385 protein-coding genes, 3 tRNA genes, 6 pseudogenes and 2 riboswitches (1 of these 396 running past the window's edge) are annotated in these 392,355 nt (G+C 63.6%); of the genes and pseudogenes, 187 read left to right on the top strand and 207 right to left on the bottom strand.

All coding sequences use genetic code 11. The features are described from left to right. Together LZA78_RS02760 and folD are read right to left on the bottom strand one after the other, a co-directional pair. The coding region (locus tag LZA78_RS02760; RefSeq protein ID WP_233675411.1) for an ACT domain-containing protein at positions 1–388 on the bottom strand (388 nt) is incomplete at its 3' end. 17 nt (positions 389–405) lie between these two features. Continuing rightward, a complete protein-coding gene (gene folD / locus LZA78_RS02755; RefSeq protein WP_218631448.1) occupies positions 406–1,344 on the bottom strand; it encodes a bifunctional methylenetetrahydrofolate dehydrogenase/methenyltetrahydrofolate cyclohydrolase FolD in 939 nt (312 codons plus the stop codon). A 258-nt stretch (positions 1,345–1,602) separates the two neighbouring features. Here folD and LZA78_RS02750 point away from each other — a divergent pair, with 258 nt between their 5' ends. The 3 genes and pseudogenes from LZA78_RS02750 (at position 1,603) to LZA78_RS02740 (ending at position 3,374) form a co-directional block, all read left to right on the top strand. Further along, positions 1,603–1,950, top strand: a complete 348-nt coding sequence (locus tag LZA78_RS02750; RefSeq protein ID WP_233675410.1) for a hypothetical protein — start codon at positions 1,603–1,605, stop codon at positions 1,948–1,950. A 150-nt stretch (positions 1,951–2,100) separates the two neighbouring features. After that, positions 2,101–2,604 (top strand): Lrp/AsnC family transcriptional regulator, encoded by a 504-nt coding sequence (locus LZA78_RS02745; protein ID WP_233675409.1) that lies wholly within the window; start codon positions 2,101–2,103, stop codon positions 2,602–2,604. Between the two features lie 72 nt (positions 2,605–2,676). Further along, positions 2,677–3,374 (top strand): annotated as a pseudogene (locus LZA78_RS02740) (IS6 family transposase). 243 nt (positions 3,375–3,617) lie between these two features. On the opposite strand, the gene doeB reads toward LZA78_RS02740, so the two are convergent. The 10 genes from doeB to ehuR all read right to left on the bottom strand — a co-directional run bounded on the left by doeB (position 3,618) and on the right by ehuR (position 13,091). After that, a complete protein-coding gene (gene doeB / locus LZA78_RS02735; protein WP_233675408.1) occupies positions 3,618–4,631 on the bottom strand; it encodes a N(2)-acetyl-L-2,4-diaminobutanoate deacetylase DoeB in 1,014 nt (337 codons plus the stop codon). A 4-nt stretch (positions 4,632–4,635) separates the two neighbouring features. Beyond that, positions 4,636–5,817 (bottom strand): ectoine hydrolase DoeA, encoded by a 1,182-nt coding sequence (gene doeA, locus LZA78_RS02730; protein WP_233675407.1) that lies wholly within the window; start codon positions 5,815–5,817, stop codon positions 4,636–4,638. 26 nt (positions 5,818–5,843) lie between these two features. Beyond that, a complete protein-coding gene (locus LZA78_RS02725; RefSeq protein ID WP_233675406.1) occupies positions 5,844–6,833 on the bottom strand; it encodes a cyclodeaminase in 990 nt (329 codons plus the stop codon). Then, the gene (gene eutB, locus LZA78_RS02720) at positions 6,830–7,825 is read right to left on the bottom strand and encodes a hydroxyectoine utilization dehydratase EutB (RefSeq protein ID WP_233675405.1); all 996 of its coding nucleotides are present in this window, start codon (positions 7,823–7,825) and stop codon (positions 6,830–6,832) included. The genes LZA78_RS02725 and eutB overlap by 4 nt, the downstream gene beginning before the upstream one ends. 7 nt (positions 7,826–7,832) lie before the next feature. Then, positions 7,833–8,585 (bottom strand): ectoine utilization protein EutA, encoded by a 753-nt coding sequence (gene eutA / locus LZA78_RS02715; RefSeq protein ID WP_233675404.1) that lies wholly within the window; start codon positions 8,583–8,585, stop codon positions 7,833–7,835. After that, positions 8,582–9,241, bottom strand: coding sequence for an ectoine/hydroxyectoine ABC transporter permease subunit EhuD (gene ehuD / locus LZA78_RS02710; RefSeq protein WP_233675403.1), 660 nt, complete (start codon positions 9,239–9,241; stop codon positions 8,582–8,584). Before ehuD ends, eutA begins: the two co-directional genes overlap by 4 nt. Before the next feature lie 3 nt (positions 9,242–9,244). Then, positions 9,245–9,901 (bottom strand): ectoine/hydroxyectoine ABC transporter permease subunit EhuC, encoded by a 657-nt coding sequence (ehuC, locus tag LZA78_RS02705; RefSeq protein WP_233675402.1) that lies wholly within the window; start codon positions 9,899–9,901, stop codon positions 9,245–9,247. 54 nt (positions 9,902–9,955) lie between these two features. Continuing rightward, on the bottom strand, positions 9,956–10,777 hold the full coding sequence (gene ehuB / locus LZA78_RS02700) for an ectoine/hydroxyectoine ABC transporter substrate-binding protein EhuB (RefSeq protein WP_218631439.1): 822 nt from the start codon (positions 10,775–10,777) through the stop codon (positions 9,956–9,958). Between the two features lie 33 nt (positions 10,778–10,810). Beyond that, positions 10,811–11,596 (bottom strand): ectoine/hydroxyectoine ABC transporter ATP-binding protein EhuA, encoded by a 786-nt coding sequence (ehuA, locus tag LZA78_RS02695; protein ID WP_255697100.1) that lies wholly within the window; start codon positions 11,594–11,596, stop codon positions 10,811–10,813. Between the two features lie 109 nt (positions 11,597–11,705). Beyond that, entirely contained in the window at positions 11,706–13,091 is a 1,386-nt protein-coding gene (gene ehuR, locus LZA78_RS02690) for a MocR-like ectoine utilization transcription factor EhuR (protein WP_233675401.1), read from the bottom strand. A gap of 64 nt (positions 13,092–13,155) precedes the next feature. Here ehuR and LZA78_RS02685 point away from each other — a divergent pair, with 64 nt between their 5' ends. From LZA78_RS02685 to LZA78_RS02670, 4 genes are all read left to right on the top strand, one after another. Continuing rightward, a complete protein-coding gene (locus LZA78_RS02685; protein WP_233675400.1) occupies positions 13,156–13,626 on the top strand; it encodes an Lrp/AsnC family transcriptional regulator in 471 nt (156 codons plus the stop codon). A 116-nt stretch (positions 13,627–13,742) separates the two neighbouring features. Next, a complete protein-coding gene (locus LZA78_RS02680; protein WP_233675399.1) occupies positions 13,743–15,239 on the top strand; it encodes an NAD-dependent succinate-semialdehyde dehydrogenase in 1,497 nt (498 codons plus the stop codon). 17 nt (positions 15,240–15,256) lie between these two features. After that, positions 15,257–16,636, top strand: coding sequence for an aspartate aminotransferase family protein (locus LZA78_RS02675; protein WP_233675398.1), 1,380 nt, complete (start codon positions 15,257–15,259; stop codon positions 16,634–16,636). Between the two features lie 142 nt (positions 16,637–16,778). Continuing rightward, a complete protein-coding gene (locus tag LZA78_RS02670) occupies positions 16,779–17,477 on the top strand; it encodes an IS6 family transposase (RefSeq protein WP_233675397.1) in 699 nt (232 codons plus the stop codon). A 136-nt stretch (positions 17,478–17,613) separates the two neighbouring features. Here the strand turns inward: LZA78_RS02670 and LZA78_RS02665 are convergent, their stop codons facing one another. From LZA78_RS02665 to LZA78_RS02650, 5 genes are all read right to left on the bottom strand, one after another. Then, positions 17,614–19,947: a heavy metal translocating P-type ATPase gene (locus LZA78_RS02665; protein WP_233675396.1), complete on the bottom strand. Its 2,334-nt coding sequence runs from the start codon at positions 19,945–19,947 to the stop codon at positions 17,614–17,616. Between the two features lie 51 nt (positions 19,948–19,998). After that, a complete protein-coding gene (locus LZA78_RS17770) occupies positions 19,999–20,124 on the bottom strand; it encodes a hypothetical protein (RefSeq protein ID WP_255697099.1) in 126 nt (41 codons plus the stop codon). Positions 20,125–20,189: 65 nt separating this feature from the next. Next, positions 20,190–21,740 carry a multicopper oxidase family protein gene (locus LZA78_RS02660; protein WP_233675395.1) on the bottom strand — a complete coding sequence of 517 codons (1,551 nt, stop codon included), beginning with the start codon at positions 21,738–21,740 and terminating at the stop codon, positions 20,190–20,192. Positions 21,741–22,312: 572 nt separating this feature from the next. Further along, positions 22,313–22,477 (bottom strand): hypothetical protein, encoded by a 165-nt coding sequence (locus tag LZA78_RS02655; protein ID WP_233675394.1) that lies wholly within the window; start codon positions 22,475–22,477, stop codon positions 22,313–22,315. A gap of 12 nt (positions 22,478–22,489) precedes the next feature. Further along, positions 22,490–22,690 carry a heavy-metal-associated domain-containing protein gene (locus LZA78_RS02650; RefSeq protein ID WP_233675393.1) on the bottom strand — a complete coding sequence of 67 codons (201 nt, stop codon included), beginning with the start codon at positions 22,688–22,690 and terminating at the stop codon, positions 22,490–22,492. Positions 22,691–22,937: 247 nt separating this feature from the next. Here LZA78_RS02650 and LZA78_RS02645 point away from each other — a divergent pair, with 247 nt between their 5' ends. The 4 genes from LZA78_RS02645 to LZA78_RS02630 all read left to right on the top strand — a co-directional run bounded on the left by LZA78_RS02645 (position 22,938) and on the right by LZA78_RS02630 (position 28,065). Next, positions 22,938–25,424, top strand: coding sequence for a heavy metal translocating P-type ATPase (locus LZA78_RS02645; protein ID WP_233675392.1), 2,487 nt, complete (start codon positions 22,938–22,940; stop codon positions 25,422–25,424). A gap of 70 nt (positions 25,425–25,494) precedes the next feature. Further along, positions 25,495–25,749, top strand: coding sequence for a glutaredoxin family protein (locus LZA78_RS02640; protein ID WP_233675391.1), 255 nt, complete (start codon positions 25,495–25,497; stop codon positions 25,747–25,749). Beyond that, positions 25,737–27,041, top strand: a complete 1,305-nt coding sequence (locus LZA78_RS02635) for an MFS transporter (protein ID WP_233675390.1) — start codon at positions 25,737–25,739, stop codon at positions 27,039–27,041. The genes LZA78_RS02640 and LZA78_RS02635 overlap by 13 nt, the downstream gene beginning before the upstream one ends. Next, positions 27,034–28,065 (top strand): 2Fe-2S iron-sulfur cluster-binding protein, encoded by a 1,032-nt coding sequence (locus LZA78_RS02630; protein WP_233675389.1) that lies wholly within the window; start codon positions 27,034–27,036, stop codon positions 28,063–28,065. The genes LZA78_RS02635 and LZA78_RS02630 overlap by 8 nt, the downstream gene beginning before the upstream one ends. A gap of 110 nt (positions 28,066–28,175) precedes the next feature. Here the strand turns inward: LZA78_RS02630 and LZA78_RS02625 are convergent, their stop codons facing one another. Together LZA78_RS02625 and cueR are read right to left on the bottom strand one after the other, a co-directional pair. Further along, positions 28,176–28,388, bottom strand: a complete 213-nt coding sequence (locus tag LZA78_RS02625; protein WP_233675388.1) for a hypothetical protein — start codon at positions 28,386–28,388, stop codon at positions 28,176–28,178. A 156-nt stretch (positions 28,389–28,544) separates the two neighbouring features. After that, positions 28,545–28,997: a Cu(I)-responsive transcriptional regulator gene (cueR, locus tag LZA78_RS02620; RefSeq protein WP_233675387.1), complete on the bottom strand. Its 453-nt coding sequence runs from the start codon at positions 28,995–28,997 to the stop codon at positions 28,545–28,547. Positions 28,998–29,080: 83 nt separating this feature from the next. Between cueR and LZA78_RS17885 the strand changes: the two genes are divergently transcribed. Then, positions 29,081–29,770: a lysophospholipid acyltransferase family protein gene (locus LZA78_RS17885; protein ID WP_368861009.1), complete on the top strand. Its 690-nt coding sequence runs from the start codon at positions 29,081–29,083 to the stop codon at positions 29,768–29,770. Then, positions 29,706–29,936, top strand: a pseudogene (locus LZA78_RS02615) (DDE-type integrase/transposase/recombinase); the annotation flags it as partial. The gene LZA78_RS17885 and the pseudogene LZA78_RS02615, both read left to right, overlap by 65 nt. A gap of 82 nt (positions 29,937–30,018) precedes the next feature. Here LZA78_RS02615 and LZA78_RS02610 read toward each other — a convergent pair. The 3 genes from LZA78_RS02610 to LZA78_RS02600 all read right to left on the bottom strand — a co-directional run bounded on the left by LZA78_RS02610 (position 30,019) and on the right by LZA78_RS02600 (position 32,613). Beyond that, the gene (locus LZA78_RS02610) at positions 30,019–30,351 is read right to left on the bottom strand and encodes a DUF4440 domain-containing protein (RefSeq protein ID WP_233675386.1); all 333 of its coding nucleotides are present in this window, start codon (positions 30,349–30,351) and stop codon (positions 30,019–30,021) included. Between the two features lie 55 nt (positions 30,352–30,406). After that, on the bottom strand, positions 30,407–31,825 hold the full coding sequence (locus LZA78_RS02605) for an FAD-binding oxidoreductase (RefSeq protein WP_233675385.1): 1,419 nt from the start codon (positions 31,823–31,825) through the stop codon (positions 30,407–30,409). A 161-nt stretch (positions 31,826–31,986) separates the two neighbouring features. Then, positions 31,987–32,613 (bottom strand): TetR/AcrR family transcriptional regulator, encoded by a 627-nt coding sequence (locus tag LZA78_RS02600; protein WP_233675384.1) that lies wholly within the window; start codon positions 32,611–32,613, stop codon positions 31,987–31,989. A gap of 170 nt (positions 32,614–32,783) precedes the next feature. On the opposite strand from LZA78_RS02600, the gene LZA78_RS02595 reads away from it, so the two are divergent. The 10 genes and pseudogenes from LZA78_RS02595 to LZA78_RS02550 all read left to right on the top strand — a co-directional run bounded on the left by LZA78_RS02595 (position 32,784) and on the right by LZA78_RS02550 (position 42,393). Continuing rightward, positions 32,784–33,833 (top strand): ABC transporter substrate-binding protein, encoded by a 1,050-nt coding sequence (locus LZA78_RS02595; protein WP_233675383.1) that lies wholly within the window; start codon positions 32,784–32,786, stop codon positions 33,831–33,833. Between the two features lie 53 nt (positions 33,834–33,886). Continuing rightward, the gene (locus LZA78_RS02590) at positions 33,887–34,702 is read left to right on the top strand and encodes an ABC transporter permease (protein WP_233675382.1); all 816 of its coding nucleotides are present in this window, start codon (positions 33,887–33,889) and stop codon (positions 34,700–34,702) included. Next, positions 34,702–35,484 (top strand): ABC transporter ATP-binding protein, encoded by a 783-nt coding sequence (locus LZA78_RS02585; RefSeq protein WP_233675381.1) that lies wholly within the window; start codon positions 34,702–34,704, stop codon positions 35,482–35,484. Before LZA78_RS02590 ends, LZA78_RS02585 begins: the two co-directional genes overlap by 1 nt. Continuing rightward, on the top strand, positions 35,481–36,239 hold the full coding sequence (locus LZA78_RS02580) for an SDR family NAD(P)-dependent oxidoreductase (protein ID WP_233675380.1): 759 nt from the start codon (positions 35,481–35,483) through the stop codon (positions 36,237–36,239). Before LZA78_RS02585 ends, LZA78_RS02580 begins: the two co-directional genes overlap by 4 nt. After that, positions 36,233–36,940 (top strand): SDR family NAD(P)-dependent oxidoreductase, encoded by a 708-nt coding sequence (locus LZA78_RS02575; protein ID WP_233675379.1) that lies wholly within the window; start codon positions 36,233–36,235, stop codon positions 36,938–36,940. Before LZA78_RS02580 ends, LZA78_RS02575 begins: the two co-directional genes overlap by 7 nt. A 10-nt stretch (positions 36,941–36,950) precedes the next feature. After that, positions 36,951–37,721 (top strand): creatininase, encoded by a 771-nt coding sequence (locus LZA78_RS02570; protein ID WP_233675378.1) that lies wholly within the window; start codon positions 36,951–36,953, stop codon positions 37,719–37,721. Between the two features lie 11 nt (positions 37,722–37,732). Next, the gene (gene speB / locus LZA78_RS02565) at positions 37,733–38,692 is read left to right on the top strand and encodes an agmatinase (RefSeq protein WP_233675377.1); all 960 of its coding nucleotides are present in this window, start codon (positions 37,733–37,735) and stop codon (positions 38,690–38,692) included. A gap of 148 nt (positions 38,693–38,840) precedes the next feature. After that, a complete protein-coding gene (locus LZA78_RS02560; RefSeq protein WP_233675376.1) occupies positions 38,841–39,596 on the top strand; it encodes an SDR family NAD(P)-dependent oxidoreductase in 756 nt (251 codons plus the stop codon). Positions 39,597–39,991: 395 nt separating this feature from the next. After that, positions 39,992–41,653, top strand: coding sequence for a tetratricopeptide repeat protein (locus LZA78_RS02555; protein WP_233675375.1), 1,662 nt, complete (start codon positions 39,992–39,994; stop codon positions 41,651–41,653). A gap of 36 nt (positions 41,654–41,689) precedes the next feature. Continuing rightward, a pseudogene (locus LZA78_RS02550) lies at positions 41,690–42,393 on the top strand (IS6 family transposase). Positions 42,394–42,623: 230 nt separating this feature from the next. Here the strand turns inward: LZA78_RS02550 and LZA78_RS02545 are convergent. Continuing rightward, positions 42,624–43,196: a DoxX family protein gene (locus tag LZA78_RS02545; protein ID WP_233675374.1), complete on the bottom strand. Its 573-nt coding sequence runs from the start codon at positions 43,194–43,196 to the stop codon at positions 42,624–42,626. A 470-nt stretch (positions 43,197–43,666) separates the two neighbouring features. On the opposite strand from LZA78_RS02545, the gene LZA78_RS02540 reads away from it, so the two are divergent. The 22 genes from LZA78_RS02540 (at position 43,667) to LZA78_RS02435 (ending at position 65,527) form a co-directional block, all read left to right on the top strand. Next, positions 43,667–45,034 (top strand): ATP-binding protein, encoded by a 1,368-nt coding sequence (locus LZA78_RS02540; protein WP_233675373.1) that lies wholly within the window; start codon positions 43,667–43,669, stop codon positions 45,032–45,034. After that, complete coding sequence (locus LZA78_RS02535; protein ID WP_233675372.1) at positions 45,031–46,029, top strand: NADH-quinone oxidoreductase subunit B family protein; 999 nt, start codon at positions 45,031–45,033, stop codon at positions 46,027–46,029. Before LZA78_RS02540 ends, LZA78_RS02535 begins: the two co-directional genes overlap by 4 nt. After that, a complete protein-coding gene (locus tag LZA78_RS02530) occupies positions 46,026–47,453 on the top strand; it encodes a nickel-dependent hydrogenase large subunit (RefSeq protein WP_233675371.1) in 1,428 nt (475 codons plus the stop codon). The genes LZA78_RS02535 and LZA78_RS02530 overlap by 4 nt, the downstream gene beginning before the upstream one ends. A gap of 9 nt (positions 47,454–47,462) precedes the next feature. Further along, a complete protein-coding gene (gene hypF / locus LZA78_RS02525; protein ID WP_233675370.1) occupies positions 47,463–49,709 on the top strand; it encodes a carbamoyltransferase HypF in 2,247 nt (748 codons plus the stop codon). 204 nt (positions 49,710–49,913) lie between these two features. Further along, complete coding sequence (locus LZA78_RS02520; protein WP_233675369.1) at positions 49,914–50,990, top strand: hydrogenase small subunit; 1,077 nt, start codon at positions 49,914–49,916, stop codon at positions 50,988–50,990. 3 nt (positions 50,991–50,993) lie between these two features. Beyond that, positions 50,994–52,787 (top strand): nickel-dependent hydrogenase large subunit, encoded by a 1,794-nt coding sequence (locus LZA78_RS02515; protein ID WP_233675368.1) that lies wholly within the window; start codon positions 50,994–50,996, stop codon positions 52,785–52,787. An 11-nt stretch (positions 52,788–52,798) separates the two neighbouring features. Beyond that, positions 52,799–53,377, top strand: coding sequence for a HupE/UreJ family protein (locus tag LZA78_RS02510; protein WP_233675367.1), 579 nt, complete (start codon positions 52,799–52,801; stop codon positions 53,375–53,377). 3 nt (positions 53,378–53,380) lie between these two features. After that, positions 53,381–54,157, top strand: coding sequence for a Ni/Fe-hydrogenase, b-type cytochrome subunit (cybH, locus tag LZA78_RS02505; RefSeq protein WP_233675366.1), 777 nt, complete (start codon positions 53,381–53,383; stop codon positions 54,155–54,157). Positions 54,158–54,435: 278 nt separating this feature from the next. Continuing rightward, a complete protein-coding gene (locus tag LZA78_RS02500; protein ID WP_233675365.1) occupies positions 54,436–55,068 on the top strand; it encodes a HyaD/HybD family hydrogenase maturation endopeptidase in 633 nt (210 codons plus the stop codon). Beyond that, the gene (locus tag LZA78_RS02495) at positions 55,068–55,388 is read left to right on the top strand and encodes a HypC/HybG/HupF family hydrogenase formation chaperone (protein WP_233675364.1); all 321 of its coding nucleotides are present in this window, start codon (positions 55,068–55,070) and stop codon (positions 55,386–55,388) included. The genes LZA78_RS02500 and LZA78_RS02495 overlap by 1 nt, the downstream gene beginning before the upstream one ends. Positions 55,389–55,403: 15 nt before the next feature. Beyond that, positions 55,404–55,820 (top strand): thioredoxin domain-containing protein, encoded by a 417-nt coding sequence (locus tag LZA78_RS02490; protein WP_233675363.1) that lies wholly within the window; start codon positions 55,404–55,406, stop codon positions 55,818–55,820. Between the two features lie 3 nt (positions 55,821–55,823). Continuing rightward, positions 55,824–56,651 (top strand): hydrogenase expression/formation protein, encoded by an 828-nt coding sequence (locus LZA78_RS02485; RefSeq protein WP_233675362.1) that lies wholly within the window; start codon positions 55,824–55,826, stop codon positions 56,649–56,651. Next, complete coding sequence (locus tag LZA78_RS02480) at positions 56,648–57,463, top strand: [NiFe]-hydrogenase assembly chaperone HybE (RefSeq protein WP_233675361.1); 816 nt, start codon at positions 56,648–56,650, stop codon at positions 57,461–57,463. Before LZA78_RS02485 ends, LZA78_RS02480 begins: the two co-directional genes overlap by 4 nt. After that, the gene (locus LZA78_RS02475) at positions 57,460–58,347 is read left to right on the top strand and encodes a HupK protein (RefSeq protein WP_233675360.1); all 888 of its coding nucleotides are present in this window, start codon (positions 57,460–57,462) and stop codon (positions 58,345–58,347) included. The genes LZA78_RS02480 and LZA78_RS02475 overlap by 4 nt, the downstream gene beginning before the upstream one ends. Beyond that, the gene (gene hypA, locus LZA78_RS02470; protein WP_233675359.1) at positions 58,340–58,681 is read left to right on the top strand and encodes a hydrogenase maturation nickel metallochaperone HypA; all 342 of its coding nucleotides are present in this window, start codon (positions 58,340–58,342) and stop codon (positions 58,679–58,681) included. The genes LZA78_RS02475 and hypA overlap by 8 nt, the downstream gene beginning before the upstream one ends. Next, positions 58,682–59,539, top strand: coding sequence for a hydrogenase nickel incorporation protein HypB (gene hypB, locus LZA78_RS02465; RefSeq protein ID WP_233675358.1), 858 nt, complete (start codon positions 58,682–58,684; stop codon positions 59,537–59,539). Next, positions 59,539–61,014 (top strand): sigma-54-dependent transcriptional regulator, encoded by a 1,476-nt coding sequence (locus LZA78_RS02460; protein WP_233675357.1) that lies wholly within the window; start codon positions 59,539–59,541, stop codon positions 61,012–61,014. The genes hypB and LZA78_RS02460 overlap by 1 nt, the downstream gene beginning before the upstream one ends. After that, positions 61,014–61,301 (top strand): HypC/HybG/HupF family hydrogenase formation chaperone, encoded by a 288-nt coding sequence (hypC, locus tag LZA78_RS02455; protein ID WP_233675356.1) that lies wholly within the window; start codon positions 61,014–61,016, stop codon positions 61,299–61,301. The genes LZA78_RS02460 and hypC overlap by 1 nt, the downstream gene beginning before the upstream one ends. Positions 61,302–61,305: 4 nt before the next feature. Further along, complete coding sequence (gene hypD / locus LZA78_RS02450) at positions 61,306–62,442, top strand: hydrogenase formation protein HypD (protein ID WP_233675355.1); 1,137 nt, start codon at positions 61,306–61,308, stop codon at positions 62,440–62,442. A gap of 32 nt (positions 62,443–62,474) precedes the next feature. Then, positions 62,475–63,497: a hydrogenase expression/formation protein HypE gene (gene hypE / locus LZA78_RS02445; protein ID WP_233675354.1), complete on the top strand. Its 1,023-nt coding sequence runs from the start codon at positions 62,475–62,477 to the stop codon at positions 63,495–63,497. A 596-nt stretch (positions 63,498–64,093) separates the two neighbouring features. After that, positions 64,094–64,555 (top strand): hypothetical protein, encoded by a 462-nt coding sequence (locus LZA78_RS02440; RefSeq protein WP_233675353.1) that lies wholly within the window; start codon positions 64,094–64,096, stop codon positions 64,553–64,555. A 285-nt stretch (positions 64,556–64,840) separates the two neighbouring features. After that, the gene (locus LZA78_RS02435; protein ID WP_233675352.1) at positions 64,841–65,527 is read left to right on the top strand and encodes a Crp/Fnr family transcriptional regulator; all 687 of its coding nucleotides are present in this window, start codon (positions 64,841–64,843) and stop codon (positions 65,525–65,527) included. A gap of 336 nt (positions 65,528–65,863) precedes the next feature. On the opposite strand, the pseudogene LZA78_RS02430 reads toward LZA78_RS02435, so the two are convergent. After that, positions 65,864–66,151: pseudogene (locus tag LZA78_RS02430) on the bottom strand (bifunctional methylenetetrahydrofolate dehydrogenase/methenyltetrahydrofolate cyclohydrolase); the annotation flags it as partial. 173 nt (positions 66,152–66,324) lie between these two features. Then, entirely contained in the window at positions 66,325–66,717 is a 393-nt protein-coding gene (locus LZA78_RS02425) for a cupin domain-containing protein (RefSeq protein WP_233675351.1), read from the bottom strand. A 340-nt stretch (positions 66,718–67,057) separates the two neighbouring features. Here LZA78_RS02425 and LZA78_RS02420 point away from each other — a divergent pair, with 340 nt between their 5' ends. The 17 genes from LZA78_RS02420 to LZA78_RS02345 all read left to right on the top strand — a co-directional run bounded on the left by LZA78_RS02420 (position 67,058) and on the right by LZA78_RS02345 (position 87,203). Next, the gene (locus LZA78_RS02420) at positions 67,058–67,609 is read left to right on the top strand and encodes a hypothetical protein (protein WP_233675350.1); all 552 of its coding nucleotides are present in this window, start codon (positions 67,058–67,060) and stop codon (positions 67,607–67,609) included. Next, complete coding sequence (locus LZA78_RS02415; RefSeq protein WP_233675349.1) at positions 67,606–68,943, top strand: GAF domain-containing protein; 1,338 nt, start codon at positions 67,606–67,608, stop codon at positions 68,941–68,943. The genes LZA78_RS02420 and LZA78_RS02415 overlap by 4 nt, the downstream gene beginning before the upstream one ends. Before the next feature lie 60 nt (positions 68,944–69,003). Continuing rightward, positions 69,004–70,497 carry an FAD-binding oxidoreductase gene (locus LZA78_RS02410; RefSeq protein WP_233675348.1) on the top strand — a complete coding sequence of 498 codons (1,494 nt, stop codon included), beginning with the start codon at positions 69,004–69,006 and terminating at the stop codon, positions 70,495–70,497. 19 nt (positions 70,498–70,516) lie between these two features. Then, positions 70,517–71,008, top strand: coding sequence for a c-type cytochrome (locus LZA78_RS02405; protein ID WP_233675347.1), 492 nt, complete (start codon positions 70,517–70,519; stop codon positions 71,006–71,008). A gap of 655 nt (positions 71,009–71,663) precedes the next feature. Further along, positions 71,664–78,002 (top strand): hypothetical protein, encoded by a 6,339-nt coding sequence (locus LZA78_RS02400; protein ID WP_233675346.1) that lies wholly within the window; start codon positions 71,664–71,666, stop codon positions 78,000–78,002. A gap of 66 nt (positions 78,003–78,068) precedes the next feature. After that, on the top strand, positions 78,069–79,790 hold the full coding sequence (locus tag LZA78_RS02395; protein WP_233675345.1) for a type I secretion system permease/ATPase: 1,722 nt from the start codon (positions 78,069–78,071) through the stop codon (positions 79,788–79,790). A gap of 198 nt (positions 79,791–79,988) precedes the next feature. After that, entirely contained in the window at positions 79,989–81,242 is a 1,254-nt protein-coding gene (locus tag LZA78_RS02390; protein WP_233675344.1) for an HlyD family type I secretion periplasmic adaptor subunit, read from the top strand. A gap of 249 nt (positions 81,243–81,491) precedes the next feature. After that, positions 81,492–81,809, top strand: a complete 318-nt coding sequence (locus LZA78_RS02385) for a putative pterin-binding protein (protein WP_368861008.1) — start codon at positions 81,492–81,494, stop codon at positions 81,807–81,809. Then, positions 81,806–81,946 (top strand): hypothetical protein, encoded by a 141-nt coding sequence (locus tag LZA78_RS02380; protein ID WP_233675342.1) that lies wholly within the window; start codon positions 81,806–81,808, stop codon positions 81,944–81,946. The genes LZA78_RS02385 and LZA78_RS02380 overlap by 4 nt, the downstream gene beginning before the upstream one ends. Before the next feature lie 24 nt (positions 81,947–81,970). Continuing rightward, positions 81,971–83,008: a sensor histidine kinase gene (locus tag LZA78_RS02375; protein ID WP_233675341.1), complete on the top strand. Its 1,038-nt coding sequence runs from the start codon at positions 81,971–81,973 to the stop codon at positions 83,006–83,008. Further along, on the top strand, positions 82,905–83,147 hold the full coding sequence (locus LZA78_RS17880; RefSeq protein ID WP_368861007.1) for an ATP-binding protein: 243 nt from the start codon (positions 82,905–82,907) through the stop codon (positions 83,145–83,147). Before LZA78_RS02375 ends, LZA78_RS17880 begins: the two co-directional genes overlap by 104 nt. Beyond that, entirely contained in the window at positions 83,147–83,833 is a 687-nt protein-coding gene (locus LZA78_RS02370; RefSeq protein WP_233675340.1) for a response regulator transcription factor, read from the top strand. Before LZA78_RS17880 ends, LZA78_RS02370 begins: the two co-directional genes overlap by 1 nt. Before the next feature lie 2 nt (positions 83,834–83,835). Then, complete coding sequence (locus LZA78_RS02365; RefSeq protein ID WP_233675339.1) at positions 83,836–84,147, top strand: helix-turn-helix transcriptional regulator; 312 nt, start codon at positions 83,836–83,838, stop codon at positions 84,145–84,147. A gap of 108 nt (positions 84,148–84,255) precedes the next feature. After that, complete coding sequence (locus tag LZA78_RS02360) at positions 84,256–84,867, top strand: hypothetical protein (RefSeq protein WP_233675338.1); 612 nt, start codon at positions 84,256–84,258, stop codon at positions 84,865–84,867. 13 nt (positions 84,868–84,880) lie between these two features. After that, on the top strand, positions 84,881–85,087 hold the full coding sequence (locus LZA78_RS02355) for a hypothetical protein (protein WP_233675337.1): 207 nt from the start codon (positions 84,881–84,883) through the stop codon (positions 85,085–85,087). A gap of 68 nt (positions 85,088–85,155) precedes the next feature. Beyond that, a complete protein-coding gene (locus tag LZA78_RS02350) occupies positions 85,156–85,980 on the top strand; it encodes a ferritin-like domain-containing protein (protein WP_233675336.1) in 825 nt (274 codons plus the stop codon). A gap of 95 nt (positions 85,981–86,075) precedes the next feature. Further along, on the top strand, positions 86,076–87,203 hold the full coding sequence (locus LZA78_RS02345; protein WP_233675335.1) for an aminotransferase class V-fold PLP-dependent enzyme: 1,128 nt from the start codon (positions 86,076–86,078) through the stop codon (positions 87,201–87,203). Positions 87,204–87,244: 41 nt separating this feature from the next. Here LZA78_RS02345 and LZA78_RS02340 read toward each other — a convergent pair whose 3' ends face one another. Further along, positions 87,245–88,894, bottom strand: a complete 1,650-nt coding sequence (locus tag LZA78_RS02340; protein WP_233675334.1) for a thiamine pyrophosphate-binding protein — start codon at positions 88,892–88,894, stop codon at positions 87,245–87,247. A 204-nt stretch (positions 88,895–89,098) separates the two neighbouring features. Between LZA78_RS02340 and LZA78_RS02335 the strand changes: the two genes are divergently transcribed. Next, positions 89,099–89,353: a hypothetical protein gene (locus LZA78_RS02335; protein WP_233675333.1), complete on the top strand. Its 255-nt coding sequence runs from the start codon at positions 89,099–89,101 to the stop codon at positions 89,351–89,353. An 83-nt stretch (positions 89,354–89,436) separates the two neighbouring features. Here the strand turns inward: LZA78_RS02335 and LZA78_RS02330 are convergent, their stop codons facing one another. Further along, complete coding sequence (locus LZA78_RS02330) at positions 89,437–89,625, bottom strand: DUF1127 domain-containing protein (RefSeq protein WP_233675332.1); 189 nt, start codon at positions 89,623–89,625, stop codon at positions 89,437–89,439. Positions 89,626–89,711: 86 nt separating this feature from the next. Between LZA78_RS02330 and LZA78_RS02325 the strand changes: the two genes are divergently transcribed. After that, complete coding sequence (locus LZA78_RS02325; protein WP_233675331.1) at positions 89,712–91,124, top strand: aminotransferase-like domain-containing protein; 1,413 nt, start codon at positions 89,712–89,714, stop codon at positions 91,122–91,124. A gap of 104 nt (positions 91,125–91,228) precedes the next feature. On the opposite strand, the gene typA is transcribed toward LZA78_RS02325, so the two are convergent. The 4 genes from typA to LZA78_RS02305 form a co-directional block, all read right to left on the bottom strand. Further along, positions 91,229–93,046 carry a translational GTPase TypA gene (gene typA, locus LZA78_RS02320; RefSeq protein WP_233675330.1) on the bottom strand — a complete coding sequence of 606 codons (1,818 nt, stop codon included), beginning with the start codon at positions 93,044–93,046 and terminating at the stop codon, positions 91,229–91,231. A 71-nt stretch (positions 93,047–93,117) separates the two neighbouring features. Next, positions 93,118–93,450, bottom strand: coding sequence for a DMT family transporter (locus LZA78_RS02315; RefSeq protein WP_233675329.1), 333 nt, complete (start codon positions 93,448–93,450; stop codon positions 93,118–93,120). Beyond that, a complete protein-coding gene (locus tag LZA78_RS02310; RefSeq protein WP_233675328.1) occupies positions 93,450–94,064 on the bottom strand; it encodes a YitT family protein in 615 nt (204 codons plus the stop codon). Before LZA78_RS02310 ends, LZA78_RS02315 begins: the two co-directional genes overlap by 1 nt. 68 nt (positions 94,065–94,132) lie before the next feature. Next, on the bottom strand, positions 94,133–94,750 hold the full coding sequence (locus tag LZA78_RS02305) for a YitT family protein (protein WP_233675327.1): 618 nt from the start codon (positions 94,748–94,750) through the stop codon (positions 94,133–94,135). Between the two features lie 401 nt (positions 94,751–95,151). Here LZA78_RS02305 and LZA78_RS02300 point away from each other — a divergent pair, with 401 nt between their 5' ends. Continuing rightward, the gene (locus tag LZA78_RS02300) at positions 95,152–95,391 is read left to right on the top strand and encodes a hypothetical protein (protein WP_233675326.1); all 240 of its coding nucleotides are present in this window, start codon (positions 95,152–95,154) and stop codon (positions 95,389–95,391) included. A gap of 42 nt (positions 95,392–95,433) precedes the next feature. On the opposite strand, the gene LZA78_RS02295 is transcribed toward LZA78_RS02300, so the two are convergent. The 5 genes from LZA78_RS02295 to LZA78_RS02275 form a co-directional block, all read right to left on the bottom strand. Then, on the bottom strand, positions 95,434–95,871 hold the full coding sequence (locus LZA78_RS02295) for a hypothetical protein (protein ID WP_233675325.1): 438 nt from the start codon (positions 95,869–95,871) through the stop codon (positions 95,434–95,436). A gap of 115 nt (positions 95,872–95,986) precedes the next feature. Further along, on the bottom strand, positions 95,987–97,201 hold the full coding sequence (locus tag LZA78_RS02290) for an NADP-dependent isocitrate dehydrogenase (RefSeq protein WP_233675324.1): 1,215 nt from the start codon (positions 97,199–97,201) through the stop codon (positions 95,987–95,989). 95 nt (positions 97,202–97,296) lie between these two features. Continuing rightward, complete coding sequence (locus LZA78_RS02285) at positions 97,297–97,893, bottom strand: HD domain-containing protein (RefSeq protein WP_233675323.1); 597 nt, start codon at positions 97,891–97,893, stop codon at positions 97,297–97,299. Continuing rightward, positions 97,894–98,154, bottom strand: coding sequence for a hypothetical protein (locus LZA78_RS02280; protein ID WP_233675322.1), 261 nt, complete (start codon positions 98,152–98,154; stop codon positions 97,894–97,896). Further along, positions 98,154–98,813 carry an alpha/beta hydrolase gene (locus LZA78_RS02275; protein ID WP_233675321.1) on the bottom strand — a complete coding sequence of 220 codons (660 nt, stop codon included), beginning with the start codon at positions 98,811–98,813 and terminating at the stop codon, positions 98,154–98,156. Before LZA78_RS02275 ends, LZA78_RS02280 begins: the two co-directional genes overlap by 1 nt. Positions 98,814–99,012: 199 nt before the next feature. On the opposite strand from LZA78_RS02275, the gene iscR reads away from it, so the two are divergent. The 11 genes from iscR to LZA78_RS02220 all read left to right on the top strand — a co-directional run bounded on the left by iscR (position 99,013) and on the right by LZA78_RS02220 (position 110,274). Beyond that, positions 99,013–99,471 (top strand): Fe-S cluster assembly transcriptional regulator IscR, encoded by a 459-nt coding sequence (gene iscR / locus LZA78_RS02270; RefSeq protein ID WP_233675320.1) that lies wholly within the window; start codon positions 99,013–99,015, stop codon positions 99,469–99,471. 21 nt (positions 99,472–99,492) lie between these two features. Beyond that, positions 99,493–100,572 (top strand): cysteine desulfurase family protein, encoded by a 1,080-nt coding sequence (locus tag LZA78_RS02265; protein ID WP_233675319.1) that lies wholly within the window; start codon positions 99,493–99,495, stop codon positions 100,570–100,572. 12 nt (positions 100,573–100,584) lie between these two features. After that, positions 100,585–102,105 (top strand): Fe-S cluster assembly protein SufB, encoded by a 1,521-nt coding sequence (gene sufB / locus LZA78_RS02260; protein ID WP_233675318.1) that lies wholly within the window; start codon positions 100,585–100,587, stop codon positions 102,103–102,105. A gap of 426 nt (positions 102,106–102,531) precedes the next feature. Next, positions 102,532–103,080, top strand: coding sequence for a hypothetical protein (locus tag LZA78_RS02255; protein ID WP_233675317.1), 549 nt, complete (start codon positions 102,532–102,534; stop codon positions 103,078–103,080). Positions 103,081–103,426: 346 nt separating this feature from the next. Further along, a complete protein-coding gene (sufC, locus tag LZA78_RS02250) occupies positions 103,427–104,197 on the top strand; it encodes a Fe-S cluster assembly ATPase SufC (protein ID WP_233675316.1) in 771 nt (256 codons plus the stop codon). Continuing rightward, a complete protein-coding gene (locus tag LZA78_RS02245; protein ID WP_233675315.1) occupies positions 104,197–105,489 on the top strand; it encodes a SufB/SufD family protein in 1,293 nt (430 codons plus the stop codon). Before sufC ends, LZA78_RS02245 begins: the two co-directional genes overlap by 1 nt. A 1-nt stretch (position 105,490) precedes the next feature. Further along, entirely contained in the window at positions 105,491–105,982 is a 492-nt protein-coding gene (locus LZA78_RS02240; RefSeq protein ID WP_233675314.1) for a YIP1 family protein, read from the top strand. Continuing rightward, entirely contained in the window at positions 105,979–106,569 is a 591-nt protein-coding gene (locus LZA78_RS02235; protein WP_233675313.1) for a YIP1 family protein, read from the top strand. The genes LZA78_RS02240 and LZA78_RS02235 overlap by 4 nt, the downstream gene beginning before the upstream one ends. An 11-nt stretch (positions 106,570–106,580) precedes the next feature. Then, positions 106,581–107,801: a cysteine desulfurase gene (locus LZA78_RS02230; protein ID WP_233675312.1), complete on the top strand. Its 1,221-nt coding sequence runs from the start codon at positions 106,581–106,583 to the stop codon at positions 107,799–107,801. Between the two features lie 126 nt (positions 107,802–107,927). Continuing rightward, a complete protein-coding gene (locus tag LZA78_RS02225; RefSeq protein WP_233675311.1) occupies positions 107,928–109,631 on the top strand; it encodes a tetrathionate reductase family octaheme c-type cytochrome in 1,704 nt (567 codons plus the stop codon). After that, positions 109,624–110,274 carry a cytochrome b/b6 domain-containing protein gene (locus LZA78_RS02220; protein ID WP_233675310.1) on the top strand — a complete coding sequence of 217 codons (651 nt, stop codon included), beginning with the start codon at positions 109,624–109,626 and terminating at the stop codon, positions 110,272–110,274. Before LZA78_RS02225 ends, LZA78_RS02220 begins: the two co-directional genes overlap by 8 nt. Before the next feature lie 114 nt (positions 110,275–110,388). Here the strand turns inward: LZA78_RS02220 and mepK are convergent, their stop codons facing one another. Beyond that, positions 110,389–110,949, bottom strand: a complete 561-nt coding sequence (gene mepK / locus LZA78_RS02215) for a peptidoglycan L,D-endopeptidase MepK (protein ID WP_233675309.1) — start codon at positions 110,947–110,949, stop codon at positions 110,389–110,391. Positions 110,950–111,270: 321 nt separating this feature from the next. On the opposite strand from mepK, the gene LZA78_RS02210 reads away from it, so the two are divergent. Genes LZA78_RS02210 through LZA78_RS02195 form a run of 4 tightly spaced genes read left to right on the top strand, consistent with a single transcriptional unit; the run spans position 111,271 to position 115,508 of the window. Then, positions 111,271–112,863 (top strand): L,D-transpeptidase family protein, encoded by a 1,593-nt coding sequence (locus tag LZA78_RS02210; RefSeq protein WP_438811047.1) that lies wholly within the window; start codon positions 111,271–111,273, stop codon positions 112,861–112,863. Between the two features lie 46 nt (positions 112,864–112,909). Continuing rightward, positions 112,910–114,010 (top strand): UDP-3-O-(3-hydroxymyristoyl)glucosamine N-acyltransferase, encoded by a 1,101-nt coding sequence (lpxD, locus tag LZA78_RS02205; RefSeq protein ID WP_233675308.1) that lies wholly within the window; start codon positions 112,910–112,912, stop codon positions 114,008–114,010. An 8-nt stretch (positions 114,011–114,018) separates the two neighbouring features. Next, positions 114,019–114,294 (top strand): acyl carrier protein, encoded by a 276-nt coding sequence (locus tag LZA78_RS02200; RefSeq protein WP_218631088.1) that lies wholly within the window; start codon positions 114,019–114,021, stop codon positions 114,292–114,294. A 2-nt stretch (positions 114,295–114,296) separates the two neighbouring features. Further along, a complete protein-coding gene (locus LZA78_RS02195; protein ID WP_233675307.1) occupies positions 114,297–115,508 on the top strand; it encodes a beta-ketoacyl-[acyl-carrier-protein] synthase family protein in 1,212 nt (403 codons plus the stop codon). 56 nt (positions 115,509–115,564) lie between these two features. Here LZA78_RS02195 and LZA78_RS02190 read toward each other — a convergent pair whose 3' ends face one another. After that, entirely contained in the window at positions 115,565–116,188 is a 624-nt protein-coding gene (locus tag LZA78_RS02190; RefSeq protein WP_233675306.1) for an invasion associated locus B family protein, read from the bottom strand. A 429-nt stretch (positions 116,189–116,617) separates the two neighbouring features. Here LZA78_RS02190 and LZA78_RS02185 point away from each other — a divergent pair, with 429 nt between their 5' ends. Then, entirely contained in the window at positions 116,618–118,183 is a 1,566-nt protein-coding gene (locus LZA78_RS02185) for a helicase HerA-like domain-containing protein (protein ID WP_233675305.1), read from the top strand. Here the strand turns inward: LZA78_RS02185 and LZA78_RS02180 are convergent. Further along, positions 118,170–118,481, bottom strand: coding sequence for a DUF6477 family protein (locus LZA78_RS02180; RefSeq protein ID WP_233675304.1), 312 nt, complete (start codon positions 118,479–118,481; stop codon positions 118,170–118,172). The genes LZA78_RS02185 and LZA78_RS02180 overlap by 14 nt on opposite strands. Before the next feature lie 219 nt (positions 118,482–118,700). Here LZA78_RS02180 and LZA78_RS02175 point away from each other — a divergent pair, with 219 nt between their 5' ends. The 3 genes from LZA78_RS02175 (at position 118,701) to lipA (ending at position 121,799) form a co-directional block, all read left to right on the top strand. After that, positions 118,701–119,813, top strand: a complete 1,113-nt coding sequence (locus tag LZA78_RS02175; RefSeq protein WP_233675303.1) for a DUF6456 domain-containing protein — start codon at positions 118,701–118,703, stop codon at positions 119,811–119,813. Between the two features lie 56 nt (positions 119,814–119,869). Continuing rightward, complete coding sequence (locus LZA78_RS02170; RefSeq protein ID WP_233675302.1) at positions 119,870–120,769, top strand: hydrogen peroxide-inducible genes activator; 900 nt, start codon at positions 119,870–119,872, stop codon at positions 120,767–120,769. A gap of 79 nt (positions 120,770–120,848) precedes the next feature. Further along, positions 120,849–121,799 (top strand): lipoyl synthase, encoded by a 951-nt coding sequence (gene lipA, locus LZA78_RS02165; RefSeq protein WP_233675301.1) that lies wholly within the window; start codon positions 120,849–120,851, stop codon positions 121,797–121,799. Between the two features lie 98 nt (positions 121,800–121,897). Here the strand turns inward: lipA and LZA78_RS02160 are convergent. Further along, a tRNA-Arg gene (locus tag LZA78_RS02160) sits at positions 121,898–121,974 on the bottom strand. 140 nt (positions 121,975–122,114) lie between these two features. Here LZA78_RS02160 and LZA78_RS02155 point away from each other — a divergent pair. Next, on the top strand, positions 122,115–124,358 hold the full coding sequence (locus LZA78_RS02155; RefSeq protein ID WP_233675300.1) for a glycosyltransferase family 2 protein: 2,244 nt from the start codon (positions 122,115–122,117) through the stop codon (positions 124,356–124,358). Here the strand turns inward: LZA78_RS02155 and LZA78_RS02150 are convergent. The 9 genes from LZA78_RS02150 to LZA78_RS02110 form a co-directional block, all read right to left on the bottom strand. Beyond that, positions 124,349–126,226: a hypothetical protein gene (locus LZA78_RS02150; protein ID WP_233675299.1), complete on the bottom strand. Its 1,878-nt coding sequence runs from the start codon at positions 126,224–126,226 to the stop codon at positions 124,349–124,351. The genes LZA78_RS02155 and LZA78_RS02150 overlap by 10 nt on opposite strands. Before the next feature lies 1 nt (position 126,227). After that, positions 126,228–127,043, bottom strand: a complete 816-nt coding sequence (locus LZA78_RS02145) for a class I SAM-dependent methyltransferase (RefSeq protein WP_233675298.1) — start codon at positions 127,041–127,043, stop codon at positions 126,228–126,230. A gap of 39 nt (positions 127,044–127,082) precedes the next feature. Beyond that, positions 127,083–128,048 (bottom strand): phosphoadenosine phosphosulfate reductase, encoded by a 966-nt coding sequence (locus LZA78_RS02140; protein ID WP_233675297.1) that lies wholly within the window; start codon positions 128,046–128,048, stop codon positions 127,083–127,085. After that, complete coding sequence (locus LZA78_RS02135) at positions 128,045–129,895, bottom strand: glycosyltransferase family 2 protein (RefSeq protein ID WP_233675296.1); 1,851 nt, start codon at positions 129,893–129,895, stop codon at positions 128,045–128,047. The genes LZA78_RS02140 and LZA78_RS02135 overlap by 4 nt, the downstream gene beginning before the upstream one ends. A 10-nt stretch (positions 129,896–129,905) precedes the next feature. Next, entirely contained in the window at positions 129,906–131,477 is a 1,572-nt protein-coding gene (locus LZA78_RS02130; protein ID WP_233675295.1) for a class I SAM-dependent methyltransferase, read from the bottom strand. A gap of 152 nt (positions 131,478–131,629) precedes the next feature. Beyond that, entirely contained in the window at positions 131,630–132,946 is a 1,317-nt protein-coding gene (locus tag LZA78_RS02125; protein WP_233675294.1) for an HlyC/CorC family transporter, read from the bottom strand. 32 nt (positions 132,947–132,978) lie between these two features. Continuing rightward, entirely contained in the window at positions 132,979–133,929 is a 951-nt protein-coding gene (locus LZA78_RS02120) for a site-specific tyrosine recombinase XerD (RefSeq protein ID WP_233675293.1), read from the bottom strand. Next, positions 133,926–135,419 carry a hypothetical protein gene (locus LZA78_RS02115; protein ID WP_233675292.1) on the bottom strand — a complete coding sequence of 498 codons (1,494 nt, stop codon included), beginning with the start codon at positions 135,417–135,419 and terminating at the stop codon, positions 133,926–133,928. The genes LZA78_RS02120 and LZA78_RS02115 overlap by 4 nt, the downstream gene beginning before the upstream one ends. A gap of 70 nt (positions 135,420–135,489) precedes the next feature. Further along, a complete protein-coding gene (locus LZA78_RS02110; RefSeq protein WP_233675291.1) occupies positions 135,490–135,636 on the bottom strand; it encodes a hypothetical protein in 147 nt (48 codons plus the stop codon). 190 nt (positions 135,637–135,826) lie between these two features. On the opposite strand from LZA78_RS02110, the gene LZA78_RS02105 reads away from it, so the two are divergent. Both LZA78_RS02105 and aroB read left to right on the top strand, forming a co-directional pair. Next, complete coding sequence (locus LZA78_RS02105; RefSeq protein ID WP_368861006.1) at positions 135,827–136,390, top strand: shikimate kinase; 564 nt, start codon at positions 135,827–135,829, stop codon at positions 136,388–136,390. Position 136,391: 1 nt separating this feature from the next. After that, entirely contained in the window at positions 136,392–137,504 is a 1,113-nt protein-coding gene (gene aroB / locus LZA78_RS02100) for a 3-dehydroquinate synthase (RefSeq protein ID WP_233675290.1), read from the top strand. Positions 137,505–137,512: 8 nt separating this feature from the next. Here aroB and LZA78_RS02095 read toward each other — a convergent pair whose 3' ends face one another. The 3 genes from LZA78_RS02095 to LZA78_RS02085 form a co-directional block, all read right to left on the bottom strand. Further along, entirely contained in the window at positions 137,513–138,670 is a 1,158-nt protein-coding gene (locus LZA78_RS02095; RefSeq protein ID WP_233675289.1) for a multidrug effflux MFS transporter, read from the bottom strand. 154 nt (positions 138,671–138,824) lie between these two features. Further along, on the bottom strand, positions 138,825–139,466 hold the full coding sequence (locus LZA78_RS02090; protein ID WP_233675288.1) for a DsbA family oxidoreductase: 642 nt from the start codon (positions 139,464–139,466) through the stop codon (positions 138,825–138,827). Next, entirely contained in the window at positions 139,463–140,995 is a 1,533-nt protein-coding gene (locus tag LZA78_RS02085) for a class I adenylate-forming enzyme family protein (protein WP_233675287.1), read from the bottom strand. Before LZA78_RS02085 ends, LZA78_RS02090 begins: the two co-directional genes overlap by 4 nt. Positions 140,996–141,043: 48 nt before the next feature. Between LZA78_RS02085 and LZA78_RS02080 the strand changes: the two genes are divergently transcribed. After that, positions 141,044–141,667 carry a helix-turn-helix domain-containing protein gene (locus LZA78_RS02080; RefSeq protein ID WP_233675286.1) on the top strand — a complete coding sequence of 208 codons (624 nt, stop codon included), beginning with the start codon at positions 141,044–141,046 and terminating at the stop codon, positions 141,665–141,667. On the opposite strand, the gene LZA78_RS02075 is transcribed toward LZA78_RS02080, so the two are convergent. From LZA78_RS02075 to LZA78_RS02065, 3 genes are all read right to left on the bottom strand, one after another. Next, positions 141,668–141,991 carry a hypothetical protein gene (locus LZA78_RS02075; RefSeq protein ID WP_233675285.1) on the bottom strand — a complete coding sequence of 108 codons (324 nt, stop codon included), beginning with the start codon at positions 141,989–141,991 and terminating at the stop codon, positions 141,668–141,670. 103 nt (positions 141,992–142,094) lie between these two features. Continuing rightward, entirely contained in the window at positions 142,095–142,211 is a 117-nt protein-coding gene (locus tag LZA78_RS02070; protein ID WP_233675284.1) for a lipoprotein, read from the bottom strand. After that, positions 142,208–144,031, bottom strand: a complete 1,824-nt coding sequence (locus LZA78_RS02065) for an extracellular solute-binding protein (RefSeq protein WP_233675283.1) — start codon at positions 144,029–144,031, stop codon at positions 142,208–142,210. The genes LZA78_RS02070 and LZA78_RS02065 overlap by 4 nt, the downstream gene beginning before the upstream one ends. Before the next feature lie 288 nt (positions 144,032–144,319). Here LZA78_RS02065 and LZA78_RS02060 point away from each other — a divergent pair, with 288 nt between their 5' ends. Then, positions 144,320–145,093, top strand: coding sequence for a 3-hydroxybutyrate dehydrogenase (locus tag LZA78_RS02060; protein ID WP_233675430.1), 774 nt, complete (start codon positions 144,320–144,322; stop codon positions 145,091–145,093). A 40-nt stretch (positions 145,094–145,133) separates the two neighbouring features. Here the strand turns inward: LZA78_RS02060 and LZA78_RS02055 are convergent, their stop codons facing one another. The 3 genes from LZA78_RS02055 to LZA78_RS02045 form a co-directional block, all read right to left on the bottom strand. Beyond that, positions 145,134–145,826, bottom strand: coding sequence for a DUF502 domain-containing protein (locus LZA78_RS02055; RefSeq protein WP_233675282.1), 693 nt, complete (start codon positions 145,824–145,826; stop codon positions 145,134–145,136). A gap of 64 nt (positions 145,827–145,890) precedes the next feature. After that, positions 145,891–146,805, bottom strand: a complete 915-nt coding sequence (locus LZA78_RS02050) for a pseudouridine-5'-phosphate glycosidase (protein WP_233675281.1) — start codon at positions 146,803–146,805, stop codon at positions 145,891–145,893. Next, entirely contained in the window at positions 146,802–147,707 is a 906-nt protein-coding gene (locus LZA78_RS02045; protein WP_233675280.1) for a PfkB family carbohydrate kinase, read from the bottom strand. The genes LZA78_RS02050 and LZA78_RS02045 overlap by 4 nt, the downstream gene beginning before the upstream one ends. 184 nt (positions 147,708–147,891) lie before the next feature. On the opposite strand from LZA78_RS02045, the gene rpsB reads away from it, so the two are divergent. Further along, entirely contained in the window at positions 147,892–148,653 is a 762-nt protein-coding gene (gene rpsB / locus LZA78_RS02040) for a 30S ribosomal protein S2 (RefSeq protein ID WP_233675279.1), read from the top strand. Between the two features lie 72 nt (positions 148,654–148,725). Then, entirely contained in the window at positions 148,726–149,637 is a 912-nt protein-coding gene (gene tsf, locus LZA78_RS02035; RefSeq protein WP_233675278.1) for a translation elongation factor Ts, read from the top strand. A 265-nt stretch (positions 149,638–149,902) separates the two neighbouring features. Here the strand turns inward: tsf and LZA78_RS02030 are convergent, their stop codons facing one another. The 9 genes from LZA78_RS02030 to LZA78_RS01990 all read right to left on the bottom strand — a co-directional run bounded on the left by LZA78_RS02030 (position 149,903) and on the right by LZA78_RS01990 (position 158,041). Next, positions 149,903–150,676, bottom strand: a complete 774-nt coding sequence (locus LZA78_RS02030) for a LuxR family transcriptional regulator (protein ID WP_233675277.1) — start codon at positions 150,674–150,676, stop codon at positions 149,903–149,905. A 179-nt stretch (positions 150,677–150,855) separates the two neighbouring features. Further along, a complete protein-coding gene (locus LZA78_RS02025) occupies positions 150,856–152,607 on the bottom strand; it encodes a SulP family inorganic anion transporter (protein WP_233675276.1) in 1,752 nt (583 codons plus the stop codon). Between the two features lie 21 nt (positions 152,608–152,628). After that, positions 152,629–153,057 (bottom strand): TIGR01244 family sulfur transferase, encoded by a 429-nt coding sequence (locus LZA78_RS02020; RefSeq protein ID WP_233675275.1) that lies wholly within the window; start codon positions 153,055–153,057, stop codon positions 152,629–152,631. A gap of 23 nt (positions 153,058–153,080) precedes the next feature. Further along, positions 153,081–153,947, bottom strand: a complete 867-nt coding sequence (locus tag LZA78_RS02015; RefSeq protein WP_233675274.1) for an MBL fold metallo-hydrolase — start codon at positions 153,945–153,947, stop codon at positions 153,081–153,083. Between the two features lie 61 nt (positions 153,948–154,008). Beyond that, entirely contained in the window at positions 154,009–154,686 is a 678-nt protein-coding gene (gene gph / locus LZA78_RS02010) for a phosphoglycolate phosphatase (protein WP_233675273.1), read from the bottom strand. A gap of 2 nt (positions 154,687–154,688) precedes the next feature. Next, a complete protein-coding gene (locus tag LZA78_RS02005) occupies positions 154,689–155,240 on the bottom strand; it encodes a thioredoxin family protein (RefSeq protein WP_233675272.1) in 552 nt (183 codons plus the stop codon). A gap of 78 nt (positions 155,241–155,318) precedes the next feature. After that, positions 155,319–156,227: an MBL fold metallo-hydrolase gene (locus tag LZA78_RS02000; protein ID WP_233675271.1), complete on the bottom strand. Its 909-nt coding sequence runs from the start codon at positions 156,225–156,227 to the stop codon at positions 155,319–155,321. Positions 156,228–156,295: 68 nt separating this feature from the next. Next, the gene (gene rpe, locus LZA78_RS01995; protein ID WP_233675270.1) at positions 156,296–156,988 is read right to left on the bottom strand and encodes a ribulose-phosphate 3-epimerase; all 693 of its coding nucleotides are present in this window, start codon (positions 156,986–156,988) and stop codon (positions 156,296–156,298) included. A gap of 66 nt (positions 156,989–157,054) precedes the next feature. Beyond that, positions 157,055–158,041, bottom strand: coding sequence for a class 1 fructose-bisphosphatase (locus tag LZA78_RS01990; RefSeq protein ID WP_233675269.1), 987 nt, complete (start codon positions 158,039–158,041; stop codon positions 157,055–157,057). Positions 158,042–158,163: 122 nt separating this feature from the next. Between LZA78_RS01990 and LZA78_RS01985 the strand changes: the two are divergent. Further along, a pseudogene (locus tag LZA78_RS01985) lies at positions 158,164–158,571 on the top strand (carboxymuconolactone decarboxylase family protein). Between the two features lie 2 nt (positions 158,572–158,573). Beyond that, positions 158,574–159,545: a quinone oxidoreductase family protein gene (locus LZA78_RS01980; protein WP_233675268.1), complete on the top strand. Its 972-nt coding sequence runs from the start codon at positions 158,574–158,576 to the stop codon at positions 159,543–159,545. 166 nt (positions 159,546–159,711) lie between these two features. On the opposite strand, the gene LZA78_RS01975 is transcribed toward LZA78_RS01980, so the two are convergent. The 11 genes from LZA78_RS01975 to LZA78_RS01925 form a co-directional block, all read right to left on the bottom strand. Continuing rightward, the gene (locus tag LZA78_RS01975; RefSeq protein WP_233675267.1) at positions 159,712–160,041 is read right to left on the bottom strand and encodes a DUF1330 domain-containing protein; all 330 of its coding nucleotides are present in this window, start codon (positions 160,039–160,041) and stop codon (positions 159,712–159,714) included. A gap of 47 nt (positions 160,042–160,088) precedes the next feature. Further along, positions 160,089–160,559 carry a nucleoside deaminase gene (locus tag LZA78_RS01970; RefSeq protein WP_233675266.1) on the bottom strand — a complete coding sequence of 157 codons (471 nt, stop codon included), beginning with the start codon at positions 160,557–160,559 and terminating at the stop codon, positions 160,089–160,091. Between the two features lie 10 nt (positions 160,560–160,569). Beyond that, positions 160,570–161,283: a dimethylsulfonioproprionate lyase family protein gene (locus LZA78_RS01965; protein WP_233675265.1), complete on the bottom strand. Its 714-nt coding sequence runs from the start codon at positions 161,281–161,283 to the stop codon at positions 160,570–160,572. 79 nt (positions 161,284–161,362) lie between these two features. Continuing rightward, the gene (locus tag LZA78_RS01960; protein WP_233675264.1) at positions 161,363–162,139 is read right to left on the bottom strand and encodes a helix-turn-helix transcriptional regulator; all 777 of its coding nucleotides are present in this window, start codon (positions 162,137–162,139) and stop codon (positions 161,363–161,365) included. Positions 162,140–162,192: 53 nt separating this feature from the next. After that, complete coding sequence (locus tag LZA78_RS01955) at positions 162,193–163,611, bottom strand: aminotransferase (RefSeq protein WP_233675263.1); 1,419 nt, start codon at positions 163,609–163,611, stop codon at positions 162,193–162,195. 220 nt (positions 163,612–163,831) lie between these two features. Further along, positions 163,832–166,048 carry a PAS-domain containing protein gene (locus tag LZA78_RS01950; protein ID WP_233675262.1) on the bottom strand — a complete coding sequence of 739 codons (2,217 nt, stop codon included), beginning with the start codon at positions 166,046–166,048 and terminating at the stop codon, positions 163,832–163,834. 10 nt (positions 166,049–166,058) lie between these two features. Next, positions 166,059–167,237: an FIST N-terminal domain-containing protein gene (locus LZA78_RS01945; RefSeq protein ID WP_233675261.1), complete on the bottom strand. Its 1,179-nt coding sequence runs from the start codon at positions 167,235–167,237 to the stop codon at positions 166,059–166,061. 21 nt (positions 167,238–167,258) lie between these two features. Further along, a complete protein-coding gene (locus LZA78_RS01940; RefSeq protein ID WP_233675260.1) occupies positions 167,259–167,978 on the bottom strand; it encodes a response regulator in 720 nt (239 codons plus the stop codon). A gap of 152 nt (positions 167,979–168,130) precedes the next feature. After that, positions 168,131–169,897 (bottom strand): PQQ-dependent methanol/ethanol family dehydrogenase, encoded by a 1,767-nt coding sequence (locus tag LZA78_RS01935; protein WP_233675259.1) that lies wholly within the window; start codon positions 169,895–169,897, stop codon positions 168,131–168,133. A gap of 154 nt (positions 169,898–170,051) precedes the next feature. Continuing rightward, positions 170,052–170,438: a c-type cytochrome gene (locus tag LZA78_RS01930; RefSeq protein ID WP_233675258.1), complete on the bottom strand. Its 387-nt coding sequence runs from the start codon at positions 170,436–170,438 to the stop codon at positions 170,052–170,054. A 116-nt stretch (positions 170,439–170,554) separates the two neighbouring features. After that, positions 170,555–171,094: a tetratricopeptide repeat protein gene (locus LZA78_RS01925; RefSeq protein ID WP_306798953.1), complete on the bottom strand. Its 540-nt coding sequence runs from the start codon at positions 171,092–171,094 to the stop codon at positions 170,555–170,557. A 126-nt stretch (positions 171,095–171,220) separates the two neighbouring features. Between LZA78_RS01925 and LZA78_RS01920 the strand changes: the two genes are divergently transcribed. Genes LZA78_RS01920 through LZA78_RS01905 form a run of 4 tightly spaced genes read left to right on the top strand, consistent with a single transcriptional unit; the run spans position 171,221 to position 174,885 of the window. After that, positions 171,221–172,387 (top strand): ABC transporter substrate-binding protein, encoded by a 1,167-nt coding sequence (locus LZA78_RS01920; protein ID WP_233675257.1) that lies wholly within the window; start codon positions 171,221–171,223, stop codon positions 172,385–172,387. 2 nt (positions 172,388–172,389) lie between these two features. Continuing rightward, entirely contained in the window at positions 172,390–173,349 is a 960-nt protein-coding gene (locus tag LZA78_RS01915; protein ID WP_233675256.1) for a YVTN family beta-propeller repeat protein, read from the top strand. Positions 173,350–173,365: 16 nt separating this feature from the next. After that, the gene (locus tag LZA78_RS01910; RefSeq protein ID WP_233675255.1) at positions 173,366–174,097 is read left to right on the top strand and encodes an ABC transporter ATP-binding protein; all 732 of its coding nucleotides are present in this window, start codon (positions 173,366–173,368) and stop codon (positions 174,095–174,097) included. Further along, positions 174,094–174,885 carry an ABC transporter permease gene (locus tag LZA78_RS01905; protein ID WP_233675254.1) on the top strand — a complete coding sequence of 264 codons (792 nt, stop codon included), beginning with the start codon at positions 174,094–174,096 and terminating at the stop codon, positions 174,883–174,885. Before LZA78_RS01910 ends, LZA78_RS01905 begins: the two co-directional genes overlap by 4 nt. Here the strand turns inward: LZA78_RS01905 and LZA78_RS01900 are convergent. The 3 genes from LZA78_RS01900 to LZA78_RS01890 are packed head-to-tail and all read right to left on the bottom strand — an operon-like array spanning position 174,882 to position 177,268. Beyond that, on the bottom strand, positions 174,882–175,475 hold the full coding sequence (locus tag LZA78_RS01900; protein WP_233675253.1) for an ATP-binding cassette domain-containing protein: 594 nt from the start codon (positions 175,473–175,475) through the stop codon (positions 174,882–174,884). The genes LZA78_RS01905 and LZA78_RS01900 overlap by 4 nt on opposite strands. Then, positions 175,472–176,296, bottom strand: coding sequence for an ABC transporter permease (locus tag LZA78_RS01895; RefSeq protein WP_233675252.1), 825 nt, complete (start codon positions 176,294–176,296; stop codon positions 175,472–175,474). The genes LZA78_RS01900 and LZA78_RS01895 overlap by 4 nt, the downstream gene beginning before the upstream one ends. 3 nt (positions 176,297–176,299) lie before the next feature. After that, positions 176,300–177,268 (bottom strand): ABC transporter substrate-binding protein, encoded by a 969-nt coding sequence (locus LZA78_RS01890; protein ID WP_233675251.1) that lies wholly within the window; start codon positions 177,266–177,268, stop codon positions 176,300–176,302. Positions 177,269–177,475: 207 nt separating this feature from the next. On the opposite strand from LZA78_RS01890, the gene pedF reads away from it, so the two are divergent. Together pedF and LZA78_RS01880 are read left to right on the top strand one after the other, a co-directional pair. Next, complete coding sequence (gene pedF / locus LZA78_RS01885; RefSeq protein ID WP_233675250.1) at positions 177,476–178,165, top strand: cytochrome c-550 PedF; 690 nt, start codon at positions 177,476–177,478, stop codon at positions 178,163–178,165. A 19-nt stretch (positions 178,166–178,184) separates the two neighbouring features. Continuing rightward, entirely contained in the window at positions 178,185–179,090 is a 906-nt protein-coding gene (locus LZA78_RS01880) for a substrate-binding periplasmic protein (protein WP_306798952.1), read from the top strand. Between the two features lie 7 nt (positions 179,091–179,097). Here LZA78_RS01880 and LZA78_RS01875 read toward each other — a convergent pair whose 3' ends face one another. The 8 genes from LZA78_RS01875 to LZA78_RS01840 all read right to left on the bottom strand — a co-directional run bounded on the left by LZA78_RS01875 (position 179,098) and on the right by LZA78_RS01840 (position 192,979). After that, positions 179,098–179,955 (bottom strand): FAD:protein FMN transferase, encoded by an 858-nt coding sequence (locus LZA78_RS01875; protein ID WP_233675249.1) that lies wholly within the window; start codon positions 179,953–179,955, stop codon positions 179,098–179,100. Then, a complete protein-coding gene (locus LZA78_RS01870) occupies positions 179,952–181,919 on the bottom strand; it encodes a 4Fe-4S binding protein (RefSeq protein ID WP_306798951.1) in 1,968 nt (655 codons plus the stop codon). Before LZA78_RS01870 ends, LZA78_RS01875 begins: the two co-directional genes overlap by 4 nt. A 128-nt stretch (positions 181,920–182,047) precedes the next feature. Further along, a complete protein-coding gene (locus tag LZA78_RS01865) occupies positions 182,048–183,673 on the bottom strand; it encodes an alpha-D-glucose phosphate-specific phosphoglucomutase (protein WP_233675247.1) in 1,626 nt (541 codons plus the stop codon). Then, positions 183,670–185,694: a glycogen debranching protein GlgX gene (gene glgX / locus LZA78_RS01860; RefSeq protein ID WP_233675246.1), complete on the bottom strand. Its 2,025-nt coding sequence runs from the start codon at positions 185,692–185,694 to the stop codon at positions 183,670–183,672. The genes LZA78_RS01865 and glgX overlap by 4 nt, the downstream gene beginning before the upstream one ends. Then, positions 185,691–187,118 carry a glycogen synthase GlgA gene (glgA, locus tag LZA78_RS01855; protein WP_233675245.1) on the bottom strand — a complete coding sequence of 476 codons (1,428 nt, stop codon included), beginning with the start codon at positions 187,116–187,118 and terminating at the stop codon, positions 185,691–185,693. Before glgA ends, glgX begins: the two co-directional genes overlap by 4 nt. Before the next feature lie 16 nt (positions 187,119–187,134). Next, positions 187,135–188,406: a glucose-1-phosphate adenylyltransferase gene (gene glgC, locus LZA78_RS01850; protein ID WP_233675244.1), complete on the bottom strand. Its 1,272-nt coding sequence runs from the start codon at positions 188,404–188,406 to the stop codon at positions 187,135–187,137. 19 nt (positions 188,407–188,425) lie between these two features. After that, the gene (gene glgB / locus LZA78_RS01845; RefSeq protein WP_233675243.1) at positions 188,426–190,573 is read right to left on the bottom strand and encodes a 1,4-alpha-glucan branching protein GlgB; all 2,148 of its coding nucleotides are present in this window, start codon (positions 190,571–190,573) and stop codon (positions 188,426–188,428) included. Between the two features lie 9 nt (positions 190,574–190,582). Next, positions 190,583–192,979: a glycogen/starch/alpha-glucan phosphorylase gene (locus tag LZA78_RS01840; protein WP_368861005.1), complete on the bottom strand. Its 2,397-nt coding sequence runs from the start codon at positions 192,977–192,979 to the stop codon at positions 190,583–190,585. Between the two features lie 137 nt (positions 192,980–193,116). Between LZA78_RS01840 and LZA78_RS01835 the strand changes: the two genes are divergently transcribed. Beyond that, positions 193,117–194,706, top strand: a complete 1,590-nt coding sequence (locus tag LZA78_RS01835; RefSeq protein WP_233675242.1) for an alpha-amylase family glycosyl hydrolase — start codon at positions 193,117–193,119, stop codon at positions 194,704–194,706. A gap of 3 nt (positions 194,707–194,709) precedes the next feature. On the opposite strand, the gene LZA78_RS01830 is transcribed toward LZA78_RS01835, so the two are convergent. Further along, a complete protein-coding gene (locus LZA78_RS01830) occupies positions 194,710–195,765 on the bottom strand; it encodes a sensor histidine kinase (protein ID WP_233675241.1) in 1,056 nt (351 codons plus the stop codon). Between the two features lie 173 nt (positions 195,766–195,938). Between LZA78_RS01830 and LZA78_RS01825 the strand changes: the two genes are divergently transcribed. Further along, positions 195,939–196,337, top strand: a complete 399-nt coding sequence (locus tag LZA78_RS01825; protein WP_233675240.1) for a hypothetical protein — start codon at positions 195,939–195,941, stop codon at positions 196,335–196,337. A gap of 3 nt (positions 196,338–196,340) precedes the next feature. On the opposite strand, the gene LZA78_RS01820 is transcribed toward LZA78_RS01825, so the two are convergent. From LZA78_RS01820 to LZA78_RS01805, 4 genes are read right to left on the bottom strand one after another with little or no spacing between them, the layout of a single operon-like run. Further along, entirely contained in the window at positions 196,341–196,511 is a 171-nt protein-coding gene (locus LZA78_RS01820) for a hypothetical protein (protein WP_233675239.1), read from the bottom strand. Beyond that, complete coding sequence (locus LZA78_RS01815; protein WP_233675238.1) at positions 196,511–197,032, bottom strand: gamma carbonic anhydrase family protein; 522 nt, start codon at positions 197,030–197,032, stop codon at positions 196,511–196,513. Before LZA78_RS01815 ends, LZA78_RS01820 begins: the two co-directional genes overlap by 1 nt. Next, the gene (gmk, locus tag LZA78_RS01810; RefSeq protein WP_233675426.1) at positions 197,029–197,664 is read right to left on the bottom strand and encodes a guanylate kinase; all 636 of its coding nucleotides are present in this window, start codon (positions 197,662–197,664) and stop codon (positions 197,029–197,031) included. The genes LZA78_RS01815 and gmk overlap by 4 nt, the downstream gene beginning before the upstream one ends. A 12-nt stretch (positions 197,665–197,676) precedes the next feature. Beyond that, on the bottom strand, positions 197,677–198,582 hold the full coding sequence (locus tag LZA78_RS01805; RefSeq protein WP_233675237.1) for a YicC/YloC family endoribonuclease: 906 nt from the start codon (positions 198,580–198,582) through the stop codon (positions 197,677–197,679). A gap of 163 nt (positions 198,583–198,745) precedes the next feature. On the opposite strand from LZA78_RS01805, the gene LZA78_RS01800 reads away from it, so the two are divergent. Then, positions 198,746–199,396: a PAS domain-containing protein gene (locus tag LZA78_RS01800; protein ID WP_233675236.1), complete on the top strand. Its 651-nt coding sequence runs from the start codon at positions 198,746–198,748 to the stop codon at positions 199,394–199,396. 52 nt (positions 199,397–199,448) lie between these two features. Here the strand turns inward: LZA78_RS01800 and LZA78_RS01795 are convergent, their stop codons facing one another. Continuing rightward, positions 199,449–200,819 carry a class II 3-deoxy-7-phosphoheptulonate synthase gene (locus tag LZA78_RS01795; protein ID WP_233675235.1) on the bottom strand — a complete coding sequence of 457 codons (1,371 nt, stop codon included), beginning with the start codon at positions 200,817–200,819 and terminating at the stop codon, positions 199,449–199,451. Between the two features lie 230 nt (positions 200,820–201,049). On the opposite strand from LZA78_RS01795, the gene LZA78_RS01790 reads away from it, so the two are divergent. From LZA78_RS01790 to LZA78_RS01755, 8 genes are all read left to right on the top strand, one after another. Further along, the gene (locus LZA78_RS01790; RefSeq protein ID WP_438811046.1) at positions 201,050–202,084 is read left to right on the top strand and encodes a GlxA family transcriptional regulator; all 1,035 of its coding nucleotides are present in this window, start codon (positions 201,050–201,052) and stop codon (positions 202,082–202,084) included. Positions 202,085–202,257: 173 nt separating this feature from the next. Then, complete coding sequence (locus LZA78_RS01785; RefSeq protein WP_233675233.1) at positions 202,258–203,442, top strand: ABC transporter substrate-binding protein; 1,185 nt, start codon at positions 202,258–202,260, stop codon at positions 203,440–203,442. Positions 203,443–203,549: 107 nt separating this feature from the next. After that, complete coding sequence (locus LZA78_RS01780; protein WP_233675232.1) at positions 203,550–204,344, top strand: ABC transporter ATP-binding protein; 795 nt, start codon at positions 203,550–203,552, stop codon at positions 204,342–204,344. Beyond that, complete coding sequence (locus LZA78_RS01775) at positions 204,341–205,045, top strand: ABC transporter ATP-binding protein (protein WP_233675231.1); 705 nt, start codon at positions 204,341–204,343, stop codon at positions 205,043–205,045. Before LZA78_RS01780 ends, LZA78_RS01775 begins: the two co-directional genes overlap by 4 nt. Before the next feature lies 1 nt (position 205,046). Then, positions 205,047–206,054, top strand: a complete 1,008-nt coding sequence (locus LZA78_RS01770) for a branched-chain amino acid ABC transporter permease (protein WP_233675230.1) — start codon at positions 205,047–205,049, stop codon at positions 206,052–206,054. Beyond that, positions 206,051–207,382, top strand: coding sequence for a branched-chain amino acid ABC transporter permease (locus LZA78_RS01765; RefSeq protein WP_233675229.1), 1,332 nt, complete (start codon positions 206,051–206,053; stop codon positions 207,380–207,382). Before LZA78_RS01770 ends, LZA78_RS01765 begins: the two co-directional genes overlap by 4 nt. A 124-nt stretch (positions 207,383–207,506) precedes the next feature. After that, positions 207,507–209,063 (top strand): glutamine-hydrolyzing GMP synthase, encoded by a 1,557-nt coding sequence (guaA, locus tag LZA78_RS01760; RefSeq protein ID WP_233675228.1) that lies wholly within the window; start codon positions 207,507–207,509, stop codon positions 209,061–209,063. Between the two features lie 50 nt (positions 209,064–209,113). Further along, on the top strand, positions 209,114–209,389 hold the full coding sequence (locus LZA78_RS01755) for a putative quinol monooxygenase (protein ID WP_233675227.1): 276 nt from the start codon (positions 209,114–209,116) through the stop codon (positions 209,387–209,389). Here the strand turns inward: LZA78_RS01755 and mfd are convergent. Then, on the bottom strand, positions 209,386–212,823 hold the full coding sequence (gene mfd / locus LZA78_RS01750; protein WP_233675226.1) for a transcription-repair coupling factor: 3,438 nt from the start codon (positions 212,821–212,823) through the stop codon (positions 209,386–209,388). The genes LZA78_RS01755 and mfd overlap by 4 nt on opposite strands. 40 nt (positions 212,824–212,863) lie before the next feature. Next, positions 212,864–213,397, bottom strand: a complete 534-nt coding sequence (locus LZA78_RS01745; RefSeq protein ID WP_233675225.1) for a component of SufBCD complex — start codon at positions 213,395–213,397, stop codon at positions 212,864–212,866. A gap of 142 nt (positions 213,398–213,539) precedes the next feature. Here LZA78_RS01745 and hemB point away from each other — a divergent pair, with 142 nt between their 5' ends. Together hemB and LZA78_RS01735 are read left to right on the top strand one after the other, a co-directional pair. Then, positions 213,540–214,541 (top strand): porphobilinogen synthase, encoded by a 1,002-nt coding sequence (gene hemB, locus LZA78_RS01740; protein WP_233675224.1) that lies wholly within the window; start codon positions 213,540–213,542, stop codon positions 214,539–214,541. Positions 214,542–214,652: 111 nt separating this feature from the next. Continuing rightward, positions 214,653–215,210: a lipid-binding SYLF domain-containing protein gene (locus LZA78_RS01735; protein ID WP_233675223.1), complete on the top strand. Its 558-nt coding sequence runs from the start codon at positions 214,653–214,655 to the stop codon at positions 215,208–215,210. Positions 215,211–215,243: 33 nt separating this feature from the next. On the opposite strand, the gene LZA78_RS01730 is transcribed toward LZA78_RS01735, so the two are convergent. After that, entirely contained in the window at positions 215,244–215,861 is a 618-nt protein-coding gene (locus tag LZA78_RS01730) for a lytic transglycosylase domain-containing protein (protein WP_233675222.1), read from the bottom strand. A gap of 229 nt (positions 215,862–216,090) precedes the next feature. Here LZA78_RS01730 and ssb point away from each other — a divergent pair, with 229 nt between their 5' ends. Next, positions 216,091–216,585 (top strand): single-stranded DNA-binding protein, encoded by a 495-nt coding sequence (ssb, locus tag LZA78_RS01725; RefSeq protein ID WP_233675221.1) that lies wholly within the window; start codon positions 216,091–216,093, stop codon positions 216,583–216,585. Between the two features lie 41 nt (positions 216,586–216,626). Here ssb and LZA78_RS01720 read toward each other — a convergent pair whose 3' ends face one another. Continuing rightward, a complete protein-coding gene (locus LZA78_RS01720; protein WP_233675220.1) occupies positions 216,627–217,499 on the bottom strand; it encodes an NAD(P)-dependent oxidoreductase in 873 nt (290 codons plus the stop codon). 117 nt (positions 217,500–217,616) lie between these two features. Here LZA78_RS01720 and LZA78_RS01715 point away from each other — a divergent pair, with 117 nt between their 5' ends. After that, entirely contained in the window at positions 217,617–220,085 is a 2,469-nt protein-coding gene (locus LZA78_RS01715; RefSeq protein ID WP_233675219.1) for a penicillin acylase family protein, read from the top strand. Here LZA78_RS01715 and hflX read toward each other — a convergent pair whose 3' ends face one another. The 9 genes from hflX to dusB form a co-directional block, all read right to left on the bottom strand. Further along, complete coding sequence (hflX, locus tag LZA78_RS01710) at positions 220,086–221,369, bottom strand: GTPase HflX (RefSeq protein ID WP_233675425.1); 1,284 nt, start codon at positions 221,367–221,369, stop codon at positions 220,086–220,088. After that, positions 221,366–221,599: an RNA chaperone Hfq gene (gene hfq / locus LZA78_RS01705; RefSeq protein ID WP_107323454.1), complete on the bottom strand. Its 234-nt coding sequence runs from the start codon at positions 221,597–221,599 to the stop codon at positions 221,366–221,368. Before hfq ends, hflX begins: the two co-directional genes overlap by 4 nt. Positions 221,600–221,735: 136 nt before the next feature. After that, on the bottom strand, positions 221,736–223,271 hold the full coding sequence (locus LZA78_RS01700) for a TrkH family potassium uptake protein (RefSeq protein ID WP_233675218.1): 1,536 nt from the start codon (positions 223,269–223,271) through the stop codon (positions 221,736–221,738). A gap of 8 nt (positions 223,272–223,279) precedes the next feature. Next, positions 223,280–224,656: a Trk system potassium transporter TrkA gene (gene trkA, locus LZA78_RS01695; protein ID WP_233675217.1), complete on the bottom strand. Its 1,377-nt coding sequence runs from the start codon at positions 224,654–224,656 to the stop codon at positions 223,280–223,282. A gap of 75 nt (positions 224,657–224,731) precedes the next feature. Beyond that, a complete protein-coding gene (gene ntrX, locus LZA78_RS01690; protein ID WP_233675216.1) occupies positions 224,732–226,138 on the bottom strand; it encodes a nitrogen assimilation response regulator NtrX in 1,407 nt (468 codons plus the stop codon). Position 226,139: 1 nt separating this feature from the next. Next, positions 226,140–228,413: a sensor histidine kinase NtrY-like gene (locus LZA78_RS01685; RefSeq protein ID WP_255697082.1), complete on the bottom strand. Its 2,274-nt coding sequence runs from the start codon at positions 228,411–228,413 to the stop codon at positions 226,140–226,142. Positions 228,414–228,482: 69 nt separating this feature from the next. Continuing rightward, positions 228,483–229,853, bottom strand: coding sequence for a response regulator (locus LZA78_RS01680; protein ID WP_233675214.1), 1,371 nt, complete (start codon positions 229,851–229,853; stop codon positions 228,483–228,485). Positions 229,854–229,856: 3 nt separating this feature from the next. Further along, the gene (locus tag LZA78_RS01675; protein ID WP_233675213.1) at positions 229,857–230,924 is read right to left on the bottom strand and encodes a two-component system sensor histidine kinase NtrB; all 1,068 of its coding nucleotides are present in this window, start codon (positions 230,922–230,924) and stop codon (positions 229,857–229,859) included. Then, positions 230,921–231,895 (bottom strand): tRNA dihydrouridine synthase DusB, encoded by a 975-nt coding sequence (gene dusB / locus LZA78_RS01670; protein ID WP_233675212.1) that lies wholly within the window; start codon positions 231,893–231,895, stop codon positions 230,921–230,923. Before dusB ends, LZA78_RS01675 begins: the two co-directional genes overlap by 4 nt. A 222-nt stretch (positions 231,896–232,117) precedes the next feature. Between dusB and LZA78_RS01665 the strand changes: the two genes are divergently transcribed. The 4 genes from LZA78_RS01665 (at position 232,118) to LZA78_RS01650 (ending at position 235,555) form a co-directional block, all read left to right on the top strand. Next, positions 232,118–233,257, top strand: coding sequence for a bifunctional 2-C-methyl-D-erythritol 4-phosphate cytidylyltransferase/2-C-methyl-D-erythritol 2,4-cyclodiphosphate synthase (locus LZA78_RS01665; RefSeq protein ID WP_233675211.1), 1,140 nt, complete (start codon positions 232,118–232,120; stop codon positions 233,255–233,257). A gap of 1 nt (position 233,258) precedes the next feature. Further along, on the top strand, positions 233,259–233,744 hold the full coding sequence (locus LZA78_RS01660) for a phosphatidylglycerophosphatase A family protein (RefSeq protein WP_233675210.1): 486 nt from the start codon (positions 233,259–233,261) through the stop codon (positions 233,742–233,744). Then, positions 233,741–234,217, top strand: a complete 477-nt coding sequence (locus LZA78_RS01655) for a CinA family protein (RefSeq protein WP_233675209.1) — start codon at positions 233,741–233,743, stop codon at positions 234,215–234,217. Before LZA78_RS01660 ends, LZA78_RS01655 begins: the two co-directional genes overlap by 4 nt. A gap of 159 nt (positions 234,218–234,376) precedes the next feature. Continuing rightward, complete coding sequence (locus LZA78_RS01650) at positions 234,377–235,555, top strand: ammonium transporter (RefSeq protein ID WP_233675208.1); 1,179 nt, start codon at positions 234,377–234,379, stop codon at positions 235,553–235,555. 51 nt (positions 235,556–235,606) lie between these two features. Here the strand turns inward: LZA78_RS01650 and LZA78_RS01645 are convergent, their stop codons facing one another. Further along, positions 235,607–236,068: a type II toxin-antitoxin system RatA family toxin gene (locus LZA78_RS01645; protein ID WP_233675207.1), complete on the bottom strand. Its 462-nt coding sequence runs from the start codon at positions 236,066–236,068 to the stop codon at positions 235,607–235,609. An 84-nt stretch (positions 236,069–236,152) separates the two neighbouring features. On the opposite strand from LZA78_RS01645, the gene hpt reads away from it, so the two are divergent. Together hpt and LZA78_RS01635 are read left to right on the top strand one after the other, a co-directional pair. Then, positions 236,153–236,704, top strand: a complete 552-nt coding sequence (gene hpt, locus LZA78_RS01640; RefSeq protein WP_233675206.1) for a hypoxanthine phosphoribosyltransferase — start codon at positions 236,153–236,155, stop codon at positions 236,702–236,704. Then, positions 236,701–236,877, top strand: coding sequence for a hypothetical protein (locus tag LZA78_RS01635; RefSeq protein WP_233675205.1), 177 nt, complete (start codon positions 236,701–236,703; stop codon positions 236,875–236,877). Before hpt ends, LZA78_RS01635 begins: the two co-directional genes overlap by 4 nt. Positions 236,878–236,880: 3 nt before the next feature. On the opposite strand, the gene LZA78_RS01630 is transcribed toward LZA78_RS01635, so the two are convergent. From LZA78_RS01630 to LZA78_RS01585, 10 genes are all read right to left on the bottom strand, one after another. Beyond that, positions 236,881–237,411: a DsbE family thiol:disulfide interchange protein gene (locus LZA78_RS01630; RefSeq protein ID WP_233675204.1), complete on the bottom strand. Its 531-nt coding sequence runs from the start codon at positions 237,409–237,411 to the stop codon at positions 236,881–236,883. Continuing rightward, positions 237,404–237,562, bottom strand: coding sequence for a heme exporter protein CcmD (gene ccmD / locus LZA78_RS01625; RefSeq protein WP_233675203.1), 159 nt, complete (start codon positions 237,560–237,562; stop codon positions 237,404–237,406). Before ccmD ends, LZA78_RS01630 begins: the two co-directional genes overlap by 8 nt. Beyond that, positions 237,559–238,287, bottom strand: a complete 729-nt coding sequence (locus LZA78_RS01620; RefSeq protein WP_233675202.1) for a heme ABC transporter permease — start codon at positions 238,285–238,287, stop codon at positions 237,559–237,561. The genes ccmD and LZA78_RS01620 overlap by 4 nt, the downstream gene beginning before the upstream one ends. Before the next feature lie 88 nt (positions 238,288–238,375). After that, the gene (gene ccmB, locus LZA78_RS01615; protein WP_233675201.1) at positions 238,376–239,032 is read right to left on the bottom strand and encodes a heme exporter protein CcmB; all 657 of its coding nucleotides are present in this window, start codon (positions 239,030–239,032) and stop codon (positions 238,376–238,378) included. After that, positions 239,029–239,661 (bottom strand): heme ABC exporter ATP-binding protein CcmA, encoded by a 633-nt coding sequence (gene ccmA, locus LZA78_RS01610; RefSeq protein ID WP_233675200.1) that lies wholly within the window; start codon positions 239,659–239,661, stop codon positions 239,029–239,031. The genes ccmB and ccmA overlap by 4 nt, the downstream gene beginning before the upstream one ends. Beyond that, a complete protein-coding gene (locus LZA78_RS01605; RefSeq protein ID WP_233675199.1) occupies positions 239,658–240,029 on the bottom strand; it encodes an Mth938-like domain-containing protein in 372 nt (123 codons plus the stop codon). The genes ccmA and LZA78_RS01605 overlap by 4 nt, the downstream gene beginning before the upstream one ends. Beyond that, positions 240,016–240,999, bottom strand: a complete 984-nt coding sequence (secF, locus tag LZA78_RS01600; RefSeq protein ID WP_233675198.1) for a protein translocase subunit SecF — start codon at positions 240,997–240,999, stop codon at positions 240,016–240,018. Before secF ends, LZA78_RS01605 begins: the two co-directional genes overlap by 14 nt. A gap of 12 nt (positions 241,000–241,011) precedes the next feature. Then, positions 241,012–242,676: a protein translocase subunit SecD gene (gene secD, locus LZA78_RS01595; protein ID WP_233675197.1), complete on the bottom strand. Its 1,665-nt coding sequence runs from the start codon at positions 242,674–242,676 to the stop codon at positions 241,012–241,014. 15 nt (positions 242,677–242,691) lie between these two features. Continuing rightward, positions 242,692–243,030 carry a preprotein translocase subunit YajC gene (gene yajC / locus LZA78_RS01590; RefSeq protein WP_233675196.1) on the bottom strand — a complete coding sequence of 113 codons (339 nt, stop codon included), beginning with the start codon at positions 243,028–243,030 and terminating at the stop codon, positions 242,692–242,694. 109 nt (positions 243,031–243,139) lie between these two features. Next, complete coding sequence (locus LZA78_RS01585) at positions 243,140–244,303, bottom strand: M20 aminoacylase family protein (RefSeq protein ID WP_233675195.1); 1,164 nt, start codon at positions 244,301–244,303, stop codon at positions 243,140–243,142. A gap of 64 nt (positions 244,304–244,367) precedes the next feature. On the opposite strand from LZA78_RS01585, the gene mazG reads away from it, so the two are divergent. Next, positions 244,368–245,201 (top strand): nucleoside triphosphate pyrophosphohydrolase, encoded by an 834-nt coding sequence (gene mazG / locus LZA78_RS01580; RefSeq protein ID WP_233675194.1) that lies wholly within the window; start codon positions 244,368–244,370, stop codon positions 245,199–245,201. A 1-nt stretch (position 245,202) separates the two neighbouring features. Here mazG and LZA78_RS01575 read toward each other — a convergent pair whose 3' ends face one another. The 5 genes from LZA78_RS01575 to LZA78_RS01555 form a co-directional block, all read right to left on the bottom strand. Further along, entirely contained in the window at positions 245,203–246,018 is an 816-nt protein-coding gene (locus tag LZA78_RS01575; RefSeq protein ID WP_233675193.1) for a sulfite exporter TauE/SafE family protein, read from the bottom strand. A gap of 25 nt (positions 246,019–246,043) precedes the next feature. Then, the gene (dusA, locus tag LZA78_RS01570) at positions 246,044–247,060 is read right to left on the bottom strand and encodes a tRNA dihydrouridine(20/20a) synthase DusA (RefSeq protein ID WP_233675192.1); all 1,017 of its coding nucleotides are present in this window, start codon (positions 247,058–247,060) and stop codon (positions 246,044–246,046) included. Between the two features lie 99 nt (positions 247,061–247,159). Continuing rightward, positions 247,160–249,283 (bottom strand): GumC family protein, encoded by a 2,124-nt coding sequence (locus LZA78_RS01565; protein WP_233675191.1) that lies wholly within the window; start codon positions 249,281–249,283, stop codon positions 247,160–247,162. A 94-nt stretch (positions 249,284–249,377) separates the two neighbouring features. Continuing rightward, positions 249,378–250,628, bottom strand: coding sequence for an O-antigen ligase family protein (locus tag LZA78_RS01560; protein WP_233675190.1), 1,251 nt, complete (start codon positions 250,626–250,628; stop codon positions 249,378–249,380). Between the two features lie 2 nt (positions 250,629–250,630). Further along, positions 250,631–251,248, bottom strand: a complete 618-nt coding sequence (locus LZA78_RS01555; protein ID WP_233675189.1) for a tetratricopeptide repeat protein — start codon at positions 251,246–251,248, stop codon at positions 250,631–250,633. A 142-nt stretch (positions 251,249–251,390) separates the two neighbouring features. Here LZA78_RS01555 and LZA78_RS01550 point away from each other — a divergent pair, with 142 nt between their 5' ends. Then, positions 251,391–251,831, top strand: coding sequence for a hypothetical protein (locus tag LZA78_RS01550; protein WP_233675188.1), 441 nt, complete (start codon positions 251,391–251,393; stop codon positions 251,829–251,831). Here the strand turns inward: LZA78_RS01550 and LZA78_RS01545 are convergent. Further along, the gene (locus LZA78_RS01545; protein WP_233675187.1) at positions 251,828–252,271 is read right to left on the bottom strand and encodes a hypothetical protein; all 444 of its coding nucleotides are present in this window, start codon (positions 252,269–252,271) and stop codon (positions 251,828–251,830) included. The two genes, LZA78_RS01550 and LZA78_RS01545, sit on opposite strands and share 4 nt — an antisense overlap. Positions 252,272–252,521: 250 nt before the next feature. On the opposite strand from LZA78_RS01545, the gene LZA78_RS01540 reads away from it, so the two are divergent. Next, positions 252,522–253,196, top strand: coding sequence for a sugar transferase (locus tag LZA78_RS01540; RefSeq protein ID WP_233675186.1), 675 nt, complete (start codon positions 252,522–252,524; stop codon positions 253,194–253,196). Between the two features lie 17 nt (positions 253,197–253,213). On the opposite strand, the gene LZA78_RS01535 is transcribed toward LZA78_RS01540, so the two are convergent. Further along, positions 253,214–253,299, bottom strand: a tRNA-Leu gene (locus LZA78_RS01535). Between the two features lie 54 nt (positions 253,300–253,353). Beyond that, on the bottom strand, positions 253,354–254,193 hold the full coding sequence (gene ypfJ / locus LZA78_RS01530) for a KPN_02809 family neutral zinc metallopeptidase (RefSeq protein ID WP_233675185.1): 840 nt from the start codon (positions 254,191–254,193) through the stop codon (positions 253,354–253,356). 133 nt (positions 254,194–254,326) lie between these two features. Between ypfJ and LZA78_RS01525 the strand changes: the two genes are divergently transcribed. The 6 genes from LZA78_RS01525 (at position 254,327) to gluQRS (ending at position 261,224) form a co-directional block, all read left to right on the top strand. After that, on the top strand, positions 254,327–254,905 hold the full coding sequence (locus LZA78_RS01525; RefSeq protein ID WP_233675184.1) for a YqaA family protein: 579 nt from the start codon (positions 254,327–254,329) through the stop codon (positions 254,903–254,905). Further along, positions 254,905–255,408 carry a disulfide bond formation protein B gene (locus tag LZA78_RS01520; protein WP_233675183.1) on the top strand — a complete coding sequence of 168 codons (504 nt, stop codon included), beginning with the start codon at positions 254,905–254,907 and terminating at the stop codon, positions 255,406–255,408. Before LZA78_RS01525 ends, LZA78_RS01520 begins: the two co-directional genes overlap by 1 nt. Positions 255,409–255,521: 113 nt before the next feature. Then, positions 255,522–258,251 (top strand): DNA gyrase subunit A, encoded by a 2,730-nt coding sequence (gyrA, locus tag LZA78_RS01515; RefSeq protein WP_438811045.1) that lies wholly within the window; start codon positions 255,522–255,524, stop codon positions 258,249–258,251. 50 nt (positions 258,252–258,301) lie between these two features. Beyond that, on the top strand, positions 258,302–259,006 hold the full coding sequence (locus LZA78_RS01510) for a porin (RefSeq protein WP_233675182.1): 705 nt from the start codon (positions 258,302–258,304) through the stop codon (positions 259,004–259,006). Between the two features lie 42 nt (positions 259,007–259,048). After that, positions 259,049–260,386 carry a methylenetetrahydrofolate--tRNA-(uracil(54)-C(5))-methyltransferase (FADH(2)-oxidizing) TrmFO gene (trmFO, locus tag LZA78_RS01505; protein ID WP_233675181.1) on the top strand — a complete coding sequence of 446 codons (1,338 nt, stop codon included), beginning with the start codon at positions 259,049–259,051 and terminating at the stop codon, positions 260,384–260,386. Position 260,387: 1 nt separating this feature from the next. After that, positions 260,388–261,224 carry a tRNA glutamyl-Q(34) synthetase GluQRS gene (gluQRS, locus tag LZA78_RS01500; protein WP_233675180.1) on the top strand — a complete coding sequence of 279 codons (837 nt, stop codon included), beginning with the start codon at positions 260,388–260,390 and terminating at the stop codon, positions 261,222–261,224. On the opposite strand, the gene hisI is transcribed toward gluQRS, so the two are convergent. Next, positions 261,221–261,583 carry a phosphoribosyl-AMP cyclohydrolase gene (gene hisI, locus LZA78_RS01495; RefSeq protein ID WP_233675179.1) on the bottom strand — a complete coding sequence of 121 codons (363 nt, stop codon included), beginning with the start codon at positions 261,581–261,583 and terminating at the stop codon, positions 261,221–261,223. The genes gluQRS and hisI overlap by 4 nt on opposite strands. 58 nt (positions 261,584–261,641) lie before the next feature. Between hisI and LZA78_RS01490 the strand changes: the two genes are divergently transcribed. After that, positions 261,642–262,070 carry an iron-sulfur cluster assembly scaffold protein gene (locus tag LZA78_RS01490; RefSeq protein WP_233675178.1) on the top strand — a complete coding sequence of 143 codons (429 nt, stop codon included), beginning with the start codon at positions 261,642–261,644 and terminating at the stop codon, positions 262,068–262,070. Positions 262,071–262,201: 131 nt separating this feature from the next. On the opposite strand, the gene LZA78_RS17765 is transcribed toward LZA78_RS01490, so the two are convergent. The 5 genes from LZA78_RS17765 to sciP all read right to left on the bottom strand — a co-directional run bounded on the left by LZA78_RS17765 (position 262,202) and on the right by sciP (position 267,777). After that, positions 262,202–262,324 (bottom strand): hypothetical protein, encoded by a 123-nt coding sequence (locus tag LZA78_RS17765; RefSeq protein WP_255697080.1) that lies wholly within the window; start codon positions 262,322–262,324, stop codon positions 262,202–262,204. Between the two features lie 79 nt (positions 262,325–262,403). After that, positions 262,404–264,494: an ATP-dependent DNA helicase RecG gene (gene recG / locus LZA78_RS01485; RefSeq protein WP_233675177.1), complete on the bottom strand. Its 2,091-nt coding sequence runs from the start codon at positions 264,492–264,494 to the stop codon at positions 262,404–262,406. Then, complete coding sequence (ligA, locus tag LZA78_RS01480) at positions 264,491–266,620, bottom strand: NAD-dependent DNA ligase LigA (protein WP_233675176.1); 2,130 nt, start codon at positions 266,618–266,620, stop codon at positions 264,491–264,493. The genes recG and ligA overlap by 4 nt, the downstream gene beginning before the upstream one ends. 69 nt (positions 266,621–266,689) lie before the next feature. Next, on the bottom strand, positions 266,690–267,403 hold the full coding sequence (ctrA, locus tag LZA78_RS01475) for a response regulator transcription factor CtrA (RefSeq protein ID WP_218629116.1): 714 nt from the start codon (positions 267,401–267,403) through the stop codon (positions 266,690–266,692). 95 nt (positions 267,404–267,498) lie between these two features. Further along, a complete protein-coding gene (sciP, locus tag LZA78_RS01470; RefSeq protein WP_233675175.1) occupies positions 267,499–267,777 on the bottom strand; it encodes a CtrA inhibitor SciP in 279 nt (92 codons plus the stop codon). A 125-nt stretch (positions 267,778–267,902) separates the two neighbouring features. Between sciP and mnmA the strand changes: the two genes are divergently transcribed. After that, a complete protein-coding gene (gene mnmA, locus LZA78_RS01465) occupies positions 267,903–269,042 on the top strand; it encodes a tRNA 2-thiouridine(34) synthase MnmA (RefSeq protein WP_233675174.1) in 1,140 nt (379 codons plus the stop codon). A gap of 29 nt (positions 269,043–269,071) precedes the next feature. Here mnmA and LZA78_RS01460 read toward each other — a convergent pair whose 3' ends face one another. The 3 genes from LZA78_RS01460 to bluB all read right to left on the bottom strand — a co-directional run bounded on the left by LZA78_RS01460 (position 269,072) and on the right by bluB (position 272,324). Continuing rightward, positions 269,072–271,006 carry a PHA/PHB synthase family protein gene (locus tag LZA78_RS01460; RefSeq protein ID WP_233675173.1) on the bottom strand — a complete coding sequence of 645 codons (1,935 nt, stop codon included), beginning with the start codon at positions 271,004–271,006 and terminating at the stop codon, positions 269,072–269,074. Between the two features lie 44 nt (positions 271,007–271,050). Continuing rightward, positions 271,051–271,422, bottom strand: a complete 372-nt coding sequence (locus LZA78_RS01455) for a phasin family protein (RefSeq protein ID WP_233675172.1) — start codon at positions 271,420–271,422, stop codon at positions 271,051–271,053. 218 nt (positions 271,423–271,640) lie between these two features. Further along, on the bottom strand, positions 271,641–272,324 hold the full coding sequence (gene bluB / locus LZA78_RS01450; RefSeq protein WP_233675171.1) for a 5,6-dimethylbenzimidazole synthase: 684 nt from the start codon (positions 272,322–272,324) through the stop codon (positions 271,641–271,643). A 47-nt stretch (positions 272,325–272,371) separates the two neighbouring features. Beyond that, positions 272,372–272,551, bottom strand: a riboswitch (cobalamin riboswitch). Positions 272,552–272,619: 68 nt separating this feature from the next. Next, positions 272,620–272,740, top strand: a riboswitch (TPP riboswitch). Positions 272,741–272,853: 113 nt separating this feature from the next. Here bluB and thiC point away from each other — a divergent pair. From thiC to LZA78_RS01415, 7 genes are read left to right on the top strand one after another with little or no spacing between them, the layout of a single operon-like run. After that, entirely contained in the window at positions 272,854–274,644 is a 1,791-nt protein-coding gene (gene thiC, locus LZA78_RS01445; protein ID WP_233675170.1) for a phosphomethylpyrimidine synthase ThiC, read from the top strand. Further along, on the top strand, positions 274,641–275,588 hold the full coding sequence (thiO, locus tag LZA78_RS01440) for a glycine oxidase ThiO (RefSeq protein WP_306798950.1): 948 nt from the start codon (positions 274,641–274,643) through the stop codon (positions 275,586–275,588). Before thiC ends, thiO begins: the two co-directional genes overlap by 4 nt. Then, complete coding sequence (thiS, locus tag LZA78_RS01435) at positions 275,578–275,775, top strand: sulfur carrier protein ThiS (protein ID WP_233675169.1); 198 nt, start codon at positions 275,578–275,580, stop codon at positions 275,773–275,775. Before thiO ends, thiS begins: the two co-directional genes overlap by 11 nt. 1 nt (position 275,776) lies before the next feature. Beyond that, positions 275,777–276,535 carry a thiazole synthase gene (locus LZA78_RS01430; protein ID WP_233675168.1) on the top strand — a complete coding sequence of 253 codons (759 nt, stop codon included), beginning with the start codon at positions 275,777–275,779 and terminating at the stop codon, positions 276,533–276,535. Then, positions 276,535–277,125, top strand: a complete 591-nt coding sequence (locus tag LZA78_RS01425) for a thiamine phosphate synthase (RefSeq protein WP_233675422.1) — start codon at positions 276,535–276,537, stop codon at positions 277,123–277,125. Before LZA78_RS01430 ends, LZA78_RS01425 begins: the two co-directional genes overlap by 1 nt. Beyond that, positions 277,122–278,084, top strand: coding sequence for a HesA/MoeB/ThiF family protein (locus LZA78_RS01420; RefSeq protein WP_233675167.1), 963 nt, complete (start codon positions 277,122–277,124; stop codon positions 278,082–278,084). The genes LZA78_RS01425 and LZA78_RS01420 overlap by 4 nt, the downstream gene beginning before the upstream one ends. After that, on the top strand, positions 278,081–278,818 hold the full coding sequence (locus LZA78_RS01415) for a hydroxymethylpyrimidine/phosphomethylpyrimidine kinase (RefSeq protein WP_233675166.1): 738 nt from the start codon (positions 278,081–278,083) through the stop codon (positions 278,816–278,818). Before LZA78_RS01420 ends, LZA78_RS01415 begins: the two co-directional genes overlap by 4 nt. A 3-nt stretch (positions 278,819–278,821) precedes the next feature. Here the strand turns inward: LZA78_RS01415 and LZA78_RS01410 are convergent, their stop codons facing one another. From LZA78_RS01410 to recA, 7 genes and pseudogenes are all read right to left on the bottom strand, one after another. Beyond that, entirely contained in the window at positions 278,822–279,592 is a 771-nt protein-coding gene (locus LZA78_RS01410) for a squalene/phytoene synthase family protein (RefSeq protein WP_233675165.1), read from the bottom strand. Beyond that, positions 279,589–281,211 (bottom strand): citramalate synthase, encoded by a 1,623-nt coding sequence (cimA, locus tag LZA78_RS01405; protein ID WP_233675164.1) that lies wholly within the window; start codon positions 281,209–281,211, stop codon positions 279,589–279,591. Before cimA ends, LZA78_RS01410 begins: the two co-directional genes overlap by 4 nt. 14 nt (positions 281,212–281,225) lie before the next feature. After that, the gene (cysS, locus tag LZA78_RS01400) at positions 281,226–282,686 is read right to left on the bottom strand and encodes a cysteine--tRNA ligase (RefSeq protein ID WP_233675163.1); all 1,461 of its coding nucleotides are present in this window, start codon (positions 282,684–282,686) and stop codon (positions 281,226–281,228) included. 166 nt (positions 282,687–282,852) lie between these two features. Beyond that, positions 282,853–283,647, bottom strand: a pseudogene (locus LZA78_RS01395) (class II glutamine amidotransferase). A gap of 81 nt (positions 283,648–283,728) precedes the next feature. Beyond that, a complete protein-coding gene (locus LZA78_RS01390) occupies positions 283,729–284,019 on the bottom strand; it encodes a DUF1330 domain-containing protein (RefSeq protein WP_233675162.1) in 291 nt (96 codons plus the stop codon). Next, positions 284,019–286,682 carry an alanine--tRNA ligase gene (alaS, locus tag LZA78_RS01385; RefSeq protein WP_233675161.1) on the bottom strand — a complete coding sequence of 888 codons (2,664 nt, stop codon included), beginning with the start codon at positions 286,680–286,682 and terminating at the stop codon, positions 284,019–284,021. The genes LZA78_RS01390 and alaS overlap by 1 nt, the downstream gene beginning before the upstream one ends. 220 nt (positions 286,683–286,902) lie before the next feature. Beyond that, positions 286,903–287,961, bottom strand: a complete 1,059-nt coding sequence (gene recA, locus LZA78_RS01380; protein WP_306798949.1) for a recombinase RecA — start codon at positions 287,959–287,961, stop codon at positions 286,903–286,905. Positions 287,962–288,172: 211 nt separating this feature from the next. On the opposite strand from recA, the gene LZA78_RS01375 reads away from it, so the two are divergent. After that, a complete protein-coding gene (locus tag LZA78_RS01375; protein ID WP_233675420.1) occupies positions 288,173–288,766 on the top strand; it encodes a sulfotransferase family protein in 594 nt (197 codons plus the stop codon). 6 nt (positions 288,767–288,772) lie between these two features. On the opposite strand, the gene LZA78_RS01370 is transcribed toward LZA78_RS01375, so the two are convergent. Continuing rightward, the gene (locus LZA78_RS01370) at positions 288,773–291,001 is read right to left on the bottom strand and encodes a two-component system sensor histidine kinase NtrB (protein WP_233675419.1); all 2,229 of its coding nucleotides are present in this window, start codon (positions 290,999–291,001) and stop codon (positions 288,773–288,775) included. 178 nt (positions 291,002–291,179) lie between these two features. Further along, positions 291,180–292,334: an RsmB/NOP family class I SAM-dependent RNA methyltransferase gene (locus LZA78_RS01365; protein WP_233675160.1), complete on the bottom strand. Its 1,155-nt coding sequence runs from the start codon at positions 292,332–292,334 to the stop codon at positions 291,180–291,182. 280 nt (positions 292,335–292,614) lie between these two features. Between LZA78_RS01365 and LZA78_RS01360 the strand changes: the two genes are divergently transcribed. Together LZA78_RS01360 and LZA78_RS01355 are read left to right on the top strand one after the other, a co-directional pair. Continuing rightward, positions 292,615–293,013, top strand: coding sequence for a TadE/TadG family type IV pilus assembly protein (locus LZA78_RS01360; RefSeq protein WP_233675159.1), 399 nt, complete (start codon positions 292,615–292,617; stop codon positions 293,011–293,013). Between the two features lie 51 nt (positions 293,014–293,064). Further along, on the top strand, positions 293,065–294,309 hold the full coding sequence (locus LZA78_RS01355; protein ID WP_233675158.1) for a pilus assembly protein TadG-related protein: 1,245 nt from the start codon (positions 293,065–293,067) through the stop codon (positions 294,307–294,309). A gap of 198 nt (positions 294,310–294,507) precedes the next feature. Here LZA78_RS01355 and guaB read toward each other — a convergent pair whose 3' ends face one another. After that, the gene (gene guaB / locus LZA78_RS01350; RefSeq protein WP_233675157.1) at positions 294,508–295,956 is read right to left on the bottom strand and encodes an IMP dehydrogenase; all 1,449 of its coding nucleotides are present in this window, start codon (positions 295,954–295,956) and stop codon (positions 294,508–294,510) included. Between the two features lie 69 nt (positions 295,957–296,025). After that, complete coding sequence (locus tag LZA78_RS01345) at positions 296,026–296,991, bottom strand: TDT family transporter (RefSeq protein WP_233675156.1); 966 nt, start codon at positions 296,989–296,991, stop codon at positions 296,026–296,028. Positions 296,992–297,097: 106 nt separating this feature from the next. Between LZA78_RS01345 and speB (LZA78_RS01340) the strand changes: the two genes are divergently transcribed. Continuing rightward, entirely contained in the window at positions 297,098–298,072 is a 975-nt protein-coding gene (gene speB, locus LZA78_RS01340) for an agmatinase (RefSeq protein ID WP_233675155.1), read from the top strand. Here speB (LZA78_RS01340) and LZA78_RS01335 read toward each other — a convergent pair. Beyond that, on the bottom strand, positions 298,048–298,944 hold the full coding sequence (locus LZA78_RS01335; protein ID WP_233675154.1) for a GNAT family N-acetyltransferase: 897 nt from the start codon (positions 298,942–298,944) through the stop codon (positions 298,048–298,050). The genes speB (LZA78_RS01340) and LZA78_RS01335 overlap by 25 nt on opposite strands. Positions 298,945–299,387: 443 nt before the next feature. Between LZA78_RS01335 and LZA78_RS01330 the strand changes: the two genes are divergently transcribed. The 4 genes from LZA78_RS01330 (at position 299,388) to LZA78_RS01315 (ending at position 303,322) form a co-directional block, all read left to right on the top strand. Next, positions 299,388–300,437 carry an outer membrane protein transport protein gene (locus tag LZA78_RS01330; RefSeq protein ID WP_368861004.1) on the top strand — a complete coding sequence of 350 codons (1,050 nt, stop codon included), beginning with the start codon at positions 299,388–299,390 and terminating at the stop codon, positions 300,435–300,437. 103 nt (positions 300,438–300,540) lie between these two features. Beyond that, positions 300,541–301,443: a DMT family transporter gene (locus LZA78_RS01325; RefSeq protein ID WP_233675153.1), complete on the top strand. Its 903-nt coding sequence runs from the start codon at positions 300,541–300,543 to the stop codon at positions 301,441–301,443. A gap of 47 nt (positions 301,444–301,490) precedes the next feature. Beyond that, the gene (locus LZA78_RS01320; protein WP_233675152.1) at positions 301,491–302,345 is read left to right on the top strand and encodes an ATPase; all 855 of its coding nucleotides are present in this window, start codon (positions 301,491–301,493) and stop codon (positions 302,343–302,345) included. Positions 302,346–302,401: 56 nt separating this feature from the next. Continuing rightward, complete coding sequence (locus tag LZA78_RS01315) at positions 302,402–303,322, top strand: homoserine O-succinyltransferase (protein WP_233675151.1); 921 nt, start codon at positions 302,402–302,404, stop codon at positions 303,320–303,322. A gap of 233 nt (positions 303,323–303,555) precedes the next feature. Here the strand turns inward: LZA78_RS01315 and LZA78_RS01310 are convergent, their stop codons facing one another. The 4 genes from LZA78_RS01310 to speB (LZA78_RS01295) form a co-directional block, all read right to left on the bottom strand. After that, a complete protein-coding gene (locus LZA78_RS01310) occupies positions 303,556–305,169 on the bottom strand; it encodes an FMN-binding glutamate synthase family protein (RefSeq protein ID WP_233675150.1) in 1,614 nt (537 codons plus the stop codon). Between the two features lie 153 nt (positions 305,170–305,322). Continuing rightward, positions 305,323–306,357 carry a DUF475 domain-containing protein gene (locus LZA78_RS01305; RefSeq protein ID WP_233675149.1) on the bottom strand — a complete coding sequence of 345 codons (1,035 nt, stop codon included), beginning with the start codon at positions 306,355–306,357 and terminating at the stop codon, positions 305,323–305,325. 100 nt (positions 306,358–306,457) lie between these two features. Further along, a complete protein-coding gene (locus tag LZA78_RS01300; RefSeq protein WP_233675148.1) occupies positions 306,458–306,880 on the bottom strand; it encodes a DUF1499 domain-containing protein in 423 nt (140 codons plus the stop codon). Then, a complete protein-coding gene (gene speB, locus LZA78_RS01295; RefSeq protein WP_233675147.1) occupies positions 306,877–307,845 on the bottom strand; it encodes an agmatinase in 969 nt (322 codons plus the stop codon). The genes LZA78_RS01300 and speB (LZA78_RS01295) overlap by 4 nt, the downstream gene beginning before the upstream one ends. A gap of 196 nt (positions 307,846–308,041) precedes the next feature. Here speB (LZA78_RS01295) and LZA78_RS01290 point away from each other — a divergent pair, with 196 nt between their 5' ends. The 3 genes from LZA78_RS01290 (at position 308,042) to LZA78_RS01285 (ending at position 309,261) form a co-directional block, all read left to right on the top strand. Next, positions 308,042–308,551: an RrF2 family transcriptional regulator gene (locus tag LZA78_RS01290; protein ID WP_233675146.1), complete on the top strand. Its 510-nt coding sequence runs from the start codon at positions 308,042–308,044 to the stop codon at positions 308,549–308,551. A gap of 165 nt (positions 308,552–308,716) precedes the next feature. Further along, complete coding sequence (locus LZA78_RS17760) at positions 308,717–308,851, top strand: hypothetical protein (protein ID WP_255697076.1); 135 nt, start codon at positions 308,717–308,719, stop codon at positions 308,849–308,851. 62 nt (positions 308,852–308,913) lie between these two features. Then, complete coding sequence (locus LZA78_RS01285) at positions 308,914–309,261, top strand: TfoX/Sxy family DNA transformation protein (protein WP_233675145.1); 348 nt, start codon at positions 308,914–308,916, stop codon at positions 309,259–309,261. Here LZA78_RS01285 and ndk read toward each other — a convergent pair. Continuing rightward, positions 309,258–309,680, bottom strand: a complete 423-nt coding sequence (gene ndk, locus LZA78_RS01280; RefSeq protein WP_218629153.1) for a nucleoside-diphosphate kinase — start codon at positions 309,678–309,680, stop codon at positions 309,258–309,260. The genes LZA78_RS01285 and ndk overlap by 4 nt on opposite strands. Before the next feature lie 246 nt (positions 309,681–309,926). On the opposite strand from ndk, the gene LZA78_RS01275 reads away from it, so the two are divergent. From LZA78_RS01275 to LZA78_RS01255, 5 genes are all read left to right on the top strand, one after another. Beyond that, entirely contained in the window at positions 309,927–310,223 is a 297-nt protein-coding gene (locus LZA78_RS01275) for a hypothetical protein (protein WP_233675144.1), read from the top strand. 41 nt (positions 310,224–310,264) lie between these two features. Then, on the top strand, positions 310,265–312,118 hold the full coding sequence (locus LZA78_RS01270) for an ABC-F family ATP-binding cassette domain-containing protein (protein ID WP_233675143.1): 1,854 nt from the start codon (positions 310,265–310,267) through the stop codon (positions 312,116–312,118). Positions 312,119–312,248: 130 nt separating this feature from the next. Then, the gene (locus tag LZA78_RS01265) at positions 312,249–313,253 is read left to right on the top strand and encodes a Fe(3+) ABC transporter substrate-binding protein (protein ID WP_233675142.1); all 1,005 of its coding nucleotides are present in this window, start codon (positions 312,249–312,251) and stop codon (positions 313,251–313,253) included. Positions 313,254–313,351: 98 nt separating this feature from the next. Beyond that, on the top strand, positions 313,352–314,287 hold the full coding sequence (locus tag LZA78_RS01260; RefSeq protein WP_233675141.1) for a nucleoside hydrolase: 936 nt from the start codon (positions 313,352–313,354) through the stop codon (positions 314,285–314,287). Positions 314,288–314,338: 51 nt separating this feature from the next. Continuing rightward, positions 314,339–315,760, top strand: a complete 1,422-nt coding sequence (locus LZA78_RS01255) for a protein adenylyltransferase SelO (protein WP_233675140.1) — start codon at positions 314,339–314,341, stop codon at positions 315,758–315,760. A gap of 14 nt (positions 315,761–315,774) precedes the next feature. Here the strand turns inward: LZA78_RS01255 and LZA78_RS01250 are convergent, their stop codons facing one another. Beyond that, positions 315,775–316,443, bottom strand: a complete 669-nt coding sequence (locus LZA78_RS01250; protein WP_233675139.1) for a DUF2238 domain-containing protein — start codon at positions 316,441–316,443, stop codon at positions 315,775–315,777. A gap of 73 nt (positions 316,444–316,516) precedes the next feature. On the opposite strand from LZA78_RS01250, the gene LZA78_RS01245 reads away from it, so the two are divergent. The 4 genes from LZA78_RS01245 (at position 316,517) to LZA78_RS01230 (ending at position 320,309) form a co-directional block, all read left to right on the top strand. Next, the gene (locus tag LZA78_RS01245; protein WP_233675138.1) at positions 316,517–317,215 is read left to right on the top strand and encodes an endonuclease/exonuclease/phosphatase family protein; all 699 of its coding nucleotides are present in this window, start codon (positions 316,517–316,519) and stop codon (positions 317,213–317,215) included. 101 nt (positions 317,216–317,316) lie between these two features. Then, positions 317,317–318,183, top strand: a complete 867-nt coding sequence (locus LZA78_RS01240; protein WP_233675137.1) for a DMT family transporter — start codon at positions 317,317–317,319, stop codon at positions 318,181–318,183. Positions 318,184–318,301: 118 nt separating this feature from the next. Beyond that, positions 318,302–319,576, top strand: coding sequence for a phosphopyruvate hydratase (gene eno, locus LZA78_RS01235; RefSeq protein WP_233675136.1), 1,275 nt, complete (start codon positions 318,302–318,304; stop codon positions 319,574–319,576). A 115-nt stretch (positions 319,577–319,691) separates the two neighbouring features. Continuing rightward, positions 319,692–320,309 (top strand): DUF2238 domain-containing protein, encoded by a 618-nt coding sequence (locus LZA78_RS01230; RefSeq protein ID WP_233675135.1) that lies wholly within the window; start codon positions 319,692–319,694, stop codon positions 320,307–320,309. A 24-nt stretch (positions 320,310–320,333) separates the two neighbouring features. Here the strand turns inward: LZA78_RS01230 and LZA78_RS01225 are convergent, their stop codons facing one another. Beyond that, on the bottom strand, positions 320,334–320,762 hold the full coding sequence (locus LZA78_RS01225; protein WP_233675134.1) for a DUF4405 domain-containing protein: 429 nt from the start codon (positions 320,760–320,762) through the stop codon (positions 320,334–320,336). 65 nt (positions 320,763–320,827) lie between these two features. Continuing rightward, on the bottom strand, positions 320,828–321,088 hold the full coding sequence (locus LZA78_RS01220) for a DUF2798 domain-containing protein (RefSeq protein WP_233675133.1): 261 nt from the start codon (positions 321,086–321,088) through the stop codon (positions 320,828–320,830). 225 nt (positions 321,089–321,313) lie between these two features. On the opposite strand from LZA78_RS01220, the gene LZA78_RS01215 reads away from it, so the two are divergent. Continuing rightward, positions 321,314–321,676 (top strand): hypothetical protein, encoded by a 363-nt coding sequence (locus tag LZA78_RS01215; protein ID WP_233675132.1) that lies wholly within the window; start codon positions 321,314–321,316, stop codon positions 321,674–321,676. On the opposite strand, the gene LZA78_RS01210 is transcribed toward LZA78_RS01215, so the two are convergent. Beyond that, complete coding sequence (locus LZA78_RS01210) at positions 321,660–322,769, bottom strand: anhydro-N-acetylmuramic acid kinase (RefSeq protein ID WP_233675131.1); 1,110 nt, start codon at positions 322,767–322,769, stop codon at positions 321,660–321,662. The two genes, LZA78_RS01215 and LZA78_RS01210, sit on opposite strands and share 17 nt — an antisense overlap. 59 nt (positions 322,770–322,828) lie before the next feature. On the opposite strand from LZA78_RS01210, the gene tyrS reads away from it, so the two are divergent. Further along, positions 322,829–324,079 carry a tyrosine--tRNA ligase gene (gene tyrS, locus LZA78_RS01205; protein WP_233675130.1) on the top strand — a complete coding sequence of 417 codons (1,251 nt, stop codon included), beginning with the start codon at positions 322,829–322,831 and terminating at the stop codon, positions 324,077–324,079. A 70-nt stretch (positions 324,080–324,149) separates the two neighbouring features. Here the strand turns inward: tyrS and LZA78_RS01200 are convergent, their stop codons facing one another. Together LZA78_RS01200 and LZA78_RS01195 are read right to left on the bottom strand one after the other, a co-directional pair. Further along, positions 324,150–324,728 (bottom strand): peptidylprolyl isomerase, encoded by a 579-nt coding sequence (locus LZA78_RS01200; RefSeq protein ID WP_233675129.1) that lies wholly within the window; start codon positions 324,726–324,728, stop codon positions 324,150–324,152. Next, positions 324,721–325,227, bottom strand: a complete 507-nt coding sequence (locus LZA78_RS01195) for a peptidylprolyl isomerase (RefSeq protein WP_233675128.1) — start codon at positions 325,225–325,227, stop codon at positions 324,721–324,723. The genes LZA78_RS01200 and LZA78_RS01195 overlap by 8 nt, the downstream gene beginning before the upstream one ends. A 163-nt stretch (positions 325,228–325,390) precedes the next feature. Here LZA78_RS01195 and LZA78_RS01190 point away from each other — a divergent pair, with 163 nt between their 5' ends. From LZA78_RS01190 to LZA78_RS01165, 6 genes are all read left to right on the top strand, one after another. Beyond that, positions 325,391–326,581 (top strand): phosphoglycerate kinase, encoded by a 1,191-nt coding sequence (locus LZA78_RS01190; RefSeq protein ID WP_233675127.1) that lies wholly within the window; start codon positions 325,391–325,393, stop codon positions 326,579–326,581. A gap of 145 nt (positions 326,582–326,726) precedes the next feature. Next, complete coding sequence (locus tag LZA78_RS01185; RefSeq protein WP_233675126.1) at positions 326,727–327,620, top strand: fructose bisphosphate aldolase; 894 nt, start codon at positions 326,727–326,729, stop codon at positions 327,618–327,620. A gap of 177 nt (positions 327,621–327,797) precedes the next feature. Further along, entirely contained in the window at positions 327,798–328,091 is a 294-nt protein-coding gene (locus LZA78_RS01180; protein WP_233675125.1) for an FtsB family cell division protein, read from the top strand. Positions 328,092–328,257: 166 nt separating this feature from the next. Beyond that, positions 328,258–329,262 (top strand): pyruvate dehydrogenase (acetyl-transferring) E1 component subunit alpha, encoded by a 1,005-nt coding sequence (pdhA, locus tag LZA78_RS01175; RefSeq protein WP_233675124.1) that lies wholly within the window; start codon positions 328,258–328,260, stop codon positions 329,260–329,262. A gap of 12 nt (positions 329,263–329,274) precedes the next feature. Then, complete coding sequence (locus LZA78_RS01170) at positions 329,275–330,639, top strand: pyruvate dehydrogenase complex E1 component subunit beta (protein ID WP_233675123.1); 1,365 nt, start codon at positions 329,275–329,277, stop codon at positions 330,637–330,639. 12 nt (positions 330,640–330,651) lie between these two features. Then, positions 330,652–331,920, top strand: a complete 1,269-nt coding sequence (locus tag LZA78_RS01165; RefSeq protein ID WP_233675122.1) for a 2-oxo acid dehydrogenase subunit E2 — start codon at positions 330,652–330,654, stop codon at positions 331,918–331,920. Between the two features lie 45 nt (positions 331,921–331,965). Here LZA78_RS01165 and cysE read toward each other — a convergent pair whose 3' ends face one another. The 23 genes from cysE to fabG all read right to left on the bottom strand — a co-directional run bounded on the left by cysE (position 331,966) and on the right by fabG (position 351,439). Beyond that, positions 331,966–332,778 (bottom strand): serine O-acetyltransferase, encoded by an 813-nt coding sequence (gene cysE, locus LZA78_RS01160; protein WP_233675121.1) that lies wholly within the window; start codon positions 332,776–332,778, stop codon positions 331,966–331,968. Positions 332,779–332,884: 106 nt separating this feature from the next. Continuing rightward, positions 332,885–336,802 carry a baseplate multidomain protein megatron gene (locus tag LZA78_RS01155; protein ID WP_233675120.1) on the bottom strand — a complete coding sequence of 1,306 codons (3,918 nt, stop codon included), beginning with the start codon at positions 336,800–336,802 and terminating at the stop codon, positions 332,885–332,887. 12 nt (positions 336,803–336,814) lie between these two features. Further along, complete coding sequence (locus LZA78_RS01150) at positions 336,815–337,261, bottom strand: C40 family peptidase (RefSeq protein WP_233675119.1); 447 nt, start codon at positions 337,259–337,261, stop codon at positions 336,815–336,817. Then, complete coding sequence (locus LZA78_RS01145; RefSeq protein ID WP_233675118.1) at positions 337,258–338,148, bottom strand: phage/gene transfer agent baseplate hub protein; 891 nt, start codon at positions 338,146–338,148, stop codon at positions 337,258–337,260. Before LZA78_RS01145 ends, LZA78_RS01150 begins: the two co-directional genes overlap by 4 nt. Next, a complete protein-coding gene (locus tag LZA78_RS01140) occupies positions 338,145–338,780 on the bottom strand; it encodes a DUF2460 domain-containing protein (RefSeq protein ID WP_233675117.1) in 636 nt (211 codons plus the stop codon). Before LZA78_RS01140 ends, LZA78_RS01145 begins: the two co-directional genes overlap by 4 nt. Positions 338,781–338,791: 11 nt before the next feature. Next, the gene (locus LZA78_RS01135; RefSeq protein WP_233675116.1) at positions 338,792–339,454 is read right to left on the bottom strand and encodes an RcGTA-type gene transfer agent tail tape measure protein; all 663 of its coding nucleotides are present in this window, start codon (positions 339,452–339,454) and stop codon (positions 338,792–338,794) included. Beyond that, positions 339,447–339,665 (bottom strand): rcc01693 family protein, encoded by a 219-nt coding sequence (locus LZA78_RS01130; protein ID WP_233675115.1) that lies wholly within the window; start codon positions 339,663–339,665, stop codon positions 339,447–339,449. Before LZA78_RS01130 ends, LZA78_RS01135 begins: the two co-directional genes overlap by 8 nt. Beyond that, a complete protein-coding gene (locus LZA78_RS01125) occupies positions 339,662–339,982 on the bottom strand; it encodes a gene transfer agent family protein (protein ID WP_233675114.1) in 321 nt (106 codons plus the stop codon). The genes LZA78_RS01130 and LZA78_RS01125 overlap by 4 nt, the downstream gene beginning before the upstream one ends. A 7-nt stretch (positions 339,983–339,989) precedes the next feature. After that, positions 339,990–340,403: a phage major tail protein, TP901-1 family gene (locus LZA78_RS01120; RefSeq protein WP_233675113.1), complete on the bottom strand. Its 414-nt coding sequence runs from the start codon at positions 340,401–340,403 to the stop codon at positions 339,990–339,992. A gap of 69 nt (positions 340,404–340,472) precedes the next feature. Further along, positions 340,473–340,880 carry a DUF3168 domain-containing protein gene (locus tag LZA78_RS01115; protein WP_233675112.1) on the bottom strand — a complete coding sequence of 136 codons (408 nt, stop codon included), beginning with the start codon at positions 340,878–340,880 and terminating at the stop codon, positions 340,473–340,475. Next, the gene (locus LZA78_RS01110; protein WP_233675111.1) at positions 340,877–341,212 is read right to left on the bottom strand and encodes a head-tail adaptor protein; all 336 of its coding nucleotides are present in this window, start codon (positions 341,210–341,212) and stop codon (positions 340,877–340,879) included. Before LZA78_RS01110 ends, LZA78_RS01115 begins: the two co-directional genes overlap by 4 nt. Continuing rightward, the gene (locus LZA78_RS01105; RefSeq protein WP_233675110.1) at positions 341,209–341,802 is read right to left on the bottom strand and encodes a head-tail connector protein; all 594 of its coding nucleotides are present in this window, start codon (positions 341,800–341,802) and stop codon (positions 341,209–341,211) included. The genes LZA78_RS01110 and LZA78_RS01105 overlap by 4 nt, the downstream gene beginning before the upstream one ends. A 183-nt stretch (positions 341,803–341,985) precedes the next feature. Next, positions 341,986–343,182 (bottom strand): phage major capsid protein, encoded by a 1,197-nt coding sequence (locus LZA78_RS01100; protein ID WP_233675417.1) that lies wholly within the window; start codon positions 343,180–343,182, stop codon positions 341,986–341,988. A 32-nt stretch (positions 343,183–343,214) separates the two neighbouring features. Beyond that, positions 343,215–343,772, bottom strand: coding sequence for an HK97 family phage prohead protease (locus LZA78_RS01095; RefSeq protein WP_233675109.1), 558 nt, complete (start codon positions 343,770–343,772; stop codon positions 343,215–343,217). A 10-nt stretch (positions 343,773–343,782) separates the two neighbouring features. Beyond that, a complete protein-coding gene (locus LZA78_RS01090; protein ID WP_218629186.1) occupies positions 343,783–344,016 on the bottom strand; it encodes a GTA head formation protein, RCAP_rcc01685 family in 234 nt (77 codons plus the stop codon). A gap of 1 nt (position 344,017) precedes the next feature. Next, positions 344,018–345,196 (bottom strand): phage portal protein, encoded by a 1,179-nt coding sequence (locus tag LZA78_RS01085; protein ID WP_233675108.1) that lies wholly within the window; start codon positions 345,194–345,196, stop codon positions 344,018–344,020. A gap of 91 nt (positions 345,197–345,287) precedes the next feature. Next, the gene (locus LZA78_RS01080) at positions 345,288–346,661 is read right to left on the bottom strand and encodes a DNA-packaging protein (protein ID WP_233675107.1); all 1,374 of its coding nucleotides are present in this window, start codon (positions 346,659–346,661) and stop codon (positions 345,288–345,290) included. Then, positions 346,585–346,908 (bottom strand): hypothetical protein, encoded by a 324-nt coding sequence (locus tag LZA78_RS01075; RefSeq protein WP_218629189.1) that lies wholly within the window; start codon positions 346,906–346,908, stop codon positions 346,585–346,587. The genes LZA78_RS01080 and LZA78_RS01075 overlap by 77 nt, the downstream gene beginning before the upstream one ends. Positions 346,909–347,116: 208 nt before the next feature. Continuing rightward, complete coding sequence (gene mltG, locus LZA78_RS01070) at positions 347,117–348,283, bottom strand: endolytic transglycosylase MltG (protein WP_233675106.1); 1,167 nt, start codon at positions 348,281–348,283, stop codon at positions 347,117–347,119. After that, a complete protein-coding gene (fabF, locus tag LZA78_RS01065; protein WP_233675105.1) occupies positions 348,283–349,545 on the bottom strand; it encodes a beta-ketoacyl-ACP synthase II in 1,263 nt (420 codons plus the stop codon). The genes mltG and fabF overlap by 1 nt, the downstream gene beginning before the upstream one ends. 106 nt (positions 349,546–349,651) lie before the next feature. Further along, positions 349,652–350,224, bottom strand: coding sequence for an RNA 2',3'-cyclic phosphodiesterase (gene thpR / locus LZA78_RS01060; RefSeq protein ID WP_233675104.1), 573 nt, complete (start codon positions 350,222–350,224; stop codon positions 349,652–349,654). Positions 350,225–350,290: 66 nt separating this feature from the next. Next, positions 350,291–350,524 carry an acyl carrier protein gene (locus LZA78_RS01055; protein WP_013067402.1) on the bottom strand — a complete coding sequence of 78 codons (234 nt, stop codon included), beginning with the start codon at positions 350,522–350,524 and terminating at the stop codon, positions 350,291–350,293. Between the two features lie 177 nt (positions 350,525–350,701). Further along, entirely contained in the window at positions 350,702–351,439 is a 738-nt protein-coding gene (gene fabG, locus LZA78_RS01050) for a 3-oxoacyl-ACP reductase FabG (RefSeq protein WP_233675103.1), read from the bottom strand. 143 nt (positions 351,440–351,582) lie between these two features. On the opposite strand from fabG, the gene LZA78_RS01045 reads away from it, so the two are divergent. Then, on the top strand, positions 351,583–352,269 hold the full coding sequence (locus LZA78_RS01045) for a DUF2726 domain-containing protein (RefSeq protein ID WP_233675102.1): 687 nt from the start codon (positions 351,583–351,585) through the stop codon (positions 352,267–352,269). Positions 352,270–352,314: 45 nt separating this feature from the next. Here the strand turns inward: LZA78_RS01045 and fabD are convergent, their stop codons facing one another. Further along, positions 352,315–353,256: an ACP S-malonyltransferase gene (gene fabD / locus LZA78_RS01040; RefSeq protein ID WP_233675101.1), complete on the bottom strand. Its 942-nt coding sequence runs from the start codon at positions 353,254–353,256 to the stop codon at positions 352,315–352,317. 144 nt (positions 353,257–353,400) lie between these two features. Between fabD and LZA78_RS01035 the strand changes: the two genes are divergently transcribed. Continuing rightward, the gene (locus tag LZA78_RS01035; protein WP_233675100.1) at positions 353,401–354,597 is read left to right on the top strand and encodes a cytochrome b/b6 domain-containing protein; all 1,197 of its coding nucleotides are present in this window, start codon (positions 353,401–353,403) and stop codon (positions 354,595–354,597) included. A gap of 71 nt (positions 354,598–354,668) precedes the next feature. Here LZA78_RS01035 and LZA78_RS01030 read toward each other — a convergent pair whose 3' ends face one another. The 3 genes from LZA78_RS01030 to LZA78_RS01020 form a co-directional block, all read right to left on the bottom strand. After that, positions 354,669–355,244 (bottom strand): YceI family protein, encoded by a 576-nt coding sequence (locus LZA78_RS01030; protein ID WP_233675099.1) that lies wholly within the window; start codon positions 355,242–355,244, stop codon positions 354,669–354,671. Between the two features lie 183 nt (positions 355,245–355,427). Next, entirely contained in the window at positions 355,428–356,837 is a 1,410-nt protein-coding gene (gene glnA, locus LZA78_RS01025) for a type I glutamate--ammonia ligase (RefSeq protein ID WP_233675098.1), read from the bottom strand. Between the two features lie 67 nt (positions 356,838–356,904). Then, positions 356,905–357,243, bottom strand: coding sequence for a P-II family nitrogen regulator (locus LZA78_RS01020; RefSeq protein ID WP_233675097.1), 339 nt, complete (start codon positions 357,241–357,243; stop codon positions 356,905–356,907). Positions 357,244–357,417: 174 nt separating this feature from the next. On the opposite strand from LZA78_RS01020, the gene LZA78_RS01015 reads away from it, so the two are divergent. From LZA78_RS01015 to LZA78_RS01000, 4 genes are all read left to right on the top strand, one after another. Further along, positions 357,418–358,977 (top strand): NAD(P)H-hydrate dehydratase, encoded by a 1,560-nt coding sequence (locus LZA78_RS01015; RefSeq protein ID WP_233675096.1) that lies wholly within the window; start codon positions 357,418–357,420, stop codon positions 358,975–358,977. Positions 358,978–359,044: 67 nt separating this feature from the next. Further along, a tRNA-Leu gene (locus LZA78_RS01010) sits at positions 359,045–359,128 on the top strand. Between the two features lie 459 nt (positions 359,129–359,587). Beyond that, entirely contained in the window at positions 359,588–360,922 is a 1,335-nt protein-coding gene (tig, locus tag LZA78_RS01005) for a trigger factor (protein ID WP_233675095.1), read from the top strand. Between the two features lie 164 nt (positions 360,923–361,086). Beyond that, positions 361,087–361,677 (top strand): hypothetical protein, encoded by a 591-nt coding sequence (locus tag LZA78_RS01000; protein ID WP_233675094.1) that lies wholly within the window; start codon positions 361,087–361,089, stop codon positions 361,675–361,677. A 56-nt stretch (positions 361,678–361,733) separates the two neighbouring features. Here the strand turns inward: LZA78_RS01000 and rplI are convergent, their stop codons facing one another. From rplI to rpsF, 3 genes are read right to left on the bottom strand one after another with little or no spacing between them, the layout of a single operon-like run. Then, on the bottom strand, positions 361,734–362,306 hold the full coding sequence (gene rplI / locus LZA78_RS00995) for a 50S ribosomal protein L9 (RefSeq protein ID WP_233675093.1): 573 nt from the start codon (positions 362,304–362,306) through the stop codon (positions 361,734–361,736). Between the two features lie 12 nt (positions 362,307–362,318). Continuing rightward, positions 362,319–362,546 carry a 30S ribosomal protein S18 gene (rpsR, locus tag LZA78_RS00990; protein WP_068765176.1) on the bottom strand — a complete coding sequence of 76 codons (228 nt, stop codon included), beginning with the start codon at positions 362,544–362,546 and terminating at the stop codon, positions 362,319–362,321. Positions 362,547–362,563: 17 nt separating this feature from the next. After that, the gene (rpsF, locus tag LZA78_RS00985; RefSeq protein ID WP_218629203.1) at positions 362,564–362,935 is read right to left on the bottom strand and encodes a 30S ribosomal protein S6; all 372 of its coding nucleotides are present in this window, start codon (positions 362,933–362,935) and stop codon (positions 362,564–362,566) included. A gap of 207 nt (positions 362,936–363,142) precedes the next feature. Between rpsF and LZA78_RS00980 the strand changes: the two genes are divergently transcribed. After that, the gene (locus LZA78_RS00980; protein ID WP_233675092.1) at positions 363,143–363,670 is read left to right on the top strand and encodes a hypothetical protein; all 528 of its coding nucleotides are present in this window, start codon (positions 363,143–363,145) and stop codon (positions 363,668–363,670) included. Between the two features lie 7 nt (positions 363,671–363,677). Here LZA78_RS00980 and LZA78_RS00975 read toward each other — a convergent pair whose 3' ends face one another. The 15 genes from LZA78_RS00975 to LZA78_RS00905 all read right to left on the bottom strand — a co-directional run bounded on the left by LZA78_RS00975 (position 363,678) and on the right by LZA78_RS00905 (position 377,295). Then, on the bottom strand, positions 363,678–364,580 hold the full coding sequence (locus LZA78_RS00975; RefSeq protein WP_233675091.1) for a DMT family transporter: 903 nt from the start codon (positions 364,578–364,580) through the stop codon (positions 363,678–363,680). 133 nt (positions 364,581–364,713) lie between these two features. Continuing rightward, positions 364,714–365,556 carry a fumarylacetoacetate hydrolase family protein gene (locus LZA78_RS00970; protein ID WP_233675090.1) on the bottom strand — a complete coding sequence of 281 codons (843 nt, stop codon included), beginning with the start codon at positions 365,554–365,556 and terminating at the stop codon, positions 364,714–364,716. Beyond that, positions 365,534–367,162 (bottom strand): HsdM family class I SAM-dependent methyltransferase, encoded by a 1,629-nt coding sequence (locus tag LZA78_RS00965; protein WP_233675089.1) that lies wholly within the window; start codon positions 367,160–367,162, stop codon positions 365,534–365,536. Before LZA78_RS00965 ends, LZA78_RS00970 begins: the two co-directional genes overlap by 23 nt. 55 nt (positions 367,163–367,217) lie before the next feature. Then, complete coding sequence (locus LZA78_RS00960; protein WP_233675088.1) at positions 367,218–368,045, bottom strand: F0F1 ATP synthase subunit gamma; 828 nt, start codon at positions 368,043–368,045, stop codon at positions 367,218–367,220. Next, positions 368,042–369,550 carry a F0F1 ATP synthase subunit alpha gene (locus LZA78_RS00955; protein ID WP_233675087.1) on the bottom strand — a complete coding sequence of 503 codons (1,509 nt, stop codon included), beginning with the start codon at positions 369,548–369,550 and terminating at the stop codon, positions 368,042–368,044. Before LZA78_RS00955 ends, LZA78_RS00960 begins: the two co-directional genes overlap by 4 nt. Continuing rightward, positions 369,528–370,271 carry a F0F1 ATP synthase subunit delta gene (locus LZA78_RS00950; protein ID WP_233675086.1) on the bottom strand — a complete coding sequence of 248 codons (744 nt, stop codon included), beginning with the start codon at positions 370,269–370,271 and terminating at the stop codon, positions 369,528–369,530. The genes LZA78_RS00955 and LZA78_RS00950 overlap by 23 nt, the downstream gene beginning before the upstream one ends. A 3-nt stretch (positions 370,272–370,274) precedes the next feature. Continuing rightward, on the bottom strand, positions 370,275–370,526 hold the full coding sequence (locus tag LZA78_RS00945) for a F0F1 ATP synthase subunit C (RefSeq protein WP_233675085.1): 252 nt from the start codon (positions 370,524–370,526) through the stop codon (positions 370,275–370,277). Then, positions 370,523–371,224, bottom strand: a complete 702-nt coding sequence (locus LZA78_RS00940) for a F0F1 ATP synthase subunit A (RefSeq protein ID WP_233675084.1) — start codon at positions 371,222–371,224, stop codon at positions 370,523–370,525. Before LZA78_RS00940 ends, LZA78_RS00945 begins: the two co-directional genes overlap by 4 nt. Beyond that, positions 371,221–371,496 (bottom strand): N-ATPase subunit AtpR, encoded by a 276-nt coding sequence (locus LZA78_RS00935; RefSeq protein WP_233675083.1) that lies wholly within the window; start codon positions 371,494–371,496, stop codon positions 371,221–371,223. Before LZA78_RS00935 ends, LZA78_RS00940 begins: the two co-directional genes overlap by 4 nt. Continuing rightward, positions 371,493–371,789 (bottom strand): AtpZ/AtpI family protein, encoded by a 297-nt coding sequence (locus LZA78_RS00930; RefSeq protein ID WP_233675082.1) that lies wholly within the window; start codon positions 371,787–371,789, stop codon positions 371,493–371,495. Before LZA78_RS00930 ends, LZA78_RS00935 begins: the two co-directional genes overlap by 4 nt. After that, positions 371,786–372,217 (bottom strand): F0F1 ATP synthase subunit epsilon, encoded by a 432-nt coding sequence (locus LZA78_RS00925; protein WP_233675081.1) that lies wholly within the window; start codon positions 372,215–372,217, stop codon positions 371,786–371,788. The genes LZA78_RS00930 and LZA78_RS00925 overlap by 4 nt, the downstream gene beginning before the upstream one ends. Beyond that, entirely contained in the window at positions 372,217–373,623 is a 1,407-nt protein-coding gene (gene atpD / locus LZA78_RS00920) for a F0F1 ATP synthase subunit beta (protein WP_233675080.1), read from the bottom strand. The genes LZA78_RS00925 and atpD overlap by 1 nt, the downstream gene beginning before the upstream one ends. Positions 373,624–373,790: 167 nt before the next feature. Next, positions 373,791–375,032, bottom strand: coding sequence for a peptidase T (pepT, locus tag LZA78_RS00915; RefSeq protein WP_233675079.1), 1,242 nt, complete (start codon positions 375,030–375,032; stop codon positions 373,791–373,793). Positions 375,033–375,087: 55 nt separating this feature from the next. After that, complete coding sequence (locus LZA78_RS00910) at positions 375,088–376,488, bottom strand: aspartate aminotransferase family protein (protein ID WP_233675078.1); 1,401 nt, start codon at positions 376,486–376,488, stop codon at positions 375,088–375,090. A 150-nt stretch (positions 376,489–376,638) separates the two neighbouring features. Then, positions 376,639–377,295 (bottom strand): GntR family transcriptional regulator, encoded by a 657-nt coding sequence (locus LZA78_RS00905; protein ID WP_438811049.1) that lies wholly within the window; start codon positions 377,293–377,295, stop codon positions 376,639–376,641. Positions 377,296–377,437: 142 nt separating this feature from the next. Here LZA78_RS00905 and LZA78_RS00900 point away from each other — a divergent pair, with 142 nt between their 5' ends. The 9 genes from LZA78_RS00900 (at position 377,438) to LZA78_RS00860 (ending at position 386,084) form a co-directional block, all read left to right on the top strand. Beyond that, the gene (locus LZA78_RS00900; RefSeq protein ID WP_233675076.1) at positions 377,438–378,520 is read left to right on the top strand and encodes a polyamine ABC transporter substrate-binding protein; all 1,083 of its coding nucleotides are present in this window, start codon (positions 377,438–377,440) and stop codon (positions 378,518–378,520) included. An 85-nt stretch (positions 378,521–378,605) separates the two neighbouring features. Continuing rightward, entirely contained in the window at positions 378,606–379,745 is a 1,140-nt protein-coding gene (locus LZA78_RS00895) for an ABC transporter ATP-binding protein (protein ID WP_233675075.1), read from the top strand. A 9-nt stretch (positions 379,746–379,754) separates the two neighbouring features. Continuing rightward, complete coding sequence (locus LZA78_RS00890) at positions 379,755–380,645, top strand: ABC transporter permease subunit (protein WP_233675416.1); 891 nt, start codon at positions 379,755–379,757, stop codon at positions 380,643–380,645. Next, on the top strand, positions 380,642–381,460 hold the full coding sequence (locus LZA78_RS00885; RefSeq protein ID WP_233675074.1) for an ABC transporter permease: 819 nt from the start codon (positions 380,642–380,644) through the stop codon (positions 381,458–381,460). Before LZA78_RS00890 ends, LZA78_RS00885 begins: the two co-directional genes overlap by 4 nt. A gap of 45 nt (positions 381,461–381,505) precedes the next feature. Then, positions 381,506–382,840, top strand: coding sequence for an NAD(P)/FAD-dependent oxidoreductase (locus LZA78_RS00880; RefSeq protein WP_233675073.1), 1,335 nt, complete (start codon positions 381,506–381,508; stop codon positions 382,838–382,840). Between the two features lie 76 nt (positions 382,841–382,916). Next, positions 382,917–383,699 (top strand): UDP-2,3-diacylglucosamine diphosphatase, encoded by a 783-nt coding sequence (locus LZA78_RS00875; RefSeq protein ID WP_233675072.1) that lies wholly within the window; start codon positions 382,917–382,919, stop codon positions 383,697–383,699. Further along, a complete protein-coding gene (locus tag LZA78_RS00870) occupies positions 383,696–384,808 on the top strand; it encodes a ceramide glucosyltransferase (protein WP_233675071.1) in 1,113 nt (370 codons plus the stop codon). The genes LZA78_RS00875 and LZA78_RS00870 overlap by 4 nt, the downstream gene beginning before the upstream one ends. Then, complete coding sequence (locus tag LZA78_RS00865) at positions 384,805–385,386, top strand: DedA family protein (RefSeq protein WP_233675070.1); 582 nt, start codon at positions 384,805–384,807, stop codon at positions 385,384–385,386. Before LZA78_RS00870 ends, LZA78_RS00865 begins: the two co-directional genes overlap by 4 nt. After that, the gene (locus tag LZA78_RS00860) at positions 385,383–386,084 is read left to right on the top strand and encodes a glycosyltransferase family 2 protein (protein ID WP_233675069.1); all 702 of its coding nucleotides are present in this window, start codon (positions 385,383–385,385) and stop codon (positions 386,082–386,084) included. Before LZA78_RS00865 ends, LZA78_RS00860 begins: the two co-directional genes overlap by 4 nt. Positions 386,085–386,172: 88 nt before the next feature. Here LZA78_RS00860 and LZA78_RS00855 read toward each other — a convergent pair whose 3' ends face one another. Continuing rightward, entirely contained in the window at positions 386,173–386,379 is a 207-nt protein-coding gene (locus tag LZA78_RS00855) for a hypothetical protein (protein ID WP_233675068.1), read from the bottom strand. Between LZA78_RS00855 and LZA78_RS00850 the strand changes: the two genes are divergently transcribed. The 5 genes from LZA78_RS00850 to LZA78_RS00830 all read left to right on the top strand — a co-directional run bounded on the left by LZA78_RS00850 (position 386,378) and on the right by LZA78_RS00830 (position 391,720). Then, positions 386,378–387,409, top strand: coding sequence for a UDP-glucuronic acid decarboxylase family protein (locus LZA78_RS00850; protein ID WP_233675067.1), 1,032 nt, complete (start codon positions 386,378–386,380; stop codon positions 387,407–387,409). The two genes, LZA78_RS00855 and LZA78_RS00850, sit on opposite strands and share 2 nt — an antisense overlap. Next, positions 387,406–388,401 carry a UDP-glucose 4-epimerase GalE gene (gene galE / locus LZA78_RS00845; protein ID WP_233675066.1) on the top strand — a complete coding sequence of 332 codons (996 nt, stop codon included), beginning with the start codon at positions 387,406–387,408 and terminating at the stop codon, positions 388,399–388,401. The genes LZA78_RS00850 and galE overlap by 4 nt, the downstream gene beginning before the upstream one ends. A 1-nt stretch (position 388,402) precedes the next feature. Beyond that, positions 388,403–390,256: a glycosyltransferase family 2 protein gene (locus LZA78_RS00840; protein ID WP_233675065.1), complete on the top strand. Its 1,854-nt coding sequence runs from the start codon at positions 388,403–388,405 to the stop codon at positions 390,254–390,256. A 3-nt stretch (positions 390,257–390,259) separates the two neighbouring features. Further along, complete coding sequence (locus LZA78_RS00835; RefSeq protein ID WP_233675064.1) at positions 390,260–391,171, top strand: glycoside hydrolase family 26 protein; 912 nt, start codon at positions 390,260–390,262, stop codon at positions 391,169–391,171. Between the two features lie 246 nt (positions 391,172–391,417). Continuing rightward, the gene (locus tag LZA78_RS00830) at positions 391,418–391,720 is read left to right on the top strand and encodes a hypothetical protein (protein ID WP_233675063.1); all 303 of its coding nucleotides are present in this window, start codon (positions 391,418–391,420) and stop codon (positions 391,718–391,720) included. Between the two features lie 42 nt (positions 391,721–391,762). Here the strand turns inward: LZA78_RS00830 and LZA78_RS00825 are convergent, their stop codons facing one another. Together LZA78_RS00825 and LZA78_RS00820 are read right to left on the bottom strand one after the other, a co-directional pair. Beyond that, entirely contained in the window at positions 391,763–392,206 is a 444-nt protein-coding gene (locus LZA78_RS00825; RefSeq protein ID WP_233675062.1) for an A24 family peptidase, read from the bottom strand. A 29-nt stretch (positions 392,207–392,235) separates the two neighbouring features. Then, positions 392,236–392,355: the end of a helix-turn-helix transcriptional regulator gene (locus LZA78_RS00820; protein WP_233675061.1), read on the bottom strand. 726 nt of this gene lie beyond the right edge of the window; the window shows 120 of its 846 coding nt (coding positions 727–846); the start codon falls outside the window, past its right edge — the gene reads right to left on this strand; it ends in the stop codon at positions 392,236–392,238.

The raw sequence follows: 392,355 nt of genomic DNA, 5'->3' as shown, positions 1-392,355 counted from the left end.
CGACCTTCTGGTAATCCATGTGGTTCGAGATCACCGCCACGATGTCGATCGGCAGCGCGCCGATGCGCCAGCGGTAGAGCAGGTCGTTCAGGCAGTGGCCGAAGCGCGACACCATGATGACGACCTTGGTCTTCTCAACCACATCATGGAAGGAAAACTCCATATCGAAGCCGGCGGCAACTTCGGGGAATTCATTTCGTAGCGCCTCGAGCGTCACACCCTCCTCGCTGGTGAAGCAGGTCCGCGTGAAGAAGCTATCGGTGCCGACGTCATCGAACTGGGCGGCATCAGTAACATTGCAGCCGTGCTTGGCAAGGAATGTGGCGATGGCTGCGCCTACGCCGCGGCGGTGCGACTCGCATTTCGCATTAAGAACGAACTTGTTCATCTTTCGAGGTTACCTTTTCAACTGATCTGGAACGATGCATCGTCTATGCCGCACAAGTGGCAGCAGGCCGACAGGGTGTTCGCGAGGAGGCAGGCGATGGTCATCGGCCCGACGCCGCCCGGAACCGGAGTAATCGCGCCGGCTACACGGCTGACGCCTGTGAAATCAACATCACCCACTATCTTGGTCCTCGGACTTCCATCTTCCTGCAATCCCTTTTCGGGCGCAGGTACGCGGTTGATGCCCACGTCGATCACGGTCGCGCCGGGCTTGATCCAGTCCGCCTTCACCAGTCCCGGAACGCCGACAGCCACGACCACGATGTCGGCGAGACGCGCGAGTTCCGGGATGTTGGTCGACGATTTGTGCGCGATCATAACCGTGCAATCCGCATTGAGGAGCAACCGCGCCATGGGCTTGCCCACAACATTCGAATGACCGATCACCAGCGCGGTCTTGCCCCGCAGGTCAGGGTGACGGGCGCGTAGCATCAGCATGCATCCGAGCGGCGTGCAGGGCACGATCGCGTCCTGACCGGTGCCGACCATTCCGACGTTCGCGATGTGAAAGCCATCCACGTCCTTTCGTGGATCGATCGCGTTTATAACCAAGGTCGAAGGTAGATGCTTCGGCAACGGAAGTTGGACCAGTATCCCATGCACTTCAGGATCCTTGTTGAGCCTCTCGATGAGGCCCAGCAGTTCCTCTCTGGTCGTGCTCTCGGCCAGCCGATACTCAAAGGAATTCATCCCCGCATCCACTGCCTGTTTCCCCTTGGAGCGCACGTAAACTTCCGACGCCGGATCGTTGCCCACTAGCACGACGGCAAGGCCAGGCGTGATCCCGTGCGTCGCCTTCATCTTCGCAGCTTTTTCGCGGACCTCGCGACGAACGTCTTCGGCATGGGATCTGCCATCAATTATTTCCGCTTCGTGGAGTTTTTCGACTTTGTTCATCTGTTTTCTCATCCTCCCACAGGCGGAGTCGATCCGCGGCGGTTCGCCAGAACTTTAGGAAGACTTAGCCTCAATGCCGTAGTGAACGCGGACTGAAATCATTCTGCCGAAAGACCGTATGGTCCTTTCTCAAACCCTATTCAGGCCATTCGGTCGGCTTCGGTCGTAGAGGTCATCGTAGGGCCTTGTCGTGGGGACGCGGCTTTAGGAGGTCAGTGAACGGCGCTGCGTTTGCAAATGCCAAAACTCCTGAGTGGAATGAAGCATGATGCGCAATACCACGAACGCTCTGAACTGAAGGTTTTGGGCAACGAGGGCCAGCACCGCTCCCACTGGCGGTCGATCACGTCATATGCCGCGAAGGTCGGCTTTTCAGTCAGCGCGCTGAACGACCAGTTAGAGAATTCCGCGTTCGACGACGGCGAGCGGGCCCGAATCCCTAGCGAGACGACTGGAACGATGAACGCTCTAGGGCGGGAGCAATGGGCATTGCGTCGGTCCAACGAGGTTCTTCGTAAAGCATTGGCGTTTTCTTTGATGGTGGAGCGTGAACGCCTGTCGAGGTTGATGCTGTTTTCGACGCGGCTCTGGAATCTTGTAACGTGACCGCGTAATTCTCCAAAATCCGCCTCGGGCAAGAATGCCGTGTTCAAATCGCTCTTAAACGTGATCTGAATGGCTTATATGCCTTCTGTGGGAGAGGTCGAATGCTAACTAACCCATCTTTCTTCTTGCGATGGTGAAAGTGACAAGACGGTGAAGAATCTGAGCCTTGATGCCACCGATATCCGTATCCTGAGTGCCGTTCAGAGTCATGGGCAACTGAGCAAGACGCGCCTGTCCGAGATCGTGAACATTTCGGCGACGCCTTGTTGGGCACGGCTCGATCGGCTCAAGGCGGCAGGTTTTATTAGGGGCTATCACGCTGATATCGCTCTAGAGCGCGTATGCAACTTCACACAGGTAACGGTCACGGTCTCGTTGACCCATCACCGCAGGGCCGATTTCGAACGGTTTGAAACCTGGGTAATTGGCCATGACGAGATTACCGAATGTATCGCGACAGGTGGCGGCATGGATTACGTAATGAAGGTTGTATGCCCGTCCCTAGCGACCTTTCAGGCTTTGATGCAGGCGATGCAGGATGCAGAGCTTGGCGTCGACCGCTACATGACCTACATCGCGACACGCGTCGTCAAAGCGACCCGGCCGAACATCGCGAAACTGGCAGTGCCGGTAACGAGGGACCGGACGGGCTGAGAAACACCGTAACTTGGCATTGTCAGAGCAAATTGGCTTGAGGCGGGCAGGGCGGTCCAATCGCCTCTTGGAATGACCAAGCACTCGCCCTTCCACTACTTTAAAACCAGCCCGGAAATCATCTCCCTGGCGGTCATGATGTGCGTCCGGTTCCCTCTATCGTTGCGCGAGGTCCAGGACCTGCTGCAAGAACGCGGTATCGACATCAGCCATGAATGCATTCCGTTTTGGGTGGAACGGCTTTGGCCCGATGTTCGCCTCCGAGATCCGCGCGCGACGGGCAGAACGGCTGTGATCCGGTCCACAGTGGCGCTGGCACCTCGACGAGGTTTTCGTGAAGATCAACGGCGAGCGCCACCACCTCTGGCGGGCGGTCGATCACGAAGGCGACGTTCGTGACGAAGACGCCGGACAAGAAGGCGGCCCTTAAATTCTTAAAGAAAACGATGCGGAGATATGGCCGGTCCGAGGCGATCGTCACGGATCTGCTGCGATCTTACGGCGCGGTGCTGAAGGTGATCAGCGCTGTAAATCTGCTGCAAGCGAGTCCCTGGTTGAACAACCGGGCGGAGAATTCACACTTGCCATTCCGACGATGAGTGCGGGCGATGCAGCGGTTTCGGCGGATGCGAACATTGCAGAAAGTCGTCGCCGCCCACGCCTCGGTATTCAACCATTTCAACTCGGAGCGAAGCTATTACTCCTTGGATCACTTCAAGTCGAACCGCGACGCCGCTCTTGCCGCGTGGCGTGCTCTCTGTGTGGCGTAAGGGCCCGCTCTACGGTTCTTGTAGAGACGAAGTCGAATTCGCCTGGCAGCACCGGTGGCCTACTGCAACGCCGAGCTCCCGCGCTCGGCCCTAGGCTACCGGCCCCCCGCCGTCTTCGCGTCCCAACTTACGGGAGACCGGCTCGACGAAACAGAAACGTTCCGCGGTGCGCCCATTGCCCTATCAGTGCAACAGCCCCAAACTCAACTGCGGACCCGAGATCCGCTGGATGAATGTCGGGGGTCAAAGTTCCACCATATCTGCAGTGACGGCAACACAGTCGCCCGGCTTCACAAGCCCGGGGAAGTGCCGCGCCAAGAACAGGCCGGGGCGCCGCGCGGTCACTATCACCGGCGCAAGCCCGGTGCGCGAGACGGGGAAGATCCGCGCGATCGGCTGGTCCTTCTCGACCCGATCCCCCAGATCGGCGAGGAAGGTGATCAGCCCGCCATCCTCGGCGAAGGTGAAACAGTCGTCGTCGGGCATGTCGAGCCACTGCGTCGGTTGCGCATCGACCTCGCCCTTCATGACGCCCGAGGCGATCAGCAGATTGCGCAGACCGCGCATGGCGATCCCGGCGGTCAGCGCTGATGCCGTGCCGCCACCGCCCAGTTCGGTCGTCACGAACACCTTCCCCATCTCTTCGGCGGCGGTGTCATACATGCCCACCGCGTCGATCTCGAGCATCTTGACCGACCAGGGGGCACCGAACGCGCGCACGAGGTCGAAGGCCTGCGCCTCCTGGCGCTTGTCTGGCAGGACATGCGCCGCGCAATAGGGCAGGAAATCGAGCGTCTTGCCGCCCGAATGGAAGTCGAGCACGATATCCGCCATCGGCAGCAGCACGCGCTGGAAATAGTCGGCGATCTTCTGGGTCACCGTGCCGTCCGGCCGTCCGGGGAAAGAGCGGTTCAGGTTGCCCCGGTCGATCGGCGAGGTGCGCGTTCCGGCCAGAAAGGCCGGGTAGTTCATCGCTGGGACGATGATGATGCGCCCGCTCACCTCTTCCGTGCGGATGCGCGCTGCCAGATCGAACAGCGCGATCGGCCCCTCGTATTCGTCCCCGTGGTTCGCGCCTGTCAGAAGCGCCGTCGGACCCTCGCCATTGTTGACCACCGTCAGCGGGATCATGACCGAGCCCCATGCAGCATCGTCGCGCGAATAGGGCAGCCGCAGAAAGCCGTGATGCACACCCGGGGCCGCGAAATCCACCGTCACCGAGATCGGCGACGGGGTAAGTTGTTGCTGGATCAACATCGGCTCAGTCCTTGACGAAGAGTTTGCGGGGCACATTGGCAAGACATTCCACGCCGGTTTCGGTGATCAGGATCGACTCGGTAATCTCGAGCCCCATATCCTCAAGCCAAAGGCCGGTCATGAAATGGAAGGTCATGCCCGGTTGCAGCACGGTCTTGTCGCCGGGGCGCAGCGACATGGTGCGCTCGCCCCAGTCAGGCGGATAGCTGACGCCGATGCCGTAGCCCGTGCGGTTATCCTTGATGATCCCGTATTTCGCCAGAACGTCGAAAAACCCTTTGGCTATGTCCTCGCAGGTATTGCCGGGCTTGGCTGCGGCGAGGCCCGCCTCCATGCCTTCAAGCGTTGCCTTCTCCGCATCGAGGAAGGCCTGCGTCGGCTTTCCAAGGAACACCGTGCGCGAGAGCGGCAGGTGATAGCGGTTGTAGCAGCCCGCGATCTCGAAGAATGTGCCCATGCCGCGCTGCATCGGCTTGTCGTCCCAGGTCAGATGCGGCGCCGAGGCATCACGCCCCGAGGGCAGCAGCGGCACGATCGCGGGATAATCGCCGCCGATCCCCTCGGTGCCGCGAATGCCGGCATCATAGATCTCGGCCACCAGATCGCATTTGCGCATGCCCACCTCGATCTTGTCGAGGATGCGTGCGTGCATCTTCTCCACGATCCGCGCGGCATTGCGCATATAGGTGATTTCCTGCGCCGATTTGCAGGCGCGCTGCCAGTTTGCCAAGGAGTTGCAATCCGCAAACGTCGCGTTCGGCAGATGCTTCATGAGGCTGGCGAAGGCAGCGGCGGTGAACCAGTAATTGTCCATCTCAACGCCGATGCGCAGCTTGCCCCAGCCCTTGTCGGTCAGGATCTGCGCAAGCAGATCCATCGGGTGGCGCTCTGTCGATTGCACGTAATGGTCGGGATAGCCGATGATATTTTCATGCCCGAGGTACGCCGTCAGCTTCGCGCCGTTCGCGTCCTGTCCGCGGCCATACCAGATCGGCTCGCCATGCGGTGGAACGACCACGCATTGGTGAACGTAGAAGGACCAGCCGTCATAACCCGTCAGCCAGTTCATGTTCGACGGATCGGTGACGATCAGCAAATCGACGCCCTTGGCCTCCATCGCCTTGCGGGTCTTGTCGAGGCGCGCAGCATATTCGGCGCGGCTGAATTTGAGTTGCACGTCAGACATATGATGCCTCCTCCGGGCGGCAGCCCCTATGCGTTGAAAACCTGTCCGGCCCCGGCGGCGCGCGCGCGTGTCAGCGCAAGCGCCGCGATGGCGGTATCCTGAATGCCGGTCCCCGTCAGATCGGCGAGTGTGATCTGGCCTGCGCCGGTGCGGCCCTCTGCCTGTCCGGCGATAATCTGACCGATCTCGGGGAACATCTGCGCCGCGCGGGCCGCCCCTGCGGCAATCGCATGGTGCAACTCGCCCAGAACGCGGGTCTGGCTCAACCGGTCGGCGACGTAATGCGCTGCGGCGACCAGGGTGGGGTCGATCTCGTGCTTGTGCTCGGCGTCGGACCCCATCGCGGTCACATGCGCCCCGGCGGGCACATCGGAGCGCCGCAGGATCGGCGCGGTGGCGGGCGTGGTGGTGACGATCAGATCCGCGCCAGCGGTCGCCTCGGAGACGGTCGCGCTGGCGCGTATGGGAAAACCAAGATCAAGCCGCGCGGCCAGCGCCGCCGCGCGCGCGGGATCGCGCGCCCAGATCCGCGCCTCGGCCAGCGGGCGCACAAGCGCCGCCGCGCGCAGCTGCATCTCGGCCTGCATTCCGGCCCCGAGGATCGCGGCAATGCGCGCATCGGGCCGCGCCAGATGCCGGGCGGCAACCGCACCTGCGGCGGCGGTGCGCACATCGGTCAGGTAGCCATTGTCAAGCAACAGCGCCTCGACCAGCCCGGTTCGCGCCGAAAGCACCACCATCATGCCGTTGGTCGAGGGCAGGCCAAGCGCCGGATTGCCAAAAAAGCCGGGGCTGATCTTGATGGCGAAATGCTCGATGCCGGGAACGTAGGCGGTCTTTACATCCACCTCGCCGCGATGCTCCGGGATGTCGAGCCGTAGGATCGGCGGCATGGCCACCGATTTCGTGGCCAGCGCGGCGAAGGCGGCCTCGATGCTGTCGATCACGGCAAGGTCGAGTGGGACCAACGAGCGCAGATCGGTCTCGGTCAGGATGACGACGGGCGGGCGCTTCATGCCAGAACCTCCTGCGGCAATGCGCCGCTCATGATCTGCGCATGGAGTGCCGCGTCGATATTGGCACCCGTGAGCAGCGCGACGGTGGGGCCCTCGGGGATGATCTTGCCCGCAATGAGCGCGGCGACACCAACCGCCGCCGCCCCCTCGACCGCGTCGCCGGTCACCTTGTGGATATGGCGGATCCCTGCGGCGATCTCGGCTTCATCCAGCAGCACGACCTGATCAAGCAAAGCCTTGCACATCGGATAGGTGAAGCGGTTTGCGAGCCCGATACCGCCGCCAAGCGAGTCGGCAAGCGTCGGTAGTTCGGGCACCTGGACGGGGTGCCCGGCGGTCAGCGACGCCGCCATCGCCGCGCCACGCGCCATGCTGATCCCGACGATGCGCGCATCCGGGTTTGACGCCTTGAGCGCAAGCGCCACTCCCGCCGCCAGCCCGCCGCCGGAAAGCGGCACCAGCAGGGTATGAGCCTCGGGGCAGTCCTCGATGATCTCGAACCCAAGCGTGCCCTGACCCGCGATCACCGCGGCATCGTCGAACGGCGCGATCTCGGACAGGCCCTCGTCGCGGACCGCGCGTGCAACCTCTTGCATCGCCTCGTCCTGGCTGTCGCCGACGATCCGCACCTCGGCGCCAAGCGCGCGCACAGCCGCAACCTTGTTGGCGGGGACAAGCCGGGACAGGCAGACGACCGCCCGCACCCCTTCGCTACGCGCGGCCTGCGCCAGCGCGCGACCGTGGTTCCCGGTCGAGGCGGTGACGACCCCGCGCGCGCGCTGCGCGGGCGTCAGCGAAAGCAGCGCGTTCGTGGCGCCCCGCAGCTTGAAAGCCCCGGTCGTTTGGCGATGTTCAAGCTTGAGGAACACCGGCACGCCGAGTAGCGCGCCAAGCTGCGGATCTTCCACCATCGGCGTGCGCAACACCTTGCCTGCGATGCGGGTGCGCGCGGCGCGGATGTCTTCGGGTTTGACGGTCGCGGGGGCGTTCATGGCGGGCTCACAATGTCATCAGATGACCGGGGGCTGCCGCTGCCGGAAGGCCCAGATGGCGCAGCACTGCCCAGGCCGCGGCGTAGTTCGATGAGAGCGCGGGGCACCCCGCAGCCGCCTCGATATGCCCGATGACCCCCGCCGCCCGCACGGCGGTGCAGGAGATGAAAAGCGCATCCGACCCCGGAGCGGCCGCCTCGGCTCCAAGGGCGACAATCTCTTCGGGCGCGATCCGCGCCATCTCGCGGTCATCGGACATGTTGAGGCAGGTGAACCGCGCGATCTCGAAGCCCTCGGCCTCGAACAGCGCGGCCATCGGCGCCGAGGTATCGACCGTGTAGGGCGTCAGCACCGAAATCCGCCGCGCCCCCATTGCGCGAAGCCCGGCAAGCGTGGCGGAAACCGGCGTGATGACCGGAACTCCGGGCTTGCCGCGCCGGATCGCCGCAGTAACCGCGTCATCGCCGATCACGACCGAGGCCGAGGTGCATCCGTAAACTACCGCATCAAGTGCTTCGCCCGGCAGGATACGGGCAGCGGCCTCGGCCAACCCAGGTTCCATTGCGCGCAGGCGCTCGGGGGTGACGGGATTTGCGTATTCGATGCGATTTACATAGATACCCACACCCTGCGGCGCGAGAATGCGCGCAAAGTCCACTTCGGTGGTGTGGTCGGTGGACAGCGCCACAAGCCCGATACGATGCGCAACGGGGCGCGGATCGAGGCGAGGGCTACGCTCTGAGACGCGGATCTGGGTCATTTTGCCATCCTTCCAAAGCGGGCTTCCAGAACACGCAGGAAGACCACGGACACGAGGCTCATCGCCAGGAAGAACACACCAACGAGCGTCATCGGCTCGATATAGCGATAGTAGGTGTTCGCGACCGATTTCGCCTGGTTCATCAGTTCCAGAACCGTAATGGCCGAAAGCAGCGGTGTCTCCTTGAACATGGCGATCAGGTAATTCGCCAGTACCGGGATCATCGGCGGGACGGCCTGGGGCACGATCACATGAACCCAGGTTTGCCGCATCGTGAGGTTGGTGGCGCGGGCGGCCTCCCACTGACCGCGCGGCACGTTCTCGATCCCCGCGCGGTAAACCTCGGCGGTGTAGGTCGCGTAATGCAGGCCCATCCCGATCACCCCCGCCAGAAGCGCGGGCAGCCGGATGCCGATATCGGGCAGGACATAGAAGATGAAGTAAAGCTGCACCAGCAGCGGCGTGCCGCGAATGAATTCGGACAGCGCGGCGGTGCCCCGCGCCACTGCACGGTTGCCCGAGCGGCGCAGAATGGCGAGCGCCAGCCCCAGCACCGCAGCCACCACAGCGGCCAGCAGGGTCACAAGCAGGGTCAGCTTCAGCCCCGCAAGCAGCGTGGGCATGATCTGCCAGACGAAGGCCCAATCCCATTCCATGGTTTACCTCACCCCGTCGAGGCCGCGAGTGATGCGGGTCTCGATCATTCGGATCGCGCGGCTCAGGGCCAGCGCCATTAGGAAATAGAGAACGAGGATCGTCGCGAAGGGGATCAGCGTCGATCCGGTCTGCGCCCGCACGACCTGCGCCTGAAAGGTCATATCATGCAGCGATATCAGCGAGACGACCGCCGTGCCCTTGAGCAGCTCGATCGCATTATTGCCGAAGGTGGGCAGCATCAGCGGCAGGGCCTGAGGGAAGATGACGTGGCGCATGCGCTGAAACCGGGTCAGGTTGACGGCGATACAGGCCTCATACTGGTCGCGCGGCACCGACAGGATCGCGCCGCGCACCACTTCGGCCGCATAGGCCCCGACATTCAGGCCAAGGGCCATGATGCCCGCCTGTATCGGCTCAAGCGTGACCCCCGCGAAGGGCAGCACGAAATAGACCCAGAACAGCTGGACGAAGATCGAGGTGCCCCGGAAGAACTCGATATAGGCGGTGGCAAGCCAGCGGATGGCGGCAAAGCGCGACACTCGCCCCAGTCCCGCGATGAAGGCCACGACCAGCGCAAGCGCGCAGCCCATCACGGTAAGCTTCGCCGTCACCAGCGCGCCCTGAAGGATCAGGGAAAGATATCCGCCCCAGTCGCCCATAATCGCTCCGCAGGTCTCAGGAAAGGGGGGCGGCCCCGAGGCCGCCCGACTTGCTTACTCGCCGCACAGCTTTGCGCGCGAGGTGGACATCGCCGCCGCCGCCGAGAAGCCATAGGGCTCGACGATCTTGGCGAATTCGCCAGATTCCTTCATCTTCGCCAGCTCGACATCGAAGGCATCGCGCAGGGCGGTGTCCTGCTTGCGGAAGGCCGCGCCGTCGCAATAGACCGGCGCCCCTTCGACCGGCGCGAACATTTCGAGGTTCGGATCCTCGGCCTTTTTCATCAGGTCCGAGATCGACAGGACCGGGAGCGAATAGACGTCGATCCGGCCATCCTGAAGCATCTTCAGCCCGGATTGCCCATCGGGCACCACGATCACGCGCTCGCGCGGAACGCCCGCGTCCAGGGCAAGCTTTTCCTCGGTGCCGCCGCCCGGAGCGCCGATCTTGGCCTCGGGGTCGGCTGCGATATCGGCGAAGGATTTGAAGCCCTTCGGGTTGCCCGCGGGGAGCAGGAAGGCCTCGGCATCGCACAGTACGGGCTCGGAATAGGCCACCGCGGCGCAACGCTCGGGCTTCATGAAGAGGCCGGCAGTGATGGCATCGAACCGCTTGGCCTGAAGGCCAGGGATCATCGCGCCATATTCCGAAATCGAAGCCACCACATCGCCCACGCCAAGGCGCTTGAATACCTCGCGTGCGACATCGGGGGCCGCCCCCGAAACCGTGCCATCCGCCGCGACCGCCGTGTAGGGCGGCTCGTTCGCGATTGCGATGCGGGCAAATCCCTGCCCCTTTAGATCCTCGAGCGTATCGGCCTGCGCCGTGATCGCGGAAATGGCAACAAAGGCCGCCGAAAGCATCAGATGTTTCATATTACCTCTCCGTTGTCTGTTGGTTTGCGTCGCTCAGACCCGGTGTCCGGCGGCGATGATCTTGCGCAGGAAGCTCTGCGTGCGCTCTTCCCTCGGGTTCGAGAAGATCTGTTCGGGCGGTCCCTGTTCGACGATCCGGCCCTTGTCGAAGAATAGGACGCGATCGGCAAATTCGTGGGCAAAGCCCATCTCGTGGGTGACAAGCAGCATCGTCATATCGGTCTCTGCCGCGAGGCGCTTCATCACCAGAAGCACCTCTTCGACCAGCTCCGGGTCGAGCGCCGAGGTCACCTCGTCAAACAGCATGATGCGGGGCTGAAGGGCGAGAGCGCGCGCGATCGCGACACGCTGCTTTTGGCCGCCCGACAGCTGCGCGGGGCGCGCATCGGCCTTGTCCGCCAGCCCGACCATCTCAAGCAGTTCCATCGCGCGGGCCTCGGCCTTGGCGCGCGGCGTCCCCTTGGTCAGTATCGGCGCAAGGGTGATGTTCTCAAGCACAGACTTGTGCGGGAACAGGTTGAAGTGCTGAAATACCATGCCGATATGGCTGCGCATCTTGTGCAGATGGGCTTCGTCGGCGGGCACTTCCCGGCCGTTGCGCTGCATGTGGTAAAGCTGATCACCGCAGATCTCGATATGGCCGTCAGAGATCGATTCAAGCGTCATGAGGATGCGCAGGATCGTCGTCTTCCCTGATCCAGAAGGCCCGATCAGCGCCAGCTTTTCGCCAGGCATAACGTCGAAGCTAAGCCCGTCGAGCACTTTGAACGTGCCGAAGCTTTTCACCAGATTGTCGATGCGGATGATCGGATCGGTCAATTCAGCCCCCTGCTCGGTCTTGCGAGGGCAGATTGACAGGGTTTTAAATCATGTCAATTAAGTAAATTAAACCATGACAATGTTTTTCGAAAACCAAGTCATGCATCCGTTAAATCGTCGGCAGCAACACCTCGGGCTCTTCGCCAAGGATCGCGGAAATGCAGCTCAGTCCGCGGCGCAACTCGTCTTCCGAGGTCGATCCGAGCGAGACGCGCACCGACTCGCGGCGGCCCTTGTCGGTCGCGCGGAACGCCTGCCCCGGCGCAACGGCCACACCCCGCGCCCGCGCATGGGCAACAAACCCCTCTTCCTGCCAGGTTTCCGGCAGGCGCAGCCACAGATGCAGGCTTTGCGGATGCGAGCGCAGCCCGACTTCGGGCAGCAGGCTGCGGGCGATCAGGTGGCGCCCGACCAGCGCCTCGCGCTGAGCGGCAATCAGGGCTGTTGCGGTCCCGTCGTCCAGCCAGTGGCTGAGCAGCTCTACCAGAGGCGGCGCGGGCATCCAGTTGGTGACCAGGTAGCGGTTAGCAACTGCGGTCGCATAGCGCGACGGCACGGCGAGATAGGCAATCCGAAGCCCCGGCACGGTGATCTTGGTAAAGCCGCAAATATAAAGCGTCCGCTCCGGGGCGAGCGCCGCAATCGGGGGCGGGGCATCCATAACAAGGCGGTTCAGAATGTCGTTTTCGATAATCGCCAGGTCATGCCGACGCGCGACCTCGATCAGCTCGGCACGCCGCTGCGCCCCCATGAGCGCGGCCAGAGGGTTGATCACATTGGGTTGCAGAAAGACCGCACGGATCAGTCCTTTGCGGGCCACGTCGTCCAGCGCGGCGGGAAGCATCCCCTGATCGTCGATCGCAACGCCCTCAAGATGCAACCCGAGATACTGGCAAAGCGGCATCAGGGTGTGATGCGTCAAGGCTTCGGTTGCAAGGCCCGCTCCGGGCGGCACCGTGCCCATGATCGCCGAACTGATTGCGGCTGTCGCGCCTCCGGTGATCGTGATGTTCGCCGCCTCGACCGGCACCCCGCCGCGCGCAAGCCAGTCCGCCGCCATGGCACGATGCATCGGCAGCACCGAATTGGGCCGGAACGAAAGCGCGGCGGATGCGGTGACGTTTTCGGCCAGCCAGGAAAACCCCTTGCGCATCGCGTCCAGCTGGCTCTTTCCCACGACCGGCTTCAGGATCGACAGGTCGATGGTTTCGCCGGGCCGCTCGGGCAGATAGGGCGGACGAGCCTCGCCCCCGGGGCCGAGAACGAAAGACCCCCGGCCAACCTCGCCCGACACCAGGCCGCGCCGGATCAGCTCTTCATAGGCGCGGCTGACGGTTTGGACCGACAGGGACAGATCATCGGCCAGCCGACGGTGCGGCGGCAGGCGCGTGCCGACGGCAAGCCGTCCGTCCTCGATCGCGCGGGCGAATTGCTCGGCCAGAGACAGATAGGCCGGGCGGCTGATAAGGGTGGGATCTGGGCTCCAGTTTGTCATGATTGAAACCTGCTAAAAATCAGGTCAATTTACAAATGATATTTCGCCGCTGACCGGAGTCGTCATGAAACTTGATGCCATCGACCTGCGTATCCTTGAGGCCGTGTCCCGTGACGGTCGCATGACGAAGCTGCGCCTGGCCGAGATCGCGGGCCTTTCGCCGACACCTTGCTGGCTGCGGCTACGCAAGCTGGAGCAGGCCGGGATCATTGCGGGCTATCATGCCCGGATCGAGCCGCGAAAGATCGCGCCCTTTACCAGCGTCATCATGGAGGTCAGCCTCGCCAATCATCGGCAGGCGGATTTTGAGCGGTTCGAGCGCGCCGTGACCGCGCGCCCCGAGGTTGCGGCCTGTTGGTCTGTCGGCGGCGGGGTGGACTATTTCCTGCGGGTCGTGGCGCGCGACATCGACGCCTATCAGCGGCTGGTGGACGAGTTGCTTGCCGCCGAAATCGGCATCGAGCGGTATTTCACCTACATCGTCACCCGCACCGTCAAGGATGAGCCCGGCTTCCCCGTCGCGCTGCTCGGCTAGAGAGTTTCTCTAGCAAAGGCGCCTAAAATGGTCTGAACCGCGCGCTTTCCCCGCGAATTTGGGCTCTTTCTCCGCGCCGCCCGTGCAAGCCTTGGAAGAACCCGAGGAGGCCCGACATGAACGCCCAGACCCCGCATCCGATCCAGCACGACGCGCTTTCCAGACTGCATGACCGCCGGCTTTTGCGCGGCCTGAGCTATGTGAGCGGCCGCTGGAGCGCGGCCCGCGACGCCGCCGACTTCGCCGTGACCGACCCGGACTCGGGGGCGCTTCTGGCCCGGGTGGCGGCACTTGGCGCGGCCGAAACCGACGCCGCAATCGAGGCGGCCGCCGCGGCTTTCGGCCCCTGGCGCGACCGGCTGCCCGCCGAACGCGCTGCGATGCTGCGCAACTGGGGGCAGCTGATGCGCGACGCGACCGAGGATCTGGCGCTGATCATGACGCTTGAGCAAGGCAAGCCGCTGGCGGAATCGCGCGGCGAGATCGCCTATGCTGCCAGCTTTCTCGACTGGTATGCCTCCGAGGCCGAGCGGGTGAACGCGGAAAGCGTCACCTCGCATCTGCCCCATGCCGAGATGATCGTCCGGCGCGAGGCCTTGGGCCCGGTCGGGATCGTGACGCCGTGGAACTTCCCCTCGGCCATGATCACCCGCAAGGCGGCGGCGGCCCTGGCGGCCGGATGTAGCTGCGTGGTGCATCCCTCGGCGGAAACGCCGCTGTCGGCGCTGGCGCTGGCGGAACTGGCCGAGCGCGCGGGCATCCCCGCAGGGGTGTTTAACGTCGTGACCGGCGATGCGGCCACGATCGTCGCCCGGATGTGCGCCGACACGCGGCTGCGCGCGATGTCCTTTACAGGCTCGACCGAAATCGGCCGTTTGATCGCCGCGCAATGTGCACCGACGATGAAGCGGCTGGTGATGGAACTGGGAGGGCATGCCCCGCTTGTGATCTTCGATGATGCGGATCTGGAGCGCGCGGTGACGATCGCCATGGATGCGAAATTCGCCACTTCGGGGCAGGACTGCCTTGCAGCGAACCGCATCTATGTGCAGCGCGGGATCTACGCAGGCTTCGTTGCGGCCTATGCCGCGCGGATCGCGGCGCTGAAGGTTGGGCCGGGGCTGGCCAGCGACACCGAAATCGGGCCGCTGATGCACGCGCGGGCCGTTGCCAAGGTGGATGCCCAGGTGCGCGATGCCCTGGCCAAGGGCGCGCGCCTCGCCGCCGGGGGCGGCGTGCATCCGGCGGGTGCGCTCTATTACGCGCCCACCCTGCTTGCCGATGTCCCCGACACCGCCGAGATCCTGCGCGAGGAAACCTTCGGCCCCGTGGCTGCCGTGCTGCCCTTCGATACCGAGGCCGAGGTGATCGGTCGCGCCAACGACACCGAATATGGCCTTGTCGCCTATGTCGTGACCGAAAACGGCGCGCGGGCGCTACGGCTGTCGCGCGCGCTCGATTTCGGCATGATCGCGGTGAACCGCGTCAAGATCACCGGCGGGCCGATCCCGTTTGGCGGCTGGAAGCAGTCGGGCCTCGGTCGCGAAGGCTCGCGCCACGGGCTCGAAGCCTTCACCGAACTCAAATATCTTTGCATCGATACCGCCGCCTAAGGCGAGAAAGGACCACCATGCTTGACCGTGAGAACGACCTGAACGCCTGGGATCGCGACCATTTCTTCCACCCCTCGACCCATATGGGGATGCATGCTCGCGGCGAAAGCCCGCGCCGCGTCATCGGTAGCGGCGAAGGCGTCTATATCACCGACACCGCTGGCAAACGCTCGCTGGATGCCTTTGCCGGGCTTTACTGCGTCAATGTCGGCTATGGCCGCACCGAGATCGCCGAGGCGATCTCGCAGCAGGCGCATGAGCTGGCCTATTACCACGCCTATGTCGGCCACGGCACCGAGGCCTCAATCACGCTGGCCCATATGATCATGGAGCGCGCACCCGCGCATATGAGCCGCGTCTATTTCGGCCTGTCTGGTTCGGACGCGAATGAAACCAACATCAAGCTGATCTGGTACTACAACAACATCCTCGGCCGCCCCGAGAAGAAGAAGATCATCTCGCGCTGGCGTGGCTATCATGGCTCGGGCGTGATGACCGGCTCGCTGACCGGGCTGGAGCTGTTCCACAATGCCTTCGATCTGCCGCGCGCGCCGATTCTCCATACCGAGGCCCCGTATTACTTCCGCCGCGAAGACCGCTCGATGAGCGAGGAGCAGTTCTCGGCCCATTGCGTGGCCAAGCTGGAGGAACTGATCCTTGCCGAAGGGCCCGACACCGTCGCCGCCTTCATCGGAGAGCCGATCCTGGGCACCGGCGGCATCGTACCCCCGCCCAAGGGCTACTGGGCTGCCATTCAGGCCGTGCTCGAGAAATACGATGTGCTGCTGGTCGCCGATGAGGTCGTCACCGGGTTCGGGCGCCTCGGTTCGATGTTCGGCTCACAGCATTACGGGATGAAGCCCGACCTGATCACCATCGCCAAGGGGCTGACCTCGGCCTATGCGCCGCTCTCGGGGTCGATCGTCAGCGACCGGATGTGGGAAGTTCTGGTGCGCGGCTCGGATCAGCTTGGCCCGATCGGTCACGGTTGGACCTATTCGGCGCATCCGATCTGCGCGGCGGCTGGCGTCGCGAACCTGCGCCTGATCGACGAGTTGAATCTGGTCGAGAACGCAGGCCGGGTCGGCGCCTATTTCCGCAAAGGGCTGGAGGATGCGCTTGGCAGCCATGCCAATGTCGGTGAGGTTCGGGGCGATGGGCTAATGGCCGCGGTCGAATTCGTCGAGGACCGCGATGACCGCAAGTTCTTCGATCCGTCACGCAAGATCGGCCCCGCAATCGCCGCGGCGCTGCTTGATCGTGGCGTGATCGGCCGCGCGATGCCTCAAGGCGATATCCTGGGCTTCGCACCGCCGTTCTGCCTGACCGAGGCTGAAGCCGACACCATCGTCACCGCAGCCGCTTCTGCCATCGAGGCGGTGCTGGGGCGGGGCTAGTCTCGTCTGCCTGCCTGAAAGCAATTCTGATACAATCTGGATCGGTCCGCTTTTTTGGGGTTCGCAAACTACCTGCAACCGCCGCCAGCAAGGCGGCGGGCCTTGTCAGAGAGAATCCCGTTGAGCGGGGCAGGGTGGTTTCGTGGCTTCTGGGGATGAGAAAGAGTCCCCATTCAAGTACTTCCGGACCAGCCCGAAAATCATTCGTCTGGCGGTTATGATGTATGTCCGGTTCCCTCTATCGCTCCGCAACGTTGAGGACCTTCTGCACGAGCGCGGCATCGACATCAGCCATGAATCTGTCCGTTTCTGGTGGAACCGGTTCGGCCCGATGTTTGCCTCCGAGATCCGGGCGAAACGCGCTGAGCGGTTGCGATCCGGTCCCCAATGGCGTTGGCATCTCGACGAGGTTTTCGTGGAGATCAATGGCGAACGTCACTACCTCTGGCGCGCAGTTGATCACGAAGGCGAAGTGCTCGAGAGTTTCGTGACAAAGACGCGGGACAGAAAATCGGCCCTGAAATTCTTGAAGAAAACGATGCGGAGATACGGCCGGCCCGAGGCCATCGCCACTGATCTGCTGCGCTCCTACGGCGCGGCACCGAAGGCGATCGGCGCCGCAAATTTGCAGCAGACCAGCCGTTGGCTGAACAACCGGGCAGAGAATTCACACTTGCCTTTCCGACGACGGGAGCGGGCAATGCATCGGTTCCGCCGGACGCGAAGTCTGCAGAAATTCGTCGCCGTCCACGCCTCGGTCTTCAACCATTTCAATGCGGAGCGAAGCCTCTACTGCAGGGACAATTTCAAGAAGATCCGTGCCGCTGCTCTCGCCGAGTAGCGCGGTCTCTGCGAGACATGAGGGACAGTTCTACTGCCCTTGTGGAGACTGGTTCGAATCCGTCTGACAGCTCCCGCGGCGGGTGAGTGTATTCTGGGTCAAGTCGTTCTCCTTTAATGAGTGACGTCAGCTGCGCTCAGAGGTCGATCCGCCTTAGCCGCAGCGCGTTCGTAATGACCGAGACAGAGGAGAGGCTCATCGCAGCCGCCGCGATCATCGGCGAGAGCAGAATGCCGGTCAGGGGATAGAGCACGCCGGCGGCGACGGGCACGCCCGCTGCGTTGTAGACGAAGGCGAAGAACAGGTTCTGCTTGATGTTCCTGAGCGTCGCCCTGGCCAGCTTGCGCGCTCGCACGAGGCCAACGAGGTCCCCGTGCATCAGCGTTATCCCGGCGCTCTCCACCGCCACGTCGGCCCCGGTGCTCATGGCAATTCCGACATCAGCAGCCGCAAGCGCAGGGGCGTCGTTCACGCCGTCGCCGGCCATCGCGACGGACTTGCCTTTGGCGCGAAGTTCCTCGATCAGCTTCTGCTTGTCCTCCGGCAGGACGCCCGCGCGCACCTCATCGATGCCCAGCCGCGAGGCCACCGCCTCGGCCGTGCGGCGGTTGTCGCCAGTGGCCATGATGATGGTTAGCCCGAGCGCGTGGAGATCGCGGATCGCGGCCTCGGTCGTCTCCTTGATCGGATCGGCCACGGCAACGATGCCTGCAAGCGCCCCGTCCACCGCGACGAACATCGCCGTCTTGCCGTTTGCGCGTAGCGTGTCGGCCCGTGCCTCGGCGTCGTTCGTCGAAAGCCCAAGATCCGCCATCATCGCCGCATTGCCAAGCGCAACTTTGCGCCCCGCGACGGTGCCGTGGACCCCCTTGCCAGTGACCGCCTCGAAGCCATGTGCGGTATCAAGCGTTAACCCCCGGTCCTTCGCGCCAGCCACTATCGCCTCAGCCAGCGGATGCTCCGAGCCGCGCTCGAGCGCGGCGGCAAGGCCCAGCACCTCCGCCTCCTCGCCATGGAGCGCCATCACATCGGTCAGTCGCGGCTTGCCCTCCGTCAGCGTGCCGGTTTTGTCGACGATCACCGTATCGATCCGCGCCATGCGCTCCAGCGCCTCGGCATCCTTGATCAGGACCCCCGCCTGCGCGCCCCGGCCAGCGGCCGTGGTGATCGAGATCGGCGTGGCGAGACCCAGCGCGCAGGGGCAGGCAACGATCAGAACCGAGACAGCCGAGGCGATGGCAAAGGCCAGCGCCGGTTCCGGCCCCGCCCAGAGCCACACACCGAAGGCAATGATGGCTATCAGAACGACGGTCGGCACAAAGACCGAGGAGACCTTGTCCGCCAGTCCCTGGATCGGTGCCCGCGACCGCCGGGCGCCAGCGACCATCTCGACGATCTGCGACAGCACCGTGTCCGCGCCGACCTGCGTCGCACGCACCGCTAGCGTCCCGTTCTTGTTGATTGTGCCGCCGGTGACGCGGTTGCCCTCGACCTTCTCCACCGGAACCGGCTCGCCCGTGATCATGCTTTCGTCGACCGACGACCGGCCCTCGACGACCTCGCCATCGACCGGAACGCTGTCGCCGGGCCGCACCCGCAGCAGGTCGCCCTCGACGATGTTCTCCAGCGGTGCGTCGTATTCCGATCCATCCGGCAGGATCCGGCGCGCGGTCTTGGGCGCGAGGTCGAGCAGCGCCCGAATTGCGTCGCCCGTGCGTTCCCGCGCACGCAGCTCCAGCACCTGGCCTACGAAGATCAGAGCGACGATGACGACGGCAGCCTCGTAGTACGTACCGACGCCGTGGCCCATCCTGTACTCGGCCGGGAACACGCCTGGCGCGAAGGTCGCGACCAGCGAGTAGAGATACGCGGCACCGACCCCGAGCGAAATCAGCGTCCACATGTTCGGCGAGACATTGCGGATCGAGTCGATCCCGCGCCGGAAGAATGGCAGCGCGGCCCAGAGGATGATGGGCGTGGCCAGCACGCATTCCAGGTAGGAGGCCACCCTGTGCCCGATCCAGTCGCGCACCGGCAAGGCCACCAGCTCGCCCATCGTCAGGATGACCAGCGGCACGGCCGCCGTCGCCGAGATCCACATGCGCCGCGTGAAATCGACAAGTTCGTGGCTTTGCTCTTCCGACGGCACCATGGGTTCCAGCGCCATGCCGCAGATCGGGCAGTTCCCCGGTTCGTCGCGGACGATCTCTGGATGCATCGGGCAAGTGTATTGCGTGCCGGGTGTCGGCTTCTGGCCGGCCCTCTTCACATTGCCCGAAGCGTAGAAATAGGGATCCGAGTCGAACTTCGTCTCGCATACTTCGGAGCAGAACCAGAAGGTCTCGCCGCCATATTGCCGCGACCTTGCGTCCTTGCGCATTTCGACCTGCATGCCGCAAACAGGATCGGTTGCGACATTCTCTGCGTCCGTTGCAGTGTGGTGCACGTGGTGCTGGTGGTGTTTCTCCATTCGCGTCGCCCCCTTCGTTTAAGACTGGATGGGAGGCTCGGTCTCGTCTGATCAGGAGCGTAGGTACTTGATCAGTGCCGCGATCCCGAGAACCAAGAAAACGAGGACGAGAAGCCCGATCAGCCAGCCGAACCCCATGCCCAGACCCATTCCGTAGCCCATTTCATCCCCGAACATCATATTTCTCCCAGATGTTAGGCCGCGCCGGAGACCAAAGATCCCTGCGCGACCATTGGTTGCCATTAGGCCGAAGTGGAGACCTGGAACTCGGTCATCATGCCCTTGGCCAAATGCGGCATGTGATGGCAGTGTAACATCCATCGCGCTGCTTCGCCCGCATCAAGTGCAACCGTCACCATCGACATCGGCGGCACGTAGACGGTGTCGCGCAGCGCGCCCGCGACCGCCTGTCCGTTCAGCCCGACGACCTGGAATGCGTGACCGTGCAGGTGCATCGGGTGTCCCATCATCGACATGTTGTGGAACGACAGCAAGACCCGCTCGCCGCTGCGTGCGATGGCCGGCTGATGCTGGCCCCAGACGGCGCCGTTGATCGTCCAGACATAGGGCTGCATCGACCCTGCCAGCATCAGGATATGGCTGCGGTCCACCGGCCGCTGAGGCAGGGGGAATAGCGCTGCTAGGCGTCCTTCCTGCGCGAGATCCGTGTCGAAGGCAGGTGCCGCGGTCTCGGCGACGGCGTCGAGTCGCCGGACCTCCGCGCCCGGCGTCGCGAGGATCAGTCCGGTCCGCTCCCGCGCTCCTTCGCGCAAGGCTAGGATCGGCCAAGCGCCGCCCTCGCTCGGGAGGTCGATCTCGAGATCCAGCCGCTGTCCCATGGCGAGCCCGAACCGGCTGCCCGGAAGCGGGTGAACCGCGTGGCCGTCCACCGCGACGAGGTGCGCTGCGGCCGTCCCGGTGTCGATCCAGAACACCGTGGCAGCCGCGGCGTTGATGACACGGAGCCGGATACGGCCGCCGCGCTCGACCGGCACCACCTCGGGGTCAGAGAGCGTGCGGTCATTGGCGAGATAGGCGTCCCAGTCGTAGTCGTTCAGGTCCATGGCCATGCCGCCCATCTGGCCCGCCATGCCCATCATCCCACCCATGCCCTGCATGTTGCCCATCGGCATGCCGCCCATGGCTCCGTGGCCCATCGCGCTGTGATCCATGCCCGGCATGGCGGCCATCCCTCCCATGGGCATCCGGTGCGTGCCTTTTGCATCGCCATGTCCGCCGTGACCGCCGCCTTCGTGACCGCCCGCGACCGCGGCCAAGACCTCTTCGGGCGACTTGAACGAGAAGTCGTGCAGGAACATCACGACCTCCTGCCGGTCGGCGGCGACGTCTTCAGCCGAGCGCACGATGAGCGGTGCGGCGAGCAACTGCATTTCCTGGATCGGCACGTGGCTGTGCATCCAGTGCGTTCCCGGCCGGGCCTCGAAGTCATAGGACCGAGTCTCGCCCGGGGCGAGAAGGGGCATCGGCATGTCGGGCACGCCGTCCTGGGCGTTGGGCGGGATTTGCCCGTGCCAGTGGATGATCGTGCCGACATCCAGATCGTTGGTGAGGTCGACCCGGAACCGCTGCCCGGGATCGAGTGCCAGCCCCTGGCCGCCGGGCCCGGCGAGACCGAAGACCGTTGCCGCGCGCCCGTCGATATCGAGCGTTCGGGTGGCAGCCGAGAGCGCAAGGGGGGCCGTTGATTGCGCCATGGCGGCGCGAGAAAGGTTGAAAGTCGCAACTGCGCCCGCGCATCCGGCAAGAAAGCCGCGACGTGAGAGTGTGTTCATTGTCGTCTCCTCGGGACATCCCGTCCCGTTCATGAAAGCCTATGGGACGCCACGGGCGTCGGCCCGGGCGCGATCAGAGGAGACGGGGTTTGGGAGGTCGTTCGTTCGGATCCGGAGACCGGCTTTCGACGCTCGTTTCGGAAGGAAACCGGTGTCTGGAAGGATCGATAGGCTGGGAAGCCGCTTCCTCCGGCGCCGGTGCGAAAGCTGTAAAGCCCGCGCAGACGAAGGCACAAAGCCCTGCATTTGCCTCACTGCATGCGTGCTGACCCGCGCAGCCATGGGCATCGCCAGCCTCCATGTGACTCATCATGTCGGTATGACGCGCATGGTTCGCCCCTGCACTCATGCGAGCGGCATGCGAAGGCACCGCCGTCGTTACGAGGACGATAGCAAGCACTGCCAGCAAAGCGAGGGCACGACCGAACATGGTAAGAACATAGCCTCCAGTCGCTAGCGAGTCCATTTCTGACGCTATCACTTTCACGGGTATGCTGGGCGAGATTGGCCACCTCTTCCAGAGAGTGCTTCGCGAGAGCCGCCCTCGAGAGGGCGGCTCTGCATGGGCGAGATCAGTGTCCGCCATGAATGGTGCCAGACGGCGCAAACTCGTGTGCGGAGCGGGCGATCGGTTCTTCCGCGGCCGGGCCAGCCGCCCCAACTTGCACCTGGATCAGGTTAAGCGCCACGGCGGCAGCCGAGGCCGTTCCCAGGAACACGATCGAGAGGCGGGACATCGCCGGCCTCCGTCACGCGGCTTCGCGCGTGGCGGGATAGCCCGCTTCGGCGAGAACGGCCTCGATATCGGTCCGGAAGGCCGACGTTTCGACCTCGATCTTGCGATTTTCGGGATCGGCCTTGATCACCGCCCCCTTGTCCACCGACTGTATCGCCTTGGTCACGCTTCGTGCGCACCCGAAGCAGGTCATGTTCTCGATGTGGAATTGCATGTTCGCCTCCTTTGTTTGATTGGCGAAACAAGAGGTGGTCGTTCCCAGCATTGGAGGGTCAATAGGGGCCCTGCAAAATCTTTTCCCGGCCGAGATGCACCGGATTTTACGCTGTCGGGAGATTTTGACGCGCGCGCGTGAGGCAGCGCAGAAGATTTCCGGAATACCGAGAAAAAGCCTGTTGACCCTCCCATCTTGGGAAGCCCCATTTCCTTGCGCATCACCGCTAATCCGAAGGGAATCAGCCATGAATGCGCCAGCCAGTTTCACCCGCGAGACCATCTCGCTTCCCATCGAGGGCATGACCTGTGCGTCCTGCGTGGGCCGCGTCGAACGCGCCCTGAGGGCAGTCCCCGGCGTCCTCGATGCCAGCGTCAACCTCGCAACCGAGCGTGCCGACATCCGTCTTGCCGGACCTGTCGAGCGTGCCGATCTCACTCGCGCCGTTGAAGACGCGGGCTACACTGTGACGGCATTGACCGTCGAGCTCGCCATCGACGGCATGACCTGTGCCTCCTGTGTCGGGCGTGTCGAGCGCGCGTTGCGCGCCGTGCCGGGCGTCAGCGAGGCGACCGTGAACCTCGCCACCGAGCGCGCGACGGTGAAGGGCGCGGCGGATCTCGCCACCCTGGTCGCCGCGGTCGCCGAGGTAGGTTACAACGCCCGGGCCATCGACGGCGGCGCTGCTGCCAATGCTGAGGCCGCGGCGAAGAAGGAGCAGGAACACCGCATCCTGCGGCGCGACCTCGGGATTGCCGCGGGCCTTACCCTGCCTGTCTTTCTGCTGGAGATGGGCAGCCACGTCATCCCCGGAATGCACCACCTGATCGCCTCTACCATCGGCATGACGGCCAGCTGGCTAATCCAGTTCGCGCTGACCACGCTGGTGCTGGCCTTCCCCGGCATCCGCTTCTACCAGAAGGGCATCCCGGCGCTGCTGCGCGCGGCCCCCGACATGAACAGCCTCGTCGCCGTCGGAACGCTGGCGGCCTATGCCTATTCGCTGGTCGCGACCTTCGCGCCGGGCCTGCTGCCGGCGGGTACGGTGAACGTCTACTACGAGGCCGCCGCGGTCATCGTGACGCTGATCCTGCTGGGCCGCGTGCTCGAGGCACGGGCCAAGGGCCGCACCTCGGAAGCGATCAAGCGGCTGGTGGGTCTTCAGGCCAAGACCGCTCGTGTGCGACGCGGTGCCGGTATCGTCGAGATCGAGGTTTCCGAGGTGGCCCCCGGCGACATCATCGAAGTTCGTCCCGGCGAACGAGTACCGGTCGACGGCGAAGTGACCGAGGGCGAGAGCTGGATCGACGAGTCGATGATAACCGGCGAGCCGCTTCCAGTTGCCAAGACTGCTGGCGCCCAGGTCACGGGCGGCACCGTCAACCAGACCGGCGCCTTTGCCTTCCGTGCCACGGCTGTCGGCGGCGACATGATGCTCGCCCAGATCATCCGCATGGTCGAAGAGGCTCAAGGATCGAAGCTACCAATCCAGGGACTGGTGGACAAGATCACCATGTGGTTCGTGCCAGCGGTGATGACGCTTGCCGCACTGACTTTCGGCGTGTGGTTCTTCTTCGGTCCGAATCCGGCCCTGACCTTCGGTCTGGTGAATGCGGTCGCGGTCCTGATCATCGCGTGCCCCTGTGCCATGGGCCTCGCCACCCCGACGTCGATCATGGTCGGCACGGGTCGCGGTGCCGAACTGGGCGTGCTGTTCCGCAAAGGCGACGCACTTCAGGGACTCCAGGATGCGAAGGTGGTCGCGCTCGACAAGACCGGCACGCTGACCGAGGGCAAGCCGACCCTAACAGACCTCGTGTTGGCCGATGGGTTCCAGCGCGCCGACGTGCTGTCCCGGATCGCCGCAGTCGAAGCCAAGTCCGAGCACCCGATCGCACGGGCCATCGTCGAGGCGGCCGAAGCCGAAGGGCTCGTCCTGCCCGCACTGAACTCGTTCGATAGCGTGACGGGGTTCGGCGTCACTGCCGAAGCCGGAGGAATCCGGGTCGAGATCGGCGCCGACCGCTACATGGCCCAACTCGGCCATGACGTGACTGCCTTTGCAAGCGCTGCGGCACGGCTCGCCGACGAGGGCAAGTCGCCGCTTTACGCCGCCATCGGCGGGCGACTGGCCGCGATCATCGCAGTGGCCGACCCGATCAAGGAGACCACGCCCGAAGCGATCCGAGCGCTGCACGCTCTGGGGCTCAAGGTCGCGATGATCACCGGCGACAACCGCCGCGCGGCCGAGGCCATCGCGCGCCGGCTGGGCATCGACGAGGTGGTGGCCGAGGTTCTGCCCGACGGCAAGGTCACGGCGATCAAGCGGCTCAAGGCGCTCGGCTCGGTGGCCTTCGTCGGCGATGGCATCAACGACGCCCCCGCGCTGGCCGAGGCCGACGTGGGACTGGCCATCGGCACCGGCACCGACGTGGCCATCGAGGCCGCCGACGTGGTGCTGATGTCCGGCAGCCTGAAGGGCGTTCCGAACGCCATCGCACTCAGCCGCGCGACGATGCGCAACATCCGGCAGAACCTGTTCTGGGCCTTCGCCTACAACGCCGCGCTGATCCCGGTCGCCGCCGGTGCGCTTTTCCCCGTGTCGGGCATCCTTCTGTCGCCTGTCTTCGCCGCCGGCGCCATGGCGCTCTCGTCGGTCTTCGTCCTCGGCAACGCGCTCCGGCTCCGCCGGTTCGTCGCGCCGATGGGCGAAGCCGGGCACGCTGCGTCCTGACATCTCTGCGTCCCCGGCTGAACCGTGGACGCCCCCTTATCCCATCACCATCCAACCGAGGAGACCCGTCATGACCGTCACCGTCTATTCTACCCCGACCTGCCCGGACTGCCGCACGCTTAAGGCCTGGCTTGGTCGCCTCGGCATCGCCTACGCCGAACGCGACCTGACCGATCTGGCGATCATGGACGAGGCCAAACGCCGCTTCGGCGTGCGCATCGCCCCGATCGCGGAGATCGGCGACTGGTTCACCTTCGGCACGTTCGAGGACATCAAGCCCCGCATTGAGGCCCGCCTGAAGGAGGTGGGGATATGGCCGAAATGACCTTCGACCCGCCGCGCGTCGACACCGGACGCCAGCCTCTCCTTCTCGGCACGTTCGGCCACACCGTCAACGATGCCTACACCGCCTTCCTGCCGGCGCTCCTGCCGACTTTCCATCGTCACCTGGGGCTTGACGAGGCAACGCTCGCCGGCCTCGTGGCACTCTTCGGCCTTTCTGCTTCGCTGCCCGGGCCGCTGCTTGGACGGCTCTCGGACCGGTTCGGTGAGGTCCCGGTGACCGCGGCGAGCGTGCTATTCAGCTCTGTGCTGCTCAGCCTTTTGGTCGTCGTGCCAAGCGCATCGCTCCTCTTCGCATTGGTTGCCGTCGCCGGGTTGGGGTCCGCCGCGATCCATCCCGCAGGCTCCATGCTGGTGCGGCGAGGCGCCCGGCGGCCCGAGTTCGCCGTTGCCCTGTTTTCCGCGGGCGGCATGCTCGGCTATGCAGCCGGCCCGGGCCTGATCGCCGTCGCGCGCGACATTGCCGGCCCTGCGCTGCCAGTCGTCCTGATCCTGCCCGGCCTCGTTGCCGCGGCTGCGATCCTTGCCTTCGCGCCGCGCAATGCGGACAGTTCGGTCCGCCCGGTCGCGGCCGCGCCGCGCTTCGACATACGGCTGGTCTTCGGGCCTGTCGGCCTGATCACGCTCGCCACCGCTTCTGCCTTTCTGCCGGCCACAGCGGTCCTGAACGGCCTGCCGCTGTACCTGATGGAACGGCACGGTCTGCCCGAGACCGATCCCGCTATCGCCGGTATGCTCAGCACGTTCTCGCTCGCGGCGGCGGCCGGCGGCATCGGCATCGGGTTTCTCGCCGGACGCCTGCCGCGGACCTGGCTGCTCGCCGGGGTGATGTCCGCCGGTATGCCAGCCTTCCTTGCGTTGCTCTGGCTCGCCCCGGGAACGGCAGGCTTCATGGTTTCGCTAGCCGCCGCAGGCGCGCTTAGCTACGCCGCCACGCCCATCCTGGTCGTCGCCGCGCAGGACCTCGCGCCACAAGCGGGAGCCACCGCCGCCGGCATGGTCTTCGGCCTAGGCTTCGCTCTGGCGGGCCTGCTCTACTTCGGTGTCGGCGCGCTGCAAGCGCAGATCGGGGTCGGCGCCGCGCTGTCGATCGCCTTCGTTGCGCCGATCGTCTCCGCGATCCTGTCCGTCGTGGTCCTGCGCCGCGCTCCGGCCGCTTTGCCAGCCCCGCTCATCGAAAGCCTCTGCGCGTGCGCCGCCGCAAGCGGCACCGGAATCGTCACCTGCGCTCCTTCGTGCGCCCTTTCCTGTAATGGAGTATCGAGAAATGCATGACGTTACCCTTCTCAACATCGGCCGGACCATTTCGGTGCCGGACGGCCACACGATCCTCTCGGCCGCTCTGGCCGAAGGCATCGACTACCCGCACGGCTGCAAGTCCGGCCGTTGCGGAAATTGCAAGTCGCGCCTCGCAAGCGGCAAGGTTGAACTTCTCGATCATTCGCGCTTCGCGTTGCCCCCCGAGGAACGCGACGCCGGCCTGATCCTGCCCTGCCGCGCTGTGCCGAAGGGTACGGTGAGCCTGGCGTGGCTGGAGGATGAGCACGCCGTCAGCCACCCCATCCGCGAAATGTCGGCGGAAGTCGTCGGCACCGAGATTCTCACGCACGATATCCTGCGCCTGCGGCTCCGGGTGGACGGCGCACCGCTGCTGATCGCGCCCGGCCAATACGCGACACTCAAGCTGCCGGGCGTGCCTGCACGCGACTACTCGATGGCGAACCCGCCGGGTGCCGACGTGCTGGAGTTCCACGTCCGGCGCGTGCCCGATGGGCGAACCTCGACGGCAATCCATGGCCGACTGCGAGTTGGAGATCGCCTCCGCATCGCTGGCCCCCGCGGCTCGGCGCATTTGCGGACCGGGCATACTGGTCCGATCCTCGCCGTGGCCGGCGGCTCCGGTCTGGCGCCGATCCTGTCGATCCTGGAAAGCGCTTTGTCTCAGGGCATGCGCCAGCCCATCCGCGTCTATGTCGGAGGGCGGGACGAGCGCGATCTTTATGGTCTCGACCAACTGGCCGCCCTCGCGGCACAGCATGGCAACATGACCGTGACGCCCGTACTGTCGGCTCCGTCGGCGCCTACAGACAGGCGCACCGGATTTCTGCATGCCGCCGTCCGCGCGGACCTGCAGGATCTGGACGGCTGGAAGGTCTATACCGCCGGACCTCCGGTGATGATCGACGCCTTGACGGAAGTCGTTCTGGCGTCCGGTCTTCAGCCGGCTGATCTGCACGCCGACGTGTTCTTTACGCCCGAGAATGCAGCCGGGGTCAGAGACGTCGGAGCCGCCAGTTAAGACGCAGGAAGAGCGACGTGCGACGACGGAGGTATCCTCGTGGCACGTCGTCTCTTGGTCATGACTTTGAGCCGTCCGGGCGCTTACTGGAAGTGCGCGCCTTATGTCGGCTAGTCGGCGAGCAGGTTAACCTCGTAGGTCTCCAGAGTCTGCTCGCCTTGAAGGAACCCCGCGGCATCGATCTCGCTGACGGTCCGGGTGCAGGAGGCGGATCTTGCGAGTGCCGCTGCCAACTCCGCATCACGCCAAAGGGTCAGCACCACACAGTCCTCACCGCGGTGCATCATGGCGACACCAAGAAATCCGGGCTGCTGACGGAACATCGGCAGCGAGATCTCTCTGGCGAACGCCTCTTATTCGAGGGTGCGCAGCTCGTCGACACGTGTTGTCCAAATCCTTCCGATCATGGTCTTCCCTCCGGGGATTGAAAATCGACTGCCAGCGTCCTGACCGAGGGCGGGCCCAATGCCTGACAACCATCAGCCGGCTACGGCAAAGCTTCGGCGCGGGGCCTTCTTGCGCCCCGGCTTGGGTGTCGCTTCATCCTCGGTGCTCAGGCCGGTCAGGATCGGGCAGTCGGGTCGGCTGTCGCCATGGCAGTGAAGAGCCAGGTGCTGCAGCGTGCCGATCATCTCATCAAGCTCCCGCCGACGCTGCTCCAGTTCGCGAACGTGGTCGAGGGCCAGCGCTTTCACATCCGCGCTGGCGCGGCTTCCGTCCTGCCAGAGATCCAGAAGGGAAGCGATCTGCTTAACCTGGAACCCGAGATCGCGGGCCCGCCGCACGAAACGAAGCATCGCGATGTTCTTTTCCGAGTAGACGCGGTAGCCCGAATAGGCCCGTAGTGCCGGTCTGACGAGACCGATCTCTTCGTAGTAGCGCAGCATCTTTACCGAGATGCCGGTTGCTTTCGAGGCTTCACCAATATTCATCGCGTGGCTCCCTTCTAGTCCCGGGATGTCGGGATCGAATCCTTTCTGCACCTTCCCATCATTGGAGGGTCAACAGGATTTTCGTGCAACAGTCCTTGCACGGGCCTCTGAGATTTCATCCTCAGCGGTCAAAGAAACGGTGGCTGCTCTTTCCGCTCCATGGCCATTACTGCCGCCCCTTCCACGTCGAGGGAAGCGATCGGCTTTCGTCGTTGACAGGGGCTGTTTTGATCGTGGCAAATCATGCGAGCCACGTAGACACACTGTCAATTTTGCGCGCACTTCCCGCCTCGTTGCGCGGTCGAACGGCAGTCGCCGCGGCGGCGGACTATTTCTTTGCTAGTCCGATGCTGGGAAGGCTCGCCTCGATGGCGCTGAATGCTTTTGCATTTTCGCGCTCCGGAAATGTGGCGGCCAGCTTTGGGCACTGCGGCGAACTGGCTGACAAAGGATGGTCCATATTGATCTATCCAGAAGGCTCGCGATCACCCAACGGAAGCCTCCAGCCGTTTAAGAGCGGGATCGGACTGCTGGCCGTCGGCCTCGATCTATCGGTCGTTCCGGTTGGAGTGACCGGCGGCCATGACGTTCTGCCCAAAGGTGCGCGTTGGCCGCGTCATGCTCCCGGGGCGGTCAGCTTCGGCGAGGCATTCCGCGTTGACCCAGTATGGCCTCTCGAACGTATCGTTGAAGAAGCGCGAGCGAGGGTTCCCACTTTCGCCGCAGAAGGTCGAGGATCTGCTGCACGAGCGGGGCATCGATGTCTGCCATGAGACAGTCCGATTTTGGTGGAATCGGTTTAGACCGATGTTCGCCTCGGAGATCAGAATACGTCGGATAGAGGGGATGAAATCGAGCGGCTGGAAATGGCATCTCGACGAGATCTTTGTGAAGATCAACGGCGAGCGCCACTACCTGTGCCGCGACGTCGACCATAAGCCGACAAATAGGGCCCGACCGTGAATTCTCGCATCTGGACCGAAACTGAGATGGGCAGGGGTTCGTCTGACCCCATCGGCTGTTAAGTTGGAAGTGCGGTCGCGCCAGTTTCCAGTCGGAGGATTTTACCGTCTTTGAGCGAGTATGCGGACAGAACTGCCTCGCGCGTGCCATCCGGGTAGTCGTTGATGGAATGCAAGACCAAGATATCGCCGTTCTCGTAGACACACCGACGTTGCCCCATATTAGCGCCACCCGAAGACATCATCCTTTCGAGCATCGCGACCGTCTCGGACTTGTTCATCTGGGTGCCGTTCTGATGCCGAACAAAGACAAAGTTCTCGGCCAGCAGCTCGGCGTAGGCATTCGCGTCGCGCTCCTCTGTCGCTTTGGCGACCTTTTCGAACATAGACATGCGTTTCTCCCTTGTTGTCTTGGACGGTCTTTGCGGCCCGTCCGTTCGATTCCGACTAAGTGTTTGGTGCGATGTTGTGATTTACCCGGAACAGGTTATCGGGATCGTACCTGGCCTTGACCTGTCCGAGTTTCGTCATGTTTGCTCCGTAAACCCCTGCGACGCGATCTGCCTCATCGTCGGGCATGAAGTTGATGTAGGCGCTCCCGGTAGCGTAGGGCGCCATCTCATTGAACAACTCGCGCGCCCAACCAATGCACGCAGCGTCGCCCGAGGGGTTTTGCCAGCGCGTATGCACGTTCATGATGAAGTGCGACGCCCGCTCTGGATAGGCAGTGCTCTCTGTGGGGACGCGTGCCATTGCGCCGCCGACATGCGCGATGAACACCTCGCAATTCGGGTCGGGTAAGGTTTCGATGGCGCTCAGTAGCGTTGTAACGGCCTCTTCTGGCAGTCCCTTGAAGTCATGGCTTTTCCAGTAGTTGCGCATTCCTGGCGTCAGCAAAGGATCAAAGGCGGACTGCCAGCCGATATAAGGCGTCGGGCCGATCACATCGGCAATTGGCTCTCCCAGAGCGCGCAACCCGGCTAGCGCCCCTTCGCCTTTGGCAAGATCGCCAGCGTAGCAGGCGGCAAAGACAAGAACAGGGCGACCATGCCATTCTTCGGGCAGGAACGGCAGGGGTGGGGCTTTCCTAAGCACCACCCAGACCGTTAACTCGTCTGGGGCCGTGTCGGCGATCTTACGGTAAGCCTGCAGCAGGTCAGGTGCCGCCTCGATCGGGTGAACTATTAGGCCGGACAGGACCTCCGAGCCGATGTCGTGAACTTCGAACTCAAATGAGGTGACGACTCCGAAGTTGCCGCCTCCACCCCGGATGGCCCAGAAAAGGTCTGCGTTCTCATCCTCGCTTGCGATCAGTATCTTGCCATCTGCCGTCACGATATCGACCGAGATCAGGTTGTCGATGGTCATGCCATACTTGCGCGTGAGCCATCCAAAGCCGCCGCCAAGCGTGAGCCCGGAGATCCCGGTGGTCGAATTGATCCCGACAGGAAGTGCGAGCCCGTGGACCTGCGTTTCGCGATCGATATCTCCCAAGGTCGCCCCTGGCTCGACCCGAACCGTTTTCTCTGCCCTGTTCACGCGGACCGAGTTCATGTGCGACAGGTCAAGGAGAAGCGCGTCCTCGGCGACCGCGTGCCCGGCGATCTGATGGCCCCCGGAGCGGACGGCAATCAAGAGGCCATTTTCCCGAGCAAAATTGACCGCTTTCTGAACGTCGGAAGTTCCCTTTGCGCGGATCACGATTCCCGGCTTGCGGTCCACCATCGCATTCCAGAGTGATCGGCCCTCGTCGTACTCGGGGCTTCCGTCGGTAAACACGCCTCCGCGCAGTGCGGAAGCCAAGGCCGCAACCGCGGCTTCATCGACTGTCTGAATTGTTCCTTGGAGTGATTTTAACATAGTCATGGCTTAGCTCCTCCCGGTTAGTTTTCGGGGTTTCTTGCCATGGCATTGCCATTGTCGCGGTATTCTCCGCCTGCTCCAATATAGCGCAATCGGCGACAAGCTGCGACTTGCCATTTAGGCCATGGGCCTTGGTGCCGATTTTCAGGGGGCAGAAGAGGAGATCAGGCCATGAATGGCAGCAGGGCGCCCAGATCATGGCTCAGGTTTAGCAGGCAGCGTTCCTGATCGGTATCATCGGAAGAGATGAACTCGATGAAGCGCGCATTCTGAAGGTTGAACAGCGCCCAGCCGAGATGGGTCGAGTTCACAGCCTCAGGCACCCGACCTTCGTCTTTGAGCCTCTCGATTTCGGCAATCAGTGTCGAGGCAAGTCGGTTGTCGAGTTCGTGGTACAATTTGCCAAAGCGCGGCTCCACTCCGCAGATCGAAGCCGATATCACCTGCCGCCAGATCGCCTTGTCGAGGTGTGTCTGCGTGTGTTCGCAGATCAGGGTGAAAAATCTCTCGATCAGGTCGGTGAGATTGTCAGCTTTACCCACAAGGGTTGCGTCGAATGTTGCTAGGAGTTCCCGGTCGCTTTCGGCCACGAGCGCCAGCAATACGCCCGACTTGGTTCCGTAGTAATTGTGGACCGTTACGCTGGATACCCCGGCGATTTCGGCAATGCCTTCAATGGTGATCTTTTCAAGACCGGACTTGATGAAGAGGCTTTTGGCGGCCGCGATGATGCGGGCCTTGCGGTCTTCCTTTTGCCGTTCGCGGAGGCTGGTGGGCTGTTGTGCTGACATGCCTGGCATCATTTCGTCCCTCGGAGAGAAATGCAATCAAAATTTAACGATGCAAAATTTTTAGTAGACTAAAAGTTTTTGCGGCGTATGGTTTGTGCAAGTCACCACCACTCACCTCACCACCACTCACGAATCGAAGAACAAGACAAAGATCGTCAGGGAGCCCACAGATGAAGAAACTGACCGTTGCGCTTGCCACCGCTGTACTGGGCGCGGGTGCTGCCAGCGCCGCCGAAACCATTAATGTCGGGATGTGCGTGTCGTGGCCCGGCTACGCCATGCTTGAAGTGGCCAAGCAAAAGAACTTGCTGCCGGGCTACGAGCTGAACATTACCAATTTCGAGGACCCGCTCGGCGGCCATGCCGCTTTGGCTGCAGGGCAAATAGACGTCTACGGCTGCACGGCGGATTATGTGCCGGTCGCGGTCGATGCGGGCCTGAACGAGGTCAATGTTGCCTATCTCAACCCGTCCTATGGTGTGGATCACGTGATCCTTGCTGCCGGAATGGAGACCGAGATGCTCAAGGGCAAGAAGGTCGCCGCGCCGCAGGCCTATATCGGTCAGTTGCTGATGGGGCTCTGGCTCGATCGGCAGGGGATTGCGCCCGATGATGTCACGTGGGTCAACCTCAATGCCGACGAGGCCGTGGGGCCTATGCTCTCGGGTGATCTCTCCGCCGCCTATATGTACGAGCCGTGGATTTTGAAAGTTCTCGAAGCGGCGCCGGGGGCGAAATCCGTGGTGAACACGACGGACCCGGACATGCTCAAGACCGGGATATTCATGGACTCTCTCTACATGAACAAGGACTTCATTGCCTCGCGGCGCGATGCGGCGCTGGCCGTACTTAAGGCCGAATGGGAAGCGCGCGGCTACTGGCACGACAATGTCGCAGAGACGAACGCGTTGATGGCGGACTACCTGCAATGGCCTGTCGACGACATCAACGCGGTGATCGGGACCGATGGCAAGAGCCTTGATGGTGGCATCTATATGTTCGACTTCGACGAATCCGCGCGCACCTGCGGCGTTCTCGAAGGCGAGCCGCCCTTTGGTCTGCCGAATGGCTCGATGGCTGGTTCGGTGGCGCTAACCAACGAGTGGTGGATCAAGCTTGGCCTGATGAAGAACACCATCGACCCGGCACAGGGGATTGATTGCAGTCTGATGGGCGACCTTGTTGCGCAGGGCTATCGTCAGTCCTTCGCGGCCAACTGATCCGGAAAGTCTTGCCCCGCGCCCGTAGGCGCGGGGATGCCACGGAGGTAAGCATGTCGAATGCCCCCGCGGGGCGAAAGCCCCGCCTGATGCAGGTGCGCGTGCCCGTTTCGCGCAGGCAGGGCCTGATCTCGGCTTTCGGAATCTGGTTCCTGTTTTTTGGCGTCTGGATTCTAGCGTCCAGTCTCGGCTGGGTGAACCCGATCCTCGTGCCGCCGCCCGGGCAGGTCTTTGCGACTATCATCCGGCTCTTTGCTGAGCAGGATTTTGGCAGCGATGTTATGATCTCGATTTTCCGCGTGCTCATTGCATTTGCCCTGGCCTGTGCGGTCGCCGTGCCGCTTGGCGTGGCGATGGGGGCCTTCCCGGCTATCAACGCGGTGATTGCGCCCTTCGTCTCGGCCTGGCGATACCTGCCAGCGCCGTCGTTCATTCCGATCCTGCTGATGTGGTTTGGCACGGGTGAGACGCCCAAACTGGCACTGCTCTTCTTGGGCGTGATCTTCTTTTTGGTAACGCTTATCGCTGATCATACCCGAGAGGTCCGAAAGGAGCTCATCGAAACTGCAATGACCTTGGGCGCCAACCGCTGGGTCACAGTGTTCCAGGTGATGTTGCCCGCAGTGCTTCCCAATATCCTGATCGCGATGCGGCAGATGCTTGCCGTGGTGTGGACCTATCTCGTCATTGCCGAGATCGTGGCCTCCACGACGGGGATCGGTGCAATGATGATGCGGGCGCGCCGTTTTCTGCACACCGATGAAATCCTTGCGGGGATTATCGTGATCGGCGCCTTGGGGATGGCCTTCGATGTTGGCTTTGCCTACCTGCACCGCCGTCTCTTCCCCTATCTGGAGGAAAAGCGCTGATGTCCCAAGATCTGCTCAAGATCCGCAATGTCTCCAAGGTGTTCAGCCTGCCAAAAGGCGGTGAGTTGACGGCTGTGGACGATGTCTCGTTCACGGTCGAAAAAGGATCGATCTGCGTCTTGCTCGGGCCATCGGGAAGCGGGAAATCCACCATCCTGCGCATGGTCGCCGGGCTGGAGTCTCGAACCGAAGGCGCTGTGCTCCTCAACGACACCCCGATCGAGGGGCCGGGGCGCGAACGCGGCATGGTATTTCAGGCATATAGCTCGTTCGACTGGATGTCGGTGGGCAAGAACGTCGAGTTCGGCATGAAGATCAACGGTGTGCCCGCAGACGAACGGCGTGCGCGGGCCGAGCGTTTCATTGGCCTTGTCGGGCTTTCGAAGTTCATCGATACCTATCCGTCTCGGCTGTCGGGCGGAATGCGTCAGCGGGTGGCGATTGCGCGCACGCTGGCCAATGAGCCCGAAGTGTTGCTGATGGACGAGCCCTTTGGCGCACTCGATGCCGAGACCCGCTGGCAGATGCAGGAATTGATGATCGACGTTGCCGAAGCCTCGGGAACAACGATGATTATCGTCACCCATGACATCGAGGAGGCCATTTTCTTGGCCGACAAGATCGTCTTCTTGTCTAGCCATCCGGGCCGCGTGAAGGAAGAAATCACGCCCTTATTCAAGCCCGGTCGGCTGCGCAACAAGGAGGATGTGATTGCGCTGCCCGGCTATAGTGAACTGGAGCGCAAGATCATGCGGATGATGCGCGAGGAGGGGCACAAGTGAACGCCATCGACTTTACCGGCCGCACCGTTGTCATCACCGGCTCCAGCCGCGGCATCGGGCTTGGGATCGCAGAAGGGTTTAGCAGGGCCGGGGCACGATTGCACCTGATCGCCAACGATACCGCCGTTCATGATCGGGCGGCTGCGCTTGGCGCGACTTCGGCCGAGGCAGATATTTCGATCAAGGCCGACGTGGTTGACGCCTTGAAAGGTCTCGAACGCATCGATGTGCTCATCAACAATGCCGGACTGGAACTGATGACGCCGGTCACCGACAGTTCGGACACGGTGAGCGATGCGTTCCGCCGCGTGATCGACATAAATGTAACAGGGACCGCGCTCGTGACCGCTGCGGCGCTGGACCGAATGCCCCGGGGCGGTGCCATCGTGAACACCGCCTCGATCTGGGCGCGCGTCGCCGAGCCCGGGTTTGGCGCTTATGTCGCCTCAAAGCATGCGATTATCGGGCTGACCAAAACCTGGGCGCGTGAGCTTGGTCCGCGTGGAATTCGGGTCAATGCGATATGCCCCGGTTGGGTGCGAACCGAAGCCTCAATGCGTTCGCTCGGCCGCATCGCGGCGGATGCCGGGCGTGATGAAGCCGAACTGCTGAATGAAATCGTGGCGGGGCAGGCGTTGCCGGGCCTGATGGAGCCGCCGGATATGGCCGCAACCTACCTTTTTCTGGCCTCTGCTCTTGCGGCCAATATTACCGGCCAATCGCTTGGCGTCGATCGCGGAGAAGTCCCATGGTAAAGCCACTTTCCGGCAAGCGCGCGCTGGTGACCGGAGCCGCAAGCGGCATAGGTCGTGCCTGCGCGCTTGCCCTGCGCGAGGCCGGTGCCGAGGTGCTCGGCCTAGATCTGCGAGCCTCGGACGAGCCCTTTCCGGTGTTGGCTTGTGATCTGGCCGATGAGGCGCAGATTGTCGCGGCGGTGTCGGAAGCCGCGCGGCGCATGGGAGCCATCGATATCCTCGTAAATAATGCGGGCATATTGGAGGAGGCGCCGCTCGGGAGCCTCAGCGCCGCACATATTGACCGGATGTTCGCCATCAACGTGCGCGGTGCGATGCTGGTGGCGCGCGAAGTGCTTCCGCATCTGCCCGAGGGTGGAAGGATCATCAATATCGTGTCGGAACTCGCTTATCTGGGGCGCGCGGAGGCATCGGTCTATGTGGCCACGAAGGCTGCGATGCTTGGGGCGACGCGGTCCTGGGCGCGGGAACTTGCGCCAAAGATACTTGTGAACGCTGTTGCGCCGGGGCCGACCGACACACCGCTGTTGGGGTTCGAGAACCTCACAGCTCGCCAGAAAGCCGAGGAAACGGCCAACCCGCTTGGCCGCATCGGGCGCCCCGAAGAGGTGGCAGCCGCAGTGGTGTTTCTTGCTGGCCCGGGCGCCACGCTTTTTACCGGACAATGCCTTGGCGCCAATGGCGGCGCGGCCATGAACTGATGGATCTTTAATGACTGAAACCGTTTTCTATGCCGAACTCGCCTGGCCTGATGTCGAGGCCCGGATTGCGGACGGAGCCCCTGTGTTCCTGCCCCTAGGCGCGACCGAACAGCACGGGCGACACATGGCGCTCAACGTCGATGTGGTTTTGCCGACGGCCATAGCGGCCCGGGCGGCGGCCGAGGTTGGCGGGCTCGTCCTGCCTACGGTCGCCTATGGCAATCGCTCTCAGCCCAAGACGGGCGGGGGTCCCGGCTTCCCGGGCACGCTGAACCTGTCGGCGCATACCTTCTCGCTGATCGTGCGCGACGTGATCTGCGAACTGTTTCGCCAGAACGTGCGCCGTATCGTTACTGTCAACGGCCACTATGAAAACATCGGTCCGACCATCGAGGGGATCGAGCTTGCGCTGGACGCCATCGGGCGAGCGAATACGGATGGCCTTGTCATTCTGCGGATCGATCACTGGGAAATGGTGCAGGGGGCGACGCTCGACCGGATTTTCCCCGATGGTTATCCCGGAATCGAGCTTGAACATGCCTCGGTGCTCGAGACGTCGATGATGATGGCGCTGAGGCCCGAACTCGTCGATCTCGACAAGGCCAGCCACGATGGCCCAGCTGCTTTCCTTCCCTATGACCGCTATCCGAAACCCTGCTCCGAGATACCGCCCTCGGGCGTGCTTTCGCTAACGGAAGGGTCGTCGGCAGAGAAGGGGGAGTGGCTTCTGGCTGACTGCACGGCGGGCATCGTTGCCGCCATCAATCGCGAATTCAACTAAAGGCCAGCGAGATGACGACCTATCACAAACCCATCGATGCCGCCGAAGTGCCACGCTTTGCCGGCCATTCGACTTTCATGCGCCTTCCCGCGGTCGCCTCTGCAGAGGGGCTGGATATCGCGCTGGTCGGTATTCCGTGGGATGGCGGAACGACCAACCGCGCGGGAGCCCGCCATGGCCCGCGCGAGGTGCGTAATCTTTCGTCGCTGATGCGGAGCGCCCACCATGTGTCGGGTGTCGCGCCCTTCGAGATCGCCAATATCGCCGACGTCGGTGACCTCTCGGTCAATCCGATCGACCTGATGGACGGGATCGCCCGGATTCAGCGGGGCATGGAGGAGATCGTAGCGACGGGTGCATTGCCGCTGTCGGTCGGTGGCGATCATCTGACTACGCTTCCCGTGCTGCGGGCCGTTTCGCGCGGCAGGACGTTGGGGATGATCCATTTCGACGCCCATTCGGACACCAACGACAGTTACTTCGGCGGGAACAAATACACGCATGGAACGCCTTTCCGCCGCGCCATAGAGGAAGGCGTTCTTGACCCGAAGCGCGTGGTGCAGATCGGTATTCGCGGCTCGGTTTATGAACCCGGAGAGCACGATTGGGCAAAGGCGCAGGGCATTCGCATCATTTACATGGAAGAGTTTGTGCGGCGCGGGCCGGAGGATGTGATCGCCGAAGCCTGCGAGATCGTCGGCATGCAAGAGACCTATATCACTTTCGATGTGGACTCGATTGATCCGTCTATGGCGCCTGGCACCGGTACGCCCGAGGTCGGCGGCTTCACGACCCGCGAAGCGCAGCAGATGCTACGCTTGTTGGGGGCCGTGAATATCGTCGGGGCCGATGTTGTCGAAGTGGCTCCGCCATTCGACATTGGCGGTATGACCGCGCTCGTCGGTGCTACGATGATGTTCGAGTTGATGTGCGTGATGGCCGCGCAGGCCGAGCGCCGCCGAAAGCGCTGAGCGCGCACGGGATCCGCGGCGTCCTTCTCTGGATATTCGTGGTTTGCGCGTTGCTCTGGCGTTGCGCGGCCAGATCGACGCAAGCGGAACACGCGTGACAAAAGCCTGGTCGACACGCCAAGCTTCGTGAACGCAACAAGGAGGGGAAATGGACCAGCAATTGGCCAAATATCCGAGCCTGAAGGGCAGGACAGTCTTTGTAACCGGCGGGGCCTCTGGCATTGGGCGCGAGATCGTCTTGGCGTTTGCACGACAAGGGGCGAAAGTGGGCTTCGTGGATCTGGACAGGGCTGCCAGTGACCGGTTGGTTGCCGAGTGTCCCGATGTGGTGGCCGAGATCTGCGACTTGCGGGACATTGAGGCACTCAGAGGCGCTTTCGAAAGCCTGAAACGCAAGATCGGATCGGCTGAAGTTCTGGTGAACAATGCCGCGCGCGATGATCGCCACGCCTGGCAAGACGTGACGCCAGAGTATTGGGACGAACGTCAGAGCACGAACATCCGTCATCAGTTCTTCGCGATTCAGGCGGTCGCCCCCGATATGATTACAGCGGGGGCGGGCTCGATCATCAATCTAAGCTCGAACAGTTGGTATGAGTCCGTCGCCGGGTTTCCGGCATATGTGACGGCGAAATCCGCAGTACATGGGCTGACGCGTACGATGGCGCGGGAACTCGGAAAGCACCGTATCCGCGTCAATGCCGTTGTTCCGGGCTGGATCATGACCGAACGTCAGAAGGAGCTTTGGGCGACACCGGAGTCACTCGCGGCGCATAGGAACAAGCAATGCCTGCCCGATCTGATCGACCCGATTCACGTGGCGCGCATGGTTTTGTTCCTTGCTTCGGATGACGCAAAGATGTGCACGGCGGGCAGTTTCATGGTCGATGCAGGCTCAATCTGACGAGTGCTGTTTGGCCGATACAATGAGACCGGTCATATAGCAAAGATTAGGGCCTAGTGGAGGCTGCACTTTGGCCGGTGTTCACTCGTTGCCAATCGACGCCCCCGGAAATTCCTTGATACAGCTATGAAATCATTGGAATTGCGGCAATACTTCACGCTCGCTTCGTGCTTTCGCCAAGGGGCGTCGTAGATCTATGACCCGTGCGGGCATCAGGTCAGACACGAGATGAGCCGGCCCTCGTGCAATAGGTTCGGCGGAATGCTCACCGCCGAGATTTCGACGTGCAGAGTGGATGTGAAAGAAGACATTTGCTGCGTGTATCTCTGGAACCCATTTTGATGTATTCTCGGTTTATGATTTGACCTTGAACAGGGAGGCGCAGAGTTTTCCCTATGGCCTATTTCGATCTTGGCTCGTTTGGCCGTCGGTTCGGAGATACCTCGGCCGAAGCGCAGATCTGGTTCGACCGTGGATTGGTATGGCAATACGGCTTCAATCATGAAGAGGCCATCGCCTGTTTTGAGCGGGTGCTCAAGCTTGATCCTAGGCATGTGATGGCACGCTGGGGGATCGCCCACTGCCTTGGCCCAAACTATAATAAACTCTGGGAATTCTTCGAGCCCGACGAAAAGTCCGCCGCTCTCAAGCGTGCGCACGACCTTCTGGCCGAGGCCCGCGATCTGCCAGCCAGCGAGGTGGAGCAAGCCCTTGTTGCTGCCCTGATCGCGCGCTTTCCCACCGATCCCGAGATCGAAGACTATGGGCCTTGGAACGACGGGTTCGCCGAGGCGATGCGCCCGGTTTATCAGAGATTTCCCGACGATCTTGATGTGACCGCGATTTTTGTTGAAGCGCTGATGAATCGCACGCCTTGGGCGCTTTGGGATACGCTTCTGGGGCAACCGGCAAAAGGAGCATCGACAGTAGAGGCGCGGACAGCGCTGGAGCGCGCTTTTGTTCAGCACCCTGCCGCTTGGGGTCACCCCGGGCTGCTTCACTTCTATATCCACCTGATGGAGATGTCTCCTACGCCCGAAAAGGCGCTACCGCATGGCGATCGACTTGTGGATCTCGTGCCCGATTCAGGCCATCTGGTACATATGGCAAGCCATATTGATGTGCTCTGCGGCGACTATCACAACGTCGTTGCGCGAAATCGGGCGGCGGCATGCGTTGACCGCGCCTATTTCGATTATGCTGGTGGGCAGAATTTCTACACCGTTTATCGGATTCACAATCTGCATTTCCAGATTTACGGCGCAATGTTTCTAGGCCGCCCGTCTGACGCGTTCGAGGGGGCGAGGGCCTTGGTGAACACTTTGCCAGAGCCGGTGGTCCGCTACCTTCCCGAACTGTTCGAGGCCTTCGTGCCGATGCGCCTGCACGTCTTGATCCGCTTTGGGCGCTGGTCCTGCATTCTAAAAGAGCCATTCCCCGAAGATGCCGAACTCTATTCATTCAGCACGGCATTGCTGCATTATGCGCGCACGGTGGCACTCGCCAATCTCAAGCGTCACGCTGAGGCTGAGGAAAGCGCGCTGCTGTTTGCCCGGGCCCGTGACGCGGTTCAGCCGGATCGGATGATGTTCAATAACCCCTGCAGTGAGGTTCTGAAGGTCGCCGAGGCGATGATGCTGGGTGAGCTGCATTACAAGTCAGGGAGTGTGGCCGTGGGGCTCGATCATCTGCGTCGGGCGGTGAGCCTTGATGATGGCCTGCTCTATGATGAGCCTTGGGGCTGGATGCAGCCCACACGCCATGCCTTGGGTGCACTCTTGATGGATGCGGGGCAGTTCGAAGAGGCCGAAGCGGTCTATCGGGCCGACCTCGGTCTTGACGAAACGCTGCCGCGCCCCTGTCGGCATCCGCGCAACGTTTGGAGTTTGCACGGCTTGCAGGAATGTCTTTCCAAGCGGGGCGAAGCGGTTGAAAATGTTCACGTGCGGCAGCTTCTGGATCAGGCCCTGGCGCGTGCAGAAGTTACCATCACCGCGTCGTGCGCCTGCCGATCCGCGTCATCGTGCTGCTCGGATGGTCTTGTCAGACAAACCTGACTTGAGGCGGGGCAGGGTGCCGGCTAGCGTGTGCCCATGACCAAACTCAGCCCTTTCAAGTGGTTCAAAACCAGCCCCGAGATCATCCGCTTGGCCGTGATGATGTACGTTCGGTTCCCGCTTTCGCTTCGCAATGTCGAGGACCTTCTGCACGAGGAGGGATCGACATCAGCCACGAAACGGTGCGGTTCTGGTGGCACCGTTTCGGTCCGATGTTCGCCTCCGAAATCCGTAAGCGTCGCACTGAGGGGATGAAATCGAGCTACTGGAGATGGCATCTCGACGAGATGTTTGTGAAGATCAACGGCGAGCGCCACTATCCTTGGCGGGCCATTGTTCACGAAGGCGAGGTGCTCGAAAGCTTCGTGACCAAGAGGCGGGACAAGAAGGCTGCACTGAAATTTCTTAGAAAAACGATGAGGAAGCATGGCCGCACCGATGTCTTTGTGACGGACATGCTTTGCTCCTATGGCGCCGCAATGAAGGATCTTGGTGTCGCGGATCGGCAGGAAACGGGTCGCTGGTTGAACAACCGAGCGAAGAATTCGCACCTTGCATTTCGACGAAGTGAGCGCGCGATGCCCCGCTTCCGTCGCATGCGGAGCCTCCAGAAATTCGTCGTCATCCACGCATCGGTTTTGAACCACTTCCACCAGGAACGGAACCTCTCCAGCCGATCCCTTTTCAAGGCCAACCGAGCCACCGCTCTTGCCGAGTGGCGCGATCTCAGCGCGGCATAAGGGACAGCTTTACTGCCCGTGTGTAGACCGGTTCGAATTAGTCTGGCTGCACCACTGGTTCGAATTAGCCTGTCGGCTCCGGCTTATGGGTTAGAGTCAGATGCTGGCATCGTCGCGAATTTGACCGAAGTCTGTGAGGAGATTAAAGCGTATGGCCGCCCATCTGGGCGGCCATGAGGAACCAATCGCGTCAAACCAGATCGCGGGCGGCCGAATGGCGCAAACTCTGATCAAAACTCTTTCTTGAGCGCGCGATCGACAGAGAAATACCCCCCGCCAAAGGCTGCGATCAGTGCGGCGCCAGCCGCCCAGAAGAGCGAAGCATAGATGGCTTTTTCCTGAATACGCGCGCCAAACTGAATGCCGCCATCTTTGAGGAGTGCTGCCTGGGCCCCCGGCGTGAGCAGATCGGGGTTCGCCGTCAAGTAGCTGATCCCTTCGGGCGTCAGGAAGGGCTCGGGATATGGGTGCGCCATGTGGAACCAGAGGGTGATCAGCAGCATGACCGCGTTCGCAAGAGCGATCGGTCGGGTCAGGAAGCCGACAGCGATCAACATGCCGCCGAAGAATTGCATGGCCGCCAAGAGCGGCGACCAAAACCAACCCGGATACATGCCGAGCGACTCGACAAAACCGGATTGAGCGAGCGGCGCGACGATCTTGGGCCAACCCGCGACCACAAGGCTGAGTCCGACCACGACCCGAAACCCGAGCCAGCCAACCGGCTCGGCAAATTTTTCGTAGACCGGGGAAAGAAACGGCATAACCAGCCGTTCACGCGATGGCAGGAAGATTTCACTCATTTGTCTATCTCCTATAACTACGCCTGAGTATTGCGCGCAGTGTACGCCTTCGCTGGTGCAGCATAAGTTCCTTTTTCAGCACAGATTCTGTGCGCAAACGGCTGGCAGCTTGTTGATTTGGATCATTTTCGCTGCGGTGATGCCCCCCGTTTCTAATTGCTGTGCTCCCATATTTCAGGATCCTTTTTTGAGAACTCTGTCCCCAAAGAGCGGTCCGGATGTGCGCACTAAATCGTTCCAGCGACGGGTCCGGGAAGGTTGCGAATAGATCAATTGTTGGCCGGTGTTGGCTTGTCTTGATGACCGAACGCTTATGGGGAGCATCGCTGATGAAACAGGGGCCGGATCGGATCGGTCTGCCAAAAAAGCCCCACAGATCGGTGTCGGCGAAACGCTGTGCGGAGGTCGTTATGGCCCTCTCAATCTTGCGTCGTTGCGGCAAGCGTCTATGCTTCGCTTGAGGGTATCCGATGGCAAACAATTCTTCGCGTGATCTCACGCAGAACCTAGAGTCTTGGAGACTGAGCGATCTCTTGCCGACGGGCGAGGGCGCCGACGACGTATGGTTTGACGTTCTTTCGGCGGTTGACCGTACTTACGCCGACCTGGTCGACTACCAGGAGCGATTGGAACGGCAAAACCATGAACTGGAAGATTTGCGGTCTTTCCTAGGTTCAATCCTGGCCTCTGTGTCCGATGTGCTGATCGTGGTCTCTCGTTCCGGGACCGTGCTTGAGACCTCTGCCTCTGTTGCCAGAATTACCGGAAAGCCTCTGTGGGAATGGCATACGAAGCCCTTGGCCGCGATGTTCACGACTGAGGATGTCGAGGCCCTCGACCGCGCATTGGCCGATGCGACGAACGCGCGCGCGACGGTGACCATCGAGGCGTCGCTGCTAGGTCCCGACGAACCCGCGCCGCTGGAGCTGTCGATTAGCCCGCGTATGGACGATCGCGGACGTGTTGCAGGTTATGTCTTAACCGGGCGCCCCTTGGGGGAACTGCGCAAGGCCTATTCGGCGCTGGCGAAAGGGCATGAAGAACTGAAGGCGGCGCAGGCTCAACTTGTGCGCAACGAGAAACTTGCATCTCTTGGCCGGCTTCTGGCGGGGGTCGCGCATGAGCTCAACAACCCGATCAGTTTCGTTTACGCGAATGCTCACGCGCTTGAGCGCTATGCCAGCAAGTTCGAGGCCTATTTTCAGAAAGTTCAGGCCGGGGCAGAGCGGGAAGAACTGATCGCCCTGCGCGAAGAGCTCAAACTTGACCGCGAAATCCGCAACCTGCGCGAAGCGGTTCACGGCGCGCGCGAGGGTGCCGAAAGGGTGCGTGATATCGTCGAGGATTTGCGGCGGCTGTCGGCCGATGGCTCGGGCGAGATGGTTGTTTTCGATCTGGTCGACGTGGCCCAGGTCGCGGCGAACTGGGTCATTCGGGGGGCGCGCAAGTCGGTCTCGGTGCAGTTCACGGGGCTACCATCGCTGCGCGTTCAGGGGCGGCCCGGTCATATCCAGCAGATCGTCATGAACCTCGTGCAGAATGCCTTCGATGCGTTGGAGGGCAGGGAGGATGCCCGGATCGAGATCGGCGCCGAGGTTGTCGATGGCCGGGGGCATCTTTATGTGCGCGACAACGGTCCCGGTGTGCCGGAGGATGTCGCGCAGGCCATTTTCGACCCGTTTTTCACGACAAAACCTGTCGGGCGTGGCACCGGTCTTGGCCTGTCGATCAGCCACAAGATCGCCGAAGAACACGGCGGGCGGCTACGGCTTTGCCCGCAGGAGAGTCACGGTGCCTGTTTTCGAATTGATCTTGCGCTGGCAGAGGGGGCTGCATGAACGTCTTGTGGCTGCAAGCTGCCGGCTGTGGCGGATGCACGATGTCGCTTCTGTGCGCCGAAGATCCCGATGCGTTTGAAACCCTGGGTGGCGCGGGCGTGAAGTTCCTGTGGCACCCTTCGCTTTCGGTTGAGACCGGAACTGAGGTGCTTGCCATTCTTGATGCTGTTGCACGCGGTGAGATCGCGCTTGATGTGTTGGCTGTCGAGGGTTCGGTCGCGCGCGGACCCCGAGGGACGGGGCGTTTCCAGATGCTGGCCGGGACAGGGCGTTCGATGCTCGACTGGGTCCGCACCCTGGCGCCACTTGCGCAGAACGTTATCGCCGTAGGAACCTGCGCGGCCTATGGCGGGGTCACCTCGGCCGGAGGTAATCCGTCGGATGCCGTGGGCGTGCAGTATGAAGGCGCGCATTCCGGTGGCGCCTTGCCTGCGGATTTCCGTGCGCGCTCGGGGTTGCCGGTGATCAACGTTGCGGGGTGTCCGACGCATCCGGGCTGGGTCATCGAAACCCTACTCTTGCTCAAATCCGGAGCGTTCGAAACGAGTGATCTCGATGTGCTGGGGCGTCCGCTGTTCTATGCGCAGCACCTCGTCCACCATGGTTGCCCCAAGAACGAATTCTATGAATACAAGGCTTCGGCGGTCGAGTTGTCAGAGATCGGTTGCATGATGGAGCATCTGGGCTGCGTGGGCACCCAGGCGGTTGGCGATTGCAATATCCGGCCGTGGAACGGCGAGGGCAGCTGCACACGCGGCGGCTATCCCTGCATCAACTGCACCGGCCCCGAGTTCGAGGAACCCCGTCACCCGTTCACCGAAACGCCCAAGATCGCCGGAATTCCTGTAGGCTTGCCTACGGACATGCCAAAGGCGTGGTTCATGGCGCTGGCCTCCTTGTCCAAGGCGGCCACACCGCCGCGCATAGCGCGTAACGCGGTCGCTTCGCGCGTCGAGGTGCCACCAACAATCCGCAAGCCCAGGGGCGGCGCATGACCGATACTCCGCGTCTGGTCGTCGGACCGTTCAATCGCGTCGAGGGCGATCTTGAGGTGCATATCGAGGTCAACGACGGAATGGTCGCTTCCGCTCGGGTGAACGCGCCTTTGTATCGCGGGTTTGAACGTATGCTTGAGGGCAAGGATCCGCGCGACGCGCTTACGATCACCCCGAGGATCTGCGGGATTTGCTCGATCTCGCAATCGGTGGCGGCAGCCCGGGCGCTCGGGGCGGCTATGGGCATCTCCCCGACCCCGCAGGGGGGCGCAATGGCCGCGCTTATCCACGCGGTCGAGAATGTCTCAGACCACTTGACCCATTTCAACCTGTTCTTCATGCCCGATTTCGCGCGTCCCGTTTATGCGGGCAGGTCTTGGCACGGGCGGGCAGTCGAGCGTTTTACGGCTATCGAGGGCTCTGCCGTGCGCCAGAGCGTCGAGGCGCGGGCGAAGCTGATGCACATTCTTGGTCTTATGGCGGGCAAGTGGCCCCACACCCTCGCCATTCAGCCTGGGGGTGTCACCCGCGCGCCGGGGCCGCGCGACAAGATCCGTATCGAGACCAGCCTTCGCGCATTCCGTGGCTATCTTGAGCGCGTGCTCTTTGGGGCGCCACTTGAGGAATTCATCGCGCTTGAGACCCCCGAGGCGCTTGTGCGTTGGGGCCGGGGCGATATCGGGCTGTTTCTAGAGATCGCCCAGGATCTGTCCCTGGAGAGTCTTGGGGCGGGATCTGGCCGCTACATGAGCTTTGGCGCCTATCCCCTGGAAAATGGGCATGGATTCGCCTCCGGGATATGGGAAGGGGGGATTGCGCCCCTGCAGACAACCGGGATTACCGAAGATCTGTCGCATGCCTGGATGCTGGGTGAGACCGCGCATCCGATGGTGGGGATGACACGCCCCGATGAGGTGATGCGCGACGCGGCCTATAGCTGGTGCAAGGCGCCGCGTCTTGATGGAAGGCCGATCGAGGTCGGCGCGCTTGCGCGGCAGATTATCGACGGTCACCCGCTGGCACGGTCATTCGACGGTGCTGGTGTGCTGGGGCGTGTCGCGGGCCGATTGCTGGAAATTGCCCGAACGCAACTCTTCATGGAACAGATCGCCCGAGATATCGACCCGGCCGCTCGCTACATGGTGCAAGGCAAGCTGCCCGAGCATGGACAGGGCGTGGGCCTGGTGGAAGCGGCGCGTGGTGCGCTTGGCCATTGGGTCCGTATCGAGCGGGGCAGGATCGCGTCCTACCAGATAATCGCGCCGACCACCTGGAACTTCAGTCCCCGCGATGCGCAAGGCACACCGGGACCGTTGGAGGCCGCGTTGGTCGGCGCGCCGGTCGGCCAGGGCGAGACCTCTCCGATTTCCGTCCAGCACATCGTGCGCAGCTTCGATCCCTGCATGGTTTGCACGGTTCACTAGGGGCTGGCGGTGCGCGGGGTCGAGATCAGGGTGCGTGGTCAGGTGCAGGGAGTGGGATTTCGCCCCTTCATCTGGCGCCTTGCACGCGCTCGCGGATATTTGGGCCATGTGCTGAATGATCCGGAAGGCGTGCTAATCCGAGTTCTGGGCGATGTCGGGGATTTTTCGCAGACCATCCGCGCCGAGGCGCCGCCGCTGGCACGGGTCGATGCGGTTGAGGTATCTAATTACCGTTTTGCAACCGCGCCCGATGGCTTCGAAATCGTAGCCTCGCAAGGTAAGGGCGCGGAAACGCGCGTCACCCCGGATGCCGCGACCTGCCCGGACTGTCTGGCCGAAATCGAGGGGGATGGTCGCCGGCGCCATTACGCCTTCACCAACTGCACTCATTGCGGGCCACGCTTTACCATCCTCAACGCGCTGCCATACGATAGGGCGCAGACAACGATGGCGCCCTTTGAAATGTGCGCCGCCTGCCGCGCAGAATACGAAGATCCTGCCGACCGACGGTTTCATGCGCAGCCCATTGCCTGCCCTGACTGCGGCCCCAGGGTCTGGCTCGAGGAACCGACAGGCGAGATCCGCGAAGCGGCGAACGTTGGAGAGGTGCTGAAGCAGGGCGGCATCGTGGCCGTAAAGGGCCTTGGCGGTTTTCACCTCGCGTGCGATGCGACGAACGCCGAAGCCATTGAGAAGTTGCGGCTCCGCAAGCGGCGGCCGGGCAAGCCATTTGCCCTGATGGCTGACCTTGAGACCATTCGGCATCATGCCGAAGTTTCCAAGGCTGACGAGGAACTGCTGTGCGATGCCTCGGCTCCGATCGTGGTCTTGCGCAAGTCGGGCTTGGCTTTGCCCGATGGATTGGCGCCCGGTCAGGACACGCTTGGCTGGATGCTGCCCTATACCCCGCTGCATCATTTGCTGTTGCGCGAATGGGCGCGGGGGCCGCTTGTCATGACCTCGGGCAATCTGTCGGGCGAGCCTCAGGTGATCGACAATGAAGAGGCGCGGCAGAAGCTCGCGCCCTTTGTCGACGCCTATCTCATGCACGACCGGGACATCGCGCGCCGACTTGACGACTCGGTCCTTCGCTCCGAGCCGCGCATGGTGCTGCGCCGCGCGCGGGGGCGGGTGCCGGGCACAATAGCGCTGCCGCCGGGGTTCGGGGATGCGCCGCAGATTCTGGCCCTGGGGGGGCAGATGAAAGGCGCGATCTGCCTGATCAAGAACGGTCAGGCGCTCTTGTCGCATCATCTTGGCGATCTTGACGACGCCTTGTGCTTAGACGAGTTCCACAAGGCAATCGACGACTACCGCGCGCTGTTCGACCATCGGACAGCATTGGTTGCCGTCGATGCCCATCCCGGATACCGGGCGTCACAGGCGGGGCACGCGATGGGATTACCTGTAACCGAGGTCTGTCATCATCACGGGCATCTGGCGGCCTGTCTTGCCGAAAACGGGTGGCCTGCGGATGGAGGCCCGGTTGCCGGGATCATCCTTGATGGAACCGGGCTGGGGGATGACGGGACGGTCTGGGGCGGAGAGCTGCTCTTGGGCGATTACGCGGGATATGAGCGTGTGAGCCATCTCTCTCCGGTACCTATGGTCGGTGGCGACCGCGCGGCGCGCGAGCCTTGGCGCAATGCGCTGATGCGGCTTGATGCAGCAGGCTGCGCAGAGTTTTCGGACCGACAATTTGCCACCTTCCCGGTTGCCGCGCTTCGCTCGGCGGCGAAGGCAGGCGTGAATGCGTCGATGTCGTCCTCTGCCGGACGCCTGTTCGATGCGGTCGCCGCAATCCTCGGCATTTGCGTGGCTTCGCAAAGCTACGAGGGCGAGGCGGCCATGCTTCTTGAAGCGCTCGCTCAAGGTGGCGCGCACGAGGCTGGTCTGCCGCAGGGGGCGGATGGCGTGATCGATCCCTCTGCGATGGTCCAGACGCTTGTCGCAGGGCTGCAAGAGGGGCTACCCGTGGCTGATCTGGCCTATGCCTTTCACGACTGGCTCGCCACGGCATTTGCGAGCCGCGCGAAAGCCTTGGTGCTCGCAGGAAAGGCTAGTGCCGTTGCTCTGTCGGGCGGGTGTTTCCAGAATGCGTTGTTACATCGGCTTACCGTGGCAAAGCTGGAAGGCATCCCCGTCCTGACCCACCGGGAAACCCCGGCGAATGACGGCGGCCTAGCCTTAGGGCAGGCACTGATTGCGGCGGTGCGGCAGAATCCCGGTATACCGTCGTATCCGGTAAGTGGCTGACCGTTTGGGGCGGCTGCTGGTTACCACCTTGCCGCGCGAAAACCAGACATATGCCGTTTACCAATTGAAATCGCTTCATAATTGCAGCTGACGGATTTGCGGTAATTCTCATACTTTGAGCGTCCTCCTCCTGTCATCTCTGAAAGACAACGCGCGCGCCTGCTTTCGCGGATCGCGTCCGAGTACCGGAGAGGGAGGGACACCTTGTCGAAGATCGAAACCTTTTACGACGTGATGCGGCGTCAGGGGATCACCCGGCGCAGCTTCATGAAATACTGCTCGCTAACGGCCGCAGCACTTGGGCTTGGCCCAGCCTATGTGCCCAAGATCGCCGAAGCGATGGAGACGAAGCCGCGCACCCCGGTGATCTGGGTCCACGGGCTTGAGTGCACGTGCTGTTCGGAAAGCTTCATCCGCTCGGCGCATCCGCTAGCCAAGGATGTTGTGCTGTCGATGATCTCGCTTGATTATGACGACACACTGATGGCGGCGGCGGGGCATCAGGCCGAGGCCGCGCTGGCCGATACGATCGAGAAATACAAGGGCAACTACATCCTTGCGGTCGAGGGTAACCCACCGCTGAACGAGGATGGAATGTATTGCATCGTCGGCGGCAAGCCGTTTGTCGAGCAGTTGCGCGAGGCCGCCAAGCACGCCAAGGCGATCATCAGCTGGGGCGCGTGTGCGTCCTACGGGTGCGTTCAGGCGGCGGCGCCGAACCCCACGCGCGCAACGCCGGTGCACAAGGTCATCACCGACAAGCCGATCATCAAGGTTCCCGGCTGCCCGCCGATCGCCGAGGTCATGACCGGTGTCATCACCTATATGCTGACCTTCGACCGCATGCCCGAACTTGACCGTCAGGGCCGCCCGGCGATGTTCTATTCGCAGCGCATCCACGACAAATGCTACCGCCGCCCGCATTTCGACGCTGGCCAGTTCGTCGAGCATTGGGACGACGAGAATGCGCGCAAGGGCTATTGCCTCTACAAGATGGGCTGCAAGGGGCCGACCACCTACAACGCCTGCTCGACGGTGCGCTGGAACGAGGGCGTAAGCTTCCCGATCCAGTCCGGCCATGGCTGCATCGGCTGTTCCGAGGACGGATTCTGGGATCAGGGCTCGTTCTATGACCGCCTGACCAACATCAAGCAATTCGGGATCGAGGCGAATGCCGACAAGGTCGGCATGACCGCGGCGGGCGTCGTTGGCGGCGCCGTGGCGGTGCATGCCGCGGTCTCTGCGCTCAAGCGCGCCCAGAAGAAGAACGAGGAGGCATAAGCCATGACCACGCAAACCCCGAACGGCTTCAACCTCGACAATTCCGGCAAGCGGATCGTCGTCGACCCGGTCACCCGGATCGAAGGTCACATGCGCTGCGAAGTGAACGTCAACGACCACGGCGTGATCACCAACGCGGTCTCGACCGGGACCATGTGGCGCGGCCTCGAAGTGATCCTCAAGGGTCGCGATCCGCGTGACGCCTGGGCCTTTACCGAGCGCATCTGCGGCGTCTGCACCGGCACCCATGCTCTAACCTCGGTGCGCGCGGTCGAGGATGCGCTGGGGATCATGATCCCCGACAACGCCAACTCGATCCGCAACATGATGCAGCTCGCGCTGCAGATCCACGACCACATCGTGCACTTCTACCACCTGCACGCGCTGGACTGGGTGAACCCGGTCAACGCCCTGCGCGCGGATCCCAAGGCCACGAGCGAGTTGCAGCAGATGGTCTCGCCCTCGCACCCGCTTTCCAGTCCCGGCTATTTCCGCGACGTGCAAAACCGGCTGAAGAAGTTCGTGGAATCCGGTCAGCTTGGCCTTTTCAAGAATGGCTACTGGGATAACCCGGCATACCTTCTGCCGCCCGAGGCCGACCTGATGGCGACCACGCACTACCTCGAGGCGCTCGATCTGCAAAAGGAGATCGTCAAGGTCCACACGATCTTTGGCGGCAAGAACCCGCATCCGAACTGGCTGGTCGGCGGGGTTCCGTGCCCGATCAACGTCCATTCGACGGGCGCGGTCGGGGCGATCAACATGGAGCGGCTGAACATGGTCAGCTCCATCATCGACCTGTGTCTGGAGTTCAACCGCAACGTCTATATCCCGGACGTCATCGCGATTGGTGGCTTCTATCGCAACTGGCTCTACGGCGGCGGGCTGTCGTCGAAAGCGGTTCTCGCTTACGGGGATATCCCCGAGAATCCGAACGATTTCTCGGCCGAGCAACTGCACCTGCCGCGCGGCGCGATCATCAACGGCAACCTCAATGAGGTACATGACGTCGATCCGCGTGACCCCGAGCAGGTGCAGGAATTCGTTGATCACTCCTGGTACACCTACGGAGAACCGGGCAAGGGGCTGCATCCTTGGGATGGCGAAACCAACCCGCATTACGAGCTTGGTCCAAACGCCAAGGGCACACGCACTCATATCCTCGAGCTTGACGAGGCCGCGAAATATTCGTGGATCAAGGCGCCCCGCTGGAAGGGGCATGCGATGGAGGTCGGTCCGCTCGCCCGCTACATCGTCGGCTACGCTAAAGGGCATGAGGACATCAAGAACCAAGTCGATGGGCTGCTTGGGACGATGAACCTGCCGCTCAACGCGCTGTTCTCGACGCTTGGCCGCACGGCGGCGCGCGCGCTTGAATCCGAGTACTGCTCGCGTCTGCAGCGGCACTTCTTCGATAAGATGATCCAAAACATCAAGAACGGCGACGAAAGCACTGCAAACGTTGAGAAATGGGATCCGTCGACCTGGCCGAAAGAAGCCAAGGGTGTGGGGATGACCGAGGCGCCGCGCGGCGCGCTTGGACACTGGATCAAGATCAAGGACGGCCGCATCGAGAACTATCAATGCGTTGTTCCGACGACCTGGAATGGCAGCCCGCGCGACACGCAGGGCAATATCGGGGCCTTCGAAGCCTCGCTCATGGATACCAAGGTGGAGCGCCCCGAGGAGCCCGTCGAAATCCTGCGCACACTGCATTCGTTTGATCCGTGCCTGGCATGCTCGACCCATGTCATGTCGCCCGATGGTGAAGAACTCACCACGGTCAAGGTTCGCTGAGGGAGGAAGAAATGAAGAAATTTGCACTTGCGACACTGCTCGCGCTTCTGGCCGCCCCGGCGATGGCGCATCCGGGGCACGGGGTTTCCGGCTTCGAGGCAGGCGTAACCCATCCCCTGCTTGGGGCCGATCACCTGCTTGCCATGCTCACGGTCGGGTTGTGGTCCGGGTTTGCCCTGCCGCGCCGCGCTTGGGCTGGTCCGGCGGCATTCCTTGGCGCGATGATCGTCGGGGCGGCCCTTGGCTTTGCCGGGTTGGTTCTGCCCGGCGCCGAGCTGGCCATTACGGGTTCGGTCGTGGTCTTTGGCCTGATGGTGGCCTTCGCCCGCCCCGGGCGGAGTGCATCGCTGCCCGCCGGGACGCTCGCGGCGATAGCTGCCTTCGCGCTTTTCCATGGCTATGCACATGCGGCCGAGGCTACCGGGGCTGCGAGCCTGTTTGTGGCAGGGTTTATCGCCTCGACCGCGATGCTTCACCTTGTGGGTGTCGTGCTTGCCCGGGCGATCGCGTCGGGCCGAGGCGCTGCCATGCTACGGCGTGGGCTGGGTCTTGCTGTCGTCACGGGCGGGCTCGCCCTCATCGGGGGGTGAGACATGTCGGACAAGATCTTTCATCCGGCCCGCGAGTCGCATGAGATCTTCGAGGCATCCCGCCTGACGGGCGATGCCACCCTGGAAGATCTCGAGTCGATCCGCCGCCGCACCTCGGTCTATGTCTATGAGGCGCCCGTTCGCCTGTGGCACTGGGTTAATGCGCTGGCGATTACCATCCTTTGCGTGACCGGTTACCTGATCGGGCGACCGCTACCGTCAATGCAGATCGCCGAGGCCTATGATCAGTTCGTGATGGGCTATATTCGCTTTGCCCATTTCGCAGCGGCCATGATCCTGACGGTTGGGTTCTTCGGGCGCATCTACTGGGCCTTTGTCGGCAATAGCCATGCCAGACAGATGTTCTATGTGCCGATCTTCAACCGGCGGTTCTGGCAGGAACTGCTGTTTGAGCTGCGCTGGTACATGTTCCTCGAGAAGGATCCGAAGAAGTATGTAGGCCACAATCCGCTGGCCCATGTGGCGATGTTCACCTTCATCACCCTTGGTCTGACCTTCATGCTGGTCACCGGGTGGGCTCTCTATGCCGAAGGTGCGGGGCAGGGCAGTTTGCCCGATACTGCAATGGGGTGGGCTCTGGGGCTGGTCCAGAATTCGCAACGGCTGCACACGCTGCATCACCTTGGCATGTGGGCAATCGTCATTTTCATGATCATCCACATCTATGCGGCGATCCGCGAGGACATCATGAGCCGTCAGTCGATGGTCTCTACGATGATTTCCGGGCATCGCACGTTCAAGGATGACCGCATCGAGTGACCCGCTGCCGGCGAGTCGAAGGGGCGTGGAAGAGATTCCGCGCCCCTTCGATTTGGAAGCAATGATTCCAACTTATCCGTTTGTGTGGTAAGTTTGTTTGCAGTTATCATCTAGTCTGATGCCATAATATTTCGATTAAATCTCACAAAATCAATAATTTGACAGATTGTCGCAGGTGGTTGCGTTTCTCGCCGACTGACAGGGCTGCAAAGCCTATTTTCAATTGTAAGTCGAGGCGCAAAGCTTCTTGCCAGCATCCGGTCTGAGGGAGGGACCCCATGCCAGCCACCGCGCCCGAAAGGGTTCTCATCCTTGGTATCGGCAATGTTCTCTGGGCGGACGAGGGGTTCGGCGTCCGCTGCGTCGAGGCGATGGCCAGCCGCTGCGCGCTGCCGTCCAATGTTCGCCTGATGGATGGCGGCACGCAGGGGCTCTATCTGCTGCCGTTCCTCGAAGAGGCCGACGCCCTGCTTGTCTTCGATGCGATCGACTTCGGGCTTGAACCCGGCACGTTGAAGGTCTTGCGTGATGACGATGTGCCGTCCTTCATGGGCGCCAAGAAGATGTCTCTGCACCAGACCGGCTTTCAGGATGTGCTGGCGACGGCAGAATTGCTCGACCGCGCACCACGACTTCTGACGCTTATTGGCTGCCAGCCCGTCGAACTTGAAGACTACGGTGGTGGCCTGAGGCCCTCCGTAGCGGCGCAGATTGCGCCAGCCATTGCCCTGGCCATCGAAGAATTGGCGACCTGGGGTATCGGCGTAAATCCGGGTCAGACCGCTTCCGAGGACCTGGCAGACAGCTCGATCCGCCGCGATGTCTATGAGGGCGGTCGCCCCTCTGCAGACGATGCGTGCCGCACCGGTGATCACCGTTTTTTCCCCACCGCAGCCAAGGTGCGCGCCTGATGTGTGTCGGTGTGCCCGTTCAGCTGATCGCCCGCGAAGGCATCCGTGGTGACGTCATCGAAGATGGACGGCCCGGTATCGTGGATCTTTCCCTTACGCCCGACGCCAAGCCCGGTGACTGGGTTCTCGCGTTTCTCGGGGCTGCGCGCGAAGTGCTGAGCGAGGCCGAGGCGCAGCAGATCGCCTCGGCGCTTGCGGGGCTTCGCGCCCTCATGTCTGGCGGTGAGCTTGGAGACGCATTTGCCGATCTTGAGGCACGCGAACCGCAACTTCCCCCGCATCTTCAGGCCGCGCTGGACGCCGGCCAAAGCCGCGCCTGATCCTAGGAGGATAAAATGCACGATCTGGTAATGCCTTCCTCTCCTGCCGCCTCAGGCAAGCCCCACCCGCTGGTGGTGCGTCTGACCGAAGAGAACGGCTACCCGCTGTTGGCCAACCTGTCGGACCTGCGCGAGTTCATTGCGCGTGACGGCGCGCACTGCGTTTTCGTGCCCGGCGACAGTGCCCGCAACCTTGAGACCCCTGATGCCGCGGTGGTCCTGCCCGAACTGCGCATGGCCTTTCAGCATGCCTTCGACTGTGCGGTCGCGGATAACGCGATCGAGACGAAGCTGCGCGAGGCGACGCGCGCCCTCAAGACCCCCTCGTTCCTGTTCTATCGTGACGGTGCCTTTGTGGGCGCGATCGAGAAGATTCGTGACTGGGACGACTACATCGCCCGCGTCTCTCACCTTCTTGCGCAGAAAGGCTGAACCATGGTTTCGAATTTCCATCTCCCGCCGGTCGGATTTGGTCCTGGCTCGCAACCAGATGAGGGCGAGGAGCTGCACTACATGCAACTGCCCTCGGGGATGCGCACCTACTCGGCCCATACGCCCGATATTGATGATGCTTCGGCGGTGACCCCGGCCCTCAAGACGCTGGCCGATATTGCCTCGGCCGCTGAGGCCTGTGCCAAGGGCGGAATGGCGGCGTTCGATCTGGAGCATCTCGACGCAGCCAACCGAGCCCTGATCGCCGAAACGATGGGGCAGGGTGAGGTCGCCATGAAGATCCGCGGGATCCCGGCGCTGCGGGTGCAGGAGTCCGTGTTTGCGGGTGTCTGGATGATTGCCGGGGCCGGGGTGGACCGTATCGAGGTTGGTTCCGTGCCGTCGGCATCGCTTACGCGCGCCTTTGAGCCGTTTCGTCCGGGAATGGGGGCGAGCCATCCGCGACCGGCGGGGGTGGTCAATGCGCCTGCATTGGCAGCCGAACTTTTCGACAAGTCGGCGGCCTACATCGGCGGCATTCCGCATGTCGTCAACCTGACACTGCTGCCGCATACAGAGCAGGACCTGCTTTGGCTTGACGCGGTGTTGGGGGAGGGCGCGGTCACCATTCTGTCGCGTGGCTACGGCAACTGCCGGATCACCGCCACCGCTACTCCGCATGTCTGGCGCGTGCAGTTCTTCAACTCGATGGACACGCTGATCCTGGATACGTTCGAGGTTACGAGCATGCCTGAGGTGGCCATGGGGGCCCCAGAGGATCTCGAGGACACCGCCGAGCGTATCCGCGAGGTTCTGGAGGCAATCCGATGAGCTTCGCGGGTTTCGAAGGTTCCTACATGGGCGCCAATGACCGGATCTCCGAACAGGCGATCATGGAGTGCAAGATCTGCTGGACGCCCTACGACCCCGCCGAGGGAGACGAGTTTCGCCAGATCCTTCCGGGCACGTCCTTTGCCGCGCTGCCGGATGACTGGAAATGCCCAAATTGCGACGCCCCGAAAGAGCAATTCATGGTGCGCGAGGATCCGGGCGCGCCCGCGCTGATCGAAGCACGCCGCATCGACGAGATCACCGCGCGGCTTGTGGCGGATTTCCGAGAGGTGTGGCACTCGAAAATGCGCGACGTGCCGCTTGTGAACAAGGCGCTGTCGGTCGAGGCGGTCGGCTTCGTCAGCCATGAGGGGCGTCCTCTGGGCGTTCTTCTCAGCCCTTGGTTCATGAACCTGATCCTCTTGCCGCGCGAGGACGAGGACTGGTCGGGCCTCTTGTCGGGGGCAAAAGAGATCATCGACTTCCCCTCGGGCAGCTATGAGTTCATTCATAACACGCGCGAGATGGTCGGTGGCTACAAGGCCTGCTCACTGTTCTCTCCTATGGGCGATTTCCAGACCCAGATGCAGGCGACCGACGTGGCCCGCGCCGTCATGCATGAACTGTTCAAGGACGAGAATCGCGCCGAAACCGATCGCCGTGCTGAAATCCGGGCCACGCGCGAGGCCGATCTGGCCGCCGCCGAGATGCCCGAGGATGAAGCTTCGGAGCAGGCGCTTCCGACCCGGCGCAAGCTGATCTCGGCGGGGCTTGCCGATGAAACCAACAAAGAGGAGATGGCAGAGGAATGAGCGGGGCGCTGGCCATTCATCTAGGCGTGGACGGGGGGCATGTCGTTCCCCGGATCACGCAGGCGGCGGGCTTGCCCGTTGCCGGGATGATGTTGGGCCGGCCTTCCGAACAGGTCGCGGAGCTGATGCCGCGTCTTTTCAACCTCTGCGCGGTGGCGCAGGGTCTTGCGGTGCGCCTGTCTCTCGACCTCCCCGTTCAGGGGGCAAGCGATCTGAGCCGCGAGATCCTGCGCGACCATCTGGCGAAACTTTGCCAGCACTGGCCTCGATTTCTGGGGCTCGAACCCCGGCCGCTGCCGCAGGACTGGAGACATGGCGGCGGATGTGTGGCGGCCGCCATATGGGGAGGGCCACGGCCTATTAGCGTGCGCGACTGGATCGTATCGCAGCGTGGGGTTGCTCCGATCCTGCAGGCGATCGCCAACCGTTTTGACGCTGGTGAGGCCGTGGCCTGTCTTCCTGCCCTCAATGCACCGCTTGCGAAGACGGCACAGGAAAACTCGCCCGCGGGCCGGATGGCGGAGGAGCCGTTGATGCTTCAGATCTCATCCGAGTTCGGGAAGGGACCGTTGTGGCGCGCCTTTGGCCGACTGCTGGATCTTTCCCACTGGGCGGAGCATGTACCTGTGCCTCACTGCATCGCGGATGGAACGGCGCTGGTTCCCGCCGCACGGGGGACCTACGCTTTCCGCGCACGTGCAAAAGACGGTCTGGTCTGTGCGCTCTCACGAGTAACCCCGACCGATCACATGATCGCGCCCGGCGGGGCCCTTGAACAATCTCTCGCAAGCTTGCCGCAAGCAAAGCTCTCGCAAGCCGCGCTTGTGGTCGATATCCTCGACCCCTGCGTGCCCGTTCGGATAGAGGAGGCGGCCCATGCATGAGATGTCGATCGCCGAGGGTATTCGGGGTGTCATCGAAGACGCCGCGCGCAATAACGGCTTTTCGCGGGTGAACCGGGTGCGTGTGGAAATCGGTCGTTTCGCCGGTGTTGAGACCGATGCACTTGAATTCGCTTTTGACGTGGTGATGCGCGGTTCGGTGGCCGAGGGGGCGGCGCTGGACATCATCGAATTGCCCGGTCGGGCGCTTTGCTACGATTGCGGAGAAACGGTCGAAATCAAGGATCGGCTCGATCCATGCCCGGATTGCGGCGGCGGCAAGCTGCTGGCCCAGGGCGGGGACGAGATGCGGATCAAGGATATGGAGGTGGTGTGAATGTGTACGGTATGCGGTTGCAGCGGCCATAGTGTCGAGGATCAGTTCCGGGCGCATCTGGCAAAGACTGGACAGGCAAGTGCCGGGCCCCTGGCAGTCTTGGCGCAGCCCGTTCATGAGGCCAAGCACCACAACCACGGGCACTTGGATATCCATGTCGGGCTGGGTCCGGCCGGCACCGAGGTGCCGGGCATGAGCCAAGCGCGGCTGATCGAGATCGAGACCGATATCCTGAGCAAGAACAACGGCTACGCGGCGCGCAACCGGGCTGCGCTGTCCGGGCGGGGCATACTGGCGGTTAACCTGGTGTCCTCGCCCGGGTCGGGCAAGACGACGCTTCTGTGCCGGACGATCGAAATGCTGGGGCGCCAGCCGCTGGCGGTTATCGAGGGCGATCAGCAGACCACGAACGACGCCGATCGCATCCGGGCGACGGGGGCCCCCGCCATCCAGGTGAACACGGGCAAAGGGTGCCACCTCGACGGCCGCATGGTCGAGCAGGCGCTCGGGCGGCTCGACCTCGCGCATGGGGCCATGCTCTTTATCGAGAACGTCGGTAATCTGGTTTGTCCGGCGTCTTTCGATCTGGGCGAAGATGCGAAGGTTGCGATCCTTTCGGTGACCGAGGGCGAGGACAAACCGCTCAAATATCCTGACATGTTCGCGGCAGCCATGATTGCGATCCTGAACAAGGTCGATCTTGCCCCGCATTGCGACGTGGATCTGGACCTCTACGAGGCCAATCTGCGCAGGGTTAATCCGACGATCGAGGTGCTGCGCGTTTCGGCCCGCACGGGCGAGGGGATGCAGGCCTGGATCGACTGGCTCAAGCGCGGCCTTGCCGCAAAGGGGGCGTGATGGCTTCGTCGGCACGCCCCGCGATCCTGCTTGTCGATGACGAGCCGCATTCGATTTCAGCGATGAAGATGGCGCTGGAGGACGAGTTCGACATCCTCACCGCGACGGGCGCCGATCAGGCGTCGGTCATTCTTGAGGAGGAATGGGTTCAGGTCATCTTCTGCGATCAGCGCATGCCCGGCCGCTCCGGCGTCGAATTCCTGACGGAAGTGCGCGAGCGCTGGCCGGAAACCGTGCGCATCGTGATCACCGGATATACCGACACGCAGGCCATGGTCGCCGCGATCAACGATGCCGGAATTCACCAGTTCCTGACCAAGCCTTGGCACCCCGAGCAGTTGTTGGCGGCTGCCCGCAATGCCGCACGCATGTTCCAGCTGTCGCGCGAGAACGAGCGTATGGCGCTCGAGATGCGGTTCCTCAATACGACCACCGAGAGCCGACTTGAAAAGCGTCGCCGCGCGCTGCGCGAGGGAATGGGGTTTGAGACCATTCTTCGCACCCCGAATTCCGCCATGAACCAGATCGTCGATCTTGCGCGCCAATACGCAAGTTTCGATGTGCCGGTTCTGATCCGCGGTGAGGCCGGAACGGGCAAGGCGCAATTGGCCCGCGCGATGCATTACAGCTCGCTTCGTTCCGACAAGCCGTTCTACGAACTCAATATCGCCGGAATGCCCGAGGAACTGGTGATGACCGAGTTGTTCGGCGCCAAGCGGGGTGTCCTGCCTGGTGGAGTTGCGAAAATCGGCCTCGCACAGAAGGCTGACCGAGGAACGCTCTACCTGTCCGGGCTGGAAACCGCGTCGGCGTCGCTTCAGTTGCAGCTGCTGCGTGTTCTGGGGGAGGGGGTGATCACCCCGCTCGGAGGTCATGAGACAATTTCTACCAACCTCAGGCTGATCAGCGGCGCGGCGGGCGATTTGCGACAGGCGGTGGCGGACGGTCGTTTCCGTGCGGACCTCTATTTCGCAATCTCGGTTGGCGAGTTGGCGCTGCCGCCGCTGCGCGCCCGCCGTGGGGACGTCGCCTTGCTTGCGCAGTCGATCCTGGGCGAGACCGCCGCAGCGCACGGCAAGGGCGTGCGGGGGTTCGATGGCGCTGCGCTCGAATTCCTCGAGAATTACGACTGGCCCGGAAACCTGCGCGAACTGTCGAACGAGGTGACGCGCATGCTGATTTTCGCTCAGGAGAATGTGCTTGGTGCGGATGTGATCTCGCGCCACATCCTTCAGTCCCCGCCCTCCGAAGAGGGCGCGGACCGGGCGGCCGAAGAGGTGATGACCGCTGAGGGTACGCTCAAGGATCGCGTCGAACTGATCGAAATGCGGATCTTGCGCGAAACGCTGACCCGCAACCGTTGGAACAAGAGTCGCGCGGCGGCAGAACTTGGCCTTTCCCGGGTCGGGCTGCGCGCCAAGCTCGACCGCTATGGAATTCACGATCCGTCGGCGGTCCAAGAGGAGGAAGACTGATGTGCTTGGGAATTCCCGGACAGATCGTGGCGATCACCGACGAGGCGCGCCTGATGGCGATGGCGCAGGTTTCGGGCGTGCGCCGCGAGGTGAACGTGGCTTGCGTGGCGGAAGGGCCTCTTGAGGGCCTCATCGGCCAATGGGCCCTGATCCACGTCGGCTTTGCCATGAGCCTGATCGACGAGGACGAGGCCGCCAAGACGCTCGAGACCCTGCGCGACCTCGGCGAGGCACAAGAAACGCTTGAGCAGATGGCGGCGGGCGACGCCGCGCTGGCCGGGGAGTGATCCGATGAAATTTGCTTCCGAATTCCGCGACCCCAAGGCCGCCAAGGGTCTGCTGGCCGAGATCGCGCGCGTTGCCGGGCAGATCGGCGCGACGCGTGAGAAGCCGGTGCACATCATGGAAATCTGCGGTGGTCACACGCATTCGATCTTTCGCTATGGGCTCGATAAGCTGATCCATGAGGGGGTCGAGTTTATTCACGGACCCGGCTGCCCGGTTTGTGTATTGCCCCGTGCGCGGGTCGATGAATGTATCCAGATTGCCGAGAAACCCGGCGTGATATTTACGACTTTCGGCGATGCGATGCGTGTGCCGGGAACCAAGAAGTCGCTCTTGCAAGCCAAGGCAGACGGCGCCGATATCCGCATGGTTTACAGCCCGCTTGATGCGTTGGAACTTGCCCGCCGTAACCCCACGCGCGAGGTCGTCTTTTTCGGTCTCGGATTCGAGACCACGACCCCGTCGACCGCCCTCGCCATTCAGCAGGCTGCACGCGAGGGGCTGACGAATTTCTCGGTTTTCTGCAATCACATCACGGTGCCAGAGCCGATCAAGGCCCTGCTGGACGATCCGCATATGTGTCTCGATGGGTTCATCGGCCCCGGTCACGTCAGCATGGTGATCGGCATTCACCCTTACGATTTCATCGCGCGGGACTATGGCAAGCCGCTGGTCGTGGCGGGGTTTGAGCCGACTGACCTTCTGCAATCCGTGCTGATGGTTCTGACACAGGTGGCCGAGGGGCGCGCCGAAATCGAGAACCAATATGCGCGGGTTGTGCCAGAGCATGGCAACAAGGTCAGTTTGGCCGCGATTGCCGATGTCTATGAGCGCCGCCCAAGTTTCGAGTGGCGCGGTCTGGGCGAAATCGACGCCTCGGGCCTGCGGATCCGTCCGCATTATGCGGCATTCGATGCCGAGGAGAAATTCGGTGTCGGCTATGCGGGTATGCGCACTGAGGTCGAAGAGGTCGAGGGCTGCGCCTGCGGTGCTGTAATGACGGGGCGGATGAAACCGGTCCAATGCCCGCAGTTTGGCAAGGGCTGCACGCCCGAGATGCCGCTCGGGGCCTTGATGGTCAGCAGCGAGGGCGCCTGTGCCGCCTACTGGCAATATGGCGGCGCGCGTGCGGCGGCCGAATGAGCGCAGTGTGAAATTCCTGGGAGTGATGCGAAATGGCTTTGCGCGATGAGCGGGTAACGCTGGCCCATGGCGGCGGCGGCAAGGCGATGCGGGACCTGATCGAGGAGGTGTTCACCTCGGTCTTCAATCCGCCCGGCATGGAAGATCAGGCGCGTCTGAGTGCCGCCGCGCTGGCCGAACCTGGCGCTCGGCTTGCATTTACGACCGACAGCTTCGTGGTGACACCGCTGGAATTCCCGGGCGGCGACATCGGTAAGATCGCCGTTTGCGGAACGGTCAATGACCTCGCCGTTGGGGGGGCACGTCCGCTGTGGCTCTCGGCTGCCTTCATCATCGAAGAGGGAACCGAGATCGCGCTCTTGCGCCGGATCGTCGCGACCATGGCGCGCGAGGCCGAGGCGGCGGGCGTGCGTATCGTGACAGGGGATACCAAGGTCGTCGGGCGTGGCGGATGCGACGGGGTCTTCGTCACCACCTCCGGTGTCGGCGTCATCGCGCCGGGCCGGGATATGGGGGCGGCCCGGGTGCGCCCCGGCGATGTCGCCATCGTCAATGGTGTTCTGGGTGATCACGGAGCGACGATCCTCGTGGCGCGGGGCGATCTTGCGCTCAGTTCGGAAATCGAAAGCGATTGCGCCTCGCTTGGGCATCTCATGGGCGCTGTCATCGAGGCTGCACCTGATGCGCGTGCGGCGCGCGACCTGACGCGGGGCGGGCTCGCATCGGCCCTTAACGAGATTGCACAAGAGGCGGGTTGTGGCGTTGCAATCGCCGAGGACGCCTTGCCCCTGCGCCCCGAGGTCGTCGGTACCTGCGAGATACTGGGCCTCGATCCACTTTACCTCGCCAATGAAGGGCGCATCGTGATTTTCGTGCCCGAGGCTCAGGCCGAGGCTGCCCTTGCCGCGATGAAGGCTCATCCCGAAGGCGCCGGGGCTGCCATCATCGGCAAGGCGGTCGCCGAGCACCCAGGCCAGGTGCGAATGAAAACGGCCTTTGGGGGATCGCGGATCGTGGACATGCTTGTCGGCGAACAACTACCCCGGATCTGCTGACCGGGTTGGGCTTTCGGTGCTGTGCAAGAAGCCTGAGTTGAGGAGGGCTTCCAAAGAAACCTCGAGCGAGGCGGGCAGGGAGCAAACTGGTGTCACAGCAGAAGATTTCATACCTCGCATTACGGCGATGGGGGCGAGTGACGACCTGCTCCCGCCGCATGCACAGTCTTCGGAGCGTCGTGATCATCCGTGCTTCAGGCGCAAACCACATCAACGAGGGGCGGAGCCTCTGCAGTTACGATTTCTTCAAGGCTAACCGCTTCGTCGCTCTCAGCGGATGGTGCGGTGTCTGGAGGGCCGCCTGAAGGTTATCACGCGAACCAGTCCGGTGCGTTTAGGCTTTGCGTGCTCGCAGGAATGCTTCGTTCGCTTTGATCCCGGTCAACGTGACCAGAAAATCTGCCGCTTACCATGAATAATGGCGTCTTTACGGGATCGAGGACAGGCCGCAGGCCACTTGACCCCATAAATCGACGGTGAAAAAGGGGGAGGAATTATTTATGCAGATCCTACAGATTAGGTCGAGTGTGGCCGGGTTTCTCGTTCTTGGGATCGCCTTGGCGGGTTGCGCGGAACCTGCGAACCAAGCCGCTATGGTGCCCGGACAGATCGCGTTGGCGCCGTCATCCAGTCCTTACAAGCAAAACATCTCGTCGGTATCCGGATTTGGCGGAGAGGAAACCAATCCGCTCTGGACCTCCGAGATTTCCAAGGAAGAATTCCAGAAGGCACTAGAGGCCTCAATCAAGCGTGCGGGCCTCTACTCGGATCGCGGAAGGTATTCGCTTCGTGCGGACATATTGAGCGTAGAGCAGCCCCTCGTGGGTCTAGACCTCAAAGTTACCATGACCGTCCGCTACAATCTCACAGATGCCAACGGCCGTATTCGCTTTGATGAGACGATCACATCTGAATACACCGCTACTTTCTCTGAGGCCTTCGTCGCTATTGAGCGCCTAAAGAAAGCGAACGAAGGAGTCGCGCGGGAGAACATTAGCAAGTTTCTCAAACGGGTCGGCGTCTCTGCGAGCGGAGGGTCAGTCGCAGCGATATCCTAAAGGCATGAGGTCCTTTTCCCGGTCGGAACTGGCTCGGTCTGTTTGAACAGGTTCGAGCCGGTTTCTAAGCGGCTCCGCGGGCGGATGCGTTGCGCTTCGACATGTCGTTGAGCAGCTTCGAAGCTGTGAATATCGATGTGCGGCCCAGTGACCCGAACGCGATGTGACACGGACGGACGGTTTTCTGGGTGCGCGCGTAACGCTACGGACTTTATGCTGTATGGGCAAAACCACCTGTCCAAGCTACTATTTCACACCTTGGGAATTTGACGCAAAGGCAGCGACGTGAGCCTGTTCGACGCCTACTCAGCCGATGCGCTTGGTTATCTGGCGGCTGCGCTTGTATTCCTGACCTTCGTGATGAAGCGAATGGCCTCGCTGCGCATCATAGCGATCGCGAGCAACGTGGCCTTCATTCTCTACGCCGTCTCTGTCGGCCTCACGCCAATCTTGATTCTGCATGGCCTGTTACTGCCGCTTAACATTGCTCGCCTTTACCAGTTCATGAAGGTTGTCCGGGCCGCTTCGGCCATCGATGGCCAAAACAGCGGGGAAGAGACATTCGGCTGGCTTATTCGCGTGGCAAAGCGGCGAAAACTGCCTGCAGGGACAACAATTTTCCGCAAGGGAGACAAAGGGCGCAGCGTGTTCATCGTGATCGACGGCGAGGTTTTCCTGCCAGAGATCGGCGTAACCCTAAGTCGCGGTGCGCTGCTGGGTGAGATCAGTATGTTTTCGAGTGACGGGCTTCGAACGGTCAGTGCCGAGGCGAAGGGTGCTGTCGAACTGGGCGAATTGACCGAGCGTAGAATGCGCGAGCTTTATCTGGACAGCCCAAGCTTTGCATATAGCTTGATCCGCCTGATCACTGCACGCCTCCAGGCGAATGCACAGGTGCCCAATGCCGAAGGGCAACAGGTCGGAGGCGCTGATCCCGAACGATCGGCTAGGATTGAGACGGGCATGCCCTAGCAGGTCTTGCCCGCGCGACGGGGTTGCGCGTGCCAGGATGGTTCGCCGCGACCCGACAGGAAGAAAGAAGCCGCGTTCAAGTGGCTCCGAAGCTGCCGGGAAATCAATTGGCTCGCGGTGATTTGGCGCCACTGCTGTTGCGGTCGCTGCGGAGGATCAAGGAGCCTTTGAGCGTGCGCAGCATCGACATCGACGATGATTCCGCTCGCATCGGATATTCACGCGTGAAACCAGTCGAACGCCCGCGTTGGGGCCCAATCGAGTTGGCGTAGCAAGGAAGCTTAATCCCGAGGCAAGGGGTTGAACGACATGATTGTGCGGAAGCTGTTGCTCGTAGGCTGTCAGAGTATTGAGTAGCAGGCAGGCGGTGGTCATGGGGCCAACACCACCCGGAACCGGCGTGATTGCGCCAGCTAATTCTTTGGCCGTGTTGCATTGCACATCTCCGACGAGGCGGGTCTTGCCCGGAGCCTTGTCTAACGCTCCAGTGCGGTTGATCCCGACATCGATTACCGTTGCGCCCGGCTTGATCATTTCCGCCCGACCGTCCGCGGCAACCACGATGCCTGCCCGAGAAAGAAGACCGGGCAGTTCTTTCGTGCGCGAATTCGCAGCCGTTCTTGTTGAGTGGCGGCGTCTTTGGGGGGGAGTAAAGGAAAACGTTACCAACCAGGTGGGGGCGGCCTCGAACTCGTATGACCGAACTGCAAAAGTTGCTGTATCGCCGCTGTTTTGGGTGCCGGTTCAAAGTTGAACTGCCTCACGGATCTTGGAAGTGTCCTATGAACTTCGCTCCGCTAAACAAGTGTTTCCAGCTCGGGGAGCAGCACGACGCTTTCCTGCTCATTGGGATCGGTTCTTGCGAGCACGGCGACCGCAGGCACGTTTCCATCGTTGAATGGAAGGTGTGGCGTATCCGCGGGTATGAAGATCAGATCGCCGGCGCTTGTCTCCATCATGTTCTCGAGCCTGTCCCCCCAGTACATCTTGGCGGTGCCAGAGATCATATAGATCGCGGTCTCGTGTGAGAGGTGTTTATGCGCTTTCGCACGTCTCCCGGGCGGGATTGTCAGGAGATGCATGCAAATGCCCTGACTGCCTGCGGTTTCCTTCGCAATCCCTTCGAAGTAGTCGAAACCCTGCTTGCCAGAATAGGTCCCGCCGGGGCGCAGCTTTATGCAGTCTGCCATCACAAACGTCCTCCGCTTGATGTTTCGAGCGAGAGTTTAGGGTATGCCAACAGCGAATGAGTACCTAGCGGAAATCAAAGGCCGAAAGCCGCCGGGGGTGGTAGAGCAACGCGTCAATTTCCTGAGTAGGCGCGTGGTTCCAAATTCCAGGATCTGGATTGTCACTTGAATTGAATGTTCGGGGGCATTTCGGCTATTTGCGAGGCGGCTGGCATCCGAAGCGGGGACCGTGTGCCCTTGGAAAAAGCATGCAGATGTTGATGACGCTTTGAATGGCACGTGCCGTGATGTAGCCTGCGAGACTGCTTACCTCACGATTTCATTCCCTGGTTTTCTTAGAATGGGCAAAGTTCCAGAATCTTCAGAACTTGGCTCGGGCACACCCGATAAAGCCGATCATCCCGCTGTCAGCGACGCCTATCCGCGATTGCCGACAGAACTCCTCGTGTTGGCGCAAAACGGTGCGGCGATTTCCGTCGCTGCCTGCACGAGCGACGGGAGGCCCCTCGTCGGGCTTGGGTTCGGCTGTCGTTCAGATGCTGGCGGATGCCTTCGTATTCTTCTCGGGCGAAAGGCGAATGAGCGACTGCTTGACGCAGTCAAGGAAGGTAGCGCCTTGGCCGTAACCTTCACTGGGACAAGGGATCACACGGCCTTTCAAGTGAAGGCTGCCGGGGCCCGGCTTGGCGGTGCCTGTCTGGATGACCGCCCGGAAATCGAGCGGCAAATAAGTTTGCTGCGAGACGGCCTCGTCACGATCGGGTTCACTCCGAGGCAAGCGGAAGGCTACACGAGCATTGATTTGAATGATCTGGCGTCGATCGTGATGCGGCCCGAGAAGATTTTCAACCAGACTCCCGGGCCGGGGGCGGGGGCCGAGGTGACGTCATGAGCGAGCAGCTTATGGATGGAGTGCGTCGCGCACTCGACGGGGTCTTCGCGTCGGTCCTTGCTACCTGCGACGCGGACGGGGTGCCGAACGTTTCGATGATCAGTCAGGTGCACTACGTCGACCCGACGCGGGTCGCGCTGTCCTACCAGTTCTTCAACAAGACAAGGCGCAATATCCTGGCAACCGGACGCGCCGCCGTTCAGATCACTGATGCGGTTACGATGGCACACCATCGGTTAGAGTTGGAGTACGAAGAGACGCAAACGAGCGGCGCACTTTTCGAAAGTATGAAAGCCAAGCTTGCTGGCATCGCGTCGCACCACGGAATGGATGGGGTTTTTCGACTCCTTGGGGCGGATATCTTCCGCGTTCGAGCGATCGAAGCCGTGCCGGGGCCGGTCTTTCCGTGTCGGGAACCCGACGGCTCGTTGCTGGCGGCGACCCGGCGCGCTTGTGCTGCGCTCGATCGGGCCGAGGATCTGGATGAACTCTTTGACGCGGTGACGGCCGCGCTCGAGCGCGAGTTCGGGATCGAGTATTCGATGGTGCTCATGCTTGAGCCAGAGGCAGAGCGGCTCTACGCGGTTGCAACGCGCGGCTATCCGACCAGCGGGATCGGCGCCGAGGTGCTTCTCGGAGAGGGTATTATTGGCGTGGCCGCACGTGAAAATACGCCGATCCGCATCGGGCATATGACGCGAGAATACAGCTACGGCGCGGCCATCAGTGAGACCGCTCGGCGCGTGGGTTTGGTGGGGGAGGGCGCCGTTGGCATCCCGTTTCCCGGACTTGGCGCTCCGCGGAGCCAGATCGCGCTACCGATCAAAGGATGCGGTCGGCCAGCGGGAATCCTTTTCGCCGAGGCCGAAGAGACGATGCGTTTTGGCTATGAAGAGGAAGACGCAATGGCACTTGTGGCAATGCATCTTGGTGCTCGCATGGCGCTTTTGCAGCTTGAGGAAGATGTCGACGACGTAACCGATGCACCAAAGGAGCCGTCGCCCGCAGGCCATGTCACCATGCGCTTTTTCGCGGTTGATCAGAGTGTATTCTTTGGACATGACTACCTGATCAAGGGCGTCGCGGGACTGATCCTGTGGCGGCTGGTCTCTGAGCATCTGAAAACAGGCCGGACCGAGTTCACCACGCGCGAGTTGCGCCTTGATCCGAGTCTGCGCCTTCCGTCTCATGCCGAGAACCTCGACGCGCGGCTTGTCTTGCTGCGCAAACGGCTTGAGGAACGTAAAGCCTGTGTGCGCCTTGAAAAAGCTGGGAGAGGGCGCTTTCGGCTGGTGGCGAACTGTCGGATATCTCTCGAAGAAGACGGTGCTTAGCATCAGTTTAGCATTCGTGAGTATTTCGCGCACAAACACTTAGCATGTGCGCAGTGAGGCTTGCGGCTATTCAATCATCAGCGGCGCCAAGGCTCTGACGCGGTCAGAACAGACGCAGCAAAGAACGATGAACGCGCGGCCTTGGCCTTCCGGGAGCGGATCCGGCGGGCGAGGCCTAAAGAAAGATATTCTGAAATGACTTATGAAGCTTTGAAGTCCCGCATTCGCGGGACGCTTATTACTGCATTCGATCTCGGCTATGCAGAAACCTGCGATGCCTTGATCTGGAACGGTCGCAAGCCCGCGCGCCGTGCAACCGCTATTGTGCGCGCCGCCTGTGTCAAGGACGTCCAGGCCGCCGTGCGATACGCTGCCCTTCACGGGTTGAGCGTCTCTGCCCGCGGCAGTGGGCATCATTTCACCGGGATTGCCGCGCGCGCCGACATCGTGATCGATCTCGCTGCGCTCGATGGCATGAAGATCGACGCGAGTACGCGCACCGCGCGGCTGGAGCCTGCAGTAACGAACAAGCGCCTCGCCAACGCACTGGAGCGTCAGGGTCTTGCGTTCCCGGTGGGCCATTGCGGCAGCGTATCGATCAGCGGCTACCTGCTTGGGGGCGGCGTGGGGTGGAACTCTGGCGCATGGGGTATCGCCTGCTTTTCTGTGTTCGCCGTGGAGGTGGTCATGGCCGACGGGCGTCTGATCACGGCCAGTGCCGATACGCACGCCGAGGTGTTCTGGGCTGCGCGTGGCGCGGGGCCGGGGTTCTTCGGGATTGTCACGGCCTATCATGTGGCTTTGCAGGAGGCCCCGGGCGCTTCCACGACGCAGGTTCGCGTTTATCCCGCGCAGTCCTTGCCGGACGTGGCCGACTGGGCTGAGCGCGTTGTTGCAATGGCGCCTCCGAATGTCGAATTCACGGTGAAGATCGACCAATCGCCGAATGGGCCGGTGCTTGCCGCGATCGCTAATGTCTTTGCCGCGAGTGAGGTTGAGGCAGCGGACATTATTGCCCAGTTGTCGGAAGGGGCACCCGAAGACGTGTTGAGCGTCATCGGACCGATCCCGACACCGATCCCCGCACTTTACGAAAGCACCGGGCCTTCGACGCCGGAAGCACATCGTTTCGGTGTGGATACGTTCTGGTCCGAAGCGCCTCTCGCTGACGTTCTGGCGCCACTGACCCACGCCCTTGGCGCAGCTCCGCAATCCAAGAGCTTCGCGGTCGTTACGTTGCGATCAAATGCGCTGCCCGTGCCGCGCGATGCGGCCTTCTCGTGCGCGGGGCGCGTGTTTGCGACGCTCTACGGCGTGTGGGAGGACGAGGCCGATGATGACGCCAACCTTGCGTGGCTTCGTGCGACGAGTGGCCGGTGTCGGGGAATGGCGACTGGCCGCTACGTCGGCGAGGCGGATCTCGACAATCCGGCCGCGAACGCGCGGACCCTGTCGGATGAGGCCGCTGCGCGCCTTGCCGAGTTGCAGACGCGCTATGACCCCGAGGGCGTGTTTCTGAAGCGATCTTTTGCACCTGCTTTTGCAGCAGCGTGAACCCTTAACGGAGAATGAAATGAACCAACAACTGAAACACTTGGCGATTGCGCTGATGATCGCGGCAAGCCCGGCAATTGCTGATGAGTCCCTTGTCGCGCGTGGTGCTTATCTGGCGCAGATCATGGACTGTGCGGGGTGCCATATGCCGCGCGGCTCGGACGGTGCTCCAATGTTCGAGGCAGGTCTTTCCGGGGGCAATATTGGCTTCGAGATTCCGGGGATGGGTGTTTTCTGGGCGCCGAACCTGACCTCAGGCGAGGCGGGCTTGGGTGCATGGACCGACGAGGAAATCTCCGAGGCACTGCGCCACGGCCTACGACCCGATGGAAGGGCGCTCGCACCCGCGATGCCCTGGCCCGCTTACGCAGCGATGAGCGACGAGGACATGGCGGCGCTGATCGCCTATCTGCGGAGCTTGCCGCCGGCGCCAACACCCAGCATTGCCCCTGAGCCAAGCTCCGACACTGCGAAGGCACCTTTCTACCGAGTAGTCCTGCCCGCAGGTTAATGCGAGCGATACGCAAAGCCCCGCCCAAGCGGGCGGGGCATTCCTTACTGGCGGCTGATTAGTGCATTTCAATGTCGGGCGCTTTGTTGTCCACGATTGAAAAGCGTCTTCGGATTCGCTGCACAGCAATCCTTGAAGGTGGATAAAAAGAGCCGGAGATTTCCCGCAGTCGTTCTGTGAGGCTCCTCGGTCGTTGCTTGCGCCAGTCGCTTGGGACTTAAAGAGACGTTTGTGACGCCGGAAATCGAGTGACTGTGAACTCGTTCGGTCGCGCCTCTCTTTCAATTCTCGACTTTGGCGTGCATCGGATCCCCGGGATACAGCTTGACTTTAGGTCAATACAGGCGGAGCATTCTGCGATGCATGGCGTTTGAGCTTGCGGCTGCGCACGTTTCGTTCGCGTGACGCAAATCTCACAAAGCAAAAAGGGGACCATGTTTTCTGCTGTTCATAAACGGCAAGAGGCAGTGTCCGGCACCTAGTCGAAGCAGCACAGTTTATTCAGACGGTCGGCCTTTGGTCGGCACGTCTTTTTTGGGTTGGTTTTGGGGGCTACCTGGATCCGTGCTGACTCCGGGGTGATACTTCGGCGTTCTACCCGCTGACGGCACATTCTTCGCGCCTTCCCTGCTGGCCTGCCAGGGAGGAAATAGAAATGACTATCAGTATTGATTTTGGCGACTTCGAAGGCTTCTTTCTTGACGAAAGCCTCGGTCAACAGACTGCCGTGCAAGACAATCCGCCCGCTGATGGGGACGACATTGCTTGGGAGGCGCTGCCGCTTGGTCTGCGCAATCTGGTCAGTGCGCTCGATGATAGCGCGGAATTCGGCGATGGCAGCGGTGCGACCAATCCCTTGCAGAGTTTCGCTTCAGCGGGGCGCATTGCGCGCAGCCCGCTGAACGCGGTCAGCGTCACCTCGACGGGTGTGATCGAGAATGTCTCGATCGCCGGTTTCGACTCGGGTGGTGGTGGAACCTCGGTCCTGCTTGCGGTGTGGGACAGCGAGGCATCGTTCAATTGGGCCGGGGATCTTTCGGGGCTGTACGACAGCGGGCTGCGGACGCTTGTGGATAGCGACGACAACGGCACCAACAACCGGGTCTTTTTCTTCTCGGACATCACCTATGACGATGGGCTTGTGACCAAGAGCTACACGACCGAGGCCGGTCTGGAGGCCGGGAACATCATCTACGGGATCGAGGAAGGCACGGGTGATCTGGTGATGATCATCTATGTCGGCGAGACGCAGGTCTCGGCCAGCCAAATCGACCTGACCTATTACATGATGACCTTCGAGGCGATCTACGATCCGGAGGCAGGCGACACTCTGGCCGATACCGACCACTCGATCGACCTGACCGGCAAGATCGGACTGGTCGTAGATGACGCGGTCGGGTTCGACTTCTCCGATGCGCCGGCGGGCAAGAGCCTGTTCCTGCTGGGGGTGCAGATGGGTTCGCTTACTGCGGACACGGAGGATCCGGATGACGGCGGCTCAAACGATCTGCGCGGGCTGCTGGTGACGGGCCAGACGGCGGTGGTTGAGATCAATACCTCGAAAGTGGGCGATACCACGATCGGATACGGCAACCAGGGCATTAACGCGGGCGAGGTTGTCGTCTTCACATATGTGAAGGGGAATCTCGATCCCGATTACGTCATTCCCAACCTGACCCAAACGACCGCCGACGTGGCCGCGAATATCGAGTTCGACATGTACGATCCTGCCTCGGAGGGGCAGTTCGACATTGCGCAAACCGTAAGTAGCGCGACGCAGGCACTGTTGCTGCGCGCCTATGATATCGACGCCGGGGTCGATGACTTCGAGTTCTTTGATGGCTCGAACGGTTTCATGGCCAATCGGACAGAAGTCGACTTTCTGACCGTGTCTGTCGATCTGGTAGATGGCGGTGTCGTGAACTTCGACGCGAGCACTGCAACGCTGAATGCCCCCGTAACGATGGGCCGGATCACCTTCACGCTGACGACGGATGGGGTGAAGATTTCGGGCATGCTGGCCGGCGATACCGTTTTGTTCACAACGGACGGGCCGCATGATCAGGTCGAGATCGAAGGCTTCAGCGGCAACTTCGACGTGGGCGGCTACAAGACCACCACGACGAATGAGATTGCAACCGACATCGGCGGCCAGTTCAACATTGAGGATGCCGGTATTTCGGTGTCCGTCAGCCCAACCAGCGCGACGCTGACCGGGCTTGAGGTGGACGAGACGGTGGGCACCGATCGCGCGGATGAGGCCAATAGCGAAACCGCGAACGGCAACACTGACGACGATCTCCCTAAGCTTGGTGTTGTGACCTCTGCCGAGAAGATCGGGACGCTGTTCAGCGATAGCGTGACGCCCGATACCGATGGGCATGACAGCAGCGCCGATATCGATCTTTACAAGCTGGTTCTCGTGGATACCTCCGGTCTTGAGCCGGACGCCACCGCGACCACGCTGGCAACGACCTTGTCGGTGTCGGCGGGCGCCACGGGCTATGTGGCCGGGACGGCCTCGATCACGCTCGTGCTGTCGGGCGGGGTCGTTTATGGCATGTATAACAACGACACGAACCCGACCGACGACAGCGCGAATATCGCCTTCACGGTTGAACTGACGGCGGCTGATGAGGATGGCCAGGTCAAGGTCACGCTCTATGAGCCGATTGCGCATACCGGCGCCAGTACCCATGACGAGGTGATCGATCTGGTCACCAGCAACGGATACCTTGGCATCCAGCACGACCTCGTCGTCTATGATTACGACGATGACTTTGCGAGCTCGAGCGCGATCAAGGACATCACGCCCTTCATCGACTTTGGCGACGACGGCCCGACCGCTTCGGTTTCGGCCAGCGGTAACGCGGTATCGACCTTCGCGCTGAACCTGGATGAGACCGAAGGCGATGAGGACCGCTACGGCTCGGGCGATGCGGTGCAGGACGATGACTCGGGTGACGACGAAGGGACCATCTCGGCCATCGGCGGGATCACGCCCTTCGGGCAAAAGAAGACGGATGTCTCTGGCGGTCTCAAGACCTTGTTCACGGTCTCGACCGATGCTGGTCAGGACGACCCCGGCACGACCAGCTACAAGTTCGAGTTCGTGCTGACCGATGGCGGTGCCGACGGTGTGGCCACGACGCTGAAGACCAGCGTCGGCGGTGAGACAATCGTGTTGACGCTGGAGGATCTGAACGGCGACGGGGTGATGGAACTCGTCGGGCGCGAAGCAACTTCTGATGCGGTGGCCTTCGTGGTCAGTATCGAAAACCCGACATCGGGGACGGATGCGCAGCTGACCTTCCGTCAGATGCTGGCCTTCGAGAACCCGACCTCGCCCAGCACTTATGACGAGATCGCCTCGATCCTGACAGCGCAGGACAACGACAGCGTCGGCATCAAGCTGACGGTGACGCAGACCGACTCGGAGGGCGATAGCGAGGCCGACAGCCACACCCGCACCATCGTCGACGATGCGAACACGCTGTTCACCTCGGATGACGATGGGCCCAAGCTGACTGCCGATGCTTTGGAGGGCGAAGCGCTTGCGACCCAGCTTGCCGATATCGCGCTCAATCTCGATGAGACGACAGGGTGGCTCGGTGCGGATGACCTCTTCAACGGCGCCGAGACCGAGTCGATCCAGGCCTCGGCGAACGGGAATGCGGACGATCCGAACCCGGTTCAGCAGACGCCGGTCTATGTGCTTAAGGGGGATCTTGGCTCGGCCAACCATATCGGGCGTCTTTCGACCGATGTTGCCAGCGGCGAGGATCCGACAAGCGACGTGGCCGACCTGTTCGCCGATATCGTCGCCGATTACGGACGCGACGAGGAGGGGGACTTCAGCGGTGATGGCAGCGTGAAATACGCCTACAGCCTGCTGCTTTCCTCGGAAGAGCCGATTGCGACGAACCTTTACGCGACTGCGCAGGGCGATCTGGCCGGGGCCTCTCTGGCCGAGCGGCGGATTTACCTCGTCGAAGATGAAGGCGTCATCTACGGCATCACGGCCGGCGTTGACGGGATCGGCGATGCGGACGAGTTCGACGGCGTCGACACGACGCTGGATGAATATGTCGCCTTCAAGATCGAGCTGCTCGATGCGACCGATCCCGCGAACGTGCGGCTTCAGGTGACGCATTACCTGACGATCGACCATGGTGGCACCGAAGACCCGGCCGTGTTCGATGAAGAGATCGTCATGACGCTGGCGGTGGACGAAGACCTGTCGCTTAAGCGGACCGTTACGATCATCGACGGCGACGATGACGAGGTCAGTGCAGATGACAGCGTCAAGATCGCCGATGATACGGGCGGCTTCCTGAGCTTCGATGATACCGGCATCGCAGTCAGTGTCAGCACGACCAGCGCGACGCTGAGCGGGCTTGAGGTGGACGAGACGGTCGGCATCGATCGCGCGGATGAGGCCAATAGCGAAACCGCGAACGGCAACACCGACGACGATCTCCCCAAGCTTGGTGTTGTGACCTCTGCCGAGAAGATCGGGACGCTGTTTAGTGAAACCGTGACGCCGGATACCGAGGGCCACGATAGCGCGCAGGACAGCGACAGCTATAAGCTGGTGCTCGTGGATACCTCAGGGGGTGATCCCGATCCTACGGCAACCACCTTGGCGACGACACTGTCGGTTTCGGCAGGGGCCACGGGATATGTTGTGGCGACGGCGGCGATCACGCTCGTGCTGTCGGGCGGGGTCGTTTACGGCATGTATAACGGCGACACGGACCCGACCGACGGCAGCGCGAATATCGCCTTCACCGTCGAGCTGACCGCCACTGATGAGGATGGCCAGGTCAAGGTCACGCTCTATGAGCCGATTGCGCATAGCGGCACCAGCACCCATGACGAGGTGCTCGATCTGGTCACGACGAATGGCTACCTCGGCGTGCAGCGTGATTACACCGTCTACGACTATGACGGCGACTTCGCCAGCGACAGCGCGATCAAGGATATTACGCCCTTCATCGACTTTGGCGACGACGGCCCGACCGCTTCGGTTTCGGCCAGCGGCAACGCGGTATCGACCTTCGCGCTGAACCTGGATGAGACCGAAGGCAGCCCGGACCGCTATGGTTCGGGGGATGCGGTGCAGGACAATGACTCGGGTGCGGATGATGTTCTCAACGAACCCATCGGTGGCTTCACACCCTTCGGGCAGAAGACGACGATGGTCTCGGGCGGGCTGAAAACGCTGTTCACGGTATCGACCGATGCCGGGCAGGATGACCCCGGCACGACTAGTTACAAGTTCGAGTTCGTGCTGACCGATGGCGGTGCCGACGGTGTGGCCACGACGCTGAAGACCAGCGTCGGCGGTGAGACAATCGTGCTGACGCTGGAGGATCTGAACAGCGACGGGGTGATGGAACTCGTCGGGCGCGAAGCAACTTCTGATGCTGTGGCCTTCGTGGTCAGCATCGAAAACCCGACATCGGGGACGGATGCGCAGCTGACCTTCCGCCAGATGCTGGCCTTCGAGAACCCGACCTCGCCCAGCACCTATGACGAGATCGCCTCGATCCTGACAGCGCAGGTCAACGACAGCGTCGGCATCAAGCTGACGGTGACGCAGACCGACTCGGAGGGTGATAGCGAGGCCGCCAACTACACGCGCACCATCGTCGACGATGCGAACACGCTGTTCACCTCGGACGACGATGGCCCGGATATCGGTGGCGATGACAACGATATCGACGACGCCGATATCAAGTTCGCGGCGTCGGGCGCGAATACGAGTGCCACGGTCGATCTCGAAGCCTCGATGGGCCGTGACTTCGACGGTGAGTCCGGCGGAGTCACGATTACCGATTTCGAGTCCACGCTGGTCTATTCCTACCCGAACTTCACCCTGACGCTGACTGGTGATTACACCGACGACACGATGAAGGAGGTCGTCTACTACATCGAGGATGGTAACGCCGGATATGGCGGCGCCGAGATGGTCTATTTCCGGATGAAGCTGGATGACAGCGATGAAGATCCGGCGAACTGGACCTACACTTGGAGTTCCGAGCAAGACCCGCCCGAGCCGAACCTTGAGTTCGACTTCGACGGCTTCCCCTCGGGACAACAGATCTACGGTGTGTTCGCGCCAAATTCGGTGACACCGAATGGCGATGCGCTGCTCGTGGTCCCCGACGGGATCGTCTTGAAAGCCAATGGTACGCGGGACTCGTCGGCATCGACCTCGCTCAATTCGTCGAACGCCGAGGCGTCTGGCACCGCGCTCGGGATCAGCGGTCAGTCGGTGGATAATGGCGAGACGATGTATTTCTTCTCGATCGACGACCCGGTCGATTCTATCACCGTGGGCGCGACGGGGTTCGACAAGACCTCGTACAAGAATGGCAATACGCTGGACTTTGACGGCTTCATCGACCGCACCAGCGCCCAGATCGAGATCGCCCAGACGACGCCCAATGGCTCGTTGGTGGATATGACGATTGCTGCCTACAACATGACCAGCAACGACGCGCCAGCCAATTCCAAGACCTTCCTTCAAGATCCGCTCGGCGCGGCGCATACCACCGTTCAGATCACATCGGTGAAGATCTACGATGGCGAGCCGATGGAGGATGACTCGAACCTGGTCGCGACGGCAACGATCTCCGGGGACGGCTCGACCGACAGCTTCGTGGTCGAGACGGCCTATAGCGGGATCTACACCGGCAACGTGATCGACAATGGCGACAAGACCGTCGAGGTTACCGATCTGCTGGACGATTACACTGTCGAGGTCGGAACCGTCTCGTACGCGGACACTTTCGGGGTGACCAATACCGACGATGAAGGTGACAGCTTCGATATCGGCGGGGTGAACTTCCTAGAGGCGCAGTTCACGCCCGACAAGCAGCTCGACTGGGAAATCACCATCACCGATTTCGATGGCGATACGGACAGTGTCGAGATCACCACCGGCATCGACGGCACCGATCCGACCGATACGCTGGTGGTCATCTGATAATCGCATTGGGCCGGGCAGGCGATTGCCCGGCCTTCTCAATGCCGCCACGGAGGGGGAGATCAAATGGCGATCGAACAGACGGATTTTCGCGGCACGATGCGCTCGGTGCGCAGGTTGACGCCGATCCTGATCCTGCTCAGCGCGACGCTCAACCTGTTGCTTCTGGTGGGCGCGATCTACATGCTCCAGGTCTATGACCGGGTGCTGACCAGCGGCTCGCACGATACGCTGATCTGGCTGACGGCAATCGCAGTATTCGCTATCGCGGTTTATGCCGTGGTTGAACGCTCTCGCCGGATCATCCTGTCGCGCGCGGCCTTCTGGCTGGATCGGGAGCTGACGGCCCCCGCGATCCGTCGCCGGATGGAAGCGCGGTTGGCCGGCACGCCCTCGCAGGCCGGGCCGCGCGAGGTGGCCGACCTGCGGAACTTCTATCGCAGCGATGCGGTGATGGCGCTTTACGATGCGCCTTGGGGGGCGATCTTCATCCTGTTCATCTGGGCGCTGCATCCGGTTCTGGGGATGATCGCGCTTGGCGGGGCAGGGTTTCTGTTCGGGCTGAGCCTGCTCAACGATCTGCTTACCCGCAAGCAACAGCGCGAGGCGATGCAGGCGGTCCATGGGGCCAACGATCTGGCGATCCGCTACGTCGATGCGGGCGAGACGATCCGGCCGCTCGGCATGGGCGCAACCTTGTTCGAGCGCTGGCAAAACCGCGCCGCCATCGCCCACGGGCGCGAGGCCGCACTGCAAGAGCGGACCTCAACCATCGTCAGCATCTCGCGCGGGATCCGTCTTGCGTTGCAGGTGATGATCCTTGGCGCGGGCGCCTTTCTGGTGCTGCGCGGCGATGTGACCGCAGGCGCGATGATCGCGGCCTCGATCACGCTTGGCCGTGCGCTCTCCCCCATCGAACGTCTGACCGCCGCCTGGCGCCAGTTGCAGGCGGCACGCGTGGCGCATTCCGCGCTGGAGGCCGCCTTGAAGGAAGGCGATCACGCGCCCAGGTTGGCGCTGCACCGCCCCAACGGCGCGCTGGCGCTGGAGGGCGTTCATTTCGCCGTTCCCGGCAGTTCCGAGCGGATCCTGAAGAACATCGGCTTCGCTATCGAGCCGGGCACCTGTCTGGCGATCGTCGGTCCCTCGGGGGCCGGTAAGTCGAGCCTGTGCCGCCTTCTGGTTGGCGCGTGGGCACCAAGCGCAGGGCACGTGCGGCTGGACGGCGCCGATGTTTTCAGTTGGGACCCGGATGAGCTTGGCCGCCATATCGGCTACCTGCCGCAGCGGGTTGACCTGTTTCCTGGCACGATTGCCGAAAATATCGCGCGCTTTGGAAAGATGGAATCCGAAGCCGTGATGGCGGCCGCCGAGGCCGCCGGGGTGCACAAGCTGATCCTGCGCTTCCCGAAAGGCTATGACACGGTGATCGACCCCACGGGCGAGCAGATCTCGCTTGGTCAACGTCAGCGGATCGGCCTTGCGCGCGCGCTTTACGGCGGGCCATCCTTCGTGGTGCTGGATGAGCCGAACTCGAACCTCGACCGCGAGGGCGAGGAATGTCTGCATAACGCCATTGCCGCGCTGAAGAAGGCCTCGGCGACGGTCGTCGTGGTGTCGCATCGCGCCTCGATCCTCAAGCTGGCCGATCTGGTGCTGACCATGAGCGAGGGTCAGGTCGAGCAGTTCGGCAAGAAGGGCAGCAAGCCGCAGGTCGTCACCGAAACGCGCGAGGTGGGCGCGGTGCGCGGTCCGCGCGTGCGCGTCGCCCAGGTCAGCCATCCGTAGGAGGGAAGCATGTCGCTGAATGAACCAGAGACGTTTCGCGCCACGGTTGGAGGGGCGGTATCAGCAATCGACGGGGCGTTGGGGGCGGGGGGCTACGGCGCGCTCGCGGTGGCAGTGCTTCTTGCGGGCACGTTTTGGGCCCTATTCCGGCGGCGTCCTGGCTCGGGCGCTCTGGCCCAATCGGTGCGGGGGCCCGCAATGACGGGTATCGCCGCGCTTGGCATCTTCGTCGGCGTGCTGGCGACCTGGTCGTGGCTTGTGCCCCTTGCCGGGGCGGCCGTCGCGCCCGGGGTCTTCAATCCAATGGGTGACAACAAGACCGTCCAGCACCTGGAAGGCGGAATCGTGAAAGAGATCCTCGTGGCCGACGGTGCCAAGGTTGCCGCTGGCGCGCCGCTTATCTTGCTTGATGACACGGAGATGCGCGCGGCCCTCTCGGCCAAGACCGAACGTTACGTTTATCTGCTGGCGGTCGAGGCTCGTTTGGCGGCCGAATTGCAAGGTGCGGATCTGCACACGCCACCCTCCGGTTTCGCCGATCTGGCGCCCGAGGCGATGACCGTCTTCGCTGGTCAGCAGGAGTTGCTGCAAACCCGTCGCACAACGCAGCAGGCGCGCGAGAACGTGCTCCTTGCCCGCACCGAGCAGTTGCGCATCACCGCGCAGGGGATCGAAGAAGTAGTCGCCGCGAAAATGCAGGAACATGACATTCTGACGGGTGCGATTACCACCGCGCGCGACCTCTATGAAAAGGGCCTGCAACGACTGCCGCAGGTTCTGGCACTTGAGCGCGAAAGCGCCAGCGTGCGCTCGGAAATCGCGCAGTCCCAGACAGAGATCGCCCGCATCGGCGAACAAGTCGCCGAGACGCAGTTGCAATTGCAGACCCTACGCGAGGAGATGCTTGAGGCCGTCAGCGCCGAACTGGCGCAGACCCGCGCCGAACTGGCGCTGATCCGCAGCGATCTGCCCGCCTATCGGGATCGGCTGGAACGCCTTGTCATTCGCGCCCCCGTCGCCGGGACGGTCGCGAACATGCAGGTCTCGACCATGAGCGGGGTGATCAAACCGGGGCAGGCACTGCTGGATATCGTGCCCGCCGATATCGAGTTGTTGGCCGAGGCGCGCGTGCGCCCCGTAGATATCGATCGGATCTACACGGGGATGCGCGTGCGGGTCGTTCTGTCGGCTTACCGGCAGCGCAATCTGCCGCAGATCTTCGGCGAGGTGCGCTCGGTCTCGGCAGATCGCATCGTCGATGAGCGCAGCGACGTGTCCTATTTCATGGCCGATGTGAGCGTTGACCAGGAGGCTCTGGAAAGCCTGCCAGACGTCGTACTGACCTCGGGAATGCCGGTCGAGATCATCTTCCTCGACGAAGAGCAGACGCTGGTCAGCTACCTGCTTGATCCGGTGAAAACCTCGTTCAACCGCAGCTTCGTGGGGCGATAGGCGCGCGCAGCGGAAGTTTTTCGTTGCCCGATAACGGTTTTGCCTCAATCCTCAGGGAATAGCTTTTCGCGATTTTCAATGAGGGTGCCGGTGTCGTTATGCCCCAGGTTTATTTCAACGATTGGATTGGTTTGCGCGTTCCTGGCGCCCATGGCGACATTGGCCGAGCCAATCCTTTCGGTTCAGCGCGCCGATGGCAGCGTGGTCGAGTTTGAAGCGAAGCAGATCGTTGCCTTGCCGCAGCGCTAGGTGATCACCCACACGACCGTCACAGACGGACCCCAACGCTTCTCTGGGCCGCTGATGCGGGATGTATTGGGTGCTGCCGGGCTGCAGGCAGATGCGGTTCTGGCAGTCGCACTCAATGACTATGAGATCGAGATTCCCACCGCCGATTTTGACCGTTTCGACGTGATCGCAGCCCTTTCGATGAACGGAGAGCCGCTCACACCTCGCGACAAAGGGCCGATCTGGATTGTCTATCCGCGTGACGATCACGCGGAACTACAGGACATCCGCTACGACTATCGCTGGGTCTGGCAACTGGCTCGTCTCGAGGCGCAATGAGCCCCAGATGGCTTCGGCATATCGCCTTGCCGGTCGCCATCGTGCTGCTGTGCATGGGGCTGCTTGCCTTCGGCCTCGTGCGACTCTCAAGCATCGAGAAGACGATGCGCGTCAGCCGTGCCTCGAACATGCTGTAGGTCATTAGCCAGACCGAAGTCGAAGTGCTTCGGCTGGATGCGGCGCTGGCACGTAACCTGACGGGCGCCCCGGCTATCGGGTCGCGCTTTGACCTGCTCGCCAGCCGACTTGATTTGCTCGGTGAAGGGCCGCAGGCGCGGTATCTGGAAGACCTTGGGCTGGCCGACGCCCTGACGGCGCAATCAGCGGCGGTGCTTGCCTTTGACCCACACGCCTCCGTCCTGACAGGGGAACGGATCGGACAGCTTTCCGATGCGCTTACGGCTTTGCGTCAGAGCCTGCACAAGGCCGCCAACCGCGCCATGGTGGCCGAGTGGGAGGAGCTTTCGCTGCGGCTTGAAAGCTATCGCGGGGCGGTTGAACAAGTGATCTTGTCTCTGGTGCTGGGGCTTGCGGTGGCCTCGTTCCTCGGTTGGCGACTGGTGCGCGATCAGCGCAACTTGCTGCGCGCCGAGGAGGTGCGTCTGCGCTCGGTCCGGCTGGAGCAGGAGTTGCAGCAAGAGCGCGCGCCGGGGGCTTATTGGCGCGATTTTGCCGCGGTCGTCTCGCATCAGTTGCGCACGCCTCTGGCGGTGATCGACAGCTCCGCTCAGCGCATTTTGCGCCGGCAGGGCGCCATCACACCCGACGAACAGGCGCAGCGCCTCGAGACCATTCGCAGCACGGTCTTCGACCTGTCGCGGCTTGTCGATGCAGCCTTGTTGAGTGGCCAGATCGACAACGAAATTCGCAGCGCCGATTGCGCCCGCCACGATCTGGTCGCGCCCTCGCGCCTTCTGTTGCGCGATCTGGAGGTGCGCCACCCAGACCGCGCGTTGCGGATCGAGGCTGCTGAGGTGCCACTCCGCGCCTGGTGCGATACGGGGCTGGTGGTTCATATCGTCATGAATCTTCTGGAAGACGCGCTGCGGCATTCCTCGGGAGCGGTGGACCTGCGCCTCTTCAAGCGGGGCGAGCGTGTGGGCTGCGCCGTCGTCGATCAGGGGCCGGGGGGGCGCCGCCGAGGAACTGCCGCATATTTTCGAGCGTTTCCGGAGCGGCTCCAGCTCCGGCGGCGATAGCAGCGGAATCGGGCTATGGACCACGCGCCGTTTGGCGGAGTTGCAGGGCGGCACGATTGAGGTCGAAAGCTGGCCGGGAAGCGGGTCAGTCTTTACGCTATGGCTGCGCGCAGGCGCACCGCTCGAGGAGGGTGCATGATGCGGCACACCATCCTGATCTGCGAAGATGAGGCGATGCTGCGTGCCGATCTGGTGGCCGAACTGTCCGAGGTGGGCTACCAGGTCTTGGCGGCGGGCGACGGGATGCAGGCTCTTGACCTGCTGGACGACTCGCGACCCGATCTGATCCTGTGTGATATCTGTATGCCGGGGCGCGACGGTCCGGATCTGCTTGCGCGGCTGCGCGCGACGCGCCCGGATCTTTCGGATGTGCCGTTCCTCTTTCTCACAGCGTTAGGTGAGCGCGGCGAAATCGTTGCGGGAAAGCAGGCGGCCGCCGATGATTATCTCGTTAAGGCAGTCGATTACGAGGTGATTCTGGCGACCATCGCCGCGCATCTGCGTCAGGTTGCGCGGGTGCGTGCCGGTGTCGAGGCGCATCTGACCCACGCGCGAGCGGCGCTGCACGCGCCGTTGTCGTCAGATGGTTCGGCCATCGATCGGCTCGCGCCGGGGATCGTGCTGCTCGATCAGGGCGGCGCGGTCTTGCGGGCCGATACGGCAGCGCGCGCGTTTTGTTCCGCCGAAGGCGGGCTAAGCATCGGTGCGCGGCTCAGCTGCGAGGGCAACGCGCCGCTGCGTGAGGTGATCGAGCGTTGCCTGCGTGGTGAGATCCACGGGGTCGAGCCCGTCAGCGTCCCACGCCCGACAGCGCGCTTGACCTGATCGTGCTGGTCGGGCCGCTTGCCATAGTGGCCGAGGGGCATGCGGCGGTCTTGGTTTTGATCCTCGATCCCGATCGGCGCAACGTGCCCGATTGCGACCTGCTCGCACGCGCCTTCCGCCTGACCCCGACCGAGGCGCGGATCGCCGGCCTTCTGGTCCACGGACAACGCCCCGACGAGATCGCGCAGACAATGGGAGTTTCGTGGACGACGGTGGCGTTTCACCTCAAGAAACTGTTCTCGAAGACCGCGACGAACCGGCAAACCGATCTGATTGCGCTGATCCTGTCGCTGCCGCCGTTGGCTCCCCTCTGAACGCAGGGGCGCGCCGCCCAGCATCGTGCCATCCTGAGTAGCATTTGAGACAGCAGATTTTGGTACCAGATCATGTGGGACTTTTCTATCGCGCGAAGCTTCGGCCTTATGCTCCGGACGCTTCCTTTCATCCTGCTGCGCCTCGCGAGCTATCTCGGGGTGGCGCTGGCCTATGTGGCAGCAGCGGGCACCGGCGCCGGGGTGGGATGGGGGATAGGCGCGTTCGGCGATGACGAGTTTCGCGCGAGTTCCACGGTGATCGGCGGAGGTATCGGGTTCGCCGTGGTGGCGGCGATCATGTATGCCCTGCGCGAGTATCTGCTTTACATGGTCAAGACGGGCCATATCGCGGTGATGGTCGAACTGCTTGCCGGGCGCCCGATGCCCGAGGGGCGCAGCCAGATCGGCCATGCGCAGGCCGCTATGCGCGGGCGGTTCGCCGAGGCTGGAACGCTGTTCGCCATCGACCAGATCGTCAAGGCCGTGCTGCGTGCCGTTACGCGGCTTGCCCGTGGCATTCTGTCGATCCTACCGGGCCTCGATCGGTTGGCGGGGCTGGTGCAGGCGTTCCTCAATGTCGCCGTGGGCCTGATCGACGAAGTGATCATCGCGAGCAAGGCCACGAACCCATGGGAGTCCGCGCGCGAGGCGCTGGTGCTTTACGCGCAGAACAACCGCAACATGCTCAAGAACGCGGCCTGGATCGCGGCGATTACCTAAGCCGCTGGACCAGATGCCGGACCTGAACTTGCCGGGCGGGTGTCGCGGCTTTGCGCTACGTCGCATCGCCCCGGTCGGTGATGGCGCCGTCGAGAGCGTGCTGCATCAGGCCTGGCTTTCCAACGGGCGCCATGTGCTCGAGATTCAGGGCAACTCTCCCGCAGACCGCCCCGAGTTGAACGCGGTGATTGATGCGATTATCTGCTCGATCCCGGCTTAATTAGGGGTTGCCGCCTATGCGGTTCATAGCCTCTCGTCAGTTCACGGCGGATTGGGTAGGTGATAGGGATGACACAGATTCCCGATACTCTCGCCGCCTGCGCCGTTGATGTTCTGACCACCGCCGATGCGATGGAGAAAACCGCGAAGTCGCGGCTTTATGCCAAGGCCTGGTTCGAGGGGCGCGCCGCGGGTCAGCCCATGCCGATCGGCACGGCCGAACCGCCCGCCCGTCCGGCGCGGCCCGAGCGCCCCGAATTGCTGGCGCCGCGCGATGTGCCGCGCCGCAGGCCGGGCACTCCGGCGGGCCGCAAGGCGCTGCTGCATGCGGTCGCGCATATCGAGCTGAACGCCGTCGATCTGCATTGGGATATCATTGCGCGCTTCACCGAGACGCGGATGCCACTTGGCTTCTACGACGACTGGGTGAAATCGGCCGACGAAGAGGCCAAGCATTTCCGCCTGATCAGCGACTGTCTCGCGACGCTTGGCAGCTACTATGGCGAGCTTCCGGCCCATGCGGGCATGTGGCGCGCCGCTGAGGACACCGCGACGGACCTCATGGGCCGCCTGACCGTCGTGCCCATGGTGCTTGAGGCGCGCGGGCTGGATGTGACACCGGGCATGATCGAGATCTTCCGCAAGGCCGATCAGCTTGACGCCATCGCTTCGCTTGAGACGATCTACGCCGAAGAGGTGGGGCACGTCGCCTATGGCTCGAAATGGTTCCACTTTCTCTGCGGACGGCACGAGATGGACCCGAAGGAGACTTTCCACACCCTGGTGCGCAAGTATTTCCACGGGGCGCTGAAGCCGCCCTTCAACGAGGAAAAGCGCGCCGAGGCGGGCATTCCCCCCGATTTCTACTGGCCGTTGGCCGAGCAGGCCGAATAGCGCGGCATCCTGTCCAGGCGCATGATTGGTTTTTCGCTGGCCCTTCGCGGTTGCCCAAGACTAGGGTGAGCGCAAAGAACAGGAGGAACCACGAAATGCCCGGTCTGCGCCCCGATGTCGATCCCGATGGCCTGAGCGAGTTCTCGGTCGTTTTTACCGACCGCTCGCTAAATCATATGTCCGCACGTTTTCAAGGCGTTATGCGCGATATCGCATCCATGTTGCGTGAGGTTTATGGCACCGAGGCCGTCGCGCTGGTGCCCGGTGGTGGCACCTTCGCGATGGAGGCGGTCGCACGCCAGTTCGCGGGCGGGCGTCATGCGCTGATCGTGCGCAACGGCTGGTTCTCCTATCGTTGGACGCAGATTTTCGAGGCGGGCGGTTTTGCCAGCGGCACGACGGTGGTCATGGCGCGCCCGGCCGGGAACGTGCCGCAGCCCGCCTATGCGCCGCCGCCCATCGAAGAGGTTGTCGCGCGCATCCGCGAGGCGCGGCCCGAGGTCGTCTTTGCGCCGCATGTCGAAACCTCCTCGGGGATCATCCTGCCCGATGACTATATCCGTGCCATGGCTGAGGCCGCGCATGAGGTGGGGGCGCTGCTGGTGCTCGATTGCATCGCCTCGGGGTGCATCTGGGTCGATATGCAGGCGACGGGCGTCGATGTGCTGATCTCGGCGCCGCAAAAGGGCTGGTCGGCCTCGCCCTCGGCCGGGATGGTGATGATGTCGGCGCGCGCCGCTGCGCGGCTGGAAGAGACGGTGTCGAACTCCTTCGCGATGGACCTCAAGAAGTGGCGCGCGATCATGGCGGCCTATGAGGGGGGCGGCCACGCCTATCACGCGACCATGCCGACCGATGCGCTGGTCGGCCTGCGCGATGCGATGGCCGAAACGCGGGCGCTTGGCTTCGACGCGATGAAAGAGGCGCAATGGGCGCTTGGCCGCGCAGTGCGCGAGATGCTGGCGGCCAAGGGCGTGCGCTCGGTCGCGGCGCAGGGTTTTGGCGCGCCGGGGGTGGTTGTGTCCTATACCGACGACCCGGATATCCAGAACGGCAAGAAGTTCCTGGCCGAGGGGATGCAGATTGCCGCCGGTGTGCCGCTGCAAGTGGGCGAGGGAGCCGAGTTCCGCACCTTCCGCCTTGGCCTGTTCGGGCTGGACAAGATCACCGATGTCGACGGCACGCTGGCGCGCCTGCGCGCCGTTATCGATCGGGTGCTGTAAAGCAATGGGGCAAGGCGCCAAGCCTTGCCCCGCTCATCCGTTCAGGTGCCGCTGCGGATCTGGCTGAGCGTACGCGCCGGCGTGATCGCCTCGGGGTCAAGGCGCACCTCGATGATCGCGGGCTTGCCGCTGGCGCGGGCGCGTTCGAACGCGGGGCCGAAGTCCTCGGTGCGCGCCACCAGTTCGCCATGCCCGCCATAGGCTTGGGCGAAGGCCACGAAGTCGGGGTTCACCAGATCGGTTCCGCTGACACGGCCGGGGTAGTCGCGTTCCTGGTGCATACGGATCGTGCCATAGATGCCGTTGTTTACCAGAACAGTAATCAGCGGCAGGCCGTAGCGCACGGCGGTGATGAATTCCTGCCCGTGCATCATGAAGCAACCATCCCCCGCGAAGCAGATCACCTCGCGCTCGGGGAAGAGCTTCTTCGCCGCAACGGCGGCAGGCAGCCCATAGCCCATCGACCCCGAGGTCGGCGCCGCCTGCGTGTTGAACCGCCGGAAGCGGTGGTAGCGATGCACCCAGGTCGCGTAATTGCCCGCGCCATTGGTGAAGATCGCATCGGGGGCGGTGTTGGCCTCGATCCACTCCATGATCGGACCCATCTGCACATCGCCGGGGCCGGTTTTCGGGGGCGTGGACCAAGACACGTAGCCGTCATGCATCCGCGCGGTGCGCTCGGGCCAGACCGGCGCGACTGCGGGTTCTAGCACCGCAAGGGCCGCGCAAAACGCATCGGGCGCCGCGCAGATCGGCAGGTCGGCACGGTAAACGCGGCCAAGTTCATCCGGGTCGGGATAGACATGAACCAGCTTCTGCGTGGGGTAGGGCACCTCGATCAGCGTATAGCGCGACGATGGTATCTCGGACATTCGTGCGCCGATCAGGATCAGCAGGTCGGATTGCTTGATCTCCTCGGCCAGCGCCGGATTGATACCTATGCCGACATCGCCCGCGTAGTTCGGATGGAGGTGATCAAACAGCATCTGGCGCCGGAACGAACACCCGACCGGAAGTTGGAAACGTTCCGCAAAGCGCGTGATCTCGGCCACGGCGGCGTCGTTCCAACGGGTGCCGCCAAGGATCACCATCGGGCGCTTGGCCTGCGAGAGCGCCTCGCCCAGTGCCTCGATCTGCTGCGGGCCGGGATGGGCCGCGACGGGCATGTAGGGCCGCGCCTCGGGCGCCTCGACCAGATCGTCGAGCATGTCTTCGGGCAGTGTCAGCACAACCGGACCGGGCCGCCCCGAGGTCGCCACCGCGAAGGCGCGGGTCACGAATTCCGGGATGCGGCGGGCGTCGTCGATCTCGCCCACCCATTTGGCGAATTCGGTGAAGGCGCGGCGGTATTCGACCTCCTGGAAGGCCTCGCGCTCGCGCGCCGGGCGTTGGACCTGACCGATAAACAGGATCATCGGGATCGCATCCTGATGGGCGATATGCAGCCCCGCGCTTGCGTTCGTCGCGCCCGGCCCGCGCGTCACCATGCAGATGCCGGGCTGCCCGGTCAGACGGCCCCAGCAATCGGCCATCATCGCCGCGCCGCCTTCCTGACGGCAGATCATGACGTCGATCCCGCTGTCATAAAGCGCGTCGAGCACGGCCAGATAGCTCTCGCCGGGCACACAGCTGATCTGTTTCACGCCATTCGCCTTCAGCGCCTCGACGATCAGTTGGCCACCTGTCTTCATCGTATTCCTCCGGACCTTCGGGCTCTGCACGGCCCTGTTTCGCGATTCCTATACCCTACGAACCGTATCAGCCAGCCCGGCGCTGTTGCGCGGGCGACTCGCTTGACGCGCCTGATCGCCTCTCACGCCGGAGTGAATTGACCGGAGCGACACATCGGCGCATCTGTGGTCAACCGATACAAAAATAATCTCGGGCAGTTTGATATGGCACAATCAGTATTTCATAACCCCTCCGGGGGGCTGGATTTCCTTGGGATGCGGCAGGGGCGTCGCGGCGGCGTCGAGATCATCTATGACGACGGGGTCGCACGGCGCATGGTCTGGCGGGTTCAGGGCCGGGTAAGCGAGAACCAGCTGGGCGAGGCGCTGTCGCGCGCGGCGCGGCAGGTCAAGGTCGTGCCCGCGCTTTATGCCGAGCTGCGCAAACGCGCGATCGTGGTTGAGGCCGTTCTGGGCTAACACGCTCTATCAGAACAAAAAAGAGGCCGGGCTAAGCCCGGCCAAGGAAGAGGACCCGACAGGGGACTGCGGCTCCTGAAACCTTAAAAGGTGCGGCGCGCTTCGGCATTGGCCTGCACTGTGTCCAGCCCGATGTCTCGCAGCAGATGCTGGTCAAGCCGGGCAAGCGCCGCGCGGGTCTGGCGCATCTCCAGCCACTTGGCGACACGCGCGCGCAGGCCAACGCGCTTGGCGCGAAGCGGGGCGATGTGACGAAGCGATTGGCTCAGCATGGTGCACCTTTTCGTATTGATACAATTCTGTCATCTGGGTTATGATGACCATACAAAAGGCATACAATCGCATCCAGAGAAACATTGTGACTGATACAAATTGGGCTCCCGCCCTTACGCATCAATCTGGCCCGAAATATCTCTCGCTGGTGCGGGCACTGCGCGAAGGTGTGCGGCGGGGCGATCTTGCGCCCGGAGTGCGCTTGCCGACCGTGCGCAATCTGGCTTGGAAACTTGGGGTTACGCCGGGAACTGTCGCGCGTGCCTATCAGATCGCGACCCAGGAAGGGCTGCTTGAGGCGGCCGTCGGTCGTGGTACATTTGTATCGACACAATCGCGCCGCCTCGGCCCGACCGAGCCGCTCTACCGCCAGCCGCTGACCGATCCGAGCGATGATGACGGTGTGGTTGATCTTCGCTCGCCGCAGCTCCCCGACGTTGGCCAGACCGAGGCCCTGGCGTCAGCCATGGCAGAGGCTGCACAGGAGCTCGGCCGCCAGTATCTCGAATACCCCGGCCTGCGCCGTGACCAGTATTGCCGCGAGGCCGCGCTGGAGTGGTTCTCGGGCTATACGATCTCTTCGTTGATCACCGCAGATGACCTTGTCCTGACCCATGGCGGGCAGAACGGCATCAACATTGTCATGCAGTGCTGCTTGCGGGGCGACCGTCCGGTCGTGCTGTGCGAGGAACTCGCCTATCCCGGCTTTCGCCATGCCGCGCGTCTCAACCGGGCCGAGGTCGTCTCGATCGCCCTTGACGAGGAAGGTATGATCCCCGAGGCGCTCGACGCCGCCTGTCGCAAGCACGGTGGCCAGATCGTTTGCATCACCCCCGACGCACAGAACCCGACGACGGCCCGGATGGGCAGCGCCCGGCGCAACGCCATCGCCGAGATTGCCCGTAAACACGACCTGCAGATCATCGAAGACGATTGCTACACCGCGCCCGTCTCGGGGCTGGAAAGCCTGCGCGTGATCGCCCCTGAGCGGTCATGGCATGTGACCTCGCTCTCCAAGACGATCTCGGCCGGGATGCGTTTCGGCATCGTGGTAGCGCCCGAGGGCATGGGCGAAGCCGGACGCCTCACCGCGCAGCACAGCTATTTCGGCCTGCCGCGCCCGGTCACCGATATCGTCACGCGCCTCTTCACCTCGGGCGAAGCCATGCGCTTGCGCCACGCGGCGCAAGATGTCATGAGCCGCCGCCTGCAAATGGTGGTGCAGGCCTTCGGCGATCAGGATGTTTCCTGGCAGCCCGGTCTCAGCTTCGTCTGGCTCCGGTTGCCGCTTGGCTGGCGCGCCTCCACCTTCGCCCGCGAGGCCGAGGCCGAGGGCGTCCTGCTGCGCTCGGCCGACGAATACGTACTGCAAGATGGCCACGCCCCGAATGCCGTGCGCATCGCCATGGCGGGCGGTGTGCCCGAGGAACGCTTCCAACGCGCGATCCGCCGCCTCGTGCGGCTCCTCGAAAACCCGCCCGGTGACCTGCCGATCTAACGGAAAACCCCGCGCCGTTCGAGTGCGGGGCTAAGATTGCTCTGCCTTCAATGTGGCCGAAATATCCCGGGGGTGCGGGGGCAGCGCCCCCGCTCCGCAGCGGTTTACTCGGCGCGCGAGGCGCGCTTGCGCTCATGCGGGTCAAGGTGGCGCTTGCGCAGACGCACGATTTTCGGCGTCACTTCAACCAGCTCGTCGTCGTTGATATAGGCAATCGCCTCTTCGAGGCTCATGCGCACCGGCGGGGTCAGGCGCACGGCTTCGTCCGTGCCCGAGGCGCGCACGTTGGTCAGCTTCTTGCCCTTGAGCGGGTTGACCTCAAGATCGTTGTCGCGCGAATGCTCGCCAATGATCATGCCGGTATAGACCTGCTCCTGCGCGCCGATGAACAGCTTGCCGCGCTCTTCGAGGTTCCACAGCGCATAGGCCACCGAAACGCCGTTCTCCATCGAGATCAGCACGCCCTGGCGACGGCCCTGGATCGCACCCTTGTAGGGCGCCCAGTTGTGGAAGATGCGGTTCAGCACGCCGTTGCCGCGCGTGTCGGTCATGAACTCGCCCTGGTAGCCGATCAGGCCGCGCGAAGGCACATGGGCGACGATACGGGTCTTACCATGGCCGGCGGGGCGCATCTCAACCAGATCACCCTTGCGGTTGCCGGTCAGCTTCTCGATGACAACGCCCGAGTATTCGTCATCCACATCGACGATCACCTCTTCGATGGGCTCCATGCGCTCGCCGTTCTCTTCGCGGAAGATCACGCGCGGGCGCGAGATCGACAGCTCGAAACCCTCGCGGCGCATGTTCTCGATCAGAACGCCCATCTGCAATTCGCCGCGGCCCGAGACGACGAAGGCATCGCCGCCGGGGGTGTCCTCGACGCGGATCGCGACGTTGGTTTCGGCCTCTTTCATCAGGCGTTCGCGGATGACGCGCGACTGGACCTTGTTGCCGTCACGGCCAGCCAGCGGGCTGTCGTTGATGCCGAAGGTGACCGAGATGGTCGGCGGGTCGATCGGCTGTGCGGGGATCGCGGTGTCCACGTCCAGCGCGCAAAGCGTATCCGCCACGGTGGCCTTGGTCATGCCCGCGATGGTGACGATGTCGCCGGCTTCCGCCACGTCGATGGGCTGCTGCGTCAGGCCGCGGAAGGCGAGGATCTTGGTGCAGCGGAACTGCTCGATCCGCTCGCCAGTGCGCGACAGTGCCTTGAGCGCATCACCCACGCGCAGGCGGCCCGCCTCGACACGGCCGGTCAGGATGCGGCCGATGAACGGGTCGGCCGAAAGCGTGGTGGCGAGCATCTGGAAGGGCTCGTCGGCACGGAATTCCTGCTTGGGCGGCTCGACATGCTTCAGGATCAGGTCGAACAGCGCCGAGAGATCCTTGCGCGGGCCGTCCAGTTCGAGATCGGCCCAGCCACCGATGCCCGAGGCATAGACATGCGGGAAATCGAGCTGCTCGTCATTGGCGCCGAGGTTGGCGAACAGGTCAAAGACCTCGTTCAGCGCGTTTTCCGGGTCGGCGGCGGGCTTGTCCACCTTGTTCAGCACGACGATCGGCTTGAGGCCAAGCGCCAGCGCCTTCGAGGTCACGAATTTGGTCTGCGGCATCGGGCCTTCGGCGGCATCGACCAGCAGGCAGACACCATCGACCATCGACAGGATGCGCTCCACCTCGCCGCCGAAATCGGCGTGGCCGGGGGTGTCAACGATGTTGATGCGGGTGCCTTTCCACTCGACCGAGGTCGCCTTGGCGAGAATGGTGATGCCGCGTTCACGCTCGATATCGTTGCTGTCCATCGCGCGCTCGGCCACGGCCTGGTTTTCGCGGAAAGCGCCGGATTGTTTCAGAAGCTGGTCAACCAGCGTCGTCTTGCCGTGGTCAACGTGTGCGATGATCGCAATGTTGCGAATGTCCATTTCGTCCGCCTGTTCGTGGTTTGGGGCGGCCATAGAGGAAATTGGTCGCCAGCGCCAGCCCGAAGCGCCGCTTAGTGCGTAGAGGAGTTGGAAAACAGGTTTATGACGACAATTCCGGCAATGATCAGGCCGATGCCGAACGTTGCGGCAAGGTCCAGTTTCTGTCCGAACAGGACCCAACCGGACAGCGCGATCAGCACCATCCCGATGCCAGACCAGAGCGCATAGGTTACCCCAAGCGGCAGCACCTTCAGCACCAGCGTGAAGAACCAGAACGCCGCCCCGAAACCGACGATCACCCCAACCGATGGCCAGAAGCGCGTGAACTGCTGGCTGGCCTGCAGGCAGGAGGAGCCGAATGTCTCGAACACGACCGCAATCAGGAGATACAGGTAGGTCTGCATCAGGTCACGATATACCAGTCGCGGCGGTGATTGAAAGCGATCACGAAGTTCAGGATCACCGCGCCGAGCAGGGACCACAGAACCCGGTCGATGGGCAGGATCCACAGCGCGACCGCAAACAGCACAAGGTCATGCGCCAGCTGCGTCCAGCCTGCCTTGAAGCCGAATTTATCCTGCAAGATCACGGCGACGATGGACACTCCGCCGAGGCTGCCCGAGTGACGGAATAGGCCAAGCAACCCGACTCCCGCGCTGACACCGAACATCACTGCGGAGATGCCGGGATGGATCGAGCCCACGGCGAAAAGCGGCTTGAGCGCCTCGGCAAGCAGTGACACAAGCGTCACCGTCGTCAGACTTTTCAGGCAGAAGGCCGCACCACGTGCCCAATAGGCAAAGCCGTAGAAGGGGATGTTGATCACGAAGAAGACGAGGCTGAAGCTCCAGCCCGTCAGGTAAGAGATGATCAGCGCCAGACCCGCCGTGCCGCCAGTGACCAGCCCGGCCGCGCGCAGCAGGTGAATGCCCAAGGCAGCCTGGGCCGATGCGATGATCAGGCCCTGGATATCCTCGAAGAGGGAGTAGTGTTTTTCGGCATTAAGGTCAGCAATCATGACCCAATAATGCCGCAAAGCCTTTGGCGCGTCCATTGCTGCGCGCGCATGGCGGGAATGCGTCGGCGTCAGAGGGCGATGTAGCGGTCGCGGCGGTGGTTGAGCGCGATGACTATGTTCAGCACCAGTGCGCCAAGCGCAGACCAGGCGACGGTCTGCCAGTCGCGCAGGGTCAGCGCGATGGCGAAGACGCACAGATCGAACAGCAGTTGCGTCCAGCCCGCCCGGAATCCGGTCTTGTCCTGCAAATACAGTGCGAGAATGCCGATGCCGCCGAGGCTTGCACCGTGTCGGAACAGCGCAAGCAAGGCCGATCCGGAGACAAAGCCGATGAGAATAGCGCCCACGGCCGGGTGCAGGCTCTGGAACGAGATATACTGCGGCAACACCATCGTCAGCGCCGAGAGCAGCGCAACCGCCAGGAAGGTCTTGAGAACGAAGGCCCCGCCAAGCCGCCGATACCCGAACCAGTAGAAGGGCAGGTTGATCACGAAGAACACCGGACCAAAGTCCCAACCGGTCGCGTAGGACACGAGAATCGCGAGTCCCGCGGTCTGGCCCGTGACGAAACCCAGATGGGTCAGCATCAGCACGCCAAATGCCGCCATGAGGCTGCCAAAGGCGATGCCTTGCGCATCGTCTAGCGGGGTGTGTCGGGCGGGGTTTTCGGCGATGATCTCGGTCATGGCGCTTTCTGTCACGCGGCACGAGGGGCGGCAAGAGGCTGTGGCGCGTCCGCAACGCAAGCCGTGCCTTGATCGGATGTGCAGGTTTTGGGTTTGCCGCGACTCGGTGAGCCGTGGTTTCTGGCGCCATCCGGCTAATTCAGACAGGAGGGCGGAACATGACTTCGTACGTTTACGCCCAAGCAGCCGGCTGGCATCGCGCAGGGGCAACTGCCACCCGCACCGGAGCACGCCGACAGGCCTGATCCGTCGCCCGGACCCCAAGGGGTCCATGTCTGAACCCTCCACCGGACCTCATGGCTGATCCCGACGCGGCGTGCGCTGTGTCATGGCTCGTCCCGGTCCGGTTTCTTCACCACAAACCAGAGGCCGGGGGCGTTTGCGCGCATTCCGGAAATCACATGACCAGACTGACCCATCATGCCGGGCCCGTGCCCGCATCCTCCATCGAAGCCGCAATCGCACTCCACGGTGCGCGGCGCGTTCTGATCGCGGCCCTGCTTGCCGCGCTGCGGCCGCGTGCGGCGCGCCCGCTGGCCGCCAACTTCGTCGATCTCGACGATCACATGCGCCGCGACATCGGCCTGCCGCCGAAATCCACAGCGCCCCCAAGGCCACACTGGGACCATTGCGGCTGGTAGGTGTATGCAACCGGAGGGGCCGGATGAGTTCCGGCCCCTCCCTCAGGCACATGCCTTGATGAGCGGAATGAGTGGAACTGTTCGGCTCGGCGCAAGAGGAAAGAAGTCATTGGTTATCAATAGGATGTCTTGGCCATAGAGCGACAATACCTTGTTCTCATGGGTGATTTGCGACCACGAGGTCTCATCGCGCCGATCGAGCAGGATGGTGAAGATGTCGCCGGAGTTATTGGTGTATTGGACAACAATGCTCTTCCAGCCGCCGGGCATATCCCGGAAATCAATCGGAATTTCATCCGGATTCGTTCGCGGCAGCGCATAGAAAGCGGCCCTAATGCACTCCTTGGTCGTTTCAGGCGGCTTTGCGGTAGGAATTGAGAAGGTCGGCGGCTGTGGTTCGTGCCTTGGAGTGTCTTCGGCAACGCAGGCCGTCATGCCAACTATGAGCGAAGCGAATAATACGACGCGTTTCAGAGGCATCTGGATCTCCTCAAGGCTGCGGAGTTGCTAAAATTATACCGCTGTAGTTCAAGTTCGCATAGAAAAAGCCCGCGCAGGGAGAGCGCGGGCCTAGTAATACTGATCGCGGATTTGGTTAGCCGATCAGGGCCTTGTTCAGGTATTCGTCGATCTTTTCAAGGAAGCCCATCGTGGTCAGCCATTTCTGATCGGGACCGACCAGCAGCGCCAGATCCTTGGTCATGAAGCCATCCTCGACCGCCTGCACGGTGACCTTCTCGAGCGTCTCGGCGAAGCGCATCAGTTGGGCGTTGTTGTCCAGCTTGGCGCGATGCTTGAGGCCGCCCGACCAGGCGTAGATCGAGGCGATGGAGTTGGTCGAGGTCTGCTTGCCTGCTTGATGCTGGCGATAGTGACGGGTGACGGTGCCGTGGGCGGCCTCGGCCTCGACCGTCTTGCCATCGGGCGTCATCAGGACCGAGGTCATCAGCCCGAGCGAACCGAAGCCCTGCGCGACGGTATCCGACTGCACATCGCCATCGTAGTTCTTGCAGGCCCAGACGTAGCCGCCCGACCATTTCAGCGCCGAGGCGACCATGTCATCGATCAGGCGATGCTCATACCAGATCCCGGCGGCCTTGAACTTCTCTTCGAACTCTTCCTCATAGACCTTCTGGAACAGGTCCTTGAAGCGGCCGTCATAGGCCTTGAGGATGGTGTTCTTGGTCGAGAGATACACGGGCCAGCCGAGGTTGAGGCCGTAGTTCAGCGAGGCGCGCGCGAAGTCGAGGATCGAGTCGTCGAGGTTATACATGCCCATATAGACGCCCGAGGAGGGGGCCTCATAGACCTCTTTCTCGATCACGGTGCCGTCCTCGCCGACGAATTTCATCGTCAGCTTGCCCTTGCCGGGGAAGCGGAAATCGGTGGCCTTGTACTGGTCGCCGAAGGCGTGGCGGCCAACGACAATCGGCTTGGTCCAGCCGGGCACAAGACGCGGCACGTTGCGGCAGATGATCGGCTGGCGGAAGATCACGCCGCCCAGGATATTGCGGATCGTGCCGTTGGGCGATTTCCACATCTTCTTGAGGCCGAATTCCTCAACGCGGGCCTCGTCAGGCGTGATCGTAGCGCATTTCACGCCGACACCGTGTTCCTTGATCGCCAATGCGGCGTCGATGGTGATCTGGTCCTCGGTGCGGTCACGCTCTTCGATGCCCAGATCGTAATAGAGCAGGTCGAGGTCGAGGTAGGGCAGGATCAGTTTCTTCTTGATGAAGTCCCAGATGATCCGGGTCATCTCGTCGCCGTCGAGTTCGACGACGGGGTTTTCAACCTTGATCTTCGTCATGACTTGCTCCGCGCATGAATAAGTGATGCGCGGCTCATACCCCATTCCGAAGGAAAAGGCCATAGTCGGTATGCATTGGTATACCGAAAATTATTTCAGCGACCGCGAAGCGTGAACCAGGGGCGGATGCGGTCCTGCACCCAGTCCCAGACCGCAGGCAATCCGCGGGACACTTTGGCGCCCACGCGGGATTCAAGCTGCGCCCAGTTGACGTTGTATTCCAGCCAACTGCCGCCGCCGCCTTCGAGGTTCAGCATCACGGGCTGCACCCGGTCGAGGCTTTTTGCAAAGATCGCAGTGGGGGTTTGGGCGGCCTCAAACTCGCGCCAGGTCGCTTCAAGATCGGCACGCAAGTCGTTGGGAAGAAGCCCGAAAAGACGCGCGGCGGCGGCCGATTCCGCCGCCTGGATATCGGCCGATCCATGGGCTGTGCCGTCTGAGGAATGGATCGGCACATCGCCCACGTCGATCTCGACCAGATCGTGCAGCAAAAGCATCCGGATCGCACGGTTCACGTCAACGCCGGGGCCAGCCTGATCGGCCAGCACCAGCGCGTAAAGCGCAAGCGTCCAGCTATGCTCGGCCGAGTTCTCCCGGCGCGAGTTATCCGCAAGCGGGGTGGCTCGATAGACGGATTTGAGCTTCTCGGCCTCCAGCAGAAAGGCGAATTGCCGCGAGAGGCGCTCGGTCATCTAGTGCCCCTCGGCGTCGCGCGGCGCGGCGGGGGCCTTCCCGCCCTCGCGCCGGGCGCGGATCGTCTCGTCAAGGAACTTGCGCGCGCGCTGTTCGGACAGGCGCAGGCGGCACGAGGTGTTGAAAGCCTCTTGCAGCGAGGGCGAGGAGGTGCCGATGACCTTGCTCATTTCCATGTAAAGCCGGTCATCGTCGAACTCCTTCATGGCCGCCATCACGTCGGCGGCCAGCGCATCGGCCAATTCGTCGAGCAGAGCCATCAGCGCGAGCCCTCGGTCAGGCGGCGCTTCACATAGCCCTGAACCGAGTCGATCATCGGTTTCATATGTGCTTCGTCGTCCTTGAAGAAGTGATCGGCGCCCTCGATTTCCTCGTGGGTGATGGTGATGCCCTTCTGCTCGCGCAGCTTGGAAACCAGCGTATGCGTGTCCTTCGGCGGCGCCACGCGGTCGGCGGTGCCGTTGATGATCAGGCCCGACGAGGGGCAGGGCGCGAGGAAGCTGAAGTCATACATGTTCGCGGGCGGCGCGACCGAGATGAAACCGGTGATCTCGGGGCGGCGCATCAGCAGCTGCATCCCGATCCAGGCGCCGAACGAGAACCCGGCGACCCAGCAATGCTTCGAATTCGGGTTCATCGCCTGCAGGTAATCGAGCGCCGAGGCCGCATCCGACAGCTCGCCGATACCCTGGTCATACTCGCCCTGGCTGCGGCCCACGCCCCGGAAGTTGAAGCGCAGCACGGTGAAGCCGATTTTGTGGAAGGCGTAGTGCAGGTTATAGACGACGCGGTTGTTCATCGTGCCGCCGAACTGCGGATCGGGGTGCAGGATGATCGCGATCGGGGCGTCCGGCATGGGCTGCGGATGGTAGCGGCCCTCGAGGCGTCCTTCGGGACCGGGGAAAATGACTTCGGGCATCGGCTCTCGCTGCTTTATTCTCTGGGCCCAGGGGTGCGACGGTGCGTATGCTTGACGCTTTCGCTCAGACACCCTAGGACGGGGCAATCCCCGGCGGGATGCCGGGAATATGGGTGGAATTGAGTTAAGCGGCCCAAGGCGCGGCGTCAATGCTTTGCCCCGCATTTGCAATGCGAACGGGCGCTTGGGGGAGGCGGCGATGAAACTTTCGACCAAAGGACGCTATGCGATGGTGGCGTTGGTGGATCTGGCGATGGCCGGTCCCGATGCGATGACCTCGCTGGCGGCGATCTCGAAGCGTCAGGATATCTCCTTGCCCTATCTCGAACAGCTGTTCGTGCGCCTGCGCCGCGCGGGGCTGGTGGAGTCGGTGCGCGGCCCCGGCGGTGGCTATCGTCTGGCCCGTACCCCCGAGGAAATTCGCGTCTCCGAGATTTTCGAGGCCGTTGATGAGACGGTTAGTGCGCTGCATGTGGGGGCGGGCGCCTCGGGCGGTATTTCGGGTTCGCGCGCGCAGTCGCTGTCGAACCGGCTGTGGGAGAGCCTGAGCGCGCAGGTTTTCGTCTTCCTGCATCAGACCACGCTGGCGGATGTGACGAAGAACGCACTGAAACCCTGCCCGGCGGTGCCGTCGCTGTTTTCGGTCGTGGACGAGTGACGGGCGCTTGAGGGACATCGGATGAACCCGCGCGTCTATCTGGACTGGAATGCGACCGCTCCGCTGCGCCCCGAGGCGCGCGCGGCGATGATCGCGGCGATGGACGTGGTGGGGAACCCGTCCTCGGTCCATGCCGAGGGGCGCGCGGCCAAAACGCTGATGGAACGCGCCCGCGCCCAGGTGGCGGCAGCTTTGGGCGCCGAGGGGCAGGACATCATCTTTACCTCCGGCGCGACCGAGGCGGCCTCGCTCGCGCTGGCCGAGCACGGCTATTCCTGCGCGGCGATCGAGCATGACGCGGTCGCGGCCTGGTGCGCGGCGGATCTGGCGGTGGACGGGTTCGGCCGGGTCTCTGTGCCCGATCCCGCGCGTGCAACGCTTCAACTCGCCAATTCCGAAACCGGCGTCATCCAGCAACTGCCCGAGGGGCTGGCGGTCAGCGACCTGACGCAGGCCTTTGGCAAGATCCCCTTTGCCTTCAACTGGCTTGGAGTGACGGCGGGGCTGATCTCGGCCCACAAGCTGGGTGGCCCCAAGGGTATCGGCGCGCTGGTCGTGCGGCGCGGCACCGATATCGCGGCGCAGTTGCGCGGCGGCGGGCAGGAAATGGGCCGCCGTGCGGGCACCGAGAACCTGATCGGAATCGCGGGCTTCGGTGCAGCCGCCGAGGCCGCCGCGCGCGATCTGGCGGTGGGTGTTTGGGATGAAGTTGCCAAAATTAGAAATATTCTAAAAAATGCTCTGGAAGAGAGCGGTGAGACGCTCTATTTTCCGGGTTGGGAGACATCGGGAGATCATTCGGGGGACGGAGGCCTGGGGCCTACGATCCTTCCTAATACGCTTTCGATTGTCAGTCCCGGCTGGAAGGGCGAGACACAGGTGATGCGGCTGGACCTGATGGGGTTTGGCGTGTCGGCTGGCTCGGCCTGTTCCTCGGGCAAGGTCCGCGCGAGCAAGGTTTTGCGCGCGATGGGCTGGTCCGAGGATCTGGCGGCATCCGCGTTGCGGGTCTCGCTCGGGCCGGGGGTTACGAAGGATGAGGTTCTGCGCTTTGCCGAGGCTTTCGGCGCGGCACTTAAAAAACATCGCGCAAGAGTCTGACGCGGAAAGGAAATGGCTTTGGAACAGGAACTGGACGTCCGCGAGGGCGTGGATCGTGAAACGGTCGAGACCGTCCAGAACATGGGCTCCTACAAATATGGTTGGGAGACCGAGATCGAAATGGAATATGCCCCCAAAGGCATTTCCGAAGAGATCGTTCGCCTGATCTCGGCCAAGAACGATGAGCCCGAATGGATGCTGGAATGGCGTCTTCAGGCCTACCGCCGTTGGGTGACCATGGTCGAGCCGAAATGGGCGATGCTGCATTACCCCGAGATCGACTATCAGGATCTTTACTACTATGCCCGTCCCAAGAGCATGGAGAAGAAGCCCAAGTCGCTCGACGAGGTCGATCCCAAGCTGCTGGCCACTTACGAAAAGCTGGGCATCCCGCTTAAGGAACAGCTGATCCTTGCCGGCGTCGAGGGCGCCGAGAATTTCGTCGAGGGTGAGCGTCAGGTTGCCGTCGATGCGGTCTTCGACTCGGTCTCGGTCGGCACCACCTTCAAGGCCAAGCTGGCCGAGGCGGGGGTGATCTTCTGCTCGATCTCCGAGGCGATCAAAGAACACCCGGAACTGGTCAAGAAATACCTCGGCTCGGTCGTGCCGCAGTCGGATAACTTCTTCGCCACGCTGAACTCGGCCGTGTTCTCTGATGGCTCGTTCGTCTACATCCCGCCGGGCACCCGCTGCCCGATGGAGCTGTCGACCTATTTCCGCATCAACGCCGAGAACACCGGGCAGTTCGAGCGCACGCTGATCGTGGCCGACAAGGGGTCGTATGTCAGCTACCTCGAAGGCTGCACCGCGCCCAAGCGCGATACCGCGCAGCTGCACGCGGCCGTCGTCGAGATCGTCATTCTCGAGGATGCCGAGGTCAAATATTCGACCGTCCAGAACTGGTTCCCTGGCGACGAGGAAGGCAAGGGCGGCATCTATAACTTTGTCACCAAGCGCGCCGATTGCCGTGGCGACCGCGCCAAGGTGATGTGGACCCAGGTCGAGACCGGCTCGGCCATCACCTGGAAATACCCGTCCTGCATCCTGCGCGGCGACGATACCTCGGGCGAGTTCTACTCGATCGCCATTGCCAACAACTACCAGCAGGCCGACACGGGCACCAAGATGATCCATCTTGGCAAGAACTCGAAATCGCGCATCGTGTCCAAGGGGATCTCGGCGGGGCAGGCGCAGAACACCTACCGCGGGCTGGTGACGATGCACCCCAAGGCCAAGAACTCGCGCAACTATACGCAGTGCGACAGCCTGCTGATCGGCGACAAATGCGGGGCGCACACCGTTCCCTATATCGAGGTCAAGAATAACTCGAGCCGGGTCGAGCACGAGGCGACAACCAGCAAGGTCGATGACGATCAGCTGTTCTATTGCCGCGCGCGTGGCATGGACGAGGAAGAGGCCGTCGCGCTTGTCGTGAACGGTTTTTGCCGCGAGGTGCTGCAAGCCCTGCCGATGGAATTTGCCATGGAGGCGCAGAGCCTAGTGGCGATTTCGCTTGAAGGCAGCGTCGGCTGATCGACGCTGTCTTGCCAATCTTGGGCGCCTGAAACTGCCGGGAACTCGATTTGAAAACCATCGCCGCCATACGAACGAACCACTGGGGCGAAGACGCCGAGCGCGTCTTCGCCCAGCTGGCGCCCGTATGGGGTAAGCGGTGTCAGGATCGGGCTGTCGAACCCCCGGTTTACCAGATCTTGGCAAGAGAAATTGCGAACTATCCAAGGCAACCCGCGGGCGATGGACAGAGGATGGGCAGCCTGCTGTCCATGGTTGCGCCGAGTCGCACAACCCGTTGTCACAGCAGCGTTCTTTCATCCTGTTCGGGATTGATTGTTGCCGCATCGGATACTGATCGTCACGGCTCGGGCGCCCCCTTGCCGCAATTCGGGCGCAATCGCGTGGTTTCTTTGAGCAAACAAGGAACTGGGGGCGAAGCGCAGCATGTCTGTGTCAACGACGACGTTTGCCGAGCGACTGAAGCGTATCGAGGAAGGCCGCGAGAACGCGAAGGGCAATATCATCCTGCACGTGGGCGACAACGAGATGCGTGTGCGCTCGCTCGAGGAAGTGCGCCGCCCGTCGCGCGTGCGCGAGCTGCTGCAGGGCGCACTCTACTCGCTGAACCTTGTCTGGGCCTTCCTGATCGGGTTGTTCGCAGTGGCCTTCGTGGTCGCGTTGCAGGCGCATATGTTCACGCTCCCGCAGACAGCGTCGGAGATGTTCGGCGACGGGCAGATCATCCTCTCGATGGCTCTGGGGACGTCCTTTGCCTATGTGCTGCGCTGGATCTTGCGTCTGCGCGGCCGCAGCCTGAACGTCGTGCAACTGGTCGCAGTGGGCTTCGCGGTATGCTCGCTGCACAATCTCGCATTCTGGATGCCCGAGCTGTCGGCGGTTCTCTTCACCCCGAAATGGGTGGAGATGTATCAGGCATCAGCCGCCCCCGATACCTTCGTCTTCCGCGGCACGGTGATCGGCTTCGGCGTCTGAACGACGCGCCGCTTCGTGCGGCGCGGCACTACGCCACTTTGGAACGAATTGCTCAGCTGCCTTGCCATGGTTCGCGCGGAGCCAGATTGACCATTGGGTGCTTCAGCACAGCTATTTTCCGAAATGCAAATGCGAAAAACACACGCCCAGACCCGGAGCGTGTACTCCGACTTGACGCGCGCTACGTGCGTAACAGCGCCACGCAATTCGCCGCTCCGACTGGAATGATCGGCCGAATGGCCGTATTCGAACTTCAACCCACTCCGATCCCGGCTGAACAGCTTGGCCGGATCGTGACAACCTACCTGCGTCCGCTTTGACCGGCGCCGAAAACGGGAACATAAAGATGCTTGAAATCAAGAACCTGCACGTCAAACTTGAAGAACAGGACAAGGTCATCCTGAAAGGGGTGGACCTGACCGTCGAAGCAGGTAAGGTCCATGCGATCATGGGGCCGAACGGCTCGGGCAAGTCCACGCTGTCCTATGTGCTCTCGGGTCGCGACGGTTATGAGGTCACCGATGGCTCGGCCACGCTTGAGGGCGAGGAGCTGCTGGACATGGAGCCCGAAGAGCGCGCCGCGGCGGGCCTGTTCCTCGCGTTCCAATATCCGGTCGAGATCCCCGGCGTTGGCAACATGACCTTCCTGCGCACCGCGGTGAACGCGCAGCGCAAGGCGCGCGGTGAGGAAGAACTCTCGGCGGGTGATTTCCTCAAGCTGGTGCGCCAGAAGGCCAAGACGCTGAAGATCGACGCCGAAATGCTCAAGCGTCCGGTCAACGTGGGCTTCTCGGGCGGTGAGAAGAAGCGCAACGAAATCCTGCAAATGGCAATGCTTGAGCCGCGGATGTGCATCCTCGACGAGACCGACTCGGGCCTCGACGTGGACGCGATGCGCCTGGTGGCCGAGGGAGTGAACGCCCTGCGCGACGAGAACCGCAGCTTCCTGGTGATCACGCACTACCAGCGCCTTCTGGACCACATCAAGCCGGACGTGGTGCATATCATGGCCGATGGCCGCATCATCAAGACCGGCGGGCCGGAACTGGCGCTTGAGGTCGAGAACAACGGCTATGCCGCGATCCTGGCCGAGCACGGCATCGAGGGGGTGCTCTGATGACGGCGGTCGAAAAGCAAACTCCGCTGGAGGCGCGCCTTGCGGCGATCGACCTGCCCAAGGGCGGTGCCTTTACGGCGGCGCGCGCCGATGCTCTGGCGCGGCTGGTGGCGATGGGCCTTCCGGGGCGGCGCGACGAATACTGGCGCTATACCGATCCGGCGGCGCTGAACGCGCCGATGGCCCCCGCCGCCAAGCCCTTTGAGGCAAGCGACGAGGCCCCGCTGTTTAACGGCATGGACCGCGTGAAGCTGGTCTTCGTGGATGGCGTTTTCGATGCCGAGGCCTCGGATGCGCCGGAGCTGGCCGGGGTCGAGATCGCGCGTTTGGCCGAGGCGGAAGCCGCCGATATCCATTGGGCGCAGGGTCTTTACGGCACGCTGGAAACCGCCGGGCAGTCGCCCGTCGTGCGGCCTTTCGCGGCGCTGAACTCGGCCGCTGCGACGGATGGGCTGCTGATCCGCGTGACCGGCAAAGCGGCGAAACCCGTCAGCCTGATCTACGTGCACCGCTCCGAGACCTCGGACCCGATCCTGCACCACGTCATCAAGCTGGAGCCGGGTGCGGAGTTCACCCTGCTTGAAAACGGTCCGGCCGGAGCGCGGTTCAACAAGGTCATGGAGGTCGATGTCGGCGCCGGTGCGCGCTTCCATCACATTCGGGCGCAGGGCCGCGATCATGAGCGTCGCGCGGTGACGGGCATCTTCGCCCGCGTGGCCGAGGGCGCGCTGTTCAAGAGCTTCACCATGACCGTGAACGGCGTGCTGACGCGCAATGAATGCGTGATCGACATGGTGGGCGACGATGCGGTGGCCCATGTCGCCGGTGCGGCGCTTGGCGATGGCGCGAGCGGCGCGTTTCATCATGACGACACCGTCTTCATTACCCATGGCGCCGAGCGCGGCGAGAGCCGTCAGGTCTTCAAGAAGGTGCTCAAGCACGGCGCGGTCGGCACGTTCCAGGGCAAGATCCTTGTGAAGCCCGGCGCGCAGAAGACTGATGGCTACCAGATCAGCCAGTCGCTTCTGCTCGATGACGACAGCCAGTTCCTTGGCAAGCCCGAGCTTGAGATCTACGCCGACGACGTGAAATGCTCGCACGGCTCCACGACCGGCGCGCTGGATGAGACGGCGATGTTCTACCTGCGCTCGCGCGGGGTGCCGCATGAAGAGGCGACAGCGCTGCTGGTGCTGTCCTTCCTGGCCGATGCGATCGACGAGATCGAGGACGAGGCGCTGAAGGACGAGGTCGTCTCGCGGCTTGAGGCTTGGCTGGCGCGGCACAGGGGCTGAAATGGCGGCGGTCGATGACATCCTGCGCAGCTACCGCGCGCCTCGGGTAGTGATGCGCGCGCATATGGCGCGCACCGCGTCCGAGCCGCGGGCGCTGACCTTCCTGATGGCCGCGCTGGTCGTCATCTTCGTCGCGCAATGGCCGCGGCTGTCGCGGCTGGCTTTCGAGCAGCCGGACCTGCCGATGACCGGGCTGATGGTGGGAACCGGGATCGCGCTGGTCGCGACGATCCCGGCATTCTACCTGCTGGCCGCCGTGGCGCGGCTGGTGGCCAAGGTCTTTGGCGGGACGGGCAGCTGGTATGGCGCGCGTCTGGCGCTGTTCTGGGCCATGCTGGTGGTGTCGCCCCTGATGCTGCTTCAGGGGCTGGTCGCGGGCTTCATCGGGCAGGGCGCTCAGCTTGTTCTGGTCAGCTGGCTGACCTTCGCGGCCTTCGTGCTGATCTGGGGCGGCTGCCTGCGCGTGGCCGAGTTCGAGGCGGGTGGAAAATGATTGCAGGGCTTGATCTGCGCCAGATGGTCGTGCGCACCTTCCGCGAGCCGCGCGTTGTTGCGCGGGAGCTGATCGCGCTTAACCTGCCGCCGCGGGCACGCCTTCTGGCGCTGGCGATTGTCATCGTGGTTTCTGCAGCCCTTGGCAGCTTTGCCGAGATCCTGTTCGCCTTCGTTACCGATCAGGATATGGGCGAGCCGGCAAGCCCGGTGCCGATGGCCATCGCGCAAGGCGCGCTGATCCTTTACGGCGCGACGGCGATGACCGTTCTGGGGCGCAACTTCGGCGGGCGCGGGCGGTTCTACGACGCGCTTTTGCTGCTGACCTGGATGGAGTTTGTGCTGATCGTCGCGCAGGTTGTGCAGGTCCTGGTGATGGTGTTCTTCCCCATTACCTCGGTCATCGCGATGATGGCGATGATGGTGCTACTGTTCTGGTTGCTGGTGCAGTTCACCGCCGCGTTGCACGGGTTTGAGAATCTGTTCAAGGTCGCCTTCGGGGTGATCGTAACCTTTCTGGGCAGCGCCATGATCGCGGGAATGCTGATGGTAAGCCTTGGCTTCGTGCCCGTGCCCGTCACGGGCTGAGGAGACTGACGATGTATGATGTGGCCAAGATCCGGGCCGATTTTCCGATCCTGTCGCGGCAGGTGAACGGCAAGCCGCTGGTCTATCTGGACAACGGCGCCTCGGCGCAAAAGCCGCGTTGCGTGATCGACGCGATGACCCGCGCCTATGAGGACGAATACGCCAACGTCCACCGCGGGCTGCACTTCCTGTCGAACCTCGCGACCGAGAAATACGAGGGCGTGCGCGATATCGTGCGCTGCTTCCTGAACGCTCCGAGTGAGGAGCATATCGTCTTCACCACCGGCTCGACCGAGGCGATCAACCTTGTCTCCTACGCATGGGCCGCGCCGCGTCTGGAAGCGGGCGACGAGATCGTGCTGAGCGTGCTTGAGCACCATGCAAATATCGTGCCCTGGCATTTCCTGCGTGAACGCCAAGGCGTCGTGCTGAAATGGGTCGAGCCTGAGGCGGACGGATCGCTCGATCCGGCGAAGGTTGTCGAGGCCATCGGGCCGCGCACCAAACTGGTCGCCATTACGCACATGTCGAACGTCACCGGCACGCTGGTCGATGTGAAGGCGATCACCGAGGGCGCCCACGCCAAGGGCGTCCCGGTTCTGGTCGATGGCTCGCAGGCGGCGGTGCATATGCCCGTGGATGTGGCCGATATCGGCTGCGATTTCTACGCGATCACCGGCCACAAGCTTTACGGCCCCTCGGGCTCGGGCGCGATTTATATCCGCCCCGAGCGCATGGCCGAGATGCGCCCCTTCCTCGGCGGTGGCGACATGATCGACACTGTGACGCGCGATGCGGTCACCTACAACAAGCCGCCGATGAAGTTCGAGGCGGGCACTCCGGGCATCGTGCAGCAGATCGGCATGGGGGTTGCGCTCGAGTACCTCATGGGGATCGGGATGCAGAATATCGCCGCGCATGAGCACGACCTGCGCGCCTATGCGGAAGAACGTTTCAAGGGCCTCAACTGGCTGAACATTCAGGGTAATGCACCGCAGAAGGGCGCGATCTTCTCGATGACGCTGACCGGCGCGGCCCATGCGCATGACATCTCGACCATCCTCGACAAGCGCGGGATCGCGGTGCGCGCGGGCACGCATTGCGCCATGCCGCTGATGGACTGGCTGGGGGTGTCAGCCACCGCGCGCGCGTCGTTCGGCATGTATAACATCCGCGACGAGGTCGATGCGCTGGTGTCCGCGCTGGAACTTTGCCACGAGCTTTTCGGCTAAAGCGGCGGCTGCGACCTGATGCCTCAGCCCTGCGGCGGTATTGTCGCATGGGCAGGGCGTTCACATTCTCGTAATCGAATATATGGGAGGCATCTTTCGGCCATCTCGCGAGTATTCGGAGCGAAGATGAAACACGCATTCATGCGAACGGCTGTGCTCGTCTCGGCGGTCGTTCTGGGGGCAGGGGCCGCGCTTGCGCAGGAAAGCCCCGCCACGAACGAGACCGAGGTGGGGGCGCAATCGCGCCCTGCACCAGGCGCGCTGGCTGCGCATATGAGCGATCCGGTGAAGGAACTCACCGCCGATCACACCAAATTCGAGATCCTCAAGGGCCCGTTCGCATCCGGCCCCGAAGTGACCGCCGCCTGTCTGAGCTGCCATACCGAGGCCAGCAATCAGGTGATGCACTCGGTTCACTGGAAATGGGAATATGAAAACCCCGCGACCGGGCAGGTTCTGGGTAAGGCCAAGGAGCTGAACGCATTTTGCGGCAACGTCGCCTCGAACGAGACGCGCTGCACCTCGTGCCACACGGGCTATGACTGGGTCGATGTGCGCCAGCCGATGCCGGACGATCCGACCAAGGTCGACTGCCTCGTGTGCCACGATACCTCGGGGCAGTACGCCAAGCAGGACAACCTTGCGGGCAACCCGCCGCTAGAGCCGGTCAAGGACGGCTCCAAGACGATCACGGGCGCCAAGGCGACCCCGGTCGATCTGGTCAAGGCCGCGCTGTCAGTAGGCGAGCCCTCGCGGCAGAACTGCGGCAACTGCCACTTCTACGGCGGTGGCGGCGATAACGTGAAACACGGTGACCTGAGCTCGGCGCTGTTTGATCCTCCGAAAGCGGTCGATGTGCACATGTCGAAGGACGGTGCGAACTTCACCTGCGAGGCCTGCCACGTTTCAGACAAGCACGTCCTGGCGGGCTCGCGCTACAATACCGATGTGGTTGACCCCCACGCGGCGGAGCGCAAACCCGGCGAAGCGCGCGATGTGGCCTCGTGTACGTCGTGCCACTCTGACGCGCCGCACACGGGGCCGAACCCGGTGCTTGCGCTCAAGCTGAACGACCACACCGACCGGGTCGCCTGTCAGACCTGCCATATCCCCGAGTTCGCGCGCGGCGGCGTTGCCACCAAGACCTGGTGGGACTGGTCCACGGCGGGCAAGCTCAAAGAGGGCAAGTCTTATGGCGAAGAGAACTTCATCCAGTCGGACGGCAAGCATCTGCACACCTACCTTTCGACCAAGGGCGATTTCCAATGGGCCGAGAACGTGGTGCCTTACTACGCCTGGTCGAATGGTGTGATGAGCTACACCCTGCCCGAAACGCAGATCAACCCCACGCAGATCGTCGAGATTAACGCGATCGGCGGCGAGCCGGGGGATAAAGATGCGCGCATCTTCCCGTTCAAGCGGATGGGCGGCAAGCAGGCCTATGACACCGAGCGTAACGTGCTGCTGTACAACCACGTTTACGGTCCGGGTGACGGGGCGGCGCTGTGGTCCCACTTCGACTGGGAGAAATCGCTGAAATTCGCGATGGACTATGTCGGGTTGGAATACTCGGGCAAGTTCGATTTCGTCGAAACTTACATGTACTGGCCGATCACCCATATGGTGGCGCCCAAGGATGACGCGCTGAAATGCGACAGCTGCCACGCCGAGAATGGCCGAATGGCCAATGTCGCGGGCATCTACGTCCCCGGTGGCGGTATCGGGATCGGCGGCAAGCTTGGGCTGGTGGTATTCCTGATGGCCTTGCTTGGCGTTGCCGGTCATGGGGTGCTGCGCCTGTTCGGTCGCAAGGGAGGGCATCATGGCTGAGCATTTCGTCAAGGTTTACACCCGCTTCAACCGGATCTGGCACTGGTCGCAGGTGGTCTCGATCATGCTGCTGTTCTTCACCGGCGCGCGGATGCTTGGGCTGCACCAGTTGGGTCCCTTCGGCCTTGCGGTGACGGTGCACACGCTGGTGGCGCTTGCGCTGCTGTTGCTGTGGGCCTTCGCCACCTTCTGGCTGTTCACCACGGGCGGCTGGCGGCAGTTCATCCCGCGCCTGACCGGGATGGTGAAGGTCGCGCGCTTCTATGCCTTTGGCGTCTTTAAGGGCGAGGAGCACCCTTACCACAAGACCTTCGACCGTCGTCACAACCCGCTTCAAGCGCTGGCCTATTTCGCGCTGAAGATGGCACTGTTCCCGGCGATCTGGATCTCGGGGCTGCTGTATCTGAGCTATAACCTCTGGGGCGCGAATGATGCTCAGGCGTTCTGGCTTGGGCTGGTGGCGAACATTCATGTCCTGGCGGCTTTTGCCATCGCGGCCTTCGTCGTGGCGCATGTTTACCTGCTGACCATCGGCCACGGCTTCCGCGAGCATGTCCGCCCGATGCTGACCGGTTATGACCGCGTTGACCTGACGCCGGAGGCCGAGGCCTATCTGGCACAGAAGGGGCTGCTCAAGGACTGATCCCTGAACCGACCATTGACCCCGGCGCCTCTGGTGCCGAGGTTTACATTTGTTCGCGCAAAGAAAAAGCGCCGCGAATGCGGCGCTGGTTTCCTTGGACAGGGTTGGGTCGGATCAGCCGCCCCAGGTACGGACCGGGCCGCAATCCATATGCACGAAGTTCGAGCGGGTGTATTTGCCCACGCCGCCAGCGTGGCACGCGGCAGCGGCCGCATACATCTGCGGCACCGAGCGCGACTTGAGGCGCAGGTCGGCGGCCATGCCCTTCATGTGCAGCGAGTTCTTGGCAACGCCCTTCGACTTCGAACGCAGCATCGCGTTGGTCTTGGGCGAGCGGTAGCCCGACAGCATCATGTAGGGTTCGCTCACGTCCATCAGGCGATGCGAGGCGGCAGCGATGTCGATGGTGCGGGGGTCGATGACGGTCGCGTCATTCGTGCGCCAGTCGCGCATGAAGTGGTTGATCTCTTTGAGGGCTTCCTTGATGTACTCGCCCTCGATCCAATAGACGGTATCGACGCTTTCACCAGTCCGGCCCGAGTACATGCGGATGCGGCGCACATCGCCCGCACCACGGAGGATTCCGAAGGCGTTGCTCATCGTAGGGGCGGCCGTAACCATCGTCGCCGCAAAGACCCCAAGGAGCCCACGCCGGGTCGTCGTCATCATAGTCATATCGTTCGCCTGTCCTGCCTCTTCGCTGTGCCGTTATCTCGGCCGTGCGTAATTATTAATTCTCAAACGATGACAGTGTTATGCCATGACATATGTCACCTTCCAACAGCTCATTTCGCGGTTTTGTGAGCGATTGTGAGGTTTCGGCGGTTTTTTGCGCAACTCGCGCGCTGTGGCGCGGCTGCATCGGTTTGACTGCGGAAAAACGTGGCAGGGCCAGGTTCAGGGCGGGCGGTCTGGACAGTCCCGGCCTTTTGTTTGAACCTTGTTTTTTACGGGAGTTCATTCTTTTTCGGGGTTCTGATGTCGTCGGTTATTGGTATGCGTCTTTCCACTGCGATCATGGTTGCGACCTTGACCGTGGGCTTGTGCGCACCGCGGGCCGAGGCGCAGATGATCTCGGGCTATGCCCAGGCAATTGCCGAGGTGTCCTCGACCGATGCCGCGCTTTCGGCCTTCTACGCGCAGCGCAACTATGAGCCGATCTGGACCGGCGCGGGCGATGCGGCCCGCCGCGCGGCGCTGCTTGGGGCTCTTGATATGGCGGCGGCGCATGGCCTTCCCGCCGGGCGGTATGATGCCGAGGGGCTGCGTGCCCAATTCGCCGCCCTGCGATCTGAGCGCGAGCGCGGGATGCTGGAGGTCGCGATGTCGCGCGCCTTCCTGACCTATGCGCATGACGTCTCCAACGGTGTGCTGGAGCCAAAGAAGATCGATTCCGGGATCGTGCGCGAAATTCCCCGGCGCGACGGGCTGGTCTTGCTGCAAGGATTGGCGGCGGCGTCGGACGAGCCGATGGCCTATATGCGCAGCCTTGCGCCGCGCGCACCGCAATATGCCCAACTGATCAAGGCGCGGCTCGATTTGCAGGCGCAGATCGCGCGCGGTGGCTGGGGCGCGACCGTGCCTGTCAAGGTGCTGCACCCCGGGGATGACGGCCCCGCAGTCGTCGCGCTGCGCGACCGCTTGCAGGCGATGGGATACCTCGGGCGCTCGGCCACGGCGGTCTATGACGCCGAGGTTCAGAAGGCCGTCCAGCAATACCAGTTCGATCTGGGCATGACGGCGGACGGTGTTGCGGGGGAAAGCACGCTCAAGGAAATCAACCGCGCGCCCGAAGAGCGGATGCAATCCATCCTCGTCGCGATGGAGCGGCTGCGCTGGATGAACGGCCTTGATCTTGGGGCGCGCCATGTCTGGGTGAATATCGCCGATTTCTCGGTGCGGATCTTCGATCACGGCAAGCAGACCTTCGAATCCGTAACCGTCGTCGGGCAGAACCAGTCGGATCGCCGCACGCCGGAGTTCTCGGACAAGATGGAAATGATGGTCATCAATCCGACCTGGCATGTTCCGCGCTCGATCACGGTCAAGGAATACCTGCCGATGATGCAGCGCAATCCGAATGCGGCGGGGCATATCAACCTGATCGACTCGCGCGGGCGGACCGTGCCGCGCTCGGCGGTGGATTTCGCGGCCTATGACGCGCGCAACTTCCCCTTCGCGATGAAGCAGCCGCCCTCGGATGGCAACGCACTTGGGCTGGTCAAGTTCCTGTTCCCGAACCCCTACAATATCTACCTGCATGACACGCCCTCGAAGTCGCTGTTCGAGAAAGAGGTGCGCGCCTATAGCCACGGCTGTATTCGTGTGGGGCGCCCGTTCGATCTGGCCTATGCGCTGCTGGCGCCGCAGACGGACGACCCCGAGGGTTATTTCAAGAAGGTGCTCAACACCGGCGCGGAAACCACTGTCAAGCTTGAGACGCCTGTGCCCGTGCATCTGGTCTATTTCACTGCATGGCCCACCACGCGCGGCAAGATGGAATACCGGCGCGATATTTATGAGCGCGATGCCGCGCTTTGGTCGGCGCTGGAAAACGCCGGGGTGGAATTGCAGCTGCTGGCGCATTAAATCGGGGTAGGGCGCAGGAAGGTGCCCGCTTCGAAAGGTCCGGCTCATGGCGCAAACCGTTGAAACCATTGCCAGGGCGCTGAACGCCCGGGCGGAAGGCGATTTGCAGTTGCCGATCGAGGGCGCGTCGGAGCCCTCTGCCGCGGGCGAGCGTCAGATTGCCCTTGCGATGGACCCGAAATATGCGCCCGGTATCACGCAGGGCAAGGCGCGCGCGGCAATCCTGTGGGAGGGTGCAGACTGGCAATCCTACGGTCTGAGCGCGGCGATTTTCGTGGCGCGGCCCCGGTTAGCGATGGCAGGCCTGTCGAAAGCCTTCGATCCCGGCCCCGAGATCGCCCCCGGCATTCACCCCACCGCCGTCATTGACCCCACCGCCGAGATCGGCGCCGACCCCGCCATCGGGCCTTTCGTGGTCATCGGTCGCGGTGTGCGCATCGGTGCGAATGCACGAATCGCCGCGCATGTGGTGATCTCCGAAGGCGCGCGGATCGGGGCGGATGCGCTGGTGCTTCAGGGTGCCAAGATCGGTGCGCGCGTGGTGATTGGCGATCGGTTCATCTGCCAGCCCGGCGCGGTGATCGGCGCGGACGGCTTTTCCTTCGTCACCCCCGAGAAATCGGGGATCGAGGAAATCCGCGAAACCCTGGGCCACCGCGAGGAGATCCGCCAGCAAAGCTGGACGCGTATCCACTCGCTCGGCACGGTCGAGATCGGCGACGATGTCGAGATCGGCGCGAATGCCTGTATCGACCGCGGCACGGTGCGCGCGACCTCGATCGGGCGGGGCACCAAGCTCGATAACCTCGTGCATGTCGGACACAACGTTCAGGTGGGCGAGGATTGTCTGCTGTGCGGTCAGGTCGGCATTGCCGGGTCCACCCGGATCGGCAACCGCGTGGTTCTGGGCGGCCAATGCGGCGTGTCGGACAATATCTTCGTGGGCGACGACGTGATCGCAGGCGGCGCCACCAAGATCATGTCGAACGCACCTGCCGGGCGCGTGTTGCTAGGTTACCCCGCGATCAAGATGGATACCCACGTCGAAGCGTGGAAAAACATTCGCCGCCTGTCGCGATTGTTTGCACAAGTCTCCGAGCTTCGGGAAACTGTTACAAAATTGGCCCAAAAGGGGAGCGCGGAGTAACCCCATAGATGAGGCCCGACGTGCAAGACCAGATCATCTCCATCATCGCCCGTGAAGCGATTCTCGAGCCCGCCGCCGTTCATCCCGACATGACCCTTGACGAGCTTGGGCTGGACAGCCTCGGCCTGGTCGAAGTGATCTTTGCCATCGAGGAGGCCTTCGACATCTCGGTTCCCTTCAATGCGAATGAGCCGAGCCAGTCGCATTTCGATATCTCCTCTGTTGGCGCCATCGTGCGCGCAGTCGAGCGGATGATCGCGGGGCAAGCGCCCGCGGCCGCCTGAGAATGCGGCGTGTCGTCATCACGGGTGCGGGCACCGTCAATGCGCTGGCGCAGGACGTTCCGGGCACCCTGAAAGCCTTTGCAGAGGGCCGCTGCGGGATCGGCCCTCTGGATTTTCCGGATGTCGAGCGGCTGAGCGTGCGGATTGGCGCGCAGGTGCGCGGCTGGACGCCCGAGGCGCATTTCGAGCGCTCGCAGCTGACGCTGCTTGACCCTTTCGCGCAATTCGCGCTGGTCGCCGCGCGCGAGGCGATGGCGCAGGCCGGTCTGGGCAAATCGCCCAGTGTGCCCGAGCGTTGGGGCGCGGTGATGGGCACTGCGGGCGGCGGCAACTCGACCGTCAATGACGCTTTCCGCGCGGTCTTTGCCGAGGGTAAGAACCGTGTGCATCCGCTGACCGTTCCGCGCCTGATGAACAACGCGGCGGCCTCGCATCTGTCGATGGAATGGGGGCTGATGGGCCCGTCCTTCTCGGTTGCCACGGCTTGCGCAAGTTCGAACCACGCCATCGGCCTTGCGTTCCAGATGATCCGTGCGGGCATGGTCGACGGGATGCTGGCAGGCGGCTCGGAATCGATGCTGAATTTCGGCGGGTTGAAGGCCTGGGAAGGCCTGCGCGTCATGTCCCCCGATGGCTGCCGGCCATTCTGCGCGACGCGCAACGGGATGGTGCAAGGCGAGGGCGCAGGTGTCTTCGTGCTGGAAAGCTACGAGAGCGCCTCGGCGCGCGGGGCCGAGATTTTGGCCGAGGTGCGCGGCTTCGCGATGACCTCGGATGCGGGCGATATCGTGGCGCCCTCGGTCGAAGGGGCTGCGCGCGCGATCAGCGGCGCCTTGGCGGATGCCGGGCTGGCCGCAGACGAAATCGGCTATATCAATGCGCATGGCACCGGAACCTCTGCGAACGACCGCACGGAATGCGCGGCGATCCATGCGGCCTTTGGGATCGCGGCCGAGCGGGTCATGGTGTCCTCGACCAAGGCCATGCACGGCCATTGCATCGGCGGCACCGGCGCGGTTGAGCTGCTGGCCTGCCTTATGGCGCTGCGCGACGGGGTCATCGCGCCAACGATCAACCATGTGCAGGCCGACGCGGATTGTGCGCTGGACATCGTGCCCAATTCCGCGCGTCAGGTGCCCGTTCAGGCGACGCTTTCGAACGCCTTCGCTTTCGGCGGGCTGAACGCGGTTCTCGCGCTCACGAAGGTCTCATGAAAACGCCGCCCCGAGGGGCGGCGTTTGTCGTTCAGTTGCGGAACTGCAAACCCCGATCAAAGATTGTCGGCATTCGCCTTCTCGACGGTTTCGTAAGCGGCAGTAAAGCCCTTGAGCGAAATCGCGAGTTGCACTTTCTTGTCCGGCGCGGCCATCGGAACGATGGTCATCTGAAGCTGCTTGCCCTTCTTGTAGGCCGCCAGTTCTTCCTCGGTCAGGCCAATGCGGCCCACGCAACCCATCTGAGCGCAGAAGGTGAACGGGTAATACCGCGGCTCGGCGGTATCGACCGAGATCGAGATGTTCTGGGTCAGCATCGTCTCGAGCGGTGTGACGATGGTGGCACCGGCGACGGCCTTGCCACCCTTGGGCAGGGCAACCATGGCGATATCGGCAACACTGTTGCCCTTTTCGTCCTTCAGAAGCTGATACATCTGGCAGGGATCGTTGCCCTCTTCGGTGCGCACGCACTGGATCGTCCAGTCGCCATGGGTTTCGGCGACATAGGTCGTGCCGGGGCCATCGGCCGCAGGCGCTTCCGGCGCGGCTTCGGTAGTCGCCACGGGGGCCTCAGCTGCGGGCGCATCGGTGGCGGGAGCGGTCGTTTCCTGCGCCTGTGCAGTTGCTGCCGCGAGCCCAAGCGCGAGGGCGATGAGGAGGGAGGATTTCAGCTCGGTCATTGTTCTTTCCATCCGTTAGGAATTGCGCGCCTCTTACCATGCCGGGCCTAGCAAGTCAGGGACGAAATGCGCCTCTGGCGGCTGAAAGACCCGCTTGGACAACCACAGTTGCGTGATCTAAGCGGTGAAATAGAAAAAGGGTCCCGCAAGCGGAACCCTTTTCCATTTACCCCCTGTCGGACTGGCCGACTTTGTCATTGCGCGAACGCTAATTCGGAAGAAACCATCCGTCAACAGTCAATTCGACAGATCCAACCGGCTGTTTTGGCAGAAAAAAGCCGCGCCTTGCGGCGCGGCCAGTCCGACAGGGAGGAAGCGCCGCTCCGCAAGCGAGCTTGCACGTACGACAGATGCAGGGTGGCACAGGCTCGTTAAGCTAGTATTGTGCGCAGCGAACGCTGGTGACGTAATTTTCTGAGTGAGGGCGGCATGACCGGGGTATTGACTGAAAAAGGCATTTTCGTTGGCGGTGGTGGCGAGAGCTACGCGACGCCGCAGGAAATGCTGCTGAAATACGGCAACCGTCACGGCCTGATCGCGGGGGCGACGGGCACCGGCAAGACGGTCACGCTGCAAATTCTTGCCGAGGCGTTTTCGAGCGCGGGCGTTCCGGTCTTTATGTCCGACGTCAAGGGCGACCTCGCGGGCCTTGCCATGCCGGGCTCGGCCACGGCCAAGCTGCATGACGCCTTCCAGAAACGGGCAGATACCATCGGCTATGAGCTGACCTACCGCGACTACCCCGTCACCTTCTGGGATCTCTTCGGCGAGCAGGGGCACCCCGTGCGCACCACCGTGTCCGAGATGGGGCCGCTGCTGCTGTCGCGCCTGATGGGGCTGACCGAGGCGCAGGAAGGGGTGCTGAACATCGCCTTCCACCTCGCCGATGCCGAGGGGCTTGCGCTGCTTGACCTCGCCGACCTGCGCTCCATGCTGGTCTATGTGGGCGAGAATGCCGATACGCTCTCGCTGCGCTATGGCAATGTCGCGACGGCGACGGTGGGTGCGATCCAGCGGCAGTTGCTGGTGCTGGAAAACCAGGGTGCCACGAAGTTCTTCGGCGAGCCCGCGCTGGATCTGGCCGATATGATGACGCTGGCATCCGACGGGCGTGGGCGGGTCAACATCCTGGCGGCGGACAAGCTGATGGCCTCGCCCCGGCTTTATGCGACCTTCCTGCTGTGGCTTCTGTCCGAGCTGTTCGAGGAACTGCCCGAGGTGGGCGACCCGGACAAGCCGCGTTTCGTCTTCTTCTTCGACGAGGCGCATCTGCTGTTCGATGATGCCCCCAAGGCGCTGGTGGACAAGGTCGAGCAGGTGGCGCGTTTGATCCGCTCGAAAGGGGTCGGGGTCTATTTCATCACCCAGAACCCTGCGGATGTTCCCGAAGGCATCCTTGGCCAGCTTGGTAACCGTGTTCAGCACGCGCTGCGCGCCTTCACGGCGAAGGACCAGAAAGACCTCAAGCGCGCGGCCGAGAACTACCGGCCCAATCCGCGGTTCGAGACCGAAGATGCGATCAAGGAGGTGGGCACCGGCGAGGCCGTGACCTCGTTCCTTGAGGCGAAGGGCGTGCCGGGAGTGGTCGAGCGCACGCTGGTGCGCCCGCCGCAGTCGCGCCTTGGCACGCTGGCCCCCGATGAGCGCCGCGTGGTGGTGCAGTCCTCGCCCTACGGGCTGAAATACGACAAGGCGGTCGACCGCGAATCCGCGCATGAGATCCTGACGGCACGGGCCGCCGCGGCAGCTAATGAGGCCGCCGAAGCCGAGGCTCGCGCCGTCGAGGAAAAGCAGGAGCGCGAGTTCCAGAACGCGCGGCGCTACGAGACGAGCAAGTCTCAGAAGGCGACGAAATCCACGACGACCCGGCGCAGCTCCTCGCGCTCGGATACGGTTCTCGAAGCCTTCGGCAAGAGCCTTGCGCGCCAGATCGGCAGCCAGGCAGGGCGGCAGATTGTGCGTGGCGTTCTGGGGTCGTTGTTCAGATCGCGCTAAGCTGCGGTTGCGTGACCGGGGTCTGCGGCAGCAGCCGTGCCTCGGCCATCACGGCAATCAGCAGATCGACATGGCGCGAGATGTTATAGGCGGCATCGCCTTCTTGGCGGGCCGCCTCAAGCCGGGCCTCCTCATCGAGCAGGCGCGCCAGTGCGTGCTCGGGTGCCGGCGGGGCGGGAACGCGCATCAGGCGACGCAGGTCGCGCGCGCGGCTATAGTCGCGTTGACCGAAGCGCGCAGCGCGGATCAGCAGGCGCGGGCGACGCAGCGCGGCGATTTGGGTGGCCAGTTCGGTCATGGGTCGATCTCCGGGTTGTTTCGCTAAACCGTCGCACAACCTATGCGGGTGTTGCGGATTCGGCCGCTCAACCGATCGCCGGGTTTCCAAATCTTTAGAAATTTTAAAGAAATCTCGGGATCGTTCCGTTTCTTAACGGACAGGTAACCAAAGCAACCCACGGTTAGGCGGGAAGGATTGCGGCGTATTCCAATGACTTGCGCCACATTTGGGGAACGAATGACGATGACTGTATCGGTCAAGGCGGAGCTTCCCGCCTGGCTGCCCGACTATGCCCGGCTCTATCTGCGCCACGTCGAGGAAGGCGTGCCGATCCGGGAACTGGCGCGGCGCGAGGGGTGTCATGCCTCAACCGTCCTGCGTCGGGTGCGTCGGGTCGAGTCGCGCCGCGACGACCCTCTGGTCGATGAGGCGCTGGCCCAGCTTGGCGCGCGTTCAACCCCCGATTCCCGCTTGGCCGACCAGCACAAGGACCAGGCGAAAATGACTGCGACGATCCGAGCCCCCGAGATCCCGGCCGATGAAGAGATGCTTGCACGCGAGGGCCGCCGCATTCTGCGCCGCCTGGCCGAGCAGGGCGCGCTGCTGATCGTCGCGGGCGATATGGACAAGGCGGTGGTGCTGCGCGGGACGGTGCGCACAGCGGTTCTCGAACGCGCGGTGGCGCAGGCCTTCGCCTTGCAGGACTGGATTCAGGTCAAGCACGCAGGTCGGGTTACCAGCTACGAAATATCGGTCGCCGGGCGTGCCGCGCTCAAGCGGATGATCGAAGAGGACGCCTCGGCCTGCGGAGATGCGCCCGAGGGCGACGACAACCCGTTCGGGGCGCAGCATCGCGACTGGAGCATGCGCGAGGTTCCCGCCGAGGAAGGCCGGCGTCGACGGATGCGCGCCAACCTGGCCGAAAGCCCGCTTGGCGTGCTTGCGCGGCGGCGCGATGCGAACGGGCAGCCCTTCCTGACACCCGAACTTGTCGCGGCGGGGGAGCGCCTGCGCGAGGATTTCGAACTGGCGCAAATGGGGCCGCGCGTCGCGCAGAACTGGGAGCGGTTCATGACCGGCGGCGACCGTGGCCAGTATCGCCCCGACCTCGGGCATGGCGGCGGGTCAGAGCGCGCGCGGGATCGCGTGGCGGCGGCGCTGCGCGATCTTGGGCCGGGCCTTGGCGATATGGTTCTGCGCTGCTGCTGCTTTCTCGAAGGGCTCGAGGCCGCCGAACGGCGCCTTGGCTGGTCGGCGCGCTCGGGCAAGATCGTGCTGCGCATCGCGCTGATGCGGCTCAAGCGGCACTATGACGAGACCTATGGCGGGGCCTCGCCGCTGATCGGGTGACCGATACTGCGATCAATTGAAATTGCGTGCGGCGGCTAATGCGATAAGTGTTGGTTATGAACATCACCCTTCGCCAGCTCAGCTACCTTCTTGCGATTGACCGGACGGGCTCATTTTCCCGCGCGGCCGAGTCTGTGCATGTCACGCAGCCCGCGCTGTCGATGCAGATCAAAGAGCTGGAGGCCGAGCTTGGCCTCCAGCTGGTCGAACGCAGACCGCGCGAGGCGCGCCTGACGCGTGCGGGGCGCATGGTTGTGGTGCGCGCCGAGCGGATCGAGGCCGAGTTGCGCGCGCTTCAGGCCGAGGTGCGCACGGGCAGGGGGCAGGTTAACCTCGGGGTGATCCCGACCATCGCACCCTATCTGCTGCCGCGTGCCTTGCCGCAACTGCGCGCGCAGACTGACGGGCTGCGGCTGCGCGAGGCCCGTACGGAAACGCTGCTGTCCGAACTCGCGTCGGGGCGCCTCGATGCGGCGATCATCGCAACGCCCGCGCCGGAATGCCACGAAGAAATCCTGTTCGACGATCGCTTCCTGCTGGCCGGAACGCCCGAATTGCTGGACCAGAACCGGGGCCTGCCGCCGGATGCGCTCGACCCCGGCGAGTTGCTCTTGCTTGAAGAGGGGCATTGCCTCGCCGATCAGGCGCTGGCGCTGTGCGGGCTGACGCGGGCGGCGCAGACGGTCGATCTTGGGGCCTCGTCGCTTTCTACGCTTTGCGCGCTGGTCGGACAGGGGATGGGACTGACGCTGATGCCCGAGATCGCGGCCTCTGTCGAAACGCAGGCCACGCCCGGCATCGCCCTTTTGCGCTTTGCCGAACAGCCGCACCGCACCCTGCGCCTTGTGCGTCGCCGGGATTGCCCGGACTGCGGGCAATGGTTTGCACCCCTGGCCGAGGTTTTGCGCGCCGAGGGGGGCGCCCTGCTGGCTGAGATCCGCGCAAGCTTTCCCTGACGCTGTTCCCTAACGGCATTGCCTGCCAGCCCGTTTGCGCCTATCTAGGCGAAACAGCCCATATGAGGGGGAATATCCCGTGCGCGAACTCAATATCCCCGGTCAGCGTCACCCGGAAAAGGCCCATAAGCCGGACCAGAGCCAGCCGAAAAAGCCCGACTGGATTCGCGTCAAGGCGCCGACCTCGCAGGGATACAAGGAAACGCGCGACATCCTGAAGTCGAACAAGCTGGTCACCGTCTGCGAAGAGGCGGGCTGCCCGAACGTGGGCGAATGCTGGAGCCACGGCCACGCCACCATGATGATCATGGGCGAGATCTGCACGCGGGGCTGTTCGTTCTGCAACGTCGCCACCGGCAAGCCCGACGCGCTGGACGCGTTCGAGCCGGGCCGCGTCGCCCATGCGGTGCAGACGCTTGGCCTCAAGCATGTCGTCATCACCTCGGTGGATCGCGATGATCTGGACGATGGCGGGGCCGAGCATTTCGCGCAGACGATCCGCGCGGTGCGCCACCGCTCGCCCGAGACGACGATCGAAATCCTGACGCCCGACTTCCTCAAATGCGATGACCGGGTGCTTGAAGCCGTGGTCGAGGCGAAACCCGATGTGTTCAACCACAACCTGGAAACCGTGCCCGGGCTTTACCCGACGGTGCGCCCCGGTGCGCGCTACTTCCACTCGCTGCGGCTGCTCCAGCGCGTGAAGCAGCTTGACCCGACGATGTTCACCAAGTCGGGCATCATGGTCGGCCTGGGCGAGGACCGGCAGTCGGTCCTGCAGGTGATGGATGACATGCGCTCGGCCGATATCGACTTCCTGACGATCGGCCAATATCTGCAACCGACGCCCAAGCACCACCGGGTGGATCGCTTCGTGACCCCCGAAGAGTTCAAGGACTATGAGAAAGCCGCCTATGGCAAGGGTTTCCTGATGGTTTCGGCGACGCCCCTGACGCGGTCGAGCTACCACGCCGGGGATGACTTCGCCCGCCTGCGCGAGGCGCGGCTGAAAAAGCTGGGCCTGTCCTGAGCGATGAGTAAGAGGGCCGGAAGCGGCCCTTTGTCTTTTTATATCAAAGGGATGCGGCGCATTCGCCGGTGACTTGTCTTTGGTTCTATTGGGGATTTTGGCGCACCCAAGAGGATTCGAACCTCTGACCTCTGCCTTCGGAGGGCAGCGCTCTATCCAGCTGAGCTATGGGTGCCTTGCTGGTGATATAGACGAGGCACATACCCCCTGCAACCGGCAAAATGAGACGCGCCGCTTGTTGCATCCGCACGTTGTGAAGCCGCGCGGTGGCGTTTAGATTGGCGCGACAGGGATAGGCAGATCGGAAGTTCAGCGGTGCTCGTGTTTGGGGAAATGTGCTCGGTCTCGGCGGCTGGCGTAACGCTGCTCGATGCGGTCGAACGCCCGGTGGATGACGGAAAGCGCCAAGTATCGCTTTATTTTGCCGCCGGAACGGATGTCAGCCAGATCGGCTTTGACCCGGTGGTGGAGCTTTTGTCCACCGCGTGGGTCACTTCGGCGCCGGTGTTGCAGGTCAGGCTTGCCGAGGGTGCGCCGCTTGAGTGCATCTTCGGCTCGGCCCGGCTGCGGATAACGCCGTTCCAACCCGACCTGGGCCTGCTGCGTGGCAAGAACACATTTGCTGCCGTCCGAAATGGCGAAAGCGTCGAAACCATTGTGGATTGGCTGGCCTATCACGCGGCGACGCAGGGGATGGACGGCGCGGTCCTTCTTGATCGCGCACCTCCGGGGGGCGATCCGGCGTTCGATGCCGCGTTGAAGGGCGCGTTGGCGGAGAGCGCGCTGAAGGTCGTCCTGCTGCGCGCGCCGCTGCCCTTGGGTAAGCGCGGCCAGCCCCCAGAACAGCACCCCTATTGTGCCCCAGAAAGCCCCGGCAGGGACAGGATGGACCTGCCCGACCCCGACCCTTGGCGCTCCCCTCTGGGCGAGGTGATCTGCTACGAGATCATGCGTCAGCGTTATCTGGCGCAGGCGCGCGCCGTGGCGAATATCGAGGTGCATGACCTGTTGGAGGCGTCGGAGGGGCGCTCGGTCTTCGATGCCGCCGCTGCGTCTGAGACAGGGCTGGTCGCGCTGATGGGGCGCTCGGCCTACCCCTGGCGGGTTCGCTCGGGCGACCCCATCACCTTCGGCGACCATATCTGCGTGCAGTTCGACGCCAGCAAGGTCTGGAACCGCTGGTGCATCGCCCCGGCCAAGGCCAGCCCGCAAGCGGTCTGGCGGATGACGCGGGTGGGCAACGTGTCGGCGGACCCGCGTGTTCCGGCCTGGCGCTTCCATCGCTGCATGAACCTGCGACACCCGGTCGAGACCATCGCCAATATCGTGCCGCGCGCGGCATTGGTCGAGGATGCGCAGCTTCTCGCGCTGGCCGAGGATGCGTTCGATCACAAGCCCATTCGCATGCCGACCCCCGAGGCCACCTCGGCGCCGGGCAAAGCTGGCCGCCGCGCGATCGTGACCACGATGAAGAACGAGGGTCCGTTCATCCTTGAATGGCTGGCTTACCACCGCGCGGTCGGTTTCGATGACTTCCTGATCTACACCAACGACTGCACCGACGGCACGGACAGCTTCCTGAGCCTGCTGGAGCGCAAGGGCCTCGTGCAGCATCGCGACAACCCGTTTCGTTCGATGGACATGCGCCCGCAGCACGCCGCTCTTGCCGTCGCCTCGGATGAGCCGGTGATCGCCAAAGCCACCTGGGTGACCTGTATCGACGTCGATGAGTTCATTAATATCAAGGTGGGCGACGGCACACTGGATGCGCTGTTTGCGGCGGTACCCGAGGCCAACCTGATCTCGATGACCTGGCGGCTGTTTGGCAATGCCGACATTGCGGATTTCAGCGATGCCTTCGTGACGCAGCAGTTCACCCGCTGCGCGCCCGAGTTCACGCCCAAGCCGCATCAGGCCTGGGGCTTCAAGACGCTGTTCGCCAATGTCGGTATCTTCCGCAAGCTTGGCGTGCATCGCCCCAAGGGGTTCTCGGCGCAGAAGCTGGATCGGATCAACTGGGTCAACGGCTCGGGGCGGCCCTTGCCCGAGGACGAATACCGTGGTGCCTGGCGGTCGAACGCCCAGACATACGGCTATGATCTTGTGCAGCTCAATCACTACGCCGTCCGCTCGGCTGAGAGCTTTCTGGTCAAGCGCGACCGGGGCCGGGTGAACCATGTGGAGCGCGACCAGGGCCTCGCCTATTGGTTCCGAATGAACAACAATGCGCAGGAGGAGACGTCGATCCAGCGCATGCTCCCGAAGGCCCGGGCCGAGATGGTGCGCCTGCTGGCCGACCCCGAGATCGCCACGGCCCATGCCGAATGCGTCGGGGCACATCGCGCGAAGATCGCCGAGCTACGCGCCGACCCAGGTTACGCGGCATTCCTTGACGAGATTACCAGCGAGATAATGCAGCGCCTCTCGCGCCTGCATGCGCATTTCGGGGCGAACGTGTTTCTCGCGGGGCCGACCTGCATTCCCGATGAGATCGCCGAGAAAGACCCGGCCGCACGGTTTTTCTTTACTGTTGAGCGGCAGGAAACAGTTCACTCGTAGGCGGTTCGGCCGCCACTCGCACGGCGCACTTGTTTGAACAAGTCACGAAGGCGGTTGGCTCGAGCTTCTTGGCCGCGCCGGGTTAGATATCCCGCCATTTCCTCGCGATAGATGAACAAGCTGCGGCGTGCGCGGATCATCTGGGCGAAGGCGCGTGTCTCCAGTTGCCCATCTAGGGCGCTTTCGATCACCGGTTGAAGCAAGCCCATACGGTTAAGTGCTAGCGCCGTCTTGTGGCCAAGACCTGGTGCGCGCAAAGCGGTGACGTTCGGCCCGGCTAGCCGTTCGACATGCCGTCGATCAGGCGCGTTGAATGGATCGTAGATCAGCCAGACTTTGCGTGCGGTCGTGATGCCTTGTGCCGCGTCGCTAAATGGCAGTGACCAGTCGGCGCTGCGCCCCTTGGCAAAACGGCGCTCCCACGGCACGAGCTGGCGGTCGAGCGTGCTCTGCGGGCTGAATGCGACAACGGTGGCACCGGGCGACAGTGCCGAGAATGCAACTGCGCCAAACCCCCCCATCGAAGTTCCGGCAAATGAAACACGCCTAAATCGTTCGAAAAAGCCTCGATCAGCCTGTTCGCGAAAGAATGCGATCAGGTCCGCGTCGCGTAGCCAGTCGGGGCGTTGCGAAATGATTCCAAGATGCGACCAGCCGTTGTCAGCGCAAAACTTTGCTGCCCAAGGGTTTCGCTCGGGCCTTATGTCGCCCACATTGTGGAGGTTGTCGAAGGTTACGACAAGATGCTCGGGCCCGCGATCTACAAAGCTGGCGCCATGGTGGCCGAGCCAATGGAAATAGCCTTTCCGCGGGCCGGCGGGGCAGATCTCGTCAAACCAGATTGGATAGGCAGGGCCGGGCGGCGTAGCGGGTGCGAATGACTGCGGAGCGAGATTGGGCCGCGCATGGGGTGGTGCGCTAACGGCGAGGGTCTGCAATGCCCGCGCTAATGCGAGGGCCCCGGCATGAGCACGCGCAGCGACACGTTCGGGTGCCAATGCGTTGTCGCTATTATTACGTGTCAGATCACCTTGTTCGAAAAGCGTGTCATGGTCAGGCAAATAGGTCGCCCGGATTTTCTCATTGTCTGAAGCGACGTACGCCATGATCTCTCGTCGTTCTGACCAAGAAAATGTATCACGCGACGAAAACAACAGCGGATCGTCCATGTTGCTGAGTTCGCGGACCAGCTGGCGCGGATTTGCGTGGCGCTCATAAGCGATGCGTCCCAACATCTCCGTCAGTTCGACCGAGAGAGACGGGTTCGACTGGCTTGGTTGACGCGAGAAGCCCTCAAGCGATCCCAAACCGAGATGTTCACACGCAAAATCTTCGACGATGTCACCTCCCTTGAAACGCTCGCGTTCGAAGGCGCGGACTACTATGTTCTGTGCGCCGAAAATTGCGGCATAAGTGTCTAGGATTGCGGAATACTTCAGCTTTGGCAGGTGCCCGGAAAGAAACTCCCCTCGATCCAGTTTGACCAGCCCGTTCTTTGCAAGCTGCTTGTAAATAGCCTCGGCATAGAGGTCTTGGCGACGAAGGTAGCAGACAACGCGTGTCTGATCGCGCAGCGCCTCGGGCAGAGTTTCGCGCAGCCTGCGGGCGACAATGATACGGAACATGATCTCACTCGAGATTACGTGGGCCGTGTCCGGCGCGGCGTTGTGTTCCGCAACGATTGCGTCAAGAATGGCGGCTGCGTCGCGCTGCGCGACGGCCATCGGCAATGGATTGTGCGCGATATGCGAGCGCCCCGAGCGCATATAGTTGATCCCGCGTTCCCGCAGTGCCACTTCGTTTGTATGGAAAAAACCCTGAAGAGAGGTTGTGCCGGTCTTGGGTGATCCAATGTGCATCACAAGCATATCAGAGACTCATCAGCTTGAAGCCAAGTGCCTGCCCCCAGTGCAGATGGCAACCAACACATCGAAATCCATTTCGGTCGTAGTCACGTAATTCCTCGCGCGCAGTTTGGAACGCGCTTGAGTAGTGCGTATCTTCTGCCAATTCTGGCATCATCGGGTTTAGCAACAAGAATACGCAGCGTCGTGAGATGCGGCACATCTCTTCCACGACTTTCAACCAATCTTTCGGATGACAGTAGTGTTCAATTGCCTGCATCGAGATGATGTAGTCGAAACTGCCTGTCTCGGCGGGATATGGGGTCACCCCGGCGTCGAACAGCTTCATCGGTATCCCGATGGACTCGATGATCGGTCGGTAGGGCCAATCCATCACGCCGCCATCGCGCGGGATAGCTAACCCAAAATCGTCGAAATCACGTGAGAATTTTGTGTCGTTGATACCGCGATAGAGAGCTCGTTCGGCATTGTTTTCCCCGCTAACCATATTGACGTAGTCGTTGCCGATGACGTCATGACCGTAATAGCGCAGCACCTCAAGCAAGGCTCCGTGGGCGGTCGACAACTCAAGAACACGTTGCGGTTGTCCGGACATAAGTTCAGGCAAGAACAAGCTGACGCGGTTCATTGCCCGGCGAATATTCTTTCTGCGATTCAAGTATTTCTTCTGTGGGCGACGCGCCATGCCACGCCAGGAATCAGCTGGAATATCGTAATCGTCGGACAGTTGTTTTGGCAGCGGCGTACGAAAATGCTGACCGATATCCACTATTCGGAGGAGCTTCACATAGCGTCGGTTAGGTGAATGCTGATTGGTCATGCAACGAGGGGTATTTGCTGCTTAGCAATAGATCAAGCGTTATGAACTCGATTCCGTGCCCGGAATCCGTCGCCCTTGTTGGGCCAGTTGTGCATTCGCAACGTTTAAGTGTTGTCGAAATAGCGGACCCTTCCGTGAGGCAAGATAATGTTGGCAAAATAACGACATGAGCCAAGGGTTTCCACGCTGATCTAACCGAGCCAGCATCTCCTTGAGATAACGCGTATACCTGCGCCGTCGGCGTAGAGCGCGATAGAAATCGTCGGCGGTAAGGCTTCCGTCGATCGCGCTTTCGATCACTGGCTTCAATATTTCCATCCCTTGCATCGCCGAGGCGATGCGATGCCCCATCATTCGGCAATGCAGCCTCATGATATTCGGGTCGTCGAACAATGCTGCGTGGTTCGCGTCTAGTTCTGCGTGAGGGTCGAACAGGAGGTAGACGCTATCGGCCGCCCGCAAGCTGGCGGGTGCAAAGCCGTAGCGATCCGAAAAGTCGCGGTCCCACGCCTTTGAATAACGTGTCTCCCACGGGACTTGCGTCTTATCGAGTGTCGCCTGTGGGCTGATCGTGATCACGGTGGCCCCCGGAGCCGCCGCAGAGAACGCCGCCGCCGCATACCCCCCCATCGACGCGCCATAAAACACAACGCGAGAAAACTGCTCAAAAAACCCTTCATCGCGCAGCGTGTCGAAGAAGTCGTGAACGGCCACGTCGCGGTACCATGTCCAGTCATGCGCCATAAGCCCAAGGATCGACCAGCCGTGCGAACGGATAAAGTCGAAGCCCCAAGGAAGCCGATTTCCTCCGTGCTCGAAAACATGGTCGAGGTTCTCGAAAGTCACGACGAGCGTATCGCCCGCCCGAACGTGCAACGCGGTATGCTGCCCACCCAATTCCCGGAAGAAGCCGGACTCGTCTCCGATGCGGATCAATTCGCGCCGCCAATCGTCGCGGCTGTGGCCGGATAGATCCGGGTTCGAAGGGGCCCCGCGTGCCGTCATGCGCCAAGCTCATCGTAGAGTTCGGCGATCGGGCCGATGGCAAGGGCGTCACGGATGCGTTGTTCGTGCCAGTTGCAGGCCCGCTCGTAAAGCTTGAAGATGACAGGATCGGCCATGATCTTTGCGTGGTAGTCGCGCATTTTTGGAAGCAGGGGCGAGATGGTTCGATCCTCCTCCTCGTTTCTGTTCATCCTTTGCCAATAATCTAGGTTGCGGTCGATGCCGCCATGTACGGTGCCCTTGAGCGATTTGAGCAGGAAGGATTGGCGCGAGCGGAGCGCGTAATGATTCACCTGCGCCAGATGATAGCCGACGCAGTCGGGGCTGCTGCGCCAATTTCCCCTGGTCAACTCGCGGTAACGCTTGGGCATAGAGTGGCCGGAACCGTTTACCCACTTGATGACGTCCCAATCTCCGCCAACCGGGACAAGGGGGCGATGGGTGCCCAGCCGTTCAAAGGCACTGGTTCGGAAAAGGCTTTTCAGTCCCCAAGCTTGCGCTGGCCGCGGGCAATCGAGTGGGGCTGCGCGATTGAACTGTTCGGTCATGAAGCCACGCGAGTAGTGTTCGATGCCACCGCATCCAAAGACACGCCATGTCAGAGAAAACGCGTCTGCATCGGGTACAGCAGCTACAAGATCCTGGACCGTCTTCGCGCCGCAGTGAACATTTAGGTATTCGTCAGCATCTAAAATCATGGCCCAATCGTGAGAGCGGTAGACCGGTTCATTCAATACTTTCCGAAAAGCACGTATTTGATAGCTTGCGCGTTGATTGGGACCGCGCGTGTTATCACGATGGGTGGCGATGCCCAGCTCCTCTAGACGTTGAACCATCCGGTCGGTGCCGTCCGAGCAGTCGTTCGTGAAGATCAGAAAGTGATCAAAGCCCGCCGCCTGATGAAAGGCAATCCACTCGGGGATGAAGGCGCCTTCGTCTTTCATGCAGGTCACGGCAAGGAAGGTCTCTTGCTTGCCGGACTTAGCCCGAGGGCGAGCGGCAGGCAAGGTTGGCTCGGCCTTGTGCTCTGCTGGAAGCGGCGCTTGCGCAGGGGCTATACCATGTTTCTTCAACAGCAAGTCAATAAGGCATCCCTCGGGAGGAAGTCCTGCGTGGCGACGTTGCAGCATGCGTCGCATTCGGCTGCCGTAGAAATGAACCGAGGTCGTCTGCGCTCCAAAATCGTCAAGCGAGATCGTGCCTGGTTGCAGCATCTTGCCACGATCCCGAAACGATATCGGATACAGAACGTTAGACGGGAGCGCGTTCTCGACTTCACCGGTCTTACGCAGGAAATGGGTTACCGCTGTCGGGCCCCAAGCCCCCCAAGGCATGTTAGCTACATGTACCGACTTGCCGGCGGCTTGGGCCGCTTCGAGCGCAATGCGCTGACGTTTAGGCAACCATTCGGGGATGGCAGTGGGGTCTTCTGTGCTGGCTAGCAATTCGGCCAGTGCGATGCTGGAGTGCGGAAGAGCAAGAACACCGCTCGCAATGTTTTGCTCGTCCTGAAAGGCGTAATAGTGGCCCTCCCGGGGTAGCCACGGAGCTACACAATAGGCGTCAGTATCGGCCCAGATGATCCGGTCGTCCTGCGCCAACATCCGCAGCCTGAACAAATCCGCATGAAGCGAGAGAGAACCACTGCGCGTATGACGCAAGAACGGTTGCCCCGGAAGAATAGCTGCGGCATCGTCGATCTCGACACCGTCGGGAACGTTGGGAACATCACCATAAGTGAAGAACCTGACTGGATGGCCAGCATCCAGAAACGACTGCATGCACAGCAGTTCGAGGTAGCTCAACGGCCCTCCGATCCACAGCATGCCGATCGTGAATAGCGCCATCGTTCGCTCCTCAACGCTTGTGGACGACCAGAACCTGATCCCGCTTTTCTTTCAGGTAACGCACCTGATGCAGGAAAGCGCCCGAAATCTCGGGGCGGAGAGCGTCGAATTCGGCCGCCAGCGCGGGGTCAGAATGCTGGAAGTGGCCCTGATGCAGGTAGGACTGAAACAGATCCGCCGTCTTGGTAATGCCTGCGCGCTCATAGGCTTGCGGTTGCCAGCGCAGGTCTTCGATGATGTAGAGCCCGCCCGGTTTCAACTTGGGGAACAACTCGAGCATCGCGAATTGCTGATGATGCGAAGCGTGCGAGGCATCGTCGATAATGATATCGAAGGGCGCCGCAACCTTGAACGCGTCTCGGATGTTTTCGCGCCGGTCCATGTCGCAGCGGGTAAAGCTGAAGCGCGGATGCTCGAACCAGGAAAAGTCGGACACGTCCAGTCCGTGGATATGCGCTTGCGAGAAGAACTCTAGCCACATCCTCACCGAGGGCAAGTCGGTCGTTTCCCGATCGGCGCTGATGCCATGTTCCGGGCCGCCGATGAACAGCCCCATTTCAAGGAAACGGATCGGCTGATCCCGGTAGGGGTGGAACAGCATGTTGTAAAGCTCGGTATAACGATGCTTCGCTGGCCCTTTGTCCGAGCCATATTTCTCCGCGAGATCGCCCAGGTTCGTTCCGGCTGCACTGGTTGTCTTTGCTATCGGTAACGGGGTCATCGAGGTGTCGGTTTGTGGCTGGTCCAGAGCGGGCAGGGGCGCCTCGCGCGGGTCAATGCCGTGCTTAGCCAGCAACCGCCCGAGCAGGCTGTCGGCAGGGGGTACGCCGTTCTCTTTCTCGATCAGCCGCTTGCGCATCCGGCGGCCATAGAAATGCACCGAGAAGCTGTCGGACCTGATATAGGGCGCGGTGTCGAGCCCGGGCTTCAGCATCATCCGCCGCTGTTTGAAGGTGAACGGGTAAAGCATGTGCTGTGCAAAGGAGTGCTGCACCTCGCCGGTCTTGTGCAGGAAATGCGTTAGCGCGTGCGGCCCCCAAACGCCCCAAGGCATTTCGCTGGCGTGCACGGGCTGTCCTGCCTGGGCGGCGGCGCGCAGTTCCTGGGCGTAGTCTGATCCATACCAGTCGGGGATCGCGAACTCATCGGCGGTAAACTCAAGCAGCGCCCCGAGCGTTTCGCTGTCGCGCGGCAGCCCGAGGACGCCACCATTCACGTGTTTATCCGACTCCCAGCCATGGAAATGCCCGGTCTCAGACTCGAAGGGGCGCAGGCAATAGGCATCTGTATCGGCCCAGATTGTGCGGTCGTTCCTGGACAGAAGATGGTAGCGGAACAGGTCGGAATGCAGGGCGGGGCTTCCGGTGCGCTCATGCTTGAGGAAATCGGTGCGCGGCAGGATATCGTCGGCCGAGGCCACCTCGATCCCCTCGGGGATGCCCGTCACGGTGCCGTAGGTATAGAGGCGCACATGATGGCCCGCGTCACGGAACGATGCGATGCAAAGCTGTTCAAGGAAGCTCAGCGGCCCTTCCATCCACAGCATCGCGATCTGGTACTCGGTACGGTGGGACGTTGCCACTCTTTACACCTCATGCCCGTTTGGCCGCTTTGGGGATCGCGCGGGCCGATGCGATCCGGGGCGAGAAAAGGGGGTATCCGTGTAGGGCAGGCCCGGCATAACGCGCGGCCCTGCTTAGGTTGTTTCGCGCCGTGCTGTCCACAGCGGCGGGTTCAGCCAAGCAGTGACAGAAGCGGGCGGATCTTGATCTTGGTGATGCGGTTGTCCTTGCGCTCGATGACCTCGAAACGGAAGCCGTGGAACGAGAAAACCTGCCCCATGTCGGGGATGGTCTGGGCCTCGTGGATGACCAGACCGGCGATTGTGTTGGCCTCGTCGTCGGGCAGGCTCCAGTCGGTTTCGCGGTTCAGGTCGCGGATCGTCATCGCGCCATCAACGATGTAGTCGCCCGTCTCGGTGGGCTTGAGCTGTCGCTCGGCCTTGGGGTCGAATTCGTCGGTGATCTCGCCCACGATTTCCTCAAGGATATCCTCGAGCGTGAGCAGCCCTTTCAGGTCGCCGTATTCATCCACCACAAGCGCGAAGTGGGTGCGCCGCTTGAGAAATTCGCGCATCTGCTCGTCCAGGGGCGTGGTTTCGGGGACGAAGTAGGGCTTCATCGCTACCTTCATCACGTCCAGGTCCGACACGCTCTCTAGCTTGCCGTCGCCCGTGCGCAGGAAACGCTCGACCGCGCGCAGCAGGTCCTTGGCGTGGATCACCCCCACGACATTCTCGCGCTCGCCCTTGTAAAGCGGCAGGCGCGTGTGGGGCGAGGCCAGAACCTGGGCCAGAAGCTCGCTCGGGTCGGCCTCGGCGTCGATCATCTCGATCTGGCTGCGGTGGCGCATGATCTCTTCCACAGTGCGGTTGCCCAGATCGAGCGCACCCAGCAAGCGGTCGCGATCTTCCTTGTCCACCGTGCCCTCGGAGGTGCCGATCGCGAGCGCGCCGGCGATCTCTTCATGGATCGAAAACATGTGCTGATCGGCATCGGTGCGGTAGCCAAACAGGAACAGAATGCCGCGCACGATGGTGCGCACCACCGTCACGATAGGCGCAAGCAACACGATCAGAATGCGGATCGGGCGTGCCACCCGCGAGGCCACCGTCTCGGGGTTCGAGATCGCGTAGGTCTTGGGCAGAACCTCGGAGAAGATCAGCACCAGCGCTGTCATCACCAGCGTGGCCAGCGCTACACCGGAATCGCCGAAGAGCCGGGTGAACAGCGCCGTCGCCAGCGAGGCCGAGAGGATGTTCACCACGTTATTGCCTAGAAGGATCGCGCCGATCAGTCGCTCGCTATCCTCGGTGACGTTTAGCGCGGCCTCAGCGCCCTTTTCACCCTTGTCGGCGCGATTGCGCAGCTTGGCGCGGCTCGCGGCAGTCAAAGCTGTTTCCGAGCCCGAGAAGAAGCCGGACATCAGCAAAAGGCCAAGAATGGCGGCGGCGGTCAGCCAGAAGGCGGTGTCGAGAAAAGGGGTCTGCATGACTGCCAATTAAGGATGTGGAAGGGCCGGGATCAAGTGCCATCCGTCGGGCGCGACAAGGGATGGTGGCGCAGCACCAGCTCCTTGAGGTGCTCGTCGAGAACATGGGTGTAGATTTCGGTTGTCGAAAGGTCGGCGTGGCCCAGCAAGGTCTGGATCGCGCGCAGGTCTGCACCGCCTTGCAGCAGATGCGTCGCAAAGGCGTGGCGCAGCACGTGGGGCGTGACACGCGCGGGCGAGATACCGGCCGCGACAGCGATATCCTTGAGCAGCCCGTGGAAGCCCTGCCGCGTCATATGCCCCTCTTTGCTGGCCGAGGGGAACAGAAAGCGCGAGGGCGGCGCGCGTCGGCTGATGCGCGCCTCTTCCTCGGCTGCATCGCGTAGTTGGATCCAGTCGCCAAGCGCCTCGCGGGCCGGGGTGGACAGGGGCACCATGCGTTCCTTGCCGCCCTTACCTCGGATCAGCAAAACCGAAGGGTCGCCGCGTGCCGCCGAGACGGGCAGCGAGACCAGTTCGGTCACGCGCATTCCGGTGGCGTAGAGCATCTCCATCAGGCAGCGGTTGCGGATCTGCTCGGGCAGGCTGCGGCCTTGGTCGCGGGAAGCCTCCAGCAGCGCGTCAACCTCGGCGACGGTCAGCGTCTTGGGTAGGCGCTTGGCCTTGCCCGGACCGCGCAGCCGGATGGATGGGTTGTCGGACCGCCAGCCTTCCTCGTAGGCGAAACGGAACAACTGCCGGATCGCCGACAGGCGCCTTGCGCGGGTCGATTGGGCAAGGCCCTCGGCCTCGCAGCGGATCAGGTATTGCTCGATATTGGCCTGTGTAAGCGTCGCGAAGCTTAGCGATTTCGCGTGAACATAGTCGTAGAACACATTGAGATCGCGCCCATATCCCAAAAGCGTGTTGCGCGCGGCACCGGCCTCGGCGGCCTGTGCTTCGACAAAGGCGGGAATCCAGCGCGGATCTGGCGGCGCGCTCATCCGCGGCGTTCCAAGATGATCAGTTGCAGGCCGGTGCGGCGGGCCACATCTTCAAGCCCGGCGTAGCGCATCAACGTCAGCCCGGTGACCAGACGGCGATAATCGCCCTTGGCGCCCTCGGTGATATCGTCAATGGCGTTCAGCAGGGCCTCGCCCAGTTTGCCCGGCACGAGATCGGCATAGGGCGCAGGCACCTGGCCGGGCGTAATGTCGAAGACCTGCTTTAATGCAAGGCCAAGTTGGTCCTGCGCGGGAATGCCCGTCGTGCCACCTTGCGCGATCCCGATCAGCAGTCGTTCGTCCAGATTGGCCGCGCTGCGCGCTGCGGCAATGTCCTGATATTCGTCTGTCAGAAGGCCGAGGCGGAAGGCGAGCGCGCCTGCGTCCCCCTCAAGGCCCGTCTGCGCGACGCGGGTGCCAAAAAGCGCGGCCAGCGCGGGTTCCAGTTCAAGCGCCTGCATCGCCTCATAGGCCGCAGGCAGCACCTCGACCAGCGCGTCGGTATCTTCGCTCTCAAGCGCCGCGTCGAGATCGCCGATGATCCGCACACGATCCCAAACGCCACCCGAGGCCGCCGCCCGGCGCTCGGTGTAAAGGCCCAACAGCTGGTTGGGGTCGAGCGCGCCCATGCGCGTCAGCCGTTCTGCCGCCTCGATCCGCGCCTTCCAGCCGGTGTTCGCACGCAGGTCCGACTGCGCGAAGGCGACCGGCAGGGGGCCGGTCGGCATCGGCTGGCCGATGGCCTCCATCATCCGAAAGACGAGGGGCGAAGGGCGGCTTGGCGGCGGCAGATCCTCGGTGTCATCCGCAAGCTCGGGCTCCAGAAAACGCTCGAGCAGTGCCGCGACTTCATCGTCGATCTTGCCAAGCGCGCGACCTGTCCCGAAAGTCAGTACCGCGGTATCCCAGTTGCCCTGCCGCGCAAGGCAGAAGATGCGGGCCGAGTAGGAGGGCGCGACCGAGGGCGTGCGCTCCATGATCTCGCAGGCGGCGTCTTCCTGCCCTAGCAGAAGCGCCACGTCGAAATGGCGGCGGAAAATCTCGGGGTCGGTGGGGTCGGACTGCTCAAGCATCGCCAGCGCCGGTTCCAGCGCGCCCAGATCCAGCAGCCGGTCGATGCGCGCCAGGAACAGCACGTTGCGCCCGTCGGGGGCGCTCAGGCGAGGGGGCTGGAGTTCTGCCAGCAACAGTTCGATCAGCAGCGACTGGATGGCGGGCAGAGTGTCCAGACGCTCCTTGCGCAGCGCCTCTGCCAGATCGGTTTCTGGCGTGTTCCCCCAAAGCCCGGGGGGAAGCCCGGTCTGCGAGGACGGCAGCAGGCCCAGCCCGTTGGCCGAGGGCCGATCGAGCGAGCTGATTGCGACATTCTCGGTGCCAACGCCTTCGGTCACGGGCGGCTCGCTCAGCGGCTGTCGCGGCGCTGCGGAGGTGCCGGAGCCCATGACGGCCGGCGTTACGACAGAGCGCGACAGCCAGTCGATCGCCGACATCGGCTGTGTTTCGGCCGCAGCGGACGAGGCGAGAAACGCCCCGAAAAGAATGGGAATCAGAGCTCTGCGCTCAGTTGCCACTCGTGCCCCCCGGCAGGGTGATCTCGACCGTCTGCTCGGAGCTTTCCGGGGACATGTCGCCGAAATAGGCGAAGCCCACGACGGCCAGCGCGCCCAGAATTACCAGCGTGAGAATGGCCTTGAAGATGCGCCCCATGGTCTGCCTTTCGTTTCTTCTTTTGGTTCGGTGCGGTTCGTTTTGCCCGATGGGGGCCGGAAAGCCCATATCCGATGCGATTATATATGGCATTTCTTGGAAGTTCACGCCATTCAAGGCGCAGAAGATCACGATTGCGCAAGGGACCGCCGATTGGCGCGATTTTGCGCAAGCCAGACGGAGACCTGACGTGCCCAAGACGAGTTCCAGACCGCCAGCCCTGCGCAAGACGGTTGTCCTCGTGGGGATGATGGGGTCCGGCAAGACGGCGGTGGGCACAGCGCTGGCGCGTCTGCTGGGGGTGCCTTTTCTGGACAGCGACGAAGAGATCGTGAAGGCCGCGCAAATGTCGGTGGCCGAGATTTTCGAGCGGGATGGCGAGCCGTTCTTCCGCGCCCGCGAATCGGAGGTGCTCGAGCGACTGCTTTCGGGCCCGCCTGCGGTGGTCTCGACCGGCGGTGGGGCGTTCATGTCGGAGCGCAATCGCGAAATGATCTCGCGGCTTGGGGTCTCGCTTTGGCTGAAAGCTGATCTTGAGCTGCTATGGAACCGGGTGCGCCACAAGAACACGCGCCCGCTTCTGCGCACGGCCGACCCGAAGGCCACGTTAGCCAATCTTCTGGCGCAGCGAGAGCCGGTTTACGGCCAGGCTCAGGTGGTCGTCGAGGCAGAGGCCGGGCTGCCGATCGAGGCGATGGCGCAGAAGGTCGCAAATGCTTTGCAGGCCCGGGGTGGCCTGTTCGAGGAGGAATAAGATGCGCGAAACGGTGCGGGTTGAGCTGGGCGAGCGCGCCTATGAAGTGCGGATCGGCTCGGGGCTGGTGGCGAATGCCGGGGCCGAGATTGCCCCCTTGCTGCGCCGGCCCCGCGTGGCGGTGATCACCGATGAAACCGTGGGCGCCCTGCATCTTGAGGCCCTGCGCGCCGGGCTTGGCAATGTCGAGATGGTCAGCCTTGCCCTGCCCGCGGGCGAGTCCACCAAAAGCTGGCCGCATTTCGCACGCGCCTGCGAGTGGCTGCTGGAACAGAAAGTCGAGCGCAAGGATATTGTTGTTGCTTTTGGCGGCGGTGTGATCGGCGATCTCGTTGGTTTCGCGGCGGCCGTTTTGCGGCGCGGTGTCCGTTTCGTCCAGATCCCGACCACGCTGCTGGCGCAGGTTGACAGCTCGGTTGGCGGCAAGACCGGGATCAACGCGCCGCAGGGCAAGAACCTGATCGGTGCCTTCCACCAGCCCTCGCTGGTGCTGGCCGATATTGACCTGCTCGACAGCCTTCCCAAGCGTGATTTCCTGGCCGGGTATGGCGAGGTCGTGAAATACGGCCTTCTGGGGGATGCGGCCTTTTTCGACTGGCTCGAAGCCAATGGCCCGCTGCTGGCGGCAGGCGACAAGGTTGCGCGACTGCGCGCAGTGACGCGCTCGGTCGAAATGAAGGCCGAGATCGTGGCGCGCGATGAGACCGAAGAGGGCGACCGCGCGCTGTTGAACCTCGGGCATACCTTCTGCCACGCGCTGGAAGCTGCCACCGGTTATTCCAGCCGCCTGTTACATGGCGAGGGCGTGGCCATCGGCTGCGCGCTGGCATTTGAGTTGTCGCAGCGTCTTGGCCTGTGCAGCCAAGAGGCGCCCAGCCGTGTGCGGGCACATCTGGCCGCCATGGGGATGAAGGTGGACTTGGCCGATATTCCGGGCGATCTGCCGGATAGCGAGGGGCTGATCGAGCTGATGGCGCAGGACAAGAAAGTCCTCGACGGCAAGATGCGCTTCATCCTCGCGCGCGGGATCGGACAGGCTTTCGTCACCTCGGACGTGCCGCGCGACGTGTTGAAAGCCGTGCTCGACGACGCGCTGCGCGGCCGTCAGGGCTGAGCTGCACCCTAGTCGAACTGCGCCGTGCGTCGCATCAGCAGCGCGGCGGCGGCCGAGCAGATCAGCGTGGCCAGGACGATCGGTGTCGCGGTTCCGTTGAACAGCAGCCCCACCGGCGCCGCGATCAGCACCGCGCCCACGGTCGATACGGCCGTCACCGCCGAGGCCACCATACCCGCGATATGGCCCATCTTCTGCATCGCGAGCGCGTTCAGGTTGCCGAAGGTCACGCCCGCCATGAAGAACACGCTGACCGACCACGCAAACATCGTGGCAAAGCCAATTCCACTCTGGGGCAGCCCCAGCATGAGCAGCCCGAGCATCAGCGCAGATGACGCCACCTGCATGAGATAGGCTGCGCTCACGATGGGGCGCATGCCCACATGCACGACGAAACGGGCGTTCAGCACCGATCCGGTCCCTGCCAGCAGCGCCATCAAGGCGAACCACTTGGGGAAGCTGTCGCCCGCGCCGTAGGCTGCGAAGAGTTGCTGGGACGAGGACAAAAGCGCGAACATCTGCCCGAAACCGAGCGTCAGGACCACTGCGTAAAGGCGCACCTCGCGATCGGCGAACACCTCGCGGGCGCCCGCAATCAGCGTGGTGGGCCGCAGCGAGCGGCGGGCTTCGGGCGGGAGGGTCTCGGGTTGGCGGATATTGACCCAGGACAGGCCGAAGATGCCGAAGACGACAAAGGCCCAGAAAACGCCGCGCCATCCGCTCAAGTGAATGATCAACGCGCCGATGGAGGGTGCAATCGCGGGAACGAGGATGAAGATCATCATGATGATCGAGGTCACGCGCGCCATCTCGCGACCCGCGTAGATATCGCGCACCAGCGCCATCGAGACGATACGGGGCGCGGAGGCTCCCAGTCCCTGGATGAAGCGCGCAGCTAGAAGGGTTTCCAGGCTGCCGGCCTGTGTCGCGAACACGGCGCCCACGATGTAGATCAGGATTCCAGCGGTGATCGTGGGCTTGCGCCCGAAGGCGTCCGAGATCGGCCCCACCACGAAAGTGCCAACCCCCATGCCCAGCACGAAGGCGGTCAGCACCAGTTGCGCGCTGTTCACATCCTCGGGCGAGAGCGACGCCGCGATCTGCGGCAGAGCGGGTAGCATGGCGTCGATCGAAAAGGCGACGGTTGCCGTCAGCGATGCGAGCATTGCAGTGAATTCGGGCAGGCTGAGGTGCCGCGAAGCGATGGGCGATGAATTGGTCACAGAATATGTCCTTCTACGGCGCCTAACTTAGCGCCGCGCGTGTCGAAGGCCATAGGCGCTTGCGCACCGCCCCGCGCAGGGGGCTGTGCAGAAATGCTCAGTCGGCAGGTTTGTCCTGCGCCGTCAACTCGTCGATGACCTGAAGCCACGTCTCGGTCGGCTGTGCGCCCGACAGAACGTATTGGTTGGCGATGACGAAGGTTGGCACGGCGTTCACACCGCGTTCGCGCGCATGGGTTTCACGCTCGGCGATCACGTCGAGATCGGCATCCGAGGCGAGCAGGCGGGCTACCATGTCGCGGTCCATGCCGATCTGTGCACCGATATCAGCCAGAACCTCGGCATTGCCGATATCGCGCCCCTCGCGCCAATAGGCGCGCATCAGCGCGGCGAAGGCGGCGGTCTGACGGCCCTCGATCCCGGCCCAATGGATCAGTCGATGCGCGTCGCGGGTGTTGGGCATCGTCTGGATCGCGGCGACGTCCAGTTCGATCCCGGACTCTTTCGCGGCTTCAAGCACTTGCACATAGTAGCGCGCGGCGTCGGCACGGCCGAATTTGGCCTCAAGATAGGCCGGGCGGGGCATCCCGCCCGCAGGCATCGCGGGGTTCAGCTGGAACGGATGCCAGGCGATGACGAAGGGATGGTTCGGCCGGGCCTCCAGCGCGCGGTCAAGCCGTGCCTTGCCGATCAGGCACCATGGGCAGACGGGGTCGGCGAAGATATCGAGGCGGATCATGGGGCGGTCTCCGGCGGCACAGGCCAGTCCGCGCGCAGGGCGCGGCGGTCGATCTTGCCATTGGCGTTGCGGGGCAGGGTGGCGACGTGGCGCCAAAGACGGGGCTGTTTGTAGCGCGCAAGATTTTGCGCGGCGTGCTCAGTCAGGGCGGCCTCGGTGGCCGGTCCGGTCCAGGCAAGCGCTATGACCGAGGCCTCGGCCTTGACGCGGATCTCGACCGCGGCGACCTCTCCAGCATCGGGGCACGTGGCCATCGTGGCCTCGACCTCAAGCGGCGAGACCCGGAAGCCGCCAGCGTTCATCATGTCATCGTTACGCCCGAGGTAGGAGATCGCGCCATCCTCGGCCATTGCAACGCTGTCGCCGGTCAGAAACCATTCGCCATCGGCGGTGAAGCGGGAGGCGGTTTCCTCGGGTTGCTCCCAATAGCCAAGGAACAGGCCCGGGTCGGCGCGGTGCACGGCCAGGATGCCAGCCTCACCACGGGCCACGGGCGCGCCGGTCTGGTCCAGAACCGCGATGCTCCGGCCGTCTTGCGGGTAGCCCATCGCGCCTTCGGGGGCCGGGCGTGTGGGCGAGGCCGAGATGAAGGTCGAGCATTCGGACATCCCAAGTGCCTCGAAAATCTTGGTGCCGGTCGCCTCGTTCCAGCGCGCACGGACCGAGGTGGGCATGGCCTCACCCGCCGTCAGGCAATGGCGCAGGCGCGGCAGGGACAGATTCGCGTGATTCTTGAGGATTTGCCTGTAAACACCCGGAACAGCAGCACAAATTGTGGCATCGAAGCGACGCAGCAGCAGCGGTAGCTGGTCGGGTGTTACTCCCGCACCGGGGATCAGGACGGTTGCGCCAAGCGTCCAGGGGTCCATCAACCCGGTGCCGAGCGTATAGGTCCAGTTGAAGGCCCCGGCGTGCAGCAGGCGGTCAGCGCCCGTCATGCCATACCAGCCCTGATGCATCATCTGGCGCGCCCAGATTGCGCGATGGGCATGCATCACGGCGCGCGCCCGCCCCGAGCTGCCCGAGGTGTAGATCAGGTAAGCCAGCCGGTTCGGATCGCCAATGGCGTAGTCGCAGGGCGGCAGAGCCTCAAACCCGCGCAGCTGCGCCTCGGGGATGATCGGTGCGGGCCAGTCGGGCAGGGCGATCCCATCTCCGGCAATCACTGCGGCGGGGCGGATTTCCTGTGCGATGCGGGTCACCTCGGGCACCGTCAGCTGCGACGAGGTCGGCACGGGCACGAGGCCCACGGCAATGGCGCCAAGGAAGGCCACGGGAAACTCGGGCGTATTGCCAAGCCGCAGCAGGACGCGGTCGCCGGGGGTAAGGCCCGCGGCCAGAAGCCCGGTGCCCGCGCCACGCACGGCGGCCTCAAGCCGGGCATAAGACCAACGCTCGGCCCCGGTGGGGCGCAGGATCTGCATCGCGCTGCGTTCGCCCATGCTTGGCGCGCAGGCCAGCACATGCGCCGCAAGGTTGAAGGCGGCGGGCGGCGGGGCAATCGGGGGCGAGGCATGGACAGCGATCATATAGGTCTGCTACGTCCAAGCCGGTTGCGATGCAAGTCAGAGGCCAGGATGGGCGAGATCGAGCAGGCTAAAATCATACGCATCGCGCGCGAGAGCGGCGAGGAAATCTCGCCCGAGCCGATCGACCTGGCCTCGCGCGTGCGCGAGCTGCGCCGCGCCCGTGGCTGGACGCTGGAGCAGGCCGCGAATGCGGTGGGACTGGCGCGCTCGACCCTCTCGAAAATCGAGAACGGGCAGATGTCGCCGACCTATGAGGCGCTGAAGAAGCTGGCCGAAGGGCTGGAAATCTCGGTCCCGCAGCTGTTCACGCCGCCCTCGAAGGGGCAGGTGATGGGGCGCATGGCGGTCACCAAATCGGGCGAAGGTGCCGCGCATATCACCACGACCTATGAGCATGAATTGCTGGCCGGCACGCTGCGCACCAAGCAGATGCTGCCGTACCGCGCCCGCATCCGTGCCCGCAAGGTCGAGGAGTTCAACGGCTGGGTGCGCCACGACGGGGAAGAGTTCCTCTACGTCCTGACGGGTGTCGTGCGCCTCTACACCGAGTTCTATGAGCCCGTCGAACTCAAGCGCGGCGACAGCGCCTATTACGACGCCTCGATGGGCCACAACCTGATTTCGGTCAGCCCCGAGGATGCGACCGTGCTCTGGGTGACGTCGCTGACCTGATCACTCGCGCCCGTCATCGCCAAAGCGGGAATCGTCGTCATATTCATCCTCGCCCTCTGGGACGAACTTGGCCGAGAGCGCGATGGAGTGGTTATCGTGGCGCGGGTCCATCACAACGTCCGAGGGCAATTCGCCCATCATCCATTCGCGGATTTCCTCGCGCGCGTCGCCGGGCTCCTGGCCGGACAGTTCGGCGATATAGGCGATGAAGGCGCGCTGATCGCCGTCGATCTCCTCAAGCTCTGCCTCGTCGGCGTCAGGCCAGCGATCCAGAATGGCGTCGTAAAAGGCTGCCCAGTTTTCCTGTATGTGATGCCATTTCATTGACAACTCCTTGCCGGGGCGCGACTCCTCCATTCGCGCGCCCTTGGCAAAGTTTGCGCCTCAACGTCTCGAAAGAAAAGGAAAATCGCGCGGGCAGGCGGCGTCAGAACCAGCCCTGAACCGTGCGCGCGCCGCTGGAGACGTCATCGCCCACGCCCGCCACGGTGTTACAGCCAGCCAATGCCGCCGCCAGGGCCGCCAGAAGGATCAGTTTCTTCATTGCGCTTCCTCATACCACCAGACATCGGGCTGAAAGCCCGGCCAATCCCCGTATAGCGGAAGCCGCTCGGGGAAGTGAAGTTCACGAATATGTGCCAGCCGCGACACGCGCGAATACCAGCTGGGGATCACGTAGCGCCCCGCTGTCAGGATACGGTCGAGTGCCTGAGTCGCGGCGATGAAATCCTCGGTCTCGCGGGCGCTGACCATGGCGGTGACCATGACCTCTGCGGCGGGCACGTTCATGCCCATCCAGTTGCGCGAGCCAGGCTCGGTCACGCCGCGCGCGCCCCAGTAAAGCATCTGCTCATTGCCCGGCGAGAGCGAGAGCGCGCGGACATACCATGCCATGTCGAAGTCATAGGCGTTCGTGCGCGCGGTGTACTGCGCGTCGTCGATATTGGTCACCTTCGGGAAGATCCCAAGCCGCGAGAGCGCCTCGACGTAGATATCAACCACCGATGAGGTCTCGGCCGCGCCCTGTTGCAGGACGATCTCGAAGGTGAATGGGGTGCCGTCCGCGTTCTTCAGAACGCCGTCCTTGTCCACCTGCCAGCCGGCTTCCTCGAGCAGCTTGATCGCCTTGCGGGTATTACCGCGGTTCAGCTCGGACCCGTCGGAGACCGGCAGTTCGTAGCCGGCGATGACGCCCGGCAGCAGGTCGGCGGCGAAGGGCGCAAGTAGTTCGGCAACCTTGCCCTGCGCTGCCCCCGGCTGCATCCCCAGAACCGAGTTCGAGAAGAACGAGGTGATGCGCGGCTCGCTGCCATCATTCAGCGTGGCGTTGATGAATTCGAAGTTGAAGGCGAGCATCATCGCCTCGCGCACGCGCCAGTCCTCAAAGACCGGCTTGCGGGTGTTCATTACGAGGCCCTGGATACCCGAGGGGCGCTGGTGCGGGATCTCGGATTTGACGACGCGGCCATCCTGCACCGCCGGGAAGTCGAAATCGCGCGCCCATTTCGCGGCGTTCGTTTCGCGCCAGGTGTCGATCTCGCCGCCTTTGAAAGCCTCGAAGACGACCCCGCCATCGCCGAAATAGTCGTAGCGGATCTCATCGAAATTGTGCTGGCCCCGGTTGAAGCCCAGATCCTTGCCCCACCAGTCGGGGTTGCGCTTGAGGCTGATGTATTTGCCCTGCTCGACGCGGTCGATCAGATAGGGGCCGGAGCCGACGGGCACGGTCTGCGTTTCCTCGGCAAAGGTCTTGCCCTCCCACTGCGCCTTCTTGAGCACCGGGCGCATCCCCATCAGCAGCGCGAGTTCGCGGTCGGGCTCGGAGAAGGTGAAGCGCAGGCTGCGCGGGCCGGTCTGCTCCATCTTGGCCACCTTGCGCCAGGCGTTCTGGTAGCGCGGGTGGCCCTGGGAGCCGAGCGTCTCATAGGACCACATCACATCTTCGACAGTGACAGGCGAGCCATCCGAAAAGCGCGCGTTTTCGCGCAGGGTGAACTCGACCCATGAGCGTGCCTCGTCGGTTTCGACGCTTTCGGCCAGCAGACCGTAAAGGGTGAAGGGCTCGTCGTAGCTGCGGCCCATGAGCGATTCGGTGACATAGGCGGAAATCCCCTGCGCGGCGCGCCCGTTGAGGATCCAGGGGTTGAGGCTGTCAAAGCTACCCGATTCGCCCATGCGGATTCTGCCACCCTTAGGAGCCTCCGGGTTGGCATAGGGAAGGTGGGTGAACCCCTCGGGCAGGGCAGGTGCGCCATACATGGCAATTCCGTGCTGCGGCTCTGCCCAGGCGGCTGCCCCAAGCAATACAGGGCTCAGCGCCAGCAACGAGGCCCGAAGAGCACGACAAATCACCGATTTCACCATTGCGACACACCCTGTTTCGCGTCCGAATTTGGGTTGCAAGCTAAACGCCGACGCGGGGTTAGGCAAACTTTTCCCTTGGATAGGCGAGAGGTTAGGCGTATATAGAAAGCACTGCTCGATAGGTTTCTTGCCTGTATGAAACCTGCCTCATGACTTAACGCCCGCCTCGTGCGGGCGTTTTTTTATGCCCTGATCGCCTCCTCACAGTTTTTTGTTCAAGCGGCATGGATATTGCTGCGCAGTCGGATAATCTCGCGCCGGAAATCCGTTGGAAGGAGAGAGATGACCATGACGCTCAAGGGGAAAACCGCCATCATTACCGGCTCTAACTCGGGCATCGGGCTCGGCGTGGCGCGGGAGCTGGCAAGGGCGGGGGCGAATGTCGTGCTGAACTCCTTCACGGACCGGCCCGAGGACCACAAGCTGGCCGAGGATCTTGGCAAGGAATTCGGCGTCGTCGCGCGCTACATCAAAGCCGATATGTCAAGCGCCGAGGAATGCCGCGCGCTGGTCGAGCAGGCGGGTATCTGCGACATCCTCGTGAACAATGCGGGCATCCAGTATGTCTCTCCGATCGACAAATTCCCGGCGGACAAGTGGAACGCGATCATCGCGATCAACCTCAGCTCCGCCTTCCACACGACGGCGGCGGCGCTGCCGATGATGCGCGAGGCCGGTTGGGGCCGCATCGTTAATATCGCCTCTGCGCACGGGTTGACGGCCTCGCCCTACAAGTCGGCCTATGTCGCGGCCAAGCACGGCGTTGTCGGCCTGACCAAGGTGACCGCGCTTGAGACCGCCGAAGAGCCGATCACCTGCAACGCGATCTGCCCGGGCTACGTGCTGACCCCGCTGGTCGAGGCGCAGATCCCCGATCAGATGAAGACCCACAACATGGGCCGCGAAGAGGTCATCAAGAAGGTGATGCTTGAACGTCAGCCCTCGCGCGAGTTCGCAACGGTCGAGCAACTGGGCGGCACCGCCGTCTTCCTGTGCTCGGACGCGGCGGCGCAGATCACCGGGACGACGATCTCGGTCGATGGCGGCTGGACGGCATTGTAATGAAAGCGGCGCCGGGGCAGGGCCTCGGCGCCGTATTCCCTTACTGCGGGGCGCGCTCTTTAGAGCCGGGCTTGTCCTGAGTTTTCGGCGTGGGATAGACCAGACCGGCCGAGATGATCAGCTTCGCCGCATCCTCGACGCTCATGCTCAGATAGGTGATCTGCGACTGCGGAACGAATAGCAGGAAGCCCGAGGTCGGGTTCGGCGTTGTCGGCAGGAAGACCGAAATCAACGGATCGTCCGGGTCGCTCGTATTGGCGATCTCGCCCTTCGCGCGTGAGGACACGAAGGCAACGGCCTTGAGGCCGGGCCGCGGGTATTCGATCAGGCAGGCCTTGTCGAACTTGGCCTCACCCTGCGACAGCACGGTTTCGGCGATCTGCTTGAGCCCGTTATAGACCGAGCGCACGACCGGCATCCGGTCCACCAGCCGCTCGCCCGCGCGCAGCAATGAGCGCCCGATCAGCCCCTTGGCAAGCCAGCCCACGATGATCGTGAAAAGCAGGAAGATCAGCACGCCGATGCCCCGCAGGTTGATGCCGATATATTGCTCGGGGCGCCACGGGTGCGGCACCATCGGCAGCACCCAGCTATCGACCCAGCCGGCGACAGTCCACATGATCCATACGGTGAGGCCGATCGGTGCAATGACCACCAGCCCCGTCAGGAATGAGGCCCTCAGCCCCGCGAAAACGCTTCTGCGGCGGTGGGGCTCGGGTGGCGGCGTGGTCATGTGGTGATCCCTGTGGGTGTTTCCCGTTAGTTAGGGGCGCCCAATTCAAGGCGCAATGGGCGCGCTAACGCCGCACGCAGATTTCGGCCGCGATGCGGCTTGCAAGCCGCGCATTGTTCAGAACAAGGGCGATATTCGAGGCGAGCGAGCGCCCCTCGGTCAGCTCGAAAATGCGTTGGAGCAGGAAGGGTGTGACCGCCTTTGCTGCGATGCCTTGGGCGGCAGCCTCGGCCAACGCGGTTTCGATCACCGGCACGATCTCTTCGCGGGCGATTTCAGCCTCGGGCGGGATCGGGTTGGCTACCAGTTGGCCGCCGCTCAGGCCAAGTTGGGCGCGCATCAGATGCGCCTCGGCAATCTGGGCCGCGGTATCGGCGCGCAGCGGAGCCTTGAGGCCCGAGTTGCGCGACCAGAAGGCGGGAAACTCGTCCTGGCCAAACGCAATCACCGGCACGCCATTGGTTTCCAGAACCTCGAGCGTTTTCGGCAGGTCGAGGATCGCCTTGGCGCCCGCCGCAACAACCGTGACCGGGGTCAGGCCGAGTTCCACGAGGTCGGCCGAGATGTCGAAACTTTCCTCGGCCCCGCGATGCACGCCACCGATGCCGCCCGTAGCGAAAACGGGGATCCCCGCCAATGCCGCGCAGATCATGGTAGCCGCGACGGTCGTCGCCCCGGTCCCGTTCGCGGCAAGGCAGACAGCCAGATCGGCGCGGCTGAGCTTCATGACATCCTCTGCCTGTGCAAGACGTTCCAGCTCTTCGTCGGTCAGGCCGATATGGATATGGCCGCCCATGATCGCGATGGTCGCGGGGGTGGCGCCTGCGGCGCGCACCTCAGCCTCGACCGCGCGGGCGGTTTCAAGGTTCTGCGGATAGGGCATCCCATGCGTGATGATGGTGGATTCGAGCGCCACGACGGGTTTGCCTGCATCAAGTGCTGCGCGGACTTCGGGGGCGAAGGTGAGGGGGGCAGTCATATGGCCATTTCTCCGGAAACGTAACGCGCCGCAGCCTTGAGGGCGCGGTCAAGGGCTTCGGCGCGGTCTGCGCCGTCGCGTTCGGCGACAAGATGCGCCGCCATGAAAGTATCGCCTGCGCCAGTGACGCGGGTCACCATGACGGGGGGCGGGGCGGCAACGAGAACGCTTTGCTCATCCCCGATCCGCGCGCCGTCGGCGGCAGCCTTGCCGCCATCGGTCACCAAGGCGCGGGTGGCCCCGCGGGCGAGCAAGCCCCGCGCGGCCGCCTCGGCGCTGTCGAAGTCGCGCTGACACAGGATGCCGGCCTCTTCGAGGTTCACATAAAGCGTTGTGCGCGGGTGGCGCAGCAGGGGCGCGAGACGCTCGGCCTTGCCGGGGCTGGCCGGGGCCACGCGCAGATCGGCCTGCGCGAACAGGGGTGAGCGCGCGATTTCAGACAGCAACGCTTGGGTCAGGTTGCCATCGAGCGCGATAGGGCCGGACCACGGGGCCTCGGCGCTGCCAAGGCGGCCATCGCCTAGCGGGCGCAGGATCTTGTCGCCCGCCTGCTCCAGCGAATGCGCATCGGCTATCGCGGCGATCAGGCCGTTCGCGCCCTCGATCGCCATATAGCGGTCAGTCGGTAGATCGTCCGAACGGTAGAGAAAACGGCAGTCGATGCCCTGTACCTTAGCCTCGGCGATCAGGTCGGCGCCCTGGCTGTCGCGCCCGATGGCCGTCAGGATCGCTGGCCGCAGGCCAAAGCGCGTCAGCGTCATGGCAATATTCATCGCCACGCCGCCCGGCAGGCGCAGGATATGGCCTGGTACATCGGAGCCTGCGCGCATATGAACCGAGGCGCGCCCTATGATGTCCCACAGGACCGAGCCAATGCAAAGAATGTCTGGTTTGTCTGTCATGCCTCTTGGTGCATCTCATTGTTGAGCAGCGCAAGAGGGCAGGGGGTTGCCATGGCGATCAATGGCGGCTATATCGCGCGCACTTCACAGGCGGAGGCGGGCCTTCGGGGGAGAAATCCCCGTTCGGTCCACCGGTTGGGGTAATCCCCCTAATCCTCCGCTCAGGCGCAAACCGGAAAAGGAAATGGACATGGCGCTTCCCGATTTCTCCATGCGTCAGCTGCTCGAAGCTGGCGTTCACTTTGGTCACCAGACGCAACGCTGGAACCCGCGCATGGCGGAGTTCATCTATGGCGACCGCAATGGTATCCACATCATCGACCTGACCCAGACCGTCCCGATGCTGGACGCTGCTCTGCAAGTCGTGCGCGACACCGTCGCCAAGGGCGGCCGTGTTCTGTTCGTCGGCACCAAGCGTCAGGCTGCGAAAGCCGTCGCCGAAGCCGCTGAAAAGTGCGCACAGTATTACATGAACCACCGTTGGCTGGGCGGCACGCTCACCAACTGGAAGACCGTTTCGCAGTCGATCCAGCGTCTCAAGCAGATCGACGAAGTGCTCGCTTCGGGCGCCGAAGGTCTGACCAAGAAAGAGCGTCTCCAGATGGAGCGCGAGCAGATCAAACTGCAAGCCTCGCTCGGCGGTATCCGCGAGATGGGCGGCCTGCCGGACCTGCTGTTCATCATCGACGTGAACAAGGAAGACCTCGCCATCCTCGAAGCCCAGAAGCTGGGTATCCCGGTTGTGGCCGTGGTCGACACCAACTGCTCGCCCAAGGGCGTGGACTACATCATCCCGGGCAACGATGACGCTGCACGCGCCATCTCGCTCTACTGCGACCTCGTGAGCCGTGCGGCTCTCGACGGCATGACCGCCCAGATGGGCGCTGCCGGCGTCGATCTCGGCGCGCTCGAAGAAGCGCCCGTCGAGGAAGCTGCCGAGGCCTGAGGCCTCGTCCGTCACACGGATGACATCGGGCGGGGGTAACCCCGCCCAGACCCAATTCAGAGGAGAGATCCCATGGCGATTACCGCTGCGATGGTGAAAGAACTGCGCGAAACTTCGGGCGCAGGCATGATGGACGCCAAGAAGGCGCTGACCGAGACCAATGGCGACATGGAAGCCGCCATCGACTGGCTGCGCACCAAGGGCCTAGCGAAAGCCGCCAAGAAAGCCGACCGTGTGGCCGCCGAAGGCCTGATCGGCGTGGCTGTTGATGCCGGCCGTGGCGTCGCCATCGAGATCAACTCGGAAACCGACTTCGTCGCCAAGAACGCCGACTTCCAGAGCCTGGTTCGCGAGATCACCAAGATCGCGCTGGAAACCGGTGAATCGGTTGAGGTCGTCAAGGCTGCCGACCTGAACGGCGAAACCGTCGAGCAGGTTCTGACCAACGCCATCGCCCGTATCGGCGAGAACATGACCTTCCGCCGCATGCATATGCTGGAAGGCGACAGTGTCGTGTCCTACGTGCACAACGCCGCTGCCGAAGGCATGGGCAAGATCGGCGTGCTCGTCGCGCTGAAGGGTGACGCGGCCAAGGCACAAGAGATCGGCAAGCAGTTCGCGATGCACATCGCGGCGACCAACCCGCTCTCGCTCTCGGAAGCGACCCTCGATCCGACCGTTGTCGAGCGCGAGCTGCAGGTGCAGACCGCCAAGGCGCTGGAAGAGAACGCGACCTCGGCCAAGCCGAAGCCCGAGCAGGTGATCCACAACAACATCATCCCGGGCCGCATGAAGAAATTCCTCGCCGAGAACACGCTGCTTGGCCAGGCTTTCGTCATCAACCCGGACCTGACCGTCGAGCAGGCCGCGAAAGAGGCCGGCGTCGAGATCACCGGTTATGCCCGCGTCGCCGTCGGCGAAGGCATCGAGAAGAAAGAAGAGGACTTCGCCGCCGAAGTCGCCAAGACCATGGCTGGCGCCTGATCTTTCGCCTCGAACAAACGAACGCCGCCCCAACTGGGCGGCGTTTTTCTTTGTCTGGACGCTTTTCAGGGCCCAAAAATAGAAAGGCCGGACGTCCGAAAATACGAACGCCCGGACCTAATCCGGGAAAACCGGAGAGCTAGCCCGCTATCGGAACAATCATCGACCTCGTTCCAGCCCTAGTTCCTGGCCAAAGCCACCACTCACGGAACATTTCTATGAAACCATATCGGCAGGAAAACGCCAGTCGGGTTTTCCTGACCTTTCAGTAATTTTTGCTGCGCTGCGGCGACGAGCCCGCCAGAAAGATCTGTTTCTGCACCGAGGCCTTCAGAACTGCCTGCGCAGTCGTCTCCACGTCCAACGCATCGCGGGTCAGGCGCAGGTGTTTTTCCACGGTTGCGACCGTCAGTCCCATGATCGTCGCGATGTCGGCCGCGGTCTTTCCATCAGCAACCCATTCGAGCACTTCGCGTTGGCGCGGTGTCAGCGAACCGCGCTTGGTCTTATAGGGCAGGGACGAAATCCGCAGGTGGGTGACATTGTTTATCACCATGAGTTCGCGGCCATATTCCTTCCAGATCGCGTCAACCTCGTGCTGGCGCAAGTCTTCGCGCGCGCACAGGCCGATCCCGCCCTTGGTGCGCACATTCACGTCCGGGAAGCTGATCGATACACCCGCGCGCACATTGTGGCGCAGGTTCAGCTCGACGACCTTCATCTCGGCCGGGGTGAAGGCGCCCGCCTCAATCTGCTCGGCGATCCAGCGCCACGAACAATGGCCAACGTTCCGGGCAGCCCATTTGACCATTGGGCCGTCGTTAAACGCGCCAGTGTCGAGAAAGGCTGAGAGGTAGGCCGGATCGTGGTTTGACAAGATCAGCGTGTCGTCGAGATTGCCAAAGCCATTCTGGGTGTGAAATCGGGTCAGCGCATAGAGTAGCCGGTTAAAGCCATATTGCGTCATGCGTTCGCAATGCAGCGCCCAGATGGTGTCGATGTCCTCGCAATTCAGAACTTTTTCGAGGTGTTCGAGCATTTGCTCTCCAAGGGACGATCCATCGTAGCTGCTCAGACGCCAAGGGACTAGCCGAAGCGAGTGTTGCCAAAAAGGGAGACTGTATCTGTGCGCGCTATAGAGAACCTATAGCCTATCTAATCCTGCCGTCGCAAGCTGCAGCAAGAAAACAAGTCAAAGCCGATCATAAACGCAACAAGCTATCGCGCAGTCTCGCAGCGCGGTGCGTTCTGCGTTCCCATTGTAAGCTTGGGCGAAAGGGCGCAGAGCGCGTCGTGATGCGTCAGAAAGACCTGCCCGCCCAGATGCGCGATCAGGTCAGAGCGTTTCAGCCGATCCATCACGGGGCCTTTGACCTCGGACAGATGCAGCAAAACGCCTGCGTCCTTGAGCTGCTGGTTCACCGCCTCAAGCGCCTCGAGCGCGGAGGAGTCGATGAAGTTCACCGCCGGGCAGTTCAGCACGACGTGGCGTATCGCGGGGTCGGCGGCGACGGCGCCATAGATCGTGTCTTCCAGAAAGCGGGCGTTCGGGAACCACAGGCTCGCATCGACGCGCAAAGACAGCACATCGGAAGCGGTGATGACGCGGTGGCGCTTGATGTTGCGGAAATGCTCGGTCCCCGGCACCTGACCCAGAACGGCATAATGCGGGCGAGAGCTGCGCCAGAGTTGAAGCAGCACTGAAAGCCCGACGCCCGCCGAGATCCCGGCCTCGACGCCGACGCCGAGGGTCACAAGGATCGTCACGACCATCGCCAGCGCATCGCCGCGCGAATAGCTGTAGGTTCGCCGGATCGCGCCCAGATCGACGAGGCTGAGCACCGCAACGACGATGGTCGCAGCAAGGGTCGCTTGTGGAAGGTAGTAAAGCGCCGGGGTCAGCAGAACCGTCGCCAGTGCCATTCCGATCGCGGTAAACGCCCCCGCAGCCGGCGTTTCTGCCCCTGCGTCAAAATTCACGACCGAGCGCGCAAACCCTCCGGTCACCGGAAAGCCGCCAGAGAAGGCCGAGGCGAGGTTGGCGCCGCCAAGGGCCACAAGCTCCTGATCCGGATCGATCCGCTGACGGCGCTTCGCGGCCAGTGTCTGCGCGACCGAGATCGTCTCGACATAGCCGACGATTGAGATCAGCAGGGCGGGCACCGCCAATCGCGTCCAAAGCGTAAGGTCGAAGGGCGGCAAGGCTGGTGTGGGAAGCCCCTGAGGGACGGTGCCCACGACGCGCACGCCTGCGGCCTCAAGATCGAATGCCCAAGTCACAAGGATGGTCACGAAGACCGCAAATACCGGGGCTGCGCGCACCAGCAACCCCGCAAGACGGGGCTTGACCCCAAGCCGCTCCAACGCCTGACGCAGGCCCTTGCGGGCCCAGAACAGAAACACGATGGCGCCGATGCCGATGATCAGCGTTGGGATGTTTGTCGTGCCCAGATGCTCGGCCAGTGATCGGGCGATTTCGGGCAGCGTCTTGCCGTTCGCCGAGACCCCCAGAAGGTGCTTGATCTGGCTGGCGGCAATCAGGATGCCTGAGGCCGAGATGAAGCCGGAAATAACTGGATGGCTGAGAAAAGACGCGATGAAACCGAGGCGCAGGAAGCCCATGGCCAGCAGCATCGCGCCGGACAGGAAGGCCAGCGCAATCGCGGCGCCCAGATACTCGGCGGTGCCCTTGGCGGCAATCTCTCCCACCGCCGCGGCGGTCATGAGCGAGGCCACCGCAACCGGCCCGACCGCAAGCGTGCGCGAGGTGCCCAGGAGCGTATAAAGCACAAGCGGCGCGATCGAGGCGTAAAGGCCTACCTGCGCAGGCAGCCCGGCCAGCAAGGCATAGGCCAGAGACTGCGGGATCAGCATGATCGTAACGATCACGGCGGCGACCAGATCGGCCTCAAACGTCGCGCGGCGGTAGTCTGGCGCCCATGTCAGAATCGGGAAATATCTTTTCAACATGGGCGCTTGCGCGGCCTTTCTCTACCGATCCGCCTCGTGCTGCGCCAACAGCGGCACGAGGCCAGAATGGTCGTAACCCGCCTTGGCCGCCAGCGAGACGATCTCGTCGATCGGGCGCGAACCTGCCTCGGACATCGCCCAGAGATGCGACGAGCGGGTGCCAGATCGGCAATAGGCAAGCACCGGCCCCTCGATCTGTGTCATGGTGGCCTCGAAGGCGGCAACCAGATCGGGCGTCAGCGCGCCCGGATAATAGGGCAGGTGGATATAGGCCATGCCGGAGGCTGCTGCGGCCTCGGCCATGGCGCGGCTGTCCAGCTGCGCCTCGATCTCTTCATCGGGGCGGTTGTTGATCAGGGTGCGATACCCCATGCGGGCCAGTTCAGCCACATCCTCGGGGGTGATCTGCGGCGCCACCGCAAACTCCGGCGTAATCTGCCGCAACTCCATGCCTGTCTCCTGCCACGCTTCGGTTAGAGCCCGTTGACCGGGACCTTGAGATAGGTCCTTCCGTCATCCTCGGGCGGGGGCATCTGCCCGGCTCGCATGTTTACCTGCAGCGATGGGATGATCAAGCGCGGCATCGCGAGGGTTGCATCACGTTCGGTGCGCATCTTGACGAAATCGTCCTTGGACTTGCCGCCACCGATATGGATATTCCGCGCGCGCTCTTCGGCCACAGTGGTTTCCCACTGGTAGTCCTCGCGTCCCGGGGGCAGGTAGTCATGCGCCACGAAAACGCGCGTCGCGTCGGGCAGGGCGAGGATTTTCTGGATCGAGAGATACAGCACCTCGGCCGAGCCGCCGGGGAAATCGCAGCGCGCAGTGCCGTAGTCGGGCATGAAGAGCGTGTCGCCCACGAAAGCAGCGTCGCCGATCACATAGGTCAGGCAGGCCGGAGTGTGCCCCGGCGTATGCAGGACGTGGCCGACTAGCCCGCCGATCTCGAAACTGTCTCCCTCGACGAAGAGCTTGTCGAATTGCGAGCCGTCGCGCTGGAACTCGGTCCCCTCGTTGAAGATCTTGCCGAAGGTGTCCTGCACGATCTTGATCCGGTCGCCGATGCCGATCTTGCCGCCAAGACGCTCCTGGATATAGGGCGCGGCCGAGAGGTGGTCGGCATGCACATGGGTCTCAAGTATCCAGGCCACGCTGAGGCCGTTTTCTCGAATATAGGCGATCACCGCGTCGGCCGAGCGCGTATCGGTGCGCCCCGAGGCATAGTCGAAATCAAGCACGCTATCGACCACCGCGCAGGCGGTGCTTTGCGGATCCTTGACCACATAGGTCACGGTATTGGTCGCCTCGTCGAAAAAGGCCTGAACGACGGGGTTGAGCATCTTTTCTCCTCCTGCGGTCGGACGGATTTCTGCGCTTCATATGGGGTCGGCGCGGGCGCGATCAATCGGCCGCAGCCGTAACCCAGGGGAAGTGCGTCACAATGCCTGACAGCATAGCATAATCCGAGAAAGCGATGGCATGGGGCATCTCGGCCACCGGGGTCTTGCGGTAGCCCTCGGTGAACAGCAGGAAGGGTTGACCCGCAGCAGCAGCCGTTTCGGCATCTACCTCACTGTCGCCAACATAGAGCATCCGCGCGCGTCCAAGCACCTGATGCGCCTTCAAAAGCGGCTGCGGGTCGGGTTTGCGGACCGGCAGGCTGTCTCCGCCGATCACCACGTCGAACAGGGTATCGAGCGCGAAATGGCGCAGCACGGCCATGGTGGGCGCAATCGGCTTGTTGGTGCAGATGCCAAGCGGATGGCCGGCCTGCGCCAGCGCCTCAAGCGCCCCGCGCACGCCGGGATAAAGCGCGGTCAGGGTCACGGCCTCTTCGTATCGGGCGGTGAAATCGGCGACCATGCGGGCGTGCAGCGGGCCATTCGGATCGGCCTCGGAGGCCTCCAGCAGGCGATGCACCAGGTGCGGCACACCCTTGCCCACGAAGCTGCGCACCTGCGGCAAGGTCAGCGGGGCAAAGCCATGCTCGGCCAGAACGGCGTTCGAGGCCGCGTGAATGTCGGGCGCCGAGTCGATCAGCGTTCCGTCAAGATCGAAGACGATCGAGGGCAGCGTCATGGTCAGTCCTTCCACTTGATCGAGCAGCCCATCGAGGCGACCTGTTCGCGCGGGCCTTGGCCGGTTTCAGCTACCTGCATCATCGCCTCGAACAACTCACGCCGCGCATCCGCAGGGCCGGGGTTACGCCCCGAGGCATCCAGACGCCCGCGGTATTGCAGCTCATCCTGGGCGTTGAAGCCGAAGAAATCAGGGGTGCAGGCGGCGCCATAGGCGCGGGCGACCTCTTGCGTTTCGTCGTAGAGGTAGGGGAAAGAGAAGTGCTTTTCGCGCGACATGCGGAGCATATTTATGAAGCTGTCGTCCGGGTAGGCGTCGGCATCATTCGCGCTTATCGCGGCGACCCCGATCCCGGCGGCTTGCAGCGCCGCTGCGTCACGCAGCAGGCGGTCCATGATCGCAAGCACATAGGGGCAGTGGTTGCAGATAAACATGATCAGCGTGCCCTTGGGGCCGCGAATGTCATCAAGGCTCCAGTTCTTGCCATCGGCGCCGGAGAGCACAAAGCTGGGCGCTTTCCAGCCGAAATCGCAGACGGGAGGGGTGACGGCCATGGTGTGCTCCTGTGTCCGGTATCATCGCCAACCTAGCCGGAGCGCCGCGCAAGGCAAGCCTTGGCGGCGCCCTTTTGGTCAGGCCTCGGGGATGAAGCGGAAGACATCGCCGGCGCGCTCGACGCGCCCGACGCCGCCCTCGGGCAGGTGGAAGCCGACCATCGGCATGGTACCATCGGCAAGCGCCCCAAGCAGTTCAAGGCGCGTCTTGGCGCCCATCTCGGCATCCTGGTCCGAGCCAGAGGCCCAGGACGGCGCCTCGAAGGCCAGATGCGCGTTGGCGATCGCATCGCCGACGATCAGCGCCGAGGCATTGCCCTGACGCACCTCGAACGACATATGGCCCGGCGTGTGGCCATAGCTTGCGCGCGCACCGATGCCGGGAATGATTTCTTCGCCATCCTCAAAGGTTACGATGCGATCCTCAAGTGCTTGAAGGCGCCGGATCGCGCCTGCCGCAAAGGTCTCGCGCCCGCCGCCGATGGTGCTGGCGGTGTTCGGATCGGCCCAGAAATCATACTCGGCACGACCCATGAGGTGCGTGGCGTTGGCAAAGATCGGCTCATCGAAATCGTCAAGCACGCCCCAGAGGTGGTCGGGATGCGCGTGGGTGAAGACGACATGCGTGATATCCTCCGGCGTCACGCCAAGCGCGTCAAAAGCCTCGGCAAGTTTGCCCGCAGTCGGCATGAAATCGGGGCCTGCGCCGACATCGAAGAGAACCGTGTTGGTGCCGTCGCGATACAGTGTGACGTTGCAGGGTGATTCCAGCTGCGGGCCGCTGAGGCCGTGCCGGGCCAGCAGTTCGGGCGCGCCCGGATTGTCCGAGATGAACGCGAGCGGCAGCACGAGGTGCCCGTCCGAAAGCGTGTCGAGCGTGGCTGTGCCCAGTGCCAGCTGGCTGGCAGCGAAGCTGCGGACGGGCAAAAGCCCGCTTGCCCCGGCAGCCAGGGCCGTGCGAAGAATCGTGCGGCGCGTGAGTTGCATTCCAGTCCTCCCTTACTGGCATTCATTCATTCGAATATGAATGCATTTTCGGGGAGGAGCAAGACGCCTTAGCGCGCGGCCTCGGCGGCGGCCCGGATTGCGCGGATATTCTCGCCGTAAGGCGCGGGGTTCGAAACCGAACCGCCCTTGAAGACAGCCGAGCCCGCCACCAGCACATCGGCGCCAGCCGCGGCCATCAGTGGCGCGGTTTCCGGCGTGATGCCGCCGTCGATCTCGATATGGATCGGGCGATCACCGATCATCGCGCGCAGCGCGCGCACCTTGTCGATCTGCGAGTGGATGAACTTCTGCCCGCCAAACCCGGGGTTCACCGTCATCACGCAGACCAAGTCGAGCTGGTCGAGCAGATACTCGATGCCGTCGATGCCGGTGCCTGGGTTGATCGCAAGACCGGCCTTGCAGCCCGCACCTCGGATCGCCTGAAGCGTGCGGTGGATATGCGGCCCGGCCTCGAGATGCGCGGTGATCACATCGGCACCGGCATCGGCAAAGGCGTCGATATAAGGGTCAACCGGCGCGATCATCAGGTGAACGTCCATCACCGTCTTGATATGCGGGCGGATCGCCTTGCACAGCGGCGGCCCGAAGGTCAGGTTCGGCACGAAATGCCCGTCCATGACGTCCACGTGGACCCAGTCGGCGCCCTGCGCCTCGATGGCCTGAATTTCACGCCCGAAGTCGGCGAAATCGGCGGACAGGATCGACGGGGCAATCTTGATAGAGCGATCGAAGCTGGTCATGGCATCCTCGGGGCAGGGCGGGGTTATCTGGGCGCCTTTTCCCTCAAAGCGCCCGGTAACGCAAGCTTAGCGATGCAGGTGCTCGTCGGGGATCAGCGCGGCTTCCTCGGGATGGTCGTGGTAGCGCGCGATGCGGCGAACCTTGGGGGCAGTGCCGAAGACAAATGGCGTGCGCGCGTGAAGGCTGTCGGGGATCGCATCAAGGATCGGGTGATAGCCGTCGGTCGCCGCGCCGCCCGCCTGCGTGATGACAAAGGCAATGGGCGCGCATTCGTAGACATGGCGCAGGCGGCCGCGCTCATACCCGCGGCGGCTGTCGCCCGGATAGAGGAACACGCCGCCGCGCTTGAGGATACGGTGCGTCTCGGCGACCAGCGAGGCAATCCAGCGCATGTTGAAGTTGCGCCCGCGCGGGCCATCGGCGCCGGCAATCAGGTGGTCGATGAAGGCCTGAATCGGCGCGGGCCAGTGCCGCTTGTTCGAGGCGTTGATCGCGAATTCCGAGGTCTCAGGGCCCATCCGGGGCAGATCCGCAAGGCGCTCAAACCGTCCGCTGTTCGGGTCGAGCACCCATTGCAGGACGCCGTGCCCAAAGGTCGCGATTAGTGTGCATTGCGGGCCAAAGATCATGTAACCGGCGGCGATTTGCTCGGACCCCGGGCGCAGAAAACTCGCCTCGGCCGTCTTGGCTGCGGGATAAATCGAAAAAATCGTTCCAATGGAAACGTTTACGTCGATATTCGAAGAGCCGTCTAGCGGGTCGATCGCCAGTGCAAGCGCGCCGCTGCCGAAGGTCAGGATGTCGTCTTGCTCTTCCGAGGCGTAATAAGCCACGGCAGAGTCCTGCAGCGCCGCCATGAACGCCTCATCTGCCAGCACATCGAGCGCCTTCTGGCCGTCACCGCCCGCGTTGGTGCCGGCACTGGCGCCAAGATCGCCGTCGATCCCGTTGCGCGCAATCAGACGCTGCAATTCGGCGCCCACTTGGGTCAGGCGCTGCATGACATCGGTCAGTTCCGGGCCGAGCGAAAGCCCTGTAAGATCGAGAGACATGCCATCCTCCTGTCCAGTTCCGGCCCGCGATCTATCGCGCCAAACCGCCGCGGTTTCAATCGGGAAGCGCGATTGACGGGGTAGGGTGCGCGCGCCATTCTTGGGCCAAAGCAGAGGTACATATGGCGACCGTAACACCCCCAGGCGACCCCGAGTCCGATCCGCGCGTCAAGGCCGTATTTGACGATATCCGGCAAACGCGCGGCAGCGATTTCATCAATAACGTCTGGCGCTACCTGGCGTTCGACCCGGCATTGCTGGAGCAGACCTGGGCGGAGGTGAAGGCGGTTATGGCGACACCGTCGGCGCTGGAGCCAAAGGTCAAAGAGATGATCTACGCCGCTGTTTCCATTGCGAATTCCTGTGAATAATGCACGCATTCGCATCTTGCAGCCGCGCGTGCGAAAGGAATGACCCCCGAGGAGTTCACGGATTTCCTGCGCGTCGTGTCCTCGGCGGGCAAAACCAACCAGCTTCTCAATGCGTTATGCATCCCGGTTGATGCGGCCTTTCAGATGGACAAGGAGTGAACATGGCCTACGCAATCGCGATTGAATCCCCGGGAAGCGCCGAGAAATTCCGCCGGATCGAGATTGATCTACCCACTCCGGGCGCCGGTGAGATCCTGATAAGACATACCGCTATCGGATTGAATTTCATTGATGTTTATTTTCGAACCGGGTCGTATCCTTGGCCGGTTGAGCGCGATCTGGTGACGGGCGCCGAGGCAGCGGGTGTTATCGAGGCTGTCGGTGCCGGTGTGGATCTTGCACCTGGGCAGCGTGTCGGTTACGTCATGCCGAACGGAGCCTACGCCTCGCATCGCGTTATAAATGCTTCACAAGCTGTTGTTATTCCAGACAATGTTTCTGATGAAATCGCGGCAGCTTCGATGCTCAAAGGGCTAACAGCGCATTATCTTCTGAATCATTCTTGCCCCGTAACGCGCGGAGAAACGGTTCTTTTCCATGCCGCCGCCGGCGGCGTCGGACTGATCGCTGGACAATGGCTTAATGCGCTCGGAGTTCGCGCGATTGGGACAGCCGGTGGCCCCGAGAAATGTGCGTTGGCGCTGAGTCACGGCTATGACGCGGTGATCGACTATCGCAGCGAAGACTTCGTGGCGAAAGTGATGGACCTGACAGGTGGCGCCGGTGTGTCTGCTGTCTATGACTCGGTCGGTGCGGATACCGTAATGAAATCACTGGATGTTTTGCAGCGGTTTGGCTCACTGGTGTGCTTTGGCCAAAGTTCCGGTCCCGAAAGTGATTTCAAGATCGGCGATCTCGCTCGCGGCTCGCTGCGGCTGACCCGGCCAACCTTGTTCCACCACACGGCAGTTCCTGGTTGGTTGCAGACCGCAAGCGCAGATCTGTTCACAATGATCGGGAGTGGAGAGATTTCGATCGAGATCGGCCAGACCTATGATCTTGGTGACGTAGCGCGCGCGCATGAGGCTTTGGAGGCACGGACGACGACGGGAAGTACGGTTCTGATCCCGTAAAGGCCGAAAATATATCAATATTGATTACATAATACCGATTATGAGTATTGGCTGTTTGGTGATTTTGACTGCAGTAGACCTGTTAGTTTGAACCGCCCATCGGTGACTAACACCGGTGTTCTCAACGCCTTTTGCCGTCTGCGCAGCGTAGACAACGGAAGAGAATTCACGGGCCTGTTGTGTGACTATCGGTGATGAATGCCGTACCGGAATCCAACGCCACTAACGTGCTTATAGCCGACCGGACTCGGACTTCGCGCACCGGTGCATAATCTTTGGAGTTGTACCATTCCTTTAGTGCGGACATGCTTGGGAACTCGATAATGACCATTCGGCCGGGTACCCAGCCTGCCCCCATTTCAAGAACATCGAGTTCCCCGCCACGCGACAGAAACCGCCCGCCAAACTGTTCTATGAGTGGTAAGACCGCGCGCTTATATTCTTCGAAGGTATCCGGGTCAGTGATCGTTTCATCGGCGATGAGATACGCTGGCATTGAATGTTCTCCTTCTGGCCGGTGTGGCGAACGGTGATGAGCCGCCATCACCAGAAGCCTTCGTGCGCCTTGATGATTTCCGTCTCAAGCTCTGGAAATGGTCCGCGAACTTTGACCCTTCGGCGCCCGGCAGCAAAGACCGTGTGGCAACTCAGGTCGAGCGTCAGGTTCTCGGGATTATCGCCGGTCAGTTCCGCCAACCGTTTCTCGCTGAGGCCGTAAACTACGGTTCCAATGCCAGCCCAATAACAGGCCCCGGCGCACATGCAGCACGGCTCTACTGAAGTCACCAATGTGCATCGCTGAAGAAAAGATGGCTCGTAGGCCTGTGCAGCTGCCCGCGCAACATTTGTCTCCGCATGGCCGACGCCACGGTCGTGCACGTAGCTATTCCCTGATGAAAGGAGGATGTCTCCTTCCGGGCCAACGAGAATGGCGCCAAACGGATGATTGCCCGCTGCCCGGCTTTGTGCGGCGACCCCGATCGCAATACGAAGATATTCGACGTCACTTTGCATGAGCGCCCCCTCAGTTGGGTGTCGTGGTTCCAGATGCCTTGCGTGTCGCGGTCAGCTTCATGCCGGGTGCCGCGAGCCGGTCTTGTGCGCCGATCCAGGCGTAGGCCAGAAGGCAGGGTTCTTCCTCGCCGGTTGTGATGCGGTGCTCGAAGCCGGGTTTGTTGAGGATGAGCGATCCGGGCGCGTGCACTGCTGCGTCGTTCTCGGACCAGGCGCCGGCGATCGAGATGTAGCTTTCCTCGATGCCCGCGTGGCTGTGCTGCGGGTAGGTCGTGCCGGGCGCAAAGAGCACGAAGCCGAGGATCAGGTCGTTGCTGCGCACCGGCCCCTGCGGGCCGAGCACCTCGCAATAGGCAAATTTCCGGGCCAGCGGTTTGGGCATCCGTTCATAGCCGTATTCCCAGGTCAGCTGCCCGCGGACCTCGCGAAGCGCGCGGGCCATACCCTGCATGACGCCCCGCTCTCCCAGATCGAGCGCGCGCGGCAAATGCGCGGTCACGGGTTTGCTTGCAGGCGCGCGCCCCTGGATGACCGCGTTGGATGAGAACGCTGCGGATAGCGCCGCGCGCACCTTGCTGCGGTGGCTGCGGATCAGCGTGCTGCCACCCGCTGAGCCAAGCCGGAACAGCGCGTCAAACTCGCGCAGCAGGTAGAACCAGTCGGGCGCGTCGCGCAGGCGCAGCACTTCGGCCTCGGGCATGTCCGGGTTGGGCGCTATGGACATCTCACTCTCCGTTATCGGGAAACTCGGGTGCAAGCCCCCTGCCCTTGCCGGGCGCGTTCAGGTGGATTGCTTGGGGCAGTTATTCGTAAAGATCGTCGATGAACTTCACCAAAAGCTCGACCTGAGAGCGGACGTTCAGCTTGCGATAGATGCTTTTGATGTGGTTCTTGGCGGTCCCGTGGCTGATCTCAAGCAGTCCCGCGATCTCGGTGGCGGTGTAGCCTTTGAGCAGCAGGAACACGATCTCTCCCTCACGCTCGGTCAGAACCTTCGTGCCAAAGCCCGCCAGTTTCCGTCCGATCACGCGGTCGATCGCCGGAACCTGCGGCTCGTCGATATCGGTGCGCTCATAAAGGGCGAAGACGCTGGAGACGACGCTGACGAGCGAGGCAAGGAATTGCACCTCGTGGCGCTCAAACGGCGGCAGATCGTGCGAGCGCGACACTGACAGATGCACGCAGCGCCCGCCGCCGATTGGCACCAGATAACCGACCTCGTCGCGCGTGTCCCATTTGCGCAGGTATCGCTCAAAATAAGCCGATCGGGCGGCATCGCCGGGCCTCGCGAGGTCGCCCAGGCGATGGACGCTCTGCTCGGGGCTGCGGCGATACTGCTGGTAGAACGGATCGAGCAGGTAAAGCCCGTCCTCGTAATCGTCCTTGCCCTGCTTGATGCCGCGAAAACCGATCCGCTCGGCGGGTTCATGGCGGTGAAACAGCGCCGCATACCACTGGTCGAAATCGACGCAGTTCGACAGATGCGCAAGGAACCGGTCGACAATGTCGGACCGGTCGCGATGGATCAACAGATCCGCGACCCCGTCATTCCAGCGATCAAGCAACGAAACGGACTGCATGTTCGGAAGGATAGGACCCGGCAGAATGCCTGTCGAGTCCCTCCCCTTTCCCGTCACCCGCGCGCTGGCGGCGACCAGATGCCCTCGGCAATCAGGTCGTTTTGCGTGGCAATCAGGCTGTCGCGCAGGATCGAGATAATCCGGTCGATATCCTCCTTCGTCACGATCAGCGGCGGGGACAGGATGCACAGGCTTTCGAACGGGCGCAGGATCAGGCCGCGCTCCTGCGCATGGGCATCGACGCGGGCGGCAACCGCCATGTCGGCCTCGCCCGGCTCGGCACCGATCTTGCGCACGACGCATTCCACGCAGGCCATAAGCCCCATGCCGCGCACGTCGCCAACGATGGGCAGCTCGCGCAGCTTTTGCAGCCCGGCCTGGAAGTAGGGCCCGGTGTCGCGCACCTGCTCAAGGATGCCATCGCCTTCAAGGATCTCAAGGTTCTTCAGCGCCACCGCCGCCGCTACCGGATGGCCAGAATAGGTGAAACCATTGGTGAAATAGGGGTGATCGACCGCGTTTTCGCCGCTGATCGCCTTGATCAGCCGGTCCGAATAGATCGTGGCGCCCATCGGGATGTAGCCCGAGGTCAGACCCTTGGCGCAGGTGATGATGTCGGGCGTTATGCCGAAGACGTCCTTTGACGCGAAGATATGGCCAAGTCGCCCGAAGGCCGTGACGACCTCGTCCGAGATATAGAGCACATCGTATTTGCGGCAGATCTCAAGGCAGCGCGGCAGGTACATCTCGGGCGGCACGATGACCCCGCCCGAGGCTTGGATCGGCTCGGCGACGAAGCAGGCCACGTTTTCGGGGCCGAGTTCGAGGATCATCGCCTCCAGATCGGCGACCTTCTCATTGGCGAAATCCTCCAGCGACTGGCCCTTTGGGCGGCGGAAGGCGTTGACCGAGGGCAGGAAGTGAACCAGTTCGCGCGCGTAGTCGAACTGGCTCCAGTCGCGCCGCTTGCCGTTCATCGAGGCCGTCAGGTAGGTCGAGCCGTGGTAGCTGTCCATCCGCACGATGACCTGCCGCTTGCTCGGCTGATCAAGGCAATTGAAGTAGAAATGCGCAAAGCGGATCGCGCTGTCCACGGCGCCAGAACCCGAGGTCGCGAAACTGACGGTATTCAGATCGCCCGGCGCGCGCGCGGCCAGTGCCTGCGCCAGTTGCGCGGCAGGCACATTCGCCATCGCGCCAAAGGGCGTGTAGTAGCACAGGCGGCGGGCCTGCTCGGCCATCGTCTCGATCAGTTCCTCGCGGCCATAGCCGACCTGAACGCACCACATCCCGCCGATCCCGTCGATATAGCGGTTTCCCTCGGCATCGCTGATATGGATGCCTTTGGCCTCGGCCATTACCAGCGGGTCTTCGGTGTGCATGGTCTTGAGGTCGGACCAGGGGTGCAGGACGTGACGCTTGTCCGCTTGTGCGATCTCTGCCGGATCGAGGTTATGGTGCTTAGCGAACATCTGTCTTCTCCATCGGTCGTGTCGCGGCCAGCGCGTAGTTCATCCACTTGCCGACAGCAAAACCGCACGATCCGCGCCGGGGTTATGCCCGCGCTGAGTGCGACGTTGAACACTGTCGGCTATGCGCTGACTCTGCTCGGACGCCCGAATGAAAGGAATGTCCCCCGGGGGCTATTGCGCGAACGGCGTGTAGCGCGCAGTTTGACCGGTTGGCGCGTGGTTACGCAGGCCCGCCGAAGAGGTATGCGGCCAGCGCGTCGGGCGGGATCGGCTTGTTCATGACCTCGACCTCAAGCGCCCGGGCGCGCGCCCGCAGCGTTTCCGAGCGGTCGGCGGTGACGAGGCGCAGGCGCAGCCCCGGCAACCGCGCCTGAAGCGCCTTGGCCAGGGCCAGGCCGTCCATCCCCTCGCCCAACTGGTAGTCGATCAGGGCGAAGTCGGGCTCGACGTCGGTTGCGTCGAGCAATTCCAGCGCATCCTCGGCCGAGGGCACGTCAAGCACCGTTACCCCCCATTTTTCAAGCAGTTGCACCATGGCGCGAGACAGGTCTTCATCGTTCTCGACCAGCAAAACGATAATGTCGCGCGCATCGCGGGCCTCGGCATCGGCGGGGTTCTGCGCCTCTTCCGTCCGGTAGCCGCCATTCGGAGCCGGGCGCAGGCCGACACAAAACGTCGTCCCGCAACCGGGGGCCGAGCGCAGCGAGAGCGGATGGCCAAGCAGCGCCGCCGCGCGGTCCACGATGGCAAGGCCAAGCCCCATCCCCTCCGACGCCGAGGCATGGGCGTTCAGGCGGTGAAACTCGCGGAAGATCAGTTCCTGATCGGCTTCGGCGATACCCGGTCCGCTGTCGCGCACCTCGGCATGCAGCATGGCACCTCGGCGCCGCAGCGCCACCAGAATGCGCCCCTTGTCCGTGTAACGGATCGCGTTGGAGATCAGGTTTTGCAAGATACGCCGCAGATAGGCGCGGTCAGACACGACGACGGCATCGGTCGACTTGATGATCAGCTGCAACCCCTTGAGGGCTGCGATCGGCGTGAACTCATCGCTCAACGCGCGCAGCATCGGGCCAAGCGCCACCGGGGCTACATCCACCGCCGCATGGCCAGATTCGAGGCGCGAAATATCAAGCAGCGCGCCCAATATCCCCTCGACCGAACCAAGCGCGCTTTGCGCTTTGTCCAGCGTGCGCCGCGCTCCGTCCGAGATCGCGTCATCGCCAAGCGACGCAAGGTAGAGCTTGGCCGCCGACAGCGGCTGCAACAGGTCATGGCTTGCGGCGGCAACGAAGCGCGCGCGCGAGGCATTGGCACGCTCCGCTTGGGAAAGCGCGTCTTCCAGCTCCAACGTCCGGTCCAACACCCGCGCCTCGAGCGTCTCGTTCGCGCGTTCCAGGGCCTGCAAGGCGCTGCGCTCGGCCGTCACATCGCTCAGCGACATCACGAAGCCGCCATCGGGTAGTTCCTGCGCGAAGATCTCGTAGATCTGGCCGCCCTCGCGCGTGACCTCCATCTTGAAATGATCGCCGCGCCGGACACGGCGGACCCAGTCGGCCAGACGGTAGGCGCTCAAGCCGTTGGGAAAGATGAACTGATCGCGTACCTGTTCGAGCAACGCATCAAAATGCATCCCTAGCCGAAGCCGGGTGCGCGGCAGTGTAAGCATCTCGGACAGCCGCTCGTTCCAGCCCAGAAGGTGTAGCCGCGCGTCGAAGATGCACACGCCAAGTTGTAGATGCTCCAGCGTGGCGCGCAGGATTGCGGCCTGATCGTCCAGCATCCGCCCCCGCTCCTTGCGCTCGGCGCGGATCAGGTCGGTGACCTCGGTCTGCAAGATCACGGTGCCACCGTCCTGAGTGCGGTGCTCGGACACCTGCACCCAACGGTCTTCACCCATCTGCTGGGTCAAGATGAAGTGGTGCAACTGGTGGCGCGTGCGCCGCATCGCCACCCAGTCGCGCGGCGTCATGCCGTCGGGCATCCCGAGATGGCTCGATTGCGAGGCGATGTTGAGGTAGTCGTCAAAGCACAGCCCCGGCTCCAGCCGATCGCGGATATCGGGCAAAAGCGCGTTGAAGCGCGAATTGCACATGACCAGAACGTCATTCGCGTCGAACAGCGCGAATCCCTCCTGCACCGTCTCGATGGCGGCGGCGAGGTTCTGGCGCGCGGCCTCGGTTTCGCGATTGGCATCGGCCAGACGCGCGTTCGAGGTATTCAGAAGGTCCAGCGCACGTTCCAGATCGCGGGTCCGTTCGCGCACCTGATCCTCAAGCATCGCTGCTCGCTGGAACTGTGCATAGGCCGCGCCGCGATCCTCGGTCATCTCCTCGGCGTGGCGGATCAGAACCTCGGCGATGGCCAGCAGCTTTTCGTTCTGCCGCGCGAGATCGTCCTGCGGATTGGTGAGCGATCGGGTGAGGTTCTGGCGCATCCCCTGCCCCTCAGTCCCGCACCGCGCCCTGCGGCGGGTAGAAGGCGATGCCGGTCAGCGTCTGGTTCACATGCATCGCGCCGACCTGCTCGCCATAGGTCGAGAACCCCACGACCTTGTGGCGCGACAGGATATCCGAGACCTCGCGTCCGCGCTGGCGGCCCTCGGCCTCGATCCGGCGGAAGATGCAGTCGAACCCGAGAATGGCCGAAGGCGCGCCTTCGCGACCAAAGCGGCCAAGCTCTTCGTTCAGATGCTCGGCGATGTCTTGCGGCTCGGCGATTGTCAGCACCAGCCCCTCGGCAATCGCAGCGAAGAACTGGAGCGAGTTCTGCGGCCCGACGCCCTGAATGGCGCGCACATGGTGGCGCCCGCCCGCGCGCACCAGAACCGGGTGCGCGGCGAAGATGAACGGCGAAAGCTGATCGGTGCGCAGGCCCAGAAGGCGCGCATATTCCTCAGCGGCGGGTTCGTCATTGATACGCGCCACCGTGCGCTTGGCAGGCGCCGCCTCGGTCACCACCATGCGGGCATGGGTCGGGCGCAGGTGGTCAAGCGAGAAGGGTTTGACCGTGCATTGCGAGCGGATCAGCGTCACCACGCCCGCATTCTCCAACACCCGACCGCGCGCATGGATCAGCGTGCGCTGGAACTTGCCGCCGTCTCCGGCCGATCCGCCGATCAGCGGCACGGGCCCCAGCCCACCCGACAGCGCCGAGACCAGCACGTCTTCCTTGCCCGACAGGCCATCGACCACTAGCACGGCGCATTCGTTCGGCCGGTCGAAGGCACGCCGCCCGAGGCTTTGACGTGCCCGTAGCAGGTCGGCGATCAGCTCGCGCGTATCAAGCTGGTCGAGGTCTTCTAGCACCACCATCTCGACGTCGAAACCCGCGCGTGGCAGGGCAAAGGCAACGATCTGGCCTTCGGAATAGCCCTCGGCGGTGATCTCGCCGGCGGTCGAGCATCCGCAGATGCCCGTTTGCGGAAAAAGCTGCGTCATCTGCGCGCAGACCGTGGCCATATCGGCCGCGGGGCTCATGAACAGGAAGATCTGCGCGAAAGGCCCCTGCCCGAGCGACCGCGCAAGCTGGTGGGCGGCATCCGGCGCATCGGCGGGGGCCGAGGCACTGATCGGGCAGGCACGGCCTACGGCCGCCCTTGGCGCAAGGGTTGGTTCGCTGATCATCCTGTCCTCCCTGACGGGAGATTAGCTTGAGCGCCAGCTTTCCGGCAATGGCCCAGTGGCCTGCGCTTCGCGGGCCAGCAGCACGGCCTGCGTGCGGCTGTAAACCCCCAGCTTGCGCATGATCGCCGTGACATGCGCCTTCACCGTGGTTTCGGCAATCGACAGGTCATAGGCAATCTGCTTGTTCATCTTCCCGGCGCAGATCTGCTCCAGGATATTCGCCTGCTGGCGGGTCAGCTGCGACAGGCGGCGGATCGCCTCGTCCTGCGGGCTCAGGCCGTTGCCCGCCGCCAGCGTGTCGCCCGTCGATTCCGGAACGAAGATCTCGCCCCGCGCGATGGCCGCAAAAGCCATCCGAAACAGCTCGCGCTTGGAGTGCTTGGGGACGAAGCCCGCCGCACCGGCAAGGATGGCCGAGCGGATCACACGCGGCTCGTCGATCGAGGAGACGACGACGATCGGCAAATCCGGCGCGGCCTGACGCAGGCGCATCAGCCCATCTAGGCCGTTCACGTCGGGCAGGTTGAGATCGAGAACGATCACGTCGGGGCGCGCACCCTCACCCTCCAGCCGCTCCAAAGCGGCGGTGAGGCGGTCGGCGTTCGAGACATCCTCGATCCCGGCAACGGCTTGCAAGGTCATCGCAAGCGCATCGCAAAACAGCGGGTGATCATCGACGATCAGGGCCGACCGGAAGTCTGGCTTGCTATGGTCCGGCAGCGGGTTTTGCATGATGGTCATCCGGGGCGCTCATTCAGTTTGATCTTGTATCAAGCCTAACAAGCCCGGCCCCTCGGGCATACTGCCAAAAAGTATGAGACCCCTACCCCCACTGCGCAACGAAAAAGGCGCAGGGAATTCCTGCGCCTTTCACTAACTTGTCACAGATTACCTTAGTTGGCCGCGGCAAGCTGCTTGGGCAGCTTGAAGGTCCAGATCGTCGCGCCCTGGTTGAGGTAGTTGACCTTCTTGGCCACTTCACCACCCCAGAGCGGAACCGCGCCACCCCAGCCCGAGATGACCGAGACATACTGCTCGCCATCCTGATCCCAGGTGATCGGCTGGCCGACGATGCCCGAGCCGGTCTGGAACGACCACAGCTTGTCGCCGGTGTCTGCGTCGAAGGCCAGGAACTCACCTTCGGGGTTGCCGGTGAAGACCAGACCGCCCGCGGTCGACATCACGCCACCCCACAGCGGGGCCTCGTTCTTGTACTCCCACTTCACTTCGCCGGTGGTCGGGTCGATCGCCTTGAGCGAGCCGATATAGTCCTCGAACAGTGGCTTGATGGTGAAGCCGGCGCCCAGGTAGGCCGCGCCCTTCTTGTAGCTGATCGGCTCGTTCCAGATATCCATGCCCCATTCGTTCGAGGGCACGTAGAACAGGCCGGTCTTTTGGTTATGCGCCATCGGCATCCAGTTCTTGCCGCCCAGGAACGAGGGAACCGCAAAGACCTGCTGGCCCTTGCCGCCCTCGGCCGCCGCATCCGGCGCGCCCGGACGGTTGTCCTCGTTGTAGATCGGGCGGCCGTTCTCGTCGATGCCCGAGGCCCAGGTGATGTTCTTCACGAAGGGATGGGCCGAGATGAATTTACCGTCCTCACGGTTCAGAACGTAGAAGAAGCCGTTGCGGTCGGCGGTGGCGAAACGCTTGTTGCCATCCTTGTCGACGTAGGAGACCACCTCGTTCACGCCGTCAAAGTCCCAGCCCTCGCGCGGGGTGGTCTGGAAGTGCCACTTGATCTCGCCGTTATGCGGGTCGATACCAACGCGCGATGCGGCATAGAGGTTGTCGCCCTTGTTGCCCTCGACCGGGGTGCCAGCGTTGCGCAGGTGCGAGTTCCACGGCGCCGGGTTGCCCGCGCCGAAGACCAGCGTATCGGTGTCGGCATCATACGAGCCGCCAAGCCAGGTCGCGCCGCCGCCGGTCTTCCACAGGTCGCCCGGCCAGGTCGCGTTGAGCGTGCCGGTCATCGTGCTTTCCTTACCCTGGAAAGTGCCCATGTGGCCTTCGATCATCGGACGGGTCCAGACCAGCTCGCCGGTCTCGGCGTCGCGGGCCTGTACTTCACCGACGATGCCAAACTCACCGCCCGAGTTGCCGGTGATCACCAGACCGTTCACGATCAGGGGCGCGGCGGTGTAAGAATAGCCTTCCTTGTAGTCGGCGATCTTCTTGTTCCACTTCACGTCGCCGGTCTTGAGGTCCAGCGCCACGATGCGCGCATCGAGCGTGCCAAAGTAGATGTTGTCGCCATAGATCGCGCCGCCGCGGTTGATGACGTCGCAGCACGGCAGGATGCCCTCGGGCAGACGGGCGTCGAACTGCCAGATTTCCTTGCCGGTCTTCAGGTCGATCGCGTAAAGGCGCGAATACGAGCCGGTGATATACATCACGCCGTCATAGATCAGCGGCTGGCTTTCCTGCCCGCGCTGCTTTTCGCCACCGAGCGAGAAGGCCCAGGCCGGCATCAGGTTCTTGACGTTATCCTTGTTCAGGATTTCCAGAGGGCTGTAACGCTGAAGATCGCGCCCCATGCCGTTGGTCAGAACGTTGTCAGTGGTCTCCTGATCCCTCAGCAGATCCTCCTCGGTGACACCTGCATGGGCCGCGCCCAGGCAGGAAATGGCCAGCACGGTGGCCAGAACAAAACGGTTCATCGCAGTCATCCTCCCGATGTCTCCCAGCCCGTCTCCGCCCGAATGAGGTTTGGACGGCGGGCCCTGAGCCAAGTATCGACGCGATGTTCGGCAGGTATATTGTCCATTGGTCTTACGACCCCTGGCCGGGTGGACAGGGGTCGCAAAAGCTGTATCACTTACCGGTCGAGGCGAGGTAGGAGACGATGAAGTCCTGCACCGTCGGATCGGTGATCCCGACGTGGCGCATCTTGGTGCCGGGGATCAGTTCGTCATTGGCTTCCATCCATGCGCGCAGGGCGCCCGGCGTCCAGACGAAGCCCGCCTTCGACATCGCCTCGGAATATTCGTAGCCCTCGACGCTGCCCGCCTTGCGCCCGACGATCCCGTCAAGCAGCGGGCCATAGCTCGGGTCGCTCGGGTTGACGGTGTGGCAGCGGCGGCACTGGGCGTCGAACAGGGTCTCCCCTGCCTCGGCCTTGACGCGGTCGAAAGTGTCGGCAGCCGCGGGCGCGGCGCACAGCGCGACAAGCGCTGCGGTGATCAGATGATTGCGTTTCATGCGCATCTCCATTCCTGGTTTGATGGCGCGAATGTAGGCCCTGCAGGGCGCGCAAGAGCTTGATGCATATCAACAGTCCCATGCGACCTTGGTCGTAAGACCCGTGCTTTCCGGGTTCAGGACTGGGGCATATACTTCCAGTTGTCGGCGTCGGGCGTGACCTCGTCGAGGTCGTAATCCGCGCCTTGCAGACGCCTTGCAACGGGCAGGCCCGCCCGCGCTGCATCGTCCACGAGCGCGCGCCCTCGGGCCGGGTCATATGCCACGCCCCTGCCCCGCATCAGGTCGAGTCCGAAGTTGAACATGCCCACCGGGTCGCCCGCTTCGGCGGCCTGCCGGTCCCATTCGGCGGCGCGCTTGGGGTCGAGCGGCCCGCCCAGGCCGTTATCGTCAAGCTGGCTCATCCAGGTCATCGCGCCGCTCCAACCGTCCGCCGCGCAGCGCTCGAACAGCTCGCGCGCCATGGTGTGCCGCCCGGACTTGGTGATGAAATAGCCGCTGGCGCAGGTGGTCATCGATGTCTCGCCCCGCCGGATATTCTCCATCACGCGGCCAAGGGTCATTTCCTCAGGGTTGAGATCGCCGCCCCCGTCCTCGGCCCATGCTGTGTGGGTGGAAAGAAGCATGGCGATCAGCAGGCACAGGGCAGGTTTCATCGGCGTCCTCCGCATTTTTCACAGCCTATCACGCGGGCGCGGAACGCGGCGCATCGGGCGGATTAGACATTGGTCGTATTGCGACTACGACCCTCGCCTGCACACCGTGGGGTGAGGGAGGACACCATGCGCAGGATCATTCATGCCGCGCTGATCGTGCTGGCCTGCGCCTGTGGCGCGGGGGCTCAGCCCATGCGCATCGACTGGCTGGAGCGGCAGGTGACCCCACCGCCGGTACTTTCGAACATGCAATCCGTGCCCGAACAGCTTGGCCTCGACGGCGCGCGACTCAGCCTTGGCGATATCGCGACGACGGGCAAGTTCACCGGGCAGGACTATGCGCTGCGCGAAACCGTCGTGCCGCCCGCCGCGCCTTTCCTGCCCGCCGCACAAAAGCTGCTGGCCGAGGGCGCGCGTGTGCTGGTCGTCAAGGCCCCCGCGCAGGATCTGCTCGCGCTGGCGGACCTGCCCGAGGTGCGCGATGCGCTGATCTTCAACACCTCGGCCCCCGAGACCGATCTGCGCGGCGCAAATTGCCGCGCCAATGTGCTGCACAGCCTGCCCTCTTACGCGATGCGCGCCGATGCGCTGGCGCAGTTCATCCAGACCAAACGCTGGACGCGCCTTGCGTTGATCCAGGGCGCCCACCCCGAGGATCAGGCCTTCGCCGAGGCCATGCGCGCCGCGCTGACCAAGTTTGGCCTCACGCTGGCGGGCGAGAAAACGTGGCTCTTCGACGCAAACATGCGCCGCGCGGCGGCCGCCGAGGTGCCCCTCTTCACCCAGGATCTGCCTGACCATGACTTGCTTCTGGTCGCGGACGAACCCGGCGATTTTGCCCGCTACATCGCCTATAACACCTGGACGCCGCGCCTGCTTGCGGGGTCTGAGGGTGCCAAGCCGCTTGGCTGGGCGGGCGTGGTCGAGCAGAACGGTGCGGCCCAGTTGCAAAACCGCTTTCGCGAGATGACCGCGCGCGAGATGCAGGCCGCCGACTACGCCGCCTGGGCCGCGATTGCCGCGATCGGCGATGCCGTGACGCGCGCGCAATCGACCGATCCGGCCTCCATGCGCGCCTATCTTCTGTCCGACAAGGCGCGCATTGCAGGCTTCCTTGGGCGGCCTTTGTCATTCCGTGACTGGGACGGCCAGATGCGCCAGCCCATCCCCATCGTGACCGAGCGCGCCGTTGTCGCCCTCGCCCCGTTCGAAGGCTTCCTGCACGCCTCGAACGAACTCGACACGCTCGGGCCAGACCGCCCCGAGACCAAATGCACAGCCTTCGGAGAGTGACCATGATCCGCGCCCTTCTGCTTTCGACCCTTCTGGCCAGCCCGGCGCTTGCCGATGAGATATGGGTGACCAATGAGATGGACGACACCGTCAGCGTGATCGACGTCGCCACGCTGGAGGTCAAGGCAACCTACCCGACCGGCGAGCGCCCGCGCGGTGTCACCTTCAATCGCGACTTCACGCGCCTCTATATCTGCGCCTCGGACAGCGATGCCGTGCAGGTCATGGACCCCGCCACCGGCGAGATCCTGCACGACCTGCCCTCGGGCGAAGACCCCGAGCAGTTCGTCCTCTCGCCCGATGACCGGCTGCTGTACATCGCCAATGAGGATGACGCCATCACCACCGTCGTGGACACGCAAAGCCGCAAGGTGATCGCCCAGATCGACGTGGGCGTAGAACCCGAGGGCATGGGGATTTCGCCCGACGGGCGGATCCAGGTCACGACCTCGGAAACTACCAACATGGCGCATTGGATCGACACCGAAACCCACGAAATCGTCGCCAATACGCTCGTCGACTCGCGCCCCCGCCATGCCGAGTTCAGCCCTGACGGAACGCAGCTTTGGGTCAGTGCCGAGATCGGCGGGACGGTGTCGGTCTTCGATGTCGCGACGCGCGCCGAGATCGCCAAGATTTCCTTCGCCATTAAAGGCGTGCAGCCCGAGAAACTGCAACCGGTCGGCATGCGCTTCTCGCCCGACGCCAGCAAGATTTTCGTGGCGCTTGGGCCGTCGAACCACATGGCCGTTGTTGATGCGAAGACCTTCGAGGTCGATCGCTACATCCTCGTCGGGCGCCGCGTCTGGCACATGACCCTCTCGCCCGATGAAAGCAAGCTGTTCACCACCAACGGCGTCTCGGGCGACGTGACCGTGATCGACATGGCGACGCTGGAGCCGATCAAGACCATCAAGGTCGGGCGCTTCCCCTGGGGCGCGGCGGCCCGCGCCATGCCCTGAGCCCGGAGCCAAGGTAATGCCCGAGACCATCACCCCAGCCCTTCGCGTCGAAGGCCTAAGTCATGACTGGGGCGCGAAATCTGCGCTGGCGAATGTTGGCTTTTCCGTGCCTGCGGGGCGGTTCTGCGCTTTGCTTGGGCCGAATGGGGCCGGAAAATCGACGCTGATGGCGGTGCTGACCGGTTTGATCCGCCCACGCCCCGGCGTGGTCACGGTGAACGGCCATGATCTGGGGCGCGCGCCGCGCAAGGCGCTGGCGCAGATAGGCGTTGTCTTCCAGCAGCCGACCTATGATCTTGATCGCAGCGTCGGCGCCAATCTGCGCTATTTCGCGGCGTTGCACGGGCTTTCCGGGCGCACTGCCGCCGACCGGATCACCGAATGCCTCGCGCGCCTCGGCATGGCCGAGCGCATCGCGGAAAAGGTTGGCGCCCTCAACGGCGGCCATCGTCGCCGAATGGAGATCGCCCGCGCCCTGATCCACCGCCCGCGCCTGCTGCTTCTTGATGAGCCGACCGTGGGCCTCGATGCGCCTGCCCGCGCGGCGATCACCGCGCATGTCCATGATCTGACGCGTGACGGGATCTCAGTCCTTTGGGCCACGCATCTTGTCGATGAATTGCGCGAAACAGACGATCTCGTTTTGCTGCACCGGGGCCGCGTGGCCGCGACGGGTGCGGTTTCCGATGTGACCGCTGGACAGCCGCTGGCGGAATGGTTTCTGGCCCAGACCGGAGCGCCGGCATGAACGCGCTACTTGCCGCCAAAGCCATCATCGGCCGCGAGCTTGCGCGCTTTTTCACGCAGCGCGAGCGGTTCCTGGCGGCCCTCGTCCGCCCGCTCGTGTGGCTATTCGTCTTCGCGGCGGGCTTTCGGGCGGCGCTTGGGCTTTCGATCATCCCGCCCTATCAGACCTACATCACCTACGAGACCTATATCGTGCCGGGCCTGTGCGGGATGATCCTGCTGTTTTCTGGCATGCAAAGCTCGCTCAGCCTCGTGAACGACCGCGAGAGCGGAGCGATGCGTCTTTTGCTGACCGCGCCGCGCCCGCGCTGGTTTCTGCTGGGCGCAAAGCTTGTCGCCGGGGCATCGGTGGGCCTGCTGCAAGTCGCGGCCTTCCTGGTGATCGCCTATTTCTACGGGCTGAAGTTCAGCGCGGGCGGCTATCTGGCCGCCTTGCCCGCCTTTGTCATGGCGGGCGTGATGCTGGGTGCGCTTGGGCTGTTCCTGTCGGCGCGCATTCGGCAATTGGAGAACTTCGCCGGGGTGATGAACTTCGTCATCTTCCCGATGTTCTTCCTGTCGACCGCGCTTTACCCGCTGTGGAAGATGCAGGAAAGCTCGCTCCTGCTGGCGAACCTGTGCCGCGCGAACCCGTTCACCCATGCGGTGGAGCTGATCCGATTTGCGCTCTACGGCCAGTTGAACCTGCCCGCGCTTGGCTGGACGGTGCTGTCCGCGATCGTCTTCTTCGGCCTCGCATTGCACGGCTATGAACCCGCCCGCACCCGGAGCGGCCGCCGCCCCGACTAGGCGGCGATCAGCCGCGCGGGGCGCCCTTCAAGCCGCACACGGCGGGTGCTCAGCGCGGCAAGCTCTTGCTCGGAATGTGAGGCAAGCACGACGGCGGGGCGAAACTCGTCGATCAGCGTTGCGGTCAATTCCAGCAAGTCCTCAATCCGCTCGGCATCGAGCGAGGCGAAGGGCTCGTCGAGAATCAGAACCTCGGGGCGCCCGACAAAGGCGCGCGCGATGCCCACGCGCCGCGCCTGCCCAAGCGAAAGCTGCGCGGGCCACATCTGCTCCATCCCCGTCAGCCCGACGCGCGACAGCATCGCGCGAGCGTCAGCCTCGGTCGCGCCGGTCGGTATGGTGACGTTGTCCTGCACGCAGCGCCAAGGCATCAGCGTCGGGCTTTGAAAGACCATCGCGCGCCGTTGTCCGCTGTCCAGCTCGCCGTCGAAACGCGCGTCGATTCCTGCCAAGATTCGCAGCAGCGTGCTTTTTCCTGCGCCCGAGGGGCCGGATACGCCAAGAACCTCACCCGGGGCCACATCAAGCGCCATCGGCCCTAGAACGCGCGCCGCGCCGAATGCCTTGCTGCGCAGATCAAGCCGGATCATGTCCGCCTCCAGCGCGCCGCATGGGCCGCAAGCGGCGCCAGAACCAGCCACTCGACGGCCAGCATCACCGCCACGAAGGCCAGCGCATTGGCCAGAACGCCCGTAATGTCGAACATTTGAAAATCCAGATGAATGCGAAAGCCGATCCCGTTCGAGCGGCCAAGAAATTCCACCACCAGCACGATCTTCCAGATCAGCGAGATCCCCGCCCGCGCCGCCGCCATCAGTTGCGGTGCAAGCTGCGGCAGGATGATATGCACAAGCCGCGCGCGCCACGGCATCCGGTAAAGCCGCGCCATGTCGTTCAGATCGGGGTCGAGAACCCGCACCCCCTCGCGCAGCATCACGGTCACCAGCGGGATCTTGTTGAGCGCCACCGCGAAGATCGCTGCGGTCTCGTTCAAGCCGATCCAGAGGTAGCACAGCACGATCGTGACAAGCGCCGGGATGTTGTTGAGCACGGTCAGCCAGGGATCGAGCCACCGGTCGAGACGGGGTGACAGGCCCAGGATGATGCCACCCGCCGTCCCCACGCCGATCGCGATCAGAAAGGCTAGGCCCACGCGGCGCAGGGTAACCGTCAGGTCGGGCAGCATCCGGCCGGTAACCAGCCCATCCCACAAGGCGGGAAGCACCTGCTGCGGACCGGGCGCGCGCAACGGATCGTTCAGCACCACCGCGACAAGCGCCCAAAGTGCCACCAGAGCCAAAAGCGAGGCCACAGCCCGAAGCCGTGAGGCCGCCTGCTGCGCAGACAGGCGCGGGCGATACGTTTGCGCACCGCCCTTCGTTGCCAGCTCTGTCCGCGACAGGCCCATCATGGCTCAGTTCGTCAGGAAGGTGCCGGGGGGCAGATCCTGGACGGGGCCGACAAGCTCCTCGCCGCCAAGCTCGGCCATCAGGGCCAGCATGCGGGCGGCGGCAGCCTCGTCCACCGGACCTTCGGCGGGGATACCCGCGATGAACCCGGCCTTGAGCGCCTCGAACTCGGCATCGGTCTTGGCCTTCATGATCGGGCGCAGACGGGCGAAAGCCTCATCATCGGTCGCAAGCTTTTCCTTGGCAGCGCGCGAGGCGCGAGCCAACGCCGCAGCAAGTTCGGGGTGCTGCGCGGCCACTTCGCCGCGGATCACATAACCCAGCAGCGGGGTTTCGGGGTCAAGCCCAAGCGCGGTCGCGGCATCCGCCACCGGCAGCAGGGTCTTCATGCCGCCCGCGTCCATCTTGGCCATGAAATGCCAGAAGTTGATCGCGGCATCGACCTCGCCCGACAGGCCCGCCTGCATGATCAGCGGCGGCGCGCCGAAGACCTGCTCGGTCTCGGTGGCAAGGTCGATCCCCTGCGTGGCGCCGTAAGCGCGCAGGATCAGCCAGCTTTTATCGAGCGGCCCGCCCGCGATACCGACCTTCTTGCCCTTCAGATCGGCGAGGCTCTGGACCGGGCTATCGGCGCCGACCATCAGCCCGCCGACGGCTTTCGAGTAGGGGATGAAGCGGAAATCCTGCCCCTCGGCGCGCATCCGGGCCACCCAGAACCAGTCCGAAACGATGGCATCGACCTCGCCGCCCTGAAGCGCCACCTGCGAGGCGGGGTTGCCCGCCACGGACATAACCTCAAGCGCGAAGCCCTCGGCCTTATCGAGACCGTAATGCTGAATCGTGTCCAGCTCCCAGCTTACGGTGCCGCCTTCCAGCGTCGCCAGCTTCAGAACCGGCAGATCCTGCGCCTGCGCCACACCAAGCCCAAGCCCGATCACGGCCGCCAGCACGCGGCCCAAACCTTTCGCAATCATTTTATCCTCCCTGGCCCGCACCGAGCGGGCTCCTCCGGGATCAAGCGTAATCCGGCACCCCGCCGCAGCCTATTAGACCAATGGCCAATACGCCCGACCCGCCGGATCGGGCAGCATCTGCCCTGTCACCGACCAAGGTCGAATGGCAGCCACGCCGCGGCGCGGCTAAGCCAGATAGAGACGAAGAGTTTCGAGAGGGAGAGGAAGATGCTCGACGCCCGCACCCGCCGCCTAGTTGCGGCCCTGACGATTGCCGGCGTGATCGCGCCGGTGCAACTCTTGGCCCACGGCGATGTCTCGCCGCAGCCGATCAATACCGATGTCCTGCCCGAGGTGGGCGAGGAATGGTTGACCGAAAACCCCTATCGCGCCGATGCCGTGGGCGAGGAAGTCTGGGCGAAAGCTGTCCAAATCGGGGATTCCGGGTTTAACCAGAACTGTGCGCGCTGCCACGGTCTTGGCGCTGTCTCGGGCGGCCTTGCCCCCGACCTGCGCTTCCTTGAGGCCGAGGAATATGGCGATGAATGGTTCGTCGAACGGTTTCGCCACGGCTACACGCAGGACGGCACCACCAAGATGCCGGCTTTCGGCGATATCCTTGGTCAGAAAGCCGCCTGGGCGATCCGCACCTATATCGAGACCCGCCCTGAGGATGGCGCGCTCGACGATCACTCGGCGCGTCTGCACACGATCCGTGATGAGCTGATGGCGGGCACCGCCGATGGCACGGCGATGAGGGCTGAGATGGGCGAAATCGCCGCCCAGGTGAAAACCGCTTCGGGTGCGCCGGTGGCCGATAGCGCGGTCAGCCGCGCGGTGGCGGCGCTGACCGATGACCCGGCCTCGCAAAAGCACGCGGCCGAGGTTCTGACGATCGGTCTTTCGGCTGCGGAGTAACCCCATGAACCGGCGCGGCATGATGCATCATACCCTTGCAACCATGCTGATGCTGGCCCTCGGCGGGGCCGGGTTAATCCCCGGCCCCGCTTATGCGGCCTGCGAAGGGGTCCCCCCTGAACAACGCCTGCAAAACACCGCGCCGCAAGATATCGGGCGCTCGCTCGACCGTATCCAGGAAGACGGCTGGATTGAATTCGCCCTCTACGAGGACTTCCGTCCTTGGTCCTGGGAAGAGGCCGGCAAGGCGCGCGGTATCGACGTTGAGATCGCCCGCCTGATCGCCGAGTCGCTTGGCGTCGAGCCGCGCTTTCGCCTTGTGCAATCGGGCGAGACGCTGGACGCCGATCTGCTGAACTACGTCTACAAGGGCGCGACTGTCGGCGGCCATGTGTCGAACGTGATGATGCATGTGCCCTATGACGTCGATTACGCCTGCCGCTTCGATCAGGTGGTCTTCACCGGGCAATATGCGACGGAGCGGCTCGCGATCGCCTACGACCTTGCCACCTACCCCGAGAAAGGCCCGACCGCGCCGGTCTTTCGCTATGACCCGGTCGGGGTCGAGAATGACTCGATCTCGGATTTCTTCCTGACCTCGGTTGCGCATGGCGCGACGGCGGACAAGGTGCATCGCTACAAGACGACGCTGGCCGCCATGGAGGCGCTGAGCGGCGGCGAGATCAACGCAGTCATGGGCCCGCGCGCCGAACTGGACGCAGGTCTGGCCGAGGGAAAGGCCGTGCATGAGCCCGCGTTTCTCGGGCTGGCGCGGTCGAAATGGACCTTGGGCGTCGGGATCTCGTTCCAGCACCGGCCACTGGCCTATGCGGTTGACGATGCGATTGCCGCTGGACTTGAAGATGGACGTATCGCCGCGATCTTTGCCGAGTATGGCGTGACCTTCCAGCCGCCGGTTCGCTAGAGCGCGCCTAGAGGGATGTAAGGTTCCCGTCGAAATCCACCAAAACCACGGTGCCAAGGCCAAGGCTATCGCGTGCGTTCTCGATGGCCGCGCGATCCATCAGGACAAACGCGGTCGAGGCCGCATCGCAGAGCGCGGCACTTTCCCCACAGACGCTGACCGTAGACCAGCGCGGCACCTGCCCCTGCGGTCCAAGGATATGGCTGCGCCCACCGATCTGCATCGCGTTGGCCGAGGAGGTCGCAACAGCCCGGTGCCCGCCCTCGCCAAGCGTCAGTGCGCCGATCAGCCCGGCGCTCGGTTCTTCGACCCCAACCCGGAATGGCCCGCCCTCGGCGCGATACTCGCCCAGGTCGATCAGGCAATCAGAGCAGCCATGGCTGCGCAGGATGTCCGCCACCCGGTCGGCAGCGTAGCCTTGGACGATGCCGTTCAGGCTGATGAGCTGCCCTTTTGCAAGGAATATTTCCTGTTGTAACTTAATACGTTGCACCCCGATCTTCGCGTAAGCCTCTGCGGCATCGCGCCCCGCCGACAGGGCCGACCAGAGAGCCTGGATGGTGGGATCGAATGCGCCCTGCGTTGCAAGATGAACTCTCAGGACCAGTTCCAGAACCTTGCGCATCCGCGCTGACCCCGGCCCGCGCCCGGCCGCGTTCAGCGCGGTCAGTTCTGAGGGCCGATAGAGCGAGAATGTCGCCTCAATGGCCTCGATCTCGGCGCGAACCTCTGCCAGCGGAAGCGCGCCTTCAACGCGGATCGCGACATCCCCGCCAAAGGCCTGCCCCTGCCATGTATCGGCCAGTGCGGGACGGCCAGCCAGCGCAGTCGCGCCGACAATCTGAAGAAACCGGCGGCGCTTCATGCGGCATTCCTCATGCGTTTTTCTTCAAGGATCAGGGGGACGCATTGCCTTGGGTCGTCGTGAATGCGCACGCAATCAAGGCATTGGAAACATTCGCTATAGCGAACCTCACCCGATCGGGCGATGGCATCGTAGCGGCAGCGGACGCGGCACAGCTGACAGGGTGAGCCGCACTGCGCGCGGCGTGGGATCCAGCGCCGGATCCGCAGCAACCCACCCAAACGCATCGCCGCCCCGAGCGGGCAGAGCGAGCGGCAGAACCCCTTGAACCAGACGGCCGACACCGCGATCCAGCCGCCGGCCCACAGAACATAGGGCCAGGGCCGGTCGAATTGCATGGTAATCGCGGTTTTGAAGGGCTCGACCTCGGCGGCGGCCTCAGCGTGCTCGGGGGCCAGGACGGCTACCGTGAGTAGCGCCACAAGCGCCACCGGGCCGGTCCAGAGCAAGGCGCGCCCATAGCTGCGCGGGGGCTCGATCTCGGGCAGGCGCAGGAATCGCCCGATATGGTGTGCGAACTCCTGAAGTGCTCCGAACGGGCACAGCCAACCGCAGAAGAACCCGCGCCCCCAGAGGATGAAACCAAGAATGGCGGCGCCCCAGATCATCAGGCCAAAGGGGTCGTAAAGCAGCACCTCAAGCCCGCCGCCCTTAAGCCCGCGCAGCACCGCAAGGATCGTGACGACCGAAAGCTGGCCCTGCCCCCAGAAGCCCACGAACAGCACGACCGCCGACAGGATCATCAGCCGCACCGCGGGAAAGGCGCGCAGGCCAGCCAAGCGCGATTGGGCCAGAAGCGCGCCGAATAGCGCGACCAGAAGCCCGGCGAGACCATACAGGTCCGTCGCCCGATTGCGCAGGGCCTCGGCGAAGGGTGACAGTGCCGCAGGGGCTTCGGGGCGCAGGAAAAACCGCTCGGGCGTCTGAAGGGTGACCGAGAAATGCGCGGCACCTGCCTCGGGCTGAAACTGGCCATGCATCCGCACCGCTTGCAGGGTCAGCTCCCACGGGCGGGTCGGATCGAAGCCAAGGCGGCGATCCATCCGCAGGATCATTTTCGTGGCGTCTTCGAACGCGGGCGGTGTGTTGGCCGCCAAGGTCGGAAGAATGTCGGCATCTCGCAGGGCTTGCGGCAAGCCGTCCTGTTCGGCGGAAATTCGATCCGGAGCGGTATTGCGCACGAAATCGTCGGACACCAGGCCGTGGCGCCCGGCCTCGATAAGCAAGAGCAGCTCATCATCCGGGGCGCGGGATGTGAACCTCTGCACTTCGGCCAGCGTTTCGGGGGCAAGCACCGCTTGGGCAATCGCAGGCGGGCCGAGATCGACAACATAGAGGTCGATGAACGCGGCCTCGGGGTCGTCGAAGCTGTCGTCATTGGCCCATTTGGTCCCCGCGAAAGCCGCGTCGGCCTGTGCGTTGGTGATTGAGAGATGCCCTATAAGCCTTTGTTCCAAGGCGGTTTGCCAGTCCAGATGCTCTGCATGGTCCGGGTCGGGGCGCGGTGCGGGCCCCGCCTTGACGCCCTGCATCTTCTCGCGCGCAACGGCAAGGGTGGCCGCTAGGATGGACTCATGCGCGATCCGGACCGAGGCCGTTGCCTTTGTTACCCCGTCCAGAAAAACCAGATCCGACCCGGCGCCGCCCGCGCCATAGGGGGTGCCGACGACCAGAGGCTCGGCAATCGAATGCCCGCGATACTGTTCGAGGAAAGCGCGCAGCGGCGCCTCACCAAGCCCCGAAACGAAGATCGGCTCGTTATGATCCAACAGGCGCGTTTCGATGAAGCGACCTTCGAGGTCGATCAGCACCAGAATGTTGATGGCCTGACCAGAAAATCCGGGCAAAGGTGCCAGCAATCCGGTCTCGAACACGTAACCCGCCTCGCCCCCGCCCGAGTTGCTCAGGCTCCAGACCCCGTGATCATTGACCGGATCGCCAAGCGCGTAGGGCGCGACGATCATTGGCTCCAGTTCATTGCGCGACAAAGGAGCCGCGAGAAGCGGTGCGGACAGGGCCAACCAAATGAGAAGCGCGCGGAACATGGCCCAAGCCTATCCGCGCGCAAACCGTTGGATATTAGACCTAAGTCTCAGGTGATGACATCGGGCCCCGTGCGGCCGGTGCGGGCGCGGATGCCGACGATCTCTTCGGTCGCGCGGATGATCGGGGCCAACGCCTCTTGCGGGTCCTCGTTCAGCCCCGCCGGGCCGGGAACGTAGCGCTCCAGATAGACGCGCAGGGTCGCGCCCTCGGTCCCGGTGCCGGAAAGGCGCAGCACAACGCGCGAGCCGCCCTCGAACAGAATACGGAACCCCTGCTGCGCCGAGACCGAGCCATCGACCGGGTCGGTATAGCTGAACTCGTCTGCGCTTTGAATGATAAGACCTTGGCTCTGCGTGCCTTTCAGTGCAGTCAACCGGTCGCGCAAATCGTTCAGCATTGCATTGGCCTGATCGACCGGCAGGGCCTCGTAATCATGGCGCGAGTAGTAGTTGCGCCCGAAGCGCGCGAAATGCTCGCTCAGGATCTCGGCCACGCCTTGACCGCGCGCGGCAATGATATTGAGCCACATCAGAACGGCCCAGAGGCCGTCTTTCTCGCGCACATGGTCCGATCCGGTGCCGAAACTTTCCTCTCCGCAAAGTGAAACACGGCCCGCATCCATCAGATTTCCAAAGAATTTCCAGCCGGTCGGCGTCTCGTAGCAATCAAGACCAAGCGCCGCCGCCACGCGATCGACAGCCGCCGAGGTCGGCATTGAGCGGGCCACGCCCTTCAGCCCCTGCGCATAGCCCGGCACCAGATGCGCGTTCGCCGCGATCACGGCAAGACTGTCGGAGGGCGAGACGTAAACCCCGCGCCCCAGCACCATGTTGCGATCGCCATCCCCATCCGAGGCGGCTCCGAAATCCGGGGCGTTATCGCCCATCATCTCGGCCATCAGTTCTTGCGCCCAGGTCGGGTTCGGGTCCGGGTGCATCCCGCCGAAATCGGGCAGCGGCATTTCATGCACAACCGTTCCCTTCGCAGCACCAAGGCGGTTTTCTAGGATCTCGACCGCGTAAGGCCCGGTGATCGCGCACATGGAATCCATTCGCATTACGAAGCCTTCATGAAAAAGGCCGCGCAACGCTTTGAAATCGAATATCTCTTCCATCATATCCGCATAGGCACTGACCGGATCGACGACCTCGACGACCATCTCGCCCAGATGACTTTCACCGATCGCCGTCAGGTTCACATCGGGCGCATCAAGCTTGGCGTATTCGGTCAGCTCCTTGGTGCGGGCGAAAATCGCCTCGGTGACCGACTCGGGCGCGGGGCCGCCATTGGCCATGTTATATTTCACGCCAAAATCCTCGTTCGGCCCGCCGGGGTTGTGGCTGGCGGAAAGGATGATCCCACCGTCCGCGCCGCGCTTGCGGATCAGGTTCGAGGCCGCGGGCGTCGAAAGCCACGCACCCTGCCCGACGATCACGCGCACAGCCCCGCTGGCCGCTGCCATCTTGAGGATGACCTGCGCCGCCTCGGCCCCGAAATAGCGCCCGTCGCCGCCTAGAACCAGCGTTTTGCCCTGCACGCCGCCGATGGCGTCGAAGGTCGCCTGGATGAAATTCTCCAGGAAATTCGGCTGCATGAAGACCGCAGTTTTCTTGCGCAGGCCCGAGGTTCCGGGCTTCTGGCCGTCGAACGGCTTGGTCGGGTGGATCGTCATGATTGCTCCTGTTGGGCGGTCGGCCGCGCAAACAGTTGAACAGATTGCGGCGCAACGCAAGTGACAGGCACGTCATGTCGCAGCGCTGGAGCCTCGGGGGCGGCGCTGTCGAGCAGAAGGGTCCAGCAGCCGGGGGGGAGCGTTACCTCGGTCGCCTCGCCCGCGTTGATTACGGCAAAGACCGCCTCGCGTGCCGCAGCACCCTCGGGGCCTTCGGCGGCGCCGCGGATCTCGACGCAAAGACAACGGGACTCGGGGTCGTGCCAGTCATGGGCGGTTGGTTCGTCGCCAGAGGGCAGCCGCCAGATCAGATCGGGCATACCGTCCTGCACGCGCACCTTGGAATGCAGGAAGCGGCGCTGGCGCAGCACAGGGTGGGCATGGCGCAGATGCGCCAGGCGTGCGACGAAATCGGCCAATGCGCGATCGGGATCGGTCCAATCGACCCACCCGATGGGGTTGTCCTGCGCATAGGCGTTGTTGTTGCCGTTCTGGCTGTTGCCGAGTTCATCCCCGGCCAGCAGCATCGGCACACCCTGCGCCAGCATCAGAGCCGCCAGCATCGCCCGCTTGCGCGCGGCCTGCGCCATGGGGTCTGTCAGCGCCTCGGAGAAATTGGCGCTATGGCCGTCCCGGTTCAGCTCTCCGTTCGCCTCGTTTCGCTTTTCGGAATAGGAAACAACGTCTTGCAAGGTGAATCCATCATGCGCGGCAAGAAAGTTGACGCTGGCCCAGGGGGCGCGGCCCGCGTGGTCAAAGATCTCGGCCGAGCCCGCGATGCGGCGCGCAAGCTCGGGCATCTGGCCACCATCCCCGCGCCAGAACCGCCGCAGCCCATCGCGGAAACGATCGTTCCATTCGGCAAACGGAAGCGGAAAAGCGCCAAGCTGGTAGCCGCCCGGCCCGATATCCCATGGCTCGGCGATCAGCTTGACCTCGGCCAGCACCGGGTCTTGCCGGATCGCGGCCAGCAGGCACGAGCTGGAGGCGCTGAAGGCCCCGCCCGCATCGCGCGCCAGCGTCGCGGCAAGGTCAAAGCGAAACCCGTCCACGCCCAAGTCTTGCACCCAGTGGCGCAGGCAGTCCATCACCAAGCGCAGGACGAAGGGCTGCGCGAGGTTCAGCGTGTTCCCCGTGCCGGTGTCATTGGCGTAGCCGCGCCCGCCCTCGGCCAGGCGATAATAGCTGGCGTTGTCGATGCCGCGCAGGCTGAGCGTCGGGCCCGCGCCGTCGCCCTCGCCCGAGTGGTTGAAGACAACATCGACGATGACCTCGATCCCCTCGGCATGCAGGCGGCGCACCATGGCGCGGAAGGCCTCGGGTCCGCCGTAGCGCGGATCGGGGGCGAAAAAGCCGATGGGCTGGTAGCCCCAGTAGTTCGACAGGCCCTTCTCGATCACGAAGCGGTCGTCGATGAAGGCGGCGCAGGGCAACAGCTCAAGCGCGGTGATGCCCAGATGCTTGAGATGAGCGATGATCGGTTCACTCGCCAGCCCCTCGAAGCGGCCCCGCAGGGAGGCGGGCACCTCGGGGTGAAGCATGGTCAACCCCTTGGGATGCGCCTCGTAGATGATCGTTTCGGCCCAGGGCGTGCGCGGGCGCTGCCAGTCGTGCTCAGTCTCGGATGTCACGCGGGCGTGCGGGATCACGCCGGCGCTATCGCGCCGGTCGGGGCGCAAGGCCCCTGCGCCGCCCTGCATCAGCGCGTCCCACCGCAGCGGTGCGGTCAGTTCACGCGCATAGGGGTCTATCAGCAGCTTGGCGGCGTTGAAGCGATGGCCGAGATCGGGCGCCCAGGGGCCATGCACGCGGTAGCCATATTGCGCGCCCTCACCCAAGCCCGGCACATAGCCGTGCCAGATATCGCCCGAGCGTTCGGGAAGCGTCAGGCGCTGCTCTTGTCCGTCCTGAAACAGGCACAGCTCGACCCGTTCGGCATGGGCCGAGAACAGCGCAAAGTTCACCCCATCAGCCGTCAGCCGGGCGCCAAGCCGATCGCTGTTGCCCGGCTCGATCCTCATGGCGCGATGAGGCTGTCATAAAGCGCGGCATAGCGCGCGGCCGAGGCTTCCCAGCCCCAATCGGCCTTCATTCCGCGCCGCACCATCGCGGCCCATCCCTTGCAGTCGGCGTAAAGCGAAAGCAGACGGCGCATGGACTGGCGCAGGGCAAGCTCATCCACAGGGTGGAAGACGATGCCGGTCGCGGCGCCTGCAGCCTCGGTCGCGGGGGTCGCGCCGATGACGGTGTCGGCAAGCCCGCCGACGGCCGCGACGACAGGCACGCACCCATAGCGCAGGCCGTAAAGCTGGGTCAGGCCGCATGGTTCGAACCGCGAGGGCACCAGAACCGCATCGCCGCCCGCGAACATGCGGTGACTGAGCGCCTCGTCATAGCCGATGCGAACGCCGACGCGGCCCGGATAGCGGGTGGCAAGGCCGCGCACCATGTCCTCGGCCCAGGCATCGCCCGAACCCAGAATGGCCAGCCCGCCGCCCCCGGCGATGAAGTCCTCCAGCGCGCCGGGCAGCAGATCGATCCCCTTTTGCGGCGTCAGGCGAGACACGAGGATTGCCAGCGGGCCGGGCACTTCAAGGCCGAATTCGGCCTCAAGCGCCGCCCGGTTACGCGCCTTGCCGGCCATGCGCGCCGCAGTAAAGGGTGTGATGTGCGGGTCCGCATCGGGCGACCAGACCTCGGGGTCAATTCCGTTCAGGAAGCCATGCACCGATGCGGCCCGCGCCTGAATGACGCCTTCGAGCCCCAGGCCGAACTCACCGCGCATCAGCTCTTCGGCGTAACGAGGACTGACGGTGGTAATCGCGTCAGTGGCCGTCAGACCGGCCTTGAGGGTCGAGATATCGCCCCAATATTCGTAGCCATCGGGGGTGAACTGCTCGGGCGGTAGGCGCAGCGCACTGATCTTGTTGGCGCCGACGCGGCCCTGAAAGGCCATGTTGTGGATCGTCAGGACCGAGGGAATGCCGACACCCCAGTAACGCATGTATCCAGGGGCCAGCGCGCCTTGCCAGTCATGGGCATGTAGCACATCGGGCCGCCAGTCACCCACACCATCGCGCGCGATCCTTGCCGCAACCCAGCTGAGGGCCGCGAAGCGTTCGGCATTATCCCAGTAATCACCCTGCCCGTCCGAATACGGACCACCAGCTCGGTCAAACAGATGCGGCGCGTCGAGCGCCATGGCCTCAACCCCGCCCACCTTGCCCAGAACCACACGGGCGGGGCCGCCAAAGAGATCATCGTCGCTCCAGACCACCTTGGTCTTGCCGAGCTTGTCGAGCACGCCGCGATAGGCCGGGATCAGGACGCGCATCTGCCAGCCCTGCCCGCTGAGTGCCGCGGGCAAGGCGCCGACGACATCCGCCAGCCCCCCGGTCTTGACCAATGGCACGGCCTCGGAGGCCACTGACAGAACGCGTTTCATACGACTTCCCTTTGCCTTAGCCCAACACCGCCGCGCGTTTGTCAAGCATCGCCTGCGTGATCAGCACGACACCGCCTTCGGTGCGGCGGAACCACTTGGCGTCCTCCTCGGGATCTTCACCGACGACGAGCCCCTGCGGGATCTGCACGCCGCGGTCGATCACGCAACGGCTCAGCTGCGCCTTTCGACCGATATCCGCGTAGGGCAGCGCCACGACGTAATCGAGCGTGGAAAAGCTGTGCGCACGGCAGCCCGTGAACAGCAAGGTATTGCGCACCTCGGAGCCCGAGACGATGCAATCCCCCGCGACCAGCGACGACACCGCCGAGCCGCGCCGCCCGTCCTCGTCATGGATGAACTTCGCGGGCGGAACCAGTTCGGCATAGGTCCAGATCGGCCAGGCGTTGTCGTAAAGATCGAGCTTAGGCGTGAAATCTGTCAGGTCGATATTGGCCTGCCAGAAGGCATCGATCGTGCCCACGTCGCGCCAGTAAGGCTCGGTCTCAAGCCCCGAGGTCACGCAGCTTTCGCTGAACTTATGCGCCATGGCCTTTCCAAATTTCACGATCTGCGGGATCAGGTCATGGCCGAAATCGTGGCTCGAGTTCGGGTCTTCGGCGTCGCGGAGCAGCAGCTCGCGCAGGAATTGCCAGTCGAAGACATAGATACCCATCGAGACGAGGCTGTGATCTGGATCGCCCGGCATTCCTGGCGGGTTCTTGGGCTTCTCGAGGAATTCAGTGATCTGCCCGCTTGCATCTACTGCCATGCAACCGAATGCCGAGGCTTCCTCGCGCGGGACGGTCAGGCAACCGATGGTGACGTCGGCGTCAGTGTCCACGTGCTGGCGCAGCATCACCTCGTAATCCATCTTGTAGACGTGGTCGCCCGCTAGGATGACGACATAGCGCACGTCGTAATCCTCGATGATGTCGATGTTCTGGGCCACGGCGTCGGCGGTGCCTAGATACCACTTGCTTTCATCAACACGCTGCGAGGCGGGCAGGATATCGAGGTATTCGTTGCGCTCGGCCCGGAAGAAGTTCCAGCCGCGCTGCATGTGCCGGATCAGGCTATGCGCCTTGTATTGCGTGGCAATCGCCATCTTGCGGATACCCGAGTTCAGCGCGTTCGAGAGCGCAAAGTCGATGATGCGCGTCTTGCCGCCGAAATAAACGGCGGGTTTGGCGCGGCGGTCGGTCAGCTCATTCAGGCGCGAGCCGCGCCCCCCGGCCAGAACGAAGGCCATCGCCTGAGAAGATAAACGCTGGTTCGGTTGCGGTTTCATCACTCCCCCTCTCGGCGCGCTAGAGCGGCGCCAACATCACGACCGCCAGTGGCGGCAAATATACCTCGGCACTGTAATCGCAGCGTGACCATGGCTGTGCCTGCGCGCCCAAGGCACCCAGATTGCCCCGGTTCGCGCCGCCATAATGCGCGCTGTCGGTGTTCAGGATTTCCGTCCAGGCGCCGCCCTGCGGCAGCCCGATGCGCATCTGGCGCTCGATCGGCGTCAGGTTCGCGGCGACCACCACGGGTGCCTCGCCCGGTGCACAGCGCTGGAAAACGAAGACTGAGCGATCCGCATCGTCGGGCTCGATCCAAGAGAACCCCTCGGGGTCGCAATCGCCCCAATGCAGGGCCTTGTGGGCGCGGTAAAGGTGGTTGAGGTCCTTCACCAGTCGCTGCACGCCCGCATGGGCCGGGTGGTCAAGCAACCCCCAGTCCAGCTCGCCCGCATGGGCCCATTCACGCCCCTGCGCGAACTCTTGCCCCATGAAGAGCAGCTTCTTGCCGGGATGCGCCCATTGGAACGCATAGAAAGCGCGCAGGTTCGCGAACTTTTCCACATCGTTGCCGGGCATCTTGCCAAGCATCGAGCCCTTGCCGTGCACCACCTCGTCATGGCTAATCGGAAGGATAAAGTTCTCGCTGTAAACATATGAACTCGCAAAGGTAAGTTCATTATGGTGGAAACGGCGATGGATCGGATCGCGCGAGAAATAGCGCAGCGTATCGTTCATCCAGCCCATGTTCCACTTGAAGCCAAAGCCTAGCCCGCCTTCATGCACCGGGCGGCTGACACCCGGAAAGGCGGTGCTTTCCTCGGCCACGGTGATGATCCCCGGCGCGCCGCCATAGGCCTGCGCGTTCATCGCCTTGAGGAACTCGATCGCTTCCAGGTTCTCGCGCCCACCGAACTGGTTGGGAACCCACTCACCCTGTGGGCGGGAATAATCGCGGTAGAGCATCGAGGCCACCGCATCGACGCGCAGCCCGTCGAGATGGTATTCCTCAAGCCAGAACAATGCGTTGGCGAGCAGGTAGTTCGACACCTCGCGCCGGCCGTAGTTGTAGATCAGCGTGTTCCAGTCACGGTGGAACCCCTCTTTCGGGTCTTCATGCTCGTACAGCGCGGTCCCGTCGAAGCGCCGCAGGCCGTGATCATCCGTCGGGAAATGGCCGGGCACCCAATCGAGAATGACCCCGATCCCGCGCTGATGCGCGGCGTCGATCAGAGCCGCAAATTCCTCGGGGCGGCCGTGACGGATCGTCGGTGCGTAAAGCCCGATGGGCTGATAACCCCAACTGCCGTCGAATGGATGCTCGCTAATCGGCAGCAGCTCGATATGGGTAAAACCCATATCTGTTACGTAATCAATGAGTTGCGAGGCGAGATCGAAGTAGCTCAGCGGCCTGCCGCCCTCACCCCAGACGCGGCGCCAGGAGCCCAGATGAACTTCGTAGATCGAAATCGGTTGGTGGATGTTTTGTGTGGCTTCACGGCGGGTCATCCAGCCCTCGTCCGCCCAGCCATGCACACCAAGTTGTCGCACGACCGAGGCCGTTTGCGGTGCGTGCTCGGCCCCGAACCCAAGCGGGTCGGCCTTGAGCGGCTGAACGGAGCCGTCTGGCCCGACGATCTCGTATTTATAGGCCTCGCCAACGCTCAGGCCGGGCAGAAAAATCTCCCACACGCCGGTCGCGCCACGGCGACGCATCTGATTGCGACGCCCGTCCCAATTGTTGAACCCGCCAACGACCGAGACCCGGCGCGCAGAAGGCGCCCAGACCGAGAAATGAACACCTTCACACCCCTCATGGGTGATCACGTGCGCCCCGAGCGCCTGCCACAACCGCCGATGCGTTCCCTCACCGATCAGGTATTCGTCGATCTCGCCCAAAACCGGCCCGAAGCGATAAGGATCTTCGAATTCCCATGTCCCATGCGCGTTCTGCGCGCGGAGGCGATACACCTTTGATTTAGTGTTTCCTACAAAAATACCGTTACTTACGGGCGTTAACTCAACTTCCTTCTCAGCGACAACCCACAGCCGCTCCGCATCCGGAATCAGCGCCACGATGCGCCCCTCGTGCCAGCCAAGCACCGCAAACGGGTCCTCGTGCCGACCTTGCGCCAGCGCCAGAGCCTCGTTGCGGTCGATCAGATCCATCCTGCCCTCTCAGAGCGCCGACTCTGTTCCCCAGATATCATTCATGTAACCACGAATTGCCCGGTCAGACGAGAAAAAGCCCATCCGTGTAGTATTGAGTGCGGCCATTCGCCACCAGAGATCCGGCGTGGCGAAGGCGCGGTCCACCTCGACCTGAGCCGCCCGGTAGGCCTCGAAATCCGAGGCAACCAGGAAATAGTCCGAGTGCCACATATTATGCACAAGCCCATGATATCGCGTGGGTTCGTCAGCGCTGAAACGCCCTTCGGCGATCATTTGCAGCACGTCCTGCAAGGCCTGGCTTTGCAAAATAGCGTGGCGCGCGTGCTCGGGATCCTTGCGACGCTCCATCACCTCGGGCGCGGTAAGGCCGAAGAGGAAGAAGTTCTCGGGGCCGACCTGTTCGCGGATCTCGACATTGGCACCATCGAGTGTGCCGATGGTCAGCGCACCGTTCAGCGCGAATTTCATGTTTCCCGTCCCCGACGCCTCCTTCCCGGCGGTCGAGATCTGTTCTGACAGGTCCGCCGCAGGGATCAGCCGCTCGGCCATCGAGACGTTGTAATTCGCGGGATAGACGATCTTGAGCCGGTCACCGATCAAGGGGTCATTATTAACAACGCTTGCGACGTCGTTGATAAGACGAATGATTTCCTTGGCCGTCTGATAGCCCGGCGCCGCCTTGCCGCCAAAGATCTTCACCCGAGGCTGATAGTCGGCCTGCGGATTGCTACGCATCTCGTGCCATTCGGCGATGGTTTGCAGGATGTTCAGCAATTGGCGCTTGTATTCATGAATGCGCTTGATCTGCACATCGAATATCGCCGCCGGATCGACCTTGACGCCCTGCGTCTGCGCGATCCAGTTCGCCAGCGCGTCCTTGTTGCGGCGCTTGGCCGAGGCGAAGTCATCGCGAAAGCCCGCATCCTCGATATGCGGTTCAAGCTCGCGCAGTCGGTCCAGATCGGCCTCCCACCCGGCGCCGATCGTGTCGGTGATCAGATGCGACAGGTTCGGGTTCGACATCCGCAGCCAGCGGCGCGGCGTGATGCCGTTGGTCTGGTTGATGATCCGGCCCGGGTGCAGCTTGTCCAACTCGGGGAAGAGGTTTTGCTTAATGAGGTCGGTGTGCAGCGCCGAGACGCCGTTGACCTTATGCGCGGTGATGAAGGCCAGCTCGCCCATCCGCACCTCGTGGTGCTTGACCACGCCGACGTAATGCGGGCGCGAGGGGTTGGTGCGCAGGTGCCAGGCGTCGATCTGCTCGATGATCTGCATGTGGCGCGGCAGGACCGAGCCCATCAGGTAGGTCGCCCAACGCTCCAGCGCCTCGGGCAGAAGCGTGTGGTTGGTGTAGCCAAGGCATTTGACCGCAATCTCGATGGCCTGATCAAAGGGCATGTCGTGCAGATCCGTCAGGATGCGCACCAGCTCGGGGCCCGCGATGGCCGGGTGCGTGTCGTTCATCTGGATGGCGACATGGTCGGGCAGATCGGTCAGGCTATAGCCCCCACCCTGATGGCGTCGAATGATGTCATGCAGGGCCGCTGCGGTCAGGAAGTATTCCTGCTTGAGGCGCAGCTCCTTGCCCTGATAGGTCGTGTCGTCGGGATACAGCACCCGGCTGAGCGTGCGCGCCAGCGCCTCGGGTTCGGCCGCCGCCGCGTAATCACCGTGGTTGAAGCGATCCAGATCGAACAGCGTCGTGGGCTTCGCCGACCAAAGCCGCAGCGTGTTCGCCCACCGCCCCTTCCAGCCGATCACCGGCATGTCGAAGGCCTCGGCAATCACGGTTTCAGACGGCACCCAGACCGGTTTGCCGCCGCGCTTCTCGACCCCGCCCTTGAAGCCGATCACATAGGCGGCCTCGGGGCGCTCGAACTCCCACGGATGCCGCTGCTTGAGCCAGTCCTCGGGCGTCTCGACCTGGCGGCCGCCCTCGAACCGCTGGCGGAACAGGCCGTGCTCGTAACGGATACCATAGCCGTAGCCGGGACAGCCGAGCGTCGCCATGCTCTCCATGTAACACGCCGCCAGACGCCCAAGCCCGCCATTGCCAAGTGCCGCGTCGGGTTCGTCCTCGACCACAGCCGACCAGCTTTGGCCAAGGCTTTCGATGGCTTCACGCGCCACAGCCCGCAGGCCAAGGTTGATCGCCGCATCCTCAAGCAGGCGCCCGATCAGGAACTCCATCGACAGGTAATAGACGCGCTTGCGGCCCTCGTTCCAGGTCTGGCGCGTGGCGTCGAACCAGGGTTCGACAATCCGGTCGCGGATCGCGAAACTCAGCGCCATGCGCCAGTCATAGACCGAGGCATGGTCCGCATCCTTCCCCATCGTAAAGGTCAGATGGCGCAGAATCTCGGCGCGCAGGGTCTCGGCGGTGGGAGCGGTAACATCTTTCACGATCAACCCCTTCAGCGTCTCTTCCCGTATTGATGAGCGCCCCGGCGCACCCCGTCAAGCGCCCCCCCGGGGAAAGATTTGCTGCGACCGCAAAGACGGGTATCCTTTGCCCGAATCTGAGGCAGGGGGAGGACGCTATGTCCGGCGAATGGTGGCGTGGCGCCACGATCTACCAGATCTATCCGCGATCCTTTCAGGACAGCAACGGCGACGGCATTGGCGATCTGCGCGGTATTACGCGCAGGCTGGATCATGTGGCCTCTCTAGGCGTGGACGCGGTGTGGCTGTCGCCGATCTTCACCTCGCCGATGGCCGACATGGGCTATGACGTGGCGAATTACCGCGACATCGACCCGCTGTTCGGCAGCCTTGCGGATTTCGACGCGCTGGTGGCACGGGCGCATGATCTGGGGCTGAAGGTCATCATCGATCAGGTAATCAGCCATAGCTCGGACCGCCATCCGTGGTTTGCGAACTCGAAAAAGCGCGGCGCGAAGGCCGACTGGTATGTCTGGGCCGATCCGCGCCCCGATGGCGCACCGCCAAACAATTGGCAATCGGTCTTTGGCGGTCCGGCTTGGGAATACGCCCCCGAGCGCGGCCAGTATTACTTGCATAACTTCCTGATTCAGCAACCGGATCTAAACCTGCGCAACCCCGAGGTTCAAGACGAGATGCTTGACGTGTTGCGGTTCTGGCTTGACCGGGGCGTCGATGGCTTCCGGCTCGATACGGTCAATTACTACATCCATGACGCCGCGCTGCGCGACAATCCCCCGATGCAGCCCGACCCCGAGCGTTGGCCGCCGGTCAATACCTACGACATGCAGGACCACCTCCACGACAAGAACTGCCCCGAGAACCTGGCGTTTCTGGCGCGCATCCGCGCCTTGCTGGACTGCTATGACGACCGCTGCCTTGTGGGCGAGGTCGGTGAGCAGCCGCACCGCGCGCTCTCGCTGATGGAGGAATACACGAGGGGCAACGACCGGCTGCACATGGCCTATAGCTTCGACATGCTCGGGCCCAAGTTCAGCGCCGCGCATTTCCGCTCGCGGATTGAGGGGTTCTTTGCGGGCGCACCGGATGGATGGCCGTCGTGGTCCTTCTCGAACCACGATGTGAACCGGCATGTAACGCGGTGGGCCGCGTTCGGTACGGCGGATGCCATCGCACGGCAGGCCATCGCGCTCCTCGCCTCATTCGAGGGGACGATCGGCATTTATCAGGGCGAAGAGCTTGGCCTGCCAGAGACCGAGCTTGAGTATTACGAGTTGACCGATCCGCCCGGTCTACGCTTCTGGCCCGAGAACAAGGGCCGCGACGGGTGCCGCACGCCGATGGTTTGGGACGGCTCCTCCCATGCGGGCTTTTCCACGGTCAAGCCCTGGTTGCCGGTGAAGGCCCCGCAGGCTGCACTGAACATGGAGGCGCAGGAAGGGGCTGCGGGTTCGGTCCTGCACCACTACCGCACGATGCTCGCGTTCCGGCGCGCTGAACCTGCCCTGCGTTCCGGCAAGACCGAGTTTCTCGACGCACCCGAGCCAGTGCTGGCGTTTCGCCGCACGCATGGCTATGACACGCTGACCTGCGTGTTTAATCTGGGGCCGGACCGCGTCACCCTGCCCGCTCCGGCCGGTTCACCCGTTGGTCCGGTGCTGGCAGCCCAGATCGACAAGGACACCCTGACGCTTGGCCCCAATGCGGCAATCTGGCTGCGCGCCTAGGCCTCACGCCGCGGGCAGGATCACGCTGAAACGTGAGCCCTTGCCCTTTTCGCTCTCGATCTTCAGGCGCCCGCGGTGGCGCGCGACGATATGCTTGACAATGGCAAGGCCAAGCCCAGTGCCGCCCTGCTCGCGCGAGCGGTGGGTGTCGACGCGATAAAACCGCTCGGTCAGGCGCGGAATGTGAATAGGGTCAATGCCCTCGCCCGAGTCGATGACATCAACGCGGTAAGCCGGGCCACGCTGCACCGGTTCATGTGCGATCTTCTCGACGACCACGCGCACCTCGCCGCCCGCACCGCCGTATTTCACCGCGTTCTCGATGAGGTTCGAGAAGACCTGCGTCAGCTGGTCGGCATCGCCCGTCACCCGCAGCGGCCCCGGCTCGCCCTCTCGCTTGATCTGCACTTTCGCTGTCTCGGCCACCGGTTGCAACGTCTGGATAGCGCCGCGCAGAACATTCGCCAGATCGACCTGAGCGGTCGGGCGGCGGCGCTCCTCGGCCTCGACGCGGCTGAGCGAGAGCAGATCGCCGACCAAACGGTTCATCCGCCCCGCCTCGCGCGCCATGATGGTGAGAAACCGATCCCGCGCGACGGGGTCATCCTTGGCCGCCCCGCGCAACGTCTCGACGAAGCCGATCAGCGCGGTCAAAGGCGTGCGTAACTCGTGGCTGACGTTGGCCACGAAGTCGCGCCGCATCGCCTCGGCCTCTTCGGTCGCGGTGATATCCTCGATGGAAATCAGTGCGGCGACCTTTCCAGGCCCGCCGGACTCGTCCAGCGCGATCGGCGCGACCGACACCAGGGCGACCATCTCGCGCTCGGGGCTCGACAGGCGCAGCCGCACCCGATCCGAGGCCTGCGCGCGCAAGGCGCGCTCAAGTGCCTCATTCAGTGCGGGCTGACGCAAGACAGTGACGAAGGGGCGTCCCTCCAGCCCCGTCCCAAGCAGCGCCTGCGCGCCCCGGTTTGCCGCGACAATCTTTTCGCGCGCATCCACGACCAGCACCGGAAGCGGAACAGCCTCCAGGACCGGCAAGATCGTCGCCATGCTCATCCGCGCCCCCCGTTCGTTTCGCCTGCGCAGAATCTACAAAACCCCGGTTTTGTAAACCTTTGAACTCTTTAGTCTTGAGATAGCCTAAAATTCGCCTTAAACCGGAGCGTGTAAATAGTGCCGGGCTGCTCGCCTAAGTTTGTCTAATAATGGCATTCGTTCAGGAACGCTTGATGGCAAAGCTCGATCCGCCCCGGCCGGACACGCGTAGAATTCGCACAGAAATTCGCGACGATCTTGGCGGACGTCGTATTCTGATCGTCGAGCCAAGCGGGGATCTGCCCAATACGCTGAACAATCTCGCGGGTGGAGCGGTGACAATCGCACGCTTTTCGTCGCTAACGGCTGACCTGCTGATGACCACAGCGCCCGAGGTGGTTCTCTCGCCGCTGATGACCACCGATCACGATATTCTTGATCTGGCCAAGCGGCTGGAAGAGCTGGGCTTTCAGGGCGCGCTGCGCGCCTTCTGCCCGCCCCTGCCGAATGCGCGGGTGATACTTACCGAGGTGCGGCAGATCTGGCCCGAAGGGGATTTCGACATTCTCGAAGTTCACCCCCGCCCCGACTGACGCTCAGGGCAGGAAGAGGCGGCGGAACACCCAGCCGCTGACAATCGCGAAGAACGCCCCCAGGAAAACATAGCCGGTGCGGAACGAGGCTGCCGCCGCTAGCAGCGGCACGGCCGTAATCAGGATACGGACCCAGAGCGCGCGAAGGGCGGGGCTTTGCGGATCAAGCAGCATCAGCCCACCGCCTTCATGCCACGGGCGTAGCGCGCGGCGTTTTCGCGGTAATGCTCGGCCGATTTCAGAAGGCGCGCCTGCGCCTCGGTATCGAGTTGGCGCACGATCTTGCCCGGCGCACCCATCACGAGGCTGCCATCGGGGATCTCCTTGCCTTCGGTAATCAGCGCGCCCGCGCCGATCAGGCAGCCCTTGCCGATCTTCGCGCCGTTAAGGATCGTCGCGCCCATGCCGATCAGGCTGCCCTCGCCGATGATGCAGCCATGCAGCATGGCCTTGTGCCCGATGGTGCAATTCGCGCCGATGACCAGCGGATAGCCCATGTCGGTGTGGATCACGACGTTCTCCTGAACGTTCGAACCACGGCCCACGCGGATTTCCTCGTTATCGCCGCGCAGCGTGCAGCCGAACCAGACCGAGGCCTCGTCTTCCAGCACCACCTTGCCGATCAGGTTGGCATCAGGGGCGACCCAGGCGCCCTGCCCCAGAACCGGCACCACTCCGTCGAGTTCATAGATCATCGCGCTTCAAACTCCTTGTTCAGCCCGCGCACGAATTCCGTCAGACCGGGGCGACGGTCGGCGCGGGCGCGCTCGGCCGTCAGGATGGTCTTCAGTTCCGCCTCGGCAGTATCCACATCGTGGTTGATGATGACATAGTCATACTCGCCCCAATGGCTGATTTCATCGCGGCTTTTTGCCATCCGGCCGGCGATCACCTCGTCGCTGTCCTGCGCGCGGCCGCGCAGGCGCGATTCCAGATCGGCGATCGAAGGCGGCAGGATGAAGATCGACACGACATCCTTGGCCAGCGTCGAGCGGCGGATCTGCTGGCCGCCCTGCCAGTCGATATCAAAGAGCGTATCGCGCCCCTCGGCCATCGCGGTCTCGACCGGACCTTTGGGCGTGCCGTAGAAATTGCCGAAGACCTCGGCATGTTCCAGCATCCCGCCTGCGGCCACCATTGCCTCGAACTCGGGCTTGGTCTTGAAGAAATACTCGCGCCCGTCCACCTCGCCCGGACGCGGCGCCCGCGTCGTGGCCGAGACCGAAAATTTCAGCGTTGGGTCCCAGGCCATCAGGCGCTTTGCCAGCGTCGATTTGCCGGCCCCCGAGGGCGAGGACAGGATGATCAGCAGGCCACGGCGCGCGATCTCGGTCATTGGTCACTCCACGTTCTGGATCTGCTCGCGCATCTGGTCGATCACGTGCTTGAGGTCAAGCCCGATGGCCGTCAGCCGCGACGAGCCGGATTTCGAGCACAAGGTATTGGCCTCGCGCACGAATTCCTGCGTCAGGAAGTCAAAGCGCCGCCCAACGGGCTTGGGATCGGCCAGCAGGTCGCGCGCGGCGGCGATGTGGGCGCGCAGGCGGTCGATTTCTTCGGTCACATCACCCTTGACGGCAATCAGGGCGAGTTCCTGCGCTACCCGGTCACGGTCGGCGCCGCCTGCGCCCTCGACCACGCGAGCAAGGGCCGCGGTGATGCCTGCCTCCCAATCGGGGCGACGGGCCTCGGCGGCCTTGGCGGCGGCTTCGGTAAGCTCGGCGATCCGGGTCAGTTGCGCGGCGATCACAGCGCCGATTTGCGCGCCCTCTGCCGCGCGCATGGCTGCGAACTTGGCCAGCGCGCCTTCTAGCGATGCGATCAGCGCGGCCCGCAAAGCGGAGGGGTCGTCCATCTGCGCGGGGCCTTGCTCCAGCACACCGCGCAGCGTCAGCACATCGGCGGCGGTCGTCTGCGCCAACGCCATTCCCTCGGTTGTCGCCACGCTTTCGATCTCGCGCAGCGCGGCAAGCGCGGCGCGCATGCCACTCCCGCTCAGCCGCAGCCCTTCGGCGGCATCAACCCGGGTCAGGCGCAGGTTGGCCGAGATATTGCCCCGCGCCGCGAACTGTCCGACCGCTGCGCGCACGAAAGGCTCCAGCCCCTCGACATCAGGCAGACGCAGCCGCAAATCCAGCGCCTTGCCATTGACCGAGCGGATATCCCAGCTCCAGTCGTAGCCCTGCCCGCTGCCCTGCGCTGCCGCAAAACCAGTCATCGAAATCGTTGCGATCTGCTTTTCCATCCGAGGCTTAACCATTTGGATACTTATTTTCCCACAGCGCCCCGAGACGGGGTATTAAGAGTTCAGTAAGCATTTCGCTCCTGCGGTCAACCGTAAGACCGAGTCGGCAGAAGTCCATGGAGCCTTTTGGCCGCTCCGCGCGGCCCGACCGACCGGTGATCAGATGAAGCGTGACGACGATACCCCCTGGAATTCCCTGCGACCAGCCGAGACGAGCACCCGCGTGCTTGCGGATCTGCGCAGCTATTGGGAGGGGCTGCGCTGCGGCCGCATCGTCCCGGCGCGCGCCGATATCGACCCGCGCCGGATCGAGGAGCAGTTGGAATTCGCCTTCGTGCTGGAGCGTATCGCCCCCGGCATCGCGCGGTTCCGCATCGCCGGACAGCACCTGACCCGCCTGATGGGCATGGAGGTGCGCGGCATGCCCCTGTCGGCGCTGGTCACACCGCCAACGCGCGACTTGCTTGCCCAGGTGACCGAGCGTGTCTTTGCGACCCCCGCCGTGGCCGAAATTGAGCTGCGCGCGCAAACCGGGCTTGGGCGCCCCGCCCTGAGCGGCCGGATGCTGCTGCTGCCGATGTCCTCGGGCATGGGCACGATTGACCGCGCGCTCGGTTGCCTTGTGACGGATGGGCGGCAGATCGGCCTGACGCCCCGGCGCTTTAGCTGGGCGGGCAGCTCGGTCACGCGCATCGCGGCAGCCTCGGAAAGCGTCGCGCAGGGCTTTGGCGAACCTGCCGCGCTGTTCGAGGCGCAAGACGAAACCCCGGAAATGCGCCGCGCGAGGTTCCGCATCGTGACCTCGGGCGAATGAAAAAGGCCCGAGGCTTGCGCCTCGGGCCTTCTTGTTCAGCAGATCGCTGCGATCAGAGCGAGGCAGCCTTGGCCAGCGCGCGGCGATCTTGCAGCTCTTCCGCGACCAGGAAGGCCAGTTCCAGCGACTGCGAGGCGTTCAGGCGCGGGTCGCAGGCGGTGTGGTAGCGGCTCGACAGATCCTCGTCCGAAACGGCGCGCACGCCGCCGGTGCATTCGGTCACGTCCTTGCCGGTCATCTCGAAATGCACGCCACCGGGGATCGTGCCCTCGGCCTTGTGGATATCGAAGAACTCACGCACCTCGCGCAGGACCGAGTCGAAGGGCCGCGTCTTGAAGCCCGAGGCCGACTTGATCGTGTTGCCGTGCATCGGATCGCAGGTCCAGAGCACATTGGCGCCCTCCTCCTGAACGGTGCGGATCAGGCGCGGCAGGTTGTCACCCACCTTGCCCGCGCCGAAACGCGCGATCAGCGTCAGGCGGCCCGCTTCGTTTTGCGGGTTCAGCTTGGCCATCAGCACCTTGAGGTCTTCGGCCGTGGTGGTCGGCCCGCACTTGAGACCGATCGGGTTCTGCACACCGCTACAGAATTCGACATGCGCGCCGTCGGGCTGACGGGTGCGGTCACCGATCCAGATCATGTGGCCCGAACCCGCAACCGGCAGGCCGGTGGTCGAGTCGATGCGGCACAGTGCCTCTTCATATTCCAGAAGCAGCGCCTCGTGGCTGGTGTAGAAATCGACCGTGCCAAGCTCATGCGCGGTTTCCGAGGTCACGCCGGCCGCCGCCATGAAGTCCATCGCATCCGAAATCTGCTGGGCCACCTTGCGGTAACGCGCGGCCTCGTCCTCGTCGGTGAAGTTCGAGATCCACGATTGCACGCGGTGGATATCGGCATAGCCGCCGGTCGAGAAGGCGCGCAGCAGGTTCAGCGAGGCCGCCGCCTGCGTGTATGCCTGAAGCATCCGGCTCGGATCCGGCAGACGGGCCTCCATCGTGGCATCAAAACCGTTGATGATGTCGCCACGGTAGCTCGGGTATTCGACTCCGCCGATCATCTCGGTGGGGGCCGAGCGCGGCTTGGCGAACTGGCCCGCCATGCGGCCGACCTTGATCACCGGAACCTTCGCGCCCCATGTCAGCACGATCGCCATTTGCAGCATCACCTTGAAGGTGTCGCGAATGTTGTCGGCTGAGAATTCCGAGAAGCTCTCGGCGCAGTCACCGCCTTGCAGCAGGAACGCCTCGCCGCGCGCAGCCTTGGCCAGGTCGGCCCGAAGCCGACGCGCCTCGCCCGCAAACACGAGCGGCGGCATTTTCGCCAGTTGCGCCTCGACCGCGTTCAAAGCCGCCTGGTCGGGATAGTCCGGCATCTGCACCCGCGGTTTCGCGCGCCAGTCCGATTTCGTCCATCCCTTGCCCATCTTCGCCTCCGAGCATTCAAAAAAACTGTCTGGCGCTTATAAGACGTGCCGTTAGCGAGAACAAACCCGTTTTTCGCGCGAGGTCACGTTTGTGTGGCCATCCGATCCCCTCTTGCGAGACGCCACGTTCCCTGCTTCTGTCATTTGAAACGACAACAAACAGGTCGCAAATGCGCATTCCCTCGACGGCCCCCCGCACTCATACGCGCCCCGCACCCTCGCAGGGGACTGTGCGGCTGCCGCCGCTAGAGCGCCCGCGGCGCTTCATTTTCCTGCTGCTTGACCGCTTCACGATGATGGCCTTCGCCAGCGCGGTGGAGCCTTTGCGCCTTGCAAATCAGGTGTCCGGGCAGAAGCTTTATGACTGGAAGCTGGCCTCCGAGGATGGTCAGGACGTGACCTGCTCGAACGGCGTGCGGATGCGCGTTGATATGGGCCTGTCAGAGGTCACGCGCGACGACACCGTGATGGTCTGCGGGGGAATCGATGTCGCCGAGGCGACGACCAAGCCGATCCTGAACTGGCTGCGCCGCGAGGCGCGCCGGGGCGCGGCCGTCGCAGGGCTCTGCACCGGGGCCTGGGCGGTTGCGAAAGCAGGCCTGCTTGATGGCAAGCGCGCGACGATCCATTGGGAAAATCAGGACAGCTTCTCGGAGGATTTCGAGGAGGTGAAGCTGACCAAGTCAGTCTTCGTGATCGACGGCAACCGGCTGACCACGGCAGGCGGCACCGCCTCGATCGACCTCATGCTGAAACTGATCGCGCGCGATCACGGCGAGGGGCTGGCCAATACCGTGGCCGACCAGCTGATCTACAACTCGATCCGCACCGACCAGGACAGCCAGCGCCTGTCGATCCCGACCCGCATCGGCGTGCGTCACCCCAAGCTTGCGCAGGTCATCGCGCGGATGGAAGCCAATATCGAAGAGCCGATCAGCCCCGCCCGCCTGGCCGAGGAAGTAGGCATGTCCACCCGCCAGCTCGAGCGGCTGTTCCGCCGCTACCTCAACCGCTCGCCCAAACGCTATTACATGGAAATCCGGCTGCAAAAGGCGCGCAACCTGCTGATGCAGACCGAGATGAGCGTGATCAACGTCGCGCTGGCCTGCGGCTTTGCCTCGCCCTCGCATTTCTCGAAATGCTACCGCGCGCATTACCAGACCACGCCCTACCGCGAGCGCGGAACCTCGGGCGGTGCCGCCGAGGAGATCGAGGACGACTCTGTGTTCGATGCGCTTGATCTGGACGACGAAGATTTCGAATAGATCTGCGTGTTCAGGGGCGGCATCGAAGATTCTTGCGCCGCCCCTGCCTAAATCCACAGAAAATTTGCCCAACCGGTCGATTACTGGCGTCACAAAGCAACTCAGCCCTATTTTCTTTTGTGATCCCTCGCTCTAATTTTGCCGAGGCTCTGTTCCAACATGGGAGTGAACAAATGAAAAAGCTGCTTCTCGCTACTGCCGCCGCTGCGCTGACCGCAGGCGGCGCTTTCGCCGAGGATGTAAAGCTGGGTATCTCGCTGGGCTTCACCGGCCCGCTCGAATCCATGTCGCCGGCAATGGCGCAGGGTGCCGAGCTGGCGATGAAGGAAGTCTCGGATTCGGGCAAGTTCATGGGTGGCGCGGCCGTCGTTCCGGTGCGCGGCGACTCGACCTGCGTTGACGCGGCTGCGGCAACCGCCACCGTCGAGCGTCTGGTCACCACCGAGGGCGTGAAGGGTGTCGTCGGCGGCATGTGCTCGGGCGAAACCACCGCCTCGCTGCAAAACGTCGGTATCCCGAACGGCATGGTCATGATCTCGCCGTCGGCCACCTCGCCCGCGCTTTCGACGCTTGAGGACAACGGCCTGTTCTTCCGCACCGCACCGTCGGATGCGCGCCAGGGCGTCGTGATGACCGAGATCATCATGGAGCACGGCATCAAGTCGGTCGCCGTGACCTACACCAACAACGACTACGGCAAGGGCCTGGCCGACAGCTTCGCCGAAGCCTTCAAGGCCGCTGGCGGCACCGTGACCATCGTCGCGGCGCATGACGACGGCAAAGCGGATTACTCGGCCGAAGTCGGCGCGCTGGCCTCGGCCGGTGGCGACGCGCTGGTGATCGCGGGCTACGTCGACCAGGGCGGTTCGGGTATCCTGCGCGGCGCGCTGGATACCGGTGCGTTCGAAACCTTCGTCTTCCCGGACGGCATGATCGGCGACACGCTGCAAAACAACTTTGCCGCCGAAGTGAACGGTTCGTTCGGCCAGATCCCGTCGTCGGAAGGCGCTGGCAAAGAGAAGTTCGTCGAAATGGCGACCGCCGCCGGCTTCGATGGCACCTCGGTCTATTCGGGCGAGGCCTATGACGCCGCTGCTCTGATCATGCTGGGCATGGCGGCCGCCGGTTCGACCGACCCGAGCGTCTATAAAGACAAGATCATGGATGTGGCCAACGCTCCGGGCGAGCCGATCCTGCCGGGCGAGCTGGGCAAGGCGCTTGAGCTGATCGCCGCTGGCACCGACATCGACTATCAGGGCGCGTCCTCGGTTGAGCTGATCGGCGCGGGCGAGTCCTCGGGCACCTTCCGCGAAATCGAGATCAAGGACGGCAAGATCGAGACCGTGAAATACCGCTGATACGTCGCGGCTGAAACCGAGACAGCCCGGAGAAATCCGGGCTGTTTCCTTTGAAAACAAAGCCTAAAATGGCATTCTTCATGTAAATCATGAAGTTAGGGGACTGCATGATCCGGGTTGAAAACCTGCACAAGCACTTTGGCGGCTTTCGTGCCGTCGATGGCGCTTCGCTCGAGATCGCCAAAGGCTCCATCACCGGGCTGATCGGCCCGAACGGAGCTGGCAAATCCACCCTATTCAACGTGATCGCCGGGGTTCACAAACCGACCTCGGGGCGCGTGACGATGGATGGCGAAGACATTTCCGGCCTCGCGCCGCACGAGCTGTTCCACAAGGGGCTGCTGCGCACCTTCCAGATCGCGCATGAATTCCCGTCGATGACGGTGCGCGAGAACCTGATGATGGTGCCGGGCGGTCAGGCGGGTGAGACGCTGTGGAACGCCTGGTTCCAGCGCGGGCGCATCGCGCAAGAGGAAGCGGCGCTTCTGAAGAAAGCCGATGAAGTGCTTGATTTCCTGACGATATCGCATCTCAAGGACGAGAAGGCCGGGAACCTCTCGGGCGGCCAGAAGAAGCTGCTCGAACTTGGCCGCACGATGATGGTCGAAGCCAAGATCGTCTTTCTGGACGAGGTCGGCGCGGGCGTGAACAGGACGCTTCTGAACACGATCGGCGATGCCATCGTGCGCCTCAATAAAGAACGCGGCTACACCTTCTGCGTCATCGAGCACGACATGGATTTCATCGGTCGCCTCTGCGACCCGGTCATCGTGATGGCCGAGGGCAAGGTTCTGGCCGAGGGTTCGGCTTCCAGCATCATGCAAAACGAGGCCGTGATCGAGGCCTACCTGGGCACCGGCCTCAAGAACAAGGTCAAGGCCGAGAAGGAGGCACAGGCATGAGTTTCCTCGAAGCCGAGAACATGACGGGCGGCTATGGCGCCGCCGACATCCTGCACGGCTGCACGCTGAAGGTCGAGAAAGGCCAGATTGCGGTCATCGTCGGCCCTAACGGTGCTGGCAAGTCCACAGCGATGAAGGCGGTCTTCGGGATGCTGAAGCTGCGCGGCGGCCATGTGAAGCTGGATGGCGAAGACATCACCACCCTTTCCCCGCAGGAGCGCGTGCGCAGGGGCATGGGCTTCGTGCCGCAGGTCAACAACGTCTTCCCGACCATGTCGGTCGAGGAGAACCTCGAAATGGGAGCCTTCATCCGCAGCGACGATTTCCGCGGCACGATGGAGCAGGTCTATGACCTCTTCCCGATCCTTAAGGAAAAGCGCCACCAGAACGCGGGTGAGCTATCGGGCGGTCAGCGCCAGCAGGTGGCCGTGGGCCGCGCGCTGATGACGCAGCCCAAGCTTCTGATGCTCGACGAACCCACCGCGGGCGTGTCGCCCATCGTGATGGACGAGCTGTTCGACCGGATCATCGAAGTCGCCCGCACCGGCATCTCGATCCTGATGGTTGAGCAGAACGCGCGCCAGGCGCTTGAGATCGCGGACCAGGGCTATGTGCTTGTCCAGGGCGCGAACAAATACACCGACACCGGGGCCGCGCTGATGGCCGATCCCGAAGTCCGCCGCACCTTCCTGGGGGGCTGAGATGGATTTTCTGAACGCGATCGTCGCGATCCTCAACTATGTCGTCGTGCCAGCGACCGCCTATGGCGCGCAGCTGGCGCTTGGCGCGCTTGGCGTCACGCTGATCTACGGCATCCTGCGCTTTTCGAATTTCGCCCATGGCGACACCATGGCCTTCGGCACCGCGATGACGATCCTCGTCACCTGGGGGCTGCAAAAGCTGGGCCTGCACTTCGGCCCGCTGCCGACGGCCCTGATCGCCCTGCCCTTCGGTATCGCGATCACGGCGGCTCTCGTGCTGGCCACCGACCGCGCGGTATATGCCTATTACCGCAAGGTGCGCGCGGCGCCCGTGATCCTCGTCATGGTCTCGGTGGGCGTTATGTTCGTGATGAACGGCGTCACCCGCTTCGTGATCGGCGTGGATGAGATCCAGTTCGCCGATGGCGCCCGCTTCGTCATCTCGGCCAAGGGCTTCCGCGAGGCAACCGGCTTGGCCGAGCCGCTGGCAATCCGCACCACGCAGGTGCTGACGGTGGTGCTTGCGGCACTGGTCGTCTGGGCGCTGTTCTGGTTCCTCAACAAAACCCGCACCGGCAAGTCGATGCGCGCCTTTTCGGATAACGAGGATCTGGCGCTGCTGTCCGGCATCAACCCCAACCATGTCGTCGCGGTGACCTGGATCATCGCCGCCGCGCTCGCCACCACGGCGGGGGTGCTTTACGGCCTCGATAAAAGCTTCAAGGCCTTCAACTACTTCCAGCTTCTGCTGCCGATCTTCGCCTCAGCGATCGTGGGTGGCCTTGGCAACCCGCTTGGCGCCATCGCGGGTGGCTTCATCATCGCCTATTCCGAGGTCGCGGTAACCTACGCCTGGAAGAAGGTCGCCACCTACGCGATCCCCGGCTTCGAGGCCGAGGGCCTGATGCAGCTCCTCTCGACCGAGTATAAATTCGCCGTCAGCTTCGCGATCCTGATCATCGTCCTGCTGTTCAAACCCACGGGTCTTTTCAAGGGGAAAGCGGTATGAGCCAACACCAACCCACCGCCGCAAAGGGTGGCGCGCTGCGTGCGCCGCTGTTCTTCCTGATCATGGCCGGGCTGATCATGATCGAGGGGATGACTTCTGGCTGGAACGGCGCGCTTGGCATCCTCAACATGGGGCTGATCTCGGCGATCCTCGCGCTTGGCGTGAACATGCAATGGGGCTACGCAGGCCTCTTCAACACAGGCGTGGTCGGTTTCATCGCCCTTGGCGGCCTCGCGCCCGTTCTGATCGCCATGCCCCCCACACCCGGAGCCTTCGCGGCCGGCGGTTGGCAGATCCTGATCGGACTGCTGATCGCGGTCGGCAGCCTCGTCCTGACGGTCTGGCTGAACGGTCGCCTCAAGGGCAAGACCCGCGCGCTTGGGGTGATCGCAGTGCTGGTCGCAGGCTTCTTCCTATACCGTGCGGTCTTCGACCCGGCGGTCGAGGCCGTCCAGTCGATCAACCCCTCGGCGCTTGGCTATCTCGGCGGCCTCGGCCTGCCCACGCTCTTTGCCTGGCCGGTCGGAGCACTTCTCGCCGCGGGCGCCGCCTGGGTCATCGGCAAGACCGCGCTCGGCCTGCGCTCGGACTACCTCGCTATCGCCACGCTCGGCATCGGCGAAATCATCGTCTCGGTCCTGCGCAACGAGGAATGGCTGGCCCGGGGCGTTTTGAACGTGAACGGCATCCCCCGCCCCTGGCCCGTCCCCTACGAGATCGCCCTCCAGGAAAGCCCCGCTTTTGTCGAGCGCATGGCCGCCCTCGGCGTCGATCCGGTGACCGGCTCGACTGTCCTGGTGAAGCTGCTCTACACCGGCCTTTTCGTGATCGTGCTGGCGCTTCTGCTGATCGCCGCCCAACTCGCGCTGAACTCGCCCTGGGGCCGCATGATGCGCGCCATCCGCGACAACGAGATCTCGGCCGCGGCCATGGGCAAAAACGTCACCCGCCGCCACCTGCAGATCTTCGTCATCGGCTCCGCTGTAATCGGCCTTGCCGGCGCGATGATGATCTCGCTCGATGGCCAGATGACGCCCTCCAGCTACAACCCGCTGCGCTACACCTTCCTGATCTGGGTGATGGTTATTGTCGGCGGCTCGGGCAACAACTGGGGCTCAGTCCTCGGTGGCGTGCTGATCTGGTATCTCTGGATCAAGGCCGAGGTCTGGGGCCCCGACCTCATGAGCCTGATCACCGATCAACTCGCCGATGGCGCGGTCAAACGGCACCTTGTCGATTCGGCGGCGCATATGCGCCTGATCGTTATGGGCCTCGTGCTGATCCTCGTGCTGCGCTTCAGCCCAAGGGGGCTGCTACCCGAACGTTAAAAACGACCGAAACGGGGGGCCACGCGCCCCCCTTTCAATTCTTCTTGGCTCAAATACCTCGGGGGTCTGGGGGCAGCGCCCCCGGCCTCTTGCTTTCCGCACCTTCCCCGCCTATTCCCCGCACATGACCCAGCACCAACGCCTCCTCATCATCGACTTCGGCTCCCAGGTCACGCAGCTGATTGCGCGCCGCCTGCGCGAGTTGAACGTCTATTGCGAAATCCACCCCTATCAGAACGTGACCGACGCGTTCCTGGCCGATTTCGCCCCCAAAGCGATCATCTTCTCGGGTGGACCGGACAGCGTCACCCGTGAGGGCTCCCCCCGTCCGCCGAAATCCGCCTTCACCCTTGGCGTGCCGATCCTCGGGATCTGCTATGGCCAGCAGGTGATGATGCAGGAGTTGGGCGGACTCGTAGAAAGCGGCCATGGCACCGCCGAGTTCGGCCGCGCCTTCGTCACCCCCACGAGCGCGAACCTCGCCATTCTTGATGGATGGTTCACCGAGGGCCGCGAGCAGGTCTGGATGAGCCACGGCGATCACGTCTCGCGCATAGCCCCGGGCTTTGAGGTTTACGGAACCTCGCCCGGCGCGCCCTTCGCGATCACCGCCGATCTCAAGCGCAATTTCTTCGCCGTGCAGTTCCACCCCGAGGTGCACCACACCCCGCGCGGCGCAAAACTCTACGAGAACTTCATCCGCCTCGCGGGCTTCACTGGCGACTGGACGATGGCCTCCTACAAGGATGACGCCATCGCCAAGATCCGCGAGCAGGTCGGCGACAAGCGCGTGATCTGCGGCCTTTCGGGCGGCGTTGACAGCTCGGTCGCGGCCGTGCTGATCCACGAGGCGATCGGCGACCAACTCACCTGCGTTTTCGTGGACCACGGCCTGATGCGTCAGGGTGAGGCGGGCGAGGTTGTCTCGATGTTCCGCGACAACTACAACATCCCGCTGATCGCCGCCGACGAGTCCGAGCTGTTCCTGGGCGAGCTTGAGGGCGTCACCGATCCCGAGGTCAAGCGCAAGACCATCGGCCGCCTCTTCATTGACGTGTTCCAGAAATACGCCGACGAGATCGAAGGCGCCGAGTTCCTCGCTCAGGGCACGCTCTACCCCGACGTCATTGAATCGGTCAGCTTCTCGGGTGGCCCCTCGGTCACCATCAAGTCGCACCACAATGTGGGCGGCCTACCCGAGAAGATGGGTCTGAAGCTGGTCGAGCCGCTGCGCGAACTGTTCAAGGACGAAGTTCGCGCCCTGGGCCGCGAGCTTGGTCTGCCCGAGAAGTTCATCGGCCGCCATCCCTTCCCCGGCCCGGGACTCGCCATCCGTTGCCCCGGCGAGATCACCCGCGAAAAGCTCGAGATCCTGCGTCAGGCCGATGCGGTCTATATCGACCAGATCCGCAAACATAACCTGTATGACGAGATCTGGCAGGCCTTCGTCGCGATCCTGCCGGTGCGCACCGTAGGCGTGATGGGCGACGGGCGCACCTATGACTACGCCTGCGCACTGCGCGCCGTGACCTCGGTCGATGGCATGACCGCCGACTACTACCCCTTCACCCATGAGTTCCTTGGCGAGACCGCCACGCGGATCATCAACGAGGTCAAGGGGATCAACCGGGTCACCTACGACATCACCTCGAAGCCCCCGGGCACGATCGAGTGGGAATAAGTCATCAGGCCCGCGTCGCAAGATGCGGGCCTTTTGCTATGGAGGCTCAGATGACGCTTTATCTTTCCGGCCGTCTGATCTGTTCCGACGCCGCACAGGCCGAGATCGTCCGCGCGCGTCTGCCCGAACATATCCGCCTGACACATCTGGAACCCGGCTGCCTGAGCTTTCAGGTCGCCCAGACCGCTGACCCGCTCGTCTGGGCGGTTGAGGAGGCCTTCACCGACCGCGCCGCATTCGACGCGCATCAGGCGCGCACCCGCGCGAGTGACTGGGGCCATGTCACCACGGGCATTCCCCGCGAATACGAGATCCGCGAGGATTAAGCCTTCGCGGCCTTCTTCGCCTCAACGACCTTCTCGGCCAGATCTTTGGCGATGGCGAAGGTGCCCTTGATCTTGTCGTTGTCCGAGGTCCAGTCGCGCTGAATGACAACCTTGTTGCCGTTGATCCGGGCCTGACCGCGCTGCGCCTGAAGGAACTCGACCAGCCCCGCCGGGTTCGGGAACTTGTCCCCGTGGAACTGGACGGTCGCCCCCTTCGGCCCGGCATCGAGCCGCGCGATATGGGCGCGCTTGCACATGCCCTTGATCCGAATGACCAGCAAGAGGGTGTTCACCTCTTTCGGCAGCGGACCGAAACGGTCGATCAACTCGGCGGCAAAGCCTTCCAGCTCGACCTTGGTGGTCAGGCCCGACAGACGCCGGTAAAGGCCAAGCCGCACGTCGAGGTCGGGGACATAGACCTCGGGGATCATCACCGGCACGCCGATATTGATCTGCGGCGACCATTCGCCATCGTCGCCCGCCTCGGTCAGCTCGCCCGATTTCAGCTTGGAGATCGTCTCTTCCAGCATCGCCTGGTAAAGCTCGTAGCCGACTTCCTTGATATGGCCCGACTGCTCCTCGCCCAACAGGTTCCCGGCGCCGCGCAGGTCAAGATCCTGGCTGGCAAGGTTGAAGCCCGCGCCGAGGCTGTCGAGGCTGCCCAGCAACCGCAGCCGCTTGGTCGCTTGCGGCGTCAGCGGCAGGCGCGGCTTGGTGGTCAGATAGCAATAGGCCCGCAGCTTCGAGCGCCCGACCCGCCCGCGGATCTGGTAAAGCTGGCTCAGGCCGAACATATCGGCGCGGTGGACAACCATGGTATTCGCGGTCGGAATATCCAGACCGGATTCGACGATGGTCGTGGCCAGCAGCACATCGGCCTTGCCGTCATAGAAGGCGTTCATCCGGTCATCGAGTTCCCCCGCCGCCATCTGCCCGTGGGCTACCATGTAGCTGACCTCGGGGACGTGCGTTCTCAGGAACTCCTCGACGTCGGCCAGATCCGAGATGCGCGGCACCACATAGAAGCTTTGGCCGCCACGATAGCGTTCGCGCAGCAGCGCCTCGCGGATGGTGACGGCGTCGAATTCGCTCACATAGGTGCGGATCGCGAGACGGTCCACGGGAGGCGTGCCGATGATCGACAGATCGCGCACCCCGGTCAGCGACAGTTGCAGCGTGCGCGGAATGGGCGTCGCGGTCAGTGTGAGCACGTGGATTTCCGAGCGCATCTCTTTCAGGCGCTCCTTGTGCTGCACGCCGAAGTGTTGCTCTTCGTCGATGACCAGCAGGCCGAGATTGCGGAATTTCACGCCCTTCGCCAGCACCGCATGGGTACCGATGACGATATCCACCGTGCCCTCGGCCAGCCCCGCGCGCGTCTCGTTCGCGGCCTTCGCGGACACGAAGCGCGAAAGCGGGCGCACGGTGATGGCGGTGCCGCGGAAACGCTCGGCGAAGGTCTTGTAGTGCTGGCGCGCAAGCAGCGTTGTCGGCGCGATCACCGCCACCTGCACCCCCGATTGCGCGGCAACAAAGGCCGCGCGCATGGCGACCTCGGTCTTGCCAAAGCCCACATCGCCCACGATCAGGCGATCCATCGGGCGGCCCGATTTCAGATCCTCGACCACATCGTCGATGGCACCCAATTGATCGTCAGTCTCGGCATATGGGAAGCGCGCGGCGAAGGATTCCCACTCGTGATGCGGGGCCTCAAGGATCGGCGCGGCGCGCAGAAGGCGCTCGGCGGCGATGCGCGTCAGTCGGTCGGCAATCTGGCGGATACGCTCCTTCAGTTTGGCCTTCTTGGCCTGCCACGCGCCACCGCCCAGCTTGTCGAGCAGCCCCTCCTCATGCCCGTAACGGCTGAGAAGTTCGATGTTCACCACCGGCAGATACAGCCGGTCGCCGCCGGCATATTCCAGCAGCACACAATCGAGCGGCGCTCCAAGCGCCTGCACCGTCTCAAGTCCCTTGTAGCGCCCGACGCCGTGATCGACATGGACCACCAGATCGCCGGGGCTGAGCGAGGTCGCCTCGGTCAGGAAGTTCTCGGCCTTGCGCTTCTTCTTGGGTCGCGTGATGAGACGGTCTCCCAGAACGTCTTGTTCCGAGATAACGGTCAGCCCCTCGGCCTCGAACCCCTGATCGAGCGCCCAGATCGTCAGGTTGACCCCCGGCTTGACCTCGCGCGCATCGCGGATCAGACGTGCGCCGGTCAGGCCCTCATCCTCCATCAGTCCCTTGAGGCGTTCGCGTGCGCCTTCGGACCAGGACGCCAGAACCACCGGGCCAAGCGCCAGTTTTGCCTCAACATGATCTTTCAGAGCGCGGAAAAGACTAACGTTTTCAAGTTGGCGTTCAGGCGCGAAGTTGCGACCGATCCGCGCCTCGGCGTTCAGGATGCCCGGCCCGGGAGGCGCGGACAGCACCTGCAAGCGCAGCACCCGGCGCCCGGCCAGCGCCGCGTCCCATCCAGCCTCGGAGAGATAAAGCAATTCGGGCGGCGCGGGCTTATAGACCGTATCCACCCGATCACGGCGGGTCATCGCCTCGCGGCGCGTGTCATACTGATCGGCGATGCTTTCCCAACGCGCATCGCGCTGCGGATCAATCTGGTCGTCGAGCATGATCGACGCCTCGGGGAGGTAATCAAAGAGCGTCTCGAGCCGTTCATGGAAGAAGCCCAGCCAATGTTCCATCCCGGCGTGCTTGCGGCCCGCGCTGACGGCTTCATAGAGCGGGTCTTCTGCCCCGCCCGCACCGAACTCGACCCGGTAATTCTGCCGAAAACGTGTAATCGAGGCCTCGTCGAGAATGACCTCGGAGACAGGCGCGAACTCAACCACCTTGAGCTGTTCGGTCGTGCGCTGCGAAACCGGATCGAAGCGCCGCGCGCCTTCGAGCACATCGCCAAACAGATCCAACCGCACCGGCCCGGCCTCGCCCGGCGGGTAGATGTCGATGATGCCGCCGCGCACGGCATAGTCGCCGGGCTCGGATACGGTCGAGGCAGGCGAAAATCCCATACGCGCCAGAAATTCGCGCAAGGCCTTTTCGTCGATCCGCCCGCCGACCTTTGCGGTAAAGCTGGAACCCGCAACAAGATCGCGCGCGGGCACGCGCTGCATGGCCGCGTTGAGCGTGGTCAGCAGCACGAACGGCCCCGGCACACCCGCCACAAGCGCGGCAAGCGTCGCCATACGCGTGGCCGACACATCGGGATTGGGCGAGACGCGATCATAAGGCAGGCAATCCCAGGCCGGGAAATTCAGCACCACTGCCTCGGGCGCGAAAAAGGCAAGCGCTGCGCGCATCGCCTCCAGCCGCCGGTCGTCGCGCGCAATATGCACGACGGGCCGCCCCCGCGCCAATTCCTTGGCGATCAGTTTGCCGTCAAAGCCCTCGGGGGCACCGGAAAGTACAAAATGCTCCATCGCGCTGAGGTATCCGCCTGCTGCCCGGTGTCAAGAGTGCTTAGCCGAAGGTCCAGAGCCGGAAGTTTTGCATCATCCCCCAGAGTGCCGTCACGATGATGGCCAGAATGCCGATCGCTTGGATCTTGAGCCGATGAAAGGCCAGTGCCTTCGCGATGTCATCGGGGTCGGGCTCGGCCTTCAGGGTCGGGTTCAGCCGCGCGGCGGCGCGCAGGCTCAGCAGTCCCACGCAGGCCAGCGGCAACAGGATCAGCACCGTCGCCTGAGCGAACTCGGCGCCGTAACCGAAGCCGAGAACCAGCAGGCTCGTCAGGATAAATGGCACCATCACAGCCAGAAATATCCCGCCATCGCGCCAGATCGTCAGGATACGCGTGACGCTTACACGGGTCATCGCGACCAGCTCCACCCCGGCCTGCCCACCCTTGCGCCGCGCGCGCAGCACCATGTCGAAGGGAACCCCCAGCACCCAGTGCGAGGCCGAAGACCATGTCACCGCCAGCGCGATCCAGTACCACAAATTGGAAAAGGAACGCATGTCGATGACGGAAAAGAGCGTATCGAGAATACTCAAAGGCGCCTCTGCCAATTGCTTTGGCCCGACACTAGACCATCAGGCGGGGCAGTCAAATTCTTAGCGTCGCAGGGGCGACGCTTTGACTTGTTCCGGGGCGCGATCCGTGGCACCTCCTTGGGCAGCCAGAGGAGTGAGAGCCATGAATCCGATCCTTCCGCCCTTCCCGCATACCCGCCTGCGCCGTATGCGCCGCACGCAGGCCCTGCGCGATCTGGCGCAGGAAAACCGGCTGAGCGTCAAGGACTTGATCTGGCCGATTTTCATCACCGACGTGCCCGGCGCGGATGTCGAGGTCTCGTCGATGCCGGGTGTTTTCCGCATGACGCTTGATGGTGCGGTGCGTGCCGCCGAAGAGGCCGCGAAGCTTGGCATCCCGGCGCTCTGCCTGTTCCCCTACACCGACCCTGCGGTGAAGACCGAGACCTGCGAGATGGCCTGGAACCCCGAGAATATCTCGAACAGGGTGATCCGGGCGATTAAGGCCGAGGTGCCCGAGATCGCGATCATGACCGATATCGCGCTCGACCCCTATAACGCCAACGGCCATGACGGGCTGGTGCGCGACGGCGTGATCCTGAACGACGAGACGGTCGAGTGCCTGGTGAAAATGGCAATCGCACAGGCCGAGGCCGGTGCCGATATCCTTGGCCCCTCGGACATGATGGACGGCCGCATCGGCGCCATGCGCGCAGCCCTGGAGGCAGCGGGCCATTCCGATGTGACGATCCTGAGTTATGCGGCGAAATATGCCTCGGCCTTCTATGGCCCATTCCGCGATGCGGTGGGGGCGACGGGCGCGCTCAAGGGTGACAAGAAGACTTATCAGATGAACCCGGCCAATAGTGACGAGGCAATCCGTCTGGTTGCGCGCGATCTGGCCGAGGGCGCGGATATGGTCATGGTCAAGCCCGGGATGCCCTATCTGGATATCTGCCGGCGGGTGAAGGATGCCTTCGGCGTGCCGACCTACGCCTATCAGGTCTCGGGCGAGTATGCGATGCTGATGGCGGCGGTGAAGAACGGCTGGCTCGACCACGACAAGGTAATGCTGGAAAGCCTGATGTCCTTCCGCCGGGCGGGTTGCGATGGCGTTCTCAGCTATTTTGCCCCTGCCGCCGCGCGACTTCTGGCGCAAGGCTGATCGGCGAAGGCTTGCCGTGACACTCAAGAACAAGTGACAAGGGTCCGTTTGTGCCCTATAAGTTGTGTCCAACGGGCCACGACAAGGCTCGACCCAAGAGCGGAGCAGCATATGACGAACCTTTCCAGACGCAGCGTCCTTGTGCTTGGTGGAGCGGGGCTTGGCCTTGCCGCCTGCGGTAACGGCATCGGCAGCAGCGGCGCTGCGCGGATTGACGCGCGGGTGGACGCGACGCGCGACTACCTGATCCAGAAATACCCCGGCACGCAGGATTTGATGCGCAAGGCGGTGGGCGTGCTCTACATGCCGCTGATCACCGAGGCTGGCTTTGGCATCGGTGGCTCCTACGGTCAGGGCGCCCTGCGGATCAACAATGTCACGGTCGATTATTACTCGGCGGCCTCTGCGTCCTTTGGGTTCCAGATCGGCGCGCAGCAATATGCCCATGCGTTGTTCTTCATGACCGAGAACGCCCTTGCCGATTTCCGCCGCGCCGATGGCTGGGAAGCCGGAGCGGATGCGCGTTACGCCCTGCCCGACCGTGGCGGCGCGATCGGTGCCGACACCACGACGTCTCTGGCACCTGTGATTGCACTAGTGTTCGGTCAGGCAGGCCTGATCGCCGGGGCGACGCTTGCGGGCACCAAATACTCCCGGATCATCCCCTGATCCGGGCACCGGGTGCGCGTTCGTCGCGCGCCCTCAGCTTCCGTAGATGATGCGAACGTAGTTCTTGGTTTCGCGGTAAGGCGGCACGCCGCCGTGCTTTTCCACGGCCTCGGGGCCTGCGTTATAGGCGGCCAGAGCAAGGCGCCAGCTACCGAAACGATCATACATCATCCGCAGATACCTCGCACCGCCCTCAAGGTTCTGGCGCGGATCATGCGGGTTGACCCCCAGATTTGCGGCCGTGCCGGGCATCAGTTGCGCTAGGCCGCGCGCGCCCTTGGGCGACACCGCGTTCGGGTTCCAGCCGCTTTCCTGCTGCACAAGGCGTAGGAACAGATCCTCGGGCACGCCATGGCGGTTCGCGGCAGCACGGGCGACGGGCATATACTCACCCTTGTAGCGCCCGGTATAGCGCGGCATCGCGCCCGAGATCTCGGTCAGCAGATCAGACTTGGGCTTTAGCCGCGTCGAGTTTTCATACTGCGTCGCCGCCCGGATATCGAGCACGCGGGTCTGGTTGCGAAACAGCATGGTGCGGGATTTGGAGGAACTGCCGGACAGCGAAAGCCCCTCGGCATGGGCAACGGAGATCGGGCCCGGTGCCAGACTCACCGTCAGGCACACCGCCATCAGACCGGCCAATTTCCGCATTGGTATCACCGCTCACTGCCCCGTAACGGGCGGCATTATACGCAAAAAGCCCTGCTTGGGAAGCGTGGCTTCAAAGCCCTCGGCGACGGCTTGCCGAGGACACATACGCGATCAAGGCGCCACAGGTTCACCCGCCTCTTCTGATCGGGCGGACCATGCTCTATACCCTTTTGGGACAAATCAGAATCGCCGCGCCTACAGGGACGCGGCCACCAAGGCGGAGGAATTCATGGCCGGCAGCGTCAACAAGGTCATTCTGGTGGGAAATCTGGGCCGCGACCCCGAGGTGCGCAGCTTCGCGAACGGTGGCAAGGTGTGTAACCTGCGCATCGCGACGTCCGAGACCTGGCGTGACCGCAACTCGGGTGAGCGCAAGGAACGCACCGAGTGGCATTCGGTCGCCATCTTCTCCGAACCGCTGGCGAAAATCGCCGAGCAGTATCTGCGCAAGGGCTCGAAGGTGTATATCGAGGGCCAGCTTGAGACCCGCAAATGGCAGGACCAGAGCGGCCAGGATCGCTACACGACCGAAGTCGTGCTGCGCCCGTTCAGCGGCAACCTGACCCTTCTGGATGGCCGCGACAGCGGCGGTGGCAGCCAAGGCGGCGGCTCCTATGGCGGTGGCCAGGGCGGCGGCTATGACGACGGCCCGTCCTATGGCGGCTCGTCGGGTGGGTCGTCGGGCGGTGGCCGCTCGGATTTCGACGACGAAATCCCGTTCTGATCGCTGGAATTCAAAGGGGCCCCGCGGGGCCCCTTTTCGTCTCAGTCGAGCTTGCGCAGCCGTGCCAGCAGCGACGACGTATCCCAACGCGCGCCGCCCATCTTCTGCACATCCTTGTAGAACTGATCGACCAGCGCGGTCACCGGCAGGCTCGCCCCGGTTTCATTGGCGGTGTCGAGGCAGATCCCCAGATCCTTGCGCATCCAGTCAACGGCGAAACCGAAATCGTATCGGTCGGCCTCCATCGTCTTGTAGCGGTTAGCCATCTGCCACGAACCGGCGGCCCCCTGGCTGATCACCTCGACCACGTCCGAGATTGACAGCCCCGCCTTTTCGGCGAAGTGCAGGCTTTCGGCCAGACCCTGCACAAGGCCCGCAATCGCGATCTGGTTGCACATCTTGGTCATCTGGCCCGCGCCCGACTCGCCCAAACGGCGGCAAATCTTGGCATAGGCCGCGATCACCGGCTCGGCTTTGGCGTAGTCATCGGCCGCGCCGCCGCACATCACCGACAGCACGCCATTTTCGGCCCCCGCCTGCCCGCCGGAGACCGGCGCATCGACAAACCCCAGCCCGGCGCCAGAGGCAGCCGCCGACAGTTCGCGCGTCACGGCCGCCGAGACCGTGGTGTGATCGACGAAGATCGCGCCCTTCTTCATCCCGGCAAAAGCGCCGTTTTCGCCAAGGCAGACCGCGCGCAGATCGTCGTCATTGCCCACGCAGGCCATCACGAAATCGCAATCGCGCGCCGCATCGGCCGGCGTGGCCGCCCATTCGCCCTTGTGATGGCGCACCCACGCCTCGGCCTTGGCGGCGGTGCGGTTGTAAACCGTCACGTCATGACCCTTCGCCGCAAGGTGACCAGCCATCGGGAACCCCATCACCCCGAGCCCAAGAAACGCAATTTTCGCCATAGTCACCCCTCCGTTATCCGCGTTGAACATTCGCTTAGCCTGACTTAGTAACGCTGGGGCCTGCGCCGTCAACTGCGGTGTCCGGCCTGCCCGATTGATCTTGCCCCGGAACGCGCCATGTTCACCCTGTTCAGATGGATGGTTCGCATCGTCTCGACCGCGCTGCTTTCGGTCATGATCGGGGGCTTCTTCATCTGGTATTTCGCCTCGCGCTCGCTGCCCGATTACAACGCGACCTACCCGGTCGAGGGCATCTCGGCGCCGGTTGAAATCGTGCGCTCGACCGAGGATGTGCCGCATATCTTTGGCGCCACCGATCACGATGTCTTCTTCGCGCTTGGTCTCGCCCATGCCGAGGACCGCCTGTGGCAAATGACGGTGATGCGCCGCACCGTGCAGGGCCGCCTGTCCGAGGTTTTCGGCGCCGATACGCTGAAGACGGACGAGCTGATGCGTCGCCTTGACCTTTACAGCGCGGCACTCGAGTCCGTTTCGGCGCAGGATGCGGACACTCTGGCCGCGCTGGAGGCCTATTCGGCGGGCGTCAACCAGTGGATCGAGCTGGTCAACGAAGGCGCCCGCGGCCGGGGCGCACCTGAGTTTTTCCTCTTCGATGCGCCGATCGCCTATTGGACCCCGGCGGATTCGCTCGCGATTCTCAAGCTTTTGTCGGTGCAGGTGGAAACCCAGTTCAACGAAGAGGTGCTACGCGCCCGCGTCTCGATGCTTGGACAGGACTGGACCCGCGACATCATGCCTGACATGCCGGGGCAAGGTGTGGCCGCCCTGCCCAGCTATGCCGCGCTCTTCCCGACCGTGCCGCGCAATGTCCAGACCGCCCTGGCCGCGCCCGAGGCCATGTCGCCCTTCCCGCCGCGCCATTTCGCCGGGGCATCCAACGCTTTCGCCGCCGCGCCTGAACGCTCGGCAGCGGGCGGCTCGCTTCTGGCCAATGACCCGCATCTTGGGCTGACCGCGCCCTCGGTCTGGTATCTCGCGCGGGTCGAGCTTGCTTCGGGCGGGGTCATCGGCGGCACCATTCCAGGCATTCCGCTGGTGCTGACGGGGCGCAATTCCGAGCTTGGCTGGGGCATCACCTCGGCCTATGCCGACACGCTCGATCTGTATATCGAGGAACTGAACCCTGCCGACCCCGAGCGGTATCGCACCCCGGAGGGCTGGAAGGCGTTCGCAACGCGACGTGCGATCATTCAGGTCAAGGATGCCGATCCGGTCACCCTGACCCTGCGCTGGACGGAAAACGGCCCCGTTCTGCCCGGCGGTCATTTCAACCTGGCCAGCGTGACGCCACCGGGCCATGTCGTCTCGCTCAACTGGGCGGCGCTGTCGCGGCAGGACAGTTCGATGAGCGCGGGGCTTGCGTTGATGCGCGCGCGCTCGGTGTCCGAGGCCGCAACGGCCGGTGAGCGCTACATCGCGCCCGCGCAGAACCTGATCCTGGCCGACCAGACCAGCGTCGGCATGGTCACGATCGGGCGGCTGCCTGCGCGCGATCCGGGCCACGCAACGCAAGGGCGGATGCCGTCGGCTGGTTGGGAAGCGGCGAACCGCTGGACCGGTTTCCTACCCTATGACGACAACCCGCATTTCCTCAACCCCGAGGGCGGGATCGTCATCAACACCAACAACAAGACGGTTGATCGCCCGTTCCCGCGCCATGTCTCGTATGACTGGGGCGACAGCCAGCGCGTGCTCCGCCTGACCCGCCTGATGGGCGAGCGCGAGGTCCATTCGCGCGAAAGCTTCATCGCCGCGCAGCTCGATACCGTCTCGCCTGCCGCGCGCGGTCTGCTGCCGCTGGTCGGTGCCGATCTGTGGTTCACCGGCGCTCCGGCCCCGGACGGCACGCCCGAGCGGATGCGCCAGCGTGCGCTGGAACTGCTGGCCGCCTGGGATGGCGAGATGAACGAACACCTGCCCGAACCGCTGATCTACGCGGCCTGGATGCGCGCGCTGCAAAACCGCCTGATCCGCGACGAGCTTGGGCCGCTCTCCACCGAGTTCACGCAGCTTGAGCCGCTTTTCATCGAGCGCGTCTTCCGCAACACCGATGGTGCGGGCCGCTGGTGCGATGTCATGCAATCGGCCCCGGTCGAGACCTGCACCGATATCGCCCGCATGGCGCTGGACGACGCGCTGCTGGAGTTGCGTGCGAAATACGGCACCAAGGTGGAAAGCTGGCGTTGGGGCGATGCGCACGAGGCCTTGCAGGATCATCAGGTTCTGGGGCGTGCGCCGCTGCTTGGCTGGGTAACGAATATCCGCCAGTCAACCTCAGGCGGCGATTTCACCCTGATGCGCGGCATGACCAAGGGGACCGAGCCGAATCCCTTTGCCAACGTCCATGCGGCGGGCTTCCGGGGGGTCTATGACTTCGCCGACCCCGACAGCTCGGTCTTCGTGATCGCGACGGGGCAATCGGGCCATCCGCTCAGCCGCCATTATGACGATCTGTCGGTCCTATGGCGCCGGGGCGAGTATATCCCGATGTCGCTTGATCCCGAACTGGCGCGTGCGGCGGCGGCCGGCATTACCCGGCTTGAACCCGCAGCCCCGGCAGAGTGATCAGAGCGACTTGAAGCGATGGCGCTGGCTTGAGGACCAGTTCACCTCAAGCTGCCAACCCTCTTCCGTCTCGGACTCGGCGCGCACCACGTTCTGCTCATGCAGCCAGGCGCGGGCGCGTCCGCGTTCAAAGGGCAAGACTAGGATCTCGTCGTAGCGTTCCTCGCCCAAGCGCGCTTCGATGGCCGCAAGCAGGGCGTCCAGCCCCTCGCCCGTGATCGCTGAAACCGCCTGAATGTCGCTGCGGCGCGCGTCTTGCACCAGTAGCGCCTCGCGCATCTGGGGCGAAAGCGCGTCGATCTTGTTCCAGACCTCAAGCAGCGGAACGTCCTCTTCCACGCCTAGGGATTCGAGGATCTCGCCCACATCGGCGGCCTGCTCCTCCGTCTCGGGGTGGGCGATGTCGCGCACATGCAAGATCAGATCGGCTTCCAGCACCTCTTCCAGCGTCGCGCGGAAGGCAGCGACCAACTCGTGCGGCAGATCCGAGATGAAGCCCACCGTATCCGACAGGATCACCTTTCGACCCGATGGCAGGGTGATGCCCCGCATCGTCGGGTCGAGCGTGGCAAACAGCATGTCCTTGGCCATCACATCGGCGCCGGTCATGCGGTTGAAAAGTGTGGATTTTCCCGCGTTCGTGTAGCCCACAAGCGCGACAATGGGGAACGGCACCTTGCGGCGCGCGGCACGGTGCAGCTCGCGCGTTTTAACGACTTTCGAGAGCTGGCGCTTGATGCGGATGACCTGATCGTCAATAGCGCGGCGGTCGGCCTCGATCTGGGTTTCGCCGGGGCCGCCGACAAAGCCAAGGCCGCCGCGCTGACGCTCTAGGTGGGTCCAGGCGCGCACGAGGCGCGTGCGCTGATAGCTGAGCGCCGCGAGTTCGACTTGCAGCACACCTTCACGGGTGCGCGCGCGATCCGCGAAAATCTCAAGGATAAGGCCGGTGCGGTCGAGCAGCTTGACGCCCCACTCCTTTTCAAGGTTGCGCTGCTGCACCGGGCTGACGGGGCCATCGACCAGCACAAGATCGACCTCGCCCTCATCCAGCCGTTCTTTCAGCTCGGCCAGTTTGCCGGTGCCGAACAGATGCCCGGCATGCGGTTTGGGCAGGCGCACGACTTCCGAACCCACAACCTCGATATTGGGAAGGGCCGCCGCCAGCGACACCGCCTCGGCCAGGCGGTGTTCGGGCATGCGTCTTGCATCCGCGGCCTTCAGGTCCGGATGCAAGATATAGGCCCGCGTGGGCCGCTCACGCTGGAAGATCGGGTCGCTCAGTCTTCGCCCTCATAGAGGGAGATCGGCTGACCCGGCATGATCGTCGAAATCGCGTGTTTGTAGACAAGCTGGCTCTGGCCGTCGCGGCGCAGGAGCACGCAGAAATTGTCAAACCAAGTGATCACGCCCTGAAGTTTAACCCCGTTGATAAGGAAAATCGTTACCGGAACCTTGGTCTTGCGAACGTGATTGAGGAAAGCGTCCTGCAGGTTCTGTTTATCGGCTGCCATTCTTATTATGCCTTTGTTCTGTCGCGCGTCTGGATGCCTAGCACTCCGTTTGCTCAGTATGCGAAAGAAATGGATAGATTCCACCCCTAAAAACAGTCCGTTACGGACCTATCGCCGAATTCGCGTTCTGCGACGCTCAGCCGCGCCAAAGTTCGGGGTTGAAGAGTGCAATGATCGCGAGCGTCTCGAGCCGCCCCAGAACCATGGCGAAGGCCAGAATCAGGCGGGTGGAATCGCTCAGATCAGCCCAGAAAAGCGGGGTATCGGCTGCCACGGCCGCCAGCGGACCAGTGTTCGACAGTGCGGCAATAGACAGGATCGTGGCGGGCTCGAACGTCAGGCCGGTCAGCGACACGGCCATCATCACGACCGCGATGGACATGGCGAACAGCATGAAGAAAATCCAGGCGATATAGGCGCCCTCGCGCCGCAGTCGCCGCGCGATATCGCCGCCGCCCGCGATCGAGGCCGGATGCACAAGCTTGTCGAGTTCCCGCTCGCCGTGCCGCAATAGCGCATAGACCCGAAGCAGGCGCACGCCACCCGCAGTGGTCGCAACCCCGCCGCCGGTAATCGCCAGCCCCGCCAGGATCAGGCCCGGCGTTCCAAGGCCCGACCAAGCGCGAGCATCATCCCAGACACCGCTTTCAAATCCTGTCGTCGTCAGGAAGGAAAGCGAAGTGAACATGCCCCCCCAGATCGACTTGATGATCGGCCCGAGCGTCGCCGCGGGCGTCGCCACATCCAGAGCGGCGATCCAGTGACGCACGAATAGGACCGCGGGCACCAGCACGACGAGGCCCGCGGCAAGACGCAGCTCGGGGTCATCGCGCAACCGCTCGGTCGCGCGCAGCTCACCCCCGCCGGGCCAGAAGCGCCGCGACAGCGCCGGGATGAGGAACACGAAAATCAGAAGCTCGCCCACAAGGCCCGAGGGCGCAGCCCCTACCCCGGCAATCGGCGAAATCCCCGAGGTCGAAAGCGTGGACATCGCATGGCACAGCGCCACCAGCGGTTCATCCCCCGCGACCAGAAGCGAGAGCCACAGCATCAGGGTCAGCCCCAGATAGGCCGGGAACAGCCGCAGCGTGTAATAGATGATCCGCTCACCTGCATCCGCGCTGCCATCATGCGCCGAGGCCGTCGGCATCGGGCCACCACTTGCCCCGCCGGAAAAGAACACCTCGAACCCGCCTAGGCGCATCGGTGCCAGAACGGCAATCGCCATCACCAGCATGAAGAAACCGCCAAGCCAGCCCACCTCGGCGCGCCACAGGTGGACAGAGGGCGCAAGACGATCAGGCAGGTAAAGAGTGCCGCCCGTGGTCGTCAGAGACGACACCATCTCCCACCAGGCGTTGAACAGACCGGTGTCGGCAACGGATTCATTGAACGGTACCGCAAGCTGGATCGGAAGCACTGTAAATGCCGCGAGCATCGCAAGCAGATGGCTGCGCCCCTGCTGGCCGCGCGGGTTCGCGACCGAGGCCAATCCCAGAAGACCCGCGAGCACCAGGAACAGCAGCGCGGAATACAGGAATGTGCGCGAGGTGTGATAGTCACTCACGATATAGGCATGCACCGAGGGCAGGATCATCGCAACGGCGCCGATCCCCATCAGTATGACGATCAGCGGCAGATCCTGAAACTGGCGCAGCGCGCGGTCCAGCATGGCCGACCTCAGAAGAAGTCGATGGAGACTTGCAGCAGGCGCTCCACCTCGGGGATATCGGCGGCCAGCACGAAGAGAACGATCACGTCGCCCTCTTCGATCTTGGTGTCACCCGAGGGCTTGATAACCTTCTCGCCCTTCATGACCGCGCCCAGAAGAACGCCTTCGGGGAATTCGATGTCGCGCACCATGCGCCCGGCCAGCGGCGAGGTTCCCATGACCTGCGCCTCGATCACTTCGGCCTCGGCATCGCCGATCGAGTAGATCGCGCGCACCCGGCCCAGACGGATGTGCCGCAGGATCGACGACACGGTGGTGGCGCGCGGGTTGATATAGGCGTCGATATCCAGGGGCGCCATCAGCGGCACCAGCGTCGGGTCGTTCACAAGGCTGATCGCCATCTTACAGCCCGCCTGCTTGGCGCGCACGGCAACAAGGATGTTGGTTTTGTCGTCGTCGGTGACGGCCAGAACTGCGTCGGCGCGCTCGATATTGGCCTCTTCCAGAAGTTCCGAGCTCATCCCGTCGCCGTTCAGAACGATGGTGCGCTCCAGCGCATCGGCGGCCTTTTCGGCCTGAACGCGGCTGCGCTCGATCACCTTGGCGCGGATTCGGTCGGTGCGGGCCTCAAGCGCGCGGGCGACGCCCAGACCGACGTTGCCGCCGCCGATGATCACGACGCGCTCTTGCTTTTTCGAGCCCTTGCCGAAGATCTCGAGCGTGCGCGAGACATCCTCGTTATGCGCGAAGACATAGATCTGGTCATCGGCGAACAGCTGATCGCCCGGCTCGGGCGCGAACAGGCGCCCCTCGCGGCGCACACCGACAACCAACGCGCGCAGGGTCGAGAACAGCTCGGTCAACTGCCGCAGCGCGGTGTTCAGGACGGGGCAATCCTCGTCCAGCACGATCCCAAGCAGTTGGATCCGCCCACCCATGAAGCTTTCGGTATCGAAGGTCGTCGGCGCGGCGAGGCGTTGCAGCGCCGCTTCGGCGACCTCGCGCTCGGGGCTGATGATGACGTCGATCGGCAGGTGATCGCGCCGGTAAAGGTCGGAATATTGCGGCGCGAGATAGGCCTGCGCGCGGATGCGGGCGATCTTGCGGGTAATGCCAAAGACCGATTGCGCGACCTGACAGGTGACCATGTTCACCTCGTCGGAATGGGTCGCGGCGATCAGCAGGTCGCAGTCGCGGGCGCCTGCGCGCTCAAGCACATCGGGATGCGAGGCAAAGCCCACAACGCCTTGAACGTCCAGCGTATCCGAGGCGCGACGGACTAGTTCGGGGTTCGAGTCGACGATGGTCACATCGTTGCGCTCGCCTGCCAGATGCCGCGCGATCTGCCAGCCAACCTGACCCGCGCCGCAAATGATAACCTTCATGGCAATTCTCCGCGCTGCCCCGGTTCGTTCTATTCTCCCGGCCCGGGGCGGTCAATCTTGCCGCCCCGGCAGGGATCAGAAGTCATCCTCGGTCCCGTCAATCGTGGCCACGCGCGCGCCCGCCTTGGTCTGCGTGACCACCCCAAGCGACTTGAGCTTGCGATGCAGGGCCGAACGCTCCATGCCGACGAAATTCGCGGTGCGCGAGATATTGCCGCCGAAACGGTTGATCTGGGTGAGCAGGTATTCGCGTTCGAACAGCTCGCGCGCCTCGCGCAGCGGCAGGGTCGCCAACTGGCCGCCCAAGACGATGCGCCCCTCGTCGGCCGGGGCGCTTTCGCCCGGTAATTCGCGCGCATCGATCGGGCCAGAGCCTTCGCCCAGGATCAGCACGCGCTCGATCACGTTGCGCAGCTGGCGGATGTTGCCCGGCCATTCCATCGTCTGCATCATCGCCATCGCATCTTCCGACAGCTCGCGCAGCGGCAGGCCCTGGGTTCGGTTGAACGCCTCGATGAAATGCTCGGACAGAAGCGGCACATCCTCGCGCCGTTCGGCTAGCGACGGCACCGGGATCGGCACAACGTTCAACCGGTCATAAAGCTCTTGCCGGAAGCGCCCGGCGGCAATCTCGGCGCCCAGATCGCGGGTGGTCGAGCTGACGACGCGCAGATCGACCCGCACCTTGTCCGAGCCGCCGACGCGCAGAAATTGCTGATCGGTCAGTACGCGCAGGATCTTGGACTGCGTGCCCAAGGGCATCTCGGCCACTTCGTCGAAATAGATCACGCCGCCATGGGCCTGTTCGAGCAACCCCTTTTCGATCCCGCGCTCCGAGGTTTCGCGGCCAAACAGCACCTCTTCCATCCGCTCGGGCGCGATCGAGGCGGAATTGACCGTCACGAAGGGCGCCGCGGCGCGGTTCGAGTGCTGGTGAATATAGCGCGCCGCCGTTTCCTTGCCCGAGCCCGGCTCGCCGGTCAGCATGATCCGCCCGTTCGACTTGGTGACCTTGTCGAGCTGGTCCTTGAGCTTGCGAAACGCCACCGAATTCCCGAGCATCTCGCCCGAGTGCAAATCGCGCCTGCGCAGGCTGGAGTTTTCACGCCGCAGTCGCGAAGTCTCCATCGCGCGCGAGATCACGACCATCAACTGGTCGATATTGAAGGGCTTCTCGATGAAGTCATAGGCGCCCTGCTTGATTGCAGCGACGGCAATCTCGATATTGCCATGACCAGAGATGATGATGATTGGGATATCAGGATTGTCGCGCTTGACCGTCTTGAGAATGTCGATCCCGTCCATCCGGCTGTCCTTGAGCCAGATGTCGAGGATCATCAGCGCCGGCGCCTCGGAATTGATCGCCTCCATGCATTCGTCGGAGTTCGCCGCCATGCGGGTGGCGAAGCCCTCGTCTTTCAGGATGTCCGCGATCAATTCGCGAATGTCTTTTTCGTCATCAACAATCAGAATGTCAGTCATCTCAATTAACCGGGGGCTCGATTCCCCGCTCCTTGATGGATCTATTGGCCGCACGGGCGCGCGGCAGACGTATTTCGGCAAGCGCGCCGGGATGAGCACCCTCGGAAAACGTGGGCGCATCGGTCAGGACAAGCGTCCCTCCGTGTTCTTCGATGATCTTCTTGACGATGGAAAGCCCCAGCCCGGTGCCTTTCGCGCGCGTCGTCACGTAGGGCTCGAACAGGCGCGCGCGCTCGGGCGGCAGGCCGATGCCGTTATCGGCGATGCGGATGGTGACCTGCGCGGGCGTGGCTTCCATACTCACCCGCACTTCGGGATTGTAGCCTTCTGGCGCGCCTTTTTCGTAAAAGCTTTCAATCGCTTCCCCGGCGTTCTTGATCAGGTTCGTAACGGCCTGAGAGATCATCGTCGCGTCAAGTTCAACGATGACCGGTTCTTGCGGAAGATCGGCAACCAGCCGCGCACCGTGCAACGCGCCATCTTGCAGCAGCACCGCGTCGCGCATCAAAAGCGCCAGATCGTGATCGCGCCGGTCGGGCTCGGGCATCCGCGCGAAGCGAGTGAACTCATCAACAATGCGCCGCAAGTCATTGGTTTGCCGAATGATCACGCCGGTCAGCTGATCGAGGGCCTCTGCATCCTCGCCCTCGGTCATGCGCCCGAACTTTCGCTTGATACGCTCGGCCGACAGCTGAATCGGCGTCAGCGGGTTCTTGATCTCATGCGCGATGCGGCGCGCGACATCGCCCCAGGCGGCCATACGCTGCGCCGAGACCAGTTCGGTCACGTCATCGAAGGCCACCACGTAACCCTCGGGCGCGCCATCGTCACCGCGCCGAACTGCCACGCGCACCAGCAGGCTTTCCAGACGACCGCTGCGTGACACGCGCACCTCTTCCTGCACCACTTCCTGAATTCCATCCCGCAAGCGATTGAAAAGATATGCGAACTCAGGCACAGCTTCGGCCAATGTGCGGTCATGATCCTCGGATTGCGACATCTCCAGCAGGCGCAGGGCCGAGCGGTTGATGAAATCCACCCGCCCGTCGGCATCCAGCCCGATGACCCCAGAGGTCACCGAGGACAGAACCGAGTCGAACAGGCGTCTGCTTTCCTCGGTCGCGCGGTGGTTTTCGACCAGTGCGGTGCGCTGTCCCTTGAGTTGCCGCGTCATGCGGTTGAAGGCCGCGCCGAGCGTTGCGATCTCGTCGTCGCCGTCGGCTTCGATCACCTGCGCATCCAGGTCGCCCGCGCCGACCCGCTCGGCGGCCGCCGCAAGGCGCCCGATCGGGCGCGAGAGGCGCTCGGCGAACCACAGGCCAAGCCAGACCGCCGCCAGGATCAGGATCAGCGCGAAACCGATATAGACGAGGCCGAATTCGAACAGCACCCGTCCGCGGGTGGCCTCAAGTTGCTGGTACAGCCGCACCGTTTCGCGCGTGTTGTCGAGCAGCGAGAGGATATCGCCGTCCACCGTGCGTGACACGTAAAGGTAGCGGTCCACGAAGGCGCTCAACTGGATCAGCGCGCGAAACTCGCTGTTGTCCCAGTCCTCGATCAGCACGACGGCGTTCTTCTGTGACTCTACCAGTCGTTCTGGCTCGGGTTTCTCGAAGTCAAAGAGGTAGCTGCGCTCACCGCGCGCGACGATCTCGCCCGCGCCGTCGATGATATAGGCCTCTTTCAGGCCGCGCTGGATCGCGCTTTGGCCCGCGACGAGCAGTTCGCGCAGATCGCCGTCGGACATGAAGGTCGCGGACTGCCGACGCTGGTTGAGGAAAACGGCCAGCGCCTCGGCATCCTGCACGAGATCGTGGCGGTGTTCCTCCTGATAGGCCTCGGCGGCGGTCAGCGAGGTGCCGACCACTTCGCGCACGCGATCCGAGAACCAGCCCTCAAGGCCGATATTCACCGTCAGGCCCGCGAAAAGCGCGACCAGCACGGTCGGAACCAGCGCGATCCCCGCGAAGACCCCCGTCAGCCGCAGTGTGAGCCGCGAGCCCGAGGTGCGCGCCCGCCGTGCCGCCAGCATCTGCACCAGCCGCATCACGATCAGGCCCGCAAGCAGCAGGAAGTAGATGAAATCCGCCAGCAGGATCAGTCGCAGCGCGGTCGAATCCGCGCCCTGCCCCATCGGCCCCATCACGAAGAAGGTCGCCAGCGCCAGCACCGGCCCCAGCACGACCAGCCCAAGCGTCACCGCGTTCTGAAAACGCCGTTGACGCCTGAGGCGCACAAGCTGATCCCATGCGGTACGATGCGCGACGGTTCGCAAGACTTCCCCCGGTCCATGGATTTGCGTCGAATCCGACAGGCGGAACTGCCACAAATCCCTGTTGCAGGTTTACATCAGCTTGCGGCGGCGTGTCACCTGAATATCCAGATCCGTGATCTTCTTGCGCAAAGTATTGCGGTTGATGCCGAGAAGATCGGCACATCTGGCCTGATTCCCGCCCGTTGCATCCAGCGCGATTTCGATCAGCGGAGCCTCCATTTCGCGCAGGATCCGGTCATATAGGCCCGGCGCGGGAAGGTTGCCGCCATGCAGATCGAAGTAGCGCCGCAGGTGCCGCGCGATCGATGCCGACAGCTTCTCACCCTCGCCGCCCTGACGCAGCGGTTCGATCGCGGGCTGATTGCCCAAGACGAACTCAACCTCGGCGCGGGTGATCTCTTCCTCGGACGAGGTCACGATCAGGCGCCGGATGGTGTTTTCCAGCTGGCGCACGTTGCCCGGCCAGGCATAGGCGCGCACCAGCGCCATCGCCTCGGACGAGAAGCGCCGCACCCCAAGCCCGTCGCGCTCGGCACGGGCCAGGAAGTGTTCCGCCAGCAGCGGGATATCCTCGACCCGCTCGCGCAGGCTCGGAACCGCAAGCGTCACGCCGCCGATGCGATAGAACAGGTCCTGGCGGAACTTGCCGGCCTCCATCAGCGCGCCGAGATCAACCTGCGTCGTCGCCATGATACGCGGCGCGGAGTCGGGCAGCGCGTCGAGCATCCGCACGATGCGGCCCTGTGTCTCTTCGTCGTAATCGCCGACCTCATCGAACACGAGGCTGCCACCCTTGGCCTTGGCAAGCAGCGTCGAGGGGCCATCGGCACCCTGAAGATCGGCGGCCTGCGCGACCACGAAGGGCAGCGTGCGGCGGTCCGAAAAGTCATGGATGGCGCGAGCGATCAGCGATTTGCCCGTGCCGCTTTCGCCCAGGATAAGAACCGGCAGGTCGGCATTCATCACCCGCGCTACAAGGCGATAGAGCGCCTGCATCCCGGCGGTGCGCCCCACCAGCGGCAGATCGCCGCCTTCTGTGCGGGGCTCGACAGCCTTGCTGACGACCTGTGCCTTGCGCTTTTGATCCAGCGCGCGGGCAGCGCGTTTCATCAGGTCGGGCAGATCGAAGGGCTTGGGCAGGTAGTCATATGCGTCGGCCTCGGCCGCCTGGATCGCCGTCATGATCGTGTTCTGCGCCGAGATCACGATCACCGGAAGGCCCGGACGCTCCTGCGCGATGCGCGGCAGGGCCTCTAGCCCGTTTCCGTCGGGCATCATGACGTCCGAGATGACGAGATCGCCCTTCCCCTCCTCGACCCAACGCATCAGCGTCACCAGCGAGGCGGTCGCGTGAACCTTGCAGCCCGCGCGGGTCAAGGCCTGTGTAAGCACGGTGCGGATCGTGCGGTCGTCATCAGCAACAAGAACGGTGCCGTCCATCGGTCAGGTCTCCTTCGGCGCGACAGGCAGTGAAACGCGGAACACGGTCCGGCCAGGCACGGAATCTAGGCTGATCCAGCCGTCGTGTTCGGAAATGATTTTTGAAACAAGCGCGAGGCCAAGCCCGGTGCCGTTCTCACGGCCCGACACGAAGGGCTCGAAGATCGAGTTCGCGATATCGGGCGGAATGCCGGGGCCGTCGTCGATGATCTCGACCTGCAACGGCACCGACTGGCCGCCGCCATCGGCGCGGCGCAGGCGCAGGGAAAGATCATAGAACGTGTGAATACGAATGACGCCCGAGCCCTTGGCAGCCTCGGCTGCGTTCTTGAGCAGGTTCAGGAAGACCTGCGTCAGCTGATCTGCATCGCCAAGCGTCGAGGGCAGCGAGGGATCGTAATCCTCGATGATCGTCATATGCGCGCCAAAGCCCACGGCGGCCGACTTGCGCGCGCGGTCGAGGATATCGTGGATATTGACCGCCTTCTTTTCCGGCGGGCGCACGTTGCCGAACTGCTCGACCTGCTCCAGCAGCTTCACGATGCGCCGGGTCTCGTCCACGATCAGGTCGGTCAGTTCGAGGTCTTCGCCCGACAGGCTCATGCTAAGCAGCTGTGCCGCGCCCGCGATCCCGGCAAGCGGGTTCTTGATCTCATGCGCCAGCATTTCCGCCATGCCGATGGCCGAACGTGCCGCCGATTTCACCATGCTCGCCCGGCCCAAGCGGTCGGCAATCTCGCGTGGGCTGATCAGCATCAGCATTGTGTTCGGGTCTTCCCCGATGGGCGCGACCTGAAGGTTGCACTGCACCGGGGCCTTCTCGCCCGTGGTCACGTCCACATCGTTAACGAATAACGAGGCGCGATTCTTGCGTACCCGCGCAAAGATCTCCTCAAGCGGCGCGGCGATTGCGAGGCGTTCCAGCACCGATTGCCCACGCAGCGAGCGTGCCGAGAGGTTCAGGAACAGCTCGGCCGCCGGGTTCACCTCGGCCACGCGATCGGATTCGTCGATCAGCAGCGCCGGAATGGGCAGCGAGTTCCAGATGATACCGGGAGGAGGCAGGTTCATGCCGCATACCTTTCGCCGAAAGCCGCACGGATCAGCGCAAGCGTCGCCTCGGGGCTTTGCGACACCATCATCTCGGCGCGCAGCGGCGCCTCGGCCTGGTCGGCGTACCAGCCCAGATGCTTGCGCGCGAGGCGCAGCCCGATATCGCGCCCGTAGAAGGCCAGCATGGCCTCGTAATGCTCGGAAATCAGATCGACGAGGGCGTTGCCCATCGGGATCTTCGGCGCAGCCGTGCCATGAATGTCATGCGCGATTTGCGCGAGTCGCCAGGGAGCGCCCTGCGCTCCGCGCCCGACCATCACGCCCGCGGCCCCGCTTTGGGCAAGGGCCGTGCGCGCGCTTGCGGTGTCGACGATGTCGCCATTGGCGATCACCGGCACCTTAACGGCGTCGACCACCTCACTGATCGCGCTCCAGTCGGCCTCGCCGCGATAGAACTGCATCCGGGTGCGGCCGTGAATGACGATCATCCGCACGCCCGCGTTTTCCGCACGGCGCGCGATCGTGGCGGCGTTGCGGTTCTCGTCGTCCCAGCCAAGCCGCATCTTGAGCGTGACCGGCACCTCGACCGCCCCGGCGACTGCATCAATCAGGCGCAGGGCGTGATCGGGGTCACGCATCAGCGCCGCGCCCGAGGCCCCGCCAGTTACCTTCTTCGCCGGGCAGCCCATGTTGATGTCGATGATTTTCGCGCCCATGTCGGCCACGATGCGCGCGGCCTCGGCCATTGGCTCGGCCTCGCGCCCGGCAAGCTGCACCGAACAAGGCAAGTCCAGCCCCAGCTCGCTACGCGCCTTGGCCCGGACCGAGGGCTTGGCCGTCAGCATCTCGCCCGAGGCGACCATCTCAGACACGACAAGACCCGCGCCGAAACGCGCCACCATGCGGCGGAACGGCAAATCGGTGATACCGGCCATCGGCGCCAGCAGCACCGGCGGATCGAGGCGGCATTGATCAATAGCGATGCTCACAAGCGCTTCCTGTCGTCTGGAACAGCTTCGGACTATAGGCTCTGCCGGGGAATCACAATTCTGACCGAATGAAAAAGGCGTCATAAATACGCATTCGCTTAATTATTGTGCACAACACCCTCTGTTTCTGTCACAAAGCTGCCATGCAAGGCGCGGATTGCACCAAACGCGCGCATGACCTAAGCCTGAGGCAAGAATTCCCGACCGCACCGAGGAGGCACGATGTCGGTTGCAGTGATTATCGTGGCAGCTGGCCGCGGCACCCGCGCCGGGGGCGATGAGCCCAAACAATGGCGCGACTTGCTTGGCCGCCCCGTGCTGGCGCATACCGTCGCGGCCTTTGCGGGCGTCGGGCGCATCGTGGTCGTGCTGCATCCCGATGACATGGCGCGCGGCCTTGCACTGCTTGGGGGCGGCGTCACGCTGGTCGCCGGGGGCGCCAGCCGGGCCGAGAGTGTTCGCAACGCGCTTGAGGCGCTGGATGGCGGCGGAATCGGCAAGGTTCTGATCCACGATGGCGCGCGTCCGCTAATCTCGGCCGAGGTCGTTGACCGCGTGCTGGCGGCACTGGATGCTGCCCCCGCCGCCGCGCCCGCGCTGCCAGTCTCCGACGCGCTCTGGCGTGGCGCTGATGGCGAGGTCGCTGGCACCCAGTCGCGCGAAGGGCTGTGGCGCGCGCAAACCCCGCAGGGCTTCCGATTTGACGACATTCTCGCTGCGCATCGCGCCCATGGTGGCGACGCCGCCGACGATGTCGAGGTCGCGCGCGCGGCTGGCCTGCCGGTGCGGATCGTTGCGGGCTCGGAAGACAATCTCAAGATCACCTACCCCGAAGATTTCACCCGCGCCGCGGCGGTTCTTCGGTCACGAAAGGAGCGCGCCATGGATGTCCGTTTGGGCAATGGCTACGATGTCCACGCCTTTTGCGATGGCGACCATGTTATCCTCTGCGGGGTCAAGGTTCCGCATTCCAAGGGCTTGCTCGGCCATTCCGACGCCGATGTCGGGATGCACGCACTGACCGACGCGATCTACGGCGCGCTGGCCGAGGGCGATATCGGGCGCCACTTTCCGCCCTCGGACCCGCAGTGGAAAGGTGCGGCCTCATGGATCTTCCTTGATCATGCGGTGAAGCTGGCGGCCTCCAAGGGCTATCGGATTTCGAACGCCGACGTTACGCTGATCTGCGAGCGGCCCAAAATCGGCCCCCACGCACTGGCAATGGCCGCCGAGCTTGCGCGGATCATGGGCCTGCCGCCCGAGCGGATCTCGGTCAAGGCCACCACTTCCGAGCGGCTTGGGTTCACCGGCCGCGAAGAGGGTATCGCCGCGATCGCCACCGCGACCCTGATCGGAGACTGAGATGCTGCGCTTCATCAACACCTTCTTCTATACCGGGCTGCTGCGTCCCGCGCCGGGCACCTGGGGGTCGCTGGCGGCGCTGGCCGTGGGCTGGGGGATCGAGCGCTACCTGGGCTTCATCCCTCTCGTCGTCGCCACCATCGCGGTGACGGCGCTTGGCTTTTATACCGTCGGCGAGGAACTGCGCGACCGGCCCGGCGAGGACCCCTCGGAAATCGTGATCGACGAGGTCGCGGGCCAGTGGCTTGCCTTGCTCTTTCCGGCGGCGGGGTTCTGGATGCGCGATATGCCGATGGTCTGGCCCGGCGCCGTGGCGGCCTTCGCACTGTTTCGCCTCTTTGACATCACCAAGCCCTGGTTGGTCGGGCGCGCCGACCGGCGCGGCGATGCGGCGGGCGTAATGCTTGACGACCTCTGGGCGGGCCTTTTCGCGGGCCTCGTGACGCTGGTTCTGGCGGGGCTCTATCACGGGGTGATGCTGCGATGACCCCCGAGCAGATCCTTGCCGCCGCCCGCGCCAAGGGGCTGCGCATCGCCACTGCCGAAAGCTGCACCGGAGGCATGGTCGCCGCCGCCCTGACCGACATCCCAGGCTCTTCCGACGTGTTCGAACGCGGCTTTGTCACCTACTCGAACCTCGCTAAGCAAGAGATGCTCGGCGTGACCGAGGCCAGCCTGACGGCCTATGGTGCGGTCTCCGAGGAGGTCGCGCGCGAGATGGCGGAAGGCGCGCTGTTTCACTCGCAAGCGGATTTGGCCGTATCGATTACCGGCATCGCTGGCCCCGGTGGCTCCGAGTTCAAACCCGAGGGTCGCGTCTGTTTCGGGCTGGCGCTACGGGGTCACCCGACCCGCGTCGAGACCATCGAATTCGGCGCGCTTGGGCGGGCGAATGTGCGCCTTGCGGCGCGAAATCACGCGCTTGGTCTGCTTGCTGCCGCGCTGAAGCAGGATTCGTAAGCTGCCTATAATTTATCATTGGCCAGCACTAAGCGCCTAATCCATAGGCATTGCTGGCAATGCATTAATTTTACGCACCTCAACGCGGGCAATGCCTCTTTTCTGAACTGCGTCGACATGCTCCTGCGCCTTCAAGGACGAATTAAGGAGGATTCGGGGATGAATGGGGCTGATACCGCCTGGATCATGGTGGCGACGGCGCTTGTGCTGTTGATGACGCTGCCGGGGCTGGCGCTGTTCTACGGGGGGCTGGTGCGCGCGCGCAACGTGCTCTCGATCTTCATGCAGTGCTTCGGCCTGGCTGCACTGATGAGCGTGCTATGGCTGCTTGGCGGCTATTCCATCGCCTTTGGCGAGGCGAATGGCTGGTGGGGCGGGCTTGCGCGCTTCGGGATGCTGGGTGTCGGCCCTGACACGCTCAAGGGCACCCTGCCCGAGATCCTATTTTTCGCCTTCCAGATGACCTTCGCGATCATCACCCCCGCGCTGATCATCGGCGCCTTTGTCGAGCGTGTGAACTTCTCCTTCGTGATGCTGTTCTCGGCGCTGTGGATGCTGCTGGTCTACGCGCCGGTGACGCATTGGATCTGGGGCGGCGGCATCATGTCGGATGGCGGTATCTGGGGCGAGGTCGGCACGCGCGATTTCGCGGGCGGCATCGTCGTGCACGAGACCGCCGCGCTGGCCGCGCTGCTGCTGGCCATCATGATCGGCCCGCGCCGCCACCGCACCACCCCGCCTCATAACCCCGGCATGGTTGCCATGGGTGCGGGGTTGCTCTGGGTCGGCTGGTTCGGCTTCAATGGCGGCTCGCAGCTTGCGGCCGACGGTGGTGCTGCGATGGCGATCACTGTGACGCATATCTCGGCGGCGGCGGCCTCGCTTAGCTGGGCGGCGTGGGAACGCATCAAGTTCGGTCGCTCGTCGCTGGTGGGCATCGTGACCGGCACCATCGCGGGCCTTGCCTCGATCACGCCGGCCTCGGGCTTTGTCGGCCCGCTGGAGGCGCTGGCCATTGGCACCGTCGCGGGCATCCTGTGCCAGGAGGCGGTCGTCATGATCCGCGAGCGTATCCGCATCGACGACACCCTCGACGTTTTCGCCGTGCATGGCGTGGGCGGCATCTTCGGCACCATCATGGTCGCCGTGTTCGGCCATGGCAGCTATGTCGCGCAACTTGGCGCACTGGTGGTGGTTGGAGTCTATACGCTGGCGCTGACCTGGGTCATCGCCAAGGGCGTGGCGCTGGTCTTCCCGATGCGCGTGGACAAGGAAGCCGAGACGAACGGTCTCGACCTTTCAACCCATGGCGAGCGCGCCTACGATATGAACTCGTGATCTGAAATGAAGAAGGCCGCCCACCGGGCGGCCTTTTTGCTGGCAGGGGGCTCAGGCCTCCTTGCCGTACAGCGATATGGCGCGCTCTTCGAAGGCCCGCACGATGCGGCGCATCGCCTCGTCGAAAACCACGCCGATGACCTTTTGCAGGATCGCGTTGCGGAATTCGAAATCCACGAAGAACTCGACGTTGCAGCCGCCCTCGGGTCGGTCGGCGAATTGCCACCAGCTCTTGAGGTATTTGAACGGCCCATCGAGATATTCGACCTCGACGCGGTTCTCTTCGGGGTGCAGCGTCGCGCGCGAGCCGAAGCGTTCGCGGAACACCTTGAACGAGATCACCAGATCGGCCTCGATCACCTCCGACCCCGGCTCGGGCCCCGGTTTGCGCGAGCGCACGCGCGCAGCCGAGTTCCACGGCAGGAACTCCGGGTAGCGAGCCACATCCGAAACCAGATCATACATCTGGCGCGCCGAATAAGGCATGACGCGCTTTTCGGAATGTGTCGGCATGACGCTCCTTCCCAAGGTTTCCTTTCGCCCCTTGTTGCGATAAAGCGGGCAAGTGTTCAAGGCCCCGATCCGAGGAGTTACCGGATGTCGCAACGCCCCTATGTGATTGATCAGATGATCTCCGCCAAGCGCATAGCCGCGCGCGTCGAGGCGCTGGCCGAGGAAATCACGCAAAGCTTCAAGGGAACCGACCGTCTGGTCGTCGTGGGCCTGCTGCGCGGCTCCTTCGTGTTCATCGCCGACCTCATCCGCGAGATCGACCTGCCCTGCGAAGTCGATTTCCTTGAAGCGTCTAGCTACGGCAACGAGACGACCTCATCGCGCGAGGTGCGCATCCTGAAAGACCTGCGTGGCAATATCGGCGGGCGCGACGTGCTAGTGGTCGAGGATATCGTCGATACTGGCCACACGATCTCGAAGGTGATGGAACTGCTGCGCGACCGCGGCCCGCGCCGGATCGAGTGCTGCGCCATGCTCGACAAGCCCTCGCGGCGCGAGGTCGAGGTCCGCGCCACCTGGACCGGCTTTGAGATTCCCGATGAGTTCGTCGTGGGCTACGGTCTCGATTTCGCGCAGGGCCACCGCAACCTGCCGTTCATCGGCAAGGTCACTTTCACTGACGACGCCAAGGCATGAACCTGATCTGGCTGGTGCGGATGTCGAACTGGGTTCGGCACCCGCCCTCTATGCGCAGGCTCAGGATCGTTCTGGCGGTCGCGCTGATCGTCATCGCGATCGTCGGTCTGGAATGGGCCGGGCTATGGCCGGAATGGGCGCAGATGGAACGTGCGCCGCGCCACCTGCCCTGAAGCTTACTCGCCCTCGCCCGCCAGAAGGGGTGCAAGACGCTCGTCGATCACGCGCTGCGTGACGGGGCCTGCAAAGCGGAAGATCACCTTACCCTCGCCATCGACCACGAAGGTCTCGGGCACGCCATAGACACCCCAGTCGAGCGCCATGCGGCCCGCGCGGTCCGCGCCGATGCGGGCGTAAGGGTTGCCAAGCTCTTCCAGGAAGCCAACGGCATTGCCGGGCTCGTCCTTGTAGTTCACGCCCAGAACCGTCACGCCATCCTTCGACAGCGCCTCGAGATTCGGATGCTCAACCCGGCAGGGCGCGCACCACGAGGCCCAGAAGTTCACAAGCTTGATCTCGCCATCGCGCAGGTCGGCATCGGTGAAGGGCTCAAAACCCGCCATCGGCGTCAACTGCACGGGCGGCGCGTCCTTGCCGGCAAGCGCGGTCGGCAGCTGCTTGGGGTCTTCGCGGCTCATGCCCCATACAAACATGCCGGCGAGCGCCGCGAAGATCACCGGCGGCAGAAACATCAATGGCTTAGCCATCTTTCTTCATCCGTTCTTCCTGACGCTTGAGCGCCTGTTTGACCTTGGCGCCCTTCCACAGGGTCAGCGCCACCAGCAGCACCATCGGAACGATCGTCCCGACATACGAAAAGATCACGGTGCCAGCGTATTTGCCCAGATCCGGCATCATGCCATGCGCTCCCTCTGCTCAAGCGCCTTCAGGCGGCGCGCGCGGATCTCGGTGCGGGTGCGCAGCAGCACCAGCGCGACGAAGAACAGGATGAACCCGGCGATGCATAGCAAAAGCGGGAACCAGTAGATGTCCGAGATATTCTCTTCCTTGTCGAGCGAGAGCGTCGCCCCCTGATGCAGCCCCTGGTTCCAGAAGTTCACCGCGTAGCGGCTGAGGATTGCGAAGACCGAACCCACAAGGCACAGCACGCCGGTCAGATCGGCGGCGGTGTCAGGATTGTCAATCGCTTCCCACAGCGCGATGTAGCCCAGGTAGAACAGGAACAGGATCAGGAACGAGGTCAGACGCGGGTCCCACTCCCACCAGGTGCCCCACATCGGCTGGCCCCAGATCGCACCGGTGACCAGCGCGATGAAGGTCATCACAAGGCCGATGGGTGCCGCCGCCTTGGCCGCCAGGGCCGACACGTGGTGACGCCGGATCAGCCAGATCAGCGAGGTCACCAGCATCATCGCCCAGATGTTGATCGCCATCATCGCCGAGGGCACGTGGACGTAGATCACCTTGACGGATTGCTTGAAGTTCTCGGCCTCGGGGGTCAGGAAGAAGCCCCAGTAAAGCCCCACCGCAAGGCATACCACGGCAAGACCCGTCACCCATGGCAGGAGGAAAGACGAGGTCTTCATGAATTTGACGGGGTTGGCGTATTCCCAGATCGACATTGGGTTTTGCTACTTTCCTGTTCGTTCGCGCTCAAGTCACTATTGCGTTTGCCACGAAATACAACGCGGCAGATTGACGAGGGTCAAGCTAGCGAAGATTCACCCGGATCGCTGCGGCCGAGGCAAAAGGCACCACTGCGATGGTCGCAGCGGTGATCCCCGCCAGCATCAAGAGCGGCATCTGCGTATCCATGCCCGAGGCGCCGCGCTTGACCAGCTCGGCGCCGAAAATCAGCGTTGGCACGTATAGCGGCAGCACGAGCAGCGACAGCAACAGCCCGCCGCGCTTGAGGCCTACCGTCAGCGCCGCGCCGAAAGCCCCCAGCACCGACAGGGCGGGCGTGCCAAGGATCAGCGACACCACCAGCCAGAAATAGGCAGGCCCCGGCAGGTGCAGCAGCACGCCGAAGACCGGCGCCGCAAGAACCAGCGGCAGGCCCGTGGTGATCCAGTGCGCCAGCGCCTTGATAGACACTACGCCCTCCAGAGGAACCGGGGCGGTGGCCAGAAGATCCAGCGAGCCATCCTCGAAATCAAGCGCGAAGATCCGGTCGAGCGAGAGCAGGCAGGCGAGCAGCGCGCCAAGCCACAGCACGCCGGTCGCGATACGCGAGAGCACGTCGCCCTCGGGGCCTACCCCGAAGGGCACCAGCGTCACCACGATCAGGAAGAACGCAAGACCAAGGCCAAACCCGCCCCCTGCCCGCACCGCAAGCCGCAAATCCCGTAGCAACAGCGCGATCATGAGAAAGCCTCGTCAAACGATCCCTTGTAGCCGCCTTCCTCGGGGGGAAGTGCCTTGAAGGGGGCCAGATCCAGCACTGCGGCCTCATGCAGCCCAAGGTCGATATGGGTGGCCATCAGCGCAGCACCGCCCTTAGCCAGGTGGCTGCGCACGGCATCGGCAAACAGCGCAACCGAGGCCGCGTCAAGCGACACGGTCGGTTCATCCAGCACCCAGACCGGGCGCCCCGTTACCAGAAGGCGCGCAAGCCCCAGACGGCGCTTCTGCCCGGCCGAGAGGCTCATCGCCGGGCGCTCGGCCAGTTGGCGCAGGTTCATCCGGTCAAGCGCACTGTCGATCGGGCCAGTGCCATAGACCGAGGCCCAGAAGCGCAGGTTCTCGGTCACGCTCAGGGTGGATTTCAGCCCGTCGGCATGGGCCGCATAGGCCATCGACTCGGGCGGGATCGAGATCGTGCCGGTCAGCGCCGGTTGCAGCCCAGCAAGGGTGCGCAGCAGCGTCGTCTTGCCGATGCCGTTAGGGCCACGCAGAACCAGCGCATGTCCGGCGGCCAAGGTGAAGCTCAGCCCCTCAAGCACGGGCAGGCCGCCGCGCGTGACGGTCAGGTTCTCGACGGCCAGCAAGGTCATCCGGCACCGCCCTCGGGCATGGAGATCAGCGCCGCGGCGACGCGACGGCCTTCGGACAGCAGCACGTTGTAGGTGCGCGCGGCCGAGGGGGTTGCCATCGGCTCGCACATCACGCCCACGGCCTCCAGCTCGCGCACGAAATCCTTTGGTAGAAAGGCGATCTCGGGGCCGGTGCCCACGAAAAGCACGTCGACCTTGCCCGAGAGCGCCAGAAGCGGCGCGCGCTCGTCATATCCGGCCCAGGGCGTCACGCTGCCTGCCTCGATGACGATCCCGCCCCAATGAACTTGCCCCGCGACCCGGAAGAACCCCGGCCCGTAGCCATCCACCGGCAGTGAGGCGCCGTATTCGGCCTCAGTTATCGGCATCGGCAGCCCCTTCGGTGAAGAACTTGGCCGAAGGATCGACCGGCTTCTTGTCGCGGTCGACACCCAGGAACAGAACAATGTTCTTGGCGACATAGACCGACGAATAGGTGCCGACGACCACACCCCAGGTCATCGCGAAGACGAAGCCTCGGATCACGTCACCGCCCAAAATCAAAAGCGCAATCAGAGCGATAAGCGTAGTGCCGGAGGTCATCACGGTACGCGCAAGCGTTTCGTTGACCGAGATGTTCATTACATCGCGCAACGGCATGGTCTTGTACTTGATTAGGTTCTCGCGCAGGCGGTCGAACACGACGACGGTGTCGTTGATCGAATAGCCCAGGATCGTCAGCAGCGCCGCGATGATCGTCAGGTCAAACTTGATCTGGAAGAGCGAGAAGATCCCGACCGTGACGGTCACGTCATGTACAAGCGCCGCGACGGCGCCGACTGCAAATTGCCATTCGAACCGCAGCCAAACATAGATGAGGATTGCGGCCGTCGCGCCCAGGATCGACCAGATCGCCGTCCAGATCAGCTCCCCCGAGACCTTGGGACCCACGGATTCGGTCGAGATGAACTTGACCTCCGGGTCCACGGTTTTAAGCGCGGCTTCGATCTGGCCGATCACCTCGGGGGTGATGGCCTCGTCGCCGTCCTGCGCCTGCACGCGGATCGAGGCTACGTGCTGATCCTCGCGGAAGTTCGGATCGAAGACCTCGGTGATCGCCACGTCGCCCATGTTCAGCGGTTGCAGCACGCCACGGTAGGACGCGATGTCCAGCGGCGTCGTCGACTCGGTGCGGATCGTGGTGCCGCCCTTGAAGTCGATGCCGAAGTTCAGCCCCATCACGAGCGAGATGATGACCGAGGCCACGACCAGAACCACCGAGAAACCGAAGGTTGCCCACTGGTGCTTGAAGAAGTCGAAAGTGGTATGATCGGGAACGAGTTTGAGCCGGAATGCCATGACGCGCTCTCCTTACAGAACCAGTTGTTTCGGACGGCGCCGGGCGAACCACAGCGAGACCATGAGACGCGTCACCCAGATCGCGGTGAAGACCGAGGTTACGATGCCGATCAGCAGCGTCACGGCGAAGCCGCGCACCGGGCCAGCACCCAGAACGAAGAGAATCAGGCCGGTGATAAAGGTGGTCACGTTCGCGTCCACGATCGCCGACATGGCCTTTTCATAGCCAAGCTCGATGGCGCGCGCAGGGCCCTTGGCGCTGCGCATTTCCTCACGGATACGCTCAAACACAAGCACGTTGGCATCGACCGCCGTGCCCATGGTCAGCACGATCCCCGCGATACCGGGCAGCGTCAGCGTGGCACTGATCATCGACATGAAACCGAAGATCAGCGCGATGTTGATCAGCAGCGCGGTAGAGGCGAAGACGCCGAACAGCCCGTAGGAAGCGATCATGAAGGCGACAACGGCCGCGAGGCCGACCATTGCGGCCACGCGGCCCGCGTCAATCGAGTCCTGACCAAGCTCGGGGCCGATGGTGCGCTCTTCAAGGAAGGTCATGCCCGCCGGCAGCGCGCCCGCACGCAGTAGCAGCGCCAGATCGGTCGCCTCCTGCACGCTGAAGCGCCCGGTGATGATGCCCGAGCCCCCCGCGATATGCGACTGGATCGTCGGCGCCGAAATCACCTTGCCGTCGAGGACGATGGCGAAGGGCTCGCCGATATGGTTGGCGGTGTAATCGCCGAAAGCGCGCGCGCCGGTGGCGTTGAAACGGAAGGCCACGGCGGGGTAGCCGTTCTGGTCGGTGTCAGGGCGGGCGTCGGTCAGCTCGTCCCCGGTCACGACCGGAACCTTGTCCAGCACGTAATAGATGCCCTGCTCGTCGGCGGCGGGCAGGATTTCGTTACCCGTGCCGGGGTTGGCGTCGGGATTGGAGCCACGGCTGATCACCGGCTGGAAGGTCAGCTTGGCGGTGGTGCCGATCAGCGCTTTCAGCTCGGCGGCCGAGCCGATGCCGGGCACCTCGATCAGGATGCGGTCAGTGCCCTGCCGCACGATGGTCGGTTCGCGCGTCCCGGCCGCGTCTACGCGGCGGCGCACGATTTCCAGCGACTGCTGCATGGTGCGGTCATCGGTCGCAAGGCGCTCGGCCTCGCTCAGGCGGATGACGATAGTGTCGCCCTGCCCCGTCACCTCGATGTCGTTCTGGCCAACGCCGGTCAGCGTAACCACCGGGCTTGCCAGTGTGCGCGCAATCTCGACCGCGCGGGCGATTTGCGAAGGCTCACCGATCTGGATGCGCAGCTCGTCATCCGGCGAAGGCGCACGGCGCACGGCGCCGATAGTGGCACGCTCGGCCGCAAGCGCCTTGCGCGCCTCGGGCCAGAGCGAATCCATCCGCGCCTTGTAAACTTCGGCGACCTTCACTTCGGCCAGAAGATGCGCGCCGCCACGCAGGTCGAGGCCGAGGTTGACCAGCCCAGAGGGCAGCCAATCCGGCCAACCCGCCTTGGCGGCAGCCTGCGTATCGGTCATGGCCCCGGACTCGGTGAAGGCCTTGACCGCATCGTTATGCGCCTCGACGCGCGGGTAGAACAGGTTCGGCGCCGCCATGGCCAGCCCCAGAAGGCAAAGACCAATGATGACAACGCGCTTCCAGAGCGGAATCTGTAGCATGGCGGCGAGCCTTGATTAACCGGCGTTAGCGGCTGGTTCAGTTTTCGAAAGAACCTGCACGACGGTCGATTTGATGACGCGCACCTTGACGTTCGGCGCGATCTCGACCTCAAGCTCGCCGTCCTCGCGGACGTGGGTGACCTTGCCGACGATGCCGCCCTGGGTGACGACCTGATCGCCACGGCGCAGCGCCTCGACCATCGCCCGGTGCTCTTTCGCGCGCTTCTGCTGCGGGCGGATGAGCATGAAATACATGATAACGAAGATCAGGATCAGCGGCAGGAACTGGCTGAAAGCGGCAGCGCCACCGGCCGGAGCGCCTGCAGCCTGAGCAAAAGCGGGAGTTGCGAACATCTTGTGGTCCTCTCGTTAGGGCCTGGGGGTCATGCCCCCGGTTTTCGGCGCGCACCCTAGCCGCCGCCCCCCGGCTTGGCAAGGCGCGACGGGGTGCATCACGCCGACGTCACACGACAGGCAAAGCGCGCTCGACCAGACGCACGAAGAAGCTCGCGCCGACCGGGGCGACCTCGTCGTTGAAATCATAGGCCGGGTGGTGCAGGCCCGGCCCCGGCCCGGTGCCCAGGAAGAGGTAGGCGCCGGGGCGTGCTTCGAGCATATACGAGAAATCCTCGGCCCCCATTTCGCGCCCGGCATCGTCCAGAACGCCGTCGGCCCCGGCGATTTCGCGTGCGACATCGGCGGCGAAGCGGGCCTTGGCGGCGTCGTTCACGGTGGGCGGGTAGCCCCGGTCATAGTCGATCTCGACCGAAACCCCATAAGCCGCCGCGTGACCTTCGACGATCTCGCGGAAGCGCCGCTCGGCCAGATCGCGCACCTCGGGATGGAACGAGCGGATCGTGGCGCAGAACCAGCCCTCTTCGGGGATGATGTTGTTGGCGGTGCCGACGTGGATCTGGGTCACCGAAACGACCAACTCATCCAGCGCGAAGGCGTTGCGGCTGACGATGGTTTGCAGGGCTCCTACCATCCCGGTGATGGCAACGATGGGATCGACGCATTCATGCGGGGTCGCGCCATGGCCGCCCTTGCCGCGCACGGTCACCCATGCGGTGTCCACCGCCGCCATCAGCGGCCCCTGCGTCGTGTGGAAATGGCCGAAGGGCACGTTGGGCGCGTTGTGGATACCGTAGACCTGCTCGATCCCGAAGCGATCCATCACGCCTTCCTTCACCATCACCTCACCGCCGCCGCCATCCTCTTCGGCGGGCTGGAACAGAAGCGCCACGGTGCCTGCGAAATTACGCGTCTCGGCCAGGTATTTCGCCGCGCCCAAAAGCATCGTCGTATGCCCGTCATGGCCGCAGGCATGCATCTTGCCGGGGTTGAGCGAGGCATAGTCGGCCCCAGTAATCTCGTCGATGGGCAGCGCATCCATATCCGCGCGCAGGCCGATCACCGGCCCCGGCGCGCGGCCTTTGATCAGCGCGACGATCCCGGAGGTCGCGATCCCTTCGTGGATCTCGTCCACCCCGAATTCGCGCAGCCGGTCGGCCACGAAGCCCGAGGTCACGGGCAGGTCGAACTCAAGCTCGGGATGCTGGTGCAGGTAACGGCGCCACTCGGTCATCTCGGGGGCAAGGGCGGCGATGCGGTTGATCACGGGCATAGTGGACTCTGCGGGTTGGGAAGCGATACTGACCGAAGAACACTCCAACACGAAGGCGAGCGCAATGCCCAAACCGACGGATTTGATCATATTCGACGAAACAGGCGATGTGCCGGACCAGTTTGCGCGGCTTGTGGCGATCATGGAATGCCTGCGCGATCCGCAAACGGGCTGCCCCTGGGATATCGAGCAGAACTTCGACACCATCGCCCCCTACACGATCGAGGAGGCGCATGAGGTTGCCGACGCGATTGAGCGCCGCGCCTGGGGCGAGCTGGAGGGCGAGTTGGGCGATCTGGCCCTGCAAGTCGTCTATCACGCGCAGATGGCGGGCGAAGCCGGGCATTTCGACATTCTGGGTGTGCTGAAGTCGATCAACGCCAAGATGGTCTCGCGCCACCCGCATGTCTTCGGCGCGGAAAGCCGCGACAAATCGGCCGAGCAGCAGACCGAGGACTGGGAAAAGATCAAGGCCGCCGAGCGCGCGGGCAAGGACGAGCGTGGCGTTCTGGATGGTGTGGCGCTTGGCCTGCCCGCCCTGACCCGCGCCGTCAAGCTGCAAAAGCGCGCCGCCCGGGTTGGGTTCGATTGGCCCTCGACCGCCGAGGTGATCGACAAGATCATCGAAGAGGCGCAGGAACTGAACGAGGCGCGCGCGACGCTTGGCCCGAGCGAGATCGCCGAGGAATACGGCGATCTACTCTTCGTGATGGTCAACCTTGGCCGCCACCTCGGGATCGACCCCGAGGCCGCCCTGCGCGCGACCAACGGCAAGTTCACCCGCCGTTTCGCTCATATTGAAGGTGAGCTGCGTAAACTCGGCAAAGGCCCCGCCGACAGCGATCTGGCCGAGATGGACGCGCTGTGGAACGACGCGAAAGCGCGCGGCGTGAAGTAACCTAGAGCAGCGCCTTGCGCAGCATGTTCAGCGCCACAAGGATCAGGAAGGCGGCAAAGACCTGACGCAGGCGCTTGGGGTCCAGCCGATGCGCCAGCGCCGCGCCCCAAGGGGCCGTGATCGTCGTCGTGGCGATGACCACCAGAAACGCCGGAATATTCACCGCGCCCACGCTGTAAGGCGGCGCGGTGGCTACAGGGGTCAACAGGAAGGCGATGGCCGAGGGCAGCGCAATCGTGATCCCGAAGCCCGCCGAGGTCGCAACCGCTCGATGGATCGGAACCCCATGCAGCGTCAGCATCGGCGTGCCGATCGAGCCGCCGCCGATCCCCAGCAGAACCGAGATGAAACCCATCAGCGGCCCGAACCAGGCGCGAAACCCAAGCCCCGGCAGGTGATCGGACAGCCGCCAGCTTGCCTTGCCCAGCATCATGTAAAGTGCAATCAGCACCAGCATCACGCCGAAGATGATTTGCAGCGTCTGCGTGCGCAGTTGCGCCACCACAAGCACGCCGACAATCGCGCCCACGGCAATCAGCGGCGCCCATTGCTTGAGGATCGTCCAGTCCACCGCGCCCTTACGGTTATGCGCCATGACCGAGCGCGCCGATGTCACGATGATCGTCGCAAGCGAAGTCGCGACGCAAACCTGCATCAGCTGGTCCGAGCCATAGCCAAGCCCGCCGAACAGGTAGAAGAAGGCCGGAACCAGTACGATCCCGCCGCCGACGCCCAAAAGCCCGGCCAGAACGCCCGCGAAGGCCCCCACCGCAATCAGGATCGCGATCAAAGGCAGCAAAGTTTCCATATGGGTCATCTTGGGCCCTCCTGTAGGCGCAGCCTTACGCGACGTGCGTGACCTCTGCCAAGGCGGTTTCGTAAAGCGCTAGTCCGGCGCCGTCGCGCGTGGCCCCTTCGGACAGAACCCGCCGCCAGCTACGCGCACCGGGCCGCCCGTGGAACAGTCCCAGCATGTGGCGCGTGATCTGGTGCAGACGCCCACCGTTTTGCAGATGGTCCGCGATATAGGGCTTCATCGCCTCGGCCACGGCGAAAGGATCGGCGGGCGCGCCCTCGCCCCAGATCTCGGCATCGGCCGCGCCGAGGATATTCATCGGCTCATGATAGGCCGCGCGGCCCACCATCGCGCCATCCAGCCCTGCGCCGATCAGCTCGCGTGCAGCCTCAAGCGTCGCAAGGCCGCCGTTGATCGACAGATGCAGATCGGGGAATTCAGCCTTCATCCGATGCACCAGCGGATAATCAAGCGGCGGGATCTCGCGGTTGTCCTTGGGGCTGAGGCCCTGAAGCCAGGCCTTGCGCGCATGGATCGTGAAGCGGCGCACGCCCGCGCCTGCCACCACGGACAGGAAACGCGGCAGAACCTCTTCGGGGTCTTCCTCGTCCACGCCGATGCGGCATTTCACCGTCACCTCGACATCAGAGGCCCCGATCATCGCCGCGACACAATCGGACACAAGCTCGGGCGTTTTCATCAGCACGGCGCCGAAAGCGCCCGATTGCACACGATCCGAGGGGCAACCGCAATTGAGGTTGATCTCGTCATAGCCCCAGTCGCGGGCGATCCGAGTGGCCTCGGCAAGCTCAGAGGGTTCGGAGCCCCCCAGTTGCAGGGCGACGGGGTGCTCCTCGGCGTTGAAATCCAGCAACCGCGCGCGCGGACCGTGAATGATCGCAGGCGCCGTGACCATCTCGGTGTAAAGCAGCGCATTGCGCGAGATCAGCCGGTGGAAATAGCGGCAGTGGCGGTCGGTCCAGTCCATCATCGGCGCAACCGACAGGCGGGCCGAACGCCGGCAGGCATCGAACCGTGTTGCGGAGCTGTCGTGCTGGGTCATCGACACCCTGTCCTCTTGCGTGCTGATCCGTTCCCCGGCGGGGTGAGAGAGCCGCTCCTTAGTGCAATTTGGACAGGGCGTCCACCGGCTCGGCGCGGCTCAGCCGGGCGCGTATTCGGCGTAATAGCCGCGGTATCGCGACAGGCGGCGGTTCGAGCGGTCCATGCTGAGGACGGACAGGACCGGAAGTGCCCCATTGCTGGCCTCGGTCAACTGGCGCAGCGCCTCAAGCGTCTCGGCCTGCGCCGTGGCGGCATGGCGTACCGCCATGACCGCGGCATCCGCATGCCCTGCAAGGTATTGCGTATCGACGACGGGCAAGAGCGGCGCGGTGTCCATCACGATGACATCAAAGGCCTCGCGCGCCGTGTCGAGAACCTCGTCAAACATCTCAGAGCGCAATAGCTGATCGGTAGGTTGCTCGGGGCGCCCCTCCCCCAGAATGGCGACAACCGGCGATCTCGGGTCTTTGCGGCAAAGCTCCTCGCCGCCGGTCAGAGCCTGCGCGTTCTCGATATAGTCGACCAGCCCAAGCTCTGGCGTCAGGCCCATGTGCCGCGCCAGGGTTGGCCGCCGCAGATCGGCGTCGATCAGAAGCGTGCGTTTGCCGCCAAGCGCGTAGCTGCGCGCAAGCGCGAGCGCGACTGCCGACTTCCCCTCGCCCGGCACCGCCGAGCAGACAAGGATCACCATCGCACCCGAGCGCCGATGCGGCACCTGCTCCAGCGACAGGCGGAGCCGCCGGAACGCCTCGGCATAGGCCGAGAACGGCGCGTCAAGCACCCTATCGGCAACCGAGCGCTGACCACTGCCCAGATCGACCCAGGGGATTGTCGCGGCCAAGGGCACCGGCAGAACCTCGGCCAGTTGCTGCGAGCTGTCGATCCCCGCGACGAAAAAGCTGCGCGCCAGTGCCGCGGCGAGGCCTGCCCCGCCCCCAAGGATCAACGCGGCTGCCAGCACCATAGGCACATTGGGCGCGACCGGGCTTTGGGGCGTCAGCGCATCGGAAACGATCCGGCTGTCGGCCACCTGCACGACCGCCTGCGCCTCAAGATCGCGCATCCGGGTCAACAGCGTCGCATATTGGCGCTGCGCGATCTCGGCGTCTTGCTGGAGGCCATAGATCGCGCTGAGCGTCTCGGGCGAGAGGTCCGAGCGCAGCACCTTGCGCCGCAACTCCTCGCGCAGATCACGCGATTGCGCGGCAAGGCGCGCGACCTGAGTTTGCAGGTCGCTGACGACGGATGCGCCCTGCTGAGCCAATCGCTGATCCAGCACAGCCAGTTCTTGCCGCAACACCAACGTGCCCTGATCGGCGTCCGGCGCGGCCTGAAGCCGTGCCAGCACCGCCGCGCGCTGCGCCGCAAGCGATGCCACCCCCTCATGGCCCAATTGTGCGGAGAGCTGCGCCCAGTCCCGCACCGAGGTAGCCGTGTCGGCGCGCTGATAGGCAAGCTCATGCGTGGCGCGCTCCGCCTCGGAGGCCGCAAGCCGCGCCGACAGATCCATCAGCGCCATATTCCCGGTCTCGGTCGCAAGTTCGGCAACCTGACGCTTGATGTAATCGTCGATCGCCGCCTCGGACCCGGCAAGCGCCTGCTGCGCGCGGTCGAGTTGCGCTTGCAGCAGATCCCGCGCCCCAAGCGCACGCGCCACCTTCATGTCAAGTTGCAGCGCGATATAGGTTTGCGAAAGGGTATTGGCGAGCCGCGCGGCCTTGTCAGCCTCTTGCGACGCCGCCGAGACCTCAAGGATCAGGGTCTGCCCCCTGCGCCGAACCGAGACCGCGCTTGCGAACCGCTCCAGTGTCTGCGCGGTCAGGGCGGAGGGGTCGTCAACGCCCTGCCCTTGCATCCCAAGCGCCAGCCGCAACTTTTCCATTATGCTTAGGCGCGGGCCAAACTCGGGGTCGCTCATCAAACCGGCCCGCTGGATCGTCGCCAGCAGCACCTTGTCAGATTGCAGGATGGCAACCTCGCTTTCCAGACGCGCAAAGTCGGTCACCGTGTCCCCGCGCGCCTCGGCACCATCGAGCAGGCTTTTCTGCCCCGGCTCGACCATCACCAGCGCGGTCGCGCGATAGATCGGGGTGGCCACCAGAAGATAGCCAACCCCAAGCCCAAAGATCAGCGCCGCGACGCCCGTGATCAGGCGCAACTGCCCAAGAAAGAGGTTCACGAGCGCCCTCAGCTCGATCAGTTCGCCTCGCGATCCCGCCATTCCATCCCCCGGCCTGCAATCACGGGGAGTATGGCACTGAGATCATGGTAAATACAATCTAAACGTGTGCGTCAGAGAGAACTACAGCCGGCGCTCACCGGCGCGGGTGGGCCTCTAACGCCCCGAGCGCCGTAACAAAAAGCAAAAGAAGCAGGTTTGCTTCGATTTCATAAGAGAAATCCAAGAGAGAATGCGTGGCGGCAAGGCTGATCGTCGTGATCGCCGCCACAACCCTTGCGCGATTTCGAAACTGGCTGTGCATGAGCCGCGAGAGCACCATAGAACCGGCGATAAAAGGCATCGAGCCGAAGATCACGCCCGCCTCGGCCCAGGATTCAAGATAGCTCGAATGCGCATCGGTGAACACGAACGCATTATACTGCGCCTCGGAGCGGATCGCCTCATAGGCCAGCGCAAAGCTGTCGAGCCCGAATCCGGTGAGGGGCCGCTCGGCGATCAGCCGCAGCGTGTCGGTGTAGATGCCCCACCGCACAGCGACGTCGCCACGCCACGCGAAGGCGCGATCCAGAAGTGGCGCGCCGAGCGCCAAGATACATAGTGCCGCAAGCACCACAACCAGCCCGACCAAGCGCCGCGACGCTCCCATCAGCACCGCAGCAAGGATTGCCGCCAAGATCCCCAAGCTGACGCCAAGACGGGAGTGCGTCGAGATCAGCGCAGCCGTGATCACCGCGATCCCAAGCAGGTAGCCAACGCGCGCCATATTGTTGCTGCGCCAACACTCGGCCAGTAGAACGACCCCCAGCACCAGCCCCATGCCAAGATAGGCAGCAAAGGCGCTACGCCCGACGAAGGCCCCGGTTGCGTCGCCCATATAGGCAATCTTCTCACCCCAAGGCGCGACATCCCCAAGGTAGCGCAGCGCGACCAGCCCCCAAAGCGCATGGGCGCAAATGCCAACGAACAGGAACGGCAAGATCCGGCGACCAAGTCCGGGGCGCGAGAATGCCTCAAGCGCCAACATGAAGAACCCGAGATTGGCCGTCATGCGCACTACTGCCAGCAAGGTTGCGCCGGGGTCGATCGAAAGGCCCATGGTTTGCACCACGCCCCAGACCGGCTGCGCCATCGCGATTGCGATGACCGCGAACCAGCCTCTCAACCCGCCGCCGACCTGCGCGCCGCGCCTAGAAAACCAGATGACGCCCAGAAGGCCGAGGCCCCCAACGAGCATCAGCCAGATGACGGGCCGGTTGGACCCCGCCGGAAACGGTGCGACAAGGACGAGGAACAACAAAAGCCAGGCCAGAGTCGTGCGTCCGTCGCGCCGAACCGTCGCCGCGCCTGAGGAGGCGCCAGGGATCGGCAGCTTGAAGGTCGCCATGCTCAGTCCCTTCGCGCGGCGCTGGTTTCGAGCCTTCGGATTACGGCGATCAATCGCTGCGCGTCCGACGCGGGGATCGCTGCCGCACTTTGGCTGATCGCGGCGCGCAGGGCGCGATCCTGGGCATATCCTTGCGCCAGCCAAAGCCGCGTTTCCGGTGTGCTGGCCAATCGCACGAAAGCCCGGTCAAAAAGAGCCTGCCCGCCCTTGGGCGGTGGCTGAACGCGGGCCAGCAGGGCCACCCTGCGCTGATCGAGCCATGCGGTGTTCGGCGCGAAAGCCTCGGCTGACAGCGAGGCCGACAGAGCCTGCGTGACCCGCCCCTGCGCCATCAACGCCTCGGCACGCAGATGATGCGCCGCCGCGTGGCCCGGCGCCTGCTCAAGCCGCCGCTGCGCCAGCGCATCGCATCCCGACACAATCGCGCGGCGAGCATCGGGCGTAAACAAGCCTCCCGATACTTGATCGAGCGCCGAGAAACACCCGGAGAGCTGACTTGTCACCGTATGATGCCCGCGCCCGGGTTCCATCGGCACTTCTGCCAGAAGCGCCGAGATCATCGCCCTATCGTCTGCGTGCCGCAGCGCGGTGGCCTCGGCGGGCAGCAGAACGCTTGCCATCACCACCAAAGCCGCGAACCCGCACGTCAATACCGCACGCATTCCTGCCCCGAGGCCCTGCCCTGACATCGCCGCACCTTTCTCTTGCCCGCGTCGCGCCGCGTGTTATCGTCACTCTACTCTAGGTAGTTATTCGGTGGCCATGCGATTTCTTGCTTCAATTCTTTCGATCTATGCCATCTCGGCCGGGATGGGCGCGGCCTCGGTGGCGTTCGACCCTGCGTCGGTCGCGGTCGCATGTGGGTCGGAGGACTGTCCGGCAGCGGTGGCAGACAGTTTCACCGCGCTGAGCGATTCCGGCTCCGATCAGGCCCGGATCGACGAATTCGTTGCTGCGCTCGCAGGCGAGTTGCTTTTGCTTGCGCAGGACAAACCCAAGCTAAGCGCGCAGATTTCGGAGGCCCTCGAACTGGCCGCGCGACACGCAACGCCGGGCTCTGCCCTGGCGCGGGATGTGACGTTGCTTGCTCAACTGATCGCCGACGGGCACGCGAGTTCACTCAGCCTGACGGCGTTCAACGGCGCGGCACAACCGCTGAGCAACTCCGCGCCGACGGGCGGAACGAACGGGTCCGACAGCTAGTCAATCGCGTCGGGGCACTCGGCGACACCAAGGCGGATCAACTCCTCCCCCTTCACATAATGATAGGTAAGTGTTTGATATCGCGCGTATAGCAAGAACCAAACACGCAAAGATTCGGGGTAACTTCGCGCCATCATGTTGCTGAGACGTTCGAACTCAGCGCGCGGCAAAGCGATGGTCCCGAACTGCGAAGTCGGGCCGTGAAACCCGAAGATCGCCGCCTTGCCGACGCAGGTCTCTTCCAGCCCGAGGTAGAGCGTGCAGGCAGAAAGGCAGCGCCCCTCTGGGATCGCAACGGCCCTTCCCTGCTGTCGCAAGCTCTCAATCCGGGCCAGCCGCGCCTCCAGCGGGCCGCCGCGGTCATCCCGGACCACGAGGTGCGGCGGCTGCGCCAGGGCCGGCACGGCGGCGAGCAGGCAAAACAGCAAAACTTCGCACATGGACGATTTGAATGCGCGCAACACGCTGAACGCGGATCTTGACGGCATCGCCTCTGCGCCTCCCCGACTGGATCGTTTCCATCGGGGTAGTCCGTTTGCATTAAAATCGGCTTAGCGAGCGGCAAATCGCACCGTTAACCCTTTTTTTATTTACAACCTATGGGAGTTTTTGCTTACTCAACCCAAGCACGAGTTCGCAAACCAATTCTGCCAATGCCGGAACCCATGAGAACAGGAAGGCCAATCGCCCATGTCAGACCTGTTTCTGTCCGAAATCAGCCCACCGCGCACCGAGGTCCCGCAGCGGCGCGGGCTTTACCTGACCGGCGGCAAGCGATGTTTCGACCTGACACTGACCCTGCTTCTGCTTCCGCTTTGCGCCCCGCTGATCGCACTATGCTGGGTGCTCGCGCGGAGGGACGGAGGACCGGGTTTCTTTCGCCAACCGCGTGTCGGCCGTGACGGCCGCGTGTTCTTGTGCATCAAGATCCGCACGATGGCGCCGGACGCCGAGGCTGCGCTGCGTCGGCTGCTGGCAAACGACCCTGCGCTTGCTCAGGAGTGGGATCACTATCAGAAGCTTCGCCGCGACCCGCGCGTGACACGTCTGGGCCGGTTGCTGCGCGCGACAAGCCTTGACGAGTTGCCTCAACTTTTCAATGTATTGCGCGGCGATATGAGCCTTGTCGGTCCGCGCCCCTTCCTGCCCGATCAAGAGCACGACTACCGCGCCGCGGGTGGAAGAAGTTACTACCGCCTGCGCCCCGGGATCACAGGCCCCTGGCAGCTCGAGGCGCGCGGCACGTCCAGTTTCGCGGCCCGTGTCCGCTTTGACGAGAGCTACCTGACGGACCAATCCCTGCTGCGCGATGTCGCGATGATTCTACGCACAGCGCTTGTGCCGCTGCGCGCGAACGGTAGCTAAACAAGATCAGGGAAAGCTGGTGCCCGAGGCGAGACTCGAACTCGCACAGTATTACTACCGGAGGATTTTGAATCCCCTGCGTCTACCATTCCGCCACTCGGGCCAGCGATCACGGTCTAACCGCCCCGCAGGCGCAACACAAGAGCCTACGAACCACTCACAGATTGCGCGAGGCGAAGGTATCGCAGGCCCGCAGATCGCCCTTGTCAAAACCGGTCGCGAACCAGCGCTGGCGCTGCTCGGAGGTGCCATGGGTGAAGCTGTCGGGCATCGGGCGGCGGCCTGCGTTGCGTTGCAGCGTGTCGTCGCCGATCTTCGCCGCCGCGTTCATCGCCTCGGCAATATCGCCCTTCTCGATCGAGCCGAAAGACTCCGCCGCCTGCCGCGCCCAGATCCCCGAGAAGCAATCGGCCTGAAGCTCGATCCGCACCGATAGCGCGTTACTTTGCGCCTCGCTTGATCGCGCACGCACGGCATTGACCTGATCAAGGATCCCCAGCTCATCCTGCACGTGGTGCGCGACCTCATGCGCCACGACATAGGCCGCCGCAAAATCGCCACCCGCGCCCAACTGCCGCGAGAGGGTCGTGAAGAAATCAGTGTCCAGATAGACCTTCTTGTCCACCGGGCAGTAGAACGGCCCCGTCGCCCCCGAGGCATTGCCACAGGCCGAGGGCGTCACCTGGGAATAGAGCACCAGCGTCACCGGCTGATATTCGCGCCCGAGGGCGTTGGCGAAAATCTCCGCCCAGACCTCTTCAGTATCGGCCAGCGTGACCGAGACGAAATCCCCCATCGCGCGGTCTTCAGACGTCAACTCGCCCGAGGTTTCATAGACCGGGCCCTGATCAAGCAGCGGCGTGACATCGACACCAAGGAAGTACCCCAGAAGCAGGATGGCCACCGCACCAAGGCCCGTCACCCGCCCGACACCCCGGGCGGCACTTCCGCGACGGTCCTCGATATTGGCACTGCCGCGCCGTCCCTGCCACTTCATCGTAAAATCCTCCACTGATCACGAAACGGAGATTACCCACTCAAGTTCCGGCGCGACAGAGATTTTCGTCCGCGCGGCGCTTGACGTTGCCGCCCCGCCAAGCGATGCGTGGGGCACGACAGCGAGGACAGACATGATCCGAAGCCTTTACGACTGGACGATGGGGCTGGCCAGCCACCGTCACGCGATCTGGGCGCTGGCCGCCGTGGCCTTCATCGAAAGCTCGGTCTTCCCGATTCCGCCCGATGTCCTCTTGATTCCGATGGTTCTCGCGATGCCCTGGCGCGCCTTCCAGTTCGCTGCCGTGGCCACCGTGGCCTCGGTTCTGGGTGGGATGCTCGGCTATGCGATCGGTTACGGCTTTATGGACGCGATCGGCCAGCCGATCCTGGAGTTCTACGGCAAGTCGGGCCAGTTCGACGAACTTGCGCAGCGCTTCAACGAGTACGGCGGTTGGGCGGTGCTGATCGCGGGAGTCACGCCGTTCCCCTACAAGGTGATCACCATCTTCTCGGGCGCCACGCATCTGTCGCTGCCGCTGTTCATCGGCGTCTCGGTCCTTGCACGTGCCCTGCGCTTCGTTATCGTGGCAACCCTGCTGTGGAAATTCGGGGCACCAATCCGGGATTTCATCGAGCGCCGGCTTGGCCTCGTCTTTACCGTCTTCGTCGTCGGCCTGCTCGGCGGCTTCTACGTGCTGAGGTATCTGTGATGCATCTGCCCCTGTCTCCGCGAGAGATCCTTGCCTCGCCCCGCCTTCTCATCGGTCTTGCCTCTGCCGGATCGGCGGCGGTGCTGATCGGCGCGCTGATCTTTCAGGCGCTCGGCTTTGCGCCCTGCGATCTGTGCATCCTGCAACGCTGGCCGCATCTGGTCGCGGCGGTTCTGGGCGGGCTGATGCTTCTCTTCAACCTGCCCCTTGCACTGGCCTTCTTCGGAGCGCTTGCCGCGCTGACGACCTCGGTTCTGGGGTTCTACCATTCGGGCGTCGAGCGGCACATTTTTGAGGGCCCCGATACCTGCACCTCGAACGGCGTCGCGGGGCTTTCGCCCGCTGATCTTCTGGCCCAGATCCAGGCCGCGCCGCTGGTGCGCTGCGATGAGATCGTGTGGTCCTTCATGGGCATCACCATGCCCAACCTGAACGCGGTTTTCTCGCTCGTGTTCGCGGTGATGTGGATCCTAGCCTACCGCGCGGCCAAGCGCGGCGCTTAAGTGCGGCAGGCGTGGAGGGTTGAGGTGCCGCCCTGCGGGGCGGTTCTCGATTGCACCCCAAGCCTTGACTGCGCTATAAGACGGGCAACAAAATCTAGAAGAACGAGACGCGCGTGACCGATACTCCTGATATGCCGGAAACCCTCGACGAAGGCCCCAAACGCCCCCTTTACGACGGGCCGACGGTGTCGATCGCCGAGGAGATGAAGACCGCCTATCTCGATTACGCCATGAGCGTGATCGTCAGCCGCGCGATTCCCGATCTGCGGGACGGTTTGAAGCCGGTTCACCGCCGCATCCTTTACGCGATGCATGAGACCGGCAACACGCATGACAAATCCTACCGCAAGTCGGCCCGCCCGGTCGGCGACGTCATGGGTAAATATCACCCCCACGGCGACGCGGCGATCTATGACGCGCTGGTGCGCATGGCGCAGGACTTCTCGATGTCGCTGCCGCTGCTGGACGGTCAGGGCAACTTCGGCTCGATGGACGGCGACAGCGCGGCGGCCATGCGTTACACTGAGGTGCGCATGGACAAGCCCTCGGCGTTCATGCTGGCCGATATCGAAAAAGAGACGGTCGATTTTCAGGACAACTACGACGGCAAGGACAAGGAACCCACCGTCCTTCCGGCGCGCTTCCCGAACATGCTGGTCAATGGCGCGGGCGGCATTGCCGTCGGCATGGCCACCAACATCCCGCCGCATAACCTCGGCGAGGTGGTGGACGCGACGCTGGCCCTGATCGAGAACCCGGACATGTCCACCGAGGCGATCATGGAGATCGTGCCCGGCCCGGACTTCCCTACCGGCGCCCAGATCATGGGGCGCGGCGGTGCGCGCAAGGCCTACCTCGAGGGGCGCGGCTCGGTCATCATGCGCGCCAAGACGCACATCGAGGAGATCCGCAAGGACCGCTTCGCCATCGTCGTCGACGAGATCCCCTATCAGGTCAACAAGGCCGCGATGATCGAGAAGATCGCGGACCTCGTGCGCGAGAAGAAGCTGGAAGGCATTTCCGGGATTGCGGACGAATCCGACCGCGTCGGCGTGCGCGTCGTGATCGAGCTCAAGCGTGACGCGACCCCCGATGTCGTCCTGAACCAGCTCTACCGCTTCACGCAGCTGCAAACCTCGTTCGGCTGCAACATGCTGGCGCTGAATGGCGGCCGCCCCGAGCAGCTGACCCTGCGCGACTTCCTGACCCATTTCATCACCTTCCGCGAGGAAGTCGTAGCCCGCCGCACCGCCTACGAGCTGCGCAAGGCGCGCGAGCGCAGCCATATCCTCTGCGGTCTGGCCGTTGCGGTCACGAACGTCGATGAGATCGTGGCCACGATCCGCTCGTCGAAAGATCCGGCCGAGGCGCGCGAGCGCCTGATGACCCGCCGCTGGCCCGCGCATGACATCGCCGAATATCTGCGCCTGATCGACGATCCGCTGCACCCGATCAACGAGGACGGCACCTACAACCTGTCGGAAACCCAGGCCCGCGCGATCCTCGATCTGCGGCTTCAGCGCCTGACCGCGATGGGCGTGCAAGAGGTGACGGACGAACTGGCCGAACTGGCCGGCAAGATCCGCGAATACCTCGAAATCCTCGGCTCGCGTGAACGCATCATGGAGATCATCTCGACCGAGCTGCGCGAGGTCAAAGAGCTGTTCGCCGTGCCGCGCCGCACCGAGATCGTGGATTGGGCGGGCGATCTGGAAGACGAAGACCTGATCGAGCGCGAGGACATGGTCGTCACCATCACCTCGGGCGGCTACATCAAGCGCACGCCGCTGGCCGAGTTCCGCGCGCAGCGTCGCGGCGGCAAGGGTCTGGCCTCGATGCAGACCAAAGAGGATGACGTCGTCACCACCCTCTTTGTCGCCAATACCCACACGCAGCTGCTGTTCTTCACCACCGACGGGATGGTCTACAGCCTCAAGTGCTGGCGCCTGCCGCTGGCGGGCCGCACCTCGAAAGGCAAGGCGATCGTCAATATCCTGCCGATCCCGCAGGGCGTCACCATCGCCGCGCTCATGCCCGTCGATGCCCCCGAGGCCGAATGGGATGGCTACCAGGTCTTCTTCGCCACCTCCGAGGGCGACGTGCGCCGCAATGCGCTGTCGGACTTCGCCAATGTGATGCGCAACGGCAAGATCGCGATGAAACTGCCCGACGGCGTCAGCCTTGTGAACGTGCGCATGTGCACCGAAGCCGACGACGTCATGCTGGTGACCGAGCGCGGCCGCGCGATCCGCTTCCCGGTGACCGAGGTGCGCGTCTTCAAGGGCCGCGACTCGACTGGCGTGCGCGGCGTGCGTCTGGCCAGCGGCGACACGGTCGTGTCGATGTCCGTCATCCGCCACTTCGAGGCGGAACCCTGGGAACGTGCCGCGTTCATCAAGCGCTTCCGCGCCGAGATGGGCAGCGAGGAAGAGATCGAGGCCGATGACGAAGCGGAAGAGGTTTCGGCCGAAGGCTCGCTGAGCGAAGAGCGTTACGCCGAGATGCTGACCGCGCAGGATCTGATCCTGACGATCACCACCAAGGGCCTCGGCAAGACCTCCTCAAGCCACGACTACCCCGTGCGAGGGCGCGGCGGCCAGGGCGTCGGCGCCTTCAAGATGACCGACAGGGGCGGCGCGCTTGTGGCCTCCTTCCCCGTCGAGACCAGCGATCAGGTGATGCTGGCCACCTCGACCGGCCAGTCGATCCGCTGCCCGGTCGCGGGGATTTCGTTCCGCTCGCGCTCGGCGGGCGGGGTGAAGGTGTTCAACACGGGCACCGATGAAGAAGTCGTCTCGGTCGCGCGGATCGCCGACCAAGGCGATGAAGACGCAGAACAATAAATAACGATAACTCCGCGCATCCCGCGCGGAGACAAAACCTGAGGCAAACGATGCAGAAACTCCTGCTCCTCTCGATCGGAGCGGCGCTTGCGCTGCCGCAAACCGGTCTGGCAACCGAAGTGACCGGCGCCGAGATCGGCCTGTCCTACTCGACCCTTGCGGACGGCAACGCCCGCGATGTGAACAAGACCACCCTTGGCGGCGCGATTGAACTGGGCTTCGGCCCGCAGTTCTCGGTTCAGGGCGATATCGCCACGCGCTACCTCGACGGGATCGACGAAAGCGGCAAGAACGCAACCGCCCACGCGATCTATCACCTGCCGGGCGACATGGCGGTTGGCGCCTTCATCGGCAAGGACTGGCTCGATGGCCAGTCGGTCGAATACACCGGGCTTGAGACCGCGGGCGCCATGGGCCAGATCAGCTACGAGGCCGCCTTCACCCACATGGATTCGGACGGCAACCATGGCAACCAGCTGGGCCTTCAGGCGAATTACGCGCTGAACCCGCAGCTTGGCCTTGGCGGGCGCTTCGACACGCTGCATTCGGAAGGCGAAGACATGAGCCGCCTGAGCGCGACGGCGGGCTACCGGATCAACCCGGGCACCATGCTGACGGGAGAGCTTGGCTTCGTCGATGGCGACGGCATGGACGCCGAAAGCTTCGTCGGCATCGGCCTCAAGGCCACCTTCGGCGCGACCGGCGGCGTGACCTTCGGCAGCCGCGGCCTACAAGAGTTCATTCCGGGCCTCTGAGGCGGATTGCAACAATCCGGGCGCGGCGTTAAACCCGCGCCCATGGAAACGCTACACATCATTGGCGGCGGCATGGCCGGATCCGAGGCCGCCTGGCAGGCGGCTGAGGCAGGCGTGCCCGTCGTGCTTCACGAAATGCGCCCCCATGTGGGCACCTTTGCGCACCGCACCGGCGATTTCGCCGAGATGGTGTGCTCGAACTCGTTCCGCTCGGACGATCATGAGCGCAACGCTGTCGGCCTGCTGCATTGGGAAATGCGCGCGGCTGGCGGGCTGATCATGCAAATGGCCGAGCATCACCGCCTTCCGGCCGGTGGCGCGCTTGCCGTCGATCGCGATGCATTCTCGGGCGCGGTGACTGCTGCGCTCCGCGCGCATCCGCTGATTTCCTTTAGCGAAGAAGAAGTTACAGAGCTTCCTTCAACTGGCAACTGGATCGTGGCCACCGGGCCGCTGACCTCTGGGTCTCTGGCCGAAAGCATCCGCGCCGCGACCGGCGCCGAGAGCCTCGCCTTCTTCGACGCAATCGCCCCTATCGTCTACGCCGACACGATCGACATGGACGTGGCCTGGCGCCAGAGCCGCTATGACAAGGGCGAGACCGAGGAAGAGCAGAAGGCCTATATCAACTGCCCGATGAACCGCGCGCAGTATGAGGCCTTCATCGACGCGCTTCTGGCCGCCGAGAAGACCGAATTCCACGAGGGCGAGACCGCAGGCTATTTCGATGGCTGCCTGCCGATCGAGGTGATGGCCGAGCGTGGTCGCGAAACCCTGCGCCACGGGCCGATGAAGCCTGTCGGGTTGACGAACACGCATAAGCCCGAGGAAAAGGCCTATGCTGTCGTGCAGCTGCGCCGCGATAACGCGCTTGGCACGCTCTATAATATCGTGGGCTTCCAAACCAAGATGAAATACGGCGCGCAAACCACTGTTTTCAAGATGATTCCGGGCCTCGAAGAGGCAAGCTTTGCGCGCCTAGGCGGGATCCATCGCAACACCTTCATCAACTCACCCACGCTGCTCGATACGCAAATGCGAATGAAATCGCGCCCTAATATCCGTTTCGCGGGGCAAATTACTGGCGTGGAAGGCTATGTCGAAAGCGCCTCAATGGGGCTTCTGGCGGGCCGGATGGCCGCTGCTGAGATCAAAGGGGAAACCCTTCCGCCCCCGGGCATCGAGACGGCGATGGGCAGCCTTGTCAATCACATCACTGGTGGGGCCGAGGCCAAGACCTTCCAGCCGATGAACGTGAACTTCGGGCTGTTCCCGCCGATTGACGCCAAAGGCGGGCGGCGCGGCCGCAAGGACCGATACAAAGCCTATACGGATCGCGCGAAAGAGTCCTTTACCCAATGGCTTGCGGATCATAGTTGAGATGATCACCCGGTTCGCGCCTTCGCCCACCGGGCCGCTCCATCTTGGCCATGCCTATAGTGCGATTCTGGCGCACGACATGGCGCACACGGCGGGCGGGCGCTTCCTCCTGCGTATAGAGGATATCGACCGGCAACGCTCCCGCCCGGAATGGGAGGCGCAGATTTACGATGACCTCGCCTGGCTTCGCCTGACATGGGAAGAGCCGGTGATGCGCCAATCAGAGCGGTTAAAAATCTACCGCCAAACGCTTGAAGATCTGTGGCAAAATGACCTTCTCTATCGCTGCTCCTGCACCCGCCGCGATATCGAGGCGGCTACCTCGGCCCCGCAAGAAGGTGTCAGCTTAGGGCCGGATGGCCTCATCTATCCCGGCACCTGCCGACAGGCCGGCGCGCGCAAGGCGGGTGAACCTCTGCCCGAAGCGGCGCTACGACTTTATATAGATCGCGCCGCAACCCATTGTTCATACTATGAAATTTGCGAGGCGCACTGCGGCACGCACAGCATCACCCCCGAACAGATGATCCAGAACGTAGGCGATATCGTCCTTGCCCGGCGCGATATGGGAACCTCTTATCACCTGTCGGTCGTGCTGGATGACGCGGCGCAGGGCATTACGCATGTCGTGCGTGGTGAGGATCTGTTCGACGCCACCCAGATCCACGTCACGCTTCAGAAACTACTGAGGCTTCAGACGCCAACCTATTGCCATCACAAACTTATTCGAGACAAAAACGGCAAACGCCTTGCGAAGCGCGATGACGCGCGCGCGATCGCGAAATACCGCGCCGAGGGGGCCACGCCCGCCGATATTCGTCGCCTCGTCGGGCTTTAGTCCGCCATCGGCACGAGGATCTCGACCTCTTCGCCGCTCCGCACCGCCGTGTAGAAACAACTCCGGCGGTTGGTGTGGCACGCGGGCCCGACCTGATCCACAAGCATCAGCAGGCAGTCGCGGTCGCAATCGACGCGTAACTCAACCAGCTTCTGCACATGCCCCGAGCTTTCTCCCTTCGCCCAGAAGCTCTGGCGCGAGCGTGACCAGTAGGTGACCTGGCCAGTCTCAAGCGTGCGCGAGAGGCTCTCGGCGTTCATCCAGGCCATCATCAGCACCTCGCCCGTCTTGTGATCCTGCGCGATCGCCGGGATCAGGTCGTTCGCGTCGTATTTGAGCGTGCTGGGATCGAAGGTCATGACTTTTCTCCTTGGGCGTAAGGCACTATCTATCGCGGGACGCCTGCGGGGGAAAGCCATGAGCGATACCGACCTGTTCAAACTCTATTCGTCGCGCATCCTCGCGCTGGCGGCAGATATCCCGCATACCGAGCCCCTGCCCGCGCCCACCCACAAGTCCAATCGCCGCGCACCGCTTTGCGGCTCAACCGTCACGGTGGAACTGGCTTTCGACGGCCAGCGTATCACCGGCTACAGCCAGCAGGTTCACGCCTGCGCGCTTGGGCAGGCCTCGGCCTCGATCTTTGGTGCCAATGTCATCGGGCGCACGCCGGCCGAGGTTGAGCGCCTGCGCGACGAACTGGCAGCGATGCTCAAGGGCGGCCCGGTGCCCGCCGCCCCCTTCGCCGATTACGAGGTTTTGCTAGCGGCCCGCGATTATCCCAATCGGCACGCGTCGATCCTGCTTCCCCCGCAGGCGACGCTCGACGCGCTGAACGCGGGCTAAAAAAAACGCCGCCATCCGAAGATGGCGGCGTCAGGAAGCGCTTTCCGGGCGAAATAGCCCGTATCGACAGGCAGGCCGTGTGTTTGGGGACAGGACGGCAGCGAAAAGCGCGAGGCAGTAGCGGTTGGGCCTCAGAACAGGCCCGGAATGAACAGAACGCCGAGGAACGTGATGCAGAGCGACATCGCGCCCAGTGCATCATTCAGAAGGCCGTTCGAATGACGTTTGAAAATTGCTTGAACTTCGCGGCGCATTCGGAACCTCCTTCTCCGTTGTTGCTACTTTGTTCTCATTTCTGGAAGGCAAAGTAAAGAACTTTTTAAGAACATCTGGTCAGCCAACGTCGATAAGGCGGATGGAGCGGTCCTGCTCCATCAGCCAGAGCAGCACCCGCGCCGCCTGCCCGCGCGCGGTTTGAAGCTCGGGGTCCTGGGTCAACAGGTTGCGCGCATCGCTTTGGGCAACGGCCATCAAGCCTGCCTGCCGTTCAAGATCGGCAATGCGGAACCGCGGCACGCCCGACTGCGCGGTGCCGATCACATCGCCTGCGCCACGCATGGCGAGGTCTTCCTCGGCGATGCGGAAACCGTCCTCGCTTTCGCGCAAGATTTGCAGGCGCCGCTCGCCCGCGTCGCTCAGCGGGGCCTGATAAAGCATCAGGCAGGTTGACTCGGCCGACCCGCGCCCGACGCGCCCGCGTAGCTGGTGCAGTTGCGCAAGACCGAAGCTCTCGGCGCGCTCGATCACCATGATCGAGGCATTGGGCACGTTCACCCCCACCTCGATCACGGTCGTGGCCACCAGAACGCGCGTCCGCCCCGAGGAAAAATCGGCCATCGCGGCATCCTTGTCGGCCACCGCCATCTGACCGTGGACCAGGCCCACGATGCCCTCACCCAAGGCCGCGCGCAGAAAGCGGAAGCGATCCTCGGCCGAGGTCAGATCGACGCGCTCGCTTTCCTCGACCAGCGGGCACACCCAGTAGCACTGGCGCCCCTCTGCCACCGCGCGGCGCAGATGCGCGACCACCTCATCGAGCCGCGCAGTCGAGATCAGCGCGGTCTTGACTGGCTTGCGCCCCGGCGGCTTTTCGTCCAACACGCTCACATCCATGTCGCCGTATTGCGCCAGCGCAAGCGAACGCGGGATCGGCGTCGCGGTCATCACCAGAACATCCGCAGCCTCGCCCTTGGCACCCAGTTCCATGCGCTGAGAGACGCCAAAGCGATGCTGTTCGTCGATCACAACAAGCCGCAGATCGTTGAATTCGACGTCTTTCTGGAAGACCGCATGGGTTCCGACCAGAATGTGAATGCGCCCCTCGGCCAGATCGGTCAGTTTCGCGGCCCGCTCGGCGCCCTTGTCACGCCCGGTCAGGATCTCGACCCGCACGCCCGCCGAGGCCGCAAGCGGCGCAAGTCCATCGAGATGCTGGCGCGCGAGGATCTCGGTCGGGGCCATCATCACGCCCTGCCCGCCCGCCTCGACTGCGGCGAGCAACGCCAGAAAGGCCACCAGCGTCTTGCCCGAGCCGACATCCCCCTGAAGCAACCGGTTCATCCGGCGTGGGCCCGCCATGTCGGCGGTGATCTCCTCGACCGCGCGGCGTTGCGCGCCGGTCATCTCATAGGGCAGCGCGCGCAGCACCTTGCCCGAGAGCACACCGGTCGCTTTCGTCTCGCGCCCACGCAGACGGCGCTGCTGGCGCCGCGCAAGCGCCAGCGTCAATTGGTGCGCGAAGAATTCATCATAGGCCAGGCGCTGCCGCGCGGGCGCCGCTTGCGCCGTATCGGCCAGCATCTCAGGCGCATGGGCCGCGTGCAGGGCAGCGTTCCACGCGGGCCAGCCCTCGCGCGCCATGAGCGACGGGTCGATCCATTCGGCCAGATCCGGCAGCCGTGCAAGCGCTCCCGCCGCCGCCTTCGCCATCACCTTTTGCGTAATGCCTGCTGTCAAAGGATAGACGGGCTCGAACCGCGGCAGTTCACCCACGGCATCGGGCGGCAGGATGTAATCCGGGTGAACGATCTGCGCCACACCGTCGAAGACCTCAAGCTTGCCTGAGATCAGCCGCTTCTCGCCCGGCGGGAGTTGCTTTTGCAGGTAATCGCCGCGCGCATGAAAGAACACCAGCTGAAACTCGGCCGCCTTGTCGCGCATCATAATCCGCGTGGGTCCGCCCTTCCGACGCGACGGGATATGCGCCTCAATCTCGGCGACGACACTGACGACGCAGGGGGCCGCGACACCGCGGATCGTCTCGACCGGGCGGCGGTCAATCACCGAATGGGGCAGCGTGAAGGCCATATCGCGCGGGCGCGCAATCCCTGTCTGCGCAAGCAGTCGCGCGGTTTTCGAGCCCACGCCCGGCAGCGTCTCGATTTCCGCAAACAGCGGGAAAAGGATCGGCGGGCGTCCGGTCATGAGGCCCCCGCAAGCGCCAGCCATTCGTCTTCGTCGATCACTTTGATGCCCAGTTCGGCCGCCTTCTTGGCCTTTGATCCGGCCCCTGGTCCGGCCACCAACAGGTCGGTCTTGGCCGACACCGAGCCCGCGACCTTGGCGCCCATCTGTTCGGCCCGCGCCTTGGCCTCGGCGCGTGTCATGCGTTCAAGCGTCCCTGTAAAAACGACGGTCTGCCCCGCAATCGGGCTGCCCGAGGTATCGTGGCGCACGGCATCCTCTATCGTCAGCTCTGTGATCAGACGGTCGATCAGGGCGCGCTCGGCTTCCTGATGGAAACTGCTGACGACCGAGGTCGCGAGTGTCGCGCCGACCCCGTCGATGGACATCAGCTCATCCCACTCGGCACCCTCACCGATCTGCGCGCGGGTCATCGCGGCCTCGAATTCGGCCCAACTTCCGTAATGATTGGCCAAAAGCGCGGCGCTGGTTTCGCCGACATGACGAATGCCAAGCGCAAAGATCAGACGCGCCAGCGGAATGCGCCGCCGCTCGTCGATCGCCGCAAAGAGCTTGTCAGCGGATTTATCCCCCCACCCCTCACGCTTCCGCAGCTGACGCAGGCTATTCGAGCCGTAGTCACGTTGCAGATGGAAGATATCGCCGGGCTCCCGGATCCAGCCATCGTCATAGAAGGCCTCAACCTGTTTGGCGCCCAGGCCCTCGATGTCGAAAGCTGCACGAGAGACGAAGTGTTTCAGCTTCTCCACCGCTTGCGCCGGGCAGATCAGCCCACCGGTGCAGCGACGCACGGCGTCGCCCTCTTCCCGGATCGCGTCAGAACCGCATTCGGGGCACTGCTGCGGGAACACATAGGGCACCGCATCGGCCGAGCGGCGCGACAGGTCCACATCGGCGACCTTGGGGATCACGTCGCCTGCGCGGTAAACCTGCACCCAGTCCCCCTCGCGGATATCCTTGCCGCCGCGGATCTCTTGCCCCTTTGAATCACGCCCGGCGATGTAGTCCTCGTTGTGCAGGGTCGCGTTCGAGACAACCACACCGCCCACGGTCACCGGGCTGAGCCGCGCAACCGGGCTAAGCGCACCCGTCCGCCCGACCTGAATTTCGATCTTCTCAAGCCGGGTCCAAGCCAGCTCGGCCGGGAATTTATGCGCGATGGCCCAACGCGGCGTGGTCGAACGGAACCCGAGCCTACGTTGCAGGCCCAAATCGTTCACCTTGTAGACCACCCCGTCGATATCATAGCCCAAGGTGGCCCGCTGCGCCTCGATCCCGCGGTAATGGGCAAGCATGTCCTGCGGCCCGCTGCAGAGTTCGGTCAGCGGATTGGTCTGAAAACCCAAGGTTTTCAGACGCGTGATTGCGTCGATCTGAGTCAACGCCAAAGGTTCGGACAAGGCGCCCCAGGCATAAGCAAAGAACCGCAGCGGCCGCGCGGCCGTGATCCGCGCATCAAGCTGGCGCAGCGATCCGGCAGCGGCGTTTCGCGGGTTGGCGAACAGCTTCTCGCCCCGCTCGGCCTGCCGCGCATTGAGCGTAGCGAAATCCGCGTGGCTCATGTAAACCTCGCCGCGCACCTCAAGCACCGCGGGCGCGCCCTGCAAGAGTTGCGGGATATCGGTGATCGTGCGGGCATTCTCGGTGACGTTCTCGCCAACCTCGCCATCGCCGCGGGTGGCCGCCTGCACCAGCCGCCCGCCCTCATAGCGCAGCGACAAAGACAGGCCATCAATCTTGGGCTCCGCCGTATAGGCTAGCACCTCACCCTCGGCGATGCCAAGGTAGGATTTCACGCGGGCGTCAAAATCGAGCACGTCTTCATCGGAAAAACCGTTCTCGAGGCTCAGCATCCGAACCTCATGCGCGACCTTGCCGAAGCCCTCGGAGACAGGCGCACCCACCTGACGGGTCGGGCTATCGGCACGCGCCAAATCCGGGAAACGCAACTCAATCTCGGTCAAGCGCCGCTTGAGCGCGTCGTACTCAGCGTCGGAAATCTCGGGCGCATCGAGCGTATGATAGGCGGAATTCGCCGCTTCGATTGCGGCGATCAGCCCCGGCAGTTCCGCCTCAGCCTCGGCACGGGTCAGCGCACCAACTGCAATCTTGTCCGTCACGGTCATGCTCTTCCCCCTCGGCCACCCTATTGGTTTAGGGTCAGCCGGGAGGGGCGTCCAGAGGGTGAGCGTATCTCAGGCGCCCACCGCCAATCGCTGAGCCATGATCGCAGGCGCCGGATCGCGAAGCACGTAGCCGCGGCCCCAGACCGTCTCGATGTAATTCTCGCCCCCGGTCACCTCGGCGAGCTTCTTGCGAAGCTTGCAGATGAACACGTCGATGATCTTCAACTCCGGCTCGTCCATGCCGCCGTAGAGGTGGTTGAGGAACATCTCTTTCGTCAGGGTCGTCCCCTTACGCAGGCTGAGCAGCTCCAGCATCTGATATTCCTTGCCGGTCAGGTGGACGGGCTTGCCCTCACCCTCGACCGTCTTCGCGTCAAGGTTCACCGCGATCTTGCCGGTGCGGATGATTGACTGCGAATGCCCCTTGGAGCGGCGAATGATCGCATGAATTCGCGCGATCAGTTCTTCGCGATGGAACGGCTTGGTCATGTAATCGTCGGCGCCGAAGCCAAAGCCTTTGATCTTGCTGTCGGTATCGTCCGCCCCGCTCAGGATCAGGATCGGCGTATCCACTCGGGCCAGGCGCAGCTGGCGCAACACCTCGTGCCCGTTCATGTCGGGCAGATTGAGATCGAGCAGGATCAGGTCGTAATCATAGAGCTTCGCCAGATCGATGCCCTCTTCACCCAGGTCGGTGCAATAGACGTTCAGATTGGCATGGGTCAACATCAACTCGATACTACGCGAGGTTGTGGGATCATCCTCGACCAACAAAATGCGCATCCTGGGTTCTCCGTATTAAATCCCCGATAATGTTCGAGGTTTGCACCGATTGGTTAACACCCAGTTAGTCTGGCAACATTCTTAATGATTGCAACCTAAAGTTGCTTCCATTTCTGGATCGCGGTCACTTTCACCCCGTCCACCCCGTGTTTCGAGACCCCCTCGATCCACAAATCCAGCTCTTCTTCCGACAGATCATAGCGATCCAGTGCCTCGGCGCGCGGAATCAGCCCATGCGTCACGGCCTGCACCAGCGTCGCCTTGCGGCTGGCCACCCATCGCGTCGTATCGGGCGGCGGCAGATCCGCCCGTGTCAGAATCGAGCCATCGGGCAAGGTCGCCGAGCGCGGCCCATCCACTTTCTTGAGATACATCTGCTCCCCCTTCCGCTTTCCTGGCCTGAAAATGACCGCTTCGCCTTAACGACGGGTGAAACGCGGGGTTGAGACTAGTTCGCATTTTCCTATATTCCTGCGGGTCTGATCAAAGGACCCCTTACATGAGCAAGGATCTGCCCCTCAACTCGCTGGGACTGCCCAAGCCCCCGGCGGAAACCCGCGTTGTCGTCGCCATGTCCGGTGGCGTCGATAGCTCGGTCGTGGCCGCGCAACTGGCCGAGGAAGGCTATGATGTCGTGGGCGTGACCTTGCAGCTCTATGACCATGGCGCGGCACTCGCCAAAAAGGGCGCCTGCTGCGCGGGTCAGGATATCCACGACGCGCGCCGGGTGGCCGAAACGATGGGCTTCCCGCATTACGTGCTGGATTATGAGAACACCTTCCGCGAGGCCGTGATCGACGAATTCGCCGACGCCTATCTGGCCGGGGCGACGCCGGTGCCCTGCATTCGCTGCAATGAGCGGGTGAAGTTCAAGGACCTGCTGGAAACCGCAAAGGATCTTGACGCCGACTGCATGGCGACCGGCCATTACATCCAGCGCAAGATAGGCCCGCATGGCCCAGAACTGCACAGCGCCGCCGATCCGAACCGCGACCAGAGCTATTTCCTGTTCTCGACCACGCCCGAGCAGCTCTCCTACCTGCGTTTCCCGCTTGGGCATCTGGCCTCGAAGGCCGAGACCCGGGCGCTGGCGGCGAAATACGGGCTGCCGGTGGCTGACAAGCCCGACAGCCAGGACATCTGCTTCGTGCCGAACGGCAATTATGCCTCGGTCATCGAAAAACTGCGCCCCGGCGCGGCCGACCCCGGTGAGATCGTCGATATGGAGGGCAATGTCCTTGGCCAGCACAAGGGCGTCATCCATTACACCATCGGTCAGCGCCGCGGCCTTGGCATCGGCGGGCTTGGCGATCCGCTTTACGTCGTCCGGCTTGACCCCGACGCGCGGCGCGTGATCGTCGGCCCGAAAGAGGCGCTCTCGACCCGGATCATCCCGGTGCGCGAGATCAACTGGCTTGGCGACGAGCCCTTCACCGCCCGGTCCGAATGGCACCTGAGCGTCAAGGTCCGCTCAACCCGCCCGCCGCGCGAGGCCATCGTGCGCCCGATCAGCGGCACCGAGGCCGAGGTTGAACTGCTAAACCCAGAAGAAGGCGTAAGCCCAGGTCAGGCCTGCGTTTTCTACGAAACCGGCGGGACGCGGATCTATGGCGGCGGCTGGATCTGGCGCGGACGGTAAATGAAAAGGGCGCCTTTCGGCGCCCTTTCTTATCGCGTCATCACGTAGCGGCCCGGCGCGTTTTGCAGCGGCTTGTAGCCTGCATCCGCATTGCCCATGGCTGGCGGCGCCTTGTCCGGCCCGGCAACGGCGCCCCCGGTCGCGCGCAGCCAGTCGGCCCAGGGCTCCCACCACGAGCCCTGAACTTTCGGCACGCTCTTGGCCCAATCCTCTGGCGCAGGATGGTTGCGACCCGGCTCATGCGTCATGATCCGGTGCTTGGCACGCGGGCTGCCGGGCGGCGCCACGATACCCGTGTTATGCCCGCCCGAAACCAGCGCGAAGGTCACCCCCCCGTGCAAGAGGTAGGTCAGCTTGAAGACCGAGTTCCACGGCGCGATATGGTCATGCTCGGTCGCGACGGCGAAGACCGGTGCCTTGATGTCCTGCAGGTAGATATGGCCATCCCCCGCCGTCATCCGACCATCCGCCAGATCGTTATTGAGGAACAGCTTGCGCAGATATTCCGAATGCATCTTGTAGGGCATCCGGGTGGCGTCATGGCTCCAGGCGCCTAACGAGGAGGGCGACTCGCGCTCACCGAGCATGTATTCGCGCACCAGCTTCGACCAGACGAGGTCTTGCGACTTGAGCATCGAGAAGGTGCCCGCCATCGCTTCCTTGTCCAGATAGCCCTCTTCCCACATCATGTCTTCCAACAGCGACAGCTGGCTTTCATTGGTGAAAAGCGAAAGCTCACCGGCCTCGGTGAAATCAACCTGCGCGGCAAGCATAGTCATCGAGGCAAGACGGTCATCCCCGTCGCGCGCCATAGCGGCGGCTGTCACGGACAAGAGCGTCCCGCCGAGGCAATAACCCAGACCGTGCACCTTCTCGGACCCGGTGATGGCGCTGATCGCGTCGATCGCGGCCATCACGCCAAGCTCGCGGTAATCGTCGAACCCCAGTTCGCGGTCTTCCTCATCGGGGTTTTTCCAGCTGATGCAGAACACCGAAAAACCCTGATCTACCAGCCACTTGATCATCGACTCGGGCGGCGTCAGATCGAGGATGTAGTATTTCATGATCCAGGCCGGGACGATCAGCAGCGGCACCGCATGCACCGCAGGCGTGGTCGGAGCGTATTGGATCAGCTCGATCAGGCGGTTACGGAAGACCACCTTGCCAGGTGTAGCGGCGACCTCATGGCCCGGGGTGAATTCCGGTGGATCCTCGGGCTGGCCGGTCATCCGCTTCATCGTGTCTTCGTAGAAGAACTGTGCACCGCGTGCCAAATTGCGGCCGCCCTCCTCGGCGGTGCGCTGAATCAGGTGCGGGTTGGTGGGCAGGAAGTTCGAGGGCGAGAACATATCAAGGAACTGGCGCCCGTAGAACTCGACCACCTTCTCGTGCTTCTCTTCGACCCCGTGCACATCGGAGGTGGCGTTGTGCCACCACTGCTGGGTCAGCAGGAAGCTTTGGGAATAGAGCGAGAACGGATACTTCAGCCATTCGGGCCCGGCGAATCGGCGGTCTTGCTTGAGCGGCTGCACGCAAACGTCGCCGTTGCCACCCGCGGCCTGGCACAGGATCTCAGCCGCGAGGCGCTGCGCCTTGCGTGCGGATTTCCAGACCAGCTCGGCTTGCTTGCCGGGGCTGATCGCCAAATGCGCCGCCCAATCCCCCCAGGCAAGCGCCATCGAGATCGGCGAGATGCTCGACCCGAGCTTGCCGAACTGTGCATGGACCAGACGGTCGAGACTGACAAATGCCTCTTCCGCTGCCAGCTTTTCGGGCGTGTCGGTCAACAGGACCTCAGCCAGCCGGGCGGGAAGATTCGGGACCGGCTCTGCCTTGACGGCCTTCGGCGCGGGCGCCTCGGGTTTGTCAGCAACTACAGTCTCGGCGACGGCCTGGGCGGCCGATTCCACGGCCGCCTCAGCCTTGACGCGCGACCGGCGCGCCTTCGGAGCAGATGTCGTCATTTCTCAACCTAGTTTGGGCGGGCGGACCATCCGCCCGTCTCTCGTCAGTCTTTCTTGCCCGCGGCAGTCATCATCGCGTTGCCTTCTTCGGTCGCGGTGCGCACGGCTTGCTCGGCGATTTCGGTCACCGATGCGGCAAGCTTGTTCGTTTCCGTCGAATAGTCGCTCAGCATCCGCTGCCAGAAGGTGGTCCAGAGCGCCATCGCTTCGTTCGGATCTTTCGCGTCGGCCAGATCGGCCAGCATGCTGCGGTCCCGCTCAAAGCGCGTCTTCAGAAAGTCGAGCGTTTCGATGTTCTGCTTGAGCAGCGCCTCAGCCATACGGGCCTGCGGGCGCAGGAACATCGACATATCGACCGACGGGGTCGGCATGCAACCGGCCATCGCGCCGAACGGGTTTTCTTTCTTACTTGCCATGTCTGTCCTCCTTCAGGTTGGTCAAAGCCAGAGGAGTTTACCATACCTTCGCAGTCGCAGAATTGATCTGCCGCAATCGAGAGAAAGATTGCCGCGCCATGTAAAAGTCACGTTAAAAAATAGACGATCTGTCTCATTTCGGGGCACCGAGAGGCATTTTGCACGTGCAGCAATCCGGCTGCCCAAAGAACGGGCAACCGATGGTAGGGGTGCGTATCTCAGCCCTCGCGCTGACCCCAGCCGTTGTGAAAGATCATATCTTCCAATGGCATCCGCTGCGCCCAACCGCGTTGCTGCAACTCCGGCTCCGAGTGCAATTCGCGCACATGCCCCAGGCAGAGGTAGGCCACCGGCACCACGTGATCGGGCAGCCCGAGGATCTCTTTCAGATCGGCATCGTTGAAGATGCTGACCCAGCCGACGCCGATTCCCTCGGCGCGGGCGGCAAGCCAGAGGTTTTGCACCGCGCAAACCGTCGAATAGAGATCCGTGTCGCGGTTGTGAGTCCGCCCCAGCACGACCGGCCCGCCGCGATCACGGTCGCAGGTGATGCACAGGTTGATCGGGGCATCGGTGATGCCCTCCAGCTTGATCGCCGAATAAAGCGCCTTGCGCGCATCGCCGAACATGGCGGCGGCCTCGTCATTGGCGCGCGAAAACGCCTGCTTGATACGCGCCTTAATCGCGGGATCGGTCAGTAGCAGAAAGTTCCAGGGCTGCATGAAGCCCACCGAGGGCGCATGGTGCGCGGCCAGCAACAGACGCTCCAGTACCTCGGGCGCGATCGGGTCCGGCTGGAACTGGCTGCGCACGTCGCGGCGGGTGTGAATGGCGCGATAGACCGCATCGCGCTCGGCGTCGGAAAACGGCCCTGCGGGCGCGAGGTGAACGGATTGCGGCATGACACATCCCCTGTCTGGCAACCATGGCCGCCCCGCCGTCCGCGCGAGGGGGCCTATCCTGTCCGGCCGGTCTTCTGACTTCGGCTTCGCGCGGTGCAGCGCCTTCCCGGCCTTGGCCAGTGGCACCAGCTGCACCATCCACCTTACAGCGTTGGGCACGTCGCGGAATTCCACCGCGTTCCCGATTATCCCGACCGCAGCCGGGCACCAGACCCGCGCAAGCTATCCAAACACGCCCGCCGCCGCAAGCCGCACGACCCCCATTGACAGCGCACCCGCCCCTGCGTCATGTTCCGCCTCACGTCAGGGGAGTCCCGCCTAGGGGACTGAGAGGCTGACAGGGGGCAACCCCGGTGAAGCGACCCTTTGAACCTGACCCAGTTGATACTGGCGTAGGAAGACCGAAGGGCGCCCTCCCGACATCTGACTGGGGCGGTCCTTTCGGGCCGTTGTGGCCCTTTCGCTTGGGGCCGGCGGTCCCTTCTTGCCTCACGTGTTGCTTGGGTCTCATCGCAAGAGGAGACCAACTATGAACAAGCCCACCCCCCGGATCACCACCGGTGCCCTGCCTGCGTCGTGCAAGGTTTTCATCCCGGGCCAGATGCACCAGATCGCGGTGCCGATGCGCTCTATCCACGTCTCGAACGAGGCGCCGGTCAGCGTCTATGACAGCTCGGGCCCCTACACGGACCCGGTCGCCACCACCGACATTCGTCAGGGCCTTGCCGCCACGCGCGGCGACTGGCTTCGCGAACGCGGCGATGTCGAGGAATACGCGGGCCGCGCGATCACCTCGGCCGATAACGGCTTTGCCGAGGGGGACCGCCTCGTGCCGGAATTCCCGCACAAGCGCCGCCCCTTCCGCGCAACGGGTGACCGCGCCGTGACGCAGATGGCCTATGCGAAAGCCGGCATCATCACCCCCGAGATGGAATATGTCGCCATCCGTGAGAACCTCGGCCGCACCGAGGCCTGGGCCGAGGCCCGCGACGGCGAGGATTTCGGCGCCGCGATTCCCGACCTCGTGACGCCCGAATTCGTGCGTCAGGAAATCGCCGCGGGCCGCGCGATCATTCCCGCCAACATCAACCACCCCGAGCTGGAGCCGATGATCATCGGCCGCAACTTCCTGGTGAAGATCAACGCCAATATCGGAAACTCGGCCGTGACCTCCTCGATGGAGGAAGAGGTCGAGAAGATGGTCTGGGCGATCCGTTGGGGTGCCGACACGGTGATGGACCTCTCGACGGGCCGCAACATCCACAACATCCGCGAATGGATCATCCGCAACGCCCCCGTGCCGATCGGGACCGTGCCGCTTTACCAGGCGCTGGAAAAGGTTGGCGGCGTGGCCGAAGACCTAACTTGGGAGATCTTCCGCGACACGCTGATCGAACAGGCCGAGCAGGGCGTGGACTATTTCACCATCCACGCGGGTGTGCGGCTGCACATGATCCCGATGACGGCGAAACGGGTGACCGGCATCGTCTCGCGCGGCGGCTCGATCATGGCCAAGTGGTGCCTGCATCATCACCGTGAAAGCTTCCTCTACGAGCATTTCGACGAGATCTGTGACATCATGCGGGCCTATGACGTGTCCTTCTCGCTTGGTGACGGGCTGCGGCCCGGCTCGATTGCCGATGCCAACGATCAGGCGCAATTCGCCGAGCTTGAGACCCTGGGCGAGCTGACCAAGATCGCCTGGGCCAAGGACTGCCAGGTGATGATTGAGGGCCCCGGCCACGTCGCGATGCACAAGATCAAGGCCAATATGGATAAGCAGCTGGCCCATTGCCATGAAGCGCCGTTCTACACGCTCGGGCCGCTGACGACCGACATCGCGCCGGGCTACGACCATATCACCTCGGCCATCGGTGCCGCGATGATCGGCTGGTTCGGCACCGCGATGCTGTGCTACGTGACGCCCAAGGAACACCTTGGCCTGCCCGACCGGGACGATGTGAAAACCGGCGTCATCACCTACAAGCTGGCCGCCCACGCGGCTGACCTTGCCAAGGGGCACCCCGGCGCGCAGCTGCGCGATGACGCTCTGTCGCGCGCGCGGTTCGAGTTCCGGTGGGAGGATCAGTTCAACCTCTCGCTCGACCCCGACACGGCGCGTGAGTTCCATGACGAGACCATGCCGAAAGAGGCCCACAAGCTCGCGCATTTCTGCTCGATGTGCGGGCCCAAGTTCTGCTCTATGCGGATCTCGCATGACATCCGGGCCGAAGCGCAGAAACAGGAAGGCATGGCCCAGATGGCCGAGAAATTCCGCGAGGGCGGTGCGCTTTATATCCCGGCGGAGCAGGCGCAATGATGTTCTCTGTCCTTGGGGCGGGCGTGGCGGGGCTGTGCGCCGCCACGGCCCTTGCCGAACGGGGTGCGCGGGTCGAGGTGATCGACCCCTCCCCCGACCCCACCGGCGCGTCCTGGTATGCGGGCGGGATGCTCGCGCCCTACTGCGAGGCCGAGGCCGCACCCGATGAGGTCTTCACCATGGGCCGCGACGCGGTGCGCTGGTGGGCCGAGCGTGTGCCGGGTGTGCTGAAAAACGGCACGCTCGTCGTCGCCCCCGCCCGCGATGCGGTCGAGTTGGACCGCTTCGCCCGCGCAACCCGTGGCCACGCATGGGTCGATCCCGGCACCATCGAGCCCGACCTGCAAGGCCGCTTCGCGCGCGGCCTCTTCTACGCCGAAGAGGCGCATCTGGACCCGCGCGCCGCCGCCCGTGCGCTGCGCGATCGGCTGATCGCCCTTGGGGCCGAACTACACTTTGGCACCGGTGCCACCCCACGCGGCCAAATCATAGACTGTCGCGGCCTTACCAGCCGTGACCACCTGACCGAGCTACGCGCCGTGCGCGGCGAGATGCTGCTGGTCGAAACACCCGAGATCACACTGTCACGCCCCGTCCGGCTGCTGCACCCGCGCTTTCCCTGCTACATCGTTCCACGCGGCGAAAACCGCTTCATGATCGGTGCGACGATGGTGGAAAGCGACGACGACCGCCCCGTCACCGCCCGCGCGGCGATGGAATTACTCTCAGCCGCTTACACGCTGCACCCCGCCTTTGCCGAGGCGGCCATCGTCGAGATGGGCGCGGGCCTGCGCCCCTCGCTGCCCGACAACGTGCCGCGCGTCCTGCATCGCGGCGGGCGCTGCCACATCAACGGGCTTTACCGCCACGGCTTCCTCACCGCCCCCGCGCTGGCCGAGGAACTGGCCCAAACCCTGTTTCAGGAACACCGCCATGCGAGTTGACGTGAACGGCATGCCGCACGAGGTTGGGGCCACAACCCTCTCCGCGCTGCTTGATGAACTGGGCTTCGAGGCCCCCTGCGTCGCTACTGCCGTCGATGGCACATTCGTGCCTCGCACCCTGCGCGACGCCCACCCCCTGAGCCCCGGCGCGCGGATCGAGATCCTCGCCCCCATGCAGGGAGGCTGAGATGTTCTACAAAACCGAGCTATCCTCGCGTCTCTTTCTCGGGACAGCGCAATACCCGTCACCCGCGATCCTGGCCGAGGCGATCCGCGCCTCGGGCACCGAGGTCATCACCGTCAGTCTGCGACGCGAAGGCCCGGGCGGCGGGGTGTTTCGCGATCTGATCGCGGCAACCGGCTGTCGTGTTCTGCCCAATACCGCCGGATGCCACTCCGCGCGCGAGGCGATCACCACCGCCCACATGGCGCGCGAAGTTTTCGGCACGAACTGGATCAAGCTTGAGGTGATCGGTCACGCCGACACGCTCCAGCCCGACCCCTTCGCGCTGCTCGAAGCGGCGCGGGTCCTGTGCGCCGAGGGCTTTGAGGTCTTCCCCTACACCACCGAAGACCTGATCCTGGGCGAGAAACTGATCGAGGCCGGGTGCCGCGTTCTGATGCCCTGGGGGGCGCCCATCGGCTCGGGCCAGGGTCTGCGCAATATTGAGGGGCTGCGATCGATGCGCGCGCATTTCCCCGACATCCCCCTCGTCATCGACGCTGGCATCGGCGCGCCCTCGCAGGCCGCTCAGGCAATGGAGATGGGTTTCGACGCCGTGCTTCTGAACACCGCCGTTGCCAAGGCACTGGACCCGGTCGGCATGGCCCGCGCCTTCAGGCAGGCAGTCGAGGCCGGGCTGGCCGCGCACCGCGCTGGCCTGATGCCCCGGCGCGACATGGCTGCGGCCTCCACCCCGATCTTTGGCATGGCAGCACTGGCATGATAGACCGATTTTACCTGATCTCCGGCACCGCCGCGCTGCTCGAACGCCTTGTGCCCCTCGGCGTCAAACTCGTGCAACTGCGCGCCAAAGACCTTCCGCCCGACCTGCTGCGTGCCGAGGCGCTGCGCGCACAGGCAGTTTGCGCGACCTACGGGGCGCAGTTGATCCTGAACGATTACTGGGAGCTGGCGCTCGACCTTGACATCGACTTCGTTCACCTCGGACAGGAAGATCTGGACACCGCCGATCTCGCGGCGCTGCGCCGCGCGGGCGTGCGCTATGGCCTTTCGACCCATGACGAGGCAGAGCTTGAGCACGCCCTTGCCTGCGACCCGGCCTATGTCGCGCTTGGCCCGATCTTTCCGACGCTGCTGAAGCAGATGAACTGGGCGCCGCAAGGCCATGCCCGGATCCGCGCTTGGAAAGACCGCGCCGGTCCGGTTCCTCTGGTCGCCATCGGCGGGTTGACCCCCGAACGCCTGCCCGAGGTATTCGCCGCCGGAGCCGACAGCGCCGCCGTCGTGACCGATATTCAGCAAGCCCTCGATCCCGAAGCCCGTACCCGCACCTGGATCGAGGCCACCATATGAGCCGCTATCTCCGTCAGACCGCCCTGCCCGAGATCGGCACCGAAGGACAGGCGCGCCTTGCACATGCCCGCGTCACCATCATCGGCGCCGGAGGCCTTGGTTGCGGCGTCATCCCCGCGCTCGCCGGCGCGGGCGTGGGGCATCTGACCATCCTCGACCCCGACCACGTCGAGGAAGGCAACCTGCACCGCCAGACGCTCTACCGTATGACCGACATCGGCCAACCGAAATCCCTGTGCGCCGCGCGCGAGGCCATCGCTCTTAACCCCGGCATCCGCACCGAGGGCCATGTCACGCGCCTAATGCCGTCGAACATTGCCGCCGCGCTTGAGGGCGCCGACCTGATCATCGACGCCGCCGACAGCTTTGCTGTCAGCTACATGCTCTCGGATCACTGCCACGCAAACGCGATCCCGCTTGTTTCGGCCTCGGTGCTAGCGCGGCAGGGCTATGTAGGCGCGTTCTGCGGTGACGGGCCGAGCTACCGCGCCGTCTTTCCGGACGTCCCCGAGCATATGGCAAGCTGCAATGAAACGGGCGTCATGGGGCCGGTCGTCGCCGCCATCGCGGCGCTTCAGGCGCAGATGGCGCTGTCAATCCTGATCGGGCACCAGCCCTCGCCCATCGGACAGTTGCTGCACCTTGACCTTGCGAACTGGCGCATCTCGGCCATGCGCTTTGATAACGCGCTCGAGCCTATTTCGCGCTATCCCTTCATCTCGCAGGCCCAGATCGACCATGCCGATCTGGTCATCGACCTGCGCCCCGAGGCTGAGGCCGCGCAGCCCGCCCACCCGTCCGCTCGACGCATCGCGCCCGCAGAGCTGAACGCGCTGGGCGCACCGGCCGATCAACGACTGGTGCTATGCTGCCGCTCGGGCCTGCGGGCCATGCGCGCGGCGCGCAAGCTGACGGGCATGGGGCATCGCCATATCGCATTGCTGGCAATCGAGGGATGAGCGCGCCGACACCCCCCACCGTGTTGCTGATCGGCGGCATGGATTCCAGCGGCGGCGCGGGGATCTTGCGCGACACCACGGCCATTCATCAGGCGGGGTGTCGCGCCCGCGTAGCTGTAACCGCCGTGACTGCTCAGACGGACCACGGCTTGATCGCCAGCCAACTCATGACGCCCGAAACCGTCGCTACCCAAATCGGTGCCGCGCTCGCCTGTGGTCCCGTCGACGCGGTCAAGATCGGGATGCTCGGCAATGCTCGGATTGTCGCGGCTGTGGCGGAAGAGCTGCCCGATCTGCCGATCATCCTTGACCCGGTGCTGGCGACCAGTTCGGGCGGCGCGCTCCTCGACTACGCAGGGCTTTCCGCGCTGATCGCATTTTTGCCACGCGTGTTGCTGATTACGCCGAACCTGCCCGAGCTTGCCGTGATTGCAGCCCATCTTGGCCCTGAAGCAGGGACGACTGACGCCAGCGTGCGCAAGCTGCTCTCACAGGGGGCACAACACGTTCTGGTCAAGGGCGGCCATGCCGAGGGCGTTGACGCGACCGACCTACTGTTCACCGGCGACGTAGCGCCGCTAGCCTTGCACGCCCCGCGTATGAAAAAATCCCTGCGTGGAACCGGGTGCTATCTCGCCAGTGCCATCGCCGCGCGCCTTGCCCACGGCGCACCGGTCGAGACCGCCTGTGCTGAGGCGAAGGCGGCGCTGCATCGCCTTTTCACCGAAAGCTAGCCGTTACCCGGCGCGGAACGCCCGCCACAGAAGGCCCGCGCGGCGTCCGAATTCAGAACCGGCAAGCGCACCCTGCGCGACCAGTGCGGGGTTCTTGATAGCTCGCCTGAGCTGCCCCTCAGCCTGCCAACCCGGCAGGCAGGCAATTCGAGCCGCTGTAGCACGCGCCTCGGCCTCGCCAGCTTTCAACCGTGCAAGCCCTTTGGCGGCCAGCGCACCGATCGCCTCGGGGCGGCCATCGACCAGCGGGTAACGGCCGCGCGCTTCGAGTGCCGGCACGGCCACCAGCCAGGACGCGAGGCCCGCGCCATAGGCAAAATCACGCACCGCAGACTCGATCGACGGATCAGCCCCCAAGGCGCGCGCCGCCGCCCAGAAAAGATTCCCCGCCGTAGCGTCAAGATAAGCATCAAGCGCCGCCTCATCCTCAAACGGCTCGCGCCAGCAGTCCCACCGGCGAGCCTCTGCCACCTCGCGCAATAGCCCCGCCTGCCCCTGAAGCATCACAAGGGCCGAGCCGATTTCATGCGCGGGCTCACGCCCGGTGTCGGCCAGATCTTCCAGCGCATCGACCCACCATTGCAGGCGCATCTCGGCCACCATCGGTTCAGCCGAGGCCCAAGGGGCACGGGCAATCTCAAGATTGGAGGCATAAAGCGGCCAGAGCCGGTCACGCAGATCGGCGCGGGTCGCCATCGTGGCGAGGAACCGGTCCGAATCGCCCGCCTCGACGCGCTCGGCCGCCGCGCGCAAACTGGCGCTCAGCGCGGTCATACCGGCTGCGCCCCGTCGCGCAACAGCTTCCACATGATCGCCTCAAGCAGCGCCTCGAACGAGGCATCGACTATGTTCGGCGACACGCCGACCGTGGACCAACGCTGGCCTTGGCCATCCTCGCTGTCGATGATGACGCGGGTGACCGCCTCGGTGCCGCCCTGCGTGATACGCACGCGGAAATCGACCAGCTTCATGTCGTCGATCATGCACTGATAGGGACCAAGATCCTTCGCCAACGCCTTGGAGAGCGCGTTGACCGGTCCGCCATCGGTGCCATCCGCCACGATGCCTTCGGACACGCTCAGCGTCCGCTCGCCACCTATGTTCACGACAACGACCGCCTCGGACAGATGCGCCATCTTGCCCCGCGCATCGCGCCGCCGTTCAACCGTCACCCGGTAACGCTCGACCTCGAAGAAGGTCGGCAAGAGGCCAAGCGCCCGCCGCGCCACAAGCTCGAACGAAGCCTGCGCACCGTCATAGGCATAGCCCTGATCCTCGCGCAGCTTGATCTCATCCAGAATCTGCACAAGGCGCGGGTCCTTCGGGTCCACGTCGATCCCCATCGACACGAGCCGCGCGCGCAGGTTCGACTGCCCCGCCTGGTTCGACATCGGGATCAGGCGCGAGTTGCCCACCGTCGCCGGGTCCACATGTTCGTAGGTTGAGGGATCCTTGAGGATCGCCGAGGCATGCAGCCCCGCCTTATGCGCGAAAGCCGAGGCCCCGACATAGGGCGCCGAGCGCAGCGGCACGCGGTTCAGGATATCGTCGAGCTTGCGCGACAGCTTCGTCAGACTGCGCAGTGCCTCGCGCGACACGCCAATGTCGAACTGGCTGCGGAAGGGCTCCTTGAGCAGTAGCGTCGGGATCAGCGAGGTCAGGTTGGCGTTACCACACCGCTCGCCAAGCCCGTTCAGCGTGCCCTGGATCTGCCGGCACCCCGCCAACACGGCGGCCAGCGAGGCAGCCACCGCCTGCCCGGTGTCGTCATGGCAGTGAATGCCCAGCCGGTCACCCGGGATGCCTGCGTCGATCACCGCGCGGACAATCTCGCTGACCTCGTGGGGCAGCGTGCCGCCGTTAGTGTCGCACAGCACAACCCACCGCGCTCCGGCACGATAGGCCGCCAGCACACAATCGAGCGCATAGGGCGCATTCGCCTTGTAGCCGTCAAAGAAATGCTCGGCGTCAAACAGCGCCTCGCGCCCCTCGGCGACCATATGCGCGACCGAGGCCGAGATATTCTCAAGGTTCTCGTCCAGCGTGATCCCAAGCGCCGTGGTGACGTGGTAATCATGCGTCTTGCCGACCAGACAAACCGCAGGCGTCGCGGCATTCATCACGCCGGCGAGCACCTCGTCATTCGCGGCCGAGCGCCCTGCCCGCTTGGTCATCCCGAAGGCTGTAAACGTCGCGCGGGTCTGCGGACGTTCGGCAAAGAAGTCACTGTCGGTCGGGTTCGCGCCGGGCCAGCCGCCCTCGATATAGTCGATCCCGATCTGGTCGAGCGCACTCGCCAGCGCGATCTTCTCGGCCACCGAGAATTGCACACCCTGCGTCTGCTGCCCGTCGCGCAGCGTCGTGTCGTAAAGATAGAGGCGTTCCTTGCCCATCTGCTCCCCCCGCCTCAAACGTCCGGCAATTTCGATGCGTCGAAGCCCGCACCGGGCAACAGTTCGACCCCGGCCTTCGACATGCGCACCTCGACCCCGGCGGCCATCAGCGCCGATTTGAGCGCGTCTACGGCCGAGAAGTCCTTGGTTTCCATGGCTTTCGCGCGCTGATCGGCCAGAGCAACCACATATGCTGAGAGATCCACGTCAGGGAGAGAGGCCCATCCAGGGGTCGAACCGGACATCAGACCAAGCAATGACATCGAAGCGCGCAACGATGGCGCATCACTTGCATGGTAGAGTTGCCAGCATTCAGCGATGGCTGCGGCCGTGTTCAGATCGTCAGTGAGAGCGTTAAGAACGCCAACATAAGGCTCTTCATTGTCGAGCGCCGTTTCCGCCAGTTTATACCACTTGCGGAGCGTAGTCTCGGCCTGCGCAGCCTTCTCGGCTGTCCAATCCATCGGCTTGCCGTAATGCGTCTGCAAGAAAACGAAACGGATCACCTCGCCCGGGATGCCCTGATCCAGCAGGTCGCGCACGGTGAAGAAATTGCCCAAGCTCTTGGACATCTTCTTGCCCTCGACCTGCAACATCTCGTTGTGCAGCCAGAAGCGGGCGAATTCACCAGGTGTCCCGTCCGCATGAGGGTGAGCACAGCAACTCTGCGCAATCTCGTTCTCATGATGCGGGAATTGCAGGTCGATACCACCAGCGTGGATGTCAAACATGTGCGGGAACTTCTTTGCCTCATCGGACAGATGGCCCTCCGCTAAGGGCTTCTTCCAAAGCAATTCCTCAGACATCGCCGAGCACTCGATATGCCAGCCCGGACGCCCACGACCCCAAGGGCTGTCCCAACCCGGAAGCTCATCATCCGAAGGCTTCCAGAGCACGAAATCCATCGGGTCTTCCTTGAAGGGAGCGACCTCAACCCGCGCGCCTGCGATCATGTCATCGACCGAGCGCCCCGAAAGCGCGCCGTAGTTCTGATACGAGCGCACGCGGAACAGCACATGGCCGTCCTTGGCGTAGGCATGGCCCTTCTCGATCAGGTCCGCGATCATGGCGATCATCGCGCCGATATAGTCGGTCGCGCGGGGCTCGAAATTCGGGCGCAGGGCGCCAAGTGCGTCCATATCAGCGTGATACCAGCCGATGGTTTCCTCGGTCCGCTCGCGGATCAGCTCTTCCAGCGTGCCCACGGCCCCGGCTTCCTTGCGCGCCAAGGCGGTTGCGTTGATCTTGTCGTCCACGTCGGTGAAGTTGCGCACATAGGTCACATGATCCGCGCCAAATTCTTTTCGCAACAGCCGGTAGAGCACATCGAACACCACGACCGGCCGCGCGTTGCCCAGATGCGCGCGGTCATAGACCGTGGGGCCGCACAGATACATCCGCACATTCTGCGGATCGAGCGGCTCGAACACCTCTTTGCGGCGGGTTTTCGTATTGTGCAGGCGGATCTTGGTCATAAGTCCTCGCAGGTCTTTCCCGGCGCGGGCTTAGCAGGTTCAACACTCGTTTGGAATGAGAAGAACGGCCCGCGTGACGTGTGTCAGCGGCAAATAATGCAAATGATGGTGGCACGGTTCTTCATGGCATCTTGTTAGCGCGCCGAAACGCGCTTGCCAAGCGATCTCAGGCGGCTACGGCGCGCGCAACAGGGCGGAAAGGCTCGATCGTGACGGATTTACCCTCGAAGGTGCAGAAGGAACCGGGCGGGATCTCTTCCCAATCCGACTGATCCTCTTCAAGCGGCTCCGAGACCACCGCGCGCCCGCGCCGCGTATCGGACCACTTGTGATAGAGCGTCGGCGCCGCGTCGTCGCTGGCATAGCGCACCGCGTAAAGCCGAACGCCATCGGAAAACGCCGCCGTCAGCCGCATGTGGGGCGCCCCGCCGCGTTCGCGCGAGAGCGCCTCGAACCGCGCCGCCGCCCGTTCGAGCGCGCATTTCGGATCAGCCTCCAGCCCCTCACCCAAGGCCACAAGGAACAGCGCCTCGCTGTCGGTGGCGCCCTTGCGCTGCTGGTAAAGGCTGTCAGGGATCATCATCTCAGCTGCGCGACGGAAGGCATCGTAACCGCCGATCTGGCCGTTATGCATGAAGCTCCAATGCCCCACGACGAACGGGTGGCAGTTGTTGCGCGAGGTCGCAGTGCCGGTCGAAGCGCGCACATGCGCCAAAAACAGCGAGGATTTCACGGTTGCCGTGAGCGAGCGCAGGTTGGGGTCGGACTAGGCGGGCATCACATCACGGTAAAGCCCAGGGTGCGTCGGCTCGCCATACCAGGCGACGCCAAAGCCGTCCGCATTGATCGCCGTGTGGCACTGGGTCGCGCAATGGCTCTGATGGATCAGCGAATGGCCCGGCCTGCTGATAATCTCTTCCAGAAAAATCGGTTGCCCGACATAGGCCGCCCAACGGCACATGCTCTGCCTCTTGCCCGGCGGTTTACCCGCCTGATTGGTTCGCTTGGCCGAAATGTAACCGAATTACGGCCAAGCCAAAAGTCACTCGATCGCTTCGACGATCACGAGATCGCGCTCCGAGGCGCCTTTCGCATGGGCCAGCGCCGCCTGGTATTCCGGACCGCGATAGCAGGCCTCGGCGGCCTCAAGGCTGGGGAACCATGCCACGACATTGCGCGCGCGGTCATTGCCCTCAAGCTGGACATAGCGCGAGCCGCGGGCAAGGAACTTGCCCCCGGCATTGGCGATGGCCACCGTCGCCCCGGCGGCATATTTCGCATAGGCCTCGGGGTTGGTCACTTTCACATGGGCGATCCAGTAGGCTCCCGGCATCAGACTTCTCCTGCAATGACGGCCTTGACGGCGGCGATGGCCTCGTCGGCTTTCGACGCATCCGCGCCACCCGCCTGCGCCATGTCAGGGCGGCCACCGCCGCCCTTGCCACCAAGCGCAGCGGCAGCAGCCTTGACCATCTCGACGGCGCTGATCACCTCCGTCTTGTCGGCGGTCACACCGGCCGCCACGGCAGCCTTGCCGCCCGTGTCGGCAACAACCAGCACCGCGCCCGAACCAATCTTGTCCTTGAGGCTATCTACAAGCGCCGGAAGATCCTTGCCGGACACCCCCGAAACCACCTGAGCAATGAATTTCAAGCCGTTGATATCAATCGCTTCCGGTCCGCCAGAGGCACCGCCGCCCATGGCCAGTTCGCGGCGCAGCTGCGCAACCTCGTTGGCCAGCGACTTGCGCTCTTCGGCCAGCGCTTTGACGCGCTCCACTACATCCAACGGCGAGGTTTTCAGCGCGGCAGCAGCCTCCGCCAGACGATCGTTCTGCGCTTTGAGGTGATCAAGCGCGGCCTGCCCGGTCAGAGCCTCAAACCGGCGCACACCGGCAGACGACGCACTGTCGCCAAGCGCGACGAAGGCGCCAATATCGCCCGTTCGCCGCACATGGGTGCCGCCGCAAAGTTCCAGCGAGTAGGTCTTGCCATCCGCGCCCTTGCCCGAGCCCAGAAGCTCGCCCATCGACACAACGCGCACCTCGTCGCCGTATTTCTCGCCAAACAGCGCCTGCGCCCCAAGGCCGCGCGCGTCGTCGGGCGTCATGATCCGGGTTTCAACCGGGGTGTTCTGGCGGATAAACGCGTTCACCTCAGCCTCGACCTGCGCGATTTCCTCTGCGCTCATTGACTTGGCGTGGCTGAAGTCGAAACGCAGACGGTCTTCCGCATTCAGCGAGCCCTTCTGCGCGACATGCTCGCCAAGCGCGCGGCGCAGCGCCTCATGCAGCAGGTGCGTGGCCGAGTGGTTCGCGCGGATCGCCGAGCGGCGTGCGTGATCCACCTCAAGCTTGGCGGCCTGCCCCTTCGCGAGCTTGCCCGAGGTAACCTCGGCCAGATGGATGAACACGCCCGCAACCTTCTTGGTGTCGGTCACGCGGGCCTCGCCGGTTTCGGTGCGGATGATCCCCGCATCTCCGACCTGACCGCCCGATTCCGCGTAGAACGGGGTTTGGTTGACGACGATCTGAAAGCCTTTCTGACCGACAACAACTGAGTCGAACTCAACCCCATCCGCGACAATTGTCTGAATTTGACCTTCAGCGGTCTCAGTTTCGTATCCCAAGAACTCGGTGGGTCCAACTCGCTCTTCGATCTCAAACCAAATCGTCTGATTGATGGCCTCGCCCGAGCCCGCCCAGGACGCACGCGCCTTGGCTTTCTGCTCATCCATCGCGGCGTTGAACCCGTAGGTATCGACCGCGCGGCCCTTTTCGCGCAGCGCGTCCTGCGTCAGGTCAAGCGGGAAACCATAGGTGTCATAAAGCTTGAACGCAGCCTCGCCCGGCAGGTTCTCGCCTTCCGGCAGGCGCGAGAGTTCATCATCGAGAAGCTTGAGGCCACGGTCGAGCGTCTGCTTAAAGCGGGTCTCTTCCAGCTTCAGCGTCTCTTCAATCAGCGCCTGCGCGCGGGTCAGTTCCGGGTAGGCCGCGCCCATCTGGCGCACCAGTGCCGACACAAGCTTGTACATTACCGGGTCCTTGGCACCCAGCATATGCGCGTGGCGCATGGCGCGGCGCATGATGCGACGCAGCACATAGCCGCGACCGTCGTTCGAGGGCATCACGCCATCCGCGATCAGGAACGAGGTCGAACGCAGGTGGTCCGCGATCACACGGTGATGCACCTTGCCCGGGCCATCGGGATCGGCCGAGGTCGCGTGCGCCGAGGCCTCGATCAGGCTGCGCATCAGGTCGGTGTCGTAGTTGTCGTGCTTGCCCTGCAAGAGCGCGCCGATCCGCTCTAGCCCCATACCGGTGTCGATCGACTGCATGTCAAGCGCGCGCATCGAGCCATCCTCGAACTGCTCGTTTTGCATGAACACGACGTTCCAGATCTCGATGAAGCGGTCGCCATCCTCGTCGGCCGAGCCGGGCGGGCCACCCCAAATGTGGTCGCCGTGGTCGTAGAAGATCTCGGTGCAGGGGCCGCAGGGGCCGGTCGGGCCCATCTGCCAGAAGTTGTCCGAGGTCGCGATGCGGATGATCCGGTCCTCGGGAACGCCGACCTTCTTCCATATCTCAAAGGCCTCGTCATCGGTATGATAAACGGTGGTCAGCAGACGCTTGGCGTCAATGCCGAAATCCTTGGTGATCAACTCCCAGGCAAAGGGGATCGCTTCATTTTTGAAGTAATCGCCGAAGCTGAAATTCCCCAACATTTCAAAGAAGGTATGGTGGCGCGCGGTGTAGCCAACGTTATCAAGATCGTTATGCTTGCCGCCCGCACGCACGCATTTCTGCGCGGTGGTTGCCCGCACGTAATCGCGCTTTTCGAGACCCGTGAAGCAGTTCTTGAACTGCACCATGCCGGAGTTCGTGAACATCAGCGTCGGGTCGTTGCGCGGTACCAGCGGCGAGCTATCGACCACGCGGTGACCGTTGCGTTCGAAGTAATTCAGGAAGGTGGAGCGGATATCGTTCAGGCTGGGCATGTCTTCGGCGCCTCATAGGGATTTTTCCCCGTTTAACCCGCGCCCTGCCCCCTGTCCAGCAAGGCAAACAGCAGATCGCCAATAAGCTCGACAGATCCGAAACACCGAACCATTCAACGCGCGCGGAAGAGACTCTGCCGACGCCTAATTTCGCACCCTTCCGAAAAGAAAAGGGCCGAGCCTCGCGGCACGACCCAATTCTTGCAACACGTCGAGAAAATCAGTCTTCGGTCACCGCATCTTCGTCAGTGCTTCCGAAGTCGAGACCATGGCTCGCACGGATCTTGTCCTCGATCTCGTAGGCGATATCGGGATGGTCGCGCAGGAACTGCTTGGCGTTCTCACGCCCCTGACCGATGCGCTCATCGCCATAGGAATACCAGGCACCCGATTTCTCGACCACGCCGGCCTTAACGCCCAGATCGATCAACTCGCCAACCTTGGAAATCCCCTCGCCATACATGATGTCGAACTCGACCTGCCGGAAGGGCGGTGCCACCTTGTTCTTGACGACCTTGACGCGGGTCTGGTTGCCGACCACCTCGTCACGGTCCTTGATCGCGCCGATCCGACGAATATCAAGGCGCACCGAGGCGTAGAACTTGAGCGCATTGCCGCCCGAGGTCGTCTCGGGGTTGCCGAACATCACGCCGATCTTCATGCGGATCTGGTTGATGAAGATCACCATGCAGTTCGAGCGGCCGATCGAGGCGGTCAGCTTGCGCATCGCCTGGCTCATCAGACGCGCCTGAGCACCAACCGTGGCATCGCCCATGTCGCCCTCGATCTCGGCCTTCGGCGTCAGCGCCGCGACCGAGTCGACAACCACCAGGCTCACCGCGCCCGAACGCACCAGCGTATCGACGATCTCCAGCGCCTGCTCGCCCGTGTCGGGCTGCGAGATCAGCAACTCATCCAGATTGACACCCAGCTTGCGCGCATATTGCGGATCAAGCGCGTGCTCAGCGTCGACAAAGGCGCAAACGCCACCCTTCTTCTGCTCTTCCGCAATACAATGCAGGGTCAACGTCGTCTTGCCCGAGCTTTCCGGGCCATAGATCTCGATGATACGGCCCTTCGGCAGACCACCGATCCCAAGCGCGATGTCGAGCCCGAGCGAACCGGTCGAGGTCGCCTCGATCTCCGCCGCGGGGTTGTCGCCCCCAAGCTTCATGATCGAGCCCTTGCCGAACTGCCGCTCGATCTGCGCCAGCGCCGATTCCAGCGCCTTTTGCTTGTCCGCCTTACCCTTGTCGTTCATCTCAAACAGGCCCGCCATTGCTTCGTCCCCTTCTTATCCCACAGCGCTGACTGATCGGCAATCGAACCGAAACCGCGTGATGTTCGCCTCATGTTCTCACCTGTATGAGCACAAAATAAGAACATTTCAACATGATTCTATAAGCCAATCATTCACCATGTTGGTTAATGACCCGTTTACGTCACCCTTACGCAGCACTATTGAGGAGGCAAAACGCGCGCGAGGGAAAATGCTGATTTTTTGGGAGCAACGGCTGGTTTTCCTGGCAACGCCAAAGGCCGGGTCGAGCGCCGTCGAGGCCGCGCTTGAGCCTTTGGCCTCGGTTGTCATGCAGCGGCCCGCAGAGCTCAAGCATATGAGCGCCGTGGATTTTTATCGGCACATCGGCCCCTGCCTCTCTGAACGCGCCGGAGCTGAGTTCACCACGGTGGCACTGATGCGTGAGCCCATCGAGTGGCTGCGCTCATGGTATCGTTTCCGACAGCGCGATGACTACGATGACCCGCAGCACCCGATGAGCGGCCTGAGTTTCGACGCCTTCGCACGCGACTATATTTTTGCGCCTCAGACAGCCCATGCGGCTGTCGGAACACAGTCCGAGATCCTGACGGATGCGAGTGGCAAGCTGCTTGTCGACCAAGTCTTCCGATATGAAGCGATCGACCAGTTCGTGCAGTTCCTGGAAGACCGGCTCGATTGTGCGATCACCCTGCCCCGCGTGAACGTTCCCCCGGCGGCTGATGTCAAGCTCTCGCCAGCAACCGAAGCCGCGTTACGTGTCGCCATGTCGCGCGACATCGAACTCTACCGAGCCATCGGCTGACCGCGTTCACGCGGCCGCCATGCACTTTGCGATCTGGTTCTGAACGGTGGCGGTCAACTCGCTCAGCGAGAACGGCTTGGGCAAGAAGACCGAATTGGGGATCGGCGCGCGTCCCTCGGTAAACACATCCTCGGCATAGCCAGACATGAACACGACGGGCGTGTCGGGTCGGGAGCCGAGCGCCTGTGTCACCCAGCTTGGCCCGTCCATGCCCGGCATGATCACATCGGTTACGAAAACATCGACCTGCAAGTCATTGTTCTCAATAATTTTAAGCGCTTCTTCGCCGCTCTCAGCCTCGAGAACCGAATATCCGCGCAGCTTGAGGGCGCGTGAGGCGAACGCTCGCACCGGCGCTTCGTCCTCGACCAGCAAGACCGTTGCCCCACGTTCGATCGCTGCGACGCTGACCGGCGGTGGCACGTCCCCGACAGCCGCCGCCCCGCACTCAAGCGCCGGAAGGTAAAGGCTGAAGGTCGTGCCCACGCCCGGAACGGAATCGCAAAAGATATAGCCGCCGGTTTGCTTCACGATCCCATATGCCGTCGATAGCCCCAGCCCGGTCCCCTCGCCGGTCCGCTTGGTCGTGTAGAACGGCTCGAACACCTTGGTGAGGTTTTCCGGCGCGATCCCGATCCCCTCGTCGATGACCCGAACAACCACGTAATCACCCTTGGGGACGCAGGCGCGATCGCGAGTGCGTTCCTCGGACAGTTTCAATTTCTCGGTTTCGATCCGGATCTCGCCCCCCCGCGGCATCGCATCGCGTGCGTTGACCACGAGGTTCATGATCACCTGCTCCAGCTGGCGCTTGTCGGCACGGATCGGCGGCAGATCGAGATCGTGCGACACGGTCAGCGTGACCTTCTCACCCACGAGGCGGTTCAACAGATGCGACAGGTCAGAGAGCGTGTCGCGCAGGTCGATCACCTTGGGCTTCAGCGTCTGTTTGCGCGAGAATGCCAGCAGCTGCCCGACCAGAGACGCGGCACGGTTCGCGTTCTGGCTGATCTGGTCGAGGTCCGCGTAATCCGGGTCCCCCTTGTCGTGGCGCAGCATCAGCAGATCGCAATGCCCAGAAATCGCGGTCAGAAGATTATTGAAGTCATGCGCAACGCCACCCGCGAGCTGCCCGATCGCCTGCATCTTTTGGCTCTGAACGAACTGCGCCTCAAGCGTCTTGAGCTGCGTCGCGTCCGAGATCACGCCGACAAGACCCGGCTGTCCATTCTCGACCACCCGGCTAAGCGTGATCTGCAAATACTTCTCCGGTTCGGCGCGGCGCACGCGCATAACCTCGGGGCGTCGCTCGGCGCGCCCGGTCATAGCGTCGCGCACCCAATCCTCGATCGGGCGGCCAAGCCCCTCGAACACGTCGAACAAGCGTACGCTTTCGGCGATTTCCCCGATCAGCGCGCGCGCGGCCAGGTTCGCGGCGGAAATGCGCCCGTCTCCGTCCAGCCGCATCAGCGCGACAGGCAGGCTTTCGAATTCCGTCAGATCGCCGCCCGTTCGTGCCGAAGCGGTCGGGACGAGGTAAATCTCGCGTCGTCCCGCACCAAGATCGACCTCGGCGATCACGCAGCGCAGAGGCCCATTGACGGAGGCGATCACCCGTTCCTCCCCCGCGACCAGCGGCACCTCGGAGATCTGTTCAACCGTCGAGTGCCGCGCACCGATCAGCCGCCGCAGTGGTTGGTTCATGAACAAAACCGTGCCCGCTCGCGACACGGTCATCATAGGCAAGCGCACAACTTCAAGGCCGCGCGCCCCTCCGGCCTCGGCGTATTCCTCGATGCGCCACAGAAGCGTCTCGTCGCCCGCGCAATGCACCGAGATCCGCATCAGCCCCTTGCGGGTCGCTACCTCTTCCTGAGCCGACCCAAGCGCGAAAGCCCTGCCCTGGAGCCGAAGCAGGATCGCGCGCGGTTCGGCAAACAAATCTCCGAGAGCGCTCGAAAGCGTCAGTTTTTCGCGCGGACCGAAGCGTTCCATCGCAGCACGGTTTTGCAATTGCACGGCGCCGCTGCGATCGGTGGCAAAGCTTGCCACCGCGTCATGCGCAACCAGATCCGCCAGTCGCCGCGCCTCCTGCGCCTGCATGTATATGGAGAGCACACGCGCACCGGTGACAAGCAGGGCCAGCGCCAGAAACGCGCCGGAGATCGACAGCATCAGGGTGAGCGTGATGCGGTCGGCGACCCGGAACGCCGCAACGCCGACCACAACACTCATAAGAAGCAGGATCGGCGCGCTTGCAGCCAACGCCTCGGCGGTTTTCAAGAGGGACTGCTGCGGGCGTTCGAACTGCGCCAACGTCTTTCCTTTCAGATTCGCTTTCCCGCATTCGGCAGCAAAACGCTTAACGCCCTGTTAAGGACGCCAAGAATACAACCCAAAGCTGTGCAATCTGTCAATCTGCGCGGCGCAGAACCGAGGCGAAAAAGCCATCCGCCCCATCCAGCGGGGTCAGCGCAAGGCGCGCCTCTTCGGTCCAACCGGTTTGCGCCAGAAACCACTCGACCTGACGCTCGTTTTCATCCGCCAGCAGCGAGCAGGTCATATAGGCCAACGCCCCACCAGGTGCCACGAGCTTGCGTGCCGTCGCCAAGATATCCCTTTGAATCTGTGTCAGTTCCAGCAAGCGATCAGGCGTAAGCGCCCATTTCGCCTCGGGGGTTCGCCGCCAGGTGCCAGAGCCTGAGCACGGTGCATCCACCACCACAAGATCATAGGGACCGCCGGGCTTGCCTGGTTGCCGCAGACCGATCCGCGCGCCAGCCCGCGCGGCCCGGGCGGGAATGTCCCGCATACGCCCGGCGTCGATATCATGGGCGAAAATGGCTGCCTGCGGCGCGCGTGCGGCCAGCGCAAGCGCCTTGCCGCCGCCTCCGGCACAGTAGTCCAACACACGCATTCCGGGAGCGATCGGCAGCACCGAGGCAATCGCCTGCGAGGCAGCATCCTGCAATTCGACCACACCAGACCGGTAGGCACTGCTGTTACCGATCTTGCGCTCACCCTCGACAACCTCCAGCGCCGTGGCGGCAAGCGGATGGCTGCGCGCGACAATCCCGTCCTCGGCCAGCATCGAGATCGCGCTGGCGGAGTCCCCCTTGGCAAGGTTGACGCGCAGGAATACCGGCGCGCGGCTTTGCATGGCGACGACGATTGGCGCTGCCTTCGCGCCCTGGCTTTCCTCAAGCGCCGGACGAAGCCAGGCGGGCCAGTCAAGCCAGGCCTCGCCCGCCGGAACAGTTTGCGCCTCGGCCGGGGTTAATGGCGCGGGGGCGAAACGCTCTCCGGTAAATATCCCATCAAGTTCAATACCTTCAGAACGCGCCAGCCCGATCATCAGGCCGCGTCCGCTAAGCCCGCCCCCAAGATGCGCCAGGGTCCCGCGGCGACGCAGGGCTACGTAAACATGATCGCGGATCGCCGCGCGGTCTCCGGAACCCGCGAACCGATGGGTGCGCGCCCAGTTGGTCAAGACCTGCTCGGCTGGGGAACCTCTCAGCGCCCGATCCAGAATTTCAATGGCGGCCTGAATGCGAGCAGCGGGGGTCATGGCATCTCCTTCGCGGCCCTCGTAACGCCACACGAGTTAACGGTCGAGCGATTCGACGCCATGCGAGCGCCGGGTTGCGAACGTCGCGCCGCCATATTGTCGCCACATTCATCGCGTCACGAGACCGTCATATCGCTGCCACGAGCCCCAAAATCCCCCGAAAAACAGCAACCCATTGAAAACGCCACTTGTTGCCCAAATTCCCGCCATCTTTTGGCCACATGCTTACGGGAAATTTACCAGACGGCACATAGCCACCCTTCTGACCTTAGGCGATTTCATGTTTAGACGCCTCAACATCCGCAGGTTCCTGCACCGTGACGACGGCTCGGCTTCGATTGAGGCCGTCCTGTGGTTGCCGCTGTTTGTCTACATGCTCTGCCTGATTGTCGACGCCTCCATGGTCTTCCACACGCATTCGAGAATTCTGGGCGTGATCCAGGATGTTAACCGTTCCCTCGCGCTCGGTCGGATCACGGACACGTCGGTCGCCGAGAACACCGTCAAATCACGCCTCGTCAATTATGGCTCGTCGGTAAACGTGACCAGCAAGATCGAGGACGGCGTGATCAACACGACCGTCAGTATTCCGTTCCGCAACGTTCAAGTTCTTGGCGTCCTGCCCTCGTCCATTGCTCCAAACCTCACCGTGGCGGCCTTCCAATATAAGGAGATGTAAGCAATGCAGCGGTTCATTGCGCAGCTCAAAAAAGAAGATGGCTCAATCAGTATGCTTTCCATCTTCTGGATGGCGATCTTCGTTGTTGTTGGTGGCCTCGGCCTCGACGTTGCGAACGTCTATCGCGCGCGGACGGTTCTTCAGGAAACAGCGGACAGCGCGGCCCTTGGCGGCCTTTATATGCGCAACACTATGGATGCGCAAAGTGCGACCACTAAAGCACTGACGATTGCGAACAAGAACCTTGGCACGATGGATCCCGGTTCGGTACTCGAAACCGATGTTACCTTTGGCCGCTGGAACGAGGATACCCTCGTCTTCACGCCAGATATCACCTCGCGTAGCGCGGTTCGCGTTTCAGCGGCGCGACTCAAGTCGCGCGGCAATCAGCTTCCGACCTACCTGATGCGCATCATTGGCCGCAGCCATTGGGACGTGGCGACCTACGCCATTGCCGAGACATACCGCCCGAAGTGCCTGACTGAGGGCTGGATCGCCGACGGCCAACTGGACCTGCAATCGAACAACCTGTTCTCGAACGGCTTCTGCCTGCATTCGAACACCGGGATCTCGATCAACCAGAACAACGAATTCGAAAGCGGCACAATCGTGTCGATGCCCAGCCTCGACCTGCTCGACGGTCCGAACTCGATGTTCGAGAAGAACGAAGGCCTGGCCGAGGCGCTGCGTGAGAACTTCTACCAGATCCGCATTCTGTCCCGCATCGACCAGATCATCGCGGATATGTCCAGCGAATCCGCCGCGCGCCTGCCGGACTACATCGTCGAGCCGCAAAAGAAATACCTGATTGGAAGCAACATTCCCACGAGCACCTTCGAAGCTGGCCGTGTCTATGACCTCTATTGCAGCAAGAGCAACGGGGTGAACATCGAGGGCCCGCTGCTTAAGGAAGTCGTCATCATCGCGCATTGCCCGGTGCAATTCAGTTCCGGCGCCGCACTTGAAGACGTGGTCCTGGTCAATACCTCGACGGACAACCAGAGCATCTACTCCCCCTCGAATCTTCGCATCGGCAAACTGGACGGATGCGCAGCGGGCGGGGGAGCCCAGATCGTGACCAAGGGTGGGTTCAAGGTCGCTTCTGGTCTCTCGATGTATGGCGGACAGATCATTGCCAAAGGCGACGTGATCTTTGAGGCCAACGAAAATGGCGTGAATGGTTCTTCGATTATCTCGGGCGGCAACATCGACGCCACGTCGAACTCCTCTGCGGGTTACTGTGGCACTGGCATGGAAGACAACTTCGAGTTGGATTACTTCCGCCTCGTTGAATGACCCTGCCACAGAATAACAAATAAGGCCCCAGCGTCATCGCCGGGGCCTTTCCATTTCAGATCTTCCGCGAAACGACATGCATCGAGCGGGCTTTCTGGACGGCGCATCAACGACTAGTGACGCAACGGGTTACGTCAGCACAAAAGAAAACCCCGGCAGATCGCGCCGGGGTTTTTGAGGCTTGGATTTGATTGCGGATCAGCCGATCCGGTAGTTCGGGCTTTCGCGCGTGATCTGTACGTCGTGCACGTGGCTCTCCTTGAGGCCAGCGCCGGTGATGCGCACGAACTCGCAGCCGCCACGCATCCGCGTGACCGTGCCGTGCCCGGTGTAGCCCATGGCCGCGCGCAGGCCGCCCACCATCTGGTGCAGGACCGCCGCGACAGAACCCTTGTAGGGCACCTGCCCCTCGATCCCTTCGGGCACCAGCTTGTCCGAGGCCGCGTCCTTCTGAAAGTAGCGGTCGGCCGAGCCGCGCGCCATGGCGCCAAGGCTGCCCATGCCGCGGTAGGACTTATACGAACGGCCCTGATACAGGATCACCTCGCCCGGGCTTTCGTCGGTGCCCGCGATGGCCGAGCCGACCATGGCGCAGCTTGCGCCCGCCGCGATGGCCTTGGCGAAATCGCCCGAGAACTTGATGCCACCGTCCGCGATGATCGGCGTATCGCCCGCACCCGAGCAGGCATCCATGATCGCCGTCAGCTGCGGCACGCCCACGCCTGCCACGATCCGCGTGGTGCAGATCGAGCCCGGGCCGATGCCCACCTTGACCGCATCCGCACCCGCACCGATCAGCGCGCGCGTGGCATCGCCCGTAGCGACGTTGCCCGCGACAACCTGCACGGTCGAGCTGAATTTTTTCACGCGCTCAACGGCCTTTGCGACGCCTTCCGAGTGGCCATGCGCCGTGTCGATCACGATCAGATCGCAACCGGCTTCGATCAGCGCGCAGCTACGCTCGTAGCCCGCATCGCCCACGGTCGAAGCAGCGGCGGCGCGCAAGCGGCCCATGTCGTCCTTGCAGGCCAGCGGGTGCAGCACCGACTTCTCGCTGTCCTTCAGCGTCAGCAGGCCGGTCAGCTTGCCCTCGTCATTCACCACGAGGAGCTTCTCGATCCGGCGCGCCTTCATCAGCTGCATTGCTTCCTGACGGTCGGCAGGCTCGCGCAGAATGGCCAGGTTATCGGCGGTCATCATGGCGCGCACCGGCGTGCGGTCATCCGAGGCAAAACGCATGTCGCGGTTGGTCACGATACCGACGACGCGGCCATCCGCATCCACCACCGGGAAGCCCGAGACGTTGAAGCGCTCGACCAGCGCCTTGGCATCGGCCAGGGTCTGCTCGGGCGTGAGGGTGATCGGGTTATAGACGATGCCCGACTCGAAGCGCTTCACGCGGCTGACCTCGGCGGCCTGCTGCTCGACGCTAAGGTTGCGGTGGATCACGCCCATGCCGCCCGCCTGCGCCATGGCGATCGCCATCTTGGCCTCGGTCACGGTATCCATCGCCGAGGACAGAAGCGGGATGTTCAGACGGATCGACTTCGTCACAAAGGTGGAGACATCGGCCTCCGACGGCAGCACCGAAGATGCGGCCGGAACGAGGAGCACGTCGTCGAAGGTGAGCGCCTCACGAATCTGCATGGGAAGCCTCCTTGGCAGGGCACGTTTGGCACGCCCCTGTTTCATGGCTGGCCGCGCTTTGCAAGCCCCTCAGGCGATCGCGGCGTTGGTTTTCACGGCAAGTTGCCCCGCCGCCCAGAGTTTCAGGATCTTGGCCGCGATGGGGATGATCATCAGCGTGGCCGCGATCAGCATGAGCGCGCCGGGCAGCCGCCACACACCGCCAACCGCCAGCCAGCAATTCGCGGTCGCGGCGACCGGGAAGGTGAGCGCCCCCCACATCGGCGAGAAGCCGGACTCGAGCAACCAGCGTGCCTTGACCACCATGATCGCCAGCAGAACCGCTGCGATGATCGCAAAGGCCTGCGCAAGGTTCGCAGCCCCCATGCCTGCCGCCACAGTGCCAAAAAGCGCCGCAGGCGAGAGGTGGATGGCCAGAAGCGGGCGCAGCGGCGCGGGAACGCTTTCACGCTGGAACTGGCGCGCCGAGGCCGCCCAGATCGCCACGCCAGCGACAAGCGCCACGACGAACAGCACCTTGCCAAGCTGCGACAGGCCAAGGCTTTGTGCGACCATCGCGCCGACAATCCAGCCCGTGAAAGTCAGATGCCACACCGGGTTCACGCGGCGCTGCTCGGCCGGGCCTTTCGCGAAGGTCCAGATCACGGCGATATTGAAGAGCAGGTGAACCCCAAGCCCCAGAAGCAGGATTGGGCGCGCCTCGCTTGGCGCCAAGGGGCCGATAGCGGCGGCCAGCAGGTAAAGGCTCAGCACGCCCGCCGCCAGACCGGCGCGGCCCGGCAGGATGCGCAGATCCTCCAGCAGCACGGTCGGGCGGCGCGCGAACTTGACGACATAGGTCAGAACGGCGAACAGCGCCAGCAGGGTGACCGCTCCGATGAACATATCGGCAAGGCCGGTCGGCAGGGCAAACTCGCCCTCGCCCCGGCGCCAGCCAAGCGCCAGGCCCAAAAGCCCCAGAACGGGCGGGAAGATTGCCGGAGGCGTGCGCCGCCAAAGACCTTTCGGTGTCGGGGTGGGTGCCTTGAAAGCCATCGTTCCGTCCTTGTCCGCGAATTGAATACAGCAGGGCTAGCAGCCCCGCACGCGCCGTTGCAAGATAGCTCATGCACGGCTTGGCCGGGAAATGACAGGAGACAATATGGCGCGGCATTCATACGAGACGGGGCGTCTCAACCTGCCCTTCGTCGGCATCGCGACCTTCGGCAAACGCCCCTATGTCGAAGACTGGAGCAAGATCGACGCGGATATCGCCATCCTCGGCGCGCCGTTCGACTTTGGCACCCAGTTCCGGTCCGGGGCCCGGTTCGGGCCGCGCTCGGTGCGCGAGGCCTCGACGCTGTTTTCATTTGGCCACGCGGGCGCCTATGACCATGAAGACGACGCCGTCTATCTGGGCGGCGATGTGCGCATGGTGGACATTGGCGATGCCGACATCGTCCATACCGACACCGAGACGAGCCATGCCAACATCGAGGCCGGGGTGCGCGCGATCCTCAAGGCGGGCGCCCTGCCCGTCGTCATCGGCGGCGATCACTCGATCAACATCCCCTGCATCCGGGCCTTCGACGAGACCTGCGCCAAGGACGGCCCCATTCACATCGTGCAGATCGATGCGCATCTGGATTTCGTCGATGTGCGCCATGGCGTGCGTCACGGACACGGCAACCCGATGCGCCGCGCGGCCGAGAAAGACTTCGTCTCGGGCATCACCGCGCTTGGCATTCGCAATGTCAGCTCGACCACGCAGGAGGGATACGAGGCGGCCCGCGCCATGGGCGACGATATTCTCTCGGTGCGTCAGGTGCGCCGTCTGGGCTCCGAGGGCGTGTTGGCGCGCATCCCCAAGGGCGCACGCATCTATGTTACCATCGACATCGACGGTTTCGATCCCTCGATCGCACCGGGAACCGGAACGCCCTCGCATGGCGGGTTCCTCTACTATGAGGTGCTCGAGATCCTGCAAGGCATCGCGCGCGAGCATGATGTCGTCGGCATCGACCTGGTCGAGGTGGCGCCTGATTACGATCCAACCGGCTCGACCCCGATCCTGGCCGCGCAGGTGCTGCTGAACTTCCTCGGCTTCATCTTTCACGAACGCGCCAAGCGCGCCTGACCGGGTATGACAAGGCAGGTGGCGCCGAGGGCGCGCGCCACCGCTCCCGTCCCCAGCTTGAACCGCATCAGGTCTGCGCCCTCCTCGGAGTTCACGTCGCCCAGATCGAGGCGGCGCACACCCTGCGCCTCTAGCATCTGGGCCGCGCGCCAGAGCAGAAGGTTGTGCGCGTGATGCGCGCGGCCCTCCGGGCCGGTCCAGCCGATGTGATAGCTGGCGATGCTGCCGTGGCGCAGAAAGACCACGCCCGCCACGGCCTGACCCGAAAGCTCGGCCCGCAGCGCAAGCACCGACCCCGGCGCCTGTTGCCCCCACGCGGCCACAAAGTCACCGCCGAGCCCGTCATATCCCCGCGCGCGGCGCTGTGCGGCCTCCGCCTCGATCAACCAGCCCGGTGAGGGGTCGGGTCTTACCTCCACCCCCGAGCGTTCCGCCACCACAAGCCGGTTGCGCCACTTCCCCGCAAGCCGCGCCCGCAAGTCTTGTGTCGGAAGGGCGATATCCCAGATCGCGTGGTACCGCGGGGTGACAGGAGGAATGATCCCCCAACCTGTGCCTGCCTCCTCGGGCGTCGCGATCAGCGCCCCTCGCGTCGCGCGCCCAAGCGCGCGCAGCACTGGCTTGACCGACACTCCCGGAGCAAGAACCGGGCCGCGATTGAGCAACCACAGCCCCGCGCGCCCGACCATCTGCGCCATGCCGATACGCTGCGCCCCCAGAAACAGTTCGCACCGCTGCACCCGGCGCCCATTCCTGGCGGCGATCTCTCCATAGACCCAGTGCTGCTGCAACGCCCCGCCGCCCATAGCGTCGATCGCGCGCGCCCAAGCCTCCGACCCCATAGTCGTATCCACAACCGCAATTTTTTCCATAACCGCGTTAAGCCATGATTCACCTAACACGCGCTTAATGCCCTAAACGAACCTGGAGAGAGCATGGCCCGGAAATGCGCACATCCCATACCCCGCCCCCGTCATACGATCTGGGTTCCGGCGCTGCTCTCGGCAGCCCTTTCACTGCTCTGGCTGGCAGGTCTGGGAATCACGTCAATGATCCATTAAGCCGCGCCCCGCGCGGAAGCGTGACACTTGCGCCACGTGACGTCGGGGCACCCTTTGGCATCGAATGGTGCGACGCCACGTCACTGCCCCGGCCGCTTTTATTCACGTTAACGTCACGCTTGCTTCGCCAAAAAAATAAGAAGCGAACACGTAGGGAAGAGGAAAAAATGGGACGTGTTTTACGAACGGCCAGCGCGATGGTTTTGTGCGCCAGCGCGGTCAATGCAGGGGGGATCGAAAGATCCGCACAATCCGTGGCACTTCTCTTTGAAGAGGGCAACTACGTCGAATTCAACATGGGTCGCGCGTCTCCCGATGTTTCGGGGACGCAGATGTTTCCGGTCCCGGACGCCTCCAACTCAGGCGACATGGCGGTTGACTACAACACCTACAGCCTCGGCCTGAAGCTCCGGGTCAACGACAAGCTCGACTTCGCGTTGATCATGGACGAACCGATCGGTGCGGACGTCGCCTATCCGATCGCAAGCGGATATCCGTACCAAGGCTCCGTAGCCGATCTGAACTCGATCGCTACCACGGCGCTTTTGCGCTACAAGCTTCCCAACAATTTCAGCGTGATCGGTGGCATCCGCGCGCTGACGACCAGCGGCACTGTGCAGTTGTTCAATGGCTATGGGTTGAGCACCTCAAAGGAAACGGACCTTGGTTATGTTCTCGGCTTCGCCTGGGAAAAGCCCGAGATCGCGGCGCGCGTCGCGCTTACGTATAACTCTGCGATTACGCATAAGTTCGACGCCGACGAAGTCGCGAGCGGTTACAGCTTTGACACCGTTTTCGAAACCGAAATCCCGCAGTCGCTGCTTCTTGAGGGTCAGACCGGCGTAGCCAAGGACACGCTGGTGTTCGGCTCGGTTCGCTGGGTTGACTGGAGCGCCTTCGACATCTCGCCCGCAATTTATACCAACGCGCCGGAGAACTACTTTAATGATGCGCTGGTCTCCTACGAGGATGATACCATCACCTATACTCTAGGGGTTGGGCGCCGCTTCAACGAGAACTGGTCGGGCGCAGTCTTCGTCAGCCATGAGGCTGGCACCGGTGGATATGCCGGTAACCTTGGCCCGACCGATGGCGCGACCGCGCTTGGCCTCGCCGCCACCTACACGCGTGACAACCTCAAGATCACGGGCGGCGTGCGCTATGTCATGATCGGTGACGCCAAGACCGAGGTTCCCTCGGCGTTCCTTGGAGGCGAGTGCGCGAATGAAGACTGCGGAACCTTCTCAGAATTCGAGGACAACACCGCCTTCGCTTTTGGTCTGCGCGTCGGCTACTCGTTCTAAGGCTGGAGCCCTGCGAATCCCAAACACCCCGCCATCGCGCGGGGTGTTTCTTTTTCGCAGGTTTCGGGTGGCGAAAACGTGCGGCCATCAGTAGCGTCGCGCCATGAACCAACACGTCTCCCAAACCCGCATCTCTGTGCTTGTCTGGATCCTCCTGGCGGCGCTCGCCTTGGTTTGGGGAACATCGTTCCTCTCCAATCGTGCTGCGCTAGCGGGCGCGGGCGTTTTGACCGTGGTTACCTTCCGCGTGGCCTTGGGGGCCACCGTCCTTTGGGCTTGGGTTTTGTTTCGGCGCCTGCCCGTGCCAACAAGCCCGCGAATCCTGATGCGCTTCCTCATCATGGGGGCGCTGAACAACGCCGTTCCGTTCAGCCTGATCGTCTGGGGTCAAAAGCATATCGACTCGGGGCTGGCCTCGATCCTGAATGCCTCGACAGCGATTTTCGGCGTGCTGATCGCGGCGGCGGTCTTTGCCGACGAGCGGCTGACCAGCGCCAAGGCTCTTGGCGTTCTGATCGGTTTCGCGGGTGTGGTTCTTGCGATCGGGCCGGACGCGCTTGCGGGGTTCGATCTTGCGTCGGCGGGGCAACTGGCGGTGATCGGCGCCTCGATCGCCTATGGGTTCGCGGGCGCCTATGCGCGTCACGCCACGCGCGGACTGGCCCCCGAGGTCGCCGCAGCCGGTATGTTGAGCGGCGCGACCCTCTGGATGCTGCCCGCCATGCTGGCCATCGAGGGCGTGCCGGATTTCAATTGGGCGCCCTCGGTCTGGGTTGGTCTGATCTGGCTCGCCGCCGGGTGCTCGGCCCTAGCCTATATCCTCTACTATCGGATCCTCTCGCTTGCCGGGTCGGGCAACCTGCTCCTGGTCACACTTCTGATCCCGCCGGTCGCCATCGTCGCGGGCGCGCTGGTCTATGGCGAGAGGGTCGGCCTTAACGCCCTGGCCGGGTTTGGCCTGCTGGCAGTGGGGCTTGTGGTGCTCAACCGCGCCAAAACCCCGTGACGGCGGCGGCGGGCCGCGCTAAACCGGGCCAAAGCAAGGGGACCGGGATGATTTATTCCAATCGCGCAGAATGGTTGGCGGCAAGCCAGAAGCGAGTGCTGCTGTTCGGCATGTCGGGTCTGGGCAAGACCTATCTCTCGGCCATGCTGCGCGGCACGGGGTGGTTCCACTACTCGGTCGACTACCGGATCGGCACGCGCTACATGGGCGAATTCATCGCCGACAACTTCAAGCGCGAGGCGATGAAGAACCCCTTTCTGCGCGAACTGCTGCTGACCGACAGCGTCTATATCGCGTCGAACATCACCTTCGACAACCTCGCACCGCTGTCCACCTATCTCGGCAAGCCGGGTTCCGAGGCGAAGGGCGGCCTGCCCTTCGAGGAATACATGCGCCGCCAGAACCAGCACCGCGCCGCCGAGAAGGCCGCGCTGCTCGACACTGTGCATTTCGTCCGCCGCGCGCGCGAAATCTACGGCATCACGAATTTCGTCTGCGACTCCGGTGGCTCGATCTGCGAGGTGGTGGACCCCACCGACCCCGCCGATCCGATCTTGCGCGCCCTGTCGGAAAACCTGCTCATGGTCTGGATCGAGGGCTCGGAGGCCCATACCGACGAACTGGTGCGCCGCTTCGACCGCGCGCCGAAGCCGATGTATTACCAGCCCGAATTCCTCGAACGGAAATGGGTGCAATACCGCGTCGAGCGCGGTCTGAAGGAAGACGAGGTCAACCCCGACGATTTCGTGCGCTGGACCTATCGGCAGGCGCTGCAACACCGCCAGCCCCGCTACGCCGCCATGGCCGAGCATTGGGGCGTCAAGGTCAAGGCCGAAGACGTGGCCCTTGTCCGCGACGAGAAAGACTTTACATCGCTGATCGCGGCGGCACTTCCCGCCTGAGATCGAACACCAACCCAAACTGACCAACCCCGGCCAGCAGGACCCCGGAGAGCCCCATGCCCATCACCCTACCCGAGACGCTTCCCGCCTTCGACATTCTCTCGAAGGAAGGCGTCATGGTGATGTCGCCTGGGCGCGCAGCGATGCAGGACATCCGTCCGATCCGCATCGCGCTGCTGAACCTGATGCCAAAGAAGATCCAGACCGAGAACCAATTCGCTCGGCTGATCGGCGCCACCCCCTTGCAGATCGACTTCCAGCTGATCCGCATGACCGAGCATCAGACCAAGAACACCGCCGCCGAGCATATGGAGGCATTCTATCGCCCCTTCGCTGAGGTCGAGGCCTCGGGCGAGAAGTTCGACGGGCTGATCATCACAGGCGCCCCGATCGAGCACCTGCCCTTTGAGGAAGTGACCTATTGGGAGGAGCTGACGCGGATCTTCGAATGGACGCAGAGCCATGTCTTCTCGACCTTCGGCGTGTGCTGGGGCGGCATGGCCATGGCCTATTACTTCCACGGCGTGCACAAGCACATCCTCGATCACAAGGCCTTCGGCTGCTTCCGGCATCGCAACCTCTCGCCCGCCTCGCCCTATCTGCGCGGGTTCTCGGATGACGTGCTGATCCCGGTCAGCCGCTGGACCGAGATGCATCAGGACGAGATCGACGCCGCGGGCCTGAAGACGCTGATCGCCTCGGATGAGACCGGCCCCTGCCTTGTCGAAGACAGCTGCCACCGTGCGCTCTATATCTTCAACCACCTCGAATATGACTCGGGGACGCTGAAGGAAGAGTATGACCGCGACGTCTCGGCGGGCAAACCAATCAACGTTCCGGCCAATTATTACCCGGACGATGATCCCGCGCGCGTGCCGACGAACCGTTGGCGCAGCCATGCGCATCTGCTCTATGGCAACTGGATCAACGAGATCTATCAGGGCACGCCCTATGACCTCATGCAGATCGGGGCCTGAGGCCGCAGATTTCTGCGATCAGGCCCCGATGAATTGTGGCAAAATTGTGAAATTGGCATATACTGGTCAGACAGACTGCCCAGTAATGCGTTGCCGCTAACCTGGAAGCAGCCGGGTCAAGAAGCCGGGTGCTTGCTGCCCGAAGCCCCTGAACCAGGCTTCGTCACCCGGGACCACTGTGTGACCGGCTTCAGGGGCGGGCTTGACCCCACCACCAGGCCCGCCCTCTATACTTACACTCCGCTGTCGATCGGCTCGAAGGCCGCAGCGCGGGCGCGGCGCCAGCGCTTGAGGTAGCCGAAGCGCTCGTCATCCTCGCGCAGCAGGAAGCCCTCGGGCATGTAGGGATAGACCTCGTCGGCGACGACCATCTCGCCGTCCTTCTCGCGCATCAGGAAGTGGTGCGGCAGGAAGCCACCGGGATGAGAGAGGCCCGCAGCCCCGGTCATCTCGGCCAGCGCCTTCATCGTGTTGCCGTGGAAATTGGCGACGCGCTCGGCCTTGTCGGGCACGACCAGCGCCCTTGCGCGCGTCTTGTCCTGCGTAGCCACACCCACCGGGCAGCGGTTGGTATGGCAAGCCTGCGCCTGGATACAGCCGATGGCGAACATGAACCCGCGCGCCGAGTTCGCCCAGTCGGCGCCAAGCGCCAGCACACGGGCGATGTCGAAGGCCGTAACCAGCTTGCCGCTGGCGCCGATCTTGATGCGCTCGCGCAGCCCCGCGCCGCGCAGCGTGTTATGGGCGAAGGTCAGCCCCTCGACCAATGGCATCCCCATATGGTTGGCGAATTCCAGCGGCGCGGCGCCGGTGCCGCCCTCCTTGCCGTCCACAACGATGAAGTCAGGGGTGATGCCGGTTTCCAGCATCGCCTTGACCATGCACATGAACTCGCGCCGGTGGCCGATGCACAGTTTGAAGCCTACCGGCTTGCCGCCCGAAAGCTCGCGAAGTTGCGCGATGAAATGCATCATCTCAAGCGGGGTCGAGAAGGCCGAGTGCGACGCGGGCGAGATGCAATCCACCCCCATCGGTACGCCGCGGGCCTCGGCGATTTCGGGGCTGATCTTGGCCGCGGGCAGCATCCCGCCATGGCCGGGCTTGGCGCCCTGGCTCAACTTGATCTCGATCATCTTGACCTGCGGATCGGCCGCGGTCTCGGCGAATTTCTCGGGGCTGAAGTTGCCGGAGGCATCACGGCACCCGAAGTAGCCCGAGCCGACCTCGTAGATCAGATCGCCGCCGCCGGCGCGGTGATAGCGCGAAATGCCGCCCTCGCCCGTGTCATGCGCGAACTTGCCCGCCTTGGCACCCCGGTTCAGCGCCTCGATGGCGTTCGAGGACAGCGCACCGAAGCTCATGGCCGAGATATTGTAGATCGACGCCGAATAGGGCTGCTTGCAATCCGGCCCGCCGATGTCGATGCGAAAGTTCGTGTCGGTGATGTGCTTGGGCCGGACCGAGTGGGTCAGCCACTGATAACCGGAATCGTAAACCCGCATCCTGGTGCCGAAGGGGCGCTTGTCCTCGACGTTCTTGGCGCGCTGGTAAACGATGGTGCGCAGCTCGCGCGAGAACGGCTCTTCGTCCTGATCGCTTTCGATCAGGTACTGACGGATCTCGGGGCGAATGCTTTCAAACATATAGCGCATGTGGCCAAGGATCGGGTAGTTGCGCAGAACCGCACGGCGGGTCTGGATCAAGTCGAAAATGCCCACGACACCAAGCGCGCCAAAGATCAGCGCGGGCACCCAGAACCATGCTGACAGGACGAGCCCAACCAGCGAAAGCGCGGCGAGCAGAAAGCTAAGGCCAAGCGGGGTGAAGCGGGAATAGGGAGTAGACATGCCGATACCTTGCCTGCGCCGTCACATGGCGCGACCGCACCGACAGCTTATGTTCCTGTTCTATTCAGGATGACGCGGCAGGCGCTCCCTGTCGAGCCAGCGAAATGCACAAATATCGGGCAAAATCCCTCAAAACGGAGGGGTTTTCAGTGATTATCGCGCGCAGCTGCGGTTGAAACGCAGCGAGGACAACAGCGAGAGGCCGATGAAAGCCGCCCCGATCAGGCCCGTCGCCACCTCGGGAATATGCCACAGAGTCTGCGCAAACATGATCCCGGAAAGGATCAGGATCGACCAGAACGCGCCATGTTCGAGGTAGCGGAACTCGGCCAGCGTGTTCTTCTCGACCAACATGATCGTCATCGAGCGCACATACATCGCGCCGATGCCCAGACCGATGGCGATCAGGAACAGGTTCTGCGTCAAGGCGAAGGCGCCGATCACGCCGTCGAAGCTAAATGAGGCGTCGAGCACCTCAAGATAGAGGAAGGCGCCGATGCCGCCCTTCGCCGCCTCGCTGGCCAGCGACGCACGGTCGAGCACCTGCCCCAGCACCTCGACACCGAGGAAGGTCAGAAGCCCCGCGCAGGCGGCGAACAGGAACTCGCCCTCCGTGCCGGGCGGCAGAACCCAAGTGAACATCATGACCACGGTCAGGACGAGGCCGATCTCAAGCCCGCGGATCGAGGCGCAGGCGCGCAGGCGGCGCTCAAGCGCGGCGATCCAGTCCACCTCCTTTCCCTCGTCGATGAAGTAGTTCAGCGCCACCATCATCAGGAACGCACCACCGAAGGCCGCAATCGAGATATGCGCCGAGCCGATGATGCGAGCGTATTCGGCGGGCTTCGTCGCGGCAAGCTTCACCGCCTCGATAGGACCGATGCCTGCGGCGATCACAACGACCAGAAGCGGGAACAGGATCCGCATCCCGAAGACCGCGATCACGATACCCCAGGTCAGGAACCGGTGCTGCCACTCGTGCGTCATCTGCTTGAGCTTGTTGGCGTTGACGATGGCGTTGTCGAAAGACAGCGAAATCTCAAGCACGGCCAGAACGGCTGCAATCACGAAGAACGCGAAGGTGCCACTCAGCGTGCCGGAATAGGCCCAGCCAAGCCAGAGCGCGAGTGCCAGGCCCAGTGCCGTGAAACCGAACGCCCAGGAAAAGTAATGTAGTGCGATGCGCATGATGTCCCCACTCGCCTTCCGGCTCAGATAGGGGGTTGCAGGGTAGCCTGCAAGGTGGCGCCCCGAGGGAGTTTTTCCCGTGATATCCCGGCAACAGCGCCTAGAGCCCGGCGTGCGCCAGCCAGCCCTCGACCCGTGCGCGGTTAACGCCGAAGTCATTCCCGCCGAATACCAGATGGGCGCGCAGGTGCACCCGGTCTCCGTCGATCCAGACGTTCGAGATGTCCGGAAAGCCCCAGACTGCCGAGCGCGTCACGAAGGTCAAAAGCCCTTCGTCAATGCTCCCTTCCAGCAACTCGGTGCGCGGGGTCCGTTCGGCCGCGCGGACAATGGCCTCCAGCGCCGCGCGTGGTTCGGGCACCTGGCGCACGGCCTCGAAACCGCCGCGCGCGGGCCAGTCGCCAGGCGGGTTGCTGCTGTCCATCCGGTGATAGCGGTCCACCGGCAGCGGCGCGAGCCGCACCCAGACGGCAAACGCGAGAACGGCCAGAACGAGGACCGCCAGAACGAGGCGCAGGATCATGCGCCGCTCCGCCGCGTCCAACCGTAAAGCGCGATCAGCTCCATCGCGACATGGGCCCCCGCGATGGCGGTCGCGCCGGTCGTGTCATAGGGCGGCGAGACCTCGACGATATCGCCCCCGACCAGATTGATCCCGGCAAGCCCGCGCAAGATCGCCGCCGCCTGCCAGCTTGCCAGCCCGCCCCAGACCGGCGTGCCGGTCCCCGGCGCGAAGGCCGGATCGAGGCAGTCGATATCGAAGGTCACATAGGTCGGCCGGTCGCCGACGATCTCCTTGATCCGCGCCACCGTCTCTTCGACGCCTTGCCGATGCACGAAGGGCGCGTCGAGAATATTTACCCCAAGCGTATCCGGATTGTCGGTGCGGATGCCGACCGAGACGGTCGTCGGCGCCTCAACCAGACCCAGCTTGATCGCTTTGTAGAGGAAGGTGCCGTGGTCGATCCGGCTCATGTCGTCATCGGCCCAGGTATCGGAATGGGCGTCGAACTGGATCAGCGCGACGGGGCCGAACCTCTCGGCATAGGCGCGCAGGATCGGCAGGGTGATGAAATGGTCGCCGCCAAGCGTTACCGTCCCCGCGCCTGCCGCCAGGATGCCCGCGATATGCGCCTGAACCCGGTCAGGGAACGAGGCCGTATGCGCGTAATCGAAGGCCACATCGCCGTAATCGACCACACTCATCTCGCTCAGCGGATCGTAGCCCCAGCCGTAGGGGGCGTCGAAGGCTTGCAGGGTCGAGGCCTCACGGATGGCGCGCGGCCCAAAGCGCGTGCCGGGGCGGTGGGTGACGGCCTGATCGAAGGGCACGCCCGTGATCGCCAGATCGACCCCGGTCAGATCCTTGCTGTAGCGGCGGCGCAGGAAACTGGTCGCGCCGGCAAAGGCATTCTCATAGGCCAGCCCGCGCAGATCCTGTCGCGTGAACGCCATGTCGATCTCGTTCTTGGCATCTTCAAGCGCCATCGCGCACCTCCTCGTTTTGCCCTTGCTGACCCGGCGCCCTGCAAAGGTCAACCCTTCCAAGGCGCAAGAACCGCCCATAAACGGGGCAAGAAACCACCAAGAGACGCGTTTAAATTGATGCATTTTCAATACCTGATCTAAGTCAAGTTCTCTTTCCCCAAAACGTCGTAAACAGACGCATCCAGAGGACATTGCGATGCGACTGACCACACGAACCAACCTTGCCATGCGGACCTTGATGTTCTGCGCCGTGAACCCGGATCGCATCGTGCGCAAACACGAAATCGCCGAGGCTTGCAACGCGTCGGAAAACCACTTGGCGCAGGTGGTGAACACTCTTGCTCAGCGCGGGTTCATTGAGACGCAGCGCGGCCGCGCGGGCGGGCTGCGGCTGGCGCGCCCAATGGATCAGATCGGCGTGGGCGAGGTGCTGCGCGCCTTCGAGGCCACCCTGCCCTTCGCCGAATGCTTCGATCTGGAAACCAACACTTGCCCTCTGCATGAGGCCTGCATGTTCCGCGAGGCGCTGCTGGAGGCGCTGGAGGCGTTCTACGCCACGATGGACCGGCGCACGCTTGCCGACCTGATCGAGGACAATGCCGCGCTGGAGCATCTTCTGCGCCTGCCCTCGGCTCAGCCGATCTCGATCTGCGGGACGAACAGGCGCCCGGGCGCCTCCGCAAGTGCCGCGCAGGCGGCGCTCTGACACGCGGATTGCGCATCGCGGCGTAGCAGCGCGGTCACATCCGCGCGAGGGCTTTCCAAACGCGATATCTGTCCTTGCCTAATCGAAAATCCAGTCGTATTTCGCGCCGCACTCCCGTTTTCAAACTGCCTAATAATTGGGCATGACGGGTCACTGAGGCAGATGATGCAACACGCGCAACAGATGGGCTCTGACAACCAGCAGAAGCCCGGAACCAAATCCGCCCCCCAGCAGCAGGGGCAATCCGGCACCACCGCCCAACAGGGTGGCGTGACCTTCAACGACTGGGCCTCGATCTAAGGCACGCTTGCCTGCGGGACGACAACGGGACACAGTAGCTTGTCCCCTGCGTCGGTCCCGCAATGCCCACCCCATTGACAGACATCAACGGTATCGGCCCCGCCACGGCGGAGGGCTTCCAGCGCGCGGGTATCCCCGACGCCGAGACCCTGCGCGAGCTCGGGGCCGATGCCGCCTATCTGGCGTGGATGCGCGCCGGGAACCCGCCCCATTTCATCGGCTATTACGCGCTTGTCATGGCGCTTCAGGGCCGCCCCTGGAACGATTGCCGGGGCGCCGAGAAAGACTCCCTGCGCGAGCGCTTCGATGCACTCAAGGCCGAGGCCCGCCAGCGCACCCCCGCAAATGAAAAGGGCCACCTCCAGCTGGAGGCGGCCCTTGATGAGATCGGTGTGGGGCTTCGGCGTTAGCCGACCAGCTCCAGGCCCGAGAAGAAGAACGCGATTTCGACCGCGGCAGTTTCCGGGGCATCCGAACCGTGGACCGAGTTCTCGCCGACCGAAAGGGCGAATTCCTTGCGGATGGTGCCGTCAGCGGCCTGCGCCGGGTTGGTGGCGCCCATCACTTCGCGGTTCTTCGCGATCGCGCCTTCGCCTTCCAGCACCTGCACGACAACCGGCTCCGACGCCATGAATTCGCACAGCTCGCCATAGAAGGGGCGCTCTTTGTGGACTTCGTAGAACTTGCCGGCCTGCTCGAGGCTCAGCTTGATGCGCTTCTGCGCGACGATGCGCAGGCCCGCTTCTTCGAATTTCGCGTTGATCTTGCCGGTCAGGTTACGGCGGGTCGCATCGGGCTTGATGATGCTGAGGGTACGTTCGATAGCCATGAGGGGAGGCCCTTTCTGATACTCTGCCCGGTTTATTATTCGGGCCGGATTTTGCTTCTGGCGCCTGCTAGCATGGGGTTTGACGCTTGAAAACCCCCCGCCATGCGCAATTTCTACCGCCTTGATATGACTTTTGCGCGAAACTTGACCAAAATGTCGATCAGCGGAAAAACCTGCGGCCCGATGCCGCGTTGCACATACCTGACTTTTTATATCATATTTGCACAAATCCTGAAGGAGCACCCAATGAATATCCGCCTCGCGCTGCCGCTTGCCGCCGCCCTGACCGCCCCCCTGCCGCTGGCCGCGCAAGAGACCGAGGGGCCGCCCGCGATGCCCTTCACCTATGAGATGTTCGAGGCCTCGGTCCCCCATGTCGATATCGCGGTCTGCCCCGTCGATCTTGCCGCCGAGGGGCGCTTTTGCCGCGTGGCGCTTTTCAACGACGCCTTCAACATCTTTATCTTCTCGGAAGAAGGCGAGCAGCCGCTGGTGGGCTTCCACAGCTACGACGCGGAACTGATGACGGGCCTCTTCGACTAACCACCGTTGACGGCGCATTCGGGCTCGGGCATGGCTGGCCCATGCTCAAGATATCCGACATTTCCTATTCGATCGAAGGCCGCCCCCTGTTCGAGGGCGCCTCGGCCACCATTCCCGACGGCCATAAGGTGGGCCTTGTCGGCGCGAACGGCGCAGGCAAGACCACGCTTTTCCGGCTGATCCGGGGCGAGTTGGCACTGGAGGGCGGCGAGATCTCCCTGCCCGCACGCGCCCGCATCGGCGGCGTCGCGCAAGAGGTGCCCTCGTCCAACGTCAGCCTGATCGACACGGTGCTGGCCGCCGATACCGAGCGTGCCGCGCTGATGGCCGAGGCCGAGCACGCGACCGATCCGCACCGCATCGCCGAGATCCAGACGCGACTGGCCGATATCGAAGCCTGGTCGGCCGAGGGTCGCGCCTCGGCGATCCTCAAGGGCCTTGGCTTCGACGCCGAGGCGCAGCGTCGCCCCTGCTCGGACTTTTCGGGCGGCTGGCGGATGCGCGTGGCGCTGGCGGGGGTGCTGTTCTCGCAGCCCGACCTGCTGCTACTGGACGAACCGACGAACTACCTCGACCTCGAAGGCGCGCTGTGGCTTGAGCAATACCTCGCGCGCTATCCGCATACGGTCATCGTGATTTCGCACGACCGCGACCTTCTGAACCGGGCCGTGGGCGCGATCCTGCATCTCGAGAACCGGCGCCTAACGCTTTATCAGGGCAGCTACGACACCTTTGCCCGCACCCGCGCCGAGCAGCGCGCCGTTCTGGTTGCCGAAGCGAAGAAGCAAGAGGCCCGGCGCGCCCATCTGCAAAGCTTTGTCGATCGCTTCAAGGCCAAGGCCAGCAAGGCCGTGCAGGCGCAGGCCCGCGTGAAGATGCTCGAAAAGATGGTGCCGATCACCGCGCCGGAAGAGGCCGCCAAGCAGGTTTTCACCTTCCCTACGCCCGAGCAGCTCTCGCCGCCGATAATCGCGATGGAGGGCGCGGCCGTCGGCTATGGCGGCGCGCCGATCCTGCGCCGCCTGAGCCTGCGTATCGACCAGGATGACCGCATCGCGCTCTTGGGCCGCAATGGTGAGGGCAAATCGACCCTCTCGAAACTGCTGGCGGGCAAGTTGCAGACCGAGGAAGGTGCGATCACCCGCTCCTCCAAGCTGCGGATCGGCTATTTCGCGCAGCATCAGGTGGATGAACTGGACCTGAACGCCACGCCGCTTCTGCACCTTCAACGCCTACGCCCGGAGGAACATCAATCCAAACTGCGCGCGCGACTCGCCGGTTTCGGCCTTGGCGCCGATCAGGCCGAGACGAATGTCGGCAAGCTTTCGGGCGGGCAGAAGGCGCGGTTGTCGCTGCTTCTCGCGACGCTCGATGCGCCGCATCTGCTGATCCTCGACGAACCGACCAACCACCTCGACATCGAAAGCCGCGAGGCGCTGGTCGAGGCGCTGACCGCCTATACCGGCGCCGTGATCCTTGTCAGCCACGACATGCACTTGCTCAGCCTCGTGGCGGACCGGCTGTGGCTGGTCAAGGGTGGTGCGGTGCAGCCCTATGGCGGCGATCTGGAACAATACCGCGCCGAATTGCTGGCGGGCGACCCGGCCGAGAGGCCCGCGCCAAAAGCCAAGGACAAGCCCGCCAAGCCGTCGCGCGATGCGATCCTTGCCCTGCGCTCCGAGGCGCGCAAATGCGAAGAGCGTGTGAACAAGCTGTCGGAAATGCTCGGAAAGCTTGATGAAAAGCTGGCCGATCCGGGGCTTTACGAGGCCGCCCGCGCGTCTGAGCGCGACAAGTGGCTGCTCAAGCACGCCGAGGCACGCGATGCGATGGTCCGCGCCGAGGAGATGTGGATCGAGGCGCTTGAAAAGCTTGAGGCCGCCGAGGCGATCTGAGCGAAACAGGAACGGGGGCGCTGCTCCCGTTTTTTTTATCGCGACAAATTATCCGATAACTCCACTCAGGTATTGACGCCGGCCCACGAACTGGGTTTAAGAGGCGCAATTCTGACTAAAGGAGTCACCCATGAACGCGCGCATCTTCCTCGCCCTCTCGACCGCACTGGTCGCCGCCCCCGCTTTGGCCGATGACGTCAACGTCTATTCGCATCGCCAGCCCGAGCTGGTGCAGCCGCTGTTTGACGCTTTCACCGCCAAGACTGGCATCAACGTGAACGTCGCCTTCGTGGAAAAGGGCATGGTCGAGCGCTTGGTCGCCGAGGGCAGCCGTTCGCCCGCCGATCTGGTGATGACGGTCGATATCGCGCGCCTCCAGCAAGTGGTCGAGGCGGGCGTGACCCAACCGGTCGAGGACCCCGCCCTTGAGGCCGCGATCCCGGCAGGCTTCCGTGACCCGGCGAAGCATTGGTTCGGCCTGACCAGCCGCGCCCGCATCGTTTACGCCAGCCGCGACCGCGTGGCCGAAGGCGAGGTGACCACCTACGAAGACCTCGCCGACCCGAAATGGAAGGGCCGCATCTGCACCCGCCCCTTCACCTCGGATTACAACGTGGCGCTGACGGCGGCCTATCTGGCCCATCACGGCGCCGAGGCCACCACCGCCTGGCTTGAGGGCGTGAAGGCCAACCTCGCCAAGAAGCCTGAGGGCAATGACCGCAGCCAAGTCAAGTCGATCTGGGCGGGCGAATGCGACATCTCGCTTGGCAACACCTATTACATGGGCCAGATGGTTGCCGACCCCGAGCAGAAGGAATGGGCGGACTCGGTTCGCATCGTCTTCCCGACCTTCGAGGGTCAGGGCACGCATATGAACATCTCGGGCGTGGCGATGACCAAGGCCGCGCCGAACCGCGATAATGCGCTGAAACTGATGGAATTCCTGGCCTCGGACGAAGCGCAGGCGATCTACGCCGAGACCAACCACGAATTCCCGGTCAAAGACGGCGTCAAGCGCTCGGCGCTGGTCGAAAGCTGGGGTGGCTTTACCGCCGACCCAATCAACCTTGTCGACGTCTCAAACCTGCGCCCCGAGGCGCTGAAACTGATCGAGGCGGTGAACTTCGACGGCTGATACCTTAAAGGCCCTGGGAAACCGGGGCCTTTTTCGTTGCGTGACGGTCTATGGACTTCGCCCGGCAGCTCGGACACTCTGCCCGAAAGGAGTGCCCTATGCCACGCAAGATCATCATCGACACCGACCCCGGTCAGGACGACGCCGTCGCCATCCTTCTGGCGCTGGCCAGCCCCGAGCTTGAGGTTCTGGGCATCACCTGCGTGGCGGGCAACGTACCGCTGGCGCTGACCACGCGCAACGCGCGGGTCGTGTGCGAACTGGCGCGCAAGACCGAAGTAAAGGTTTTCGCGGGCTGCGATCGCCCGATGCAGCGCGCGCTTGTCACCGCCGAATATGTGCATGGCAAAACCGGGCTCGATGGGATCGCCTTGCCCGACCCGACAATGGCATTGCAAGACACCCATGCGGTCGATTTCATCATCCAAACGCTGCGCGAATTCCCTGAAGGAAGCGTGACGCTGTGCCCATTGGGCCCGCTGACCAATATCGCCACGGCCTTCACTCGCGCGCCCGATATCGTGCCGAAAGTGGCCGAGATCGTGCTGATGGGTGGCGCCTATTTCGAGGTTGGCAACACCACGCCCGCCGCGGAATTCAACATTTACGTCGATCCGCAAGCCGCTGAGATCGTGTTTAAATCCGGCGCACCTCTGGTCGTAATGCCGCTTGATGTCACCCACAAGGCGCTGACCACCCGAGCGCGGATCGAGGCATTTCGCGCCCTTGGCACCCGCGTCGGCAATGCGGTCGCCAGCTGGACTGATTTCTTTGAGCGTTTCGACATGGCGAAATACGGCAGTCAGGGCGCTCCGCTGCATGACCCCTGCGTGATCGCCTACATCCTTCGCCCAGACCTGTTCGAGGGCCGCCACATCAACGTCGAGATCGAAACCCAATCCGAACTGACCATGGGCATGACCGTCGCCGACTGGTGGCGAGTGACAAACCGGCCAGCGAATGTGCTGTTCATGGGCGCGATCGACGCCGAGGGGTTCTATACCCTACTGACCGAGCGCATTGCGCGCCTTTAGTCGGGCTGGCGCTGCCGAAAAGGCGCGCTATATCCGGGCGAAGGAGATGCGATGACCCTGCCCTTTGACAACAGCTACGCCCGCCTGCCCGAGCGGTTTTATGCCCGCCAAGACCCAGTGCCGGTCAAGGCGCCCGGCCTTGTTGCGCTGAACCGCCCGCTGGCGGAGCGGCTTGGGCTTGATGCTGACTGGCTTTCCGGCCCGGAAGGCCTCGCGATGCTTTCCGGGAACGCCATGCCGCCGGGCGCCGAGCCCTTGGCGCAGGCCTATGCCGGGCATCAGTTCGGCGGTTGGGTTCCCACCTTGGGCGACGGCCGAGCGATCTTGCTTGGCGAGGTTGTCGCGCCGGATGGTGCGCGTTTCGACATCCAACTCAAGGGCGCGGGCCGGACGCCCTTCTCGCGGCGGGGCGACGGACGGGCGTGGATTGGCCCGGTCCTGCGCGAATACATCGTCAGCGAGGCATTCGCCGCCCTTGGCATCCCGACGACGCGCGCGCTTGCAGCCATCACCACGGGTGAGGTCGTCGTGCGCGACGCGATGGGCCGGCCCGGAGCGATCCTCTCGCGCGTCGCCTCAAGCCACGTACGGGTGGGCACCTTCCAATATTTCGCGGCGCGCGGCGACGAGGACGCTCTAAAATCTCTTTGCAACTTCATGATTTCGCGCCACTATCCTGATGCCGCCGGCCCGCTGGACTTGCTCAACTCCGTTGTCGCAGCGCAGGCGGATCTGGTGGCGCGCTGGATGTCGGTGGGCTTCATCCATGGCGTGATGAACACCGACAACATGGCGCTGTCCGGTGAGACGATCGACTTCGGCCCCTGCGCCTTCATGGATGCCTATCACCCGCAGACGGTCTTTTCCTCGATCGACCAGTTCGGGCGCTATGCCTATGCCAACCAACCGCAGATTGCCGCCTGGAACCTCGCGCAACTGGCGACCTGCCTGCTTCCCTTGATGGGAGAGCGTGACACGGCCATCGAGACCGCGACCGAGGCCGTGCATGGCTTCGCCCCGCTCTATCAGGACGCCTGGCTGCGCTACATGGGCGCGAAACTCGGCCTTTCGACCGCAGCCGAGGACGACCGCCCCCTCATAGAAGACTTGCTGAGCCGCATGGCGGTCGAACGCGCCGATTTCACCCGCACCTTCCACGGGTTACGCAGCGGCAAGGCGCGCGCCGAGTTCATTGACCCAACCGCCTTCGACACATGGGCGCCGAAATGGCAGGCGCGTCTCGCGCGCGAGGAAAACCCGACCGCCGTCATGGCCGCCGCCAACCCGGTGCGCATCCCGCGCAATCACCGCATCGAAGAGGTCATCGTTGCCGCGACAGACGGCAACTTTACCCCGTTCGAACGGCTAAGCGCCGCGCTGCGCGCGCCCTTCATCGACGACCCTGCCTTCGCCGAGTTCGAACAGGCGCCAGTCCCCGAAGAGCGCGTATTGCGAACCTTCTGCGGCACCTGAGCTTTACCGAGCAATCATTTGATCTGGCTTTTGAACTTCCGATAAAAGCGGCGGTTCTTTGCGACGAAATCCTCAAACAGGTTACGCATCGGCCCCGGCCCGCGTCCGATCAGGTAAAGCCAGCCCGCCAGCGCCCCCAAAGACGCTCCGATCACGTCCACGACCAGATCCCACATCGTATCGACAAGGCCGGATTTCTGCATGTTCGTGCCGAAGGCCTGATCCATCGCGAATTCGAAAATCTCCCACAGGGCGCCGATGGTGACGGCAAAGGAAAAGGCGATCAGCGCCAGCGCCCAATGGGGCGCGGCGTAGCGGTCGCCCTCGAACAGCATGAAGACCATCAGAAACCCCAAAAGCCCGAAGCCAAGCGCCGAGGTGCCGTGCAGTGCCACGTCCCACCACCAGTAGCGGCTGTAGAAATCAAAGGCCTCGCCCAGGAAGATCGTCGCGAAGATGAAAATCGTGATGCCCACCAGCAAGGGCGTCGGCAAGGCGATCCCGAGGCGCGAGGTCAAATACATCGGCACCAGCGTCAGCAGGAAGGTCAGGCAGGCAACGGCGGCTAGCGCCAGTTGCCATTCCCACAGCGCCAGCAGAAACTCGATCGCCAGCATCGCCCAAATCGCCTGGATCAGCCGGGGCTGCGCGCGAAGGCTGGCGTAGTGTTTGCGAAGCCACATCGGTACACGCTACGTTGTCGCAGGGCCAACCCGAAGGGGTGAAACCCGTCAGGAAAACAATCATATCGTCATCATGACCGTTCGTCTTGCCTCATACAATCTGCACAAATGCGTTGGCACCGATGGGCGTCACGATCCGGGGCGGATTCTATCGGTGATCAATGCGATCGGGGCCGACGTGATCGCCCTGCAAGAGGTGGACCGGCGCCTTGGCGCGCGCCCCTCGGCCCTGCCCGCGCGGATGATCGCGGCCGAGACGGATTTCCACGTCGCCGAAGGCCCCAAGACCGGGCCGGACAGTCTTGGCTGGCACGGTCAGGCAGTGCTGGTGCGGCGCGGCGGGCGCGTGCTGGATATCGACGGAATGGCGCTGCCGGGGCTTGAGCCGCGCGGTGCGCTGCGCCTTGTGATCGCGCATGAGGGCGCGGCCCCCTTCACCCTGATCGCCGCCCATCTGGGCCTGCGCCGCGCGGACCGGCGTGCGCAATGGGGACGGATCGCCCAGACCCTGCGCGGCGCGAAAGGCCCTGCGCTTGCCATCGGCGATTTCAACGAGTGGTCCTCCAAGCATGGGTTCGAGGCGCTGACGGGCTATCACGTGCATACGCCAGGCCCAACCTACCCTTCGCGCGCGCCGTTCGGGCGCCTCGACCGGGTGGTGACTTGCCCCAATATCAAGGTCATGCGCATGGGTGTCTTCGACACGGCCCTGGCGCGACGCGCCTCGGATCACCTGCCGATCTGGGCCGACGTGGCGGGCATCCTGCGGTAGCGATTGTGCGCGACACAATTGCGCGCTGGACGGCTGCCTCGGGTTGAGGCAAGGCGGCAGGCAAGCGGTTGGACCGCTTGGTCAGGGATACGGGACATATCATGGAAAACCTGCGCGGCAGCCTTCTGATGGTGGCGGCGATGGCTGGCTTCGCCCTTGAAGACATGTTCGTCAAGGAACTGGCCCAAGGCATGCCGATCGGCATGGTTCTGGCCCTGCTCGGGCTAGGAGGCAGCGTGATTTTCGGCGTTCTCGCCAAGATCCGCGGGGATCGGCTGATCTCGCGCGATCTGCTGGCAGGCCCGGTCCTGCTGCGCAACTTCAGCGAGCTTCTGGGCACGATGTGCTTCGTGTCGGCCATCGCGCTGACGCCGCTGGCGCAGGCCTCGGCCATTCTGCAAGCGACACCACTGGCTGTCACGCTCGGCGCAGCAATGTTTCTGGGCGAGCAGGTCGGCTGGCGCCGCTGGTCGGCGATCCTCGTGGGCTTTGTCGGCGTCATGATCGTGATCCGGCCGGGGACCGAGGGGTTTTCGGCGCTTTCCCTGCTGGCGGTGGCCGCGGTGATCGGCCTTGCCGCGCGCGATGTTGCGACGCGCCGGGTGGCCAAGTCGGTCTCGTCGATGCAGCTCGCGACCTATGGCTTTGCCGCTGTCATCCCCGCAGGCATCGTCATGGCCTGGCTCAGCCCCGCCGAGATCACCCTGCCGACCCCGCGTGACCTCGCCATGATCGGCGGCGGGCTTTTGTTCGGCACGGCCGGTTATTATGCCCTGATCGCGGCCATGCGGATCGGCGAGGTCGCCGTGATCACCCCCTTCCGCTACACCCGCCTGATCTTTGCGCTGATCATCGGCTATACCGTTTTCAACGAACCGGTGGACCGCGCGACGCTGATCGGCGGCGCGGTGATCGTGGGCTCCGGGCTCTATACGCTTTGGCGCCAGGCGCGGCGCGCGCGACGCTGATACGGAAATTTCTTGCAAGTCCGGCGCTAACAATCGTGATAGCGCTAACAAACCTCTTTCCCGCACGCGGCGACCGGGCTATAGAGCGCGCGACAAATCCCTCAGCCGGAGCATCTCCATGAGCACGATCATCGACATCCACGCGCGCGAAATCCTCGACAGCCGCGGCAACCCGACCGTTGAGGTCGACGTGATCCTCGAAGACGGCACGATGGGCCGTGCCGCCGTTCCCTCGGGCGCCTCGACCGGCGCGCATGAGGCGGTGGAGCGCCGCGACGGCGATAAGTCGCGCTACATGGGCAAGGGCGTGCTGGAAGCCGTCATGGCCGTGAACGGCGAGATCGCCGAGAACCTCGTGGGCGAAGACGTGACCGAGCAGGTCGCCATCGACCAGATGATGATCGAACTGGACGGCACCCCGAACAAGAGCCGCTTGGGCGCGAACGCCATCCTCGGCGTGTCGCTGGCCTGCGCGAAAGCCGCAGCCGACTTCTCGGCACAGCCGCTCTATCGCTACGTCGGCGGCACCTCGGCCCGCGTCCTGCCGGTTCCGATGATGAACATCATCAACGGCGGCGAGCATGCCGACAACCCGATCGACATCCAGGAATTCATGATCATGCCGGTTTCGGCAGGCAACATCCGCGACGCGGTGCGCATGGGTTCGGAAGTGTTCCACACGCTCAAGAAAGAGCTGACCGCCGCCGGTCTCTCGACCGGTCTGGGCGACGAGGGCGGCTTTGCGCCGAACCTCAGCTCGACCACTGCGGCGCTCGACCTGATCCTGAAGTCGATCGAAAAGGCGGGCTACAAGCCGGGCGAGGATATCTACCTCGCGCTCGATTGCGCCTCGACCGAATACTACAAGAACGGCAAGTATGAGATGAAGGGCGAAGGCCTGTCGCTGAGCTCGGAAGAGAACGCCGACTACCTCGCCAAGCTCTGCGCCGCCTACCCGATCATCTCGATCGAAGACGGCATGTCGGAAGACGACTGGGCGGGCTGGAAGATCCTGACCGAGAAACTGGGCGACAAGGTGCAGCTGGTCGGTGACGACCTCTTCGTGACCAACCCTGCGCGTCTGGCCGATGGCATCAAGCAGGGCGTCGCCAACTCGATGCTGGTCAAGGTCAACCAGATCGGCACCCTGACCGAGACGCTGAAGGCCGTCGAGATGGCCCACCGCGCGCGCTACACCAACGTCATGTCGCACCGTTCGGGCGAGACCGAGGACAGCACCATCGCCGACCTCGCCGTGGCCACGAACTGCGGCCAGATCAAGACCGGCTCGCTGGCGCGCTCGGACCGTCTGGCCAAGTACAACCAGCTGATCCGCATCGAGGAAATGCTGGGCGAAACCGCCGAATACGCGGGCCGCTCGATCCTCAAGTAAGGACCGGCTTACAACCTTTGAGAGGCCCTCGCCCCGGCGGGGGCCTTTTGCTTTGCGCTTTTCCACCCCGCGCGAACCTGCCATGCTGCCCGAAAACGAAGGAGAGAGCAGCGCCATGGGTTTTCCGAAGGACGTCAAGCCGGCCGAAAAGGCCGTCGCGATCTTTGTCGCGCTTTACAGCATCGGCTTCTCGGCCTGGTTTTTGATGATCGGCAATGCCGAGTTCATCGTCTACATCATCACCATGGCGATCCTGATCGGCCTGATCGGCTCCAGCCTGCGCAAGGCTGAATACCCGCCCGCGATTCTTTGGGCGCTGGCAATCTGGGGCCTGCTGCATATGGCGGGGGGCGGCGTGCCCGTGGGCGACAAAGTGCTTTACGGCGTGCAACTGGTCCCGATCCTCTCGGATGGTCAGGGCGAGATGACGATCCTGAAATACGACCAAGTCGTGCATGCCTTCGGCTTCGGCGTGACCGCGTGGCTGCTGTGGCACCTTGTCGTGCGGCACTTCCCCGATGTGCGCGGCACCTGGACGGCCTACACCTACCCCGCGCTGGCCGCGATGGGCCTTGGCGCAGTGAACGAGATCATCGAGTTCACCGCCGTCGTGATCGTCAAGGACACGGGCGTCGGCGGCTATTTCAACACCGCGCTCGATCTGGTGTTCAACGCGCTTGGAGCGATCATCGCCATGACCATCGTCGCCTCGCAGGAACGCCGCCGCGGATGACGTGATCGCGACAGGCCCGTCTGCTCACCAGAAGTCGCGCTTGAACCAGGATTGCATCTGCTCAAGCCAACTGGCAGGCGGCAGGCCAAGCACTGCCACGAGGATAACGAAGAGCGTCAACCCCACGGCCAGCGCCAGTTCGCGCTGGTGGCAAAGCGCCTTGGTCGCGCCGGACCAAAGCAGATTGGTGATCACCGACCAGTGCAGCCAAATGTGCCAAACCGCTGCCCCGATGAAGAGAAAACCACCCGCGAGGTGCACCAACTCCCATTGAGGTCGGCCCAAGCCAAGCATCGTCCACTCAATCTGCCCGGCGATACGGCCCGAGGGGGCAATCATCACCACCACCCCCGAGACCAGCATCAGCAGGAAGTTGAGACCGACCAGAAACACAGCCGCCGCCCGCGCCGAAAAGCGCGGCTTGGCCACAGAATGAGATGCAGAATCGAACATGGCCACCTCCTTGTGCGACACGGGCCAAGGATGCCCCCAATTCGCCTGGACCGCCATGACCGGCGTCAAATCGGCCCCGACAGACGATGCATCGACCAATAGGCCAGACGAAACGCTATCGGCCCCGCGCCGAGCGAGAGGACGAAAGCCACGGGCCACGCGGTAAAGAAATGATGCAGCCAAAGCAGCGGCCATCCGGCGGGCATCCCCTGCGCGAAGACCGAAAAGATGAAGGTCATCAGGAAGGCCATCATGCAGGAAATGAAAAGCTGCGCGAGCAGGATTGTGCGCTTCTCGCGCTTGGGGTCAGGTTTGTTCATCGACATTCGATCTCTGGAGGGCAATGCCCGGTTAGAACGGATGCCGTGGGTTCGAAAATCGACTAGCTCTCGCACACGGGGCGCGATGACCGGGGTAACCTGACCGGTCGCACGTTTTTCGGCCCCTTGGATCTATTCAAACCTGCCGTTCACGTCAAATGTGATTGCCGCAGCACTTCCGTTCGCCACCACGCAGGATACTGTGCGCGCATTCACAAGGGTGTTTCCCGGATGCGCAAGCTGCGTGGCGTGGGTTTTACTGTCGTTCTGGCGATCCTGATGCTGATCTGGCTGGCGAATATGAGCGCCCGGATCTCGAACGATCGCACGCTCAATCGCGTACCCGAATGGGCCGAGATCGTCTCGGCAGATCTGTTCTGGGGCCGAAGGCAGGCGGGCTATCAGGTGCGCGGGCGCCTATTGAATGGCGAGGAGGGCACGTTTGACCCGCCTCCCGGTGGGGCCGATCTGCAAATCGGCAGCTGGCGCTGCACACAGGTGATCCACGAGTGGTTCGGACCGCGCGTCGCGCTGCACCCCCTTCCGGCATCGCGATGCCCTGCCCCGGCGCCCGCACTCAGTCAGGGTAGCTGATACGCCCGCCGCCGATCAGCCCGGCGACACCCGTGGTCGTTGGCCCCGAGGTCGGCAATCCCCGCGCGACGCGCACGGCAAGATAGGCGAAGGCCTGCGCCTCAAGCATGTCACCATCAAGGCCGATATCCTCTATCGGCGCGACCGGGCAGTTGAGGCGGCGCGTCAGGGCGACCATGAGCGCCTCGTTCAGGCGCCCGCCGCCGGTAACGTAGAGCGCACGCGGTGGATCGGGGAAATGTTCGAACCCGCGCGCAACGGCGGCGGCGGCGCAAGCGGTCAGTGTAGCCGCTGCATCTGCGTCCTCCAGATCGCGAACCGCTTCGAGCAGATCGTGGAAATCGTTGCGATCCAGCGATTTTGGCGGAATGCGATGGAAGAAGCGATGCGAAAGGAAGTCCTCGACGACCTGCTCATCCACCCTGCCCGAGGCCGCCAGCGCGCCGCCCTCGTCGCAGTCCACACCGCGGCGCGCGCGCATCAGATCGTTGATCGGCGCGTTCGCGGGGCCGGTGTCGAAGGCGAGAACCGCGCCCTCGGCCTCGGGGCCCGACTGGCGCGGATCGAGCCAGGTCACGTTGCCTACGCCGCCAAGGTTGAGGAAGGCGACCGGCGCGCTCAGCCCCGCCCATTTCGCGCAGGCGAAATGAAAGAAAGGCGCAAGCGGCGCGCCCTGCCCGCCCATCTCGACATCTGTCGAACGAAAATCCCAAACGACGGGACGCCCCAGAACCTCGGCCAGAACCTCACCCGAACCCGCCTGATGCGTCCGCCGGGGCCCCGCGCGCCCGTCGGGATCATGCGCCAGCGTCTGCCCGTGAAAGCCCACAAGCGCGACATCGAGCAAGGACGAGAGCAACTCGGCATGGGCGGTTTCGACCACTTCGGCGGCCTCTTCCACGCCGGGATCGCCGGGCCAGCAGCCAAGGGCCGCGCGCAGAGCGCTGCGTTCTTCCTTGGAATAAGAGCGGTAATCAGTGCGGCCGAAATCGAGAATCCGCTCACCATCGGTCAGCACCAGCGCCGCGTCCACGCCGTCAAGCGAGGTGCCCGACATCGCCCCAACCGCCCAGACCGGACCCGGCTTCAACATGGCTTCCCCTTCGGCTGCCCACCCGATATACGCATGGCGCTAGCAAAGGAACAAGTGTGATGACCTACCATCCCAAATCGGATTTTCTGCGCATCATCATCGAGCGCGGATTCCTTGCGGATTGCACCGATCTGCAAGAGCTGGACGAAGCTCTCATCAAGGGGATGGTCACCTGCTATATCGGCTATGATGCGACGGCGGCCTCGCTGCATGTCGGGCATCTGCTGAACATCATGCTGCTGCGCTGGTTCCAGAAGACCGGCCACAAGCCGATCACGCTGATGGGCGGCGGCACGACCAAGGTCGGCGACCCCTCGTTCCGCAGCGAGGAACGTCCCCTGCTCACCCCCGAGGCGATCGACGCCAATATCGACGGGATGCAGAAGGTCTTCGCGCGCTACCTCGATTACAGCGACGAAGGCAACGGCGCGATGATGCGCAACAATGCCGAGTGGCTGGACAATCTGAACTACCTCGAGTTCCTGCGCGACATCGGGCGGCATTTCTCGGTCAACCGGATGCTGTCCTTCGAAAGCGTGAAATCGCGCCTCGACCGCGAGCAGTCACTGAGCTTCCTTGAGTTCAACTACATGATCCTCCAGGCTTATGACTTCCTGGAGCTGAACCGCCGCTATGGCTGCCTGCTGCAAATGGGCGGATCGGACCAGTGGGGCAACATCATCAACGGCATCGACCTGACGCGCCGGGTGCTTGACCGCGAGATCTTCGGCCTGACGACGCCGCTGCTGACCACCTCGGACGGGCGCAAGATGGGCAAGAGCCAGGGCGGCGCGATCTGGCTGAACGGTGAGATGCTCAGCCCCTACGAGTTCTGGCAATTCTGGCGCAACACGACCGACGCGGACGTGGGCCGGTTCCTCAAGCTCTACACCGATCTGCCGGTGGAAGAGTGCGTCCGCCTTGGCTCGCTCGAAGGCTCCGAGATCAACCAGGCGAAGATCATCCTGGCCAATGAGGTTACCAAGCTGCTGCATGGCGAAGAGGCTGCCGTGGCGGCCGAGGCCACCGCGCGCGAGGTCTTTGAAAAGGGCGGCGTGGGCGATGACCTGCCGACCCTGCACCTGAGCGCCGAAGACGTGGTGGACGGTATCAGCCTCGCGCAGCTTGTGGTGCGCTCGGGCCTGGCCAAGACCGGCAAGGACGGCAAGCGCCTGATCGCCGAGGGCGGCCTGCGCGTGAACGACGACATCTGCGCCGATGCGGGCCGGATGTTCCATGCGGGCGATCTGGCCGAGCCGGTGAAGCTCAGCGCGGGCAAGAAGCGCCACGCGCTGGTGCAGCTGAGCTAAGACACAAAGAAAAAAACAAAACGGGCGCCGCGATCATCGGGCGCCCGTTTTTCATTCTGTCGCGCGGGTCTTATTCGACCGTGGCGTGGACGATATAGTCGGGCTCATCCACCAGACCGTTCTGGCGCATGTCGCCCTTCTTGATCTGATCGACGATCTCCATCCCTTCGACCACATGCCCGACGATGGTGTATTGGCCATCGAGATGCGGCGCGGGCTCGAACATTATGAAGAACTGCGAGTTGGCCGAGTTCGGATCGGCCGAACGAGCCATCCCCACCATGCCGCGCGCGAACGAGCGGTTCGAGAATTCGGCCGGAAGGTCCGGACGCTCGGAGCCGCCCACGCCCGCCATGCGGGTATCGCCGCTGCGCTTGCCGAACTGCACATCGCCGGTCTGCGCCATGAAGCCGTCGATCACGCGATGAAAGATCACGTCGTCATAGGCGCCTTCCTTAGCCAGCGCGACGATCTGCTCGACATGCTTGGGGGCCACGTCGGGCAACAGGTCGATGACCACATTGCCGCTGGCCGAACCGCCGATTTCCAGCGTCAGGTTCGGACCCTCGGTATCGGGCACGCCCGACCCTTCGGCCCAAGCGCCGGTCGCCGCAAAGGCCAGCGCCGTCGCAAGCAGGATCTTACGCATCGGCAGCCACCTTGACCGAGATCATGCGATCCGGGTTCGCCGGCGGCTCGCCACGGACGATCTTGTCCACGTTTTCCATCCCCGAGATCACGCGGCCATAGACCGTGTACTGACCGTTCAGGAAGTGGTTGTCGTTGAAGTTGATGAAGAACTGCGAGTTGGCCGAGTTCGGATTCGACGAGCGCGCCGCGCCAAGCGTGCCGCGATCATGCGGAATGCGCGAGAATTCGGCCTTCAGATCGGGGTATTTCGACCCGCCCGTGCCAGCGCGGCGCGGGTTGTAATCCTTTTCCATATTGGCGTTCTCGACATCGCCGGTCTGCGCCATGAAGCCGTCGATCACGCGGTGGAAGGCCACGTTGTCATAGGCGCCATCGCGGGCCAGTTGCTTCATGCGCTCGCAATGCCCGGGCGCGATGTCGGTGAGCAGTTCGATGACGACGGGGCCGTCCTTCAGCTCGATGATGATGGTGTTCTCGGGGTCTTTGATCTCGGCCATGAATGGTCCTCCTCGAAATTTGGGGCGACTGTAAGGAAGCGGCGCGGGATTCGGAAGGCGAAAGCGCCGCATGGCGTTGACGATGCCTGCACATCGGGGCAAGTTTGCGTGAACCGCGCGAGCAGGGCGAAGGCCGCCGCGCGCAAAATCGGGAGTGACGAGAATGGCTTGGAAAACGCTCGACGAGATGGATCTTGCGGGCAAGGTGGTCCTGGTGCGCGTGGATATCAACGTGCCGGTGGAAAACGGTGTCGTCACCGATGCGACTCGGATCGAGAAGATCGTGCCGACGATCAAGGACATCATGGCCAAGGGAGGCAAGCCGGTCCTGCTGGCGCATTTCGGCCGCCCGAAGGGTAAGGTCGTCCCTGAAATGAGCTTGCGCCCGCTGGTGCCGGTTCTGGCCGAGAAACTGGGCTGCAAGGTGAACTTCGCTGAGGATTGCGTGGGCGGTCCGGCCAAGAAGGCGGTCGCGGCGCTTGGCGCGGGCGAGGTTTTGCTGCTGGAGAACACCCGTTTCCACGTGGGCGAGGAAAAGAACGACGCCGAGCTGTCGGCCGGCATGGCGGCTCTGGGCGAGGTTTACGTGAACGACGCCTTCTCGGCCGCGCACCGGGCGCATAGCTCGACCGAGGGCGTGGCGCATATCCTGCCCTCGGCTGCTGGGCGCCTGATGGAGGCGGAACTCAAGGCGCTTGAAGCCGCGCTTGGCAATCCGACCCGCCCGGTGACCGCGGTCGTCGGCGGCGCCAAGGTCTCGACCAAGATCGAGCTGCTCTCGAACCTGGTGACCAAGGTGGATAACCTCGTGATTGGTGGCGGCATGGCCAACACCTTCCTGGTCGCCAAGGGAATCGATGTGGGCAAGTCGCTGGCCGAGCGCGAGATGGCCGAGACCGCCCGTGAAATCATGGAGAAGGCCGCGGGAACAGGCTGCCGGATCGTGCTGCCCCAGGACGTAGTCATTGCCCGCGAGTTCAAGGCCGGAGCCGACAACGAAATCGTTGCCGCTGAGGCCTGCCCAATGGACGCGATGATCCTCGATGCTGGCCCCAAGGCGGTCGAGTCGATCGGAAAGGTGTTCGAGGGCTCAAAGACTCTGATCTGGAACGGGCCGCTCGGCGCGTTTGAAATTGCGCCCTTCGACACTGCCACGAACGCCGCAGCACAGCTGGCAGCGGCGTTGACCAAGGCGGGCGACCTGATCTCGGTCGCCGGGGGCGGCGATACGGTTGCCGCGCTCAACAAGGCCGGTGTCGCGGGCGATTTCAGCTATATCTCGACCGCGGGCGGCGCCTTCCTTGAGTGGATGGAAGGCAAGAAACTGCCCGGCGTCGCGGCGCTCATGCACTGATCCCAGGCGGCCTTCGGGCCGCCTTTCCTTTCCCGCCCGCGTGTTAGCGTTCTCAGAATTGCGCGCGCGCGTCCAAGGCGGTATCGCAGCCACAGGGGCGCCCGCGCCCATCACATTTCACCCAGACAGTCCCCGGGGGAGCATCATGTCGAACGCCAAGCAGACCGAACAGATGAAGAAAGGGGCGGGCTTCATCGCCGCGCTCGACCAGTCGGGCGGCTCGACGCCCAAGGCGCTGCGTCTTTATGGCGTAAACGAGGACGCCTATTCGAACGAGACCGAGATGTTCGACTTGATCCACGCGATGCGCGCCCGGATCATCAAGTCGCCCGCCTTCACCGGCGATAAGGTCGTCGGCGCCATCCTGTTCGAACAGACCATGGACCGCGCCATCGACGGTATCCCGACCGCCACCTACCTGTGGGAAAAGCGCGGCGTCGTGCCCTTCCTCAAGATCGACAAGGGTCTGGAGGGCGAGGTAAACGGCTGCCAGATGCTCAAGCCGATCCCGGGTCTCGACGATCTGCTGGCCCGCGCGGTCAAGGCCGGTATCTTCGGCACCAAGGAGCGTTCGGTCATCTCGGCCGCCAATGCTGAGGGCATCAAGGCCGTCGTCGCGCAGCAGTTCGAATTGGGCAACCAAGTCATTGCCCATGGCCTGATGCCGATCATCGAGCCGGAAGTGACCATCACCATCGCCGACAAGGCCGAGGCCGAGGAAATCCTGCGCGCAGAGATTCTGGCGCAGTTGGACGCCCTGCCCGAGGGAAAGCAAGTCATGCTGAAGCTGTCGCTGCCGAGCGTGCCGAACTTCTACAAGCCGCTGGTCGATCACCCACGCGTGCTCAAGGTCGTGGCGCTCTCGGGCGGTTATTCGCGCGACGACGCGAACGCGATGCTGGCGCAGAACACCGGCATGATCGCCTCGTTCTCGCGCGCGCTGACCGAGGGGCTGAGCGCGCAGCAGACCGACGCCGAGTTCGATGCGATGCTGGGCGAGGCAATCGACTCGATCTACGCGGCCTCGATCGCTGGCTGATCGACCGACACGGCAAGGAATGCAGGGGCCTTCGGGCCCCTGTTTTCATTTCGGCCCCCTGCCCGCTTTCACGCGATTTTTCCACCGAAACCTTCGCCGAGGGATTCACAAGCGAAACCGGATATGGCATCCTTCGCGCATCGCCCGGCAAGAGGCACAACAGGCAGAGCACCCATCATGCACAAGCGCCGCACCATCGGCCCTCTGATCTTCTTTTCGATCTGCTTCGTGCTCGGGGCGTATTTCACCTTTGCCGCCGTGCAAGGCCCCAGTGGCGTGTTTCGCCGCGTGCAGCTTAAATCCGAGATCGCCGACCGCACGGCCGAACGCGACGCCCTGCGCGCCGAAGTGCTGCGCATGGCGAATGTGACCAAACGCCTATCGGACGAGTATCTGGACCTCGATCTGCTGGATGAGCGCGCGCGCGAGGTGCTTGGCACTATCCGCACGGATGAAATCGTCATCCGCTAAGCCGTCCCAAATCGTTTTGAAACGCCCCGCTTGCGGGGCTTTCGGCGTTTTTCCGCAGAAAATTGCCCTTGGGTCACATTCGGCGCACACAAGCGTTGCGTTTCAACCCAAGCTACGTTAGAAACTAGTTTAACGTTGAACTATTCTGTTCTGGGGAGGATGCCCGATGGCAACACGCAAGAATCCCGAGACGAAAAGCGCCCCCGGCGCGAACGTCTCGAAGGACGAACTGCTCAAGTACTACCGTGAAATGCTGCTGATCCGCCGCTTCGAGGAGAAGGCGGGCCAGCTTTATGGGATGGGCCTGATCGGCGGCTTCTGCCACCTCTATATCGGTCAGGAAGCGGTCGTCGTGGGCCTTGAGGCTGCGACCCGCGAGGGCGACAAGCGCATCACCTCGTATCGCGACCACGGCCACATGCTGGCCTGCGGGATGGACCCCAAGGGCGTGATGGCCGAGCTGACCGGCCGTGAGGGCGGCCTGTCGCGCGGCAAGGGCGGCTCGATGCACATGTTCTCGAAAGAGAAGCATTTCTACGGCGGCCACGGCATCGTTGGCGCGCAGGTGCCGCTTGGCGCGGGCCTCGCATTCGCCGACAAATACCTGGAAAACGGTGGTGTAACCTTCGCCTATTTCGGCGATGGCGCGGCCAACCAGGGCCAGATCTACGAAACGTTCAACATGGCGGCACTTTGGAAGCTGCCGGTGATCTTCGTGATCGAGAACAACCAATACGCCATGGGTACGGCGCAGCGCCGCTCGACCTCGACGCCCGAGCTCTACACGCGCGGTCAGGCCTTCGGTATACCCGGCGAGCCGGTTGACGGCATGGACGTTCTGGCGGTGAAAGCCGCGAGCGAGAAGGCCATCGCGCACTGCCGCTCGGGCGAAGGCCCCTATATCCTTGAGGTCAAGACCTACCGTTACCGCGGCCACTCAATGTCGGACCCGGCGAAGTACCGCACCCGCGAAGAAGTGCAGAAGATCCGCGAAGAGCGCGATGCCATCGAGCACGTGCGCGACCTGCTTCTGAATGGCGGGCATGCGACCGACGACGACCTCAAGGCGATCGACAAGGAAATCAAGGTCATCGTCAACGAAGCCGCCGAATTCTCGAAGGAAAGCCCAGAGCCCGCGCTCGAGGAGCTTTGGACCGACATCTACGCGTGAGGGAGTGAAATCATGGCAACCGAAATTCTGATGCCCGCGCTCTCCCCCACGATGGAGGAAGGGACGCTTGCGAAATGGCTGGTCAAGGAAGGCGACGAGGTCAAATCCGGCCAGATCATCGCCGAGATCGAGACCGACAAGGCGACGATGGAATTCGAGGCGGTCGATGAAGGTATCGTCGGCAAGATCCTCGTGGCCGAAGGCACGGCCGGCGTGAAGGTCAACACACCGATCGCCGTTCTGGTCGAGGAAGGCGAAAGCGCCGATGCGGCCCCTGCCGCAGCAGCCCCCACCGCCGCGCCGGTCGCCGAAGCGGCTGCGCCTGTCGCCGCCGTGGCCGCCGCCCCGGTCGAGGTCGTCTCGAAAGCCTCGCCGGACTGGCCGGAAGGCACGCCGATGAAGACAATGACCGTGCGCGAGGCGCTGCGCGAGGCCATGGCCGAGGAAATGCGCGCCGATCCCACGGTTTACCTGATGGGTGAAGAGGTCGGCGAATACCAGGGCGCCTACAAGATCAGCCAGGGCCTGCTGGACGAATTTGGCGCCAAGCGCGTGATCGACACGCCGATCACCGAATATGGCTTTACCGGCATCGCAGTCGGCTCGGCCTTTGGCGGCCTGCGCCCGATCGTCGAGTTCATGACTTTCAACTTCGCCCTGCAAGCCGTTGACCACATTATCAACTCGGCCGCCAAGACGCTCTATATGTCGGGCGGGCAGATGGGCTGTCCGATCGTGTTCCGTGGCGCCAATGGCGCGGCGGCTCGGGTCGGCGCGCAACACTCGCAAGACTTCGCGGCATGGTATGCGCAGATCCCCGGCCTCAAGGTGGTGATGCCCTATTCGGCGTCGGACGCGAAAGGTCTGCTCAAGCAGGCGATCCGCGATCCGAACCCGGTTATCTTCCTCGAGAACGAGATCCTTTACGGTCGCTCATTCGAAGTGCCGGTGCTGGATGACTTCACCATCCCCTTCGGCAAGGCCCGCATTTGGCGCGAAGGCACCGATGTGACGCTGGTTTCGTTCGGGATCGGTATGGCGCACACGCTCGACGCGGCGGACAAGCTGGCGGAGATTGGCATCTCGGCAGAGGTGATCGACCTGCGCACGCTGCGTCCGATCGACTATGACACCGTGATTGCTTCGGTCATGAAGACCAACCGCTGCGTCACCGTGGAAGAAGGCTGGCCCGTCGCCTCGATCGGCAACCACCTGAGCGCCACGATCACGGAGCGCGCGTTCGATTTCCTCGACGCTCCGGTCATCAACTGCACGGGCAAGGACGTTCCGATGCCCTACGCTGCGAACCTTGAAAAACTGGCCCTGATCACGCCCGACGAAATCGTCGCGGCTGTGAAACAGGTCACCTATCGCTGAGGGGGAAGAATAATGGCAACCGAAATCCTGATGCCCGCACTGTCCCCAACGATGGAGGAAGGGACGCTTGCGAAATGGCTCGTGAAAGAGGGTGATACTGTCTCGGCGGGCGACATCATGGCCGAGATCGAAACCGATAAGGCCACGATGGAATTCGAGGCCGTGGACGAGGGTATCGTCGGCAAGATCCTGATCGCGGCGGGCACCGCTGGCGTGAAGGTCAACACGCCCATCGCGATCCTCGTTGAGGAAGGCGAAGACGCCAGCACCGCCGCCCCGGCGGCTGCGGCTCCAGCCGCTGTCTCGGCACCTGTTGCCGCGGCTGCATCGCCTGCCCCGGCTGCGCCCAAGGCCGATGGTCAGCGCGTATTCGCCTCGCCCCTCGCGCGGCGCATCGCTGCCGAGAAGGGTCTTGATCTGGCGACCGTGAAGGGCTCCGGCCCGCACGGTCGGATCGTCAAGGCGGATGTGGAAGGCGTGAGCGCGGCGCCGAAAGCTGCCGCTCAGGCGGCACCTGCCCCGGCTGCTGCCGCACCTCCGGCTGCGCCTGCAGTGTCGGCCTCGACCATTGCCAAGCTTTACGAGGGCCGCAGCTACACCGAAGTCACGCTCGACGGGATGCGCAAGACGATTGCGGCGCGCCTGACCGAGGCCAAGCAGACCATCCCGCACTTCTATCTGCGTCGCGAAGTGCGGCTGGACGCTCTCATGGCGTTCCGTGGCGATCTGAACCGCAAGCTGGAAAGCCGTGGCGTAAAGCTGTCGGTCAACGACTTCATCATCAAGGCCTGCGCGCTTGCGCTTCAGGCCGTGCCGGATGCGAATGCCGTCTGGGCGGGCGACCGGGTGCTGAAGATGAAAGCCTCGGACGTCGCCGTTGCGGTTGCCATCGAAGGCGGGCTGTTCACACCTGTGCTTCAGGATGCGGAAGGCAAGTCGCTGTCCAAGCTCTCGTCCGAGATGAAGGACCTCGCAAAGCGTGCCCGCGACCGCAAGCTCACGCCGCATGAATACCAGGGCGGCAGCTTCGCGATCTCGAACCTCGGGATGTTCGGCATCGAGAACTTCGACGCCGTGATCAACCCGCCGCATGGTGCAATCCTTGCCGTCGGCGCTGGCGTGAAGAAGCCGATCGTCAACGCGGCTGGTGAGATCGAAGTCGCCACGATGATGTCGATGACGCTCTCTGTCGATCACCGTGTGATCGACGGCGCTCTTGGTGCGCAGCTTCTGTCGGCGATTGTCGAGAACCTCGAAAACCCGGTGGCGATGCTCGCCTGAGCCGAAAATCAAAAAAAGGCCGGTGCGATGCTCCGGCCTTTTCTTTTAGTCTTCGCAATCTTTCAGGCGATGATCCATCTTGACCGATGGCTGATCGCAACCTGCCTCCCCCACAATCCTCGCAGGTACGCCAGCAACGGTCTTGCAGCAGGGCACCTCCTCCAGCACCACCGAACCAGCGGCGATGCGGCTGTTTGCGCCAACCTTGATATTCCCCAGAACCTTGGCACCTGCACCGATAAGGACGCCATCGCCGATCTTCGGATGGCGATCTTCCTCTTCCTTGCCGGTCCCGCCGAGAGTCACCGAATGCAGCATCGACACGTTGTCACCGACAACCGCAGTCTCACCGATGACGATGGAATGCGCGTGGTCGATCATCACGCCCTTCCCAATCCGCGCCGCTGGATGGATATCGACACCGAAAATCTCGGATGTCCGCATCTGCACGAAATAGGCCATATCGCGACGCCCCTGACGCCACAGCCAATTCGCGATGCGATAGGACTGAAGGGCCTGATACCCTTTGAAGAAGAGAATAGGCTGCAAGAATCGATGGCAGGCCGGATCGCGATCAAACACGGCGACCAGATCGGCGCGAGCCGACTGACCAAGCCCCGCATCTTCGCCATATGCCTCATCTGCGATCTCACGCAGGATCTGCTCACTCATTTCGCCCGAAGCAAGCTTAAGCGAAAACCGGTAGGCCAGCGCCCGTTCCATGGTCGAGTGATGCAATAGGCCGGCGTGGATCAGAGCCCCAAGCAAGGGCTCGTCCTGCACCGCCGCACGCGCCTCGTCGCAAATACGCGACCAGACCGGATCGACCGTTGCGAATTTCGCGCGCGTTTCAGCCATTTCGAGGCTCCTTCTTCCTGTAGCGAGCCTATCACATAGGCTGATTGCCGAATAGGGGAAGTCTCGGAGAGATAAAAGCCCGCATCCGGCAAGTTCTGTCAGTCGCTCAGGAAATCGACACCGACAGTTGCGCCCATGCCCCGGCGCCAAACACCTCGGAAACCTGGGCGACGAGCAGTTCGAAATCACCACTAATTTCGTCGCTAGCCTGCATGGCTTCAGAATACACCCAGGAAGGAGCGGAAGTGACATCCTCCCGACGGATGGCGCCGTTCACCATCACTCGGACACGATATTGCTCGGCGCTTTCACCAAGCGGAACATCTACCCCTTCCCAGCTGTCGCCATCAAGGCGGGTGCGACGTTTCCATTCGAACGCGATACCATTTGCAGTTCGGCTGGATTTGAGATGAACGGGGCTAAGCGGCCGCAGCGCAATACCCGGAAACGCCTCAACCACATGCTCATAAGAAGGATCATCATATGGCCTGCTTGCGGGGCCGATGCGATAGTGGCGCGCCAGGTTTCGGGCGGAGGCGAGCACCTCGATCTGCCGGGGCGCCTCGTCAATAAGGACGACCGTGCTGCCGACAGGCCAGACCGCTGGCATAATCGCATCAGTCCCAAGCTGGCCACGCAGACGCAGACTGACTTCCCAGACATCGCGCTCGACAAGGGTCGCTTGCGCGAACTGGAACAACTCCCAATCCGTGGAAGAACCATCACCAATGGCAATCAGATTGGCACCGTTAAAGACGCGCCTGGTGTCGGCGGATTCCAACTCGCCCGATGCGAGGGCGATGCGCAGCGGCGCCCCTCGATCCCAGACGCCGGGCTGCGCGGCCGACAATGGCGAGAGCGTCTCTCCGATAACCGCATGGCCATCAATCAGGGCATTCAGACCATAGCCGTAGTCGTCGCCTGCAGAGTAAACCGCGACCTCACCCGGCCATGGTTCGGCGGATACCGCTAGATGCGGCGCGTAAGGGTTTTCCTGCCCGGTCAACAGAGGCAGGTCGAGGAACACCGCCTGGACAGGTGTCAAAGCCGCGAAGGGCTTGAGGATCGTATTCTCCTCGACCTCGTCCGAGGGCAAATAAACCGAAACCTCAACGCGGGTCGCCTCGATCTGCAACGCCTCTGTGCGCTCGATCCGATCAGCTCGATAGAGGCGCGTCTCATCGCCCCGGCGCAGATCGAAAACGTCGCCGGTCTTCAGGTCGTTGCGCGACGGAGCCACCGTCAGCCGCACGCCATCCCGTGCTACCCGCGCTTCGGAAAGCCACCGCTCTGAGACGCCCAGTGCCTGCGAGCGAGACAGGGCAATCGGCAGTTCGGTAGCGGAGGCGGCACCCGCGCGCTCGTCGGGGAACACCGCCTCCACCGCGCGGGTTTCGAAATCACCGTCGGCCTCGACATAGGTCAGGCGGATACGGCCCGCCAGTTCGGCCTCGGGTGCGCGCGTCGCTTCAACGCCGCTCAGACCGGCACCCTCGACCAGGTCATCTTCAGTCAATACCGCGCTTGCCGTGCCGTCGCGCATAACGATAGCCAGCATTCCATCCCGCTCGACGGCATCAAAACCGTAGGCAAGCCCGAGGCCCTGCAAGGCGCCACGCCCGGTGATGCCTCCCGCAGTTACATAGCCGCGCACGACCCCATAAAGCTTAGACGTGTCGATATCCTGCACCCCGGCATCGGAACAAATCTCGGCCACAACATTCGCCAAGGGTTGCGCCGAAGAACGGCCCGAGATCCAGTGCCCCCGCGCGTAGTTCGCGCCATCCGCCCAAAGCGAAAGGTTTGACGGAAACTGCGGATAAGGGCGCGCATCCCAAGCCCAAACATGGGCGCGCGAGGTATCCACCATCGTGCCTTCGAAGACCTCAGAGACCGGGTTATTCTCCGGGCTCTTCCAGTAGTCGAGAACTGCGCGCAGATACTGCATCTGGATGAACTCATCGCGCCGCCCATCCGAATAATACGGTAGGGCTGACTCCGAGCTTCTGGGATCGACAAACTTATTGGGCTGGTTCGTCGCCTTGTTCACAGCCGCACAGCCAAGTTCAGTGAACCAGATCGGCTTCGAGCGCGGCACCCAATCAGTGGGCGCGGCTGCGCGACTACCGTCGATCCGTTCGTGATGCGGGTTTTCCCACCACGCGCGGATATCCTTATAGCGCCAGGTCCAGTCTTCACCAAACGCGCCATCCCGAATAGGCGTCCGAATTTGCCGATCGCGATCAGACTCGCTCGCGTAATACCAGTCGAACCCTTCTCCGCCTTCGATATTGGCCTGAAGATAATCGACATTATAGATCGACCCCCACGCCCGGTCGGCATGATCATCGCCGTCGCGCCAGTCCGAGATCGGCATGTAATTGTCGATCCCGATGAAATCGATGTTGTCATCGGCCCAAAGCGGATCAAGGTGGAAATAGCGCGAGCCGTCACCAGGCTGATACCCCCAGTACTCGGACCAGTCTGCCGCGTAGCCGATCTTGCAATCCGGCCCGAGGATCTCACGCACATCGGCCGCAAGCCTGCGAAGCTCCTCGACCGCCGGAAAGCTGTCCCCGGCACCCCGGATCTGCGTCAGGGCAACCATTTCCGACCCGATGCAAAACGCATCGACACCGCCCGCAGCGACACAAAGATGCGCATAGTGCAGGATGAAGCGGCGCATCGACCACTCGGCCGGGCCGATATAGAGAACTCTGGATCCCATGCGCAAAAAATCATTGGGCTCGACAGAGCCGAAGAAGGCGCGAACCTGCTCTTCTGCCGCAACAGACCGATCCACAGACCCAGGACGATCTGGGGCCTCGGCGAGAGTCACACGACCGCGCCAAGGCAAGACCGGCTGGTCCGCTGCATCCGACCACGGGTCGGGAAGGTCGTTATCCGCCAACTGATCCATCAGGATGAACGGGTAGAACGTGACAGACTTTCCGGCCCCACGCAGCGCAGTGATTGCCTCGATCACCGACGCATCGGTCGGCGTGCCACCATAGACCGGCTTGCCATCAAGAAGGGGAACCTGCGCAGCCATCGCGCGCGTCACCCCCGAAACATTCCAGGGCATTCCCTTTGCGTCGCCGTCGGTCTTTTCAACCTTTGGCTTAAGCGTGCACTCGCCGCAGCGCAGATCATCGCCAAACCAACTCACGACGAGAGAGACCGCCTCGCATTCGGGCAGTTCTTCGTCAAGCGCTTCAAGCGCCAGCGCGAAATCCGTCTTGCTGTCAGACGCGTTCTGGTTCGCAACCGTGGTGCTCTTTTTCCCACCCGAGCGCGAAACGCAATATACGGGCTGCGTCGCCAAGGCATATTCACCCGTGCCGGGAATCAGCGCAACCGCGTTCACGGCACGCACCAGATCGGGCAAGTCCTCAATCTGCGCGCCTTGCGCGGGACGCACAACCTCAAAGGAGAGCTGCGGGATGCGATTGCCATATTCGGCAAGCGCGAGGTCTTCGAAAACGACATAGGCAATGCCGCGATAAGCCGGAGCAACATCCGCCCCCTCTACCGCAGCGATCTTCGGGTCCGGCAACTGGTTTTCCGAACCGCTGTAGACCCTCATGTTCAGCGCAGCCTTGTCGATCTCGACGCCGTCCGCCCAAACCCGGCCGATACGCAGGATCTCGCCCTCGCAGATCGCGAGGGCAAGGCTGACCGAATAGCTATACGTCATCGTAGTAACGCGCGGGGCTCCCTTGCCGCTTTTCTTGACCTTCTTGGTTTCGAAGAAACGCGTGGCCCAGATCACCTGCCCAGAGACACGCATACGCCCCCAGAGCTTGCCGACCGCGTCGCCTTCGCTTGCGCTGGTCAGCCGCAGTCGGTCGACCTTGCCCATCTCGACAGCCTGCGAGCCGACCCCAAGCAACCGTTGATCGACCGCACGACCGAGTGTCGCACCGATCGCTCGGCCAATCACCGCCCCCGAGAGGCCAAGGACCGTGCCCCCAAAAGCACCACCGATCGCAGCCCCGGCTGCGGAAAGCAAAATCGTAGCCATCTCGTCGGCTCCTCAAGGAAAGTCAAAATGTGCGACCACGCGGCGGCGCCACGGGGTCGAAAATGGGCTCTCGATGACGCCATGCCCGGTATAGGCGTGGATGAACGCCGCGCGCTCGCCATCTGCGCTCATCAGGCCAAGATGTTTGGCAACGGCGCCGTCGCGCATCCGAAAGACCAGAACCTGCCCAGGGACGATCGCCCCCCGCCCTTCGATCATGAGACGACGCGCCGAGGTCAGGATGCGCTCTTCACGCGCAGGCTCTGACCAGTCAGGCGTGTAGGCTGGGATCGCCTCGGGCTCGCACCCATAGAGCGTCCGCCAAATACCGCGCAGCAGCCCCAGACAATCCGTGCCCGCGCCTTTGACCGATGCCTGATGCTGATAGGGCGTTCCGATCCATTCACGGGCTAGCGCCAATGCCGCACCGCGTTTCGCGCCAACCAGAGCTTCGGTCATTTGAATAGGCTGCCGCCATCGTTCGCGCCGCTGCGCACCGGGTAGCTCATGAGCCAATCCTCGCCGGGAATATGCGGGAAGCCGCGAAAGTTCAGGAAGTTATTGAACTTCATGCGACACGTCTCCGCGCGCCGATCGCAGCCAGCCTCGAGGCGCACCGTGTCCCCAGGCTGGACCACGGCACCGATCTGTTGCCAGAGTTCAACGGAACGCGCGCCGTTGGCCAGTATCCGGTCGTTCTTTATCACACCGAACAGCCCTTCGGCTTTCCCGCTCAGAACGCGAAGCCGCCCCTTTTCGAACCAGCGCGGCTGATATCCCGTCAGTTGCGCGAATTGGAACTTCGCATCGCCTTCGACCGCCTCGACGGCCAGTTCCACCGCATACCCCTCACGCCCCAGATCGAAACGGCAGAAGCGATCCCCCAACACCGCGGAGCAGCGCGGGTGGTAGATGCGCCCGTATTCCTGCCCGAGCGCCTCAGAGAGGCCACGCAACTCAGCCCTAAACCCGCCGGAGGACCGCGAGAGCTCGCCGATATGGCCCCGGAAGATCATCTGCCGCTGCGCGGGCTCCGCCCAGTTCACAATCCAGACGCGCACCTCCGCGCGGTCGTAGCGCCCGGCAAGGATGTCCTCTTCCGAGATCGAATCCGAACTCAGCACGCCATAGCTTTCGGAGTTGTCCACCGACAGGCCCGTGCTTTGCACGACAGCCTTCGCCGTCATCCCGCTTTCGGGTTGAAACGCAACCCCATCGATGTTCAGCGCCCGGTCGTGATCGGTGAAACCAAGAACCAAACCATCGGTCCGCTCAACCGCCCAAGCACGGGCAATCGTCGTGCATCCAGTAGCAAGATGATCGTTAAACTTACTAATGTCGCTCATCTAAGGCGCACCTCCACCACGGGAACCTGCGGCAAGTCGCCCGCCTGGAACGACTGTACCGAAACCTGAATGCGGTCGGTATCGAAGCGAACAGGAACGTCGAATTCGAACCCCGCCGTGATCCGCGCCCCGTCGGCCGGGGCGTCCACGAAAGTGATCCACCCATCCTCAAGGCCGACCGAGAAGTGAACGGTTTCGAATTGCTGATCATCCTGCAAGCCGACCAGAACAGTGCCCTGCACGGGCTTTGCAATCGGACGAACATAACTCGCCCCGCCTGATGCGTATGTCTTGCAGAGTTGAAAACGGGTCGTCTGCCCGTCGCCGATCCCGATCAGCTGATCCTCAAAACCCGGGCTTTGTGAGGCCGGGCAGGATTTGAAATCCGCCCAGTCCTTCCAGCGAAACGCGTGCATCTGCCCCTGCCGTGCCTCGAAGAAGGCAATCAACCGCTCGACATCATCAAGCGAGCGCAGCCCCACACCCGCATCGTAATGCCGCCGCGAATGCGCCCAGGGCGTGTTGCGCTCTTCATAGCCGTTGGTCAGCGTGACGATCTCGGTTCGCCGCTCGGGGCCGCCAACCGATCCGAAACTCAGATTTGCCGGAAACCGGACTTCGTGAAAGGCCATGATCGTCTTCCTCAGCTGTTACGATGCCCGCGCGCCAGGGCGCGGTTGATCTGCGCGGCGATCTGCGCCTGACTACGCGCGAAGCTGCCGACATCTGGGGTCGAGACGTTCATCACCACGTTAATGGCGCGCCCACCCTCACTTGACTGCACGCCAAGGCGGCCATCGGCGCCTCGGGTCAGCGGCATGATCGCCTCGGGCCCGGCCTCGCCCATCAGGCCGGTCGCGCCACGCATCGGGAAAGAGACCGGCGCGCTCACCACGCCCCCTTTCGCAAAAGGCATGACGCTCCCCTGGCTGAACGCCCCTCCCTGCGCAAACGGCAAGAGGCCACCGAGCATGCTGCTCATCCCCTGCGCGATAGCGCCGCCAAGCGCGTTCTGCACCGGTCGCATCGCCACCGAATAGACGCTGTCCGCCATGGTCTGCGCGACCGAGCGCAACGCATCCGAAAGCTTCATGCGGTCGAAAACCAGCCCGTCGAACGCGCGCCGCAGCCCGCGCCCAATGCTATTGGTCAACGAGTTCACCTCGCGCCCGGTGAACAGCATCCCCTCGCGCATTCGCCCTAACTCGGCGTTGAACGCTCCCGCAATCGCCTCGGCGCCTGCAAGATTGCGCTCCAGCAGGGCGGCCTGCACGCTCAGCCCGTCCAACCCTTCGACTTCAACCATCGCTTGTTCCTTTCCTCTCGCCCGCAGCGGCCACGTCGGGCCACCGCGCCACCAGTTCATCAAGACGTGCGCGGGTCAGTGGCGCCGACCCCGAGGCTTCCCCCAGCATCAGCGCTAATTCCGCAGGGGTCAGTGCCCAGAACTCCTGGGGTCGCAAGCCAAGCCCCCGCATCCCGACCCGCATCAGGCCGGGCCAATCCAGTCCGCTCATGCGCTCCCCGGCACCGTGAAGGCGCGGGCCAGCAGCTGCGCGGCAATGCGGGCGGCCTCGATCGGGCCGCCAGCGATTTCCACCGCGCGCAGATCCTCGGCACCGCCGCGCCAGCCACCGCCGCGCAGCCCCGCAACCAGCAGGGCCAGCACATCGCGCGTCGAGAAGGCACCGCTCTCGAAGCGCCGAACTAGGTCGAGCAGGCTGCCCTCCCCCAGTTCGGCCTCCAACTCGGCCAATGTGCCAAGCGTCAGCTTCGCCACATGCCGTGCACCGTCGAGCGTGACCTCGACCTCTCCTGCCCAAGGGTTCGCCATCGCCACCTCAGAGCGCCGTGAAGCTCAGCACACCGGCAGAAGCCATGCTCAGCTCATAGCTGGCCTCGCCGTTATGCGCGCCCGCGTATTCCACCGAGGTGATCATGAACGGTCCCTGCACGATGCCGAAATCCGGGATGATGACCTGGAAATCCGGCACTTCGCCGTCGAAAAAGATCTGCCGCGCGCGCTCATCGGTCGCCGCATCCTTGAACACGCCCGAGCCCGAGATCGAGGCCGAGCGCACCCCCGCACCGCCCAGCAACTCGCGCCAGCCGCCCTGGCTTTCGAGCGAGGTCACATCCACCGTTTCTGCGTTGAAGCTGATGCGCGTGGCACGCAGCCCCGCGATGGTCTCGAATTGCCCGCCCCCGTTGAGGTCAAGCTTGATCAGAAGGTCCTTGCCGTTCTGCGCCACCATGGCCGAAGTCTCCTAAATGACGTGAAAATTGCGGCCCGCGTGGGGCCTGCCCGTGGGCGGATTTGTGCCTCAGCCCTCGACCCGCGCGCGGAAGGTCAGATCAATGCGCCGCGTGTCGGCTTTCTCGACGCGCCGGGCCTTGGCCCGAACGAACCACAAGGCCACCAGCGCACCTCGCTCAAGCTCCAACGCCGCGTCGCTCAGCGCGTCCGAGATCGCCGCCGCGATCTCCTTGGCGCCATGGAAACCGGCCTCACCGGTCACCACCGACACGACGAAATCATGCGTGGCGCCCGAGCCGGTCATGTCCGAGGCATCCTGCACATCCTCGGGGCCAAGCGTGACATAGGTCATCGGCGCGGCGCCCGGCGGCACCGCGTCATAGACGGCCCCGCCCACCAGGGCCGACACGCCGGGATCGGCTAGCAGGCGCTGATAGACCGCGGCCTGAAGGAATGCGGAAATCACGTAGCTCATGCGACCACCTCCTCACGGGCGAAGCAGACAAGATAGCGTTGCGCCGGGTCCGCATCGGCCACCGACAGGATGCGGAACACCCGCGCGCCTTCGCGAAACCGCTGATCGGGGCGCGGGCGACGCGGGCTGGTCACCGGGGCCGCCCGCACCACGATCCGATAGGGCACCGAGGCAAGCGTAACCGCCTCTCCGGCGCGCTCATTGCCCGTGCCAGCCGTCACCTGCGCCCACAGATCGCCAAGGCGCACCCAGTCAAGCCGATGGCCGCCGCCGCCATCCGGGCTGCGCTGCGCCTCTTCCAAAACCAGTTTTCGATTGAGAACCGGGGTCATGCGCGCCCCCCAAGAACCCGCACGGTGCGCCAGCGCTCGATCAGGGAAGCGACGCCGAATGGCATCGCGTCCTGCCCTGCGCCCGCGTCGTGGCGACGCTCAAAATACTGCGCGGCGAGCAACATGACTGCCTGCGCCAGATCGGCCGGAAGGTCGTTCCATGCCGCGCCGAACCCCGCCGCAAAGCGGATATCAGCGCGGCCCCCTCGCGGAATCGGCGGCAGGGTGCCGGAAACCGCCTCAAGCCTCGGGCGCCCCATGTCGGGGACCAGGCGACACGCTGCGGAGACTTCGGCAATGGCCCCCGTAGTGTCGACCATCTGCACCGAGTGCAGCACACCGACAGGCGCGATCGGCAGCGGCTGGCTCATCCCATCCCGCCAGTCCGAAAGCGTCAGCACGAAGTCGCGCGTCAGCAGCGCCTTTGCGATACGCCCTTCGATCGCCGCAATGGCAGCGCGCAGATAGGCCTCCAGCGCCGCATCCTCCGCCCCGAGATCGGAAAACCCGCTCCCCAGTTGCAGATGGTCGCGAAACGCAGCCATCGGCAGCGCCGCCGAGGCGACCGCTGTCACTTCTTTCAACATCATAAAAACTCTCCGAAAGTCGCATGGGTTCCCGCGGCGCAGGGCCACGGGGATCGGACGCAGGCCCTCCCGCCGCCGCTCGGACGGAGGGAGCAGCTAGGCGACGACGGTCAAACCCGCGCCCGCCCGAAGCCGGTTTCTCGGCTCACAGGTGCGCGGTTACCCGCACACCCCGCTTCGCGCCCCTTACGAGGCGGCGAATTTCAGCAGCTTGATCGCCGCGAAGTCGCTCACATCGCCGCCGACGCGCTTCGAGGCGTAGAACAGCACATGCGGCTTGGCCGAGAAGGGGTCGCGCAGAACCCGCAGATCGGGGCGTTCAGCGATGGTGTAGCCGTTCTTGAAGTCGCCGAAGGCAATCGCATGGGCGCCCGAGGCGATGTCCGGCATATCCTCGGCGATCAGCACCGGATAGCCCATGAGGCGCGCGGGCTCACCCGCCTGCAGACCGTCCGACCACAGGAAGCGACCATCGGCATCCTTCATCTTGCGCACCGCACCGGCGGTCTTCGAGTTCATCACGAAGGTCGCATTGGCGCGGTATTCGGCGTCCAGCGCATAGACCAGATCCACGATTGCGTCCGAGGCATTCAGCGCCGCGAAATCGCCATCGGCGCCGGTCGCCACATAGCCAAGCGAGCCCCAAGCCCAGGCGTCGTTCGCGACCGAGGCATGGCTGAGGAAGCCGGTCGGCTTGTCCACGCCGTTGCCATTGACGAAAGCCGCCGCCTCGGCGCGGGCGAACTTGTCCGCGATGCGCCCCGCCAGCCAGCTTTCGATATCGAAGGCGCTGTCATCGAGCAGCCGCTGCGAGGCCTTCGGCATCGCCGACAGCTCATGCAGCGGGATCGAGATACGGTCGATCTGCGGCGTGCCCGTCTCGGACAGGGTCGCGGTCTCGGTGGCCCAACCCGAACCCATCTCGGTGTGATCGACCAGCACGTCGAAAGAGGTCGCCTCGACATTGACCACATTTGCGATCTGGCGGATCGAGGCGGTGGCCTTCAGCACGCCGCGGATCGTCTCGGAGGTCTGCGGGTCCACAAGGTAACCGCCCTCGGCCGAAACCGAGGTGTTCAGCGCCTTGCCTTCCATCACAAGGCCACGCAGCGCATCGTCGTCACCCGAGCGCAGATAGGCCGCGAACGCCTTCTGGTGCGGCGCCTCTTCGGTGGCGGCGACGGAAAGGGCGGGACGCCCGGCGAAAGTCTTGGTCTGCAGCATGGTCAAACGCTCATCCTGTTGTTGCATCTTCGTCTTCACTTCATCCTGAAAGCCTTTGATCTCTTTCAGGAAACCGGCCAGCGCGGTCTTTACCTCGATCGCCGGGGCGGGGCCGTCGGACAGACCCGTCCCGGCCCGAGCCTTGCACTCGGTCTTCATCGTCACTCGATCTCCATGGGTATGAGCCGGGCTTATCGCCGGGCCAGTTCCGCCGCGGCGCCGTTCAGCGCCTCGACCATCTCGCGCCAGGTCTCGGGGTCGGGGCTGTCGCCCTTCGCCGTAACCCGCGCTTCGCGAAGCATCGGGAAGGTCACCAGCGAGACCTCCCAAAGCTCCAGTTCCGCAAGAAGCCGCTGGCCCTTTGCGTCCTTCTGGGCGCTGACCGTGCGATAACCGATCGACAGCCCGTCAATCGCCCCCGCGCCGATCAGTGCCGCCGCCTCGCGCGCGCGCTCCACATCCAGCAGGAGCCGCCCTTTGACATAGAGCCCGCGCGCGTCCTCGCGGATATCGTCCCACACGCCGATCGGCTGGGCGGGATCGTGCTGCCAAAGCATCTTGACCGTGCCGCCACGCGCCCGCAGCCGCTCAAGGCTCCGGGCATAGGCGCCGGGCTGCACCACATCGCCGCCCTGATCGGGAACGCCGTAAAGCGAGGCATAACCCTCGATCACCGTGCCATCGGTTACCTGCACCGTTTCACCCGCCTGTGAGAACTTCAACTCAAGGCCATAATCAATTGTCTTCATGTGCATTTCCCTATTTCGGAGCGTATTCCAAAACGCCCTGCACCGCCTGCGTCAGGATCACGGCCACGACCCCGTAAACCGTCATCCACAGTCGCCTCTCCAGCCCCTCGATCATCGCCTCGATGCGCTCCAACCGCCGATCCACCTGGGTGAACTGCAACTCCATGATCCGCTCGGTCGCCTCGAAGCGCTGCTCGTGAACCTCGAACGGCTCCTTGAGAAAGCGCGACCCGCCTGCCGCCATCTCACGCCTCCGAGACCGGCGGCAGACCAAGCAGCGAGCGTTTTTCGGCCGCAGTCAGGAAGACAGCCTCGCCGATACGCTTCCACTGCGCGTCGCGTTCCGTCGCCAGTGCCGGGATCTGGTCGAGGTCGGGCTTCAGCTCGATCACCTCTCCCATGAAGCCAGAAAGCCACCACGCCACCGCTGCACTGACCCGCGTTACCAGCGGCAGCACCGTCAGGCGATAAAACGCGCGGTGCGCCTCGGCATAATTCGCGTAGGTTGCGTCGCCCTGGATCCCCAGCAGCATCGGCGGCACACCGAAAGCCACGGCGATCTCGCGCGCGGCGGCGGCCTTGGTCTCGTGAAACTCCATATCCGAGGGGCTGAACCCCATCGGCTTCCAGTCGAGCCCACCTTCCAGCAGCATCGGCCGCCCTGCATTGCGTGCGCCCTGATGATGCGTCTCCATCTCGAAGACCAGGCGGTCATATTGCTCGGGGCTCAGTGTGCCCTGCCCGTCCGAGCCCTTGTAGACAATCGCTCCCGAGGGCCGCGCGGCATTGTCCAGCAGCGCCTTTGACCAGGCGCTGGCCGAGTTGTGCACGTCCATCGCGGTTGCCGCCGCCTGCATTGGCGACAGGCCGTAATGATCGTCCTGCGGATGGAAGCTCTTGATATGGCAGATCGGATCGGGGTGCCCGGTCATGTCGAAGCGGTGCTTGCGCGCGCCCACGGCATATTCATAGGCCACCGGCCAGCCATCCGCGCCGGGTACCACCGACATCCGGTCGGATCGCAGCACATGCAGCTCGCGCGGGAGGCCGGTTTCCGAGGCCACAGCCTCCAGATACCCATTGCCGGTCAGCAGCATCTGACCAAAGAGCGCCTCGAACAGCTCGGCACGGCCTTGCCCCGCATTCGGACGCCGGATCAGATCGATCAGCGGATGCAGCTCATAGCGGCGCTCGCTGTCCTGGCAGACGAGTGGCACAGCGGCGGCTGCCTCCGCAATAAGCTTAACGCAGCGAAACCCCACCGGATTGCCAGTAAAGCCGCTGCGCGTCAGGCTGACGGCATCGCGCGGCGACCAGACCACCCGGCCCGCCCCCGATGCCATGGCCACGATCCGCCCTGTGACCGAGGCCTTCTGCTCAGGCGCGCCCTGCGGCTCGGCCTTGCGAAAGAAATTCAATCCCATCCCGTTCTCCTCGTCGCGGCCCGGCCCCATGGACCCGACCAAAGAAAAGGGCCGGGAAATCCCGGCCCTTGCGAATGATTATCTGCCCTGCTCAGAGGCCCCTGACCCGCGGCCGGCGCCAATGCGCCGAGGGCTCGATGATCAGCTCGGTCAGCGCCCAGACCAGCGCGTCCACCCGGTCGGGCGAGCCGCGCCCCTCATAGCCACGGGTGGTCATGCGGCACATCTGATCCTCCAGCGCGCCCAGATGACCGCTCCGAAGGTGGCGCACCCGCCCCTGCTCATAAAGCGCGGCGACGGGTTCTGCCCGCGCCGCCTTGCCGCGCGCGGCACGCAGCGCCTTGAATGGAACCAGTGGGTCGATTTGCCGGATCACACTTTCCACCATATCGCCGCCCTGGTTGACCTCGGCCACCAGCCGCTCGGCCCCGTATTTCTCCATCGCGCGGATCGCGGCCCGCGCCCAGTCGGTCGGCTTGCCCTGGACCGAGCAATCCTCGAGCACCACCGCGCGCCAATCCTGCACCGGCCCGCGCGTCACCGCGCCAACCACCACGATCCCGCATTCGTCCGAGGCGCTGCCCCCCGTCACCGACGGGTCCAGCGCCACCACGATCCGGTCCAACTCGGGCGCCGAGGCGATCCGCGCCCCCTCCAGTCCCGAAGTCGTCCAAAGCGCCCCCTCGACATCGTCGAGCAGCACACCCTCCAACTCCTGCCGACCGAGCCGGGTGCCCGCATAGCGCGCCTGCACCTCCTCAAGGAACGAGGACGCCAGATAGGCCCGGTTCGCCTCGGTCGGGGCATGGGTCACCACGGTCGAGGGGTTGTTCAGTATCGCCTTCAGCACGCCCACATTGCGCGGCGTCGTCGTGACGACCTGCTGTGGATGATCGCCAAGCCGCAGCGCGAATTGCAGCATGTCCCACGTCTCCTCGGCCTTCTTCCATTTGGCCAGTTCGTCCGCCCAGGCCGCATCAAACTGCGGCCCGCGCAGCGCCTCGGGCTCATGCGCCGAGAACGCCTGCGCGGTCGCCCCGTTGGGCCAGACCAGCCGCCGCCGCGTGGCCTCCCACTCGGGCCGCCGGTCGGGAGGCGAGCACGCCATGATCCCGCTATCGCCAAAGATCATCACATCGCGCACCTGGTCGAAGGTTTCCCCCACAAGCGCCACGCGATGCGCCCTGCCGGGGTCGAGGGGACACGCACCTTCCACCTGCGCGCGCATCCACTCGGCCCCGGCCCGCGTCTTGCCCGCACCGCGCCCGCCCATGATGACCCAGCTTTTCCAGGCCCCATTCGGCGGCAACTGATGCGGCAGCGCCCAGAACTCGAACATCCATGGCAGGGCCAGAAGCGCGTTGTCCTCCAGCCCGTCCAGAAACGCGTCAACATCCTCCGGCGTCGCGGAGGCGAGCCAGGCGGCGCCCGATCTCAGATCGGGCTGCGTCGAAGTCGAGCGCATGATCTCGGACGACCCCTGCAACCTGTTTGCGGAGTTTTTCAACCCGTGTCCTTTCATCCATTACCATCTGGAAGGCGATGCGAAGATCCTTGACCGCCTGCATGGCGGCCTTGGCATCCGACACCTCGCCCTGGCGAACCCCCCGCATCGCCAGCGCCAGCTCTTCGGCCACTTCCCGATAAAGAGTTTCCGTTTCCTTCAGCAGATCGACTGAAGGGCCTTCCCCACCCGAGAAAGTCATATCCATGTGCTACAGAACCCGCTCCTCATGCCTGTTCCGCACGAGCGAAATGAAAAAGCGCCAACGGTTGCCCGCGGCGCTTGCCCACTTCTCCTAGCATGACATATCTCTATCTTAGGGCGCTCTCTAAGTCAAGCTCTAAATCTGTGGTTGTGTTTCGATTTCACAAAAAAAGCCCGCCGAGAGATCGGTGGGACAATTTTTATTAGCAATATCAGTTGCCTGAGCCTTGCGATTTCTGCTGGCGTTCGATCTCACGCCAGCGCGCGACATTGCGGTTATGCTCGTCCAGCGTCTCGGCAAAGACATGCCCCCCGGTGCCATCGGCGACGAAGAACAGATACTGAGTCGAATCCGGGTTTAGCGCCGCTTCGATCGCCGCACGTCCGGGGTTGCAGATCGGCCCCGGCGGCAGCCCCGCCACCACATAGGTGTTATAGGGCGTCTCGCGATTCAGTTCGGACTGGCGCAGGCCACGGCCCAGCACGCCCTTACCCTCAGTCACGCCGTAGATCACGGTCGGGTCGGTTTGCAGCTTCATCCCCTGCTCAAGGCGATTGACGAAGACACTCGCCACCTGGCGCCGCTCTTCCGGCACACCGGTTTCCTTCTCGACGATCGAGGCCATCACCAGCGCCTCTTCCGGCGTCTCGTAAGGCAGCCCCGAGGCCCGGTTCTCCCACGCGGCAGCCAGAATGGCAGTCTGGCGCTTGGCCATCTCGTCGAGCAGCCCGGCGCGGTCGGCACCACGGCGCACCTCGTAGCTATCGGGCGCCAGCGTGCCCTCGGCAGGAACCTTGGCAACCTCGCCCTTGAGGAACTCGGCTGACTTGAGCGCCTCGACCACCTGCCAGCTGGTGACACCCTCGGCCAGCGTGATGCGCAGCCGCACATCGGCCTTGGCAGCCGCCTCATCAAAGCCCTCGGGCTTTGCCTCGGCCACCGGGTCGAACTTGGCCTTCTCGACATATTGCCCCGAGGCCGCGTCCAGCTCACGCAGGATCAGTTGCTGGGCATTGACGCCGATGCGCAGGTTGAGCTCGGTCCCGCAGGTCGACGGTCCGCCCGCTGTGATCTGCTCGATGATGTCCTGCATCGAGGAACCCGGCGCGATCAGATACGACCCGAACTTGAGCGACCCGCTCTTGCCCTCATAATCCGCGCCCGCGCGGAAGATATAGCCCGACGAGATCGCCCCCTGCGCCAGCAGATCCTGAGAGACACGGCTAAAGGTCGCGTTCTGCTCAACCCGCAGGCACACGCCCTCGGTCAGCGGACCCGGACCTTCATATTGCTGCTTGGCCCAGGCCACCAGCCCGGCAACCCCCACCAATACAACGATCAGCAGGGTCAGGAAGTTCGAGACGATATTGCGCCACATCAGCCGGCGACCTTACCCAGCACAAGGCTTGCATTGGTGCCGCCAAAGCCGAAGCTGTTCGACAGGGCCACGTTGATCTCGCGCTTGACAGCCTTGTTCGGCGCCAGGTCAAGCTTGGGCTCCACCGCCGGATTGTCGAGGTTCAGCGTCGGCGGCGCGATCTGATCGCGCAGCGCGAGGATGCAGAAGATCGCCTCGACTGCACCCGCAGCACCCAGAAGGTGTCCGATGGACGACTTGGTCGAGCTCATCGTGGCCTTGGCAGCGGCATTGCCCATCAGGCGCTCCACCGCGCCCAGTTCGATCGTATCGGCCATGGTCGAGGTGCCATGCGCGTTGATGTAGTCGATCGCGTCCGGGGTCAGGCCCGCACGCTCGATCGCCGCTTTCATTGAGCGGAAACCGCCATCGCCATCCTCGGCCGGGGCCGTGATGTGATAGGCATCGCCTGACAGGCCGTAGCCCAGAACCTCGGCATAGATCTTGGCGCCGCGCGCCTTGGCGTGCTCGTATTCCTCCAGCACCACAACGCCCGCGCCTTCGCCCATGACAAACCCGTCGCGGTCCGCATCATAGGGACGGCTGGCCTTGGTCGGCTCGTCGGCACGCCTGGTCGACAGCGCCTTGCAGGCGTTGAAGCCCGCGATCCCGATTTCCGAGATCGGGCTTTCCGCACCACCCGCGACCATGACATCTGCGTCGCCCAGCATGATCAGGCGGGCCGCATCGCCAATCGCGTGTGCGCCAGTCGAGCAGGCCGTGACCACCGCGTGGTTCGGGCCCTTAAAGCCGAAACGGATCGACACCTGACCCGAGATCAGGTTGATCAGCGAGGCCGGGATGAAGAACGGACTGACCCGCTTGGGGCCCTTTTCCTTGATCAGAAGGGCTGTCTCGGCAATGGTCGAAAGCCCGCCGATCCCCGATCCGATCATCACGCCGGTGCGCAGGCGGCCCTCTTCCTCTTCAGGCATCCAGCCCGAATCCTGAACGGCCTGAACCGCAGCAGCGATCCCGTAGAGGATGAATTCATCGACCTTGCGCTGCTCTTTCGGCTCCATCCAGTCATCCGGATTGAACGTGCCGTTCGAACCATCGCCCCGCGGCACTTCGCAGGCATATTTCGTGGTGACGTTCGACGCGTCGAACCTCGTGATCGGACCGGCGCCCGACTCCCCGGCAATGAGCCGCGCCCAGGTCTCTTCGACCCCGCAAGCCAACGGCGTGACCAGCCCCAGACCCGTGACGACTACACGACGCATCCTCGACCTCTTTGGTTAATCCTCCGATCCCGTTCTGATACACGGCCAAAACGGGGGGTGCAACGTCAAGGAGCCTCGCGTTTTAACGGATCGGCCCCGCGCCTGTTTATTCCGCGGCCCAATCCGGCCCAGGCTGAACGCCAAGTGGGTATTCCGCCAGGCGGTCATAACGCGGCCCGTGGTGATCAAGCGTCGAGCGATAAAGCACGAATTCCCGCACCGCGAATCCGGGCTGCGAGAAATCGGCCGAGGCCTCAAGGAATCGTCCAAGCCGCAATTCCTCGGCAGGGCCATAAGCGCGACCAAAGCGCGCGATGGTCACATGCGGCCGAAACCGCCGCCGCGCCAGATCAATCCCGACCCCGCGCGCCGCCGCCGTCACATGGTGCTGCAAGGTCTCCAGCGCCGGGTTCTTGCGCAGGCCGACAAAGACCAGATCGGGGCGCGCGCGGTCCATCACATCCGCTCCTGCCAGTTCCAGCATGAGCGGCTGCGTCGGAATGGTTGCCAGTTCCTCGTCCAGCGCCTGCGCCTCGGCCGGACTGATCTCGCCCAGAAATGCCAGCGTCAGGTGCAGGTTCTCTTCGGCCACCGCCCGACCGCAGCCGAGCAGCGTTTGCAGCGCGACAATCGGCGCCACCGCCTCTTCCGGCATCGGAATCGCCACGAAAGCCCGCATTTATCCCCCCGAAAAGCAAAACGGCGCCCACAGGGGGGCGCCGTCGAAAACCTATCCGAAATCGGATCAGGCGGCTTCGGTGATGAACTTCACCGCGTCGCCAAAGGTCTGGATGGTCTCGGCAGCGTCGTCCGGGATCTCGATGCCGAACTCTTCTTCGAAGGCCATAACCAGCTCGACGGTGTCAAGGCTGTCGGCGCCCAGATCGTCGATGAACGAGGCGGTCTCGGTGACCTTGTCCTCTTCAACGCCCAGGTGCTCCACGACGATCTTCTTCACGCGATCAGCGATGTCGCTCATGTCATTTCCTCAGTTTGAGGGCCTCTGCCCGTCCCTAGTTCTAGCTCGTTCGAGCGGCTTGATGCGCCCCGCGCAGCGAGGCAGCCGAAAGGCTGGGTCAGCCCCCGGCCCGTCCTAGCCGCTAATATCTACAGTCGTCCCCCAAGGCAAGCCGTTTTGCAGCCTCGGGGCAAGAGGTCACACCATCGCCATGCCGCCGTTGACGTGCAAAGTGGCACCGGTAACATAGCCTGCCTCGGGGCTGGCCAGATACAGAACCGCCGCCGCGATTTCCTCGGGCGCGCCCATGCGGCCTGCGGGGATCTGCGTCAGGATCTTGGATTTCTGGTCATCATTGAGCTTGTCGGTCATCGCAGTTGCGATGAAGCCCGGCGCCACGCAGTTCACAGTGATGCCGCGGCTTGCGACTTCATAGGCCAGCGATTTCGACATGCCCACCATGCCCGCCTTGGCGGCGGCGTAGTTCCCCTGACCGGGGTTGCCCGTGGCACCCACGACCGAGGTGATGCTGACGATCCGGCCCCAACGCGCCTTCATCATGCCGCGCAGCACACCGCGCATCAGCCGGAAGGACGAGGTCAGGTTAACGTCCAGAACCGACTGCCATTCCTCGTCCGACATGCGCATGAACAGGTTGTCGCGCGTGATGCCAGCGTTATTGACCAGAATGTCCAGCCCGCCCATTGCTTCGATGGCGGCCTTGGGCAGCGCCTCGACCGAGGCCGCGTCGCTCAGGTTCGCGGGCACAACATAGGCACGCTCGCCCAGTTCGGCAGCCAGCGCCTCAAGCGGCTCGACCCGCGTGCCCGACAGCGCGACCTTGGCGCCCGCTGCGTGCAGCGCCTTGGCAATCTCGGCGCCGATACCACCCGAAGCGCCGGTCACCAGCGCCGATTTCCCAGTCAGATCAAACATGGTCGTCCCTCAGGTTAACTTTGCGCCTCAATAGCAGCGATCCGGCCTTCCTGCCAGCCACCGGGCGCATCTTTCCGCGACCGGCCATAAATTCGCCACCTTGCCCACCTATTGCATTGCAAAAAGGCAAGTGACCGAAAGCCATGGCGATCACCGATACCCTCGCACATTCCGACATCCCGATGGATCCGTTCGCCGCGATGCTCGAAAACCTCATGAGCTCGGCGCAGATCCCGCTGACGCTGGTCGCGCTGGCGGCCTTGCCGCTTCTGTTCAAGATGCTGACGAACCGGTCGAAAAGCACCTATCAGGAACGCGACTACGGCCATGAGACGCTGGCCAAGCTGGCAGCAATGCAGCCCGATCCGCAGCGCCTTGTGGTGAACAATGGCTACCGGGTCGTGCCGCTTCTGAACCGGCTTGAGGCGCGGGTGCTGCCTATGCTGGAGAAAATCGCGCGCGAAATTGGCGAAGGCCACCGAGTTCTGGCGCAGGTTGCGCTGGCTCAGGTGGTGCATGCCGTCTCCGCCGATGGCACCGAGGACACGTTCTCGGACGCAAACAAGGCGCTGGCGGGCGAGCATCTCGATCTCGCCCTGCTCGACCGGCGCGGCTTTGTGGTGGCCGCGATCGAATGCCACGCGACGACCGAAGTCCCAAGCGACTTCCAGATCTCGCGCAGCCAGGCCAAGCGCGACGCGCTGGCCAAGGCGGGCCTCAAGCTCATCGACCTACCGCCCGAGGCCGATGAGGCCCTCGTGCGCCTGCGTCTGGCCGAGCTTACCGGCCTGCCCGTGCGCCCCGCGCAGCCGCGCGTCGTCAGCGCATGAAAAAGGCGGGGCCAAAGCCCCGCCCTGTCGTCGATTGATCGAGCCTTAGCCCTTGAGCGCGGCGATATCCTCGGGCGCGCCCACGTTCTTCTGCACGGTTTCCTTGGCGATACGCTTGACCATGCCCGACAGCGCCTTGCCCGCGCCGATCTCCCAGAACTCGGTCACGCCCTGACCGACCATCCACAGCACGCTCTCGCGCCAGCGGACCGAGCCGGTGACCTGCTCGATCAGCAGCTGACGGATCTCTTCGGGGTCGCTCACCGCTTCGGCGCGCACGTTGGCCACGACCGGCACCGCAGGCGCCGCGATCTGCACCGAGGCCAACGCCTCGGCCATCTTGTCAGCCGCGGGCTGCATCAGCGCGCAATGGAACGGTGCCGAGACGGGCAGCATCAGCGCGCGTTTCGCACCGGCCGCCTTGGCAATCTCGACCGCGCGCTCGACCGCCGCCTTGTGGCCCGAGACCACAACCTGCGCGGGGTCGTTATCGTTGGCGGCCTGGCAGACTTCCTGCCCCGTGCCGGCGGCCGCAGCCTCGCCGGCAACGCGCGTCGCGGTCTCGAAATCCAGCCCCAGCAGCGCGGCCATCGCGCCTACGCCCACCGGAACCGCCGATTGCATCGCCTCGCCACGGATCCGCAGCAGCTTGGCCGTGTCAGTCACGCTCAGCGCACCTGCCGCGCATAGCGCCGAGTATTCCCCCAGCGAATGCCCCGCAACGAAGGCCGCGTCGTTGACCGAGAAGCCCTCGGCCTCCAGCGCGCGCAGCGCCGCGATCGAGGTGGCCATCAGCGCGGGCTGCGCATTGGCCGTCAGGGTCAGCGTTTCGATCTCGCCTTCCCAGATCAGGCTCGACAGGCTCTCGCCCAGGGCGGCGTCCACCTCGTCAAAGACCGCCTTGGCGGCGGGATAGGCCTCGGCCAGCGCCTTGCCCATACCGATGGTCTGCGCGCCCTGTCCGGGGAATACGAATGCTCGGCTCATGGCTTCCTCCACATTGTGCTTGCCTCGGTCTAGCGTGACCCGAGGGCACTGACAACAACCTGCGCACAGAGTCTGTGCGCCTGTCCGCGTGGTTTGCGCGTGCGCGCAGACCTATGGTCTGGGGAAATCTCATACGAGGCCCCCATGCTGACCAACACCTCCCGCAGCTACGGCTCGGTCGCCCGCATCTTCCACTGGCTCACCGCGCTTCTGATCCTGTCCGCGATCGGCCTTGGCCTCTATGCCGAGGACCTGCCGCGCGACACCGACGCCGCCGTGGCCACGCTCGTGACGATCTACTCGGCGCACAAGACCATCGGCGTTGCCGCCTTCTTCACCGCGCTTGCCCGCATCCTCTGGGCGATCACGCAGCCCAAACCCGCGCCGCTGCACCCCGAGCGCCGGGCCGAGACCTTTCTGGGCGAGCTGATCCACTGGGCGCTTTACGGCGCCATGCTGATCATGCCGCTCTCGGGCTGGATCGGTCACGCGGCGCAGGCGGGCTTTGCCCCGATCCTGTGGCCCTTCGGCCAGACCCTGCCCTTCGTGGCGCAATCAACCGATGTCGCGCATCTGTTCGAGGGGGTTCACAAGCTCTCGGCCCTTGTCCTTTACGCCGCAATCGGCCTGCATGTCCTCGGTGCGCTCAAGCACGTGGTGATCGACCGCGACGCGACCATGGCACGGATGACGCGCGGCACCCCGGCAGGTGAAGGCCGCACCCGGCATGGTCTGGGCGCCCCCGTGGCCGCGCTGGCTGTCTGGGCCATGGTTATTGGCGGCGCACTGGCCCTGCCCTCTGGCCCCGAGGCCCCTGCCCCGGTCGCGCAGAATCAGACCTCCGGGAACTGGCAGGTCAGCGAGGGCACGCTTGGCTTCACCGTGCAGCAGATGGGCGCGGCGGTCGGCGGCTCCCTGCCCGCCTGGACCGCGCAGATCGACTATGACGCGGCCAGCGGCACCGGCACGGTCAGCGTTCAGATCGACACGACGCAACTGACGCTTGGCTCGGTCACCGATCAGGCCAAGGGGGCAGAGTTCTTCGACACCGACGCCTTCCCCACAGCCACCTTCACCGCCGATCTGAAGCGCATCGACGGAAGCGCGCATGAGGCCGCAGGCACCCTGACCCTGCGCGGCGCATCGGTTCCGCTTACCCTGCCCTTCACCCTGACCATCGCGGACGATCAGGCCACCATGGCGGGCGAAGCCGTGCTGGACCGCCGCGCCTTCGGCATGGGCGAAAGCTATCCCGACGAAAGCACCGTCGGCTTTGCGGTCACCGTGCAGGTCACGCTGAATGCAACGCGCCAACCTGCGGCGGCCGACCTCGGAAGCTGATCAACCCGACCGCGCAAACGAAAACGGCCGCCGGATCACTCCGGCGGCCGTTTCAATTCTAGGGCACAGGCTTATTCCGCCTTCATCGCCTCGATCGAGATCGCGATCTGAACCTCATCCGAGACGTAGGGCGCATACATGCCCATGTCGAAGTCCGAGCGCTTGATCTCGGTGGTGGCGTTGAAGCCAACCCACGGCTTCTTCTCCATCGGATGCTCGCCCATCTGGGTCATTTCGGCATCCAGCACGACGGATTTGGTCACGCCATTGATGGTCAGATCGCCGGTGATCTTGCCGGTCTTCTCGCCGGTCACCTCGATGCCGGTCGATTTGAACGAAATCTCCGGGTTCGCCTCGGCGCCGAAGAAGTCCTCGGTCAGGAAGTGCTGCGTGCGCGCATCCCAGCCGGTGAAGAGCGAGGCGGTCGGGAAGCTCACCTCGACCGACGAGGCCGCCGGGTCTTCGGCGTCGAACTGGATCGTGCCTTCAAAGCCCGAGTACATGCCCGTAGTGGTCGAGAAACCCAGGTGCGTGTAATCGAACACGATCTGGCTGTGGCTCGGGTCGAGCGAGTAGGTCGCGGGGGCCGCTGCGGCGGCAGAGGCAAGACCAAAGGCAAGGCCGGCGGCAAACAGAACGGATTTCATCGCGGGGGGTACTCCTGTCATGGCGATTCCAGCCCATAAGGTGCCTGCGACGCGGTTCTGTCTCAACTCCACACAATCCAACAAAATCTGTGCGCAGATGCAGATAACTTTCGCGCCAGACCGACCCGCAAAAAGCAAAAAGGGCGCCCGATTGGGCGCCCTTTCCGTTGATTTCCCAACCCCTTAGCAGGAGTAGTACATCTGGTACTCGACCGGGTGGGGGGTGTGCTCGTAGGCGTACACTTCTTCCCACTTCAGCGCGGTGTAACCCTCGATCAGGCCCTTGGTGAACACGTCGCCAGCCAGCAGGAAGTCGTGATCGGCTTCCAGCGCCTCGAGCGCTTCACGCAGCGAACCGCAAACGGTCGGGATCGCGGCCAGTTCTTCCGGCGGCAGGTCGTAGAGGTCCTTGTCCGAAGCCGGGCCCGGATCGATCTTGTTCTTGATGCCGTCGAGACCAGCCATCATCAGCGCCGCGAAGCACAGATAGGGGTTCGCAGCCGGATCGGGGAAACGGGCTTCGACGCGCTTGGCCTTCGGCGACTCGGTCCACGGAATACGAACGCAACCCGAGCGGTTGCGGGCCGAATACGCGCGCAGAACCGGGGCTTCGAAGCCCGGGATCAGACGCTTGTACGAGTTGGTCGACGGGTTGGTGAAGGCGTTCAGGGTCTTGGCGTGCTTCAGGATGCCGCCGATGAACCACAGGGCTTCCTGCGACAGGTCAGCGTACTTGTCGCCCGCGAAGAGCGGCTTGCCGTCTTTCCAGATCGACATGTTCACGTGCATACCCGAGCCGTTGTCGCCCTTCATGGGCTTCGGCATGAAGGTCACGGTCTTGCCGTAGGCGTGGGCCACGTTGTGGATCACGTACTTGTACTTCTGGATGTTGTCGGCCTGCTCGACCAGACCACCGAAGATCATGCCGAGTTCGTGCTGACAGGTTGCCACTTCGTGGTGGTGCTTGTCGACCTTGATGCCCATGCGCTTCATGGTCGAGAGCATCTCGCCGCGCAGGTCCTGGGCTTCGTCGACCGGGTTCACCGGGAAGTAGCCGCCCTTGTGGCCGGCTCGGTGAGCAAGGTTGCCCATCTCGATGGCCGCATCGGTGTTCCAGGCAGCGGCTTCGGCGTCGATCTGGTACGACACTTTTGCCGGGGTAACCGAGTAGCGCACGTCGTCGAAGATGAAGAATTCAGCTTCGGGACCGAAGTAGGCGGTGTCGCCGATCCCCGAGGACTTCAGGTAGGCTTCCGCTTTGAAAGCAACCTGACGCGGGCAGCGGTCATAGGCTTCGCCGGTGTCCGGCTCGACCACGTTGCAGTGCACGCACATGGTCTTTTCGGCGTAGAAGGGGTCGATATAGACCGACGACGCATCCGGAATCAGTTTCATGTCCGACTGGTCGATCGACTTCCAGCCAGCGATCGACGAACCGTCGAACATGAAGCCTTCCTCGAAGAAGTCTTCATCGACCAGATCGGCGATCAGCGTCACGTGCTGCAGCTTGCCGCGCGGATCGGTGAAGCGAACGTCGACGTATTCAACGTCTTCCGCCTTCATCAGGTCGAGAGCTTTTTTAACTGCGCTCATTGCAACTTACCCTTTCGTTGAGCATGGGTTTAACGGGCCCCGGGCAGGCCCGTATTCGTACGAATTCTCAGACCGCGTCGTCGCCGGTTTCGCCGGTGCGGATGCGGATGGCCTGTTCGACAGGCGACACGAAGATCTTGCCGTCGCCGATCTTCTCGGTCCGGGCGGCCGAGACGATGGCCTCGATGGCAGCCTCGACCAGCTCGTCGGGCAGGACCATCTCGATTTTCACCTTGGGCAGAAAGTCCACGACGTATTCGGCGCCACGATAGAGCTCGGTATGGCCCTTCTGACGGCCGAAGCCCTTCACTTCGATCACCGAAAGCCCTTGGATCCCCGCTTCCTGAAGTGCTTCTTTCACTTCATCCAGCTTGAAGGGCTTGATGATCGCTTCAACCTTTTTCATGCAGTCGACTCCCCCCATCAGGTTTTGCCGAAACCCTCTGACCACTTTCCACAAGGCCCCGCAATCGGCTAGCTTGACAGGGTGTCCCGAGGGTCGGGAATTCGGCATGTCTTGCCTATTATTTGTGCAATTAGCATGAAGTTGCAGCAGAATGAAAACAATTCGAGCGGTCGCATGAGTGAAATTCTGAGCAGCGCCCAAATGCGCGGCATCGAGCAGCAAGCCATCGCCAGCGGCGCAGTCGCGGGCCTTGAATTGATGGAGCGCGCCGGGGCTGGCGTCGTTGCGCAAATCGCCACCGTTTTCCCGGATCTGCCCCCCTCAACGGCGCTGATCCTGTGCGGGCCGGGCAACAATGGCGGCGACGGTTTCGTCATCGCGCGCCTCCTGCACGAACGGGGCTGGGACATCGACCTGCATCTGCTGGGCGATCCCGCGCGCCTGCCTCCGGATGCGCGCAGCAATTACCAGCGATGGGCCGCCATCGGGCCGGTCACCCCGTGGAACGACGCAAAGATCGAGGATCTGCTGGACAAGATGGCCTCGGGTCTCGTGGTGGACGCGCTCTTCGGGACCGGACTGACACGCCCCATGCCGCCAGAAACCGCGCGGACCTGGCACGGGTTCGCGACCCTCCTGCACCGCGCGCAGAACGCCCGCCCGCAGGTTGTCGCGGTCGATATCCCCAGCGGGCTTTGTTCCGATTCCGGTCGTGATTTCGAGGGCGCGTTCTGGGCCGACCTCACCGTCTCGTTCCACCGCGCGAAGTGGGGGCACTACCTGGCCCCCTCCGGCCCGCCCGAGGGCGGCGCGGCCCGTTGCGGGCTGGTCGTGACTGTGGATATCGGCCTGCCCCAAGCCCCCGCCCCCGGTTCCGTCCAGCTTGTGGAACGGCCGTCCTCCTTTCTGGGCAAGACCATGCGCGCCCACAAATACGGTCACGGCCATGCGCTGGTGCTTGCGGGTGGGGCCGGAAAGGGCGGTGCCGCAAGGCTGGCGGCGCGGGCTGCCCTGCGCGTGGGCGCGGGGCTCGTGACAGTGGCGGCGTCGCAACCCGCCATTGCCGAACATGCCGCACAACTGACCGCGATCATGCTGCGCGCCCTGCCCGACGGCTATACACTGCGCGGCATGCTTCAGGATGAGCGGCTGAACGCCCTCTGCCTTGGACCCGGCCTTGGTGCGGCCCGCGCGCAGGACATGGTGCCCGCCGCCCTCTGGGCAAAGCGCGCCACCGTGCTGGACGCAGATGCGCTTACCGCCTTCGCGGATGACCCCGCGCCTTACTTTGCTCAACTGCACGACAAGGTCGTCCTGACCCCGCATCTGGGCGAGTTCCGGCAGCTCTTCCCCGATCTCGCGGCGCGGCTTGCCGCCCCCGTCTCCCGCGGCCCCGCCTATTCCAAGATCGAGGCCGTGCGCGCCGCCGCCGCCCGCGCGGGCTGCGTGGTGCTGCTCAAGGGCCCTGATACGGTCATCGCCGACCCGAGCGGCCGCGCTGCGCTGCACTCGGCCACCGGCGCGAACGCCGCCCCCTGGCTTGCGACCGCCGGATCGGGCGACGTCTTGGCGGGGCTGGCCTGCGGTCTGATGGCTCGGGGACACTCCGCGTTCGACGCGGCCGCGAACGCCGCCTGGCTCCACGCCGCCGCCGCCCGCGCCTTCGGTCCCGGCCTGATCGCCGAGGATCTCCCCGAAATGCTGCCGCAAGTCTTTCGCGAACTCGGCCTCTGAGCGCCGAAAAAGAATTTTCTCAAGGCCCCTACCCTGCGCCGCGCAGTCTTGCTACAAGGCGCGCGTTGCGGGTGTGGCGGAACTGGTAGACGCACCAGATTTAGGTTCTGGCGCCTTTGGCGTGGGGGTTCGAGTCCCTTCACCCGCACCACGTTGAAATCCCGACATCTTCCAGAACGGCATGCGCAAGTTCCCGAGCTTCACGTAGGGCACAGTCGCGCGTTGAGGCGTGACATTGGCCGCGCCACTGCCCATCCGCGCCGGAAACGTATGAGCTGAGGGAAAAGACGGCTTGCCACGACAAGACGGCCGAAACTGTACCCTCACTGAAAAGCCCGGCGGCAGCTCGCCCCATGCCCTATCCCATCTGGACGGAACGCATCTGCGTCAGCGCCATTGTTAACGGCATCAGGAACCAACTCACGAGCGATCGCCCCCAGTCGCGCAAGGCAATCCGCCCTTGTTCCCCCGCCTGCGCAGTCCCCTCGCGCGATGGGTGTCGGATCGCGCCTTTTCGCCTTGCCACCAAGGCCCGCGATCAATAGAAGGGCGGCTGAAATTGACGGACGTGGCCGCGCCAACGCGCGGCCTTAGACACAGAGGAAACCCCATGCAGGTCACCGAGACCCTCAACGAAGGCCTCAAGCGCGGCTACACGATCACCATCACCGCTGCTGAACTCGACGAGAAAGTCACCGCGAAGCTTCTCGAAGCCCAACCCGAAGTCGAGATGAAGGGCTTCCGCAAGGGCAAGGTTCCGCTGGCGATGCTGCGCAAGACCTTCGGCGACCGCGTTCTGGGCGACGCGATGCAGGAAGCCGTCGATGGCGCGATGTCGGAGCATTTCGAAAAGTCCGGCGATCGCCCCGCGATGCAGCCGAAAATCGAGATGGAAGGCGGCGAAAGCTGGAAGCCGGGCAACGACGTGGTCGTGACCGTGGCCTACGAAGCCCTGCCGGCGATCCCGGACGTTGACCTGTCGGGCATCAAGCTTGAGCGCATGGTCGTCAAGGCCGGCGACGACGCCGTGACCGAGGCGCTGGAAAACCTCGCCAAGACCGCGCAGAACTTCGAAAAGCGCCGCAAGGGCTCGAAAGCCAAGGACGGCGATCAGGTCGTGATCGACTTCGAAGGCTTCGTGGACGGTGAAGCGTTCGAGGGCGGCAAGGGCGAGGACTACCCGCTCGTGCTCGGCTCGGGCTCGTTCATCCCCGGCTTCGAGGATCAACTCGTCGGCGCCAAGGAAGAGGAAGCCGTCGAAGTCAAGGTGACCTTCCCCGAGCAGTACGGTGCGGCGCACCTCGCTGGCAAGGAAGCCCTGTTCAAGTGCACCGTCAAAGAAGTCCGCGGCCCGAAAGAAGCCGAGATCGACGACGAGCTGGCCAAGAAATTCGGCGCCGAGGATCTCGCCGCGCTGAAGGGCCAGATCGCCGAGCGTCTCGAGGCTGAATATGTCGGCGCCGCCCGCGCGATTCTCAAGCGCGGCCTGCTCGACCAGCTCGACGCCGCCGTCAAGTTCGACCTGCCCCCGTCGCTGGTCGAGGCCGAGGCTGCCCAGATCGCGCACCAGCTGTGGCACGAAGAGAACCCCGAGGTTCACGACCACAACCACGGCTCGATCGAGCCGTCGGATGAGCACAAGAAACTGGCCGAGCGCCGCGTGCGCCTGGGTCTGCTGCTGGCCGAGCTTGGCCGCAAGCAGGAGATCGAGGTCACCGACGCCGAGTTCACCCAAGCCGTGCTGAACCAGGCTCGCCAGTATCCGGGCCAGGAACGCGCCTTCTTCGAATTCGTGCAGCAAAACCCGCAGATGCAACAGCAGCTGCGCGCACCGATCTTCGAAGACAAGGTCGTTGACTATGTCGTCAGCGGCGCCGAAGTAGCCGAGAAGGAAGTCTCGAAAGACGACCTCCAGAAGGCCATCGAAGCCTTGGACGAGATGTAAGATTTCCCCTCCGGGAAACAGAAAAACCGCCCTTCGGGGCGGTTTTTTCTTTTTTGGCAGCACATTGCAGGCTGTTCCCCACGGCATTGCCGCGACTCGGTCAAAGGCGCAGACTGGCGGGCACGGCGGCGCCACCCGCCGCTAGGGAGAGGGAGGATATTCTGATGTCTGCGAACAGGATCACGACTACCGTTCTGGCCATTGTTCTGGCCACGCCATTCTCTGCACTGGCAGATGATTACGATCTCGACGCGCTCAGGGCCGCGACTGAGAAATACAAGGATGTGAACGTAGCCCTCGCCGAGGGCTTTATCCCCGACCCATCGGGGCATTGCGTATCGGCCGCCGCCGAAGGGCTACCCGCCGAAATGGGGGGCATGGGGATACACTATCTCAACCCGGCCGCCTTGCAGATCACCGGGGCCGAGCCGCGCGTTGACGGCATGAGCACCCATACCGACTTCATGAAACCGGCGATCCTGCTCTATGAGCCGCAGGCCGACGGTAGCCTTGAACTGGTGGGGATCGAGAACCTCGTCTTCGAGGCCGCCTGGATGGGCGCGGGTCATGCCAAAGCGCCGATGATCAACGGCCGCATGTGGGACCACATGGCCGACAATGCCGACACTGCAGGCGACGAGGCGCATGGCTTCATGCCGCATTACGACCAGCACGTCTGGCTGTTCCGCGACAACCCGGCAGGAACGCTGATGCCGTTCAACCCGAACGTCACCTGCGATCACGCCAAGAGCTGACAAACGAAAACCGCGCCCCGATGGGGCGCGGCTCGCAGCTTGCGCTGTAATCAGGATTATTCTTCGTCGCCAGCGGCAGCGCCGACTTCGTCGAACAGTTCCGCGATCTCGAATTCGGCTTCGGCTTCCGCCTCGGCAGCGAGTTCCTGGATCGACTTGCCCGCAGCTTGCAGCTCGGCTTCTTCCGACGAACGCGCAACGTTCAGAACGACGGTCACGTCGACTTCCGGGTGCAGGACGACGTGCACTTCGTGCAGGCCGAGTTCCTTGATCGGAGCTTTCAGCGCGATTTGCTTCTTGTCCACCGAGAAACCGGCGGCGGTGGCGGCATCGGCGGCGTCACGCGGGGTGACCGAACCGTAGAGCGCGCCGGCATCCGAAGCCGAGCGAATCACGATGAACTGTTGGCCACCAAGTTTCGCGGCCAGAGCTTCGGCCTCTTTCTTGGTTTCCAGGTTGCGGGCTTCGAGCTGTGCCTTGCGGGTCTCGAACGAAGCGATGTTGGCTTCGTTGGCGCGCAGCGCCTTGCCCTGCGGCAGCAGGAAGTTGCGGGCGTAGCCGTCCTTGACGTTCACGACCTCGCCCATCTGGCCAAGCTTGGCCACACGTTCCAGAAGGATGACTTGCATGGGTCTGGCTCCTTACTTCACGGCGTAGGGCAGCAGGGCGAGGAAACGCGCGCGCTTGATGGCACGAGCGAGTTCACGCTGCTTCTTGGCCGAAACGGCGGTGATACGGGCGGGCACGATCTTGCCACGCTCGGAGATGTAGCGCTGCAGCAGACGCACATCTTTGTAGTCGATTTTCGGCGCGTTTTCACCCGAGAACGGGCACACCTTGCGACGACGGAAAAACGGTTTGTTCGCCATGGGTTATGCTCCTCGGATCAACGGCGCTCGCGGCGTTCGCCGCGCTCGGGACGGCCTTCACGGTCGTCGCGCTTCTGCATCTGCACCGAGGGGCCTTCCTCGTGCGCTTCGACCTTGACGGTCAGAACGCGCATGACGTCGTCGTGCAGGCGGGCCAGACGCTCCATTTCCTGCACGGCCGCCGACGGGGCGTTGGTGCGCAGGTAGGCGTAGTGGCCCTTGCGGTTCTTGTTGATCTTGTAGGCCATGGTCTTCACGCCCCAGTACTCGCTCTCAACGACTTTACCGCCGTTGTCCGCGAGGACGGTCGAGAAGTGTTCGACAAGGCCTTCGGCCTGCGCGTTGGACAGGTCCTGACGCGCGATGAGGACATGCTCGTAAAGCGGCATGTGTGCTCCTGTTTTGCTCAGGCGGCTTCATAGGTGGGGTCTGAAACTTCCGCGACCCACCACGAGAGGCTCCGCCGGTTCATACGAATACGGAAGTCAGCGCGTTATAGGCGATTGGGCGGGCGATGCAAGGGCTCTGTTGTGCATCGGCGAATTGCCCTGATCGCCGCGCTGGCCTAAGCAGGATGAAACAAACCGAGGACACCGATGGCACGCTTCCTGATCCTTCTGCAAGAGGTCGTCTCCCAGGCCGGGGTGATCATCCTGGCCGGTATCGCCGCCTATCTGCTGACGCTTTTCGCTTCCGATGCCCTGCCGCTGGTCACCGGCCAACAGGCGGTGGGCTGGCATCGCGCCTGGGTCGAACTGCCCGGCGCGATGTTCGAGAACAAGCTGCTACTGACCTTTGCCGGGCTCTGGTGCCTGTTGGCGCTCGGCCTGCCGCGCAACCCGATCTTCGTGCAGATTACCGATGTGCTGGCCGAGGGGATGGTCTTTGTCATCGGCATCGCGGTCGGCATCGTGCTGACCGACGCGCTTGGCGACATCTGGGCAGGCGATCCGCTGCGGCGCGAACTGGCCCTGCTCTGGTGGCCGCTCCTGCACTACGCCATCCTCGCCTGCGCGCTTCTGTGGTTGCCGGGCTACCTGGCGCGCGGCAGCTTTCCACTGTGGGTGCGGGCAGCCAGCCTTATCGCCGTGCTGGGGATCGCCTTCCTGATCTACGCGGACTAAGCCGCCCTCAGCCGCGGCTCGCGACCAGGATCCCCGCAAGGATCGCGCCGAAACCGACGGCGTGATACATGTGCAGTTGCTCGCCCAGGAAGATCGTGGACAGCACAGCACCATAAAGCGGCAGTAGGTGGATCGCCTGCCCTGCCCGCGCCGGGCCCGCGATCACCACTGCACGCATGTAAAGAATATAGGCCAGCACCGAGGGCACCACGCCCACATAGATCAGCGCGGCAACCGAGGCCCCCGTCCACACCGGCACGAGGCCCTGCGACAACTCCCACCCCCAGAGCGGCGAAAGAAAGACCAGCGCGATGGCGATCTGCACCGCCAGCAGGCCAAGCCGGTTCACCTCGGGCGGGAAGGATTTCAGCATCAAGGTGTAGACCGCCCAGCACACCATCGCGGTGAAGATGATCAGATCCCCGCGCGAGAACTCAAGCGCGATCAGACGCGACCAGTCGCCATGCAACACGATGCTCGCCACGCCAAGGGTCGAGATCACCAACCCCGCGATCTGCGCGCCGCCCAGATGCTGGCCCCAGAACAGCGCCCCAAGCGCCAGGATCAACAGCGGGATCGTCGAGTTGAGCAGCATCCCGTTCGTCGCCGTGGTCGATTGCAGCCCCAGATAGACCAGCGCGTTGAACGCCACGACCCCCGGCACCGCCAGCGCCACGATCCGCAGCCAGTGCTGGCGGTAAAGCTCCCGGTCGCGCCGCATATAGGGCCAGGCGAAGGGCAGCAGGCACAAAAGCGCAATCGCCCACCGCCCGAAGGACAGGCCCATCGGCGGCAATTCCCCGCGCGAGGCGCGCGCGACGATGAAGTTCCCCGCCCAGAACAGCGGCGGCAGCGCCAGCGAGGCATAGCCCTTGAACCCGATCCCCGGTTGCGCCTGCGTCTCGCTCATGCCGAACCCTTTCCTTTGGCCCCGGTTTGGGCGATTTCCCGAGGCGCGGCAAGGGGGGCGCTACCCGCTCAGATCATGGCTGCATAGCCGCCAGCGAAACGCTCGCGGGTGTAGGCGTATTGCGCACCGTGCGTCAGGCCCCAACGATCTCCTGCCGCTGCGTGCCAAGCCCCTCGATACCCAGTTCGACCACGTCGCCGACATTCAGGAAGCGCGGCGGCTTCATGCCCATGCCAACGCCGGGCGGGGTGCCGGTGGTGATGATGTCGCCCGGCTCAAGCGTCATGAACTGGCTGAGGTAGCTGACGAGGTAGGCAACGCCATACACCATCGTCGCGGTAGAGCCCTTCTGCATCCCCTGCCCGTTCACGCTCAGCCACATCGGCAGCGCCTGCGGGTCGGCCACCTCGTCGCGCGTCACCAGCCAAGGGCCGATGGGCGCGAAAGAGTCATGGCTCTTGCCCTTCACCCATTGGCCCGAACGCTCGGTCTGGAACCCGCGCTCGGAGACGTCATTGCACAGCATGTAACCCGCGACATGCTCCAGCGCCTCGTCCTGGGTCACATATTTCGCGCGCTTGCCGATGACGAAGGCCAACTCCACCTCCCAGTCGAGCTTCTCCGACCCGCGCGGCTTTTCGGTCGCGTCGTTCGGCCCGCAGATCGAGCTAGTAGCCTTCATGAAGACCACGGGCTCGGGCGGCACCTGCATCCCGGCCTCCGCGGCGTGATCGGCATAGTTGAGGCCAATGGCGATCATCTTGCCCACGCCCGCAACCGGAGCCCCGATCCGCGCGCTCTCGGGCACCAAAGGCAGCGTCGCGGGATCAAGCGCACGCAGCGCCGCCAGCCCCTTGTCGGACAGCACATCGCCCGCGATATCCCCCATGATCGAGGACAGATCGCGCATTGTCCCGGCCCCGTCCAGCATGCCCGGTTTCTCGGCCCCGGCCTCACCCCAACGCAACAGTTTCATCGCTCGCTCCTCCGCTTGCAGCGTCCTGCGCGGACGCCATCACTAACCGGGTCAGAGCCTCCTCTGCCCCGCTTTTTCCGTCGTTCAGCGCCTTCAGCGCCTGCCCGAGTTCCGCGATCCGCGCCGCACACACCGCGCGCAGATCGGGCACCGGGATCTCCAACAGATCGCGCGGCTCGACCTTTTGCAATCCGCGCGCATAAATCCGCATCCGGCCCCGCATCAGCGCCTGCACCGGCGCGCTGTTCAGACAGGCGACCAACGCCTTGGCGCGTGCCGGATCGTCCTGCAATGGGAAGATGCCGTGGAATGCGGTCAACTGCCAGACCTCGGCGAGGTTCAGGATGAAGCGCATCTGCCCGCGCCCGAAGGTCGCCGCCCAGATCGGCGCGCGGTAGAGCCGCTCGGGCGCATACCAGGGCGTGCGGTTGCGCGTCAGGAAGCGGTTGTGCAGCCCCTCGGTCTCGCCCCGCACGACATAGGCGGCCTCGGCCTCGGTCAGCGGTTGGGTCGGGGCAAAGAATTGGGTCGGTCGGCCCGCCTTCATAAGTGATTTGAATTCCGAAGCGCCGAATATAAGCGACGGCACATCCGCCGATTTCGCGACACAGGGCAGGCATTGGCCCGCGCGCAGCCCGAAATCTGCCACGCGTTCACGGGTCAGATGGAAGAAGCCATTGGCCCCGGTGGCGATGCCGCGCCGCGTGGTGGCCAGCGCCGAGAGCGGTACGAACCCGGGCGGGATCGGTGTTTCATCGTCGCGGATCAATTCATCCCATTTCGGGGCGGCCAGCAGCGCCTCAGGCGTGAGCCACCGCTGCGTGACGCCGGGCGGGATGGCGCTGCTTGGCGATGGAAGCCGAGCATCGGCGGGAACAAACGTCGCACGGATCTTTGCCGGGACGGGTTCCGGGCACGAAGGCGCCTCTAACAAGACCAGCGAGGCCGTGGTCAGCGTTTTCTCGAACACTGGACGATAGGCGCAGAACTGGATTATTTCCTTCAGATATCCGTTTCTTACAAGATGATCTTTAAGCGGCCCGGAGGTGTTGGAATTGGCCCACTCGGCGGGCAACAGAAACGCCGCCCGCCCGCCGGGCGAAAGCCGGGCGAGCGCCTCGAACAGGAAAAGCACATAGGCATTCGTCAACCCGGACAGCGCGATCCCGAAGCGCGCGGCGGTTGCACGCACCTGTGCGCGCAAGGCGGTTCCGGCGCCGGGGCGCAGGAAGGGCGGGTTGGCGATGATCGCGTCAAAGCGCGCCTCGGGCGGGGCCTCGAAAAAGCTGGCCTCGTGCAGCGTCAGGTTCATGCGCGTGCAGGCCGCGCGGCCAGCCGCAGCAATTTGCGGGTCGATCTCATAGCCCGTGACGGCAACGCCGGGCAAGCGGGCGGCCACGGAACGCGTTAAGATACCCGTACCAAATGCCGGATCCAAAATGGTTTTCGGATTTCCGTCGCAAACCCAATCCGCCATCGCGGCGGCACATTCTGGCGGCGTCAGCACTTGGGCAAAGCGCCTGCGATGGGCTTTCGAACTGGCCCGAAGATAGGCGCGCTCGGGGCTGATCTGCCCGCTGTCTCCGCTGTCCTCGTCCAAGCTCATACCGCCCCCGTTCGGCCGGGATCATGGGCAAGCCGAGGGGCGGCTGCAAGCCCCCTCAACCCACTGCTGCGGTGGTAAGCTCGATGATCTCGGTCGTCATCTGCTCTTGCCGGGCGCGCTGATAGTCGCCCCGCAGATCGGTGGCGATCCGGCGCACGTTTGACTGCGCGCGCGCCATGGCCTCGGCCCGCGCGGCGTTCTCGGCCGCGAAACCCAGCATAAGTGCCTCACAAAGCTCGGAATAAACATATTCCTCGATCAGTGCGCCAAGCAGATCCCCGGCGGGCAGGCTGGTCAAAGGGGCCGCCGCCCGCGCGGGCTGAAACCGCGCGGGATCAAGTGGAAACACGCTGTGCCGGGTGATCGTGCCGGGGCCGGGCTTCTCGGGGTCAGGGTCGGCGAAGACTATGCGCACGCGCAGCCCCGGCTTTTTCGCCAGCTCTTCGAACACCGCATCGGCCAGACGGCTGGCAAGATCGGGCACTTGGGGCGCATGGGCCGCCATCTCGGCCGCCCAGATCAGGGGGGTATCGGCCAGCATCCCCTCGGTCCGCCCGCCAACCACGATCAGCCCGGCGCCCGAGGCAACCTCGGCCTGCGCGGCCTCGGCCAGATGATCGGAATGCGCCCCGCAAAAGCCCTGCGCGGCGCCGATCACAATGGACAGATGGCCTGCGTGCTCGGCCTCCTCGGGCCAGATGGCCCCTGCCCCAAGCGCGGTTGAAAGCGCGGCAGCCACGGTGGCCTCATGCGCGCGGACGGCCTCAAGATGCGCCTTGGCCTCAAGCTGATGCGCCGCGGCCAGGGCGCGCAAGGTGCCCACGATGCTTTCGATCTGCTGGACATTGGCCAGATGGTCCTTGATGTCCTCGGGGCGGCTCATGCACCGCCTCCGCCAAGCCGGCTGATCGCCTCGCGCACGGTATCAAGCAGATGCGCGCGTACGTCGTCGGACAGATCGTCCGGCGCGGTGCGGAAAGCGCCAATCTTGGCGTCGGCGGCCACCAGCGGCGCGAGCGTCCGGCGCAACTCGGCGATCTGCTCGGGCGCGAGCGGATCAAGCAGACCTTCCGCCAGCCCCGCCAGCAGCGCGATTTGCGACACCGTATCGACCGGCTCGAACCGCGGCTGCGCCAGAAGCGCGCCGATCCGCTCGCCGCGCACAAGCCGCGCCTTCATGGCCCCGTCTGCAAACCCGCCAAACCTCGAAAACATCTTCATTTCAAGATATTGCGCATATTCGAGCCGCACCCGTCCGGCCACCGCACGCAGCGCCCCACGCTGCGCCTTGCCGCCCACGCGGCTGACCGACAGCCCGATATCCACCGCCGGGCGCTGGTTAGCCGCAAACAGCGCGGCCGAGGTCACGATCTGCCCGTCGGCAATCGAGATCAGGTTGGTCGGAATATAGGCCGAGAGGTTCCCCGCCTCGATCTCGGCAATCGGCAGCGCGGTCAGCGAGCCGCCGCCCTTCGCCGCGCTAAGCTTGGCCGAGCGTTCGAGCAGCCGCGCGTGCAGATAGAAGATATCGCCCGGATAGGCCTCGCGCCCCGGCGGCTGGCGCGAGAGCAGCGCAAGCTCGCGGTGAACGGCGGCGTGTTTGGTCAGGTCGTCATAGACGATCAGCGCATGTCCGCCGCCGTCGCGCACTGCTTCGGCCATGGCGGTCGCGGCAAAGGGCGCAAGCCAGCGCAGGCCGGGTTCGGCCGACGCGGGGGCCACGACGAAGATGGTGCGCGCGATCGCGCCCTTCTCGCGCACGGCCTCGATCACGCGGCGCACGGCGGTGGTGCGCTGGCCGATGGCGACATAGACGCAGACGATATCGCTGTCTTTCTGGTTGATGATCGCATCGACGGCCATCGCGGTCTTACCGGTGCCGCGCTCGCCGACGATCAGTTCGCGCTGGCCGCGGCCCACGGCGAAAAGCGCATCGACCACCAGAAGCCCGGTCTGCACGGGTTCGGTGACGAAGTCGCGCTCGATGATCTCGGGGGCCGGGCGTTCGGTTTCATAGCGCGCGCCCGCCTTGATCGGGCCGAGATCGTCAAGCGGCCGCCCGAGCGGATCGACCACGCGCCCCAAAAGCCCCTCGCCCACCGGCACCGACAGAAGCTGCCCGGTTCGGGTGACCAGATCGCCCGCTTCCGACCCCTCCATCGAGTCGAGGAACGCCGCCTGAAGCATTTCCTCGTCGAGGTTCAGCACGAAGCCCCGCGCGCCCGAGGCGAAGGTCACGATTTCATTCAGCGCCGCGCCGGGCAGGCCCGAGATATGCGCAAGCCCGTCGGCCAGTTCCTCGATCCGGCCGGTTTCCTCGGCGACCGGCCCAAGCTCGGCCTTGGCGATGCGGCTGTACAGCGCCTCAATTCCCGGGGTGTCCGCCATCGCGCATCGCCTTTGCCAGCTGCTCGAGATCATGAGCCAGAGAATTGTGAACCACCCCCGCGCCCGAGCGCAGTTCGAGCCCGGCGATCAGCGCGGGTTCGACCGTCACCGGAACCGAAGCGGGCGCCCCCGCTGCGACAAGCCGGTCGCGCAGGGAGGCGGCCTCACCTTCGGTCAGTTCGGCGGGGGTCAGGACGCTTAGGTCAGGCGCCGACAGCAGCGCCTGACGCGCGGCCTCGGGGATGGCCGCAAGCGCCGTAACAAGCCGCTCGGCATAGGCTGCCGCATTCGGCGGTTTGGGTTGCGCCGCCATCGCGCGCGCGGCAATCGCCTGCGCCAGTTCGCGGGCTTCATTCAGCAGCCCCGCCTCTGCCGCGGCGCGGGTTTCCTCGGCGCCCGCACGGGCGCCCTCGGCGATGCGCTGCGCCTCTTGCTGCGCGGCCTGAACAAGGCGCGCGCGCTCTGCCTCGGCCTCTTTGCGGGCATCGGCCAGAACGTCATGGCGCGCGGCGCGGGTTGCCTCGGCCTCAGCCTCGGCAGCCTTCTTGGCGGCGGCCGCATCGGTCTTGGCGGCCTCGGCCGCTGCCATTGCGGCCTCGGTCTCGGCCCGCCGCCTCGCGATGATCTCGACCACCGGTTTGAACAGGAAATGCCGCAGGATCGCCAACAGCACGAGCACGTTGACAAGCTGGAAGGCAAAGGTGGTGAGATCGAAATTCATGTGTCAGACGAAGGGGTTGGCAAACAGCAGCAAAAGCGCGATGACGAGGCAGTAGATTGCCATGGTCTCGATCATCGCGAGGCCCACGAAGAGCGTGCGCGACACGGTTCCCGCAGCCTCGGGCTGGCGCGCGATAGCGTCCATGGCGGCGGCAACCGCCCGCCCCTCGCCCAATGCCGGACCGATGGCTCCGAATGACACGGCCACCGCCGCAGAGATGACGCTTACCAGTTTGATCCAGTCGGCCGGGGTCATGCCGCACCCTCCTTCGCTTCGGGTTTATCGGGGGAATGGCCTTCCTCGATCGCCGATCCGATGAAGACCAGCGCGAGGATGGCGAAAATATAGGCCTGCACGGCGCCCGTCAGCAGATCGAGCGCCATCAGCGGGATCGGCACCAGCAACCCCGCGAGCGACAGCAGGATGCCAACGACGAAAACGCCGCTCATGACGTTGCCGAAGAGGCGCACCATCAGCGAGAACGCCCGCGTCACCTGCTCGATCAGGTTGAGCGGGATCATTACCCAGGTCGGGTTCGCAAAGCTTTTGAGATAGCCAAGAGTGCCATTGGCCCGCACCCCCGCGACGATGGTTGCCACGAAAACGATCAGCGCGAGGGCCGCGTCGGTTTCGAGATGCGCGGTGGGCGGCTCGACCCCGGGGATGAGCGAGGACCAGTTGGCCGTCAGGATGAAGATCAGAAGCGTGCCGATCAGCGGGCGCAGCCGCGCCGGATCGCCCGCGACGACCGAGGCGATCTGCGCGTCGATCGTGGTCACGATCAGTTCCAGCACCGCCTGCGTTCGCGAGGGGCGCAGCGCCAGGCGCCGGGTCAAAAGCCAGCTGCCAAGGCCAAGCACGGCCATGATGCCCCAGGTGGTGACCACAGGGGTCGAAACCTCGACCGGGCCGATCTGAAAGGCAATCGGAAGCGAGAGGGGGTTTTCGCTCATGGCTCCCCCTTCGTCACGGCGCGCAGCACGAGGGCGCGGCCTGCGAAGACGCCAAGCGCGCCCGCAAGCAGCACCAGGGCGCCGCCGCGTGTACAAAGAAACAGGAACAGCCCCAGCAGGACCAACCGCACCAGTTGCAGCACGATGGCGCGCTTTTCACCCGCCACGATGCGCTCCGACAGCGCCTGGAGCGAGCGGAAATGCAGCCAGCCTGCCCCAAGCCCCACCAGCGCCGCCGCAAGGGCGAGCCCATATTGCATCGCATCGCTCATTGCTGGTGCATCCATCGAAACGCGAGCCAAAGGCCCAACCCCGCGCCAAGCATCGTCCCCGCAGCGGCAATCGTGATGCCCAAGCCGATCATGCCATCGACCCATCGCCCAAGCGCCATCCCCGCCAGCGTCGGCCCCACGATCACCCAACCCAGAACGCCGATCTGCCCGAAACGACGCGCGAGCGAGGGCTCGCGGTCCGCCCGGCCCGCCTTGTCGCGGGAATGCGCGGTCTCGGCGGCCTGCTCCAAGGGTTCGTTGTCGGGGCGGTCATAGCGTTCGGCGGGGGTCATCGGAACTCCTCCGCCAGAGGGTCCGCGCCGTTCTGGCCAAGGTGCTGCATCAAGCTGCGGATCGCGCGGGTGTGCAGGCGCATCTGCTCGCCACGCGCGCGCCGGGCCTCATCGGCGCGGCGGGCCGCGTCCTCGCTGACCACGGCCTGAAGGGCGGCAAGATCGTCGCCCACGACCGCCTCGCGGCAGGCGACCTCGACGCGGGCGCCATCGACAACGCGCAAAACCCCGCCCCGCAAGGCGCAATAGTGCCAGACCTTCTCGCCCTGCCCCCGCCAGCGCAGAACCGAGGCCCCCAGGACCGTCAGGAAATCGGCGTGCCCGGGCCAGACCCCGAAGGCGCCCGAGGCATCCTCGGCCCGCACCGAACGCACCTGAGTGGCATCGACGGCGACGGTCATGGGGGTTGCGATGCGCAGGCTTAGCATCAGGCCGCCTCCTTCGATCCGCGCCGGGCCTGTTCCTTGCCGCGCGCCTCGTCGAGCGTCCCGATCATGTAAAGCGAGTTCTCGTCCCACTCGTCGCACTCGCCCGTCAGGATCGCGCGGCAGCCCTTGACCGTCTCGGCCACGGGGACCGAGCGCCCCTCCATCCCGGTATAGGCGGCGGCGACGAAGAAGGGTTGCGTGAGGAAACGTTGCAGTTTGCGCGCACGGCCCACCAGCAGGCGCTCCTCGCGGCCCAGTTCCTCGACGCCCAGAAGCGTGATGACGTCGCGCAACTCGTGGTAATGCTCGATCAGCGCGCGCAGGTCGGCGGCGGTCTGGACGTGTTCACTGCCCACAACGCCGGGATCGAGCAGGACCGAGGTCGTCGCAATCGGGTCGATCGCCGGGTAGATCCCCTCGGCCGCCAATTGGCGCGAGAGCATCACCGTGCTGTCCACATGCGCCGAGATCGCGGCGACGGCCGGGTCGGTGAAATCGTCGGCGGGCACATAGACGGCCTCAATCGCCGTCACCGCCGCCTTGCCGACCGAGGCGATGCGTTCCTGAAGCGCGGCCACTTCGGTTTCCAGCGTCGGCTGGTAACCCACACGAGAGGGCATCCGGCCCAGAAGCCCCGACACCTCGGCCCCGGCCTGCACGAAGCGAAAGACATTATCCATAAGGAGCAGTACGTTACGGCCATCGGCGTCGCGAAAATGCTCGGCCATGGTCAGCGCGGTTAAGGGCACGCGCCAGCGCGCGCCGGGGGGTTCGTTCATCTGGCCATAGACAAGCACGGTCTGGTCGAGCACACCGGAGTCGCGCATCTCGTTGAGCATCTCATGCCCCTCGCGGGAGCGTTCACCCACGCCCGCGAAAACCGAAATACCATCGTAGCTCGAGACCATGGCGCGGATCAGTTCCATCACCAGAACTGTCTTGCCCACGCCTGCGCCGCCGAACATGGCCGATTTGCCGCCCTGCCCCAGTGGCGCAAGAAGGTCGAGCACCTTGATCCCGGTCGAGAAGACCTCGGTATGGGCGCGCTGGCTGGACAGGGTCGGCGCAGGCTGGTGGATCGCGCGCAGCGGCGTATCGGCGGGCAAGGCCGGGCCATTGTCGCCGGTCCGCCCCATGACGTTCAAAAGCCGCCCCAGAACGGCCGAGCCCACCGGCACCGTCAGCGCAGCGCCCGTCAGCCGAACCGTCGCCCCACGCGCAAGCCCCTGCGTGCCCTGCAAGGCAATCGCGCGCACCCGGTCGGCGGCCAGATGCGCCTGCACCTCGGCCATCACGGACCCGGAAGGGCCCGCGATCTCGACGGCCTCGCCAATCTCGGGCAGCGGCCCGCCGATGCGGATGTCCAGAACCGGGCCGCGAACGGCTGTCAGAACAGCCTCAGCCATGATGGGCCAATGCTCCGCCTAGGACGCCACCAAGGGGAATATGCGCGTCGAATGCCATCTGGTTGCAAAGCCTTACGCTCAACTCAGAGTATTACGGCCCAACGCTAGACCCGGCCTGCGCCCCTTGCAAGCCGGGGTGGTTCACCTCGTGGTGAAATGACCCGGTGTCAGTCCCGCGGCACGGCGTCCTGCACAAGACGCAGGCAGACGCGCGTCGCGACCGCCATATCCTGCACCGAGATCCACTCGAGCGGCCCGTGGATCTCTTGCATGCCGGTGAAGATGTTGGGGCAAGGCACGCCCATCTCGGTCAGGCGCGAACCATCGGTGCCGCCGCGGATCGGGACCGAGAGCGGCTCGACCCCCTCGGCGCGGCAGGCCGCGCGGGCAAGCTCGACCGGGGTCATGTCGTTCTCCAGCCAGTAGCGCATGTTGCGGTATTGCGGCTTGATCTGGCAGGTGATCGTGGCGCGGGGCTCGGTCGCGGCGACGGCCTCGCAGACCTTGCGCAGCATCTCGCCGCGCGCGGCCAGCCCGTCACGCTCAAAATCGCGCAGGATTATCGACATTTCGCATTCGGCGGCCGTGCCGCCCATGTTGGTGATGTGCCAAAAACCGTCGCGCCCATCGGTGACCTCGGGGGTTTCGGTAGCCTGCGGCAGCATCTCGATGATCTTCGCGGCCAGGTGCAGCGCGTTGACCATCTTGCCCTTGGCCGTGCCCGGATGGGTCGAGACACCCACGACCTTCACCTTGGCGCCATCAGCCGAGAAGGTCTCGTATTCGATCTCGCCCACAGCGCCGCCATCGAGCGTATAGGCAAAGTCCACCCCCAGATCCACAGGCATCCGCGCATCGACGCCCTGGCCGATCTCCTCGTCAGGGGTGAAGGCGATGCGCAGCGTGCCGTGCGGGATCGACGGGTCTGCCAGAAGCTGCTCGGCCATGGTCATCAGAATGGCGATGCCCGCCTTGTCATCGGCGCCCAGAAGCGTCGCCCCCGAGGCGGTGATGAGATCGTGCCCCACCTTCTCGGCCAGATAAGGCGCGGCCTCGGGCGTCAGGCGCAGGTTCGGCGCGTCGGGAAAGGTGATCTCGCCGCCGTTATAGCCCCGGATCACGCGCGGCTTCACGCCGGTCGCGTTATAGGCGGGCGCAGTATCCATATGGGCCAGCAGGCCGATGACCGGGCCGCCCTCGACCGTGCCGGGGATCGTCGCCAGCACCGCGCCATAATCGGTGACACGCACATCCTGCGCACCGATCCGGATCAGCTCGGCCTCAAGCATCCGCGCCAGATCCAACTGGATCGCGGTCGAGGGCGATGTGGTGCTCGATTCGTCGCTTTGAGTATCGACGGCCGCGTAACGGACCAGCCGTTCTTCGAGCGCTGCGTTCAATTGGGTCATGTGTGCCTCCGGTCTGACATGAGAAGGGCGCCCGAAGGCGCCCCTGTCAAGTCGATCACTCGGCGGCCTTTTCCTGCCACAGGCCCTCGGCCTTGATCTTCTCGTAGGCCTCGTCGAGCGACTTGCGCGCCCGCACCATCAGCTCGTCGATCTCGGCCTTGGTGATGGTCAGCGGCGGCGAGATGATCATCCGGTCACCGACATGGCGCATGACGAGGTTGTTGGCAAAGCAACGCTCGCGCGTGATCAGGCCGATAGTGCCCGCCTTGGCGGCGAAAGCCGCGCGGGTTGCCTTGTTCGGGGTCAGCGCGATCGAGCCCATCATGCCGACGATCTTGGCCTCGCCCACCATCGGGTGATCGGTCAGGCTTTCCCACTTGGCCTTCAGGTAGGGCGCGATTTCCGAGCGGACGCGATCGATCACGCCCTCTTCTTCAAGGATACGCAGGTTTTCCAGCGCCACGGCAGCGGCGACCGGGTGGCCCGAATAGGTGTAGCCATGCGCGAATTCGTCACCCGAATTGATGACCGCAGCCACCTCGTCCGAGACGAGCGAGGCGCCCATCGGGATGTAGCCCGAGGTCAGACCCTTCGCGACGGTCATGATGTCGGGCTCGATCCCGAGGGTCTGGCAGCCGAACCAGTTACCGGTGCGGCCAAACCCACAGATCACCTCGTCCGCGATCAGCAGGATGCCGTATTTCTTCACGATGCGCTGGATTTCGGGCCAATAGGTGTCCGGCGCCACGATCACGCCACCGGCGCCCTGGATCGGCTCGCCGATGAAGGCTGCGACCTTCTCGGGCCCGACTTCGAGGATCTTCGCCTCAAGCTCCTGCGCGCGGGCCAAGCCGAATTCCTCGGGCGTCATGTCGCCGCCCTCGCTCCACCAGTCGGGCTGGTCGATATGGACGATATCCGGGATCGGCAGGCCGCCCTGCTTGTGCATCCCCTTCATCCCGCCAAGCGAGGCCGCGCCCATGGTCGAGCCGTGATAGCCGTTCCAGCGCGAGATGATGACCGTGCGCTCGGGCTGTTCCTTCACGTTCCAGTAGTGGCGCACCATGCGGATGTTGGTGTCGTTCGAATCCGAGCCCGAACCGTTGAAGAAGACATGGTTCAGATTGCCCGGCGCGAGTTCGGCCAGCTTCTTGGCCAGCGCGATCGCGGGGATATGCGTGGTCTGGAAAAACGTATTGTAGAAAGGCAGTTGGCGCATCTGGCGCGCGGCAACCTCGGCCAGTTCCTCGCGGCCATAGCCGACGTTCATGCACCACAGACCTGCCATGCCGTCGAGGATCTCGTTGCCCTCGGAATCGGTCAGCCAGACACCCTTGGCACGGGTGATGATCCGCGCGCCCTTCTTGGAGAGCGCATCGCCATCGGTGAACGGGTGCATGTGGTGGGCAGCGTCAAGCGCCTGAAGTTCGGCAGTCGGCAGGTGATTTTCGATCATGTGAGTATCTCTCGGCTGGACGCAATGGAATGTCTGCCGCGACTCGGCTCCGGCACGAACGAAAACCGGGGCGTATCGCAGTTCCTGCAATTCACAATATGATCAAAATTTAAGCCGTCAAGACGATTTGATCATATTGCAGATTTCGCCTCAGTCGCCGACCAGAACAGCGCGCACATTCTCAAGCCCCTGCGCGATATCCTGCCGGATTGCCTCGGCTACGGCCTCGCCATCGCCTGCCCGTAAGGCGTCGAGCGCCTCTATATGCATGTCGGGCAGGTTCTGCGTTCCGAAGCGCCCGCACATGACCCGCAAGGACGGCGCCGAGCGCAGCCAGAGTGCCTGAACGAGCGGCAGGAGAACCTCGGCCTGGGCGACCGAGTAAAGCGTCATATGGAAGCGGTAGTTCTGCAGCAGATACGCCTTCACATCACCCCGCGCGATGGCGGCATTCAGCGCGTCATCAATCGTGCGCAGCTCATATATATGCGTCGGAGTTATCTTCTGCGCGGCGCGCCGGGCCAACTCAGGCTCAAGTGCGGTCCTTGCATAAAGGATTTCGTCGATCTGCGAGAGGGTCAGTTCGGGCACCGAAACGCGCCGATTCCCCTGAAACTGGAGTGCCCCTTCCGAGATCAGACGGCGGATCGCCTCGCGCACGGGGGTCATCCCGGCGCCCAACAGCTCCACCAGACCCTGGATCGTGACCGCCTGCCCCGGCGCGAAGTCGCCCCCGAGGATCATGGTCCGCAATCCGCGATAAACGCTTTCATGCGCTGGCTGTTTTTGCAGCTCGGCGTTCAAAATTCGATTACTCCTTGACGTTCCCAAAAGGATGCCCTTGGCTGGCGGCCATGCCAAGACGAAAAATTCGTTGCGTCATCGTACGCAATTTGATCAAACTAATGAAAACAACAAACGCAACCGAAAACCAATGGGGAAATTTAACATGAAGACGATGTGGCTTCCGATTGCCGCCCTGACCCTCGCGGGTGGCTCGGCCCTGGCAGAAGAGGTGCGGGTCTATAACTGGTCCGACTATATCGACGAGGCGCTGCTTGAGAAGTTCGAGGCCGAGACCGGCATCGATCTGATCTATGACGTGTTCGACTCGAACGAAGTGCTCGAGACCAAACTGCTCGCCGGTGGCTCGGGCTATGACGTCGTGGTTCCGACCGGCTCGTTCCTTGAGCGTCAGATCCAGGCCGGCGTGTTCCAGAAGCTCGACTTCGCGCAGATGTCGAACTCGGGCAACCTGTGGGATGCGATCAAGGAGCGCACCGCCAAGTACGATCCCGGCAACGAATACTCGATCAACTACATGTGGGGCACCACCGGCCTCGGCGTGAACGTCGGCAAGGTCAAGGAAGTGCTGGGCGAGGACGCGCCGATCAACTCGCTCGACCTCGTGTTCAAGCCCGAGAACATGGAAAAGCTGGCCTCGTGTGGCGTCATGTTCCTCGACGCTCCGACCGAGATCATCCCGGCAGCGCTGAAATACATCGGCGAAGACCCGGACAGCAAGGACGAGGAAGTCATTGCCAAGGTCGAACCGCTGCTGATGGCGATCCAGCCCTATGTCTCGAAGTTCCACAGCTCGGAATACATCAACGCGCTCGCCAACGGCGAGATCTGCGTGGCCTTCGGCTGGTCGGGTGACATGCTGCAAGCGCGCGACCGTGCGGCCGAGGCCGACAATGGCGTCGAGATCGCCTATAATGCGCCCAAGGAAGGCGCCCTGATGTGGTTCGACCAGATGGCAATCCCGGCCGACGCCCCGAACCCGGCTGGCGCGATGAAGTTCCTGAACTTCATCATGGACGCGCAGAACATGGCCGCAGCCTCGAACTACGTCTACTACGCCAACGGCAACAAGGCCTCGCAGGAATTCCTGGTCGAGGACGTGATCGGCGACCCGGCGATCTACCCGGATGAGGCGACGATGGCGAACCTCTACACCGTCACCGCCTACGATCCGAAGGTACAGCGCACGGTGACCCGCCTCTGGACCAAGATCAAGTCGGGCACCTAAGACAAGCCTGACATGACCGCGCCCTGGCCCCGCCCGGGCGCGGTTCACGTTTTCCCTAACCTCTCCGTAGCCAGTCGAGGGCGTGATGGCCGAAGCCAATCCCCAGAAAGTCTTTGCCCCTTGGGAAGATCCCAATCAGGCACCGTTGATCCGCTTTGAGGGCGTGACGAAGAAATTCGGCACCTTCACCGCAGTGGACGATCTCAATCTTGATATCTATCGCGGCGAATTCTTCGCGCTGCTCGGTCCCTCTGGCTGCGGCAAGACCACGCTGATGCGGATGCTGGCGGGTTTCGAAGACCCGACGATGGGCAAGATCTGGCTGGATGATGTTGATGTCGCGCCGATCCCGCCGAACCGGCGGCCCGTCAACATGATGTTCCAAAGCTACGCGCTGTTTCCGCACCTGACGGTCTGGGACAACATCGCGTTCGGCCTCAAGCGGTCGGACATGCCCAAGGACAAGATCGGTGATCGCGTGCAGGAGATGCTGCGCCTGACCCGGCTGGAGCAATTCGCCAAGCGCAAGCCGCATCAGATCTCGGGCGGTCAGCGTCAGCGCGTGGCGCTGGCGCGCTCGCTGGCCAAGGCGCCGAAGCTGCTGCTGCTGGATGAACCGCTTGGCGCGCTCGACAAGAAACTGCGGCAAGAGACGCAGTTCGAACTGATGGATATTCAGGAGAAGACCGGCACCACCTTCGTGATCGTGACCCACGACCAGGAAGAGGCGATGACGGTCGCTACCCGCGTGGCGGTCATGGACCACGGCAAGCTGGTGCAGGTTGCCACCCCGGCGGGGATCTATGAGACGCCGAACTCGGTCTATGTCGCGGACTTCATCGGCGAGGTGAACATCATCGAGGGCGCCGCAGCGCCCACCGGCGACGGCAAGGTCGATATCGCCTTTGCAGAGGGCGCCGAGCCGATCCACGCCACCATCGGCGAGCCGGTCACCGCGGGCCAGAAGGTGTTCTTCGCGATCCGCCCCGAAAAGATCCACGTCGGCCGCGAACCCGATCCGACGCGCGCCAACCGCATCCGCGGCAAGGTGCATGACATCGCCTATCTAGGGAACATCTCGACCTACCGCGTCGAGCTGGAAACCGGGCAGATGATCTCGGCCCAGATGACCAACGCGCGCCGCCTGTCGCGTCGCGACTTCACCTGGGAAGACGAGGTCTGGCTGAGCTGGACTGACACCGCCGGCGTCGTATTGACGAGGTAAGCCATGAACCTGCGTCGCCTCGCCCTGATCCTTGTCCCCTACCTGTGGCTCATGGGGTTCTTCCTGGTGCCGTTCCTGATCGTGGTGAAAATCGCGCTCTCGGATACGGCCATCGCGATCCCGCCCTACTGGCCGGTGCTGGACCTGTCCGCCGGCTGGACCGGGATCAAGGAGTTCTTCTCGGAGCTGGACCTCGAGAACTTCATCTTCCTGACCGAGGACAGCCTTTACTGGAAGTCCTATCTCAGCTCGCTCCAGATCGCGACGATATCGACCTTCCTGACGCTGCTGGTGGGCTACCCGATCGCCTATGCTATGGCGCAGGCGCCAGATGAATGGCGCCCCACGCTGATGATGCTGGTGATCCTGCCGTTCTGGACCTCGTTCCTGATCCGCGTCTATTCCTGGGTGGGCATCATCGCCAACGAGGGGCTGCTGAACCAGTTCCTGCTGTGGACCGGGCTGATCTCGGAACCGCTCCAGATCATGAACACTCCGACGGCCGTCTACATCGGCATCGTCTATACCTACCTGCCCTTCATGATCCTGCCGATCTACGCCACGCTTGAGAAAATGGACGGCTCGCTGATCGAGGCGGCGGTCGATCTTGGCTGCTCGCGCGGGAAAGCCTTCTGGCTGGTCACCCTGCCGCTGTCGCGCCCGGGCATGATCGCAGGCTGCTTCCTGGTGTTCATCCCGGCGCTTGGTGAGTTCGTGATCCCGTCGCTTCTGGGCGGCTCGCAGACGCTGATGATCGGCAAGGTGCTTTGGGAAGAGTTCTTCTCGAACCGCGACTGGCCGGTGGCCGCTGCGGTGGCGGTTGTGCTGCTGCTGCTGCTGGTGATCCCGATTGTGCTGTTCCAGCGCAACCAGCAAAAGCAAGAGGAGGCCGGCCGATGAACCGGAGCATGAGTTGGTTCAACGTCACCTCGCTGACGTTGGGGTTCGCCTTCCTTTACCTACCGATGATGATCCTGATCTTCTACAGCTTCAACGCCTCGAAGCTGGTGACGGTCTGGGCCGGGTTCTCGACCAAGTGGTATGGCGAGTTGCTGCACAACAAGCAGTTCCTCGATGCTGCCTGGGTGACGCTGCGCGTGGGCGTAATGTCCTCGACTGCGGCGACCATTCTGGGCACGATGGCGGCTTACGTCATGGTGCGCGGCGGGCGCTTCTTTGGCCGGACACTGTTTTCGGGCATGATCTACGCGCCGCTGGTGATGCCTGAGGTGATCACCGGTCTGTCGCTCTTGCTGCTGTTCATCGCTATCGGCCTTGATCGCGGCATCTTCACCATCGTGCTGGCGCATACGACCTTCTCGATGTGCTACGTTTCGGTCGTCGTGTCCTCGCGCCTGATGACCTTTGACCGCTCCCTCGAAGAGGCGGCGCTGGATCTGGGCTGCTCGCCCTTCGACGCGTTCAAGTCGGTGACGCTGCCGATCATCACCCCGGCGGTGATCTCGGGCTGGCTGCTGGCATTCACGCTGTCGCTCGACGATCTGGTGATCGCCTCCTTTGCCTCTGGCCCGTCCTCGACAACGCTGCCGATCAAGATCTTCTCGGCGGTGCGACTTGGGGTCTCGCCCGAGATCAACGCGCTCTCGACAATCATGATCGGGATCGTGGCGACCGGGGTGATTACCACCTCGCTGATTTCGAAGAACGCGATCCGCCGCCAGCGCCAGGAAGAGCTGGAAGGCACCAAACTGTGATCCGGGCGGCGTTCGCGCCGCCCCACCCTTTCTCCCCGTGATCCCATGCTGAAGCATATCTACGAACCGGCCGCCTATGCGGCGCAGTCGCTTGACGGCTGCTACTGGGTCTCGACCGCCCCTCAAACGCCTGACTATGCGCCGCTCGTGGGCGAAGCGCGGGCCGAGTTTGCCGTGATCGGCGGTGGCTTCACGGGCCTTTCGGCGGCTTTGCGTCTGGCCGAGGCTGGCGCAGATGTGGCCGTGCTTGATATGCATGCGCCGGGCTGGGGCGCCTCGGGGCGGAATGGCGGGTTTTGCTGCATGGGCGGCGCCAAGGCCAGCGGTGCGACGCTGCTGCGCCGCTATGGCGCCGAGGAGCTGGCGCGCCACCGCGCCGCCGAGGTCGCCTCGATCGAGGCGGTCGCCGATATCGCCGCGCGCTATGGGATTGAACTCGACCGTCATTCCGATGGTGAGGTGCAACTCGCCCACCGCCCCGCCGCCTTCAAGGAGATGCGCGACGACGCCGCGACACTGGCGCGGGATCTGGGATGCGAGACGCGCCTGATCGGCCCGACCGAACTGGCATCCGAAGGGCTGGCCGCGCAAGGTATGCATGGCGCGCTGCATGTGCGGCTTGGCTTCGGCCTCAACCCCCGCAAATACGTGCTTGGTCTGGCCGAGGCCGTCACCCGGCTTGGCGGGCGTATCTACTCCCATAGCATGGTGGAACAGATCACCCGCGCGGGCGAGGACTATGTTCTGCGCAGCTCGGGTGGCACATTAAGGGCGCGCCATATACTGCTGGCTACAAACGGATATTCCTCGGAAAACCTGCCTGACTGGATGCGCGCGCGTTACCTGCCGGTGCAAAGCTCGGTCATCGTCACGCGACCGCTAAGCGACGATGAGATCGCCGCACAAGGCTGGTCGAGCGACCTGATGGCATATGACTCGCGCAACCTGCTGCACTACTTCCGTCTGATGCCTAACCGCCAGATGCTGTTCGGGATGCGCGGCGGTGTGCGCTGGACGCCCGCCGACCACGCCGCGATCCGGCGCGAGATCCGGCGCGACTTCGACACCATGTTCCCCGCCTGGCGCGAGGTCGAGACGCCCTGGTTCTGGTCGGGGCTGGCCAACCTTGCGCGCGATCTGGTGCCTTTCGTGGGTCAGATCGGCGACTGGCCGCGCGCGTTTGCATCCTTTGCCTATCACGGCAACGGGGTTGCGATGGGGACGTGGTGTGGCGCGCAGATGGCCGACCTGGCGCTTGGGCGCGACACCGCCCTGCCCAATTTCTACCGCGCACCGCCCAAGCGGTTTGAGCTTGGCCCCGCGCGGCGGCTCGCGCTGATCATGGCCTACCACTACTACAAGGTCGTGGACGGCAAATAACCCGATCTGGGGGCTGCGTCACATTCCCGATACAGCAAGTTGCGATAGCTGAGGCGGAATCAGACGGAGCCTCGTCATGCAGCACGCCTCGCCCAAGCTCAGCGCCCGCAGCCTGTTCATATCGGACCTGCATCTGGGGGCGCGCGGCTCTCGTGCCGCCAGCATCCTCGAGTTCCTGCAGGGGGTCGAAGCGCAGCGGATCTACCTCGTCGGCGATATCCTCGACATCTGGCACCCCGCCGCCGTGCACTGGAGCGAGACACATGACGCGATCATCGACTGGTTCGGGGCGCAGGTCGCCGCCGGGCGCGAGGTGATCTATCTCTATGGCAACCACGACCGCGAGATGCGCGTGAACTTCCCCCGCCCGCTGCCCGCGATCACCGTGGCCGAGCGCGTGACCCACGAGGCCGCCGACGGGCGGCGCTACCTCGTGCTGCATGGCGATCAATGCGACATGCGCATCCTGCGCTGGCACCTGATGACGCGGATCGGCAGCCGCTGCGATGCCCTGCTGCGCCGGATCGACCAGTGGCTGCGCCGCCGCCGCAACCTGTCCGAGGGCGAGCGCAGCCTGATCCAGATCGCGCTTGCGGGCATCAACCACCTGCTGGCCATGGGCGACGGGTTCGAAGGCCGCCTGCGCGCCTTGGCACGTGATAGCGGCCACGACGGCATCATCTGCGGCCACTCGCACAAGCCCGCCCTGCGCGAGGAAGACGGCGCGATCTACGCCAATTGCGGCGACTGGGTGGACAGCATGACCGCCCTGATCGAGCTTGAGGACGGACGCCTGCAACTGCTGGAATGGTCGCCCGAGGCGATCCCGGCAAGCAACCTGCGGGAGCAACTGGCATGACCTATCTTCTGGCACTCGGACTGGCATTCACCCTCGGCCTGCACCTGCTCACTGCCCTGCTGGCGGGGCTGCGCTATCGCCGCCCCGCCACGCCCGAGGCGCCTACGGTCCTGCCACCGATCACGCTGATCCGTCCGGTCTGCGGCCTTGACCCCTTCGATGCCGAGACGCTGGCCTCGTCCTTCGGGCTCGATTACCCGGCCTATGAGGTGATCTTTTGCGCGGCACATGAGGATGACCCCGCGGTGCAGCTTGTGCGCGACCTGATCGCCGCGCATCCGGGCACCGAGGCCCGCCTGCTGATCGGCGAGGACCGCATCACCGCGAACCCCAAGCTGAACAACCTGCAAAAGAGCATCGCCGCCGCGCACCATGACTGGCTGGCGATGGCGGATTCGAACCTTCTGCTGCCGCACACTTATCTGCGCGATCTCGTGGCCGCTTGGCAGGAAGACACCGGCCTGGTCAGTGCGCCCCCCGCAGGCATCCGCCCCGAGAACCTTTGGGGCGCGGTCGAATGTGCCTTCCTGAACACCTGTCAGGCGCGCTGGCAGCTTGCGGCCGACGCCGTGGGCCTAGGGTTCGCGCAGGGCAAGACGCTGTTCTGGCGCCGCGATATCCTGATCCGGGGCGGCGGGCTCGAGGCCCTTGGCCGCAACATGGCCGAGGACGTGGCTGCCACCAAATTCGTGCGCGAACAGGGGTTGCGCGTACGCCTGCCGCGCACGCTTTTCGCGCAACCCATCGGCCAGCGCGCGGCCAAAACGATCTGGCAGCGCCAGCTGCGCTGGTCCAAGGTGCGCCGCGACGGCTTCGCCCTGCTCTTCGCCGCCGAGATCCTGCAAGGCCCGCTCCTGCCGCTGGCGCTAAGCATCGCGCTGTGGCTGACGGGCGCGCTGCCCGCTTGGGTTCCCGCTGTTCTACCGCTGGTCTGGTATGGCGCCGAGTGGCTCTTCGCGCGGGTCGCGGGCTGGCCCGCGGGCGCGCGCGATCTGCTGGCATTCGTCATCCGTGACGCCATGCTGCCCGCGCTTTGGGCCGTCACCTGGCGGTCGCGTAATTTCGACTGGCGCGGGACAAAAATGGTACCGAGCGAACACCCGCTATGATTGGACTTGAGACCGTTATCGCGCTGATCTCGAAGCATGGGTTGACGCTTGTTGCACCGATTGCCGTCATCGAGGGCCCCATCGTCACCGTCATTGCCGCCTGGCTAGCCAGCCAGCATCTGATGGATCTGTGGCGTGTCACGCTGGTCGTGGTTCTGGCCGACCTGATTGGAGATCTGATTTGGTATTCGCTTGGTCGTTGGGGCCTTGCGCATCTTCCGCAGGGCATTCTGCGCCGACTTGGGCTGCGCCCTGCCCGGTTGGAACTGCTGGCAGGGCAGTTCCGCAAGAAGGGTGCGCGCATCCTGATCTTCGGCAAATGGACCCATAGCGCAGGCGCCGCCATCCTGATCGCGGCCGGAATGGCCCGAATGAATGTCTGGCGGTTTTCCTGGGTAAACCTTGCCGCCTCGATCCCCAAAAGCCTGTTCTTCGTCGCCCTCGGCTACGGTTTCGGCGCGGCCTATGGGCAGATCGAGGGCTGGATCTTCCGCGGCTCGCTTGCCCTGCTTGTCGCCACGCTGCTTTTCGGCGCGATCTGGCTGAACCGCCGCTGCACCCGCAAGAGGCCCGCATGACCCACGATCCCTTCACGCTAAGCTGCCTCATCCCGGCCTATAACGAAGGGCCGCGCATCGCGCAGGTTCTGGGCGCCGTCGCGGATCATCCGCTGATCGACGAGGTCATCGTGATCGACGATGGCTCCTCGGATGACACGGCCGAGATCGCCCGTGGCTTTGGCGTCCGGGTGCTGACGCAAACGCCCAACGGCGGCAAGACCCGCGCCGTGGTGGCTGGCATCGCCGCAGCGCGCGGCAGCCATCTGCTGCTGCTCGACGCCGATTTGCTTGGCCTGACGCCAGACGCCCTGACCGCGCTGATCGAGCCCGTGCGCAGCGGTGCGGTTCAGGCCACGATCAGCCTACGCGGGAACGCTCCTGCACCCTGGCGGCTGATCGGGCTTGATTACATCTCGGGAGAGCGGGTTTTGCCGCGACATATCCTTGCAGCCCAACTTCAAGCTCTGACCGAGCTGCCGCGCTTCGGGCTTGAGGTCTTCATGAACCGGCTGTGGCTGCATCACCGGCTGCGCCTGCGCGTGGTTCGCTGGCCGGGCGTCGCAAGCCCCATGAAGCACGCCAAGCGCGGCTGGCGCGCCGGGATCAGCGCGGACCTGAAGATGATGGCCGACATTTTCGCCACCATCCCCCCGCAAGAGGCGCTGCGGCAGATCCTGAAACTGCGCGCGGCCAGCACCGAGGCCGTTCGCGGATAGGTAGAATCAGTAATAGCCCCTGCCCATTTCGCGCGCCATGAAATCGCCACAGATCCATCGGATCATCCCGCGCGCGCGACACGTGTTACTATCCTTTTGGATAGGTCTCGGCGCATTCTTCCAGCAATTTTACCAAACACTCCATAATATTCATTGACGTTGCATCTATAACTTGAGCAGCCTCAAGGTATTGCTGAAGAAACTCATCTATGCTTTTGAAATAGAGGCTTTTTCGGACGACACCCGCCACGCCAGAGTGCCGCCGAGCAAAGGCTTCGGTTGAGAGGGTAATCATGAACGATCTTCCGACCTTCATCCCTGATCCCGGCCCCAAGGTCGGGTCCGCCGCAAGGCGCGGCCACATTGTTGTCACGGGTGGCGCGGGGTTCATTGGTTCCAATCTTTGCGATCGGTTGGTCAGATCCGGGGAGTATGTCGTTTGCATCGACAATCTCGAAACCGGACGGATGGAAAATATCGCCCATCTAATCGGTCACCCCGGCTTCGGCTTTTTCCTGCATGACATCGTGCACCCCTTCGACGTGAAGGGGCCGGTGGCGCAGATCTACAACCTCGCCTGCGCGGCCTCTCCGCCGAAATACCAGTTGCACCCGGTGCATACGTTCAAGACCTCGGTGATCGGCGCGATCAACCTGCTGGAGCTTGCCGGACGCAAGGGCGCGCGCATCCTGCAATCCTCGACCTCCGAGGTTTACGGCGACCCCGACATCAGCCCGCAACGGGAGGATTATCGGGGGCTGGTGAACACCGTCGGCCCGCGTTCGTGCTATGACGAGGGCAAGCGCGCCAGCGAGACGCTGTTTCACGACTTTCACCTGCGCCGGAATACCGATGTCCGGATCGCGCGGATCTTCAACACCTACGGGCCGCGTATGGACCCCGAGGATGGTCGCGTGATCTCGAACTTCTCGGTTCAGGCGCTTTCGGGGCTGCCGCTGACGGTCTATGGCGATGGCAAGCAGACGCGCTCGCTGTGCTATATTGACGACATGCTGGACGGGCTGATCGCGCTGATGAACACCGACACGGCGGGCCCCGACCCGGTCAATCTGGGCAACCCCGGCGAATATACGGTGCTTCAGGTTGCGGGCATGATCCTTGAGCTGAGCGGATCTGCCTCGCACATCGTGCATCGCGAGTTGCCGCGCGATGACCCGCATCAGCGTTGCCCCGATATCGGGCGGGCGAACCGGCTGCTCGGTTGGGCGCCCAAGGTCTCGTTGCGCGAGGGGCTTGGGCCGACGCTGGCCTATTTCCGCGAGGAAATCCTGCGCAACGCCCGAACGAAGGAGCGATCTGCTTGAGCGACGGCCTACCAGGGCGGATTCTTGTTACCGGCGGCGCAGGCTATATCGGCTCTCACTGCAGCAAGGCGCTGCACCGGGCGGGGCGCACGCCGGTCGTTTATGACAACCTGTCGCGCGGGCACGCGGACGCGGTGCGATGGGGGCCGCTCGTCGTGGGCGATATGCGCGACGAGGCGTTGCTGACGCAGACCCTGCGCGAGCACCGGATCGAGGCGGTGATCCACTTCGCGGCCCTCGCCTATGTCGGCGAGAGTGTCGGCGCGCCCGAGACCTATTACGCCAATAACGTGGGCGGGATGATCGCGCTGGTGAATGCGATGCGGCAGGCGGATGTCGGCCAGATCGTCTTTTCGTCCAGCTGCGCGACCTATGGCACGCCTGACACCCTGCCAATCCGAGAGGACGCACCGCAGAACCCGATCAACCCCTACGGGCGCACCAAGCTGATCTGCGAGTGGATGCTGCGCGATGCCGCCGCGGCGCATGGGCTAAGCTTTGCCGCGCTGCGCTATTTCAACGCGGCCGGTGCCGACCCCGAGGGTGAAATCGGCGAGCGCCACGACCCAGAGACGCACATCTTGCCGCTGGCCCTGATGGCGGCGTCCGGTCAGGCCCCGCCCCTGCAGATCTTTGGCACCGACTACCCGACCGCAGACGGCACCTGCATCCGCGACTATATCCACGTCGCCGATCTGGCGCGCGCGCATCTGCTGGCTCTGGAGCATCTGGCGCGCGGGGGCGAGAACCTCGCGCTGAACCTCGGGACGGGCGTCGGCGCCTCGGTCCGTCAGGTCGTGGCCGCCGTCGAACGGGCGACGGGCCGCAAGGTGCCGCTGGTCGAGGCCCCGCGCCGTGCGGGCGACCCGGCCGAGCTGACCGCCGACGCTGCGCGCGCCGCCGAACTGCTGGGCTTTACCGCGAAATACCGCGATCTGGGGGAGATCGCCGCCCATGCAGCCCCGTGGTTCGGCCATTCCCGGGACGGCTGAGATGACACCGCAGCCCCTGCCCTCCCGCCAGACGCCCACCGAGGAGCGTCCATTCCTTGCTCCGATGACGACCGGTTGGCGTGCGTTCAAATATCACCTGGTCGCAGGGGCATGGCTGATTGCGGCGGGGTGGTTCTGGTCATGGTGGCTGCGCCCCGAGCATGTGATCGGCGTCTGGCGCTTTGCCATTGTGACCGGCGCAATGGCCTGGATCTACGGGATGCAGCTCTATTTCGTGCTGATCTTCCTACAGGCCCGCCGCAGCATCGCCCCTGCGCCGCAACCCGGCCAGTGGCGCGTTGCGATGATCGTCACCAAGACCCCCTCCGAGCCCTTCGAGGTGGTGCGCCAGACGCTCGAGTCGATGCTGGCGCAGGACTACCCGCATGACACCTGGCTGGCCGACGAAGACCCCGCGCCCGAGACTATCGCCTGGTGCGCGACCCACGGCGTCAAGATCTCGTCGCGCAAGGGGATCGCGGCCTATCACCGCGCCGAATGGCCGCGCCGCACTCGCTGCAAGGAAGGCAATCTGGTCTATTTCTACGACACCTGGGGCTATCGCGATTACGACATCGTCAGTCAGCTTGACGCCGATCACGTCCCCCAGCCGGGCTACCTGCGCGAGATGCTGCGCCCCTTTGCCGACCCTGCGGTGGGCTATGTCTCGGCCCCGTCAATCTGTGGCGCGAATGCCGCGCAAAGCTGGTCGGCGCGCACTCGGCTTTACTCCGAGGCCGCGTTCCACGGCGTCTTTCAGGCGGGCTATACCGGCGTTCTGACGCCCATGTGCATCGGCTCGCATTACGCGGTGCGGACGGCGGCGCTGAAACAGGTGGGCGGCCTTGGCCCGGAACTGGCCGAGGATCACTCGACCACGATGCTAATGGCCTCGGGCGGCTGGCGCGGCGTGCACGCGATCGACGCGATCGCGATTGGCGATGGCCCGGCAAACCTGCCCGATCTGGTCACGCAGGAATTCCAGTGGTCGCGCAGCCTGCTGAGCCTGCTGCTGCGCCACACCCCGCGATACCTGGGCACGATGCCGCTGCGGCTGAAGCTGCTCTTTTTACTGTGCCAGACCTGGTATGTGTTCTTCGCGGTCAGCATGGCGATGATGTATTTGGTGCCGTTCATCGCGGTCACATTCGACATCCGCATCGCCGATGTGACCTATCCGGCGTTTCTGGGGCACGCGTTGCCCGCAGTGCTGGTGATGATCACCTTTGCCTATTCGATGCGCCGCGACGGGTTCTTCCGCCCGCGCGACGCCAAAGTGATCGCCTGGGAAAAAGCTCTGTTCGTCACCCTCCAATGGCCGTGGGTGGTCTGGGGCTGCGGAATGGCCGTTTGGGATCGGGTGACGGGGCGTTTCGTCGATTTTCGCATTACCCCAAAGGGCACCGCGGCCTCGGTACGGCTGCCCGGAAAAATCGTGGCGGTCTATGCGCTTCTGGCGCTTGGCGCGCTGGTTCCGGTCATCGCTATCGGAGGTGTGACAGAAGCGCGCGGGTTCTATTTACTCTCTCTCGTCAACACTATGTTATACTTGAGTCTTGTAGCGGTCACGATTGTCCGCCACCTGATCGAAAACCGGATCGACTGGCGCGAACAGCGACAGGCGGTCGTGGCCCAGACCGGGACATTGGCGGTGATCGCCCTGCTGACTGGAACCGCGCTGTGGATGCGCGGCGAAGAGAGCCTGCAAGCGCTCATCTATGGTTTGTCGCCAGTGGGCGTCACGCAAGCAGAATACGTTGTGTCCGGCGCGGGCATGGGCAAGCCGGGCGAGGTTCGGTTCCGTTTCAACACGGAGCTGTGGGAGGCAATTGGCCAGTTCGGCCAGTGGAGGTGAAACATGGAACTCAGAGGACAAAGCGGCGGCTTACGCAAAGGCGTGGCATCGGCACTTGCGACAGTGCTGGGTGCCATTTTGACGGCGGCAGCCGTTCAAGCTGCCCCGCCCGGCGATGTGCCTTTCGGGGTCTATGACCCGGATGGCGATTTTATCGACGACAAGCAGGTCGTGATCGAGGAGCTCTTCCTGCCGTGGGAGGACGTCTATCTGCCCTCGCTCAACGATGCGGATGCCTATGCGCTCGAGCGTAATCGCGCGCTTCTGGTGACGCTGGAGCCCTGGACCTGGTCGCGCAGCGAGCGCAACACCGCGCAATACTTGCGCCGAGGTATCTTCGCCGGTGAATACGATGCCAACATGAAGGCGGTCTGCGATGTGCTTGGCACGCTGAAAAGCCCGGTAACGCTGCGCTTTATGCACGAGATGGACGACCGCAGCGGCCAGTTCATCTGGTCGGGCTGGAAGCCGGACGATTACATCGCCGCCTACAAGCGCATGGTCGATGTCTGCAAAGCCTCGGCGCCCAACATCACCCTGATGTGGTCGCCGCTCGGCAACGAGGACATGGACACCTACTACCCAGGTGACGATTACGCCGACCTGATCGGCCTGACGGTCTTCGGCCTTCAGGCTTGGGATCAGGCCAAGATTGGTCGCGATCAGACTTTCGATGATATCTTCGCCCCGCGGTATGAGCGCGCGTCGAAATACGGCAAGCCCGTCGTGGTCGCGGAGCTCGGCTACGTCGGCAAGGAAGGCTATGTGAACGACTGGGACAACTCGGTCCGCAAGACCAAGGCCGAGTATCCGAATCTCGTGGGTGTGGTCTACTTCAACCAGCTTGAGGTTTACCCTTGGCCCGAAGGCTTCGGTCAGCCCGACTGGCGCGTGAAAAACCACATCTTGGAATGACGCACGGGTCAGCCGGCGAGATATTGCCGATCTGAACCGACACATCTAAACCCTTGAATGCGCGCGGACAATCCTCCGCGCGCATTGTCATTTTCCCCTGCCACAGTTTCGCCACCCCACGGCCCCGGTAGCGCCGCGCTTGACCGGTATATTTTTTTTGCCCAAACCGGAGACCTGAAAAAGACTTCTGGTCCTCGCTCCGGCAAAGGCGTTGGCCGTTAGAAACTTCGTGATAGGCAGAGCAAAATGTCGCTAATCAAATCGATGAAGCAGGCCAGCCTGGCTGCACTGGTCTCGGCTGGTATGTTCACCCTCATGCCCGCCCAATCCGCTCAGGCGGAGCAGGTCGGCGTGATCGCCGTTCCCACCGTCAAGTTCGTGGCGAAATCGGTCGCGGGCAAAGGCAGCGCCAAGTTCGATTGGCTTGCCAAGCGCAACCCGAGCCCCGAAAAGCCGGTTCTGGCCGCCTACAACGCGCCAATCGGGTCCGGTAGCTGGATCTGTTCGCCCGCTGGCTTCGGCAAGAAGTCGCAGTGCTACGCACGCTGAGCGCCTGATAATACCGATGGCCCGGCGTTGCGGCGCCGGGGCTCAGGCGGTGACCATCAGGACGATCGGCAGCAAGATGCCTGCGAGTGCGATGGATATCCCCATCGGCAGCTTGCCCTTGGCACGGCTGCTGACCCATCCCAGCCTGCGGCTGAGCGGTGACGCTTGCAGCGCGACGATGAAGACGATCCCCACGAGCAGCGAGAAGCTGAAAATATAGCCGAACGGCACCAGCGCGGTTGACGGCACGAACAGCATCAGCGCGGCCAGAAGCTTCACATCCCCCCCGCCGAACATATTCGCAACAAACAGCGCAAAGCCGATCGAGAAAACGATCCCGGCGGCCGCAACGCGCATTCCGATCTCGTGCCAGGTCAACAAGGGTGCGGTTACGACGAACAAGGCCAGCGCAATCAGCACCAGCTTGTTCGGAATCCGCATAATCCGAAGATCGCTGACACCCGCCGCGACAAGGACGGGCGACAACAGCAGTATTGGCAATAATCCGGCGTTCATCAGGCCACTTTGCTGGAACCTGACCCAGAATCTCCGAACGGCGCGGCGGTGACAAGCGAATAAAGCAGCTCTGCCAGATTATGCGTGCCGGTCTTGGCATAGAGATTGGACAGATGCGT

It is taken from the genome of Rhodobacter flavimaris, assembly GCF_021378075.1.
Lineage (GTDB): Bacteria > Pseudomonadota > Alphaproteobacteria > Rhodobacterales > Rhodobacteraceae > Rhodobacter > Rhodobacter flavimaris.
Note: the sequence above shows the minus strand (reverse complement) of the source record. Positions and strands in the feature narration are given on the sequence as shown.

Bases quoted from the DNA above. Each gene is read 5' to 3' on its own strand.
- folD (WP_218631448.1), bottom strand. From the start codon at position 1,344: ATGAACAAAGTCGAAAAACTCCACGAAGCGGAAATAATTGATGGCAGA.
- LZA78_RS02750 (WP_233675410.1), top strand. From the start codon at position 1,603: ATGAAGCATGATGCGCAATACCACGAACGCTCTGAACTGAAGGTTTTG.
- doeB (WP_233675408.1), bottom strand. From the start codon at position 4,631: ATGTTGATCCAGCAACAACTTACCCCGTCGCCGATCTCGGTGACGGTG.
- doeA (WP_233675407.1), bottom strand. From the start codon at position 5,817: ATGTCTGACGTGCAACTCAAATTCAGCCGCGCCGAATATGCTGCGCGC.
- LZA78_RS02725 (WP_233675406.1), bottom strand. From the start codon at position 6,833: ATGAAGCGCCCGCCCGTCGTCATCCTGACCGAGACCGATCTGCGCTCG.
- eutB (WP_233675405.1), bottom strand. From the start codon at position 7,825: ATGAACGCCCCCGCGACCGTCAAACCCGAAGACATCCGCGCCGCGCGC.
- eutA (WP_233675404.1), bottom strand. From the start codon at position 8,585: ATGACCCAGATCCGCGTCTCAGAGCGTAGCCCTCGCCTCGATCCGCGC.
- ehuD (WP_233675403.1), bottom strand. From the start codon at position 9,241: ATGGAATGGGATTGGGCCTTCGTCTGGCAGATCATGCCCACGCTGCTT.
- ehuC (WP_233675402.1), bottom strand. From the start codon at position 9,901: ATGGGCGACTGGGGCGGATATCTTTCCCTGATCCTTCAGGGCGCGCTG.
- ehuB (WP_218631439.1), bottom strand. From the start codon at position 10,777: ATGAAACATCTGATGCTTTCGGCGGCCTTTGTTGCCATTTCCGCGATC.
- ehuR (WP_233675401.1), bottom strand. From the start codon at position 13,091: ATGACAAACTGGAGCCCAGATCCCACCCTTATCAGCCGCCCGGCCTAT.
- LZA78_RS02685 (WP_233675400.1), top strand. From the start codon at position 13,156: ATGAAACTTGATGCCATCGACCTGCGTATCCTTGAGGCCGTGTCCCGT.
- LZA78_RS02680 (WP_233675399.1), top strand. From the start codon at position 13,743: ATGAACGCCCAGACCCCGCATCCGATCCAGCACGACGCGCTTTCCAGA.
- LZA78_RS02675 (WP_233675398.1), top strand. From the start codon at position 15,257: ATGCTTGACCGTGAGAACGACCTGAACGCCTGGGATCGCGACCATTTC.
- LZA78_RS02665 (WP_233675396.1), bottom strand. From the start codon at position 19,947: ATGGAGAAACACCACCAGCACCACGTGCACCACACTGCAACGGACGCA.
- LZA78_RS17770 (WP_255697099.1), bottom strand. From the start codon at position 20,124: ATGTTCGGGGATGAAATGGGCTACGGAATGGGTCTGGGCATGGGGTTC.
- LZA78_RS02660 (WP_233675395.1), bottom strand. From the start codon at position 21,740: ATGAACACACTCTCACGTCGCGGCTTTCTTGCCGGATGCGCGGGCGCA.
- LZA78_RS02655 (WP_233675394.1), bottom strand. From the start codon at position 22,477: ATGTCCCGCCTCTCGATCGTGTTCCTGGGAACGGCCTCGGCTGCCGCC.
- LZA78_RS02650 (WP_233675393.1), bottom strand. From the start codon at position 22,690: ATGCAATTCCACATCGAGAACATGACCTGCTTCGGGTGCGCACGAAGC.
- LZA78_RS02645 (WP_233675392.1), top strand. From the start codon at position 22,938: ATGAATGCGCCAGCCAGTTTCACCCGCGAGACCATCTCGCTTCCCATC.
- LZA78_RS02640 (WP_233675391.1), top strand. From the start codon at position 25,495: ATGACCGTCACCGTCTATTCTACCCCGACCTGCCCGGACTGCCGCACG.
- LZA78_RS02635 (WP_233675390.1), top strand. From the start codon at position 25,737: ATGGCCGAAATGACCTTCGACCCGCCGCGCGTCGACACCGGACGCCAG.
- LZA78_RS02630 (WP_233675389.1), top strand. From the start codon at position 27,034: ATGCATGACGTTACCCTTCTCAACATCGGCCGGACCATTTCGGTGCCG.
- LZA78_RS02625 (WP_233675388.1), bottom strand. From the start codon at position 28,388: ATGTTCCGTCAGCAGCCCGGATTTCTTGGTGTCGCCATGATGCACCGC.
- cueR (WP_233675387.1), bottom strand. From the start codon at position 28,997: ATGAATATTGGTGAAGCCTCGAAAGCAACCGGCATCTCGGTAAAGATG.
- LZA78_RS02610 (WP_233675386.1), bottom strand. From the start codon at position 30,351: ATGTCTATGTTCGAAAAGGTCGCCAAAGCGACAGAGGAGCGCGACGCG.
- LZA78_RS02605 (WP_233675385.1), bottom strand. From the start codon at position 31,825: ATGACTATGTTAAAATCACTCCAAGGAACAATTCAGACAGTCGATGAA.
- LZA78_RS02600 (WP_233675384.1), bottom strand. From the start codon at position 32,613: ATGTCAGCACAACAGCCCACCAGCCTCCGCGAACGGCAAAAGGAAGAC.
- LZA78_RS02595 (WP_233675383.1), top strand. From the start codon at position 32,784: ATGAAGAAACTGACCGTTGCGCTTGCCACCGCTGTACTGGGCGCGGGT.
- LZA78_RS02590 (WP_233675382.1), top strand. From the start codon at position 33,887: ATGTCGAATGCCCCCGCGGGGCGAAAGCCCCGCCTGATGCAGGTGCGC.
- LZA78_RS02585 (WP_233675381.1), top strand. From the start codon at position 34,702: ATGTCCCAAGATCTGCTCAAGATCCGCAATGTCTCCAAGGTGTTCAGC.
- LZA78_RS02575 (WP_233675379.1), top strand. From the start codon at position 36,233: ATGGTAAAGCCACTTTCCGGCAAGCGCGCGCTGGTGACCGGAGCCGCA.
- LZA78_RS02570 (WP_233675378.1), top strand. From the start codon at position 36,951: ATGACTGAAACCGTTTTCTATGCCGAACTCGCCTGGCCTGATGTCGAG.
- speB (WP_233675377.1), top strand. From the start codon at position 37,733: ATGACGACCTATCACAAACCCATCGATGCCGCCGAAGTGCCACGCTTT.
- LZA78_RS02560 (WP_233675376.1), top strand. From the start codon at position 38,841: ATGGACCAGCAATTGGCCAAATATCCGAGCCTGAAGGGCAGGACAGTC.
- LZA78_RS02555 (WP_233675375.1), top strand. From the start codon at position 39,992: ATGGCCTATTTCGATCTTGGCTCGTTTGGCCGTCGGTTCGGAGATACC.
- LZA78_RS02545 (WP_233675374.1), bottom strand. From the start codon at position 43,196: ATGAGTGAAATCTTCCTGCCATCGCGTGAACGGCTGGTTATGCCGTTT.
- LZA78_RS02540 (WP_233675373.1), top strand. From the start codon at position 43,667: ATGGCAAACAATTCTTCGCGTGATCTCACGCAGAACCTAGAGTCTTGG.
- LZA78_RS02535 (WP_233675372.1), top strand. From the start codon at position 45,031: ATGAACGTCTTGTGGCTGCAAGCTGCCGGCTGTGGCGGATGCACGATG.
- LZA78_RS02530 (WP_233675371.1), top strand. From the start codon at position 46,026: ATGACCGATACTCCGCGTCTGGTCGTCGGACCGTTCAATCGCGTCGAG.
- LZA78_RS02515 (WP_233675368.1), top strand. From the start codon at position 50,994: ATGACCACGCAAACCCCGAACGGCTTCAACCTCGACAATTCCGGCAAG.
- LZA78_RS02510 (WP_233675367.1), top strand. From the start codon at position 52,799: ATGAAGAAATTTGCACTTGCGACACTGCTCGCGCTTCTGGCCGCCCCG.
- cybH (WP_233675366.1), top strand. From the start codon at position 53,381: ATGTCGGACAAGATCTTTCATCCGGCCCGCGAGTCGCATGAGATCTTC.
- LZA78_RS02500 (WP_233675365.1), top strand. From the start codon at position 54,436: ATGCCAGCCACCGCGCCCGAAAGGGTTCTCATCCTTGGTATCGGCAAT.
- LZA78_RS02495 (WP_233675364.1), top strand. From the start codon at position 55,068: ATGTGTGTCGGTGTGCCCGTTCAGCTGATCGCCCGCGAAGGCATCCGT.
- LZA78_RS02490 (WP_233675363.1), top strand. From the start codon at position 55,404: ATGCACGATCTGGTAATGCCTTCCTCTCCTGCCGCCTCAGGCAAGCCC.
- LZA78_RS02485 (WP_233675362.1), top strand. From the start codon at position 55,824: ATGGTTTCGAATTTCCATCTCCCGCCGGTCGGATTTGGTCCTGGCTCG.
- LZA78_RS02480 (WP_233675361.1), top strand. From the start codon at position 56,648: ATGAGCTTCGCGGGTTTCGAAGGTTCCTACATGGGCGCCAATGACCGG.
- LZA78_RS02475 (WP_233675360.1), top strand. From the start codon at position 57,460: ATGAGCGGGGCGCTGGCCATTCATCTAGGCGTGGACGGGGGGCATGTC.
- hypA (WP_233675359.1), top strand. From the start codon at position 58,340: ATGCATGAGATGTCGATCGCCGAGGGTATTCGGGGTGTCATCGAAGAC.
- hypB (WP_233675358.1), top strand. From the start codon at position 58,682: ATGTGTACGGTATGCGGTTGCAGCGGCCATAGTGTCGAGGATCAGTTC.
- LZA78_RS02460 (WP_233675357.1), top strand. From the start codon at position 59,539: ATGGCTTCGTCGGCACGCCCCGCGATCCTGCTTGTCGATGACGAGCCG.
- hypC (WP_233675356.1), top strand. From the start codon at position 61,014: ATGTGCTTGGGAATTCCCGGACAGATCGTGGCGATCACCGACGAGGCG.
- hypD (WP_233675355.1), top strand. From the start codon at position 61,306: ATGAAATTTGCTTCCGAATTCCGCGACCCCAAGGCCGCCAAGGGTCTG.
- hypE (WP_233675354.1), top strand. From the start codon at position 62,475: ATGGCTTTGCGCGATGAGCGGGTAACGCTGGCCCATGGCGGCGGCGGC.
- LZA78_RS02425 (WP_233675351.1), bottom strand. From the start codon at position 66,717: ATGGCAGACTGCATAAAGCTGCGCCCCGGCGGGACCTATTCTGGCAAG.
- LZA78_RS02420 (WP_233675350.1), top strand. From the start codon at position 67,058: ATGGGCAAAGTTCCAGAATCTTCAGAACTTGGCTCGGGCACACCCGAT.
- LZA78_RS02415 (WP_233675349.1), top strand. From the start codon at position 67,606: ATGAGCGAGCAGCTTATGGATGGAGTGCGTCGCGCACTCGACGGGGTC.
- LZA78_RS02405 (WP_233675347.1), top strand. From the start codon at position 70,517: ATGAACCAACAACTGAAACACTTGGCGATTGCGCTGATGATCGCGGCA.
- LZA78_RS02400 (WP_233675346.1), top strand. From the start codon at position 71,664: ATGACTATCAGTATTGATTTTGGCGACTTCGAAGGCTTCTTTCTTGAC.
- LZA78_RS02395 (WP_233675345.1), top strand. From the start codon at position 78,069: ATGGCGATCGAACAGACGGATTTTCGCGGCACGATGCGCTCGGTGCGC.
- LZA78_RS02390 (WP_233675344.1), top strand. From the start codon at position 79,989: ATGACGGGTATCGCCGCGCTTGGCATCTTCGTCGGCGTGCTGGCGACC.
- LZA78_RS02380 (WP_233675342.1), top strand. From the start codon at position 81,806: ATGAGCCCCAGATGGCTTCGGCATATCGCCTTGCCGGTCGCCATCGTG.
- LZA78_RS02370 (WP_233675340.1), top strand. From the start codon at position 83,147: ATGCGGCACACCATCCTGATCTGCGAAGATGAGGCGATGCTGCGTGCC.
- LZA78_RS02360 (WP_233675338.1), top strand. From the start codon at position 84,256: ATGCTCCGGACGCTTCCTTTCATCCTGCTGCGCCTCGCGAGCTATCTC.
- LZA78_RS02355 (WP_233675337.1), top strand. From the start codon at position 84,881: ATGCCGGACCTGAACTTGCCGGGCGGGTGTCGCGGCTTTGCGCTACGT.
- LZA78_RS02350 (WP_233675336.1), top strand. From the start codon at position 85,156: ATGACACAGATTCCCGATACTCTCGCCGCCTGCGCCGTTGATGTTCTG.
- LZA78_RS02345 (WP_233675335.1), top strand. From the start codon at position 86,076: ATGCCCGGTCTGCGCCCCGATGTCGATCCCGATGGCCTGAGCGAGTTC.
- LZA78_RS02340 (WP_233675334.1), bottom strand. From the start codon at position 88,894: ATGAAGACAGGTGGCCAACTGATCGTCGAGGCGCTGAAGGCGAATGGC.
- LZA78_RS02335 (WP_233675333.1), top strand. From the start codon at position 89,099: ATGGCACAATCAGTATTTCATAACCCCTCCGGGGGGCTGGATTTCCTT.
- LZA78_RS02330 (WP_233675332.1), bottom strand. From the start codon at position 89,625: ATGCTGAGCCAATCGCTTCGTCACATCGCCCCGCTTCGCGCCAAGCGC.
- typA (WP_233675330.1), bottom strand. From the start codon at position 93,046: ATGGACATTCGCAACATTGCGATCATCGCACACGTTGACCACGGCAAG.
- LZA78_RS02315 (WP_233675329.1), bottom strand. From the start codon at position 93,450: ATGCAGACCTACCTGTATCTCCTGATTGCGGTCGTGTTCGAGACATTC.
- LZA78_RS02310 (WP_233675328.1), bottom strand. From the start codon at position 94,064: ATGATTGCTGACCTTAATGCCGAAAAACACTACTCCCTCTTCGAGGAT.
- LZA78_RS02305 (WP_233675327.1), bottom strand. From the start codon at position 94,750: ATGACCGAGATCATCGCCGAAAACCCCGCCCGACACACCCCGCTAGAC.
- LZA78_RS02300 (WP_233675326.1), top strand. From the start codon at position 95,152: ATGACCAGACTGACCCATCATGCCGGGCCCGTGCCCGCATCCTCCATC.
- LZA78_RS02295 (WP_233675325.1), bottom strand. From the start codon at position 95,871: ATGCCTCTGAAACGCGTCGTATTATTCGCTTCGCTCATAGTTGGCATG.
- LZA78_RS02290 (WP_233675324.1), bottom strand. From the start codon at position 97,201: ATGACGAAGATCAAGGTTGAAAACCCCGTCGTCGAACTCGACGGCGAC.
- LZA78_RS02285 (WP_233675323.1), bottom strand. From the start codon at position 97,893: ATGACCGAGCGCCTCTCGCGGCAATTCGCCTTTCTGCTGGAGGCCGAG.
- LZA78_RS02280 (WP_233675322.1), bottom strand. From the start codon at position 98,154: ATGGCTCTGCTCGACGAATTGGCCGATGCGCTGGCCGCCGACGTGATG.
- LZA78_RS02275 (WP_233675321.1), bottom strand. From the start codon at position 98,813: ATGCCCGAAGTCATTTTCCCCGGTCCCGAAGGACGCCTCGAGGGCCGC.
- iscR (WP_233675320.1), top strand. From the start codon at position 99,013: ATGAAACTTTCGACCAAAGGACGCTATGCGATGGTGGCGTTGGTGGAT.
- LZA78_RS02265 (WP_233675319.1), top strand. From the start codon at position 99,493: ATGAACCCGCGCGTCTATCTGGACTGGAATGCGACCGCTCCGCTGCGC.
- sufB (WP_233675318.1), top strand. From the start codon at position 100,585: ATGGCTTTGGAACAGGAACTGGACGTCCGCGAGGGCGTGGATCGTGAA.
- LZA78_RS02255 (WP_233675317.1), top strand. From the start codon at position 102,532: ATGTCTGTGTCAACGACGACGTTTGCCGAGCGACTGAAGCGTATCGAG.
- sufC (WP_233675316.1), top strand. From the start codon at position 103,427: ATGCTTGAAATCAAGAACCTGCACGTCAAACTTGAAGAACAGGACAAG.
- LZA78_RS02245 (WP_233675315.1), top strand. From the start codon at position 104,197: ATGACGGCGGTCGAAAAGCAAACTCCGCTGGAGGCGCGCCTTGCGGCG.
- LZA78_RS02240 (WP_233675314.1), top strand. From the start codon at position 105,491: ATGGCGGCGGTCGATGACATCCTGCGCAGCTACCGCGCGCCTCGGGTA.
- LZA78_RS02235 (WP_233675313.1), top strand. From the start codon at position 105,979: ATGATTGCAGGGCTTGATCTGCGCCAGATGGTCGTGCGCACCTTCCGC.
- LZA78_RS02230 (WP_233675312.1), top strand. From the start codon at position 106,581: ATGTATGATGTGGCCAAGATCCGGGCCGATTTTCCGATCCTGTCGCGG.
- LZA78_RS02225 (WP_233675311.1), top strand. From the start codon at position 107,928: ATGAAACACGCATTCATGCGAACGGCTGTGCTCGTCTCGGCGGTCGTT.
- LZA78_RS02220 (WP_233675310.1), top strand. From the start codon at position 109,624: ATGGCTGAGCATTTCGTCAAGGTTTACACCCGCTTCAACCGGATCTGG.
- mepK (WP_233675309.1), bottom strand. From the start codon at position 110,949: ATGACTATGATGACGACGACCCGGCGTGGGCTCCTTGGGGTCTTTGCG.
- LZA78_RS02210 (WP_438811047.1), top strand. From the start codon at position 111,271: ATGCGTCTTTCCACTGCGATCATGGTTGCGACCTTGACCGTGGGCTTG.
- lpxD (WP_233675308.1), top strand. From the start codon at position 112,910: ATGGCGCAAACCGTTGAAACCATTGCCAGGGCGCTGAACGCCCGGGCG.
- LZA78_RS02200 (WP_218631088.1), top strand. From the start codon at position 114,019: ATGAGGCCCGACGTGCAAGACCAGATCATCTCCATCATCGCCCGTGAA.
- LZA78_RS02195 (WP_233675307.1), top strand. From the start codon at position 114,297: ATGCGGCGTGTCGTCATCACGGGTGCGGGCACCGTCAATGCGCTGGCG.
- LZA78_RS02190 (WP_233675306.1), bottom strand. From the start codon at position 116,188: ATGACCGAGCTGAAATCCTCCCTCCTCATCGCCCTCGCGCTTGGGCTC.
- LZA78_RS02185 (WP_233675305.1), top strand. From the start codon at position 116,618: ATGACCGGGGTATTGACTGAAAAAGGCATTTTCGTTGGCGGTGGTGGC.
- LZA78_RS02180 (WP_233675304.1), bottom strand. From the start codon at position 118,481: ATGACCGAACTGGCCACCCAAATCGCCGCGCTGCGTCGCCCGCGCCTG.
- LZA78_RS02175 (WP_233675303.1), top strand. From the start codon at position 118,701: ATGACGATGACTGTATCGGTCAAGGCGGAGCTTCCCGCCTGGCTGCCC.
- LZA78_RS02170 (WP_233675302.1), top strand. From the start codon at position 119,870: ATGAACATCACCCTTCGCCAGCTCAGCTACCTTCTTGCGATTGACCGG.
- LZA78_RS02150 (WP_233675299.1), bottom strand. From the start codon at position 126,226: ATGCTTGTGATGCACATTGGATCACCCAAGACCGGCACAACCTCTCTT.
- LZA78_RS02145 (WP_233675298.1), bottom strand. From the start codon at position 127,043: ATGACCAATCAGCATTCACCTAACCGACGCTATGTGAAGCTCCTCCGA.
- LZA78_RS02140 (WP_233675297.1), bottom strand. From the start codon at position 128,048: ATGACGGCACGCGGGGCCCCTTCGAACCCGGATCTATCCGGCCACAGC.
- LZA78_RS02135 (WP_233675296.1), bottom strand. From the start codon at position 129,895: ATGGCGCTATTCACGATCGGCATGCTGTGGATCGGAGGGCCGTTGAGC.
- LZA78_RS02125 (WP_233675294.1), bottom strand. From the start codon at position 132,946: ATGCAGACCCCTTTTCTCGACACCGCCTTCTGGCTGACCGCCGCCGCC.
- LZA78_RS02120 (WP_233675293.1), bottom strand. From the start codon at position 133,929: ATGAGCGCGCCGCCAGATCCGCGCTGGATTCCCGCCTTTGTCGAAGCA.
- LZA78_RS02115 (WP_233675292.1), bottom strand. From the start codon at position 135,419: ATGTCGGCGATCGACTGGCTGTCGCGCTCTGTCGTAACGCCGGCCGTC.
- LZA78_RS02110 (WP_233675291.1), bottom strand. From the start codon at position 135,636: ATGGGGCGCATCTTCAAGGCCATTCTCACGCTGGTAATTCTGGGCGCG.
- aroB (WP_233675290.1), top strand. From the start codon at position 136,392: ATGCGCGAAACGGTGCGGGTTGAGCTGGGCGAGCGCGCCTATGAAGTG.
- LZA78_RS02095 (WP_233675289.1), bottom strand. From the start codon at position 138,670: ATGCTCGCATCGCTGACGGCAACCGTCGCCTTTTCGATCGACGCCATG.
- LZA78_RS02090 (WP_233675288.1), bottom strand. From the start codon at position 139,466: ATGATCCGCCTCGATATCTTCGCCGACCCCGTCTGCCCATGGTGCCTG.
- LZA78_RS02085 (WP_233675287.1), bottom strand. From the start codon at position 140,995: ATGATCGCTGTCCATGCCTCGCCCCCGATTGCCCCGCCGCCCGCCGCC.
- LZA78_RS02080 (WP_233675286.1), top strand. From the start codon at position 141,044: ATGGGCGAGATCGAGCAGGCTAAAATCATACGCATCGCGCGCGAGAGC.
- LZA78_RS02075 (WP_233675285.1), bottom strand. From the start codon at position 141,991: ATGAAATGGCATCACATACAGGAAAACTGGGCAGCCTTTTACGACGCC.
- LZA78_RS02070 (WP_233675284.1), bottom strand. From the start codon at position 142,211: ATGAAGAAACTGATCCTTCTGGCGGCCCTGGCGGCGGCATTGGCTGGC.
- LZA78_RS02065 (WP_233675283.1), bottom strand. From the start codon at position 144,031: ATGGTGAAATCGGTGATTTGTCGTGCTCTTCGGGCCTCGTTGCTGGCG.
- LZA78_RS02060 (WP_233675430.1), top strand. From the start codon at position 144,320: ATGACGCTCAAGGGGAAAACCGCCATCATTACCGGCTCTAACTCGGGC.
- LZA78_RS02055 (WP_233675282.1), bottom strand. From the start codon at position 145,826: ATGACCACGCCGCCACCCGAGCCCCACCGCCGCAGAAGCGTTTTCGCG.
- LZA78_RS02050 (WP_233675281.1), bottom strand. From the start codon at position 146,805: ATGACTGCCCCCCTCACCTTCGCCCCCGAAGTCCGCGCAGCACTTGAT.
- LZA78_RS02045 (WP_233675280.1), bottom strand. From the start codon at position 147,707: ATGACAGACAAACCAGACATTCTTTGCATTGGCTCGGTCCTGTGGGAC.
- rpsB (WP_233675279.1), top strand. From the start codon at position 147,892: ATGGACATGGCGCTTCCCGATTTCTCCATGCGTCAGCTGCTCGAAGCT.
- tsf (WP_233675278.1), top strand. From the start codon at position 148,726: ATGGCGATTACCGCTGCGATGGTGAAAGAACTGCGCGAAACTTCGGGC.
- LZA78_RS02030 (WP_233675277.1), bottom strand. From the start codon at position 150,676: ATGCTCGAACACCTCGAAAAAGTTCTGAATTGCGAGGACATCGACACC.
- LZA78_RS02025 (WP_233675276.1), bottom strand. From the start codon at position 152,607: ATGTTGAAAAGATATTTCCCGATTCTGACATGGGCGCCAGACTACCGC.
- LZA78_RS02020 (WP_233675275.1), bottom strand. From the start codon at position 153,057: ATGGAGTTGCGGCAGATTACGCCGGAGTTTGCGGTGGCGCCGCAGATC.
- LZA78_RS02015 (WP_233675274.1), bottom strand. From the start codon at position 153,947: ATGCTCAACCCCGTCGTTCAGGCCTTTTTCGACGAGGCGACCAATACC.
- gph (WP_233675273.1), bottom strand. From the start codon at position 154,686: ATGACGCTGCCCTCGATCGTCTTCGATCTTGACGGAACGCTGATCGAC.
- LZA78_RS02005 (WP_233675272.1), bottom strand. From the start codon at position 155,240: ATGGCCGTCACCCCTCCCGTCTGCGATTTCGGCTGGAAAGCGCCCAGC.
- LZA78_RS02000 (WP_233675271.1), bottom strand. From the start codon at position 156,227: ATGCAACTCACGCGCCGCACGATTCTTCGCACGGCCCTGGCTGCCGGG.
- rpe (WP_233675270.1), bottom strand. From the start codon at position 156,988: ATGACCAGCTTCGATCGCTCTATCAAGATTGCCCCGTCGATCCTGTCC.
- LZA78_RS01990 (WP_233675269.1), bottom strand. From the start codon at position 158,041: ATGTCTCTCGATCTTACAGGGCTTTCGCTCGGCCCGGAACTGACCGAT.
- LZA78_RS01980 (WP_233675268.1), top strand. From the start codon at position 158,574: ATGGCCTACGCAATCGCGATTGAATCCCCGGGAAGCGCCGAGAAATTC.
- LZA78_RS01975 (WP_233675267.1), bottom strand. From the start codon at position 160,041: ATGCCAGCGTATCTCATCGCCGATGAAACGATCACTGACCCGGATACC.
- LZA78_RS01970 (WP_233675266.1), bottom strand. From the start codon at position 160,559: ATGCAAAGTGACGTCGAATATCTTCGTATTGCGATCGGGGTCGCCGCA.
- LZA78_RS01965 (WP_233675265.1), bottom strand. From the start codon at position 161,283: ATGTCCATAGCGCCCAACCCGGACATGCCCGAGGCCGAAGTGCTGCGC.
- LZA78_RS01960 (WP_233675264.1), bottom strand. From the start codon at position 162,139: ATGCAGTCCGTTTCGTTGCTTGATCGCTGGAATGACGGGGTCGCGGAT.
- LZA78_RS01955 (WP_233675263.1), bottom strand. From the start codon at position 163,611: ATGTTCGCTAAGCACCATAACCTCGATCCGGCAGAGATCGCACAAGCG.
- LZA78_RS01950 (WP_233675262.1), bottom strand. From the start codon at position 166,048: ATGCGCCAGAACCTCACCCGATCGCTCACCAATCCGCAGGACGATCTC.
- LZA78_RS01945 (WP_233675261.1), bottom strand. From the start codon at position 167,237: ATGATCAGCGAACCAACCCTTGCGCCAAGGGCGGCCGTAGGCCGTGCC.
- LZA78_RS01940 (WP_233675260.1), bottom strand. From the start codon at position 167,978: ATGACCATCATGCAAAACCCGCTGCCGGACCATAGCAAGCCAGACTTC.
- LZA78_RS01935 (WP_233675259.1), bottom strand. From the start codon at position 169,897: ATGAACCGTTTTGTTCTGGCCACCGTGCTGGCCATTTCCTGCCTGGGC.
- LZA78_RS01930 (WP_233675258.1), bottom strand. From the start codon at position 170,438: ATGAAACGCAATCATCTGATCACCGCAGCGCTTGTCGCGCTGTGCGCC.
- LZA78_RS01925 (WP_306798953.1), bottom strand. From the start codon at position 171,094: ATGAAACCTGCCCTGTGCCTGCTGATCGCCATGCTTCTTTCCACCCAC.
- LZA78_RS01920 (WP_233675257.1), top strand. From the start codon at position 171,221: ATGCGCAGGATCATTCATGCCGCGCTGATCGTGCTGGCCTGCGCCTGT.
- LZA78_RS01915 (WP_233675256.1), top strand. From the start codon at position 172,390: ATGATCCGCGCCCTTCTGCTTTCGACCCTTCTGGCCAGCCCGGCGCTT.
- LZA78_RS01910 (WP_233675255.1), top strand. From the start codon at position 173,366: ATGCCCGAGACCATCACCCCAGCCCTTCGCGTCGAAGGCCTAAGTCAT.
- LZA78_RS01905 (WP_233675254.1), top strand. From the start codon at position 174,094: ATGAACGCGCTACTTGCCGCCAAAGCCATCATCGGCCGCGAGCTTGCG.
- LZA78_RS01900 (WP_233675253.1), bottom strand. From the start codon at position 175,475: ATGATCCGGCTTGATCTGCGCAGCAAGGCATTCGGCGCGGCGCGCGTT.
- LZA78_RS01895 (WP_233675252.1), bottom strand. From the start codon at position 176,296: ATGATGGGCCTGTCGCGGACAGAGCTGGCAACGAAGGGCGGTGCGCAA.
- LZA78_RS01890 (WP_233675251.1), bottom strand. From the start codon at position 177,268: ATGATTGCGAAAGGTTTGGGCCGCGTGCTGGCGGCCGTGATCGGGCTT.
- pedF (WP_233675250.1), top strand. From the start codon at position 177,476: ATGCTCGACGCCCGCACCCGCCGCCTAGTTGCGGCCCTGACGATTGCC.
- LZA78_RS01880 (WP_306798952.1), top strand. From the start codon at position 178,185: ATGATGCATCATACCCTTGCAACCATGCTGATGCTGGCCCTCGGCGGG.
- LZA78_RS01875 (WP_233675249.1), bottom strand. From the start codon at position 179,955: ATGAAGCGCCGCCGGTTTCTTCAGATTGTCGGCGCGACTGCGCTGGCT.
- LZA78_RS01870 (WP_306798951.1), bottom strand. From the start codon at position 181,919: ATGATCGTCGCGCCCTACGCGCTTGGCGATCCGGTCAATGATCACGGG.
- LZA78_RS01865 (WP_233675247.1), bottom strand. From the start codon at position 183,673: ATGACGATCCACCCGACCAAGCCGTTCGACGGCCAGAAGCCCGGAACC.
- glgX (WP_233675246.1), bottom strand. From the start codon at position 185,694: ATGAGGATCGAGCCGGGCAACAGCGATCGGCTTGGCGCCCGGCTGACG.
- glgA (WP_233675245.1), bottom strand. From the start codon at position 187,118: ATGAAACGCGTTCTGTCAGTGGCCTCCGAGGCCGTGCCATTGGTCAAG.
- glgC (WP_233675244.1), bottom strand. From the start codon at position 188,406: ATGAAACCGCAACCGAACCAGCGTTTATCTTCTCAGGCGATGGCCTTC.
- glgB (WP_233675243.1), bottom strand. From the start codon at position 190,573: ATGGATCTGATCGACCGCAACGAGGCTCTGGCGCTGGCGCAAGGTCGG.
- LZA78_RS01835 (WP_233675242.1), top strand. From the start codon at position 193,117: ATGTCCGGCGAATGGTGGCGTGGCGCCACGATCTACCAGATCTATCCG.
- LZA78_RS01830 (WP_233675241.1), bottom strand. From the start codon at position 195,765: ATGAGCATGGCGACGATCTTGCCGGTCCTGGAGGCTGTTCCGCTTCCG.
- LZA78_RS01825 (WP_233675240.1), top strand. From the start codon at position 195,939: ATGGCAAAGCTCGATCCGCCCCGGCCGGACACGCGTAGAATTCGCACA.
- LZA78_RS01820 (WP_233675239.1), bottom strand. From the start codon at position 196,511: ATGCTGCTTGATCCGCAAAGCCCCGCCCTTCGCGCGCTCTGGGTCCGT.
- LZA78_RS01815 (WP_233675238.1), bottom strand. From the start codon at position 197,032: ATGATCTATGAACTCGACGGAGTGGTGCCGGTTCTGGGGCAGGGCGCC.
- LZA78_RS01805 (WP_233675237.1), bottom strand. From the start codon at position 198,582: ATGGAAAAGCAGATCGCAACGATTTCGATGACTGGTTTTGCGGCAGCG.
- LZA78_RS01800 (WP_233675236.1), top strand. From the start codon at position 198,746: ATGAAGCGTGACGACGATACCCCCTGGAATTCCCTGCGACCAGCCGAG.
- LZA78_RS01795 (WP_233675235.1), bottom strand. From the start codon at position 200,819: ATGGGCAAGGGATGGACGAAATCGGACTGGCGCGCGAAACCGCGGGTG.
- LZA78_RS01785 (WP_233675233.1), top strand. From the start codon at position 202,258: ATGAAAAAGCTGCTTCTCGCTACTGCCGCCGCTGCGCTGACCGCAGGC.
- LZA78_RS01780 (WP_233675232.1), top strand. From the start codon at position 203,550: ATGATCCGGGTTGAAAACCTGCACAAGCACTTTGGCGGCTTTCGTGCC.
- LZA78_RS01775 (WP_233675231.1), top strand. From the start codon at position 204,341: ATGAGTTTCCTCGAAGCCGAGAACATGACGGGCGGCTATGGCGCCGCC.
- LZA78_RS01770 (WP_233675230.1), top strand. From the start codon at position 205,047: ATGGATTTTCTGAACGCGATCGTCGCGATCCTCAACTATGTCGTCGTG.
- LZA78_RS01765 (WP_233675229.1), top strand. From the start codon at position 206,051: ATGAGCCAACACCAACCCACCGCCGCAAAGGGTGGCGCGCTGCGTGCG.
- guaA (WP_233675228.1), top strand. From the start codon at position 207,507: ATGACCCAGCACCAACGCCTCCTCATCATCGACTTCGGCTCCCAGGTC.
- LZA78_RS01755 (WP_233675227.1), top strand. From the start codon at position 209,114: ATGACGCTTTATCTTTCCGGCCGTCTGATCTGTTCCGACGCCGCACAG.
- mfd (WP_233675226.1), bottom strand. From the start codon at position 212,823: ATGGAGCATTTTGTACTTTCCGGTGCCCCCGAGGGCTTTGACGGCAAA.
- hemB (WP_233675224.1), top strand. From the start codon at position 213,540: ATGAATCCGATCCTTCCGCCCTTCCCGCATACCCGCCTGCGCCGTATG.
- LZA78_RS01735 (WP_233675223.1), top strand. From the start codon at position 214,653: ATGACGAACCTTTCCAGACGCAGCGTCCTTGTGCTTGGTGGAGCGGGG.
- LZA78_RS01730 (WP_233675222.1), bottom strand. From the start codon at position 215,861: ATGCGGAAATTGGCCGGTCTGATGGCGGTGTGCCTGACGGTGAGTCTG.
- ssb (WP_233675221.1), top strand. From the start codon at position 216,091: ATGGCCGGCAGCGTCAACAAGGTCATTCTGGTGGGAAATCTGGGCCGC.
- LZA78_RS01720 (WP_233675220.1), bottom strand. From the start codon at position 217,499: ATGGCGAAAATTGCGTTTCTTGGGCTCGGGGTGATGGGGTTCCCGATG.
- LZA78_RS01715 (WP_233675219.1), top strand. From the start codon at position 217,617: ATGTTCACCCTGTTCAGATGGATGGTTCGCATCGTCTCGACCGCGCTG.
- hfq (WP_107323454.1), bottom strand. From the start codon at position 221,599: ATGGCAGCCGATAAACAGAACCTGCAGGACGCTTTCCTCAATCACGTT.
- LZA78_RS01700 (WP_233675218.1), bottom strand. From the start codon at position 223,271: ATGCTGGACCGCGCGCTGCGCCAGTTTCAGGATCTGCCGCTGATCGTC.
- trkA (WP_233675217.1), bottom strand. From the start codon at position 224,656: ATGAAGGTTATCATTTGCGGCGCGGGTCAGGTTGGCTGGCAGATCGCG.
- ntrX (WP_233675216.1), bottom strand. From the start codon at position 226,138: ATGACTGACATTCTGATTGTTGATGACGAAAAAGACATTCGCGAATTG.
- LZA78_RS01680 (WP_233675214.1), bottom strand. From the start codon at position 229,853: ATGGACGGCACCGTTCTTGTTGCTGATGACGACCGCACGATCCGCACC.
- LZA78_RS01675 (WP_233675213.1), bottom strand. From the start codon at position 230,924: ATGAACCTGCCTCCTCCCGGTATCATCTGGAACTCGCTGCCCATTCCG.
- LZA78_RS01665 (WP_233675211.1), top strand. From the start codon at position 232,118: ATGTCGGTTGCAGTGATTATCGTGGCAGCTGGCCGCGGCACCCGCGCC.
- LZA78_RS01660 (WP_233675210.1), top strand. From the start codon at position 233,259: ATGCTGCGCTTCATCAACACCTTCTTCTATACCGGGCTGCTGCGTCCC.
- LZA78_RS01655 (WP_233675209.1), top strand. From the start codon at position 233,741: ATGACCCCCGAGCAGATCCTTGCCGCCGCCCGCGCCAAGGGGCTGCGC.
- LZA78_RS01650 (WP_233675208.1), top strand. From the start codon at position 234,377: ATGAATGGGGCTGATACCGCCTGGATCATGGTGGCGACGGCGCTTGTG.
- LZA78_RS01645 (WP_233675207.1), bottom strand. From the start codon at position 236,068: ATGCCGACACATTCCGAAAAGCGCGTCATGCCTTATTCGGCGCGCCAG.
- hpt (WP_233675206.1), top strand. From the start codon at position 236,153: ATGTCGCAACGCCCCTATGTGATTGATCAGATGATCTCCGCCAAGCGC.
- LZA78_RS01635 (WP_233675205.1), top strand. From the start codon at position 236,701: ATGAACCTGATCTGGCTGGTGCGGATGTCGAACTGGGTTCGGCACCCG.
- LZA78_RS01630 (WP_233675204.1), bottom strand. From the start codon at position 237,411: ATGGCTAAGCCATTGATGTTTCTGCCGCCGGTGATCTTCGCGGCGCTC.
- ccmD (WP_233675203.1), bottom strand. From the start codon at position 237,562: ATGATGCCGGATCTGGGCAAATACGCTGGCACCGTGATCTTTTCGTAT.
- LZA78_RS01620 (WP_233675202.1), bottom strand. From the start codon at position 238,287: ATGTCGATCTGGGAATACGCCAACCCCGTCAAATTCATGAAGACCTCG.
- ccmB (WP_233675201.1), bottom strand. From the start codon at position 239,032: ATGATCGCGCTGTTGCTACGGGATTTGCGGCTTGCGGTGCGGGCAGGG.
- ccmA (WP_233675200.1), bottom strand. From the start codon at position 239,661: ATGACCTTGCTGGCCGTCGAGAACCTGACCGTCACGCGCGGCGGCCTG.
- LZA78_RS01605 (WP_233675199.1), bottom strand. From the start codon at position 240,029: ATGCCGATAACTGAGGCCGAATACGGCGCCTCACTGCCGGTGGATGGC.
- secF (WP_233675198.1), bottom strand. From the start codon at position 240,999: ATGGCATTCCGGCTCAAACTCGTTCCCGATCATACCACTTTCGACTTC.
- secD (WP_233675197.1), bottom strand. From the start codon at position 242,676: ATGCTACAGATTCCGCTCTGGAAGCGCGTTGTCATCATTGGTCTTTGC.
- yajC (WP_233675196.1), bottom strand. From the start codon at position 243,030: ATGTTCGCAACTCCCGCTTTTGCTCAGGCTGCAGGCGCTCCGGCCGGT.
- LZA78_RS01585 (WP_233675195.1), bottom strand. From the start codon at position 244,303: ATGCCCGTGATCAACCGCATCGCCGCCCTTGCCCCCGAGATGACCGAG.
- mazG (WP_233675194.1), top strand. From the start codon at position 244,368: ATGCCCAAACCGACGGATTTGATCATATTCGACGAAACAGGCGATGTG.
- LZA78_RS01575 (WP_233675193.1), bottom strand. From the start codon at position 246,018: ATGACCCATATGGAAACTTTGCTGCCTTTGATCGCGATCCTGATTGCG.
- dusA (WP_233675192.1), bottom strand. From the start codon at position 247,060: ATGACCCAGCACGACAGCTCCGCAACACGGTTCGATGCCTGCCGGCGT.
- LZA78_RS01565 (WP_233675191.1), bottom strand. From the start codon at position 249,283: ATGGCGGGATCGCGAGGCGAACTGATCGAGCTGAGGGCGCTCGTGAAC.
- LZA78_RS01560 (WP_233675190.1), bottom strand. From the start codon at position 250,628: ATGGCGACCTTCAAGCTGCCGATCCCTGGCGCCTCCTCAGGCGCGGCG.
- LZA78_RS01555 (WP_233675189.1), bottom strand. From the start codon at position 251,248: ATGGCAAGCGTTCTGCTGCCCGCCGAGGCCACCGCGCTGCGGCACGCA.
- LZA78_RS01550 (WP_233675188.1), top strand. From the start codon at position 251,391: ATGCGATTTCTTGCTTCAATTCTTTCGATCTATGCCATCTCGGCCGGG.
- LZA78_RS01545 (WP_233675187.1), bottom strand. From the start codon at position 252,271: ATGTGCGAAGTTTTGCTGTTTTGCCTGCTCGCCGCCGTGCCGGCCCTG.
- LZA78_RS01540 (WP_233675186.1), top strand. From the start codon at position 252,522: ATGTCAGACCTGTTTCTGTCCGAAATCAGCCCACCGCGCACCGAGGTC.
- ypfJ (WP_233675185.1), bottom strand. From the start codon at position 254,193: ATGAAGTGGCAGGGACGGCGCGGCAGTGCCAATATCGAGGACCGTCGC.
- LZA78_RS01525 (WP_233675184.1), top strand. From the start codon at position 254,327: ATGATCCGAAGCCTTTACGACTGGACGATGGGGCTGGCCAGCCACCGT.
- LZA78_RS01520 (WP_233675183.1), top strand. From the start codon at position 254,905: ATGCATCTGCCCCTGTCTCCGCGAGAGATCCTTGCCTCGCCCCGCCTT.
- LZA78_RS01510 (WP_233675182.1), top strand. From the start codon at position 258,302: ATGCAGAAACTCCTGCTCCTCTCGATCGGAGCGGCGCTTGCGCTGCCG.
- trmFO (WP_233675181.1), top strand. From the start codon at position 259,049: ATGGAAACGCTACACATCATTGGCGGCGGCATGGCCGGATCCGAGGCC.
- gluQRS (WP_233675180.1), top strand. From the start codon at position 260,388: ATGATCACCCGGTTCGCGCCTTCGCCCACCGGGCCGCTCCATCTTGGC.
- hisI (WP_233675179.1), bottom strand. From the start codon at position 261,583: ATGACCTTCGATCCCAGCACGCTCAAATACGACGCGAACGACCTGATC.
- LZA78_RS01490 (WP_233675178.1), top strand. From the start codon at position 261,642: ATGAGCGATACCGACCTGTTCAAACTCTATTCGTCGCGCATCCTCGCG.
- LZA78_RS17765 (WP_255697080.1), bottom strand. From the start codon at position 262,324: ATGCGCCGCGAAGTTCAAGCAATTTTCAAACGTCATTCGAACGGCCTT.
- recG (WP_233675177.1), bottom strand. From the start codon at position 264,494: ATGACCGGACGCCCGCCGATCCTTTTCCCGCTGTTTGCGGAAATCGAG.
- ligA (WP_233675176.1), bottom strand. From the start codon at position 266,620: ATGACCGTGACGGACAAGATTGCAGTTGGTGCGCTGACCCGTGCCGAG.
- ctrA (WP_218629116.1), bottom strand. From the start codon at position 267,403: ATGCGCATTTTGTTGGTCGAGGATGATCCCACAACCTCGCGTAGTATC.
- sciP (WP_233675175.1), bottom strand. From the start codon at position 267,777: ATGTATCTCAAGAAAGTGGATGGGCCGCGCTCGGCGACCTTGCCCGAT.
- mnmA (WP_233675174.1), top strand. From the start codon at position 267,903: ATGAGCAAGGATCTGCCCCTCAACTCGCTGGGACTGCCCAAGCCCCCG.
- LZA78_RS01460 (WP_233675173.1), bottom strand. From the start codon at position 271,006: ATGACGACATCTGCTCCGAAGGCGCGCCGGTCGCGCGTCAAGGCTGAG.
- LZA78_RS01455 (WP_233675172.1), bottom strand. From the start codon at position 271,422: ATGGCAAGTAAGAAAGAAAACCCGTTCGGCGCGATGGCCGGTTGCATG.
- bluB (WP_233675171.1), bottom strand. From the start codon at position 272,324: ATGCCGCAATCCGTTCACCTCGCGCCCGCAGGGCCGTTTTCCGACGCC.
- thiC (WP_233675170.1), top strand. From the start codon at position 272,854: ATGAACAAGCCCACCCCCCGGATCACCACCGGTGCCCTGCCTGCGTCG.
- thiO (WP_306798950.1), top strand. From the start codon at position 274,641: ATGATGTTCTCTGTCCTTGGGGCGGGCGTGGCGGGGCTGTGCGCCGCC.
- thiS (WP_233675169.1), top strand. From the start codon at position 275,578: ATGCGAGTTGACGTGAACGGCATGCCGCACGAGGTTGGGGCCACAACC.
- LZA78_RS01430 (WP_233675168.1), top strand. From the start codon at position 275,777: ATGTTCTACAAAACCGAGCTATCCTCGCGTCTCTTTCTCGGGACAGCG.
- LZA78_RS01420 (WP_233675167.1), top strand. From the start codon at position 277,122: ATGAGCCGCTATCTCCGTCAGACCGCCCTGCCCGAGATCGGCACCGAA.
- LZA78_RS01415 (WP_233675166.1), top strand. From the start codon at position 278,081: ATGAGCGCGCCGACACCCCCCACCGTGTTGCTGATCGGCGGCATGGAT.
- LZA78_RS01410 (WP_233675165.1), bottom strand. From the start codon at position 279,592: ATGACCGCGCTGAGCGCCAGTTTGCGCGCGGCGGCCGAGCGCGTCGAG.
- cimA (WP_233675164.1), bottom strand. From the start codon at position 281,211: ATGGGCAAGGAACGCCTCTATCTTTACGACACGACGCTGCGCGACGGG.
- cysS (WP_233675163.1), bottom strand. From the start codon at position 282,686: ATGACCAAGATCCGCCTGCACAATACGAAAACCCGCCGCAAAGAGGTG.
- LZA78_RS01390 (WP_233675162.1), bottom strand. From the start codon at position 284,019: ATGCCGGGAGCCTACTGGATCGCCCATGTGAAAGTGACCAACCCCGAG.
- alaS (WP_233675161.1), bottom strand. From the start codon at position 286,682: ATGCCCAGCCTGAACGATATCCGCTCCACCTTCCTGAATTACTTCGAA.
- recA (WP_306798949.1), bottom strand. From the start codon at position 287,961: ATGGCGGGCCTGTTTGAGATGAACGACAAGGGTAAGGCGGACAAGCAA.
- LZA78_RS01375 (WP_233675420.1), top strand. From the start codon at position 288,173: ATGCTGATTTTTTGGGAGCAACGGCTGGTTTTCCTGGCAACGCCAAAG.
- LZA78_RS01370 (WP_233675419.1), bottom strand. From the start codon at position 291,001: ATGAGTGTTGTGGTCGGCGTTGCGGCGTTCCGGGTCGCCGACCGCATC.
- LZA78_RS01365 (WP_233675160.1), bottom strand. From the start codon at position 292,334: ATGACCCCCGCTGCTCGCATTCAGGCCGCCATTGAAATTCTGGATCGG.
- LZA78_RS01360 (WP_233675159.1), top strand. From the start codon at position 292,615: ATGTTTAGACGCCTCAACATCCGCAGGTTCCTGCACCGTGACGACGGC.
- LZA78_RS01355 (WP_233675158.1), top strand. From the start codon at position 293,065: ATGCTTTCCATCTTCTGGATGGCGATCTTCGTTGTTGTTGGTGGCCTC.
- guaB (WP_233675157.1), bottom strand. From the start codon at position 295,956: ATGCAGATTCGTGAGGCGCTCACCTTCGACGACGTGCTCCTCGTTCCG.
- LZA78_RS01345 (WP_233675156.1), bottom strand. From the start codon at position 296,991: ATGGCTTTCAAGGCACCCACCCCGACACCGAAAGGTCTTTGGCGGCGC.
- speB (WP_233675155.1), top strand. From the start codon at position 297,098: ATGGCGCGGCATTCATACGAGACGGGGCGTCTCAACCTGCCCTTCGTC.
- LZA78_RS01335 (WP_233675154.1), bottom strand. From the start codon at position 298,944: ATGGAAAAAATTGCGGTTGTGGATACGACTATGGGGTCGGAGGCTTGG.
- LZA78_RS01325 (WP_233675153.1), top strand. From the start codon at position 300,541: ATGAACCAACACGTCTCCCAAACCCGCATCTCTGTGCTTGTCTGGATC.
- LZA78_RS01320 (WP_233675152.1), top strand. From the start codon at position 301,491: ATGATTTATTCCAATCGCGCAGAATGGTTGGCGGCAAGCCAGAAGCGA.
- LZA78_RS01315 (WP_233675151.1), top strand. From the start codon at position 302,402: ATGCCCATCACCCTACCCGAGACGCTTCCCGCCTTCGACATTCTCTCG.
- LZA78_RS01310 (WP_233675150.1), bottom strand. From the start codon at position 305,169: ATGTCTACTCCCTATTCCCGCTTCACCCCGCTTGGCCTTAGCTTTCTG.
- LZA78_RS01305 (WP_233675149.1), bottom strand. From the start codon at position 306,357: ATGCGCATCGCACTACATTACTTTTCCTGGGCGTTCGGTTTCACGGCA.
- LZA78_RS01300 (WP_233675148.1), bottom strand. From the start codon at position 306,880: ATGATCCTGCGCCTCGTTCTGGCGGTCCTCGTTCTGGCCGTTCTCGCG.
- speB (WP_233675147.1), bottom strand. From the start codon at position 307,845: ATGGCGCTTGAAGATGCCAAGAACGAGATCGACATGGCGTTCACGCGA.
- LZA78_RS01290 (WP_233675146.1), top strand. From the start codon at position 308,042: ATGCGACTGACCACACGAACCAACCTTGCCATGCGGACCTTGATGTTC.
- LZA78_RS17760 (WP_255697076.1), top strand. From the start codon at position 308,717: ATGCAACACGCGCAACAGATGGGCTCTGACAACCAGCAGAAGCCCGGA.
- LZA78_RS01285 (WP_233675145.1), top strand. From the start codon at position 308,914: ATGCCCACCCCATTGACAGACATCAACGGTATCGGCCCCGCCACGGCG.
- ndk (WP_218629153.1), bottom strand. From the start codon at position 309,680: ATGGCTATCGAACGTACCCTCAGCATCATCAAGCCCGATGCGACCCGC.
- LZA78_RS01275 (WP_233675144.1), top strand. From the start codon at position 309,927: ATGAATATCCGCCTCGCGCTGCCGCTTGCCGCCGCCCTGACCGCCCCC.
- LZA78_RS01270 (WP_233675143.1), top strand. From the start codon at position 310,265: ATGCTCAAGATATCCGACATTTCCTATTCGATCGAAGGCCGCCCCCTG.
- LZA78_RS01265 (WP_233675142.1), top strand. From the start codon at position 312,249: ATGAACGCGCGCATCTTCCTCGCCCTCTCGACCGCACTGGTCGCCGCC.
- LZA78_RS01260 (WP_233675141.1), top strand. From the start codon at position 313,352: ATGCCACGCAAGATCATCATCGACACCGACCCCGGTCAGGACGACGCC.
- LZA78_RS01255 (WP_233675140.1), top strand. From the start codon at position 314,339: ATGACCCTGCCCTTTGACAACAGCTACGCCCGCCTGCCCGAGCGGTTT.
- LZA78_RS01250 (WP_233675139.1), bottom strand. From the start codon at position 316,443: ATGTGGCTTCGCAAACACTACGCCAGCCTTCGCGCGCAGCCCCGGCTG.
- LZA78_RS01245 (WP_233675138.1), top strand. From the start codon at position 316,517: ATGACCGTTCGTCTTGCCTCATACAATCTGCACAAATGCGTTGGCACC.
- LZA78_RS01240 (WP_233675137.1), top strand. From the start codon at position 317,317: ATGGAAAACCTGCGCGGCAGCCTTCTGATGGTGGCGGCGATGGCTGGC.
- eno (WP_233675136.1), top strand. From the start codon at position 318,302: ATGAGCACGATCATCGACATCCACGCGCGCGAAATCCTCGACAGCCGC.
- LZA78_RS01230 (WP_233675135.1), top strand. From the start codon at position 319,692: ATGGGTTTTCCGAAGGACGTCAAGCCGGCCGAAAAGGCCGTCGCGATC.
- LZA78_RS01225 (WP_233675134.1), bottom strand. From the start codon at position 320,762: ATGTTCGATTCTGCATCTCATTCTGTGGCCAAGCCGCGCTTTTCGGCG.
- LZA78_RS01220 (WP_233675133.1), bottom strand. From the start codon at position 321,088: ATGTCGATGAACAAACCTGACCCCAAGCGCGAGAAGCGCACAATCCTG.
- LZA78_RS01215 (WP_233675132.1), top strand. From the start codon at position 321,314: ATGCGCAAGCTGCGTGGCGTGGGTTTTACTGTCGTTCTGGCGATCCTG.
- LZA78_RS01210 (WP_233675131.1), bottom strand. From the start codon at position 322,769: ATGTTGAAGCCGGGTCCGGTCTGGGCGGTTGGGGCGATGTCGGGCACC.
- tyrS (WP_233675130.1), top strand. From the start codon at position 322,829: ATGACCTACCATCCCAAATCGGATTTTCTGCGCATCATCATCGAGCGC.
- LZA78_RS01200 (WP_233675129.1), bottom strand. From the start codon at position 324,728: ATGCGTAAGATCCTGCTTGCGACGGCGCTGGCCTTTGCGGCGACCGGC.
- LZA78_RS01195 (WP_233675128.1), bottom strand. From the start codon at position 325,227: ATGGCCGAGATCAAAGACCCCGAGAACACCATCATCATCGAGCTGAAG.
- LZA78_RS01190 (WP_233675127.1), top strand. From the start codon at position 325,391: ATGGCTTGGAAAACGCTCGACGAGATGGATCTTGCGGGCAAGGTGGTC.
- LZA78_RS01185 (WP_233675126.1), top strand. From the start codon at position 326,727: ATGTCGAACGCCAAGCAGACCGAACAGATGAAGAAAGGGGCGGGCTTC.
- LZA78_RS01180 (WP_233675125.1), top strand. From the start codon at position 327,798: ATGCACAAGCGCCGCACCATCGGCCCTCTGATCTTCTTTTCGATCTGC.
- pdhA (WP_233675124.1), top strand. From the start codon at position 328,258: ATGGCAACACGCAAGAATCCCGAGACGAAAAGCGCCCCCGGCGCGAAC.
- LZA78_RS01170 (WP_233675123.1), top strand. From the start codon at position 329,275: ATGGCAACCGAAATTCTGATGCCCGCGCTCTCCCCCACGATGGAGGAA.
- LZA78_RS01165 (WP_233675122.1), top strand. From the start codon at position 330,652: ATGGCAACCGAAATCCTGATGCCCGCACTGTCCCCAACGATGGAGGAA.
- cysE (WP_233675121.1), bottom strand. From the start codon at position 332,778: ATGGCTGAAACGCGCGCGAAATTCGCAACGGTCGATCCGGTCTGGTCG.
- LZA78_RS01155 (WP_233675120.1), bottom strand. From the start codon at position 336,802: ATGGCTACGATTTTGCTTTCCGCAGCCGGGGCTGCGATCGGTGGTGCT.
- LZA78_RS01150 (WP_233675119.1), bottom strand. From the start codon at position 337,261: ATGACCGAAGCTCTGGTTGGCGCGAAACGCGGTGCGGCATTGGCGCTA.
- LZA78_RS01145 (WP_233675118.1), bottom strand. From the start codon at position 338,148: ATGAGCGACATTAGTAAGTTTAACGATCATCTTGCTACTGGATGCACG.
- LZA78_RS01140 (WP_233675117.1), bottom strand. From the start codon at position 338,780: ATGGCCTTTCACGAAGTCCGGTTTCCGGCAAATCTGAGTTTCGGATCG.
- LZA78_RS01135 (WP_233675116.1), bottom strand. From the start codon at position 339,454: ATGGTTGAAGTCGAAGGGTTGGACGGGCTGAGCGTGCAGGCCGCCCTG.
- LZA78_RS01130 (WP_233675115.1), bottom strand. From the start codon at position 339,665: ATGAGCGGACTGGATTGGCCCGGCCTGATGCGGGTCGGGATGCGGGGG.
- LZA78_RS01125 (WP_233675114.1), bottom strand. From the start codon at position 339,982: ATGGCGAACCCTTGGGCAGGAGAGGTCGAGGTCACGCTCGACGGTGCA.
- LZA78_RS01120 (WP_233675113.1), bottom strand. From the start codon at position 340,403: ATGGTGGCGCAGAACGGCAAGGACCTTCTGATCAAGCTTGACCTCAAC.
- LZA78_RS01115 (WP_233675112.1), bottom strand. From the start codon at position 340,880: ATGAGCTACGTGATTTCCGCATTCCTTCAGGCCGCGGTCTATCAGCGC.
- LZA78_RS01110 (WP_233675111.1), bottom strand. From the start codon at position 341,212: ATGACCCCGGTTCTCAATCGAAAACTGGTTTTGGAAGAGGCGCAGCGC.
- LZA78_RS01105 (WP_233675110.1), bottom strand. From the start codon at position 341,802: ATGATGTTGAAAGAAGTGACAGCGGTCGCCTCGGCGGCGCTGCCGATG.
- LZA78_RS01100 (WP_233675417.1), bottom strand. From the start codon at position 343,182: ATGAAGACCGAGTGCAAGGCTCGGGCCGGGACGGGTCTGTCCGACGGC.
- LZA78_RS01095 (WP_233675109.1), bottom strand. From the start codon at position 343,772: ATGAAGACAATTGATTATGGCCTTGAGTTGAAGTTCTCACAGGCGGGT.
- LZA78_RS01090 (WP_218629186.1), bottom strand. From the start codon at position 344,016: ATGGCGGCAGGCGGGTCGCGCTTTCTCAAGGAGCCGTTCGAGGTTCAC.
- LZA78_RS01085 (WP_233675108.1), bottom strand. From the start codon at position 345,196: ATGGGATTGAATTTCTTTCGCAAGGCCGAGCCGCAGGGCGCGCCTGAG.
- LZA78_RS01080 (WP_233675107.1), bottom strand. From the start codon at position 346,661: ATGCGCTCGACTTCGACGCAGCCCGATCTGAGATCGGGCGCCGCCTGG.
- LZA78_RS01075 (WP_218629189.1), bottom strand. From the start codon at position 346,908: ATGGATATGACTTTCTCGGGTGGGGAAGGCCCTTCAGTCGATCTGCTG.
- mltG (WP_233675106.1), bottom strand. From the start codon at position 348,283: ATGTGGCGCAATATCGTCTCGAACTTCCTGACCCTGCTGATCGTTGTA.
- fabF (WP_233675105.1), bottom strand. From the start codon at position 349,545: ATGCGTCGTGTAGTCGTCACGGGTCTGGGGCTGGTCACGCCGTTGGCT.
- thpR (WP_233675104.1), bottom strand. From the start codon at position 350,224: ATGCGGGCTTTCGTGGCGATTCCGATGCCGGAAGAGGCGGTGGCGCCG.
- LZA78_RS01055 (WP_013067402.1), bottom strand. From the start codon at position 350,524: ATGAGCGACATCGCTGATCGCGTGAAGAAGATCGTCGTGGAGCACCTG.
- fabG (WP_233675103.1), bottom strand. From the start codon at position 351,439: ATGTTTGATCTGACTGGGAAATCGGCGCTGGTGACCGGCGCTTCGGGT.
- LZA78_RS01045 (WP_233675102.1), top strand. From the start codon at position 351,583: ATGGCGATCACCGATACCCTCGCACATTCCGACATCCCGATGGATCCG.
- fabD (WP_233675101.1), bottom strand. From the start codon at position 353,256: ATGAGCCGAGCATTCGTATTCCCCGGACAGGGCGCGCAGACCATCGGT.
- LZA78_RS01035 (WP_233675100.1), top strand. From the start codon at position 353,401: ATGCTGACCAACACCTCCCGCAGCTACGGCTCGGTCGCCCGCATCTTC.
- LZA78_RS01030 (WP_233675099.1), bottom strand. From the start codon at position 355,244: ATGAAATCCGTTCTGTTTGCCGCCGGCCTTGCCTTTGGTCTTGCCTCT.
- glnA (WP_233675098.1), bottom strand. From the start codon at position 356,837: ATGAGCGCAGTTAAAAAAGCTCTCGACCTGATGAAGGCGGAAGACGTT.
- LZA78_RS01020 (WP_233675097.1), bottom strand. From the start codon at position 357,243: ATGAAAAAGGTTGAAGCGATCATCAAGCCCTTCAAGCTGGATGAAGTG.
- LZA78_RS01015 (WP_233675096.1), top strand. From the start codon at position 357,418: ATGAGTGAAATTCTGAGCAGCGCCCAAATGCGCGGCATCGAGCAGCAA.
- tig (WP_233675095.1), top strand. From the start codon at position 359,588: ATGCAGGTCACCGAGACCCTCAACGAAGGCCTCAAGCGCGGCTACACG.
- LZA78_RS01000 (WP_233675094.1), top strand. From the start codon at position 361,087: ATGTCTGCGAACAGGATCACGACTACCGTTCTGGCCATTGTTCTGGCC.
- rplI (WP_233675093.1), bottom strand. From the start codon at position 362,306: ATGCAAGTCATCCTTCTGGAACGTGTGGCCAAGCTTGGCCAGATGGGC.
- rpsR (WP_068765176.1), bottom strand. From the start codon at position 362,546: ATGGCGAACAAACCGTTTTTCCGTCGTCGCAAGGTGTGCCCGTTCTCG.
- rpsF (WP_218629203.1), bottom strand. From the start codon at position 362,935: ATGCCGCTTTACGAGCATGTCCTCATCGCGCGTCAGGACCTGTCCAAC.
- LZA78_RS00980 (WP_233675092.1), top strand. From the start codon at position 363,143: ATGGCACGCTTCCTGATCCTTCTGCAAGAGGTCGTCTCCCAGGCCGGG.
- LZA78_RS00975 (WP_233675091.1), bottom strand. From the start codon at position 364,580: ATGAGCGAGACGCAGGCGCAACCGGGGATCGGGTTCAAGGGCTATGCC.
- LZA78_RS00970 (WP_233675090.1), bottom strand. From the start codon at position 365,556: ATGAAACTGTTGCGTTGGGGTGAGGCCGGGGCCGAGAAACCGGGCATG.
- LZA78_RS00965 (WP_233675089.1), bottom strand. From the start codon at position 367,162: ATGAGCTTGGACGAGGACAGCGGAGACAGCGGGCAGATCAGCCCCGAG.
- LZA78_RS00960 (WP_233675088.1), bottom strand. From the start codon at position 368,045: ATGAGCCGCCCCGAGGACATCAAGGACCATCTGGCCAATGTCCAGCAG.
- LZA78_RS00955 (WP_233675087.1), bottom strand. From the start codon at position 369,550: ATGGCGGACACCCCGGGAATTGAGGCGCTGTACAGCCGCATCGCCAAG.
- LZA78_RS00950 (WP_233675086.1), bottom strand. From the start codon at position 370,271: ATGAATTTCGATCTCACCACCTTTGCCTTCCAGCTTGTCAACGTGCTC.
- LZA78_RS00945 (WP_233675085.1), bottom strand. From the start codon at position 370,526: ATGACCCCGGCCGACTGGATCAAACTGGTAAGCGTCATCTCTGCGGCG.
- LZA78_RS00940 (WP_233675084.1), bottom strand. From the start codon at position 371,224: ATGAGCGAAAACCCCCTCTCGCTTCCGATTGCCTTTCAGATCGGCCCG.
- LZA78_RS00935 (WP_233675083.1), bottom strand. From the start codon at position 371,496: ATGAGCGATGCGATGCAATATGGGCTCGCCCTTGCGGCGGCGCTGGTG.
- LZA78_RS00930 (WP_233675082.1), bottom strand. From the start codon at position 371,789: ATGACCCCCGCCGAACGCTATGACCGCCCCGACAACGAACCCTTGGAG.
- LZA78_RS00925 (WP_233675081.1), bottom strand. From the start codon at position 372,217: ATGCTAAGCCTGCGCATCGCAACCCCCATGACCGTCGCCGTCGATGCC.
- atpD (WP_233675080.1), bottom strand. From the start codon at position 373,623: ATGGCTGAGGCTGTTCTGACAGCCGTTCGCGGCCCGGTTCTGGACATC.
- pepT (WP_233675079.1), bottom strand. From the start codon at position 375,032: ATGACCCAATTGAACGCAGCGCTCGAAGAACGGCTGGTCCGTTACGCG.
- LZA78_RS00910 (WP_233675078.1), bottom strand. From the start codon at position 376,488: ATGATCGAAAATCACCTGCCGACTGCCGAACTTCAGGCGCTTGACGCT.
- LZA78_RS00900 (WP_233675076.1), top strand. From the start codon at position 377,438: ATGAAGACGATGTGGCTTCCGATTGCCGCCCTGACCCTCGCGGGTGGC.
- LZA78_RS00895 (WP_233675075.1), top strand. From the start codon at position 378,606: ATGGCCGAAGCCAATCCCCAGAAAGTCTTTGCCCCTTGGGAAGATCCC.
- LZA78_RS00885 (WP_233675074.1), top strand. From the start codon at position 380,642: ATGAACCGGAGCATGAGTTGGTTCAACGTCACCTCGCTGACGTTGGGG.
- LZA78_RS00880 (WP_233675073.1), top strand. From the start codon at position 381,506: ATGCTGAAGCATATCTACGAACCGGCCGCCTATGCGGCGCAGTCGCTT.
- LZA78_RS00875 (WP_233675072.1), top strand. From the start codon at position 382,917: ATGCAGCACGCCTCGCCCAAGCTCAGCGCCCGCAGCCTGTTCATATCG.
- LZA78_RS00870 (WP_233675071.1), top strand. From the start codon at position 383,696: ATGACCTATCTTCTGGCACTCGGACTGGCATTCACCCTCGGCCTGCAC.
- LZA78_RS00865 (WP_233675070.1), top strand. From the start codon at position 384,805: ATGATTGGACTTGAGACCGTTATCGCGCTGATCTCGAAGCATGGGTTG.
- LZA78_RS00860 (WP_233675069.1), top strand. From the start codon at position 385,383: ATGACCCACGATCCCTTCACGCTAAGCTGCCTCATCCCGGCCTATAAC.
- LZA78_RS00850 (WP_233675067.1), top strand. From the start codon at position 386,378: ATGAACGATCTTCCGACCTTCATCCCTGATCCCGGCCCCAAGGTCGGG.
- LZA78_RS00855 (WP_233675068.1), bottom strand. From the start codon at position 386,379: ATGATTACCCTCTCAACCGAAGCCTTTGCTCGGCGGCACTCTGGCGTG.
- LZA78_RS00840 (WP_233675065.1), top strand. From the start codon at position 388,403: ATGACACCGCAGCCCCTGCCCTCCCGCCAGACGCCCACCGAGGAGCGT.
- LZA78_RS00835 (WP_233675064.1), top strand. From the start codon at position 390,260: ATGGAACTCAGAGGACAAAGCGGCGGCTTACGCAAAGGCGTGGCATCG.
- LZA78_RS00830 (WP_233675063.1), top strand. From the start codon at position 391,418: ATGTCGCTAATCAAATCGATGAAGCAGGCCAGCCTGGCTGCACTGGTC.